This window comes from Roseateles sp. (genome assembly GCF_965262435.1).
In the GTDB taxonomy this organism is placed as follows: Bacteria; Pseudomonadota; Gammaproteobacteria; order Burkholderiales; family Burkholderiaceae_C; genus Paucibacter_A.
The window spans coordinates 1029884-1491256 of record NZ_OZ253537.1; the positions used below are offsets into that span (position 1 = coordinate 1029884).

Annotated in this window: 364 protein-coding genes, 3 tRNA genes, 1 other RNA gene and 3 pseudogenes (1 of these 371 running past the window's edge); 174 read left to right on the top strand and 197 right to left on the bottom strand. The window is 66.3% G+C overall.

Annotation, left to right across the window (positions count from 1 at the left end; all coding sequences use genetic code 11):
* Window positions 1-97: 97 nt before the first annotated feature.
* The 3 genes from ACQY39_RS04565 to ACQY39_RS04575 are packed head-to-tail and all read left to right on the top strand — an operon-like array spanning window position 98 to window position 4716.
* Entirely contained in the window at window positions 98-1276 is a 1179-nt protein-coding gene (locus tag ACQY39_RS04565) for an efflux RND transporter periplasmic adaptor subunit (RefSeq protein WP_428503820.1), read from the top strand.
* 12 nt (window positions 1277-1288) lie between these two features.
* Entirely contained in the window at window positions 1289-3313 is a 2025-nt protein-coding gene (locus ACQY39_RS04570; RefSeq protein ID WP_428503822.1) for an ATP-binding cassette domain-containing protein, read from the top strand.
* Between the two features lie 11 nt (window positions 3314-3324).
* Entirely contained in the window at window positions 3325-4716 is a 1392-nt protein-coding gene (locus ACQY39_RS04575; RefSeq protein ID WP_428503824.1) for a TolC family protein, read from the top strand.
* A gap of 22 nt (window positions 4717-4738) precedes the next feature.
* Here ACQY39_RS04575 and ACQY39_RS04580 read toward each other — a convergent pair whose 3' ends face one another.
* The 3 genes from ACQY39_RS04580 to ACQY39_RS04590 all read right to left on the bottom strand — a co-directional run bounded on the left by ACQY39_RS04580 (window position 4739) and on the right by ACQY39_RS04590 (window position 9991).
* Window positions 4739-7864, bottom strand: a complete 3126-nt coding sequence (locus ACQY39_RS04580; RefSeq protein WP_428503826.1) for a diguanylate cyclase — start codon at window positions 7862-7864, stop codon at window positions 4739-4741.
* Window positions 7865-8068: 204 nt separating this feature from the next.
* A complete protein-coding gene (locus ACQY39_RS04585) occupies window positions 8069-9124 on the bottom strand; it encodes a serine hydrolase domain-containing protein (RefSeq protein WP_428503828.1) in 1056 nt (351 codons plus the stop codon).
* Between the two features lie 66 nt (window positions 9125-9190).
* On the bottom strand, window positions 9191-9991 hold the full coding sequence (locus tag ACQY39_RS04590; protein ID WP_428503830.1) for an exodeoxyribonuclease III: 801 nt from the start codon (window positions 9989-9991) through the stop codon (window positions 9191-9193).
* A 303-nt stretch (window positions 9992-10294) separates the two neighbouring features.
* Here ACQY39_RS04590 and ACQY39_RS04595 point away from each other — a divergent pair, with 303 nt between their 5' ends.
* The 3 genes from ACQY39_RS04595 (at window position 10295) to ACQY39_RS04605 (ending at window position 14103) form a co-directional block, all read left to right on the top strand.
* Entirely contained in the window at window positions 10295-12550 is a 2256-nt protein-coding gene (locus ACQY39_RS04595; RefSeq protein WP_428503832.1) for a TonB-dependent receptor, read from the top strand.
* Window positions 12551-12667: 117 nt separating this feature from the next.
* Complete coding sequence (gene pyrE, locus ACQY39_RS04600; protein WP_428503834.1) at window positions 12668-13363, top strand: orotate phosphoribosyltransferase; 696 nt, start codon at window positions 12668-12670, stop codon at window positions 13361-13363.
* Window positions 13363-14103 carry a hypothetical protein gene (locus ACQY39_RS04605; RefSeq protein ID WP_428503836.1) on the top strand — a complete coding sequence of 247 codons (741 nt, stop codon included), beginning with the start codon at window positions 13363-13365 and terminating at the stop codon, window positions 14101-14103. The genes pyrE and ACQY39_RS04605 overlap by 1 nt, the downstream gene beginning before the upstream one ends.
* Before the next feature lie 107 nt (window positions 14104-14210).
* Here the strand turns inward: ACQY39_RS04605 and gatB are convergent, their stop codons facing one another.
* The 3 genes from gatB to gatC are packed head-to-tail and all read right to left on the bottom strand — an operon-like array spanning window position 14211 to window position 17480.
* Window positions 14211-15662: an Asp-tRNA(Asn)/Glu-tRNA(Gln) amidotransferase subunit GatB gene (gatB, locus tag ACQY39_RS04610; protein ID WP_428503838.1), complete on the bottom strand. Its 1452-nt coding sequence runs from the start codon at window positions 15660-15662 to the stop codon at window positions 14211-14213.
* Window positions 15663-15666: 4 nt separating this feature from the next.
* Window positions 15667-17184: an Asp-tRNA(Asn)/Glu-tRNA(Gln) amidotransferase subunit GatA gene (gatA, locus tag ACQY39_RS04615; protein WP_428503840.1), complete on the bottom strand. Its 1518-nt coding sequence runs from the start codon at window positions 17182-17184 to the stop codon at window positions 15667-15669.
* Window positions 17181-17480, bottom strand: coding sequence for an Asp-tRNA(Asn)/Glu-tRNA(Gln) amidotransferase subunit GatC (gene gatC / locus ACQY39_RS04620; protein ID WP_102768597.1), 300 nt, complete (start codon window positions 17478-17480; stop codon window positions 17181-17183). Before gatC ends, gatA begins: the two co-directional genes overlap by 4 nt.
* A gap of 282 nt (window positions 17481-17762) precedes the next feature.
* Between gatC and ACQY39_RS04625 the strand changes: the two genes are divergently transcribed.
* The 6 genes from ACQY39_RS04625 (at window position 17763) to rodA (ending at window position 23766) form a co-directional block, all read left to right on the top strand.
* Window positions 17763-18806 (top strand): rod shape-determining protein, encoded by a 1044-nt coding sequence (locus ACQY39_RS04625; protein ID WP_102768596.1) that lies wholly within the window; start codon window positions 17763-17765, stop codon window positions 18804-18806.
* A gap of 56 nt (window positions 18807-18862) precedes the next feature.
* A non-coding RNA gene (locus ACQY39_RS04630) (sX9 sRNA) lies at window positions 18863-18949 on the top strand.
* Between the two features lie 24 nt (window positions 18950-18973).
* On the top strand, window positions 18974-19957 hold the full coding sequence (gene mreC / locus ACQY39_RS04635; RefSeq protein WP_428503843.1) for a rod shape-determining protein MreC: 984 nt from the start codon (window positions 18974-18976) through the stop codon (window positions 19955-19957).
* Window positions 19954-20475 carry a rod shape-determining protein MreD gene (gene mreD / locus ACQY39_RS04640; protein ID WP_428503845.1) on the top strand — a complete coding sequence of 174 codons (522 nt, stop codon included), beginning with the start codon at window positions 19954-19956 and terminating at the stop codon, window positions 20473-20475. Before mreC ends, mreD begins: the two co-directional genes overlap by 4 nt.
* A gap of 34 nt (window positions 20476-20509) precedes the next feature.
* A complete protein-coding gene (mrdA, locus tag ACQY39_RS04645; protein ID WP_428503847.1) occupies window positions 20510-22609 on the top strand; it encodes a penicillin-binding protein 2 in 2100 nt (699 codons plus the stop codon).
* Window positions 22606-23766 carry a rod shape-determining protein RodA gene (gene rodA, locus ACQY39_RS04650; protein ID WP_428503849.1) on the top strand — a complete coding sequence of 387 codons (1161 nt, stop codon included), beginning with the start codon at window positions 22606-22608 and terminating at the stop codon, window positions 23764-23766. Before mrdA ends, rodA begins: the two co-directional genes overlap by 4 nt.
* Here the strand turns inward: rodA and ACQY39_RS04655 are convergent.
* Both ACQY39_RS04655 and ACQY39_RS04660 read right to left on the bottom strand, forming a co-directional pair.
* Window positions 23757-25262, bottom strand: a complete 1506-nt coding sequence (locus ACQY39_RS04655; RefSeq protein ID WP_428503851.1) for a sensor histidine kinase — start codon at window positions 25260-25262, stop codon at window positions 23757-23759. The two genes, rodA and ACQY39_RS04655, sit on opposite strands and share 10 nt — an antisense overlap.
* A gap of 30 nt (window positions 25263-25292) precedes the next feature.
* Window positions 25293-25970 carry a response regulator transcription factor gene (locus ACQY39_RS04660; protein WP_263516219.1) on the bottom strand — a complete coding sequence of 226 codons (678 nt, stop codon included), beginning with the start codon at window positions 25968-25970 and terminating at the stop codon, window positions 25293-25295.
* A gap of 284 nt (window positions 25971-26254) precedes the next feature.
* Between ACQY39_RS04660 and recA the strand changes: the two genes are divergently transcribed.
* The 10 genes from recA to ACQY39_RS04710 all read left to right on the top strand — a co-directional run bounded on the left by recA (window position 26255) and on the right by ACQY39_RS04710 (window position 36247).
* Window positions 26255-27298: a recombinase RecA gene (gene recA / locus ACQY39_RS04665; RefSeq protein WP_263516220.1), complete on the top strand. Its 1044-nt coding sequence runs from the start codon at window positions 26255-26257 to the stop codon at window positions 27296-27298.
* A 116-nt stretch (window positions 27299-27414) separates the two neighbouring features.
* A complete protein-coding gene (locus ACQY39_RS04670) occupies window positions 27415-28032 on the top strand; it encodes a regulatory protein RecX (RefSeq protein WP_428503854.1) in 618 nt (205 codons plus the stop codon).
* 214 nt (window positions 28033-28246) lie between these two features.
* Window positions 28247-28849, top strand: coding sequence for a DUF2889 domain-containing protein (locus ACQY39_RS04675; protein ID WP_428503856.1), 603 nt, complete (start codon window positions 28247-28249; stop codon window positions 28847-28849).
* 23 nt (window positions 28850-28872) lie between these two features.
* On the top strand, window positions 28873-30033 hold the full coding sequence (gene sucC, locus ACQY39_RS04680) for an ADP-forming succinate--CoA ligase subunit beta (RefSeq protein WP_263516222.1): 1161 nt from the start codon (window positions 28873-28875) through the stop codon (window positions 30031-30033).
* A gap of 31 nt (window positions 30034-30064) precedes the next feature.
* Window positions 30065-30958, top strand: a complete 894-nt coding sequence (sucD, locus tag ACQY39_RS04685; RefSeq protein WP_428503858.1) for a succinate--CoA ligase subunit alpha — start codon at window positions 30065-30067, stop codon at window positions 30956-30958.
* Window positions 30959-31189: 231 nt separating this feature from the next.
* A complete protein-coding gene (locus ACQY39_RS04690) occupies window positions 31190-31921 on the top strand; it encodes a TerC family protein (RefSeq protein WP_428503860.1) in 732 nt (243 codons plus the stop codon).
* Between the two features lie 132 nt (window positions 31922-32053).
* Complete coding sequence (locus ACQY39_RS04695) at window positions 32054-33052, top strand: serine/threonine-protein kinase (RefSeq protein ID WP_428503862.1); 999 nt, start codon at window positions 32054-32056, stop codon at window positions 33050-33052.
* Window positions 33049-33837, top strand: a complete 789-nt coding sequence (locus tag ACQY39_RS04700) for a Stp1/IreP family PP2C-type Ser/Thr phosphatase (RefSeq protein WP_428503864.1) — start codon at window positions 33049-33051, stop codon at window positions 33835-33837. Before ACQY39_RS04695 ends, ACQY39_RS04700 begins: the two co-directional genes overlap by 4 nt.
* A gap of 136 nt (window positions 33838-33973) precedes the next feature.
* Window positions 33974-34627: an FHA domain-containing protein gene (locus ACQY39_RS04705; protein WP_428503866.1), complete on the top strand. Its 654-nt coding sequence runs from the start codon at window positions 33974-33976 to the stop codon at window positions 34625-34627.
* Window positions 34628-34966: 339 nt separating this feature from the next.
* Complete coding sequence (locus ACQY39_RS04710; RefSeq protein WP_428503868.1) at window positions 34967-36247, top strand: diguanylate cyclase domain-containing protein; 1281 nt, start codon at window positions 34967-34969, stop codon at window positions 36245-36247.
* A 16-nt stretch (window positions 36248-36263) separates the two neighbouring features.
* Here ACQY39_RS04710 and ACQY39_RS04715 read toward each other — a convergent pair whose 3' ends face one another.
* Window positions 36264-37082, bottom strand: coding sequence for an HDOD domain-containing protein (locus ACQY39_RS04715; protein WP_263561588.1), 819 nt, complete (start codon window positions 37080-37082; stop codon window positions 36264-36266).
* 68 nt (window positions 37083-37150) lie between these two features.
* Entirely contained in the window at window positions 37151-37909 is a 759-nt protein-coding gene (locus tag ACQY39_RS04720; RefSeq protein ID WP_428503871.1) for a sulfite exporter TauE/SafE family protein, read from the bottom strand.
* Between the two features lie 711 nt (window positions 37910-38620).
* Here ACQY39_RS04720 and ACQY39_RS04725 point away from each other — a divergent pair.
* Together ACQY39_RS04725 and ACQY39_RS04730 are read left to right on the top strand one after the other, a co-directional pair.
* Entirely contained in the window at window positions 38621-39859 is a 1239-nt protein-coding gene (locus ACQY39_RS04725; protein WP_428503873.1) for a TIGR03790 family protein, read from the top strand.
* Window positions 39860-39931: 72 nt separating this feature from the next.
* Window positions 39932-41863: a B12-binding domain-containing radical SAM protein gene (locus ACQY39_RS04730; RefSeq protein ID WP_428503875.1), complete on the top strand. Its 1932-nt coding sequence runs from the start codon at window positions 39932-39934 to the stop codon at window positions 41861-41863.
* On the opposite strand, the gene ACQY39_RS04735 is transcribed toward ACQY39_RS04730, so the two are convergent.
* The 3 genes from ACQY39_RS04735 to ACQY39_RS04745 form a co-directional block, all read right to left on the bottom strand.
* Window positions 41851-42498, bottom strand: coding sequence for a tRNA-uridine aminocarboxypropyltransferase (locus ACQY39_RS04735; protein WP_428503877.1), 648 nt, complete (start codon window positions 42496-42498; stop codon window positions 41851-41853). The genes ACQY39_RS04730 and ACQY39_RS04735 overlap by 13 nt on opposite strands.
* Before the next feature lie 58 nt (window positions 42499-42556).
* Window positions 42557-43159 (bottom strand): hypothetical protein, encoded by a 603-nt coding sequence (locus ACQY39_RS04740; protein WP_428503879.1) that lies wholly within the window; start codon window positions 43157-43159, stop codon window positions 42557-42559.
* Between the two features lie 173 nt (window positions 43160-43332).
* Entirely contained in the window at window positions 43333-44643 is a 1311-nt protein-coding gene (locus tag ACQY39_RS04745) for a hypothetical protein (RefSeq protein WP_428503881.1), read from the bottom strand.
* 80 nt (window positions 44644-44723) lie between these two features.
* Between ACQY39_RS04745 and ACQY39_RS04750 the strand changes: the two genes are divergently transcribed.
* A complete protein-coding gene (locus tag ACQY39_RS04750) occupies window positions 44724-47576 on the top strand; it encodes a DEAD/DEAH box helicase (protein ID WP_428503883.1) in 2853 nt (950 codons plus the stop codon).
* A gap of 53 nt (window positions 47577-47629) precedes the next feature.
* Here ACQY39_RS04750 and ACQY39_RS04755 read toward each other — a convergent pair whose 3' ends face one another.
* Window positions 47630-47794 carry a hypothetical protein gene (locus ACQY39_RS04755; protein ID WP_165794623.1) on the bottom strand — a complete coding sequence of 55 codons (165 nt, stop codon included), beginning with the start codon at window positions 47792-47794 and terminating at the stop codon, window positions 47630-47632.
* A 211-nt stretch (window positions 47795-48005) separates the two neighbouring features.
* On the opposite strand from ACQY39_RS04755, the gene ACQY39_RS04760 reads away from it, so the two are divergent.
* Together ACQY39_RS04760 and ACQY39_RS04765 are read left to right on the top strand one after the other, a co-directional pair.
* Window positions 48006-48377: a thioredoxin family protein gene (locus ACQY39_RS04760; protein WP_428503885.1), complete on the top strand. Its 372-nt coding sequence runs from the start codon at window positions 48006-48008 to the stop codon at window positions 48375-48377.
* Window positions 48378-48456: 79 nt separating this feature from the next.
* Window positions 48457-49842 carry a leucyl aminopeptidase family protein gene (locus tag ACQY39_RS04765; protein ID WP_428503887.1) on the top strand — a complete coding sequence of 462 codons (1386 nt, stop codon included), beginning with the start codon at window positions 48457-48459 and terminating at the stop codon, window positions 49840-49842.
* Window positions 49843-49852: 10 nt separating this feature from the next.
* Here the strand turns inward: ACQY39_RS04765 and ACQY39_RS04770 are convergent, their stop codons facing one another.
* Genes ACQY39_RS04770 through ACQY39_RS04785 form a run of 4 tightly spaced genes read right to left on the bottom strand, consistent with a single transcriptional unit; the run spans window position 49853 to window position 53952 of the window.
* Window positions 49853-51499, bottom strand: coding sequence for a GMC family oxidoreductase (locus ACQY39_RS04770; RefSeq protein ID WP_428503889.1), 1647 nt, complete (start codon window positions 51497-51499; stop codon window positions 49853-49855).
* Window positions 51500-51518: 19 nt separating this feature from the next.
* The gene (locus tag ACQY39_RS04775; RefSeq protein WP_428503891.1) at window positions 51519-52160 is read right to left on the bottom strand and encodes a MarC family protein; all 642 of its coding nucleotides are present in this window, start codon (window positions 52158-52160) and stop codon (window positions 51519-51521) included.
* A 53-nt stretch (window positions 52161-52213) separates the two neighbouring features.
* Window positions 52214-53032 (bottom strand): helical backbone metal receptor, encoded by an 819-nt coding sequence (locus tag ACQY39_RS04780; RefSeq protein WP_428503893.1) that lies wholly within the window; start codon window positions 53030-53032, stop codon window positions 52214-52216.
* Complete coding sequence (locus tag ACQY39_RS04785) at window positions 53032-53952, bottom strand: hypothetical protein (RefSeq protein WP_428503895.1); 921 nt, start codon at window positions 53950-53952, stop codon at window positions 53032-53034. The genes ACQY39_RS04780 and ACQY39_RS04785 overlap by 1 nt, the downstream gene beginning before the upstream one ends.
* Window positions 53953-54203: 251 nt before the next feature.
* On the opposite strand from ACQY39_RS04785, the gene ACQY39_RS04790 reads away from it, so the two are divergent.
* Window positions 54204-54692, top strand: a complete 489-nt coding sequence (locus ACQY39_RS04790; RefSeq protein ID WP_428503897.1) for an RNA recognition motif domain-containing protein — start codon at window positions 54204-54206, stop codon at window positions 54690-54692.
* Window positions 54693-54813: 121 nt separating this feature from the next.
* On the opposite strand, the gene ACQY39_RS04795 is transcribed toward ACQY39_RS04790, so the two are convergent.
* The 6 genes from ACQY39_RS04795 to ACQY39_RS04820 all read right to left on the bottom strand — a co-directional run bounded on the left by ACQY39_RS04795 (window position 54814) and on the right by ACQY39_RS04820 (window position 61780).
* Window positions 54814-57114, bottom strand: coding sequence for a DUF5916 domain-containing protein (locus ACQY39_RS04795; RefSeq protein WP_428503899.1), 2301 nt, complete (start codon window positions 57112-57114; stop codon window positions 54814-54816).
* 182 nt (window positions 57115-57296) lie between these two features.
* Entirely contained in the window at window positions 57297-58070 is a 774-nt protein-coding gene (locus ACQY39_RS04800) for an SDR family oxidoreductase (protein ID WP_428503901.1), read from the bottom strand.
* The gene (gene lptC / locus ACQY39_RS04805) at window positions 58067-58747 is read right to left on the bottom strand and encodes an LPS export ABC transporter periplasmic protein LptC (RefSeq protein ID WP_428503903.1); all 681 of its coding nucleotides are present in this window, start codon (window positions 58745-58747) and stop codon (window positions 58067-58069) included. The genes ACQY39_RS04800 and lptC overlap by 4 nt, the downstream gene beginning before the upstream one ends.
* Window positions 58747-59337, bottom strand: a complete 591-nt coding sequence (locus tag ACQY39_RS04810; RefSeq protein WP_263516247.1) for a KdsC family phosphatase — start codon at window positions 59335-59337, stop codon at window positions 58747-58749. The genes lptC and ACQY39_RS04810 overlap by 1 nt, the downstream gene beginning before the upstream one ends.
* Window positions 59337-60326, bottom strand: a complete 990-nt coding sequence (locus ACQY39_RS04815) for a KpsF/GutQ family sugar-phosphate isomerase (RefSeq protein WP_428503905.1) — start codon at window positions 60324-60326, stop codon at window positions 59337-59339. The genes ACQY39_RS04810 and ACQY39_RS04815 overlap by 1 nt, the downstream gene beginning before the upstream one ends.
* Window positions 60327-60508: 182 nt before the next feature.
* Window positions 60509-61780: a Glu/Leu/Phe/Val family dehydrogenase gene (locus ACQY39_RS04820; RefSeq protein ID WP_428503907.1), complete on the bottom strand. Its 1272-nt coding sequence runs from the start codon at window positions 61778-61780 to the stop codon at window positions 60509-60511.
* A 416-nt stretch (window positions 61781-62196) separates the two neighbouring features.
* On the opposite strand from ACQY39_RS04820, the gene gspG reads away from it, so the two are divergent.
* The 10 genes from gspG (at window position 62197) to ACQY39_RS04870 (ending at window position 71759) form a co-directional block, all read left to right on the top strand.
* Window positions 62197-62634, top strand: coding sequence for a type II secretion system major pseudopilin GspG (gene gspG, locus ACQY39_RS04825; protein ID WP_428503909.1), 438 nt, complete (start codon window positions 62197-62199; stop codon window positions 62632-62634).
* 65 nt (window positions 62635-62699) lie between these two features.
* A complete protein-coding gene (locus tag ACQY39_RS04830; RefSeq protein ID WP_428503911.1) occupies window positions 62700-63899 on the top strand; it encodes a type II secretion system F family protein in 1200 nt (399 codons plus the stop codon).
* Window positions 63896-65437, top strand: coding sequence for a GspE/PulE family protein (locus ACQY39_RS04835; protein ID WP_428503913.1), 1542 nt, complete (start codon window positions 63896-63898; stop codon window positions 65435-65437). The genes ACQY39_RS04830 and ACQY39_RS04835 overlap by 4 nt, the downstream gene beginning before the upstream one ends.
* Window positions 65430-66857 (top strand): hypothetical protein, encoded by a 1428-nt coding sequence (locus ACQY39_RS04840; protein WP_428503915.1) that lies wholly within the window; start codon window positions 65430-65432, stop codon window positions 66855-66857. The genes ACQY39_RS04835 and ACQY39_RS04840 overlap by 8 nt, the downstream gene beginning before the upstream one ends.
* Window positions 66854-67417, top strand: a complete 564-nt coding sequence (locus ACQY39_RS04845; RefSeq protein WP_428503917.1) for a GspMb/PilO family protein — start codon at window positions 66854-66856, stop codon at window positions 67415-67417. The genes ACQY39_RS04840 and ACQY39_RS04845 overlap by 4 nt, the downstream gene beginning before the upstream one ends.
* Window positions 67414-67989 (top strand): hypothetical protein, encoded by a 576-nt coding sequence (locus ACQY39_RS04850; RefSeq protein WP_428503919.1) that lies wholly within the window; start codon window positions 67414-67416, stop codon window positions 67987-67989. The genes ACQY39_RS04845 and ACQY39_RS04850 overlap by 4 nt, the downstream gene beginning before the upstream one ends.
* Window positions 67986-70226 carry a secretin N-terminal domain-containing protein gene (locus tag ACQY39_RS04855; RefSeq protein WP_428503921.1) on the top strand — a complete coding sequence of 747 codons (2241 nt, stop codon included), beginning with the start codon at window positions 67986-67988 and terminating at the stop codon, window positions 70224-70226. Before ACQY39_RS04850 ends, ACQY39_RS04855 begins: the two co-directional genes overlap by 4 nt.
* A 27-nt stretch (window positions 70227-70253) precedes the next feature.
* Window positions 70254-70730: a type II secretion system protein gene (locus ACQY39_RS04860; protein ID WP_428503923.1), complete on the top strand. Its 477-nt coding sequence runs from the start codon at window positions 70254-70256 to the stop codon at window positions 70728-70730.
* A 9-nt stretch (window positions 70731-70739) separates the two neighbouring features.
* The gene (locus tag ACQY39_RS04865) at window positions 70740-71144 is read left to right on the top strand and encodes a type II secretion system protein (protein ID WP_428503925.1); all 405 of its coding nucleotides are present in this window, start codon (window positions 70740-70742) and stop codon (window positions 71142-71144) included.
* A gap of 90 nt (window positions 71145-71234) precedes the next feature.
* Window positions 71235-71759: a type II secretion system protein gene (locus tag ACQY39_RS04870; RefSeq protein ID WP_428503927.1), complete on the top strand. Its 525-nt coding sequence runs from the start codon at window positions 71235-71237 to the stop codon at window positions 71757-71759.
* Window positions 71760-71772: 13 nt separating this feature from the next.
* On the opposite strand, the gene ACQY39_RS04875 is transcribed toward ACQY39_RS04870, so the two are convergent.
* A complete protein-coding gene (locus tag ACQY39_RS04875; protein ID WP_428503929.1) occupies window positions 71773-72210 on the bottom strand; it encodes a hypothetical protein in 438 nt (145 codons plus the stop codon).
* Between the two features lie 72 nt (window positions 72211-72282).
* Between ACQY39_RS04875 and ACQY39_RS04880 the strand changes: the two genes are divergently transcribed.
* On the top strand, window positions 72283-72861 hold the full coding sequence (locus ACQY39_RS04880) for a CAP domain-containing protein (protein ID WP_428503931.1): 579 nt from the start codon (window positions 72283-72285) through the stop codon (window positions 72859-72861).
* A gap of 33 nt (window positions 72862-72894) precedes the next feature.
* Here ACQY39_RS04880 and ACQY39_RS04885 read toward each other — a convergent pair whose 3' ends face one another.
* From ACQY39_RS04885 to mnmA, 3 genes are all read right to left on the bottom strand, one after another.
* On the bottom strand, window positions 72895-73614 hold the full coding sequence (locus tag ACQY39_RS04885; RefSeq protein WP_428503933.1) for a response regulator: 720 nt from the start codon (window positions 73612-73614) through the stop codon (window positions 72895-72897).
* The gene (locus ACQY39_RS04890; RefSeq protein ID WP_428503935.1) at window positions 73611-74921 is read right to left on the bottom strand and encodes a sensor histidine kinase; all 1311 of its coding nucleotides are present in this window, start codon (window positions 74919-74921) and stop codon (window positions 73611-73613) included. The genes ACQY39_RS04885 and ACQY39_RS04890 overlap by 4 nt, the downstream gene beginning before the upstream one ends.
* 105 nt (window positions 74922-75026) lie before the next feature.
* Entirely contained in the window at window positions 75027-76145 is a 1119-nt protein-coding gene (gene mnmA / locus ACQY39_RS04895) for a tRNA 2-thiouridine(34) synthase MnmA (protein ID WP_428503937.1), read from the bottom strand.
* A 172-nt stretch (window positions 76146-76317) separates the two neighbouring features.
* Between mnmA and ACQY39_RS04900 the strand changes: the two genes are divergently transcribed.
* Window positions 76318-77235, top strand: a complete 918-nt coding sequence (locus ACQY39_RS04900) for a DUF535 family protein (protein ID WP_428503939.1) — start codon at window positions 76318-76320, stop codon at window positions 77233-77235.
* Between the two features lie 27 nt (window positions 77236-77262).
* On the opposite strand, the gene ACQY39_RS04905 is transcribed toward ACQY39_RS04900, so the two are convergent.
* On the bottom strand, window positions 77263-78162 hold the full coding sequence (locus ACQY39_RS04905) for an alpha/beta hydrolase (RefSeq protein WP_428503941.1): 900 nt from the start codon (window positions 78160-78162) through the stop codon (window positions 77263-77265).
* Window positions 78163-78204: 42 nt separating this feature from the next.
* A complete protein-coding gene (locus tag ACQY39_RS04910) occupies window positions 78205-78702 on the bottom strand; it encodes an NUDIX hydrolase (protein ID WP_428503943.1) in 498 nt (165 codons plus the stop codon).
* A 115-nt stretch (window positions 78703-78817) separates the two neighbouring features.
* On the opposite strand from ACQY39_RS04910, the gene ACQY39_RS04915 reads away from it, so the two are divergent.
* The 6 genes from ACQY39_RS04915 to ACQY39_RS04940 all read left to right on the top strand — a co-directional run bounded on the left by ACQY39_RS04915 (window position 78818) and on the right by ACQY39_RS04940 (window position 85170).
* A complete protein-coding gene (locus tag ACQY39_RS04915; RefSeq protein WP_428503945.1) occupies window positions 78818-79948 on the top strand; it encodes a Re/Si-specific NAD(P)(+) transhydrogenase subunit alpha in 1131 nt (376 codons plus the stop codon).
* Between the two features lie 279 nt (window positions 79949-80227).
* Window positions 80228-80563, top strand: coding sequence for an NAD(P) transhydrogenase subunit alpha (locus ACQY39_RS04920; protein WP_428503947.1), 336 nt, complete (start codon window positions 80228-80230; stop codon window positions 80561-80563).
* Window positions 80560-81984: an NAD(P)(+) transhydrogenase (Re/Si-specific) subunit beta gene (locus ACQY39_RS04925; RefSeq protein WP_263516269.1), complete on the top strand. Its 1425-nt coding sequence runs from the start codon at window positions 80560-80562 to the stop codon at window positions 81982-81984. Before ACQY39_RS04920 ends, ACQY39_RS04925 begins: the two co-directional genes overlap by 4 nt.
* Before the next feature lie 109 nt (window positions 81985-82093).
* Entirely contained in the window at window positions 82094-83776 is a 1683-nt protein-coding gene (locus ACQY39_RS04930; protein ID WP_428510724.1) for a long-chain-fatty-acid--CoA ligase, read from the top strand.
* A 75-nt stretch (window positions 83777-83851) separates the two neighbouring features.
* On the top strand, window positions 83852-84319 hold the full coding sequence (locus ACQY39_RS04935) for a hypothetical protein (protein ID WP_428503949.1): 468 nt from the start codon (window positions 83852-83854) through the stop codon (window positions 84317-84319).
* 110 nt (window positions 84320-84429) lie between these two features.
* The gene (locus tag ACQY39_RS04940) at window positions 84430-85170 is read left to right on the top strand and encodes a 16S rRNA (uracil(1498)-N(3))-methyltransferase (protein ID WP_428503951.1); all 741 of its coding nucleotides are present in this window, start codon (window positions 84430-84432) and stop codon (window positions 85168-85170) included.
* Between the two features lie 12 nt (window positions 85171-85182).
* On the opposite strand, the gene ACQY39_RS04945 is transcribed toward ACQY39_RS04940, so the two are convergent.
* The 9 genes from ACQY39_RS04945 to argS form a co-directional block, all read right to left on the bottom strand.
* Window positions 85183-86481 (bottom strand): THUMP domain-containing class I SAM-dependent RNA methyltransferase, encoded by a 1299-nt coding sequence (locus ACQY39_RS04945; protein ID WP_428503953.1) that lies wholly within the window; start codon window positions 86479-86481, stop codon window positions 85183-85185.
* Window positions 86482-86519: 38 nt separating this feature from the next.
* Window positions 86520-87533: an SGNH/GDSL hydrolase family protein gene (locus tag ACQY39_RS04950; protein WP_428503955.1), complete on the bottom strand. Its 1014-nt coding sequence runs from the start codon at window positions 87531-87533 to the stop codon at window positions 86520-86522.
* 190 nt (window positions 87534-87723) lie between these two features.
* Window positions 87724-89253 (bottom strand): RNA polymerase factor sigma-54, encoded by a 1530-nt coding sequence (locus ACQY39_RS04955; protein ID WP_428503957.1) that lies wholly within the window; start codon window positions 89251-89253, stop codon window positions 87724-87726.
* A gap of 39 nt (window positions 89254-89292) precedes the next feature.
* Window positions 89293-90084, bottom strand: coding sequence for an LPS export ABC transporter ATP-binding protein (lptB, locus tag ACQY39_RS04960; protein ID WP_428503959.1), 792 nt, complete (start codon window positions 90082-90084; stop codon window positions 89293-89295).
* Window positions 90081-90710 (bottom strand): lipopolysaccharide transport periplasmic protein LptA, encoded by a 630-nt coding sequence (gene lptA / locus ACQY39_RS04965; RefSeq protein WP_263516283.1) that lies wholly within the window; start codon window positions 90708-90710, stop codon window positions 90081-90083. Before lptA ends, lptB begins: the two co-directional genes overlap by 4 nt.
* A gap of 126 nt (window positions 90711-90836) precedes the next feature.
* Window positions 90837-91499, bottom strand: a complete 663-nt coding sequence (locus ACQY39_RS04970) for a thiol:disulfide interchange protein DsbA/DsbL (protein WP_428503961.1) — start codon at window positions 91497-91499, stop codon at window positions 90837-90839.
* Window positions 91500-91540: 41 nt separating this feature from the next.
* Window positions 91541-92215 carry a thiol:disulfide interchange protein DsbA/DsbL gene (locus ACQY39_RS04975; protein WP_428503963.1) on the bottom strand — a complete coding sequence of 225 codons (675 nt, stop codon included), beginning with the start codon at window positions 92213-92215 and terminating at the stop codon, window positions 91541-91543.
* Between the two features lie 65 nt (window positions 92216-92280).
* Entirely contained in the window at window positions 92281-93009 is a 729-nt protein-coding gene (locus ACQY39_RS04980) for an SPOR domain-containing protein (RefSeq protein WP_428503965.1), read from the bottom strand.
* The gene (gene argS, locus ACQY39_RS04985) at window positions 93006-94724 is read right to left on the bottom strand and encodes an arginine--tRNA ligase (RefSeq protein WP_428503967.1); all 1719 of its coding nucleotides are present in this window, start codon (window positions 94722-94724) and stop codon (window positions 93006-93008) included. Before argS ends, ACQY39_RS04980 begins: the two co-directional genes overlap by 4 nt.
* 123 nt (window positions 94725-94847) lie before the next feature.
* On the opposite strand from argS, the gene ACQY39_RS04990 reads away from it, so the two are divergent.
* From ACQY39_RS04990 to ACQY39_RS05000, 3 genes are all read left to right on the top strand, one after another.
* Window positions 94848-96209, top strand: a complete 1362-nt coding sequence (locus tag ACQY39_RS04990; RefSeq protein ID WP_428503969.1) for a serine/threonine-protein kinase — start codon at window positions 94848-94850, stop codon at window positions 96207-96209.
* 90 nt (window positions 96210-96299) lie between these two features.
* Window positions 96300-96707: a PsiF family protein gene (locus ACQY39_RS04995; RefSeq protein ID WP_428503971.1), complete on the top strand. Its 408-nt coding sequence runs from the start codon at window positions 96300-96302 to the stop codon at window positions 96705-96707.
* A 143-nt stretch (window positions 96708-96850) separates the two neighbouring features.
* Window positions 96851-99175 (top strand): putative bifunctional diguanylate cyclase/phosphodiesterase, encoded by a 2325-nt coding sequence (locus ACQY39_RS05000; protein WP_428503973.1) that lies wholly within the window; start codon window positions 96851-96853, stop codon window positions 99173-99175.
* A gap of 4 nt (window positions 99176-99179) precedes the next feature.
* Here the strand turns inward: ACQY39_RS05000 and ACQY39_RS05005 are convergent, their stop codons facing one another.
* On the bottom strand, window positions 99180-100106 hold the full coding sequence (locus tag ACQY39_RS05005) for a LysR family transcriptional regulator (RefSeq protein WP_428503975.1): 927 nt from the start codon (window positions 100104-100106) through the stop codon (window positions 99180-99182).
* A 281-nt stretch (window positions 100107-100387) separates the two neighbouring features.
* Between ACQY39_RS05005 and ACQY39_RS05010 the strand changes: the two genes are divergently transcribed.
* Both ACQY39_RS05010 and ACQY39_RS05015 read left to right on the top strand, forming a co-directional pair.
* Window positions 100388-103186: a TonB-dependent receptor plug domain-containing protein gene (locus ACQY39_RS05010; protein ID WP_428503977.1), complete on the top strand. Its 2799-nt coding sequence runs from the start codon at window positions 100388-100390 to the stop codon at window positions 103184-103186.
* A gap of 222 nt (window positions 103187-103408) precedes the next feature.
* Window positions 103409-105619: a malate synthase G gene (locus ACQY39_RS05015; protein ID WP_428503979.1), complete on the top strand. Its 2211-nt coding sequence runs from the start codon at window positions 103409-103411 to the stop codon at window positions 105617-105619.
* Window positions 105620-105712: 93 nt separating this feature from the next.
* On the opposite strand, the gene ACQY39_RS05020 is transcribed toward ACQY39_RS05015, so the two are convergent.
* Complete coding sequence (locus tag ACQY39_RS05020; protein ID WP_428503981.1) at window positions 105713-108658, bottom strand: TonB-dependent receptor domain-containing protein; 2946 nt, start codon at window positions 108656-108658, stop codon at window positions 105713-105715.
* A 307-nt stretch (window positions 108659-108965) separates the two neighbouring features.
* Complete coding sequence (locus ACQY39_RS05025; RefSeq protein ID WP_428503983.1) at window positions 108966-110771, bottom strand: tetratricopeptide repeat protein; 1806 nt, start codon at window positions 110769-110771, stop codon at window positions 108966-108968.
* Window positions 110772-111025: 254 nt separating this feature from the next.
* On the opposite strand from ACQY39_RS05025, the gene ACQY39_RS05030 reads away from it, so the two are divergent.
* The 9 genes from ACQY39_RS05030 to ACQY39_RS05070 all read left to right on the top strand — a co-directional run bounded on the left by ACQY39_RS05030 (window position 111026) and on the right by ACQY39_RS05070 (window position 123769).
* Window positions 111026-114112: a TonB-dependent receptor gene (locus tag ACQY39_RS05030; RefSeq protein ID WP_428503985.1), complete on the top strand. Its 3087-nt coding sequence runs from the start codon at window positions 111026-111028 to the stop codon at window positions 114110-114112.
* Between the two features lie 190 nt (window positions 114113-114302).
* Window positions 114303-115532, top strand: a complete 1230-nt coding sequence (locus ACQY39_RS05035; RefSeq protein ID WP_428503987.1) for an NAD(P)/FAD-dependent oxidoreductase — start codon at window positions 114303-114305, stop codon at window positions 115530-115532.
* A 145-nt stretch (window positions 115533-115677) separates the two neighbouring features.
* Window positions 115678-116433 (top strand): class II glutamine amidotransferase, encoded by a 756-nt coding sequence (locus tag ACQY39_RS05040; RefSeq protein WP_263516297.1) that lies wholly within the window; start codon window positions 115678-115680, stop codon window positions 116431-116433.
* 95 nt (window positions 116434-116528) lie between these two features.
* Window positions 116529-117674 carry a sensor histidine kinase gene (locus ACQY39_RS05045; RefSeq protein ID WP_428503990.1) on the top strand — a complete coding sequence of 382 codons (1146 nt, stop codon included), beginning with the start codon at window positions 116529-116531 and terminating at the stop codon, window positions 117672-117674.
* Window positions 117671-118804 (top strand): sensor histidine kinase, encoded by a 1134-nt coding sequence (locus ACQY39_RS05050; RefSeq protein ID WP_428503992.1) that lies wholly within the window; start codon window positions 117671-117673, stop codon window positions 118802-118804. The genes ACQY39_RS05045 and ACQY39_RS05050 overlap by 4 nt, the downstream gene beginning before the upstream one ends.
* Window positions 118805-118831: 27 nt before the next feature.
* Window positions 118832-119986: a sensor histidine kinase gene (locus ACQY39_RS05055; protein ID WP_428503994.1), complete on the top strand. Its 1155-nt coding sequence runs from the start codon at window positions 118832-118834 to the stop codon at window positions 119984-119986.
* Window positions 119983-121143 (top strand): sensor histidine kinase, encoded by a 1161-nt coding sequence (locus ACQY39_RS05060; protein ID WP_428503996.1) that lies wholly within the window; start codon window positions 119983-119985, stop codon window positions 121141-121143. The genes ACQY39_RS05055 and ACQY39_RS05060 overlap by 4 nt, the downstream gene beginning before the upstream one ends.
* A 36-nt stretch (window positions 121144-121179) precedes the next feature.
* On the top strand, window positions 121180-121953 hold the full coding sequence (locus ACQY39_RS05065) for a LytR/AlgR family response regulator transcription factor (RefSeq protein ID WP_263516301.1): 774 nt from the start codon (window positions 121180-121182) through the stop codon (window positions 121951-121953).
* Window positions 121954-122065: 112 nt separating this feature from the next.
* On the top strand, window positions 122066-123769 hold the full coding sequence (locus ACQY39_RS05070; protein WP_428503999.1) for a M14 family metallopeptidase: 1704 nt from the start codon (window positions 122066-122068) through the stop codon (window positions 123767-123769).
* Between the two features lie 261 nt (window positions 123770-124030).
* On the opposite strand, the gene ACQY39_RS05075 is transcribed toward ACQY39_RS05070, so the two are convergent.
* The 6 genes from ACQY39_RS05075 to ACQY39_RS05100 all read right to left on the bottom strand — a co-directional run bounded on the left by ACQY39_RS05075 (window position 124031) and on the right by ACQY39_RS05100 (window position 139981).
* The gene (locus tag ACQY39_RS05075; RefSeq protein ID WP_428504001.1) at window positions 124031-124978 is read right to left on the bottom strand and encodes an OmpA family protein; all 948 of its coding nucleotides are present in this window, start codon (window positions 124976-124978) and stop codon (window positions 124031-124033) included.
* Complete coding sequence (locus tag ACQY39_RS05080; RefSeq protein WP_428504003.1) at window positions 124975-128622, bottom strand: hypothetical protein; 3648 nt, start codon at window positions 128620-128622, stop codon at window positions 124975-124977. Before ACQY39_RS05080 ends, ACQY39_RS05075 begins: the two co-directional genes overlap by 4 nt.
* Window positions 128623-128800: 178 nt before the next feature.
* Entirely contained in the window at window positions 128801-131572 is a 2772-nt protein-coding gene (locus ACQY39_RS05085) for a DUF7453 family protein (protein WP_428504005.1), read from the bottom strand.
* 38 nt (window positions 131573-131610) lie between these two features.
* Window positions 131611-132489, bottom strand: coding sequence for a hypothetical protein (locus tag ACQY39_RS05090; protein ID WP_428504007.1), 879 nt, complete (start codon window positions 132487-132489; stop codon window positions 131611-131613).
* A gap of 27 nt (window positions 132490-132516) precedes the next feature.
* A complete protein-coding gene (locus ACQY39_RS05095; RefSeq protein WP_428504009.1) occupies window positions 132517-133284 on the bottom strand; it encodes a hypothetical protein in 768 nt (255 codons plus the stop codon).
* A 70-nt stretch (window positions 133285-133354) separates the two neighbouring features.
* Complete coding sequence (locus ACQY39_RS05100; RefSeq protein WP_428504011.1) at window positions 133355-139981, bottom strand: PEP-CTERM sorting domain-containing protein; 6627 nt, start codon at window positions 139979-139981, stop codon at window positions 133355-133357.
* Between the two features lie 391 nt (window positions 139982-140372).
* On the opposite strand from ACQY39_RS05100, the gene ACQY39_RS05105 reads away from it, so the two are divergent.
* A complete protein-coding gene (locus ACQY39_RS05105) occupies window positions 140373-142754 on the top strand; it encodes a winged helix-turn-helix domain-containing protein (protein ID WP_428504013.1) in 2382 nt (793 codons plus the stop codon).
* Between the two features lie 300 nt (window positions 142755-143054).
* Here the strand turns inward: ACQY39_RS05105 and ACQY39_RS05110 are convergent, their stop codons facing one another.
* From ACQY39_RS05110 to pyrF, 5 genes are all read right to left on the bottom strand, one after another.
* On the bottom strand, window positions 143055-143684 hold the full coding sequence (locus ACQY39_RS05110) for an FxDxF family PEP-CTERM protein (RefSeq protein ID WP_428504015.1): 630 nt from the start codon (window positions 143682-143684) through the stop codon (window positions 143055-143057).
* 244 nt (window positions 143685-143928) lie between these two features.
* A complete protein-coding gene (locus ACQY39_RS05115) occupies window positions 143929-145551 on the bottom strand; it encodes an ankyrin repeat domain-containing protein (protein ID WP_428504017.1) in 1623 nt (540 codons plus the stop codon).
* 203 nt (window positions 145552-145754) lie between these two features.
* Entirely contained in the window at window positions 145755-146471 is a 717-nt protein-coding gene (gene ypfH, locus ACQY39_RS05120) for an esterase (RefSeq protein WP_428504019.1), read from the bottom strand.
* A gap of 37 nt (window positions 146472-146508) precedes the next feature.
* Window positions 146509-149802 carry a PAS domain S-box protein gene (locus tag ACQY39_RS05125; protein ID WP_428504021.1) on the bottom strand — a complete coding sequence of 1098 codons (3294 nt, stop codon included), beginning with the start codon at window positions 149800-149802 and terminating at the stop codon, window positions 146509-146511.
* Between the two features lie 182 nt (window positions 149803-149984).
* A complete protein-coding gene (gene pyrF / locus ACQY39_RS05130; RefSeq protein ID WP_428504023.1) occupies window positions 149985-150833 on the bottom strand; it encodes an orotidine-5'-phosphate decarboxylase in 849 nt (282 codons plus the stop codon).
* A gap of 73 nt (window positions 150834-150906) precedes the next feature.
* Here pyrF and ACQY39_RS05135 point away from each other — a divergent pair, with 73 nt between their 5' ends.
* The 4 genes from ACQY39_RS05135 to ACQY39_RS05150 all read left to right on the top strand — a co-directional run bounded on the left by ACQY39_RS05135 (window position 150907) and on the right by ACQY39_RS05150 (window position 154684).
* The gene (locus ACQY39_RS05135) at window positions 150907-151842 is read left to right on the top strand and encodes a GNAT family N-acetyltransferase (RefSeq protein WP_428504025.1); all 936 of its coding nucleotides are present in this window, start codon (window positions 150907-150909) and stop codon (window positions 151840-151842) included.
* Window positions 151843-151906: 64 nt separating this feature from the next.
* The gene (locus ACQY39_RS05140) at window positions 151907-152599 is read left to right on the top strand and encodes a response regulator (RefSeq protein WP_428504027.1); all 693 of its coding nucleotides are present in this window, start codon (window positions 151907-151909) and stop codon (window positions 152597-152599) included.
* 35 nt (window positions 152600-152634) lie between these two features.
* Window positions 152635-153972 carry an ATP-binding protein gene (locus tag ACQY39_RS05145; RefSeq protein WP_428504029.1) on the top strand — a complete coding sequence of 446 codons (1338 nt, stop codon included), beginning with the start codon at window positions 152635-152637 and terminating at the stop codon, window positions 153970-153972.
* A 70-nt stretch (window positions 153973-154042) separates the two neighbouring features.
* Window positions 154043-154684, top strand: a complete 642-nt coding sequence (locus ACQY39_RS05150) for a Crp/Fnr family transcriptional regulator (RefSeq protein ID WP_428504031.1) — start codon at window positions 154043-154045, stop codon at window positions 154682-154684.
* A 15-nt stretch (window positions 154685-154699) separates the two neighbouring features.
* On the opposite strand, the gene ACQY39_RS05155 is transcribed toward ACQY39_RS05150, so the two are convergent.
* On the bottom strand, window positions 154700-155398 hold the full coding sequence (locus ACQY39_RS05155) for a glycine zipper 2TM domain-containing protein (protein ID WP_428504033.1): 699 nt from the start codon (window positions 155396-155398) through the stop codon (window positions 154700-154702).
* Between the two features lie 283 nt (window positions 155399-155681).
* Here ACQY39_RS05155 and ACQY39_RS05160 point away from each other — a divergent pair, with 283 nt between their 5' ends.
* Both ACQY39_RS05160 and ACQY39_RS05165 read left to right on the top strand, forming a co-directional pair.
* A complete protein-coding gene (locus tag ACQY39_RS05160) occupies window positions 155682-156005 on the top strand; it encodes a hypothetical protein (protein WP_428504035.1) in 324 nt (107 codons plus the stop codon).
* Between the two features lie 104 nt (window positions 156006-156109).
* Window positions 156110-156280 carry a hypothetical protein gene (locus tag ACQY39_RS05165; protein WP_428504037.1) on the top strand — a complete coding sequence of 57 codons (171 nt, stop codon included), beginning with the start codon at window positions 156110-156112 and terminating at the stop codon, window positions 156278-156280.
* A gap of 8 nt (window positions 156281-156288) precedes the next feature.
* On the opposite strand, the gene ACQY39_RS05170 is transcribed toward ACQY39_RS05165, so the two are convergent.
* Together ACQY39_RS05170 and ACQY39_RS05175 are read right to left on the bottom strand one after the other, a co-directional pair.
* Entirely contained in the window at window positions 156289-156825 is a 537-nt protein-coding gene (locus ACQY39_RS05170) for a GNAT family N-acetyltransferase (protein WP_428504039.1), read from the bottom strand.
* A gap of 56 nt (window positions 156826-156881) precedes the next feature.
* Complete coding sequence (locus tag ACQY39_RS05175; RefSeq protein ID WP_428504041.1) at window positions 156882-157127, bottom strand: hypothetical protein; 246 nt, start codon at window positions 157125-157127, stop codon at window positions 156882-156884.
* Between the two features lie 268 nt (window positions 157128-157395).
* On the opposite strand from ACQY39_RS05175, the gene ACQY39_RS05180 reads away from it, so the two are divergent.
* From ACQY39_RS05180 to ACQY39_RS05190, 3 genes are read left to right on the top strand one after another with little or no spacing between them, the layout of a single operon-like run.
* Window positions 157396-159357: a response regulator gene (locus ACQY39_RS05180; protein ID WP_428504043.1), complete on the top strand. Its 1962-nt coding sequence runs from the start codon at window positions 157396-157398 to the stop codon at window positions 159355-159357.
* A 41-nt stretch (window positions 159358-159398) separates the two neighbouring features.
* On the top strand, window positions 159399-160400 hold the full coding sequence (locus tag ACQY39_RS05185; RefSeq protein WP_428504045.1) for a diguanylate cyclase domain-containing protein: 1002 nt from the start codon (window positions 159399-159401) through the stop codon (window positions 160398-160400).
* A gap of 52 nt (window positions 160401-160452) precedes the next feature.
* Window positions 160453-165297, top strand: a complete 4845-nt coding sequence (locus ACQY39_RS05190; RefSeq protein WP_428504047.1) for a PAS domain S-box protein — start codon at window positions 160453-160455, stop codon at window positions 165295-165297.
* 31 nt (window positions 165298-165328) lie between these two features.
* Here the strand turns inward: ACQY39_RS05190 and ACQY39_RS05195 are convergent, their stop codons facing one another.
* The 8 genes from ACQY39_RS05195 to ACQY39_RS05230 all read right to left on the bottom strand — a co-directional run bounded on the left by ACQY39_RS05195 (window position 165329) and on the right by ACQY39_RS05230 (window position 175476).
* Window positions 165329-165553, bottom strand: coding sequence for a formate dehydrogenase subunit delta (locus ACQY39_RS05195; RefSeq protein WP_428504049.1), 225 nt, complete (start codon window positions 165551-165553; stop codon window positions 165329-165331).
* On the bottom strand, window positions 165543-166484 hold the full coding sequence (fdhD, locus tag ACQY39_RS05200) for a formate dehydrogenase accessory sulfurtransferase FdhD (RefSeq protein ID WP_428504051.1): 942 nt from the start codon (window positions 166482-166484) through the stop codon (window positions 165543-165545). Before fdhD ends, ACQY39_RS05195 begins: the two co-directional genes overlap by 11 nt.
* The gene (fdhF, locus tag ACQY39_RS05205; RefSeq protein ID WP_428504053.1) at window positions 166474-169386 is read right to left on the bottom strand and encodes a formate dehydrogenase subunit alpha; all 2913 of its coding nucleotides are present in this window, start codon (window positions 169384-169386) and stop codon (window positions 166474-166476) included. Before fdhF ends, fdhD begins: the two co-directional genes overlap by 11 nt.
* Window positions 169387-169404: 18 nt before the next feature.
* Window positions 169405-170970, bottom strand: a complete 1566-nt coding sequence (locus ACQY39_RS05210) for a formate dehydrogenase beta subunit (protein ID WP_428504055.1) — start codon at window positions 170968-170970, stop codon at window positions 169405-169407.
* Entirely contained in the window at window positions 170970-171422 is a 453-nt protein-coding gene (locus tag ACQY39_RS05215) for a formate dehydrogenase subunit gamma (protein WP_428504057.1), read from the bottom strand. The genes ACQY39_RS05210 and ACQY39_RS05215 overlap by 1 nt, the downstream gene beginning before the upstream one ends.
* A 152-nt stretch (window positions 171423-171574) precedes the next feature.
* Window positions 171575-173245, bottom strand: coding sequence for an OFA family MFS transporter (locus ACQY39_RS05220; RefSeq protein ID WP_428504059.1), 1671 nt, complete (start codon window positions 173243-173245; stop codon window positions 171575-171577).
* 566 nt (window positions 173246-173811) lie between these two features.
* The gene (locus tag ACQY39_RS05225; protein ID WP_428504061.1) at window positions 173812-174288 is read right to left on the bottom strand and encodes a CopD family protein; all 477 of its coding nucleotides are present in this window, start codon (window positions 174286-174288) and stop codon (window positions 173812-173814) included.
* Window positions 174289-174483: 195 nt separating this feature from the next.
* On the bottom strand, window positions 174484-175476 hold the full coding sequence (locus ACQY39_RS05230; RefSeq protein WP_428504063.1) for a TerC family protein: 993 nt from the start codon (window positions 175474-175476) through the stop codon (window positions 174484-174486).
* Between the two features lie 214 nt (window positions 175477-175690).
* Between ACQY39_RS05230 and ACQY39_RS05235 the strand changes: the two are divergent.
* Window positions 175691-175783, top strand: a pseudogene (locus tag ACQY39_RS05235) (LysR family transcriptional regulator); the annotation flags it as partial.
* A 27-nt stretch (window positions 175784-175810) separates the two neighbouring features.
* On the opposite strand, the gene ACQY39_RS05240 reads toward ACQY39_RS05235, so the two are convergent.
* From ACQY39_RS05240 to ACQY39_RS05260, 5 genes are all read right to left on the bottom strand, one after another.
* Window positions 175811-176245 carry a TerB family tellurite resistance protein gene (locus ACQY39_RS05240; protein ID WP_428504065.1) on the bottom strand — a complete coding sequence of 145 codons (435 nt, stop codon included), beginning with the start codon at window positions 176243-176245 and terminating at the stop codon, window positions 175811-175813.
* Between the two features lie 384 nt (window positions 176246-176629).
* Complete coding sequence (locus ACQY39_RS05245; RefSeq protein WP_428504067.1) at window positions 176630-177427, bottom strand: metallophosphoesterase family protein; 798 nt, start codon at window positions 177425-177427, stop codon at window positions 176630-176632.
* A complete protein-coding gene (locus tag ACQY39_RS05250; RefSeq protein ID WP_428504069.1) occupies window positions 177424-178425 on the bottom strand; it encodes a diacylglycerol/lipid kinase family protein in 1002 nt (333 codons plus the stop codon). The genes ACQY39_RS05245 and ACQY39_RS05250 overlap by 4 nt, the downstream gene beginning before the upstream one ends.
* 14 nt (window positions 178426-178439) lie before the next feature.
* On the bottom strand, window positions 178440-178916 hold the full coding sequence (locus ACQY39_RS05255) for a YqhA family protein (protein WP_263516339.1): 477 nt from the start codon (window positions 178914-178916) through the stop codon (window positions 178440-178442).
* Window positions 178917-179077: 161 nt separating this feature from the next.
* Window positions 179078-180169 (bottom strand): DUF3616 domain-containing protein, encoded by a 1092-nt coding sequence (locus tag ACQY39_RS05260; protein ID WP_428504071.1) that lies wholly within the window; start codon window positions 180167-180169, stop codon window positions 179078-179080.
* Window positions 180170-180371: 202 nt separating this feature from the next.
* Here ACQY39_RS05260 and ACQY39_RS05265 point away from each other — a divergent pair, with 202 nt between their 5' ends.
* Genes ACQY39_RS05265 through ACQY39_RS05280 form a run of 4 tightly spaced genes read left to right on the top strand, consistent with a single transcriptional unit; the run spans window position 180372 to window position 182197 of the window.
* The gene (locus ACQY39_RS05265) at window positions 180372-180713 is read left to right on the top strand and encodes an HPF/RaiA family ribosome-associated protein (protein WP_428504073.1); all 342 of its coding nucleotides are present in this window, start codon (window positions 180372-180374) and stop codon (window positions 180711-180713) included.
* 27 nt (window positions 180714-180740) lie between these two features.
* The gene (locus tag ACQY39_RS05270; protein ID WP_428504075.1) at window positions 180741-181457 is read left to right on the top strand and encodes a Bax inhibitor-1/YccA family protein; all 717 of its coding nucleotides are present in this window, start codon (window positions 180741-180743) and stop codon (window positions 181455-181457) included.
* A gap of 20 nt (window positions 181458-181477) precedes the next feature.
* Window positions 181478-181747: a zf-TFIIB domain-containing protein gene (locus tag ACQY39_RS05275; RefSeq protein WP_428504077.1), complete on the top strand. Its 270-nt coding sequence runs from the start codon at window positions 181478-181480 to the stop codon at window positions 181745-181747.
* Window positions 181748-181780: 33 nt separating this feature from the next.
* The gene (locus ACQY39_RS05280) at window positions 181781-182197 is read left to right on the top strand and encodes a TerB family tellurite resistance protein (protein ID WP_428504079.1); all 417 of its coding nucleotides are present in this window, start codon (window positions 181781-181783) and stop codon (window positions 182195-182197) included.
* Window positions 182198-182202: 5 nt separating this feature from the next.
* On the opposite strand, the gene ACQY39_RS05285 is transcribed toward ACQY39_RS05280, so the two are convergent.
* From ACQY39_RS05285 to modB, 3 genes are read right to left on the bottom strand one after another with little or no spacing between them, the layout of a single operon-like run.
* Entirely contained in the window at window positions 182203-183168 is a 966-nt protein-coding gene (locus ACQY39_RS05285; protein WP_428504081.1) for a LysR substrate-binding domain-containing protein, read from the bottom strand.
* Window positions 183165-183863 carry an ABC transporter ATP-binding protein gene (locus ACQY39_RS05290; protein WP_428504083.1) on the bottom strand — a complete coding sequence of 233 codons (699 nt, stop codon included), beginning with the start codon at window positions 183861-183863 and terminating at the stop codon, window positions 183165-183167. Before ACQY39_RS05290 ends, ACQY39_RS05285 begins: the two co-directional genes overlap by 4 nt.
* Window positions 183860-184531, bottom strand: a complete 672-nt coding sequence (gene modB / locus ACQY39_RS05295; RefSeq protein ID WP_428504085.1) for a molybdate ABC transporter permease subunit — start codon at window positions 184529-184531, stop codon at window positions 183860-183862. Before modB ends, ACQY39_RS05290 begins: the two co-directional genes overlap by 4 nt.
* Before the next feature lie 271 nt (window positions 184532-184802).
* On the opposite strand from modB, the gene ACQY39_RS05300 reads away from it, so the two are divergent.
* The 3 genes from ACQY39_RS05300 to ACQY39_RS05310 all read left to right on the top strand — a co-directional run bounded on the left by ACQY39_RS05300 (window position 184803) and on the right by ACQY39_RS05310 (window position 188665).
* Complete coding sequence (locus tag ACQY39_RS05300) at window positions 184803-187517, top strand: patatin-like phospholipase family protein (protein WP_428504087.1); 2715 nt, start codon at window positions 184803-184805, stop codon at window positions 187515-187517.
* A 20-nt stretch (window positions 187518-187537) separates the two neighbouring features.
* Window positions 187538-187990, top strand: coding sequence for a GNAT family N-acetyltransferase (locus tag ACQY39_RS05305; RefSeq protein WP_428504089.1), 453 nt, complete (start codon window positions 187538-187540; stop codon window positions 187988-187990).
* Between the two features lie 126 nt (window positions 187991-188116).
* Window positions 188117-188665 carry a hypothetical protein gene (locus ACQY39_RS05310; protein WP_428504091.1) on the top strand — a complete coding sequence of 183 codons (549 nt, stop codon included), beginning with the start codon at window positions 188117-188119 and terminating at the stop codon, window positions 188663-188665.
* On the opposite strand, the gene ACQY39_RS05315 is transcribed toward ACQY39_RS05310, so the two are convergent.
* Entirely contained in the window at window positions 188658-189020 is a 363-nt protein-coding gene (locus ACQY39_RS05315; RefSeq protein WP_428504093.1) for a nuclear transport factor 2 family protein, read from the bottom strand. The genes ACQY39_RS05310 and ACQY39_RS05315 overlap by 8 nt on opposite strands.
* Window positions 189021-189168: 148 nt before the next feature.
* Here ACQY39_RS05315 and ACQY39_RS05320 point away from each other — a divergent pair, with 148 nt between their 5' ends.
* Window positions 189169-190110, top strand: coding sequence for a diguanylate cyclase domain-containing protein (locus ACQY39_RS05320; RefSeq protein WP_428504095.1), 942 nt, complete (start codon window positions 189169-189171; stop codon window positions 190108-190110).
* Between the two features lie 46 nt (window positions 190111-190156).
* Here ACQY39_RS05320 and ACQY39_RS05325 read toward each other — a convergent pair whose 3' ends face one another.
* Window positions 190157-190549, bottom strand: coding sequence for a VOC family protein (locus tag ACQY39_RS05325; RefSeq protein ID WP_428504097.1), 393 nt, complete (start codon window positions 190547-190549; stop codon window positions 190157-190159).
* Window positions 190550-190559: 10 nt separating this feature from the next.
* Entirely contained in the window at window positions 190560-193448 is a 2889-nt protein-coding gene (locus ACQY39_RS05330; protein ID WP_428504099.1) for a DUF3857 domain-containing protein, read from the bottom strand.
* 248 nt (window positions 193449-193696) lie between these two features.
* On the opposite strand from ACQY39_RS05330, the gene pepF reads away from it, so the two are divergent.
* Entirely contained in the window at window positions 193697-195586 is a 1890-nt protein-coding gene (pepF, locus tag ACQY39_RS05335) for an oligoendopeptidase F (protein ID WP_428504101.1), read from the top strand.
* Between the two features lie 19 nt (window positions 195587-195605).
* Here pepF and ACQY39_RS05340 read toward each other — a convergent pair whose 3' ends face one another.
* From ACQY39_RS05340 to ACQY39_RS05370, 7 genes and pseudogenes are all read right to left on the bottom strand, one after another.
* Entirely contained in the window at window positions 195606-196034 is a 429-nt protein-coding gene (locus tag ACQY39_RS05340) for a GNAT family N-acetyltransferase (RefSeq protein ID WP_428510726.1), read from the bottom strand.
* Between the two features lie 108 nt (window positions 196035-196142).
* A pseudogene (locus ACQY39_RS05345) lies at window positions 196143-196574 on the bottom strand (GNAT family N-acetyltransferase); the annotation flags it as partial.
* Window positions 196575-196657: 83 nt separating this feature from the next.
* The gene (locus tag ACQY39_RS05350; protein WP_428504103.1) at window positions 196658-197317 is read right to left on the bottom strand and encodes a flavin reductase family protein; all 660 of its coding nucleotides are present in this window, start codon (window positions 197315-197317) and stop codon (window positions 196658-196660) included.
* A 68-nt stretch (window positions 197318-197385) separates the two neighbouring features.
* Window positions 197386-197937: a GNAT family N-acetyltransferase gene (locus ACQY39_RS05355; RefSeq protein ID WP_428504105.1), complete on the bottom strand. Its 552-nt coding sequence runs from the start codon at window positions 197935-197937 to the stop codon at window positions 197386-197388.
* On the bottom strand, window positions 197937-198449 hold the full coding sequence (locus ACQY39_RS05360) for a GNAT family N-acetyltransferase (protein ID WP_428504107.1): 513 nt from the start codon (window positions 198447-198449) through the stop codon (window positions 197937-197939). The genes ACQY39_RS05355 and ACQY39_RS05360 overlap by 1 nt, the downstream gene beginning before the upstream one ends.
* An 8-nt stretch (window positions 198450-198457) precedes the next feature.
* The gene (locus ACQY39_RS05365) at window positions 198458-198820 is read right to left on the bottom strand and encodes a DUF1801 domain-containing protein (protein ID WP_428504109.1); all 363 of its coding nucleotides are present in this window, start codon (window positions 198818-198820) and stop codon (window positions 198458-198460) included.
* A gap of 217 nt (window positions 198821-199037) precedes the next feature.
* On the bottom strand, window positions 199038-200951 hold the full coding sequence (locus tag ACQY39_RS05370) for a response regulator (protein ID WP_428504111.1): 1914 nt from the start codon (window positions 200949-200951) through the stop codon (window positions 199038-199040).
* Window positions 200952-201233: 282 nt separating this feature from the next.
* On the opposite strand from ACQY39_RS05370, the gene ACQY39_RS05375 reads away from it, so the two are divergent.
* Window positions 201234-206873 carry a CHASE domain-containing protein gene (locus ACQY39_RS05375; protein ID WP_428504113.1) on the top strand — a complete coding sequence of 1880 codons (5640 nt, stop codon included), beginning with the start codon at window positions 201234-201236 and terminating at the stop codon, window positions 206871-206873.
* A gap of 16 nt (window positions 206874-206889) precedes the next feature.
* Complete coding sequence (locus ACQY39_RS05380; RefSeq protein ID WP_428504115.1) at window positions 206890-207891, top strand: GGDEF domain-containing response regulator; 1002 nt, start codon at window positions 206890-206892, stop codon at window positions 207889-207891.
* A 92-nt stretch (window positions 207892-207983) separates the two neighbouring features.
* On the opposite strand, the gene purB is transcribed toward ACQY39_RS05380, so the two are convergent.
* Window positions 207984-209369: an adenylosuccinate lyase gene (gene purB, locus ACQY39_RS05385; protein WP_428504117.1), complete on the bottom strand. Its 1386-nt coding sequence runs from the start codon at window positions 209367-209369 to the stop codon at window positions 207984-207986.
* Between the two features lie 366 nt (window positions 209370-209735).
* Here purB and ACQY39_RS05390 point away from each other — a divergent pair, with 366 nt between their 5' ends.
* Window positions 209736-213371 carry an alpha-1,6-glucosidase domain-containing protein gene (locus tag ACQY39_RS05390; protein ID WP_428504119.1) on the top strand — a complete coding sequence of 1212 codons (3636 nt, stop codon included), beginning with the start codon at window positions 209736-209738 and terminating at the stop codon, window positions 213369-213371.
* A gap of 27 nt (window positions 213372-213398) precedes the next feature.
* Here the strand turns inward: ACQY39_RS05390 and ACQY39_RS05395 are convergent, their stop codons facing one another.
* The 6 genes from ACQY39_RS05395 to ACQY39_RS05420 all read right to left on the bottom strand — a co-directional run bounded on the left by ACQY39_RS05395 (window position 213399) and on the right by ACQY39_RS05420 (window position 218954).
* On the bottom strand, window positions 213399-214517 hold the full coding sequence (locus ACQY39_RS05395) for a M48 family metallopeptidase (protein WP_428504121.1): 1119 nt from the start codon (window positions 214515-214517) through the stop codon (window positions 213399-213401).
* An 8-nt stretch (window positions 214518-214525) separates the two neighbouring features.
* Window positions 214526-215695, bottom strand: coding sequence for a YjgN family protein (locus tag ACQY39_RS05400; protein WP_428504123.1), 1170 nt, complete (start codon window positions 215693-215695; stop codon window positions 214526-214528).
* Window positions 215696-215858: 163 nt separating this feature from the next.
* Window positions 215859-216419 carry a GNAT family N-acetyltransferase gene (locus tag ACQY39_RS05405; RefSeq protein ID WP_428504125.1) on the bottom strand — a complete coding sequence of 187 codons (561 nt, stop codon included), beginning with the start codon at window positions 216417-216419 and terminating at the stop codon, window positions 215859-215861.
* Between the two features lie 28 nt (window positions 216420-216447).
* Entirely contained in the window at window positions 216448-217323 is an 876-nt protein-coding gene (locus tag ACQY39_RS05410) for a serine hydrolase (RefSeq protein WP_428504127.1), read from the bottom strand.
* Between the two features lie 90 nt (window positions 217324-217413).
* A complete protein-coding gene (locus ACQY39_RS05415) occupies window positions 217414-217974 on the bottom strand; it encodes a cytochrome b (protein WP_428504129.1) in 561 nt (186 codons plus the stop codon).
* Window positions 217975-218105: 131 nt separating this feature from the next.
* Window positions 218106-218954 (bottom strand): class I SAM-dependent methyltransferase, encoded by an 849-nt coding sequence (locus tag ACQY39_RS05420; protein WP_428504131.1) that lies wholly within the window; start codon window positions 218952-218954, stop codon window positions 218106-218108.
* 193 nt (window positions 218955-219147) lie between these two features.
* Here ACQY39_RS05420 and ACQY39_RS05425 point away from each other — a divergent pair, with 193 nt between their 5' ends.
* The gene (locus tag ACQY39_RS05425) at window positions 219148-219777 is read left to right on the top strand and encodes a glutathione S-transferase family protein (RefSeq protein ID WP_428504133.1); all 630 of its coding nucleotides are present in this window, start codon (window positions 219148-219150) and stop codon (window positions 219775-219777) included.
* Window positions 219778-220527: 750 nt separating this feature from the next.
* Here the strand turns inward: ACQY39_RS05425 and ACQY39_RS05430 are convergent.
* Window positions 220528-221760 (bottom strand): glycerophosphodiester phosphodiesterase family protein, encoded by a 1233-nt coding sequence (locus ACQY39_RS05430; RefSeq protein ID WP_428504135.1) that lies wholly within the window; start codon window positions 221758-221760, stop codon window positions 220528-220530.
* 119 nt (window positions 221761-221879) lie between these two features.
* On the opposite strand from ACQY39_RS05430, the gene ACQY39_RS05435 reads away from it, so the two are divergent.
* The 3 genes from ACQY39_RS05435 (at window position 221880) to ACQY39_RS05445 (ending at window position 225961) form a co-directional block, all read left to right on the top strand.
* Window positions 221880-223652 carry an ABC transporter ATP-binding protein gene (locus tag ACQY39_RS05435; RefSeq protein WP_428504137.1) on the top strand — a complete coding sequence of 591 codons (1773 nt, stop codon included), beginning with the start codon at window positions 221880-221882 and terminating at the stop codon, window positions 223650-223652.
* Window positions 223653-223855: 203 nt separating this feature from the next.
* Window positions 223856-224347, top strand: a complete 492-nt coding sequence (locus ACQY39_RS05440) for a Cache 3/Cache 2 fusion domain-containing protein (RefSeq protein WP_428504139.1) — start codon at window positions 223856-223858, stop codon at window positions 224345-224347.
* Between the two features lie 33 nt (window positions 224348-224380).
* On the top strand, window positions 224381-225961 hold the full coding sequence (locus tag ACQY39_RS05445) for a methyl-accepting chemotaxis protein (protein WP_428504140.1): 1581 nt from the start codon (window positions 224381-224383) through the stop codon (window positions 225959-225961).
* A 135-nt stretch (window positions 225962-226096) separates the two neighbouring features.
* On the opposite strand, the gene ACQY39_RS05450 is transcribed toward ACQY39_RS05445, so the two are convergent.
* Window positions 226097-227659 (bottom strand): methyl-accepting chemotaxis protein, encoded by a 1563-nt coding sequence (locus ACQY39_RS05450; protein ID WP_428504142.1) that lies wholly within the window; start codon window positions 227657-227659, stop codon window positions 226097-226099.
* A gap of 292 nt (window positions 227660-227951) precedes the next feature.
* Between ACQY39_RS05450 and ACQY39_RS05455 the strand changes: the two genes are divergently transcribed.
* A complete protein-coding gene (locus tag ACQY39_RS05455; protein ID WP_428504144.1) occupies window positions 227952-228737 on the top strand; it encodes a helix-turn-helix transcriptional regulator in 786 nt (261 codons plus the stop codon).
* A gap of 142 nt (window positions 228738-228879) precedes the next feature.
* Window positions 228880-229455, top strand: coding sequence for a YbhB/YbcL family Raf kinase inhibitor-like protein (locus tag ACQY39_RS05460; protein ID WP_428504146.1), 576 nt, complete (start codon window positions 228880-228882; stop codon window positions 229453-229455).
* A 9-nt stretch (window positions 229456-229464) separates the two neighbouring features.
* Here the strand turns inward: ACQY39_RS05460 and ACQY39_RS05465 are convergent, their stop codons facing one another.
* Both ACQY39_RS05465 and ACQY39_RS05470 read right to left on the bottom strand, forming a co-directional pair.
* Window positions 229465-230457 (bottom strand): 2-dehydropantoate 2-reductase, encoded by a 993-nt coding sequence (locus ACQY39_RS05465; protein ID WP_428504148.1) that lies wholly within the window; start codon window positions 230455-230457, stop codon window positions 229465-229467.
* Window positions 230458-230563: 106 nt separating this feature from the next.
* A complete protein-coding gene (locus ACQY39_RS05470) occupies window positions 230564-231178 on the bottom strand; it encodes a DUF7010 family protein (protein ID WP_428504150.1) in 615 nt (204 codons plus the stop codon).
* A gap of 217 nt (window positions 231179-231395) precedes the next feature.
* On the opposite strand from ACQY39_RS05470, the gene ACQY39_RS05475 reads away from it, so the two are divergent.
* The 4 genes from ACQY39_RS05475 to ACQY39_RS05490 all read left to right on the top strand — a co-directional run bounded on the left by ACQY39_RS05475 (window position 231396) and on the right by ACQY39_RS05490 (window position 235020).
* On the top strand, window positions 231396-232631 hold the full coding sequence (locus tag ACQY39_RS05475; RefSeq protein ID WP_428510728.1) for a CaiB/BaiF CoA transferase family protein: 1236 nt from the start codon (window positions 231396-231398) through the stop codon (window positions 232629-232631).
* Window positions 232632-232703: 72 nt separating this feature from the next.
* On the top strand, window positions 232704-233798 hold the full coding sequence (locus tag ACQY39_RS05480) for a sensor histidine kinase (RefSeq protein WP_428504152.1): 1095 nt from the start codon (window positions 232704-232706) through the stop codon (window positions 233796-233798).
* Entirely contained in the window at window positions 233795-234586 is a 792-nt protein-coding gene (locus ACQY39_RS05485; protein WP_428504154.1) for a LytR/AlgR family response regulator transcription factor, read from the top strand. Before ACQY39_RS05480 ends, ACQY39_RS05485 begins: the two co-directional genes overlap by 4 nt.
* Window positions 234587-234738: 152 nt before the next feature.
* On the top strand, window positions 234739-235020 hold the full coding sequence (locus ACQY39_RS05490; RefSeq protein WP_263516479.1) for an HU family DNA-binding protein: 282 nt from the start codon (window positions 234739-234741) through the stop codon (window positions 235018-235020).
* Between the two features lie 724 nt (window positions 235021-235744).
* Here the strand turns inward: ACQY39_RS05490 and ACQY39_RS05495 are convergent.
* Complete coding sequence (locus ACQY39_RS05495) at window positions 235745-236434, bottom strand: hypothetical protein (RefSeq protein ID WP_428504156.1); 690 nt, start codon at window positions 236432-236434, stop codon at window positions 235745-235747.
* Between the two features lie 135 nt (window positions 236435-236569).
* On the opposite strand from ACQY39_RS05495, the gene ACQY39_RS05500 reads away from it, so the two are divergent.
* From ACQY39_RS05500 to metW, 4 genes are all read left to right on the top strand, one after another.
* On the top strand, window positions 236570-237241 hold the full coding sequence (locus ACQY39_RS05500) for a glutathione S-transferase N-terminal domain-containing protein (protein ID WP_428504158.1): 672 nt from the start codon (window positions 236570-236572) through the stop codon (window positions 237239-237241).
* Between the two features lie 102 nt (window positions 237242-237343).
* Window positions 237344-239215: a signal peptide peptidase SppA gene (gene sppA, locus ACQY39_RS05505; protein WP_428504160.1), complete on the top strand. Its 1872-nt coding sequence runs from the start codon at window positions 237344-237346 to the stop codon at window positions 239213-239215.
* A 173-nt stretch (window positions 239216-239388) separates the two neighbouring features.
* Window positions 239389-240528: a homoserine O-succinyltransferase MetX gene (metX, locus tag ACQY39_RS05510; protein ID WP_428504162.1), complete on the top strand. Its 1140-nt coding sequence runs from the start codon at window positions 239389-239391 to the stop codon at window positions 240526-240528.
* The gene (gene metW / locus ACQY39_RS05515; protein WP_428504164.1) at window positions 240525-241109 is read left to right on the top strand and encodes a methionine biosynthesis protein MetW; all 585 of its coding nucleotides are present in this window, start codon (window positions 240525-240527) and stop codon (window positions 241107-241109) included. Before metX ends, metW begins: the two co-directional genes overlap by 4 nt.
* Before the next feature lie 15 nt (window positions 241110-241124).
* Here metW and ACQY39_RS05520 read toward each other — a convergent pair whose 3' ends face one another.
* Window positions 241125-242516, bottom strand: coding sequence for an acyl-CoA thioesterase/bile acid-CoA:amino acid N-acyltransferase family protein (locus tag ACQY39_RS05520; protein WP_428504166.1), 1392 nt, complete (start codon window positions 242514-242516; stop codon window positions 241125-241127).
* A 129-nt stretch (window positions 242517-242645) separates the two neighbouring features.
* A complete protein-coding gene (locus ACQY39_RS05525; RefSeq protein WP_428504168.1) occupies window positions 242646-243833 on the bottom strand; it encodes a diguanylate cyclase domain-containing protein in 1188 nt (395 codons plus the stop codon).
* 123 nt (window positions 243834-243956) lie between these two features.
* Between ACQY39_RS05525 and ACQY39_RS05530 the strand changes: the two genes are divergently transcribed.
* A complete protein-coding gene (locus ACQY39_RS05530) occupies window positions 243957-244331 on the top strand; it encodes a VOC family protein (RefSeq protein WP_428504170.1) in 375 nt (124 codons plus the stop codon).
* A gap of 61 nt (window positions 244332-244392) precedes the next feature.
* A complete protein-coding gene (locus ACQY39_RS05535) occupies window positions 244393-245250 on the top strand; it encodes a substrate-binding periplasmic protein (protein WP_428504172.1) in 858 nt (285 codons plus the stop codon).
* A gap of 23 nt (window positions 245251-245273) precedes the next feature.
* Here the strand turns inward: ACQY39_RS05535 and ACQY39_RS05540 are convergent, their stop codons facing one another.
* From ACQY39_RS05540 to ACQY39_RS05550, 3 genes are read right to left on the bottom strand one after another with little or no spacing between them, the layout of a single operon-like run.
* Entirely contained in the window at window positions 245274-246233 is a 960-nt protein-coding gene (locus ACQY39_RS05540) for a succinylglutamate desuccinylase (RefSeq protein WP_428504174.1), read from the bottom strand.
* A gap of 45 nt (window positions 246234-246278) precedes the next feature.
* Window positions 246279-248210, bottom strand: coding sequence for a hypothetical protein (locus ACQY39_RS05545; RefSeq protein ID WP_428504176.1), 1932 nt, complete (start codon window positions 248208-248210; stop codon window positions 246279-246281).
* A gap of 2 nt (window positions 248211-248212) precedes the next feature.
* Window positions 248213-249544 carry a hypothetical protein gene (locus tag ACQY39_RS05550; protein WP_428504178.1) on the bottom strand — a complete coding sequence of 444 codons (1332 nt, stop codon included), beginning with the start codon at window positions 249542-249544 and terminating at the stop codon, window positions 248213-248215.
* A 213-nt stretch (window positions 249545-249757) separates the two neighbouring features.
* Here ACQY39_RS05550 and ACQY39_RS05555 point away from each other — a divergent pair, with 213 nt between their 5' ends.
* On the top strand, window positions 249758-250621 hold the full coding sequence (locus ACQY39_RS05555) for an alpha/beta hydrolase (RefSeq protein ID WP_428504180.1): 864 nt from the start codon (window positions 249758-249760) through the stop codon (window positions 250619-250621).
* 101 nt (window positions 250622-250722) lie between these two features.
* On the opposite strand, the gene ACQY39_RS05560 is transcribed toward ACQY39_RS05555, so the two are convergent.
* Complete coding sequence (locus ACQY39_RS05560) at window positions 250723-253752, bottom strand: M12 family metallo-peptidase (protein WP_428504182.1); 3030 nt, start codon at window positions 253750-253752, stop codon at window positions 250723-250725.
* Window positions 253753-253924: 172 nt separating this feature from the next.
* Here ACQY39_RS05560 and ACQY39_RS05565 point away from each other — a divergent pair, with 172 nt between their 5' ends.
* The 3 genes from ACQY39_RS05565 (at window position 253925) to ACQY39_RS05575 (ending at window position 256812) form a co-directional block, all read left to right on the top strand.
* Complete coding sequence (locus ACQY39_RS05565) at window positions 253925-254434, top strand: hypothetical protein (RefSeq protein WP_428504184.1); 510 nt, start codon at window positions 253925-253927, stop codon at window positions 254432-254434.
* Between the two features lie 190 nt (window positions 254435-254624).
* A complete protein-coding gene (locus ACQY39_RS05570) occupies window positions 254625-255197 on the top strand; it encodes a cohesin domain-containing protein (protein WP_428504186.1) in 573 nt (190 codons plus the stop codon).
* 139 nt (window positions 255198-255336) lie between these two features.
* Complete coding sequence (locus ACQY39_RS05575) at window positions 255337-256812, top strand: M20 family metallopeptidase (protein WP_428504188.1); 1476 nt, start codon at window positions 255337-255339, stop codon at window positions 256810-256812.
* Window positions 256813-256905: 93 nt separating this feature from the next.
* On the opposite strand, the gene ACQY39_RS05580 is transcribed toward ACQY39_RS05575, so the two are convergent.
* Complete coding sequence (locus ACQY39_RS05580; RefSeq protein WP_428510730.1) at window positions 256906-257967, bottom strand: aminoglycoside phosphotransferase family protein; 1062 nt, start codon at window positions 257965-257967, stop codon at window positions 256906-256908.
* Between the two features lie 295 nt (window positions 257968-258262).
* Between ACQY39_RS05580 and ACQY39_RS05585 the strand changes: the two genes are divergently transcribed.
* The 4 genes from ACQY39_RS05585 (at window position 258263) to ACQY39_RS05600 (ending at window position 263033) form a co-directional block, all read left to right on the top strand.
* On the top strand, window positions 258263-260647 hold the full coding sequence (locus ACQY39_RS05585; RefSeq protein WP_428504190.1) for an LPS-assembly protein LptD: 2385 nt from the start codon (window positions 258263-258265) through the stop codon (window positions 260645-260647).
* Window position 260648: 1 nt separating this feature from the next.
* A complete protein-coding gene (locus ACQY39_RS05590; protein WP_428504192.1) occupies window positions 260649-261959 on the top strand; it encodes a peptidylprolyl isomerase in 1311 nt (436 codons plus the stop codon).
* A gap of 12 nt (window positions 261960-261971) precedes the next feature.
* Window positions 261972-262745, top strand: a complete 774-nt coding sequence (rsmA, locus tag ACQY39_RS05595; protein WP_428504194.1) for a 16S rRNA (adenine(1518)-N(6)/adenine(1519)-N(6))-dimethyltransferase RsmA — start codon at window positions 261972-261974, stop codon at window positions 262743-262745.
* Between the two features lie 111 nt (window positions 262746-262856).
* Window positions 262857-263033, top strand: coding sequence for a hypothetical protein (locus tag ACQY39_RS05600; RefSeq protein ID WP_263561418.1), 177 nt, complete (start codon window positions 262857-262859; stop codon window positions 263031-263033).
* On the opposite strand, the gene ACQY39_RS05605 is transcribed toward ACQY39_RS05600, so the two are convergent.
* The 3 genes from ACQY39_RS05605 to ACQY39_RS05615 all read right to left on the bottom strand — a co-directional run bounded on the left by ACQY39_RS05605 (window position 263008) and on the right by ACQY39_RS05615 (window position 266498).
* Window positions 263008-263403, bottom strand: a complete 396-nt coding sequence (locus ACQY39_RS05605) for a barstar family protein (protein ID WP_102768452.1) — start codon at window positions 263401-263403, stop codon at window positions 263008-263010. The genes ACQY39_RS05600 and ACQY39_RS05605 overlap by 26 nt on opposite strands.
* Before the next feature lie 60 nt (window positions 263404-263463).
* On the bottom strand, window positions 263464-263793 hold the full coding sequence (locus ACQY39_RS05610; protein WP_411969920.1) for a ribonuclease domain-containing protein: 330 nt from the start codon (window positions 263791-263793) through the stop codon (window positions 263464-263466).
* A gap of 386 nt (window positions 263794-264179) precedes the next feature.
* Window positions 264180-266498 carry an NADP-dependent malic enzyme gene (locus ACQY39_RS05615; RefSeq protein WP_428504197.1) on the bottom strand — a complete coding sequence of 773 codons (2319 nt, stop codon included), beginning with the start codon at window positions 266496-266498 and terminating at the stop codon, window positions 264180-264182.
* 196 nt (window positions 266499-266694) lie between these two features.
* Here ACQY39_RS05615 and ACQY39_RS05620 point away from each other — a divergent pair, with 196 nt between their 5' ends.
* Window positions 266695-268770, top strand: a complete 2076-nt coding sequence (locus ACQY39_RS05620) for a sensor histidine kinase (RefSeq protein ID WP_428504199.1) — start codon at window positions 266695-266697, stop codon at window positions 268768-268770.
* A gap of 1 nt (window position 268771) precedes the next feature.
* Window positions 268772-269446 carry a response regulator transcription factor gene (locus tag ACQY39_RS05625; protein ID WP_428504201.1) on the top strand — a complete coding sequence of 225 codons (675 nt, stop codon included), beginning with the start codon at window positions 268772-268774 and terminating at the stop codon, window positions 269444-269446.
* Between the two features lie 9 nt (window positions 269447-269455).
* Here the strand turns inward: ACQY39_RS05625 and ACQY39_RS05630 are convergent, their stop codons facing one another.
* The 3 genes from ACQY39_RS05630 to ACQY39_RS05640 form a co-directional block, all read right to left on the bottom strand.
* The gene (locus ACQY39_RS05630; RefSeq protein WP_428504203.1) at window positions 269456-269728 is read right to left on the bottom strand and encodes a hypothetical protein; all 273 of its coding nucleotides are present in this window, start codon (window positions 269726-269728) and stop codon (window positions 269456-269458) included.
* A 219-nt stretch (window positions 269729-269947) separates the two neighbouring features.
* Entirely contained in the window at window positions 269948-270520 is a 573-nt protein-coding gene (locus ACQY39_RS05635; RefSeq protein WP_428504205.1) for a Kelch repeat-containing protein, read from the bottom strand.
* Between the two features lie 62 nt (window positions 270521-270582).
* Entirely contained in the window at window positions 270583-271884 is a 1302-nt protein-coding gene (locus tag ACQY39_RS05640; protein ID WP_428504207.1) for a M16 family metallopeptidase, read from the bottom strand.
* A gap of 158 nt (window positions 271885-272042) precedes the next feature.
* On the opposite strand from ACQY39_RS05640, the gene ACQY39_RS05645 reads away from it, so the two are divergent.
* The 4 genes from ACQY39_RS05645 (at window position 272043) to ACQY39_RS05660 (ending at window position 277346) form a co-directional block, all read left to right on the top strand.
* Entirely contained in the window at window positions 272043-273113 is a 1071-nt protein-coding gene (locus ACQY39_RS05645; RefSeq protein ID WP_428504209.1) for a flavodoxin family protein, read from the top strand.
* Window positions 273114-273198: 85 nt separating this feature from the next.
* Window positions 273199-273645 carry an OsmC family protein gene (locus ACQY39_RS05650; protein WP_428504211.1) on the top strand — a complete coding sequence of 149 codons (447 nt, stop codon included), beginning with the start codon at window positions 273199-273201 and terminating at the stop codon, window positions 273643-273645.
* Window positions 273642-274148, top strand: a complete 507-nt coding sequence (locus ACQY39_RS05655) for a CBS domain-containing protein (protein WP_428504213.1) — start codon at window positions 273642-273644, stop codon at window positions 274146-274148. Before ACQY39_RS05650 ends, ACQY39_RS05655 begins: the two co-directional genes overlap by 4 nt.
* A 54-nt stretch (window positions 274149-274202) precedes the next feature.
* Window positions 274203-277346: a ligand-binding sensor domain-containing diguanylate cyclase gene (locus ACQY39_RS05660; RefSeq protein WP_428504215.1), complete on the top strand. Its 3144-nt coding sequence runs from the start codon at window positions 274203-274205 to the stop codon at window positions 277344-277346.
* 46 nt (window positions 277347-277392) lie between these two features.
* Here ACQY39_RS05660 and ACQY39_RS05665 read toward each other — a convergent pair whose 3' ends face one another.
* Together ACQY39_RS05665 and ACQY39_RS05670 are read right to left on the bottom strand one after the other, a co-directional pair.
* Window positions 277393-279489 (bottom strand): M3 family metallopeptidase, encoded by a 2097-nt coding sequence (locus ACQY39_RS05665; protein ID WP_428504217.1) that lies wholly within the window; start codon window positions 279487-279489, stop codon window positions 277393-277395.
* 80 nt (window positions 279490-279569) lie between these two features.
* The gene (locus ACQY39_RS05670) at window positions 279570-281591 is read right to left on the bottom strand and encodes a putative bifunctional diguanylate cyclase/phosphodiesterase (RefSeq protein WP_428504219.1); all 2022 of its coding nucleotides are present in this window, start codon (window positions 281589-281591) and stop codon (window positions 279570-279572) included.
* Between the two features lie 210 nt (window positions 281592-281801).
* On the opposite strand from ACQY39_RS05670, the gene thiL reads away from it, so the two are divergent.
* Genes thiL through ACQY39_RS05695 form a run of 5 tightly spaced genes read left to right on the top strand, consistent with a single transcriptional unit; the run spans window position 281802 to window position 287621 of the window.
* On the top strand, window positions 281802-282782 hold the full coding sequence (gene thiL, locus ACQY39_RS05675; RefSeq protein ID WP_428504221.1) for a thiamine-phosphate kinase: 981 nt from the start codon (window positions 281802-281804) through the stop codon (window positions 282780-282782).
* A complete protein-coding gene (locus ACQY39_RS05680; protein WP_428504223.1) occupies window positions 282779-283333 on the top strand; it encodes a phosphatidylglycerophosphatase A family protein in 555 nt (184 codons plus the stop codon). Before thiL ends, ACQY39_RS05680 begins: the two co-directional genes overlap by 4 nt.
* A 29-nt stretch (window positions 283334-283362) precedes the next feature.
* Window positions 283363-283863, top strand: a complete 501-nt coding sequence (locus ACQY39_RS05685; RefSeq protein WP_263516413.1) for a CinA family protein — start codon at window positions 283363-283365, stop codon at window positions 283861-283863.
* Entirely contained in the window at window positions 283860-284801 is a 942-nt protein-coding gene (locus ACQY39_RS05690; RefSeq protein WP_428504225.1) for a 2-hydroxyacid dehydrogenase, read from the top strand. The genes ACQY39_RS05685 and ACQY39_RS05690 overlap by 4 nt, the downstream gene beginning before the upstream one ends.
* Before the next feature lie 18 nt (window positions 284802-284819).
* Window positions 284820-287621, top strand: a complete 2802-nt coding sequence (locus ACQY39_RS05695; protein ID WP_428504227.1) for an ATP-binding protein — start codon at window positions 284820-284822, stop codon at window positions 287619-287621.
* A gap of 13 nt (window positions 287622-287634) precedes the next feature.
* Here the strand turns inward: ACQY39_RS05695 and ACQY39_RS05700 are convergent, their stop codons facing one another.
* From ACQY39_RS05700 to ACQY39_RS05740, 9 genes are all read right to left on the bottom strand, one after another.
* Window positions 287635-290073, bottom strand: coding sequence for a putative bifunctional diguanylate cyclase/phosphodiesterase (locus ACQY39_RS05700; RefSeq protein WP_428504229.1), 2439 nt, complete (start codon window positions 290071-290073; stop codon window positions 287635-287637).
* 9 nt (window positions 290074-290082) lie between these two features.
* A complete protein-coding gene (locus ACQY39_RS05705; RefSeq protein WP_428504231.1) occupies window positions 290083-290685 on the bottom strand; it encodes a methylamine utilization protein in 603 nt (200 codons plus the stop codon).
* A gap of 238 nt (window positions 290686-290923) precedes the next feature.
* A complete protein-coding gene (gene holA / locus ACQY39_RS05710; protein ID WP_428504233.1) occupies window positions 290924-291994 on the bottom strand; it encodes a DNA polymerase III subunit delta in 1071 nt (356 codons plus the stop codon).
* A gap of 16 nt (window positions 291995-292010) precedes the next feature.
* A complete protein-coding gene (lptE, locus tag ACQY39_RS05715; protein WP_428504235.1) occupies window positions 292011-292511 on the bottom strand; it encodes an LPS assembly lipoprotein LptE in 501 nt (166 codons plus the stop codon).
* 2 nt (window positions 292512-292513) lie between these two features.
* Window positions 292514-295147: a leucine--tRNA ligase gene (leuS, locus tag ACQY39_RS05720; RefSeq protein WP_428504237.1), complete on the bottom strand. Its 2634-nt coding sequence runs from the start codon at window positions 295145-295147 to the stop codon at window positions 292514-292516.
* 54 nt (window positions 295148-295201) lie between these two features.
* Entirely contained in the window at window positions 295202-295663 is a 462-nt protein-coding gene (locus tag ACQY39_RS05725) for an ExbD/TolR family protein (protein ID WP_428504239.1), read from the bottom strand.
* Window positions 295664-295696: 33 nt separating this feature from the next.
* Window positions 295697-296353, bottom strand: coding sequence for a MotA/TolQ/ExbB proton channel family protein (locus ACQY39_RS05730; protein WP_428504241.1), 657 nt, complete (start codon window positions 296351-296353; stop codon window positions 295697-295699).
* Window positions 296350-297174: a 4-hydroxy-tetrahydrodipicolinate reductase gene (dapB, locus tag ACQY39_RS05735; RefSeq protein ID WP_428504243.1), complete on the bottom strand. Its 825-nt coding sequence runs from the start codon at window positions 297172-297174 to the stop codon at window positions 296350-296352. The genes ACQY39_RS05730 and dapB overlap by 4 nt, the downstream gene beginning before the upstream one ends.
* On the bottom strand, window positions 297171-297752 hold the full coding sequence (locus ACQY39_RS05740; protein ID WP_428504245.1) for an outer membrane protein assembly factor BamE: 582 nt from the start codon (window positions 297750-297752) through the stop codon (window positions 297171-297173). The genes dapB and ACQY39_RS05740 overlap by 4 nt, the downstream gene beginning before the upstream one ends.
* A 105-nt stretch (window positions 297753-297857) precedes the next feature.
* On the opposite strand from ACQY39_RS05740, the gene fur reads away from it, so the two are divergent.
* A complete protein-coding gene (fur, locus tag ACQY39_RS05745) occupies window positions 297858-298286 on the top strand; it encodes a ferric iron uptake transcriptional regulator (RefSeq protein WP_263516427.1) in 429 nt (142 codons plus the stop codon).
* A gap of 30 nt (window positions 298287-298316) precedes the next feature.
* Here fur and hprK read toward each other — a convergent pair whose 3' ends face one another.
* The 3 genes from hprK to hpf form a co-directional block, all read right to left on the bottom strand.
* The gene (hprK, locus tag ACQY39_RS05750; RefSeq protein ID WP_263516428.1) at window positions 298317-299279 is read right to left on the bottom strand and encodes an HPr(Ser) kinase/phosphatase; all 963 of its coding nucleotides are present in this window, start codon (window positions 299277-299279) and stop codon (window positions 298317-298319) included.
* Between the two features lie 47 nt (window positions 299280-299326).
* The gene (ptsN, locus tag ACQY39_RS05755) at window positions 299327-299797 is read right to left on the bottom strand and encodes a PTS IIA-like nitrogen regulatory protein PtsN (protein WP_263516429.1); all 471 of its coding nucleotides are present in this window, start codon (window positions 299795-299797) and stop codon (window positions 299327-299329) included.
* A gap of 251 nt (window positions 299798-300048) precedes the next feature.
* Complete coding sequence (gene hpf / locus ACQY39_RS05760; protein ID WP_263516430.1) at window positions 300049-300390, bottom strand: ribosome hibernation-promoting factor, HPF/YfiA family; 342 nt, start codon at window positions 300388-300390, stop codon at window positions 300049-300051.
* Window positions 300391-300848: 458 nt separating this feature from the next.
* On the opposite strand from hpf, the gene corA reads away from it, so the two are divergent.
* Window positions 300849-301823 carry a magnesium/cobalt transporter CorA gene (gene corA, locus ACQY39_RS05765; RefSeq protein WP_428504249.1) on the top strand — a complete coding sequence of 325 codons (975 nt, stop codon included), beginning with the start codon at window positions 300849-300851 and terminating at the stop codon, window positions 301821-301823.
* 18 nt (window positions 301824-301841) lie between these two features.
* On the opposite strand, the gene ACQY39_RS05770 is transcribed toward corA, so the two are convergent.
* The 9 genes from ACQY39_RS05770 to ACQY39_RS05810 all read right to left on the bottom strand — a co-directional run bounded on the left by ACQY39_RS05770 (window position 301842) and on the right by ACQY39_RS05810 (window position 309896).
* Window positions 301842-302282, bottom strand: a complete 441-nt coding sequence (locus ACQY39_RS05770; RefSeq protein ID WP_428504251.1) for a nuclear transport factor 2 family protein — start codon at window positions 302280-302282, stop codon at window positions 301842-301844.
* The gene (locus tag ACQY39_RS05775; protein ID WP_428504253.1) at window positions 302279-303064 is read right to left on the bottom strand and encodes an SDR family NAD(P)-dependent oxidoreductase; all 786 of its coding nucleotides are present in this window, start codon (window positions 303062-303064) and stop codon (window positions 302279-302281) included. Before ACQY39_RS05775 ends, ACQY39_RS05770 begins: the two co-directional genes overlap by 4 nt.
* A 13-nt stretch (window positions 303065-303077) precedes the next feature.
* Complete coding sequence (locus tag ACQY39_RS05780; protein WP_428504255.1) at window positions 303078-303632, bottom strand: DUF3833 family protein; 555 nt, start codon at window positions 303630-303632, stop codon at window positions 303078-303080.
* Window positions 303629-304918, bottom strand: a complete 1290-nt coding sequence (locus ACQY39_RS05785; protein ID WP_428504257.1) for an MFS transporter — start codon at window positions 304916-304918, stop codon at window positions 303629-303631. Before ACQY39_RS05785 ends, ACQY39_RS05780 begins: the two co-directional genes overlap by 4 nt.
* Window positions 304896-305474 (bottom strand): chalcone isomerase family protein, encoded by a 579-nt coding sequence (locus tag ACQY39_RS05790; RefSeq protein ID WP_428504259.1) that lies wholly within the window; start codon window positions 305472-305474, stop codon window positions 304896-304898. Before ACQY39_RS05790 ends, ACQY39_RS05785 begins: the two co-directional genes overlap by 23 nt.
* Window positions 305475-305478: 4 nt before the next feature.
* Window positions 305479-306702 (bottom strand): class I SAM-dependent methyltransferase, encoded by a 1224-nt coding sequence (locus ACQY39_RS05795; protein WP_428504261.1) that lies wholly within the window; start codon window positions 306700-306702, stop codon window positions 305479-305481.
* 17 nt (window positions 306703-306719) lie between these two features.
* Window positions 306720-307511: a DUF1365 domain-containing protein gene (locus ACQY39_RS05800; protein ID WP_428504263.1), complete on the bottom strand. Its 792-nt coding sequence runs from the start codon at window positions 307509-307511 to the stop codon at window positions 306720-306722.
* Window positions 307508-308836, bottom strand: a complete 1329-nt coding sequence (locus ACQY39_RS05805; protein WP_428504265.1) for an NAD(P)/FAD-dependent oxidoreductase — start codon at window positions 308834-308836, stop codon at window positions 307508-307510. The genes ACQY39_RS05800 and ACQY39_RS05805 overlap by 4 nt, the downstream gene beginning before the upstream one ends.
* A gap of 421 nt (window positions 308837-309257) precedes the next feature.
* Complete coding sequence (locus tag ACQY39_RS05810) at window positions 309258-309896, bottom strand: glutathione peroxidase (RefSeq protein WP_428504267.1); 639 nt, start codon at window positions 309894-309896, stop codon at window positions 309258-309260.
* Between the two features lie 114 nt (window positions 309897-310010).
* Here ACQY39_RS05810 and ACQY39_RS05815 point away from each other — a divergent pair, with 114 nt between their 5' ends.
* Window positions 310011-311012, top strand: a complete 1002-nt coding sequence (locus tag ACQY39_RS05815; protein WP_428504269.1) for a MerR family transcriptional regulator — start codon at window positions 310011-310013, stop codon at window positions 311010-311012.
* Between the two features lie 128 nt (window positions 311013-311140).
* Window positions 311141-312019 (top strand): acyl-ACP desaturase, encoded by an 879-nt coding sequence (locus ACQY39_RS05820; RefSeq protein WP_428504271.1) that lies wholly within the window; start codon window positions 311141-311143, stop codon window positions 312017-312019.
* A gap of 87 nt (window positions 312020-312106) precedes the next feature.
* Here the strand turns inward: ACQY39_RS05820 and ACQY39_RS05825 are convergent, their stop codons facing one another.
* From ACQY39_RS05825 to ACQY39_RS05835, 3 genes are read right to left on the bottom strand one after another with little or no spacing between them, the layout of a single operon-like run.
* Entirely contained in the window at window positions 312107-313009 is a 903-nt protein-coding gene (locus ACQY39_RS05825; RefSeq protein WP_428504273.1) for a hypothetical protein, read from the bottom strand.
* A 25-nt stretch (window positions 313010-313034) separates the two neighbouring features.
* On the bottom strand, window positions 313035-313967 hold the full coding sequence (locus ACQY39_RS05830; RefSeq protein WP_428504275.1) for an ABC transporter ATP-binding protein: 933 nt from the start codon (window positions 313965-313967) through the stop codon (window positions 313035-313037).
* 2 nt (window positions 313968-313969) lie between these two features.
* Window positions 313970-314365, bottom strand: a complete 396-nt coding sequence (locus ACQY39_RS05835) for a GntR family transcriptional regulator (protein WP_263516443.1) — start codon at window positions 314363-314365, stop codon at window positions 313970-313972.
* A 311-nt stretch (window positions 314366-314676) separates the two neighbouring features.
* Between ACQY39_RS05835 and ACQY39_RS05840 the strand changes: the two genes are divergently transcribed.
* A complete protein-coding gene (locus ACQY39_RS05840; protein WP_428504277.1) occupies window positions 314677-317658 on the top strand; it encodes a TrlF family AAA-like ATPase in 2982 nt (993 codons plus the stop codon).
* Window positions 317659-317709: 51 nt separating this feature from the next.
* Here the strand turns inward: ACQY39_RS05840 and ACQY39_RS05845 are convergent.
* Window positions 317710-317829, bottom strand: a pseudogene (locus tag ACQY39_RS05845) (IS3 family transposase); the annotation flags it as partial.
* An 81-nt stretch (window positions 317830-317910) separates the two neighbouring features.
* On the opposite strand from ACQY39_RS05845, the gene ACQY39_RS05850 reads away from it, so the two are divergent.
* Window positions 317911-318528, top strand: a complete 618-nt coding sequence (locus tag ACQY39_RS05850; RefSeq protein WP_428504279.1) for a hypothetical protein — start codon at window positions 317911-317913, stop codon at window positions 318526-318528.
* A gap of 497 nt (window positions 318529-319025) precedes the next feature.
* On the opposite strand, the gene ACQY39_RS05855 is transcribed toward ACQY39_RS05850, so the two are convergent.
* From ACQY39_RS05855 to ACQY39_RS05865, 3 genes are all read right to left on the bottom strand, one after another.
* Window positions 319026-319931: a hypothetical protein gene (locus ACQY39_RS05855; protein ID WP_428504281.1), complete on the bottom strand. Its 906-nt coding sequence runs from the start codon at window positions 319929-319931 to the stop codon at window positions 319026-319028.
* Window positions 319932-320459: 528 nt separating this feature from the next.
* On the bottom strand, window positions 320460-321038 hold the full coding sequence (locus ACQY39_RS05860; RefSeq protein WP_428504283.1) for a hypothetical protein: 579 nt from the start codon (window positions 321036-321038) through the stop codon (window positions 320460-320462).
* A 191-nt stretch (window positions 321039-321229) separates the two neighbouring features.
* Complete coding sequence (locus ACQY39_RS05865; protein ID WP_428504285.1) at window positions 321230-321397, bottom strand: hypothetical protein; 168 nt, start codon at window positions 321395-321397, stop codon at window positions 321230-321232.
* A gap of 255 nt (window positions 321398-321652) precedes the next feature.
* On the opposite strand from ACQY39_RS05865, the gene ACQY39_RS05870 reads away from it, so the two are divergent.
* The 5 genes from ACQY39_RS05870 to ACQY39_RS05890 all read left to right on the top strand — a co-directional run bounded on the left by ACQY39_RS05870 (window position 321653) and on the right by ACQY39_RS05890 (window position 327371).
* The gene (locus ACQY39_RS05870; RefSeq protein WP_428504287.1) at window positions 321653-322870 is read left to right on the top strand and encodes a glycosyl hydrolase; all 1218 of its coding nucleotides are present in this window, start codon (window positions 321653-321655) and stop codon (window positions 322868-322870) included.
* Window positions 322867-323124, top strand: coding sequence for a MoaD/ThiS family protein (locus ACQY39_RS05875; RefSeq protein ID WP_428504289.1), 258 nt, complete (start codon window positions 322867-322869; stop codon window positions 323122-323124). The genes ACQY39_RS05870 and ACQY39_RS05875 overlap by 4 nt, the downstream gene beginning before the upstream one ends.
* Before the next feature lie 113 nt (window positions 323125-323237).
* Window positions 323238-324074: a GDSL-type esterase/lipase family protein gene (locus ACQY39_RS05880; protein WP_428504291.1), complete on the top strand. Its 837-nt coding sequence runs from the start codon at window positions 323238-323240 to the stop codon at window positions 324072-324074.
* Window positions 324075-324158: 84 nt separating this feature from the next.
* Window positions 324159-325751 (top strand): AbgT family transporter, encoded by a 1593-nt coding sequence (locus ACQY39_RS05885; RefSeq protein ID WP_428504293.1) that lies wholly within the window; start codon window positions 324159-324161, stop codon window positions 325749-325751.
* Window positions 325752-325853: 102 nt separating this feature from the next.
* Window positions 325854-327371, top strand: coding sequence for an FAD-binding domain-containing protein (locus tag ACQY39_RS05890; protein ID WP_428504295.1), 1518 nt, complete (start codon window positions 325854-325856; stop codon window positions 327369-327371).
* A gap of 27 nt (window positions 327372-327398) precedes the next feature.
* On the opposite strand, the gene ACQY39_RS05895 is transcribed toward ACQY39_RS05890, so the two are convergent.
* From ACQY39_RS05895 to glnE, 5 genes are all read right to left on the bottom strand, one after another.
* On the bottom strand, window positions 327399-328259 hold the full coding sequence (locus tag ACQY39_RS05895) for a hypothetical protein (protein ID WP_428504297.1): 861 nt from the start codon (window positions 328257-328259) through the stop codon (window positions 327399-327401).
* Window positions 328240-330213 carry a methyl-accepting chemotaxis protein gene (locus ACQY39_RS05900; RefSeq protein WP_428504299.1) on the bottom strand — a complete coding sequence of 658 codons (1974 nt, stop codon included), beginning with the start codon at window positions 330211-330213 and terminating at the stop codon, window positions 328240-328242. The genes ACQY39_RS05895 and ACQY39_RS05900 overlap by 20 nt, the downstream gene beginning before the upstream one ends.
* Window positions 330214-330442: 229 nt before the next feature.
* Window positions 330443-331363, bottom strand: coding sequence for a DMT family transporter (locus ACQY39_RS05905; protein ID WP_428504301.1), 921 nt, complete (start codon window positions 331361-331363; stop codon window positions 330443-330445).
* Between the two features lie 139 nt (window positions 331364-331502).
* Window positions 331503-332096, bottom strand: a complete 594-nt coding sequence (locus tag ACQY39_RS05910) for a rhomboid family intramembrane serine protease (RefSeq protein ID WP_428504303.1) — start codon at window positions 332094-332096, stop codon at window positions 331503-331505.
* Window positions 332093-334879 (bottom strand): bifunctional [glutamate--ammonia ligase]-adenylyl-L-tyrosine phosphorylase/[glutamate--ammonia-ligase] adenylyltransferase, encoded by a 2787-nt coding sequence (gene glnE / locus ACQY39_RS05915; protein ID WP_428504305.1) that lies wholly within the window; start codon window positions 334877-334879, stop codon window positions 332093-332095. Before glnE ends, ACQY39_RS05910 begins: the two co-directional genes overlap by 4 nt.
* Window positions 334880-335123: 244 nt before the next feature.
* Between glnE and ACQY39_RS05920 the strand changes: the two genes are divergently transcribed.
* From ACQY39_RS05920 to ACQY39_RS05935, 4 genes are all read left to right on the top strand, one after another.
* A complete protein-coding gene (locus tag ACQY39_RS05920; protein ID WP_428504307.1) occupies window positions 335124-339311 on the top strand; it encodes a YhdP family protein in 4188 nt (1395 codons plus the stop codon).
* Window positions 339312-339699: 388 nt separating this feature from the next.
* Window positions 339700-340860, top strand: coding sequence for an IS30 family transposase (locus tag ACQY39_RS05925; protein ID WP_428504309.1), 1161 nt, complete (start codon window positions 339700-339702; stop codon window positions 340858-340860).
* A 54-nt stretch (window positions 340861-340914) separates the two neighbouring features.
* Window positions 340915-341733 (top strand): carbon-nitrogen hydrolase family protein, encoded by an 819-nt coding sequence (locus ACQY39_RS05930; RefSeq protein WP_428504311.1) that lies wholly within the window; start codon window positions 340915-340917, stop codon window positions 341731-341733.
* A 21-nt stretch (window positions 341734-341754) separates the two neighbouring features.
* Window positions 341755-342333: a hypothetical protein gene (locus ACQY39_RS05935; protein WP_428504313.1), complete on the top strand. Its 579-nt coding sequence runs from the start codon at window positions 341755-341757 to the stop codon at window positions 342331-342333.
* Between the two features lie 28 nt (window positions 342334-342361).
* On the opposite strand, the gene ACQY39_RS05940 is transcribed toward ACQY39_RS05935, so the two are convergent.
* On the bottom strand, window positions 342362-343582 hold the full coding sequence (locus tag ACQY39_RS05940) for a M24 family metallopeptidase (RefSeq protein WP_428504315.1): 1221 nt from the start codon (window positions 343580-343582) through the stop codon (window positions 342362-342364).
* A gap of 323 nt (window positions 343583-343905) precedes the next feature.
* Here ACQY39_RS05940 and ACQY39_RS05945 point away from each other — a divergent pair, with 323 nt between their 5' ends.
* Window positions 343906-344484 (top strand): NnrU family protein, encoded by a 579-nt coding sequence (locus ACQY39_RS05945; protein ID WP_428504317.1) that lies wholly within the window; start codon window positions 343906-343908, stop codon window positions 344482-344484.
* 626 nt (window positions 344485-345110) lie between these two features.
* Here the strand turns inward: ACQY39_RS05945 and ACQY39_RS05950 are convergent.
* Complete coding sequence (locus ACQY39_RS05950) at window positions 345111-345851, bottom strand: hypothetical protein (RefSeq protein ID WP_428504319.1); 741 nt, start codon at window positions 345849-345851, stop codon at window positions 345111-345113.
* 149 nt (window positions 345852-346000) lie between these two features.
* On the opposite strand from ACQY39_RS05950, the gene ACQY39_RS05955 reads away from it, so the two are divergent.
* Window positions 346001-346885, top strand: a complete 885-nt coding sequence (locus ACQY39_RS05955; RefSeq protein WP_428504321.1) for a DMT family transporter — start codon at window positions 346001-346003, stop codon at window positions 346883-346885.
* 16 nt (window positions 346886-346901) lie between these two features.
* Here the strand turns inward: ACQY39_RS05955 and ACQY39_RS05960 are convergent, their stop codons facing one another.
* On the bottom strand, window positions 346902-348011 hold the full coding sequence (locus tag ACQY39_RS05960; protein ID WP_428504323.1) for an ABC transporter substrate-binding protein: 1110 nt from the start codon (window positions 348009-348011) through the stop codon (window positions 346902-346904).
* 163 nt (window positions 348012-348174) lie between these two features.
* Between ACQY39_RS05960 and ACQY39_RS05965 the strand changes: the two genes are divergently transcribed.
* On the top strand, window positions 348175-349416 hold the full coding sequence (locus ACQY39_RS05965; RefSeq protein ID WP_428504325.1) for an acyltransferase family protein: 1242 nt from the start codon (window positions 348175-348177) through the stop codon (window positions 349414-349416).
* Complete coding sequence (locus ACQY39_RS05970; protein WP_428504327.1) at window positions 349416-349862, top strand: lactoylglutathione lyase; 447 nt, start codon at window positions 349416-349418, stop codon at window positions 349860-349862. Before ACQY39_RS05965 ends, ACQY39_RS05970 begins: the two co-directional genes overlap by 1 nt.
* Window positions 349863-349869: 7 nt before the next feature.
* On the opposite strand, the gene ACQY39_RS05975 is transcribed toward ACQY39_RS05970, so the two are convergent.
* The 19 genes from ACQY39_RS05975 to ACQY39_RS06065 all read right to left on the bottom strand — a co-directional run bounded on the left by ACQY39_RS05975 (window position 349870) and on the right by ACQY39_RS06065 (window position 372332).
* Window positions 349870-350661, bottom strand: a complete 792-nt coding sequence (locus ACQY39_RS05975) for a hypothetical protein (RefSeq protein ID WP_428504329.1) — start codon at window positions 350659-350661, stop codon at window positions 349870-349872.
* Window positions 350662-350672: 11 nt separating this feature from the next.
* Complete coding sequence (locus tag ACQY39_RS05980) at window positions 350673-351239, bottom strand: hypothetical protein (RefSeq protein WP_428504331.1); 567 nt, start codon at window positions 351237-351239, stop codon at window positions 350673-350675.
* 204 nt (window positions 351240-351443) lie between these two features.
* Entirely contained in the window at window positions 351444-352055 is a 612-nt protein-coding gene (locus ACQY39_RS05985; protein WP_428504333.1) for a hypothetical protein, read from the bottom strand.
* 89 nt (window positions 352056-352144) lie between these two features.
* Entirely contained in the window at window positions 352145-353419 is a 1275-nt protein-coding gene (locus ACQY39_RS05990) for an FAD-dependent monooxygenase (RefSeq protein ID WP_428504335.1), read from the bottom strand.
* A gap of 85 nt (window positions 353420-353504) precedes the next feature.
* A complete protein-coding gene (locus ACQY39_RS05995) occupies window positions 353505-355082 on the bottom strand; it encodes a hypothetical protein (protein WP_428504337.1) in 1578 nt (525 codons plus the stop codon).
* Window positions 355083-355199: 117 nt separating this feature from the next.
* Window positions 355200-356975 (bottom strand): alkaline phosphatase D family protein, encoded by a 1776-nt coding sequence (locus ACQY39_RS06000; protein WP_428504339.1) that lies wholly within the window; start codon window positions 356973-356975, stop codon window positions 355200-355202.
* 339 nt (window positions 356976-357314) lie between these two features.
* Complete coding sequence (locus ACQY39_RS06005; RefSeq protein ID WP_428504341.1) at window positions 357315-359228, bottom strand: polysaccharide biosynthesis protein; 1914 nt, start codon at window positions 359226-359228, stop codon at window positions 357315-357317.
* Window positions 359229-360473, bottom strand: a complete 1245-nt coding sequence (locus ACQY39_RS06010; RefSeq protein ID WP_428504343.1) for a GumC family protein — start codon at window positions 360471-360473, stop codon at window positions 359229-359231.
* 117 nt (window positions 360474-360590) lie between these two features.
* Window positions 360591-362072 (bottom strand): aminotransferase class I/II-fold pyridoxal phosphate-dependent enzyme, encoded by a 1482-nt coding sequence (locus ACQY39_RS06015; protein ID WP_428504345.1) that lies wholly within the window; start codon window positions 362070-362072, stop codon window positions 360591-360593.
* Window positions 362056-362706 (bottom strand): acetyltransferase, encoded by a 651-nt coding sequence (locus ACQY39_RS06020; protein ID WP_428504347.1) that lies wholly within the window; start codon window positions 362704-362706, stop codon window positions 362056-362058. Before ACQY39_RS06020 ends, ACQY39_RS06015 begins: the two co-directional genes overlap by 17 nt.
* The gene (gene neuC / locus ACQY39_RS06025) at window positions 362696-363865 is read right to left on the bottom strand and encodes a UDP-N-acetylglucosamine 2-epimerase (protein WP_428504349.1); all 1170 of its coding nucleotides are present in this window, start codon (window positions 363863-363865) and stop codon (window positions 362696-362698) included. Before neuC ends, ACQY39_RS06020 begins: the two co-directional genes overlap by 11 nt.
* Window positions 363862-364893, bottom strand: a complete 1032-nt coding sequence (neuB, locus tag ACQY39_RS06030) for an N-acetylneuraminate synthase (RefSeq protein ID WP_428504352.1) — start codon at window positions 364891-364893, stop codon at window positions 363862-363864. The genes neuC and neuB overlap by 4 nt, the downstream gene beginning before the upstream one ends.
* Window positions 364890-365654 (bottom strand): cytidylyltransferase domain-containing protein, encoded by a 765-nt coding sequence (locus tag ACQY39_RS06035; protein ID WP_428504354.1) that lies wholly within the window; start codon window positions 365652-365654, stop codon window positions 364890-364892. Before ACQY39_RS06035 ends, neuB begins: the two co-directional genes overlap by 4 nt.
* Entirely contained in the window at window positions 365651-366280 is a 630-nt protein-coding gene (hisH, locus tag ACQY39_RS06040; RefSeq protein ID WP_428504356.1) for an imidazole glycerol phosphate synthase subunit HisH, read from the bottom strand. Before hisH ends, ACQY39_RS06035 begins: the two co-directional genes overlap by 4 nt.
* Window positions 366281-366304: 24 nt before the next feature.
* The gene (gene hisF, locus ACQY39_RS06045; RefSeq protein ID WP_428504358.1) at window positions 366305-367066 is read right to left on the bottom strand and encodes an imidazole glycerol phosphate synthase subunit HisF; all 762 of its coding nucleotides are present in this window, start codon (window positions 367064-367066) and stop codon (window positions 366305-366307) included.
* Between the two features lie 3 nt (window positions 367067-367069).
* On the bottom strand, window positions 367070-368395 hold the full coding sequence (locus tag ACQY39_RS06050) for an N-acetyl sugar amidotransferase (RefSeq protein ID WP_428504360.1): 1326 nt from the start codon (window positions 368393-368395) through the stop codon (window positions 367070-367072).
* Window positions 368396-368429: 34 nt separating this feature from the next.
* Window positions 368430-369692, bottom strand: a complete 1263-nt coding sequence (locus ACQY39_RS06055; RefSeq protein ID WP_428504362.1) for a UDP-glycosyltransferase — start codon at window positions 369690-369692, stop codon at window positions 368430-368432.
* A complete protein-coding gene (locus ACQY39_RS06060; RefSeq protein ID WP_428504364.1) occupies window positions 369689-370480 on the bottom strand; it encodes a hypothetical protein in 792 nt (263 codons plus the stop codon). Before ACQY39_RS06060 ends, ACQY39_RS06055 begins: the two co-directional genes overlap by 4 nt.
* 31 nt (window positions 370481-370511) lie before the next feature.
* Entirely contained in the window at window positions 370512-372332 is a 1821-nt protein-coding gene (locus tag ACQY39_RS06065; protein WP_428504366.1) for a hypothetical protein, read from the bottom strand.
* A 74-nt stretch (window positions 372333-372406) separates the two neighbouring features.
* On the opposite strand from ACQY39_RS06065, the gene ACQY39_RS06070 reads away from it, so the two are divergent.
* Complete coding sequence (locus tag ACQY39_RS06070; RefSeq protein ID WP_428504368.1) at window positions 372407-372802, top strand: hypothetical protein; 396 nt, start codon at window positions 372407-372409, stop codon at window positions 372800-372802.
* On the opposite strand, the gene ACQY39_RS06075 is transcribed toward ACQY39_RS06070, so the two are convergent.
* The 8 genes from ACQY39_RS06075 to ACQY39_RS06110 form a co-directional block, all read right to left on the bottom strand.
* A complete protein-coding gene (locus ACQY39_RS06075) occupies window positions 372764-373732 on the bottom strand; it encodes a hypothetical protein (RefSeq protein WP_428504370.1) in 969 nt (322 codons plus the stop codon). The genes ACQY39_RS06070 and ACQY39_RS06075 overlap by 39 nt on opposite strands.
* Window positions 373707-374570 (bottom strand): sterol desaturase family protein, encoded by an 864-nt coding sequence (locus ACQY39_RS06080; protein ID WP_428510733.1) that lies wholly within the window; start codon window positions 374568-374570, stop codon window positions 373707-373709. Before ACQY39_RS06080 ends, ACQY39_RS06075 begins: the two co-directional genes overlap by 26 nt.
* A gap of 13 nt (window positions 374571-374583) precedes the next feature.
* Window positions 374584-376338, bottom strand: coding sequence for an asparagine synthase (glutamine-hydrolyzing) (gene asnB / locus ACQY39_RS06085; RefSeq protein ID WP_428504372.1), 1755 nt, complete (start codon window positions 376336-376338; stop codon window positions 374584-374586).
* Window positions 376339-376893 carry a sugar transferase gene (locus ACQY39_RS06090; protein WP_428504374.1) on the bottom strand — a complete coding sequence of 185 codons (555 nt, stop codon included), beginning with the start codon at window positions 376891-376893 and terminating at the stop codon, window positions 376339-376341.
* Window positions 376890-378401 carry a lipid II flippase MurJ gene (locus ACQY39_RS06095; protein ID WP_428504376.1) on the bottom strand — a complete coding sequence of 504 codons (1512 nt, stop codon included), beginning with the start codon at window positions 378399-378401 and terminating at the stop codon, window positions 376890-376892. The genes ACQY39_RS06090 and ACQY39_RS06095 overlap by 4 nt, the downstream gene beginning before the upstream one ends.
* Window positions 378394-379155: an aldolase/citrate lyase family protein gene (locus ACQY39_RS06100; protein ID WP_428504378.1), complete on the bottom strand. Its 762-nt coding sequence runs from the start codon at window positions 379153-379155 to the stop codon at window positions 378394-378396. The genes ACQY39_RS06095 and ACQY39_RS06100 overlap by 8 nt, the downstream gene beginning before the upstream one ends.
* Window positions 379156-379369: 214 nt before the next feature.
* Entirely contained in the window at window positions 379370-380458 is a 1089-nt protein-coding gene (locus tag ACQY39_RS06105) for a hypothetical protein (protein WP_428504380.1), read from the bottom strand.
* Window positions 380459-380498: 40 nt separating this feature from the next.
* The gene (locus tag ACQY39_RS06110) at window positions 380499-382799 is read right to left on the bottom strand and encodes an SLBB domain-containing protein (RefSeq protein WP_428504382.1); all 2301 of its coding nucleotides are present in this window, start codon (window positions 382797-382799) and stop codon (window positions 380499-380501) included.
* Window positions 382800-383103: 304 nt separating this feature from the next.
* Between ACQY39_RS06110 and ACQY39_RS06115 the strand changes: the two genes are divergently transcribed.
* Entirely contained in the window at window positions 383104-384087 is a 984-nt protein-coding gene (locus tag ACQY39_RS06115) for a potassium channel beta subunit family protein (protein ID WP_428504384.1), read from the top strand.
* Between the two features lie 67 nt (window positions 384088-384154).
* The gene (locus tag ACQY39_RS06120) at window positions 384155-387409 is read left to right on the top strand and encodes a two-component regulator propeller domain-containing protein (RefSeq protein WP_428504386.1); all 3255 of its coding nucleotides are present in this window, start codon (window positions 384155-384157) and stop codon (window positions 387407-387409) included.
* Window positions 387410-387422: 13 nt separating this feature from the next.
* On the opposite strand, the gene ACQY39_RS06125 is transcribed toward ACQY39_RS06120, so the two are convergent.
* From ACQY39_RS06125 to ACQY39_RS06150, 6 genes are all read right to left on the bottom strand, one after another.
* The gene (locus ACQY39_RS06125) at window positions 387423-388139 is read right to left on the bottom strand and encodes a nucleotidyltransferase family protein (protein WP_428504388.1); all 717 of its coding nucleotides are present in this window, start codon (window positions 388137-388139) and stop codon (window positions 387423-387425) included.
* A 100-nt stretch (window positions 388140-388239) separates the two neighbouring features.
* Complete coding sequence (locus ACQY39_RS06130) at window positions 388240-390432, bottom strand: ATP-binding protein (RefSeq protein WP_428504390.1); 2193 nt, start codon at window positions 390430-390432, stop codon at window positions 388240-388242.
* Window positions 390425-391954 carry an HD domain-containing phosphohydrolase gene (locus tag ACQY39_RS06135; RefSeq protein ID WP_428504392.1) on the bottom strand — a complete coding sequence of 510 codons (1530 nt, stop codon included), beginning with the start codon at window positions 391952-391954 and terminating at the stop codon, window positions 390425-390427. Before ACQY39_RS06135 ends, ACQY39_RS06130 begins: the two co-directional genes overlap by 8 nt.
* A gap of 198 nt (window positions 391955-392152) precedes the next feature.
* Complete coding sequence (locus ACQY39_RS06140) at window positions 392153-392590, bottom strand: phosphate ABC transporter substrate-binding protein (protein WP_428504394.1); 438 nt, start codon at window positions 392588-392590, stop codon at window positions 392153-392155.
* Between the two features lie 13 nt (window positions 392591-392603).
* A complete protein-coding gene (locus ACQY39_RS06145; RefSeq protein WP_428504396.1) occupies window positions 392604-393755 on the bottom strand; it encodes a hypothetical protein in 1152 nt (383 codons plus the stop codon).
* Between the two features lie 140 nt (window positions 393756-393895).
* Complete coding sequence (locus ACQY39_RS06150; RefSeq protein ID WP_428504398.1) at window positions 393896-394489, bottom strand: hemerythrin domain-containing protein; 594 nt, start codon at window positions 394487-394489, stop codon at window positions 393896-393898.
* Between the two features lie 188 nt (window positions 394490-394677).
* Here ACQY39_RS06150 and tkt point away from each other — a divergent pair, with 188 nt between their 5' ends.
* The 4 genes from tkt to ACQY39_RS06170 all read left to right on the top strand — a co-directional run bounded on the left by tkt (window position 394678) and on the right by ACQY39_RS06170 (window position 402004).
* Window positions 394678-396732, top strand: a complete 2055-nt coding sequence (gene tkt, locus ACQY39_RS06155) for a transketolase (RefSeq protein ID WP_428504400.1) — start codon at window positions 394678-394680, stop codon at window positions 396730-396732.
* A gap of 52 nt (window positions 396733-396784) precedes the next feature.
* A complete protein-coding gene (locus tag ACQY39_RS06160; protein ID WP_428504402.1) occupies window positions 396785-397801 on the top strand; it encodes a hypothetical protein in 1017 nt (338 codons plus the stop codon).
* Window positions 397802-397956: 155 nt separating this feature from the next.
* Window positions 397957-398955 (top strand): type I glyceraldehyde-3-phosphate dehydrogenase, encoded by a 999-nt coding sequence (gap, locus tag ACQY39_RS06165; RefSeq protein ID WP_428504404.1) that lies wholly within the window; start codon window positions 397957-397959, stop codon window positions 398953-398955.
* Window positions 398956-399193: 238 nt separating this feature from the next.
* On the top strand, window positions 399194-402004 hold the full coding sequence (locus ACQY39_RS06170) for a S8 family peptidase (protein ID WP_428504406.1): 2811 nt from the start codon (window positions 399194-399196) through the stop codon (window positions 402002-402004).
* A gap of 45 nt (window positions 402005-402049) precedes the next feature.
* Here ACQY39_RS06170 and ACQY39_RS06175 read toward each other — a convergent pair whose 3' ends face one another.
* Genes ACQY39_RS06175 through ACQY39_RS06185 form a run of 3 tightly spaced genes read right to left on the bottom strand, consistent with a single transcriptional unit; the run spans window position 402050 to window position 404227 of the window.
* Window positions 402050-402775 carry a hypothetical protein gene (locus ACQY39_RS06175; protein ID WP_428504408.1) on the bottom strand — a complete coding sequence of 242 codons (726 nt, stop codon included), beginning with the start codon at window positions 402773-402775 and terminating at the stop codon, window positions 402050-402052.
* 21 nt (window positions 402776-402796) lie between these two features.
* Window positions 402797-403687: a biotin--[acetyl-CoA-carboxylase] ligase gene (locus ACQY39_RS06180; RefSeq protein ID WP_428504410.1), complete on the bottom strand. Its 891-nt coding sequence runs from the start codon at window positions 403685-403687 to the stop codon at window positions 402797-402799.
* Between the two features lie 30 nt (window positions 403688-403717).
* Window positions 403718-404227 carry an SET domain-containing protein gene (locus tag ACQY39_RS06185; protein WP_428504412.1) on the bottom strand — a complete coding sequence of 170 codons (510 nt, stop codon included), beginning with the start codon at window positions 404225-404227 and terminating at the stop codon, window positions 403718-403720.
* A 144-nt stretch (window positions 404228-404371) separates the two neighbouring features.
* On the opposite strand from ACQY39_RS06185, the gene ACQY39_RS06190 reads away from it, so the two are divergent.
* The 3 genes from ACQY39_RS06190 to ACQY39_RS06200 all read left to right on the top strand — a co-directional run bounded on the left by ACQY39_RS06190 (window position 404372) and on the right by ACQY39_RS06200 (window position 410141).
* Window positions 404372-407068, top strand: a complete 2697-nt coding sequence (locus ACQY39_RS06190) for a DNA topoisomerase III (RefSeq protein ID WP_428504414.1) — start codon at window positions 404372-404374, stop codon at window positions 407066-407068.
* 167 nt (window positions 407069-407235) lie between these two features.
* Entirely contained in the window at window positions 407236-409092 is a 1857-nt protein-coding gene (locus ACQY39_RS06195) for an ATP-binding protein (protein WP_428504416.1), read from the top strand.
* 62 nt (window positions 409093-409154) lie between these two features.
* Window positions 409155-410141, top strand: coding sequence for an AEC family transporter (locus ACQY39_RS06200; protein ID WP_428504418.1), 987 nt, complete (start codon window positions 409155-409157; stop codon window positions 410139-410141).
* A 25-nt stretch (window positions 410142-410166) separates the two neighbouring features.
* On the opposite strand, the gene ACQY39_RS06205 is transcribed toward ACQY39_RS06200, so the two are convergent.
* Window positions 410167-412425: a M56 family metallopeptidase gene (locus tag ACQY39_RS06205; RefSeq protein ID WP_428504420.1), complete on the bottom strand. Its 2259-nt coding sequence runs from the start codon at window positions 412423-412425 to the stop codon at window positions 410167-410169.
* Complete coding sequence (locus ACQY39_RS06210; RefSeq protein WP_428504422.1) at window positions 412418-412810, bottom strand: BlaI/MecI/CopY family transcriptional regulator; 393 nt, start codon at window positions 412808-412810, stop codon at window positions 412418-412420. Before ACQY39_RS06210 ends, ACQY39_RS06205 begins: the two co-directional genes overlap by 8 nt.
* Window positions 412811-412967: 157 nt before the next feature.
* On the opposite strand from ACQY39_RS06210, the gene ACQY39_RS06215 reads away from it, so the two are divergent.
* A complete protein-coding gene (locus ACQY39_RS06215; protein WP_428504424.1) occupies window positions 412968-413705 on the top strand; it encodes an SDR family NAD(P)-dependent oxidoreductase in 738 nt (245 codons plus the stop codon).
* A 58-nt stretch (window positions 413706-413763) separates the two neighbouring features.
* On the opposite strand, the gene ACQY39_RS06220 is transcribed toward ACQY39_RS06215, so the two are convergent.
* Entirely contained in the window at window positions 413764-414117 is a 354-nt protein-coding gene (locus ACQY39_RS06220) for a hypothetical protein (protein ID WP_428504426.1), read from the bottom strand.
* A 363-nt stretch (window positions 414118-414480) separates the two neighbouring features.
* Here ACQY39_RS06220 and ACQY39_RS06225 point away from each other — a divergent pair, with 363 nt between their 5' ends.
* Both ACQY39_RS06225 and ACQY39_RS06230 read left to right on the top strand, forming a co-directional pair.
* Window positions 414481-415734 carry a glutamate-5-semialdehyde dehydrogenase gene (locus ACQY39_RS06225; protein ID WP_428510735.1) on the top strand — a complete coding sequence of 418 codons (1254 nt, stop codon included), beginning with the start codon at window positions 414481-414483 and terminating at the stop codon, window positions 415732-415734.
* Between the two features lie 2 nt (window positions 415735-415736).
* Window positions 415737-418565, top strand: coding sequence for a protein kinase domain-containing protein (locus tag ACQY39_RS06230; protein WP_428504428.1), 2829 nt, complete (start codon window positions 415737-415739; stop codon window positions 418563-418565).
* A 34-nt stretch (window positions 418566-418599) separates the two neighbouring features.
* Here ACQY39_RS06230 and ACQY39_RS06235 read toward each other — a convergent pair whose 3' ends face one another.
* Together ACQY39_RS06235 and ACQY39_RS06240 are read right to left on the bottom strand one after the other, a co-directional pair.
* Window positions 418600-419382 (bottom strand): PEP-CTERM sorting domain-containing protein, encoded by a 783-nt coding sequence (locus ACQY39_RS06235; protein WP_428504430.1) that lies wholly within the window; start codon window positions 419380-419382, stop codon window positions 418600-418602.
* A 68-nt stretch (window positions 419383-419450) separates the two neighbouring features.
* Window positions 419451-421058, bottom strand: coding sequence for a DUF4139 domain-containing protein (locus ACQY39_RS06240; protein ID WP_428504432.1), 1608 nt, complete (start codon window positions 421056-421058; stop codon window positions 419451-419453).
* 152 nt (window positions 421059-421210) lie between these two features.
* Between ACQY39_RS06240 and queC the strand changes: the two genes are divergently transcribed.
* Window positions 421211-421942 carry a 7-cyano-7-deazaguanine synthase QueC gene (queC, locus tag ACQY39_RS06245; protein ID WP_428504434.1) on the top strand — a complete coding sequence of 244 codons (732 nt, stop codon included), beginning with the start codon at window positions 421211-421213 and terminating at the stop codon, window positions 421940-421942.
* A gap of 2 nt (window positions 421943-421944) precedes the next feature.
* Window positions 421945-422508, top strand: coding sequence for a LemA family protein (locus ACQY39_RS06250; protein ID WP_428504436.1), 564 nt, complete (start codon window positions 421945-421947; stop codon window positions 422506-422508).
* Window positions 422509-423156: 648 nt separating this feature from the next.
* On the opposite strand, the gene ACQY39_RS06255 is transcribed toward ACQY39_RS06250, so the two are convergent.
* Together ACQY39_RS06255 and folE are read right to left on the bottom strand one after the other, a co-directional pair.
* A complete protein-coding gene (locus ACQY39_RS06255) occupies window positions 423157-423579 on the bottom strand; it encodes a BLUF domain-containing protein (protein WP_428504438.1) in 423 nt (140 codons plus the stop codon).
* A gap of 38 nt (window positions 423580-423617) precedes the next feature.
* Entirely contained in the window at window positions 423618-424346 is a 729-nt protein-coding gene (folE, locus tag ACQY39_RS06260) for a GTP cyclohydrolase I (protein ID WP_263561304.1), read from the bottom strand.
* Between the two features lie 135 nt (window positions 424347-424481).
* On the opposite strand from folE, the gene rsmB reads away from it, so the two are divergent.
* The 8 genes from rsmB to ACQY39_RS06300 all read left to right on the top strand — a co-directional run bounded on the left by rsmB (window position 424482) and on the right by ACQY39_RS06300 (window position 434215).
* Complete coding sequence (gene rsmB, locus ACQY39_RS06265) at window positions 424482-425894, top strand: 16S rRNA (cytosine(967)-C(5))-methyltransferase RsmB (RefSeq protein ID WP_428504441.1); 1413 nt, start codon at window positions 424482-424484, stop codon at window positions 425892-425894.
* An 80-nt stretch (window positions 425895-425974) separates the two neighbouring features.
* Window positions 425975-426613, top strand: a complete 639-nt coding sequence (locus tag ACQY39_RS06270) for a DUF4390 domain-containing protein (RefSeq protein ID WP_428504442.1) — start codon at window positions 425975-425977, stop codon at window positions 426611-426613.
* Complete coding sequence (locus ACQY39_RS06275; RefSeq protein ID WP_428504444.1) at window positions 426610-428874, top strand: ATP-binding protein; 2265 nt, start codon at window positions 426610-426612, stop codon at window positions 428872-428874. Before ACQY39_RS06270 ends, ACQY39_RS06275 begins: the two co-directional genes overlap by 4 nt.
* A gap of 11 nt (window positions 428875-428885) precedes the next feature.
* Window positions 428886-429581 (top strand): response regulator, encoded by a 696-nt coding sequence (locus tag ACQY39_RS06280; RefSeq protein WP_263561300.1) that lies wholly within the window; start codon window positions 428886-428888, stop codon window positions 429579-429581.
* Window positions 429582-429668: 87 nt separating this feature from the next.
* A tRNA-Phe gene (locus ACQY39_RS06285) sits at window positions 429669-429744 on the top strand.
* 89 nt (window positions 429745-429833) lie between these two features.
* Window positions 429834-429908, top strand: a tRNA-Thr gene (locus ACQY39_RS06290).
* Between the two features lie 204 nt (window positions 429909-430112).
* The gene (locus tag ACQY39_RS06295) at window positions 430113-431798 is read left to right on the top strand and encodes a FecR domain-containing protein (RefSeq protein WP_428504447.1); all 1686 of its coding nucleotides are present in this window, start codon (window positions 430113-430115) and stop codon (window positions 431796-431798) included.
* Window positions 431798-434215: a CHASE2 domain-containing protein gene (locus ACQY39_RS06300; protein WP_428504449.1), complete on the top strand. Its 2418-nt coding sequence runs from the start codon at window positions 431798-431800 to the stop codon at window positions 434213-434215. Before ACQY39_RS06295 ends, ACQY39_RS06300 begins: the two co-directional genes overlap by 1 nt.
* 29 nt (window positions 434216-434244) lie before the next feature.
* Here the strand turns inward: ACQY39_RS06300 and ACQY39_RS06305 are convergent, their stop codons facing one another.
* A complete protein-coding gene (locus ACQY39_RS06305; RefSeq protein WP_428504451.1) occupies window positions 434245-435903 on the bottom strand; it encodes a response regulator in 1659 nt (552 codons plus the stop codon).
* Between the two features lie 125 nt (window positions 435904-436028).
* Window positions 436029-436529, bottom strand: coding sequence for an Lrp/AsnC family transcriptional regulator (locus ACQY39_RS06310; RefSeq protein WP_428504453.1), 501 nt, complete (start codon window positions 436527-436529; stop codon window positions 436029-436031).
* Window positions 436530-436670: 141 nt separating this feature from the next.
* Here ACQY39_RS06310 and ACQY39_RS06315 point away from each other — a divergent pair, with 141 nt between their 5' ends.
* The 4 genes from ACQY39_RS06315 (at window position 436671) to ACQY39_RS06330 (ending at window position 441858) form a co-directional block, all read left to right on the top strand.
* Complete coding sequence (locus tag ACQY39_RS06315) at window positions 436671-437762, top strand: saccharopine dehydrogenase C-terminal domain-containing protein (protein ID WP_428504455.1); 1092 nt, start codon at window positions 436671-436673, stop codon at window positions 437760-437762.
* A 15-nt stretch (window positions 437763-437777) separates the two neighbouring features.
* Window positions 437778-439295, top strand: a complete 1518-nt coding sequence (amaB, locus tag ACQY39_RS06320; protein WP_428504457.1) for an L-piperidine-6-carboxylate dehydrogenase — start codon at window positions 437778-437780, stop codon at window positions 439293-439295.
* Between the two features lie 80 nt (window positions 439296-439375).
* Window positions 439376-440386, top strand: coding sequence for a 2-oxoadipate dioxygenase/decarboxylase family protein (locus ACQY39_RS06325; protein WP_428510737.1), 1011 nt, complete (start codon window positions 439376-439378; stop codon window positions 440384-440386).
* Window positions 440380-441858: an FAD-binding oxidoreductase gene (locus tag ACQY39_RS06330; protein WP_428504459.1), complete on the top strand. Its 1479-nt coding sequence runs from the start codon at window positions 440380-440382 to the stop codon at window positions 441856-441858. Before ACQY39_RS06325 ends, ACQY39_RS06330 begins: the two co-directional genes overlap by 7 nt.
* On the opposite strand, the gene ACQY39_RS06335 is transcribed toward ACQY39_RS06330, so the two are convergent.
* Window positions 441794-443200, bottom strand: a complete 1407-nt coding sequence (locus ACQY39_RS06335; protein WP_428504461.1) for a PLP-dependent aminotransferase family protein — start codon at window positions 443198-443200, stop codon at window positions 441794-441796. The two genes, ACQY39_RS06330 and ACQY39_RS06335, sit on opposite strands and share 65 nt — an antisense overlap.
* A 73-nt stretch (window positions 443201-443273) precedes the next feature.
* Here ACQY39_RS06335 and ACQY39_RS06340 point away from each other — a divergent pair, with 73 nt between their 5' ends.
* Both ACQY39_RS06340 and ACQY39_RS06345 read left to right on the top strand, forming a co-directional pair.
* Window positions 443274-444689: a pyridoxal phosphate-dependent decarboxylase family protein gene (locus ACQY39_RS06340; protein ID WP_428504464.1), complete on the top strand. Its 1416-nt coding sequence runs from the start codon at window positions 443274-443276 to the stop codon at window positions 444687-444689.
* An 83-nt stretch (window positions 444690-444772) separates the two neighbouring features.
* Window positions 444773-444857 (top strand) — tRNA-Leu (locus ACQY39_RS06345).
* 65 nt (window positions 444858-444922) lie between these two features.
* Here ACQY39_RS06345 and ACQY39_RS06350 read toward each other — a convergent pair.
* Window positions 444923-447001, bottom strand: coding sequence for a putative bifunctional diguanylate cyclase/phosphodiesterase (locus ACQY39_RS06350; RefSeq protein ID WP_428504466.1), 2079 nt, complete (start codon window positions 446999-447001; stop codon window positions 444923-444925).
* A gap of 270 nt (window positions 447002-447271) precedes the next feature.
* Here ACQY39_RS06350 and ACQY39_RS06355 point away from each other — a divergent pair, with 270 nt between their 5' ends.
* On the top strand, window positions 447272-447631 hold the full coding sequence (locus ACQY39_RS06355; RefSeq protein WP_428504468.1) for an HU family DNA-binding protein: 360 nt from the start codon (window positions 447272-447274) through the stop codon (window positions 447629-447631).
* 148 nt (window positions 447632-447779) lie between these two features.
* On the opposite strand, the gene ACQY39_RS06360 is transcribed toward ACQY39_RS06355, so the two are convergent.
* Together ACQY39_RS06360 and ACQY39_RS06365 are read right to left on the bottom strand one after the other, a co-directional pair.
* Window positions 447780-448070, bottom strand: coding sequence for an antibiotic biosynthesis monooxygenase family protein (locus ACQY39_RS06360; protein WP_428504470.1), 291 nt, complete (start codon window positions 448068-448070; stop codon window positions 447780-447782).
* A gap of 162 nt (window positions 448071-448232) precedes the next feature.
* A complete protein-coding gene (locus tag ACQY39_RS06365; RefSeq protein ID WP_428504472.1) occupies window positions 448233-449033 on the bottom strand; it encodes an alpha/beta fold hydrolase in 801 nt (266 codons plus the stop codon).
* A 78-nt stretch (window positions 449034-449111) separates the two neighbouring features.
* Between ACQY39_RS06365 and ACQY39_RS06370 the strand changes: the two genes are divergently transcribed.
* Entirely contained in the window at window positions 449112-449924 is an 813-nt protein-coding gene (locus ACQY39_RS06370) for an enoyl-CoA hydratase-related protein (protein WP_428504474.1), read from the top strand.
* Window positions 449924-451453, top strand: coding sequence for a 3-hydroxyacyl-CoA dehydrogenase (locus tag ACQY39_RS06375; protein ID WP_428504476.1), 1530 nt, complete (start codon window positions 449924-449926; stop codon window positions 451451-451453). Before ACQY39_RS06370 ends, ACQY39_RS06375 begins: the two co-directional genes overlap by 1 nt.
* 85 nt (window positions 451454-451538) lie before the next feature.
* On the opposite strand, the gene ACQY39_RS06380 is transcribed toward ACQY39_RS06375, so the two are convergent.
* A complete protein-coding gene (locus tag ACQY39_RS06380) occupies window positions 451539-452420 on the bottom strand; it encodes an IclR family transcriptional regulator domain-containing protein (protein ID WP_428504478.1) in 882 nt (293 codons plus the stop codon).
* 598 nt (window positions 452421-453018) lie between these two features.
* Window positions 453019-454221, bottom strand: coding sequence for a 3-oxoadipyl-CoA thiolase (gene pcaF, locus ACQY39_RS06385; RefSeq protein WP_428504480.1), 1203 nt, complete (start codon window positions 454219-454221; stop codon window positions 453019-453021).
* A 313-nt stretch (window positions 454222-454534) separates the two neighbouring features.
* Here pcaF and ACQY39_RS06390 point away from each other — a divergent pair, with 313 nt between their 5' ends.
* The 5 genes from ACQY39_RS06390 (at window position 454535) to ACQY39_RS06410 (ending at window position 460118) form a co-directional block, all read left to right on the top strand.
* Window positions 454535-455815: an HD-GYP domain-containing protein gene (locus tag ACQY39_RS06390; protein WP_428504482.1), complete on the top strand. Its 1281-nt coding sequence runs from the start codon at window positions 454535-454537 to the stop codon at window positions 455813-455815.
* Entirely contained in the window at window positions 455812-457944 is a 2133-nt protein-coding gene (locus tag ACQY39_RS06395; protein WP_428504484.1) for a putative bifunctional diguanylate cyclase/phosphodiesterase, read from the top strand. Before ACQY39_RS06390 ends, ACQY39_RS06395 begins: the two co-directional genes overlap by 4 nt.
* A gap of 80 nt (window positions 457945-458024) precedes the next feature.
* The gene (locus tag ACQY39_RS06400) at window positions 458025-458348 is read left to right on the top strand and encodes a DUF1840 domain-containing protein (protein ID WP_428504486.1); all 324 of its coding nucleotides are present in this window, start codon (window positions 458025-458027) and stop codon (window positions 458346-458348) included.
* Window positions 458308-458997, top strand: a complete 690-nt coding sequence (locus ACQY39_RS06405; RefSeq protein WP_428504488.1) for a histidine phosphatase family protein — start codon at window positions 458308-458310, stop codon at window positions 458995-458997. Before ACQY39_RS06400 ends, ACQY39_RS06405 begins: the two co-directional genes overlap by 41 nt.
* 179 nt (window positions 458998-459176) lie before the next feature.
* Entirely contained in the window at window positions 459177-460118 is a 942-nt protein-coding gene (locus tag ACQY39_RS06410) for a porin (protein WP_428504490.1), read from the top strand.
* Window positions 460119-460196: 78 nt separating this feature from the next.
* On the opposite strand, the gene ACQY39_RS06415 is transcribed toward ACQY39_RS06410, so the two are convergent.
* On the bottom strand, window positions 460197-461373 hold the 3' portion of the coding sequence (locus tag ACQY39_RS06415; RefSeq protein ID WP_428504492.1) for an FAD-dependent oxidoreductase. The gene runs 125 nt beyond the window's last position; only the last 1177 of its 1302 coding nucleotides appear in the window; its start codon lies beyond the right edge, outside the window; the stop codon is at window positions 460197-460199.

Here is a 461373-nt window from a genome sequence, read left to right on the forward strand (position 1 = left end):
TGCAACAGGTCGCAGCAATCCGCTGAATCTGCGGGCAAACCGATACATTGCGCGGGCTCGATTCATCTGATGCAAGCAAGCCCGGGAGACCCAGACAGTGCAGACCCAGAACAAGAACAAGCGCGCCGGTGGGCGCTGGCGGCCCTCTTTGCGCTCGTGGCGCTGGCGCTTCGCCATCCTGGTCCTGCTGGCGTTCGGCTATGGCGCATATCGCTATCTGAGCCCGACGCCGCCACCGCCCCCGCCGCCGACCGGCGAGGTGAATTTGGCCGACATCACACAGACGGTGCAGGCAGCGGGTGTGCTGCAACCGCGGCTCAAGGTCGATGTCGGTGCCCAGGTCAGCGGTCAGGTGCGCCAGCTCCATGTGCAGCTGGGCCAGCAGGTCAAGAAGGGCGAGCTGCTGGTCAGTCTGGATCCCGAGTTGGCACGCAGCGAAGTGGCCCAGGCCGAGGCGGCCGCAGCCCAGCAAGTGGCCTTGATCGAGGTGCGCCAGGCCGACCTGAAGACGGCCCGCCGCGAGGTCGATCGCCAGCGCCGCCTGCTCGCCGGCGATGCCACCGCGGCCACCGAGGCCGAGCGTGCGGACACGGAGCTGGCCAAGCTGGAAGCCGATCTGCGCGGCCAGAGCGCCAATCTGAAACGTCTGCAGGCCGAGCTGGACAAGCGCAAGCTGTCCCTGGGCTATGCCTCGATCACCGCGCCCATGGACGGCACCGTGGTCAACTTGCCCGTGCAGGAAGGCCAGACCGTGATCGCCGCGCAGATCACCCCGGTCATGGTCACTCTGGCCAATCTCGACGAGATCACGGTGCGGGCCCGGGTTCCCGAGGCCGACATCGCCCAGATCAAAATGGGCCAGAACGCCCGCTTCGTGACCCTGGCCGGCGAGGCTCAGCGTTATGAAGGCAAGGTCCGTGTGATCCAGCCGGTGCCCGAGCGGGCCGGCAATGCGGTTTTCTACAACGTGCTGTTCGAAGTGGACAACAAGGCGCGCAAGCTGCTGCCCGAGATGACGGTGCAGGTCAATGTCGAGACCGGTTCGGCCAAGAAGACCCTGACTCTGCCCATGGTCGCGCTCGGCGAGCGGGGCGAGGACGGCCGCTTTGCCGTTCAGGTGCTGGACGCCCAGAACAAGCAGCACCCGCGCAAGGTGCGCACTGGCTTGCAGGACGGCGCCCGCGTGCAGGTGCTCGATGGCCTGAAGGCCGGCGAGAAGGTCTTGCTGGCGCCGCCCTCGGCCGCCGAGCAGGCTGCATCGGCTGCATCGAAGTAAGCCGGCACCGCCATGCATCCCCTGATCGAACTGCGCGGCGTCGGCCGCCACTACCGCCTGGGCGCCATCGATGTGCCGGCGCTCGATGATGTGAGCCTGAACATCCAGGCCGGCGAGTTTGTCGCCGTGATTGGCCAGTCGGGTTCGGGCAAGAGCACTTTGATGAATGTGCTGGGTTGCCTGGACAACCCGACCGTTGGCCAGTTCCTGATCGACGGCCAGGACGCCAGCCAGCTCGGCCCCGACGAGCTGGCCGGCCTGCGCCGCGAGCGCTTTGGCTTCATCTTCCAGCGCTACCACCTGTTGCCGCATATGGATGCGCGTGGCAACGCCGCCCTGCCGGCTGTGTATGCCGGCGCCAGCGGCAGCGCCCGCCGCGAGCGCGCCGAGGCCTTGCTGACCCGCCTGGGCCTGGGCGAGCGCATGCACCACAAGCCCAATGAGTTGTCGGGCGGCCAGCAGCAGCGTGTGTCCATCGCTCGCTCGCTGATGAACGGCGGCCAGATCATCCTGGCCGACGAGCCGACCGGGGCGCTCGATTCGCAAAGCGGCACCGAAATGCTGGCCTTGCTGCGCGAACTCAACGAGCGCGGCCACACCATCATCCTGGTCACCCACGACGCCCATGTGGCCGGCCACGCGCGCCGCATCATCGAGCTCAAAGACGGCAAGGTCCTGAAGGACAGCGGCACGCCGGCCGACCACCGCCTGCCCGGCCCCCTGGCCGGCGAGACCGCCGCGCTGGCGCGCGGCAGTTGGTGGGGCCGGCAGCAGATGCAGTGGCGTGAGGCCTTGCAGTCGGCTGTGCAGTCGCTCAAGGGCAATCGCCTGCGCACGGCGCTGTCCATGCTGGGCATCAGCATCGGCATTGCCGCGGTCGTGTCCATCCTGGCTCTGACCAGCGCGGCGCGCGGCAGCATCGAGAAAGACGTGGGCAGCTTCTTGTCCGGACGCATCCCGGTGTTCCGTGGCAACCCCAATCTGCCCCCCGGCACACACGCCCAGGCCTTCCGGCCCAGCGAGATCGAAGCGATTCGTGCCCTGCCCGGCGTCAAGGCCGTGACGGTGGACCGCGAGACTCAGCTGACCGCGCGCCATGGTTCGCGCGATGCCATGGTCAGCGTGCTCGGCGCCGAGAAGCAGACCCTGGCCGCGCGCAAGCTCAAGCTGGTCGAGGGCCGCTACCTCAATGCCATGGACTACGCCGGTTCCACGCAGGTGGCGGTGATCGATGAGAAGGCGCGCAAGTCGCTGTTCAAGCCCGGTGAATCGCCGCTCGGTCGTACGCTGCTGGTGGCGCCGCAAGGCATGCCGGCCGATGGCGCGGGCGCTGGCGCCGGAGCCGCCGCCGTGCCGATCGGCGTGGCCCTGCCCTTGACCATCGTCGGCGTGGTCGCACCCGACACCGGGGGCGCGGTCAACTTCGGGTCTTGGCTGGGCCAGGTCCTGATGCCGCACACCACCTTCGGGCGCAAGCTCGATGTGCGCGCGGACTCTGACCAGTTCAATGTGCTGCTCGATTTCACGGTGCCACCCGAAGAGGTGCGCAAACAGCTGACTTACCGACTCAAGGCCTTGCATGGCGTCGAGGACTTCGACTCCTGGAACGCCGACGAGGAGTTCCGCAAGTTCCAGCAGATCACCGGCGCCATGGCCTTGCTGTTCGCCGGCGTGGGGGCGATCTCGCTGCTGGTCGGCGGCGTGGGCGTGATGAACATCATGCTGGTCTCGGTCAGCGAGCGGACGCGCGAGATCGGCATCCGCATGGCGGTCGGTGCTCGCCAAGGCGATGTGCGCCTGCAGTTTTTGGTCGAGGCGGTGGTGCTGTGCTGCCTGGGCGGTCTGGTCGGGGTGTTCCTGAGTTGGCTCGGTGCGCAGGGCATCAATGCCGCGCAGCAGTCGCTGAAGGTGGAGGTCAGCTGGGCGGCCCTGGGTGTGGCGTTTGCCGTGTCCAGCTTTGTCGGCCTGGTCTTCGGCACCCTGCCGGCGCGGCGTGCTGCGGCCCTGAGCCCGGTCGATGCTCTGGCCCGCGAATGAAGGTGAGAGCCATGAACAAGAAAACAAACTCCAAGAATGAGCGGATCCAGAGCGTCTCGGCGCTCGCTGCTGGCGTGGCCGCCCTGAGCCTGCTGCTGGCCGGTTGTGCCAGCGGCCCAGCCGGTGGCGTGCCTGCAAACATGGCCGTGACTCCGAGTCTGCCGGCACAGTGGCAGCAGCTGAGCGTTGCTGCGCTTGCCGAAGGCGCCATGCAAACCGATGCCCAGCTGGCCGCCCTGCAAGAGCAGGCGCTGCGTGCCAACCGCGACATCGCGCTGGCGCTCAAGCGCTGGGAGCGGGCCCAGTTGCAGCTTGGCCAAAGCGAGCTGGAGCGTGGCCTCAAGCCCAGCTTGAGCGGCGGCGCTTCCGGCAGCCGCGCACTGGAGCAGGGGCCGCTGTCGCGCAGCTACTCGCTCAATGCCAGTGTCAGCTACGAGGTCGACCTCTGGCAGCGCCTGGCCCATGGCGAGGCCGCCCAGGCCGCCCAGGTCGCCGGCCAGCGCGCCGATTGGGCCGCGGCCCGGCTGCTGATCCGCAGCCGTGTGGCCGAGAGCTATTGGAGCCTGGCCGCGCTGGCGCTGGAAGAGCCCTTGATCGCCGAGCAGCTGCAAGGCGCCGAGGCGGTGCTGGCCCTGACCCGGCTGCGCGTGCGCGAAGGCAAGCTGCTGCCCATCGAGGTGGACAAGGCGGCCAGCAGCCTGCAGGGCTTGCGCTCGCGTCTGGCGCAGCTGCAGCGCGAGCGCGTGCAACAAGGCCTGAGCCTGGGCTTGCTCTTGGACGACAGCGCCCCCGCCTTGCCCGCGAGCCCGAATTTGCCGCAGGGCCAGCCCGGTGACTGGCAAGCCGGCGCGCCGGCCGAGGCCTTGGAGCGCCGGCCCGATGTGCAGCGCGCCCGCGCCCAGGTGGACAGCGCCCTGGCGCAGTGGCGTGCCACTGAGGCGGCGCGTTATCCCAGCCTGAGCCTGAGCCTGGGTGTCGGCACAGGCGGCGCTCAGTGGCGCGACTGGCTGGAGCGGCCCTTGGCCACCTTGTCCTCCAGCCTGATCGTGCCCCTGGTCGACTGGCGCCGCCTGGACCTGCAGCGCGGTCAGTCGGTCAACGATGTGGAAAGCGCGGCCCTGAGCTTGCGCGACACGGTGCACAAGGCCTTGGTCGAGGTGGAACAGCTGGCGGCCGAACGCCGCGAGCTGCGCCAGCAGGCCCTGGCCAATGCCGCTCGCTTGGGCGAGGCCCAGCAGACCGAAAAACTGGCGGCGCTGCGTTACGAGGTCGGCGTGATCGCTCGCGCCGACTGGCTGCAGGCCCGCAATGCCCGCCTAGCCGCGGAGCAGGAGGCCATACAGCTGCGCCTGCGCCAGTGGTTGAATCAGGCAGCCTTGCAGAAGGCCTTGGCGAGCGCCTGAGCAGTGTTCTGCGGCGCCGTCTTCAGGGTGGCGCTGGCGTTGGGTCGGCCGCGTCATCGCTGATGCGGTCGCGCCCCTGCGCCTTGGCAGCATAGAGCGCCAGGTCGGCGCGGGCGTACAGCGAATCCAGGGATTCGCCCGGCCGCAGCTGGGCCAGGCCCAGGCTGGCGCTGACATGCAGCCGGTGCTGCTCGTAGACGAACTCGCGCTCGCGGATCGCCTGCAACAGGCGCTCGCCCAGCAGGCGGGCGCCGGTGCGGTCGGTGTCGGGCAGCAGCAGCGCGAACTCCTCGCCGCCCAGGCGGCCCAGCAGGTCGGCGCTGCGCACCTGGGCGCGCGCCAGTTCGGCGGTCTGTCGCAGCACCTCGTCGCCGGCCGGGTGGCCATGCTGGTCGTTGACGCGCTTGAAGTGGTCGAGGTCCAGCATCAGCAGGCACAGGGCCTGGCCACTGCGTCGGGCGGCGGCCAGCTGGCGTTGGGCTTGCTCCATGAAATAGCGGCGGTTGCTGCAGCCGGTCAGGGCGTCGCTGGTGGCGAGCAGGAACAGGCGCTCATTGGCCAGGCGCAGCTCTTCCGTGCTTTGCTCCAGCTGGGCGGTGCGTTCGGCCACCTGGCCCTCCAACCGGCGCTGGCGCCGCTTCAACCAGGCCGTGCGCATCTGCACCAGGGCCAGCACACCGCCCAGCAGCAGCAGGCCAAGCAGGAGCTGGAAGCCGCGGGTCTGGTACCAGGCGGCCTGGATCTCGATCGGTACGCTCAGGCTGCTTTCGGTCCAGTCGCCTTGGCCGTCGCTGCTGGCCAGGCGCAGGCGGTAGCTGCCGGGCGGCAAATGGGTGTAGGCGGCCAGGCGGCGGCTGGCGTCGGTCTCGTTCCAATCTTTATCAAAGCCGTCCAGTCGGTAGCGGTAGCGGCGGCGCTCGGGCGCGACAAAGTCCAGGGCCGAGAACTCGATGCTGAGGCCGCGCGTGTTGGGCGCCAGGCGCAGGGGCTCGTTGTTGGCCGAGGCCGCACCGTTGAAGCGGCCCAGCGGCACCGCCCGGTCGCCGACCCAGCCCTCGGTCAGGACCAGCTCCTGCTTGTTGACCGAACTTTGGATGCGCCCGGGCTGCAGCACGGTCAGACCACCCTCGCCGCCGAACAGCAGGCTGCCGTCGGCCGCCACGGCAGCGGCGTCGATCCAGTAGCCACGGATGAACACGCCCTCGGCTGCGCGCAGGGTCTGCACGCTCAAGCGCTCGGGGTCGATCTTGGCGATGCCATCGGCGGTGCTGGCCCAGATCTGACCGCCTGCGTCTTCCAGCAAGCCGTCGACGTTGGCGCTGGGCAGCCCTTGCGCCGTGCCGAGGCGGCGAGAGCGCGGGCGCTCGCCGTCCCAATGGGTCAGCAGATGCAAGCCGCCGCCCAGGGTGGCTACCCAGAGGCGCTGCTGTCGGTCGAGCAGCAGGCTGGCGATCAGACCGGCGCCCAGAGCCTGCGGGTCGGCCGGGTCGGCGCTGATGCGGGTGATCTTGCGGTCGGCGCTGATGCGGTTGAGCCCATTGCGCGTGCCGACCCAGACCTCACCGTCGCGGCCCTGGCGCAGCACGGTGATGCGGCCGTCGCTCAGCGCCGCCGGTGGAATCTGCTCGGCGGCCTGGCCCGGCTTGACCGGCAGGGGCAGCAACCAGAGGCCATCATCGCGCCCGCCCAGCCAGAGCCGGCCGGGCTGGGCCAGCAGTCGGTAGCTGCTGAGGCTGGGCGCGCGGCCGGCCACTTGCAGGCGGCGCAGCTGCCGGCCGTCTTCGCTGGCCTGGTAAAGGCCGCGCCCGGTGGCCAGGTAGACGCTGCCATCCTCGCCCTGCGCCAGGCCGAAGATGTGGTCGCTGGGCAGGGCCTGCTCGGGCCGGTCCGGGTCGGCGCGCAGGGCCTGCGTCCGGGCACGCAACGGATCGATGATGTCGACCCCTTCACCTTGCAGGCCCAGCCAGATGCGGCCATCGCGCGTGGCCAGCAGGGCGAACACATCGCCGCCGCGCAGGACCGGCCGATGACTGCCGCCGAACAGGGTCTGCACGCCGGGCCGGGTCGTGCTGCGACTCAGACCGCGCTGGCTGCCCACCCAGCTGTTGCCGCGGCCGTCGCGGTAGATGGCGAAGATGATGTCGCCGGCCAGGCTGTTGCTGAGGCCGCGGTCGTGGCGGATGCGGCTGAGCCGGCCGCTGGCGCTGTCCACGGCCACTAGGCCCTGGCCGTAGCAGCCGAGCCAGACCTCGCCCGGCGCGCCGCCACCGATGGCATGGACCCAGCTTTGCCGCAGCGCTGCGAGCCCGCGGGCCTCGCCGGCGATGCGCTCGGCGCCCTGGCCACTGGCCGGCACGCGGAAGGCGCCGTGGGCGCGGCTGCCCACCCAGACCCGGGCTTGCTCGTCCTGGTACAAGCTCCAGACCTGCACAGCCTCTGCCTTGCCGGCCGGCAGGTCTACGCTTTGGAAGGCCGTGGCGCCGGCCGGACGCAGGCGCAGGCCGAGCGTGCCGCCGACCCACAGGCCGCCGCTGCGGTCCAGCAACAGGGCTTGGATTTGCTCGGCAGGCGCTTGGCCTTCGCCCGGGCGGGCAAACACCGCGGCTTGAGCCTGGATGGTGTCGTTCGCCAGATCCAGCCGGTCCAGGCCGGCCGCGCCGCCGATCAGCAGGCCGCCCCGGCCGTCTTCGGTCAGGGCGTAGATGGCCGTGCTGCGCAGGCCGCCGGGCCCGGGCGCAAAGCGCTGGAAGTCGTCGCTCTGGCGCTCATAACGCGCCAGTCCACCGGCGCTGGTGCCAATCCAGAGTCGCCCTTGGCGGTCTCGGTGCAGGCTGGTGACCCAGTTGTCGGGCAGGCTGCGCGGGTCGCCTTGTTGCGGCTTGTAGTGGCGAAAGCGATGGCCGTCCCAGCGCGCCAGACCGCTTTGGGTGCCGACCCAGAGAAAGCCATCGCCATCTTCGGCGATGGCCGTGGTCAGCGAGTTCGGCAGGCCGGCGTCTTGCGCACGGTTGTGAAAGGTCGTGTCGGCCATCGCGGCCCAGCGTGCCGGCGGGGCGGCCGCCTGTGCGGAGCCAATCCAGCTCGGCCGCAGCAGCAGAACAGCCCAAGAAAGCAAGAACAGGCCGGCCGCCCGCCAAGCGTGCGACATGAGGCGTGGGGATGCAGGGTGGGCGGGCATCTTGAGGCCCAGTCTACGGCAAGGCGACTTGGCGCCTCTGCACGCTGCCTCGGTGCACCGTGACATGGCGCACTGCCCGCGCTGCCGTGCTCAGCGCCAAATGGCAGGACCAGGCCAGCCGAAGCGCTCCCGTGCGTCAGAAGTCCTGGCACTCTGCCGGCGCCCCAAGATCGCTCACGGTGCCAAATCCAGTTCGGCCTCCGGCCACAGGTGGTTCGCCCATGTTTGGGCGGATGCATCGAATCCCTCGGCATTGGCCAGCACGACCAGCGCGCAGGCATCTTCGAGGCAACGCAGCGCCAGCGAAGAGAAGGCGGCAAAGCCACCGCCGTGAAACAAGATCTGCCGCTGATCTTTGCGCATGATCTCGGTGCCGAAGCGATAGGGCTGGCCGGTTGAAGCGAAACGCAGGTCGTCAGCGGCGCACCGAGCGAGCAGCGAATGGCTGCCTTGGCGACGCCAATCGTCCAGCAAACAGGCTTCGGCGCGCAGCAGCTCGTCCAGCGTCGACCACATGCCGCCATCGCCCCAACTGCCCAGGTTCACCGGCAATTCGCGCCAGCCACCGGCCGCAAGGGCTTGGTAGCTGCGAGCACGGCGCGGCAATACGCGATGCGGTTCGTTCTCGAAACCGGTGTTGTGCAGTTGCCAAGGCGCGAAGAGGCGCTGGCGTGCGATCTCGTCCAGCGGCAAGCCGGCATCGCGCTCCAACCAGTCGGCCAAGAGCACGTAGTTGCTGTTGCTGTAATCAAAGCGGCTGCCGGGCTCGAAGTCTCCGTCTTCGGTCTTGCGGATCAACTCCAGGGCTTGCGCCTGAGTGACGAGATCACTTTCGTCCCGCCCGAGTTGCATCTGCCAGAGGTACAGATAGTCATCGACACCGCTGGTGTGGCGCAGCAAGTGGCCCAGGCGCACCGGATGCTCGTAGCTTGCGAGCGCAGGCAAGAGCGCACGCATATCGGCGTCCAATGCGATCCGGCCGGCCGCAACGGCCTGCATCACCAGTGCCCCGACCCAAAACTTGGACTCCGATGCAAGGTAGAAGCGGGTGTCACCCGCGAGCGGCTGCGGCCACTCCAGATGCGCCATGCCGTGATGCGCGGTGCGGACGGTCTGGCCTTCGATTGCAAGGCCGATACAAAAGCCGGGGTCAGAGGGATCGTAGGTTTCGCGCAGCGTGGCGATGGCGGCGTCGAAGCGATCCAGGAGATGGGGCGTGTCGCGATTCATGGAAGCATCAGCATGCTGGCGGCGGCCCTGGCGGCCGCCTTGAGGTTTGACAAGCTCAGGGGTGAATCAAAGCGCGAAGTCGTAATCCACCGTCAGCGGCGCATGGTCGCTGAACTTCTGGTCTTTGTAGATGGAGGCGCGCTTGGCCAAGGCCGCCAGCTTGGGTGTCGCGAAGTGGTAGTCCAGGCGCCAGCCCACGTTCTTGGCGTAGGCCTGGCCGCGGTTGCTCCACCACGTGTAGCACTCGTCGGTGGTGTCGGGGTGCAGCTGGCGGTAGACGTCGACCAGGCCGCCCTGGCCCTTGCCGCTGCCGAAGAGCTGGTCCAGCCAGGCGCGTTCCTCGGGCAGGAAGCCGGAATTCTTGAGGTTGCCCTTCCAGTTCTTCAGGTCGGCCTCCTTGTGCGCGATGTTGACATCGGCGACCAGGATGAATTCGCGCTCGGCTTTCAGCGCGGCCAGATGCGGGCGCATGGCATCGAGGAAGCGGTATTTGGCTTCTTGCCGCTCGGGGCCACTGCTGCCGCTGGGGAAGTAGCAGCTGATCAGGCTGAGCTTGCGGCCGGGCTTGTCGAAACGTTTTTCGATGTAGCGGCCTTCGGCGTCGAACTCGGGGTTGTCGAAGCCGATCAGGACTTCGCTGGGTTCTTCGCGGGTGTAGAGGCCCACGCCGGAGTAACCTTTTTTCTCGGCGTAATGGAAATGGCCTTTGAGCTCACCGGAGCTGCAGAAGGTGCCGGCCACATGCTCGTCTTGCGCCTTCACTTCCTGCACACCGAGTGCATCGGCGTTTTGCGCCGGCAGCCAGTCGAAAAAGCCCTTGGTGGCGGCGGAGCGGATGCCGTTCAGGTTGGCGGAGATGAAACGCATGGGCGGGGTCTTTCAAGATACGAGCAGGACGTCAGGGGTGCGCAAAGCGCGGCGCAGTATCGCAAATGACCTGCCGGTCTTTGTCAGCAGCGCGGGCCCGCCAAAACGGCTGTTGGCGAAAGTGGTATCTCGATTGGTCTGCATGATTTTGGCAACACGCCGTGCAAGTTCGATCCGGTTCGCCGATTTCCGGCACGGCACTTGCTAGATTCCATCGTTTCGAGAACAGGCCCCAACGCATGCGCTGGGGCCACAGCCGCAGATTTATCTCAGTCGCCCCTTGGGCTTTTTGGAGTTCCCCGCATGAAAGCGCAGTCCCCGGTTCAGTCTCCCTCTCGTTTGACCTTGGCGCTCAGCCTGGTGCTGGCCGCCTGGCCCTTGAGCTCTGCCTTGGCGCAGACCCAAGATGGTGCAACGGCCGCCAAGGCCGACAAGAGCAAGCTGGAGACGGTGGTCATCACCGCCGAGCGCCGCACCGAGAACATCAAAGACGTGCCCAATGCCGTCTCCGCCATCAGCGGCGAGAAACTCGATGTGCTGAACTCCAGCGGTCAGGACGTGCGCTTCCTGTCCGGCCGCGTGCCCAGCCTGAACATCGAGTCCTCTTTCGGCCGCGCCTTCCCGCGTTTCTACATCCGCGGCTACGGCAACACCGATTTCCGCCTCAATGCCTCGCAACCCGTCTCGCTGATCTATGACGACGTGGTGCAGGAGAACCCCATCCTCAAGGGCTTCCCGGTCTTCGACGTCAAGAACGTGGAAGTGATCGCCGGCCCGCAAGGCACGCTGTTCGGCCGCAACACGCCGGCCGGCGTGGTCAAGTTTGATTCGGTCAAGCCGGGCAAGAAGCAAGAGGGCTATGCCAGCTTCTCCTACGGCACGTATGGCACCAGCAACCTCGAAGGCGCCTTCAACCTGCCTCTGGGCGGCGATTGGGCGGCGCGCATCTCGGCTCAGGTCCAGCACCGCGACGACTGGGTCAAGAACCAGGTGCCCAATGCCCAGACCCCGGCCACCGAAGGCTATGACGACCGCGCCGTGCGCATCCAGGCGCTCTACGAGCCGAGCAAGGCCTTCAGCGCCCTGTTCAATGTGCACAACCGCGAACTGGACGGCTCGCCGCGCATGTTCCGCTCCAGCATCATCAAGCCGGGCACGAACGAGCTGGTGGCGGGCTTCGACCCGGCCAAGATGTACATCGACGGCAAGAACGAGCAGCGCCTGCACGCCACCGGCGGCAGCGCCAAGCTCAAGTGGGTGATGGGCGACCTGACCCTGCACTCGATCACCGCCATCGAAACTGTGCAGCCCTTCAGCCGCGCCGACGTGGACGGCGGCTACATCCTGCGGGTCATCCCCAGCAACTTCAAGCTGCCGCCTTATGACAAGGAAGGCGAGGTGTTCTTCCCGGTCGAAACCTCGGACGGCCTGCGCGACCACCGCCAGCTGAGCCAGGAGCTGCGTCTGGAGTCGAATGCCGCCGGCCCGTTGCGCTGGCAGGGTGGTGCCTACTTCTTCGACGAGCGGTACACCATGGAGTCGTATGACTACACGGCTGCCGTGCCGCCCCTGGTCAGCACGCGTCAGACCAACAAGGCCTGGGCTCTGTTCGGCTCGGTCAACTATGAAGTCTTCCCCGCGCTGAAGTTGCGCGCCGGCCTGCGCTACACCAACGACAAGAAGACCCTGGCCACCACCGGCAAGGTCATCGACACCGCGGGCACCAGCGCCGAGACCGACAACAACAAGGTCAACTGGGACCTGTCCGGCACCTACAGCCTGAGCCGCGAGACCAACCTCTACGCGCGGGTCGCGACCGGCTTCCGCGCCGCCTCGATCTACCCGGCCGATGGTTTCGGTGCGCAGAGCAAGGCCCGCCCGGAGAACGTCACCTCCTACGAGTTGGGCATCAAGAGTGACTTCTGGGAGCGTCGCGCCCGCTTGTCGGCCAATGTCTTCTCCTACAAGGTCAAGGACCAGCAGCTGACCGCCGTGGGCTCGACCAGCAACACCAACACCCTGCTCAATGCCAGCAAAGCCACCGGCCAGGGCTTCGAGATCAACCTTGATCTGCTGCCCACCGAGAACCTGATGCTGACCCTGGGTGCCAGCTACAACGACACCAAGATCAAGGACTCCAGCCTGTTCGACGTGCGCCCCGGCAGCGGTGCCATCCCCATCGGCACGCCCGATGGCCAGGGCCGCTACAGCCTGTACAACAACCCCCTGCCCAACGCGCCGAAGTGGATTGCCAACGTGACCGCACGCTATGGCATCCCGCTGGCCGATGGCAGCGAAGTGTTTGTCTACACCGACTGGGCCTATCGCTCGAAGATCAACTTCTTCTTGCTGCCCTCGGTGGAGTTCACCGGCAAGTCGCTGCTGGAAGGCGGCATTCGCGTCGGTTACACCTGGGACAACGGCAAGTACGAAGTCGCCGGTTTTGGCCGCAACATCACCAACAAGGTGGTGGTCAATGGCGCGATCGCCTTCAACAACCTGACCGGCTTCATCAACGACCCGCGCACCTACGGTCTGCAGTTCAAGGCTTTGTTCTAAGCCCTGTTTCCGGCGGCCCGCGCCGGTATTTCGCACGGTCTGAAGCCCGTCCCTCTTTGGGGGGACGGGCTTTTTTGCACCCCTACAATGTGTTGCAACCTCTTGCATGAACCCGCCATGAACGCCTCGTCCACGACTTCCTCGCCCGCCGCACCCGACCTGCTTGCCCAGGAATTCGTCGCCTTCGCCGTGCAGGCCGGCGTCTTGCGTTTCGGGGAATTCAAAACGAAAGCAGGGCGGCTGAGCCCTTACTTTTTCAATGCCGGTCTGTTCGATGACGGCGCCAAGCTCGGCCGCCTGGTGCAGTTCTATGCCCAGCGCCTGATCGCTTCGGGCCTGCAGTTCGACATGATTTTTGGCCCCGCCTACAAAGGCATCACTCTGGCCGCTGCCTTGTCGGTGGAACTGGCGCGTCTGGGCCACAACAAGCCCTACGCCTACAACCGCAAGGAAGCCAAGGACCACGGCGAAGGCGGCACCTTGGTCGGCGCGCCGGTGCGGGGTCGGGTCTTGATCATTGACGATGTGATCTCCGCCGGCACCTCGGTGCGCGAATCCATTGCCATGATCGCCGCCGCTGGCGCCACGCCTTGCGGCGTCACCATCGCGCTGGACCGCCAGGAGAAGGCGGTCGAGAACGGTGTCGAGAGCCCCAAGTCCGCGGTGCAGTACGTCAGCGAAGAATTGAAACTGCCGGTGATAGCGATTGCCGGTCTGGCCGACTTGCTGGAATACTTGCGCACCACCAGCGACAGCGATGTCACGGCCCACGCCGCCGCTGTCCAGGCCTATCGGGATCGTTACGGAGTCTGATGATTGCTGCTCCCGCCACTGCTATGGCCCATTGCTTCATTCGCATGAACTGGACCGTGGGCACGGCCACCGTGCTGGCGCTGGCTTGCGCCGCCACGGCACAGGCCGTGGCGCAATCACCCAGCACGGGAACGAGTGGCATCTACAGCTGTGCCTTGCCGGACGGCCGCCGCCTGACCTCGGACCGGCCGATTGCCGAATGCACCGCGCGTGAGCAGCGCATCCTGAATGCCGACGGTTCGCAGCGCGCCGTTTTGCCGCCCTACCTTTCGCCCGAGGAGCGCGCCGCGCAGGAGGCCAAGGAGCGCCGTCTGGCCGCGGAGCAAGCTGCCCGCAACGACGCCGTGCGTCGCGACCGCAATCTGATGCTGCGATTCCCGAACGCCCATGTTCATCAGCAAGCGCGCACGCTGGCGCTGGATGACGTCAAGAAGGGCATCGAGATTTCGGAGCGACGCATCAAGGAGCTGGCCGTAGAGCGCAAACCCCTGCTCGACGAGACCGAGTTCTACAAGGGCAAGTCTTTGCCCGCCAAGCTCAAGCAGCAGCTCGACCGCAATGACGCGGCGGCCTTGGCCCAGCAGCAACTGATCGGCAACTCGCGCGCGGAAATGGTGCGGATCAATGCCCGCTACGACGAAGAGCTGGCTCGCCTGAAGCGCCTCTGGACGGGCTCCGCGCCGGGCAGCCTGGGCGCCATGAGCAGCAGCGCGGGGGCGGCGGCCTCCAGCCCACGTTGAGCGCAGCCGTCCGGCCTATGTTCTGGGCACACGCAAGTCTGTTGAGGCCATAAAAAAGCGGCGCCGAGGCGCCGCTTGATTTGGTGAGTGAGCCGGAGTCCAGGCGCTCAGCCTGCCAGCTTCTTCTTCAGCAGCTCATTCACCAGGGCCGGGTTGGCCTTGCCCTTGGTGGCCTTCATGGCCTGGCCGACCAGGGCGTTGAAGGCCTTGTCCTTGCCGGCGCGGAACTCTTCCACCGATTTCGGGTTGGCGGCCAGCACCTCGTCGAGGATGGCTTCGATGGCGCCGGTGTCGCTGACCTGCTTCAGGCCCTTGGCTTCGATGACAGCGTCCACATCAGCGCTTTCGCCGCTCCACAGCGCCTCAAACACCTGCTTGGCCGCATTGTTCGAGATCGTGCCGTCCTGGATGCGCTGGATCAGACGGCCCAGCAGCTCGGGGCTGACCGGGCTGGCTTCGATGCTGCGTTCCTCGCTGTTCAAGCGGCGGGAGACTTCACCTTGCAGCCAGTTGGCCACCAGCTTGGGCGCGCCGCAGACGGCCTTGGCCGCCTCGTAGAAGCGCGCCGTGGCCAGGCTCTGGGTCATGATGGCAGCGTCGTAGGCGGTCAGGCCATCGGCCTGCTCGAAGCGGGCGGCCATCACCGAGGGCAGCTCGGGCATCTCGCCCTTGACACGTTCGATCCAGTCGGCGCCGATCACCAGCGGTGGCAGGTCGGGGTCGGGGAAGTAGCGGTAGTCGGCCGAGTCTTCCTTGCTGCGCATGGCGCGTGTCTCGCCGGTGTCCGGGTTGAACAGCACGGTGGCCTGTTGGATCTTGCGGCCGTCTTCGATCTCGTCGATCTGCCAGTTGACCTCGTAGTCCACCGCCTGGATCAGATTGCGGAAGCTATTGAGGTTTTTGATCTCGCGGCGCGTGCCGAAGGGCTCGCCGGGCTTGCGCACCGAGACGTTGACGTCGCAGCGGAAGGAGCCTTCCTGCATATTGCCGTCGCAGATGCCCAGCCACATCACCAGCGCATGCAGGGTCTTGGCGTACTCGCAGGCCTCGGCGCCGGAGCGCATCTCGGGCTCGGAGACGATCTCCAGCAGCGGCGTGCCGGCGCGGTTCAGGTCGATGCCGCTCTGGCCGTGATAGTCCTCGTGCAGGCTTTTTCCCGCGTCTTCCTCGAGGTGGGCGCGGGTCAGGTTGACGACCTTTTTCTCGTCACCGACGAAGAACTCGACCCGGCCGCCTTGCACCACCGGGATCTCGAACTGGCTGATCTGGTAGCCCTTGGGCAAGTCGGGGTAGAAGTAGTTCTTGCGCGCGAAGATGGACAGCGGCGCCACCTTGGCGCCCACGGCCAGGCCGAAGCGGATGGCCCGCTCGACGGCGCCGCGGTTCAGCACCGGCAGGGTGCCCGGCAGGGCCAGGTCCACGGCCGAAGCCTGCGTGTTGGGCTCGGCGCCGAAGGCGGTGGAGGAGCCGCTGAAGATCTTGGAAACGGTGGACAGTTGGACGTGGTTTTCCAGGCCGATCACGACCTCGTAGCCACGGATCAATTTGCTAGATGCCATGTGCTTAGATTCCTGCGGGAGCGGCGCGGTGCCAGTCGGTGGCTTGCTGCAGCGCGTGTGCGGTGTGCAGCAGCTGGCCTTCCTTGAAGTAGTTGCCCAGCAGCTGCAAGCCGACGGGCATGCCGCCTTCGCCCAGCCCCACGGGCACGCTCATGCCGGGCAGGCCGGCCAAGGAGCCGGGCAAGGTGAAGATGTCGGCCAGATAAGCCTTGACCGGGTCGTCCTTGCCCTCGCCATGCTTCCAGGCCACGGTGGGCGCCACCGGGCCGGCGATCAGGTCGCACTGCTTGAAGGCCTGCTGGAAATCGTCGGCAATCATGCGGCGCAGCTTTTGCGCTTGCAGGTAGTAGGCGTCGTAGTAACCGTGAGACAGCACGTAGCTGCCGATCATGATGCGGCGCTTGACCTCGGCCCCGAAGCCTTCGGCACGGGTTTTCTTGTACATATCGAGCAGATCGTCGTACTTGGCTGCGCGATGGCCGAACTTGACGCCGTCAAAGCGGCTCAGGTTGGAGCTGGCCTCGGCCGGGGCAATGATGTAGTACACCGGAATCGCCAGCTCGGTGCGCGGCAGGCTCACGTCCACCAGGGTGGCGCCAAGCTTTTCCAGCTCGGCCAGGCCGGCGCGCACGGCGCTGTTGACATCGGCCGACAGGGCGGCGGGGAAGAACTCGCGCGGCAGACCGATGCGCAGGCCCTTGAGCGGCTGGGCCGCCGTGGCGCCCTCGCGAGCGATCAGCATCTGGGCGTGGAAATCCTGCGGTGCTTGCTGCACGCTGGTGGCGTCGCGCTCGTCAAAGCCACTCATGGCCGAGAGCAGCAGCGCGCAGTCTTCGGCCGAGCGGGCCATGGGGCCGGCCTGGTCCAGGCTGGAGGCAAAGGCGATCATGCCGTAGCGGCTGCAGATGCCGTAAGTCGGCTTGATGCCGGTGATGCCGGTGAAGCTCGCCGGCTGGCGGATCGAGCCGCCGGTATCGGTGCCGGTGGAGGCCGGCAGCAGGCGCGCGGCCACCGCAGCGGCCGAGCCGCCCGAGGAGCCGCCCGGCACGCGGCTGGAATCCCAGGGGTTGGCCACCGGCTGGTAGGCCGAGTTTTCGTTGGCCGAGCCCATGGCGAACTCGTCGCAGTTGAGCTTGCCCAGCGAGACCGTGCCGGCCGCATTCAGGCGCGCCACCACGGTGGCGTCGAAGGGGCTGCGGTAGCCGGCCAGGATCTTGGAGCCGGCCGTGGTCGGCATGTCGGCGGTGACAAAGATGTCCTTGTGCGCCAGCGGCACGCCGATCAGGGCGCCGCCGGTTTGCGCGCCTTCGCCTGTCGCCAGGCGGGCGTCAGCCGCACGGGCGCGCGCCAGGGCGTGGTCGGCGTCCACATGGAGGAAGGCGCCCAGTTTCGCGTCACTGGACTGGACGCGTTGCAGCAGGTGCTGGGTCAGCTCGACGCTGGAGAACTGCTTGTCGCGCAGGCCTTGGCCCAGCTCGGCCACGCCCAGGTCGTGCAGGGGGGTGTTGTTCGAGATGCTCATTCGATGACCTTGGGAACCAGGAACAGGCCGTCTTCCACGGCCGGGGCGCTGCGCTGGTTGAGTTCGCGCTGGTTGCTTTCGGTGACGGCGTCTTCGCGCAGGCGCAGATGCACCTCCTGGATGGCCGACAGCGGCGTGTACAGCGGCTCGACGCCGGCGGTGTCCACCGCACTCATCTGCTCGACGATGGAGAAGAAGTCATTCAGCTGGGGCAGCAGGGCGGCGCTTTCGGCCTCCTGCAGCTCCAGGCGCGCCAGATGGGCGATGCGGCTTACGTCTTGTGGTGTCAAGGCCATGGGGAAACCGGGTCCGGAGATGGCGGAAACAAAGGCCGTGGCGAGCTGTAAAGAGCGCAACAAACGGCCCGTCCCAGCCGGTAACTAGGGGGTGATCGGGTATTATCTCCGCTTATCTCCAATGTCACGGGGCTGCGCGGCCGCAAGGGCTCACGCAGCCTCGTTGCATATGGCGAACACCGAACAGCCCGACCCCATTCAGACCTCCCGACCAACCCGCGAGCCGCCCACGATCTCCAGCCCATAGGCTCAGATGTAGGTGGTTTGCGCTCCAGACACATCATGTTCGCTTCCCTGCGCCGCTATTTCTCCTCCGACCTCGCCATCGACCTGGGCACCGCCAATACGCTGATTTATGTGCGCGGCAAGGGCATCGTTTTGGACGAACCCTCGGTCGTTTCGATCCGCCACGAAGGCGGCCCCCACGGCAAGAAGACGATCCAGGCTGTGGGCCGCGAGGCCAAGGCCATGTTGGGCAAGGTGCCGGGCAATATCGAGGCGATCCGCCCGATGAAGGACGGCGTGATCGCCGACTTCACTGTCACCGAGCAGATGCTCAAGCAGTTCATCAAGATGGTGCACGACTCCAAGATGCTGCGCCCCAGCCCGCGCATCATCATCTGCGTGCCCTGCGGTTCCACCCAGGTCGAGCGCCGCGCCATTCGTGAATCGGCCCTGGGCGCCGGTGCTTCCGAGGTCTACCTGATTGAGGAACCGATGGCGGCTGCGATTGGCGCCGGTCTGCCGGTGTCGGAAGCGTCCGGCTCCATGGTCGTGGACATCGGCGGCGGCACCACCGAAGTGGGCGTGATCTCGCTGGGCGGCATGGTCTACAAGGGCAGCGTGCGCGTCGGCGGCGACAAGTTCGACGAAGCGATCATCAACTACATCCGCCGCAACTACGGCATGTTGATCGGTGAGCCCACCGCCGAAGCGATCAAGAAGAACATCGGCAGCGCCTTCCCGGGCTCCGAGGTCAAGGAAATGGAAGTCAAGGGCCGCAATCTGGCCGAAGGCGTGCCGCGCAGCTTCACCATCTCGTCCAACGAGATCCTGGAAGCCCTGACCGACCCGCTGAACCAGATCGTCTCCGCCGTGAAGAACGCGCTGGAACAGACCCCGCCCGAGTTGGGCGCCGACATCGCCGAGCGCGGCATGATGCTGACCGGCGGCGGCGCCTTGCTGCGCGATCTGGACCGTCTGCTGGCTGAGGAAACTGGGTTGCCGGTGCTGGTGGCGGAGGATCCGCTGACTTGCGTGGTGCGGGGTTGCGGGATGGCTTTGGAGCGCATGGAGCGCCTCGGCTCCATCTTCACCTCCGAGTGATTGTTTTTGCCTACTGCGCGAGCATCATGCGTCGTTGGGCGGTGCTCGCAATCCTCACGTACCAGCAGTACGTTCCGGTTGCTCCGCTCCGTCCGCCTCGCCTGATGCCCGCTCGCTACGGCTGCTGAGAGCGGGCGTTAGCGGTCAGTTTGATCCTCAAGAGCGCCATGCCCCTCGGCCCCCCAGATCGCAACCCGCCACCTTTCTTTCGCCAGGGCGCGTCCGCCCAGGCGCGGCTGGTGCTGTGCGCGGCGCTGGCGCTGTTCCTGATGGTGGCTGACGCGCGCTTCCATGTGGTCGAGCCGGCCCGAGCGGCTCTGGCTTTGGTCTTGCATCCTTTCCAGCGCCTGCTGCTGAGCCCGGTCGATGCCTGGGAGAGCTTCGGCGACTACCGGCGTGGCACCGAGCGGGCCATGGCGGCGGAAGCGCTGGCGCGCCAGCAACTGGTGGAGCAGGCCGAACGTCTGGCACGTGCCGCCCAGTTGCAGGCCGAGAACCAGCGCCTGCGTGCGCTGCTCGAATTGCGCCCGGCACTGGATGTGGCCTCGCTGTCGGCCGAAGTGCTGTACGAAGCGGCCGACCCCTATTCGCGCCGCGTGGTCATTGACCGCGGCAGCCGCCACGGCGTTCAAGCCGGTTCGCCGGTCATCAACGACGCTGGCGTGCTGGGCCAAGTCACCCGGGTCTACACCTTGTCGGCCGAGGTCACCCTGCTGAGTGACAAAGACGCCGCCATCCCAGTGCTCAACTCGCGCACCCAGGCGCGCAATGCCGCCTTCGGCAGCAGCGACGGCAATGGCATGGAGCTGCGCTTTCTGGCCGCCAATGCCGACATCAAGCCGGGCGACCTGATGTCCACCTCGGGCCTGGACGGGGTCTACCCCTCGGGCTTGCCGGTGGCCAAGGTGACGTCGGTGGAACGTCGCGGAGATACCAGCTTTGCCAGCGTGCGCCTGCAGCCGGTCGCGCAGCTCGACAGCGTGCGCCATGTGTTGGTCTTGCAGCCTCAGGAGCAGCATGCCAAGGCCAAGGCCGAAGCGGCGGCCATGTTGGCCGCGGAGGCCGCTTCGGCCGCCAGTCTCAAGGCCCAGCGCAAGGCCGCGGCGGCCGAAGCCAAGGCAGACGCCAAGAACAGCGGAGGCCAACCATGATCATGCCGCGCGGCGCCGGCCAGCTGCTGCTGCCGGTCAATCCAGCCTTCATCGCCTTCAGCCTGTTTCTGGCTCTGCTGGCCGATATGGTGCCGATCGGCCGTTTCCCCGCCATGCCCGATTTCTTGTCGGTGGTGCTGGTGTTCTGGGGCGTGCACCAGCCGCGCCGGGTCGGTGTGGTCTGGGCCTTTGTGCTGGGCTTGCTGATCGACATTCACCATGGGGCCTTGCTGGGTCAGCATGCCCTGGCTTACAGCCTGCTGAGCTTCGGTGCCATCACCCTGCACCGCCGCCTGACCGGCTTCAGCCTTGGCGCTCAGGCTTTGCAGGTGCTGCCGCTGTTCGTGCTCGCCCACGCCGTGTCTCTGCTGGTGCGTCTGGCGGTCGGCGGCATGTGGCCGGGCTGGACGCTTTTGCTGGCGCCGCTGTTTGAAACCCTGCTGTGGCCGCTGGCCAGCGTGCTGCTGCTGGCGCCGCAGCGCCGTGCGCCGGACCGCGATGCGCACCGGCCGCTGTGAAGCACAGCCTGCGGTCTGACCGGGTGGGCTCGTCATGACGGTGCTCAAGAATCTCAAGCAGGAGCTGGGCCGCTTTCGCCTGCGCCTGCTGGCGGCGGCCGCCTTCGTGCTGTTCTGCTTCGGCCTGCTGCTGGCGCGTTTGATCTTTTTGCAGGTGGTCCAGCATGAAAGCCTTTCGGACCGCGCCGAATCCAACCGCATCACGGTCGTGCCCATCGTGCCCAACCGCGGCCTGATCAAGGACCGCAACGGCATTGTCCTGGCCAGCAATTACTCGGCCTACACGCTGGAGATAACGCCCTCCAAGGTGCCCGATCTGGAGACCACCATCGACGCCCTGGCCCAGGTGATCGAGGTGCAGCCGCGCGATCGCCGCCGCTTCAAGCGGCTGATGAGCGAGAACAAGAACTTCGAGTCCCTGCCGATTCGCACCAAGCTGAGCGAGGCCGAGGTGGCCCGCTTCACAGCCCAGCGCTTCCGCTTCCCCGGCGTCGAGATCAAGGCCCGGCTGTTCCGAAGCTACCCCTTGGGCGAGGTGGGCGCCCACCTGATCGGCTACATCGGCCGCATCAACCAGGCCGAGAAAAAAGCCATGGACGAGTGGGAGGACGAGGACATCGCCAACTACCGTGGCACCGAGTACATCGGCAAGCTGGGCCTGGAGCAGAGCTATGAGCGCGAGCTGCACGGCATCACCGGTTTCGAGCAGGTCGAAACCAGCGCTGGCGGCCGCGCTGTGCGCCGCCTGGCCCACCGGCCGCCGACGCCGGGCAACACGCTGATGCTGTCCATCGACATCCGCCTGCAGGCCCTGGTGGAAGAACTCTACAAGGACCGGCGCGGTGCCCTGGTGGCCATCGACCCGCGCAATGGTGAGGTGCTGGCTTTCGTCTCCAAGCCGACCTTCGACCCCAATCTTTTCGTTGACGGCATCGATGCCGACAGCTGGCGCGAGCTCAACGAAGACCTGGACAAGCCCCTGCTGAACCGCGCGCTGCGCGGCACCTACCCGCCGGGCTCGACCTTCAAGCCCTTCATGGCCATGGCCGCGCTCGACAGCGGCAAGCGTGCGCCCGGCACCATCGTCATGGACAACCTGACCTACAGCTTCGGCGGGCGCACCTTCGGCAGCCCGGAGACCGACCGGCCCGGGCCCAAGGACATGCGCCTGGCCATCGTCAGCTCGTCCAATGTCTACTTCTACAGCCTGGCCAATGAGATGGGCGTGGACCTGATTCACGACGAGCTGGAGCCCTTCGGTTTCGGCCGCAAGACCGAGATCGATGTGCAGGGCGAGGTCACCGGCGTGCTGCCCTCGCAGGCCTGGAAGCGCCGCTACTTTGCCCGCAACCCGGCGAACCAGAAGTGGTTTGCCGGCGAGACCATCTCGCTGGGCATCGGCCAGGGCTACAACAACTTCACCATGTTGCAGATCGCCACTGCCGTGTCCACCCTGTCGACTGGTGGCCAGCGCTTCAAGCCGCGCCTGGTGCGCGAAATCGAGGACGTGGTGCGCCATGAGCAGCGCCGCGTCGCCAGCGACGCTCTGCCGCCCCTGGCCCTCAAGCCCGAGCAGGTCGAGGTGATCCGCAATGCCATGTACGGGGTGACCATCGAAGGCACTTCGCGCGCTGCCTTCAACGGGGCCGGCTATCGAAGTGGCGGCAAGACCGGTACGGCGCAGGCCATCGGCTTGCGCGCCGGCGAGCGTTACAAGGACATCAAGGCCGATGAGCGCAAGCGCGACCACTCGCTCTACATCGCCTTCGCGCCGCTGGAGGCGCCCACCATCGCCTTGGCCGTGATCGTCGAGAACGCCGGTTTCGGCTCTACCTCGGCCGCGCCGATCGCGCGCCGGGTCTTCGACTTCATGCTGATGGGCCAGTACCCGAGCGAGGAAGACATCGCCTTGACCCAGCTGGGCAAGACCACCGCTCCAGTGGGCCAGCCACGTCGCATCGAGCAGGTGCCCTTGCCGGGGCAGGCGCCGGTGGCGGGGGCAGTTGCCGCTTCGGGCAGCTTGCCAGCGGCCGCGTCGGCTTCGGCTGCCGTTTCTGCACCAGCTGCGCCCCTGCCAGCCAGCGCTGCCAAGCCCGCTGCGCCCAAGCCAGCCGCTTCAGGAGCCCGCCCATGAGCGCCAATGCCTTCAATGGCCCGAACTGGTGGCAGCGTCTGCGGCCCTGGTTCAGCGGCTTCGACCTGCCCCTGCTGCTGGCCATTGCTTGGCTGATGGGTCTGGGCATGGTGTGCATGTATTCGGCCGGTTACGACCACGGCACACGCTTTGTCGACCATGGCCGCAACACCCTGCTGGCCATCATCCTCATCTTCCTGGTCGCCCAAGTGCCGCCGCAGCGCATGATGGCCCTGGCCATGCCGCTCTATGTGGTGGGGGTGACTTTGCTGCTGGCCACGGCCATGTTCGGCATTACCAAAAAAGGGGCGACGCGCTGGCTCAACGTCGGTATCACTCAGATCCAGCCTTCTGAGATCCTCAAGATTGCCGTGCCCTTGATGCTGGCCTGGTGGTTCCAGAAGCGTGAGGGGCAACTGCGACTGCCGGACTTTGTGGCGGCATTCGTGCTGCTGGCAATCCCGGTGGGATTGGTGGCCAAGCAGCCGGACCTGGGCACGTCCATCCTGGTGCTGAGTACCGGCTTGTATGTGATCTTTTTCGCGGGCCTGTCCTGGCGGCTGATCATCCCGGCCTTTGTGCTGGCGGGTGCAGGCATCACGGCCCTGGTGGTGAGCGAAGAGGCGATCTGCCAGCCCGATGTGACCTGGCCGGTGCTGCGTGAATATCAAAAGAACCGTGTCTGCACCTTGCTGGACCCGACCAAGGATCCGCTCGGCAAGGGCTTCCACATCATCCAGGGCGAGATCGCCATCGGCTCAGGCGGCCTGACCGGCAAAGGCTTCATGAAGGGCACGCAGACCCATCTGGAGTTCATTCCAGAGCGCACCACCGACTTCATCTTTGCCGCCTATGGTGAGGAGTTCGGTCTGTTCGGCGCACTCGGCTTGCTGGCCGGTTTCACCGCGCTGATCATGCGCGGCTTGATGATTGCATCGGACGCGCCGACCCTGTTCTCGCGCCTGATGGCGGGCGCCATCACGCTGAGCTTCTTCACCTATGTCTTCGTCAATATGGGCATGGTCAGCGGCATCTTGCCCGTGGTGGGCGTGCCCCTGCCCTTTATCAGCTACGGCGGCACTGCCATGGTGACCCTGGGCTTCGGCCTGGGCTTGCTGATGTCGATCGCGAAGTCGCGGCGCTTCAATCAGTCCTGAACTGGGCTCATGGGCCGGGAGTGGAAGCGCACCGTGAAGCGGGCGCCTGGTCCCTGGCCATCGGCCTCGGGCTGTTGCCCGGGGCGGCGCGGCCGGGTGTCGTCCAGCGTCAGTTCCGCCTCATGCTGTTGCGCGATCTCACGCACGATGGCCAGGCCCAGGCCGGAGCCATCCACATTGGTTCCCAGCGCCCGGTAGAAGGGCTGGAAGACCTTGTCCCGTTCGCTTTCCGGAATGCCCGGTCCTGAGTCCTCGACCTGCAGCACACAAACCTGACCGAAGGGATCCTCGACGATGCGCACAGTGACCGTGCCACCGGCCGGCGTGTAGAGCAGGGCGTTGTCGACCAGGTTGCGGATCAGTTCCCGGATCAGCAGCCCATGGCCGAGCAGACTCAGGCTGAAGGCGTCGGGCTCCGGGCCTTCGTAGCCCAGGTCGATGCGCTTGTCCAAGGCGCGCGGCACGAAGTCGCGCACGGTTTCGGTGGCCAGTTCGGCCAGGTTGACCTCGCTGCGCTGCGCCGCATGTTCCTGGTCTTCAGCGCGGGCCATGGCCAGCAGCTGGTTGACCATGTGCGCGGCGCGCTGGCTGGACAGGGCAATCTGCTGCAAGGAGCGTTTGAGTTCGGCTGGCTCGCTGCGCCCTTCGTCAATCTCACGCTGGGCAAATTCAGCCTGCGTGCGCAGGCCGGCCAGTGGGGTCTTGAGCTGGTGGGCCGCGTCGGCCAGGAAATGCTTCTGGCTGCTGATGGACTGATCCAGCCGCGCCAGCAGGTCGTTGATGGCGCGCACCAGGGGCGCGACTTCATCGGGGATGCGCCGCTCGTCGATGGGGCTGAGGTCCGAGCTCTCGCGCGAGCGGATGCGCCGCTGCAGTTCGTTGAGCGGCGCGATGCCGCGCGCCAGGGCCAGCCAGACCAGCAGCACCGCCAGAGGCAGGATCACGAACTGCGGCAGGATCACGCCCTTGATGATTTCGTTGGTCAGGCGCGAGCGCTTGCCCAGGGTCTCGGCCACCTGCACCAGCATGGTCTGAGTGCTGCCCGCCATGCCTTCGGGCGCGACCCAGAGGTAGGCCACGCGCACGCGTTCGCTGCCCATGTCTTCGTCGCGGAAATGCAGCTCCCAGGGCACGATGACATCGTCCTCGGGCGGCACGGGCAGCTTGGCGTCGCCGTTGAGCAGCTCGCCACGCAGGCCCAGCACCTGGTAGTAGACCGTGTCGGTTTCGTCAGCGCGCAGCAGGGCGGCCGCTTCGGGCGCTAGGGCATAGCGCGAACGCGCACTGCGCCCCTCGGCCAGCGGTGCGGCCGAGGCCACTTGCAGGCCCAGGGTGCGGGCCATCTCGCCGAGCTCGCGGTCGTAAGGGCGGCTGGCAATGCCTTGCGCCACGAGCCAGGTCAGGGCCACGCTGATCGGCCAGATCAGCAGCAGCGGCGCGAGCATCCAATCCAGGATCTCGCCGAACAGCGAGCGTTGGCCGGTTTCAGCCGCCATGGCCGGGGCTCCAGTCGTGAGCGAGGGGCATCAAGCGCCGGGCTGGATCTTCTCCAGGCAGTAGCCCAGGCCGCGCACCGTGGCGATGCGGATTGGGCCTTGCTCGATCTTCTTGCGCAGGCGGTGGATGTAGACCTCGATGGCGTTGTTGCTAACCTCTTCGCCCCACTCACAGAGGCGTTCGACCAATTGGTCCTTGCTGACGAGTCGGCCGGCGCGTTGCAGCAGGACTTCCAGCAAGCTCAACTCGCGTGCCGACAATTCAATCATCTGCTCGTTGATATAGGCCACCCGCCCGGTCGCATCGAAGCTCAAAGGCCCATGCTTGATGACGCTGGACGCGGTGCCCAGGCCGCGCCGGGTCAGGGCGCGCACGCGGGCTTCCAGCTCTTGCAGAGAAAAAGGCTTGGCCATGTAGTCGTCGGCGCCTAGGTCCAGACCTTTGACGCGCTGCTCGACGCTGTCGGCCGCCGTCAGGATCAGCACTGGCATGGAGGAGCCGCGTGCGCGCAGCTTGCGGAGCACCTCCAGGCCATGCAGCCGCGGCAGGCCCAGGTCCAGGATCACCAGGTCGAATTCGTGCGAAGCGAGGGCCGCATCGGCCTCGGTGCCGCTGCCGACCTGATCCACCGCATAGCCGGAAGCGCGCAGGGAGCGCAACAAGGCATCGGCCAGGACTTGGTCATCTTCGGCAATCAGGATGCGCATGCGTCAGTCTCCATTACTCATGGCCAGGGAGGGCTCGGTCCCGCATTCTAGGGATGCGGGCCAAGGCTTCGGCGGATGGCAGTTCGCTGTGCGCGGTGAAATCAAGGACCATCCAAATTCTGACTTCAACATTTGCTGGCTCATCCAGTGAGCCAGCAGCAACCTAGGATTCAGCCATGACATTGCAAGAGCTGATACGGCTTGCCAAAGTTCAATCGTCAAACTACTGTACAAACATACAGATTGCGACATAATCCGCCCAGCCCTTTTCAGGAGAACGAATCATGGATGCCCCCGTCAAAGCCCTCAACACCGAAAAAGCCAAGGCTCTGCAAGCCGCTCTCAGCCAGATCGAGAAGCAGTTTGGCAAGGGCTCCATCATGCGCCTCGGCGAAGGCGAGGTGATTGAGGACATCCAGGTGGTTTCCACCGGTTCGCTGGGTTTGGACATTGCCCTGGGCGTTGGCGGCCTGCCGCGCGGCCGCGTGGTCGAGATCTATGGCCCGGAGTCTTCGGGCAAGACCACGCTGACCCTGCAGGTCATCGCCGAAATGCAGAAGCTGGCCGGCACCTGCGCCTTCATCGACGCCGAACATGCCCTGGACATCCAGTACGCACAGAAGCTGGGCGTGAATCTGCAGGAGCTGCTGATCAGCCAGCCCGACACCGGTGAGCAGGCCTTGGAGATCGTTGACGCGCTGGTGCGCTCCGGTTCCGTGGACCTGATCGTGATCGACTCGGTCGCTGCACTGACCCCCAAGGCTGAGTTGGAAGGCGAAATGGGCGACTCCCTGCCCGGCCTGCAAGCCCGCCTGATGAGCCAGGCCCTGCGCAAGCTGACCGCCACCATCAAGAAGACCAACTGCATGGTCATCTTCATCAACCAGATCCGTATGAAGATCGGCGTGATGTTCGGCAGCCCCGAAACCACCACCGGCGGCAATGCGCTCAAGTTCTACGCCTCGGTGCGCCTGGACATCCGCCGCATCGGCTCGATCAAGAAGGGCGATGACGTCATCGGCAGCGAAACCAAGGTCAAGGTCGTCAAGAACAAGGTCTCGCCGCCGTTCAAGACGGCCGAGTTCGACATCCTCTACGGTGAAGGCATCAGCCGCGAGGGCGAGATCATCGACATGGGTGTGGTCGCCAAGGTGGTCGAGAAGTCCGGCTCCTGGTATGCCTACCAGGGCGAAAAGATCGGCCAGGGCAAAGACAACGCGCGCGAATTTCTGCGCGAGAACCCCGATGTCAGCCGTGAGATCGAAAACCGCATCCGCGAGTCGCTCGGCGTCGCGCCGATGAACAAGGCCGGCGGCGCGGCTGAGTAAGAGGGCGCGGCAAGAGCCCGGTGCCATGCGCCGCTCGGGCTCTTGCACCACGGGCTCTCTATAGCCTGCTATTCCTTCTTGGTCGCCTGTACTTTCACGGCACTCCCTTCCTTTGCATGAAAGCCGGCAAGCCCCTTTCCCTCAAGGCTCGCGCGATTGCGCTACTGGCCCAGCGGGAGCACAGCAGGGCGGAGCTGCGGCGCAAGCTGCTGCGCATTGCGCGCGAGCAGCGCGCGGCCCAGCAGCGCCAGGCAGCCGCCGCAGCTGAGCCTGCTGCAGGCCTGGCTGCTTGGTTCGTGCCGGAGCCCTGCTCAGAAGCAGGTGTCGATGCGCTGGGTCAAGCCGAAAACCCCGACGAAGACCCCGACGATGGCGGCGATGCCGACGTCGGAGCCGAAGTCGATGCCCTGCTGCTGTTCCTGCAGGAGCGCGGCTATCTGAGCGAACAGCGCTTTGTTGACGCCCGCATTCACGCCCGTTCTGCCCGTTTCGGCAGCCAACGTATCAAGCTGGAGCTTGCCCAGCATGGCTTGCAGCTCAGCGGCGACCAGTTGGCCTTGCTCAAGGACAGCGAGATCGAGCGCGCTCGAGCCGTCTGGCAGCGCAAGTTCGGCGGGCAATGGCCCGAGGATGCCGCCACGCGGGCCAAGCACGCCCGATTTCTGATCGGCCGCGGCTTTGGCGGCGAGTCGGTGCGGCGTGTTTTGCGCGGCCCGGTCGAAGCGGATGACTGAATCACTCGTATCGAGATGGTGGGTGCCAAGTCTCTTGACCCAGCTCAAACTTGTGGGCTTTGCTGACCTGTCGCCACGCCTCGGGCTGTGGCGCCGACAGCTTCGTGAAAGCCTTTGTGCAGTGCGACATGCTACATTCTCGCCCTGCGCAAATGCCCGGCGGGGTGTGGTTTGATGCCGTCCGCTGCGGGTTTGCAAAGCCGTTTTGCCACCCATGCCCCTCCCATTTCCCACCTCCGAGCGCCGTTTGCTGCACCGTCGCGCCATCGATGTGCAGATCTATGCACGCGATGACGGCCTTTATGAGGTCGAGGCGGGTTTGACGGACGTCAAGACGCGCGATTTGCCCCTGGCCAGCGGCTTGCGCTTGGCGGGCGATCCCATTCACGCCATGCAACTGGTCTTGACGGTAGATGCCGAGTTGCAGATTCATTCGGCCCGCTCAATCACAAGCGGGTCGCCATATCCTGGCGTTTGTGACCAGCATGGTGACGCCTATGCCCGGCTGGTCGGCCTGAACCTGATGAAGGGCTTCCGGCTCGGCGTCAAGGAACGCCTGGCCGGCGTCAAGGGCTGCACTCACCTGACCGAGCTGTGTCAGATCCTCCCCACGGCTGTGATCCAGGCCTTTGCCGGCCTGGTGCTGGACGTGCGCGAAGGCAGTGCCGACGGACAGCCGCCGTTTCAGCTGGATCGTTGCCATGCGCTGCGTTGCGATGGCGATGTGGTCCGAAACCATTACCCTCGCTGGTATCGCAGCGCCGACGCAGCCGCAAGGCCAGTCGCCGTCGCCGCGATGCCCGCCTCCTCTTCCTGACTTTCCTCACAAGCGAGACCCCTATGAAGATTCACGAGTACCAGGGCAAGGAAATCCTGCGCCAGTTCGGCGTGCCGGTGCCGCGCGGCATTCCCGCATTCACGGTGCAAGAAGCCGTCGAAGCTGCACAAAAGCTGGGCGGCCCGGTTTGGGTGGTCAAGGCCCAGATTCACGCCGGTGGCCGTGGCAAGGGCGGCGGCGTCAAGCTCGGCCGTTCGCTGGAAGATGTGAAGGCGCTCGCCGAGCAGATCCTGGGCATGCAACTGGTCACGCACCAGACCGGCCCGGTCGGACAGAAGGTCCGTCGCCTCTACATTGAAGACGGCGCTGACATCAAGAACGAACTCTATGTGTCCCTGGTCACCGACCGCGGCACCCAGAAGGTCGCTTTCATCGCCTCCAGCGAAGGCGGCATGGACATCGAAGAGGTCGCCCACTCGACACCCGAGAAGATCATCACCGAGATGATCGACCCGCTGGTGGGCCTGACTGCCGAGCAAAGCAAGAAGATCGCCGCTGCCATCGGTCTCACCGGAGCGTCGGTCGACCAAGCCGTCGACATCTTCGCCAAGCTCTACAAGTGCTACATGGACACCGACGCGTCGCTGGTGGAAATCAACCCGCTGAACTGCGACTCCAAGGGCAATCTGATCGCCCTGGACGCCAAGTTCAACTTCGACTCCAACGCCCTGTTCCGTCACCCGGAAATCGTCGCCTACCGCGACCTGGACGAAGAAGATCCGGCTGAAGTGGAAGCCTCCAAGTTCGACCTGGCCTACATCAGCCTGGACGGCAATATCGGCTGCCTGGTGAATGGCGCGGGTCTGGCCATGTCGACCATGGACACCATCAAGCTGTTTGGCGGCGAGCCGGCCAACTTCCTGGACGTGGGCGGTGGCGCCACCGCCGAGAAGGTCACCGAAGCCTTCAAGATCATGCTGAAGAACCCTGAAGTGAAGGGCATCCTGGTCAACATCTTCGGCGGCATCATGAAGTGCGACACCATCGCCGAAGGCGTGATCACCGCCTGCAAGGCCGTGAACCTGTCCGTGCCGCTGGTCGTGCGCATGAAGGGCACCAACGAAGAGCTGGGCAAGAAGATGCTGGCCGAATCCGGCCTGCCCATCATCGCCGCCGACACCATGGCCGAAGCCGCGACCAAGATCGTCGCCGCTGTCGCCTGAGTCAGCCTAAGCCCACGCAAGGAAAAAAATCATGTCGATTTACATCAACAAAGACACCAAGGTCATCACTCAGGGCATCACCGGCAAGACCGGCCAGTTCCACACCCTGGGCTGCCAGGCCTATGCCAATGGCAAGAACGCCTTCGTGGCGGGCGTGAACCCCAAGAAGGCCGGCGAGAAGTTCTCGGACATTCCAATCTACGCCACCGTCAAGGAAGCCGCTGCGCAAACCGGCGCCACCGTGTCGGTGATCTATGTGCCGCCGGCTGGTGCCGCTGCAGCCATCTGGGAAGCCGTCGAAGCCGATCTGGATCTGGCGATTTGCATCACGGAAGGCATCCCCGTCCGTGACATGCTGGAAATCCGCAACAAGATGAAGGCCAAGGAAGCGGCCGGCGGCAAGAAGACCTTGCTGCTGGGCCCCAACTGCCCCGGCCTGATCACGCCCGAAGAAATCAAGATCGGCATCATGCCCGGCCACATCCACCGCAAGGGTCGCATCGGCGTGGTTTCGCGCTCGGGCACGCTGACCTATGAAGCCGTGGCTCAGCTGACCGAAATCGGCCTGGGTCAGTCCAGCGCCGTGGGCATCGGTGGTGACCCGATCAACGGCCTGAAGCACATCGATGTGATGCAAGCCTTCAATGACGATCCGGACACCGACGCCGTGATCATGATTGGCGAAATCGGCGGTCCGGACGAAGCTGAAGCGGCTCGCTGGTGCAAGCTGAACATGAAGAAGCCGGTGGTTGGTTTCATCGCTGGCGTGACCGCTCCTCCGGGCAAGCGCATGGGCCATGCCGGTGCGCTGATCGCGGGCGGCGCCGATACGGCCGACGCCAAGCTGGCCATCATGGAAGAGTGCGGCTTCACCATCACGCGCAATCCGTCCGAGATGGCCAAGCTGCTGAAGGCCTTGCTCTGAGCTGAGCTGAGCTGAGCGCCGTGCCGGCCGCCGGGCGAATGCGTAATTTCACGCATCGAAGTCCGGATCGGCTGGCGGCAGACTGCACGCACGCCGTGCATCGACATGTGAAAAGGGGCTTCAGCCCCTTTTTTCATGGGTGCATGCTTTGAACCATGCCTTCGCTATAGTGGGGCGGCAAGTGCCTGACCCGGCATTTCCATCCTGCGGGCAGAAACTGTAGATATCTCAATGGACACTTTGACGAGTCCCGAATTCTGGTTGGCTGTCGGCCAGATCATCATGATCGACATCCTGCTGGGTGGCGACAACGCGGTGGTGATCGCCCTGGCTTGCCGCAAGCTGCCGGACGCTCAGCGCACCAAGGGCATCATCTGGGGCACAGCCGGCGCCATCGTGCTGCGGGTCGTGTTGATCTTCTTCGCACTGACGCTGTTGCAGGTCCCCTTCCTGAAAATTGTCGGTGCGGCTCTGCTGCTCTGGATTGGCATCAAGCTGCTGGTGCCCGAAGATGAAGACGAGCACGGCAGTATCCAGGCCAGCGACAAGCTGTGGGCGGCGGTCAAGACCGTGATCGTGGCCGACTTCGTGATGAGCCTGGACAATGTCATCGCCATCGCCGGCGCGGCCCAGAGCAGCGGCGGCGACCATCAAATGCCGCTGGTCATCTTTGGCCTGCTGGTCTCGATTCCCATCATCGTTTGGGGCAGCCAGCTGGTGATCAAGCTGATGGACCGCTTCCCGCTCGTGATCACGGTGGGCGCCATGTTGCTGGGCTGGATTGCGGGCACCATGATGGTCGGTGACCCGGCGCTGGCCAGCTGGGTGCCGACGGTGGAAGGCGGCAAGCCGGGCAGTGTGGTCGTACTGCCGGCGCTGCATTACGGTGCAGGTGTGGCTGGAGCCTTGCTGGTTCTGTTGAGCGGCAAGTGGATCGCGGGCCGCCGCGTGCGCAGCGACTGAAGGAATCAGCGCGCTGCGGCGCATTCTTGGAGAGGCGGGCGGGGCATGGCGGGTTTCTGGAAGCGATGGCTGGGCAAGCCCGAGTCGGTGGAGGGAGAGCCCTCGACCGTGCCAGAGGCATATCAGTCTTCGATGCCAGCTGGCCCGGGTTTGCAGGCTTATGAATTGCAGGGCGAGCTAGGGCGCGGCGCGATGGCGGTGGTGCATCTGGCGCGTGAGCGGGCGACCGGCCGCATGGTTGCCATCAAGCGCCTGGCTCTGCAGCGTGAGTTTGCGGCAGAAGACCTGGTCGACGTCCAGCAGCGCTTCATGCGTGAAGCGCGTGCGGCCGGGCGCCTGCAGCACCCCGACATCTTGCAGGTGCTCGAAGCCGGCGAGGCCGGGCCCGATGCCTGGATTGCCATGGAGTACGTCCAGGGCCGTGACCTGAGCCACCACACCCGCAAGGCTCAGCTGCTGCCGATCCCTGAGGTGTTGCAGATTGCGCGGCGTCTCGCCCGCGCGCTGGACTACGCCCATGGTCAAGGCGTGGTCCATCGCGATATCAAGCCGGCCAATGTCATGCTGGATCGCGAGCGCGGAATTCTGAAGCTCATGGATTTCGGCATCGCCCGCATTGCTGATGGCAGCCGCACCCGGACCGGTCTGGTCCTGGGTACGCCGTCCTTCATGTCGCCTGAACAATTGGCAGGCCTCAAGGTCGACGGTCGCAGCGATCTCTACTCGCTGGGCGCCATGGTCTATCAGCTGCTGACCGGCCATCTGCCGCATCAGTCCGACTCCATGGCCAAGCTGATGTACCAGATTGCCAATGAGCCGCCGGCCGATGTGCGCCACCATCGCCCTGAACTGCCCGAGTCCCTGGCCCTGGTGCTTGCTCTGGCGCTCGAGAAGCGGCCCGAGCTGCGCTATGCCAGCGGCGCGCAGATGGCCCAGGACCTGGAAGCGGTGATTGCGCAATGGCCGGCCGGGCCAGCGCGCGGCCCGGCCCAGGCCCCGGCCGACAAGAGCGCGGACGCTGCGCACCTGACGTCTCCAGAGCACGCGGACCCTTTTGCACAAACAGTCCGCTTGAATAAGGCGGAAGCAGTGCAAAATCCCTCCGCATCGCAACCAGACACACAGCCATGACCCTGGAGTTCTTCAGCGCCACCGATGTCGGCCGCGCCCGCGACAACAACGAGGACTCGGTCGCCCTGGATGAGTCCGTGGGCTTGGCCGTGCTGGCCGATGGCATGGGCGGCTATAACGCCGGTGAAGTGGCGAGTCAGATGCTGACCGGCTTCATTCGCGCCGAGCTGGGCCGTTGGTTGAAGGAGTCCGGCGCCAGCGCCAGCGTCAGCGACGTCCGGCGGGCCATGGACATCTGCGTGGACAACGCCAACCGAGCCATCTTCAACGCCGCCAATACCAACCCGCGCTATGCCGGCATGGGCACGACCTTGGTGCTTGGGGTGTTCCGGCCTGAAGGTTTGTTGTTGGGCCATGTCGGCGACTCGCGCGCCTACCGCATGCGCGGCGGCCAACTGACGCAGATCAGTCGGGACCATTCTTTGCTCCAGGAGCAACTGGATGCCGGCCTGCTGACACCCGAAGAGGCCGTGTTTTCCAGCAACAAGAATCTGGTCACCCGGGCGGTTGGCGTGGAGGACGCGGTCATGCTGGAGCTGCATCAGCACGAGCTTCAGCCCGGCGATCTCTACCTGTTCTGCTCGGACGGGCTGTCCGACATGCTGGACGATGACGCCTTGCGCCAGTTGTTGATAAACCACCCTTCGCTGTCGGAAGCGGCACAAGCCCTGATAGATGGGGCCAATGACATGGGCGGCCGGGATAATATCGCGCTGGTGCTGGTTCGCGCCGAAGGCCGTGTGCGGTCGGAAGGTCGGGCCTGGTGGCCGTTTGGCAAGCGCTGATGGGCTGGTTTTCGGCCGTGAGGCCTGTCGTGACCGGCTGCTGGCTCAGGCATCGTTGAGAGCAGTCAAAACTCTTGCGGCGCACTGAGAGTTGCCGCCAACACAAGCAATAAGACAACAGGATCGAGGTCAAAGCATGGGCAAGCTGGTGGTGTCGCTCGACGGCGTGGTGATCAAGGACGTGCAGATCACGAAGGACAAGACCACGCTCGGGCGCCGGCCCTACAACGATATCGTGATCGACAATCTGGCGGTCAGCGGCGAGCACGCCGTGCTGCAGATGGTCGGCGCGGATGTCTTCATCGAAGACCTCAACTCCACCAACGGTACGTATATCAACGGCAAGGCGATCAAGAAGCAGCTGCTGGCCAATAACGACATCGTCGAGATCGGCAAGTACAAGATCAAGTTCCTGCTGGAGGACAACGGCGACTACGAGAAGACCATGATTCTCAAGCCGGGGTCTGGCGCGCCTAGCGGTTTCGGCCTGCCGTCCTCCTTCGGTTCTCTGCCCTCGGCGGCCGCGGCGGCCCCGGCCACCATCCGAGTCCTGACCGGTGCAGCTGCCGGGCGGGAAGTCAGCCTGACCAAGGTCGTCACCACGGTCGGCAAGCCAGGCGTTCAGGTGGCCTCCATCACAAAGCGCCCCAGCGGTTACGTGTTCGCCCATGTTGAAGGTGCTGCACGTCCGACCGTCAACGGCGTGCCCCTGACCGGCGAGTCTGTGGCTTTGAAGAGCGGCGATGTGATCGAGTTGGCCGGCACCCAGATGCAGTTCGTGCAGGGCTGAGCTTCGCTCGGAACCAGGCCGCGTTTGCGGTCTCAGTGAATACACCAGAACTGGGTTAACCCTGCTTTCGCAGGCGCCCTTGCTTGCTTGCTGCCGTGCACAATTGCTGCAGCAAGCAGCAGGGCGAGCATGGCCGTGCCTGTGTGAGCCTTGCCTGCAGCCGGCCGCACCATTGAACATAAAGATGGCGAGACACGGGGGTCTTTGAAAAGGCGGTTGCGCAGGCGTACTTTGGTGTCCAACCCTCATCGAAAGGCCGCTGTGAGTTTTTCAAGCCCCTCCGCTGCCGAATCCTTGCTGGAGCCGTCGACTTCGTCGCTGCGGCATCGCACCGCGTGGATGATTGTGCTGATCTCCGCCTTGCTGGTCATCGGCACCGATGCCGTCCTTCTGCAGCATCAGTCGCAGCTGCGAAGCGAGGCCTTCGAGGCCGAGCTGCAGGCCTTGCCGCAGACCTATGGCGAGGCGCTGGCCGGCAGCCTCAGTGTGGACCCGTCGGGCAGCGACAGTACCCGGCAGTTGCTCAAAAAGTTGCAGTCCCGGCCCGGCATCCTGGCGATCGAGCTGAAGACCGGATCAGGCGTGGCCCTTGCCAGTGGCGACCCGGCCGCGCGCGCGCAGGCCGATGTTCGCCAAATCGATTTCGAACTGGGTCCGCCGGCGTCGGGCGGCGCCCTCCTGCAAGTGTTGGCCCAAGAGCAGGCCATGCAACACGCATTCTGGCGCGATGCCTGGCCCGCCATCGTGCTGCGCGATCTGGTTCTGGTGCTTTTGCTCAGCCTGAGTGTGATCGTTGTGCTGGACCGCACGATGCTGCGCCCGCTGCGCCGTCTTGCGGAACGGGCGGATGAGCTGGACAGCGGCCAGAGCCCGCTGGACCTGCTGGCTACGGTCCCGGCAGGGCAGAGTTCGGAGGTGTCCCGGGTCGCCCGCTCCCTGATGCGCGCGCACCATGGGGTGTGGCTGCGCTGGCAAGATGAATTGCAGCAAGTGCAGCAGTTGCAGCAACAGGTGCAGAGCCAGGCCGCGCAGTTGCAGGCTGCGGCACTCAGCCTGGAGCAGAAAAACCGCGAGCTTGGCAGCCTCAGCCGCAGCGATGCGCTGACCGGCCTGGCCAATCGCAGAGAATTTGATGAGGCTTTGCGGCGTGAGTTCAAGCGTGCGCAGCGGCAGCGCGGTCAGCTTGCTTTGGCCGTGCTCGATCTCGATCACTTCAAGCGCTACAACGAGCAGCACGGCGCTGCGGTCGGCGACCAGGCGTTGCAGCGTTTCGCTCAGTTGCTCAGCGAGCGATTCAAGCGCGACACCGACTTTGTGGCCCGGCTGGGCGGTGAGGAGTTCGTGGCTTTGCTGCCCGGTTTCGGCCTGGATGTCACCCAGGAGCTGATGGAGCAGTTGCGCGAGGAATTGCGTGCCTTGCGTCTGCCTCATGGTGGCAGCGAGGATGAGGGCACAGGACTGACGGTCAGCATCGGCCTCGCTGCCTACTCGCCGGCCCATCCTTACTTGAGCCCGCAGTCCCTGATGCAGGCGGCTGATGAGGCGCTCTACATCGCCAAGCATGCCGGCCGCGACCGCCTCAGCCTGGCCTCATCCAAGAGCCTGACCGAGCGCGCCTGAGCGGAAAACTTGCGCCTCAGCGCTCGTGTTCGCTGGCCTGCTGCAGTTGTTCGACCACCCGACGGGCGGCTCGCAGCACCAGGGCCTCATCGAGCGAGGCTTGAGGTGCGATCTCATGCGCCACTTCTTCCAGGCGCTCAGGCTCGCTCAGCAGGATCGAGGCGATGGTGGAAATGGCACTGACGCCGCGGCGCTGCAGAGCTTCAGGCATTTTCAAGGTGCTCTGCACTTCCACATGGTGACGCACACTGGCCACGGCGGCCGGCGCCAGGCCCCAGCTTTCGCACAAGGCCGCGCCCAGCGCGTCGTGGCTGACGCCAAATGCCGTGTGTTCCAGTTGCACCAGTTCGGCGTCGGAGCCGGCGGCACGCAGCATGGCCGGGTAGTGCGCGGACGCGTGCCGGTAGAGCACAGCCTTGCCGCACTCCTCGAACAGGCCCGCCGAATGCGCCGCCCAGGGGTCCACGCCCAGCATCTGGCCAATACGGCCCATCATCACGCCGCGTTCGGAGGCTCGCTTCCAGACCGGTTCGAGCTCGGTGGCGGGCGGAAAGGCGGCGCGCAGACCCATCTCAAAAGTGATGGCCGAAACTTCGCGCATGCCCAGATAGGTCAGCGCCTGATGGACCGTCTGCACCCGACCACGCAGGCCGTACAGCGATGAATTGACGGCCTTCAAGACGGCCGCGGCGAGCGCCATATCGGTCTCGACCAGGGCGGACATGGCCGGCAGGTCAATGTCTTCGGCCGCCATCAGCAGTGACAGCTTGACCAGCACCTCCGGCTGGGTCGGAATCTCGATGTCTAGCGTGCGCAAATTTGGATCAACTGGCATGGTGTGCTTTCCTTCCCCTGGTTGCCGCAATGGTAGCGGGACTGGCGCAGAGCCTGGTTACAAAAAGCTCAGCGAAAGAAGGCGTCCCAAGCGGTTTTGAGGATCAGCGCCGAGACCACGGCGATGAACATGCGGCGCACAAAACCGGCCCCGCGCGCCAGGGCCATGCGGGTGCCGAACAAGCTGCCGACGACATTGGCCACGGCCATCACCGCGGCGACCTGCCACCAGATGTGGCCGGTGCTGCCGAACAGGAGCAGGGCCGCGGCATTGGTGGCGGTGTTCATCAGCTTGGCCGTGGCCGAGGCGTGGAGGAAATCGTAGCCCAGCAGGCGCACAAACAAGAAGACGAAGAAGCTGCCTGTGCCCGGGCCGAAGAAGCCGTCGTAGAGGCCGATCAGCAAGGCGATGGCACCCGCCACCAGGGTTTCACGCCGGCCCTGGTAGCGCGGCGCATGGTGGCGGCCCAGGTCCTTGCGCATCAAGGTGTAGGCCAGCACGGCCAGCAGAACCAGGGGCAGGGCGCGGCGCAGAAAGCCGGGGTCGACCTGGGTGACGGCCCAGGCGCCGCCGAAGCCGCCCAGCATGGCCAGGCCGGCGGCCGGCAACAAGGCATTCCAGTTCAACTGCACTTTCTTGGCGTACTGGAAGGTGGCCCAGGCCGTGCCCCAGATCGAGGCACCCTTGTTGGTGCCGAACAAGGTCGCGGGCGCTGTCTGAGGGTAGACGCTGAACAGCGCTGGTACCAGCACCAGACCGCCTCCGCCCACCACGGCATCGATGAATCCGGCCAGCAGGGAGGCGAGGGCGACAGTCAGCAAATCCATGAGTGGGTGGGGCGAGGAGGTGGGGTGCGGGGTCTGCGAGGCCAGCAAAGCGGATGCGCAAGTAAAACGGGCACCTGAAGCCAGTTCAGGTGCCCGTCCATTGTGACTGTGTCACTTTATGCGTCGTTCTTGCACTACAACTTGAGTTTGTCTCCTCAGCCCCGCCTAGCACCTGCTGTTCGCACAGCTTGTGCATCGAGTGGGGCAAATGTAGGCAGTGCGGGCTGTGCACGCACTTGGGGTTTTTACGGGCGCTCCGCACCAATTCAGGGAAGTTTGCGTGCACACACTTAATCCTTTATCAACGTAATTCCATAAATCAAGGAGAAATCGACGCCCCGACCTGGGGCTTCATCCTCTGCAAATAGGGGGTGGCGCCAGATCTAAGTTACAGCCATATGTCTCATTTGCGCACAGTTGGGCCGTGGGCTCTGAGACATTCGCGCTGGGTAAATCGCTTGCAATTCTTGACCTTGTTCAAGCTTGGCTTGTGGAACCATTCCGAGCATGAAAGTTTCTGCGTTCGCCATGAAGTTGCCCCGTATGTCCGTACCGCCATCGTTTTTTTGGGGGGGGCGTCTGGCCTTCTGGGTCGCCTTCAGCCTTGCCTTGACATCGGGTCTCTCCGGCTGCGGCGGAGGTGGGGGCGGTAGCACGGACAGCGCACCGCCTGCGCCGGTCCCGAATGCCAACAGCACCTACGGGCTGACCTTGCCTCGTGCTGGTCTGGCCGCGTCCGATCTGGCCGTGCTGGTGGCCGAGGGCGATGTGCTCGGCGAGGCCATTGCTGCTTACTACCTGAGCGCGCGCAATGTGCCGGCGACGAATCTGATCCGGGTCAAGTTGCCGACCAAGGGCGATGCCATCTCGGCGACCGACTTCGCCACACTGAAAGCCGAGATCGATGCCAAGTTGCCGGCCGGCATCCAGGCCCAGTTGCTGACCTGGACCGCTCCCTCTCGCGTGGTCGGCAGTTGTGCCATGGGCATCACCAGCGCCCTGGCTTTCGGCTATGACCCCAAGTACTGCGTGCCCAACGCGGCTTGCCTCAACACCCAGGCGTCGCCGCTGTACGACTCTGAGTCCCGAAGCCCCTGGGCGGACCACCAGATCCGGCCGGCCATGATGCTGGGGGCACGCAGTCTCGACGCAGCCAAGGCTCTGATCGACCGAGGGCTCAAGGCCGATGGCAGTCAGCCGCTGGGTGACGGCTATTTGTTGAACACGAGCGATGGTTTCCGCAACACCCGTGCGGTCGACTTTCGAGTTCTGCCGGATTCCTGGGCTGGGCGTCTCAAGCTGATCTACCAGGACAACTCGGCCGGTGGATCTAAGGACATTGTGGAGAATCAGGCCGGGCTGCTCTTCTATTTCACGGGTCTGCCGATCACGCCGGGCTTGACCAGCAACAGCTACCTGCCGGGGGCGGTGGGCGATTCGCTGACTTCGTATGCGGCCCAACTGCCCGATGCGCGTGGTCAGACGACGGTGCTCAAATGGCTGGATGCCGGCCTGACCGGCAGCTACGGCACCGTTGAAGAGCCCTGCAATTTCAACCAGAAGTTCCCCAAGGCCTCGGTGCTCATCGATCAGTACTACCGAGGTGCCAGTTTGATCGAAGCCTATTGGAAGTCGCTGCAGTCGCCGGGGCAGGGTCTCTTTGTGGGCGAGCCTCTGGCCCGGCCGTTTGCCGATGCGCCCAGCTTCAAGCTCGAAGGCGGCCAGTATCTGATCAGCAGCCGGGCCTTGCGCCCGGCCGCGACCTACACCCTCGACTATCAAATTGGCGCGGCGGGCAGCTGGATCACCCTGGCCAGTTTCAAGCCGACCAAGGCCGAAATCCAGAACCTGAGCTCGCCCCTGCCGCCGGCCACCGCCACCGCCCTGCGTTGGCGCGGCCCTTGCCCGACGCAAAGCAGCCAGCAGTGCACGCTGGCCAGCAGCCCCTGACCGCTTGGGGTCTGTGACAAACGAGAAATGAGGGCGGCTGGCAAAATGGCACACCCTGCCGGCTCCGCCCCCATGTCCCTGACGCCTTCGACGCCCTCTCTGCCCAGCGCTTTTCGCGTGTTGTCGGTCATCCCGCCGATGACCCAGCTCAACACGCCGTATCCGTCCACCGCCTATTTGACCGGTTTCCTGCGCTCGCGCCAAGTCGACGCGGTGCAGGAGGACCTCGCTCTGGCCCTGATGCTCAAGCTCTTCTCGCGCGCAGGCCTGTTGGCCTTGCGCGAGCGCATCCAGGCCCTGACACCCGAGCAGCGCACGCCCATGGTTCAGGGTTTTGACGTCTACTTTGACCGTTATCTCTCGACCATCACGCCGACCATCGCCTTTCTGCAAGGGCGCGACCCGACGCTGGCCCACCGCATCAACAGCCGCGCCTTCTTGCCGGAAGGCCCGCGCTTCGATTCGCTCGATGCCTATGTGGACGAAGACGGCGGCGACCCACTGGCCTGGGCCTTCGGCGCCCTGGGCTTGCAGGACCGGGCCCGCCACTTGGCCACGCTTTATCTGAACGACCTGGCCGATGTCTTGCGCGATGCCGTGGACCCGCGCTTCGAGTTCGTCCGCTATGCCGAGTCCCTGGCCACCAGCCAGCCGACCTTCGAGCCGCTGGCCGAGGCCTTGGCGGCGCCGCTGAACCTGGTTGACGAGACCTTGCGCGAGCTGGCGCTGGCGGCGGTCGCCAAGCACCAGCCGCAGCTGGTGCTGATCTCGGTGCCTTTTCCCGGTGCGGTTTATGCCGCCTTCCGCATCGCCCAGGCGATCAAGGCTGAGCATCCCGGCGTCGTGCTGGCCTTGGGCGGCGGCTTCGTCAACACCGAGCTGCGCGAGCTCAGCGAGCCGCGCGTGTTCGATTACTTCGACTACCTGACCCTGGACGCCGGCGAGCGCCCCTTGCTGGCGCTGCTGGAGCATCTGCAAGGCCAGCGCTCACGCCAGCGCCTGGTGCGCACCTTTGTGCGCGAAGACGCTAGGGTGCGCTACATCAATTTCGTCGAGCCCGATATCGCATTTGCCGAGGTGGGTACGCCGACCTGGGACGGCCTGCCGCTAGACCGCTACCTGTCCCTGCTTGACATGCTCAACCCCATGAACCGGCTCTGGTCGGATGGGCGATGGAACAAGCTGACCGTGGCCCATGGCTGCTACTGGAAGAAGTGCAGCTTCTGCGATGTCAGCCTCGACTACATCTCGCGCTACGAAGGCGCCTCGGCCGCGACCCTGGTCGACCGCATCGAGACCATCGTCGCCGAGACCGGCCAGACCGGTTTCCACTTCGTCGACGAGGCCGCGCCGCCCAAGGCCTTGAAAGCGCTCGCCGCTGAGTTGCAGGCGCGCCAACTGGGCATTTCCTGGTGGGGCAATATCCGCTTCGAGAAGTCCTTCAGCCCCGAGCTTTGCCAGCAACTGGCCGACAGCGGCTGCATCGCCATCTCGGGTGGGCTCGAGGTCGCCTCCGACCGCTTGCTGAACCTGATGAAAAAAGGCGTCTCGGTCGACCAGGTCGCGCGCGTGACCAAGGCCTTCACCGACGCCGGCATCCTGGTCCATGCCTACCTGATGTACGGCTTCCCGACCCAGACCGTGCAGGACACGGTCGACGCACTCGAATACGTGCGCCAGCTGTTCGAAAACGGCTGCATTCAGAGCGGCTTCTTCCACCGCTTTGCTTGCACCGTGCATTCGCCCGTCGGCCAGAAGCCCGAGGACTTCGGCGTCAGCCTGCTGCCTTTGCCGCCCAGCCCTTTTGCCAAAAACGATGTCGGCTTTGTCGACCCCACGGGCGTGGACCACGATGTCTTGGGTCAGGCGCTCAAGAAGGCCATCTACAACTACATGCACGGCATCGGCTTGGAGCAGGACGTGCGCAGCTGGTTCAGCATCAAGGTGCCCAAGACCACGGTGGCGCGGCACCGCATCGCTCGCGCCTTAGCTCAAGCGCATTGACGGTCGGGACGGGTCGGCACGCGCTCCTGCCGCTCACCCAGCCAGTCGCTGAAGGCCTGCAGCAGCGGCTCGTAGCGCTGTGGCTGCGACTCCAGGCTTTGCAAGGCCAGCACGGCCGCCTCCAGCGTCGAGCGCTGTTCGGCCCGCTCGGCTTTGCGGTGTGCGGCATAGCGCGATGGGGGTGGCTGCTGCAGGGCCAGCCTGGGCAGGGCTTGCAGCACCGGGTTGAGCAGCAGCATCTTGCGGCTTTTGCGCCAGGTGGCGTCGATCACGACCAAGCGCAGCGGCCTCGCATCGTTTGCGGTGGCGTCAAATGCCGAGCCTGTTTGGCCCGGTGTTGGCGGATACAGCAGCAGGGCGCGCCGTCCGCCGGCCCCGAGCGCTGCTTGCAAAGCGTCCGCCTCGAACTGCTCGCCCACCCAGAGTCGACAGTGCGCCAGGCTCAGGCGCAGCAGGCGCGCCGAACCCTTGGCTTGGTGTTGCTCGTGCGGATGTTGCAGCAGCAGCAGCTCCACCGGGTTGTCGATGGCCTGGGTCCAGCAGCACAGGCAGGCGCTGGCCGGCAGGTCGCAGCGCCGGCACAGCGTTCGCCCTGCGAGGGGAGAAGTTGAAGAATCGAAGAATTCGGACTGCATGTCAGCCCAGATCAGAACACAGGCAGAGGCTTTCCTGGCCTCCGGCGCTGTGCGGCCCTCAGGCCGCCTGGCCTTGGCGTGCCGTTGCCAGCCCGCGCTCCAGGCGCGAATCCAAAGTGGACTCCAGATCCGAATCCATCTGCGAGTTCAGTTGCGAGTTCAGCTGGGACTGCCGCGCCTTGCGCTGCCGGCGCTGCCGGGCCGACCAACGGCCGGCCGAGACGATGGCCAGCATCACTGCCACACCGTTGAGCGCACCCCAGAGTGGCGGCACGGTGGACGAGAGAAGCAGGCTGATCAGCGAGGGCTGGTAGCCACCGGCTTTGCCGCTGACCTCCAGCACGCCGACCAGCAAGGCCAGCAGCCAGGCCAGGCCCATGCCTCCCAGGCACCAGCCGGTGGTCGGATGTCGGCTGTGGCCGCGCTGCGGGCGGACGGTGAACAAGGCCCAGACCCAGGCGAAGCCGTAGAGCAGCAGGGCAATCAGCAGCGCTTGCCCCAGCTGCGCGGTCCAACTGCTGCTGCCGCCCAGCAAGTTTTGCCAGCTCATGGGCCAGTATTGGCTGGCCAGGGTATGAGCCAGGCCCAGGGCGCTGAGATAGAGCAAGCCGCCGGACACAAAGGACCAGATGCGTCTTGCGGTTCTGATGTCGCTGCCCATGGCAATCTGTCGACTCCGTACTGCTGCTGAGGAAACGATTCTGTTCGTCCCGCTCTCGCAGGCCCAGGGGCGCCGCACCCGCAGTCCGGGGGAGCTTGGCCTGCGCAGCGGGCGCAAGCGTTGAATCCGTCACGCTTTCTGGCCGCGGCGCCACGAGTTCGCCGACATGCCCGTCACAGCCTGGGTATGGCCGCTTGTTGCAGCAGGGGCAGGGCGTCGATGCGAGCTTCGATCTCGGCCATCATGCGGCGGTAGGCCGGTGCATCGATGCCGCCGTAGCGCTGCTGGAAGGCTTCGGCGCTGAGGAACTCGGGCAGGTCGGCCACGCCGGGCATGAAGTCCAACTCATGAAGGCCGGCGCGGATCAGGATCTGCAAGCTGCGCGGCGCGTCCTTGGCGAGCAGGCCGAAGCGCGTGCCGGCTCGGTCAGCAGCGATGTCGTTGAAGCTGAAGCCGCTGCCACCCCGTGTGTCGGCCACTTCCTTGTAGACGCCAATCGCGTCCGCCAAGGGCCCGCTGCCCTCCAGGGCCAAAACGGCTGAAACCAGAAAATGCTGTGGAAAGTCTTCGCGGCCGGCCAAGGTGACCCTGCGCGGCAATGGCTGTGGCCAGCTGCGTGCGCTGGGCAGCAGCTTGCTCCAGTGCTGGCCGGTGGCAAACAGCGCCAGGGTCAGCAAAGCGCTGCGGTTCTCGGCCACCGGGTCGGCTTCGGCGCCTTCGCTGCGCGCGCGAACCAGCTCGAAGATCGGTGGCATCAGCAGGGCCAGCGAAACCGAGCTGCCCGGGGCCAGGCTCGCGCTGAGTTCGGCCAGGCGCCGGCTGTAGGCCTGGGCTCGCTCTCGCTCGGCCGGTGTCCACAGTGCGCCCAGCACATGGTCCAGGCTGTCGGCCTGCCAGTGATAACCGAGCTGCAATTCCTGAGGCAGAAAGGTCAGGGTCTCGACCAGCTCACCGGCCACCTGGGCCTGGGGCGGCAAGGCCAGCTTGGTGATCAGCTGACGCAGTGCTGGGTTGGCCAGCCATGCCGGCAGCGGCAGATGGCCCAGGCGCAGCCGTTCGACCCGCGGCAGGGCAGTGGTCTGGCCCAGCTGAGCTTCGAGATTGAGCCAGGCGCCGAGCAGGGGCAGGGGGAAGCTGGCCTGCAAGCGGGCGCTGCCGGCGTGCAGCTGGATCTGTGCCGCCCCGCGGCCCCGCCCGTAGCGCTGGGCCAGCTGCATCAGCATCAGATTGAGCTGGCCCTCGTCGATGCGCAGCAGGCGTTGCGGGCCAGCTTCCTGGCGACGCGGGTCATTGCGGCGCAGAAAGTCTTTGGTGCTCTGAATCTGCGCGGGGCTCAATCCGCCGCCATCAGGTGTGATCAGAGCCTGGCTCTGCAGCGCCAGGGCGGCGGCGATCAGCAAGAGCAGCACAGGGCTGAGCAGGAGAAGCGGCCAAAGGAGGCGCGGGCGGCGCTTGCCTTGGTGGCCAGGGAGCGGAGACATCATGGCGCGCAGTCTGCCAGCAAAGCCAGGGCTTGAACGTTCGTCAGGCGGCTCGGCCGCGCCTCAGCCTGACAATGCGCGCCATGTTGGAGACTTCCGCCACGCGCATTTGGCCCCCTACGGCCGACACCCTGACCCGTTTGTTCGAGCGTGGTCGCCTGCAGCGTGCGCGCCAGCTGCAGGGCCAGATCCTGGAGCTGCGCGCTGATGAGCAGGGCGCGAGCGCCCGGGTGAGGGGCGCGCGCGAGCAGGTTTTCGAACTCGACCTGCAAGGTGTGGCCGACGCGTCCGGCCAGCCGCGCTACAGCGCCCTGTGCAGCTGCCGCACGCAGCGCTTTTGCGAGCATGCCGCGGCCGTGTTGCTCAAGCTGCAGATCGAGGCCGACGCGCCCCAGCGCGAAGCGCTGCTGCAGCAATGGGTGCAGGCGCTGCGCCGCAAAGCCAGCCGCGAGGAGCTCAAGCGCCTGCCGCCGCTGCCCGAGGCCGATGCGGCCCGGCTGATGGACTTGCTGCTGCGTGAGGAGGAGCCGAGTCCAGCATCCGTAGCCGAGCCGCCCCCGGCGCCTATCGAACCGGACACGCGTAGCGAAGCGGCCCATTTCCAGCCCGAGCTGCGCTTGATGACTCTGGGCCGTGGTGATGGCCTGCTGGGCCTGGCTCCCGGCGGCCGGCTGGGGCCGCGTGGTGACCATGTCAGCGTCGCCCAGCTGCATTGGGTCTACCGCTTCGACGATGGCTGCCGCTGGCAGACCGAGGCGCCACGCTCGCTGCTCAACAGCCGCCCGCCGGCCCAGCAGCGGGTGGACACCCCCAGCGGCCCGCGCCGCCTGGCCCGCGATCTGCTGGCCGAGGCCGAGGCGCGCGACCAGCTCTGGGCCTGCGGCCTGATTCCGCTCGCGCCCGAGCAGCTGCAGTGGCGCCACCCCAGCGCCGCCCAGGGCCTGGAGGCTTTGTGGACGCTGAGCCAGGAAGAGTTCTTCGCCGCCTTCTGGCTGGAGCGGGTGCCGGAGCTGCAAGCCGCGGGCTGGAAGGTCGAGGTGCGCCCCGGCTTTGCCCACCGGCCCGCCCCGGCCGAGGCCTGGCAGCTCAAGCTCGAGAAGCTGGGCTTGCCGGGCCGAAAGGGCTCCTGGCTGCTCAGCCTCGGGGTCGAGGTGGACGGCGAAACCCTGGACCTGGCGCCCATGATTGCCGACCTGCTGCGTCGTGATGCGCGATGGTTCGATGCCGAGGCCATTGCTTGTATCGATGACGCGGCCCTGATCCTGCTGCATGCGCCGGGCGGCCGCCGTATCGAAGCTCCGGGCTCCATCCTCAAGCCCATCATCGGCGCCATGGTGGACCTGCTCAGCGACCCCAAGCGGGCCGAAGGGCCGATCCCGCTCAGCGACTGGGACGCCGGCCGCCTGCTGGCGCTGGACGCGCGCAGCGGCTGGCAGTTCCAGGGTGACGCCGATCTGCGCCGCCTCGCCCAGCGTCTGCAGCAGGCCGGCAGCCCGCAACCGGTGGCGCCGCCGCAGGGCCTGGCGCTGACGCTGCGACCGTACCAGCGCAGCGGCTTGGCTTGGCTGCAATACCTGCGCGAGCAAGGCCTGGCCGGCATCTTGGCCGATGACATGGGCCTGGGCAAGACGGCCCAGGCGCTGGCCCATTTGCTGCTCGAAAAAGAAGCAGGCCGCCTGGACAGGCCGGCCTTGGCTGTGCTGCCCAGCTCCCTGTTGTTCAACTGGCAGGCCGAGGCGCGCCGCGTGGCGCCGGGCCTGCGCGTGCTGCTCTTGCAAGGGCCGGAGCGGGCGCGCGACTTTGCCCGCCTGGGCGAGTTCGATCTGGTGCTGTCCACCTACCCCCTGCTCTGGCGCGATATCGCGGCCTTGGCCGCCCAGCCCTGGCATCTCTTGATCCTGGATGAGGCGCAGACGGTCAAGAACGCGGCCAGCCGGGCGGCGCAAGCGGTGCGCCGCCTGAACGCGCGCCACCGGCTCTGCCTGACCGGCACGCCGCTGGAGAACCATCTGGGCGAGCTCTGGGCGCAGTTCGATTTCCTGATGCCCGGATTCCTGGGCGATGCACGGAGCTTTGCCCGCTTGTGGCGCAAGCCCATCGAGGAAAACGGCGAAACCCTGCGCGCCCAGCTGTTGGCCCAACGCGTGCGGCCTTTCATCCTGCGCCGGCGCAAGGACCAGGTGGCGGCCGAGCTGCCGCCGCTGACCGAGGTGACGCGGCGGGTGCAGCTCTACGGCGCCCAGCGCGATCTCTACGAGAGCGTGCGCGTGGCGGCCGACACCCAGGTGCGGCGCGTGCTGGCCCGGCGCGGCTTTGCCGGTGCACAGATTTCAGTGCTGGATGCCCTGCTCAAGCTGCGCCAGGTCTGTTGCGACCCGGCCTTGGTCAAGGGCGTGGATCTGGCGCCGAACATGGGCCGGGCCAAGCTGGAGCTGCTGGAGCAGATGCTGCCCGAGCTGCTGGCCGAGGGGCGGCGGGTGCTGGTGTTCTCCCAGTTCACCGAGATGCTGAGTTTGATCGAAGCGCTGCTGCAGCAGCTGGGTCTGTCCAGCTTGACGCTCAGCGGCGACACGCCGATCGGCCAGCGCGGCGAGATCGTCCGGCGCTTCCAGGCCGAGGAGATACCGCTGCTGCTGGTCAGCCTCAAGGCGGGCGGGGTGGGTTTGAACCTGACGGCGGCCGACACGGTGATCCATGTCGACCCCTGGTGGAACCCGGCGGTGGAAGCCCAGGCCAGCGCGCGGGCGCACCGCATCGGCCAGGACAAGCCGGTATTTGTCTACAAACTGGTGGTGGGCGGCAGCATCGAGGAGCGGATGCTGGAGCTGCAGGCCCGCAAACTGGCCCTGGCGCAGGGCGTGCTGGGCGAAGACGGGGCCGATGCAGCCAAGTTCAGTGCCGAGGATTTGGCACTGTTGCTGGCGCCACTGGGCTGACTGAACAGATGAAGGCAGGTTTTGCAAGGGTTTGCAAAACCTGCGTCAGTTCATCAGCGTTTACGGTCAAAACGGAGTGCGCGGGCCAGGCTGCGGCGATCGCAGGCGAAGTTGCCGGATTCAAAAGCCTCGTGCTTGCGGCCCTTGTTGTCCAGCGATGCCCAGTCGGGGCAAGGCATGCGGCGCGGTTGTTGTTCGGGATGCTGCTGAGTTTTCATGGCGATTCAGAGGCCTTGCGGCTGCTGCTACGACGGTAGCGACGGCTTGCAGGAGATCTGCCTTGGCTGTCGCTTGCAGGCACAACGCCGTCGGAAAACCCTCGGTTGACAGCCGCAGGCAGATATTTTTGCGGTGCGTCTCGTCGCCAGTTAGCAACGTCTCGCGCCTGGCTTCAGGGCGGCGGCGGCTTTGTCGCTAAGCTTCGATCCCATGTCGCCCGCCTCCTCCATTTCGCCCCTTGCTCCATCGCCCGAGTCTTTGCTGGTGGCGTGCCTGTGTGCGGCCTGGTGCCGCACCTGCGACGGCTATCACGAGGTGGTGGCCAGCTTGCGCGAACAGTTTCCGCAGCACCGTTTCATCTGGGTGGACATCGAGGACGACGAGGAACTGGTCGGTGACCTGGATGTGGAAACCTTCCCGACCCTGCTGATCGGCCAGGGCGCTCAGCTGCGCTTTGTCGGCCCGGTCACGCCCCATCTCAGCACGGCCCAGCGCCTGCTCGCCACCGCGACTGAGCTGCCGACTGCGGCGGCCCAGCCCGCCGCCCAGGCCTTGCTGATGCGCTTGCAAAGCAGCTGCTGAAGCCTGCGGCAGCCTGGGTTGCGCCAAAAGCGCACAATCGCCGCTTTTGATCAGCCGCCCACAAGGCGCACTTCGCATCATGACTGTTCATCTGAAAGCCAAGGCGCCCAGCGGCGCTGTTGCCATTACCGTGGTCGATCGCGCCGCCTTCCAGGCCCTGGTGACCGAGCTGCCGGCGCCGACGCGCCACTGGCTGGCCACCCTGGGCTTCAAGGGCGCCGCTGACAGCTACGCCCTGGTGCCGGGCGCCGATGGCACGCTGGGTCAGGTGTTCGCCGGTGTCGAGCATGCCGCCCATCCCTTTGCGCTGTCGGCTCTGCCACAAGCCCTGCCCGAGGGCGACTATGTGCTGTCCGAGCAGGGCCTGCAGCTGCTGCCCGAACAGGCCGCCCTGTCCTGGGAGCTGGGGGCCTACCAGTTTGACCTCTACAAGCCGCGCCGCCGCGCCCCGGCTGCGCTCTATCTGGCCGGCGACGCCAGCGCCCAGCGCGGTATCGCCCTGGCCACCGCCATCGCGGCCACCCGTGATCTGGTCAACACCCCGGCCGAGCACATGGGCCCGGAGGAGCTGGCGCAAGCGGCCCAGCTGATCGCCAAGCAGCATGGCGCCAAGTTCAAGCAGATCGTCGGTGACGCGCTGCTGAAGCAGAACTTCCCGGCCATCCACGCCGTGGGCCGGGCCAGCACGCGCGCGCCGCGCCTGATCGAGTTGAACTGGGGCAACCCCAAGGCGCCGTTGCTGAGCATCGTCGGCAAGGGTGTGTGCTTCGATACCGGCGGCCTGGATATCAAGGGCGCCGACGGCATGCGCCAGATGAAGAAGGACATGGGCGGTGCTGCCAATGCCCTGGGCCTGGCCGCCCTGGTCATGGCCTTCAAGCTGCCGGTGCGCCTGCAGCTGCTGATTCCGGCGGTCGAGAACTCGATCGCAGGCAATGCCTACCGCCCCGGCGATGTGATCAAGACCCGCCAGGGCCTGCACATCGAGATCGGCAACACCGATGCCGAAGGCCGCGTGGTGCTCAGCGACGCGCTGGCCTACGCCTCCGAGCACAAGCCCGACCTGATCATCGACCTGGCCACCCTGACCGGCGCCGCTCGCGTGGCTCTGGGCGCCCAACTGCCTGCCCTGTTCAGCAAGCATTTCGACACCGCACGCGACCTGGTCGACCTGGGCCTGAAGCTGGAAGACCCGATGTGGCATATGCCGCTGTGGGCGCCCTACAAAGAGGGCATCGCAAGCAGCATCGGCGACATCGTCAACACCGGCCGCAATGCTCTGGGCGGCGCCATCAACGCGGCGCTCTTCCTCGAGTACTTTGTGCCCGAGCACCAGGACTGGCTGCACATCGATCTGTTCGCCTGGAACGATGTGGCCCGCGCCGGCCGACCGGTCGGCGGCGAGGCGCAGACCATCCGCACCTTGCTGGCCTATCTGGAGCAGCGTTTCAGCGCCAAGAACTGAAGCCGCGGCTTCAGGCCCCGGCCAGGATCCAGGCCGCGGCCTTCTCGGCCAGCATCAGCGTCGGTGAGGCGGTGTTGCCGTGGGTGATGCTGGGCATGACGCTGGCATCGACCACGCGCAGCCCGGCCACGCCACGCACGCGCAGATGGCTGTCGACCACCGCCATCGCGTCCTCGGCGCGGCCCATCTTGCAGGTGCCCACCGGGTGGAAGATGGTGGTGCCGATCTCGCCCGCGGCGCGCGCCAGCTCGTCGTCACTCTGCAGCTGCGGGCCGGGCTTGATCTCTTTGGGCCGGTAGGCGGCCAGCGCTGGCTGGGCCACGATCTGCCGCGTCAGGCGCAAGGCGGCGGCGGCCACTTGGCGGTCGTGTTCGGTGGACAGGTAGTTGGGCTGGATGCGCGGTGCCTCACTCGCATCGGGCGAGCGAATCTCCACCGTGCCGCGGCTCGTCGGGTTCAGCTGGCAGACGCTGGCGGTGAAGGCATTGAAGGCATGCAAGGGCTGGCCGAAGGCGTCCAGCGACAGCGGCTGCACGTGGTATTCCAGGTCCGGTCCGTCCGGGTCCAGGCCGCTGCGCGCAAATGCCCCCAGCTGCGAGGGCGCCATGCTCATCGGCCCGCTGCGCTTGAGCGCGTATTCCAGGCCGATCTTGGCCTTGCCCCACCAGCTTTGCGTCAAGGTGTTGAGGGTGCGCGTGCCCTCGACCTTGTAAATGCTGCGGATCTGCAAATGGTCTTGCAGATTGGCGCCGACCCCAGGCAGGTCGTGCTGCACAACAATGCCATGGGCTTGCAGCAGGGCCGCCGGCCCCAGGCCGGAGAGCTGCAGCAGTTGCGGTGAGCCAATGGCGCCGGCCGCCAAGATCAGCTCGCCGCCCGGGTTCAGCGTCACGCTTTCCAGGCCGCGCGGCGTGCGCACTTCGGCGCCGCTGCAGCGCAGGGCACCGTCGTCGCGATTCAGGCTCAGGCGTTGCACGCTGGCCAGGGTCCAAAGCTCGAAGTTCGGCCTGGCGTAGCAGGTCGGCCGCAAGAACGCCTTGGCCGTGTTCCAGCGCAGGCCGCTGCGCTGGTTGACTTCGAAATAGCCGACGCCCTCGTTGCTGCCCGCGTTGAAGTCCTCGCTGGCAGGGATGCCCGTCTGTACCGCGGCCGCCGCAAAGGCATCGAGGATGTCCCAGCGCAAGCGCTGGCGTTCGACCCGCCACTCGCCGCCGTGGCCGTGCGCAGCCTTGAAAGCGAGGCTGGCGCTGGTGGCCTTGCCGTCCAGGCGCCAGTGGTCTTCGTGCTTGATGAAATCGGGCAGGCAAGCCTGCCAGCGCCAGGCCGGGTCGCCGGTGGCGGTCGCCCAGGCCTCGTAGTCGCGTGCCTGACCGCGCATGTAAATCATGCCGTTGATGCTGGAGCTGCCGCCCAGCACCTTGCCGCGCGGGTAGCGCAGGGCTCGGCCCTTGAGGCCGGCCTCGGCCTCGGTCTGATAGAGCCAGTCGGTGCGTGGGTTGCCGATGCAGTGCAGATAGCCGACCGGGATGTGGATCCAGTGGTAGTCGTCCTTGCCGCCGGCTTCCAGCAGCAGCACGCGCTTGCTCGGATCGGCCGAGAGCCGCTTGGCCAGCAGGCAGCCGGCCGTGCCGGCGCCGACGATGATGTAGTCGAACATGGTGAGCGCGCTGCGGAGTTCAGTGCGCCAAATGCGAGGCCAGCACCGGGAAGAGCTTGATCAGGCCGTCGGCCAGCAGCTCCACCGCCAGCGCGGCCAGGATCAGACCCATGAGTCGGGTCATGATGTTGATGCCGGTCTGGCCCAGCACGCGGGCGATGCGGCCGGCGGTGGAGAACACGGCAAAGGTCACCAGGCCCACCACCACGCCGTAGCCGACCAGCACGGCCAGCTCCCACCAGTGGCGGGTCTTTTCGGCATAGATCACCATGGTGGAGATGGTGGCCGGGCCGGTCAACAGCGGGATGGTCAGTGGCACGACAGCGATGCTGGCGCCCGCGCTGAGCTTGCTGGAGCCTTCGCTGAGGTCTTCCTTGCGCGACTCGGCCGGCTGCGCGTTCAGCATCTGGAGGGAGCTGATCAAGAGCAGGGTGCCGCCGCCGACCTGGAAGGAGGCCAGCGAGATGCCGAAGAACTCGATCACCTTGAGACCGAGCAGCGCGCTGATGCTGATGACCAAAAAGGCACTGAAGCTGCTGACGCGGATGGTGTGCTGGCGCTGCTCGCGGTTGAAGCCGCTGGTGAAATGGATGAAGAAGGGGATGACGCCGATCGGGTTGACGATGGCGAGCAAGGCAACAAGAGGCTTGTAGATGTCCATGGCGGCGATTGTGGGCCGGCTTGCGCCAGCCAATGGTGCGTTGAGCTCCCGAATTACCCGGCCTTTGCCGGCCTGCAGGCCTGGATAGCGGGCGCGCGCTCGGCGGCCAGGCGGCACAGCAGGTCCAGACCCTGGCTGGCGCGTGGGCCGTACCAGCTCAGCAGTTCGCCATCGACCAGCTGCACCCGCGCCTGTGGGCACAGGGCTTGCGCGAGCGGCAGGTGGCTGCTGTCAAAGCTGTAGGGCTCCGAGCTCAGCAGCACCCGGTCGATCTGCTGCAGCCAGGGCTCATCGCCGCGCAGCTGTGGGTAGCGGGCGGCGCCGGTGTCGCCGCCCAGTTGCTCGGGCCAGGTCTGCCAGCCGACTTCGGCCAGCATGCGGGCGATGTAGGTGTCGCGCGCCACCGTCATCCAGGGGCCGCGCCAGATCAGGTAGAGCACGCGTTCGCCGGGCCAGGTCTGTTGGCGGCAGCGCTCAAGGCTGGCCTGCAAGCCGCTGCGCAGGGGCTCGGCCCTTGCTTGCACGCCGGGCAGATGGCCGAAGTGCTGCAGCATCTGGTCCAGCAGGACCAGGTTGTCCTCGGGCCCTTGCGGGTGGGCCACGATCAGTTCGGGCACAAAGGTTTGCAGGGCCTCGGCGGTCTCGCGTCGGTTTTCGTCGGGGTTGACGATCACATGGCTGGGCGCCAGGCGGCGCAATTTGTCCAGACTGACGTCCTTGGTGCCGCCGACCTTGGGAATACTGGCCACCTCGGAAGCGGGATGAATGCAGAAGCCGGTGCGGGCCACCACCCAGGGGCCCAGACCCAGGGCCAGCAGCAGCTCGGTGATGCTGGGGACCAGACTGGCGATGCGAGGCTCGGCGCTGGGCATCACAAGGCCGCGTCGTCGCCCGGTGTGTCCTGCAGGGCCAGATAGACGGCGCAGCAGCCGCGCAGGTAGACCAGGGTCGGCAGCACCAGGGCGACCGCGAAGACCACGCCGCCGCCGGTTTGCGCCGCGATCGCCAGCGGCGTGGTGGCCACCGGCGCTCCGCTGGCGCCCAGGGATCGCAAGCCGTAGCCGAACAGGCCGGCAATCAGCTGCTGGGCCGGCACATCGATGCCGATCAGCCAGACCATCAAGAGCGCCAGCGCCCGCCCGCCGCTGACCACCACGAAGCTGACGGCTGCGCTGACCAGGGCGGTCATCAGGAACACTGCCATCATCAAGGCACCGGCTTCCAAGGGGCCGTGGCGCAGCTGACGGGCCAGCATGCGCGCGGTCTGCAGGGGCGTCTTGCCGGACCAGATGGAGGGGCCGGTCAAGGGGCCGATCAGGACCAGTCCGCTGAAGGCCATCACGCCCAGTGCCGTCACGCTCAGCGGCACCAGCAACGCAAACAAGGCCGGGCCGACGGCCGGCAGGCGCGCGCTGTAGAGCAAAGCGATCAGGGCGGCCGCGGCGAGGCCCAGGGTGCTCAGCACCAGCAGCAGGGTCAGCAGCACCCGAGGCGCGCTGCGCAAGGCGTCGTGAAAGGCATCGGCCACCTCGCGCACTTTGCGGCCGCGTGCCTGGTCCATGAGCAGCAAGCCGGTGGTGTTGACGCCGACAAATGCCGTCAACAATCCACCCACCGCCCAAATCACGCCGATCACCGTGTTCGCCTTGGCCAGCGCCGACTCGGCCGAGGCCAGCATCAGGCCTGCCAAGCAGAAGGCCGAGAGCAGGGCGTAGAGGGCGCGGCCGTTGCGCGGCGCGTCGATGCTGGCCAGCACACGGTTGAGTGCGTGCAAGGAAAGTGTTTGGGACATGGCGGTCATCATAGCCAGCGCACTCCGCGCGGCCCCGGGTCAGATTCAGCGGCAGGAATCCGCAAATCGCACGGTAAAACCCGAGGGTTTTTTCTATCGGCCGAAAAACAACACTTCCCCCCGCTCAAGTGCTTGCGGCTGGACCCATCGCCCATAATCGTTTACCTGTGTATGGACGCCGCACCTTCGCTTGAATGGTTCACGATGGGTTGAAAGTCCACATGGTTTCTTGGTATTGAAAGGGCTTCCCCATGGGAAACAAGCTTTACGTCGGCAATCTTGCCTATAGCGTGCGTGATGAGTCTTTGCACGAAGCGTTCTCGCAATTTGGTTCGGTGACCTCCGCAAAGGTCATGATGGATCGTGACACAGGTCGTTCCAAGGGCTTCGGCTTTGTGGAAATGGGTTCGGATGCCGAAGCGCAAACGGCCATCAACGGCATGAACGGTCAAGACCTCGATGGCCGCGCCATCGTGGTGAACGAGGCTCGTCCTCGTGAAGAGCGTCCGGGCGGCTTCGGCGGCGGTGGCCGTTCGGGTGGCGGCGGCTTCGGCGGCGGCGGTGGCCGTTCCGGTGGCGGCGGCTTCGGCGGCGGCGGCGGTTACGGCGGCGGCGGTGGTGGCGGCTACGGTGGTGGCGGCGGTGGCCGTTCCGGTGGCGGCGGCTTCGGCGGCGGCGGCGGTGGCCGTTCCGGCGGTGGCGGCGGCTACGGCGGCGGTGGCCGTTCCGGCGGTTACTGAAATCCCTGATCAGGCGGCTCTTGCGAGCGGCCTGAACTGGATGCAACAAAAAAAGCAGCTTCGGCTGCTTTTTTTGTTTCCGAGGCAAGCGCCGCGGGGCGCCTGCTTCGGTGGCCTGTGATCAGGGCTGCCAGGCCACCTGAGCCTTGGCGAAGATCTCGGTGCTGCGCTTGCGGCTGGGGCTGTCGTCAAAGCGGGTCATGCCGAGGCTGAAGACGCGCGCCAGGCCGACCCGGTGCTGGTACATCAGCGAGGTGTGGCGGCCGCTGAAGGCGCTGGCCTCCAGGCCGACTTCGCCCTGACGCTGGAAATGCGTCGATTGCGCGATCAGGCGCAGCGAGTCGCGTGCGCTCCAGTGCAGGACGGCCAGGGTCTGGCGGTATTTGTCCGTGAAGCTGCGGCCGCTGTTGGCCCCGTTCACAAATCCCTCGCTCCATTGCTGCTCGACTTCCAGCCCCAAGCCGGCCGGCATGGGCACTCGCAGCTTGGCCAGCATCCAGAAATTGGCACCCCGGCCCAGGCGATCGGCCTCCACGTCGAGGCGGCGTCCCCATTCCAGTTCAGCGCTGACGAAGGCCAGGATCGGGTGAGGGTTGGATTCAAAACCCAGAGTCAGGGTGCGTGGCTCATGCAGGCGGCCGCCGGTCTTGGCGCGCAGCTGGTCCAGGCCCAGATGACCCCAGATGCCGGTGTTGCGCGCGGTGGCGATCCAGAAGCCCGGCTGCACGCGCCGCTCGATCAACTCGCCGCCTGGCACGCCGTGGAGTTCGTCCTTGACCGTGCTGGCTTGCGCCAGTTTGAAGTCCAGTTCCAGCTCATAGGTCGGGAAGCGTGACCATTCACCGAGCGGAGCCAGGCTGTCCTGGCTGAGTCGGCGGATCAGATGCAGGCTGCCACGCCGGTAGCCAGCCTGGCTGACAAAGCCGTTGTCATTGGCAAAGCGTGGCCCCACGTCTTCCACATTGAATTCGGTGTTCCATTGCTCGGTGCGGCGGCGCCAGCCCAGCCAGAGATGGTGACCCTGCTCTGCCGCGGGGTTCGCGCCCGCTGCGTCGGGGTCCAGGTGGGTCCGGGTGTTGGACAGCAGAAGATGGCCGCGCACCCGATCAACATCACTGGCCGACCAGGAAAAGTCAGAGCCGGCGACGCGGTTGTATTGGCCCTGGCCGTAGTTGCGATCCGAAGCCAGCAGGCCCAGATTGAGGCCGGACACCTGCATGCGGCCACGCGCAAAGCTGGCTTGCGAATCGCGCGGCTGGGCAAAACTGTCGGTGCCGTAGGCATGGGGGCGCAAGACCTGACCCCCTCCGGCGTCATGCAGGCTCAGGGCCGTGGCATCGGCCGAGGCGCCGCGCCAGGTGCTGCGCACGCCCCAGTCCGGGTCGGTGATGGCGCGTGAATAAAAGGCCGCCAGGCTGCGGTTCTGACCCTGGTCGTCGGCCTTGGTCTGCCCCACGACATCGGTGCTCTCCAGAAAGAAGGGGCGCTTCTCCGGCAGGCTCAAGGCAAAGCGGGTGTTGCCCGAGAGTTGCGGCGCGTCCAGTTCCACCTGTGAGAAGTCCGGGTTGAGCACGGCGTCGATCACCCAGTCGGCGCGCGGCCGCCACTTCAGCTCGGCGCCAAAGTTGGACTCGCGTTTGCTTGTGCTCGGGCGGCCGGGTTCCGAGTCTTCACGCCGGCGCAGCGTGAGCTCGGGCCGCACGCTGAGGAAGCTGCGCTCGCGCACCTGTTCGACCATATCGCCCAAGCCCTCGATCGGCTGCAACTCGGCAATGAAGCTCAGCGCTTCCTTGGTCAGGGGCGCGCTGACATTGAGGGTGTTGGCTTCCTGGCGCGGGATGTTTCGCACCACCATCAGGCGCCAAGGCAGGCCCTCGCTGTAGGGGTAGCGCAGGGCGGCCAGGGGCCAGCGCAGTTCGACGCTGTAGCCATCACTGAGGCGCTGGGCGGCAGCCTCGACCTCGAAGTCGGGCGCGAAGTCTTCGCCATCATCTTCGGCCGTGAACATGCCGTCGCCGACCACGCCGGCGGCGCTGACACGGGCAAACTGGGCCGAGCGTCGATGGCCGACCGGATCCAGCACGACTGAAACAAAGTCCTGGTCCCGGGCGACCGTGTCACGCCGCTTCAGGGGCGCCCGGATCAGCTCGGGTGCCGGGTCATAGGCCCTGATACCGAAAATCAGAGCATCGTGGGTGACCAGAATCTGCACCGTGGTGCGCCAGGCAGCCGGCTTTTTGTCTTCGGGCTGGTACTGGACAAACTGGTCAAACAGCGGCGCGCGCAACCAGGCGGCTTCGTCGAGCTTGCCATCGACCCGCAAGGCTTCGGCATCGTGGCTCAGGCGCAGGGCTTGGGGGTTGGCGGCCCAGGTCGAGCAACAGCCCGCCCACAAGGCCAGGCTCAAGAAAATTGATCTCATCGGTGGCCAGTTTTCAAGGTCACAGCGGCTTGGTGGGCCGGCATCACCGTCGATCCGTGCTCCAGCATGGGGCGCGCCAAGACCCCGGCGCAGTTTATGAGCCTCGCGCGGCCACCTGACCTGTCAGTTCTACCACCCTGTCCCGGGCGCGCAACTACCCCCTCGCCGCGGGGAGTTGACTTTCAGCTGCCTTGGCGGTGCTTTCGGGGCCGGCCGGCCAGCAGCCGGTCGAACAGGCTGTTAGGCAGCAGGCGCAACAAGCGCGCCACCCAGCCCATCTGCCAGGGAATGACGCGGAAGGCCGCGCCGGCCTCGACGGCGGCGAAGGCGCGCGCAGCGAAGGCCTCGGGCTGCATCAGAAAAGGCATGCTGTAGCGGTTCTCGCGCGTCAGCGGGGTGTCGATATAGCCTGGGGCGATGGTCACCACCTTGACGCCGAAGGGCCGGCATTCACCGCGCAGGCTTTCGCAGTAGCTGATGACCGCGGCCTTGCTGGAGCAGTAGGCGGCATGTCCGGGCAGGCCACGGATGCCGGCCACACTGGCAATGCCCACCAGCGCACCGCTGCCGCGCTGGCGCATCGCCTCAATGAAGGGCTGGAAGGTCGCCGCCAGGCCGAGGTTGTTGGTGGCGTAAACGCTTTGCATCACGGCCAGGTCCTCGTATATGGCGCTGTCGATGCCGATGCTGATGCCGGCATTGGCGATCACCACATCGGGCAGGCCTTGAGCGGCGATGCAGGCCCGACCGGCGCCGGTGATGGCTTCGATGTCACAGACATCGGCGCCGTAGATGGCGCAATTCTCCGGTCTCAGGCCTTGCGCCTGCGCCCAGTTCTGCAACTCGGTGGTGCGGCGTGCCACCAGGGCGAGGCGCCAGCCGGCGCGCGCGTACTGCAGGGCCAGGGCCTGGCCGATGCCGCTGGAGGCGCCGGTGATGTAGACGAGACGGCTCATGGCGTGGCCTTGGATTTGCTGCCGCCCTTGGCTGCCAGGCTGGCCGTGGTGCGGCCCTGGAAGCTCAGACGGCCGTTCAGGTGGTCGTACTCGAAGCTCGCGGCCTGCACCGTGGTGCCGCCGTGGCGCAGCTGCACCGGCAGGTGGCTGCGCAGTTGCTCTCGGTTGACGAAGGCCTGCAGGAACTCGCCACGAATGTCCAGCTTGGCCGCTGCCAGCGGCGTGTCGGCTTGCTGCGCCTCATAACGCTTCACTTCCACATCGCCATAGAGCTGAATCTCGCTGGCATCAGCGTTGGCCACGGCGCGGCGCGCGCTGGCCAGCACCCAGCTGCCATCGGCCGAGTAGCTGCGCAGGCGGATGTTGTCGATTTCCAGGGTGTCGGTGTCGGGGTAGTGGCGCAGCGCCGCGCCCTCGATGCGGGCGCGCAGGCGGCCGTCGCCGTCCATGCGTTGCAGCTCGAAATTGCGCATCTGGTAATCGGGCTCGTGGCGCGGCGGTGGGGCCTGGGTGGCCTCCTCGGGCACGGGCGTGTGCTTGACCAGCCACCAGGTGCCGCTGGCCAGCATGGCCATCAGCAGCAGCGGCAGGTAGTTGGAGACCAACTGTTGCAGCCGCCACAGCCAGCTCTGTGTCGGGCGGGCCCGGCCAGTCGGCGCCGGCGCCAGCGTGGCCATCAGGGATGGCCCCCGTCCAGGGTGTCGAGGTGGCCGTTCAGCAGTTGCTGGTAGCGGCCATTGGCTTGCAGCATCAGGTCGCAGCATTCGCGCGCGGCACCATGGCCGCCAGCGGCCGTGGTGATGTAGTGAGCCACGGCCTTGACCTCCGCGTGCGCCTGCGCCGGGGCACAGGCAAAGCCGGCGCGGGTCAGCAGGGGCAGGTCCGGCCAGTCGTCGCCCATGGCGGCCACTTCGCTCCACTGCAGGCCCAGTTGGTTCAGCAGGGGTTGGGCCACGGCGTACTTGTCCTTGGCGCCGTACACGGCATGCTGAAGGCCCAGGTCGGCGACGCGGCGGCGCACGGCCGGGGAATCGCGCCCTGTGATGATGATGGGCGTGATGCCGCCCTGGCTGAGCAGCTTGAGGCCATGGCCGTCCAGGGTCGAGAAGGCCTTGAAGCTCTCGCCTTGTTCACCGATGTAGATGCGCCCATCGGTCAGCACGCCGTCGACGTCAAAGATGGCGGCCTTGAGCCCGAGTGCACCGCCCTGGGCCTTGAGCAGCAGCTCGGGCGGAAAACGCAGCGCGGCTTGCAGAAGCTCCCCCATCAGATCACCTTGGCCCGCATCAGGTCGTTGATGGTGATGGCGCCCAGCAAGCCGCCGTCGGCCGCCACCACCAGCACCACGGTGATGCGCGCTTCTTCCATCAGGTCGGCCGCGTCCACGGCCAAGGCTTCGGCGCTGACGGTGCGCGGTTTCTTGGAGGCCACGGTGGCAGCTGTGAGGCTGCGCAAGTCCTGACCCTTTTCCACCAGGCGGCGCAGATCGCCGTCGGTGAAGATGCCTTGCACCCGGTCGTCTGCATCGACGACGATGGCCACGCCCAGGGCCTTGGCCGACATCTCGCGCATCATGTCGGTGAAGGGTGTGTCCGGCGCCACGCGCGGCAGGTCCGCGCCGCTGCGCATCAGGTCGCGCACATGGGTCAGCAGCTTGCGACCCAGCGCGCCGCCCGGGTGGGAGCGGGCGAAGTCTTCCGGCTTGAAACCGCGCGCATCGAGCAGGGCCACGGCCAGGGCATCGCCGAGGGCAATTTGGGCCGTGGTGCTGGCCGTAGGTGCCAGGTTCAGCGGGCAGGCCTCTTCGGCAACAAAGCTGTCGAGCACGATGGTGGCATGGCGGGCCAGGCTGGATTCGGCGCGGCCCGTCATGGCGATGATGGTGACGCCCAGGCGCTTGAGCACCGGCAGCACGGCATTGAGCTCGTCGCTCTCGCCCGAGTTGGACAGGGCCAGCACCACGTCCTTGGCGGTGACCATGCCGAGGTCGCCATGGCTGGCCTCGGCCGGATGCACGAACAGGGCCGGCGTGCCGGTGGAGGCCAGGGTGGCGGCGATCTTGCGGCCGACATGGCCGCTCTTGCCCATGCCCATGACGGCCACCCGGCCGCTGCCCGCCAGCATGGCCTGCACCGCCTGGGCAAAGCTTTCGCCCAGGCGCGGCGCCATTTCGGTCAAGGCGCGGGCCTCGATGTGCAGGGCTTGCTGCCCCAGGCGCACCGCGCGGGCGCTGTCAAACTGCTGTGGATCGCTCATCCGCGGCAGTTTAATGCCCGTTGCTTGGTCGGTCAGCCTGGCGGCTGGCGGCCGCCAGGCCTTCGGTCCGGCTTCAGCCCAGCGCTGGTAGGCGGCCGGTCCCATCTCAGCCTGACGGCTTGCAAGCCGCCAGGCCTTCGATGGGCGTCAGGCAGCCCGCAGGGGCTGCCTTCGGTCCCATCTCAGGGATACAGACCGCGCTCTTCGCGGGCTTCCAGGACCCGGGTGCAGGCCACCACGAAAGCGGCGGTGCGCAGCGAGACGCGGTGCTGCTCGGAGACATCCCAGATGTGCTTGAAGGCGCCGGTGATGATCTTGTCCAGGCGGACATTGATTTCGTCCTCGGTCCAGAAGAAGCTGGAGAAGTCCTGCACCCACTCGAAGTAGGACACGGTCACACCGCCCGAGTTGGCGATCACGTCCGGCACCACGACGATGCCGCGGTCGGCCAGCACGGCGTCGCCGTCCGGGGTGGTCGGGCCGTTGGCGCCTTCCAGCACCAAGCGGGTCTGCAGGCCTTCGGCGCGCTCCTTGTTGATCTGGCCTTCCAGCGCGGCCGGGATCAGCACATCGCTCTTGACCTTCCAGAAGTCCTCGTTGGCTATTGCGTCGCCGCCCGAGAAGCCGGCCACGCCGCCGGTCTGGGCCACATGGTCGAGCAGGTTCTGCATGTCGAAGCCACGCTCGTTCAGGATGGTGCCGGTGTGGTCTTGCACGGCGACGATGCGGGCACCGCTGGCGGCGAACAGCTTGGCGGCGATGGAGCCGACATTGCCGAAGCCTTGCACTGCAACGCGGGCGCCTTCCATATCGATATTGAGGCGGCGCATGGCTTCGCGGCCGATCACGAAGACACCGCGGCCCGTGGCCTGCACACGGCCCAGCGAACCGCCCAGGGCGATGGGCTTGCCGGTGACCACGCCGGTGGCGGTGGCGCCGACATTCATCGAGTAGGTGTCCATCATCCAGGCCATGATCTGGCCGTTGGTGTTCACGTCCGGCGCCGGGATGTCCTGCTGCGGGCCGATGATGATGCCGATCTCGCTGGTGTAACGGCGCGTAACTCGCTCCAGCTCTTTCTTGGACAGAACCTTGGGGTCGAGGCGGATGCCGCCCTTGGCGCCGCCGTAGGGCAGGTTGACGGCCGCGTTCTTGATCGTCATCCAGGCCGAGAGGGCCATAACTTCTTCCAGCGTCACATCGGGGTGGTAGCGCACACCGCCCTTGCCCGGACCGCGGGTCAGGCTGTGCTGGACGCGGTAGCCCTCGTAATGGGCGATGGTGCCGTTGTCGAGCTCGATCGGCACGTCCACGATCAAGGCGCGCTTGGGCCGGCGCAGCGTCTCCACCCAGCGGGCCAGATGGCCCAGATAGGGCTCCACGGCGTCGATCTGCGAGAGGTAGGTGCCCCAGGGGCTGTTGCGCGTCGGCGCCACGAAAGACAGGTTGGACATTCGGTAATGCTCCGTAACTTTTTGGACGGGGCGAACGGTAACGCGAAGTCGGTACGGCGCCGGCCTGGTCTCAAAGCCGAGTGCACATGCAACTATGCGGCTTGTGCATAAGTATGGCGCTGCGCATGTTTTCGCCAAAATGAAGGCAATCTGCGCGATAAATCGGCGAGACGCCGCGAGGCTCTGCCTCGCATCCGGGCCGACCTTTATCCTTCACATTGAGCCGTTACAGTGCGTGGCGTTGTCGCGCTTCCAGGCTGGTCCCAATGGCGCATGGGGGGTCAAGTCCCAATGGCTGGGCCGGTCCGCGGCTGTCACAGTTCAAGCCTCAGCGCCGCGGTGCGCTGAGTGAGTGGGTACCAACCGGTCCGCCGGGCGGGGCCGCAGGGTCAAGGTTTTTGAGGGTTTTTGACAAGATGTTGTGCATCCAATCCAAGCGCCAAGCCAGCCGTTCCGGCCGTGGCTTCACTCTGCTGGAGCTGCTGGTGGTGATGGTCATCATCGGTTTGCTGGCCGGCTATGTGGGCCCCAAATTCTTTGGCCAGATCGGCAAATCCGAGGTCAAGGCGGCGCGCGCCCAGATTGACGGCCTGCAAAAAGCCCTGGATCAATACCGGCTCGATGTCGGCCGCTACCCGAGCACCGAGCAAGGCCTGGCTGTGCTGGTGACCAAGCCTGCCGACGAACCGCGCTGGGCCGGCCCCTATCTGAGCAAAGCCCTGCCCCAGGACCCCTGGCGCAGCGATTACCAATACCGCTCGCCCGGTGAGCATGGCGAGTACGACTTGTTTTCCTTCGGCCGAGACGGCCGCCCGGGCGGCGAAGGCGAAGACGCCGACCTCACCAGCTGGTGAACGCCAGCGGCGCCGCGGCCTGTGCCCGTCGCCCTTGGACTGCCAGCCACTGATTCCTCCTCTCCATGCCCAGCTACCAGGTCCGCGTCTTTCACCCCGAGGGGGTGAGGACGGTGCGTGTCGACGCGCTGGACGCCCATGCGGTGGCCGGCGCCTTGGGCGTGGCGCCGCAGCATGTGCTTGATGTACAGGAGTTGGGCGAAACCGGCGCCGGCATCCGTGCCGGGCGGCGCTCGACGCGCGCCTTCCCGCTGCAACTGTTCAGCCAGGAGCTGGCCGTGCTGCTCGATGCCGGCATCGCCTTGCTGGAAGCGCTGAACACCTTGCGCGAGAAGGAAGCTCAGGCCTCGGTGCGCCAGGCACTCGACGCCGTGGTCAGCCAGGTCGAGCAGGGCCAGCCCCTGTCGGTGGCCTTGCGCCAGCAGCCGCAGGCATTTGATGAATTGATCTGCGCCATCGTCGCCGCCAACGAGCGCACCGGTCAGCTCAGCACCGCTCTGGCCCAGCATGCCAAATACCTGGCCTGGGTGGACAACCTGCGCTCGCGCCTGATCGCCGCCTGCGTCTACCCGGTCATGCTGCTGGCTGTCGGCAGCGCGGTGATCCTGTTTCTGCTGCTCTTCGTGCTGCCGCGCTTTGCCGGCATCCTCGACGGCCTGGGCAATGACCTGCCCTGGGCTTCCATGGTGCTGATGCGATTCGGTCAAACCGCCGGTGCGCATCCGATGTGGGTGCTCGGGGGTCTCGGCGCGCTGGCTTTGGGCGCGGTTAGCCTGTGGCGCCACCCGGGCTTGCGCCAGCGGGTGCAGGCCTCGCTCTGGACCCTGCCCGGCCTGGGCCCGCGCTTGCGCGTGCTGGCTCTGGCGCGGCTCTACCGCAGCCTGTCCATGCTGCTGGCCTCGGGCGTGCCGGTGCTGGCCAGCTTGCGCATCGTTGAGGATGTGGTGGCCTTGCCCTGGCGGCCGGCCGTGGCTGCCGCGGCACAGCAGATCGAGCGTGGCGAGCGCCTGTCCGAAGCCTTGGAATCGCAAGACCTGGCCACGCCCGTGGCGCGCCGCATGGTGCGCGTGGGTGAGCGCAGCGGCGAAGTCGCCGCCATGCTGGAGCGTGCCGCTGCCTTTCATGACGAGGAAGCCGTACGCCTGACCGAGCTGCTGACCCGGGCCATCAACCCGGCCCTGATGCTGGTGATGGGTGTGCTCATCGGCGGCATCATCGTGCTGATGTACATGCCCATCTTCCAACTGGTGGAACAAGTTCAATGACCGTTGAGGCCTCTTCTTATTCCCTGGCCGCGGTACTGCCTGCCGAGCATGGCCCCTGGTCGCTCGATTTCGAGCACTGGCCGCAGGCCCAGGCGCAGCGCTGGCGTGCCGTGCTGGCCGTGGGCGCCGGCGGCCGCAAGATGCTGCTGGGCGAGCGGGCGGCCGATGAGCTGTTGCTGCAAAGCGTCGAGGCGCGTTTGCAAGCGCCGGTGCGCTGGCTGCAGTGCGAGCCGGCAGCCATCAGCCATTGGCTCGGTGCCGGCGAAGCCGATTTCCGGGCCCTCAGCGATGTCGAGGAATCGGTCATCGACGGCGATGCCAGTGGCGGCACCGAGGAGCTCAGCGCCCTGCTGATGTCCGAGCAGGCCAGCCCCGTGGTGCGCCTGCTCAACGCCACGCTGTATGACGCGCTGCAGGACGGCGCCAGCGATGTCCACATCGAATGCACGGCGCGCGGCGCGGTGATCCGCTTCCGCGTCGACGGCGTCATGTCCATGGTGCGCACGGTGGACGGCGCGGCCACGGCCGAACAGCTGGTGTCGCGTCTCAAGGTCATGTCCGAGCTGGACATCGGCGAGCGCCGCCTGCCGCAGGACGGCCGTTTCAAGCTCAAGGTGCAGGGTCGCGAGGTGGATTTCCGCCTGTCCATCATGCCCAGCGTGTTCGGCGAGGACGCCGTGGTGCGCGTGCTCGACCGCGCCCGCATCGAGCAGACCGGCGGCAACCTGACGCTCAATTCGCTCGGTTTCGACGCCGAGGAGCGCGCCGCCATCCGCCACCAGGCACGCCAGCCGCACGGCATGCTGCTGGTCACCGGCCCGACCGGCAGCGGCAAGACCACCACGCTTTACGCCACCTTGGCCGAAATCCACACCGGCGATGACAAGATCATCACCATCGAAGACCCGGTCGAGTACCAGCTGCCCGGTGTGGTGCAGATCCCGGTCAATGAGAAAAAGGGACTGACCTTCTCGCGCGGCCTGCGCTCCATCCTGCGCCACGACCCGGACCGGGTCATGGTCGGTGAAATCCGTGACGCCGAAACCGCGCAGATCGCGGTCCAGGCGGCGCTGACCGGCCACTTGGTCTTCTCGACCGTGCACGCCAACAACGCCTTCGATGTGATCGGGCGCTTCATGCACATGGGCCTGGACCTCTACAACGTGGTCTCGGCTCTGAATGCCGTGCTGGCCCAGCGCCTGGTGCGCCTGACCTGCAAGCACTGCGCGCGCCCCTTCGAGCCCGATGCCGCCACGCTGGCGCGTTATGGACTGCAGGCGGGCGAGCACAGCTTCATGAAGGGCGAGGGCTGCGGCCATTGCCGCGGCACCGGCTACCGTGGCCGACGTGCCGTGGCTGAGCTGCTCAAGCTCGACGACAGCCTGCGTGACCTGATCGCCGCGCGCGCGCCCATGTCGCAGATCAAGGAAGCCGCGCGCGCCCGCGGCATGAAGCCGCTGCGGGCCGTCGCCTTGCAAGCGGTCTGCCGCGGCGAGACCACCTTTGACGAGCTGGAACGAGTGACCCTGGATGAATAGCGCGCCGCCCCCCTTCCTGAGCCGCATGCGGCGGCGTTTGCGCGCCCGCCTGGCGCGACCCCAGACCCTGTTCCTGGCCCCCGAAGGCTTGCTCGCACGCCCCGGTGGCAAGGCCGAAGCCTGGGCCGACTGGTGCCGCAAGCAGAGCGGCAGCGCCGCGCGCCTGCTGCTGTCCAGCCGCTTGTTGCACGAGCTGGTCTGCCAGCCGGGCTTGCCCCTGGCCGACGAGGCCCAGCTCTTGGCTTACGCACGCCAGCAGTTCGGTCAGTACTTCGGGGCGGCGGCCAAAGCCTGGTCGCTGGCCGGCTGGCGTCTCGCGGCTGAACCCGGTCGGGTCGAGCAATGCGGCGCCCTGGCCTTGCACGGCCCGGCCGCCCAGGGCTGGCGCGAAGTGGCCGCCGAGCATGAGGTGCGCCTGTTGCAGGTGCAGCCGGCTTGGGCCGCCGCCTTGCAGCGCCTGGCTGGCGAGGAGCCCGAGTGGGCGGCTGCCGAACAGGCTGCCCTGGTCTGGCTGGAGGGCGCGGTCGTGACCTGGCTCAGCCTCACGGCGGGGCGCCTCAGCGGGCTGCGCCAGCTGCGCTTGCAGGAGGCCAGTGCCGAGGCCCTGGCCGAGCTGCTGCAGGAGCAACTGGCGTTGCAGCCGGGTCTGGTCGCGGAACGGCTGCGCGTGGCTGGCTATGGTTTGCAGGCTGCTTCTTCGCCTGTGAAGCTGGGCCCGGCCATCCATGTGCATGGCCGACTCGATGCGCCCGAGCCTGATCTCGCCGCGCTCGAAGCTGCATCGACCAAGCCTTCGCCCGGCCTGCCCCGGCCCGATTTTCTGGGCGCGCCTCGGCAACGTTCGCCCCTGGCCTGGCCTTTGGCGGCCACCAGCCTGCTGGTGCTGGCCACGGCTGGTTGGACCGCCTGGGAAGCTCGCCAGGAGCGTGCTTTGGGTCAGCAGCAGCTGGCGGATTTGCAGGCGCGCTTGCGCGGCAAGCCGGCGCCCGCGCGTGCACCGGCCACCTTGCCCGCGCTGGTGGTTCAGGCCGGAAGCAAGGACAGCGCCCGTAAGCTCGAGGCTGAGCGTTTGCGGGCGGCCGCCGAAGTGCAGGCCTTGCTGCGCCAGCCCTGGGAGTCGCTGCTGGTGCAGGTCGAGCAGGCCGGTGCGGCCAAGCAGCCGGCGCCGCTGGCCTGGTTGGCCCTGGACTTGAACAGCGCCAGGCAGGAGCTGCGCCTGGAGGGCCTGGCCGCCGACAAGCTGGCGCCGCTGCAGCTGGTTGACCGGCTGGCCGCACAAGGCGGCTTCCGAAGCGTCATCTTGAGCCGGCTGCAGAACGCCGAACAGGGCTTGAGTGGCCAGCGCTTCGAGCTGAACGCCAAACTTCAGCCCGAACTTTTGCGCCCGACCGGCGGACCCATTGAGGAGGCCCGACCATGAAGGCGCTTGCTGTTCAACGATTCCTGCGCAGCCTGGGCCTGCCTGGCGTGCTCGCCTTGCTGGGCCTGCTGCTGGCTGCCGCATTGGCCTGGCTGGGGCAGGGCTGGGAGCGCGACGCTGCGGCGAGCGCCGCTCAGGCGGACCGCCTGCGCGCCCAGCTGCGCCTGCAGCGCGCCGCCGGCCCGCTCAGCATCGAGGCTGCGCCCGCCACGGCGGCCCAGTGGTGGCAGGCGCTGCCGCCCGCCAGTGCCCGCCAGCAACGCCTGGCCGACCTGCTGGAAATGAGCTTGCGTCTGGGTCTGCAAAGCAGCCGCAGCGAGCACCGCCTGAGCGTCGACGCCGCCACCGGCCTGGAGCGCTTGCGCGTGACCATGCCGCTGAGCGGTGGCTATGAGCAGTTGCGCCAGTACATCGAAGCCGCCTTGCGCCACGACCCGGGCTTGAGCCTGGACGGCCTCAAGCTGCGCCGCACTTCGCCGCAGGCCGCCGAGCTGGAAGCGGAGCTGCAATGGTCCTTGCATGGTCGTGCCGAGTCGGCCGCCGGGAGCGAAACGCGATGAGCGAGCCCAAAGCAAACACCGTGGGTCCGCGTCAGATCGTTTTGGCCGCGGGCCTGGCCGTGAGCGTGGCCGCGAGCCTTTGGGTGGCCCAGAGCGAGGGCGAGGATGCCGATTTGGCTCAGCCGGTGGCCGCTACGCGGCGCAGCCCGGCGCCAGGCGCGCCGACCGGCAGTGCCGCTCGCCTTGCACCTATTGCCGCCGCCGCTAGCGCCGCGCCGACCGACTGGGCACCCGCTGAACGTGGCGCTTGGGCGCCGGCCAGCGCCGGGCAGTTCGCCGCCTGGGCGCCGCCCGCGCCACCGCCGCCTCCGCCTGCCCAGCCACCTTCGCCTCCGGCTCCACCCGCCGCGCCGGTGGCACCGCCATTTCCCTACCAACTGATCGGCCGTTTGGTCGAGAGCAGCGGCAGCGTCGCGCTCTTGTCCAGTGCCAGCAAGACCTTGGCCGTCAAGCCCGGCGAGGTGATCGACGGCCAGTGGCGAGTCGACCAGATCCATGAACGCGGGCTCGACCTGACCTGGCTGCCCGCCAAGCTCACCCAGAGCGTCAACTTCCGAGCCGCAACCCCATGAAGCTGCAAGCCCCTTCCCTGTTCATGCGCCGCGCCGCGCCCCAGCCCGCGGCCATGAGCCTGGCCGTGCTGCTCGTGCTGGCGGGCTGCTCGCATCCGGCGCTGCGTCAGGCCGATGATTTGAGCCGTGCCAACCAGCTGACGCAGGCCTATGCCGTGCTCGATGCCGCGGCGCAGAAGGAGCCGCAGGACCATGCCTTGCGTGCCGCCCAGATCCGGCTGCGCACCCAACTCAGCAACCGCCTGCTGATGCAGATCGAAGGCGCGCGCGCCAGCAGCCGCTGGGCCGAGGCCCAGGCCGCCATGCAAAGCCTGCGCGAGATCGACCCCAAGCATCCGCGCCTGGCTCATTTCGAGACCGAGCTGCAGCGCGGCCAGAAGCAGGAAGCCACGCTCTTGACCGCGCGCAGCCTCTTGCGCGAAGGCCGCCTGGAACGGGTGGAAGCCTTGGCGCGTGAAATCCTGGCCGAGTCGCCCCCGCATCCGGGTGCTCGCCAGTTGCTGAGCCAGGTGGCGCAGGCGCGGCCGCTGGAGCAGCAGGGCAGCAATGAGCTGGGCCCGGCCTTCCAGAAGCCGGTGACGCTGGAGTTCCGTGACGCCCCGCTGCGCCAGGTCTTCGAGGCCTTGGCGCGCAGCTCGAACATCAATTTCGTGTTCGACAAGGATGTGCGCTCCGACACCCGCATCACCATCTTCCTGCGCAATGTCACGCTGGATGAGGCCATGCGTGTGGTGCTGAGCACCCAGCAGCTGGACCGCAAGCTGCTCAACGACAGCTCGGTGCTGATCTTCCCCAACACCAGCGCCAAGCAGCGGGAGCACCAGGAGTTGATCACCCGCACGCTTTACCTGGCTAACGCCGACGTCAAGCAGGTGCAAGCCATGGTGCGCACCATCGCCAAGGTGCGCGACATCCATGTCGACGAGCGCCTGAACCTGATGGTGGTGCGCGACACCCCCGAGGTGCTGCGTCTGGTCGAACGCCTGATCGCTTCGGTCGACCTGCCCGAGCCCGAGGTCATGCTCGATGTCGAGGTGATGGAGCTGGCCACCGACCGGGTCGACGATCTGGGCCTCAAATGGCCCGACCAGCTCAGCTTCGGCCTGCCCGCGGTAGGCGGCGGCCTGGCCAGCGGCCAGGTGCCCCTGGGCCAGCGCGATGAGTTCCGCGGCTTTGTCGCCAACCCCGGTGTCGTCGCCACCCTGCGCGGCAGCAGCGGCAATGTCAATCTGCTGGCCAACCCCAAGATCCGGGTGCGCAACCGCGAGAAGGCCAAGGTCCACATCGGCCAGAAGCTGCCGGTCTTCACCACCACCACCAACTTCTCCGGCCAGACCTCGGTGGCGGCGTCGGTGTCCTATCTGGACATCGGCCTCAAGCTCGATGTCGAGCCGACCATCCAGCTGGATAACGATGTGGTGATCAAGGTCGGTCTGGAGGTCAGCAACCTGATCCGTCAGGTCACCGGCCCGGGTGGCACGACGGCCTACGAAATCGGCCAGCGCACCACCTCGACCACCTTGCGCCTGAACGATGGCGAGACCCAGGTGCTGGCCGGTTTGATCAATGACGAGGACCGGCGCACGGCCAGCGGCATTCCAGGTCTGTCTGGCATCCCGGTGCTCGGCAGCCTGTTCGGCGTGCGCAGCGACACCCGGGCCAAGACCGAGGTGGTCTTGCTGATCACGCCGCGCATCGTCCGCAATCTGGCCTTGCCCGAGGCCAGCCTGACGCGCACCGCCAGCGGCACCGATGCCTCGCCGGGCGCTTTCAGTGGCCTGCTGCGCCCGAATGCCAAGGTTGGGGTCGGCCCCAGCGGTGGTGGCGGCGCCATGCCCGCGCTGGCCGCCCCGCGCGATGTTCAGGCGGCACCGGCCCCTGCGCCGGCGGCGGCCCCGGCTGAGGCCACGGTGCGGCTGGAGGTCACGCCCCAGGTCACGCCGGGCGGCACCGTGTCGGTGACGCTGCGCAATGAGTCGGGCGTCAGCATCCGCGGCGAGATCGAGTACGACGCCAGTTTGCTGCAGTCTCTGCAAGGCGGCATGACCCCGGGCCGCTTGCCGGTCGAGTTGTCACCCCGCGGCGAGAAGGTCTTGGTGCTGCGGGCCTTGCCGGCGGCCACCGGCAAATCCACCAGCGTCGAGCTGGGCAGCATCCAGGCCACCGGCGCCAATGGCGAGAGCGCTGGTGTGCGCCTTGAAGGCTCGGGCCTGGTCAGCGTGGAGGCGGCGCGCTGAGCGCGCGGCAGCCGCAAGCTCGAGCGCATGGCGATGGACAAACGGGGCGGCTTCACGCTGATCGAAATGCTGGTGGTGCTGGCCATGCTGGCCATGCTGGCCACTTCGGCACGGCCGCTGCTCGAGATGTCGGTGCAGCGCGCCCGCGAGCATGAGCTGCGCTCGGGCCTGCGCCAGCTGCGTGGCGCGCTCGATGCCTACAAGAAGGCGGTCGAGGCCGGGCAGATCCAGACCAGCCCCGAGGACAGCGGCTATCCGCCCAATTTGCAGTTGCTGGCTGCTGGCGTGGTGGACATCAAGACGCCCGACAGCCGCAAGCTCTACTTTCTGCGCCGCCTGCCGCGCGACCCCTTTGCCGATCCGGCGCTGCCGGCCGCCGACACCTGGGGCCTGCGCGCGGCCGACAGCCCGCCGGACGAGCCGCGCTCGGGCAAGGATGTGTTCGATGTCTATTCCCGCTCCGAGCGCCGCGCGCTCGACGGCACGCGCTTGCGCGATTGGTGAGGCGCCGATATGAAAACCCCGTCTTCCTCACGCCAGCGCGCCTGCCGCGGCTTCACCTTGATCGAGCTGATCGTGGTCATGGCCATCGTCGCCCTGCTGGCCTCGATCGCGGCGCCGCGCTACTTCAACAGCTTGCAGAAATCGCGCGAAACCGCGCTGCGCAGCTCGCTGAATGTCATGCGCGACGCCATCGACCAGTTTGCCGCTGACAAAGGCCGTTATCCCGACTCCCTGGAAGAGCTGGCCACGGCGCGCTACATCCGCGAGATCCCGGAAGACCCGCTCAATGGCAGCCGCGATGCCTGGGTCAGCCTGCCGCCGCCCGGCGATATGCAGGCCACTGGCCAGGTTTACGATGTGCGCAGCGGCGCGGCCGGCCGCGCCAGTGATGGGCGGCTGTTCGCGGATTGGTGAAGGGGGCTGGTGATTGGTGATTCGTGAATGGCGAATCGTGAATCCCCCTCTCCACCACCACTCACGATTCACGATTCACGATTCCCCCCCATGCCCCGCGCCCCTTCTGCCGCCAGCGGCTTCACCTACCTCGGCTTGCTGTTCTTCGTCGCGCTGACGGCAGCGGCCTTGGCGGCGCTGGGGCAGAGTTGGAGCACGGCGGCGCAGCGCGAGCGCGAGCGCGAGCTGGAATTCCGCGGCGAAGAGTTGGCCCGGGCCATCCAAAGCTATGCCAAGGTGGGGGGCGGTGCCCAGCCGCAGTACCCGCGCAGCTTGAAGGATCTGCTGGTCGATGAGCGCGCCGGCAAGACTCGGCACCATCTGCGCCGCGCCTACGTCGACCCCTTCACCGGTCAGGCCGATTGGGTGCTGGTGCCCGAGCCCAGCCAGCCCAAGGCTTTCAGCGCCGTGCACAGCCGCTCCGAGCGCCCTTTGTTGCGCCAAAGCCGGCCCGACGGTCAGCCCCTGGCCAAGGCCAGCGACTGGTTGTTCCAGGGGCGACCGGAAGGTGCCACTGCACCGTCTCCCGCGGCCAGTGCCAGCTTGTCTGAGAGCCAGACGTCCGATTCGAATTGAGTGCGCCGCTGTGTCAGACCGCGGACTTGACAGCGCCGCCCGTGCGCGGCCGCAGGCCGCAACGCCCGGCCTGGCAGCTGGCGCCGGGGTCGGGCTCGACGGCGCAGTTGGACATCAGTCCGCTGGCCTCGTTCTCAGCCCGGCGCGCGGCGGCCTGGCGCTCGGCCAGCGCCTTGAGCTTCTGGCCGTCACGGCCCTGGCTGGACCAGGCTCGGTAGCCCTCGGGGCCGCCGCAGGGTTTGGCGCCGACCGCGAGGCTGTGGCACTGGGCATCGCTGCTGCAGCGGGCCTCACCGATCTCCACTTCCAGATCCTTCAACAAACGCTGGCTGAGCGGCGCTCCAGCAGGCGCGGGCGCATTGTTGGGTGCGCTGCTGCAGGCCCCAGCCAGCAGGACCAGGGGCAGGCCCAGGCCGAGCAGGGCGGCAGGCCAAGAAGTAGATGCGGGCATAGACGCTCCAGTGGCTTTTGCGTAGCTTAGTCGCCCGGCGGCCGTCCGCCATTGGGTAGGATGCGTTCGCCCATGAATTCGACTTTGCCCTCCGATCGCCGACCCTCTTTCTCGCTTGCAGGTCGGCTCTGCCGTGCCGTCCTGCTGCTGCAACTCGGTGGCCTCGGTGTGCTGGGGCTGGCCGGCGCCCAGGTGGCTGAGGCCGGCGCGGCCAAATCCTGCCCGAGCCCGGCGGAGATCCACGCCGAACTGCTCCGCCTCAACGCCTTCCGGACGCAGGCCCAGGCTTGCGGTCGCAAGCTTTTGCCCTCCGCGCCCCCCTTGCGCTGGGAAGCTCGCCTGGAGGCCTCAGCCCAGGCTTTTGCTGCTGAATTGGCGCAAGGCGACCAGCTCAGTCATGTCGGCCTCAAGGGCAGCAGCTTGCGTGAGCGTTTTCGCCAGAGCGGCTATGTCATGCGCCGCGCCGGCGAGAACCTGGCGGCGGGCCAGGAAAGCCTGGACGAGGTGCTCGCGACCTGGACTCTGAGCGCCCAGCATTGCGAGAACCTGATGCAGGCTGAGTTTGTCGACGTGGGCCTTGCCTGTGTCGTCGGTCCGGGGCGTTATGACCGATATTGGGTGCTGCACCTGGGTCGCCCTGTCGAGCCCTAACAGTTCGACGCGGGACGGGTCAGGCCTCGCGTTTCAGATCCAACCCAAGTCAATCGCGCGCAACACCGCCTGGGTGCGGTCGCGCACGCCCATCTTGGAGAAGATGGCCGAGCAGTGGTTCTTGATCACGCCCTCGCTGTTGCCCAGCAGGGCGGCGATCTCGGTGTTGCTGCGGCCGCTGGCCACCAGGCGCAGCACCTGCAGCTCCTTGGGTGACAGCGGGTCGGGCTGTTCGGTGGCCAGGAAGGCGCGTTCGGCCGTGCTGGCCGGGCGCTCCATGCGCGTGGTCAGCGAGGGGCGCAGAGCGGTGCCGCCTTCAGCCACATCGCGCAAGGCCTGCACCAGGGTGTCGGTGCTGATGGCCTTGAGCAGGAAGCCGCGGGCGCCAGCGCGCACGGCCTCGTCGAACACGGCGGCATCGTCAAACGTGGTCAGCAGCACCACCGGGATACTCAGCGCGCGCGCCGCCAGGGCGCGGATCAGGCCCAGGCCGTCCAGGCGCGGCATGCGCATGTCGGAGAGGATCAGGTCTGGCGGCTCGCCGCCCAGGCGGGTGATCTGCTCGAGTGCGTCCGCGCCGTCGCTGGCCTCGCCGACGATCTGGATGTCCTCGTGCAGGGCCAGCAGGCCCTTGAGGCCGTCGCGCACCAATTGCTGGTCTTCCACCAGCAGCAGGCGGATGCTGCCTTTGGCCGAGGCGTCTGCGGCGCTGGCGGGCTTGAGGTGAGGGAGGTTGTTGCTGTGGGTGTTCATGCTGTCCTTGGGCACCGCAGTTCAATTCGGAAACCGGGCTGGCTACGCCGCACATCCATGCGCCCGCCGAGCTCGCTCATGCGTTCGGCCATGCCTAGCAGGCCATTGCCTGGCTTGAGGTGGCTGGCACCCAGGCCGTTGTCGTCAATGCTGACGCGGACTTCGCCTTGTGGCAAGTTGTCCGTGCTCAGGCTCATTTCGCGATCCTCGATGGCCACTTCGATGCTCACCCGCGAGGCGCGGGCGTGGCGAACGCTGTTGGTCACCGCCTCCTGCACACAGCGCAGCAAGGCGTGGGCCACGCGCGGGCTCAGGTCGCGGGCGCTGGGGGCGATGCTCAGCTCGATCTGAGTGCTGGCAATGCCGTCGACCAGGGCTTGCAAGGCGGTGCTGAGGTCGATGCGCTGCGAGCTGCGTTGCTGGCTGACGGCCTGGCGCACATCGGCCAGCAGGTTCGCCGCGCTCTGCCGCGCCTTGTCGACGGCCAAGGCGGCGCCTTCGCCATCGGCGCGCTGCAGCAGGGCACTGCTGAGCTGCAGCTGCAGGTTCAGGGCGGTCAGGTGGTGGCCGACCACATCGTGCAGTTCCCGCGCCATCAAGGTGCGCTCGTTGTAGCGCAGCTGCTCTGCCTGCAGCTGCTCGGCGCTCAGGCGTTCGGCCAGCATGGCTTGCAGCCAGCGGCGCTTTTCGGATTCGGCCGCCGCCATGCGGCCCAGGCCGAAGGCCATGCCATGCAAGGCCACCATGGCCATCAGCAGGCCCATATTGTCCAGCCAGTTGGGCACACCGCTGCTGCCCGGCGTTACCAGTTCGGCCAGGGGCAGCAGCCAGTTCATGGCCAGGTTGATGGCGATCTGGGCCAGGGCGAACAGGAAGGCCGTGCGCGCGCGCAACAGCACGGCAGCCAGGGCCGTGACAAGAAAAGGCAGGCCCGGCGTGACGGCGATGGCCAGCAGGTCGATCATCACCAGGCGCAGCAGGGCATTCGGCGGCGGCTGGTCGGCCCGGCCTTCGCGGGCCAGGCGCCAATAGCCCCAGGCGAACAGCAGCACGAGGCTGAAGCACGTGATCAGCAGGATAGGGTCGTTGCTGTTGCCGCCCCAGCGCAGGTATAGGGCGGGCACCGCGCCGTCATAGGCGTCGGTGCGGTAGCCCAGCAGGCCGGCCACGGCCGCGGCCAGCTCCAGCAGGCAGATCGACAGGGCGGCCACGCGCAGCACCACATTGGGCTGCGCCACGCGTGCCAGCACACGGTCCAGCGTTTGGTCGAGCAGGCGCAGCGGTGGGGAATTCAGCAAATTGAGCAAGGGAGACTTTGTTCAGCGAAGCGCCTGGCCGGCAGGGTGCCACATCGGGGTCGCTTCTGGCATGTGTGTTTGGTCATGCAGGCAGCCCCGATCTCGGGGGGGGGATCAGCTTTGCGCGATGGCTTCGGCGATCACGCCACCACCCAGGCAGACTTCGCCGTCGTAGAGCACCAGGCTCTGGCCCGGCGTGACGGCCCATTGCGGCTGGGCAAAGTCCACGCGGCAGCGGCCGACCGCCGGCGTGTCGGGGTGGAAGGCGCAGGCGGCATCGGCCTGGCGGTAGCGCGTCTTGGCACCCAAGCCGCCAAAGGCGGGCTGGGTGTCGGTCCAGGACAGGTCGTCGGCGATCAGGGCTTGGCTCAGCAGCCAGGGGTGCTCGTGGCCCTGCACCACATACAAGGTGTTCTTTTCCATGTCCTTGCGCGCCACGAACCAGGGCTCGTGCTCGCCGCCGCCGCGCGGTGCGCCTTTTTCCTTGACGCCGCCGATGCCCAGGCCCTGGCGCTGGCCCAGGGTGTAGAAGGACAGGCCGACATGTTCGCCCAGTTTGCGGCCGCGCTCGTCCTTGATCGGGCCAGGCTGGTGGGCCAGGTAGCGGTTCAGGAACTCACGGAAGGGCCGCTCGCCGATGAAGCAGATGCCGGTCGAGTCCTTTTTCTTGGCGTTGGGCAGGCCAATCTCCTCGGCGATTCGGCGCACCTCGGTCTTGTGCAGCTCGCCGACCGGGAACAGGGTCTTGGCCAGCTGGGCTTGGTTCAGGCGGTGCAGGAAGTAGCTCTGGTCCTTGCTGTTGTCCACGCCCTTCAAAAGCTGGGTTCGTCCATCGACTTCACGCACTCGGGCGTAATGGCCGGTGGCGATCTTCTCGGCGCCCAGGCGCAGGGCGTGGTCGAGGAAGGCCTTGAACTTGATCTCGGCATTGCACAGCACATCGGGGTTGGGCGTGCGGCCGGCCTGGTACTCGCGCAGAAAGGCGGCGAAGACCCGGTCTTTGTAATCGGCGGCGAAGTTGACATGCTCGATCTCGATGCCGATCACGTCGGCCACGGCGGCCGCGTCGACGAAGTCGATATTGGACGAGCAGTACTCGCTGTCGTCATCGTCCTCCCAGTTCTTCATGAAGATGCCCACGACTTCGTGGCCGGCCTTCTTCAACAGGTAGGCGGTGACGGCGGAATCGACGCCGCCGGACAGGCCGACGACGATGCGTTGCTTGGAGTTCATGGCCGCGATTGTCCCGCAAGGGGGGACATCGGCGTCGCAGTGCTGGCTGGTGCCCCGCGCTGGTGCAGTGTCCGGCACTCGTCCAGCGATGGTGGAACTGTCATTCACATAACTTTACAGTCCCGGCTCTCCCAATGATTCGGCGGCGTTTTGCGCCCCGCGAGCGCCGGCCATGAAGCTGAATCCTTTTCGAATCACCCCTTACTGCGGCCGCATCAGCGCCAAGGATCGTTTCAAGATTTACCTCGGCGCCCTCTTGCACCCGACCCAGACCCGGCGTTGGATGAGCTTTGTCAGCGCTCACCCCGTTTTGATGTCAGCCGTGCGCCAGCACCCCAAGCTGCTGAGCAAGATCTACCGCCCCTATTTTTCGCGCCGCCTGGGTTGCGCGCGGCGGGTGGAGTTGCTGATGGACCACTACGGCTTTCTGCTCGAACAAGGGCTGGAGTCGGTGCTGGCTCGGGCGGCGCGCGAGAACCTGGTGCTCTGTGAGCTGAGTGGCAAATCGGCTGCGACTTTCCAGGTCGAGCTGTCGGCCGTTCACGAGGGCCACCGCGAGGGGGACCTCTGCCTGCGCCTCATGCTCGATGGCGAGATGGTGTTCAGCGCCTCCTTCGTCTTCATGCGCCGCCAGGGCCAGCCCTGCGTGGCCATTGGCCGTCTGCAGGGTGGGCGCAGCGAGGGTTCGCGCGAGCTGGTGCGCCGAGCCACCAAGGATTTCTATGGCTGCCGGCCCGGCGTGGTGCTGGTGCAGGCGGTGCGCCAGATCGGCGCCTCGCTGGGCTGCGAGCGCCTGATCCTGATCAGCAACCGCGACCGTGTGGCGCTCAACCCCTGGCGCCGCCGCAAGATCAGCTCCAACTATGACGCGCTCTGGTCCGAGATCGGCGCGCGGCCCAGCGACTGCGGCAATTTCGAGCTGCGCTGCGACGAAGCGCCGCAGCCGGTGCTGGAGGAGGTGCCTTCGCGCAAGCGCACCGAGGTCAAGCGCAAATTCGCCATGCTGGATGCCATGTATGTCGGCCTGCAGCTGCAAATGGCGGTCTGGGCCGGCGACCTGGCCGTGGTGCAGACCTTCAGCCCGCTCTGAGCGCGGCGAAGGCCTGGTAAGTCGACCTCAAGGCGGGGTCGGTTTGAACATCTGGCGCAAAGCCAGCAGAGCCGCGGGGTGGTAGATCGAGGCGTGGGTCTCCTGCGGCATGTCCAGATGCTGCCAGGGGCCCGTGCGCTCGGCCGGCAGACTGCGCAGGAGCTCGGCAAAGCGGGTCACCGTGGGTTGGATCGAGGGCTCGCGGCTGGCCGCCATGAACAGAAAGGCCGGCGGCGTCTGGCCTGGCGTGCCGTTCTTGCCCGCCTTCAAGGTTTCGGCGGCCTGGGTCTTCAGACCTTCATGGTTCCACCACAGGCTGGGGTCGATGGCGATGTAGCGCTCGAACAGCGTCGGTTCCAGCACCCAGGTTTCGACCACGAACAGCCCGGCCAGCGATTCGCCGATCACCGCGCTCTCGGTCGTGGTCCGGTAGCGAGCCTGGATGGCAGGCTTCAGCTCTTCGCGGATGAACTGCCGGAAGGCCGCCGAGCCGCCCACGCGCGGCGCAATCTTGAGGTCACGCGGGTCCGCGCTGGGGCCGGTCAGGTCGCGGCGGCGCTCGGTGTTCTCGATGCCGACCAGGATGAACGGCCGCATCGTGCCATTGGCCACTGACACTTGCAGCAGGCCGGCGATGTGTAGGAAGTCCTCGGCCAAACCACCGTCCGGCATGTAGAGCACCGGCCAGCGCTGGGCGGCTTGCGGTGCCTGGGCGTAAGCCTCGGGCAGGTAGACATTGATGCGGCGCGTTTCCTTGAGCACGCTGGAGCGCAGCAGCAAGCTGTCACCAATGATCAGGGGCTGGGGCGCGGCTTCAAAGCCAGGACTCTGCGCAAGAGCCATGGCGGCGCCCAGGCTGAGGCACAAGCTCAGCAGGCCGCGGGCCAGCAGCTGGCCTGTCCTGTGCTTTGGAATTCGTTTCGTCATAACCGCTTGGATCCCTGGAGTTCGGCGCACAGTGTAGGGTCCTCAGTCCTTGACTTGAGGCGCGAACAGCGTGGCATCGGCTTGAATCGTGTCCAGCGGCAGGCGCCGGCCTGCTGCATGGTCCTCGCAGCAGCGCAGCACCAGCGGGCTTCGGTGGCGCGCTGCAGTGGCGCGCAACTCGTCCAGGCTGAGCCAGAGCGTGCGCACGATGCCCTGGTCCAGCACTCGGCCCGCGATTTCTTTTCCGACCGTACCGCCAAAAGCCAGACGCAGGTAGGTGACATCCTCCTGCCGCGCCGGCCGCTGGAAGCGCGCCAGATAGCAACCGAGGAAGAACTCGGGAGTGAACGCACGCGCGGTTTCCTCCAGCGCCTCGCGCACCACCGCCTGCAGCGGCGTCTCGCCCGGGTCAAGGTGGCCGGCCGGGTTGTTCAGCATCAGGCCTTCGGGCGTTTCCTCCTCGACCAGCAGGTAGCGGCCGTCTCGTTCGACCACGGCCGCTACCGTGACCGAAGGCTTCCAGCGTTCGTGATTTGTCATCTGTCGTTTGCTCCGCGCTTACAGGGGTGTCTACGGGGGTGGAGTGTCTCCTTGATTGTGTAAGCTTCCCGCAAGCCGAACGAACAGATCCATTGATTGACCCGAGGAGGGACTCATGCAGATAGGTGTTCCGCGCGAGCGCGCGGCCGGAGAGACGCGGGTGGCAGCCACCCCGGAGACGGTCAAGAAGTTGAAGGCGCAAGGCCATAGCGTGCAGGTCGAGCGCGAGGCTGGCCTGGCGGCCAGCATCACCGACGAGGCCTACCTTGCGGCCGGGGCCGACATCGTCGAGCAGGCCGCTGCCCTGGGTGCCGATCTGGTGCTCAAGGTGCGCCGGCCTGAGGCCGAGGAGCTGGGCCTGATGAAGTCGGGGGCCACGCTCGTGGGCATGCTCGACCCCTTCGACCGCCCCGGTCTGCAGGCCCTGGCCGCCGCCGGCCTGACCAGTTTTGCCCTGGAAGCCGCGCCGCGCACCTCGCGCGCCCAGAGCATGGATGTGCTGTCCAGCCAGGCCAATATCGCCGGCTACAAGGCGGTGATGATGGCGGCCGAGCGTTATCAGCGCTTCTTCCCCATGCTGATGACGGCGGCTGGCACGGTCAAGGCGGCGCGCGTCGTCATCCTGGGTGTCGGCGTGGCCGGCCTGCAGGCGATTGCCACGGCGAAGCGACTCGGCGCGGTGATCGAGGCCTCGGATGTGCGGCCGGCGGTCAGGGAGCAGGTCGAGTCGCTCGGCGCCAAGTTCATCGATGTGCCTTACGAAACCCAAGAAGAGCGTGAAGCTGCCGAGGGCGTGGGCGGTTATGCCCGGCCCATGCCGCCAAGCTGGCTGGACCGCCAGCGCGCCGAGGTGGCCAAACGCGTGGCGCAGGCCGATGTGGTGATCAGCACCGCCCTGATCCCGGGCCGTGCCGCGCCGCAGCTGATCAGCGAGGACATGGTGCGCAGCATGAAGCCGGGCTCGGTCATCGTCGACCTGGCCGCTGGCCGTGGCGCCGATGGCATCGGCGGGAACTGCCCGCTGACCGAGGCCGGCCGCTCGGTCGTCAAGCATGGCGTCACCCTGGTCGGGGAGACCAATCTGCCGGCCTTGGTGGCGGCCGATGCCTCGGCCCTCTATGCCCGCAATGTGCTGGACTTTCTCAAGCTCGTCCTCGCCAAGGACGGCACGCTCAGCGTGCCCCTCGATGACGACATCGTCGCCGCCTGCCTGGTCAGCCAGGGCGGTGAGGTCAAGCGCAGCTAGGGCCTATTCACACTACGGATACCTGATGCGTTGCCTCACAAATCACCGTGCGCTAGGCGTAAAACGAAGCCGGGGTCACCCCCCGGCGAGGCTTTGCAACAACGTGCACGGTGATTTGTGCGGCAACCCTTCGGGAGAGGGGCAGAAAGGGCCCCATTCGTCGTTGAACTCCTCGCCCAGGCGGCTAGCCTGGGCTTCGTCGTCCGCCTAGCTTGGGGCCCTTTCTGCCCCTCTCGCACAAGTATCCGTAGTGTGAATAGGCCCTAACCCGAGATTGCCATGGAACTCGTCAGTCCCACCCTCACCAATTTGATCATCTTCGTGCTGGCTATCTACGTGGGCTACCACGTGGTCTGGACGGTCACGCCGGCCCTGCACACGCCGCTGATGGCGGTCACCAATGCCATCTCGGCCATCGTCATCGTCGGCGCCATGCTGGCGGCAGCCTTGACCGAAACCGATCTCGGCAAGCTCATGGGCACCCTGGCCGTGGCCCTGGCGGCGGTCAATGTCTTCGGCGGCTTCCTGGTCACGCGCCGGATGCTGGAGATGTTCAAGAAGAAGGCGCCCAAGCCTACCGACAAGAACACCAAGGCCGCGGAGGGCCGGTCATGAGTCTGAACCTCGTCACACTGCTTTATCTGATCGCCAGCGTCTGCTTCATCCAGGCGCTCAAGGGCTTGTCGCACCCGACCAGCTCGATCCGCGGCAACCTATTCGGCATGGTCGGCATGGCCATTGCTGCGCTGACCACGGTGGCCCTGATCCTCAAGCTGGCCGGCGGCCAGAGCCTGGGGCTGGCCTATGTGCTGGCCGGCCTGGTGGTCGGCGGCGGCATCGGCGCTTACATGGCGCAGAAGGTCGAGATGACCAAGATGCCCGAGTTGGTCGCCTTCATGCACAGCATGATCGGCCTGGCCGCGGTCTTCATCGCCGCGACCGCCGTGCTGGAGCCCTGGGCCTTTGCCATCACGGCCAAGGGCGATCCGATTCCGGGCGGCAACCGCATCGAGCTGGCGCTGGGCGCCTTCATCGGCGCGATCACCTTCAGCGGTTCGGTGATCGCCTTCGGCAAGCTCTCGGGCAAGTACAAGTTCCGCCTGTTTCAGGGCGCTCCGGTGTCCTTCCCCGGTCAGCACAAGCTCAACCTGGCCCTGGGCCTGGCGGCGCTGTTCTTCTGCTTCGGCTTCTGGCATTCGCAGAGCTGGCTGGACTTCGGCCTGATCCTGGCTCTGGGCTTTGCGCTGGGCGTGCTGCTGATCATCCCGATCGGCGGCGCCGACATGCCGGTGGTGGTGTCCATGCTGAACAGCTACTCGGGTTGGGCGGCAGCCGGCATCGGCTTCAGCCTGAACAACAGCATGCTGATCATTGCCGGCTCTCTGGTGGGCAGCTCGGGGGCGATCCTGAGCTACATCATGTGCAAGGCCATGAACCGCAGCTTCTTCAATGTGATCCTGGGTGGTTTTGGTGGTGACACCTCCAGTGCAGCGGCCGGGGCCGCCGTGCAGCGCTCGGTCAAGAGCGGCAGCGCCGATGATGCCGCCTTCATTCTTGGCAATGCCGAGACGGTGGTGATCGTGCCCGGCTATGGTCTGGCGGTGGCGCGCGCCCAGCATGCGGTCAAGGAGCTGGCCGAGAAGCTCACGCACAAGGGCATCACGGTCAAGTACGCCATCCACCCGGTGGCCGGCCGCATGCCCGGCCATATGAATGTGCTGCTGGCCGAGGCCGAAGTGCCTTACGACCAAGTCTTCGAGATGGAGGACATCAACGGCGAGTTCGGCCAGGTCGATGTCGCCATCGTGCTGGGCGCCAACGATGTGGTGAATCCGGCCGCGCTGACCAAGGGCAGCCCCATCTACGGCATGCCCATCCTCGAGGCCTACAAGGCCAAGACCATCATCGTCAACAAGCGCTCCATGGCGGCCGGCTATGCCGGCCTGGACAACGAGCTCTTCTATATGGACAAGACCATGATGGTCTTCGGCGACGCCAAGAAGGTGGTGGAGGACATGGTCAAGGCGATCGAGTGAACGCCGAGGCCGGCAGTTCCTTGCCGCTCTAGAGTCCTGTATCGAATCCCCTGATAAGTTGGGGGGGCTCCATCGGTCAGAATCCGGGCATCGAATGGAGACAAAGACAATGGAGAAGACCTGGCTCAAGAGCTACCCCGAGGGAGTTCCTGCCGAGATCCATGCCGAGCAGTACCCGTCCCTGGTGGACCTGATGGATTCGGCCTTCCGCAAGTACCCGGAGCTGCCGGCCTACACCATGATGGGGCGCACGCTCAAGTTCGCTCAGATCGACGAGGTTTCGCGCGCTCTGGCCGCTTATCTGCAGAGCCTGGGCCTGGAAAAGGGCGACCGCGTCGCCGTCATGATGCCCAATGTGCTGCAGTACCCGGTGGCGGTGGCTGCCATTCTGCGGGCCGGCTATGTGGTGGTGAACGTCAACCCGCTTTACACGCCGCGCGAGCTCGAGCATCAGCTCAAGGACGCCGGCGCCAAGGCCATCGTCATCCTGGAGAATTTCGCCGCCACGCTGCAGCATGTGATCAAGCAGGTGCCGACCCAGCATGTGATCCTCGCCTCCATGGGCGAGATGCTGGGCTTCCCCAAGAGCCTGATCGTCAATTACGTGGTGCGCCGCGTGAAGAAGATGGTGCCGGCCTTCGAGCTGCCCGGCGCCGTGGCCTTCAGCGACGCGGTCGCGCGCGGGCGCAGCCTGAGCTACAAGGTGCCCAAAGTCGGCCCCAACGACATCGCGGTCCTGCAGTACACGGGTGGCACCACGGGCGTGTCCAAGGGCGCCGTGCTCTTGCATCGCAATCTGGTCGCCAATGTGATGCAGGCCGAGGCCTGGTACATGCCGGCGCTCAGCAAGGTGCCGGCCGGCGAGCAGGTGGTCGGCATTGCCGCCCTGCCGCTGTATCACATCTTCGGTTTCACCACGAACATGATGCTGGCCATGCATATGGGCGGCTGCAATGTGCTGATCCCCAATCCGCGTGACCTGCCCGGCATGTTCAAGGAGCTGGCCAAGCACCGCTTCCACTGCTTCCCAGCCGTCAACACCTTGTTCATGGCCATGGCCAACCACAAGGACTTCAACACCGTGGACTGGAGCCATCTGGTCATCTCGGTGGGCGGCGGCATGGCGGTGCAGCAGGCCACGGCCAAGCTCTGGCTGGAAAAGACTGGCTGCTCCATCTGTGAAGGTTATGGCTTGAGCGAAACCTCGCCGGTGGCCAGCTGCAACCCGACCAACCTTACGCGCTACACCGGCTCCATCGGCCTGCCTCTGCCCAGCACCGAGTTGTGCCTGCTGGACGACGCCGGCCAGCTGGCCGCGCCCGGGGCCACCGGCGAGATCGCCATCCGTGGCCCGCAAGTCATGGCCGGCTACTGGCAGCGCCCCGATGAAACCGCCCAGGTCATGACCGCCGATGGCTTCTTCCGAACCGGTGATATCGGCACCGTGGACGAACAAGGTTATTTCCGCGTCGTCGACCGCAAGAAGGACATGATTCTGGTCAGCGGCTTCAACGTCTACCCCAACGAGGTGGAAGACGTGATCACCATGATGGACGGCGTGCTGGAATGCGCGGCGGTCGGCATCGCCGATGCGAAAGCAGGCGAGGCGGTCAAGGTGGCCATCGTGCGCAAGCCCGGCGCCAGCAAGGAAGTCAGCGAAGCCGATGTCCGGGCTTACTGCGAAGCCAATCTGACCGGCTACAAGCGCCCCAAGATCATCGAATTCCGCAACGAGCTGCCCAAGACCCCGGTCGGTAAGATCCTTCGGCGTGAACTACGCGACAAGAACTGAGCTTGTTGTCGCTGTGGTTTCTGCCCGAGTGGCGTGCAAGTCCCCTAGAGTCAGGTTTGTCTGGGGGGACTCGTGATGCTTGAACAGGCCTATGTCAAAACCGAGCAAGGCCGCGCAGAGATCAAAGCTCGCGCCCAGCCTTTGTCGCGCAGCGTGCGCAATCTGCTCTTGCTCATCGACGGCAGCAAGAACGCAGGGCAGTGGTTGGAGTTGGTTCAGGGCGCCACGGCCGAAGATCTGGCCTTGCTGATTCAGCAAGGATTGATCGCTCCTGCGGGCCTGTCGGTCGCTGCGCCCGTGCGAACAGTGGCGCCACCCGCCTTGCCCAGTTTGGACCAGCAGGCGCTTTATGCCTTCCTCACCAGCGCGGCTCGCCAGCGTCTGGGCTTGATCAAGGGCTACCGCTGGGTGCTGGATGTCGAGCGCTGTGGCGATCTCGCGGCCATGCAGCAGCTTGCTCTGCGCTTTGTCGACGAGGTTCGCCAGGCTCAGGGGGATGGCGCTGCGACCGAGGTGCGCCGCGATCTCGGCCTGCCGCTCTGAGTTGGGCTTCTTGCCGGCACGGCAGCCGACTTGGCTGGCTCGTGATCGCTGGCACACTGACGACTTCTTGATTTGAAAGGCACGGCGCGCTGCTTGCGCCGTGGACCGCCATGCCGCCGCGTTTTTATGTCGATCAGCCGCTCGCCGCTGAAGTGTCCGAGCTGAGCCTGCCGCCCAGTGCCGCCCGCCATGTCCAGGTGCTGCGCTTGCAGCCGGGGAATCCGCTGACTTTGTTCGATGGCAGTGGGTTTGAGTGGCAGGCGGAAGTGCTGGCCATGGGCCGCAGCGAGGTGCGTGTGCATCTGCAGGCCCGTCAGCTGGTGCAGCGCGAATTGCGCCAGCACATCACCCTGGCCCTGGCCATGCCGGCCAACGACCGCATGGACGGCGTGGTCGAGAAAGCCACCGAGCTGGGTGCCAGTGGTGTCCAGCCCTTGATGAGCGAGCGCTCGGTGCTGCGCCTGAGCGGCGAGCGGGCCGAGAAAAAGCAAGCGCATTGGCGCGGTGTGGCCATCGCCGCCGCCGAGCAATGCGGCCGCAGCCGCATCCCCGAGATCGGCGCAGTGCAGTCCCTGGCCTCATGGCTGTCCGGCCTGGGCCCGCAGCCGGCCGGGCAGCGCCGTTGGCTGCTCAGCCCGATGGCCGCCCAGCCCTTGCAGGCCCTGGCCGCCGCCCAGGCCCAGGCCACTCACACCCTGGTGCTCAGCGGCCCGGAGGGTGGCCTCAGCCCCGCTGAAGAAGACGCGGCCCGTGCCCAGGGTTTCGTGGCCGTGCAACTGGGCCCGCGCATCCTGCGCGCCGATACAGCGCCGCTGGCGGTGCTCGGCTGGCTGGCACTGTCGGAAGCCTGAGCCGGCGGGCGTTCAGGCCTCGGCGCTGGCCTCGTCCCCGCTGCCCTTGTCCTTGCGCGCCGAGCCCTTGATCAGGTCGAAGCGGAACAGCCGGCATTCGATCGGGCCATTCCACATCGGGAACTTGCGCGATTCCTTCAGGCGCATCTTGCTGGGCAGCTTCATGTCCGGGCAGAGCAGCCAGGCGGTCCAGCCGGCTGCGTTCTGGGTGTAGGCGCGCTTCCAGTGGGCGGCCAGGCGGGGGAAGAAGTCGTCGCCGGCATCGCGCGCTTCGGAGCCGCCAGCATCGCGGCTCATCTGCACATTGCCGGCCTTGCCGCGCACTTCGATGCGCTCGCCGTAGGGCGGGTTCATCAAGATGGTGCCGGGCATGCCCTCGGGCAGCTCGGGCGCGGGGCGTTCGAGCGCGTCACCGCCGTTGAACTGGATGTACTGGGCCACGCCTGCGCGCTCGGCATTGCGGCGCGCGAAATCGACCATGCGGAAGGCCACATCGCTGCAGAAGATCGGCACGGCGGGCGCATGCTCGCGGTCCTTGGCGGCCTGCTTGATGGCCTGCCAGCGGCCACGCAGGGGCACGAAGGGCAGCTGGCGCTCGAAGGCAAAGCGGCGCTGCATGCCGGCGGCCATGCCACATGCGATTTGCGCGGCTTCGACGGCGATGGTGCCCGAGCCGCAGCAGGGGTCGTGCAGGGCGCCGCCGGTTTCGGGCGTGCCCTTCCAGCCGGCCGCGGCCAGCATGGCGGCGGCCAGGGTTTCCTTCAGCGGGGCGTCGCCTTTGTCCTCGCGCCAGCCGCGCTTGAACAGGGGCTCGCCCGAGGTGTCGATGTAGAGCGTGGCGTCGGTTTCGCTGAGGTGCAGCATCACCGGCAGGTCGGGGAAGCGGGTGTCGACGCTGGGCCGCTCGCCGGTGGCATCGCGCAGCACATCGCAGATGGCGTCTTTCACGCGCAAGGTGGCGAAGTTGAGGCTGCGCAGCGGCGAGCGCTGGGCCACGGTGTCGACGCGGATGGTCTCGGCCGGTGTGATCCAGTCGCACCAGTCGATGCGGCGAGCCAGGGCGTAGATGTCGTCCTCGTGGCGGTAGCCGCCCGAGATCAGTTCGATCAGCACGCGCTGCGCCAGCCGGCATTCGAGGTTGAGCTTCATCACGCCTTCGAGATCGCTCTTCAGCGCGATGCCGCCGCGCAGCACCTCGATATGGGTCTTGGGCAGGATGGCCCGCACCTCTTCGTCAAGCAGGCGCTCCACGCCCGAGGGGCAGGAGACGAAGAGGTGGTGCAGGTCTTTGGGGGATTCTTTGGCGGCCATGGGCCCGATTGTCCCAGGATTGGCCGCCTCGGCCGTACTCAGGCGCGGCGACGGCGGTTCAGGCCCAGCACAGCCATCAGGCCCAAGCTCATCAGCAGCAGGGTTTGCGGCTCCGGCACGGCGGCCAGCATGCCCTGGCCGAGCACGCTGTGGGTGACCGCGGTCGGATGGATGCGGTCCCAGAACATATACCCGTCGGGGTTGCTGCAGGTGCTGCCATTGGGCTGGCCGACATAGCCGGTGAAGCAGGCCTCGGTGACGTTGCTCAGGCCGTATTGGGCGGCGTTGTCGACCAGGACCTGCTGCGCGCCCAGGACGTCGAAATAGCGGATGTCGATGCCGGGCAAGGCCCGCAGCTGGCCGATGGCTTGATTCAGGCCGAGGTTGAAGCCCAGGGACAGCAGATGCAGCTGACCCGACAGGCCGGAGGAGAGGCCGCCTGGCGTCTGCCCCAGGTCGGGCAGGCCCGGCATCAGGAAGTTGCGCGCACCCAGGCCGTAGAGGGTCTGGACCGCGCTGCTGAGGTTCTGGATGGCCGCTTGTCCGGTGGCCTGCGAGAAGCCCTGGTACTGGAAGTCATTGGCGCCGCCCCAGAGCAGGTACAACGCCTGGCTGTCGGCGGCCATGCCGGCCAGCCCGGCCTGGAAGGTGCCGACCTGCGAGAGCATGCCGGTGTTTTGCAAGGCGGCCGGGGCGCCTGCAGCCACCGCCGCGCCGTTGAGCCAGCCGGTCTGGGCGCCGCCCCAGGCGTAGTCTTGCAGGCTCACGCCCAGGCCTTGGGCGAGGTGCTCGACGGCCACCGGGCCGTTGGAAAAGCGGCCCTGGAAATAGTTGCCGGGCTGGGGCACGGCGCCACCCGTGGCGCGGTAGAAGTTGCCGTTGTCTGACAGGCTGTCGCCGAAGGCGATCACGCGGCTGTAACTGGAGGCGGTGCTGCTCGTGGCTTGAGCCTCAGTCTGCGCCTGCGAGGGTGCGGCCCAGGCCAGGCCGGCAGCGAGCATCAGCAGGGCGGGCAGGCGAGCGTCAGCTGAGGTGCGGTGGATGGTGTTCACGGCAGACCTTTCAAGTAACGATCCAAGTCGGCGGCATGATGGCATGCCTCGAAATGGGAATCACCTGAAATCGGTGTGCGTGTTCACGTTTGGTGAGCTGCGGTGAACGGGTGAACGAGTGAACAGGTGAATGGTGAGTCGTGGTGTGTTGTTCACCCATTCACCTGTTCACTCGTTCACCACTCACCCTTCAAACCACGCGCCGCATCGTCGTCGTCCCAATATGCATGCCTTCGCGGTACTTGGCGACGGTACGGCGCGCGACCTGGATGCCTTGTTCTTCCAACATATTGGCCAGGGCGCTGTCGGACAGGGGCTTGGCCGGGTTCTCGGCGGCGATGAACTGCTTGATCAGCTCGCGCACGGCGGTGCTGGAGGCCTCGCCGCCGGCCTCGGTGGACAGGCCCGAGCCGAAGAAGTACTTGAGCTCGAAGGTGCCGAAAGGCGTGGCCATGTACTTGGCCGTGGTCACCCGCGAGATGGTCGACTCATGCAGGCCCAGCTCGTCGGCGATCTCGCGCAGCACCAGCGGCTTCATGGCGACGGCGCCGTGGCTGAAGAAACCTTTCTGGCGCTCGACGATGGCAGTGGAGACACGCAGGATGGTGTCGAAGCGTTGCTGGATGTTCTTGATGAACCAGCGCGCCTCCTGCAGCGCGCCGCCCAGGGCGCTGTTGCTGATGCCGCCGCGCGTCTGGCGCAGGGCATTGGCGTAGAGCTCGTTGATGCGCAGCTTGGGCGCGACCTCGGGGTTGATGATGACGCGCAGCTCGCGCCCGACCTTGCGCACGATCACATCGGGAATCACCGCCGGCGCCTGGCCGTGGGCAAAGCGCCGGCCCGGCTTGGGCTCGAGCGCCACGATCAGGGCCTGCGCCTCGCGCAGCAAGGGCTCGTCGGCGCCGGTCAGCAGCATCAGGCGGCGGCTGTCGCGCTTGGCCAGCAGGTCCAAGTGCTTTTTGCAGATCATGATGGCGATCACCTGCGGCGCGCTGCGCGGCAGCTGGCGCAGCTGCAGCACCAGGCACTCGGGCAGATCGCGGGCGCCGACGCCGGCCGGGTCCATATGGTGCAGCCACTTCAGGGCGATGCGCAGGTGGTCGAGCAGGTCCTCGCGTTCGGCCGCGCTGTCCTCGCCCGCGTCGGGGATCAAGGCCTCGGCAATCGACTCCAGGCTGTCTTCCAGCAGGCCGTCCTCGTTCAGGGAATCGATCAGCAGGCGCAGGGCCAGCTGGTCGGATTCGCTCAAGCTCATGCCGGCCATCTGCTGCTGCAGATGTTCTTGCAGGGAAATCTCGGCCGATTCCTGCTCGCTGCGCTCGCCGTCTTCGTCGTTGCTGCCGGAGCCGCTGCCGCTGTTGCTGGGCAGCTCGCGGATGCCGTCGAAATCGTCACCCTCGGTGCCGTTCTCCCAGTCCTCGCGCTCGCTGTTGCCGAAGTCCTCGGCCTTGAGCTCGGGCGTGGCCTCGGCCTCGGCGCCGCCGCCCAGTTCGCGCTCGGCGCCGCTGTCTTCGGCGGCACTGGCCTGGCGCAACTCGGGCAGTTCGGGCGCTGCGACGGCGAAGTCGTCTTCGGTTTCGAGCAGCGGGTTCTGCGCCAGCATCTGCTCGACTTCCTGGTTCAGTTCCAGGGTGGACAGTTGCAGCAGACGGATCGACTGCTGCAGCTGCGGCGTCAGCGCCAGATGCTGACTCAGGCGAACCTGGAGCGATTGCTTCATGGCCGCAGGCCCGGCGCTGTCAGGAGGCTCGCCATCACATCACATGCGGAAATGTTCGCCGAGATAAACCTTGCGCACATCGGCGTTGGCGACGATCTCGTCCGGCGTGCCCTCGGCCAGCACCGAACCCTCGCTGATGATGTAGGCGCGGTCGCAGATGCCCAGGGTCTCGCGCACATTGTGGTCGGTGATCAGCACGCCGATCTGGCGCGCCTTCAGGAAACCGATGATGCGCTGGATCTCCAGCACCGCGATCGGGTCCACGCCGGCAAAGGGTTCGTCCAGCAGGATGAAGCGCGGCTGGGTGGCCAGGGCGCGGGCAATCTCGACGCGGCGGCGTTCGCCGCCCGAGAGCGCCGGCGCCGGGCTGTCGCGCAGCTTTTCGATGCTGAGGTCGTGCAGCAGGGCTTCCAGCAGTTCCTTGATGCGCGGCTCTTTCAGCGCGCGGCCCTGCTCGTCGCGCTGCAGTTCCAGCACGGCACGGATGTTCTGTTCCACCGTCAGTTTGCGGAAGATCGAGGCTTCCTGCGGCAGATAGCTCAGGCCCAAGCGGGCGCGCTGGTGGATGGGCAGGTGCTCGACCGACTGGCCGTCGATGCGAATCTCGCCGGCATCGGCGCGCACCAGGCCGACGATCATGTAGAAGCTGGTGGTCTTGCCCGCGCCATTGGGCCCGAGCAGGCCGACCACCTCGCCGCTGTTGACGCCCAGGTGCACGTTCTTGACCACGCGACGCACGCCATAGCTCTTGGCCAAGCCCTCCGCCTCGAGGCGGCTGCGCACGCCGGATTCCAGCGCCGACACCGGCGCGTTGTGGTGGCCGGCGCTCATGGCGTCTTGCGCGGGCTGAGGCTGGTGCTCGGCTTGAGCTGGATGCCCGAAGCCGGCGTGGCGGCGGGCTCCGAGGCGGCGCCGCGCGGCATCATCACCACGCGCACACGGCCGCTCGGGTGGGGCGAGCTTTGGCCGCCTTCCAAGGTGAACACCTCGCTGCGGTTGTCGAACAGGATGACCGCGCCGGTCACCTCGTCGGCCACGGTCGTGCCTTGCAGGCGCCGCACCACGGCGTTGCCGATGAAGCGCACGGTGTCGCTGCGGGTGTCGTACTCGAGCTGGTCGGCCAGGCCTTCGATGGCCTCGCCCGGAATGTCGCGTGCCTGGCGGAAGCTGACCTGCTTGCCGGTCTGGCCATTGGCATAGACCTGGTGGTAGCCGTCGCCGGTCTCGCGCACATCGAGCTTCTCGGCGCGCAGCACCAGGCTGCCCTTGCTCAGCACCACATCACCGTTGAACTCGGTGCGCTGCTTGGCGATCTCGACGCTGCCGCCGTTCTTGGAGGAAATATTGAGTGGCTTGCCGCGGTCGGCCTTCTCGGCCTGGGCTGCGCCAGCGGCCAGGCCCAGGACCAGGGTCGCCAGCAGGCCGGGCAGGGCGGTGGAACGCGAGGACAGCTTCATGGGCACAGGGGTTCGGTCAGGCAAGGGCGTGGACGCCGACGGGTGGCGGCACAAATCTTGCAGGCCATTCTAGTACGCGGCCCGCCCTGCCGGGCTCGCGGCGTCGCTGCGCGTGAGGGGTGGCCCTCAGGCCTTGCCGCTGCGCAGTTGCTGGATCAACTGGTTCGTCAAAGCTAGGGCCGCTTGCCCGCCCACTTGCGGGTTCTGCCCTGGGGCGGCCATGCTGGGGCTGGTCAGGAAGCGGCCGCCAATACCGATCGCCGGCACGGTGTCGGCACGGTAGGCCGCGGCCAGCTGGGCCGACTGGGCCGGGCGGCCCTGGGCGCTGAAGGAATTGAAGGCGGCCTTGAACTTGGCCTCGTCCAGGCCCAGGCTGACAGCGAACTTGGTGATGGCCTTTTCGTCGCTGAGGTCCAGGTGCTGGACATGGATGGCCTTGAACACGGACTCGTGAAAGTCCCCGAGTCGTCCCAGGGTCTCCAGGGCAAACATCAGGCGCTGGTGCAGCTTGTGCATGGCGCCCACACCGACATGGACGCGACGGAAGCTGACATCGGCCGGCAACTGCTTGGCCCAGGCCGACACCAGCGGGTCGAAGGCGAAGCAGTGCGGGCAGGTGTAGAGGAAGAATTCATACACCTCGATCTTGCCCGGCGTGGCTGGCAAGGGCTGGGCCAGGCGCAGGTAATGCTTGCCTTCGACCGGCGCAGCGCCTTGAGCCAGGCTCAGGGCCGGCAGGCCGGTGGCGGCCAGGCAGACGGAGAAATCACGGCGGGAGATCGGTTTCATCGCTTCGCAGGGGGCAGGTGGTGAGATCGGGCTTCCGTGCCTCAGGCCTTGGCGGCGCGGGCCAACTGGATCAGATGGTCGGCAGCGGCCAGGGCACGGCGGCCATTGGCAACTTCACTGTCACCGCGCAGGCCTGCGATCGAGGGCGAGGTCAGATAGCGGCCGCCAATGCCCAGCGCCGGCACGCCATCGATGCGGTAGGCCTCGGAGAGCTTGGCGCCCTGGCCGGCCTTGGTGACCACGCCGAAAGCGTTGAAGGCATCCTTGAACTTGGCACCGTCCACGCCCAGGCGCACGACCAGCTCGGTGAGGCTTTTCTCGTCGTTGAGCTCGAGGCGCTCAACGTGGAAGGCATGGAAGATCTTGTCTTGCAGCTCGGCGGCCTTGCCCAAGGCTTCCAAGGCGTAGAACAGGCGCTGGTGCAGCTTGATCATGGCGTTGAAGCCGACATGGACGCGGCGGAAGGCGACATCGGCCGGCAGTTGCTTGATCCAGGGCGCCAGCACCGGCTCGAAGGCGTAGCAATGCGGGCAGCCGTACCAGAAGAACTCCACCACCTCGATCTTGCCCGGCACGGCCACGGGCAGGGCCTGGGCCAGAGTCTGGTACTTGCCGGCAAAGGGGTCGGTTTGCGCCAGGGCCAGCTGCGGGGCCAGGCTCAGGCCGCCCAGCGCCAGAGGAGTCGACAACAGGGCAGAAAACTCGCGACGTTTCATGATCTTCTTCTCGTTCATCTCGGTGGACAAAAAGGGGCCGCAGCCCCGAGTATTGGGGCGAAAGCTCAGCGTTTGACGCCGACCAGATTGGCTTCGATGCCGGCCGCTTCGATCTTGCGCTGCAGGCCTTCGGCTTCATCGCGGCTGTCGATGGGGCCGATGCGCACACGGAAGACCGTGCGGCCCGACTGTTCCTTTTCCATGACCTTGGCGCTGAAACCCAGCAAGGCCAGACGCGCGCGCTGCTGCTCGGCGTCCTCGTTCTTCACATAGGCGCCGGCCTGTACGAAGTAAAGGTTGGGGTCGGCAGCGGCCGCGGCGGCGCTGGCGGCGGCAGCCTTGGCTTCGGCCTTCTTGTCGGCCGCTTTTTCAGCGGCTTTCTCGGGGGCTTTCTCTGTGGCCTTGGCGGGCGCAGCCGAGGCGCTGGCCGCCGGAGGGGCCACCGTCGGCGCCGTGGCGACCGGGGCGGTAACAGCTGCGGGCGCGGTGACCTGCGCAGGTGAGGCAGGAGCCGGTGCGCCGCTGACCACACCGCTGGCCTTGGCGCCGGCCTTGCCGGCCAGGGGGGCGTTGGGGTCCCAGTTCTTGTTGCGCTGGGCTTCGGCCGCGTCCTGCTCGGCCGTGCGCTGCGGCACCTTGTCAATGAAGGGGATGGGCACCTTGGCGATGTAGAGCGCCACGCCCAGCGCCACGGCCAGACCCAGCAGCAAGCCGACGATCAAGCCGAGGACAAAGCCACCACGTTGTTGTTTGCTTTTGTTGTTGTTGCTGCTGCCAGATTGAGCCGTGCTCATGCCTTCTCCGTCGCTTCAGGAATTGCTTCGCGGGACATCACCTCGGGTGCGCTGACGCCCAGAACGGCCAGGGCATTGCGCAACACCTGGCGCGTGGCGGCCAGCAAGGCCACCCGCGCCGCACTCAGCTCGGGCGCCTGGTCCAGCACGCGCTCAGCCGCATAGTAGCTGTGATAGCTGGCGGCAAGGTCGCGCAGGTAGAAGGCCACGTCATGCGGGGCCAGGCCGGCCGCGGCGCCAGACAGCATGGCCGGGTACTCGGCCAGCTTGAGCATCAGGGCCGCTTCGGTCGGGGCGCTCAGCAGGCTCAGGTCGGCGCTGGCCAGGGCCGTCTCGTCACCGCCGCGGGCCACCCAGTTGCGGATCACCGAGCAAATGCGGGCGTGCGCATACTGGACGTAGAACACCGGGTTCTCGTCGTTTTGCTTCAGGGCCAGGTCGACGTCGAAGATGAATTCGGTGTCGGCCTTGCGGCCGATCAGGAAGAAGCGCACGGCGTCGCGGCTGGTCCAGTCGATCAGGTCACGCAGGGTCACGTAGGAGCCGGCGCGCTTGGAGATCTTGACCTCCTCGCCGCCCTTCATCACGGTGACCATCTTGTGCAGGATGTAATCGGGGAAGCCCTGCGGGATGCCGACATCGGCCGCCTGCAGGCCACCGCGCACCCGGGCAATGGTGCCGTGGTGGTCGCTGCCCTGGACATTGATGCACTTGCTGTAGCCGCGCTGGAACTTGTCGATGTGATAGGCCACATCGGGCACGAAGTAGGTGTAGCCGCCCTCAGACTTGCGCATCACGCGGTCTTTGTCGTCGCCGTAGTCGGTCGTGCGCAGCCAGAGCGCGCCGCCCTCTTCGAAGGTCTTGCCCTTGGCGATCAGCTTGGCCACGGTGTCCTCGACCCGGCCGCTGCTGTAGAGGCTGGATTCCAGGAAATAGCTGTCGAACTTGAGGCCGAAGGCCTGCAGGTCCAGGTCTTGTTCGTGACGCAGGTAGGCGACGGCGAACTGGCGGATGCTGTCCAGGTCTTCGATATCGCCCGAGGCCGTGAACTGGCGGTCATCGGCCACCACGGTCTGCTTGGCCAGGAAGGCGTCGGCGATGTCCTGGATGTAGTCGCCGTTGTAGGCGCTCTCGGGCCAGCCGGCGTCGCCGGGCTTGATGCCCTTCAGGCGGCACTGGGTGGAGTTGGCCAGGGTGGCGATCTGCACGCCGGCGTCGTTGTAATAGAACTCGCGGGTGACTTGCGCGCCCTGGGTCTTGAACAGGCTGCACAAGGCGTCGCCGAGCGCGGCCTGCCGGGCATGACCGACATGGAGCGGGCCGGTCGGGTTGGCCGAGACGAACTCGACCATCACATGCTGTGCCGTGGCCGGCTGCTGACCGAAGGCTGCGGTGGCGGCCAGCACTTCGCTGACCACGGCCTGCTTGGCGGCGGCACTCAGGCGGATGTTGATGAAGCCGGGGCCGGCAATCTCCAGGCCCGTTACCCAGCGAGCGAAGGCCGGGCGGCGCTGCAAGGCCTCGATCAAGGCCTGTGCGAGCTCGCGCGGGTTCTTTTTCAGCGGTCGCGCCAGCTGCATGGCGGCCGTGCAAGCGAAGTCGCCATGGGCGGCTTGCTTGGGGGATTCGAAGGCGGCAACCAGGTCGGTGCCGGGGCTGAGTTCTTGAATGGCTTCGGCCAGGGCGGCGAGCAATTCTTGCTTGGCTTGGATCATGGGGGGAATTCTACGGGCGGGGGCGGGGCGGGGCTGGTGAAGAGGTGAATCGTGGGGGAGGGGTGGTGGGGGTGTGCATTTGCTTGCAATTGAGGCGGGCTGGCTCAACTTATGATGCCCAGCATGTCTTTGGATTCAGACCTCGCCTTCGAGAGCGCTGCCGATCTGCCTGCCCATATCGGCAAGTACAAGGTGCTGCGTCGGCTCGGCGAGGGTGCGACCAGCGATGTCTTTCTTGCCGTGGACGAGTTCCATCGCAACGAGGTGGCCATCAAACGCATGCGTGCCTGGGCCGCGGTCAGCCGGGCCGGCCAGGGCAGTGACTTCAGCCTGCGCTTCTATGCTGCCGAGGCGGCGCTGGCCGGGCGGCTGCAGCATCCGAATGTGGTGCAGATTCTCGACGCCGTGCCGGAGGAGGATTCACCCTATCTGGTGATGGAGTACGTGCCCGGCGTCACGCTCAAGCATTTTTGCCGCAGCGACCGCCTGCTGCCCCTGGACCAGATCGTCGAGTTGGGCTTCAAGTGCGCCATGGCGCTGTCCTATGTGTTCCGCCAGGGCTTGATCCACCGCGATGTCAAGCCGGCCAATCTGCTGGCGGTGCTCGATGCCCAGGGCCAGGTCACCGATGTGAAGGTCAGCGACTTCGGCAGCGCCCTGAACCTGCGCTCCGACTCGACCCAGGTGCACCGGGTCGGCTCCCTGGCTTATATGCCGCCCGAGCAGATTGAGGGTGGCGATGTTGACTGCCGCGCCGACATCTACGCCCTCGGTGCCGTGCTCTACCACCTGGTGGCCGGCCGCGCGCCCTTTGATGCGCCCAGCCAGATGGCGCTGATGCACCAGATTTACCACCAGGCGCCGCCGCCCTTGCAGGGCTTGCGCGGCGGCGTGACGCCGGAGCTGGAGGCCGTCATCCTGAAAGCCCTGGCCAAGCACCCCCAGGAGCGCTATGCCGACTGGGAAGCCTTCGGCAAGGCCTTGTCCGAGCTGGTGTCCAAGCAGCTGGTGCCGCTGGCGCGGCTCTACGAGGTCAAGGATTCCGAGCGTTTCAATATGCTGCGCGAGCTTGAGTTCTTCGCCGATTTTGGCGATGTGGAACTCTGGGAGGTGGTGCACCGCGCGCGTTGGCGGCGCTTTCCGCTCGACCATGCGCTTTACAAGCGCGGCCAGGAGGGCAACACCTTCCACATCCTGGCGCAGGGCGCGGTCGATGTGTACCGCGACGGCAACAAGGTCGCCAGCCTCGGCCAGGGCACTTCGGTCGGTGAGATGGCCTATCTGGCGCCTAACCCCGATCTTCGGCGCCACAGCGCCGATGTGCGGGTCAGCGAGGTCTGCATCACCATCTCCTTCACGCCCGAATCCCTGGGCCTCTTGAGCCCGGAATGCCAGCACCGCTTCGACCGCGCCTTCATCCAGGTGCTGGTGCGGCGCCTGCATGCCGCGCATGAATCGCTGGCGCACCCACGCCGCATCATGTAAACCCGTCTTGAGCCTGTCTCACGGCCGTGCTGCAATCAGCACGGCAGAGGTTCTCGCCATTTCCCCCTAGCCCTTGAAGGACTCCCTCATATGAAGACAAAGCTGATTCACCTCTTGGCCTTGGGCCTGATGACCTTCGCTGGCCTGGCCCAGGCAGCGACGCCGATGGCCTCCTGCGATGCCCAGGCGAGCGAGAAAAAGCTGGCCGGCGCGGCCAAGACCAGCTTTCTGAAGAAGTGCAATGCCGATATGCCCGCCGCTGCGGCTTCTGCCGCGGGCAACGCGGCCTGTGACGCCGCTGCGGCCGAGAAGAAGCTGGCCGGCGCCGCCAAGAAGAGTTTCCTCAAGAAGTGCAATGCCGACGGTGGTGCGGCTGAAGCGGCAGCGCCCGGCGATGCGCAAGCCGCCTGTGCTGCCAAGGCGGCCGAGAAGAAGCTGGCCGGCGCCGCCAAGAACAGCTTCACCAAGAAATGCGTGGCTGACGCGGCTGGCAAGTAAGTCGAGCCCGTGGCGGCCGAGCCGTGGGCTTGGCCGCAAGCCTTCGGCCGTCTGAGGCGCCAGTTTTTAACCGCGTCTGCTCGGAAGGCTGCCTTAGGCTCTATGCTGCGACATCTCAGTGATCTCCCTGCAGGGTCTGCTTCATGAACGGACAAGCGGCAAGGCCTGAGCCCTCGTCGGACACGGAAGCTGGTTCAACGGCCTTGCGGCAACGTGCCGAGGCCGCTGTGCATGCTGCCGCCGGGGCGCTTCCGTCGCTCGACCTGCCGGCCCGAGCCCTGCATGCGCAAGGCGCTGAAGCCGCCCTGCATGAGTTGCAGGTGCACCAGATCGAACTGGAGTTGCAGAACGAGGAGTTGCGCCGTACCCAGCAAGATCTGAGCGAGGCGCGCGCCCGCTATTTCGATCTCTATGACTTGGCCCCCATGGGCTTGTGCAGCACGGACGAGCATGGCTTGATCCGTGAGGCCAATATGAGCCTGGGCCGATTGCTCGGGCGCAGCAGTGCCAGCCTGTGCGGTCAGAAGCTGGAGCAGTTCATCTGCTGCGGCGACCAGGATGCCTACCACCGCTACCGACTCCAACTCGGCTTGCCCTCGGCCGCGCCGACCTGTGAGCTGCGCCTGTGCCTGGAGGATGGTTCCATGCGCTGGGTTCAGCTGCAGGCCGTGGCTTTGCTCGATGCGCGTGGTCAGTCGCAGCTGCGCCTGGCCTTGATGGACATCGATCAGCGCAAGCGGGCCGAAGCCGACTCTGTGCTGGCGGCCAGCATGTTCGACCATGCCGGCGAGGGCATCATGGTCACCTGCGCCCAGGGCGAGATCGTGGCCGTCAACCAGGCCTTCACCCGCATCACCGGTTACCAAGCGGCCGAGGTGCTGGGTCGCAACCCGCGTCTGCTGAACAGCGGGCGTCATGGCCCGGAGTTCTTTGCCCATATGTGGTCGCAACTGCAGCGCGAGGGCTCGGTGCAGTTGGACATGTGGAACCGCCACAAGTCGGGCAATTTGTATGCGGTGACGCAGACCATCAGCGCGGTGCGCGGCACCGGTGGCGCCATCCAGAACTATGTCGGTCTGTTCTCCGACATCACCCAACTGCAGGAGCAGGAAGCCAGGCTGCTGCGCCTGAACCACTATGACCCCCTGACCCAATTGCCCAACCGCCTCTTGCTGGCCGAGCGTCTGCAGCAGGCCATGGCGCAGGCCCAGCTTCAGGGGCGTTTGCTGGCGGTGGTGTTTCTTGATCTGGATGGTTTCAAGGCGGTGAACGATGGCCATGGACACGAGGTCGGCGACCAGATGCTGATCGCCTTGGCCGAAGCCATGAGCTTCACCCTGCGCGAAGGCGACACGCTGGCGCGCCTCGGGGGCGATGAGTTCGTGGCCGTGCTGGGTGATCTGACCTCGGTGGCCGAGGCCCAGCCCCTGCTGCAGCACTTGCTGTCGGCCAGTGCACAGCCGCTGAGCGTTGCCGGGCAGAGCTTGCAGGTGTCAGCCAGCCTGGGCGTGACCTTCTTCCCGCAGGATGAAGAGATGGACGCCGACCAGTTGCTGCGCCAGGCCGACCAGGCCATGTACCAGGCCAAGCTGGCCGGCAAAAACCGCATGCATCTCTTCGACGCCCAACATGACCGCAGCGTGCGCGGTCATCACGAAAGCCTGCAGGGCATCGCGCAGGCGCTCGCGGCCGGCGAATTCGTTCTGCATTTCCAGCCCAAGGTGGACATGGTGGCGGGCCATGTGGTAGGCGCCGAAGCTCTGATCCGCTGGCAGCATCCGCAGCGCGGCCTGCTGCCGCCGGCCGTGTTCCTGCCGGTGATCGAGGACCATGCGCTGGCGATCGAGCTCGGTGAATGGGTGATTGACCAGGCTTTGCGCCAAATCGCCGCCTGGCAAAGTGAAGGCCTGGTCTTGCCGGTCAGCGTCAACATCGGTGCCCGGCAGCTGCAGCAGGTCGATTTTGTCGAGCGGCTGCAGCGCCTGCTGGCCCGCCACGCCGAGCTGGCACCGGGTCTGCTGGAGCTGGAGGTGCTGGAAACCAGCGCCATCGAAGATATCGCCCACGTCACCCGTCTGATCGCCGAATGCAAGGCCCTGGGCGTGCGTTTCGCGCTCGACGACTTCGGCACCGGCTATTCCTCGCTGACCTACCTCAAGCGCTTGCCGGTGGCCCAGCTCAAGATCGACCAGAGCTTCGTGCGCGATATGTTGGACAACCCGGTCGACATCTCGATCCTGCAGGGCGTGATCGGCATGGCCCGCGCTTTCGGTTGCGAGGTGATCGCCGAGGGCGTGGAGACCGTAGAGCATGGCGCCGTGCTGATTCAGCTCGGCTGTCATCTGGCCCAAGGCTATGGCATTGCCCGGCCGATGCCGGCCGGCGACTTGCCCGCCTGGATGGCCGCGTGGCGCCCCGATACCAGCTGGCTGGCGGCCGCCCAAGTGGTGGCGCCGCCGGCCGGATAAGGTTTCAGCCCGCCGCGCCGTGGCCGGCCTCGCGCCAGAAACCCGGGTCGGCATAGCGGAGCTTGAGAAAGTCCACCCACAGGCGCACGCGCAAGGGCAGGTGCTTGGCCTGTGGGAACAGGGCGTAGATGCCGTTGGGCGGCGCGGCAAAGGCGTCGAGCACGCTGAGCAGGCGCCCCGCCGCGATATCCCCCTCGACCTCCCAGGTGCTGCGCCAGGCCAGGCCCAGGCCGGCCAGGCACCAGTCGTGCAAGACCTGGCCGTCGCTGCAGTCGAGCCGGCCATTGGGGCGCAGATGCTGGACCGAGCCGTCGATGACAAAAGCCCAGCCGCGCGTCTGGCTGGCGTCCGAGCTCAGAGTCAGGCAGGCATGCCGGGCGAGCTCGGAGGGATGCTGGGGAATGCCGGCGCGCTTGAGGTAGGCCGGCGTGGCCACGCACAGGCGGCGGTTGTCGGCCAGGCGCACGCTGATCAAGCTGGAATCAGGCAGGTCGCCGACCCGCACCGCACAGTCGAAGCCCTCGGCGCCGATGTCCACCACCCGGTCGCTGAGATTGAGTGAGACGCTGACATCGGGGTGGCCGGCCAGGAACTCGGGCAGCAAGGGCGCCACATGGCGGCGGCCGAAGCCGGCCGGGGCGGTGATGCGCAAATGGCCGCTGGCCTTGACGCCGCCGGCGCTGACGCTGGCTTCCGCGCTGTTGAATTCGGTCAGCAGGCGCTGGCAGTCTTCCAGAAAGGCGCTGCCCTCATGTGTCAGGCTGATACGCCGGGTGGTGCGCAGCAGCAGTTTCACGCCCAATCTGGCCTCAAGTGCGTCGATTCGCCGCCCCATCACCGCCGGCGCCACGCCTTCCAACTGTGCCGCCGCGGTCAAACTGCCTTTGCTGGCCACGGAAACGAAGGATTCGATTTGCTTGAGCCGGTCCATGTACGCAGGGCCTAACCTTTAAGAGCATGAATGGCTAAAGTTTGGCAGCTATTTCCTCCAAAAAAACACTATGTGCCAAAAGTCATATATGAATAAATGGTGAAACAAGTGGGCGATATGTCGATCAAGTCGTTGTAAGGGTTACACATATTGCGGGGAACCCTTACTTTTGGCCGAGACGGCCTTTCTAGACTACGTGTACTTTTGTTGCGCCCGAGGGCAATGCTTACCAGCACGCGTCGGGCGTTTTGTTTCAAAAGCCATAAAGCATAGGAAACGACATGTTGAGGAATAGCAAGTTCAGCGCGGTCAGCGCGGCCGTCTTGGCCATGATGGCCCTGTCCGCCCAGGCGCAAACCGCAGCTCCCGCAGAGCGCTTGGAGCGCGTCGAAGTGACGGGCTCCAACATCAAGCGCGTGTCGGCTGAGACTGCATCGCCGGTTCAGGTGTACAGCCGCACTGATATCAAGCAGACCGGCGCCAACACCGTGCGCCAGGTGCTGGACACCATCACCGCGACTTCGACCTCCGAACTGGTGGACAACGGCAATTCGAGCAGCTTCGCCGCTGGCGCATCGGGCGTGTCCCTGCGCGGCCTGGGCAAGGGCGCAACCCTGGTGTTGTTGAATGGTCGCCGCGTGGCGTACTTTGCTCTGGCCGATGGCGCCAAGGAAAACTTCGTCAACGTGGATTCCATCCCCGCTGACGTGATCGAGCGCATCGAAATCCTGAAGGACGGCGCATCCGCCGTTTACGGCTCCGACGCCATGGCCGGTGTGATCAACATCATCACCCGCAATGAGTACAACGGTGTCGGCATCAGCGCTTCCTACCAAAGCGGCGTGGAGCCCAAGCTGCAAAAGCAAGCTACTGCGTCGGTGGTGGCTGGTTTTGGTGACCTGAACAAGGACAAGTTCAATGTCCTGGGCAATATCGAGGTGTACAAGCGCGAGGGTTACACCATCGCTGACGTGCGGCCTTCCTTCGCCCCTTGGCACAAGGAAATCGTCAACCCCATCTTTGGCGATCCGAGCCTGAACTCCTACCCCGGCAACCTGATCAAGGGCAAGCTGGTCGGTGGATCCTTCGCTCAAGCATCGGGCAATGCCCGCGTGCCGATGGCCGGTTGCACGAACAAGAATGCCGCCGGCGCTTGCGTGACCGATATCAACGGCCTGAACCAGACCTATGACCCGGCGTCGCGCGTGAACGCCTTTGTCAGCGGCCGTGTGGTTCTGAGCAACGACCTGGAAGCCTTCGCGGAAGCCAGCTACTCCAAGACCAAGACCGAATACCTGGCCCTGCCGTTCGCCATGAACGCACCGGCCACGCCCTATCGCTGGTTCGATGGCAATGCCAAGAAGATCCAGATCGTGCCCAAGCCCGTGCTGGCGGCCAACAACCCGGCCAACACCACCGGTGATGTGGCCGGTCTGGAATACCGCTTCATGGACCCCGGCATGAACTGGGAAACCCCCGGCGACGCCAGCCAGTACCGTGTGCTGGTCGGCGTGAAGGGTACGACCGCAGGTTGGGACTGGGAGACCTCGATCGGCCGCGTCGGTGCTGACGGCACCAAGACCGGCATTGGCCCGCACCGTACCGATTTCATCAACGCCATCAGCAGCGGTGAGTACAAGGTCGGCGGCAGCAACAGCGCCGAGCTGCTGAACAAGATGTTCCGCAGCACCGAGCTGAACGGCAACAACCACCAGAACTTCATCGACGCCAAGGTCAGCGGTGAGCTGTACAAGCTGCCCGCCGGTATGGCCATGGGTGCGTTCGGTGTCGAGTACCGCTCGGAAAGCGTGCTGGTCAAGTCGGGCCAGAACCTGCTGAACGCCGAGATCATCGGCAACGGCTCGGTCTGGGTGGAAGGCAGCCGCAAGCTGGGTTCCGCGTTTGCCGAAGTGGAAGCCCCGCTGGCCAAGGGCCTGCAAGCCAATATCGCTGCTCGCTTCGACAAAGCCTCGGGTTCGGGCAGCCGCCTTTCCCCCAAGGTGGGTCTGACCTATCTGGTGGCTGACAATTTCAAGGTGCGTGGCACGGTGGCCGGCGGTTTCCGCGCGCCCAACATTCCGGAAGCCATGGGCAAGGTCGGTCTGACCGGTTTCTACAACAACATGGTGGACCCCAAGCGCTGCGAAACCGCGACCCAGATCCGCGACATCCTGAAGAAGGGTAATGACAACGACAAGGCCGACGCGACTGCCGCCTTCAACTCGGGCTGCCTGGTGTCCATCCCGGCCATGATCTCGGCCAACCCCGGCATCAAGCCTGAGCTGTCCAAGAGCCTGACCTTCGGCTTCGTGTTCGACCCGGTCAAGGACCTGTCGATCGCTGTGGACTACTACAAGATCGAGCGTCGCAACGAAATCAGCGCACGTGATCCTGACTACGTCCTGGCTCGTGAAGGCCAAGCCGGCTACGAAAGCCTGATCGCTCGCGCAGCTGTCAGTGGCACCGACCTGGCTCGTGCGGCTCGCGCCAACGAACTGGACCCGAACGCCAAGATCAGCTGGACTGCTGGTGACCTGACCACCTTGTTGCTGCAATACGAGAACTTCGGCAAGACCGAGCGCTCGGGCATCGACCTGGATGTCAAGGGCCGCATCGCCCTGGGTGAACTGGGCAACCTGAACCTGGGTTTGACCACCACCTATGCCCTGACCGCCAAGGAATGGGACATCGAAGCCAACGAGTACCGTCCGAACCGTGTCGGCTTGCGCAATGAGCCGCGCGTCCGCGCCGTGTTCAGCGCTGCTTGGAGCAATGGCCCTTGGGGCGCGGGTCTGCGCTTCAACTACACCACGGCTCGTGCACTCAACAACGACGAGACCGATGCAGCCAACTGGAGCGAAGCCGCTTGCCGCAAGCGCCTGAACCCGACGGGCACCTACCCTTGCATCCAGGAGCGTGATCTGCGTACCGACCTGAGCCTGCGTTACAGCGGCTTCAAGAACCTGAACCTGGGCTTGAACGTGCTGAACCTGTTCGACGAACCGGCACCGATCAACCTGCGTGATGGCTTCGTGCTGCGTCCGCGCGCCGTGAAGGTCACCATGGACTACAAGTTCTAAGCAGCACGCCGTGCTTGCTCCGGGCTGCCTTCGGGCAGCTTTGGAACTTTGTTCAAAAACCCGGGCCTGGCCCGGGTTTTTTTATGTCGATTCCATTTGAATGTCCGCCGTATTCCTGCGAATTACTCAGGTGATTGCGTGCGAATTGGGTTCGAATCTCGTCATGCTTTGGCGCTAAATTGCAGAGCATCCCGATTCACTGTCTTGCCGAGGAGCTCTTTCATGAACGCCCCACACACCCCCGCACGCACGGCGGTTCACGGCCTCCAGGTCGCCACCGAGTTGTTCCGTTTTGTTGAAGACCGGGTCTTGCCCGGTACCGGCCTCAGCAGCGAACGCTTCTGGGCCGGCTTCGATGCCATCGTCCAGGATCTGGCGCCCAAGAACCTGGCCTTGCTGGCCGAACGCGAGCGCCTGCAAGTGGCGCTCGATGACTGGCACCGCACCCATCCGGGGCCAATCCAGGACATGCCGGCCTACCGAGCGTTCCTGGAGCAGATCGGCTATCTGGTGCCAGCACCCGGCGCGGTGCAGGTGAGCACCGCCCATGTCGATGCGGAGCTGGCGCTGCAGGCCGGCCCACAGCTGGTCGTGCCCATCCTCAATGCGCGCTATGCCCTCAATGCGGCCAATGCGCGCTGGGGCTCGCTGTACGACGCGCTCTACGGCACCGATGCGATTTCCGAAAGTGGCGGCGCCGAGCGTGCCGGCGCCTACAACCCGGTGCGCGGCGCCCAGGTGATTGCCTATGCACGCCAGGTGCTGGACCAGGCCGTGCCCTTGGCCGGTGCTTCGCACACCCAGGCCAAGAGCTACCAAGTGGACGCTGGCCGCCTGCTCGTCGGCTTGATCGACGGATCCAGCACCGGCCTGGTCGACCCAGCGCAGTTCGTTGGCTATCAAGGCGATGCAGCGGCGCCGCGTTCGGTGCTGCTGCGTCACAACGGCCTGCATCTGGACCTCCAGATCGACCGCAGCACCGCCATCGGCGCCAGCGACGCGGCCGGCATCAGCGATCTGGTGCTGGAAGCGGCCCTGTCCACCATCCTCGACCTGGAAGACTCGGTGGCCGTGGTCGACGCCGAAGACAAGGTGCTGGCCTATGGCAACTGGCTGGGCATTCTGCAAGGCACGCTCAGCGAGGAGCTGAGCAAGAACGGCAAGACCATCACCCGCCGCCTCAACCCGGATAGGGTCTACACGGCGCCAGACGGTGGCAGCTTGAGCCTGCATGGCCGTTCGTTGATGTTCGTGCGCAATGTCGGCCACTTGATGAGCAACCCGGCCATTCTGTATGGCGAGGGCCGGGAGATCCCCGAAGGCATCATGGACGCCGTCATCACGACCACCATCGCTCTGCATGATTTGCAGGGCGAGGCCGGCCGGGCCATCCGTAATTCGCGCGCCGGCTCCATCTACATCGTCAAGCCCAAGATGCACGGCCCCGCCGAGGTCGCTTTTGCAGCTGAGCTGTTCGCCCGCGTCGAGCAGATGCTGGGCTTGCCGGACAGCACAGTGAAGCTGGGCATCATGGACGAGGAGCGCCGCACCAGTGTCAACCTCAAGGCCTGCATTGCTGCGGCCGGCAGCCGCGTGGCCTTCATCAACACCGGCTTCCTCGACCGCACCGGCGACGAGATGCACACCGCCATGCAAGCCGGCCCCATGTTCCGCAAGGGTGATATGAAGACCAGCGCCTGGATCCAGGCCTATGAGCGCAGCAATGTGCTGACCGGCCTGAGCTGCGGCTTGCGCGGCCGGGCCCAGATCGGCAAGGGCATGTGGGCCATGCCGGATTTGATGGCCGCCATGCTGGAACAGAAGATCGCCCACCCGCGCGCCGGCGCCAACACCGCCTGGGTGCCTTCGCCGACCGCTGCGACTTTGCATGCCCTGCATTACCACCAGGTCAATGTCCAGGCGGTGCAGCAGGAACTGGAGGCCATCGATGCCGACGCCGAACGCGGCGCCATCCTCGACCGCCTCTTGCAGATCCCGGTGGTCGCGCAGGCGAACTGGAGCGCAGCCGAGGTGCAGCAGGAGCTGGACAACAACGCCCAGGGGATTCTCGGTTATGTGGTGCGCTGGGTCGACCAGGGCGTGGGCTGTTCCAAGGTGCCCGACATCCACAACATCGGCCTGATGGAAGACCGGGCCACCTTGCGCATCTCCAGCCAGCACATCGCCAACTGGCTGCATCACGGTGTGACCAGCGCCGCCCAGGTGCACGAAACCTTTGAGCGCATGGCGGCGGTGGTGGATGGCCAGAACGCGGGCGACCCGGCTTACCAGCCCATGGCTGGCCACTTCGAGAGTTCGGCAGCCTACCGCGCGGCCTTGGAGCTGGTGTTCAAGGGCTTGGTGCAGCCGAGCGGTTACACCGAGCCCTTGTTGCACGCCTGGCGTTTGCGCGTCAAGGCCGGCCAGGCCTGAATCGCTCGCACACGAAGCGCCTCAATAAAAAAGGCGGGCCCGAGGGCCCGCCTTTTGCATGGTTCGCCGCCCCTGTGGGGCGGACTTGCCGGATCAGAACGCGGCTTGCGCGCTGAAAGTGAAGCGACGACCGATCACGTCGTACACACCCGGGAAGGTGTTGCCATAGTTGGAGGCGCCAGGGCCCACACCGGTGGCAGTGAACGGGGGCTGCTTGTCGAAGAGATTGTTGACCGTCAGCGAGAGCTTGACGTTCTTCATCGCTTGCCAGGAACCATTCAGGTCCACATAGCTGACAGCCTTGAGCTTGGTGTACTCGGCCTGGTTGGCTGCGGCCTTGTCCTTCTGAATTTCCGACTCGCCGATATAGCGCCAGTTGTAGCCCAGCGAATAGTCGCCGAAGGTCCAGGTGGCGCGCTGGCTGAAACGGGTCTTGGCGTAAGGCGTGCCCACGTCCGTGCCGTAGTAGCCGGCTTGCTCCAGGGTGGCCACCGAAGGCAGGGACTTGAAGTCCGCCTTGTTCAGCAGGCTCAGCTGCAGCGTGAAGTCGATGCGGCCCATCTTGGGTGCACCCAGGCTCTTCAGGTTCAGGCGGTAGGAGCCACCGATGTCCACGCCGGAGAAGTCATAGGCACCCAGATTGGAGGACTGTGTGACCACGCCCTTGCTGCCCGTGCCATTGAGGCCACCGTTCAGCGGGTCGCGCTGGATGGCCTGGCAGAACACGTTGTTGGTCAGACCGGGGTTCAGGGTGGCGCTGTAGCAGCCGTTGATCACTTGACCGGCGGTGGCGCTGGAAACGCCCTCGGCGATCTTGATGCGCCAGTAGTCCAGGTTCAGGGACAGGTTGTCGACGAAAGCCGGCTCCCAGACCACGCCCAAGGTGGTGGTGTTGGCCTTCTCCGGGCCGAGGCTGGGGTTGCCGCCGCCGGTGTTGTTGATCTGGCTGGACGACGGTGCGGCCACTTTGCCGATCTGGGCCACCGGCACGCCGGTCAGCTGGCACACATTGGTCAGCGTGCCTGCCTTGCCTGCGTCGGCCGCGTTGATCTCCGCACCCTGGCAGGGGTCCTTGGCCAGCGTGGACAGGCCCGTGGTCACCGGAGCGTAGAGCTCGTTGATATTGGGTGCGCGGGTGGCGCGTTGGCGCTCGCCACGGAAACGCAGGCCCTTCATCGGGGTCCAGTCCAGGCCGCCCTTCCAGCTGCCATAGCTCTGGCTTTCGCCGGTCGATGTGGACAGCTTGGTTTCGCGGTAGCCGGCACCCAGGTTCAGCGATTGCACCAGCGGCAGGTTCTGCAGCAGGGGCAGGCTCGCTTCCATATAGGTTTCGGTGAAATTCAGCTTGCCGCTGCGGTCCGGCGTCGGAGCGCCGCTGCCCAGGAGTTCGCCCTGGGTCTGCACCACAGCGTCAGAGGCATTGGCGCCGAACACGGAGCGCCGTTCCATACCGAGCGCCAGGCCCAGCGGCGCACGCGCCCATGGGCTCTTGGCGAAGGCCACTTCACCGTTGGCCGACACCGAGGTGACCTGCTGCTCCACGCGGGTGGTCTGGAAGGTCGGGGTCGAGATGAAGGCCAGCATTTCCGGCGTGATCGAGCCCGATGCGCCGAACACGTTCAGTGGCACGCAGCCGCCGGTGGTGACCGTGCACTTGGTGGCGCTGGTAGCGCGCAGGGCTTGCTGGGTCTTGCTGGAGGAGAAACCGTTGCCGGTACGCACGGTTTGATCCGAGCGGCCCGACTGGTAGTAGGCGTCGTAGCTCCAGCTGTCCAGGAAGGGGATGTCGCCACGCAGGCCGGCGGTGTACTGGGTGGTGGTGTTGTCGTAGCTGTAGATGCGAGGGCCGGCTTCGACGAAGCGGCGGGCGACGGCCATGCGCACCTCGGTGGCGCTGCCGGCGACGCACTTGTCGGGCTGCAGGCCAGCGATCAGGGTGGCGCTCTGGTCGGCCGGCTTCTTGGCCAGCTCATCGGCCAGATAGGCCGCGCAGATCTGGCCGCGCACCTTGTCGGTGATGAAGGGGTTGCCGATGGGCACGTTGAAGCCGGCGCCGAAGGTGCCCGAAGGGGCCAGGTTCAGCGTCACATTGCTGCGCGTGTGGAACAGCTCGGCATAGGCTTCCGCGTTGTCATTGATGCGGAAATGGCCCAGCGCTGTGGCTTGGGTGCGGGTCAGCGGGGTTTCGAAGTAGTTCGGCGGGTTGGTGTTGTAGGCATCTTCGGTGCCGCCGATCGGACGGAACAGACCGGTGGTGGCATCGATCACTTGGCTGCCGCTGATGGCGCCCGGCATGCCGGAGAACTGCGAAGGCGCTGCTGTACCGGAGAAACCGCCTGGCTTGCCGGACGCCGAGCTGATCACGATCTGCGAGTAGTCGCGGTCGGCCAGGCGCAGCGGGTCGGTCTTGGTGGTGCCGATGTGCAGGGCCACATTGCCACGGCCATCGGCCAGGTTGGCACCCATGGTGATGTCGTTCTTGCGGCGACCGGCATCACCCTTTTCGGAAATGCTGTACAGGGTGGTGGCTTCAACGCCGGTGAAATTGCGTTTGGTCACGAAGTTGACCACGCCGGACACGGCGTCCGCACCGTACACGGCCGAGGCGCCGCCGGTCACCAGGTCGACGCGCTCCAGCAGCGAGACCGGCACGTTGTTGGTGTCAACCACACCGCCCAGATTGGCGGGCACGAAGCGCTTGCCATTGAACAGCACCAGGGTGCGGTTCGATCCCAGACCACGCAGGTCGATCGAGGCAATGCCGGTGGAGCCATTGTTCATGGCCGGGCCGATGGCCGGGTAGGACGAAGGCAGACCGCGCACCAGTTCTTCAACGGCCACAGGCTGGGTGGTGTTGATGTCTTCCTTGCCCACCGAGGTGATGGGGCTGCTGGAGGTGTTGCCGATGGTCTTCAGGCGCGAGCCCGTGACTTCCACGCGCTCCAGCTTTTCCTGGACTTCTTGGGCAAAGGCGGGGGCGGCGGCGATGACGCCGATCGTCACCAGCGCGGCGGCGCTGATAGCACTACGTTTGAACATGAAAACTCCTTCGTGAGGGCGTTTTGATTGAAAGCTCGGTGAGGCGGGAATACATCGGCCACTTGTTGCCGCCCCTAGCCGGGGGGCGAAAATGCCGCAGGCGCAGTGTGACGATGGGCACCCCTGGCGCTTTCTGGGGTTGTCCCTAGTAGTGGGGGGTATGACGAAGCACACCCCCTTGGGAGGCGCAGTTCCCCCATGAAACGCCCCTGCAATCGGGGGGATTGCACGCTGTCAGACGTTGTCGTTTTGAGACAAAAACCGCAAGACCTTGCAGTTGACAAGGCGTTTTTTGTGGATGCAACCTTCAGTCGGGCTTGATGTCGAAGGCGATGGTCAGCCGCGGCTGTTCGTCGACAAAGGGGGTGGTGCCATGCCAGAAGCAGGAGGGGAAGAGCACCAGCCGCCCCACCCGGGGCTGTTCCAGGCGCTGGGGCGCGAGCCCCAGGTCCAGATCGGGCTGGCCGAACTTGATCCAGCCCGCTTGGGCCTTGGCATCCACGGTCGCTTCGGGCAAGGCAACGTAGTAGCAGGCGCTGATCCAGCCGTGGCCGTGCACGTGGTTGGTGTGAAAGCCGCTGCTGCGCAAGCGTGAGGACCAGGAATCGGTGAAGTGCCAATCGGCACTGCGCTGTTGCAAGAACGGGTGTGAGCCGTCCTCGGGCAGGCTGGCGATGTAGCGCTGGATGGCCGCGCTCAGCAAGGGCTTGAGCTCGGCCACCCGCGGCCAGGCTTGATCGAGCAAGTTGTCGTGCGTTTGCGTGCCCTGGCGCAAGGTTTGGTCGACCGGCGCTTCGCGGTCGGTATGCAAGGCGTTCAGCTCGGTGGCGAGGGCCTGGTTGAATTCCGTCATTCCGGCCCAGCCCGGCGGGGCCGGCAGATCAAAGACCTGGACCAGGCGTTCATAGTCGTTGAGCCAGGCTTCGCGTGGGTCGCCCAAGAGGCGCCAGGCCAGGCCGAGCAGGGCGACCGCCAACTGGTCATCGGGCCTATGCCTCAGCGCTTGTTCGGCCATGGCTGCGGCCTCCGCCGTGCGGCCCGCCGCCAGCAGGCTGCGCGCGAGATTGCTGCGTGTGTTCGCATCGCTCGGATTCAGCTGCAGGGCTTGCTGCTGTGCCTGCAGGGCTTCTTCATGCCGGCCCAGGCGGCTGAGCGCCTGGCCAAGGCCGTCAAAGTAGGCACAGCTCTGCGGCGCCAGGCTGCAGGCTCGCGAGTAGGCGGCGGCGGCTTCGCTCAGGCGTTCGGCCTTGAGCAGGAGCTGAGCTTTCAGCCCTGGCGCCAGCGCTGACTGCGGCGCCGCGGCTTCGGCCGCGTCAAGCTCGGTCAGAAAGTCCGACTCACCCTGGCTGTAGCGCAGGCGCGCCAGGTCATAGAGCGCCAGGCCATGTTGGCCATCCAACTTCAGCGCCTGCCGATAGGCGGCGGCGGCTTCGGCGCTGCGGCCCAGGCTCTGCAAGGTGTTGCCGTGGTTGTAATGGGCATCGGCGACCCGCAGACCCAGGCCTAGCGCTTGCTCATGCGCCGCCAAGGCCTCGGCATGGCGATGTAGGCGCTGCAGCAGCACGGCGCGGTTGTGGTGCAAGGCGGCCCGCTCGGGCGCCAGGCGCAGGGCTTGATCCAGGCTGTTCAGGGCCGTCGCCAGCTCCCCCGCGTCCTGCTCTAGCAGGGCACGCAGCTGCCAGGCGGCCACGGCGCTGGGGTTCAGGTCGAGGCTTCGCTTCAGGGCCTGGCGTGCCGGCTCGGTTTGTTCGAGCAGGCGCAGCAATCGAGCCTGGTTGTAATGGGCTTCAGGCCAGCCTGGACGTAACTCGCCAGCTCGCCGGTAGCTGGCCTCGGCTTCGGCCAGCTGTTGCAGCTCTTCTTGGGCTTCGCCGAGTGCATGCCAGGCCTCGGCCTGCTGTGGCCGTGCCCGGATGGACTGACTCAAGCTGGCGACTGCCTCGGCCCAGCGGGCTTGCGCCAGCTGCAGCTGGCCCAGCAGGCGCCAGGCATCGGGCTGGTTTTTCAGCTGCAGCAAGACCTGGCGATAGCCGGCCTCGGCGATCTCCAGGCGCCCTTGTTGATGGGCCTGGACGGACTGATGCAGCAAGCGAGCCGGATCCTGGGGGTTCATGGGCGCGCAGTGTAGTGAATGTGGGTTCACCTTGGAATTGAGGGCCGGCGGCGGAAATTTTTGAAACCAATGGTCAGCTTGCTCGGTGCTTACCCTTCCTTGTTGCTCCAGCGCAGCGGGGGTAGACACGAATGCGAGCCCACTCTCGATACGCTCAGAATTCGCCCCAGCGCCCTTTAGAGCGTGACTTTCAGCACTGGATCAAAAGTCGAGTGCCTTAATCGTTCGGAACCATTGATTGAAAGAGGGATCACATGTCGAAATCTCAAATCCGTTCAGTGGGGCGCCTCAGCCTCATTGCCATCGCCGCCAGCATGGCCTTGGGCACAGGCCTGGTTCAGGCCCAGTCCAATTCGACCGGCCAGGTCTATGGTGTTCTCACCCAGACCCAAGGCGCGTCTGTGCTGCTGGAGAACACAGCGACCGGCTTCAAGCGCACCATCGCTCCAGGCGCTGATGGCCGTATCGTGGCCGGCAATCTGCCTCCTGGCGTCTACAAGGCAAGTCTCTTGCAAGACGGCAAGGTGGTGAGTGTTCTTGCCAGCGTGGAAGTTCGTATCGGTCAAGGTACAGCCCTTGAGTTCGGTACCCGTATGGAGACCGTGACGGTGACCGGTTCCCGCAAGGTCATCGACACGTCCTCTGCCGACGTGGGATCGACTTTCAGCGCACAGCAACTGGCTGCTTTGCCGGTGGCGCGCAACCTGAACGCCATCATTCTTCTGGCCCCAGGAACCACTGAAGCTGACTCGCGCTACTCGGGCGGTATCAGCATCGCCGGTGGTGGCCCCTCGGAGAATGCGTACTACATCAACGGCTTCCCTGCGACCAACCCGCTGAACCAGCTGGGTTCGGCCGAACTGCCCTTCGGCGCGATTGCTGAAGCGCAAGTTCTGAATGGCGGCTTCGGTGCCGAGTACGGTCGTTCGGTCGGCGGCGTTTTGAACGTCATCACCAAGTCGGGTACCAACCAATGGGAAGCCGGCGCACAGTACTTGGTCCAGCCCAACAGCTTCCGCGACAAGCCGGTTGATCTGTACTACGCCAACACAGGCAAGAACCCGACAACCGACAGCAAGCTGCGCCTGCGTCGTTCGGACACCGAGCGCACCGAGTACACCTACGGCGGTTACGTCGGCGGCCCCATCATCAAGGACAAGCTGTTCGTTTTTGCCGCCGTCGAGAAGCGCGAACTTCGCGCGGACCAGGTCAACCAGACCACCGGTGCTTCGGCGTCTTCGATGTTGTCCAGCGGCTGGCGCAAGGATGATCAGTCCACCCTGCGTGCCTTGGGCAAGCTTGACTTCAACATCACCGACCAGCACCGCCTGGACTTGACGCTGATCCGCGACAAGCCCGAGATCGTGCGTTCGTACTACAGCTACGACTACGCCACGGGCAATGTCGGCTCGGTCAAGAACTCGGCCGAGATGTACACCAACGTGCCGAATCAGACGGCTGTTGGCGCCGACATGTCCATCTTGCGCTATTCGGGCGAGCTGACGGAGAACCTGACGGTCACCAGCTTGTACGGCAAGAGCACGATCGATCACATGAACGATTTCCTGGGTTACGACCCGGCCATCAAGGGTGTGAACTTCAGCCCCAATGCCGCTTCGGCGACGCCTCCAGGCGTCCTGATTCCGGTGAAAAACCCGATCTCGGGTAACAATTTGCTGGCTCCCGGATCGAAGGACAAGGTCACCAGTTTCCGCCTGGACTTGGAGTACCGCCTGGGCAAGCACACGATCCGTGCCGGTCTGGATAACAACAAGCTTGAGTCCACAAATGCAGGCTCTGTGTTGGCAGCCGGTTCGACCATCACCTACCTGAAGACCAGCGCGGCCAATGCGGCCAATCCGGACTTCAAGCCGCTGGGTGGCACGAGCGACAAGATCTGGCTGGCCAATCCGGCTTACGGTCCCTTGGCTGCCCAGGGCTTCTATGGCCGTGAGACGATTTTCACGACCACCACGAGTGCCTACTCGGACCAGACGGCTCAGTACATCGAAGACAGGTACCAGCCTACCAAGAGCCTGACGCTGACGGCAGGTCTGCGCCGCGAAACGTATCAGAACTTGAACGGCGACAAGCAGGTCTTCCTGGAGATGAAGGACCAGTACAACCCGCGCTTCGCAGCGGTCTGGGATCCTCTGGGCGACTCTTCCACCAAGGTCTACGGTAGCGCCGGTCGCTATTCGATCCAGATCCCCACCGCAATTGCAGTGCGTGGTGCAAGCCGCTCTACTTTCACGCGTGAGATGTTCATCTACACAGGCGTGGATGCCAATGGCCAGCCGACCGGCCGCGTCAACATCGCCAAGCCGTACTCGGCCAACAACGAGTACGGCCAGGCCAAGGACGCCAAGGTGGTGGCTGCCATCGACATGAAGCCTTCCTTCCAGGACGAGCTGACCCTGGGCTTCGAGAAGGCCTTGTTCCAGGACTATCGCGCTGGCGTGAAGTTCACACATCGCATCTTGAAGAGCACCATCGACGACACCTGCGACGCCGTTCCGTTTGAAAAATGGGCAGCAGACAACAAGGTCGACACCAGCGAGTGGGATGGCTTCGGTTGCGCCAGCTTCAACCCGGGCTTGACCAACAAGTTCCTGATTGACTTCAAGAACGGCGGCCCGAATGCAGGCAAGACCTACACCGAAGTCACATTGACCGGCAAGGACTTCAACCTGGAAAAGGCCAAGCGCACCTATACAGCCCTGGACTTCACGCTGGAGCACCCCTTCCGCAATGGCTGGTACGGCAAGCTGACCTACACCTGGGCGAAGAACAAGGGCAACACCGAAGGCCAGACCCTGTCTGACGTGGCTCAGACCGACATTGCTGCCACTCAGGCTTGGGACCACTGGGAACTGATGGAGTACGCAAACGGCTATCTGCCGGGTGATCGTCGCCACATGATCCGTGCCAACGGTTTCGTGAGCATCAACCCGCAATGGGATGTCGGTGGTTCCGCTTCCATCCAGTCCGGCCGCCCGGTCAACTGCCTTGGCATGTATGGCACGGCTGAAACCAATCCTGTCGGCTACGGTTCTGCTCACCACTACTGCGCGGGTCAGCCCTCGCCGCGCGGTACGGTGGGTCGCCTGCCCTGGACTCAGCGCTTTGACGTCCGCGTGACCCACAAGCCTGAGTTGGTGAAGGGACTGGAGCTGTCCTTGGACGTGTTCAATCTGACGAACCAGCAGGTCACGCAGAACGTGATCGAGGTGTACAACGGTGCGGACAAGTCGGTCGTCAGCCCTGACTATGGCCGGACCATCAGCACGACGGCTCCTCGTCGCATGCAGTTCAGCGTCGTGTACAACAAGAAGTTCTGATCGATTTCAGAACCTGGGCAGCGCCCGCGAGGGTGACTGCTTGAGTTATCGGGCCCGCAGCCGCAAGGTTGCGGGCCTTTTTGTATGCCTACCGATCCGGCTTGGCCGCATGCCCTGCATAGAATGTGCGCCCCAGCCGGACCTCCATTTCATGAGCACACCAGATACTCAGATTTCAGCGCCACCCACGATGCCTGATCGAGATGTACCCGCTGCATGCGGCATCCTCATCATCGGCGCCGGCCCAGCCGGCAGCGCTTGTGCGCGCGTGCTGGCGCAAGCCGGACTGGATGTGTTGCTGGTCGACCAGCAGCCGCAGGGCCGGGACAAGATCTGTGGCGATGGGCTGATCCCGGACAGCCATGCCGCCCTGGCCCGCCTGGGCCTGCTTGAGCAGGTGATGGCGCGGGCGCAGCCGGTCCAGCATGTGGCCTGCATTGGGCCGCGGGGTGGGCGCATCGAGGTGCCGGGCACGCTGGCCGTGCTGCCTCGCCGTGAGCTGGACGAGATGTTGTGCCAGGCGGCGCAGGATGCCGGTGCGCGTTTCCTTGCCCCTGCTCGTTTTGAAGCGCCGCTGGAAGATGCGCAAGGCCGTGTCTGTGGCGCCCGGCTCAAGCTCGGTGATCAGCAGCACGAGGTCCGCGCCGACTGGGTGATTCTGGCCACCGGTGCAGTGCCCAAGGCACTGACGGCCGCGGGCCTGTGCGAGCGCCACACGCCCAGTGGCGTGGCCCTGCGCGGTTATGTGCGCGCACCCTCGATGGTGGGTCGCATCAAGGCCATGGATGTGGTCTGGCACGAGTCGGTGCGCCCGGGCTATGGCTGGATCTTTCCGGCCCCTGATGGTTGCTTCAACATCGGCGTCGGCGTCACTGACAGTCACAAGGCCGTGGGCGGCAAGGGCGAAAAGAAGGAGCTCAATCTGCGCGCCATCTTCGATGCCTTCGTCGCCAACTACCCTCCCGCGGCCGAGCTGATGCGAGAAGGCCAGCTGGTCGGCGAGCTCAAAGGTGCGCCGCTGCGCTGCACTTTGAACGGCGCGCGCTGGAGCCGACCCGGCCTGTTGGTCACCGGCGAAGCCGCCGGCAGCACCTACTCCTTCACCGGCGAAGGCATCGGCAAGGCCATGGAAACCGGCATGCTGGCGGCCGATGCCTTGCTGCTGGGCCGCAGCCGCAGCTATCAGGACGCCCAGGTGCGCGCCGCCTACGAAGAAAGCCTGCGCGCGCTCAAGCCCAAATTCGATTTGTACGAACGCGCCAACCGTGTCAACGCTCACCCCTGGTTGGTCGATCTGCTGATCTGGCGTGCCCGGCGCAGCCCGCGCCTGGTGCAGCGCATGAGCGGGGTCTTGAATGAAACCAGCAATCCGGGCAATCTGATCAGCCTGAAGGGCTTCAGGCGCTTGTTTTTGGAGTGAGGGTGGAAGGGGGAGGAGTGAAGGGGTGAACAGGTGAACGAGTGAACACCCCGCGCAAGCCCGCATCATCACGACTCACGACTCACGACTCACGACTCACGACTCACCTGTTCACCCGTTCACCCGTTCACCCTCATTCCGCCCCATGTGTCAACTCCTCGGCATGAACGCCAACACGCCCACCGATGTGATGTTCAGCTTCACCGGTCTGGCCAATCGCGCCGATGAGCACAAGGACGGCTTCGGCATCGCCTTCTTCGAGGGGCGCGGCCTGCGCCATTTCGTCGACCACCACAGCGCCCGGGTCTCGCCCCTGGCCGAGCTGGTGCAGCGCTACCCCATCCGCAGTGACAACGTCATTGCCCACATCCGCAAGGCCACTCAGGGTCAGGTCTCTCTGGAGAACACCCATCCCTTTGTGCGCGAGCTCTGGGGCCGCTACTGGGTGTTTGCCCACAACGGCAACCTCAAGGACTTCCAGCCGCGCTTGCATGCCGCCTTCCGGCCGGTGGGCCAGACCGACAGCGAGCTGGCCTTTTGCTGGCTGATGCAGGAGCTGGCCAAAGCGCATTGCACCGTGCCCAGCATCGCCGAGCTGAGCCTGACCCTGGCCGAGCTGATGCCGCAGCTGAACGCCTACGGCACCTTCAATATGCTCTTGTCCAACGGCCAGGCGCTCTGGGCCCACGGATCCACCCATCTGCACTACCTGCTGCGCCGCCACCCCTTCGGCCGCGTGCACCTGCAGGACGAAGACCTGAGCGTCGATTTCGCGCCCGACACCACCGCTCAGGACCGCGTGGCCATGGTGGCCACCCAGCCGCTGACGCGCGACGAGCCCTGGGTGGCATTCCAGCCCGGGGAGTTGAAGGTCTTCGTGGGTGGCGAGCTGTTCGGCTGAGCTGGCGCGCGGCGTGGCCCGCCATTCGCCGCAGCATGCTGCCATTCGCCGCCTGAGCCCGGCCGCGCCCTCGGCGCTGGCCTAGACTGCCGGCCATGCCGCACCTGCCGTCTTCCAAGGATCATCCCGCCCGCCTGGTGCTGGACTGGACCCAGTGGGTCTGGCCCGGCCCGCGTCGCGTCTTCAGCGAAGACGAGCTGGCGCGCGCCGGCCAACAGCCTTGGCCGGTTTCGATCGACTACTACGTGCTCAGCAATGTGCTGGTGCTGCTGGCCATCAATTACCGGGAGATGTCGCGCCATTGGGCCCTGCTGATCTGCATCGCAGCCATGGCCTTGACCCTGGGCGTGCTGGGCCTGGCGCGCATCCTCTGGCGTCGGCCCAGCCGGAAGCGCTTGAACCTGATCAGCTATGCCGGCGTGCTGGGCATTGTTCTCGCCTCCGCCCCCTTCGCGCACCCTGAGCTGAGTTCGCCGGAACTGACGGCGACTCTCAAGGCGAACCGTGATCTGGTGAAGTTCGTGGCTGTGTTCGGCATGTCAGTCTTCCTCGTCACCTACACCTCGTTCTTGTTCCTCACCTTCATCCGCGTGCAGCAGATCGAGGCCCGCCTGCGTGAGCTCGACGAGCAAGCCCATGCCCTCAAGCTGGCCCGTCGCCTGGCCACGGCGCAGATGCAGCCGCATTTCCTGTTCAACACCTTGGCCTCGGTCCAGCACTGGGTGGACACCCAAGACCCGCGCGCCGGCGGCACCTTGCGCGCCTTCACTCAGTACCTGCGCGCCACCCTGCCCATGTTCGAGCGCGAGAGCCTGAGCCTGGCCGAGGAGCTGCAAATCGTGCGCAGCTATCTGGAGGTGATGCAGGCCCGCCTGGGCGAGCGCCTGCGCTGGGAGCTGGAAATCGAACCGGGCCTGGAGGCCGTGACCGTACCGCCGGGCCTGTTGCTGACCCTGGCCGAGAACGCCATCGGGCACGGCATCGAACCGGCCCTGCGCGGCGGCCGCGTGGTCGTGCGCGCCTGGCGCCAGGATCAGCAGGTGGTGCTGGAGGTGGAAGACGACGGCATGGGCCTGAGCAGCGCCGAGCCGGTCGAACGCCTGGGCCTGAGCAATTCGCGCGACCGCCTGCGCCAACTGCACGGTGAGCAGGCGCGCCTGAGCCTGTTGCCCCGCGCGCCCGGTGCCCTGGCGCAGGTGCAGATTCCTTGGTCGGCGGTCGCCGGAGGGCCAGCCGCATGAGCCCGTCCGAGCTGTGGGTGTCGGCCTGGCGCCGCGTGCGCGAGCGATTCATGCCTTGTGAAACTGCTGCGGAGCGCCTGCCCGACGAGGCCGGCATCCGTCGCCTGGGCCTGCAGCCGCTGCGCGGTCTCGCCCTGTGGTGGCCGATTGGCTTCACCTCCACCGTCTTGGCCGTCAGTTCGCTGGGGTCCTTGCACAGCGCGCAGGGTCGGGTCTTGCTCTTGTTCATGCTGGCCTGTGCCGGCCTGGGCTTTGCTTGGCTGGCACGCTGGGTCTGGGCTTGGCCCAGCAGCTCCCGCGTGTTTCGCAGCTCGCTGGGCGGTGCGCTGGGCATGGTGCTGGTGGCGCTGATCATCAAGCACGGCGCCTCGGCCGAGGAGGCCGAGTGGCTGCGCCTGGTGTTCATGGGCCTGGGCGTGACGGTGATGGGCGGTGTCAGCTTTGTGTCCATCTACCGCCGCCACCAGATCCTGGCCCGCCAACGCGAGCTTGCCGAGCGCGAGCTGGCGCTGGCCGCCCAGGCCCAGCTGGCGCAGGCGCAGATCCAGCCCCACTTCCTTTTCAACTCGCTGGCCTCGCTGCAGCACTGGGTGCACCAAGGCGACCGCCGTGCCGCGCCCTTGCTGGATGCGCTAACGGCCTATTTGCGCGCCACTTTGCCGCTGTTCAATCGCCGCCAGCTCAGCCTGGGCGAAGAGCTGGAAGCCGTGCGCCAGTACCTGGCCGTGATGCAAGCGCGCCTGGGGGCGCGCTTGCAGGTGGAAATCGAGGTGCCCGATGAATTGCGCAGCATTCAGCTGCCGCCGGCGCTTTTGCTGACCTTGGTGGAGAACGCCATTGAGCACGGCGTGGTGCCCAAGTTGGGCATCGCGCTGCTGCGCATTGAGGCCCGGCAGGCGGGCGCGGTCTTGTGCCTGCAGGTCAGGGACGACGGCCCCGGCCTGCCCGAGCAGATGCCGCTCGTGCGCGCTGGACGTGGTGTGGGCCTGAGCAATTCGCGCCTGCGTCTGACCCAGACCTTTGGCGACGAGGCCAGCCTGAGCCTTGAAAATTCTGCCGAGACCGGTGGCTGCGTTGCCACACTGCGCCTGCCGATCGCGATGGCTTTGCCACCCGCGCTCCTTGCGTGACGGATGAACAAAAAGACTGGGATGGGAATGACGCGGAAGTTGAAGACGCGGCTGCAGCGGGCCTGGGCCGACATGGCGGCGCTGGACTGGCATGTGGTGCTCATGCTCGGGCCGCGCCATAAGTTCAGCGAGGCGCAATGGGCCTTGCTGGACCCGCGTTCGGCCATCAGCACCAGCGTCAAGTTTTGTGGCTGGCTCAACGCGCTCTTGCTGGGGGTTCTGGCGGCCTGGCAAATGCCGTCACCGCTGAAGCTCGGGGGCTTTGTGGTGGGGTTCTTGGTGGCGCTGGCCCTGCTTTGGCAGGCGGCCCGCCTGTGGCGCCGGCCGACCATGCGCACGCTCTATCTTGGCTACGCCTGGGTGCTCGTGATGGCTTTCGTCAGCACCTTTGTGATGGGCATGTTCTCGGGCGCCTTGCGCCTCGAAGAAAGCGTCGGCAAGCAGGAGGCCGCACTGCTGGCGGCGGTGTTGACCTTGTTGGGCTCGGCCGGCATCTGGGTGCTGGCCATGGCTCGCAATGAGATGTTGGCCGGCTGGCTGCGAGAGCACGAGCAGCAGCAGCAGGCGCTGGCCCTGGCGCAGCAGCTCAGCAGCGCCCAGATCCAGCCGCATTTCTTGTTCAATTCCCTGGCCTCGCTGCAGCACTGGGTGCGCAGCCGTGACGAGCGGGCGGCCACCCTGCTGGATGCCCTAACGGCCTATCTGCGCGCCACCCTGCCGTTGTTCAACCGCCAGCTGCTCAGCCTGGGTGAAGAGCTGGAAGCCGTGCGCCAGTACCTGGCCGTGATGCAGGTGCGCCTGGGCCAGCGACTGCAGGTGCAGATCGAGGTGCCCGAGGCGGTGGCTTCGGTGCAGCTGCCGCCGGCGCTCATGTTGACCCTGGTGGAGAACGCCATCGAGCATGGCGTGGTGCCCAAGCTCGGTGCCGCGCTCTTGCGCATCGAGACCGAGCAACAGAATCAATCGCTCTGCCTGCGTGTCATCGACGACGGACCGGGCTTGCCCGATGGGCCGGCTCAGCCCGTGCGCGCCGGCCGCGGCGTGGGCCTGAGCAATTCCCGCCTGCGCTTGGCGCAGACTTATGGCGAGGCCGCCCGGCTGAATCTGCGCAATGCTGAGCAAGGTGGCTGCATCGCCGAGCTGCTGCTGCCCTGGCCAGCGCAGGAGAGGCTTGCATCATGAGCTTGAAATTGTGGTTCGCGAACCTGCGCGCTTTCTGCCGCGAAGTGGATTGGCGCCTGGTGTTTTTGATGGGCCCGCGTCACAGCTTCACGCCCGAGCAATGGCAGCGCCTGGATAGGCTGCCCGGCATCTCGCCCACCATCAAAGTGGCGGCCGTGGTCAATGTGTTGGCCCTCGCCTGGATCGTGTCGCTGGAGCTGCCTCAGGCCGCCGCGCGCCTGGTGTTCGCCTCGGCGCTGCTGGCGGGTTTGCTGACGCTGTGGATTGGCGCCGATCTGTGGCGTCGCCCGACCTTGAAGCGCCTGTATCGGGCCTACGGGCTCAGCGCCTTTCCGCTCGGTGCGGTGTTCGGCTTCTTGATGGCCGCCCAGCCTCAGCAGTGGATGCAAGACCCTTGGAACCATGAGCTGCTGATCCGCGGCTGCGCCATTGGCTTCTTCTATTCCATGGCCACCTGGGCTGTGGCCATGTGGCGCAACGAGTTCATGGCCGACTGGCTGCATGACGAAGCCCTGCGCGAGCAAAAGCTGGAGCTGGCCCAGCGCCTCAGCAGTGCCCAGATCCAGCCGCACTTTCTGTTCAATTCCCTGGCTTCGCTACAGCATTGGGTGGCCGTCAAGGACGACCGTGCCGCGCCTTTGTTGCAATCGCTAACGTCCTACTTGCGCGCCACCTTGCCCTTGTTCGACCGGCCCCTGCTCTCGGTCGGCGAAGAGGCCGAGGCCGTGCGCCGCTACCTGGAGGTGATGCAGGCCCGCCTGGGCGGGCGCCTGCGCGTTGTGCTCGACATCGCGCCAGATGCTTCCGCCGCCCAGCTACCGCCCGGCGTGCTGCTGACCCTGGTGGAGAATGCCGTGGAGCATGGCGTGCAGCCCCAACTCAGCGGTGGCGAGGTGCAGCTCCTGGCGCGCATGCAAGGCGATGGCAGCCTCTGCGTCGAGGTGCTCGATGATGGCTCCGGCCCGAGCGAGGCCCTGCTGCAGATGCCGCCCCTGGAACCCTTCGCCATGCTGCGCGACGCCGAGGCCAGCCTGGGCTTGCAGAACACCCGCTTGCGCCTGTTTCAGGCCTTCGGACCTGCGGCCAGTTTGAGCCTGAGCCACCGTCTGGAGGGCGGCTGCCGCGCCCAAGTCTGGGTGCAGGCCGCCAAGTCCTGAGATTCTCAAAGATATATTGCCGAACAAGGAATGCCCATGAACACCCTCAAGCCCATCACCGCCCTGATCGCCGACGACGAAGAAGGCCCGCGCGAGCAGCTGCGCGCCGCGCTGCAGCGCCTCTGGCCCGAGCTGCAGATCGTCGCTGCCAGCGAGCATGGCGTGGACGCCTGGGACGATTTCCTGGCCCATGAGCCGCAGGTCTGCTTTTTGGACATCCGCATGCCTGGCCTGACCGGCATCGAAGTGGCCCGCCGCATGGCAGCCACCGCAAGTCCGCCGCAGGTGGTCTTCGTCACCGCCTTTGGCGACCATGCGCTGTCGGCATTTGATGCCGGCGCGGTCGACTATGTGATGAAGCCGGTGGACGACACCCGCCTGGGCCAGGCGATTGAGCGGCTCAAGACCCGGCTGCAGAAAGAGGGTGGCAGCGGCCCTGACCTGAACGCCTTGCTCCGGCAGCTGCTGCCGGCCGTGGCAGCGCCCAAGCCCAAGCCCATCCAGGCCTCGCTGGGCCGCGAGATCAAGCTGATCGCGCCCGAGGACGTGGTCTATTTCGAGAGCGACAACCGCTACACCCGGGTCGTCTTCGACGGCGGCGAGGCCTTGATCCGCACCCCGCTCAAGGAACTGCTGACCACCTTGGACACGGAACTGTTCTGGCAGGTGCACCGCAGCGTGCTGGTCAACAGCCGCCACATCGCCAGCGCCGTGCGCGTGGATGAGAACTCCATGCACATCACGCTCAAAGGCCGCGAAGAGAAGCTGCCGGTGTCGCGCCAGTTCCAGGGTTTGTTCAAGGGGCAGTGAAGTCCGGGGCCAGACGGGCCCTGGTGATGGGCCCTGGTGGCAGGGTCAGTCCCGGGGGCGGGGGGCAGGGGCTTTCGGCACAATGGGCCGCACCCTATATCCACGAGCAGCCATGGCCGCCTTGCCCACCCCGAGATTCGACCAGTTCTACCGCTACGACGCGCTCACCGAGCTGCTGTTTGCTTACGCCGAAGCCCGGCCCAATCTGGTCTCGGTGCGCTCCATCGGCCGCAGCCATGAAGGCCGCGACATCTGGGTGCTGGTGCTGACCAACACCGCCAGCGGCGCCGACATCGACAAGCCCGCCTTCTGGCTGGACGGCAACATCCACGCCGCCGAGCTGACCGCCTCGACCACTTGCCTGTACTACCTGCACCAGCTGCTCAGCGGCTTTGCGGTCGACCCGCAGATCACCTACCTGCTCGACAGCCGGGTCATCTATATGGTGCCGCGCCTCAACCCCGACGGCGCCGAGCTGGCCCTGGCCGACCGGCCACGCCACATCCGCTCCAGCACCCGGCCCTATCCCTACGACGAGCATCCGGTCGACGGCCTGACCGCCGAGGATGTGGATGGCGACGGCCGCATCCTCAGCATGCGCGTGCCCGACCCGCATGGCACTTACAAAAAGCACCCGACCGAGCCGCGCCTGATGGTGGCGCGCGAGCCCGGCGAATTCGGCGGCGACTATTACCGCTTGATCCCCGAGGGCTTCATCAAGAACCACGACGGCTTGACCGTCAAGCTCAACAAGGACCGCGAAGGCCTGGACCTGAATCGCAACTTCCCCAGCGAATGGCGGCAGGAGTACAAGCAGCTGGGCGCCGGCCCCTTCCCGACCAGCGAGCCCGAGGTGCGGGCCATGGTGGAGTTCATCAGCAGCCACCCGAATATCGGCGCGGCCATCAGCTTCCACACCCACAGCGGCGTGATCCTGCGGCCCATGGGTTCGCAGAGCGACGAGGACATGATCCCCGAGGACCTGTGGAGCTACAAACGCTTTTCGGCCCTGGGCGAGAAGCTCAGCGGCTACCCCGCCGTCAGCATCTGGCACGACTTCAAGTACCACCCCAAGGATGTCATCACCGGCACGCAGGACTGGGTCTACGAGCACCTGGGTGCCTTGTTCTGGGTGGTCGAGCTCTGGTCGCCCAACAAGGAAGCCGGCATCGAGGGCTACAAGTGGATCGACTGGTACCGCGACCATCCCGTGGAGGACGACCTCAAGCTGCTCAAGTGGAGCGACGAGCAATGCGGCGGCCTGGCCCATGTGGACTGGAAGCCCTTTCTGCACCCGCAGCTGGGCCAGGTCGAGATCGGCGGCTGGGACAAGATGAACTACTGGCGCAACCCGCCGCCCGCCCTGCGTGAGCGCGAGGCCGCGCGCTTCCCGGCCTGGATGAACCAGATCGCCCTGAGCCTGCCCAAGCTGGAGCTGCTGCGCACCGAGGTGCGCGCGCTCGGCCCCGACAGCTGGCGCATCCGCTTGGCCGTGGCCAACAGCGGCTATCTGCCGGCCTATGTCACCCAGCGCGCACTGGAGCGCAAGGTGGTGCGCGGCGTGATGTTCGAGATCCACCTGCCGCCCGGCGATGCCACCGTCAGCCTGGTCAGCGGCAAGGAGCGCATGGAAGGCCCGCAGCTGGAAGGCCATGCGCCCAAGAGCTCCCAGCTCGCCTTCCTGGCCAGCCGCGAGCTGACCGCCGACCGCGCCATCGGCGAGTGGGTGGTGCGCGCGCCCAAGGGCACGCGGCTGGCGCTTACCGCCAGCGCCGATCGAGCGGGCACCGTGCGGACCGAAGTGGTGCTGGACTGAGATCGGACCGAGGACAAGCCAAGTGGCTTGTCCGACGCCGATCGAAGGCCCGACCGCCTGCCAGCGGGCGGGCTGAGCGCGCAGCGAGGACCGAGGACAAGCCAAGGCCAGAGGCCTTGGCCCTCGCCAGGCACGGACAGTCCTCAGGACTGTCCGTGTCCGGGCTCGGCCAAGTGGCTTGTCCGACGCCGATCGAAGGCCCGACCGCCTGCCTGCGGGCGGCTGAGCGCGCAGCATCCGCACGGCGCCTGAACAACAGCGTCAGTCTCCGATCGTGAGCACGCCCACCAGTGCGGTCAGAACGCTTGCCCCTGCCTGAAAGCCGGTCGTGACTTGCGCATAAAAGGTGCCTGGCCACTCCCCGGAGCTGGGGAACAGCAGGACCGTGCCCTCAGCGCCAACGCCGACACTGGCTGACACGCTGAAGATCATCACGCAACGGCCATCGAACCAGCTGGCATCGACGGCACCCGGTGGGTTCGGCATATAGATTTCGCCTCCCAGCCCCGTGCCTGTCGAGAAGGAGGCAAAGATGGGCAAGGCTTCGATCTCCTTGAACGAGGTGCCCCAGTCCAAGCCGCCCATGAAGAGATGGGCACTCTTGGTTTCCAGCACCTGACCCGACGCGTCCAGGCGCTTGAGCTCGCCGAGCTGCACCTGCCCCGCCAGGGGCAATTTGAGGCGCCCGGTAGAGACGGTCATGCTCAGCGTCAGATCCAGTACCCAGTCGGTCGACGTGGCGGCGGTGGCCGCCGGTGCGGGGCTGGCCATGCGAGCCGGCCATTCCAGCATCAGCTCGACGCTGCGATTCATGCCCGCCTCTTTTCCTTCGATGCTGATCAAGGACAGGCGAGAGCCATTGGACAGAACCGCACCGATGCGAGAGGGCGCAAACCCGTGCGCCTGCAGCGCCATGGACACCCGCTCCGCTCGGGCCGCAGCCAAAGAACGGTTGTTGGCTTCAGGGCCGGTCTGGCTGGCTCGGCCGATGATGCTGACGATGTAGGCCTCCGGCCGCGCCAGCAGGAACTCTGCGATCTCCGCGATCTGCTGATCGTGTTCGGCGGTCAAGTCCGCGCTGTTGATGTCGAAGTCGGTCAATATGGACGTTGTGTTCATCATGCGCCCGTCCAGCGGCCGGTCTTCCAGCACGCCCAGCAGGCGGTTCAAGGCAGGCTTCAAAGGGGCCATGAATTGGCTGCTGCTCATTGCTCGTCTCCAGTAAGGTGGTCCAGGCGGTGGCGCCCGGCGGCGTCGATCACGGTGATGGCTCGCAAGCATGGCGCCAATGTGACGGGGCGCAGCTCGGTGTTCAGGCCGGCGCTTGGGATTGAAATGGTCGTCGGTAGAGAGGGACGCAGTACCGGGCTCGGGCCAGCGCCCGCTGTGGGCTTGCTGACCAGCTTGCTGATGATGGTGGGCGTCCCTGGCTTCAGAACGCCGGAAAGCACCCGCCCGCCGGGCACGATCACCCGCCAGCCCTGCAGTGTCGCGGCTGTTGCCGTGCCGCTGATCACGATGGCGCCGTTCGCCACGCTCACCCTCAGGCCGTCGGTCGGTGGGGCGGTCTTGTTCACCAGGAAGGTCTTGCGGGCTCGTTTGACCGGGCGCCCCCCGCCGGCGCAAGCGCACTCCAAGACATTGAGGCCCGGCTTGACGGCTGGGTTCGAAACACTCAGCGAGTGCGACAGGCGGAACAGCCCCTTGTCGAGCTGCCACGCGCTGTCCGGAACGGTGAGTGGCTGACCGTTGAGCAGCAGGACCACCCGGCCGTCCATGGCCTTGTTGGACTTTGCCGAGACGCCCGCGATGGTGATGCGCAGCGGGATGCTGGTGTGATACGTGCAGTTGGCTTGAGGATCTGTCGACACGCCGACCGGGCTGCAGATGCTCAGGCCCAGCGCACCGCCCACCGTGGCGGCATCCAGCGCCTTCTCCTTGGCGTCTTGCAGCAGTTCCTTTTTCGCGATCTCGGTGCGAACCTGGCGCAGACGATCTTTGGCCGTTTGCTCGTTCTGGCGAGCCCCGAATGCGGCGCGCAGGGCATCACGGATCAGGGGCAAATTGCTCAGAGCCGAAACTGCCGCGTCGATGATGGCTTGGATGGGAATCTCACGCGGCAGTTTCAGGTTCGCCAGTGCGCGAACGGCGGCGTTCAGTCGGTCGGTGATTGCCTTGGTCAAACTGGCCAGGAAGGCCGCCAGATCCGCCGCAGCCGCGAACAGCCGGGCGATGTCGTCTCCGACTTCGCCCAAGACTTGAAGCACGCCATTGAGGGCGGGCCTGACGGCCGCGAAGCCGGTCCCAAACGCATTCGTTGCCGCGGTCAGTGCCAGTGCCCGGGCCTCCCGGGGCAGCAGGCCGAAGCCGGGCACCTGCCGTGCAAAAGTGCGCGCGTTGGCAGCACCGTCACGCTGCAGCCGGTCGAGGATCTGATTGCGCCTTGCGGCAGATCGGCAAGCCGTCGCAGCAACATCGAGCTGCCGGGAGATTTCGCGCGTGAAGCGCTCGACCTCGGCCAGCCGCGCCTCCGCTTGTCGGCCCAGCGCCACCAGGGTTTTGCCGATCGCGACCAGGTCATCGCGCAAGCTGGCCAGGCCAGCAGCCATGCCAGTTTCAATCTGCTGGATGGCGCCGTCACCCAGCCTTTTGAAGAAGCGCTCCAGCGCCGCCAGTGTGGCGGGCAAGGCTTGCCCCAGTGTGGCCGCCATCATCTCGGCCTGCAGCACCACCATGCCAAGCACGGCTTGGGGCGCTGGTAGAAAGGCGCAGGCGGCCACCTCGGCCATGAAGGTGTTGGGGTCAGACTTGTCGGCCTCACCGTAGACGCTGAACAGGATGCGGCGCAGCAGATCGCGCTCCTGCGCCCGGCGGGCGTCGGTCCACACCTGTTCGCCGGTCGCGCTGGCCAGCACCAGCAAGAGATCAGCAGCCAGCTCCTGGCTGGCCTCCAAGACCACAGCCTTGGGAATGACCGTGCTGGCGACCGCCAACAGAGGTTGGGCGAGGGTGTTGAATGCGTTGACCAGCGGCGTGCGCTGCCCGTCCCTGAGTTGATCAGACAGATCTCGGGCCGCCTGTGCCACATTGTCTCGAATGTGGTCCACGAGGATGTCTTGCAGCACCACCACATGGCTGATCACGATCTTGCCCACCATCAGGCCCAGAGCTGCACGCAGCGGCTCTTGCTGAAAGAGGCGGCCCGCCACGGCATCGTCCAGTCGTGACAGCACGAAGTCGCGCACCATGAGCAGGCTGGGACGAGCCACTTCTTTGGCCCACAAGCGCCCGGGCTCGCTGTCCGGCATCAGACCTTCAATTTGCGGCAACAGCCGCTTGATCAGCAGCTCGTCAAGCAGGCGCGAGGCCAGCGCACGACAGGGCGGGTAGCTGGACTTGATGTCACCTCGAAGCGCTGCCGTGAGCAGATCCGAGATGTCAAGTTCGCGCTCGATCAGGTCCAGCAACGCTGAGACCTCGGGGACCGCGATGCGCAGCTGCGGCAGCAGCTTGGTATCGACCAGCCAAGCGACCACATTCTTGAATTCCAGCTTGCTGGAGCGCGGGATGCCGAGCCGTGCTTGCAGCTCTTCTTGAACGAAGGCCGGGACATCGCGGATCTCGATCGACATGGACTGCGAGACTTGCGTCGCCAGTCCGATGACACCGGCACTGGCGCTGGCGGTACGGGCGATCACGCCCTTGCGCAGCGCGTCGGCAGCGGCAAGGCTCAGCCACATGGCTGCCAGCGCGGGGCGCCATATGTTGCGCCCTGCCGCGTCCACCGCGTCAAGTACGGCCACAAGAGCTGGCAGGGCCTCGCTGGCGCTGGTCAGCGTCAGCGCCTTGCCCTCCAGAAGCTCCATGGCAGCCCGCACGGCCGCCGCCGCGGCGCGCGCGCCTGCGTCGGAGAGCGGCGCTGCTGAAAGGCGGTTCGCAATGGCGTCAAGCCTTGCGGCGACCAGGGTGGCGGCGCCAAGTGCCAGCTTGTCGAGCACGAATCTCTGCAACTCGGCCGTGATGCAGGCGGCAAAGACCTCGCCAGCCAGCGCAGGTCTTGCGCTCAGTTTGGCGGAGTCGATCTGGGCGATCTCATACGAGGCATTGAGCAAGGCCGGCAGTGCGAACTCCAGGGCCGCGAGATGCACACGCAGACTGGGCGGCAGATAGCGCCGCGCCTCGGTCACGAGCGCGCCAATGGCGATGTCCACCGCATTCAGGAAGAAGCGTTTCGGGCTCTCGAAGCGGGCGCCCGCATAGACGTCCACGCCCATGCCGACACCAGCACCGGCCGCCAGGCTGCCTGCGATCACGAAGCCAGCTTTGTCGTCGTCCGCCAGGCTCAGTTGCAGGGTCAGATGCCCGCGCGCCATCGCGGCCGCGGCGATGCGCGCCCACACGCCAGCGCCCAGCTTGATCTCGCGCAACAGGGCGAGAAAGATCTCCAGGGCCGGCCCGTCCAACTTCGCGGAGGCCAGTCGGGCAAGGTCCTGGAGGTCCAAGGACACCGCCAGCCGGCCTGCGACAGAGGCCTCGGCATAGGCCTCCACGCTGATTTCCAGGCCCGCCTTGTCGAAGGGGTCGATCGTGGCCTGAGCGACCAACTTGGCGCCAGCGGCGGCGAAGGCGGCGCCTTCGGCTTCTCCCGAGAGCAGGCCGAACAGCCCGAGCTGCGCAGAGGCGTCGGCCCGGGCCTGCGCCGCAGCTTGCACCGCCAGCCCGTGGCACAGGCTCAGCTGCGTGCCGAACTGGAGCCGTGCGCCAGCCCCCACATTGCCTCGGATCAGGCCTTCATCAAAGCCAGCTGAGGCGTCCAGCGTGAAGACCTCGCCTTTGAGTACGAGATTGGGCATGGGTCAGTCTCTTTCTTTTTTTCGCGCAGCAGCTGCGCAGCGGCCCGCAGGGTCTGCGGCACGTTGGGGCTCAGCGTATGTGTCGCTGCAAGAGAAGGGTGAGGACGTCTTCGTTCCATGAAAGTGGCCCGATGACTGGAGGTCGCCTTCCATCGAACTGTCCACGCCCGGTGGAGGGTCAGTGGTCTCGTCGCGGAAGCGAACAAACACTCCGCGTCGCTCCTTTGCGACGCCAGGCCAGCGAGCTCAAGCCGCCCAGCAGCATCAAAGCCCATTGCGCGGGCTCGGGCACGGCCGTTACGCCGATCACGCCGTCGAGGTAGAGGCGCGACAGGTCGAGCTGCGTGCCCTCGGTCAGCAGCAGGCCGCTGCTGTCGATCGTGCTGAACTGGCCTTGCACGCTGCCCCAGTCGAACAGGTCGAAGCTCTGCCCCGCCTGGCCGCTGAAGCCGGCGAAGGAGACGAGCTTGAGCGTGCCGCCCAGGGTCAGTGTGCCGGCCACGCGGTAGTGGTCATAACTGCTTCCCAGCTCGGTGCCGCCGAGCTCGGCGAGATAGACGTTGGCAGTGCCGAAGCTGACATCGCCGCCGTCTTCGCCCAGGCCGGGCGAGTCGCCGACGCTGAAGCCGCCTTCGAAGTATTTGTGCCCTGTGCCGCTGAGCAGGGCGCCGCTGCGCTGCGCCACGGCGCCGAAGAACACGGCGGTGGCGCCGGCCGAGGTGCGCAGCTCGCTGTTCGCCTGCAGCTCCACGGCGTCGTAGAAGGTGGTGCTGCCCTGGCCCGACAAGATGATCTGCCCGCCCTTCTCGTTGCTCAGGTCACCGAACACATCGCTATCGCCCGAGGTGACCAGCATCTGGCCTGAATTGCTGAGCCCGCCGCTGACCGTCAGCCTGGCATTGCCGAGCAGGATGCGTGCGCCGGCGGCATTGCTCCAGGCGCCGCTGGCCAGGGCAGTGGCTCCGTTCAGGTCGATCAGGCCGCCGCTGCCGTTGAGCAGGCTGCCCGCCATTTCCAGCCGGCCCTGGTTGATCTCGAACACGCCCAGATTGCGGTGGCTGGCGCCGCGCAGCTGCAGGGTTTCGCCTGGCTGCACCAGCACGCGGCCGCTGGCTTGGTTGAGCAGGTCGGCTTCCAGGCCCCCGCCTTGGCGCGGGCCACCGGCCACGCCGCGCACGAGGCCGGCGTTGCTCAGGCTCTCGCTGAACACCAGGCGCTCGGCCTGCACCGTGCCCTGGTTGATCACCAGGCGCGAGAAGCTGCCTGTGCCGGTCAGGACGCCGCGTGGGCCGATCACCACGGGGTCCGCCGCGTCGAAGGAGCCTCCGGCCATCTGCAGTGCTACCAGGCCGGGGCCGGTGCCGATATGCAGCGATTTCAGCTTCACGGCGCCACTGGGACCGGTGATGCCCAGGCTGCTGGCGGCGTCCACGATCACGTCGTGCACGTCGCTCGGGTTCACGCCCAATGTCCATCGGGCGGCGTCGTCCCAGCTGCCGCCGGTGCTGCTGCGCCAGTGCAGTGCGGGGGTGAACAGGAACACGCCGAAGCGCCCGTCGGCCAGGGTGGCTTGGTAGGCCAGCTGGGCTTTGTCGTTGAAGCTCGCGCTGGAGGTCGCGAGTGAAATGATCGTCGAGCCAGCGAGGGCGTCGCCGGTACGGGCAGCGAGGATGGCCTCCACGCCGTCGGCCACGTAGAGCGCCCGATCGTTGGCGCTCGAGACGCCCGTGCCCGCGAGGTCCGCTGCAAAGCTCACCTGGCCGCCCGCGCTGAGCTCGGGGCTGCTGACTATATCGGCGATACGCACCCCGCCGCTCGTTCCGGGCGCGGTCTGGCCGCTGCGAACGATCAACGTGGTGTCGCGCCAGATGCCGACCCTGTTGTCCGGCGAGGTGCCGGCACCGGTGAGAACGCCTCCGAAAGCCACCTGGCCCACGTCATTGATCTTTGGCGCGAGCAAAGAGATGAAGCTGACACCGCTGGCGGTGCCGGGGGCTGCCTCGCCCCTACGGGCGATCAAGGTGTCACCACGCCAGATGGCGATATCGTTGGCGTTGGTGACGACGCCGGTGCCGGTGAGCGCGCTCTGGAAGACCACTTGACCGAAGGCGTTGAGCTGGGGCGAGGTGAGGTTGCCAAAGTTCAGCCCGGCGATGCTACCCGGGGCGCTACTGCCTTCACGGGCGATCAAGGCGTTGTTTCGCCAGATGCTGACATCGTTGACCGAGCTGACACTCGTGCCAGTGAGGTTGGCCCGGTAGGCCACCTGACCTGCCGCATTGAAATCTTCAAGTTCCAGGAAGGAGAAGCTCACACCACTGCCAGCCCCGGGCGCTGGCCTGCCTTCGAGCGCAACCAAGTTGCTGTCACGCCAGATGCCGGAATCAGTGCCCAGGCTGATGCCTGGGCCTGTGAGCTGGGCTTGGTAAGCCACCTGACCTGCCGCGTTGAGTTTCCCGGGGCTGAAGGAAGCGAAGGTGACGCCGCTGTCAGCGCCTGGAGCCGCATTGCCCGTCTGGGCGATCAACTGGTTTCCGAGCCACAGGCTCCTGTCGTTCTTGCCCGGTGTGATGTTGCTGCCACTCAATGCCGCTGAGTACGCAACCTGACCGGCTGTGTTGAGTTGGATCGAACTGAAGGCGGAGAAGCTCACCCCGCTGCCGGCGCCAGTCGCTGCGTTACCCTCGCGCACGATCAAGCTGCCGTCGCGCCAGATTCCACCGTCGTTGCTGCCGGTGACGCCCGCACCACTGAGCGTCGCCCTGAACGCCACCTGGCCGGTGCTGTTGAGTTGCGGTGCGTTGAGGCTGGCGAAGCTCACCCCGTTGCCCGTACCAGGCGCGGCGCTGCCGGTGAGCGCCACTGTGCTGGTGCCGGCCCAAGCACCCTGGGCGCTGGCCAGCGAGAGCGCCAAGGCAAGGGCGGTGTGTTTGAGGGTGAACGCTTTCATGGAGTCTCCAAAAGGGGTGTTCGAGTCGGGGGGGATGTTCATGTGCAGGTCTGCATCAGCTGCGAGCTCATCTGCCCGCTGTCGATCAGCGTCAGCAGCAGGTAGCCGCCGCCCAGCCCGGCGCTGCCGACGGCGCTGGCGGCCAGGGCACGGGCGCGGCTGAGGCCGCTGACGCGCAGATAGCGCCACCACACCCAGCCCAGCCACAGGCTCAAGGCGAGCAGGCAGGCGGTTTCCAGGCCGGCGGCGATCAGGAACATCGGCCGGGTCATGGTGTCGAGGAACAGGGCCTGGGCTTGGGCCAATTCCTCGGGCTTGGGCAGCGGGATGCTGTTGGCGGGCATCCCTGCTGGCAGTTGGCCGGTCTTGGGGTCGACCATGCACAGCAAGGCTTTGGCCCCCGGGCCCATCGGCTCGGCCACCTGGCGCAGTTGCTGCCAGTTGCGTGCCACCACCGGGTCGGCCATGCCGACATTGGTCAAGGCGCCGGCCAGGGCCAGCAGCACCAGCGTGGCGCCACCAAAGCGCGCCATCGCGCCGAAGAAGCCGGCAAAGGCCTGCCGGTTGCCCAGCAGCTTGCTGCCGCCGTGTAGCAGAGCGGCGGCGCCCAGGAAGACGAACAGATTGCGCAGCACCGCCGCGCTTTGCGTCAATGCGCCTTCGGCCTGGCCTGCCGCCAGCGGCGTCATGCTGGGCACCGGAAACGCGATGCTCACGCCCGCCGCCACGGCGAAGGACAGGATGAGAAAGCTCACCCCGTCTGGCACCGGCTTGGCCTCGGGTTTGCCTTCCCCCTGGGGCGCGGTGGCAATGGTCAGTTGTTCGTTCAGCACCTGGCTGGGGTGGGTCAGGCATTGCGTGAACTTGCCCAGCCATTGCGGCAGCTGGGTCAACAAATCGTCGAGGGCTTTGGACATAGCGGGCTCCGTGCAATGCCGCGCGCGTCAGTTGGGGCGGCGCGCCGGTGTGCTCCGGCGCGAGGCCAGGGCTGCGCCTGCGGCCGCGATGGCCAGCAAGGCCAACGGGCCGGGTTCAGGCAGCTGATGCCCGTTGTCCGGCACGCCTTGCCGGATGCTGTCGACGTTGAATCTGAAGCTCGCGCGATCAAAGCCGCCCTCGGGCTTGATCGAGAACACCCCGAACTCGCCCCGCCAGCCGCTCGGGCTGAGCGTGCTGAGGTCAAGGCTCGGCGTATCGCTGGTGAAGGCGTTGCCCGAAAAATCGTTGAAGAACATCATCAGCTGCAGGCTGAAGCCACGCCCGAAGCCGCTGGCTCTCTCCAGGGCTTGGCTGCTCAGGAAGGCTGGGAAGAGCGACACCCGATCTGGGTCCGAAAAGCCGCCCGCACCATCGCGCACATGGAGGCTGCAGATGAGGTCGGAGGGGCGGGCACAGCCCAACTCGCTGATGGCATCGTCGAAGCCGGCAAAGCGCGCGCTGGTGGCCGTGACGGCCTGGTAGATGGTGGCGCCAAGCCCATCTCGGCCCGAGGCTGCTGTTGCGGTGTCAACACTCACTGTGAGACTGAGCGCCTGGCCCGCGCCAAGCAGCGGCGAGAGCGCGGCGATCAGTGCCGGGTCGTCTGTGCTGGTGCCGGTGAAGTGGCCCTGCACCGTGTAGGTGACGGGCGCAGCCTGAAGGCTGGAGACTCCCAGCGTCAAGGCGGCGAAGGCAAGGCGGATCAGGTTTCGGTGCATCAGTGGGCGTGGCATGGTGAGTCGTGGCGTCAAGGTCATGGGGGTGTGGTTTGGTGCCGCGAAGGCGGCCAGCGCGCGGGCTCGTTCAAGGCTTGGCGCGACGACGGCGCTGCAATGCGCCCAGCCCCAGCAGGCCCAGCGCCATCAGCGCCCAGCTGCCCGGCTCGGGCACGGCTGTTGTCACCCGCAGCGTCAGGCCGTTGGCGTTGTATTCGGTCGCGAAGCCGTAGCCGCCGGCATGCGTCAGGTCCAGGCTGGCGAACTGGCTGTTGTTCAGGCGCTGGTTCCAGGTCATCACGGTGAAGCTGTCACCCACATTGAAATGGGCGCCGTCCAGCAGGTTCACGGCCAGTGTGCCGGTCAGCGAGGCTGCGCCGCTGATGGTCAGCACATCAAAACCACCGGCCGCGGTGCTGCCCAAGTCGACCAGAAAGATGCCGCTGGTTTCTTGCGTCAGGCCGCCCACAAGGCTTAGCGTGCCCGCGTCATTCAGGCCACCCGCGGCCAAGGTGCCGGTGTTCTTCAGGCTGAAAAAGGAGCCGACCGTGCGCACCGTGCCGTCGCCGGCCAGGGTGCCGGCGTTGGCGAAGTCCACGACGGCGCTGGCAACTTCCGCGCCGGCCGCCACGTTCAGCTGGCCTTGGTTGTTGAAGGTCTGGCTGATGCGCAGCGTGCCGGCGTTGACCTTGATGTCGCCGGTGTTGTTCAACACCAGGCCGTTGCCGATGTCGGTGATGAAGGCCGAGGTCTTGGTGAAGCTGCCGACGTTGTCGAAGCGGCTGAGCGCACCGCCGGCGAAGTTGCCCAAGCTGACGTTGCCGTTCGCCGCCTCGACCCAGCTGCCGAGGTTGAGCAGGCGCGCGCCGCCGCCGGTGTTGAGGCTGCCGGTGCCGGTCTGCGTGGTGATGCCGGCCAATTCCAGCGTGTGGCCGCCGGTCAGGCCGCGGCCGTTGCTGCCCGACAGCGTGGCGGCGCCTTCCATCCGCGTGCTGCCACTGCCGGTCAGGGTGGCGGTGAGCCAGTCGGTGTTGCCGCTCAGCACGAGTCGGCCGGTGTTGTGGACCGTGCTGCTGTTGAGCGTCGTCAGGCCACCTTGGACGGTGGCGCTGTCCGTCACCAGCGCCGTGGCACCGCTCAGGGCCAAGGTACCCGCGTTCTGAATCGTGCCCTTGAGTGCGACGCTGCCGCTGGCCAGGTCGAGCATGGCGCCACTGGCGATCTGGATTTGCCCGGCCGTGAGGCTGGCGTCGCCGCTGATGCGCAAGGTGCCGGCCTTGATGTTGATCGCGCCGGTGTTGTTCAGCACCAGGCCGTTGCCGATGTTGGTGACGAAGGCCGAGGTCTTGGTGAAGGTGCCGACGTTGTCGAAGCTGCCGGCCGCGCCGCCGTTGAAGTTGCCGATACTCACATTGCCCGGGGCCTCGTCCAACCAGGTGCCCAGATTGCGCACTCGCGCGCCTTGGCCAATGCTGAAGCCGCCCGTGCCGATCTGCCGGGTGGTACCCGTCAGTTCCACGGTTTGCCCACCGAGCACGCCGCGGCTGCGGTCGCCGATCAGCATGACAGTGCCGTCCATGCGGGTGCTGCCGCTGCCGCGCAAGGTCGACTCATGCCAGTCGACGCTGCCGGCGATGCGCAAGGCGCTGTCGTTGTTGACGGTGCTTTTCACTCGCGTGAGGCCGCTGCCCTGCACGAGCAGGTCGCCGGCGATGGCGAGCACGCCGCCGTCCAGGCTCAGCGTGCCTTCGTTCAGCACGCTGCCGCCCAAGGTGGCGTCATTGCTCACCAGGCTGAGCTCGGCGCCGGCTGCGATATTGAGCGCGCCGGTGCTGCTGACACGGCTGCTGCTCAGGCGCAGGTAGCCGGCGTCAACATTGATGCTGCCGGTGCTTTCGAAGATGAGCGAAGTGCCCTCGCCGATCAGGGTGCGCGTGTTGGACGCTTTGGTGAAGCTGCCCTGGTTAAGGAATCGGCCCGTGCCGCCGTTGAAGTTGCCCAGGGTGACGTTGCTCGTCGCCTGGTCCACCCAGCTGCCGAGGTTGACCACGGTGCCGCCGTCACCCACCGACATGCCGCGCCGGCCGGTGAAGGTGGTGCTGCCGGCCAGCTCCAGCGTGTGGTTGTTGAGCAGGGCCGGCGAGGAGTCAAAGTCGCTGCCCGCGATGGCGAGGCTGCCTTCCATACGGGTGACGCCGCCGCTGCCACGCAAGGTGGTGCTGACCCAGCTGCTGTCGCCGCTGGCCACCAAGCGGCCTTGGTTGCTCAGTTCGCCCTGCAGCAGCGCCAGGCCGCCAACGCGGCCGCTGCTGCTGCCGCTCAGGATCAGGTGGCCGCCGCCGTCCAGGCGCAGCGTGCCGGTGCCGGTGACATCGCCCACGGCCTGGGTCGTGCGGATGCGCGTGTCGGCGCCGCCCAGCAGCACCGCGTCACCGGCCTGCGGCAGACCGTCGCCGCCGTCGTTCCAGTTGTTGACGACATCCCAGAAGCCGCCCGCAGCGGCGCCGGTCCAGATGAAGGGCAGGCCCGTCACCGTCACGCTCAAGCCCGTGGCGCCATAGTCGGTGGTGAAGCGGTAGCCTGAAAGCTGCGAGAAGTCCAGGTTGGCGAACTCGCTGCCGGCGCTGCGCTGGCCCCAGCTCACGACGGTGAAGCTGCTGCCCCGCGCGAGGCGCTGGCCGCTGAGCACGGAGAAATTCAGCGTGCCGCCTAAGTTCGCATTGCCACTGACCGCCAGCAGGTCGGCGCCGGTGCGGCCCAGCTCGACCTGCAAGCTGCCGCTGGTGGTCAGATTGCCCAGGACTTGCAGCTGGCCAACTTGGCCGATACCACCGGGGGCCAGGGTGCCGGTGTTGCTGAGGCGGTCGGCCGCGCGCACCGTGCCAGCGCCGGCCAGGGTGCCGGCGTTGGTGAAGGCGGTGCTGCTGCCGTGCAGCTCCGCGCCCGCAGCGATCGTCAACAGGCCTTGGTTGTTGAAGCCCGAAAACACTTGCAGCTTGCCGGCCTGCACGTCCACTGTGCCGATGTTCTTGAACGCGGTGCCAAAGCTGCCGATGGCCGTGGTGAAAGCGCTGGTCTTGCTGAAGCGCCCGGTGTTCTCGAAGCTGGCAGCGCCGCCGCCACCGAGGCTGGTGTTGCCCGTCGCCTGCTCCAGCCAGACGCCCTCGTTGACAAGGCGCCCGCCGGAAGTGTTGATGTTGCCGGTGCCGGTTTGGGTGGTGGTGCCGGCCAGCACCAGGGTGCCGCTGGTGATCGTGTTGCTGGACGCACCAACCAGGCTCAGGGGCCCTTGCAGCCTTGTGCTGCCTGTGCCGCTGAACACGCTGCCGCCCCAGGTGGTCGGCCCGGTGACGACGAGGCTGCCGCTGTTGTTGAGACTGCCGCCGCCGACGAAATCGAAGCGTTCGAACTGGCTGCTGCCGCCCAGATTCAGCGTGCCACCGCTGATGACCGTGCTGCCCCCCAACACCAGACCATCGGCCGCGTTGACGATGCCGTTGCTGACTCGCACGGTGCCGGCATTGCTGACCGCCTTGCCCAGCGTCATCGTGCCGCCACCGAACTGCAGCGTACTGCCAGCGGCCACCTTGAACTGGCCGGGGCTGTTGCCGCCGCCCACCAGGGCCAGCGTGCCGGCATCGACCTTGACCGTGCCGGTGTTGTTGAAGGCCAGCCCGGAGCTGCCGATGGTGGTGGTGAAGGCGCTGGTTTTGCTGAAGCTGCCGGGGTTGTCGAAGTGGGTGGCCCCAGCCCCGCCCATGCTCAGCGCGCCATTCGCCTGCTCAATCCAGCTGCCTTCATTGATGATGCGAGCCCCGGCGCCGTTGGTGTTGATGCCCCCGGTGCCGGTTTGGCTGGTGGTGCCGGCCAGCACCAGGGTGCCGGCGGAGACTGTGATACGGGAGCTTTCCAGGCTCAGCGGGCCTTCCAGTCGGGTGTTGCCACTGCCAGTGAGCGTGCTGCCGCCCCAGATCGTGGGGCCGCTCACCACCAGCGTGCCATTGTTGTTGAGCGTGCCGCCGGCGAAGTTGAAGCTGTCGAACTGGCTGCTGCCGCTCAGATTGAGCTGGCCGCCGCTGATGACGGTGCTGCCGCCCAGCGCCAGGCCGTCCTGCGCGTTGACGATGCCGCCACGGACCTGGAAGGTGCCGGCGTTGTTCACAGCGCGGTTCAGGTTGTAAGTGGCGCTGCCGGCGAAGTCCAGCGTGGCGCCGCTGGCGATGTCAATCTGCCCGGTGCTGGCGCCGCCGCCGACCAGGCTCAAGGTGCCGGCATCGACGTTGACGCTACCGCTGTTGTTGAAGGTCAGGCCAAAGCTGCCGATGGTCGTGGTGGTGGTGGTGGTCTTGGTGAAGCTGCCCTGGTTGTCAAAGACGCTGGCGCCGCCGTTGCCGCTCCAACTGGTGTTGCCGCTGGCGGCCTCCACCCATGATCCTTGGTTGACGATGCGCCCACCGGAGCCAAGGGACAGGCCAGTGATGGTGTTCCCCTGCACGGTGGTAGTGCCCGCCAGTTCGAGGGTGTGTCCGCTGCCCAGGAGCGACCGGTTGCCCGAAATGTTGAGCGCGCCTTCATAGCGCGTGGTGCCGGCACCGCTGAGGATGGCGCCGCTCAGGGTGCTGCCCCCAACGACGACCACGCGACCGGCGTTGTTCAAGCTGCCGCTCAGGTTCAAGCCGCCCAGGCTGGCGCTGTCGCTCAGATCGAGGGTGCCGCCTGAGTTGATGGTCAGCAGACCCGTGCCCGTGACCGTGGCGGCCTGCATGGGCAGGACGGAGCGGATCACGGTGTTGGCGCTGCCCAGCAGTACCGTGTCGCCTGCCTGGGGCCGGCCATCGCTGCCGTCGTTCCAGTTGTTGACGACATCCCAGAAGCCGCCGCTGGCCGCGCCGGTCCAGTTGAAGGGCACGGCCGTGACGGTCACGTCCAGGCCGTTGGTGCCGTAGGCCGTGGCGAAGCGGTAGCCCGAGGCCTGAGAGAAATCCAGGCTGGTGAACTCGTTGCCGGCGCTGCGCTGGCCCCAGCTCACGACGGTGAAGCTGCTGCCCCGCTGCAAGCGCTGGCCGCTGAGCACGGAGAAACTCAGTGTGCCGCCTAGGTCCGCATTGCCACTGACCACCAGCAGGTCGGCGCCGGTGCGGCCCAGGTCAACCTGCAAGCCGCCACTGGTGACCAAGTTGCCCAGCAGCTGCAGCTGGCCGATTTGGCCCACCCCACCCGGCGCCAGGATGCCGGTGTTGCTGAGGGAGTCCAGTGCGCGCACCGTGCCTGAGCCAGCCAGGGTGCCGGCGTTGGCGAAGCTGGCGTGGGCACCGTCCAGTTCCGCGCCGCTGGCGATGTTGATCAGGCCCTGGTTGTTGAAGCTGCTCAGCAGCCGCAGCGTGCCGGCATTGACATTGACGGTGCCGGTGTTGTTGAACACCAGCCCACTACCACCCACTGCGGTGACAAAGACCGAGTCCTTGTTGAAAACGCCTTCGTTGGAAAACCGGCCGCCTCCGTCGACCGCGCTGTCGCCGGTGCCTTGTTCCGACCAAGTTCCCAGGTTCTGAATGTGACCCATGGTCGACAAACGTCCCGTGTTGGTCTGCCGGACGATGCCCTCTGTGACCAAGCGATGGACCGGGCTGATTGATTTTTGACCGCCGCCCGAAATCAGCAACTCGCCAGTTGAGCGGGTGGTGCCGAGGCCGCTCAAGGAGCCGCCGCTCCAGTCCAAGCGGCCGCTCACAAGGAGAGAATTCGCTTGGATGCTGCTGGAGCCACTCAAGCTCAAATCGACGAAGCTACTGATCGCATCCAGGCTCAGGATGCCCGAGTTCACGGAGGTGCGGCCGGCCAACTGCAGCCCTCGCGCAGCGCGGACATTGCCGTCTATCGCCACGGTACCGGCGTTGGTGACGGTCGCGCCCAAGGTGTAGGTGTTGAGGTTGCCAAAGGCCAAGGTGGCGCCTTCGGCCACATGGAAGCTGCCGGTGCTGCTGTTACCGCCCCCGAGGATGCGCAGCGTGCCGACATTGACATTGACCGTGCCGCTGTTGTTGAACAACACGCCGGACTGGAATGTGGTGACAGCAGCCGTTTCCTTGGTGAAGCTTCCTAGGTTGTCAAAGTTGCCGAGGCCCAGATGGGCGTTCAGGTTCCTGAACGAGGTGTTGTCGCTCGCTTGATCAAGCCAAGCGCCCTCGTTGACCAGGCGTGCATTTTCGATCCCGAGCGCATTCTGGGATGAGAAGCCGAGCGTTTGCGCGCTGGTGCTGCCTTTCAACACCAGGGTGTGGCCACCCGTGAGCAAGAGCCCGTTGGCCAGGTTCAAGCTTGCCGTTCTCTCAACACGGGTCGTGCCTGGGCCTAGAAGGCTTCCATCGCGCCATGTCAGCGCACCTGAAATCGCGGTGGTGGCGCTGTTGCGGAAGCTCCCCCCCTCCAGCGTCAAGCCGCCCAGCGAACTGTTGCCCGAGAGGGTCAAACCGTTGTTGCCGGAAGTACTGTTGATGAGCAGCGTTCCCGTGCCAGTCGCACTGGCGGCCACGCTGGTGGTAATAGAGAAGAAGTCGCCGACTTGGGTGTCAAAAGTGCCCAGTTGCACATCGTCCAGCGCTGTAGGCAGGGTTTGGTTCTGCCAGTTGCTCGATGTGTGCCAGCTCCCTCCGTTGGGGCCGATCCAAGTGACGGTGGCCGTGTGAGCGTGGCCGACGTACAGCAAGGGCAGCAAGGCAAGGGCGATTTGGGTCAGCCCGGGTTTCGCAGCCTTCGCGCTCTGGGCTTGCCTTGCTGGGGTCGTGGCAGCGGCTTGCCTCCGTCTTGAGAGATCTCCAATGAGGACGCAAGGTCGAGAATGACTGACTCCGCCTACCTTCAAGTTAGGGGGGCGAGGGCCCCAAGCCTCGTGCTGCCCTCCAGCACAATCGCTCGGCGCGCCGCCCTGGGCGTGCGTGTGGCTTTGAAACTCTGGCTGAGACGGCTGGCTGCGCATCGGGGCTCCCTGATGTGATGTCAATTTGGCGCCATGGTCGGCGGCCACACCCGATAAGTCCTGATGGAACTCTTGCGCTTCTCTCAAGGTTTTATTTTTCAATGAAATCAATGGTTTACGGGAACTTCTCATGAGCGGGGCCGAGTCTTTAACGCCGGGCGCAGAGGTCGATTCCTTGGCTGCGCGGACCCTGCAGATCGGCGAATGGCAGGCCGATCCGGTCTTGGACGAGCTGCGCCGGGGCGAGCAGGTGCTCAAGCTGGAGCCACGCAAGATGCGCTTGCTGATGGCGCTGGCGCGCCGGCCGCAGCAGCTGGTGACCCTGGATCAACTGCTCGACGAGGTCTGGGGTGACTTGGTAGTAACCCCTGGTTCGGTGTACCAGTCGATCTCGCAGCTGCGCAGCGTGCTCGGCGATGAGGCGAGCCAGCCGCGCTATATCGTGACCGTGCCGCGCAAGGGTTATCGCCTGGTGGCCGCGGTCAGCGAAGTGGTGGCCGTTGCCACTCCTGCCCCGGCTGCGGGGGCGACATCAGCGCCCTTGCAGCCTGAGCCTGAACCAAAGCGACGCGCGACCGATCAAGCTGTGGCGCCGCTGGTGCTGCCCGCCCCTCCCACCCTTCCTGCCTCCCCCGCACCATCCTTGCCATCCGTCCCGAGCCGGCGTCTTCTGCTCGGCGGCTCGGCCGCTGCGGCGGCCTTGCTCGGCGCAGGCGGATGGTGGGCTTGGCAGCGTGCTGCGCGCATGCCGGCCGGTGACATCACCCTGGCCGTCCTTCCTTTTGATGACGCCTCGCCCAAGGACCTGGAGCAGCCCCTGGCCGACGGCCTGGCCGAAAGCGTGATCGGCGCACTGTCTCGCCATCAGCAGATCCGGGTGACGGCGCGCTCCACGTCCTTCCAGTTCCGCAGCGCCCAGGCTCTGGCGCCGCAGGCCAAGCAACTGGCCGTGACCCATGTGCTCTGGGGTGAGCTGCGGCGCTGGCAGCAGGGCCTGCAGCTCAAGCTCAGCCTGCACCGGGCGGCTGACAGCGAGCTGCTTTGGCACCATGTGTTGGAATCCCAGGCCGCCGCCGTGGGCAGTCTGGCCTTCAGCGCCGCCAATGCCGCCTTGCAGGCCCTGGGCGTAGCTCCGCTGCCGGTCAGTGCGGCACCCATGCCACTGGCCGATGCTTATGAGCTGTATCTGCTGGGTTTGCACCACCAGCGCAGCGCGCAGATCGAGGGCGTCTTGAAGGCCCGCGCCTATTTCCAGCGTGCCATCGACGCTGACCCCGGCTTCGCCTTGGCCTATGTGGGCCAGGCTGCCACTTGGATCGCCGAGTTCCATTACGGTAGCGGCCTGGGTTTTCGCACCATGGATGCGCGCGCCCAGCCTCTGATCGACCGCGCCTTGCAGCTGGACCCCGAGCAAGCTCTGGCCCTGGGCTTGCAAGGTCATCTCAAGGCCAATCTGAGCCAACACGAGGAAGCTCGGCGCTGGTTGAGTCAGGCCCTGGAAAAGGCACCGAGTGACGCCAGTCTGCTGAACTGGTCAGGCAGCAATGAGAGTGACGACGGCTGGCCGGCCCGCGCCCAGCCCTTTTTCAGCAAGGCCGCGCAGCTGAGCCCTTTGGCGGTGCAGATTCAGCATCGTGCCGGCCTGGCTGCCATCCATGCCGGGCAGTATGAGGCTGCGGAGCAGACCTATCAGCGGGCCATCGCCATGGCGCCACAGCATGCCAACGGGCACTGGGGCTTGGGCATTCTCGGTTTCGCGCGTGGCCGACTCGCCGATGCGGTGCTCGGCTATCGCAAGGCTTTGCTGCTGGATGCCAAGCGTGAGCCGCTCTGGCAGCAGTTGGCCTGGTTGTATCTGGACCTCGGCCTGGAGGATGACGCACACAAGGCCTTCGCCCAATCCCAAGCCTTGAGCGCCACGCCGGCCTCAGCGCGCGTGGCCGCCGCTTATCGGTTTGTGCAGGCTGGTGACCGCGCGGCGCTGGAGCAAGCGCTGCGGCTCACGAGCGCAGAAGCGGCCAGCGAGCGCGATGCTGTCATCGATGCCGCCCTGTTGCGCCTGCTGCTGGGTCAGAAAGACCTGGCCCTGAAGGCACTGGAGTCTGTCATCGGTCTGGTGCAAGCCGACCCCGTGCCGCTCTACAACAACTGGTTGAGCTTCCAGGGTCAGCACATCCTGCTCGATGTGGCCACCATCTACAGCGCCGCGGGCCAAGGCGAAAAGGCCGAGCCGTTCCTTGCGCAGGCTGCCGCCTACATCGATCGTTATGTCAAGCAAGGCAACGTCTGGCATGCCGCCGGCTACCACCGCGCCCGCATCGCTGCCCTGCGCGGCCAGCCTGATGCGGCGCTTGCTGCCCTGGAAGACGCGGTGCGCCTGGGCTGGCGGCGGGGCTGGTGGTTGGCGCAGGACCCGGCGCTGCACAGCCTGCGCGACCTGCCCCGGTTCAAGGCGGTGCTGGCCCGTATCGAGGACTCGAATCGCCTGCAGCGGCAAAGGCTGCTGGCCTGAGCAGGGGCATGCAGATGCCTCCCATTCTTCCCTCCGACTACGACGCCGCTCGCTCCCTCTAGTCGGCCTATGCCTCAGCTTCGCGGACGGGGTATGGATTGGGCCCGGTTCAGCAGGCCATGGGTGGTCGTCCGGAGATGACCTGGGTCTTGCGCGCCGGCCGCGAGGGCGTCGCGGGCTTTTACGAATAGATCGGCCTCAGCCGCTACGAGGGGGCCATGGAGCGGCCGGGGCGGCGCGCCTGATCCAGGGCTGAGCGCCGGCCGGCCTCGTGTGTTGCGCGCGCCGCTCACGTTCCACTCAGCGATGCTGCTGACGGATGCGCAAGCCCACCAGGCACAGGCCGAGGGCGAGCATCAGATAGGTCTCGGGTTCCGGCACGGCTGCTGCCACATTGACCACGCCGGCATAGGAGCCGCCGGCCGTGCCCGTCACTTGCCCGCGCACTTCGAGCGTGTAGCTACCGGCCGCCAGCGTGTTGAGGTTGATCATATTGAAGGCCCCGGTACCGACAGCCACCGTGCTGCCGGGGTTGTTCTGGGCGGAGCTCCAGACTTGCAGCATCGTGCCGCCACCGCTCGCCACGGGCGTGCCGGGCGCGACCGGCGTACCGCTGTAGAGGCGCGCCTGCAGACCCTGGATGGCGAAGAAGTTGCCGAGGTCGAGCGAGGCGGTGAAGCTGCTGTAGCTGGCCTCTGGAACCGAAAAGAGATAGCGGTCGTAGAAGGTGGCGGCCTGGGCGAAGGAATTGCCGCCAGCGGATGACACGATGCCGGCGTCAACGGTGAAGCTGTTGCCATAACTCAGAGATGCGGTGGACAAGCTGCCAAGGTTGACCTGCTTGCTGGCGACTGCTTGGGCCTGGGCGGCCGCGACGGCGCTGCTCAGGCAGAGTAGGGCCACAGTGGCGCGGGTGAGTTGAAACTTCATGAGGACTCCTGATTCGGAAGTGGACGGGCGGGTCGGTGCGCCTTCAGCGCGCTTGGAAGTCCACTATCGCGAGCCCTCATGAAAACCAAAGCATCCGCTCAGGCGAGTTTGCTGAATCAATCAGACCATCGTTTGTGAAACCAATGGACCCAGCTGATCTGTTCGGACTGTGCGTGCGGGGCCGCCGTGGGGCAGCGCCTTCTGAGCCCGACTGCCGCACCGCAAGACCCCGCGGCCCCAACGGCTATACCGCTGGGTCCCCGCCTTCCTGCGCGTCCAGCCAGGCCTGCATTTCGGCAGGCAGCTCGTCCCGCTCTTCATCCAAGGGCCAGGGCGCGCCAGCCCTCAGGAGCCGCTGCAGCGAGCCGAGGTAATCGCCCTCAAGCTGGGGCAGATGCGCTGCGGCATGGAGCAGGCTGCCCATCACATCGCCGCCATAGCCATTGCGCTCTTGCCAGTGGGCGCCATGGTCCAAGAGCAGCTGCACCAGGGCCGCGTCGCCGTTGAAGGCGGCCTGGTTCAGGGCGCTGGCGTCCCAGTCGCCGGGCGCTGCGACCGGCCAGCCCAGCGACAGCATCAGCGCCACAGAATCCCGAGCGCGGCGCTGCGCTTGGTCGGGCAGCAGGCGCAGCTCTTGCGCTCTCAAGCTTTGCAGCAGCTCGGGCTGTTCAGCCAGCAAGGCAGTCGCTGTGCGCGCATCGGCGGACGCGCAGGCGGCGAGGAAGCGCTCGCGTGACGTGGGCAGTTCCGGCTGCGCGCCCTGCGCCGTCAGCAGCGCGAGAGCCTCGGTCTCGCCCAGCAGGGCCGCCAGCGTGGCGGGCGTGCGGCCCTCGGCATCGCGGGCCGCGAGATCGGCTCCCTGGGCTGTCAGGAGGCGCAGGCATTCCAGCGAGCGACCTCGGCGCAAAGCATGGTGCAAGGCAGCGCCTCCCTGCGGCCCCGCTTCGTTGACGTCAGCGCCCAGGCTCAGCGCTACGGCCAGGCCGCTCGGGTCTTCGAAGTCCAGCAGGCGCAGCAAGGCGTTGGTGCCCTGCCAACGTGCGCCGTGGGCGAAGAGCTGGCGGATCTGCACGGCCGTACGGCCGCGGTCGGGGTCCTCGCAGGCGTGGTACAGCGACTCGCCATCGTTGGGCTCCGCCCCCGCGGCCAGCAGGGCGGCCGCCAGCGCGGGGCTGCGTGCCCGGCTGATGGCGCCGTAGAGCAGGGGCAGGCGAACCGGCGTCGGCTCTGCAGCTCCGGCTTCCAGGTCCGGCATGTGCATGGCGCTCAAGGCGCCGCTGGGGCAGCGGGCGAGCAAGGCCTGCGCACAGCGCAGCAGGCCTGTGGCCCAAGGTTCTCCGAGACGATGCAAGCTGGAGAAGCACACATACGCCAAGGCCGGCGCGTCGAAGGGTGGCAGGAGCTCCATCGCATCGGGCAGGGCGGCGACGGCGTCCAGATCGCCTTGAACCAGGGCCAGGGCGGTTCGCAACTCTGTGGGGTATGGGCCGTGCAAGCGCGGCATCAGTGCCAGGGCGCGCTCCGCTTGTGGGCTGTCCCAGCCGCGGCCCAGGGCCAGCGTCAGGATGCGCGTGACCAGCGCTGCCTGGTCGAGCTGGCGGGCCTCCTGTTGCGCCAGGACGGCGCGGTGCAAGGCGGGCCAGCTGCTGAAGCCGAGCTCGCGCGCAATCACCAACTGCGCCAAGCTGAGGCTGGGCGGCGCGGCTGTTGCGTCACGCCGGTAGGGCGCGGCGCGCGCCAGGCTTTCGGCCTCGCCGGCCTGCCAGGCCCGCAGCAGTTCGCGCGCGCGGCGCTTCAGCTGCTGCAGATCGGCGGATTCGGGAAGAAGAACGGGCTGTTGTTCAGCCCCGTTGTGACGGGTCTTCAAGGGACACCTCCATGCGAATGAGTGCCCGAGATCCGCGTGTTCAGGCCGCACAAAGGCTGAGGATGGCTGGCAGAGGCGTGGACGCGGCCCGTGCTTCAGCACGCGCGTCCTGTCGGGTGGGCTCAGCCCTGCCTGCGGATCCAGCAGCGCCCCGGCAGGCGCTGTCGGGCCGACTATGCCATAACGTCACGGCCGTATGGCGCTTAGTCCAGCTTTTGTTCCTTGGCCGCCTCCATCGCCGCCTTCCACACCCGTGCCGGCACGAAGGTGCGCAGCTGTTCCATGGCGCGGGCGATCAGCTCGGCGTGCAACTCATGGCCCAAGTCGGGCAGCACATCGGCGGTGACATCGGCGCCCAGCTGCACCAGGCGGCGCGCGGCCGTGACCTGGTCCTGGTAGGGCAGCACGGGGTCGCGTTGGCCGTGCAGGATGTGCAGGCTGACCTGGTCTGGTGCGTGGGCCGGCGGGCTGGCGTAGGCACCCGAGAAGGCCAGCACGCGGCCGGCCAGCTGTGGCTCGGCCTGCACCGCTTCCAAGGCCATCACCGCGCCTTGTGAAAAGCCGGCCAGGGCCACGCGTTCCCAGGCCATGTCGAACTGCTCAGCCCAGGCGCGCACGGTGGCGACGAAGCCGGGCAGGGCGGCGGCCACACGCTCGGGGTGATCGTCATCGCTGGCGCCTTGCAGCGAGTACCACTGCTGGCCTGGACCAGATTCAGCGCTGCCGGGGATCTGGTCGAAAGCCTCGGGGCCGTTGATCGACACCACGGCCGCCTGCGGATACTGAGCGCGCAGGGCCTGCGCCAGCGGCCGCATCTGCGCGGCGTCGGCGCCGGCACCGTGCAGCAGCAGAAATAGCAGCTCGGGCAGGCCTTTGTCGGGCAGCAGGGCGAGGGCTTGGGAGCGTTGGGGGGTAATCATGGCGTGGATTGTCCCCGCCCTTGCCTTGCAGCGGAACTCAGGAACGCGTCTGGTCGTTGTCCTTGTGGCCGATCAGGCGGACCAGGGTGGCGCGCAGCTTGGGCGCGTCGATGGGCTTGGTCAGGAATTCGTTCATGCCGGCCGCCAGGGCCTCGTCGCGCTCGGAGACGAGGGCGGCGGCGGTCAGGGCGACGATGGGCAGCTCTTCGGCATCGAAGCGCTGGCGCACCTGGCGGGTGGCCTCGTGGCCGCTCATCACCGGCATCTGCACATCCATCAGCACCGCATCGAACGGCCGGCCCATGCTGGCGGCGGCAAAGATGGCTTCGACCGCCTGGCTGCCGTCGTTGGCCTGCGAGACCTCCAGCCCCCATTGCTGCAGCTGGGCCACGGCAATCATCATGTTCACCGGGTGGTCTTCCACCATCAGCACGCGCAGGCCTTGCAGGTCCTGGTTGTCGCGCGCTTCGCGTGGCTGGCTGCTGATGGGCGTGGCCGCGGCGGGCAGAGGCAGCTCGGCCCAGAAGGTCGAGCCCTGGCCCGGTGCGCTCAGCACACCGACTTCGCCGCCCATCAGGGTGGCCAGCTCGCGGCAGATCGACAGGCCCAGGCCGGTGCCACCGTAGCGGCGGGTGGTCGATTCGTCGGCTTGCGTGAAGGCCTCGAACAGGCGCTCATGCAGCTCGGGCGCAATGCCGGGGCCGGTGTCGCTGACCTCGATGCGCACGCGCTCGCCGGCCAGCGCCATCACGCGCACGGCCACCGAGCCGGACTCGGTGAACTTCAGCGCATTGCTGAGGTAATTGCTGAGGATCTGGCGGATGCGCACCTGGTCGCCGACCACCCAGGCCGGAATCTCGGGCGCCACGTCGATCTTGAAGGCCAGGCCATGGGCATGGGCCAGGGTCAGGTAGGCCATGCGCATGGTGGCCAGCATGTCGCGCAGGGCGAAGGGTGCGGCCTCCAGGGTCAGGCGGCCGGCCTCGATCTTGGACAGGTCGAGGATGTCGGAGATCAGGCCCGACAGGCTCTCGGCGCTGTCCAGCATCTGGTCCAGGTACTGGCGCCGGGTGGCCTCGGGCAGGTCGGGCTGCTGCAGCATGCGGGCCAGGCCCAGCAGGCCGTTCAGCGGCGTGCGAATCTCGTGGCTGGTGTTGGCCAGGAAGGCGCTCTTGGCCCGGTTGGCGGCCTGTGCTTCGTCCTTGGCCTGGGCCAGGGCGGCTTCGACGCGGCGGCGCTCGGTCACGTCCTCCATGATCCAGATGGTGCCGCCGCGGCTCGGGTGGTTCAGGTCCACGGCGCGCGCCAGCAGGCGGCAGAGGAAGGTCGTGCCGTCGCGCCGGCGCATGGGCCGCTCGGTCTCGACCTGCTCGCCCAGGGCCAGGCGCGGGCCCAGTTCGCGGCCGATGGCGGCGTAGTCCTCGGCATTGGGCCAGACCACGCTGCCGTGCTGGCCGACCAGGCCGCCCGGGGGCCAGCCGAACATGGTCTCGACCAGGCGGTTGGCTTGCACGAAATGCTGCTCGCGCGTCAGGGTGATGCCGATCGAGGCGTTCTCCAGGATGGCCTGGTGCACCAGGCGCGTGCGCTCGGTCTCGGTCACATCGCGGGCGTTGATGACCAGGTACTGCTGGCCATCGAGCGCAAACGGCGCCGCCGACATCAGCATGGAAATGGCCTCGCCGTTCTTGCAGACAAAGGTCACCGGCAGTTCGGACACCCGGCCCTGCGTGCGGATCAGGTCCAGCATGTGCTCGCGTTCGGCGCGGTTCTTCCAGATGCCCAGCTCGTCGGAGCTGCGCCCCAGCACCTCTTCGCTGCTGTAGCCGCTGAGTCGCTCGAAGGTCTTGTTGACCATGGCGTAGCGGCCGGAAGCGATCTCGGTCAGGGTGATGACATCGGGGCTGGTGGCCACCAGATGCGAGAGCAAGCCCTCGCTGCGGCGCAGGGCGTCCTGGGCACGCGACTGCTCGGTCTGGTCGATGAAGAAAGACAGGGTGGCTGGGCCGCTGGCGGCGTCCACACGAACGCTGGTGGCCTGCACCAGGCGGTGGCGCCGCGACAGAGTGCGCAAGCGGAACTCGGCCATGGGCAGCATGCCGCCGACCGCCATGGCCTCGATCTTGGCGGCGCGCTGGCGGGCGCGCTCGTCGTCGCCGGGCTCGTAGTGGGAGAACAGATCCTGGCCGATCATGCTCGAGCGCTGGGTGTAGCCGAACATGGCCATGGCGGCCGGGTTGGCATCCAGCACCCGGCCCCAGCGGTGCAGCACCAGGGGGCTGGGCGAGCGGCGGAACAGCTCGCGGTAGCGGGTTTCGGTGGCGTGGATGGCCTGTTCGGCCTGGACCTCGCTGGTGACGTCTCGGCCCACACCCCAGTAACCGCGGAAATTGCCGGCGGTGTCGAAACGCGGCTCGCCGCTGATGGAGACATAGCGCACGCTGCCGTCCAGGGCACGGCGGCGCGCCACCATGCCGTTGAAGGGGCGGTGCGATTCGAGGTCGGCGCGGTGTGCGTCCATGTCCTCGTCGTTCAGTCCGATCTGGTCCACCTCCCAGGGCGTCTTGCCCAGGCGGGCCTGCAGGTCCAGGCCCGAGCTGCCGGCCTTGTCCTCGGCCAGATGGGTGAAGCGGTAGTCGCGGTTCATCTCCCAGTACCAGTCGGCCGCCATGCTCAGCAGGCCGCGGAAGCGGGCGCTGCGGTCGCTGGCGGCCTTGGTCGAGCGCTTGACCATGCGATCGGTGGCCACGCCGACCAGCAGGCCGGTGAACAGCAGCAGGGTGTGGGTGGCGAGGCGCGTGCCCAGGGGCTGTAGGGCCGTGACGCTGGTCGCCCAGCCCTGATATTCAGCCCAGCCCAGGCCCAGGATGGCGGCCAGGCCCATGCCGGTCAGGGCCATGCCAATGCGCAGGCCCAGCATACCGGTCGCGAACGCGGCGATCAGCCCGCCCACCGCCATGGCGAGCGAATACAGGCCTACCCCACGCGAGACCGCGATCAAGGTGGCGACGCCGATCACCAGGGCCAGCAAGATGGCCACCACGGCCCCGCCATGCTGACGCGGTAGCTTCCACAGGCTCAGCAAGCTCAGGCCGCCCAGCAAGGCGCAGGCGGCCGGTGGCAGAAAGCCTCCGAAGGCTTCATTGCCGGGGCGGCTCAGCAGCAGCACCAGGGCGGCACACAGCATGAGCACGCCGCTGGTCATCAGGAACAGGCGCACGGCATGCCAGCGCACCTTGCGCTCTATGGCGGCCTGTTGCTCGGCCGGGCTCAGGTCCTGGCCGACCAGGCTGCTCAAATCATCGAGGGAATCGGTACCGCTGCTGCTCACATCTGCGCCCTGGCTTGGCGGCACTGCCGCTCACGCCGGGGCCTGCCCCCGACGAACAACGCAGTCTCCCCGACTCCGGGGCGCCTGAACATCGGGACTGCACGGGTAAAACCGCGCTATTTCGCCGCCGGTGCATGGCCGGGCGCAAAGTGTGCAGGAAGTGGCAGCCCTGCCGCCGAGGCTCAGCGGCGGGCGGCGTTCAGGGTTTCGCGTGTCGCAACAGCGACGCGGCGGGCCGCGGCGGCAAAGTCTTCACCGGCGCTGGCATAAAGCACCGCGCGCGAGCTGCTGACGATGATGGGGCCGCCCTGGCCCTCGCGGCCACCGACGCCGGCGCGCCAGCCGGCCTTGACCGTGGCCTCGGCGTCGCCGCCCTGGGCGCCCACGCCCGGTATCAAGAGAGGCAGGGTCGGCGCCAGCTCGCGCACGCGGGCGATCTCGGCCGGGTAGGTGGCGCCCACCACCAGGCCCAGCTGGCCGTTCTGGTTCCAGTCGGTCTGAGCCAAACGGGCCAGATGCTCGTACAGGCGCGGCTGGCCGGCCACATCGGCCAGGCGCTGGTTCTGCCAATCGCTGCCGCCGGGGTTCGACGTGCGGCAGAGCAGGATGGCGCCCTTGTCCGGGTAGCGCAGATAGGGCTCAATCGAGTCGAAGCCCATGAAGGGCGAGAGCGTGACAGCATCGGCCTGGTAGCGCTCGAAGGCCTCGCGGGCATACTGCTCGGCGGTCGAGCCGATGTCACCGCGCTTGGCGTCGAGGATGACGGGCACGCCCGGCGCCACGCGCTTGATGTGGGCCATCAGCTGCTCCAGCTGGTCCTCGGCGCGGTGGGCGGCGAAGTAGGCGATCTGCGGCTTGAAGGCGATCACCAGGTCCTTGGTCGCGTCGACGATGGCCGAGCAGAAGTCATAGATGCGCGAGGCATCGCCTTTCCAGGCGCCCGGGAACTTGTTCGGTTCCGGGTCCAGGCCCACACACAGCAGCGAGTCGTTCAGGGTTTGTGCGGCGTGCAGTTGCTGGATGAAGTTCATGGGGGCTATGACCTTGAGGTGGTGGCGGGGCTGGGTGGCATATTGTCCAATTTTTCAATCCGGGAGCGCCATCATGCAGGTGTTGAAGACCGAGAGACTGAGCTTGCGCTGGTTCGAGCCCGCCGATGCGCCCTATGTGCTGGAGCAGATCAACGAGGCCGGCTGGAAGCGCAATATCAGCGATCCCGGCGTCAGCGACATGGCCGCCGCCCATGACTGGATGGCGGCCAAGCTCTACAACTGGTACTGGCCGCAGGGCCTGGGTCTCTGGGCCATGGAGCGGCTCAGTGACGGCGTGGTGGTGGGCATGTGCGGCCTCTTGCAGCGCGATCACCTGCAGGCGCCCGACATCGGCTATGCCCTGCTGCCGCGCTATGAGGGCGCCGGCTATGCGCGCGAGGCGGCCCGCGCTTGCCGTGCTTATGCCCATGAGGTGCTGGGCGAGCCCCTGCTGTTCGGCACCACGGCCACTTTCAATGAAGATTCGGGCGCGGTACTGAAGGACATCGGCATGCACCTGCTGTCCACCGGCCCCCTGGGCGAGAACCCCGAGCCCAGCCATCTCTACGGTGCGGGCGAGGCCGGGCGGCTCAGCGATGAGGGCCAGGTGCGGGACCTGCTGGCGCGCTTCTTTGCCGTCTTCGACAACCGCGTCGGCCGCCTGGCGCCGCTGGCGGCTCTGCCTTTCTTTCTGCTGCCCGAGGCCGTGCTCAGCCGCGCCAATGCGCCCGGCGAGCCGGCCGGCGTGGAGCGCATGAGCGTGCGCGACTTCATTGAGCCGCGCGCCCTGCTGCTCGCCCAGGGCGGCCGTCTGCAGGAGTTTTCCGAATGGGTGACCGAGCAGCAGGTGCAGATCAGCGGCCGGGTCGCCCAGGTCTGGTTGCGCTACCGCAAGAGCGGCATCCTCGACGGCGCACCTTTCGAGGGTGCGGGCGAAAAGACCGTGCAACTGGTCAAGCCGGGCCGGCGCTGGAAGATCGCCGCCATGGCCTGGCAAGACACCCACTGAGTGACGCTCAGTCCGGCATGCCGCTGGCTACACTGCGGGCTGTCAAGACATGACCCCCTGAACTATGGCCTCCTCCATCCTGCTCGTGGAAGACGACGAACGCCTGGCCGAACTGGTGGCCGAGGCACTGCGCAAGGCCGGCTACGAGGTCAGCCTGGCCGCCACCGGCCCCGAGGGCGAGCGCCTGATGCGCGAACAGCCCTTCGACGTGGTGCTGCTGGACGGCCACCTGCCCGGCAAGGACGGCTTCGATGTGCTGCGCGATGTGCGGCCGGTGTTCTCGGGCCGCATCGTTATGTTGACTGCGCGCGATGACGACATCGACCAGGTCCTGGGCCTGGAGGGCGGCGCGGATGACTACATCACCAAGCCAGTGGCGCCGCGCGTGCTGCTGGCCCGCCTCAAGGCCTTGCTGCGCCGAGAAGTGGCCGTGGCCGGCGAGGCGGTCGAAGATGCCGACCTGCGCTTCGGCGAGTTGCTGATCCGCCCCGCGGCGCGCGATGTGCTGCGCGGCGGCGAGCGGGTCGAGCTGACCACGGCCGAGTACGAGCTGCTGCTCTTTCTGGCCGAGCGGGCCGGCCAGGTGGTCAGCCGCGACGACATCATGCAAGGCCTGCGCGGCCTGGAGTTCGACGGCCTGGACCGCGCCATCGACGCCCGCGTCTCGCGCCTGCGCAAGAAGATCGGCGACGACGCCCAGGCCGCCGAGCGCATCAAGACCGTGCGCGGCCAGGGCTATCTGTTCGCGCGTGATTGAGTGACCCAGCGGCAGACCCTGCGCGCTGACCCGCCATGCCCGCCTTGAACATCCGTTCCCCCATGACCCGGGTCGCCCTGGGCCTCGGTGTGTCGGTGCTGGCCCTGGTGCTGCTGGTCCAAGGCCTGCTGCTCTTGGCCGTGGACGGCGTGACCGACGACTATGTGCGCCGCTTCATGCGCGGCACGGTGGACATGCTGCAGCACGAGCTGGCGCCGCTGGCGCCCGAGCAGCGCGCCCGCCGGGTGCAGGTGCTGGACCAGTTGTTTGCCTATCCGGTCACCCTGGTGCCCGCGGCCGGGCTGCGGCCCGAAGATCTGGTGACTTTGAGCCGTGGCGAGCTGGTGGTGCAAGGCTTCAACCGGCGCATCTATGCCTCCCTGCCCGGGCTGAACGAAGCCGGGGGTCAGGTCTTGCTGCTCGGGCCGCTGAATGCCGACGGCCACCCGGCCGGTCATCTGCAAGTGCCGCGCGAGCTCTGGCTGCAGCTGGCGGCTTCGCTGCTGCTGGGTCTGGCGGTGTTTGGGCTGGCGGCCTGGCTGTTGCGCCCGGTTTGGCGCGATATGCGTGCCCTGCAGCAGGCGGCCGAGGGCATGACGGCCGGCCGCTTTGACATCACCATTCGCGAGCCCGAGAGCCGCTTGTTTGCCCCCTTGGCCGCCGGCGCCCGCGCCACGCTGGAGCGACTGGCCATGGCACTGGCCACCCAGCGCGAACTGACCGGCGCGGTCTCGCATGAGTTGCGCACGCCGTTGGCACGGCTGCGGTTTGCCATTGACGCGCTGGTGGACGAGGACGATGCCGGCCGCCGCGAGCTGGCGGTGCAGGCCTGCGAGCGTGACATCGACGAGCTCGACGCCTTGATCGACGCCAGCCTGATGCTGGCCCGCCTGGACATGGGGGCGCTCGAAGTGGCCTGCGCGCCCGGCGACCTGGGCCGCCTGCTGGCGCAGGAGGCGGCCAGCCTGGCTCCCCTCTTGGACGGCAAGCAGCTCAGCACCGACATCCGTCTCGGGCCGCGGCCCTTGCGCTTCGATGCCCGCCTGCTGCCCTATGCCTTGCGCAATGGCCTGCGCAATGCGGCCCGCCATGCGCGCGAGCAGATTCGTCTGTCGGCCTGGTTGGACGAAAGCGGCCAGATCTGCCTGGCCGTGGACGATGATGGTGAGGGCGTGCCCGAGGCCCAGCGCGAGGCTGTGTTCACGCCCTTCAAGCGCCTGGACGGTCCCAAGGAGCGCGGCAGCCGTGGTTTTGGCCTCGGTCTGGCGATCGTGCGCCGCGTCGCCGAAGCCCATGGTGGCCAGGCCTTGATGCAGAAAGCGCCCCAACTGGCCGGTGCTCGCCTGCTGATGCGCTGGCCTGACAGAGAATAGCGCCGGACCGTTTGCGCAAAGGCCCGAACGGTCGACCGAACCCAGCCCGGAATCCACACCTGACCCGACCATGATGTTGAGCCCCTACACCGACGTGCTGCAGGACGAAATGCTGCGCGAGATTGCCCGCCGCGGCGATGTGCGCGCGTTTCCGGCCCTGAGCACCTTGCTGCGCGAAGGCGACACCACCGACGCTTTCTACATCCTGCTCTCGGGGCGGGTGAAGGTGTTCGGCACCGACGCCAAGGGTCGAGAGGTGGTCTACAACACCCTGGGCCCGGGCGAGTATTTCGGCGAGCTGAGCCTGGACGGATCGCCCCGCTCGGCCTCGGTGCAGAGCCTGGAGCCGGTTCACTGCGTGCTGGTGCGGGGCGCCGAGATGCGTGCCTTCCTGGGCCAGCACCCCGATTTCGCCCTGCACCTGATTCGCCACCTGATCGGCCTGCTGCGTCGCGCGACCGACAGCGTCAAGAGCCTGGCCCTGGACGACGTCTACTCGCGCCTGGCCAAGTTGCTGCAGGAAATGGCCGAGCCCGATGCCAGCGGCCGCCTGGTCGTGCCGCACAAGCTCACCCAGCAAGACCTGGCCGAACGCGTCGGCGCTTCGCGCGAAATGATCAGCCGCATCCTGCAACAGCTGGTCAAGGGTGGCTATATTGAGCGCCAGGGCCGGCGCATGGTCTTGCTGAAGAAACTGCCGCCGGGTTGGTGATCTCCTGGCGCAGCCTCAAACGGGCTGGACGCTGTGGCTGATGTTCAGCTTCAACCATTGACCCGGTTGTTGCGGCAGTTGCACCTGGTATTCCTGACCTTGGTGCTCATAGCGCACTGTGTAGTCGCGCACCTGCTCGCGCTGCACGCTGAGCGGGCGGCAGACCTGCACCTGCTGCTGGCTGTAGCTGGGATAGCTCGCCGTCGAGCCTGAGGGTTCGGCCATGCTTTTGCCGATCAGGGCGCCGGTGGCGCTGCCGGCGGCGATGGCCACATGCTTGCCATTGCCCTTGCCGATCTGGCTGGCCAGCAGACCACCAGCCAGGGCGCCGAGCACCGCGCCGCCGGTGCCGCTCATGCCGGCCTGGCTGGCCACGGGCGGCTGCACCACCTGCTGGGTTTCATAGCTGCATTGCTGACGCGTCTCGGTGATGCGCTCCAGATTCGGGGTCGACGAGATCACCCGCACCAGGGTGCTGCTGTTTGCCTGAGGGCCCAGGGATTGGGCGCGCACCTCGGCCGGCAGGCCGGCGAACAGCACGGCGCTCAAGCCCAGTGCCAGGGTGCTGGCGGCGATGTTCTGGGCCGGGCTGCGTTCGGCGATGCTTTGCTCAGCCAGGGCCGACAGCTGCTGCAGCGGGCGTGCCTCGGGGCGGGCGCGGCGGCTGTTGAACTTGCGCTGGAAGGGGCTGAGGGTGGTGGCCAGGGCGTGCATGGTGAGGTCTCCGTTGAAGCTGTTGTGTCGATGAACAGCATTGTCAAAAACCTCGACCTGAAAGTCTGTAGCGCTTGCGTGCGCCGAGTTTGACCAACTGTGACAGCCTGCGCTTGCAGAGTGCGCAGGTCGCGTCGGGATCGCAAATCCGTGGGCTACCTTGGCCTTTCAAGTCGGCCCTTCTGTCTCGCGAAGCGGTACAGCGCAGAGCAAAGGTTCAAGAAAAGGGCCTGAGCGATACTCGCCACGTCAGAAAACAACCAGACTTTCAGGGAGCTTTGGGATGATCTTCCGAGTTTTCACCGCTGCCATGGCGTCGGTCGCGTTTTGCCTCGGCGCCAATGCCGTGCCGGTCAAGCTCGACTCGGGGCGCTGCCCGGTCAAGCCGCCACCTCAGCTCGATTACCGCAGTTTGCCTAACGGTGAGTTCTTGCTCACCGCGCGGTTTCTTTTGAAGGCCGACGGCAGCATCGAGCAGATCAAGGTGGAAGGAAAGGGCCCCGAGAGTTTCCGACGCGCCGTTGCCGCGGCCGTTTTGCGCTATGAATGCCTGCCCGCCGAGGCCGACCAGGAGATCGCATCCGAGTTTCGGATCAGCATTTCCTAGGCCTTGAACAAAGCTGTGGTGTGCTGCAGACCTTCGTGAGTGTTCAGCGTCAGCAAAAAATTCCGTAAAACCAGGCATGGGCCGCGTTTTCGCGACCGAACATCTTGTCTTTGAACCTGACCCTGACTGAGGGCAATGAGCCCGCACTTCGGCTGTATCGCTCGGTGGGCTTTGTCACCTGGGGCATTCAGGCGGAGGCGATTCGCACCGAAGCCGGCCTCAAGGGCAAGGTGCACATGTCATTGGTAATGCCCAGGCCTCGCGGCGCGGCTTGAGCTCGCGTTCACAGCAGCGCCTCCGGCTCCGGGTGCCGGTACACCAGCCCCTCGCCGCCGCGAAACGGGATCACACGTTCCAGCCTCGCACCGACGCGTTGGGCTACTTGCGCAGACGCATGGTTGCCGGACGCGATCACGCTGACCGCGGTGTGCCAGCCAAAATGGCTGTAGGCCGCGCGCAGGGCGGCGCGGGCGGCCTCGGTGGCATAGCCCTGGCCCTGGGCTTCGGGAAGCAGGGCCCAGGTGATCTCGGGCTCCACCCAGCCTTCCGGGAACCAGAGCCCGGACAGGCCCAGAAACACACCGTCTGACTTGCGCTCCAGCGCCCAGGGTCCGTAGCCGCGCAAAGCCCAGTGGCCGAAGTAGGCCGCGAATTTGCGCCACGCCTCGTCGCGGCCGCAGGGGCCGCCGTAGGTGGCCGACACGGGACTGGCGAAGAAACGGGCCATGCCTTCGAAATCAGCTTCGGCAAAGGGCCGCAGGCGCAGGCGCTCGGATTCGAAACTGGGGATGGTGAGGCCGCAGAGTGCTGCTTTGGGCATTGGGGGAAGGGCAGGAGTGCAAGCGCTCAGCTTAGCCGCTGCCGCCGTTCCTTCACTCAGTGCGTGCGCTTGCGGGCGACTGAGCCGGTGTTCGCGCTACCGCCTGCTTCGCCGTGGGCGACGGCGCTCGACCAAAGCTCTTGCCGGGCCAGCTCGGTGGCCGTGGCGTCATCGGCGGTGACCAGGAACTCGGTGTTGCTGCGCTCGACGAAATAGGCGCTCTTGAAGCGCAAGAGCAGTTCACCCAGGGCCTGGCGAGCTTGGCGCGGTGCGCCGTTGAAGGTGAGGGTCAGCGTGGTCATGCTTGGGGCTTTCTTGGGAACGTGCGGCTCAGGATGTACGAGCAGCTGATTCCAGAACGTCGCAGCTTGATTCCGGTTGACGCCGGGCCGGCACCTGCCGATGGCATCCGCGCGAGGCGCAGCCACCGGGGCTGATTCGTTAGGCCTGCATATCGTTCATGTGCGGGTGTCGATTGCGGCCACAATCGGCGCAGCATCCTGCTGCAATGTCTAAACCGTTCCCCTCGCTGGGTTCGTGGCTTGACGCAGGTGCAGCTAGGGGAGCGAAATGGATATCAAACAGGCTCGGCTACTCTTGGTCGATGATGATCCGGGCAATTTGCGACTGCTGAGTCGCATGCTCGGTGAGTTCAGCAATCAACGGCTCGCGACTTCGGGCGCCCAGGCTTTGCTGTTGGCGCGCGCCGATCCGCCCGACCTCGTCATCGCGGACATGAAGATGCCCGGGCTCTCCGGCGACCAGCTTTGTAGCCTGATCCGGAGCGACCCCCTGCTCGCTGATGTTCCGGTCATGATCGTGACCAGCGATGATTCGAACGAAACCCGGATCAAGCTGCTGCAACTGGGCGCTGCTGATTTCATCTGCAAGCCCGTGAATCCGGAGCAACTGCTGGCTCGCGCTCAGGCCCTGCTCAGAAACGCCGCGCTGCTCAAGCGCTCCCTGCTTGAAAGGGCTGCGCAGAGGCCCGGGCCCTCGCCCTCGCCCTCGCCCTCGCCCTCGCCCATGAGCAGCTCGGGCCCACTCAAGCTGCTCGCGGTGGACGACGATGAGAGCGCCATCGAAGTGTTGAGGTACTCGTTGCACGGGATGGGCGAGGTGCGCGCCGTCCAGTCGGGTCAGGAGGCCTTGGCGCTCGCGGACTCATGGCTCCCGGACATTGTTTTGCTCGATGCCAGCATGCCCGAAATGGATGGGTTTGAAGTCTGCAAAGCATTGAAGGCCCGCCCGGCTCAGCTCCATGTGCCGGTGGTCTTCGTCACCCAGTTCTCGGACCCATCGAGCGAGACGAAGGCGCTTGAGTTGGGCGCGGCCGACTTCATCTCCAAGCCCTATTCGCACGCTGTCTTGAAGGCGCGGGTGCGCAATTTGCTGGACTTGAAGCGCCGCGCCGACGCCGAGCTGTTTGCCGCGGCCCAGCAGGGGCATCGCCTGGCCACCGAGCGCATCGGTGCGGTGATCGAAGGCGCATCGGATGCCATCGTCACCGTGGACAGTACAGGTTATGTGGTTTTGATGAATGTCGCCGCGGGGCGTATGTTTCATGTCGATCACAGGAGTGCCGAGGGGCGTCTCATTGCTGAGCTGCTTGGCCCCGAGCTGGCCGAGCTGGCCGAGCTGGCCGCGGCGCAGCCAGCAGCCACCGGCCAAAACTTGTCACTCAGCCGCCCAGATGGCGCCGCTGTGCCCCTGGAAGTGTCAGTTTCACGCGTGGGCTGTGGCTTGCTGGAGTTGACCACCCTGGTGTTGCGAGACCTCAGCGTGCGCGAGCAGTTGGAGGCAGAGTCCAGGGCGCGCGCCGTGGCCGAAGCCACGAGCCGGACCCGGGCCATGATGCAGGCCTACATCGCGCACGAAATGGGCAATCCCTTGAATGGCATGCTCGGCTGCGCACAGTTGCTGCAAGCTGACGAGCAGTCTCCCTTGACGGCAGCGCAAGCACGCCGAGTCGAAATGATCCGGGCGAGCGGCGAGCAACTCAAGGCACTGATGCGCGACCTGGTGGACCTCGAACATCAGGAGCGGGGTCAGGTCGGCGTCGAGATTGCGCCGGTCGATGTGGTGGCTGTGGCAGACCGCTCCTTGCGGGAGGTGTCGAGCCTGGCCGAGCAGGGCGAAGTGGAGCTTCGCAAAGGGCCCTGCAGCGAGGGGCTGCGCGTGATGGCGGACGCCCAGCGGCTCCAGCAGTGCCTGGTCAATCTGCTGAGCAACGCCGTCAAATACAACCGCAAGGGGGGCTGCGTCGAGCTGACGATCTCGCCCGATCGGCAAGCGGGGCTTGTCAAGATCAGCGTCCGGGACGAGGGCCTGGGCATGGACGTCGCGCAGTGTGAACATCTCTTCGAGCCTTTCAATCGGCTCGGTCGCCAGCATTCCTCAACACCGGGCACGGGCCTTGGCCTGGTGGTCACTCAGCAACTCGTGGCCGCCATGGGAGGACGCATCGAGGTGACGAGCCGTATTGACGAGGGCAGCTGCTTCTCCATCACCTTGCCCTCCAGCCCCACTTGAACGGCTGTTCTTCGCACCAGCGCTTTTGATAGGCCTGCACGATGCCGCAAAAAATTCTCCTCGTGGACGACGATCTGTCGTCGATCCGTTTGATGTCGAACGTGCTGATGGATCTCGGAGCGATTCAGTTCGCGACCAGCGGGCAGGATGCGCTTCGGCTCATTCATGAGCAGGCGCCCAGCGTCATCGTCTTGGACTCCGAGATGCCTGGCATGGGCGGTTTTGAGCTGTGCCAGATCCTCAAGTCCAACCCGGTCACGGCAGAGATTCCGGTCGTGTTTGTCACCAGCCATGCAACCGAAGACTTCCAGGTCACGGGCTTTGACCTTGGGGCTGCGGATTTCATCGCCAAACCGGTCAGCCCGGTCTTGCTGCTGGCGCGTGTTCGTACCCAGCTGCGATTGGCCCAAGCCACCAGCGAACTGCACCGGGTTGCGACCACCGACGCCCTCACCCAGGTCCCCAATCGCGGGCGATTTGACGAGGTGCTGCAGGTGGAGTGGGCACGCTGCCGACGCGCCGGAGAAGCCTTGTGTTTGATGATGATCGATGTCGATCACTTCAAGCTGTTCAATGACTGCTACGGGCATCCGGCCGGCGACGCCTGTCTGATGCGCGTGGCGCAAGCTCTGCGCGCGGTCTGCCTCAGGCCCGGCGACATGGTCGCGCGCTATGGCGGGGAAGAGTTCGTGTTGCTGATGCCGAAGACGGCGCGGGCCGGCGGCATGCATATGGCGTCGCGCGTTCTGGCCGTGATTGCCGACCTTGGCCTGCCCCACGCAGCCTCCTTGACGGCAAACCATGTCACGGTGAGTGTGGGTCTGGGCATCTACGACGCGGAAAGCCCAGGGTGGCAGCCCGGCGGTAACGAGTCACGCGAGCTGGCTGTCCTGGCGCTGCCACTGTCGGCCGAAGATTTGACCCGCGCTGCAGACCGGGCGCTATATGCTGCCAAGGTGGCCGGTCGCGCCCGGGCCTACCGATTGGATGTGGGGGACCTGGACGAGGCTCCATCCAGCGTGGAGTTCACGGCCGCCAATTAGGCGGCCATGCCGCTTGTCGAATGGCGCGACGCGAGAGACAGGGGATGCACCGATGAAGTCAGTTCCACGCGTGCCGCAGGCCGTGCTTGGTGTCGTTTTGATCGGTCTGCTGCTCACAGCGGTCGCTGCGGCGTGGCAGGTGCAGCGCAACCAGCGCACCATCGATGAGGCCTTTGCGCGATTGACGGAGCAGGTTTCGGGAGGCGTTTCCAATGCCATGACTCGTTATGCCTTCGGCTTGCGAGGCGCTCGCGGTGCAGTCATCAGCGCCGGGCCTGACCAGATCTCGCGCGCTGGGTTTCTTCGTTATGCGAAGTCGCGCAAGATTGATGAAGAGTTTCCCGGAGCGCGCGGCTTTGGCTATATCCGGCGTGTGGCGCCGGCTGACGAAGCCAGCTTCCTGGCGGCAGCCCGTCGCGATGGCAAGCCCGACTTCAGCATCAGGCAGTTTGAAGCGCACAGCGGCGACCGTTTCATCATCCAGTACATCGAGCCGGCAGAGCGCAATGCCGCTGCCATCGGGCTCGACATCGCTTCTGAAGCCAATCGTCGAGAGGCGGCGCTGCGCGCCATACGGCAGGATGGCCCCATCCTGACCGGCCCGATCACACTCGTCCAGGCGCAGGGCAAGCCCAAACAATCCTTTCTGCTTCTGCTGCCGGTGTATCAGAACGATGCCGAGCTGGGCTCCCCGGCGGCGCGCGAAGCGGCCACAAAGGGCTGGGCGTATGCGCCCTTGTCCATTGAAGATGTCTTGCTCACCCTCGATGCTCCGAACGGCGATTACACGCTGACCTTGCGGGACCGAACCGGGGCATCGGCCGACCAGGAGGTGCCCCCGTTCTACAGCACACAGCCCGATGGCGAGGCCCGCCCGGCAGTGGCAGTGGCCCACCGGCCGATCCAGATCTATGGCCGGGAGTGGATCGCTGAAGTTCGTGCCACGCCGGCTTTTGTCGCTTCGCTTCGCTTGCTCTCGCCGGGCTTGCTGGCTGCGGGCGGTGCAGGGCTGACCCTCTTGCTGGCGGCTGTGGCCTGGCTGCTCAGCCAGGCCGCCCGGCGAGACGCTGAATTGCTGGCCGAACAGGCCCATCGCGCCGCGCTGGTCGAGTCTTCATCCGACGCCATCATCGGTGCGAGCTTGGACGGCAAGATCACCAGCTGGAACCCCGCGGCACAAGCCATTTTCGGCTTCGCCGCCGAGGACGTGCTGGGTCAGCCGATGGACATCCTGCTGCCAGCCAGCGATGGGACCCTGGGCCAGGGGGAAACACTGGAAAGAATCGCCCAGAATGGAGTGGTGGCAGCCTATGACACGGTGCGCCGCACCCGTGATGGGCGAGAGCTGGACGTCACCGTGTCGGTCGTTCCGGTTCGAGACCTCGGCGGGCGCGTCATCGGGCTGGCCAAGACGATTCGCGACAACAGCGAGCGCAAGGCTGCCGAGCGCGGCCTGCAAACGCTGGCGCAGCAACTGGAGGCGACGGTCGCGGAACGCACGGCCGGCTTGGAGGCAGCCAAGCGAGACCTGCGCACCATCCTGGATGCGCTGCCGTCCATGGTGGGCTACTGGGACGCCGGCTTGCGCAACCGCTTTGCGAACAAGGCGTATCAAGACTGGTTTGGTGTCTCGCCGGAGGCCCTGACGGGCAAGACCATGCAGGAACTGCTGGGTTCCGAGCTGTTCGAGCGCAACCGCCCCTTCATTGAGGCGGCTCTGAGCGGCGAAGCCCAGACCTTCGAGCGTGACCTTCCGCGGCCCGGCGGACCCGGTTCAAGGCATTCGCTGGCGCATTACCTGCCCGATTTCGTTGATGGCGAGGTGCGCGGCTTCTATGTGCTGGTGCACGACGTGACTGAACTCACTGAGACGCGCAGGCAGGCTGCCGCCGCGCAGCGCGACAACGAGTTCTTGCTTCAGACGATCCACCAGCATGCGATTGTTTCGGTCGCCGATGCCCGGGGCATCATCACGGACGCCAACGAGGCGTTTTGCAAAATCTCGGGTTATGCGCTGGACGAGCTGCTCGGGCAGACGCACCGCATCGTCAACTCACGCACGCATCCAGAGGGCTTCTGGCTTGAGGTCTGGCGAACGATCGCCAGCGGCAAGGCCTGGCGCGGCGAAGTCTGCAATCGGGCCAAGGATGGCTCGCTCTACTGGGTGGATAGCATCATTGCCCCTTTTGCCGACGATCAAGGCCGGGTTCAACGCTACATCTCGATCCGGTTTGACATCACCGAACGCAAGCGTTCCCGCGCGCAGTTGGATGCGACTCATGAGCGCCTGGCGCTGGCCACCGACGCTGCAGGCATTGGTTGCTGGGAATATGAGCTCCAGTCCCAAGTGTTGCGCTGGGACGATCAGATGTACCGGCTGTACGGAAGAACTCGCGCGAGTGACGCAGAGCCCTACGCCGTATGGTCTCAGAACGTCCACCCCGACGATGCAGCCGCCTCGGAGCAGGCCCTGCGCGACTGCATCGCAGGCCTGCGGGACTTCAACGTGGAGTTCAGAGTTGTGTATCCAGACGGCCGCATTCGCCACATTCGTGCGGCCGCCAAAACATACCGAGATGAGCATGGCACCGCCGTCCGCATGGTAGGCGTCAACTGGGACATCACGGAACGCAAACAGTCCGAAGTGGAGCTCGCGTCTGCGACTTCCTTGCTGCGAACCGTGCTGGCTTCGGCCACCGACGTTTCCATCATTGCGACCGATGCCGACCTGGTCATCCGTGTGTTCAACCGCGGAGCGGAGCGCTTGCTGGGCTACACCAGCCAAGAAGTGGTGGGCATTGAAACTCCGGGGCTGATTCACGATCCGCTGGAGGTCCTGCAAAGAGCGCAGGAACTGTCTGCCAGTGCGGGGCGCGTGATCGAAGCAGGGGACTATTTCAAGGATCCGCTGGCGCATGGGAGTGCCCGCGAATGGCGCTACACCCGAAAAGACGGGACGACGGTGCTGGTCTCCTTGATCGTCACCGCCATGCTTGACCAGGCTGGCACTCCGCTGGGATACCTGGGTATCGCCTATGACATCACCGCGCAGAAGGAGCAAGAGCAAGCCTTGCTGCGCGCGAAGCAGGCGGCCGAGAAGGCCAGCCTCGCCAAAAGCCAGTTCCTGGCCAATATGAGCCACGAGATCCGCACGCCCATGAACGCCATCATTGGGCTCGGCTATTTGCTGGAACAGACCCACCTGGATGTGCAACAGGCCGACTTCTTGCAGAAGATGACGCGCGCCAGCAAGGGTTTGCTGGGGGTCATCAATGACGTGCTGGACCTCTCCAAGATCGAGGCGGGTGAGCTGAGCATCTCGATGGATGTCTTCGAGCCCGCGGCCTTGCTGGACTATCTGTGCGATGTGCTGCAGGCTCAGGCGGCCCTCAAGAAGATCACCCTGTCGCTGGAGATGCCTTCAAATCTGCCCGCCCATATCAAAGGCGATGCACTCCGGCTGAACCAGATCCTGACCAATCTGTTGGGCAATGCCATCAAGTTCACCGAACAAGGGGGTGTGCGTCTGCTCGTCCAAGTGGTCGATGCCGATGCAGATTGCGTCCAGCTGCGCTTTGAGGTGCATGACTCCGGCATCGGCATCAGCGCGGACAGTGCCAAGCTGCTGTTTCAGCCCTTTGCGCAGGCCGACAACTCCATCACGCGGCGCTTCGGCGGCACGGGGCTGGGTCTGTCGATCGTCAAGCAACTGGCGGAGATGATGGGAGGGCGCGTCGGCGTCGACAGTGCGGTGGGCACAGGCAGCTGTTTCTGGGTCGAGCTGCCCTTCGCCATCGCCAGCGCGCCACAGGACCGACCGCAGCAGCCCGATCGGGCCTTCTCCGCCGGGTCCGCCTTGGCCGGCATTCGCATCTTGGTGGCCGACGACAGCCAGATCAATCTGGAGGTCGCCAAACGCATTCTTGAAGGCGAGGGCGCCGAAGTCGCCATGGCCGTGAACGGGCAAGTGGCCGTGGCTTATCTGCAGGCGCAACCTGATGGGTGCGACATCGTCCTGATGGACGTTCATATGCCCGTGATGGACGGCCTCACGGCGACCCGAACGATTCGGAATCAGCTGGGCTTGACCCTGCCCATCGTGGCCTTGACCGCCGGCGCCCTGGCCAGCCAAAGGCAGGAGGCGGAGCAGGTCGGCATGAGCGACTTTGTCGTCAAGCCGTTTTCTCCCCACGAGCTGGTGGCCTGTATCCGGAAGCATGTCCGTGTTGGTGTCCAGGCGCGCCATCCTTCCCCCGGCGAGGCGGCGTCCAGCCTTGCTCGACCTGCGGCTGAGGACTGGGGCCACTGGCCTGAGTTGCCGGGCATCGCAGGCGCGGAAGTGGCGATGCGCCTGGGCGGCGATCAGGCCTTGTTTGCGACGCTGCTGAAGTACTTGGTCTCAGAGTTTCCAGAGTTTCCGCTGTTGACCGCGGATGAAGACCTGCACGGGTTGGCGGCCCGCGTGCACAAGCTCAGAGGCGGTGCCGGCAATGTGGGCGCCGTGGGCGTTCATCGGGTCGCCACCGACATCGAGGCCGCATGCCGCGCAGGCGATCACGAGCAGGTTGCTGCCTTGCTTCCTGTGTTGAATGCCGCCCTGAAAGAGTTGGCGACAGGCGTCGAGGTGTGGCGGGCGGAGCAGGCGAAACGTCCGAGCGCGACCCCATCGAGGCAGGCTGCGCGTGTGTTGAGCCGCAAAGACATGGAGCCGCTGCTCGAATTGCTCAAGCAACAGCACATCTCCGCGCTCGACCTGTTCGAGGAGCTGGCTCCGGGCCTGGAGGCGTCATTGGGTACGGCCGCCTTTGAGCGCTTGCGCTCGCACATCGAGCAACTCCAGTTTGCCGATGCGGCCATGGAACTGTACACGGCAATCACGGACTTGCCTGCGAGCTAACTTCTACGTTGCCGGGTGCCTCACCCCTGAATCACCCCCAGCTCGACCGCCGCAGCGCCACCGCCTCGCGCACCAGGGGCATCAGCGCATCGGCTTGGCCGCCGTCAATGGCACCGAGGAATTCGCGCCGCATGCGCGGCTCCCAAAACTTCTGAATATGGCCGGCGATGCCGTCCAGGGCTTCGGCGTGGTCGGGCATAGCCTGGAAAAAGGTGCCGATCTGGTTGGCCATGCGGACGAGTTTTTCAATGTCCATGGGTGGGCTTGAAGTTGGGGTCGGGTTCGGGTTCGGGGTCTTGGAGGTCCAGCCGCTCGGGGTGGCAGTAGACGACCAGGTCCTGGCGGCGTGCGAAGCCGACCAGGGTCATATTGGCACGCGCGGCGGTGGCCACGGCGAAAGAGGTGGGGGCGGACACGGCCGCGAGCAGGGGCACGCCGGCGCTGGCGGTCTTCTGCACCATTTCGAAGCTGGCGCGGCTGGTGACGGCGATGAAGCCTTCGCCGGCTTTCACCTCATGCCGGGCCAGGGCGCCGGTCAGCTTGTCCAGGGCGTTATGGCGGCCGACGTCTTCGCGCAGCCATTTCACCTCGCCCTCGGCCGAGCACCAGGCGGCTGCGTGGACGGCGCCGGTGGCCTGCTGCAAGGTCTGGTGCTCAACGAACTGGCCCATGGCCCGGGCTATTGCCGCACGGCTGAACAGCCGGCCCTGGCCTGGCGCGGCCAGCTCCGGCAGATGGCGCGCCACCTGGGCCAGGCTTTCGGTGCCGCAGAGCCCGCAGCCGGTGCGGCCGGTCATCGAGCGGCGGCGGTCTTTCAAGCGGGCGAAGGCCTCGCCGGCGATGCGCAGGTGCAAGGTGATGCCTTGCTCGCTGACTTCCTCCTCGACGCTGAACAATTCGTGTGGCGTGCTCAGGATGCCTTCGCTGAGCGAAAAGCCGAGCGCGAACTCTTCCAGGTCCAGCGGCGTGGCCAGCATCACTGCATGCGAGATGCCGTTGTACTCCAGGGCCACGGGCACTTCCTCGGCCACCCAGTCGTCCACCGCAAAGGCCGCGCCCGCGCGCACGCCCTGCACGGGCAGCACGCGTGCGCCCTCGCAGAACGTGGGCCGTGCCGCGCCCGCCCCGGCGCTTAGCGCTGGGGCCGGGGCCGGGGCTGCCGGTTTGCCGTTGCGCTCACTTGCCATGGGCGCCCTCGGGCTGGCGGGCTTGTTGCAGCGCGTCTTGCTGGGCCTGGTTGAAGCGGCTGTACTCGCGCTGCCACTCCGAGGGCTGCTGCACCGGCATCACCTGCACGGCGGTCACCTTGTACTCGGGGCAGTTGGTGGCCCAGTCGGAGTTGTCGGTGGTGATGACGTTGGCACCGGACTCCGGGAAGTGGAAGGTGGTGTAGACCACACCCGGCTGCACCCGCTCGGTGACGGTGGCGCGCAGCACGGTGTCGCCGGCGCGGCTGGCGATGCCCACCCAGTCGTCGTCCTTGATGCCGCGTTCTTCGGCGTCATGCGGATGGATTTCCAGGCGGTCCTCGCTGTGCCACTGGTTGTTGGGCGTGCGCCGGGTCTGCGCGCCCACGTTGTACTGGCTCAGGATGCGGCCGGTGGTCAGCAGCAGCGGGAACTTGCGCGTCACCTTTTCATCGGTGGGCACGTACTGGGTGATGATGAAGCGGCCCTTGCCGCGCACGAATTTGTCCACGTGCATGATGGGCGTGCCGGCCTCCTCGGTGTGCTCGTTGCAAGGCCATTGCACGCTGCCCAGGCGTTCGATCTTCTCGTAGCTGACGCCGGCGAAGGTTGGGGTTAGCGCGGCGATCTCGGCCATGATCTCCTCGGGATTCTTGTAATCCATCGGATAGCCCAGGGCCTGGGCCAGCTTCTGCGTCACCTCCCAATCGGCATAGCCGGCCAGCGGCGGCATGACCTTGCGCACGCGGCTGATGCGGCGCTCGGCATTGGTGAAGGTGCCGTCCTTTTCCAGGAAGCTTGATCCGGGCAGGAAGACATGGGCGTACTTGGCGGTTTCGTTCAGGAAGATGTCCTGCACCACCACGCATTCCATGGCCATCATGGCCGCGGCCACGTGTTTCGTATTGGGGTCGGACTGCACGATGTCCTCGCCCTCGCAGTACAGGCCCTTGAAGCTGCCCGAGAGCGCCGCGTCGAACATATTCGGGATGCGCAGGCCCGGCTCGGGGTTGATGCTCACGCCCCAGGCCGCTTCGAACTGCGCGCGCACGGTGCTGTCCGACACATGGCGGTAGCCCGGCAGCTCATGCGGGAAGCTGCCCATATCGCAACTGCCCTGCACATTGTTCTGGCCGCGCAGCGGGTTCACGCCCACGCCTTCGCGGCCGACATTGCCGGTGGCCATGGCCAGGTTGGCAATGCCCATCACCATGGTCGAGCCCTGGCTGTGCTCGGTGACGCCCAGGCCGTAGTAGATGGCGGCATTCGGCCGACGCGTGACGGCGGCCGTTCCATCGCTCGCGCCTGTCGCGTACAGCCGTGCCGCGCCGCGCAGCTCGGCCGCTGGCACGCCGCTGGCTGCCTCCAGCGCCTCGGGCGAGTTCTCGGGCCGGGCCACGAACTCGCGCCACTGATTGAAGCTCTTCGGGTCGCAGCGTTCGGCCACATAGGCTTCATTGACCAGGCCCTCGGTGATGATGACATGGGCCAGGGCGGTGATCACCGCCACATTGGTGCCGGGCTTGAGCTGCAGATGGTGGGCCGCCTGGATGTGGGGCGACTTGACCAGGTCGATGCGGCGCGGGTCCACGACGATGAGCTTGGCACCCTCGCGCAGGCGGCGCTTCATGCGCGAGGCGAACACCGGGTGCGCCTCGCTCGGGTTGGCGCCGATGACCATGATCACATCGGCCTTCTCCACCGACTTGAAGGTCTGCGTGCCGGCCGAGGTGCCCAGGGTTTGGCCCAGGCCGTAGCCGGTGGGCGAGTGGCAGACACGGGCGCAGGTGTCGACGTTGTTGTTGCCGAAAGCCGCGCGGATCAGCTTTTGCACCAGGTAGGTTTCTTCGTTGGTGCAGCGCGAGGAGGTGATGCCGCCGATCGAATCCTTGCCATGCTTCGCCTGGATGCGGCGGAACTCGCTGGCCGCGTGGTTCAGCGCCACCTCCCAGCTGACCTCTTGCCAGGGGTCCTGGATGCTGGCGCGAATCATGGGCTTGGTGATGCGGTCCTGGTGGGTGGCATAGCCCCAGGCAAAGCGGCCCTTGACGCAGCTGTGGCCCTCGTTGGCCTTGCCGTCCTTCCAGGGCACCATGCGCACGACCTGCGTGCCCTTCATCTCGGCCTTGAAGCCGCAGCCCACGCCGCAGTAGGCGCAGGTGGTGATGACGCTGTGCTCGGGCTGACCCAGCCAGATGACCGATTTTTCTTGCAGCGTGGCCGTGGGGCAGGCTTCCACGCAGGCGCCGCAGCTCACGCATTCCGATTCCATAAAGGGCTGGTCCTGGCCCGGCGACACGCGCGACTCAAAGCCGCGGCCCGAGATGGTCAGCGCAAAGGTGCCTTGCGTCTCTTCGCAGGCGCGCACGCAGCGGTTGCAGACGATGCACTTGCTCGGGTCGTAGGTGAAGTAGGGGTTGGACTCGTCCTTCTTCGAGTCGCAATGGTGAGCGCCGGCCGCGGCTCCCACGCCATAGCGCACATTGCGCAGGCCCGTCACGCCGGCCATGTCCTGCAGCTCGCAATTGCCATTGGCCGAGCAGGTCAGGCAGTCCAGCGGGTGGTCGGAGATGTAGAGCTCCATCACGCCCTTGCGCAGGTCTTGCAGCTTAGGCGTCTGGGTCTTGACCTTCATGCCAGCCTCGGCCGGCGTGGTGCAGCTGGCCGGGAAGCCCTTGCGGCCCTCCACCTCCACCAGGCAGAGCCGGCAGGAGCCAAAAGGCTCCAGGCTGTCGGTGGCGCAGAGCTTGGGCACCTTGATGCCGGCGTCCACAGCGGCGCGCATCAGCGAGGTGCCCTTGGGCACGGTGACCGGGAAGCCGTCGATTTCCAGCGTCACTTCCTCGGTCGATTCCCGGCGCGGGGTGCCGTGGTCGATGTCTTGCTTGAGATGATCCAACATGGTGATTTGCTCCTGGGCTCAGGCCGCGGCCTGGTCGGGCGCGGCAAGACCGAAGTCCTGCGGGTAGTGGTTCAGCGCCGAGAGCACCGGGAACGGCGTCATGCCGCCCATGGCGCAGAGTGAACCGTGGGTCATGGTGTCGCAGAGGTCGCGCAGCAGGATCACCTGCTCGGCGCGGTTCTGGTTGCTGCGGATGCGGTCGATCACTTCCACGCCGCGGGTCGAGCCGATGCGGCAGGGCGTGCACTTGCCGCAGGACTCGATGGCGCAGAACTCCATGGCGTAGCGGGCCAGCTGGGACAGGTCGGCCGTGTCGTCGTGCACGACGATGCCGCCGTGGCCGACCACGGCGCCCATGGCCGCGTAGGCCTCATAGTCCAGCGGCACATCCCATTGCGACTCGGGCACGTAAGCACCCAGCGGGCCGCCGACCTGCACCGCCTTGATCGGCCGGCCGCTGGCCGTGCCGCCACCGAAGCCGTAGAGCAGCTCGCGCAGCGTCAGGCCGAAGGCTTTTTCGACCAGGCCGCCATGTTTGATATTGCCGGCCAGCTGGAAGGGCAGGGTGCCATGCGAGCGGCCCACGCCAAAGTCACGGTAGGCCTGGGCACCGCGCGCCAGGATGATGGGCGCGCTGGCAAAGGTGATGACGTTGTTGATGACCGTCGGCTGGCCGAACAGGCCCGAGAGCGCCGGCAGCGGCGGCTTGGCGCGCACCACGCCGCGCTTGCCTTCGATGCTCTCCAGCATGGCGGTTTCTTCGCCGCAAACATAACTGCCCGCCGCCTTGCGCACTTCCAAATGGAAGGCCTGGCCGCTGCCGCAGACGCTGTCGCCGAGGAAGCCGGCCGCGGTGGCGCGGGCGATGGCCTCGTTCATTGTCGCGATGGCATGCGGGTACTCGGAGCGGATGTAGATGTAGCCGTCGGTGGCGCCCACCGCCAGCGCGGCGATGGTCATGCCCTCGATCAGCATGAAGGGATCGCCCTCCATGGTCATGCGGTCGGAGTAGGTGCCCGAGTCGCCTTCGTCGGCGTTGCAAACGATGTACTTTTGGTCGGCCTTGGCTTCACGCACCGTCTTCCATTTGATGCCGGCCGGAAAGGCCGCGCCGCCGCGACCGCGCAGGCCCGAGTGCAGCATCTCCTGGATGATGGCGCTGCTGTCCAGGCTGAGCGCCCGGCGCAGGCCGGCCCAGCCTTCGTGGGCTTCGTAGTCGGCCAGCGAGAGCGGGTCGATCACGCCGACGCGGCGGAAGGTCAATCGCTCTTGCAGCGCCAGGAAGGGGATCTGCTCGGTCACGCCCTGGCGCAGCGGGTGTTCGCCGCCCTGCAGCAGGCCGGCATCGAGCAGGCCCGGTACATCGGCGGCCTCGACCGGGCCGTAGGCGATGCGGCCTTGCGGCGTCTGCACCTCGACCAGGGTCTCCAGCCAGAACAGGCCGCGCGAGCCATTGCGCACCAGCTCGACGTTCAGGCCGCGGCATTGGCACTCGTGTCGCAGGGCTTCGGCCACCTCGTCGGCGCCCACCGCCAGCGCGGCGGAGTCGCGCGGCACAAACACTTTCACGATTGAGCTCGTCATCACAGACCCTCCTTGGCCAGCAGGGCGTCGAGCTTGGCCGGCGTCATGCGGGCATGCAGGCGTTCGTTGATCTGCAGGGCCGGTGCTGAGGCGCACAGGCCCAGGCAGTAGACCGGCTCCAGCGTCACCGCGCCATCGGCGCGCGTGTGGTGCGAGGCGCAGCCCAGGCGTGTTTCGGCATGGGCCAGCAGCGCTTCGGCGCCGCGGGCCTGGCAGGCTTCGGCGCGGCAGACTTGCAGCACCTGCTTGCCCGGGGCTGAGCTGCGGAAGAAGTGGTAGTAACTGATCACCCCATGGACCTCGGCCCGGGACAAGCTCAGGTGCTCGGCAATCAGGGGCACGGCGGCCGGCGGCACATGGCCCAGGGCCTCCTGCACGGCATGCAGCAGGGGTAGCAGGGCGCCGTCTCGGGCCGGGTGCGCGGCCAGCAGTTCGTGTATTGATTCGTCCATGGGGAAATTGTGGGGTAAAGCGAAGACAACAAGAGCAAAACAGACTGAGAGAGAGCAAGAGAGCGAGCCCGCCGCAGAGCTTAAGCCGACCCGGCTGGGTCGGCTGCTTGTCATGCCGGGCTCGTCTCGCTTGAGTTCATACGTGCCAGCCTTCAGTTGAAGAACTTGGTGACGCTCAGGCCCGTGCGGTACACACCCCAGGCCAGCGGAATGCCCACCGCAGCCCAGGCCAGCAGCACCAGAGCGATGCTGCTCTGGTGGTGTGTCATGGTGACATTGCCCAGCTCGGAGGCGACAGCGCGGTCATGCGCCAGGCGCTTTTCCTCGGCCAGCTCCGCCGCAGTCATGAAATGCTTTGGGTCCAGCGGCCGCACCAGCAGATTGCAGATCAGGCCGATCACCAGCATGCCCACCAGGATGTACATGGTCTGGTTGTAGACCTGTTCGCGCGGAATGCCCAGGCCCAGTTGGTAGTCGCGCATGTAGTTCACGACGATGGGGCCCAGCACGCCGGCGGTGGCCCAGGCGGTCAGCAGCCGGCCGTGGATGGCTCCCACCATCTGCGTGCCGAAGAGGTCGGCCAGATAGGCCGGCACCGTGGCAAAGCCGCCGCCGTACATGCTCAGGATGATGCAGATCGCGCCCACGAAGAGCAGCTTGTTGCCGGCCATGGCGCTGCCGGGGATGCTGGCGTACATCAGGCCGCCGAGCACGAAGAAGACGACATAGGTCATCTTGCGGCCCAGCTTGTCCGACAGGCTGGCCCAGAAGAAGCGGCCGCCGATGTTGAACAGGCTGATCAGCGCCGCAAAGCCCGCCGCCACGCCGGCGATGGCCGTCAGCTGCGTCTTGTCGAGATTGCCGAACTTGGCCGCCTCACCGCTCAGGCCGATCAGGCTGCCGCCGAAGACCTCCTGCAGCATGGGGCTGGCCATGCCGATCACGCCGATGCCGGCCGACACATTCATGCACAGCACCATCCAGATCAGCCAGAACTGCGGAATGCCCCAGACCTTTTTCACATGCACATGGTTCTGCGTGATCATGGTGTTGCTGGCCTGCGCCTTGGGCGGCGTCCAGCCTTCCGGCTTCCAGCCCGAGGCCGGCACGCGGTAAGACAGCGCGCCGCCCATCATGAAGACAAAGTACACCAGGGCCATCACGACGAAGGTTTGCGCCACGCCCACATCGGTGGGGGTGGCGAACTGCTTCATCAGCTCGGCCGCCAACGGCGAGCCGATCATGGCGCCGCCGCCGAAGCCCATGATGGCCATGCCCGTGGCCATGCCACGGCGGTCGGGGAACCACTTGATCAGGGTCGACACCGGCGAGATATAGCCCAGCCCCAGCCCGATGCCACCGATCACACCTGAGCCCAGCAGCATCAACCAGAACTGATGCAGGTGCACGCCCAAGGCCGAGATCAGCATGCCGCCGCACCAGCACACGGCGCTGACCACGCCGGCCTTGCGCGGGCCGGCCCGCTCCAGCCAGCCGCCCCAGATGGCGGCCGAGCTGCCCAGCAGCACGAAGAACAAGGTGTACATCCAGCCCAGGGTGGAGATCTTCCAGTCGCAGCCGCTGGCGAACAGCTCCTGGAAGAAGCCCACATCGGGCCCGCACTTGATCGCCTCCTTGATGCCCAGCGCCTTGGACAGCGGCAGCCAGAACACCGAGAAACCATAGGCCATGCCGATGCACAGATGAATGGCCAGGGCGGCCGGCGGCACCAGCCAGCGGTTGAAGCCGGGGGCGGCAATGATTCGCTCTTTGTCGAGGAAGCCGGGTTCGGCCCCGCTCAGGCGGTCAGGCGCGCCTGTCATCACAGTGGACATAGGTCTTGTCTCCGAATCTTTTTTGGTTATGCACTCGTCGGTGCAGGCGGAGTGTTCGCCGCCCGGCCGCCGGCCGTCCAATTGATTCGGGGAATGGGGCGATCAGTTTGGAAAATCAGGGTTTGCCCGGGCAAGGCCCTGGCTTGCCGCGACTTGCCAGACCATTTGAAGATCATCAGCCTGTTCCTCCTTGCGTTGCCGCTGTTCAGAACACAGGTCTAGAAATGAGAAAAGACCCAGACGAGCCGGTACTCCAGTAGAAGATCGGTCATTCCTGTGGCGAATGAGCGGCCCCAAGGGCTGCAGCTACCGTGAGCCCAGGGCGCATGGGCGTTCGCGGACCTGAAACCCGTCGACGGCGCCGAACTATGGCCTCTCGGTGCTCACTCTCTGAGTGGCGCCAACCTGGCGCTAACCTGGCACCTACTGGCCGCCGTCTTCAAAGACGTCGTCCATGGATGCCATCGCCGTGTTCATGCTCGGTCGGGCAGCATGATCGGCTGACCGTATCGGTGCCATCTGCGACGCAGGGAAATGGTCTGCCGGCTCCGGAATCAAGTCGACCAGCGCATCAGCGCCACGAGCACCACCAGGACACCCAGGCCGAGGTTGACCGACACCCAGGTGCGAATCTGCGCCAGGGCCGCGCCAGCCGCGGCCCACTCAGACACGGCTACAGCCCGGCTGAACCTCTTGTAAAGCGCGAAGCGGATGTGCATGAAGATCGCCACCATGACGACGCCCAGCACCGCCATGACGGTCCAGGCCAGCGGCATCTCGAAGTTGCCCCCCGACTGCACTACTTGCTTGGCCACACGACCCAGCATCCACACGCCGCTGGCCAGAGTCAGCAGCGAGGCCACCAGCACCGCTTGGAAGAAGCGCCCGAGCACATCGTGCATCAGCCGCAGCCGCAGCGGTGCTTCCAGTTGAGCGACCGCCGGTCGGAGGAAGAAGTGTGCAAACACCATGCCACCGATCCAAACGACGATGGACAGCAGGTGCAAAGTCTTGAGAGTCGCGTAAATCATCGATCAGTCCCATTCAAGTTCAAAACCAGTCCAGAAGCCAAGCTGCCCCATACCCGCAGGGCCCAGTGGCGCAGCAAGTCGAGCCCGGCCGCCCCTTGTGGCAGGCAGGGGCACGGCCAGCAGCTGCAAGGTCGTGCGCCTCAGTGCCGTGGGTTTGCGCCATCGCGTCGCGAGGCTGCTGCACGTTCGGCAGCGTCATGTGGACTCGGCGACCGCGGGCTGCCCGCGCGTCTTCCACAGCGACACCAGGACACCACCGGCGATCAGGCCGAAGGTCACGCTGAGCGAGATCACCGCCGGGATCTTGCCGATGACGCCGACCAGGAAGATCTTGCTGCCGATGAACACCAGCACCAGGGCCAGCGCGTACTTCAGGTACTTGAAGCGGTGGATCATCGCTGCAAGTGCGAAGTAGAGCGCGCGCAGGCCCAGGATCGCGAAGATATTGCTGGTGTAGACGATGAAGGGGTCGGTGGTGATCGCGAAGATGGCCGGCACCGAATCAACCGCGAAGATCAGATCGACGAACTCCACCAGCACAAGCGCCAGGAACAGCGGTGTCGCGAAGCGTTCCAGCTTGCCTGTCTTGGTGTCGGTCTCGCGCACCCAGAAGGCATTGCCGCGCAAGCCCTCAGTCACGCGTACATGGCGCTTGAGGAATTTCAGCAGCGGGTTCTTGGCGATGTCGGGCATGTGGTCGGCAATGATCCACATCTTGATGCCGGTGAAGATCAGGAAGGCACCGAACAGGTAGAGCACCCAGCTGAACTGGCTCACCAGCGTTGCCCCCAGGCCGATCATGAGTGCGCGCAGCAAGATCACGCCCAGGATGCCCCAGAACAGCACCCGGTGTTGGTACTGCCGCGGGATGGCGAAGAAGCTGAAGATCAGGGCGATGACGAAGACGTTGTCCATCGACAGCGACTTCTCGATCATGAAGCCGGTGTAGTAGTCCATGCCGCTCTGTGCGCCCAGATACCACCAGACCCAGGCACCGAACAGCAGCGCCACGCTGATGTAGCCGGCCGACAGCAGCAGACTCTCGCGAACGCCGATCTCCTTGTCGTCCTTGTGCAGGACGCCCAGATCAAAGGCCAGCAACGCGATGACGATGCCGACGAAGGTAAGCCAGACCCAGGTGGGCGTGCCCATGAAGTCGGCTGTGAGCAAGGGAGGCAGGAAGTCCATGATTCACCTCAAGGGATTGCAGCAACGGTGGCAAGCGACAGGCCGCTGAGGGCGTGGAACATGATCGGGCTCGCCGCGGCGTTCGGGTGAGTCGGAGTGTGGGGATCTATACGATTCGAATAAACCACGCTGATGCGCAATTCAACTTCGTTTTTTCAGAATCGGAGTGCAGATGCTGAGCGGCCGTCTTCGCAGTGACTTCTGTGTCGTCACCCAGGACGCCTTCGCGCGCGCCGAGGAGTTCTTTCAGCTGGACCAGGGCATCCCGGATGAGGTGCGCGAAGCGGCCAGCGGCAAGGCGGCTCGCCCTTGAACGCGTACAGCTCGCCCCCCATCAGCGAGCCTTGCCACGGGCCGCCTTCTTGGAGAGTGGCTCCTCTCCATCGATCAGCTTCCAATGGTGCCGCGCGGCCTCCACGACCTTGGCTTCGCCATCGGCCAGGTGGCCATCGGCTCGGGCCGCGGCCAGGGATAGACGCAACACTGTCCTTTGCAGCGCCGGATCGGAGATCTCGGCCATCAATGACGTCATCTCGCTGCTATCGACCTGACCGATGAGCGAGTCGGTCTCGTAGCCACCCGCCCGCAGCTCTTCACACAAGGTGTAAACGATGTGAGGCAGCAGCTGCGGATCCAGCCCGAGTTCGCGCTCCGCGCCCAACTTCTTGAGGATCTCGAACTCGGAGCTGCACACCTGACCGTCGGAGATGAGCACCAACGCGACGATGCGCGCTGCAGCTTCCGGGCTGTTACGGGGGTAGCTGCGCACGATGGCTCTCCCTTGAAGAACCCAAGCTTGGGCTGACAAGCTGTGGTCTGTGTTTTGTGTTCTGGGCTCAGTCGCCTCGGGCGGGATGCCGCCGGTCAAACTGGCGTGTACGACGCGCGGCCTGGATCGGGATGGGCACGAGCACCGGCGCCGGCTGAGGCACCCACTGTCTGAGTTCCTCCTTCAGCAAGTGAAGGCTCTGCCTGATCCGGCCAAGCATGAGGGAGGAAAACCGCTGAGAAGGTTTCATGGTGATGAGCTCGGAGGTGATGAAAGACTGGAATATGCATCCAATCCAAGTTCGGAAGAACCACCATTTCCGAGACTCCAATTCAGGAAAATGCGAACTCGCCGAAGCATGATGCGACGGGCGCAAGGCCGTACTCATGACCGGTCTGGCCGCACCTCGCTGATCTTGGCGAGCCGGAAGGCCTGGTCGTCGGCCTCGTAGTCCCACTGCTCGATCCGGCAGCACCCCGGCGCCGCATCCACGCCCCAGCGCAGAAGGTTCACCGAGTTGGGTGAGCCATCGCGCACTCTGGACGACACGGCGGTGCCCGCCTGCACAACCCATAGCGGACGCAGCAGGCCTTGCAGTGGCATGACGTAGGGGAGGTGGATGTGACCGCCCATGACGAGGTCGGCGCCGGCTTCAGCCCAATGCTGCAGAGCGGCGGCATGCCCGCGCAGTCTGTTGAGCTCATCCTCGGCGCGTGTGACGGCGATAGGTTGGTGCACCACGACCACGCGCAGCTGCCCAGGGTCGGCCAGTTTCAGAAGTCGGGCCACACGGTCGATCTGCAGCGCAGACAGCTCACCGTCTTTGTGTCGCCATGGTCGCGTGGTGTTGACGCCCACGATCAGGAGTTCCGCAGAGCGATGCACCGGCTCGAGATCGGTGCCGAACGCGGCGCTGTACCGTCCATAGGGTTTGCGCAGCCGCGCCCACAGATCGAAGAGCGGGATGTCGTGGTTGCCTGGTACGGCCAGCACCGGCGCCCCCAGGCGGTCCACGAACGCGCGTGCCGCGCGGAACTGGGCCGGACGAGCGCGCTGCGTGATGTCGCCCGACAGCACAAGAACATCAGGACGCTGCCGCTGGGCCAGCGTGCCCAGGGCATCTACGACCGCGCCCTGCTCGGTGCCAAAGTGCGTGTCGGAAATCTGCAGCAGAACACTCAAGGCGCAGTCCCTTCGGCACAGGCCCGTGCGTCGATGATGAGGGCGGCGTCGCGCGCTGGCTTCAGCAGATAGAGGGGCTTGGTGAGCACCCTGATGTCGAGCGGCGCGCGCATCATGGTCACCTCGCCATCGAAGGCCACCTTCACCCCGCGGCGGCCTTGCGGCAGCGTCGGCCGCACCACCAAGTGCTCGAACTCGAAGCGCTCCACGCCTGCGGCTTCACCCAGCCTGCCCATGGCGCCATGCAACATCAGGCCGAGCATCGACAGTGTTCCGATAGGCCGCAGCACGAGCGCGGCCATGCTGCCGTCGCCTGGTGTGCCCGCCAGGGTGTCATCGGGCTCCGCGCCGAACTGCTGCAGCTGCAGGCGGTTGTTGCCCACGAAGAGCGTCAGGGTTTGCACCTCGCGCGCCTGGCCCCCCATCTCGATGTGCAGTCGCAAACGGCGCTGCGCACGCAGCAAAGTCGCACAGGCTGCCAAGAAAGCGACCCAGCGGCTGCGACCGAAGCGGGCCTTGAAGGCTTCCCGGTCTTGCAGAAGGTCGGGATAGAGCCCGAGGCTGGTGTTGACAAGAAACACCCGTTCGTTGATGCCGGCCACTTGAACCGGCGTTGGCACCGAACACAGCAGCTGGCGGACGGCATCGGCCGGGTTCTCAGGTATGCCGTGCGTGCGGGCAAAGTAGTTGAACGTGCCCTGTGGCACCACGCCCATGGCGCAGCCCGCGGCGTGTGCAGCCTGCGCCACGGTGTTGAGTGTGCCGTCGCCACCGATGGCGACCACGGCTGTGCGGGTGGCGATCGCCCTCGCCGCCGCCTGGTGCGACACGCAGCTCAACTCGGCAGGGCTGCAGAACAGCAAGTCACCTCGCCGTCCGCCTGCCTGCAGCGCGGCCTCGACGACCTCGCGCTTCGCCCGCGCATCGCTGCTGCCCGCTGCCGCATTGATGACGAACTGCAGCGGTGACGCGAGGTCGATTTCGGGGAGCGCGGCCATGGCTTTTGATGCGTTCAGGTCTTCTCCCGCGTCAAACGTTCTGCAAAGGAAATGCCGATGGCAGAGAGCACGAAGGTGAAGTGGATGACGGCCACCATCGTGATGACCTGGACATTCTCCAAGCTCAAGTCGCCACTCAGATAGGTCTTCAAGGCATGCACGCCTGAGATCGAGATGATGGCGAAGGCCAGCTTCAACTTGAGGTTGTAGGTGTTGACGTGGTCCAGCCAGTCGGGCTTCTTCATGTCCTTTTTGTCGAAGTGCCCCGTGGTCACGAACAGCGACACACCAGCAAGCGCCACCACCCAGACCAGCTGCGCCACCATCGTCATGTCCACCAGCTCAAGAACCTTGATGATCAGGTCGATCTTCTCAAGGTCGCCAAAGAGCAAGGTGCTCATCAGCTTGTAGGTCTCCAGCAGGAATTTGCCCAGGATGCCGAAGATGATCGCCACCAGACCCACATAGAAGAACAGCATGGTGAATCGCATGCCGTAGAGCATCGAACCAACCCCTGAGAGTAGTTTTTCCATTATTGCTAACGTTTAAATAGAGCTGATACTGAATTCAAGTAACGATCTGACCGCAGCTTCTGTGGCTGCTCGATCTAGATGGTCCGGGGGTGAGCTGAGTAAGACTGTGGCGGCAGATCTCAAACCTGGCGCAGCAGGTCACCGAAGACGGTGTGATCGCCTTCCTTGCGATCGGCGCCGGGTGCGTCGTACAGGACGAGCCAGCTTGCCTTGCTGCTGCCGGATAGTTCAGCCGGCAGTTGGCAGATGGCCTCGGCGCGGTTGGTTCCGCGTGCGTGTGGCAGCGGCACCGACTCGGTCAATGCCGACTCGAAGCGCACCGGCTCGCGGTTGGCAGCCAGCAAGGGCCGGGCGCCAGGCCACTTGAAGACGCGAATGTCGCCGTTCAGCACCATGGTCGGGCCGGCCAGGATGTAGAGGTCCTCGCCCGAGAAGTGCAGGTCCCGCACACCTAGGCCGTCGAGTTGCAGGAAGTGCTTGCGGATCAGGGTGCCGCTGTCGTCCAGGGGCGCCAGGCGCAGTTGCTCACCGCGGGCCTCGACCGCGATCTCCAGCAGCGCCGACCAGCCGCGCAGTACCGGGCCGCGCAGGCCGAGCAGCAGCCGGCGGCCGTCCACCGCCAGGCCTTCGATGTCGAAGCCGTTGTCCTTGCCCGGGATCGCCATATACGGGCCGAAGTGTGGGTCATCGGCGAGCGCTCGCGTGAGCAGGTTGGTTTGCGCATCGCCCTTCAGGCGCAGCGCCCGACGTCCGTCCTGGGCCTGCCGCACCAGGCAGGGCTCGCCCTTGGCGTCGAACTCGATAGGCAGGCAGGCCAGCAGGCGCCGGTTGCCGTCCAGCGCCAGCTTTGCCAGTCGCTTGGCGTTGTCGGCATGGTCCCGCTCCGGTTTGGCGTTCTTGCGCTTCAGGCCGTGCGAGCCGACCACCCAGAGGTAGCCGTCGGCCACGGCCATGCCTTCCAGGTCGGCCTCTTCCCCGGGCGCGCCGGGCAGGTCCAACAGTTCGGCGAGCGGGAAGTCGCGCACCTCGCCGAAGCGCAAGGCCTCGCGCCCCACGGGGTCGAGCCGGCGAAGGCGGTCCAGGCCGCAGGCTTCATCGCCCGCCACCCAGAGCCAGTCGCCGGTGAAGGCCGCGCCGGACAGATTGGATTGAACCAGGGATTCAGGAGCGAACTCCAGACGGACGGCATTGGCGGTTCGAGCGTTGGGCATCGGGTGCTTCTCAAAGGTTGACGGGTCAGAAGGCTCGCGTGCTGCAAAGCGCGCTGGCCGGATTCACCAAAACCCGAAGTGTGCGACCGAAGCGCCACGCTGTGTTCAGGTTTATCCGATGTTTGCGTCCTTGAAAGCCTGCTTTTTCAGAAGCTCCAGGGGCCCCACATTCACTCCGTCCTGCAACAGATGGAGATCCGAGATGCAAGTGCACTTCAAGTCCCGCCATCCGCAAGCCACTGACTTGCGCGACTTGACCGAACGCCGCGTGCGCTTCGTGCTGCGACGCCTGAGCTGGCTGGTGCCTAGTGCTGAGGTGCATATGTCGGACGTGAACGGGCCGCACGGCGGCGTCGACAAGCGCTGCCAGGTTGAACTGCGGACCGATGGTGCAGGGGCGGTGGTCGTTGCTTCCGTGGCTGGCGACTGGCGTACGGCGCTGGACAAAGCGCTGGCGCGCGCTGCGCGCTTCCTCATGCGCTTGTGGGGCCGAGGTGCTGATTCCCGCCACATGCGCCAACGCTTCATCAGTTACGAACGCTGAACCCGAACGAGCCCAGGAGTCGACACCATGAATTCCAAGTTCCCCATCCCCGTGACCGCTCGCCCGGATGCAATGCATTCGGCGCCGGTCGCCGCAGGCAGCGCGACACCCACGGATGTCGCCGCTGCGGGCCGTGTGCTGCGCAACACCTATGCCTTGCTGTCGATGACGCTGCTGTTCAGCGCGGCCATCGCCGCTGCCAGCGTGGCGTTCCAGTTGCCGGCGCCGGGCCTTCTGCTCACCTTGGGCGGCTACTTCGGCTTGCTCTTTGCCGTCTACAAGTTCAAGAACAGCGGCTGGGCCCTGCCGGCGGTGTTTGCGCTGACGGGCTTCATGGGCTATTCGCTGGGGCCGGTGCTGACCCAATCGCTGGCGCTGCCCGGCGGAGCACAAGTCGTGACCCTGGCTCTGGCGGCCACGGGCGCCACCTTCCTGGCCTTGTCGGCCTGGGTCTTGTCGACCCGGCGCGACTTCAGCTTCATGGGCGGCTTCCTGTTCGCCGGCATGGTCATCGCGTTGATTGCCGGCTTGGCTGCGGTGTTCCTGCAGATTCCGGCGCTGGGCCTGGCCGTGGCCGCGATGGTGGCGCTGCTGTCGGCCGGCCTGATCTTGTTCGAGACCAGTCGCATCGTCACCGGCGGCGAAAGCAACTATGTGCTGGCCACCGTCGGGCTGTACGTCTCGATCTTCAACCTGTTCACGAGCCTGTTGAGCCTGTTCGGCTTCGGCGGCTCGGACGAATGAACCTGCACCAGGAGCACACCATGAAATGCCCCAGCTGTACCGACACCGCACTCGTGATGAGCGATCGCCAGGGCGTCGAGATCGACTACTGCCCGCAATGCCGCGGCGTCTGGCTGGACCGAGGCGAACTCGACAAGTTGATCGAGCGCTCGGCCACGGCAGCAGTGTCGACGCCGTCCGGCGACGGTGCGGCCCGATCACAGCCTCAGTTCCAGGATTCCGACTACGAGCATGGCCGAAGCCCGCAGGGCGGCCGGAAGAAATCCTGGCTGAGCAATATCTTCGACTGATCCGCGACCGACAGCACCCAAAGGAGACCCATCATGCGCATTTATCCCGCGAACAGCCCGCAAGCCGCCGCCCGAATCGTCGCCCTGACGGTGGTGGCCGACGGCGACATTGGCGCCGCCGAAATCGAGTGGCTCGACCGTCTGGCCGTGCATGAGCAGCTGGGCCTGGCGCGGCATGAGTTGCACGCACTGATGGACACCTTCTGCGAAGACTTGCTTTCAAGCGGCCAGCTGCAATGGGCCGGCGCCTGCCCGGTGGACGAACGCACACTGGCCGACCTGATGGGCGAGATCCAAGACCCCGCGCTGCGGCTGACCTTGTTGCGCGTTTGTGTTGCACTTGCAGAGGCCGACGCCCATGTCGACGAGGGCGAATCGACCGTGCTCGTCGCCGCAGTCGAACATTGGGGCTTGCACCGCGAGATGCTCCGACCGACCGTCCCAAACTGAAGGCTTCATCGCCCCTGCAACAAGCCGCTGTGCTGCGCCGCCTCCGCCAACCAGGCCGGGTCCTCGGCCAGCGCCAAGGCCGCTTCCAGCGTGCGTGAGGGGCGGCTGCCCTGGTGCAGCATCAGGGCGATGGGCACGGCCACCTGGGGCGCCACCAGGGGCCGCGCTTGCAGGCCGCAGCGGGCGGGGCCGTAGGCTTGGAGTTCGCCGAGCAGGGCGCCGGGCAGCACGCTGCTGACCTGGCCGGCGACCACGCAAGCAACCAAGGCGCCGGTGGAGTTGGATTCGATCGCCGCCTGCACCTTCGGCACTCCGGCCTCGGCAAAGGCGCGGTCGACGATGCGGCGGTTGTGCATCTCGGCGCTGAGCAGGCAAAGCGGCTGGGCGGCGGCATCCTGCCAGCGCATCTCGGCGCCGATCTGCAGGCCAGCAGTGCTCGGCTCTGCCGGGGCCTGTTGCAGCAGAAAGTAGTGCTCGGTGTACTGGGGCAGCACGCGCAGCTGGGCGCGGCTTTGTTCCATGCGCTCGGTGTAGCCCAGGGCCAAGTCGAGCGCCAGGTTTTCCAGGCCAGCCTCCAGCTCGACCGAGCTCATCGAACGCAGCGTCGGCCGAATCCCCGGGTGGCGCGCCTGCAGCCGCGCGACGAAGCGGGCAGCGATGGGCATGGCTGTGGGCACGGAGCCGATCAACAGATGGCCGCAGGGCGAGCCGCTGCGGCTGTCCAGCTCCTGCTGCAGCAGCTCTTGCTCGCGCAAGGTGCGGCGCGCGCTGGCCAGCACACGCTCGCCTTCTTCGGTGAAGCCGGCGAAGCTGCGGCCGCGCTTGACGATGGCCGTGCCATAGCTTTCCTCCAGCGCCCGCAAGGCATTGGAGAGCGCCGGTTGGGTGACGTGGCAGGCCAGGGCGGCGCGGCCGAAATGCTTGTGGTCGTCCAGCGCGACCAGGTACTTCAGCGAGACGAACAGGTTCATGGCTGCGCCTCGCTGCCGACCAGGCTTCCGGCGTGCAGCTGCAGCGCCAGGCCACCGAAGAAGGCCAGGTCTTCGGGGTCGTGGGTGATCATCAGCATGGGGATCTGCAGGCGCTGCAGCAGCGCATCCAGCTCTTCGCGCAGGCGGCCGCGCAGGGCCGGGTCCAGCGCCGAAAACGGCTCGTCCAGCAGCAGGGCCTGCGGCTCGCCGACCAGGGCGCGCGCCAGGGCCGTGCGTTGGCGCTGGCCGCCCGAAAGCTGCTCGGGTCGCTGGCCGGCCACGCGGTCCAGCTCGAACAGCTGCAGCCAGTGTTCGACGCGCGGGTCGCGTGCGCGCCGCGAGGGGTTGAGCCAGCCCTTGCTCAGGCCGAAGGCGATGTTCTGCCGCACATCGAGCTGGGGGAACAGGGCGTAGTCCTGGAACAGATAGCCGAAACCGCGCTGCGCTGCGGGCAGGTCGATGCCGCGCACGCTGTCGAACAAGACCTGACCCCGGCAGCGGATGCGGCCCCGGTCGGGCCGGTTCAGCCCGGCAATCGCCTGCAGGGTCAGGCTCTTGCCGGCGCCCGAGGGGCCGCAGAGCACGGTGCGCGCCTGCTGGCTCTCGAAAGCCAGCTCCAGCCGGAAGGCAGTGCCGCCGCGGCGGCTGTGCAGCTGTTGCTCGATCTGCACGTCGAAAAAGGGCGGCTGCGTCATGGCGTGTTCCGCGCCGGCATCAGGCGGCCGGCCGCCAGCAGCACCGCCACGCAAACGATGGAGCTCAGGGCCACCAGGAAGTTGGCGCTCTCGTCCTGGCCGGCTTGCACCGCCTCGTAGATGGCGATCGACAAGGTCTGCGTCTGGCCGGGAATGCTGCCGGCCAACATCAGCGTGGCGCCAAACTCGCCCAGGGCCCGCGCAAACGCCAGCAGCAGGCCAGCCATCAGGCTGCGTCGGGCCAGCGGTAGGCTGACGCGAAAGAACAGGGCCCAGGGCCCCAGGCCCAGCACCCGGCCGGCTTGCTCCAGCTGCGCGTCCACGCCTTCGAAGCCGGCCCGCGCCGACTTCATCACCAGCGGGAAGGACACCAGGGCCGCAGCGATCACCGCGCCCTGCCAGGTGAAGACCAGCTGGATACCCAGATTCGTGTCCAGCCAATGGCCGATGGGCCCGCGCCGGCCCAGCAGCACCAGCAGGTAGTAGCCCAGCACGGTGGGCGGCAGCACCATGGGCAGGGTCAGCAGCGCATCGAGCAGCTCGCGCCCCGGAAAGCGCCGCCAGCGCGCCAGGCCGTAGCCGGCCGCCGTGCCCAGGACCAAGTTCACGGCCGTGGCCCAGCCCGCTACTTTGAGCGACAGGGCCAGGGCGATCCAGGCGGCATCCATGGGCAGGGGCGGGGAGGGCGAATCCGAGAGAAAGTGGCGGCGGGGTGCGGCGCAATATAGCGCAGGCCTGCATGCCCGCTTGGAGTCCACCAGCGGGCGGCCTTGCACGGCGTGGCACGCGGCGGCGCAGGGGCGCAGGCCCCGTCAGGGCTAACCGTGATTTCCCTCAGTGAGTTCTTGGGGGCTGCTGTGCCTGGCTGCAGGCCTTACAGTCGCGGCCCGAGGAGTTGATGCATGAGCGCCATCCATCCATCCATCCATCCAGCCAGCCATGAGTGATTTGACTTCGCACCGCCCACCGCGCCACAAACTCGGCCTGGCCCTGGCCGGCGGAGGCTTTCGTGCCTCGCTGTTCCATGTCGGCGTGCTGCGCCGCTTGGCAGAGCTGGACCTGCTACGTTATGTCGAGGTGCTGTCCACGGTGTCCGGGGGCTCGGTGGTGGGCGCGCTGTACCTGATGCATCTGAAGGCGGAGCTGGAGCAGCCGGATCTGGCGCACCTGCCGCCGCGCGAGGCAGGGCTGAGCCGCGACCAGTATCTGCAGCTGGTGCTGCGCGTGGAGCATGACATGTGCCGCGCGGCGCAGCGCAATCTGCGCACACGCTTGCTGATGAACCCGTTCAAGCTCGTCTGGGTTCTGCTCGGGCCTTCTTCCCTGGCGACGGCCATGGCCAAAATCTATGAGCGCGAACTCTTGGCCGACGCGGTGCAACGGGTCCGCGCTACGGGCTACCAGGATCCAGCGCCACCGCCCGTGATCCGCGCATGGCAGCGCCCCTGGAAACAGGCGCGCTCGGCCTGTCGGGTCTTTTGGCATCAGCTGCACGCTGTCGCCGTGCGCGCGGCCGGCCAGGTGCCCAGGTCGTGGGACGGGGGCATTTCCATTCGTGCCTTGCGTCTGCGTGCACCAGCTTCGACTCTGGCGGGTGGGTCGGAGAACTACAACCATCAGGCCTTGTGGGAGTCCGCCCATGGTGCTCTGCCGGGATCGGCTCTGACCCGTTTGATCATCAACGCCACCTCGCTCAACTCGGGTGCACGATTCTGGTTCTCGCATGCGGAGCTGGGGGAGTGGTACTTTGGCCATCTACGTTATGAGGAGATTGGCGACCAGCTGCTGACACGCAAGCGCTTGCTCTATCCCGATGATCCAGACTTGCCGCAGCCAAGGCTGCTGCCTGGCGATCGAGCCTGGGCCGATGCCGTGCTCGCCTGCTGGGGCCAGGGGGATGTCGCGCCGCTGAGTGGTCTGGTCCCGGCTTTGAGCTGGTGCTTGCAAGGGCGAGGGTACGATGCACCTGCCCAGACCTTGGCGCTGGTGCAGGCCTTCAGCGATGCCGAGGCTGGGCGTTTGCGGCTGCTCAAGACGGCCGCTTGGTTCTTGACCGTGGGCGCGAAGCGCGACCCCCGGGTCGACGACGGCTTGTCTCCCGAGCAGCATCGGGAGCGTTTTTGGGAGGCGCTCGCAGGGCTTGACCAGGAATTGGGCGCGCGCGTCCGGGTGGCCCTGGTGGGGCGCGGCAAGGAGTTCAGCCAGCGCCCCCTGCAAACGATGGCGCTGGCGGAGTTGTGTCGCCTCGTTCTGGAGGTCTACAAGCTCCGTGGCGCCTGGATGGTCTCGCCGCGAGCCGAGTCCGAGTGGGATGCCCTGCCCCTGGCCCAGGCAGTGACAGCCTCGGCGGCGTTTCCGCCGGTGTTCCCACCCTATCTTTTGTCCGATTTCTACGATGACCGCCGCGTGCGCACCCCGGGCCTGACCGACGGCGGCGTTTTCGACAATATGGGCACGATGGCGCTGCTGGATGAGCAGTGCAACCTCATCATCGCCAGCGACCCCGGCGGCATTTTCGAGACCGAGCAGCTAGAGGCCTCGGTCGGCCGACTGGGCCTGAGCACGCGGCTGACGGCCATCCTGTCCGAGCTGCCACTCAATCTCTTCCGCCATGAGCTGCGCGAGCGCCAGCGCCTGAGCGAGCGGCTGGCGCTGGAGTGGCTGAGTCCGCAGGCGCAAGAGTTCCTGAACATGCGCGCGCTCAAGGCCGTGATCAACTTCCGCATCGAATCCGGCGTGCCCGGGCAACGGGGGCGGCAGATGATGGAAGAGACCGCGCACGCCGGGCGCTCGCCCGAGGCTGAGCAGACCTTGCCACCAGCCACGCGCCTGCGCCTTGCCGACGAACGCGAGCGCCGCCTGCTGGCCCGGCTGCGCACCGACCTCGATGCCTTCAGCGATCTGGAGGCCGAGGCCTTGATCCGTCAGGGCTATCTGCAGGCCGAGGGGAACCTGGGGCTCTTGCGGCAAATCGGATCACCATTGGCCCATCACCCCGGCTGGGTGCATGGACCGTCAGCGCCCTACGAACCGCCTTTTGCCGATGCTGCCGCCATGCGCCGCCGGGAGCGCCTGTTGCGCGCCGGACACCATCGCTTTCTGCGTCTGCTGGCGGCCGCGGGGCCGGTTTGGCAGGCCGTGCTCCTGCTACTGCCGCTCGCGGCCCTGCTGCTGCTCGGGCCGGCCGAGCTGCTCGCGGCCGCGCTGCCCCAGACCCTGCTGCCGGCTTTGCAGCAAACACTGAGCGAGGCGCAGCCGGGCTGGTGGCGCTACCTGGTGCCCGAGGGCTGGGCCTTCGTGCCTGTGGGCTTGGGCTTGCTGCTGTACCTGGTGGTGCGGGGGCGCAGCGCGGTGCGCGCGCGGGCTCGCGAGTTCGGCCTGCCGCCGCCACAGCCCTGGCTTTTGCAGGACTGGTGGCGCCGCAGCATACCGACGCGCCTGCGCGAGTTGCGCTATTACCGCGGCTGGCTGGTTTATGCGGGCGGGTTCTTGTTCATGCCCAGCAACTGGCTGTTGGCCTGGCTGGCCGCGCCGTTCTTGCTGGTATTCATGGTCTCCACCCTGGCCTGGCTGGGCCACAGCCTGCTGACGCGACCCCTGCTGTGGCTGGCGCGGCGCGGCACCGGGGTGAACGCTCGAGCCGAGACCGACTGAACCTGAAAGTGCACCTGCCCATGAACGCATCCCTCGTCAGCCTGCTCCCCGTCACCCGCGACAACTACGAGGCCATCTGCGACCTGCCCCTGAGCGAGGCGCAAAAGCCCATGTTGGCCAGCAACACCTGGTCGCTGCTGGAGGCGGCCTACAACCCCGGCTATCAGGTGCGTGCCATCCAGGCTGGGACGGATCTGGTGGGCTTCATGATGTGGGTGCCGCAGTCGGCGCAGCGCGTGTCCATCTGGCGTTTCATGATTGCACTGCCGCATCAGGGCCGAGGCCTGGGCAGCCTGGCATTGCAGGCGGCCATTCGTGAGATCGCGGCCGACCCGGCGGTGCGCGAGCTCGAGATTTGCTACCACCCGGACAACGAAGGCTCGCGTCGGCTCTATGCCCGCCATGGCTTTGTCGAGCAGGGGCTCGATGAGGAAGGCGAGGACATGTTGGCGCTCTTGCAACTGGTGCGCTGAGCGCCCGGTTCGCGTCTGCCTTTCACGCCGCCGTCACAGGCGCGGCTGAGACTGGCGACCCCGTGCTGCTGGGCACGTTTGGTGGCTGGTTCATGAAACACAGCTGCCGCATTGAGCGCCTCCGCCATGAAGTTCCCCCGCAAGACCGAGTCCGGGCGCGAGGCCCTGCGCCTGCGCGACCCCGCGCTGAACGCCCGCGACCGCCAGATCCTGGTGCTGGCCAATGGCGAGCGCGCGTTCCAGGAACTGGCCGGCATGGTGGGCGTGGGTGGCGCGGCGGCCATGGAGCGTCTCGCCGGCCTGGGCTTCCTGAACCTCGCCCAGCCCGCTGCTGCCGCTGCTGCCCGGGCCACAGCCCCGGCCGAGCGGCGCTCTTCGGCCGCCGCCAAGATGTACATCGTCGATGTGCTGCAGATGATCCGCGGCCCCGAGGCCCAGACTCTGGCTGCCCTGGTGCACACCAGCGGCAATGAAGAGGAATTGATGGCGGCCCTGCACCTGGTGCTGGAGCGCCTGGCCGCGTTGACCCGGCCCCGCTATGCCCTGCGGGTCTGCCAGCATTTGCAGACCGTGCTGCCGCATTCGGCCTTGCCGCGCCTGGTGGCTTGCGCGCACAGCCTGGCCGAGCAGGTGAACGCGGAAGAACAACGAGCCGAAGTGTCGGCCACTACTTGATGGCCGTGGCCTGCGACCAGACGGCCAGCCATTGGCCGTCGCGCAGTTCGTAGGTATCGGTGTGCCAGCAGCGCACCGTGCCGCTGGCAAATTCCAGGGCCGCGCGGTAGCGGATCAAGGCCATGGTGGGCGCCAGCCGCAGCTGCGGCGACTCGATCTGCCAGCCCAGGTAGTTGAGATCGCCGCTGGCCACGGCTTGCAAATAGCCGGCCTTGTCGTAGCTGCTGCCGCCGGGCGTGATGAGCTGGTAGTCGGGCGCATGCAGGCGCTCGGCTGTGGCCAGGTCCTTGGCGACCAGGGCCTGGGTGCGCTGGGTCTCCAATTGCTCGATGAGGGCGGCAAGATTGTTCGTCATGGCAGCAGCAGGGTGTCTGGCCGAAGGCGGCCCCGAATTCTCCATCTCGGGTCGAACTGCACGAGTTTGGCGGGCGGCTTCCGCACAGCGGGGTGTTTGCGGCGAAGATGGCAGCACAGCTGTTTGTCTTCTTTTGCCTGCATCGACCATGGACGCCGACCCTCTCAATCAGGCCTCGCCCGATCCGGCCCCGTTCACCCATCACCTGCTGGCGCTGCATGAAGCCAGCCCCCAGTTGCTGGCCGTGTTTGACGAGCACGACGTGCTGCGCTTCGCCAACCCGGCTTTTTGCCAGGCCTTTGATGTGCGCCCCGACGGCCAGACCCGCTGGCTGGACATGATGAAGCGCAACCTGGCCAGCGGCCGTGGCAGCAAGGTCAACGCGACCGACCCCGAGGCCTGGCTGGCCGGCGCCGCCTCGCGCCGCGGCAAGCAACCCTTCCGCGCCTTCGAGGCCGACTTGACCGACGGACGCTGGATCTGGATGACCGAGACCATGGACGCGCAAGGCTGGATGCTCTGCAGCGCCAGTGACATCACCGCGCTCAAGATCGAGGGCCGCACCCTGCGCCAGGAGCGCGACCGCGCCCTGCGCGCCGCCCAGACCGACGCCATGACCGGCATCAGCAACCGCGCCCATGTGTTGCAACAGATGCAGGAGCAGCTCAGCCGCGTGCAGATCGGCGCCGGCCAGATGGCCGTGGTGCTGCTGGACCTGGACCATTTCAAGCGCATCAATGACAGCCTCGGCCATGCCGCCGGTGACGCCGTCATCTGCGACTTCGCTCGCCAGCTGCAGGCCTGCAGCCGCCGTGTTGACGCCTGCGGCCGCATGGGCGGCGAGGAGTTCGCGCTGCTGCTGGTCGACGTCAGCGCCGAGCAGGCCCAGGCCGTGGTCGAGCGCCTGCTCGAACGCACGCGCCAGGCCGCGCCCCTGGAGCCCGATCAAGCGGATATGCGCTACACCGCTTCGGCCGGCCTGACCCTGGCCCGCCCCGGCGACTGCATCGCCGAGCTCTGCCGCCGCGCCGATGTGGCGCTCTATGAGGCCAAGGCGGCGGGGCGGGACCGGTGGCAGTGGGCGGGGTGAGCTGCTGCCGCAGTGCGGCGCCCGTTGCCTTCAGCCGTGCAGAGCCCTATTCGGTCTCATGGCAAGCCACACACAGCTTGTTCCCATCCGGGTCGCGGAAGTAGGCGCCGTAGTAATCGGGGTGGTAGTCCGGGCGCAGGCCGGGTGCGCCCTCACATTGCCCGCCTTGGGCCAGGGCGATTGCGTAGGCGCGGCGTACCGTCGCCCGGTCTGCGGCCAGGAAGGCTGTCATGGCGCCGTTGCCGGGCAGGGCCGGCAGGCCGTTGAAGGGACGGGTGATCACGAAGAGGGGCCGCGGGCCGGGGCTGGATTGCCAGCCGGCCCAGGGGCGCGCGGGCTCGCAAAAGCGTTCGGTCTGGCCCAGGGCCGCCATCAGCGGGCGGTAGAAGGCCAGGGCGCGGTCGAAGTCGCTGACGCCGACGGTGATGTGGGAGAACACGGTCGCCTTTTCAGCGAGCGCCGATTCGATCCAGCTCGCGCTGCGCCATGCTGTATTCGTTGAACTCGACCACGCCGGTGGCCAGGCTCTTCTTCAGGTAGTTGCGGGCCTTGGGCAGGTCCTGGTCGAGCAGGGCTTTTTGCGCGGCGTAGAAGTACAGCTCGCAGTCGCGGCCGCGGTCGGCTTGCGCTTCGGGCTTGCCTTCGCGCGCCATGGCCAGGGCGCCGTCCAGGTCCAGGCTGCCCTGCAGCATCTGCAGCACAGGGTAGGGCCAGGCCGGCTTGTCGCCGCTGGGGCGCAGCTCGCGGATGGCGGCCAGGCCGTCCTGGCCCAGCTTGCGGCTGCTCAGATAGAGCCAGATGCTGCCGTAGCCGCGCTCGACCTCGCTGCCCGATTGCAGGATCTCCTGCAGCTCTTTCTGCGCCTCTTGCACTTGGCCGCCGAAGTAGCGGGCGTAGACCCGGGTGTAGCGCACACCGGTGTCGTTGGGCGCCAGGGCCAGGGCGCGCTCGGCGTGGCTGACGGCTTGCTCGTCCTTGCGCTGCATCAGGGCGTTGACGGCCAGGGCCGCGTGCACCTCGGGGGATTCGTCGTGCAGCTGCGCAGCGTCGTAGAGCGAGGTCTGAGCCCGGTCGGACTGGCCCAGGTGGTCGAGCTGGACGGCGCGTTCGACCAGGGCGGCCGCACGCAGCTTGGGTGGCAGGCGGTCAGCGGCCAGGACGCGGTCCATCATCAGCAGGCGTGCATGGGCGCTGCCTTGTGCTTCGGTCAGCACCTTGAGCGAACCCTTGCGCATGCGGTCGGTCAGGGCCGTCATGTCGCGGCGCAGGCCGGCCAGGTCGTCGGCGCCGAGCACCGGCACGGTGATGGTGTTGGCCAGGCGCGGCGCCACCTTGTTGAGTTGGTCGCGGTAGGCGCTCCATTTGCCGGCGGCCACCTGCTCGGCCTGCAGGCGCAGCTCGCCTTCGATCTGCTGCATCTTGGGCTCGCCGCGGTAGCGCAGGCGCAGCTCGAAATGCTCGTTACGTTCCTCGAAGCGGCTGTCGCTGGGCTGGCTGTAGAGCGGCTCGGAAAACTCGTAGCGCACGGTGTGCAGGTAGCGGCCGTTCATCGCCAGCCGCATGGGCTGGGTGCGCGGGGTCTGGTCGGGCAGGCGCAGCTGGGCGACCAGGCTGGGGAGGGCGATGGGGCCGGCCAGCCAGCGTTTTTCGGGGAAGGTCCAGAACTCGCCGCTGCGGTACTTGAGCTCCACGCGCAAGGCATTGCGGCCATCGAGTTCGCTGAGCTCGGGCTCTCCGTCCACCGTCAGGCCGGGGTAAAAGCGCAGGGTCTCGGCCGCCAGCAGATTGCGGAAGTCGGCCGCCGGCAGGGCGGCGCGTGCTTCGCGCATCCACTCGGCCATATCGCCGTGGTAGGTGCTGACGCTGCGCAGCGTGCCGGGCTGGTCCAGGCGCGGGAAGCTGAAGGTGTCCACGGTTTCCAGGCGCAGGGCCTCACGAGCGGCCGGCAGACGGCTCAACTCGCTGCTGCCGGCCTTGGCCAGCAGGCCCACACCCAGGCCCACCGATTGGCGCTCGGCCGGGGCGCCGCGCTGCTGGCCGCGGGTGGCGTCGAGCCAGAGCGTTTGCTCGCCCAGCTGCACGGCGGCGATGGCGTGGTCAAAAGCCAGGGGGCTGGGCAGGCGCTGGGCGGCATCACTGCGCAGGCTGGCGGCCACCAGGGCCGGCGTGGCCTCGATGCCCAGCTTCTTGAGCAGGGTCACCAGCAGGGCGGCCTTGTCCTTGCAGTCGCCGAAGCGTTGGCGCAGCACCTGTTCGGTGGGGGCGGGCTGGTGCGAGTTGGCGCCGATCTCGGTGCCGAAGTAGCGGATCTCTTTTTGCACAAAGTCCAGGGCCAGGCGCAGGCGCTCTTCGGGCGTTTGGGCCCGGGCTTCAATCTCGCGGGCCTGGGCGTCCAGCGCTTCGGCCGGCAGCATGGCCTTAGCAAACAGCTGCTCGGCCCAGCCGGCCACCTCGGCCCAGTTGGCGAACTCGCTGAGCTGTACCTGGTCCTTGACCATGACGCCGATCGGCAAAGTTTCCTCGTAATGGAACTGCGGCACCAGGCGGCGCTTGAACAGGGTCTCGCGCCAGGCGCCGTCGACGCGGCTGCTGACCTCGACGCTGGGCTCGGCCACGCGGTGCTGGATGTTGCGCTCGGCCGGGCTCAGCAGGCGCAGCTGCACCAGGCCCACCGGGCCGCCGCTGGAGCTGGTCCATTCCTGATCGACGAACTTGCCGCCGAACACCGGGTTGTCGCCCACCAGGGAGATGGCCCACTCGACCCGGTCACCGACGCGCAGATCTTCCAGCACGATGGAGGCGGTCATGCGGCCGTCGATGATCTGGCGCTCCAGCTGCGGCTCGCGGTGCAGCAGCTTGATGCGCTTGCGGTCCAGCCGGTCCAGGCGCTTGCCGTCGCGCCAGACCTCGAGGCGGTGGAACTGCAGCTTCTGGAAACTGGGGTCAAAGTCCAGCTCGATCTGCGCGCCTTTTTGCAGGCCCGAGGCTTCGTTGATCTGGCGCAGCACATGCTGGTAGCGCACGGTGCCGGTGGGCTCGATGCGGGTTTGCTTGTCAATCAGCAGCAATTGCAGCGGTGCGCTGGGCAGGCCGGTGCTGGCCTCGGGCTGCAGCGGCAGCACCCAGGCCGGGGCCGGCGAGATGCTGAAGCCCTCGCTCGCCTGGGCAGCCGGGGCCGCATTGGCTGTCTTGGGGGCCTTGGCCTTGCTGGCGCTGGTTGCGCTGACGGCCTTGGCCGCCGGAGGCTGGGTCTGGGCCCAGCTGCTGCTGCTGGTGGCGCTCAACAGAGCCAGGGCGCTCAGGCTCAGCTGGATGCTGCCGGAGCGCGCGAATGACATGAACCGGTGTGTGGTGCTGGTGTGCTGCATGAATGAACGAGCCTCTCCCTGGCCTGCGCACCTGGCCGGCCCGCTGCCGGCTTGCTGTGCTGGGTGGCGATTATGTCGGCCGGCTGTGTCGGCGTGCAGGCGGGTGCGGCCGGTGGGCTTAGGGGTTCTCCCGCTGTGACCTGCGGCTGTCATGGCCGCGCCGCGCACAATTCGGGCCTCCGCACATTTGTCAGCTCCGCCTTCCGGAGCTCATCGCCATGCAACGTACCGCTCTTGCTCTCGCCGCCGCCTCCTTGATGCTGCTGCAAACCACCGCGCCCGCCCAGGCCGCCGCCAAGCCCGCGGCCAAGCAGGCTCAGGCCAGCGCGGCCGGCACCCAGGTCTGGGACCTGAGCCAGCTCTACGCGAGTGACGCCGCCTGGGACGCCGAGCGCCTGGCCTTGCTGGCCGAGCTGCCCAAGGTCAAGGCCTTGCAGGGCACGCTGGGCCAGAGCGCGCAAAGCCTGCGCACTGGCCTGGACCAGATCTCGGCCCTGCGCCTGCGCCTGAATCGCCTGCAGTCCTATGCCTTCCAGAAGGCCGACGAGAACACCCAGAACAGCGAGGCCCAGGCGCGCCGTCAGCTGGCCGATGCGGTGGGCAACCAGTTCGGCGAGGCGGCGTCCTTCGTCAGCGCCGAGGTGGGCGCCATGGGTTCCGTCAAGGTGGAGGCTTATCTGGCGGCCGAGCCGGGCCTGGCCAAGCACCGTCAGGGCCTGCGCACCATGCTGCGCCTGGCCGCCCACACGCTCAGCCCCAAGGAAGAGGCCTTGCTGGCCGGCGCCGCCGATCCCCTGCAGCAGCCCGGCGCTATCTACGGCCTCTTGACCAATGCCGATCTGCCCTGGCCCAAGATCAAGATCCGCGGCAAGGAGGTGGTGCTGGACCAGGAGCAGTACACCGCCTACCGCTCGGACGCCGACCCGAAAGTGCGCGAGCAGGTGTTCAAGGCCTTCTGGCCGGTCTACAAAGCGTACGAGCGCACGCTGGGCGCGGTCTACGCCGCCAATCTGCGCGGCACCGTCTTCATGGCCCGGGCGCGCAACTACCCCAGCAGCGTGGCCATGGCCCAGGGCAGCGACAACATCCCCGAGGCGGTCTACCGCAGCCTGGTGCAAGAAGCCAATGCCGGCCTGCCGACGCTGCACCGCTATCTGAAGCTGCGCAGCCAGGTGCTGGACCTGAAGAAGGCTGGCTACCAGGACATGTATGTGCCCCTCGCCAAGCCCTCGGGTGAGTACAGCCAGGCCGAGGCGGAACGCTTGACGCTGGCAGCCCTGCAGCCGCTGGGCGCCGAGTACACGGGCAAGCTGGCCGCGGCCTTCAAGCAGAACTGGATGCACTCGGTGCCGCAGCGCGGCAAGGTTTCGGGCGCCTACATGAACGGCGCGGCCTATGACGTCCACCCCTTCCTGCTGATGAGCTACAACGGCGACTACCTGGGCATGTCCACCCTGGCCCATGAGTGGGGCCATGCCATGCACTCGGTCTACTCGAACGCCAACCAGCCCTTCGAGACGGCCGACTACTCGACCTTCATCGCCGAGATCCCGTCCACCGCCAATGAGCTGCTGCTGGCCGATTACATGATCGCCAACGCCAAGACGCGCGAGGAAAAAATCTTCGCCCTGAGCCAGCAGCTGGAGAACATCCGCAGCACCTTCTTCCGTCAGGCCATGTTTGCGGAGTTCGAGCTGGCCTCGCATGAGGCGGTGGAAAAAGGCGAGGCCGTCACCGGCGAAAGCTTGAGCCAGATCTACCTGGGCCTGCTCAAGCGCTACCACGGCGACGCGCAGAACGTGGTCAAGATCGACCCGCTCTACGGCATCGAGTGGGCCTACATCCCGCACTTCTACCGCGATTTCTACGTGTACCAGTACGCCACCTGCGTCAGCGCCGCGGCCTTCTTTGCCGAGGGCATTGGCCAGGGCGACACCGCGCTGCGTGAGCGTTACTTCACCTTGCTGAAGTCGGGCAGCTCGGCCGATGCCTACGCCCTGACCAAAGCCGCCGGCCTGGACCTGGCCACGCCCGAGCCTTACCGCGCCCTGCTGCGCCGCATGAACCGGGCCATCGACCAGCTGGAGACGCTGCTGGCGAAGAAGTAAGGCTGGTGGTCGCCGCGCTTCAGACGGTGGGCGGCAATGCCTTCTGCATGAAGAAGCGCGAGCCGCCCTGCGGGTAGTCCGGCAGCTCGCCGAAACAGCGGTAGCCCTGCTTCTCGTAGAAACCGCGGGCCTGGAACTCGAAGGTGTCCAGCCAGGCGCCGTGGCAGCCGCGCGCTTGCGCCTCGGCCTCGGCCATCTGTAGCAGGCGCCGGCCCAGGCCCTGGCCGCGGGCTGCTTCGGGCACCACCAGCAGCTGGGTGAACAGCCAGCCATAGGAGGTGTAGCCCCAGAGCCCGCCCAGCACGGCGCCGCTGCGTGGATCGATAACGCTGATCACCAGCGGCCGGCTTTGGCTGGGCGCGGCATGGCTTTGGTTGTAGGCCACCAGGGGCTGGACGATGGCCTGGCGCAGCGCTTCGTCGGCTTCTTCGCTGAGCCGCAGCTGCAGGTGTGCGGGCGCGCAGGGCTGGCCAGGCACGGGCCGGGGCAGCAGGTAGAGGCTGCGCTCCACCCCGTCGGGAAAGGTTTCGCGGCGCAAGACCTGACCCCCGAGCCGCTGCACCAGCTGGCGCGCCGCGTGGTTGTCATCCTTGGTGTAGGTCTGCACCTGCTCCCAGCCGAACTGCTCGTAGGCATGGGCGATGGCCGCCACCGAGGCCTCCTGCGCCAGTCCGCGGCCGCGAAACTCGGGCAGCAGCCACCAGGTCAGCTCGCGCGGCCAGCCTTGGCCTTGCCAGAAACCGCAGACACCGACCAACTCGCCTTGGCTGTCGGGCTGCCGCAGCCTGAGCGCCCAGACCCCGAAGCCCTGCAGATGCCAGCTGCCCAGATCGGACGCCAGGCGCGCCCAGGCGGCGGCCGGGCTCAGCGGCCCGTTGTAGAAGGCCGAGGCCTCGGCGTCGGTGTAGAAGCGCTCGTACAGCGCGGCGCAATCGGCGCTCAGTGGCTCCAGGGTCAGACGGTCGGTGTGGAGCGTGGGGATCAGCATGAGCGTTGGGGCCGAAATGACTGGGCCGCGAAGGTCAGATAGAGGGGTCTAGCGATTCTTTCATGGCTGCTCGCTGGCCCAGTTCAGGAGGCGCGCCGCAGCTTCCACGGGGCATAGCGTTCCTCCGGCCCCTGCGCCAGGCGGGAAGGCAAGACCTGGCCCCCGCTGCTGTGCAGTTGGCGGAACTTCATCATCAGCGGCTGCCAGGCTTCGGCATCGATGCGCTCCGACTGCGCGCCTTGCAGGATGGCCTCGTCGACATGGGTGCGCAGCAGGCGTAGCTCGACCATGCAGCTGGCGATGGGCAGGCGCGGGTCCTGCGTGCCGAAGGGGCGGATGTCCACCACCTGGGCTTCCAGCTGCACCTGGCATTCGCGTACCCGGGGCGGCGCCACCTGCTCCGAGGGCTGTGCGCTCAGGCCGGCTTCGCCGAGCTTGTCCGCCACATGGCGGTAGCCCAGCCATTGTTTGTGCAGGGGCAGCTGGTGCGTGCCGGTGCACAGGGCCAGGCGGTTGACGGCCTCGGCATTGGCCGTGCTGGCCAGGTTCAGCACGCACTCGCCCTGGCGCTTCAGATTGAGCAGGGTTTGCGAGCTGGCATCCAGGCCCAGCATGCAGCTCCAGCCCAGCCACCAGGCCGAAGACATGGGTGCCAAGTTGGCGCTGCCGTCTTCGTTCAGGCTGCTGATCAGGACGACGGGCGTGCCCCAGTAGTGGATGGCGGGTTCGATCGTGCGGTGCATGGCGTGTGGCTCCTGGCGCGGGCTGCGCCGATGTGGAGTTGCCAGTCTTCCCGCGAACGGCGGCGCCGTCAGCCCGCTTCTTGCGGTCCGCTCAAATCCAGCGTCATGAAGCGCCAGCCGGGGTGCAGATGCTCGGGCACTTCGGCGCCGGGGTAAGGTCCAGCGTCGCGAAACCCTTGCGCCCGGTACAGGCGATGCGCCGCCGCCATGAAAGGCGCGGAATCGAGGCAGAGCTGCTGCAAGCCCAGGCTGCGCGCATCGCCGATCAACTGCTTCACCAAGGCTTCGCCCAGGCCCTGGCCGCGGCTGGCCGGGCGCAGGTAGATGCGTTTGAGGTCGCCCAGCCCAGGCGTCAAGGCGCGCAAGCCGCCCATGCCGGCCAGCTCGCCGCCCAGGTAGGCCAGGTAGAAGCGGCCGCCTGGGGGCTGGCAGATCTCATCGAGATGCTTCGCCACATAGTCCGCCAAGGGCATGCCCAGGGCTTGCTCAGTGGACACGCCCAGATGCTGCTGCAACTGCTCCATCACCCAGCGCATGTACTCGGTGTTCAGCTGCAGCAAGGCCGCGCGGTCGCGAGCCAGCTGGGCCGGGCGCAGGCTGATGAGGGCGGGCCGGGCCATCAGGATGCGCTCGCCTGCCAGGCGTAGAGCTGCAGATCGCGGCTGCCGTCGGGGCTGCGCATGATGCGTTCGAACTGCAGGCCGAGCTTGAGCAGCAGTTTCTGCGAGGCCTGGTTGTCCAGGCGTGTGGTCGCCAGGATGCGGCGCAGGCCCAGCGTCTCGCGTGCATGCGCCAGCACCGCGCTGGCGGCCTCGAAGGCCAGGCCCTGGCCGGCATGCTCGGGCAGGAAGGCAAAGCCGATGTCGGGGCTGTCCAGATAGTCGCGCTGGGTCAGGCCGCACATGCCCACGGTCGCACCGCTGGCGCGCAGGTCAACCGCGCAAAAGCCGAAGCCCAGGCGCGCGTAGTTTTCCAGCGCACCTTGTTGCAGATAGCGCTCGGCGTCTTCCAGCGTGTGCACGCCGCGGTCGCCGATGAAGCGCAGCCAGCTGGGCTCGTTGAGCAGGCGCAGCATGAAGCCGGCGTCGGCGAGGGTCAGGTGGCGGATGGCCAGGCGTGGGGTGCTCAGCATGGCTTGCTTCATCGGCCCTCGGCTGCGGCCAGAGCCAGTCGCAGATAGTGGCTCACTTGCTTGGCCTCGATATCGGCCTCGGTTCGCAGCTTCAGGTGCCGGCGCAGCTTGCCGCTGCCTTCCAGCAGGCCGAACTCGTCCGGCATGGCCGCGCCGTGCCCGAACTCGACCGAGACATGTTCTTTGTAGACAAACACGCCACAGAACTGCGTCGGCCCACAGGCGAACAAGATGCCGCCGTACTTGATCTCCTCCTCCAGCGGCTTGAACTCCCGCTTCAGCAAGGCCCGCAGCGCCACGGCAATGCTGTGGCCGTCCTCGTTCAGCAGACGGATGTCTTCGAGCCAGTGTTCAATCGATCGGGTGGCCATGTCGGGGCTCCGGTGGTCTGTGTGGCCTGAATGCTAGCGCGCGTCTGCTGCCAGCGTGATGGCAGCAGCCGTCGCTCTGACAGCCATGCGCTGCACCCTCGGCCAGCGGCACGCGAATGGCGACCGTGCCCGTGCGCCCCATGAAACTGGGCCCCGTGAGTGCACCCGCAACACCTGGCTTTCGGGGTCATGACGGCAGCGTGCGGCCGCGCGTGCCTCAGATGCCCCGCTTCAAGTTCAGTGTGAACACGCTGCCTTTTCCCTGCTCACTCGCGACGTCCAAGCTGCCGCCCATGGCCAGTGCCAGCAGGCGGGTGACAACGAGCCCGATGCCCGTGCCGTGTATCTTGCTTTCGCTCCGCCCCAGGCGGTTGAAGGGCTCGAACAGGTGCGTCAGCTGATCGGGGCTCATGCCCAAGCCCGAGTCCACGACCGCGAACTGGACCGTCTGCTCCGACACGCTGACGCGCAGCGTCACGGACCCGTCCTTCCGGTTGTACTTGATGGCGTTGGACAGCAAGTTGATCAGGCATTGCTGAAGCCGGCCGGCGTCTGCCATGACGACCGTGTCGGCGGGGCATTGCTGCAGCTCGACTTGGATCTGGGCCAACTCGGCCTGGGCCGTGGCTGCTGCCAGCGCAGCCTGAGCGGCCTTGCAAGCGTCGACAGGGGCCGTGTGGACGACGAACTGCCCGCCCTCCAGTCGGCTCAGGTCCATGACGTCCTGCAACAGGGCTTGCAGGTGCCAGCCAGCAGCCAGCAGGCCCGTCAAACGCTTTTGCTGCACGGGGTGAAGGGCGTGCTGTGGATCCGAATCGATCAGCTGAGCGAAACCGAGAATGCCATTCAGCGGGTTGCCGATCTCGTGGGCGAGGTAGGCCAGCATCATGGACTTGGTGCGGCTTTCCGCTTCGGCCTCCGATCGCGCCAGTTCGGCTTCCCTGGCCTTTTCGCGCGCCGTGACATCGTGCAGCAGCAAGGTGGTCACACCGGATTCGTCGGAGCCGATGCGGAAGCTGCTGGGTTCCAGCAGCCGCTCGACCCCATCGCTTGGCGTGAGCCTCAGCAAGGGGGCCGGCTTGCCGCTGTTCCCGGCATTGACTGCTGTCGCGCAATCGAGCAGGGCTTGAGCGTCGGCCAGCACGGCGCTGGCGTGCTCCCCGAGCACCGCTTCGCGATGGACGCCGAACAGCCGGCATGCGGCCTTGTTGATCAAAACGATTCGGCCTGCGGCATCCAGGCTCACGATGGCGTCGGAGGCCTCGGTCACGATATCGGCGACCCTCTCGGCACCGAGGCTTTGCCAGTGTTCACTCAGTGCGCGCAGTGCTTGGTCGTTTTCATGTTTGATGCGCAGAAGGTTGCGCACGCGGGCGATGAGGACCGGCACCTGGTAGGGCTTGGCGATGAAGTCGGTGGCGCCTGCGTCCAGGCCTTTGGCCTCGTTTTCAACATCGGAAAAACGGGTCAGCAGTGCAATCGGAATCTGCCTCAGCACCGGATCCGCCGTCATGGTCCGGCACACTTCGAAGCCGTCCATGCCCGGCATCTGCACATCCATCAGCACCAGATCGGGCGGGTCTTCCAGCATGAGTTCCAAGGCTTGCGCGCCGTTGGTGGCGAAGCGGATGCGCCCCACCAGGGTTTGCAGCGTTGATTGCAGGGTCTGGATCGCACCGATGTCGTCGTCGACCACCAGCAGCGAGGCGTCTTTCGGTGGCGGGAAGGACGGCGGCATCCGCTCGGCGTGAAGGGCGATGCGTTTCAGGCGCAGCTGCGCCTGGACCCGTGACAAGACCTGCGGCGTGGACAAAGGTTTGGGCAGAAAGTCGACCGCGCCACGTGCGAACACTTCCGCTTCGAGTTCCGCCGAACGGTGACTGGTGATCACGATCACAGGCAAGCGGCTCAGGGTCGCGTCGGCCTGCAAGGCCTGCAGCACCTCCAGGCCGCTCATGCCCGGCATCTCTTCGTCGAGCAGCATGAGGTCCGGGCAGTGCTCGCGCGCCAGGCGCAGGGCTTCTGCGCCTGTTCGCGCGAAGCGCAGTCGGGCGAAGCCACTGAGCATGTGGCTGAGTACCTCGATGGCGATGGGGTCATCATCGACAAGGAGGAGTTCGGGGCGATTCATCAGTGACTCCCTGGGTGCGCGGATGCTCTCAAGCAGGCGAAGGGCCTTGCTTCGAGCGACCTTGCGTCTGTGCAGCTTGATAGCTGCCGTGGCTGCCGGGGCTCGAGTGGAGGACGCGCGCCCGGCTTCCCGGCGGATTTGAGTCTAGGTGAATTGAGGGCAGGCACTGCAGCGCTGGCAGCATGGCCGCTCATTTTGGCCTTTGGCTGACCGTCCCATCAGTTAGGCTAGCGGTCGATTGGGCGCTGGACGCCTCACCGCATTTGTAGAAAGTTGGAGCCCATGTTGTTGCTCACGAACAAGCCCCGGCTGGCCGCCTGCCTCACCTGGGTGGTTGGATTGGTGCTGAGTGCCGGGCTCTGTGTGTGGATCCATCAGGCCAATCAGCAGTTGATGCAGTCGCGTCATGCCCAGTTGACCGATGAGGTGGCCGGCCTGGTGACGCGCAAATTCGGGATGTACGAATATGGTTTGCGCGGTTTGCGCGGCGCCGTGGTGGCGTCCGGCGTGGAGGCCTTCACGCGGACCCGGTTCGAGGCCTACCACCAGACCCGTGACCCGGCTCGCGAATTTCCTGGGGCCCGCGGCTTCGGCCTGATCCGTCGCCTGGCGCCCGCCGATGAGGCTGGCTTCTTGATTCAGGCTCGTTCGGATGGTGCGCCTGACTTCAGCATTCGCCAGTTGGAGCCGCATGGGGGCGAGCGCTTTGTCATCCAATACATCCACCCGACTGACAGCAACCCAGGCGCCATGGGCTTGGATGTGGCCTCCGAGGTCAAGCGCCGTGAGGCCGCCTTGGCTGCCGCCCGTGAAGGCACCGTCCAGCTGACGGCTCCGATCACGCTGGTTCAGTCGGGAGATCATCCACGGCGCGGCTTTCTGGCCTTTTTGCCGATCTACGGTACAGCGGCGCCGGTGCACGCCCCCGAGGCGCGCACTGCCTCGGTCGTCGCGTGGAGCTATGCCCCCTTGTTGGTCGACGATGTGTTGGCTTCGCTCGGTCTTCAGCTGCAGGAAATCGGCATTCGCTTGACCGATGCCAGCGAAACGCAGGCTTTCTTTGATTCGGCTCAGCGCGACGGAGCGCCTGCACTTGCTGGCCTGCCTGAGCTCAGTCGCGAGCTGTCTCTGTTCGGCCGCCGCTGGGTGCTCCAGTCGCGCGCGCTGGAGCCTCTGGCCGCCGCCGCCCGACCGACTTCCCTGGCTTGGGTGGGGGCGGCGGCTGTGCTCGCGTCCAGTCTGCTGGCCTTGCTGGTCTGGCAACTTCTGCAGGCGCGTCGAGGGGGGCTCACGGACGGCGCCGCGATCGACGGCGCTGCGGCGGAGGTCACGCTGTGGCGCTTCCTGGGGAGTCCGCTGGCGCGCTGGGCGGGTCTGGCTTATCTGTGCTTCCTGCTGGTCTACGCCGGATTGGGCTACCAGTTTCAATGGCGGCTGCAAATGGACGAGGCGCTTCGCACCTTGACGGGCTTGGCGGACGAGCGGGCCGAGCGGCTCAAGGCGGCGCAGGTCTCGCGACGCAAGATCATGTTGTTCCTTGCTGAAACACCACCGGTTCAGGGGCTGCTGCGGGCGTCGGCGACCGGTATCGACCCCTGGGATGGGTCCAGCCGAAAGGCCTGGGAGTCGCGCATGCAGCAGATCCTGCGCGCTCACATCAAGTCTTCACCCGAGGTCTACCAGGCGCGTTTCATCAGCGTGGCGGAGGGCGGGCGAGAGCTGGTGCGCGTGGAGCGCAGCGGCCAGGATGTGGTGGCTGTGTCCCAAGAAAGCTTGCAAGCCAAGGTGGATCGCACCTTGATGCAGCAGGCTTCACGACTGGCACAGGGCGAGGTCTGGATCTCGGACCTGGATTTGAATCGGGAAAACGGCCAGCTGGAGCAGCCCCATCGGCCGACGATTCGTTACGCGACACCGGTCTACCGGGCGACGGGGCAGGTCTTCGGCATCATTGTCGTCAACGTGGACGTGAGCGAGCGACTCAAGGAGTCCCTCAAATCGGTCCCCGAGGGTGTCGAACTGCGCGTCATGAATGGGGCTGAGGACTACCTCTTGCATCCGGACGCTGGCCGGGCTTTCGGTTTCGACCTGGGTGCTCGATATCGCTGGCAGGATGAGTTCAAGCCGGCGGCGCTTCCTGCGCACGTGCCCGCGGTGGACCGCCTGCGAACTTGGGCGGGCCCGGATGGTTTGGTGGTCAGCGCCAATGCGCTGGTGAGTCCGAATGCCGGCAGCAGCACGGGCACTTTGTCCTATACCGCCAGCCTGCCTTTGCAGCGTCTGGAAAGCGCGGTCTGGGCGGCGCTCGGCCAGCATCTGCTGCTGCCCTTGCTGGCCGGTTCGGCTTCCTGGCTCCTGCTGTACTTGTACTGGGGCGGGGTGCAGCGGCAGTTGCAGGTGAAGGGCCAGCGCTTGCGACTCGCGACCATCGTCGACCAATCCTTGGACGCCATCATTGCCCTCGACGCTCAGTACCGGGTGCGTTCATGGAATCAAGGGGCCGTGCAGTTGTTCGGCCTCAGCGAAGCGTCGGCGCTCGGCCAGCCGCTCTTCAGCTTGATCGATGCGCCGGTCGGGGCGGGGCCATCTCTGGACGCCGATGGCGCGACGGCGCTCTCCTTGAGCGAATTCGAATGCCGCGGCCAGGATGGCCGGCGCTTGCGGGTTTGCATGCGGCTGTCGGCTCTGGCGGGCGGCGAGTATTCGGCCAGCCTTCGCGATGTCACCAGCGAACGTGAGGCGCAGGCTCAGATCGAGGAGCTCAATCGCACCTTGGAGCAGCAGGTGCAGGAGCGAACCGCGAGCCTGGCTCAGGAGCGGCAGCGCCTGCGAAACATTCTGCTGGGCACCCGGGTGGGGACCTGGGAGTGGAATGTCGCGACGGGTGAAACCGTCTTCAATGAGCGCTGGGCCGACATCATGGGTTACCGCCTTGATGAGCTGATGCCCCTCAACATCGAGACCTGGGCCACATTGGTTCATCCCGATGACTTGCAGGCGTCCGGCGCGCTGCTGCAGCGCCATTTCGCCGGCTTGGACGAGCACTATTCGATTGAAGTTCGCATGCGTCACAAGGACGGCTCTTGGGTCTGGGTCTTGTCGCGCGGCCAGCTCGTGACACGCAAGGCCGACGGCGAGCCTGAATGGATGTACGGCACGCACCAGGACATCAATGCCATCAAACACGCGGAGCTCGAGCTCAAGCGGCTGGCGGCTTTGCTCGCCGGCGTGCTGCGGGCTGCGACGGAGCTCTCCATCATCGCCACAGACGCGCAGGGAATGATCACCCTCTTCAATGCAGGCGCCGAGCAACTGCTCGGCTACCAGGCCGAAGAAATGGTCGGGCGGAGTTCACCCGCGCCCTTGCATCTGCCCGCTGAAGTGGTGGCGCGCGGCCTGGAGCTCTCGAATGAATACGGTGTCGAGATCTCGGGCTTCCGGGTCTTCGTCCACAAGGCCGAGCTGCAGGGTGCCGAGCAGCATGAATGGACCTATGTGCGCAAGGGTGGCAACACCGTGCCGGTGTCGCTGGTGGTCACCGCCATACGTGATGAGCAGGGCAGCGTTGTCGGCTACCTTGGCATCGCCCAAGACATCACCGACCGTCTGTGGAATGAATCGGTCCTGCGCCAGGCCAAGGTTGCCGCTGAGGCGGCCAGCGCTGCCAAGAGCATGTTCCTGGCCAATATGAGCCATGAGATCCGGACGCCGATGAACGCGGTGATCGGGGTGACCCATTTGCTGGACAGCACGCCCTTGGATGCCGACCAGCGGCAGCTGTTGGACAAATTGCACATTGCCGCGCGCTCGCTGCTGGGCATCATCAACGATGTGCTGGACCTGTCCAAGATCGAAGCGGGCGAAATGTCGGTGCAGGCGGCGCCCATGAACCCCCGGGTCCTGCTGGATGAGCTGGCGCAGATCTTCGGCCCGCAGGCCCAGGCCAAAGGCATTGCACTGGAGCTGTGTGGCTTGGATGCCTTGCCGCCTGTGCTGATGGTTGACGAGCTGCGTCTGCGCCAGATTCTGGTCAATCTGATCAGCAATGCGATCAAGTTCACCGCGCAGGGAGGCGTGTCCATCGAGGTCGAGCGCGAGCCGGCCGCCGAGGACCATGGCGCCCCCTTCCTGCGCTGGCGTGTCCGCGACACCGGGGTGGGCATCAGTGTCGAAGCCCAGGGCAAGTTGTTCGACCCCTTTGTGCAGGCCGACGCATCGACCACACGGCGTTTTGGTGGCACAGGTCTCGGCCTGTCCATCGTTCGCAAGCTGGCGGGCTTGATGGGCGGCGAGGTGGGCTTGCAAAGCGAGCTGGGGCGCGGCAGCGAGTTTTACTTGCGTCTGCCGCTCGTCGAGGCGGAGGAGGCGCATTTGGCCGCCCAGACCCGGGGTTCTGCGGGCTTGGACGTCGTCGTGGTCGATGACAACCCCGATGACCGCCGGATTCTCGCGGGCATGTGTCGCGCCCTGGGATGGAGCGCCCTGGAGCTGAGTTCCGGCGTGGCCCTTGTCGAATATTGCAAGCGCATCGCGGCTCTGGGGCAAGCCGCCCCGGATGCCTTGCTGGTGGACTGGCAGATGCCCGAGCTCGATGGCCTGCAGGCCTTGGAAATGCTGGTCAACGAAGTCGGCAAGGCACGTTTGCCGGCGACCTTGGTGATTTCAGCGCAGGAGCGCAGTGCTGTTGAGGCCGAGGACCACCATCACCTGGTCGATCAAATCCTGACCAAGCCGGTGGGCCCTTCCGAACTGTTCAATGCCGTCAACCACAGCGTCGCTCGCCACACCGGCAGCACGGACCGTGTGGCTCGATCCACCCGGACCAGCGCCATCGACTCGCAGTGGCTGGCCGGGATTCATGTCCTGGTCGTGGACGACAGCGACATCAATTTGGAGGTCGCGCGGCGTCTGCTGCAGCGCGATGGAGCGATCGTGCAGACAGCAAACGGTGGTCACGATGCACTCGCTCTGCTGCGCCGCGAACCGGCACTCTTTGACGCGGTATTGATGGATGTGCAGATGCCGGAGATGGACGGCTACGAGGTGACCCGCTTGATTCGCAGTGAGCTGGGCCTGGACCGGCTGCCGGTGCTGGCCTTGACGGCGGGCGCGCTTGAAGAAGAGCGGCAACGCGCTGTAGCGGCCGGCATGAACGACTTTTTGACCAAGCCCTTGGATCCGCAGATCCTGGTGCGTGCCTTGCGAACGGCCGTCGAGGCGGCCCGCGGGGCGCCCTTGCAATTGCCGCGCGCTGTACCGGCGCGGCAACTGCCACCGGACTGGCCGGACATTGCCGGGGTGGACGGACCGGACGCCGCGAATCGGCTGGGCCAGGATGCGGCGCTGTTCCTGCGCATGCTGGAGCGTTTGCTGCGTGAGTTCGGTGCGGCCCGCTTCAGCGCGGCCGATGGCTCAGAAGCGCAGGGGGCGGAGCTGGTGGCTCGCCTTCACAAGCTGCGCGGCTCCGCAGGTCTGCTGGGCGTCCGGGAGGTGCACCGACTCGCGGGAGAGGCAGAGAACGCCTTGCGCGCCGGGGCTCAGCCTGCTGCTGTGCAGCCGACCCTGCTGGCTTTGGAGCAGGGCTTGCAGGACCTGGAGCAAGCGGCCCGGCCGGTCTTGCTTTTGCATGAGCGCGCCGAGCAGGACGCCCTGTTGCGTGAGGAGGCCGCGCCGTCCTCGGTCGCCGTTGCCGCGCCCCCGGCGGCAGACTTGGCGCAGTGGCTGGACTTGCTGCGCCAGCAGGACCTCTCGGCCGGCCCGCGCTTCCAAGAGCTCGCCCCTGCACTGGAGGCGCTGTGGGGCCGCGACCCACTGCGCGTGGTGCGTGAAGCGGTCCAGGATCTGGATTTCAGTGGCGCTCTGCGCTTGATCGAGCAGATCTCTGGCCCCGACCCGGATGGTTCGGATCAGGTGGGGGTCTGACGCTATGCTCGCACCCATGGAAAAGAAAGAACTGTCGAACGAGCCAGTGCTTCTGCCCAGCATTCTGATGGTGGACGACGACCCGACCGTCATTCAAGTTCTGAGCAAGTGCCTGTCTGGCATTGGACGGCTGCGCTTTGCAACCAGCGGCGCGATGGCGCTGCGCCTGGCCAGCGCGGACGTGCCAGACCTGGTCTTGCTCGACGCGGAGATGCCGGGGATGACCGGGTTTGAGGTCTGGCAGGCCATGCTCGAGGAGCCGCGGCTGTGCGAGGTTCCGGTGATCTTTGTCACCAGCCACAGCGATGAGTTGATGGAGGAACAAGGCCTCGGTTTGGGCGCCGCGGACTTCATCGCCAAGCCGATTCGGCCTGCCATCGTCGCCGCGCGGGTCAGGACGCAGCTGCGCTTGAAGCGTGCCCTCGACGACTTGAAGCGGCTCGCGTCCGTGGACGGCTTGACTCAGTGCGCCAACCGCCGGGTCTTGGATGAGCGATTGGCCGCAGAGTGGAGCCGCGCCGCACGCGGTCAACGTGCCTTGTCCATCGCGATGGTGGATGTCGACCATTTCAAGAAGTTCAACGATCACTACGGCCACTTGCGCGGCGATGAAGCCCTCATCGCCGTGGCCCAGGTGCTGCGCCGCTGTGCCTGCCGCCCCGGGGATTTGGTCGCGCGCTACGGCGGTGAAGAGTTCGCCCTGCTCCTGCCGGAGACCGATGAAAAAGGTGTCCAGGTCGTGGCAGCGGGCATCCAGGCCCAATTGCAAGCGCTGAATTTCCCGCACGCCATGGCCAGCCTCGGGCGTTTGTCCGTCTCCATTGGAACGGCCAGTTTTGACGAGTCCAGTGAGGGCTGGACCAGTGTCAGCGCCATGATGCAGTTCGAGGGCACGCCGCCTGCGGGTTTGACGGTCGAGCGTTTGCTGGCTTTTGCGGATCGAGCCCTGTATGCCGCCAAACAGGCCGGCCGCGCGCGCAGCAGCCATGAGCGCATTGATCTGCGCTCCGAGGCCTGAGCCGGCCCCAACGCTCTAGTCCTGCGCTGGAGTCCAGCGCAGGGGCCGTGTCGGGCAGGCTCAATGCCCGCGTTCTTCGGCCCCCGTCAGTTTCAGATGCGCTTGGCCAGCTCTTCGGCCTTGCCGGTGTAGCTGCCTGGCGTCATGGCCAGCAAGCGGGTCTTCTCGGCTTCGGGCAGCTCCAGGCCGTTGATGAACTCGCGGATCGACTCGGCCGTGATGGCCTTGCCGCGGGTCAGCTCCTTCAGGCGCTCGTAGGGGTTGGGCAAGGCGTAGCGGCGCATCACGGTCTGGATGGGCTCGGCCAGCACTTCCCAGGCGCTGTCCAGGTCTTGCGCCAGGGCGGCTTCGTTGATCTCCAGCTTGTCCAGGCCCTTGAGCAAAGACTCATAGCCCAGCACGGCGTAGCCGATGGCCACGCCCATATTGCGCAGCACGGTGGAGTCGGTCAGGTCACGCTGCCAGCGGCTGATCGGCAGCTTCTGGCTCAGGTGCGTCAGCAAGGCATTGGCCAGGCCGAAGTTGCCCTCGGCGTTTTCGAAGTCGATCGGGTTGACCTTGTGCGGCATGGTCGAAGAACCGATCTCGCCGGCCACCGTGCGCTGCTTGAAATAGCCCAGCGAGACATAACCCCAGACATCACGTGACCAGTCGATCAGGATGGTGTTCAGGCGCGTGGTCGCGTCGAACAGCTCGGCCATGTAGTCATGCGGCTCGATCTGGATGGTGTAGGGGTTGAAGGTCAGGCCCAGCTGGCCTTCGATGACGCGCTGGCTGAAGCCTTCCCAGTCGAACTCGGGCCAGGCGCTCAGGTGGGCGTTGTAGTTGCCCACGGCGCCGTTCATCTTGGCCAGCAGCTTCACTTCGGCGATGCGGGTGCGTGCCGTGCGCAGGCGGGCCACGACGTTGGCGATTTCCTTGCCCACGGTGGTGGGGCTGGCGGTCTGGCCGTGGGTGCGGCTCAGCATGGGCGTGGCCGCGGTGGCGTGGGCCATGGCGCCGAGCTTGGCAATGATGCGGTCGATGGTGGGCAGCAACACGTCCTGGCGTGCGGCCTTGAGCATCAGGCCGTGGCTGGTGTTGTTGATGTCTTCGCTGGTGCAGGCGAAGTGCACGAACTCGCCGGCTGCCTTCAGCTCGGTGCTGGCGTCAAAGCGGGCCTTGAGCCAGTACTCGACGGCCTTGACGTCATGGTTGGTGGTCTTCTCGATGTCCTTGATCGCCTGGGCATCGGCTTCCGAGAAGCGCGCCACCAGGCTGCGCAGCAGGCCGCGCGCGGCTTCGCTCAGGGGCTTGAACTCGGCAAAGCCAGCGTCCGACAGGGCGATGAACCATTCCACCTCGACCTGCACGCGGCGGTGCATCAGGCCGAACTCGGACAGCAGCGGGCGCAGCGGCGCCACACGTGCGGCGTAGCGGCCATCCAGGGGCGAGAGGGCGCTGATCGAGGAAAGCGAGGCGGTGGACTGGGTGGTCATGGCAGTGGGCGGCTGCGGGCCGCCAGGGCTGATGAGGGGGAGGTGCGATTGCCCGGGCCGCCAGGCTGGCCCTGCTCTCGCAGCGGCCCTCGGCTCGGGAAAAACCCGCAGATTTTAGCCGCGGATGACAGGGTGATGAAAAGCGCCAGTGGGCGCCGGAGTTGGATTGCCATCGCCCTGGATTCACAGCCTTTTGAGTTGGTACTTTGACTACAAATAGGCAATTGAACGTGAGAAATTACCGGGAAACCACCAGCTATCGAATGTAGTTTTACTCCACTAGCATCGCCTCGCCTGAACCCACCGCGGCATGCGGGTCGGTGCCCGGGCGCTGCTTCAGCTGGAAGACACCAAGCAAGGATGCACATGAACACGCACATCGAGAAGGCGCCCGCACGGGGCTGGAGTGGTCAGGTACGCAGGGCATTGGCGGGCTTGGCCTTGCTGGTCCTGAGCGCCTGCGGCGGCGGCCAGACGGAGCAGCCCGGGGCGGCGTCCATGAGCCAGGCCACGGCGGCAGCGGCGGATGCCAGCGCGGCCGGGCCGCGCGTGATCGATGCCAACACCACGGTGCTGGTGCCTGTACCTGCAGCCCCGGTGCCCGACACCACTCGTGCCAAGGCTGCTGCCGCCCGTGTGACCACGACCGCGGGCAGCTCGCTGCGCGTGCACTACCGCCGCGCCGATGGCGACACCAGCGGCTGGCAGCTGCACAGCTGGGGCGCGGCGCAAAGCCCTGCCTGGAATGGCGGCTGGAACGCCAGCGGCAGCGACGATTTTGGCGCGATCTATGACGTGCCCCTGGCCGCCGACAGCGGCACGGTCGGCTACCTGCTGCACAAGGGCGACTGGAAGGACTGGGGCGGCGCCGACCAAAGCTACGAGCTCAAGCCCGGTGCCAATGAGATCTGGCGGGTCGAAGGCGACAACGTCACCTACACCAGCAACCCCTTGGGCCTGCCCGTGCCCAATCTGCACACCGTGCGCGTGCACTACCAGCGCTTCGACGGTGGCCACAGCAACTGGGGCCTGCATCTGTGGAACGGCAGCGGTCTGAATGTGGCCGCGCTGCCCGCCGGCCTGCCGATCGACCAATGGGGCGCGCCCGTGGCCTTCAACGCCATGCCCGGCCATGCGGCCGGCGCGGGCGAGATCGTCTTCGACATCCCCGTGCTCAACCCGCGTGACGATGCCAGCCGCAAGGCCCTGGAATTCATCATCCACGGCATGGCGCCGAACCAGAACGACAAGGACGGCCGCGACAACAACATCCGCGTCGATTACGCCGGCCTGAAGATCCAGAACCAGGTCGGCGAGATCTGGCTGGTGCAGCAGGACGCCACCGTCTACACCGCGCCACCCGATCTGCGCTCCGTCTCCAGCAGCGACGCCCGCGCCGTCTGGCTCAACCAGCGCCTGCTGCAATGGCCGCGCGTGTTCGCGGCTGCGGCACCGGCCGGCACGGTGGTCAAGCTCTACCACTCGGCCACCGGCCAGATCGTGGTGGCCAAGGACGCGCCGGTCAGCGGCGCCGATGGCGCCATCACCCTCGATGCCTTCAGCGGCAATGTGCCGGCGGCCGATGCCCAGCGTTTCAAGTACGTGGCGGCGGGCGGTGTGTTCCTGGTGCGCGAGGCTGACCTGCCGCGCCTGCCGCAGCTGCACACCCAGCAGCTGGTGCTGGTGCAGGAAAACGCGGCCGGCCACGTGCAGAACGCCAGCACCGCGCAGATCGCCGGGGCGCTCGATCATCTCTACAGCGCCGCCGCCGAGGTGAACGATTACGGCGCGACGGTCAAGAACGGCCGCACCCAGTTCAAGCTCTGGGCGCCCACGGCCCAGGCCGTGCAAGTGATCGTCACCGCACCGAGCAGCAACCCCTTTCTGAGCCGCAGCCAGACCGTGGACCTGCAGCGTGACCCGGCCACCGGCGCCTGGAGCAGCAGCCTGGCCGGCGAGCTGAACGGCCGCAGCTATCGCTATGCCGTGACGGTGTTTGTGCGCGGCGTCGGCCTGGTGCGCAGCCTGGTCACCGATCCCTACTCCCTGGCCCTGACCTTGGGTAGCCAGCAAAGCGTGGTGGCCGATCTGCAAAGCGCCGCCTTCAAGCCCGCCGGTTGGGACGCCAGCCAAGCGCCCGCCACCGTGCAGGCCACGCCGGACATGAGCATCTACGAGCTGCATGTGCGCGACTTCTCGGTCAACGATGCCACCGTGCCGGCCGACAAGCGCGGCAAGTACCTGGCTTTTGCCGAGGGCAACTCGAACGGCATGAAGCATCTGCGCGCCCTGGCACAAAGCGGGCTCAGCGATGTGCACCTGCTGCCGGTCTTCGACATTGCCAGCGTGAACGAAAAGGGCTGCGTGACGCCCAATCCCAGCGGCAGCGCCGACGGCGAGGCCCAGCAGGCCCTGGTCAGCGCCACAGCCGGTAGCGACTGCTTCAACTGGGGCTATGACCCCTACCACTTCACCACGCCGGAAGGCAGCTACGCCAGCAGCGTGGCCGACCCGGCCGCGCGCATCGTCGAATTCCGCCGCATGGTGCAGGCGCTCAACGCCGCCGGCCTGCGCGTGGGCATGGACATGGTCTACAACCACACCAGTGCCTCCGGCCTGAACAGCGCCTCGGTGCTGGACAAGGTGGTGCCCGGCTACTACCACCGTCTGAACGCCAGCGGCGGCATCGAGCGCTCCACTTGCTGCGAAAACACAGCGGCTGAGAACCGCATGATGGCCAAGCTGATGATCGACTCGGCCATTGTCTGGGTGCGCGACTATCACATCAGCTCCCTGCGCTTCGACATCATGGGCCACCATCCGCGCTCGGTGATGGTGGACCTCAAGGCCGCCGTCGATCGCGCCAGCGGCCGCCCGGTGCAGATCCTCGGCGAGGGCTGGAACTTTGGCGAGGTGGCCAATGGCGCGCGCTTTGTGCAGGCCGATATGTTGGGCCTGAACGGCACCGGCATCGGCAGCTTCAACCCCTTCATCCGCGACGCCGTGCGCGGCGGCAGCTCCTTCGACAGTGGCAACAACCAGTTTGCCAACCAGGGCTTCATCAACGGCCTGTTCTATGACGCCAATGCCTTCGGCGGCGGCAAGACACGGGGCGACCTGATGTGGCATGGCGACCAAATCAAGGCCTCGCTGGCCGGCTCTATCCGCAGCTACGAGCTGCAGACCAGCTGGGATGCCAACCTGCGCCTGGAGCAGATCAATGTCGGCGGCCTGCCCGCCGGCTATGTGCTGGAGCCCGGCGAGGTGGTCAATTATGTGGAGAACCACGACAACACCAGCCTGTTCGACAATAACGTCTTCAAGCTTCCGGCTGGCACCAGCCGCGAGGATCGCGCCCGCGTGCAGGCCTTGGGGCTGGCCATCAATGCCTTCAGCCAGGGCGTGGCCTACTTCCATGCTGGCGTGGACACCTTGCGCAGCAAGTCCATGGACCGCAACAGCTACGACTCAGGCGACTGGTTCAACCGCCTGGACTGGAGCTATGCCGACAACAACTTCGGCGTCGGCCTGCCGCCGCAGCGCGACAACGGCGACAACTGGTCGCTGCTGCGCCCGCTGCTGGCCGACCCGCTGATCAAGCCTGCCGCGGCGGACATCGCCTGGACCCGCGACGTCTTCCGCGACCTGCTGGCCATTCGCAAGAGCAGCAGCCTCTTGCGCCTGCGCACGGCCGAGGACATCAAGGCCCGGCTCAAGTTCCACAACACCGGCTCCGCCCAGGAGGCCACGGTGCTGATCGGTCAGATCGACGGCCAAGGCTATGCCGGTGCTGGCTTCCAGGAGCTGGTCTATGCCATCAATGTGGACAAGCAGGCCAAGCAGCTGACGGTGCCAGGCTTGATCGGCCATGCCCTGCAACTGCACCCGGTGCACCGCGCGGCGGGCGCCGCCGATGCCCGCGCCCGCCAGGCCAGTTTTGATGCGGCCAGCGGTGTGCTGAATCTGCCAGCGCGCACGGCGGTGGTGTTTGTGCGGCCCTGAGCCACGCTTCAGCGCGGCGTTGGTCTCTCAAGGCGCCGCGTTGAAGAAGGCAATGCGCTCGGCATGCGCCGGGTGGCTGGCAAAGGCCATGGGCAGGGGTGACTTGTCCTGGCCGCGTTGTCGTTGATAGGCCGTGAGGCGCTCGAAGAAACGCACCATCACGCGCGGCGAGATGCCGGCTGCCTGCAGCATTTGGCGCGCGTGCAGATCGGCCTCGCGCTCGAATTCGCGCGAGTAGTCGGCCTGCGCCAGCCAGGCCGGCAGGCCGGCCAGCAGGGCCGAGAAATCACCGACCAGCAGCCCGCTCACACCGGCCACCATGCCGGCCTGCAAGGCCAGGCGCATGCCGTGGCGGTGGCGCACGTGGCCGAGCTCATGGGCCAGCACGCCGGTGATGATGTCGGGCTCGTCTGCGGCCAGCTCGACCAGGGCATCGGTCAGCACGATGTCGCCGCCGGGCAGGGCAAAGGCATTGGGCCCCAGGGCCTTGGGGCCGGCACGGAAGTGCAGTCGGTAGGCCGGCAAGGGTTCGGCCAGCGGCTCCAGACCGGCGCGCAGGATTTCATCGCGGCGCACGACCGCAGCCAAGCGCCGCGTGATCAGCTCCTGCTGGGCCTCGCTCAGCGTGCTGGGCTTGAGCCACATGCGATCGACATAGTCGAGCGCCTCGCTGGAGATCTGCTGCTCGGCCGCGGCAGGGATCAGCGCCGCACCTTGCTGGGCCACCCAAGGGATGCCCCAGACCCAGGCCGAGGCGAGCAGGCCCGCGCTCAGCAGCACGCTCACGCCGACCAAGCGCCAGCTGCGCATGCTACGCACGGTCAAGCTGTCGCGCAGGCCCGAGCGCCGGGCCCAGTCGTCCCAGTTCTGGCGGCCCTCGGGCGCCGGGTCTTCGCAGAGCATGCCGCCATCGGGCAGCAAGGCCTGGCGCTCGCCATGGCGCAGGCGCTCGGGCCAGACCACGTCGCGGGAGGCGTGGCGTGCCAGCACGGCCGCCCCTTCATTCGATTCGGTCGCCAGGGCTTGCAGAAGCAGCCAGCGCCCGTCTTCACTGAGCCAGGCCCAGACGGCTTGCGCTTGCGCGCTGCGGCCGTCAAACCATCGGGCACGCAGCCGCGGTTCGCCGCACCATAGCGATGTAGACATGGCTGAACTCACCATCCCATGTCAAAGCCGAAGAAGTCGCCGGCCGCCTCGCCGCTGGCGTCGTTCGTTGCCCCCTGTGCTTGCGCACGCCAGGCCTCGACATCGCCATGCACCTGCAGGGACACGGATTCCAGGCGCAGGCGCGCGGTTTTGATGGCGGCGAAGGGGCGGTAGAGGCTCAGCGTCAGAGCCGTGAGCAGCCAGTTGATCAAGGTCAGCCAGAGCAGGCGGCGAAAGCTCAGGCGGCTGTGGAACTCCAGGCCTTCGCTGCGTGTGCCTGACCAGACCAGGTTCTGTGTGCGGGCGGTGAAGTAGGGCCCGATCATCATGAAATACAGCAAGTAGCCCAGCATCACGATGCCCACACCGATGGCCGGATTCATGGCCCCGCTGGGCTTCAGCAGCAGCACCAGACCCATGGCAATGCCGATGGCCAGGGCCAAGGGCAGCAAGGACACCAGCAGCCCCTTGAGTACCAGAACGTAGAACCTCCCTGTGCCCACCATGAACTGCCCGCGCTGATCGGCATAGGCGTAGCCCTCATGCTGGTAGCGTTTGATGCGGGCCAGGAAATAGGGGCTGAGCAGCACCATGCCGACCAGGCCCACCATGCCCACGATGGCGCCCGGCCCCATGCGAGCCATCGGATCTTTCCAGGCTTGCCAGGCGGTACCGGCCATCAACAGCATGGCGGGGATGTAGAGCGGCGCCACAGCTTTGTAGGCGCCGGCCAGATCGCCCTGGAAACTCAGCCGCAGACCGCGCCAGCGCGTGTTGCCCAGGCGGAACTGCAGGCCCGCGCGCCACAGTGCCGGCCAGAGCGCGCACAGCAGCAGGTAGGCCAAAAAGCCCGCCAGCGGCGAGAAATGCCCGGCCAGGCCATAGGCGCCGGCGAGCAGGAGCAGCAGCACAAAGCCGCGGAACATGGGCCAAGGTCGGCCATGGAAGCTCAAGGCCTGGCCGCCGACGCGTGTGTTGGCGTAGAAGTAGCGCAGGCGCCGCACCTTGGCGAAAGGCAGGTAGAGCCCCAGGGTTAGCAAGGTCAGCAGGAGATTGACGATCCAGATGCGAAAGTACTCGCTGCCGCTGCCGGTGAACTGTATTTGCAAGGTCAGGGGCTCAGGCCTTGCTTCAGTTGCAGGCGTGTAGACGCAGGCGGCGTCTGGCAGTTCAATCATGGTGGGGTCCTCTCTCCCTGTCCGGCCTTTCGAGCGAAGGCACTTGTCTGTTGTTCGCGGCATGGCGCGCGCGAGGCGCGGGCAGTGTGCCCCAGCCTCAGGCGGCTTGGCAACGAACTCCCTCCTCAGAGGGAGAGGGTCTGCCCTGGGCGCCGGGTGAACTTCAGCCGCGGCGCTCTTGCCACTCTGGCCGCAGCAGGCCGAAGACCTCGCTGTCGAGGTAGCGGCCGTTGATGAAGATCACGCCGCGCAGCCGGCCTTCGAACTGCAGGCCGGATTTTTCGGCCACCCGGCGCGAGGCCAGATTGCCCGGCGCCAGGGCGGCGCAGACACGGTGGACCTCGAAGTTATGAAACACATGGTCGATCAGGGCGCGCGCGGCGGCCGAGCCCCAGCCCTGGCCGCGGCGGGCCGGGTCGTCGATCTTCCAGCCCAGCTCGCGCGCGCTGGAGTAGCGATGGGCCAGGAAATGTGAAGCGGAGCCGATCGGCTCGCCGTTGTCGGCATCGCAGACGACCAGTCGCTCGGCCTCGTTGCTGGAGAAGCCGTCCTCGGCAAAACGCTTCTTGAAGAACTGCGGGCCGCGCAGCATCGAACCTTCGAACTCATTGCGTTCGCTCAGGTCAGCGGCCTGGGCGGCAATGCGCGGCAGGTCGTCCTCGTTGACCGGGCGCAGCAGCACGCGTGGCGCGGAATGGGGGCTTGATGACGGTGTCGGGTTCATGCGGCAATCTCGCTTCCGGTGAGTCAGTTCAGCTGTGCTTGCGGTGGCGTTCCAGGGACTTGCGGATCTTGGCCGCGTCGGCCAGACGTTCGGCCGAGCCGTCGCTGTCGAGCAGCACCACGGTCAGGTCCTGGCCGGTCTTGTCTTTCAGGCGCAGGGCCAGGCAGCGCCCGGCTTCGTCGGTGTAGCCGGTCTTGGACAGGCGGATGTCCCAGCCCTTGCGGCCGACCAGGCGGTTGGTGTTGCGGAATTCGACCGGCCGGCCGTTGATCAGCACCTTCTCTTTCAGATCGCTGCTGAGCTTGCTGATCTGCGGGTAGCGCGCCGCCGCAGCGGCGATCTTGGCCATCTCGGCTGCGGTGGAGCGGTTGCGTGCGGACAGGCCGGTAGGCTCGGCGATCTCGGTGCGCGTCAGGCCGAGCGCACGAATCTTGGCGCGCACCGCTTGCTCAAAGGCCGGCATGCCGCCCGGCATGGTGCGGGCCAGGGCGGCGGCAGCGCGGTTGTCCGAGGACATCAGGGCCAGGTGCAGGGCCGCGCCGCGCGTCATCTGGGCGCCCACGGGCACGCGCGAGGGGCTGTGCTTGAGGGTGTCGACGTCCTCACGCTGGATGCGGATGCGCGCTTTCAGGTCGGCCTTGGCATCGAGCACCACCATGGCCGTCATCAACTTGGTCAGCGAAGCGATCGGCACCTGGGTGTCGGCATCCTTGGCCATCAGTACCTTGCCGCTGCCGTTCTCCAGCACCAGGGCATGGCGGGCATTGACGGGCAGCTGCAGCGGCGCGTCAGCCGGTTTGGCGAGGGCGGCCGTGGCAAGCAGGCTCAGCAGCAGGAGGGCGCTGCGCTGGCGCCAGGCCGAGTGCGCGGCGGGGCGAGGAGAGGGGGCGGCGTGGGACAGCAAGTGGGGTCTCGGGCAGGTCGGCACAGAACGGGGGCATTAAGCCCCTATTCTGCTTGGCTCCAGGGCGCCCGTCAGGGAGGATGCCGGGGCTCAGGGCGTGGAGCGGCCCAGCATGCGGCGCAGGCTGGCGTCGCGGTCGAGCAAGTGGTGCTTGAGCGCCCCGGCCACATGGAGCAGCACAGCGGCGATCAGCACATAGCCGATGGCGCTGTGCAGGCTGTGGGCCAGCTCGCTCAGTCCGGCGTTCAGGGGCAGCACCTCGCCGTGCTTGTTCGGGTCCGGGTGATGTTCCATCAAGGTCAGGCCGAAGATGCCGAAGCCGTGTCCGCTGGCACCCGAGAAGATCATGCCGCTGATGGGCATGGCCAGGGTGCTGAGCAGCAGCAGCCAGTGCACCGCCTTGGCGAGGGTCTGCTGCAGGGCCGAGGCCTGCCCGGTGGGGGCCGGCCAGCCTTCCTTGAGCCGCCAGGCGGCGCGCAGCACGGCCAGCAGCAGCACCAGAATACCGACCGATTTGTGGATGGGGTAGAGGGCCCAGACTTCGAACTCGGCCATATAAAGGCCGACCGATGTGAGGCCGATCATGGCCATCGCCATCAGCCAGTGCAGGGTGACGGTGGTGCGGCTCAGGGGTGCGGTGGCGGTGTTCATGTGGGGCAGGGGCGCGGCAGCCGGGGTGAGGTTGAGGGTGGGGGATTCTGGCAGCGGGGCGGGCGCTGGCACGAAGGTCATGGGACGAGTGACGGGGGCTCCGGGACCAAGCCGCGTCCCTTGCCGCCTCATTAGGCCGGCCGACCGATCACGGCCAGCGTGCGATAGCACATCGCCAGCCGCGGGCCGTTCGCGAAGCGGGCGAACAAGCGGCTCAGTTGCCCGAGCAAGACCTGACCCTCCTCGCTGGCGCGGGCCGGAATGTAGGAACGCGAGAAGGCCAGGCTGGCCAGGCCCGCCTCGTCCAGCCAATGCTCGTGGGGCCAGTGCAGGCCGGCCGGTACGGCGCCGCCAAAGAACTGGGGCAGGCCGGCGCGTTCGCCCTCGTCACCCGGGCTCATGTGTTGTTTCTGAGCGGCACGGCGGGCGCCACCGAAGGCATCGAAGAGCGCGTCGAGCTCCTGTTGCAGCGGGTCTTCGCGCACGCGGTCGTTCCAGATCAGGGCCACCTGAGCGCCGGGCTTGAGCAGGCGCAGGCATTCGCGCCTGGCGGCCTCGATGTCAAACCAATGGAAGGCCTGGGCCGCGGTGATCAGATCGGCGCAACCATGGGTGAGGCCGGTGGCCTCGGCGCTGCCAGCGCTGCTGGCAAATCCGGGCTCTCGGCCCAGTGCCTGCTCGGCCGCGCTGCGCATGGCGGCGCTGGGCTCCACGGCCGTCACGCGCAGGCCTTGCTGCAGCAGCCCGGCGCTCAGCAAGCCCGTGCCCGCGCCCAGATCCACCACATGGGCGGCGGCTGGCAGGCCTTGGCGCAGGTGCTGCAGCAGGCCCAGGGGGTAGTCGGGCCGGGCGGCCTGGTAGTCGGCCGCCTTGCCTGAGAAGACGGCCGCCACGCCGCCCGACTCGCTGCCGAAGCTGTTCTGCAAGGCTTGCTGGCGCGAATGTGCGGCGGCCAGGGGCGGGGTTTCCGGGTGTGTCATGGCAGTCCCTCCAGTTTTGTGTGTGGCGGCATTTTTACCGTTACTTCTTGCGCTGCTCGCGGGCCGGTGGCGGCGATGCTGCGCTTCTGTGTCGCGCGCATAAAAGCCTTGCCTGCCCGAGTCCGGGTTGTTTGTACAGGCTGGGGCACAACAGTCCCGTGGCTAGAATGAATTCGAGAGGGATGTAAACGCTATGAAATTGATCGGTTCGCTCAGCAGTCCTTACGTTCGCAAAGTGCGCATCGTGATGGCCGAGAAAAAGCTCGACTACCAGTTCGTGCTGGAAGACGTCTGGGCCAGTGATGCCATCCTGAAGATGAATCCTTTGGGCAAGGTGCCCTGCCTGGTGATGGAAGGCCAAGACTCCATCACCGGCGCGGTGTTCGACTCGCGGGTGATCGTCGAGTATGTCGACACCCTGTCGCCGGTCGGTCGCCTGATCCCCGAGCGCGGCCGTGAGCGCACCGAAGTGCGCACCTGGGAAGCCTTGGCCGACGGGGTGCTCGATGCCTGCGTGGCCGCGCGCTTGGAAGAGCACTGGGCCGGCCGCACGCCCGAGCAACGCAGCGCGGCCTGGGTGCAGCGCCAGATGGACAAGGTGGGCGCCGCCCTGGTGTCCATGAACCATGGCCTGGGTGAGCGAGCCTGGTGCTCGGGCACGCATTTCTCGCTCGCTGATATCGCGGTCGGCTGCGCTCTCGGCTACCTCGACTTCCGCTTTCCGCAACTGGACTGGCGCAGCGAGCATGCCAATCTGGCCCGTCACTTCGAGAAACTGAGCGCCCGCGCCAGCTTTGTCGACACCGCGCCACCTGCAGCCTGATCGTCGCGCCGCAGCTGAAGAGGCCTTGCATCTGCAAGGCCTTTTTCGTTTGGGCTTGGGGTGCTGCTTCCGGCACAAAGCGGAACCTCGACGGCCGGGTTTTCGCGCTGCGGTGGCTCGGCCCGCCGCCGTGCTCATGGTGCCCGGGTCGGCTCTGCGAGCCGACTTCCCTCGGTGCTCTCTCCGCGGCTCAGCGGCGCCAAACTCCCTCCGTTCGCTGCGCTCACTGTGGTCAAACAGTGGCGCCGAGTCAGCGCTTGAAGCGCGCGAGTACACGCGCCTGAGCCGCTCCGCTGCGCTCTCGGCCGCGCACAAATCGCCCGTCGTCGGGCCGAGCCACCTCCGAAGGTGGCGTGTTCCATCGCCGAAGGGCACATCGGCCGCGATGCAAGCGCCCTGCAGTTCGGGCCGCCGCTGGGCGATTTGTGGAGGGCTGAGCAGCGCAGCGCCTTGGGGCGCGCGCGTACCCGCGCGCTTCAAGCTCTGACTTGGCGCGTCTGTTTGAACGGAACGAACGCAGTGAGTGCAGTGAGTTATGCGCCAGCCCCGAGGCGCGAGCAGCGCAAGGCAGTCGGCCCGGCAGGGCCGACCCCGGAACCATGAGCCCGGTGGCGGCCCGAACTGCAGGGCCTCACGAGGGAGAGCAAGAAGGCTGCTTTGTGCCGAATGCCGCCCTGGCATGCAACAAACCTCGCCAATGAAAAAGGGGCCTCACGGCCCCTTTGGTTCTTGGCTTTGAAGGAAAGCCGTTCAAGCGGACTGCTGCTTGCGGCGGCGCACCCAGGCGCCCAGGCCGGCCAGACCGGTCAGCATCAGGGCATAGGTTTGCGGCTCGGGGATGGCGGCAATGGCGGCGACGGCGAGGTCGGGCTGGTCAGAGAAAACGCCGTCCAGGCCCAGCTTCACAAAGGCTTGGATCTGCCCGGCCATATCGCCGAAGGAGGCCGGGTCGGCGCTGCTGTCGAACTCATTGGGCAGGAAGACGTTTTCGGCACGGAAGGTCCAGCCGTGCACCTCGAGGCCACGCTGGTGGGCGTTGGCGATCAGCTGCGTCGGCGTGCCGAGCTTGCCGCCGACCAGGGGGATCATCAGATTGGTGTTGGAGCCGATGCCGTCGGCATAGCCCTTGATGAAGTCCAGGCCGGCCACCGAGGCCAGCTCGGCGTAGCTGCGGGCATCGTCAAAGGGGCGGCCGCTGCCATTGAGCAACTGGGCGATGCGGATGTCGGTCTTGCCGTTGATGTACTCGAGGTTGTGCACCTCAAAGGACTGGATGTACACCGGCGCATTGCGGCTATTGCCGTAGTTGGCGTGCAGCACTTCGACCAGCTTGTCTTCCATGCGCTGCAGGCCGTTGGCGTCGGTGAAGGCCTTGAAGTAGCTGGGGTGCTTGGTCTCGGGATAGATGCCGATGGTGCGGCCGGTCTCGACCGATTTGGCCTTGGCCAGGTTGATGACCTCCTGGAGAGTCGGGATCACGTACTGGTTGTTGTGGGCGTTGTTGCCCAGGCGCAGGTCGCGCAGGCGTTCCTGGGCGCGGATGTCGCTGCGAATCTCGGCGGCGGTGAAGTCTTCGGCGAACCAGCCGGCCATCTTGACGCCGTCCACAGTCTTGACCTTGAGACGGTCCGAGTACTTGGACAGTTCCCAAACATTGGTGCTGGTGTCGGTGCGGTTCAGCACCGGGTTGCCGTTGACCATCTTGATCGAGCCATCGGCGTTCAGGTCGACACGGCCGAGCAGGGGCTCGTGGCGGGCCAGCAGTTCGCCGTCGCGGGTCATGACCAGATCGGGCTCGATGAAGTTGGCGCCCTGGGCGATGGCCAGGCTGTAGGCCTCCAGCGTGTGCTCGGGGCGGTAGCCCGAAGCGCCGCGGTGGCCGATGACGATGGGGGCATCGCCGCTCAAGGTGTTCCAGGCTTGGGCGGGCAGGGCGGCGCCGAGGCTCAGCAAGGCGGCCAGGCTCAGAGTCGAGATCTTCATGGGGGAACTCCGGACATTGATGTGGAAAGCCGGCAGCATGCAAGCGGGCAATGACGCCTGCGTGAGGGGCCATGGCCCGAATGGCTCATGGCTGCGCGGTGCTTGTTAGAGTGCGGCCCATGCATCCACTGAAACGCCTGTTGGCCTATGCCCAGGGCCACCGCCGCGAGATCCGCGCGGCCACGCTCTATTCCATCCTCAACAAGTTCTTCGACATCCTGCCCGAGGTGCTGATCGGCGCCGCGGTCGACGTGGTCGTGCGCGGCGAGCAGAGCTTTCTGGCCAAGAACATCCTGGTCGGCGTCGGCATCACCGACACCTGGCAGCAGCTGCTCTTCCTCGGTGCGCTGAATATGGTGGTTTGGATGGGCGAGTCCTGGTTCGAGTTTCTGCTCGAGCTGAAGTGGCGCGGCCTGGCCCAGAACATCCAGCATGAGCTGCGCCTGGACACCTATGGCCATGTGCAGAAGCTGGAGTTGGCTTACTTCGAGAATCAGCGCACCGGCTCGCTGATGTCCATCCTCAATGACGACATCAACCAGCTCGAGCGCTTTCTCAATGGCGGCGCCAATCAGATCATTCAGGTGGTCTGTTCCTCGCTGATGGTCAGCGCGGTCTTCTTCGCCCTGCAACCGGGTCTGGCCGTGGTGGCCCTGCTGCCGGTGCCGGCCATCCTGTTCGGCACCTTCTGGTTCCAGAAGCGCCTGGCGCCGCGCTATGCCGAGGTGCGCGAGACGGCCGGTGATGTGTCGGCCCGGCTCAACAACAATCTGCTCGGTCTGGCCACCATCAAGGCTTTTGCGACCGAGAACCTGGAGGCCGACCACATTGCCCAGGCCAGCCGCGGCTATCTGGAATCCAATGCGCGCGCCATCCGCCTGAGCTCGGCCATCACCCCGGTGATCCGCATGGGCATCCTGGCTGGCTTCACTGCCACCCTGGTCTACGGCGGCTGGCTGACGATCCATGGCGACCTGGCCGTCGGCGCCTACTCGGTGCTGGTCTTCCTGACCCAGCGCCTGCTCTGGCCCATGACCCGCCTGGCCGAGGTGGCCGATATGTACCAGCGCTCCATGGCCGCCACCCAGCGCGCTCTGGGCCTGTTGGATACGCCCATCCGCATTGCCTACGAGGGCGAGCATTTCCCGGTGGCGCAGGCGCGCGCTGCTCTGCGCTTTGAAGGCGTGGGTTTTGCCTACGCCGAGCAGCCCACGCTGCAGGACCTGAACCTGGAGGTGCCAGCCGGCCAGACCGTGGCCTTTGTCGGCAGCACCGGCTCGGGCAAGTCCACCCTGGTCAAGTTGCTGCTGCGTTTCTATGAGCCGCAGCAAGGCCGCATCTTGTTCGATGGCCGGCCGATTTCAGAGCTGAACCTGCAGGACCTGCGTCGCTGCATCGGCTACGTCGCGCAGGACAGTTTTTTGACCGACGGCACGATCGCCGAGAACATCGCCTACGGCATGGCGGAGGCCAGCGACGCGCAGATCCATGAGGCCGCGCGCTTGTCCGAAAGCCTGGAATTCATCGAACGCCTGCCCCTGGGCTTTGCCACCCGCGTGGGCGAACGTGGCCAGAAGCTCAGCGGCGGCCAACGCCAGCGCCTGGCCCTGGCCCGCGCCATCCTCAAGAACCCGCCGCTGCTGATCCTGGACGAAGCGACCAGCGCGGTCGACAACGAGACCGAGGCGGCCATTCAGCGTTCGCTGAACGTGGTCAGCCAGGGCCGCACCACGCTCGTCATCGCCCACCGCCTGTCTACCGTGCGGCAAGCTCATTGCATCCACTTGCTGGAACACGGCCGCATTGTCGAGAGTGGCACGCATGAGCAGTTGCTGGCACAGGGCGCAGCGTATGCCGCCTTGTGGCGCTTGCAGACCGGTGAGTTGAGCTGATCGCAGGCGCGCTGGCCGCCCTGCTGGGCGGGTGTGTTTGCGACGCCTGTGTTGACTTCAGTTCTCTATTTCCTGAAAAAGGCGTGCAATAGGGCACAGTTATGCGCTTGCTCGCCCGATTGAAATCGATTCCACTTGCATTAGATCAATGCAGACGTTTAACGCGTTGATCCAACGGAAACATTCAATCAACGGAGCAGTTCATGATGTCCTTCAAGTCTTTCGGTGTGGCGCTGGGTGTGTGTGTGATGGCCAGCACGGTGCAGGCGTCGGACCCCAAACAGGTGTTGGGTGAACTGGATACTCGTCTGACAACCATCGGTGCGCCGCGCATTGAAGGCATGGCCAAGGTCGGCGAGGTCGAGGTGCCGGTGCTGTTTTTCGGTCCGCGCCGCATGAATGGCAACTACGACGTGGTCGACGAGATCAAGAAGAAGCACGGCGCCACCGCGACCGTCTTTGTGCGCAACGGCGACGAGTTCGTTCGCATCTCCACCAATGTGCTCACGCCCGAAGGCAAGCGCGGTGTCGGCACCAATCTGGCCCGTGCCAAGGCCTATGAGGCCGTGATCAAAGGTCAGGGCTTCTGCGGCGATGTGGATGTCTTGGGTACGGCATTCAGCGCTTGCTACAACCCGATCAAGGATGCCAAGGGTCAGGTGGTGGCCGTGACCTACATCGGTTTCAAGAAGTGATTGTTTTTTCCGCTGCAACTTCAGGAGTCTGAAATGCGAGCCATGAAGTATGTGGATCAGGCCCTGGACCGGATGGCCACGCGGGCGAAGTTGCTGTTCGGCTTTTTGCTGGTCAGCGTGCTGTCGGGCGTGCTGGGTGTGGTGGCCTTGAGCTCGCTGGCTGATGTCAACGGCGCTTCGGCGTCTTTGGCCAGCCAGTGGTTGCCCGCTGTTGGCAATTTGGCCCGCGCCCGCGCAGCCATGCTGGAAGCCCGCGAGTTCGAGGTCAAGTACAGCACGGCGCCCGACACCAGCTATTTGGCGGAGTACCTCGACAAGATCAAGCCGCAGCAGAAGGCCGTGCTGGAGCAGATGCAGGCCTACGACCAACACCTGGCGCCGGCGCCTGCCAGCGAGTTGCGGCGCAAGTTCTCCGAGCGTTGGCAAACCTATCTGACCGTGCATGCCAAAGTGGTCGCACTGGGGCAGCAGGGCAAGCTGGAGGATGCCAAGGACATCAGCGAGGGTGCAGGCAAGTCGGATTTTGATGACAGCCTGATGGCCATCGACAAGCTTTCGGAAGAATCCTTTGCCGGCAGTGCCGAAGTGGCGGCACATGCCGAGGCGACCTATCTCAGCAGCCGCCGTGTCGTGCTCGGCGTGCTGGTCTTCGCCTTGTTCTTTGCCGTCGCTCTGGCCTTGCTGCTGACGCGCAACATCCTCGGACAGCTGGGCGGTGAGCCCAAGGTCGCGGCCAGCTATCTGCAGGCCATTGCCGATGGCGACCTCACCTGCAACATTCCGCTGCGTGCCGGTGACAGCCACAGTTTGATGGCCAGCCTCGACCAGATGCAGCAAGGCCTGGCGCGTGTCGTCAACGCCGTGCGCGAGGGCTCCGAAGGCGTGGCCACAGCGAGCTCAGAGATCGCCATGGGCAACAGCGATTTGTCGGGTCGCACCGAGCTGCAGGCCAGCGCTTTGCAGCAGACCGCGGCGTCGATGGATCAACTGGGCTCGACGGTGAACCAGAACGCCGACAACGCGCGCCAGGCCAACCAGATGGCCCGCCAGGCCAGCCTGGTGGCCGAGAAGGGCGGCGCAGCGGTAGGCGAGGTGGTGGCCTTGATGCGCAGCATCAACGAAAGCTCGCGTCGCATCTCTGACATCACCGGGGTCATCGACGGCATCGCCTTCCAGACCAATATCCTGGCCCTGAATGCAGCGGTCGAAGCCGCCCGTGCCGGCGAGCAGGGGCGTGGTTTTGCAGTCGTGGCCGCCGAGGTGCGCTCGCTGGCTCAGCGCTCGGCCAGCGCGGCCAAGGAGATCAAATCCCTGATCACCACCAGCGGTGAGCAGATCGAGTCCGGCGGCATCCAGGTCGATCGCGCCGGCCAGACGATGCAGGAGGTGGTCAGCTCGATCCAGCAGGTGACCACCATCGTGCACGAGATCGCCCAGGCCAGCGCCGAGCAAAGCCGTGGTGTGCACCAAGTCGGCGAGGCCATCACCCAGATGGACCAAGCCACTCAGCAGAACGCCGCCTTGGTGGAAGAAAGCGCCGCCGCGGCGGAGAGCCTGCGCAGCCAGGCGCAAAGCCTGGTGCAGTCGGTGTCGGTGTTCAAGACCCTGCGCTGAGGGCGGCACGCAGAGCCAGCGCGGCAGCCAGGCTGCGCTGATTTCGGGGCTGCCCCGGTTGCCGTTTGCGACTGCTGCTGCTCCTGCTCCTGCTCCTGCTCCTGCTCCTGCTCTCGCGTTCGAGCGCCCTGAGCCTCAGGCCCGGCGGCGCGCGGCCGTGAGCCGGAACTTGGCCATATGACTCACCAGGGTCTGGGCCTGCTGCTTCAGGCCCTCGGCCGCGGCGGCCGACTCTTCGACCAGCGAGGCGTTCTGCTGCGTCATCTGGTCCAACTGGCCGACTGCCTGGCCGATCTCGCCCAGGGTGCTTGCTTGGGCGCTGGTGGCGCTGGAGATCTCGGCCACGATGTGGGTCACGCGTTGCACGCTCTGCACCGCGTCGGCGATGGTCGCGCCGGTGGCGCTGACCAGCTTGCCGCCGGCCTCGACCTTCTCGGCCGAGGCGCCGATCAGGCTCTTGATCTCACGCGCCGCCTGCGCGCAGCGCTGGGCCAGGGCCCGCACCTCGCTGGCCACCACGGCAAAGCCGCGCCCCTGCTCGCCGGCACGGGCCGCCTCGACGGCCGCATTCAGAGCCAGGATGTTGGTCTGGAAGGCGATGCTGTCGATGACATTCGTGATGTCGGCAATGCGGGCCGAGGACTGCTGGATGTCCGTCATCGTGTCCACCACTTGCTGCACCATGACGCCGCCCCGGTCGGCCACGGCCGCGGCCGACTTGGCCAACTCATCGGCCTGGCGCGCGGCCAGGGCATTGGCCTGCACGCCTTCGCGCAGCTGCATCATGGCCGCGCCGGTCTGCTCCAGGCTGCTGGCGGCCTGCTCGGTGCGGTTGGACAGGTCCATATTGCCGCTGGCGATCTCGCTGGAGGCCATTTCCACCTGCTCGGCCACATGGCGCACATCGGCAATCGTTGCGCCCAGCTGCGCGCGCATCTGGTCCAGCGACTCGGCCAACTCGGCCAGCTCATCACGGCCTTGCACCACGACCGCCTGGCTCAGGTCGCCCTCGGCGATGCGGGCTGCCATCTCTCGGGCCTGGTCCAGCGGCGCGGTGATGCTGCGAGTGATGGACAGGGCGATCCAGATGCCGCAGGCGGCTGCGCCAATCAGCAAGCCGCTGATCAGGCGGAAGGCTGAGCGCGCCTGTTCCTCGGCCACATCGCGCGCCTGCTGCAGCTCCTTGCGGCTTTGCTCGGCGTAGCCGTGGATGGGCTCCAAGTACGCCTCCATCGCCGGGATCAGCTCCGCCACAACGCGGGCGCGCACATCGCCGCCGGCGGATTTTTGCTTGCCGATGTCGTCGCGCAGCTCCTGGTAGCGCTTGCGGGCCTGGTCGATCTTGTCCTTGATGCGCTCGCTCTCCGCGGACTTGGGCAAATCACCCAGGGCGTCCTGGATCTTGTCGACCCGGGCGCTGACTTCCTTGGATTTGGCGGTGAAGGCCTTGACGAAGTCCGCATCGTCAGACCAGATGGTGATGATGCGGCGTTGGATGTTCGATTCGGTCAAACCGGCCCAGCTGCGCGCCAGATCCAGGGCTTCCATATCGACATTGACGAGGCGCTCAATCCGGTCATTGAGTTGCTGGATGCGCCAGATGCCAAGGGCCGAGCCGGCCAGCAACAAGCTCATCACCAGGGCAAAGCCCGTCAGGACGCGGGCCTTCAGGCGCATTGATTGCACGAGAGCAAGCATGGGGTGTGTCTCCTTCGCAGTTCTGGCTGCGGATTTCTGGGTGTGTGTTTTGCTCGCTCCCTGCGAACACTCTAGCGTTCAATGACGGGCTTGCCTGGCCTTCGCCACGAATCAGACCCCTGAGATCGGCTGCGGAGCCGGCTAACTTGAGCGTTTGCATTGCCGCCGGGGCGCTCTGCGACAAGCTCCGTCGACAATCGATAGCAGCGCGTGGTGGAGACTTTCGTTTTGCTGCCCCGGCGCCCTCATCGGCGCGGCTACCCTCTCGTTATCCGCCCAGGTCCCCATGACCATGCAACTCATTCCAAACGCCAGCCTGCAATTGATCCACACCCCGGTGTCGCACCGCGTGCGAACCGTGACCGTGCGCGACGATATGGTGGGCTGGCTGCTCGCGGGCCACAAGCGTCTGGTCGGGCCGCAGAGCGAGACGCCGTTCCGTGCCGGCGAGCTGTTCTGCATCGCACGCGGCACCCAGTGGGACATGGTCAACGAAGCCCCGCCCGGTGCAGCCTACCAAGCGCACATGCTCTTGTTCACACCGCAGCTGGTCGAGCGTTTCCACCAGCGCTTCCCGCAGTTTGGCGGTCAGGCCGCGCTGGCGGGCTGTGCCGGCACGCGGGCAGACGAGGCCCTGGCTGCCAGCTTTCGGCAGGCGGTGGCGGCGCTGCAGGACGAGCAGGCCTCGGAGGCACTGCGCGAGCACCGGGCCCTGGAGGTTTTGCTCTTGCTGGCCGAGCGAGGTCTGGTCTTCGCGCTCGCAAGCGAGCTGAGCTGGAGTGAGCGCGTGCAGCGCCTGGTCGGCCAGCGCCCTCAGGCAGATTGGACGCTTGCCGAGCTGGCCACTGCCTTCCATGTCAGCGCCAGCACCTTGCAGCGGCGCCTGGCCTTGGAAGGCAGCTCGGTCAGTGCCTGCCTGCGCGAGCTGCGCATGGAGCTGGCCATGGCCTTGCTGCAGGGCAATGAGCTGCCCGTCTCGGAGATCGCGGCGCGCTGCGGCTATCAGTCCCACAGCCGCTTCAGCGCCGCATTCCGTAAGCGCTACGGATTCGCGCCCTCGCATCTGCGGCCGACGTGAGCGGGCTGGCGGCGACCGAGCCGCGATTGAAGTGCCGCGCACAGTGATTGACGCCGGCGGGCTGACGCGCCGCTCGGGCGCGCGCGACCATGAGGCCTTGCCCTTTTCACCATTCCTTCTCTCAGAAGAAAGGCCTTCACTCATGCATTCCCAGCCCCGCTTTCGCCTCCTGATCGCCACCGCGCTCTTGGCTACCACCGGCCTCAGCCAGGCCGGCAGCTTCCAGCTGCGCAGCCCCGACATCCCGGCCAACAGCCACATCGCCCAGCGCTTCGAGTTCCAGGGCTTTGGCTGCTCGGGCGAGAACCAGTCACCTGCCTTGAGCTGGCAGGGTGCGCCCGCTGGCACTCAGAGTTATGCCATCACCGTCTACGACCCCGACGCCCCCACCGGCTCGGGCTGGTGGCACTGGTCGGTGGTCAATGTGCCCGCCGACGTTCAAGCGCTGCCGGCCGGCGCCGGCGCCGTGGGCGACGCGCTCTTGCCGGCGGGTGCGCGCCAGGTTCGCATCGATTACGGCGTGGCCGGCTGGGGCGGCATGTGCCCGCCACCGGGCGATCGCCCGCACCGCTACATCTTCACCGTGCATGCGCTCAAGGTCGCGAAGCTGGGGCTGCCGGCCGATGCCACGGCCGCCTTGGCCGGCTACATGATCCGAGCCAACACCCTGGCCTCGGCCAGTTTCAGCGCGCGCTACGGTCGCCCGGCGGCGCGCTGACAGGCACGCTCAAAGCAAGCCGCGCGTCTGCGCCATCAAGCGCGTCAGGCCCAGCATGCCGTCGGTGAAGGGCGTGGGCAGCTTCAGGTGGCGGCCGATCTCGCTGACGGCGCCGACCAGGGCGTCCAGCTCCAGCGGCCGGCCGGCTTCTGCGTCTTGCAGCATCGAGGTCTTGAAGGCGCCGAGCTTGCGCGTGACGGCGTGGCGCTGCTCGGGCGTCTGCTCGACGGCGCAGCCGATGCGCGCGCCGATGGCCGCGGCCTCCAGCATCACATTCGTGACGAAGCCGCGCACCAGCTCGTCGTCGAGGATGCGGTCGCAGGTGGCGCCGGTCAGGGCTGAGATCGGGTTCATGGTCATATTGCCCCAGAGCTTGAACCAGATGTCGCGCTGGATGCGCTCGGACACGGTGGCGTTGAAGCCCGCGCGGCCCAGCAGCGCGGCCAGCTCGCTGATGTGCGTCGGCTGGCCGCCGGCCGGGTCGCCGAGGATGAGCCCCATGCCCATCACATGCCGGACCAGGCCCGGCTCGGGCGTCGTGCAGCTGGCGTGCACCACGCAGCCGATCACCCGCTCCGCCGGGATCAGGCCGGCCACCACGCCGCCCGGGTCGACCGATTCCAGCTGCAATCCTTCAGCCTCGCCGGCCAGGCCCTGGAAGAACCACCAGGGCACGCCGTTCATGGCCACCAGCACGCGTGTCTGCGGGCCCAGCAAGGCTTTCACCGCAGGCGCCACGCTGGCCAGGGCCGGGCCCTTGACGGCCAGGACGATGAGGTCGGGCTGGCCCAGTTCCTCGGGCTTGTCGCTGGCGTGAATGGGCACGGTGATGCGCTCGCCGCTGATCAGGTCCATGCGCAGGCCATGTTGGCGCAGGGCGGCCAGGGTGGCGCCGCGGGCCAGGGCGCTGAGTTCGACTTCGGCGCCCAGCTGATGGCCAACATGGCCGGCGAACCAGCCGCCGATGGCGCCGGCGCCGACGATGCAAATTTTCTTGGTCATGAGGAAACTCGAGGAAGGCCCGAGGAAGGCCCGAAGAGGCCGAGCTGAGAACGGGGCAGTCTCGCACAGCGCCGGCGCCGGATTCCTGCGCGGAGCTAGGCGCCGCTCAGGCCGCCAAGGCCTGGCCCATGGCCGACGGGGCTGCCGCGTTCTGGCCTTGCCGCCAGCGGCGTTCCTGCACCACGATGGTGATCACATAGACCGCCACGATCAGCGCCGGGATCAGCACAAAGCGCTGGGCCGGGAAGGCGTACCAAGCGGCGACGCAGAGGAGGCTGCGGGCGATGGCATGGAAGGCGCCGATCCAGTGCTGGATGATCCAGCTGTAGGGCAGCCACATCAGGCCAGCCAGCACGCCGAAGGTCAGCGGCAGCGACTCATGGTTCTGCGCCGCCCAGGGCAGGGCGATGGTGAAGACCAGCAAGCTCATCAGCATGCCGGACATGAAGAGGCGGTCGAACTCGTTCTTGGGCCGGCCCTTGGCGAAGAAGTTCTCGCCGGTCAGGCGCGACAAGCCCATGCCCAGGTAGAAGATCGAGCCGGTGGCGAAATAGAGCGTCATCACCGCCTGGAAGGGCGTGCCCAGCCAGCCGACCAGGCCGATCACCGCCCAGGCCAGGGTGCCGGCCAGGGGCATGGCCAGGCCGCGGCGGCGGCTGAATTCTTCGCGCTGAACTTCCAGGCTGCGGCGGCCGGCGCTGAGGTCTTGTTGCGGGGTCATGGCGGGGCTCCTAGATGGCGGTGGGAGATGAAGAAACCAAGGTGCAGCCATGGTGCCGGGCGCAGCCGTGGCGTCTGGCCCTGATTCGACGAATCGACAGCTGCTGCGACGCGAAGCCAGACTGGGCGATGAAGAGGGGGCCGCTTGCGACAATGCGCGCCACTGCTTCCTTCTTGCCTCCCTTGCTCAGCCGCCTCTGCCGGGCCGGCCGATGATGATGATCAATCCGTCCTCTGTGTCCCAAGCCCCGGGCCTGCCGCTGGCCGGCCTGCGCGTGATCGAGTTCACCCATATGGTCATGGGCCCGACCTGCGGCATGGTGCTGGCCGATCTGGGCGCCGAGGTGATCAAGGTCGAGCCCCTGGATGGCGACAGCACGCGCCAGCTGCTCGGCTCGGGCGCTGGCTTCTACCCCCTGTTCAACCGCAACAAGCTCAGCCTCAGCCTCGACGTCAAGGACCCGCGCGGCCTGGAGATCGTGCTCAAGCTGGTGGCCGGCGCCGATGCCTTCAGCGAGAACTTCCGCAGCGGCACCATGGGGCGCCTGGGCCTGAGCTATGAGGCCCTGAGCCGCCTCAACCCGCGCCTGATCTACGTCTCGCACAAGGGCTTTCTGCCCGGCCCTTACGAGCACCGCACGGCGCTCGACGAGGTGGTGCAGATGATGGGCGGCCTGGCTTACATGACCGGCCGCCCGGGCGACCCGCTGCGCGCCGGCAGCAGCGTCAACGACATCATGGGCGGCATGTTCGGCGCCATCGGCGTGCTGGCGGCCCTGCAGCAGCGTCAGCAGACCGGCCGCGGCCAGCAGGTGCAGGCCAGCCTGTTCGAGAACAACATCTTCCTGGTCGCCCAGCACATGATGCAGTTCGCCGTCACCGGCAAGCCGGCCGCGCCCATGCCCGAACGCATCTCGCCCTGGGGCATTTACGACGTGTTCAGCGTGGCCGGCGGCGAGCAGATCTTTCTGGCTGTGGTTGGCGACACGCAGTGGGCCACCTTTTGCCAGGCTTTTGACTTTGCCGATCTGCAGGCCGACCCGCGCCTGCTGACGAACAATCTGCGCGTGCTGGAGCGCGCCTGGCTGATCCCCGAGCTGCGCCGCCGCCTGCAGCCGCGCGCTGCGGGCGAGATCGCGTCCGTGTTCGAAGCGGCCGGCCTGCCGTTTGCGCCCATCACCCGGCCCGAGCAGCTGATGGACGACCCGCATCTGCTCGCCACCGGCGGCCTGGCGCCCATGACCCTGCCCGATGGCCGCGCCACCCGCGTGCCCTTGCTGCCCCTGAGCCTGGACGGCGAACGCCTGGGCCTGCGCCGCGACCCGCCGCGTTTGGGGCAGCACAGCCGTGAACTTTTGCGCGGCCTGGGCTATGAGGACGCGGCCATCGAGGCCCTGATCGCCGAGGGCGTGCTCGGCGTGCAAGGTGAGGCCGCCGCGCCGGCTTTGGGCTGAGCTGAGTCTGCGCTGGGGCGAAATGGCGCGCGAGAAGTGCTGTGCGGCACCCGGCTGCGCTAAGGTGTCGCCATGCTCGTGAGCCCATCTGTTTCCTTCTCGCCCGCCGCCGCCCAGCGCCGTTTCAGTCTGGGCTTTGCCGCCGTGATGTTGGCCGTGGGCCTGCTTCACAGCCTGTCCGAGCTGCAGCAGTACCGGGCCCATGGCGGGCAGCACCCCTGGGAGCCATTTCTCTGGGAGCTGAGCTCGACCCTGTGCACGGCCTTGCTGGCGCCGCTGATCTATCGTCTGCATGCGCGCAGCCTGCGCCTGCCCGGGTGGCCGCCGGCGTTGGCGCTGCATCTGGGCGGCGCGCTCGGCTACACCGCCCTGCATGTGGGCGGCATGTTTGGCCTGCGCTTTGCCGTGTACGCGCTGACGGGCGTGGCCTATGAGCCCGGCAGCCCGGGCGATATCGTGATCTACGAGGCCGGCAAGGATGTCGTCAGCTATGGCTTCATCGTCGGCCTCTGCCACGGCCTGCAGCTGCACGAGGCCAGCCGCCAGCGTGAGCAAGACCTGCTGCGCCTGCAGACCGAGCTGGCCGAGGCCCGGCTGACGCGCCTGGCCGAGCAGATCCAGCCGCACTTTCTGTTCAACACCCTGAACCTGATTTCCTCGGTGATGTATGAGGATGTGGCGCGTGCCGACCGCATCGTCTGCGATCTGGCGGCCCTGCTGCGCCAGGCCCTGAACGCCCAGGAAAACGGCCGCCACAGCCTGGCCCAGGAGCTGGACTTGATCCAGCCCTATCTGGCCATCATGCAGGCGCGCTTTGGCGAACGCCTTCAGGTGGAGCTCGAGGCCAGCGAGGCGGCGCGGGCCTGCCTCTTGCCCAGCCTCTTGCTGATCGCTCCGGTCGAAAACGCCATCACCCATGATGTGGCGCACAGCACCGGCCCGGTGCGGCTGCGGGTCAGTGCCGAGTTGCGCGCGGGCCGCTTGTGCCTGCGCGTGCACAACAGCGGCCGGGCGCCGGCGGCCTTCGAACGCGAGGGCGCAGTCGGTCTGGCCAACACCCGCGAACGCCTGCGGGTGCTCTACGGCGAGGCCGCGCGCGTGAACTTGGCCGCCGATGGCGCCGGCGGCACGGTGCTGGACATCGAGTTGCCGGAGCAGCGCGCATGAGCTTGGAAGCGCCAGGCGGGCCGGCGCCGCTGCGCGTTCTGATCGTCGACGACGAACCGCCGGCGCGCGCCAAGCTGCGCCGCCTGCTGACCGCCCAGCCCGGCATCAGCCTCTTGGCCGAGGAAGCCGGCGATGCCGAGGAAGCGCTTCGTCTGGTGCAGGCCCAGCGCCCCGATGCCGTCTTTCTCGACATTCAGATGCCGGGCCGCAGCGGCCTGGAGCTGGCGCTCGATCTGCCCGAGGGCACGCTCTGCGTCTTTTGCACCGCCTTTGATCAGCATGCCGTGCGTGCCTTTGACCTGCATGCGGTGGACTACCTGCTCAAGCCTTTCACGCCTGAGCGCTTGGCCGAAAGCGTGCAGCGTCTGCTGCAGCGACGGCGGCATCGGCAGCTGGAGAAGGCGCCGGTATCCGCTGAAGCTCCGCGTCAGGCCTGGCTCAGCGCCTTGCAGCAGATCCAGCCGGTGCCTGGCCATTGGCTGGTGCCGCAGCGGGGCGGCTCGGGCTTGTTCAAGCTGCCGCTGGCCGATGTCGAATGGGTGGCCGCGGCCGACAACTACATCGAGTTGCACGCCCCGCCGGCCGCCCATCTCGACCGCTGCACCCTGGCTGATTTCTTGGGCCATGCCAGTGTGCAAGGCCGCTTCCTGCGCGTGCATCGCAGCCATGCCATCAACCCGGCCCATGTGCTGGGCCTGACGGCCTTGCCGCGCGGCGAGGCCGAGCTGTTGATGCGCTCGGGCGCGCGCCTGCGGGTCTCGCGCAGCCACCGCGCGCAGCTCGCTTGAGGCGGGAAAAGTGTCAGCAATTGCAAGCAAAGCGAGCCTTTGCGAGGCCTCAAGCGCCTGTTTTCGGGGCTTGTGGCGGCCGCAGCCTCGGACACAACGATAATCGCGCTCCCCGCAATGGGATTTTCTTTTCCGTACCCACTGGATATCTGATGAACAAAAGTGAATTGATCGAAAGCATCGCCACCAAGGCAAGCCTGACCCGCGCCCAAGCCGCTTCGGCCCTGGACGCTGCGCTCGGCTCGATCACCGAAGCCCTGGTGGCCGGCGACGCCGTGGCCATCCTCGGCTTTGGCAACTTCAAGGTCAGCGAGCGCGCTGCCCGCACCGGCAAGAACCCCGCCACTGGTGAAGCGCTGGAAATCGCCGCTGCCACCGTGCCCAAGTTCACCCCGGGCAAGGCACTCAAAGACGCTGTGAACGTCAAGAAGTAAGCAAGTAAGAAAAAAGGAGTTCGGCATCGGCCGGACCCTGCGTTGAGACAAGGGCGCCCGTCATTTGACGGCGCCCTTTTCTTTTGGGTGTGCTCGGGCAGGTGATGGTTGCAGATGGCACCAAGCAGCCTCCTTGTGCTCCCTCGTGAGGCCCTGCAGTCCGGGCCGCCGCCGGGCTCATGGTTCCGGGGTCGGCCCTGCCGGGCCGACTGCCTTGCGCTGCTCGCGCCTCGGGGCTGGCGCATAACTCACTGCACTCACTGCGTTCGTTTCGTTCAAACAGACGCGCCAAGTCAGAGCTTGAAGCGCGCGGGTACGCGCGCGCCCCAAGGCGCTGCGCTGCTCAGCCCTTCACAAATCGCCCGGCAGCGGCCCGAACTGCAGGGCGCTTACATCGCGATCGATCTGCCCCTCGACGGTGGAACACGCCAACTTCGGAGGTGGCTCGGCCCGACGACGGGCGATTTGTGCGCGGCCGAGAGCGCAGCGAAGCGGCTCAGGCGCGTGTACCCGCGCGCTTCAAGCGCTGACTCGGCGCCACTGTTTGACCACAGTGAGCGCAGCGAACGAAGGGAGTTTGGCGCCGCTGAGCCGCGCAGTGAGCACCGAGGGGAGTCGGCTCGCAGAGCCGACCCGTGCACCATGAGCACGGCGGCGGGCCGAGCCACCGCAGCGCGAAAACCTGGCTGTCGCAGCGCGGCTAAGGATCGCCAGCGGCTCCTCTTCAGGCCAATGCCAGATCCAGGTTGCGAGCCGATTGCCAGCGGTGCAGCTTGCCGTAGATGGCGCTGATGCGGCGGCCCACGTCTTCACTGGCGAGGCGCCAGAGTTGCGCGACTTCGCCGGGCAGGCGGCCGAGGGCGATCAGGCTCAGCAGGTGTTGTTCGGCGCGGGTCAGTTCGTTGAAAGCCTGCTCGGGCTCGAAGGCGGGGCCGATCGCGGGGCTCAGGTCTTGCGCGGCAGACAGGGCCTGGGCGCGCTCCAGGCTGATGCGGCTCAGCCCCATGCTGTGCAGGGTCTGGCGTGCCAGTTCGGGGGACATCAGGGCCTGGCCGGCTTGCAGCTGGCTCAAGGCCTGAGGCAGGCTGCTGCCGCGCTCGCACTCGACCATATAGCCATGTGCACCATCGGCCAGGGTGTCGAAGAGCATGGTGTCGTGGGCGCAGGAACTGAGCAGCAGCACCTTGGGGGCTTGCGGCAAGCGGCGCAGTTGCTGCAGCAGGCGGCGCACATGGCCGTCGGCCAGACGCAGATCACAGGCCAGGTACTGTGCATCGCTGTTGCGCAGCGCGGCCATGCAATCGGTCGCCCGTTCGCTGCTGCCGGCAAGCTTCCAGCGGCCGTCTGCCAGCAGGGAAGCGCGCGAAGTCTCGAGGGTTTTGGCAGCGCGGCGCAGCAGGAAGACGGAGGACATGGGCATGGGCAGGGGGCAAGCGCTGCATTGTGCAGTGCCCTCCCGGGGCAGCAATCCCGCGATCCGGGGTGTTGAAACCCATCTGGCGGCCTCGCGCAGTCGATTGATGCACTTGCCGCACAATCGGCCACCACCATGACCCAGCCCCAGCCCCAGCCCCAGACACTGCCCGTGCCCCTGCCTGTGCTCTACACCTTCCGGCGCTGCCCCTACGCCATCCGGGCCCGCCTGGCCCTGCATCAGGCCGGGGTTCCTGTGCAGGCGCGCGAGATCGAACTGCGCGCCAAGCCCGCTGCCATGTTGCAGGCCTCGCCCAAGGGCACGGTGCCGGTGCTGGTCCTGCCGGGCGGCCAGGTGCTGGAACAAAGCCTGGACATCATGCGTTGGGCTCTGGGGCAGGCCGACCCGGACGTCTGGCTGAGCGCGGCGCCCATCGAGCAGCAACTGGCCTGGGTCGAGCGCAACGACGGGCCATTCAAGCGCCTGCTGGACCGCTACAAGTACCCGCAGCGCCAGGATCCGCCAGACCAGCCGGCGGCCATGTTCGAGGCCGCCCTGGCCCTGCAGCTGCGCCCCATGGAGCAGGCCTTGCAAGCGCAAGCTTTTCTCTGCGGGCCGCGTTGTGGCCTGGCCGATATGGCGCTGCTGCCTTTTGTGCGCCAGTTTGCGGCGGTGGACCCGCTGGCTTTTGCGGCGGCGCCCCTGCCCGCCGTGCATGCCTGGCTGCTGCGCTTGCTGGCCACGCCGCTGTTCGAGGCGGTGATGGCGAAGCAGCCCGTCTGGCGCGAGGCAGAAGAGCTGAGCTGAACCGAGCCTGGCGTGGCTTCCGGCGCGGCCGCAGGGCCTGCTGCACAATCGGCGGCATCGCAGTGATGGCACTGCGCGCGTCCTTCGAAAGAGAGAGCCGGCATGGCAGTCAAGCAAGTGTTTTCGGGCCTGTGGTGGGTGGTGGGCAAATTCTGGTGGCTGCTCGATGCCAGCCGGCGCGCCCTGCTCAATCTGCTTTTGCTGCTGCTGGTCGTGCTGCTCCTGGTGGGCTTGTTTTCGCGTGGCCCGGCGCCGCTGAAGGACAAGACCACGCTGGTGCTGAATCTGCAAGGCCCCTTGGTCGAGCAGTTTTCCGGCTCGGCGCGCGACCAGGCCATGGCCCAGCTGCAGGGCAAGCACCAGCAACAGACCCGTTTGCGCGATGTGCTGGCGACCCTGGAAGCGGCCGCGCTCGACCCGCAGATCGGCAGCGTGCTGCTGCAGCTGGACGAGTTCTCGGGCGCAGGCCTGGCCGGCCTGGGCGAAGTGGCGGCGGCCCTCGATCGCTTCAAGGCCAAGGGCAAGCCGGTGCTGGCCTATGGTGACGGCTACAACCAGCGCGGTTACTACCTGGCCGCGCATGCCAACGAGGTGTACCTGCACCCCATGGGCATGGTGATGATCGAAGGCTTCGGTCGCTACCGGACCTATTACAAGGACGCGCTCGACCGTCTGGGCGTCAGCGCCAATGTGCTGCGTGTGGGCGCCTTCAAGAACGCCGCCGAACCCTACTTCGCCAACGGCCCGTCCAAGGAAGCTCTGGAGGCTGAGGCGTATCTCTACGGCGATCTTTGGGACCGCTACACCGGCGCCGTTGAGACCGCGCGCAAGCTCCCCAAGGGCAGCCTCGCCAAGGGCATTGACACCTTGCCCGAGACCCTCACCGCGCTCAAGGGCGACACGGCGCAGCTGGCCTTGCAGGCCAAGCTGGTCGACGGCCTCAAGACCCGCGACGAGATGCGCGAGCTGCTGATGGAGCGCGGCGCCAAGGACGACAAGGGCAAGAGCTTCCGCCAGGTGTCCATGTCCGACTACCAGGCCTATATCAAGCCCAAGAGCCTGCACGGTGACTCGGTGGGCGTGGTCGTGGCCGAGGGCGAGATCGTCGATGGCGACGCCTCGGCCGGCCGCATCGGCGGCGACTCGACCGCACGCCTGATCCGTCAGGCGCGCGAGGACGACAAGGTCAAGGCCGTGGTGCTGCGCGTCAATTCGCCCGGCGGCAGTGCCTTCGCGTCCGAGATCATCCGGCGCGAGCTGGAGCTGACGCAGAAGGCCGGCAAGCCGGTGGTCATCTCCATGGGCGATGTGGCGGCCTCGGGCGGCTACTGGGTGTCCATGTCCTCGGATCAGGTGATTGCCGACCCGGCCACCATCACCGGCTCCATCGGCGTCTACGGCATGCTGCCCACCGGCGACAAGCTGCTCGAAAAGCTGTCCCTCCACACGGGCGGTTACACCACGAACTGGGCGGCCGGCGGCTTCGATCCGCGCCGACCGCTGGACCCGCGCATGGCCGCGACGGTGCAGCAAGGCATCAACCACATCTACGCCGAGTTCACGGCCAAGACGGCGGCAGCGCGCAAGAAGAGCGTGGCCGAGATCGACGCCGTGGCGCAGGGCCGCGTCTGGACTGGCGCGCAAGCCAAGCAGCGCGGCCTGATCGACCGCCTGGGCAGCTTCGATGACGCCGTGCGCGCGGCTGCCCGCTTGGCCAAGCTCGAAGGCGCGCCCAAGCTCAGCTATGTCGAGCGCGAGATGGGCCGCTTCGAGCGCCTGCTGTCCAGCCTGGACCAGATCGTCGCGCCTTCGATCGCCGCCGCTGTGCGCGCCGAGCTGGGCTTGGGCGAGGGCGCGGCCTTGCTGCCCAAGGCGGCGCAGGAGCTGCAGCGCGACCTTGCCTTTGTCAGCGAACGTGCCGAGGGCGGCCGGCCCTTCAGCACTTTTGTGCATTGCTTGTGCACGGCGCCCTGAAGATGGCGATGTGAAGGAGGGGGCGCCGCTCGGCGCTTCCTTATAATTGCAGCTCAGCGCCGATTTGTTCCGAATTGCGGGCGCTCAAAAAATGCCGCTAAAGAGGGACTCCGCGCAGCCGGCGTCCGCTTTCCTTACAGCGGCGCCGGTTTTGTTTTTTCAGGAGTCTCTCCATGCCCCATGCAGGACAGCTAGGCCATGTCACCCCCCAGCGCATGGCGTTTGCCGAGCCCTTGCGCTTGCGCAGCGGCGCCGAGCTGCGTGACTACGAAATGGTCTACGAGACCTACGGCACGCTCAATGCCGAGCGCAACAACGCCGTGCTGGTCTGCCACGCCCTGAACGCCAGCCACCACGTAGCCGGCAGCTACGAAGGCCAGGACAAGAGCGAAGGCTGGTGGGACAACCTGATCGGCCCGGGCAAGCCGCTGGACACCGACAAGTTCTTCGTCGTCGGCATCAACAACCTCGGTTCCTGCTTCGGCTCCACCGGCCCCATGCACATCAACCCGGCCACGGGCAAGGTCTACGGCGCCGACTTTCCGGTGGTGACGGTGCAGGACTGGGTCGATGCTCAGGCGCGCGTGCTCGATGCGCTGGGCGTGCAGCAGCTGGCCGCGGTGCTGGGCGGCTCGCTGGGCGGCATGCAGGCCCTGGACTGGTCGCTGCGCTACCCGGAGCGCATGCGCCACTGCATCGCGATTGCCACGGCGCCGGCCCTGTCGGCACAGAACATCGCGTTCAACGAAGTGGCGCGCCGTGCCATCATCACCGACCCCGATTTCCACGGCGGCCACTTCTACGAGCACGGCGTGGTGCCCAAGCGCGGTCTGCGTGTGGCGCGCATGATCGGCCACATCACTTACCTGTCCGACGATGCGATGGAGCAGAAGTTCGGCCGTGAGCTGCGCGCCGCCGAGCTGGGCTACAGCACCCAGGACATCGAGTTCCAGATCGAAAGCTATCTGCGCCACCAGGGCGACAAGTTCAGCGACTACTTCGACGCCAACACCTACCTGCTGATCACGCGCGCGCTCGATTACTTCGACCCGGCGCGGGAGCATGGCGGCAACCTCAGCCGCGCCTTCGCCAGCGCCCGCTGCAAATATCTGCTGGCCAGCTTCACCACCGACTGGCGCTTCTCGCCGGCGCGCTCGCGCGAGATCGTCAAGGCCTTGCTCGACAACAAGCGCGATGTCTCGTATGCCGAGATCGACGCGCCCCACGGCCACGACGCCTTTCTGCTCGAAGACCCGCGCTACCACGGCGTGTTGCGCGCTTATTTCCAACGCATCGCCGGAGAACTGCAATGACGACGAGCTCGGTCCTTCAACAGATTGCCGCCCTGGTGCCCGAAGGCTCGCGCGTGCTCGACCTCGGCTGCGGCACCGGTGCGCTGCTCGACCACCTGATCCGCCACAAAGGCTGCAGCGGTTACGGCGTCGAGCTCGACGACGCCAATCTGCTGGCCTGCGCCCAACGCGGCGTCAACGTCATCCAGCTCAATCTGGAAGAAGGCCTGTCCATCTTCGAAGACCAGAGCTTTGACGTGGTGCTGCAACTCGAAACGCTGCAGCATCTGCGCAATACCGAGGCCATGCTGCGCGAGACCGCGCGTGTTGGTCGCATGGGCATCGTCAGCTTCCCCAACTTCGCCCACTGGGCCAACCGCGCCCAGGTGCTGATGGGCCGCATGCCGGTGACGCGCGTGCTGCCCTACGAGTGGTACGACACGCCCAATATCCGCGTCGGCACCTACGCCGACTTTGAAGTGCTGGCGCGCAAGAACCGCCTGCGCGTGCTGGACAGCTTCGGTATCCAGAACGGCCAGACCGTGCGGACTTTTCCGAACCTGCTGGCGAGCATGGCGGTGTTCAAGTTTGATCGGGGCTGAGCGGGGCGGCCTGGCTCACTGCAAGACCGCGCGCAAGAAACTCAAGGTGCGCAACCAGCCCTGCTGCTGGGCTCGTGCATCGGCGGCGGGCTCGCCGCCCATCTTCATCGGGCCCGCATTGTTAAGGCTGCTGGGCAGTTCACCCAGACCCGTGATGCCGTGGCCGGCGCCTTCGAACAGCAGCAACTCGGTGGGCAGCTCAGCGGCAGCCCGGCGGGACGCGATGGCGCGGGCCATGCCGCCGGAATCCCAGACCTGGTCGTCGCTGCCGGCGATCAGCAGCAGCGGCGCGGCGATCTTCTCGACCTCGATGCGCGCTGCCGCAGCCCGCTCAGGTTGGGCGGCACGGCCGGCGTCATGGGCGCGGCGCAGGCGCACTGGCTGGCCGCTCATGAAACCGGCCACCTCTTCCTGGTAGCCCTTGTAGGGCACGAAAGGCAGGGCCTCGCCATGCCAGCTGAAAGAGGGCTGAGCCATGGCGCCCTGCATCATGTCGAAGCCTTCCCAGATCACATCGCTGGGCACCACCGCGACCACGCCCTTGAAGCCGGTGATGCGGCTGGCGCCGGCCAGCACGAATTCCGCGCCCTTGGAGGCGCCCCAAAGCGCGATGCGGCCGGCGTCCAGCTCGGGCTGCTGGCGCAGCCAGTCACGTGCCGTTTCCAGCTGGCCCAGTTCGATGCGTGCAAAGCTGGCCGGCAGGGTGGGCAGTTCCGGCGCCATCGGGCCTTGCGCGCCCCAGCGTGGCGGCGAGTAGTAGGGCAGGGCCAGGGCCGCCAGGCCACGCGCCGCCAGGGCTTCGGCCAGGCGGCGGGCCATGAGGGAGCCACCCTCGGATCCGCCGAGCACGATCACCACCGGCAGCTTTGCCGCGCGTTCACGCGGCAGCAGGAGCTGTGCGCCGGGCAGGGGCTCGGCGGTGCGGCTTTCGATCCGCGCCTGGGCCGGCAGCCAATGCAGCGTTTGCTCGGCCAGAGGTTTGGGTGCGCCGCCTGCGTCTTGGCCCCAGGCTTCCAATTGCAAGCGAATGCCATCGGCATCGGTCGCGGCTGCGGGCGCCGGTTCGCCGCGCACCGTCAGCGCCGACCAGAACAGGCCGCTGGCATCGATGCCGCCGTAGCTGCCCGAGAGCGGCGCTTGGCGGCTGGTGTCGATGCGGCCTTGCGCATCGGCCTGGAAGATGGCCTCAGCGCGCAGCAGCGAAGGGCCCATGCCAGGCAGATCGGCGCGCCGGCTCAGGCGCAGGGTGATTCGCTCGCCCGGCTGGGCGCCGCTGAGCGACAGGGTCTGGGCTTCGCCTTGCAGCACCGCGGCGGCCGGCGCGGCGGCGAGCTGGTAGGCGGTCGCGAGCGAAGCGGCGAGGCTCAGACTCAAGGCCAGGCTGAGTCGGTTCAGGTTGCTTGGCATGTGGGGCTCCATCAGTGGGGGAGTTGATGGCTGCAGTCTCGCCAACGCCAAGCGGCGCTGCCGGGCCTGGGCGACGGATCGACAGACGCGGCGACGGATCGACCGTAGGCCTGGCCTCCCCGGCTGTGCTCAGCCGCCTCGCGCGCTGCCCTCCACACAAGCACAGTTCCGCCCCTCGTTCTTGGCTCGATAGAGCAGGGCGTCAGCACGCTGGTACAGGCGTTCCGGGCCCTCGCCCGGCCGCATCAGCGCCGCGCCCAGGCTGAGGGTCAGCACCGGCGCTGTCGGGGAGTCCTCATGCGGCAAGCCTTCCGCGGCCATGGCCGCAACCACCGCGTTCGCATGCTCACCCAATTGCTCGGGCCGGATGTCGTAGAGCAGCAGGGCCATCTCTTCGCCGCCCATGCGCGCGGCCAAGTCCAGCGGTCGTTGAGCCTGGCCGGCCAGCACGGCGGCCACGCGCTGCAGGGCACGGTCGCCGGCGTCGTGGCCGTAGCGGTCGTTGTAGCGCTTGAAATGGTCGACGTCGATCAGCATCAGGGCCAAGGGCCGCTCATCGCGCGCCGCCTGCGCCATGGTGGTCTGCAGTTGCTGCTTGAACAGGCGCCGGTTGCTCAGGCCGGTCAACTCGTCGTGCAGGGCCAGCCATTGCGCCAAGCCGCGGTGCAGGAACTGTTCGCGCCGCAGGTACTCGCGCCAGTAGGCGCCAAAGGCACAGGCCAGCAAGGTCAGCAGCAATACCAGCCAGATGCGCAGCAGTGCGTCGCGCAGCGCCTCCTCGGGTGTCAGCACAGCCATGATCAGCACCGAGCTCAAGAAGCTCAGCGCCAGAGCCAGGTGCCAGCGAAAGCGCGCGCCGATGGGCATGAACTGCGTCACCATGGCCAGCACCAGCACGCTGCTCTCGGAGGGCAAGCCCATGCGCTGGTAGCACAGCAAGGCCAGGGCAGCACCGTCTGCCATGGCCAAGCCCATCAGGAACACGGCCCACAGCGTCCGTTCGATGTCGCGCGCCAGGGCCAGCACGGCCAAGGCTAGAAGCAGCACCAGCATCACGCCAAGGCGCAGCTGCTGCACCCGCGCGATCAGGGGCTGGAACTGTGCGGGCTCGCTGAGCGACTGCTGGCGCCAGCCATCCGTCAACCAGAAAATGGCCCAGATCAGCACGGCCAGCAAGGTGGTGCTGATGAAGCGCCAGCGTATGCCCTGGGCACAGTAGCGGCGGTACTCCTGCTCCAGCGGCGGCAAGAAACTCAGGCGGCCCCAACCCCGCTTCAGCTGTTCGCTGTAGAGACTGTTGGCCTGGGGCTCGTCCATGGTGCTGCTGTGGGGCAATGGGGGCCAGCATCGCACAAATTTTCAGAGCCAGCGGTCTGAACTTGCGCAGGCAGCAGGGGCCTGGCTGATACTCTGAGCACCGCAACCTGTGGAGCGAGACCCATGATCGGCTACACCACCCTAGGCACCAACGACCTGCCGCGCGCGGCGGCTTTCTATGACGAGCTGTTCGCCGTCATCGGTATCAAGCGGATGATGGACTTCGGCCGCGGCTATGCCTGGGGAACCGGCATGGACAAGCCCGGCTTCGCCGTCATGAAGCCCTACGACGAGCAAGCCGCCAGCGTCGGCAATGGCGTCATGATCGCCCTGGCCTTGAACAGCGAAGAGAAAGTCCAGGCCCTGCATGCCAAGGCCCTGGCTCTGGGCGGCCAGGACGAGGGCGCACCAGGCCCGCGCGGCGGTGGCTTCTACGCAGCCTATTTCCGCGATCTGGACGGCAACAAGCTCAATGCCTTTTGTGTCAAGGCGGACTGAGCGCAGGGGGTGAGCCGGTAGTCGATAGGGCAGCATGACCGTGGTGCCAGTTCAGAGTTGCATGCGAGCTGCGGCGCGCCTGTTTGGCCTTGGGCGTGGCTGGCTGCTGGGCCTCGCTCTGGCCAGCCCGCACTTGGCGGTTCAGGCGCAGTGCTCGCGCACGATCAGCATGCCTGTCGCGCCGACCGGCTTCAATGCGCTGGTCAAGGGTGAGCAGGTCCAGGGTGTCTACCCAGACTTGATGCGCCAGATTGGCGAACGCCTGGGCTGCGATTTCAGCTTTCCCGTCGTGCCACGGGCTCGACTCGCGCTGATGTTCTTCGACAGCCGCGAAGCTGACCTGTTCCTGCCTGCCTCGCGCACCGCCGAGCGCGACCGCAAAGCCGTGTTCGTGCCCATGCTCAAGCTGACGCCGACGCTGATCACGCTGAAGGCCGGCAAGGAGGCGCCGCCCAGTGATGTGCGCGGCCTGCTGGCGCGCGGCAGCTGGCGCGCGGCCGTCGTGCGCTCCTACACCTGGGGCGATGAATACGATGCCTTGTTGCGCCAGCTGGAGGCCGACAAGCGGGTCGACTATGTGGCTGACCTGCGAACCGTTCTGCTGATGCTGCGCAGCGGCCGGGTGGAGTTCAGCATCTTGCCGCCGACGCTGCTGTATTCGGCCGTTCACGCGCCTGGCCCCGACCAGGAAGCGCTGCCGCAGCTGGCCGCCATCGACGATATGCGCTTCCAGCCGCTGGCCGGACTGCCGCGCTCCGAGGTCGGCGCCTATCTTTCCAACCAGGCCTTGTCGCCAGCCGACCTGGCCCTGTTGCGCGAAGCCTTGGCCCGGTCTGCGCGCGACGGCAGCCTGCTGCGCTCGCTGCAGCACTACTATCCGCCAGAGGTCTTGCGGGCCGATGTGGTGGTGGGGCCTTAGGGAAGCTTGCTCGGGCCGAGCGCTCAGTCCTCGAATCTGCCCAAGCGCACCATGGTGTTCCCCGGCAGCCCATGCTTGAGGCTGGGCATGACCAGCACCGTGTTGGCATAACGTGTCTTGAAGACGGTGTCGCCATCGGCTGCGAACACAGTGCCCGCTTCGGGGATGACATCAAGCCCGCGCACGGGCGACGGCAGGGTGAAGTGGAAGTCGCTGCTCAGGGCGGTGATCGCTTCGTCGACCCGGATGGTGCGCTGGCGCTGCGGCAGAGGCACGCGCAGGCGGGCTTCGGCCCAGTCGGCGCTGACCATGCCGGTCAGGCGCAGGAATCGCACCAGGCCGTCGATGGCCACTTCGGCCGAGCGCTGCTCCCAGTGCTGGCCGCATTCGATCAGCAAGGCGTTCTTCGGGCTGGCTGGGTCGCCGAAACCGCCGCGGTCGCGCATGCGCAGGCCCGAGGGGTGGCCGGTGTCGATCAGCAACTCACCGGGCATGCCCAGCTCGCGCGCAAAGGCTGCGCCCTTGTCCAGCAAGCCGCAGACCATCAAGGGCCGACAGGCGTCTTGCATCGAGTGGATGTCGAACAGGAAATCAGCGCTGTCGACGAAGGGACGCAGGGCGCGAGCACGGCGCAGCTCCAGCGAGTCACGCGGGCCGAACAACTGCGCGTCGCTCCAGACGCGGTTCAAGTCTTCATCGACACAGCGCGACGCGTTCGGGTCGGCCGGGTCGAAGCGCGTGTAGGCCTCAACATTGGCAAAGCTCAGGATCAAGCGCCCTTGCAGCGGCTGCAGTGATCGCCCCATGCCTTGCTGGAACAGCCAGTCCAGGGCGATGGCGCCGCAGAGCTCATTGCCGTGGGTCAGGGCCTGCACCATGACGGTGGGGCCCGGCCGGCCGGAGTCCAGCACATGAACGTAGTCCACGCCGCTGCCACCCTCCCGGTAAGCGCCGATGTCCGGCGGAATCAGTTCAACAGCCATCTCTTCCCGCATGTCCACATCCTCACTCACGATTCACCCGTTCACTCATTCCTTCCGATGCAACACACCCTCCTCGGTGCGTTCATCGGCCTGGAACAGACCCTCCCAACGGTCGCCTGTGGGCCAGTGGAAAACGCCCTGCCCATGTTTGACGCCGCCTGCCCAGGCGCCGCTATAGCGTTCGCCGCTCTTCCAGAAATAGCTGCCCTGGCCATGCGGCTTGCCCGTTTGGAACTCGCCTTCGTAGCGGTCGCCCGAGGCCAGCTCGAGCTTGCCCAGGCCATGCGGCTGGCCTGCCTGGATGCTGCCCTCAAATCGGTTGCCGTTGGCATAACGCAGTACACCCCGGCCTTGTGGCTCAGAGCGGACATAGTCGCCCTCGTACTGCTGGCCATTGGCCCAGCGGTACAGACCCTTGCCATGGGCCACGCCTTGGCTGATCTGGCCCTTGTAGACATCACCGCTGGCGAAGTTGAGCTGGCCGCTGCCTTCCGGGCCGCCGTCGACGACGCTGCCTTCGTACTGGTTGCCATTGGCAAAGTAGAGCTTGCCCTGGCCGGTGGCTCGGTCCGCCACCCAGTCGCCTTCATAGCGCTGACCGTTGGCCCAGATGAACTCGCCCTTGCCCTGGCGCACGCTGCGCACCAGGCTGCCGATGTAGACATCGCCGTTCGACCATTCGACCCGGCCGGTGCCGCTCACGACCTGACCCTCTTCGCGCACGAACTGGCCTTTGTAGCGGGTGTCGCCGGCGCGAATGTCCATCTCCTTGGCGGCCTCCTTGGGCGCGTCCTCGGCGGCCGTTCGAGCCTGGCTGTTGTTGCGTGCCGCTGCGGCTTCGTTGCCGGTGGTCTGGGTGGCGCTCTTCACCGCACCGAGGGCGCCGCTGACGAGCGCGCCCAGGCCGCTGGCTGCGGTGTCGCCGGTGGCTTTTGCACCGCTTGTCGCGGCGGCTGCACCAACTGTCGCTGCCGTTCCGGTCGCAACGCCTGCCACTTTGGCGGCCGTGCCGGGTGTGCTGGCCACCGCGGTGGGCCGCGGCGCCGGTGGCTTGGGCAAAGCCGCCTGGAAGCTGTCTGGCAAAGGCACGGCCGCCCAGGGGGTGCCGCGCTCGCGCGCCAGGGTCTGGATGAAGCTGTTGGCGTTCTCCAGGGCTGCGTCCTTGCACAAGGTGGCGGCGCGCCGCCAGGCGGTCTCGGCAATCATGGACTGGGCCTGGCGCTCGGTCGGATTGAGGCCCGGTGCGGCAGTGCGAAACTTCTGCGCAAAGTCGCGCGCCTTGTCGAAGATGGGGGCGCAGAACTCCGCGTTGTGGGCGTCGATCTCGGTCTGCTCGCGGCGCCGCAGGGCGATCTGCTGTTGGCTGCCGGTGCAGTGTTCAGCGGCCAGGTCCCACATGGTTTCGGCCTTGCTGTAGAGCGATGCCGCATCGCCAAAGCGGCGCTCGCCGAAGGCTTTGGCCGCCAGCTCCTGCAGCGAAGCCGCGTCGCGGTGCGAGAGCTCGCACTGCGAGCCGGCCGCCATGCGCTCGGCCACGGCGGCCCGTTGGCGTTCGTTGTCACCGAGTGCGCGCTGGGCGCGTTCCTGGGCGCGGCCGGTGCAGCCGCCGGTGGCCTGGGTCCAGAGGGACACGGCCTCCTCATAGGCTCGGGCCAGCTCTTCCAGGGGCTTGTTCTGGGCTTGGGCGGTGGCGGCGCGCAGGTCGCTGCTCATGGCCTTGGCGGTCAGCGAAGAGCAGCTTGGCGGTGGCGGTGGTGGGGGGGCTGCCGGCGCGGATGCCGCCCCGTCCGGGGCCGAGGCGGCGTCCGCCGGCAAGCTGGCCGCAGCCGAAGCCGCGGGCGCCGCTGCCAGCACCGGGGCTGCGGTCGACGGGGCTGCGGTGGTTTGTGCCCGCGCGGCGCGCGGGGTGAGGCCGAGCAACAGGGGCAGTGCCAGACAAGCGATCGACAAGCGCATCGAGAAGACCTTCGTTTCCATCGTTACTTTTTGGCCGGGCCGGAGGCCATGGGCATGTCCAGCATGGCATCAATCAGGCCGCGCGCGAAGCGGCCCTGGCCCGGGTCTTCAGGGCCGGAGAAAGAAAAGGCTGCCGGCGCCGAGGCCAGTGGCATGGCGCCGATTTCGAACAGCAGCTCTTCCGGCTTGAAGCCGTTCAGGATGGCTTGCACCTCGTAGCCCAGGCCCTTGGTTTCGGCCAGCTTGCTCAAGGCGTCCAGCCGTTCGGCATCGAAGGCGAAGGCATTGGCGGTGAAGCTGCGCTCGATCAATTTCTGGTGCAGACGAAAGCCGGCCAGCGGGTTGCCCCCAAGCTGCGCGGCGCGCTGGAACGCCCAGCTGTCGGCGCGGTCGAACACGGTGGCGCCAACCCGGGCGACGCCCGACAGCGAGCCGCGGTTGGCGGCCGCCGCCTGCAGGGCGTTCACCACCTGCTGACGGGTCAGCTTTTCGGCCGCGTCGGTGATGCCCTCACGGATGCGTTGCACGGCCAAGCTCTTGCCTTGCTCGATCAGCTGCTGCTTGAGCACTTCGGTCACCACGCTCTGGGCCGCACTCTTGGCGGCCGTGACGGCCGCTTCCGCCGCCAGCGCCGCACCCTTCAGGCCGGTGGCCAGGGTGACCAGGTTGTAGAGCGTGCCGACGATCTTGCTGCCGTAGTGAAAGGTTTTCATGCGGGCGCCGCCTTCTTCCGACAGGCCCTGGGTCCAGAGCACGACCCAAAGCGCTTCGTCATCACTGAGTCCGACCTGGGGCACTTCCAGCGAATGCATGCTGAGCAGCCAGTGGTAGTCCTGCACCTCGGGCGTGCTGGGCGGGGCCAGGCGGGTGTAGCCACGGCAGACCTCGAAGGGCGTGATGACATGCTGCTTGCCAGTGGACAGCACGATTGAAAAAGGGCGGCCGCGGTCGCGGATCTCGGCCAGGCCGTTGAGCATCTGCTCGGTGTCTTCGGTCTTCAGCCCGGCCAGCACGGCCACCTTGTCGCCGAGCTGCAGCGGCGAGCCCGGCGCCGTGGCCACCACGGTCAGACGCTCGTCCACCTGCAGGGCGCGCACCCACGCGACCCGGTCGGTCTCGGACCAGCCGCTGCTGGTGGCCAGGGCAAAGGGCAGCTCCCACTGCTTGTCGCACTCGGGGTCCTTGAGGTCCGCGCTGCGCGCGATGGCCGGGCGGATCGCCTGCTCGCCCATGCCGTAGCTGCGGATGTGGCCGAGCAGGGTTTCGTTGACGGCACGGCCGTCGTCGACGGTGTACTTGGGCCCGGCGCAGGCCGCCAGCAGCAGACAGATGAGCAAGGAGAGCAGATTTCTCATCATCGAACCCGGGTCAAGTGGTAACAAAAGTTTGCAGTGTAGGGGGGCTGCATGGCCATGGATTTCGGCGCGATCTGCCGGACGGCCATTGTTCATCGGCAACAGGCCGCGGGCGGCCCGCTCGCCCTGCCGAAAGGCCTGGGCCCGGGTAGTTTTACCGCCCCGGGCAAGCCCTGGGGTGGCCCTGGAGTGGGCCTGCCTACACTGGCTCGCATGCGAACCCTGAGAACTGAAGATGGCATCCCGCTGCACTGGCGGCAATGGAGCAAGCTGGGGCTGGAGCCAGCGCGCGGCACTGTCTTGTTGGTGCACGGCCTGGGCGAGCATGTCGGTCGCTATGAGACCCTGGCCGGCAAGTTGAACGGCTGGGGCTGGCATGTCGCTGGCTATGACCAGCGCGGCCATGGCGCCTCGGGCGGGGCGCGCGGTGATGTGCCCGATGCCGAGCGCTTGCTGCAGGACCTGGCCCTGGTCATCGATGAGTTGCGCGCCGACCCTCAGCTGGGCCGCGGTCCTTTGCTGCTGCTTGGTCACAGCATGGGCGGCCTGGTGGCCGCACGCTTTGTGGCCGGCGGTCTGGCTGCCAGCTGTGCCGGCCAGTTGCCGGCCTGGTTCCGGCCGGTCGATGCCTTGGTCTTGTCCTCGCCGGCGCTCGACCCGGGCCTGTCGGCCTGGCAGCGTCTGCAGCTGGGCTTGGGCGTGGCCGTGGCGCCGCATCTGGCGGTCGGCAATGGCTTGAAGACGGCCTGGATCTCGCGCCAGCGCTCGGTCGTGCAGGCCTATATCGATGACCCCATGGTGCACGACCGCCTGACGCCGACCTTGGCGCGCATGATTGTCGATGCCGGTGAAATGGTGCGTCAGCATGCCGCCGACTGGGTGGTGCCGACCTTGCTGATGTGGGCCGGCAGCGACCGCTGCGTCGCCCCCGCCGGCAGTGCCGAGTTCGCAGCCGAGGCGCCGCCGGCGGTGCTGCGCGCGCAGTGCTTCGGCCCGCTCTTCCATGAGATCTTCAATGAGCCCGAGCGCGAGCAAGTGTTTGCTGCGCTGCAAAGCTGGCTTGCGGCCCGCTTTTAGCCCAGGTGCCGCGCCCATAGAAAAAGCCCCGTCCTGTTGCCAGGCGGGGCTTTTTGATGGGCGCCACGAGCTTGCGTTCGTGGCGCTCGGCGCGGGTCGGCTTACCTGTTGCAGGTGTTCGCGGCCGGCACGTTCTTGGACACAGCGGCCATGTCGCGGATGTCGACCACGCCGTCGCCGTTGACATCGGCGCGCGGGTCAAAGCCCGGCTGACCAGCGCGCTTGCCCAGCGAGGCGCGCACGATGGACAAGTCGGCGCAGCTGATGCTGCCGTCGCCGTTGACATCACCGTAGAGCTTGATGCTGAAGTCGGCATTCGACACGTCAAAGAAGACGTTGTCGATCGCTTCCACCTTGATGCGGGCCTTGTCGGCGGCCAGCACCGGCAGGGTCACCGAGGCGCTGCCGTTGTTGGGCACGCTGGCGGCCAGGACATGGGGGAAGGTGTTGCCGCCGTCGGTCGACAGGCTCACCTTCACCTGGCTGGTGCTCACCGGTGCGGCATCGGTGTTGGCCACGTTCCAGGTCACCGTGTAGGCCGTGCCGCTGTTCAGCTGCAGGGCCGTGTTGGGCCAGGTCACCAGGAAGGGGCCGGCGGCCGGGGCCAGCACCAACTGCGTGCTGGCGCTGTTGACGCCGCCGCGGCCATCACGCACCGTCAGCTTGAAGTTCAGCGAGGCCGGGCTGGCATTGGTGCCAGCGAAGCCCACGTACGCGGCGGTCGGCAGGTATTCCGAGTAGCAGTCAATCTGCGCCGATGTGGCCGGCGAAGAGGCGGTCGGGCAGGCACCGGTTTCGGCATTGGTGTTGTTCACCAGGATCTGGGCCAGGTCCGGGAATACCCGCGTCGGGTTGGTCGAAACAAAGTTCTCGCCGGGCGAGTTGTACTTCACCGTGTCGGCTTCGCTGACGGCGGCGATGGTGCCGAACTGGCGGAACAGCGGGCCGTTGGTCTTGGCATTGGTCAGCAGGCCGGTGCCGGTACCGGCGCCGCGGTCGTTTTGCTCCCACAGATAGGTGATGGTGTCGCCTTCAGCATCGCTGGCCGAACCGGTCAATGCGAACGGTGTGCGCACCGGGATGGTGTAGGTCGGCGGCACATTCAGCGCCGGGGCGCTGTTGCCGGTGGCGGTGATGGTGTGGCCGCGGCGTGTGCTCAGGCCACCAGCGGTGATCTCGCCGATGTAGTTGCCGGCGCCCAGGCCGCTCAGGCCCAGCATGGGCAGGTTGGTGCCAGCCAGGGAGCCGCTGAAGGTCAGGGTGAAGCCGGTGTCGGTCAGGCTGCTGACCGTGACCGTGCCGCCAGCCGGCCAGCCGGCGATGGCTTCGATCGCGGCCTTGATGCCCGCGGTGGTGAAGTTGGTGCCGCGGATGATGGGGGCCGAGGCATTGCCGCCGTAGCTGAGCTGGAATTGCTGACCATTGGTGTTGAAATTGGTCAGGGCCGCCATCTGCACTTCATTGAGCGATGTTTCCGCGCCCGAGACGTAGGTGGTGATCTCGTCAAAGCTGCGCTGCGACCAGTAGGCGTCGCTGTGCGGTTGCAGATTGTCGGTGCCGCAGATGCCGGCATAGGCCATGATGGACGAGCCCGAGCCCGGCTCCACCGAAGTGCCGGCATTGCGGTTGCCGCCCGTGCAGCTGCCGGTCACGCCGTTGAAGGTGTGGTTGCCGGCGAATTGGTGGCCGATTTCATGCGCCACATAGTCGACCGCGAACAGGTCACCGACCGGGGTGGGTACGCCTGTGCAGCCCTGTGCCTTGGCGCTGCCGCCGACCACACCCAGGCTGGCCAGACCGCCGCCATTGAGGCCGAAGCCGATGTGGCCGACATCGTAATTGCTGGCGCCGATCAGCAGGCCGATGACCTGGCGGTTGCGGGTCAGCGTGCTGCTGGCGCAACCGGCGGCTTGGGTGGTGGTGAAGCAGGCGCTGCCGCCGCAGGGGCCGTTGGCGCCTGTCATCTTGGCAGCGGTGTCCAGGTTCAGCAGGTCGTTGTTGCCGACCAGGGTCAGGCGGATCGAGGTTTCATCCTCGTACACCTGGGTGATGCGGTTGACCAGGGTGACCTTGGCCGCCGTGACATTGGCCGAACCGCCGAAGAAGGTGGCGTAGGACGGGTCAGTCACCAGGGCCAGACGGTAGTTGCGCAGCTGCGTGCCGGTGGCTGCGGTCGGGCTCTGCGACTCGTCCACCACATGGTAGGCCGTGGTCGCCGTGGTGCGTCCGTCGCTGGCAGTGATTTCGTAGGCGCCCAGGTTGCGCGAGGGGTCGGCCACCAGGGAGGTCGACAAGGTGCCGTCCTGGTCGGCGGTGGCGCTGACGGTCTGGCGGCTGCTGGTGTCGGTCTCGGGGTTGCGCACGGTGATGTTCACGGTGGCACCGGGGGCGAAGCCGAAGCCACGCACTTCAACCGCATCGCCAGCATGGTAGAAGCCGCGCGTCAGGGCGATGTGCGCCTCCGTCTGCATGGCTTCGCTCAACGGGCCGTGCTGGTTCGGCAGTTCGCGGCCGTGGTAGCTGGCGTAGAGGCTGTCGTCGAGGTGGAAATAGGGGTCGATGTACCAGGCGCCCTTGGGCGAGCGCACCGAGGCGTGGAAGCCCAGCGGCGTGATGTCCATGCGCACGCTGGCGTTCGGGTCGTCGATCCCCTTGCCGGCATAGGTCTTGATCTCGGGGTGCTTGTCAGCCAGGGCTTGTTCCATCACCGGCGACTCGACCACGGTGAAGCGCTGATAGCCGCCATCGGGATGGGGCAGGGAGATGGTCAGCGGGCTCAGCTGGGCAGCGGCCGTGCGTTCCATCGGCGCATTGGCGGCGAAGGCGGTCAGGCCGAAGCGATCGAGCGTGGTGGCGCGGTACTTGCGCGGCTGCACGGCGGGCACAGCGCCTTTGGCTGAGACCTTGGCCCTGGTGGCCTTGGCGTCTTGCCAGAATGCACCGCTGGGCTGGGCGGCGACTGCCGCGCTGGCGCCGCTGATCGGCGCAGCGTGTGCGGCCGGCATGGCAATCGTGCCGGCCAGCGCCATGCTCAGCACAAGCAGGCTGCTGGTGTGGCGCTGCAGTTCACGCGCGGCGGTGGTGACGGGCGCGCGGCCGGCGCGGCTGGAGGCAGATGCATGCAGTTTCATGAGGAGTCCTTTTTCGGGGCAAACTGGCTGAGGTTCTTTGAGGCGCTGCGTCGCAGCGGCGGCCTTGAAAACCAGTAACGCTGGATTTCCGAGGACCAGACATGCGAGCGCCTGTGAACAAGTGCACGAAGATAGATGACAAGTCTTTGCCCTGTATAGAGGGTCAATCCTCATGAGTACGGCCGTGGACAAGCCGGGTAAGCCCTGGCGTGCCTGGTTGCTGGCCCTGTCCTGCGGCTTCGGCGCGGGTGGCCCGGCGTCGGCGGTCGAGCCCCTGCCCGCCGGGTCGAACCCCCTCATTCAGGTGATCACCGTGGAGCGCGATTGCTTCGGTTGTGCGAACAGCAGCCGCCTGAGCCTGCATCGCAATGGCACAGCCTTGCTGACCCTGAGCGGCAAGGCCCGGCATGGCACGCAGGACCAGCGTTCGCGTGCCAGATTGGCACTGCCGGATTTCGAGGCCTTGGCCGCCCTGCTGCAGGCGCAAGGCTTTTTTGCCATGGCCGAGAGCTATGACGACCCCGAGATGCGCGATGGCGCCTGGGTCAATTGGCAGGTCGAGCGCGACGGCGAGGTCAAGCAGGTGTTCCGTCGCGAGGCCTGCGGCCCGGAAGCGCTGGCGGTCATGGACGCGGCCGTGGCGGACTTGCAGGCCCGGCTGCGCTTCAACCCTGAGCCTTGAAACAGGGGCAGGGTGGCCAAGGGCTGGGGAATCCCCCCGTATCGCCGCATCGTGGCTGATGAAAGACTGCAGTTCACGAAATACACCACGATCTGTGAACCAGATTCAGGTCCATGCGGGGTTTGCTGAGCCGGGTGCCGCAAATCCTCAAACTTGGATGTATTGCCTACAGGGCAGAGGAGAAATCGTCATGATGATGTTGAAGAAGAAAAGCATTGCCGCCGCGCTGCTCTTGGGCGCTCTGGCCTCGCAAGCCTGGGCGGACCCCGCGGTGACCCTGGTCGCGCAGCCGGATCCGGCCGTGGTCGGCACGACCCTGAGTTTGGATGTCCTGATCTCGGGCATCAGCGATCTGTACGCCTACCAGTTCAGCCTGAACTTCAATCCGGCCATCCTTCAGGTCACCGGTGTCAGCGAAGGCGCCTTCCTGGGCACGGCAGGCAATACCTTTGCCGACGCCGGCGTGATCGACAACGCCGCAGGCCAGATCAGCTTTCTCAACAACACCTTGATCGGCAATGTCGCCGGCGCCAACGGCAGTGGCGTGCTGGCCCGGATCAACTTCTCAGTCAGCAGCGTCGGCAGCAGCACCTTGTCGTTTGCGGATGCCTTGTTCCTGAATTCGAATCTGGGTGACATCACCGTGCAGCTCAACGGCCGCACCTTGGATGCCGTGGCCGCCGTGCCGGAGCCCTCGACCTATCTGATGCTGGCCGCGGGTCTGGCTGGGCTGGTGGCTTGGCGCCGTCGTCAGCCCGCCTGAGCGCGTTTCGCCTGAGCTTGCCAATGCGCCTTCGGGCGCATTTCTTTTTTGGGGCGCAGGTCGCGCCAAGCGGCAGCAGCCCGCGCGGGCCTTGGCCTAAACTTGCAGGCTTCTCCGCCACAAGCAGCAGGAAACCACCATGAACGCTCGCGACCCCTCCTTGCCCCTGCAGCCCGATCAGGCCAGCGCCCTGGGCGAGTTTGCCTCGCGCGTCTGGGATGAAGAGATCGTCCCGGCGCTGACCCAGTACATCGCCATTCCGGCCAAGAGCCCGATGTTCGACGCCGACTGGGCCGCCAACGGCCATATCGAGAAGGTGCTGCGCGACGCCGCCAGCTGGGTGGAGAGCAAGAAGGTGGCCGGCCTCAAGCTGGAGGTGATCCGCCTGGAAGGCCGCACGCCGGTGATCTTCTTCGAGGTGCCCGCCACCAAGGCCGATTGCCAGGACACCATCGTGCTCTACGGCCATTTGGACAAGCAGCCTGAGTTCAACGGCTGGCGCAACGACCTCGGCCCCTGGACGCCCAAATACGAAGACGGCAAGCTCTACGGCCGCGGCGGCGCCGACGATGGCTATGCCGTCTACGCCTCGCTGACCGCCATCATGGCGCTGGACAAGCAGGGCATCCCGCGCCCGCGCTGCGTCGGCATCATCGAGACTTGCGAGGAGTCGGGCTCCTACGACCTACCGGCTTACATCGACGTGCTCAAGGAGCGTCTGGGCAATGTTTCCCTGGTCGTGTGCCTGGACTCCGGCGCCGGTGACTACAACCAGCTCTGGCTGACCACCTCGCTGCGCGGCATGGTCAGCGGCGTGCTCAAGGTCGAAGTGCTCAGCGAGGGCATCCATTCGGGTGATGCTTCCGGCGTGGTGCCCTCATCGTTCCGCATCCTGCGCCAGGTGCTGGACCGCCTGGAAGACTCCAAGACCGGCCGCCTGCTGCCCGAGAGCTTCCACTGTGACATCCCGACCGACCGCGTCGAGCAGGCGCAGGCCACGGCCGCCATCCTCAAGGACGAGGTCTACAAGCGCATGCCCTGGGCCTGCGGGGCCGACGGCGGCCCGGTGCTGCCGATGACCGCCGAGCCGGTCGAGGTGCTGCTCAACCGCACCTGGCGCCCGACCCTGTCGGTGACCGGTGTCGACGGCTTCCCCGAGATGAAGAGCGCCGGCAATGTGTTGCGCCCGTTCACCGCCTTCAAGCTGTCCCTGCGCCTGCCGCCGCTGATCGACGGCAATGAAGCGGCGCTTCGCCTCAAAGCCTTGCTGGAAGACAACGCGCCCTACAACGCCAAGGTCACCTTTGTGCCCGATGGCCGCGCCGGCGCTTATGGCGCCACCGGCTGGAACACGCCTGACCTGACACCTTGGCTCAGCCGCGCCCTCAACGAGGCCAGCGAAAGCCACTTCGGCGCGCCGGTCGGCTACATCGGCCAGGGCGGCACCATTCCGCTGATGAGCATGCTGCAAAAAGGCTTCCCCGCCGCCCAGATGGTGGTCTGCGGCGTGCTCGGCCCCAAGAGCAATGCCCATGGCCCGAACGAATTCCTGCATGTGCCCTATGGCAAGCGTCTGACGGCCGCGGTGGCGCAGGTGATGGCGGCGCATCCGTGAGTGGAGTGAATAGGTGAACAAGTGAAGAGGTGAATGAGACACCATCGAGGCGTTCACCCGTTCACCCGTTCACCCGTTCACCCGTTCACCCGTTCACCGCAACGTAAACCCCGTATCCACCATGCCGCCCTGCAAGTCCTGCAACAGATGGGTCAGCGGTGACAGCTGCACATAGCGGGTGCTGACCTTGATGGCATAGGCGAACAGGCGCGGCAGGTCCTCGGCATAGCGCGGCTTGCCGTCGCGGTGCTTGAGGCGGCAGAACAGGCCCAGGATCTTCAGGTGGCGCTGCAGGCCACTCCACTCAACCTGGCGCCAGAATTCGCCGAAATCCTCATTCACCGGCAGGCCGGCCTTGCGCGCCTGCTCCCAATAGCGAACCGCCCAATCCAGCTCCTGCTCTTCGTCCCAGGAAATGAAGGCGTCACGCAGCAGCGAAGCCAGGTCGTAGGCGATGGGCCCGCGCACCGCGTCCTGGAAGTCCAGGATGCCGACCTGGCCCTCGGGGCAGACCATGAGATTGCGCACCATGAAATCTCGGTGCATGGCGACTTGTGGCTGCTCGACCATATTGCGCACCAGCACCTGGCAACTGTGCTCCCACCACTTTTGCTGGGTCTCGTCCCAGCTTTTGCCGAACTCGCGCTGCACGCACCAGTCGACGAAGATCTGCAGCTCTCGGCGCACAAAGGCCTCGTCATAGCTCGGCAACTGGCTGGCATCGATCTGGCTCTGCCACTGAAGCAGGGCTTGCAGGGCCGCACGCATCAGCGGCTCCGCTTTTTTGGGGTCGTTTTGCTGTGCTGTCAGCAGCGCCTGGAGGTACGGCTCATTTCCCAAGTCGGCCAGGAGCAGGAAGCCCTGCTCGGCATCGGCCGCGAACACCTGCGGCACATGCAGGCCACAGCCGGCCATCAAAGCACCGACTTTCAGGAAGGGGCGCACATCGTTCGATTCGGGCGGTGCGTCCATGACGATATAGCTGCGGCCGCTGCTATCGGCAACGCGCAGATAGCGGCGTGAACTGGCGTCGGCATTGGCTTCGCGCAGGGTTTCGGCGAGCAGGCCGAAGCTCGGCTGCAGGCTGTGCAGCCAGGTCTGAAAGGCGTGTTGACGCTGCGGATTCGGCCAGGCGATGGAGGTCATGGAGGGCAGCGTCAAGCGCTTCTTGGGTGTGGGGGATCGGAGCGGGCCGGCGCTCTTGGACAAGATTTGCCGGCTCGTGGCCGCGCGGTGCGGGCGAGAGTCGCGCCCGCGCTTGGCGCAGCCTCATGGATAATGGATTTTACAAACCGCGAGCCCTGGCTCGGTGCCGAGCTTGCAAGCCGCCGCGCCGCGCTGGCCGCAGCACTCAATCCTGCTTCACCTAACGACGCCTGCCGACGCTGTGCCGCGCCCCTTGACCCTGAACCCCTCCCTCCTGGCGCTTGTCCGCTGCTGGCCCTGTTGCGTGTGGCTCTGTCTGGCCACGTCGGGCCATGCGCAGACCCTGCCATCGGCGCCATCCGCTGCTGCTTCGGCCGCGGCGCCGGCGGCGCCAGTGGGCACGCGCTTGCGCCCGACCATGGTGCTGAGCAAGCGCGTCGCGGGCAGCGAGCTGGGCGCGGAGGAGTCGAACAAGCCGGCACTGGTGCTGAGCGCTCGCAGCGTGGTGACGCGCATCGACCAGGAGTCGCTGGCGGAGGGCGATGCCGAGCTGCGCTATGGCGAGCTGCTGCTGCGCGCCCAGCGGCTGGGCTACCAGCAGGTCGATGACCTCGCCCGCGCCACCGGCGGGGTCGAGATCAGCCGTGCAGGCAGCGTCTTTCGCGGCCCGGAGCTGAGCCTCTACGTCAATCGTTTCGAAGGCGAGTTCCTCAGCCCGAGCTATTTCTTCTCTCAGACCGGTGGCAGCGGCAAGGCCACGCGCCTGCGCTTCATCGACGCCAAGCACATGCTGGCCGAGGGTGGCACCTACAGCAGCTGCCCGGTCGACGAGAACCAGCCGCAGCCGGCCTGGGAAATCAGCGCGCAAAGCCTGAGCATGGATTTCGACGCCAACGAGGGCGTGGCCAAGGGCGCAGTCCTGCGTTTTTATGGCGTGCCCATCCTGCCGGCGCCCACGCTGAGCTTTCCCCTGGCGGGCCAGCGCAAGTCAGGCTGGTTGCCGCCCAATATCAGGCTGGACAAGCGCAGCGGCGTCGAGTTCGGTCTGCCTTACTACTGGAATCTGGCGCCCCAGCGCGATGCCACGCTGACGCCCTTCCTGATGACGCGCCGCGGCCCCGGCCTGGACAGCGAGTTTCGTTATCTGGAGCCCCAGCATGCCGGCGAGCTGAACCTGGCCTTGCTGCCCTCGGATCGCGTCGCACGGCGCACGCGCTGGGCCCTGAATGTGTTGCAGGACGGCGAATTGGGCATGGACTGGCGCTACCACGTGCGTGCCGAGCGGGTGTCGGACGACGACTACTGGAAGGACCTGCCCGAGCGGGTTAAGAGCCAGGCGCAACGCCTCTTGATGGCCGATCTGCAACTGGAACGCCGGCGCGAATGGGCCTGGGGCGAGGGCCATGCCTATGCGCGCCTGCAGCGCTGGCAGACCTTGCAGGGCCAGGATCCGCTGGCTCGATTTGACTCGCCTTACCAGCGCTCGCCGCAAATCGGCCTGCGCCTGAATACCGCGGCCGATGATTCGGTTTTGGATGGCTTCCGGCCCTGGGGCCGCAAGGCGCGCCTGGAGGGGGCGATCGAGCTGGAGTACAACCGCTTCGATCTGCCCGACTCGGCGCCAGCCAGCCAGGCGAGGGCGGGAGGGCAGCGCACCCATATGCTGGCGCATCTGAGCGCCCCCTTGGGCGGGGCGGCCTGGTGGTTGATTCCGCGCTTCGAGGTCAATGTCGCCCATTACGTGCTCGACCAGGCCGGTACGGACGGCCTGCGTTCCAAAGGGCGGACGGTGCCGACCTTCAGCCTCGACCATGGCTGGATCTTCGAGCGCGACACCCGCCTGTTCGGCCGCGCCCTGACCCAGACCCTGGAGCCACGCCTGCTCTACGTCAACACGCCTTATCGCGCCCAGGAGAACCTGCCCCGCTTCGATTCGGCGGCCAAGGACTTCAACTTCGACTCGATTTACACGGCCAACCAGTTCTCGGGCATCGACCGCGTGTCGGATGCCCACCAACTGACGGCCGGCGCCACCAGCCGCTGGGTCAACGCCAATGATGGCGACGAGGTGCTGCGCCTGGGTCTGGTGCAGCGATTCCAGTTCCGCGATCAGCGCATCACCGCAGACAACGTGCCGGTCAAGCAGCGTTTCTCTGACCTGCTCCTGCTGGGCGCTGCGCATCTGGACACCCGCTGGTGGCTGGACGGCGCCCTGCAGTACAACTCGGACAGCGGCCGCTCCGAGCGCGCCGTGCTGCGCGCCCGCTACTCGCCGGGCACCTTCCAGACGGTCAGCGTGGCCTACCGCCTGGCGCGCCAGCAGAGCGAACAGGTGGAGCTGGCCTGGCAATGGCCGCTGTTCGGTAAGAGCGCGCGCGGCGGTGGTGGCAGCGGTTGCTCGGGGGCCTGGTACAGCGCCGGCCGGGTGCAGTACAGCCTGCGCGATCGGCGCCTGACCGACTCGGTGCTGGGCTTTGAATATGACGCCGGCTGCTGGGTTTTGCGGGTCGGCGCCGAGCGTTTGTCCACCGGACGCGCCGAAACGAACACGCGCTTGATGCTGCAAATGGAGTTGGTGGGTTTGTCCCAGCTGGGCTCCAATGCGCTCAAGGTCTTGAGGGACAATATCCCTGGTTACCGACAGCTGAGCTCCGAGCGCTCGGCAAGCCTTGAAGCCCCTTATGACTGATATGTCGATTCGTACCCTCTCTCTTGCGCTGGCCCTGCTGTCGACGAGCGGTCTTGCCGTGGCGCAGACGCGTGCTGCGGACCTCAATCCCGGTGACTACATTGCCGTGGTGGTGAACCAGGATGTGGTGGCGGCCAGCGAGGTCATCCAGCGCAAGGCCCGTCTGCGCGAAGAGGCGCGCCAGCGAGGGGACCGCATGCCCGACCTGGAAGCGCTGCACAAGCAAGCGCTTGAGGCCATGATCGAAGACCGCGTACTGGTCACCTTCGCCCGTGAAACCGGCGCCAAGGTCGACGAGGCCGAACTGGACCGGGTGGTGGCCAATGTGGCGGCGCAGAACAAGCTGACCATGCCGCAGCTGCTGGAGCGGTTGAAGACCGACGGCCTGGACTTCCGCACCTTCCGCGAAGGCCTGCGCGACCAGATGATGACCGAGCGCGCGCGCGAGCGCGAAGTGCCGGCGCGGATCCGCATCACCGATGGTGACATCGACAACTATCTGGACAAGCGCCGTGAGCAACTGACCAATTCGGGCCAGCTCAATCTGGCCCAGATTTTGGTGTCGGTGCCCGAAGGCGCCTCGGAGGCCATCGTGGCCGAGCGCTTGGCGCGCGCCGAGGCTGCCGCTGCCCGCATCAAGGCCGGCGAGGACTTCGCCAAGGTGGCCAAGGAAGTGTCCGAAGACGGCAACAAGCAGCTCGGTGGTGAGATCGGCTTGCGTCCGGCCGACCGCCTGCCCGATGTCTTCGTGCAGCAGGTCAAGGGCCTGAAGACGGGCCAGGTGGCCGCCAGCCTGCTGCGCAGCGGCGCCGGCTTCCATCTGCTCAAAGTGGTGGAGCGCCAAGGCGCGGAATCGCTGAGTTCGGTCGTGCAGACCCGTGTGCGCCATGTGCTGCTGCGCCCCTCGGCCCAGCTGACCCCCGAGGTTGCCGCGCGCCGCTTGGCGGAATTCAAGCGCGCCATCGAGTCGGGCCGCGCCAGCTTTGAGCAGGTCGCGAAAGACAACTCGGAAGACGGCAGTGCAGCCGAAGGCGGTGATCTTGGCTGGATGGCGCCCGGCGTGCTGGTGCCCGAGTTTGAGCAGGCCATGAATGCCTTGCCGCTGGGTGGCTTGTCCGAGCCGGTGCAGTCGCGTTTCGGCCTGCACCTTATCCAGGTTCAGGAGCGCCGCACGGTCGAGATCGAGCCCAAGCAGCTGCGCGAGCAGGCCAAGGCGGCCTTGCGGGAGAGCAAGTACGAAGAGGCTTACCAGGAATGGATCAAGGAACTGCGGGCACGCGCCTACGTTGAAGTCCGCGAGTGGCTGGACTGAGCCGCGAACACAATGGCTCAACACATTGCCCGCAAGCGCTTCGGTCAACATTTCCTGACCGATGTCCACATCATCGAGTCCATCTGCGACGCGATAGCCCCTCAATCCGGCGAAGCACTGGTCGAGATCGGCCCCGGTTTGGGCGCCATGACCCTGCCTTTGCTCAACCGCATCCCGGCCTTCAGCGTGATCGAGCTGGACCGCGATCTGGCCGCACGCCTGCGCCAGCGCCCCGGTCTCGAGGTGATCGAGTCTGATGTGCTCAAGGTTGACTTTGCCGCTCTGGCTGCGGCCAAGGGCCAGAAGTTACGTGTCGTCGGCAATTTGCCCTACAACATCTCCACGCCCATCCTCTTTCATCTGCTGGGTGCGGTGGACCATGTGGTCGACCAGCACTTCATGCTGCAGAAAGAGGTCGTGGACCGCATGGCGGCCTCGCCCTGCTGCAAGGACTATGGCCGCCTGACCGTGATGCTGCAGTGGCGTTATGCGATCGAATCGGTGTTCGATGTGCCGCCCGATGCTTTCGATCCGCCGCCGCGCGTGATGTCGGCGATCGTGCGCATGCAACCCTATGCGCAGCCGCCGCAGCTGGACAAGGGCTTGTTCGGTGAGATGGTCGCGGCTGCTTTCTCGCAGCGGCGCAAGCTGCTGCGTCACAGCCTGGGTGTCTGGTTGACGGCTCGCGGTTTCTCGGGTCAGTTCGACCTGCAGCGCCGGGCTGAGGAAGTGCCCGTGGCCGAGTATGTGGCTCTGGCCCAGCAGCTGGGCACGCCGGCCGCCTGAGGCTCGGCATGCCGCGGTGTCGCGGCAAGCGGACATGCAAAAGGGGCCTCGCGGCCCCTTTTTTGTCTTGCTGGCTGGTATTCGTTACCGGCTCAGGCGGCGCTCAGCCACATGGCGGTATCGAAGGCGCTGCTCATCATCGGCATATTCGTTCCGAAGTTGGCATTGGCTGCCGCCTTGGAATTCTTTGCTGCCGGCTTGGCTGCAACGCTGGTGGTCTCTTCAGCAGCCCGCTCCCATGACCCGTTTTCTTGGGAGCGGGCTACTGAAAAGAATAGAAGCACCTGAACTGGACTTTTCTGTCGCCCCAGTAGTCAGCGGCTTCTCGGAAGACATCGAGCAGTTGCTCGCGCGCTTCGCGGTCAAACTTGCTGTTGTCGGGCAGCTGTTCCAGCACCACGACAAAGCCAGGCTGCGCGCCGGACTTGTGAACCAGATCGGTCATGCAGTCATGCAGGGCGTCCAGGTTCTTGCCAAAGTGGGCGGGGAACAGGAAGGCCTGGGCGATGGCTTCCAGCACATCCTGCTTGGACTGTGCCTCGCTCAGATTGGCGTACAGAAAATGCTGGCCAGCATCCTGTGCGGCGTGCATCAAGTCCTCTACGCGGTAGGCCCTTATGGCCTGCACGATATTGGGACGGACGGTCTGCAAAAGCATGGTCGCGATCCTCCTATATAGTCACAGAACTTTTTATCGCCGCCGACTCGCTGCAGGGCTTCAAGGCTGGACGCGCTTGAAACTGCTGTAGTGGTCGTCGGTGTAGTAGCAAACATCAGGGCGAGTCGGGGGCAAACCGCCACAGACCAGACGCCTGGCGCCGCGATTGCGGGCTCCGGGCGTGCGGACGGTGTACTCGTGGTAGTAGCCTCGGGCCTGGCGCGGCAAGATGCGCTCACGATTGCCAAACACGGTGCCGTCTTTTCGGTAGGGGAAAGGGCCCCCGGCGAGGATCAGACGATGCGTGGTTTGGGCTTCGCGCGGCAAGGCCGTCAAGGCCACAGAATCCAGTGACGGATTCGGCGAGGTTACCGATTCTTTGGCCTGCACTTGCGCGCCGATCGACGCAGCAGCGAGCAAAATCGCTGCAAAGCCTGACTTGCGCCAAGTGGGCCACCGAGGCGGCCAAGAGAGCAAAGACACGGGTTTACCCTGTTCCTGAAAGCATGATGGTACCGAAACCGCTCGAAAACCTCAAGCGGCCACCCCTCGGATCAGTGCGCGGTATTGATTTGTGAGTGTGCGCACACAGTCTCAGAAATCCACGCAACTACGCTGTTTCATCGCCCTGAAATCTGCGGGTGAGTTCTTACAAACTTTTGTAAATAGTCGCTCTGACGGGCGCATATCGGCTCGAATTTCCCGCTCCAGCGGCCCGCCTTGGCCTTCGGCCAAGGCGAACTCCCGGGTGTGAGCCAGCCGCTGGCCGGCCGCTTTCAGCGTGCAGCGTTGGCGTCCGCCACGGTCAGCGCCGTCATGTTGACGATGCGCCGCACGGTAGCCGACGGTGTCAGCACATGGACGGGTTTGGCCGCGCCCAACAAGACCGGGCCGATGGCGATGCCGCCGCCGGCCGCCGTCTTGAGCAGGTTGTAGCTGATGTTGGCGGCGTCGATATTGGGCAGCACCAGCAGATTGGCCTCGCCGCTGAGCGTGCAGCGCGGCATGGTCACAGCGCGGCTGGCTGGATCCAGCGCCGCATCACCGTGCATTTCGCCATCTACCTCCAGCCAGGGCGCTTGCTCGCGCAGCAGGGCCAGGGTCTGGCGCATCTTCAGCGCGCTGGGGTGGTCACTGGTGCCGAAGTTGGAATGCGAGAGCAGGGCCACCTTGGGCTGGATGCCGAATCGCACCATTTCTTCGGCAGCCATCACGGTGATCTCGGCCAACTGCTCGGCCGTCGGGTCGTAGTTGACGTGGGTGTCGACCAGAAACACCTGGCGGCCCGGCAGCATCAGGCCGTTCATGCAGGCATAGACGGGCACATCCTGCGGCGTGCGCGGGCAGCCGCCTTCGTGTTTGCCGATCACCTGATCGATGTAGTGCAGGTGGTTGGCGGTGGTGCCCCACGTACCGCAGAGCATGCCATCGACCTCGCCTTTGTGCAGCAGCATGGCGCCGATCAAGGTCAGGCGGCGGCGCATCTCGATCTTGGCCACCTGCACCGTCACGCCCTTGCGCTCGGTCATCTGGTGGTAGGTTTGCCAGAAGTCGCGGTAGCGGTGGTCGTTCTCGACGTTGACGACGTCGTAGTCGCGGCCCTCTTGCAGACGCAGGCCAAAGCGCTCGCAACGTTCGGCAATCACGGCCGGGCGGCCGATCAAGGTCGGGCGGGCCAGACCTTCGTCCACCACCACTTGCACGGCGCGCAGGATGCGTTCTTCTTCGCCCTCGGCATAGGCCACGCGTTTGTTCACCGCCCGCTTGGCCACATTGAAGATGGGCTTCATGGTGGTGCCCGATGCGTAGACAAAGCTCTGCAGCTTCTCGCGGTAGGCGTCCATGTCGGCGATGGGGCGCGAGGCCACACCCGATTCTTGAGCCGCCAGCGCCACGGCCGGCGCGATCTTCATCATCAGGCGCGGGTCGAAGGGCTTGGGGATCAGGTATTCGGGGCCAAAGCTGAGGTTGGCGCCGGCATAGGCTGCCGCCACCACTTCGCTCTGCTCGGCCTGGGCCAGTTCGGCAATCGCGCGGACCGCGGCGATTTCCATCTCGTCATTGATGGTGACGGCGCCGCAGTCCAGGGCGCCGCGGAAGATGTAGGGGAAGCACAGGACGTTGTTGACCTGGTTCGGGTAGTCGGTGCGGCCGGTGGCCATGATGGCGTCGTCGCGCACCGCCTTGACTTCCTCGGGCAGGATTTCCGGCGTCGGGTTGGCGAGCGCGAAGATCATCGGCCGGGCTGCCATCTTGGCGACCATGGCCGGCTTGAGCACACCGCCGGCCGACAGGCCCAGGAAGATGTCGGCGCCTTCGATGGCTTCGCTGAGGCTGCGGGCCTCGGTCTTCTGCGCGAAGCCGGCCTTGTCCGGGTCCATCAGCTCGGTGCGGCCTTCATAGACCAGGCCAGCCAGGTCGGTCACCCAGATGTTTTCCTTGGGCAAGCCCAGCTTCACCAGCAGGCCCAAGCAGGCCAGGGCCGCCGCACCGGCGCCCGAGGTCACCAGCTTGACCTGCTTGATGTCCTTGCCCAGCACTTTGAGGCCGTTCAGGAAGGCCGCGCCGACGACGATGGCCGTGCCGTGCTGGTCGTCGTGGAAGACGGGGATCTTCATGCGCTCGCGCAGCTTGCGCTCGACATAGAAGCAATCAGGTGCCTTGATGTCTTCGAGGTTGATGCCGCCGAAGGTGGGCTCCAGTGCGGCGATCACGTCGACCAGCTTGTCGAGGTCGTTCTCCTGGATTTCCAGGTCGAAGACGTCGATGCCGGCGAACTTCTTGAACAGCACACCCTTGCCTTCCATCACCGGCTTGGAGGCCAGGGGGCCGATATTGCCCAGGCCCAGCACGGCCGTGCCATTGGTGACCACGGCGACCAGGTTGCCGCGCGAGGTGTAGCGGAAGGCATTGGCCGGGTCAGCGACGATTTCTTCGCAGGCAAAGGCCACACCTGGCGAGTAAGCCAAGGCCAAGTCGCGCTGGTTGACCAACTGCTTGGTCGCGGCGATGGCAATCTTGCCCGGCGTTGGGAACTCGTGATACTCCAGCGCCGCTTGGCGCAGCTGCGCAGTTTTCAGTTCGGAATTGGGCATGGTGCTGTCTCTCTTGGGAATTCGCGAGGAGTCCGCCGGGGCTGGCCACATGCTGCGGCCAAAGGGACGGCGATTGTAGAAGCGGGATCTGCATCGAGTGTGGCGTGAAAACTTGCCCCTGCGATACGCGAAACTGCGCATCTTCTGGCCCCATCCTCAGTCTGATACTCCGCTCTGGCCTGAAGGACTGCTGCATTTGAATTTCGCCCCGTTCCCGACCCCGCTTGCCGAAGCTGCCCGCCCCTGGAACTGGCGGCGTGCCTTGCTATGGGGTGCCCTGTTTGGCCTGCTGGTGGTGGCGCAGTCGCTGTTGGTCGCGCTGACGCTCAGCTATGAGGACGCACGTGCGCAAGAGCATGTGGACCAGGTGGCCACCGAGGTGGCGGCACGAGTCAGGCAATTGGCGGGGCAGGACCTGCAAGCCCTGCAGGGCTTGCTCTGGCAGGACCGGGCTCGACCGCGCCGCATGGGTGATGAGGCCGAGCTGCTGCGACGCTTGCGCGCCGTGATGCGCATCGAGTTCCGCGATGCCCGCCTGCAGGTGCTGGACGTGGCCGAGTCGCCCTATGTCTCGCCCCTGTTCAAGCAGCTGCCGCGCGGCCAGATGCAGGTGGAGACGGAGTTGGCCTGTTCTGCCGCGCAGCGCCAAGGCACCCAGCTCTATTCGCGCAGCTACTTCATCCCCTTGCCCGGCGGCGAGGGCCTGGAAGTGGTGGACCTGTGCCTGCCGCTGCTGAACGCCAAGGCGGTGGACTCTTATCTGGTCGCCACCTTGAGCCTGCGCCATCTCTTGGAGGAGGCCGTCACGCAGGATCTGGTGCGCGGCCACGAGCTCAGCTTTGTGGAGGGCGACGGCACCCGCCTGGCGCGCACCGGCCTGTCGCGTGGCGCCGGCATCTACCTGGCCGAGCGACTGGTCGACCTGCCGGGTCTGACGCTGCAGCTCAAGGTCGATGCCTCAGCCGGCCGCCCCAAGCTGATTCCCAATCTGGCCACCGCCCTGGTGCTGGGTCTGTCGCTGAGCTTGTTCGCCCTGGTGATCCTGCTGGCGCGCGATGGGCGGCGCCGTGCGCTGGCCGAGTCGGCCCTGGCCGAATCGCTGGCCTTTCGTCATGCCATGGAGAACTCGCTGATCACCGGCCTGCGCGCCCGCACCATGGCCGGCAGCATCAGCTACGTCAACCCGGCCTTCTGCGCCATGGTGGGCTTCAAGGCCGAGGAACTGCTGGGGCACGGCGCTCGGCCCGACCGGCCCGATGACACGCCGCCCTATTGGCCGCCCGAGTTCGTCGAGGAATACCGGCGCCGGCACGCCGACCGCAGCGCCCGCTGGGCCGCCGACAATCGCCCCGGCGGTCAGGACCCGCGCCAGGGCTTCGAGACCGTCTTCATGCGCCGCAACGGCGAGCGCTTTCCGGTGCTGATCTTCGAAGCGCCCTTGCTCGACGCCCAGGGACAGCAGACCGGCTGGATGAGCGCCGTGCTTGATGTCTCGGACCAGCGTCGCATGGAAGAGCTCTCGCGCCAGCAGCAGGAGCGCCTGCAGGCGACGGCCCGCCTGGCCACCATGGGTGAAATGGCGTCCCTGCTCAGCCATGAACTGAACCAGCCGCTGGCGGCCATCGCCAGCTACGCCACGGCCTCGGTCAATCTGCTCGCCAATGAGCCGGACGACCCGCAGACACCCGACCTGGTGCGCCAAGCCTCGCTGCGCATCGCCGAACAGGCCGAGCGGGCCGGTCGCGTGATCAAAAGCGTGCATGGCTTTGTGCGCCGGCGCGAGCAATCGCGCGAAACGATCGCCGTGGATCAGCTCTTCGACGCTGTGCTGCCGCTGGTGCGTTTGCAGGCGCGCAAGAGCGGCACCCGCATCGTCCTGGAGCTGCCCGAACCCAGCCCGCGCGTGCGCTGCGACCGCACCATGGTCGAGCAAGTGCTGCTGAACCTGACCCGCAATGCCATCCAGGCCATGGAAGAGCATGCAACTGCGCCGCAGCGCCTGCTGACCCTGCGCGCCGCCGTGGTCGACAGCCGCTGGGTCAGCATCTCGGTGCTGGACTGCGGCCCCGGCATTCCGCCCGAGGTCGGCCGTCAGCTCTACACCCCCTTCTTCACCACGCGGGCCGAGGGCATGGGCCTGGGCCTGAGCCTGTGCCGCACCGTGGTGGAGCAACACGGCGGTGCCATGGACTATTTCAAACGCGAAGTAGCGCCTGGCGGCACCGAGTTCCGCTTCACCTTGCCCGCCGCCAATGCCGCCCCGGAGTCCTGAGATGAACAACAGCCGAAAACTGCCGGTGGTCTACCTGGTCGATGACGAAGACGTGGTGCGTGATGCCTTGGGCTGGCTGCTGCGCTCGCGTCGCTTGCTGTCCGAGGGCTTTGCCAGCGCCGAGGCCTTCGAGGCCATGCTGGACGCTCGGCCCGAGCAGGCGCGCGATTGGCCCGATGCACCGTCTTGCCTGCTGCTCGATGTGCGCATGCCCGGCATGAGCGGCCTGGCCTTGTTCGAACGCCTGCTGCAGCGCGGCCTGTGCGGTGGCCTGGAGCAGGGCGTGGTGCAGCCGTCCTTGCTGCCGGTGATCTTCCTGACCGGCCATGGCGATGTGCCCACCGCCGTGGCCGCCGTCAAGCGCGGCGCCTTTGATTTCGTCGAGAAGCCGTTCTCTGACAACGGCCTGGTCGACCGCATCGAACAAGCCCTGGCCCTGAGCGGCCAGGCGATCGAGGCGCGTCAGCAGCGCGGCCAGATGGCCCAGCGCGTGGCCGAGCTGACCGAGCGCGAGCGCGAGGTCATGCAGCTGGTCATCCAGGCTCTGCCCAACAAGCTGATCGCCGACCAGTTGCACATCAGCGTGCGCACGGTCGAGGTGCACCGGGCACGTGTGTTCGAGAAGATGAACGTCAAGTCGGCGGTCGAGCTGAGCAACCTTTTGCGCGAGAGCTGAGGCCGCGCTTCAAGGCGGCGCCGCTGCGCCTGCCTTGAGGCTGAGGCGATCCAAGCGCGGACTTGTTTGCGTCAGCGCCGGCTGGCGGGCGCCGCCGATGGCGTAGAGCTTGCCATCCAGGCTGAGCACACCCAGGCCATGGCGAGGCTCGGGCATTTCGGTCCGCACCCGCCAGACGCCTTCAGCGGCATCCAAGCATTGCACCTGGCCCAGCACGCCGCCGCCATTCTCGGCGGTTTCACCGCCCACGCTGCACAGCAGTTCGCCCTGCGCGCCCAGCACGCCGAGGCCATGGGCGGCCTGGGCAAAGGCCAGCGGCGCTTGCGCTTGCCATTGGCCGCTGGCTGGGTCGAGGCGGTGGACGCTGCGCAGATTGGCGCCCTTGTACTCACGCCCGCCGATCAGATAGGGCCGGCCGGCGAATGTGAGTGCGGCGGCACTGCTCTTGGTCTCGGGCCCAGCCGTCAGGACGCGCCAGCGCTGGGTGTCGGGCCGGAAGGCTCAGTGCCAGTTGACATCGTGATGGTCGCCCCACTGTCCGTTGGCCCTCGCGCGTGGGCTGCGGCCGCTGAGCAGGTGGATCTCGCCGCCCTGCACAAACGCGGTGGACTCGGTCAGCGCCTTGGGCAGCGGCGCCAGGCGCCGCCAGCGCGTGCTGCCGTCCTTCAGGCTGAGCACATCGCGGCTGGCGCACCAGTCGCCTTGTGCGCAGCGCACAAAGCCACCGATCATGTAGAGCGTTTGCCCCAGGCTGATCAGCTGCGCATGGTGGCGGCCCTCGGGCAGGGCCGGCCCCAGGCTCCAGCGGTCGCTGGCCGGGTCGTAGATTTGCAGCGCATCGCTGAGATGGCCTTGTGCCGCCGGCAGCTCGCTGCTCAGGCCGCCGGCCACGACGAGGCGACCGCCATGCACCGCCGGGTAGATCTCCTGCACGCCGATCGGCATCGGCGCCAGCGTTTCCCAGCTCAGGGTCGGGTCTTGCACATGGCTTGGGGCTTGGGCCTGGCTGCTGGCGCTGGCCAGTGAGAACAGGCCAAACAGGCCGAGCAGAGCTGGCGCTGCTATCCGTTTCATAGGTCTTCCGAGAGTCCGTCTGTTTGCGGCGCTAGCTTAGCGCGCAGACGATGCCCAGTCGATCAGGAGAACAGGGCCTGCGCGCAGGCGCGTGCGCGCTGCGGAACACTGCCGGCCAGGGCGAGCGCCGGGCGCTGCCCCGGCAGCAACAGCTGTGCGAACACCGCCTGCACCTGCTCGGCGCTGACCGCCTGCAGCTGCGCCATGGCCCGTTGCGGATCGCGCAGCTGACCGAAGCTGAACAGCTCCTGCGCCGCGCCTTCCATGCGCCGGGCCGGCTGCTCCAGCGAACGAAGCGCGCGCATCTGCAACTGCTTGCGCGCGCGCGCCAGCGCCACTGGGTCGAGCGGACCCTGGGCCTGGCGCTGCAGCAGGCTGTGCACGGCCTGCAGAAACTCTTCGGCCTGGGCCGGCGCCGTGGCGCCCTCGATCACGAACTGGCCGTAGAGCGGCAGGATGTCGGCCGAACAAGCCACGTGGTAGGCCAGGCCGCGGCGCTCGCGGATCTCGTCCAGCAGGGGCGAGCTCATGCCTTCGCCCAGCAGGGCGGCGGCCAGCACATGGGGCAGGTGTTCGCTGCTGTGCACATCACCCAGGCTGGGCGCCGGGAAGCCGAGCAGGATCTGGCACTGGCCGCTGCCGGCCATGCGCCGCGTCTTCAGCCCGCCCTGCCAGCTCGGTGCGCTCAGGGTGTGCGGGCTGCCGGCTGGCATGGCGCCGAAGGCCGCGGCCACCGCACGCTCGAAGGCGCTGGCGTCGACCGGCCCGGCCACCGCCACCACCACATTGCTGGCGCTGTACTGCGCCCGCACATAGGCGAGCAGATCGTCGCGGCTGAAGCGCAGGATGTTGGCGCGTGTGCCGATGATGGGCCGGCCGGCCGCGTGGGTGGCGCCGTAGCAGGCGCGGTCGAGCAGCTGGAAGGCAGCGCTGGTCGGGTCGTCCTCGAACTCGCTGAATTCCTGCACGATGACGCCGCGCTCGCGCTCCAGCTCTTCGGCCGGAAAGCTGCTGTTCAGCACGATGTCGGCCAGCAGCTCGATGAAGGCCGGCAGGTCACTCGGCAGGCCTTCGATGTGAAAGGCCGTGTGGTCCTTGTCGGTGTGGGCATTGAGTTCGGCGCCCAGAGCCTCGGCGTCGAGATTGATGCGCTGGCAGTCGCGGCTGGCCGTGCCCTTGAAGGCCATGTGTTCGACCACATGGCTGATGCCATTCAATCGCGCGCTTTCATGGAGGCTGCCGGTGCGGATGAAGACGCTCAGGCTGATCGTCTCGCGCCAGGGCATGGGGATGGCGACGGTGCGCAGGCCGTTGGCGAGTTGGCTGACTTGGGTGGCGGAGCGGGGCGAGGCGTGTGGCTTCAAGGGGGGCGGCGAATGGCGGGGAAAGACCGCTAGTGTCGTTGCCTCGGGGCGGTTCGTGTCCAAGGCCTCGCCAAGCCCCGACTGTTTGACAGCGAACAGACGCGCGGGCGACGCCGCTGGACGATGCGGCATCTCCTTCGCTGGCCAGGACGCATGTGATGAGCATTCCCCGCACCGGACAGGCTTCCGAGCCCTTGACGCGCGCCGAGTTCCAGCAGCGCTTTCAGCTGCGCTTCTACGACCCGGCCTACCGCAGCGAGCAGGCCGCCATCGATCGCCTGGAGGCCATCGCCTGGGACGCCCTGGAGCAGGGCCGCAAGGCGCCGCTGACCCGGCCCGGCGGCCCCGGCTTTGCCGACCCGGCGTATGAAATCTCGGTGCAGTGGCTGGAAACCCGCGCGCGCTTGCAGGCGGCGCAGCAGCGCTGGGGCGAAGCCGCCACGCCTTCCAGCGTGCTCTTGGTCTGCGGCAGCGCGCGCAATGATGGGACCTGCCCGGGCGAGATTTCCAAGACCTGGCGTCTGAGCGGCTTGGCCCGTGAGGTGCTGGAGGCCGCCGGCCTGCAGGTCGACTTGCTGGATCTGAGTCGGGTGACCTCCGAGTACGGCCGCACCATCCACCCCTGCAAGGGCTGCGTGTCCAGCGCCATGCCGCTGTGCCACTGGCCTTGCAGCTGCTACCCCAACCACGCGCTGGCCCAGGCCGACGACTGGATGGCCGAGATCTACGAGCGCTGGGTCGCCGCGCACGGCGTCATCATCCTGGCGCCGACCTATTGGTACCAGTCGCCCAGCCCGCTCAAGCTGATGATGGACCGCCTGGTCGCCGCCGATGGCGGCAACCCCGATCCCAGTTCCACCCATGGCAAGCACCTGGCAGAGGCCAAGCAACTCGAAGCCCAGGGCTGGGACTATCCCAAGCATTTGGCCGGCCGGGTGTTTGGCGTGGTCGTCCATGGCGATGTGGCCGGCGTCGAGGTGCACCGGCGTGGCCTCTGCGATTGGCTCGAATGGATGGGCCTGCTTGACGCCGGCGCGGCGGCCAAGCTCGATCGCTATATCGGCTACTACCAGCCCTACTGCGACAGCCATGAAGCGCTGGACGCGGACAGCGCCGTGCAGGAAGAGGTGCGCAATGTCGCCCGTGCCCTGCTGCAGGCCGTCCAGGACCTGCGTGCGGGGCGCTTGCAGCCGAGCGGCCCTCCGGTCCAGCCGTCGCGCCCGAAATGATTCCTCTGCCCCGGCCTCGCCTGAGTGCGAGCCCGGCGCGGCCACCGAAGCTGCGCTGCCTGCAGCAAACACGAAAGGATTCACCATGAGCGAAAAGACCGCCAGTGTTCTATGGAACGGCGCCGGCAAGCAGGGCCTGGGCCAGATCAGCACCGAGTCCGGCGCTTTGCAGGACCACCCCTATGGCTTCGCCAGCCGCTTCGGTGATGAGCGGCGCGGCTCCAACCCCGAGGAGCTGCTGGGCGCGGCCCATGCCGCCTGTTTCACCATGGCCTTTTCCTTTGCCTGCGAGAAGGCCGGTTTTGCCACCCGCACGGTCGACACCCGGGCGAGCGTGCGTCTGAGCGCCGCCGGCGAGGGCTTTGTGATCGACCGCATCGCCTTGCAGCTGCACGCCGAGGTGCCCGGCCTCGACGAGGCCCGCTTCCAGGCGCTGGCCGAGACGGCCAAGCGCGAATGCCCGCTGTCCAAGGCCCTGGCCAGCGTGGCCGAGATCAGTTTGCAGGCCACGCTGACCCAGGCGCCGACATGAGTCCCGCCGTGGAAACCCCTCTGGTCGCCGCCGCCGAGCAGCCAGCCAGCGCCGAGCAGCTGCGTCTGGGCTGCATGGCCGATGTGGCCGCGTCGCGCCTGCGCACCGTGAGCGGGGACGCCTTGCTGGTCGAGGTGGCGGCCCTGCTGTCGAGTGCGCAGATCAGCGCCGTGGTGGTCTGCGACGCTGTCGGGGTGGCCCAGGGCATCATCACCGAGACCCTGTTGATCCGGCAGCTCGGCCTCGGCCATGCCGATTTCTTTGCCACCCGTGCGGCTGATGTCATGCAGCGCGAGTTCACCTCCTGCGCCCCCGATGACCTGCTGCGCGAGGTCTTGAACCGCATGCATGAACGCGGCCTGATCCATGCCTTCTTGATTGGCGCCAACCGCAAGCCGCTCGGTGTCTTGACCCTGCGCGACGGTCTGCGCGCTCTGCTGGCCGCGGGCGATCAGGAAGAGCAGCTCTTGCGCAACTATGTCATGGGTGTGGGCTATCAGTGAGGCGGCGGCCGTTCCGGCCGTGCGGAGCGGGCGCCTCTGCTTACAATTTCCCCCATGCGCTTTCCCTTCGACAGCCTGCCAGGCCTGCGCTGTCTGCTGCTTCTGCTGGCGCTGCTTCCCCTTCTTTGGCGCCCTGCCCATGCCGGCCCGGGTGGCAGCGCCATGGAGGTGCAGTTCCGCAGCGTCACGGTGCCGCAGAGCACGGTGCCAGCCATCGCGCAAGACCGCGCCGGCTTCATCTGGGTGGCCACCAGCAAGGGCCTGACCCGCTATGACGGCTACCGCCTGCGCCCTATCGAGCAGGCCGGCCCGACCCGTGCCCAGCGCAATCTGGGCTGGGTCCGCGCCTTGAGCCCTGGCCGTGACGGCCGCATGTGGATCGGCACCGAATTTCTGGGCTTGATGGCCTTTGATCCCGCGCAGGACCGCATCGAATCGCTGGGCAGCGGCCGCGGCACCGCCGGCCCGCATGCACCGATCCGGGCGCTGGCGGAAGACGCGCAAGGCGAGGTCTGGGTCGGCACTCTGGGCCAAGGTCTGTGGCGCTACACGCCGGCGACACGCCACTTCGAACCTCAGGAGCTGCGCTGGCAGGGTGAGCCTGAGGCTCGTTTGCTCTCCTTGCAGATCGCCCGCGACGGCACGGTCTGGGCCGGCCATTGGCGCGGCCTGTCGCGCCGGCGGGCCGATGGGGGCTGGGAATCCCTGGCCCTGCCCGGCGCTGAATCTGGCGTGCCCGTGCTGGCGCTGGCGGAAGACCGCGCCGGCCGCATCTGGCTGGGCACGCAGGACGGCCGCCTGGGCGTGGTCGAGCAGGGACGTGTGCGCTGGGTGCAGGAACTGCACACCCCGCTGCAAGCCCTGGCTTTGGCCAGCGACGGGCGGCTCTGGGTGGGCAGCAAGGTGGGCCTGCTCTGGGTTAACCCGCTCAATGGAGAGATCGAAGCGCGGCTGCGCCATGACCCGCGCCGTTTGAGTGGACTGACCGGCAACGACATCAGCGGTCTGCTGCGTGACGCCAGCGGCGCGATGTGGGTCAGCGGCTACGGCCTGGGTTTGCAGCGCCACCAGCAGCATCCGGCGCTGGCCGTGCGTGGCCCCGACCCCGATCCGGCCGCCCCCCTGGCCGACGCCGATGTGCGCGCCTTGCTGCGCTTGCGCAGCGGCGAGGTGCTGGCCCCCACGCAGAGCGGCCGGCTGGTACGTCTGGACGGCCGCCCCGGGCATGACCTGGCCACCTTGGGCCTGTGGCCGCGCGAGCGCAGCAGCGTGGTCGAGTCGCTGGCCGAAGCGCCCGATGGCAGCGTGTGGATGGCCGCGGCCGGCCGTCTGGAGCACCGCTCGGCTCAGGGTCGCCTTTTGCGCGACTGGCCGCTGGACGGTGGGCGTGCGCAACGCCTGCTGCTGCGCGCCAACGGTGAGGTCTGGTTGGGCATGCAGGAGGGCTTGTACCGCCTCGCCGGTCCGACGGCGCCGGCTTTGCAACGGGTGCTGCGCGCCGACGGTGCGCCCTTGCACGGCGCCATCCATGCGCTGATCGAGATGCCGCCGGGTGCCGCTGACTCAGGCCGGCTCTGGGTCGGTGGGCAGCAAGGTCTGTTTCGTGAGAGCCCGGGCGCCCAACAGGAGCCGGGCCGGCTTGAGGCCGTGCCCCAGGCGCCGGGCGAGACCCTGGCCAGCCCGGTGGTGATGGGCCTGCTGCTGGCGCGTGACGGCACGCTCTGGCTGGACACGCCGGTCGCCGGCCTGCATCGCCTGCGCGGCTGGGATGCCGCGGGCCGGGCCCGCTTTGACCGCATCGGCGAGCGCCATGGCACCGAAGGCGTGTTCGGCGGCAATCTGCACGAAGACGGCCGCGGCCGCATCTGGAGCCAGCTCTACGTCTACGACCCCAAGACCGATCGCTTCGACGGCTTCGGCCTGGCCGAGGGTGCGGCCTTCGGCAGCTTCTGGTTCTTCGCCAGCGCCGAGCTGCCGGGCGGCGCGCTGTTGTTTGGTGGCAGCCGTGGCCTCTTGCGGGTGCAGCCTGAGCTGTTCGAAACCAACTCGGGTGCGCTGCCCTTGGTCATCAGCGCCCTGCGTGTCAACGGCCAGTCTTACAGCCCCGAGCGTGCGGCGTCAGCCGAGCAGCCCACAAGCCTGCGACTGCCCGCCGGTACGCGCACCTTCAGCGTCGAGTTTGCCGGCCTGGACTATGCCGACCCCAGCCGACTGCGCTACCAGTACCGGCTGCTCGGCCTGGACAGCGATTGGACCAGCGTCGACCCCGGCGCGCGCAACCCCAGCTTCGGCCCGCTGCAGCCGGGGCCTTATGCCCTGCAGGTGCGCGTCAGTGCGCACCCGACGCTCTGGGGTCCGGCCCAGCTGGAGCTGCCGGTCGAGCTGCTGCCTGTCTGGTGGCAGACCGTCTGGGCGCGCCTGGCCGGGGCGGCCATGCTGCTGCTTTCGCTCTGGGGCTTTGTGCGCTGGCGCACCCGCGTGCTGCGCCGCCGCGAAGCCGAATTGCAAGCCCTGGTCAACGAACGCACGGCCGAGTTGCGCGAAGCCAGCCTCACCGATGCGCTGACTGGGCTGCGCAACCGGCGCTATCTGGAACTGCGTCTGCAGGATGACCTGCCCCTGTGCCTGCGTCGTTTCGAGGCCGGTGCCGATGCCGGCCATGGGCTGCCCGGCCCGGACAGCGATCTGGTCCTGATGCTGCTGGATCTCGACCACTTCAAGCGCGTCAACGATGTCCACGGCCATGCCGCCGGCGACGCCGTGTTGGTGACCCTGGCCGAGCGCCTGCGCCATGTCTTCCGCGCCACCGATTCGCTGGTGCGCTGGGGCGGCGAAGAGGTGCTGGTGCTGGTGCGCGCAACCCAGCGTGAAGACGCCGCCGAACTGGCCGCGCGTGCCTGCGCCGCCGTGCGCGATCTGCCTTTTGACATCGGCTTCGGTCAGAGCGTGGCCGTCACCGTGTCGATCGGCTTTGCAGCCTTCCCGCTCGACCCCCGCCGCCCGCGCGCCTGGGACTGGCCGGCCACGCTGGCCTTGGCCGACTCGGCCCTGTATGCCGCCAAGGACCGGGGGCGCGATGGCTATGTCGGCGCGGTCGAGGCCCGGGATCTGGCACCCAAATCGGTGCCGAGGGATTTGAGCGTTTGGGACGCCGCGGACACGCGTCTCGTGTTGCGGGCTGGAGGCTCAGCCAAATAGGGCCTGGGCTCGGCCTCTCGCCGTGCCCAGGCAGGTGCATGCCGATTCAACGGCTCAGCGTCAGACCGCGTCGCTTCAGATAGGGCTCGAGCTTGGGCTTGGAGCCAACCATCTGCTCGAACTCGGCCATGATGTCCTTGCTGCCGCCAATGGCGAAGACATGGCGCTTGAGCCGTTCACCGGTCTTGCGGTTCAGGCCGCCCTTGTTTTCGATCCACTCGGCCGTGGTGGCGTCGAGCAGCTCGCTCCACAGATAGCTGTAATAGCCGGCCGAGTAGCCGCCGACCATATGGCTGAAGTAGGGCGTGCGGTAGCGCGGCGCGACCAGGGTCTGCTCGGGGCCAAAGCCTTCTTGTTGCAGCACGCGGGCCTCGAAGGCCATCACCTGCTCAGGCCCGGGCACCTCGGCGGCACTGAGCTGGTGCCAGCGCTGGTCGAGCAGGGTGGCGCCCAGGTATTCGGTGGTCGCAAAGCCCTGGTTGAAGGTCTTGGCACCGAGCACCTTGTTGAGCAAGGCCTCGGGCATGGGCGCGCCGGTCTGGTGATGGCGGGCGTAGTTCTTGAACACCGAGGGCCAGGTCAACCACATCTCGTTGACCTGCGAAGGGAACTCGACATAGTCGCGCGGGGTGCCGCCCAGGCCGGGGTAGCGGATGTCGCTGAGCATGCTGTGCAGATTGTGGCCAAACTCATGGAACAAGGTGTTGGCCTCGTCCCAGCTCAGCAGCGTCGGTTGACCGGCCGCCGGCTTGGCGATGTTCAGATGGTTGCCGACCACCGGCTTCTCGCCGAACAGCTGGCTCTGTCGCACATAAGCGTTAGCCCAGGCACCACCGCGCTTGCTGGGGCGGGCATAGAGGTCGAGCAGCAGCAGGGCTTGCGTCTTGCCATTTGGCGCCAAGACCTCCCAGACCTGCACATCAGGGTGGTAGACCGGCAGGTCGTTGCGGCGCTTGAAGCTCAGGCCGAAGAGCTCGTGGGCGGCGTGGAAAACGCCGCGCTCGAGCACGTTCTGCAGTTCCAGGTAGGGGCGCAGCTGCTCGCCGTCGTAGCCATGTTGGACGGCACGCAGGCGCTCGCTGTAGAAGGACCAGTCCCATGCCTGCAAGGCGAAGCGTGGCTGCCCGGCGGCGTCCTGTTCGCGGTCGGCCAGGCTTTGCAGCGCCGCCTGCTCCTGGCGCGCCGAGGCCAGCGCAGCCGGGGCGAGCTGGCGCAGCAGCGTGTTGACCGTCTTGACCTCACGGGCGGTCTGCTCCTGCAACTCGAAATCGGCATAGGTGGCAAAGCCCAACAAGGCCGCGCGCTCGGCGCGCAGGCCGGCAAAGCGGCTGACCAGGGCGGTGGTGTCGTTGCCGTCGCCGAGGCTGCCACGCGCGATCGAGGCTTTGTAGAGCCGCTCACGCAAGGGGCGGTATTGCAAGCGCTCAAGCAGGGGCTGGCCGGTGGTGTTCAGCAGCGCGATCTTGTAGCGCTCGTCACTTGGCTGCTTCAGCGCATCGATCTCGCTCTCGGGCAGGCCCTTGAGCTCGGCGCGTTCGCTGACGAACAGCGCGGCCTCGTTCACGCCCGCCAGCACCTTGCGGTTGAACTCGGCTCCCATCTGCGCGAGCTCGCTGTTGATGGCACGCAGGCGCTGCTGTTTGTCGGCCGGCAGCTCGGCGCCGGCGCGGCGCAGATTGCGGTGCATGCGCTCCAGCAGGCGCTGCTGGTCCGCGGCCAGCTTGGGCTTGGCCGCCAGCAGCGCGTCCAGGCGGGCGAACAGGCGTGGGTCCAGCGCGATGCGGTCGCGGTGCGCTGCCATCTCCGTCGCAAAGCGCTGTTGCAAGGCCTGGCGTGCCGGGTTGTTGTCGGTGCCGCTGAGGCTGCCGAGCAGGTTTTGTGCGCGGCCCAGCAGACGTCCGGCACGCTCCAGCGCTTCCACCGTGTTGGCAAAGCTCGGCGCGGCCGGGTTGCGCAGGATGGCGTCGACCTCGCGCCAATGCAGGGCCATGCCGGCCTCCAGGGCAGGGGCGAAGTCGCCGTCCTGGATCTGGTCGAAATGCGGGTAGCCCAAGGGCAGGGTCGAGGGCTGGAGCAGGGGGTTGTCGCGGGCGCTGGCGGTGAAGGCGCTGGCGAGCAGCAGGGGGAGCAGGAGGCGGCGCATGGGTGGGTGGTGGTGGGGGTGAATAGGTGAACGGGTGAACGTGTGAATTGGGGGGCGCGGAGGGAGTGTCCCTGATGGCGCTAGTGTCGGGTCGTTCCCGACTGCAGCATGCGTTCGGAGTCCGCCCGTGGCACGGGCCTGGAGAACAGATAGCCTTGCTGCAGAGGGCAGCCCCGGCCGATCAGGAAATCTGACTGTTCCGCGGTCTCCACGCCTTCGGCCACCACCTGCAGACCGAGCTCGTTTCTTAAGGTGATGATGGCCGAGGCCAGGGCGGCGTCGCGGCCGCCTCGGGCCACGTCGGTGATGAAGGCGCGGTCGATTTTCAGCTCGCTCATGGGCAGGCGCTTGAGGTGGCTCAGCGAGGAGTAGCCGGTCCCGAAGTCGTCCAGCGACAGGCCAAAGCCCAAGGCGCGCAGGCGGTCCAGCACGCCGACCGCGGTGCCCACATCGCGCAAGACCATGGTTTCGGTCAGTTCGAGCTTCAGGCTGGCAGGACGAAGCTGGTACTGCCGCACCAAGCCCTCGAGCTGCTCGGGCAGGCCGGCATCGGCCAGGCTCGAAGCCGGCAGGTTCACCGACAGCGGCAAGGCGGGCAGCCCCTGGTCCGACCAGCGGCGCAGGCTCTGGCAGGCGGTGTGCAGCACCCAGTCGGTCAGCGGCGCGATCAGGCCGCTTTCTTCCGCCAAAGCGATGAAATCGCCGGGCAGCAGCAGGCCGCGCTCCGGGTGCTGCCAGCGCAGCAAGGCCTCGGCGCCAACCAGGGCGGCGCTGCGCGCGTCCACCTTGGGCTGGTAGTGCAAACGCAGCTGCCCCGCCTGCAGGGCCTGGCGCAGCTCGGCCTCCAGCTGCACACGTTTCCTGGCGCGGGCATTGAGCGCCTCGTCGAAGAACTTGTGCCGCGCGCCGCCGGCCTCCGCGGCGACACGTGCCGTCTGTTCCGAGCAGCGGCTCAGATGGATCAGGTCCGCGGCGTCGCCGGGAAACATCGCGATGCCGATGCTGGCCGACAAGCGCAGCGCCTGGCGGTCGAGCGCCACCGGCTGCGCGACCGCCGCGAGCAGTCTTTGCGCGATCGCCGAGGCGCGCTCCTGACCCTCGAGATCGGGGATCAGGATGGCGAAAGCCTGGTCGCCCAGCCGCGCCAGCAGGCTCGGCTCATGGTCCATCACCGGGGCCGCCGCAAGCTCGCTGCTGCCACGCAGGCAGGCGCGCAAGCGCCGGGCGATGGTGGCCAGCACCAGCTCGCCCTGGCCATGGCCGTAGAGCTCATGGACGCCGCCGAAGCGGTCGATCTCGACATGCAGCACGGCGCAGCCGGCGGCGCTGCGCCGCGCACGTTCCAGCGCAGGCGCGGCCAGCTCGGCAAACAGGCGACGGTTGGGCAAGCCTGTGACCTCGTCATAGTGGGCCAGGCGCAGGGCCCGCTGCTCGGCCGCGCGCAGCGAGTCGTCCAGGGCGGCGCGCGCCATGAACTCCTTGCGCAGCAGGTACTCGCGCCACCAGCCGATGCCGGCCGCGAGGATGAAGACCGTGAGCACGTGATACGACCAGTAGCCGGCCTCCTGGGCGGACAGGCCCGCATGCCACCACAGCGCGTAGAGAAAGGCCGCCATGATCAGCGCGCCCGAAGCCAGGGCATGGCGGAACTGCACGCCCAGGATCACAAAGCAGTAGAACTCCAGAAAGGTGAAGTTCAGCACGCCGACCCAGCTCTTGAGCCCGGCGCCGCCTTCCTGATCGATGCGCAGCAGGATCAGCATCAGGCATAAGGCCACCGTGACGATGAAGCTGGCCATCACCGGCTGCCAATGCTGGCGCGCCTTGGGCAGCAGCGAAAAACCCAGGCCCAGCAGCAGCACCGGCACGGCCAGCGTCAGGCGCAGCAGATTGGCCGGCCCGTGGAGGTGGGCGAAGCGGTCGACGAGGTAGTCGCCCGTGATCAGCAGCGCACCCAGCAGCAGGCTCAGCTGGGCATAACGAAAGTAGAAAGCGACGTAGTGCTGGATGAAGCGCTGTTCGAAGGCGGCATCGGCAAAGCGCAGCAGCAGCTGCAGCGGCAGGTCGGCGGCAGGGCCAGCGCCGGCCTCGCTCACAGGCATCGCGTCTGGGCTTCCACGCGTTTCGGTCTCGATTGCGCGCATCAAAGGGAGTCCATCGAAAGGGACAGCTTGGGGCGGGACGCCCATCAACCCGACTCCTGAAGGTCTTATCGTCCGAGCAGTCACGGGCTTGAGGCTTGGGCACGCTGCCCCGCATGAATCTCGCCTCTGGAGTGCCGGTGGTCCGGCGCGCTGACACAATCTCCCCCCATGGGCGAATTCGATCTGATCCAGCGCTATTTCAAGAGCCAAAGCCACCCCGCGGCCGAAGCCGTACCCGTGGGCATTGGCGATGACTGCGCCGTCATCAACCCGACGCCGGGCATGCAGTGGCTGGTGTCCTCCGACATGCTGGTCGAGGGCCGGCATTTCCTGTCCACGGTGGCGCCGGAGCGTCTGGGGCACAAGGCCTTGGCGGTCAACCTCAGCGATCTGGCCGCTTGCGGCGCCACGCCGCGCGCCTTCACCTTGGCGCTGAGCCTGCCGCGGGTGGATGAAACCTTTCTGAGCGGCTTCGCCCAGGGCTTGTTCGCGCTGGCGCAAGCCCATGGCATCGCCCTGGTCGGTGGCGACACGACCGCCGGGCCTCTGAATATTTGCATCACGGTGATGGGCGAAGTGCCGCGGGGTCAGGCCTTGCTGCGCAGTGGCGCGCGGGTCGGCGACGACATCTATGTTTCGGGCCAGACCTTGGGCGATGCGCGCCTGGCGCTCGAAGTCTTTCGCGGCACGGCGAGCCTGGCCAGCGGCCAGGATTTCGAGCAGGTGCGCCGGGCCATGGAATGCCCGCAGCCGCGTGTTCAGCTGGGCCTGGCCTTGCGCGGCCTGGCGCACAGTGCCATCGATGTTTCGGACGGCTTGCTCGGTGACCTGGGCCACATCCTCAAGGCCTCGGGCGTGGGCGCACGGCTTGATGTCGATGCCCTGCCACGCAGCGCCGTGCTGGCGGCGCAAGACCTGGCCCTGCAGCGCGAATGCGGCCTGGCCGGGGGCGACGACTACGAGCTGGTCTTCAGCGCGCCGGGTGATGCGGCCGGGCGCGCGGCGGTCGCGGCGGCCGCGGCGGCCAGCGGCACGCCGGTACAGCGCATCGGCAGCATCGAGGCCGAACCGGGCCTGCGCCTGCAGGACGGCGCCGGTCAGGCGCTGGCCTTGCAGTTCAACAGTTTTGACCATTTCAAATCTCCATGAGCGACGCCTCACCCCCCACCTCGGCGCCCTTGGTGTCGCGCCGCGCCACGGCCCGCTTCATGTTTCCGCATCCGGCGCATTGGATCGCCCTGGGTTTCGGCAGCGGCCTCTCGCCCATGGCGCCGGGCACGGTCGGCACGCTCTGGGCTTGGTTGTCTTTTCTGGCCCTCAACCCCTGGATGACGGACCGCAGCTGGGCCTGGCTGCTGGCCGGTGGCACCCTGGTCGGCTGGTGGGCCTGCACGATGACCGCACGTCACCTGGCAACACCTGACCCCGGCGCCATCGTCTGGGATGAGGTGCTGGCCTTCTGGCTGGTGCTCTGGCTGGTCATGCCGGCCGGCTTCTGGGGCCAGGCCGTGGCTTTTGCGCTGTTCCGCTACTTCGACGCCGCCAAGCCGGGGCCGGTGCGCTGGGCCGACCAGCTCTTCAAGGGCGAACGTGGCAAACCGGTCGGCTGGGCCCAGGGTTTCGGCATCATGTTTGATGATTTCGTCGCGGCCGGATGTACCCTTGTGGTGATTGCGCTGTGGCGCGCGCTCATGGCGTGAATTTGGCCTGAACTTGTCGGAGGTGCCCCATGCTGTTTCCCGAAGAGCAAGAGCTGATCGACCGCATTGCCGTCGCCCTGATCCAGCGCCGTGAGCGCCTGGGCACGGCCGAGTCCTGTACCGGCGGCTTGATCGCCGCCGCCTGCACCAGCCTGTCGGGCTCCAGCCAGTGGTTCGAGCGCGGCGTGGTCAGCTACAGCAATGAATCGAAGACCGAGTTGCTCGGGGTGCCGGCGGCCTTGATCGGCCTGCATGGTTCGGTCAGCGGCGAGGTGGCTCTGCACATGGCGCACGGCCTGCTGGCCCATGCGCCGATCGACTGGGCGCTGGCCGTGACCGGCATCGCCGGGCCTACCGGCGGCAGCACGGACAAGCCGGTCGGCACGGTCTGGCTGGCCTTGGTTCACGGCCGCAGCGTCACCCGCGTCTGGCGCGAGCATTTCGCAGGCGACCGCCATGCCGTGCGCATCGCCACCTTGCGCGCCGGCCTGATGGCCTTGTGCGAGGCGCTGGAGGACAAGGATCAATGACCGTGCTGCTGAGCGGGCGCTGGTCGGCCGCCGAGGGCGAGCGCTGGGCGCGGCTCTTGCACGAGGCCATGCCCGAGGAACAGTGGCTGCTGCAGCCGCCGCGCGATGCGGCGGCAGCCGCCGCGGTCGAGGTGGCCGTGGTGGCCAACCCCGAGCCGGGCGCCTTGAGCGGGCTGCCGAATCTGCGCCTGATCCAGTCGCTCTGGGCCGGCGTCGATCGCCTGCTGCAAGACCCGACCCTGCCGCCTGAAGTGCCCGTGGCGCGCATGGTGGACCCGGCCATGAACGAGGCCATGGTGCACACGGCGCTGTGGGCGGTGTTGTCTCTGCACCGGCAGTTTTTCGAGCTGCAGGCGCAGCAGCGCGAGGCGCTCTGGCAGGCACCGCCGCAGCGCCGAGCGGCCGAATGCGCGGTGCTGGTCTTGGGCCTGGGCGAGCTGGGTGGGCGCACGGCCCAGACCCTGGCCGGCCTGGGCTTCGCCGTGCATGGCTGGAGCCGGCGGCCGAGCGAGCTGGACGGCGTACGCTTGTGGCAAGGGGAGGCCGGTCTGGCGCCGGCCCTGGCCGCGGCCGAAATCGTCATCAACCTCTTGCCGCTGACGCCGCAAACACGCGGATTCTTCGACACGGCCCGCCTGGCACAGATTCGGCCCGGGGCCTGCCTGGTGAATCTGGCGCGCGGTGCTCATGTCGACGAGGCGGCGCTGCTGGCGGCCCTGGACCGCGGCCAGCTGCGTCATGCCGTGCTCGATGTGTTCCAGCAGGAACCGCTGCCGCCCGAGCATGCGTTCTGGCGCCATCCGCGCGTGACGGTGCTGCCGCATTGCGCGGCGCAGACCGACCCGCGCACGGCCGTGCCCCAGGTGCGGGCCAATCTGGCGGCGCTGCGGGCCGGTCAGCCACTGATGCACCGCGTCGATCGCGGCCAGGGCTACTGAGGCGAGACGGCGGTCACCATGGAGTTCTTCGCCACCGATTCCAGTGTGTCTGCCCTGGAGCAGAGCTTGGCGCAGGGCGCGGTCCTCGACACCCTGCCCGAGCGCCTGCTTCTGGCCTGGGCTCTGCGCCAGCGCGACACCTTGCGCGCCCTCGAGCTGGCCCAGGATGTCGAAGGGCTGATCAGCGCCAGTGACTGGCGCGAGCCGCAGCGCATGGCGGTGCGCGGCCGGCTCAGTCTGCTGCGCGCCGAAGCCCATCTGCTGTTCGCCGAGTTGGACGAGGCGCAGCTGCACATGAAGCAGGCCGGCCAGGTCTTCGCTGGCCTGGCTGATGGCAGCGGCCTGGCCGATCTGCATTGGCTGCGCCATTACTTGGCGGCCGACCGTGGTGATGCTGCCGGGCTCAAGGATGAGCTCAAGCGTGCCATCGCTTGCGCACGCCAGGTGCGTGACCCGCATCGCCTGGCCTTGTTGGAGGCCAATCTGGCCCGGGCCGAGGTGTTCAGCGACCCGGTCGCGGCCGAGCGCGAGTGGGCGGCGCGCCTGCCGCGCGACAGCGCCGACATGCCCCTCATGGAGGGCGCGGCACTGGAAGATTTCCGCGGTCTGCTGGCGGCCATGGGTGGGCACTACCTGGCCTCCATCCAGGCCCATTCCAAGGCCTTCGAGCTGTCCTTGCACACCGGGCAGATCCGCCGCGCCATCACCCTGGCCACCAATCTTGGGCACACCTACACCAAGATGAGCGACTTCCAGACGGCCATGGAATGGCTGCGTCGCGGCCTGGATCTGGCGCGCGCCTCGCGCTGGCCGAACCTGATCGCGCTCTGCCTGGCTCACACCGGCGAGGCCCTGCGTCGCCTGGGTCAACTTGGCGATGCGCGTGAGTTGCTGCAGGAATGCCTGCAGTTGCTGGCCTTGCCGCCCGAGGCGCGCACGCGCGCCTTGGCCCTGTCCTATCTGGGCCGCACCGAACTCGATTCCAGGCAGGGTGTCGCCGCTCAAGCCGCCTTCGCCCAGCTGCAGCCCCTGGCCGAAGCTTCAGGCTCGCACGACCTGCTCACCGACGTCCGGCTGGGCCTGGCCCGCGCTGCCCTGCTGCTGGGCGACCTGCCCGCCGCGCGCCGCCAGGCCGAGCTCGGCCTGGCCATGGCCAGGCAGCAGCAGGAGCCTGACAAGGAAGTAGACCTGCTCTGGGCCCGCGCCGAAATCCAGCAGGCCGAGGACCTGGCCTTGCAGCGCCCCAGCGAGGCCGGTACCGCCCTGGTCTGGTACGAGCGCGCCCTGCAGCGCGCCGGCAGCCTTGAGGCCTACACGCCTCAGGTGCGCCTGCTCGACGCAGCCGCCAAGGCCAGCGCAGCCCAGGGCGGGTTCGAGCAGGCCTACCACTGGGCCCAGCGGGCCAATGAGCTTCGCCAGCGCAGCTTCAGCGAGGAGACCTCGCGCCGCTCCAGCGCCTTGCAGGTGCACCATCAGATCGAGCGCGCGCGCGCCGAGAGCGAGCATCTGCGCCGCCTGGCCGAATCCGAGGCGGCACGTTTCCAGCTGCTGCGCGATTCGCACGAGGTGCTGCAGCGTCTGGGCAGCATCGGCCAGGAGATCACCAACGAGCTGGAGGCCGACCGCGTCTTCCATGTCATGGAGCGCCATATCCATGCCTTGCTGGATGCCCCTTGCATGTCGGTCTATGTGCTCGATGAAGGGGGCGCGCAGCTCTACTGTGCCTTCGGCATGGAGGACGGCCAGCCCTTCATCGACCCGCCGATCGCCATGAGCTCGGAGCGCTCGCTGACGGTACGCTGCTTGCGCGAGCGGCGCGAGTACCTGATGAATCAGCCGCCCGGCGAGAGCGTCGGCGAACAGGTGCCGGGCACCAGCGAGCTGAAAAGCCTGCTGTTCGCACCCTTGGTGGTGGGCGAGCGGGCGATCGGCGTGATGACCATCCAGTCGCCGCGCGCCGAGGCCTATGGCGAGCGCCAGCAGGTGATCTTCCGCACTCTGTGCTCCTACATTGCCATCGCCCTGGACAACGCCGATGCCTATTTACGCGTCAGCGAGTTGCAGCGTCAGCTGATGGCCCAGGAGAAGCTGGCCGCGCTGGGCGCCATGGTGGCCGGTGTGGCCCATGAGTTGAACACGCCGATCGGCAACAGCCTGCTGATCGCCAGCACCTTGCTCGGCGCCACCGAGGAGTTTTCCCAGCAGGTGGAGCAGCGTGTGCTGAAGCGTTCGGATTGGATGCAGTACGCCGGCCGCACGCGCGACGGCCTGGAGGTCATCAACCGCAGCATGCAGACGGCGGCCTCGCTGGTCAGCAGCTTCAAGCAGGTGGCGGTGGACCGCAGCTCGGAACAGCGGCGCGAGTTCAGCCTGCGCGAGCTGGGCGAACAATGCCTGCAGACCCTGGCCTTGCAACTGCGCCAGGCCGGTCTGGAAGCCCGGCTGACGCTGGTGCCCGAGCTGAGCATCGACAGCTTCCCCGGCCCGCTCGGGCAGGTGCTGATCATCCTGGTCAACAACGCCATGGCCCATGCCTTCGAGGGCCGCGCCGGCGGCCAGGTCGAGATCGGCGGACAGGCCCTGGACGGGGAACGCGTCCAGCTCTGGGTTCAGGACAATGGCGCGGGCATGGCGGCCGAGGTCTGCGCGCGCATCTTCGAGCCCTTCTTCACCACCAAGTTCGGCCGGGGCGGCAGCGGTCTGGGCCTGAGCATTGCCCACAACATCGTCAGCACCCTGCTGGGCGGCCGCATCAGCGTCAGCAGCACGCCCGGCCAGGGCAGCCGTTTTCTGATCGAGCTGCCGCGCCGGGCGCCTTGATCGGCGCTGCCATTCAGCCGAGCTGGTCCAGCATGGTGTCGGCGGCGCTGCCGCTCAGATCCGGCGCCCGCCAGGCCTGCAGCCAGGCGATGAACTGCTCATGCGGCATGGGCTTGGCAATGAAGTAACCCTGACCTTCATCGCATCCGAGCGCGCTCAGCAGGCGCCAGGCCTTGGCCGTTTCGACGCCCTCGGCCACCACACTGAGGCCCAAGTTGTGGGCCAGCTCGACGGTCGAGCGCACGATCTTGGCGTCACCCAGATCGGACTCCATGGCCATGACGAAGCTCTTGTCGATCTTCAGCTCATGGACCGGCAGGCGCTTCAGGTAGGCCAGCGAGGAGTAGCCGGTGCCGAAGTCATCGATGGACAGCTTGAAGCCGCGGGCGTGCAACTGCTCCAAGGTGTGCAGAGCGCGCTGCGGGTCGTCCATGATGGCGCTCTCGGTGATCTCCAGGCACAGGGCGTCGCTGCGCGCGCCATGGGCGTCGAGCAAGGTCTGGATCTTGTCGGGCAGGTCCTGGTCGAGCAGGTCGCGGGTCGACAGATTGACGCTGATGCGCAAGGCCAGGCCTTGGGCATGCGCCTGCGCCCAGGCGGCGGCGGAGGCCTCGATGACCCAGCGCGTCAGCGTGCGGATGAAGCCGGTCTGCTCGGCAAAGGGGATGAAGAGCATGGGCGGCACCAGGCCGCGCTGCGGGTGCTGCCAGCGCACCAGGGCTTCGGCGCTGATGATGCGGCCGCTTTGAAGGTCGACCTTGGGCTGCAGGAAGAGGCGCAGCTCGCCGGCTTCCACGGCGTGGCGCAGCTCACTCAGCAGGGACAAGGACTCCTGGCTGCCGGCGTCCAAGCTGGCGCTGTAGAGCACGCTGCCGCTTTGCCGCTTCTTGGCCTCGAACATGGCGAGGGCGGCGCGGCTCAGCAGCAGCTTGGCGTCCCGACCATGGGCTGGCGAGAGTGCCATGCCGATGCCGGCGCTCAGGTCCACCGTCTGGTCATTGAGGCGCAGGGGGCGCTCGAAATCGCGGTGGATGGCGTCGGCCAGGGCCAGGGCCGAAGCTTCGTCGGCGTCGCTGAGCAGCACGGCGAACTCGTCGCCGCTCAAGCGGGCCAGGCTGTCCTCGGTCGAGGGCAGCAGCTCCTGCAGGCGCCGGGCCACCTTGTGCAAGAGCAGGTCGCCGAAGTCATGGCCCTGCACGTCGTTGACATGCTTGAAGCGGTCCAGGCCCAGGGTCAGCACCGCACAGGGCTGCTCGGCATGACCGCTGAGCCATTGCTCCAGCTGCTGCACAAAGCCGGCGCGGTTGGGCAGGCCGGTCAGTTGGTCCTTGAAGGCGAGTTCATTGAGGCTGGCGTCGCGCTCCTGGATGCCCTGACGCATGGCCTCGAAGGCGCGTGCCAGGTCGCCCACCTCGTCGGCGCTGCCGTCTTGCGCCACCGGCGTGTCGTAGTCTCCGGCGCCCAGGCGTTCGGCCGAGTCGGCCAGGGTCTTGATCGGCCGGCTGATGCGGCGCGCCGTCAGCACGCTGCCCAAGGCGAAAACCAGGATGCCCAGCACGGTCAGCGAGCCCTGGGTCTGGCGCAGGGTGCGGTAGGACTCAAAGGCCTGGTCGAAGGAGCGCAGCAGCAGCACCGACAGTTGCTGTTCGCCCGAGCGCAGCAGCGGCACATAGAGCCCGCGCATTTCTTCCTCGCCCAGCTGCAGGGCGAAGGCTGGCTCACCCACCTGCACCTGGCCAGCCACGGCGGCGGCGGCTTTCTGGTCCAGCACGCTGCCCAGCGGCGCCCAAGCCTGTTGGCCCTGGCGCAGCAGGAAGGTGCTGCTCAGGCCGGACAGGGTCTGCAGCTCGCGCAAGGGCTCGGCCTGCAGGTCCACGGCCATCAGCAGCCAGCCGCCCAGGCCGGCTGCCTTCACGGGCACGAAGACCAGCTGGTAGGCGCGCCCGCCGATCAGCGCCAGGCTGGCGCGGCCGGTGGTCTGGGTGTTGCCGGCGTCTTCGCCCTCCTTGGCTTGGATCAGCGCCGGCAGCAGGGCGGCAAAGGCCTCCGCCTGGGGCCGGGTGGCGGTGACCAGGTGGAAGTCGGCCGCCACGTAGGCGATCACGCTGGCGTCGACCAGATGGTTGTTCTTGGAGTCGAGGGCGCTGAACAAGGTCTCGGCAAACTCGGCCGGCGCCATGCCCGAGGCCTCGGCCAGCACGCTGCGGATGCCATGGTTGTTCTCCAACTGGCGCAGCACGGCCATCTGCTGCAGCGCGCCCTGTCCGAGCAGGTGCGCGAGCATGCGCTGGCCGGTCTTCAACTCGGCTTCTACCGCCACCTCGGTGCTGCGGCGGATGTTGGCATAGGTGATCAGCCAACTGGTCAGCTGCACCAGCACCAGCAAGGCCAGAAAGAGCGCGACGATGCGGCCCTCGAGCCGACGCAGATTGAGAAAGGCGGGTCGTTTCATGATGAGGGATCAGCGCACCGGCAACTGCACCGGTGCCGGCTCGCTGCCGGCCACCAGGCGCAGGGCAAAGCTGCTCAGCAGCGGACTGCCCAGCTTCGGGTGCCAGGCCTTGAGCACATGCTCGCCGGCTGGCAACTCCAGGCGCAGCAAGCCTTGGGCGTCGGACTTGGCGAAATGCGGCGTGTCGACCACGATGATGTGTGCGCTCATATCGTCATGGATATTGCAGCCCAGGGCGGCCACGCCGGCTTTGTCGAAGAGCACTGGCGCGGTCGGGGTGCCGGTGTAGAGCTTGAGGTCGAACTTCTTGGTCGCGGAGAAGGAGTAGACATGGTGACGCACCGTGTCGAAGTTCGGGAAGTTGACGGCCGTGCCGGTCTGCACGATCAAGATCGCGGGCAAGAACTGGCGCGAGCGTTGCTCCATCTGGGCCAGGGTGCCTGCGGGCGCCTGACCTGTCTGCCCTTTAACTTCGACGGCGATCACCGCATCGGCCAGGGGCTGGCCGGCAGCGTTCTGCACCCGGAGGGTCCAGCTCGCCGCCTGGGCCGGGTCCGGTGGCGCCAGGGCCAGCGGCAGCGCCATGGCCAAGGCCATAAGGCGTGCGCTCACAGTCCGCGCACTGGATTTCGTCTTGCCTGCCGGGCCAGTGCCGGCGTCGTCTCGCAAACGCATTGCATTCATGCTGGCGGGTTTCTCTGTGCAAGGTGCAGGCGGTGGGGCGCCCTGCGACAGAGCAGGGGCAAGCCGCGCCGGATGCGCCGCTCAGTCACTGTATCGGCTCCGAGGGCACCGGACTTGAAACTTTGCGCTGTGCTCGCGGCCGGACTGGCGGACGAGGCGTGAGAACTCAGCCTCGCAGCGCCAGGCGCGGAGCGCGCGTGGCCGTGGTCTCCACCAGCATCAGGGCCAGGCGGCGCAGGCCGGCCCAGGGCTCCAGCGGCCAGTCGGGGTGGCGCAGGCCTTTGACCAGACCGTCGCAAATTTGCGCAGCCGCCACCAGGCGGCTCAGGTCGCCGCTGTGCAGGCCCGGCACGATGCGCTCGAACAAGCGCTCCTTGGGGCCCCAGACGCGCGCCTCGCGCATGGCCATGGGCAGAGGCTTGCCGGCGTCGACCGCGTCGCGCACGCGCTTGAGGGCTCGAATGTCCTCGGCCAGGCTCCAGTGCACCAGCACGGCGGCCTCACCCTCGGCCTCCAGGCCTTCCAGCATGCGCAGCACGCGGGCGACCTGGCCGCCCAGCACCGCCTCGCTGAGCTTGAAGACGTCGTAGCGTGCGACGTTGAGCACGGCGGCCTCGATCTGCTCAAAGCTCAGCAGGCCGGGCGGGTGCAGCAAGGCGAGCTTTTGCAATTCCTGGTGGGCGGCGAGCAGATTGCCCTCGACCCGGTCCGCAAAAAAGGCCAGGGTGCGTTGGCCGGCCTCGCCATCCTCGACGCGCTGGCCTTGCTGGACCAAGCGCTGGGCGATCCATTGCGGCAGGGCGCGGCGCTCGACCGGATCGACGCGCACGCAGACGCCGGCGCCGTCCAGGGCTTGGAACCAGGCGCTGTTCATCTGCGTCTTGTCCAACTTGGGCAGGGTGACCAGGGTCACCACATCTTCGGGTAGGCGCTCGCAGTAACGCTGCAATGCCTCGGAGCCATCCTTGCCCGGCTTGCCATTGGGGATGCGGATCTCGATCAGCTGGCGCTCGGCAAACAGGCTCATGGCCTGGGCTGCACCGAGTACCGGGCCCCAGTCAAAGTAGGCGCCAGCGACGGTGAAGACCTTGCGCTCGCCATAGCCCTGGGCGCGCGCAGCGGCGCGGATGGCGTCGGCCGCTTCCTGGGCGAGCAGGGGCTCGTCACCGTAGACGGTGTAGATGGGCCGCAGCGCTTTCGCGAGCTGGGGCTTGAGGGCGTCGGAGCGCAGCTGCATGCCTAAAGCGCCGGTGTCAGGCGGGCAGGCGCACGGCCGAGAGGCGGCGCATGATCTGCGCCACGGCGTCGGACTGCATGGCTCGGTAGAGCTGGGCTTCTTCCTGCTCTTTGGCCAGGGCCGTGCTCTCGGTGTAGTTCATTTCGCGCGTCATGCGCAGCTCGGTGCGTGGCAGCAGCAGCTCGCCCGAGGGCGTGCGCAGCAGGTAGTCGAAGTTGACGCGCAACTGCCATTCCCGCACCTGGCCGGCACTGGTGGACACCACCACCGATTTCTCGCGCACATCGCGTAGCGCCTCCAGCACGATCTCGGCCCGGTTCGCATCTTCCAGCAGCAGCACCGTGGTGCGCGAGAGCTGGCGCTTCAGATCGGCCGCCAGCGGCGAGCCTGGCTTGAAGCCGCTCAGCGCCAGGCTGCGGAACAGGAACTCCGGCTCGCGGCGCAGCTCGAAGCCGCAGCCCGCCAGCGGGGCGGCGGCGAGCAGAAGCAGGTGGCGGCGCTGCAGCATCGTGGCCATGTTCAGACGACCAGATTGACCAGGCGGCCCGGCACGATGATGACCTTCTTGGGCGCCTTGCCTTCGCTGAACTTGGCGAAGTCTTCGCTGGCCAGGGCCAGGGCCTCGATGGCGGCCTTGTCGGCGGCGGCCGGCACCTTGATGGCGCCGCGCAGCTTGCCGTTGACTTGCAGCATCAGCTCGATCTCGTCCTGCACCAGGGCGGCTTCGTCCACGCTCGGCCAGGGCGCGTCGAGCAGGTCACCCAGCTCGGCGGCATAGCCCAGGTCTTGCCAGAGGGCGTGGGTCAAGTGCGGGCAGGCCGGGTAGAGCACGCGCAGCAGCACCGAGAAACCTTCACGCACAGCCGCGTCCTGGCCTTGGGCCTTGAAGCCTTCCAGCGCGTTCAGCATCTTCATGGCGCCCGAGACCACGGTGTTGTACTGCATGCGCTCGTAGTCGTAGCTGATCTGCTTGAGCACCAGATGCACATCGCGGCGCAGGGCCTTGCCGTCGCCGTTCAGGGCCGCGTAGTTGCGACCACCGGCCTGGATGGCGGCTTCGTTCTTGGCACCGAAGCCCCAGACGCGCTTGAGGAAGCGGTGCGCGCCTTCAACGCCGGCATCGTTCCACTCCAAGGTCTGCTCCGGCGGCGAAGCGAACATCACGAACAGACGGGCCGTGTCGGCGCCGTACTGGTTGATCAACTCCTGCGGGTCCACGCCATTGTTCTTGGACTTGGACATGGTCGTCATCTCGTACTCGAGCGGCGTGCCGTCGGCCTTCAGCGTGCCGCCGATGATCTGGCCATGCTCGTTGGTCTGGACGTTGACCTCGTGTTCCCAGTAGTAGTTCTTGCCCGCGTCCGCAGGCTTGTGGGAGAAGGCGCCCTTGAGCACCATGCCTTGGGTCAGCAGGTTCTTGAAGGGCTCGTCGAAGCTGATCAGCTTCAGGTCGCGCATCACCTTGGTCCAGAAGCGGGCGTAGAGCAGATGCAGAATCGCGTGCTCAATGCCGCCGATGTACTGGTCCATGGGCATCCAGTACTGGCTGCCTTCGCCGACCATGGCCTCGCTGTTCTTGGCGTCGCAGTAACGCATGAAATACCAGGACGAATCCACGAAGGTGTCCATGGTGTCGGTTTCACGCTGGGCCGGCTTGCCGCATTTCGGGCAGGCCACGTTCAGGAAACCGGCGTGCTTTTTGAGCGGGTTGCCGCTGCCATCGGGGATGCATTCTTCCGGCAGCACCACGGGCAGGTCTTGCGTCGGCACGGGCACGGCGCCGCAGTCATCGCAGTGGATGATGGGGATCGGTGTGCCCCAGTAGCGCTGGCGGCTGATGCCCCAGTCGCGCAGGCGCCAGGTGGTCTTCTTCTCGCCCAGGCCGCGGGTGCTCATCAGCTCGGCGACCTTGGTGACGGCGGCCTTGTGGCTCAGGCCGTCGAGTTCGCCCGAGGCGATGCAGATGCCTTTTTGCTTGTCGCCGTACCAGTCGGCCCAGACCTTGTCGTTGAAGTTCTCGCCCTCGACCGCCACGACTTGCTTGATGGCCAGGCCGTACTTGTTGGCAAATTCGAAATCGCGCTCGTCATGCGCCGGCACGCCCATCACGGCACCGTCGCCATAGCTGATCAGCACATAGTTGCCGACCCAGACCTCGACTTGCGCGCCGGTCAGCGGGTGGCTGACGAACAGGCCGGTGGGCTTGCCCTTCTTTTCCTGCGTGGCCAGTTCGGCCTCGGTCGTGCCGCCGCGCTTGCATTCTTCGATGAAGGCGGCCAGCTCGGGGTTGGACGCAGCTGCGTGCGTGGCCAGTGGGTGCTCCGGCGCCACGGCGCAGAAGGTCACGCCCATGAGGGTGTCGGCACGGGTGGTGAAGACGTAAAGCTTGCCGTCCTGGATCAGCTGACCGTCGGCACCGGCGATCTGGTGCGGGAAGGCGAAGCGCACGCCCTCGCTCTTGCCGATCCAGTTCTCCTGCATCAGGCGCACGCGCTCGGGCCAGCCGCTCAGATAGCTCTTGTCTTCGGGGTTGGCCACGGCCGAGAGCAGCTCGTCGGCGTACTTGACGATGTTCAGGTAGTAGCCGGGGATCTCGCGCTTCTCGACCACGGCGCCCGAGCGCCAGCCCTTGCCGTCGACCACCTGCTCATTGGCCAGCACGGTCTGGTCGACCGGGTCCCAGTTGACGACCTGGGTGCGGCGCTCGGCGATGCCGGCTTCCAGCATCTTCAGGAACAGCCACTGGTTCCACTTGTAGTACTCGGGCGTGCAGGTGGCGATTTCGCGCGACCAGTCGATCGCCAGACCCATGGCCTGCATCTGCTTTTTCATGTACGCGATGTTGTCGTAGGTCCACTGCGCGGGCGGCACCTTGTTCTTCATCGCGGCGTTCTCGGCCGGCAGGCCGAAGGCGTCCCAGCCCATGGGCATGAGCACGTTGTAGCCCTTCATGCGCAGCTGGCGCGTGAGCATGTCGTTGATCGTGTAGTTGCGCACATGGCCCATGTGCAGCTTGCCGCTGGGGTAGGGCAGCATGGAGCAGGCGTAGAACTTGGGCTTGCTCTGGTCCTCGACCACGCGGTAAGCGTCACAGGCTTGCCAGTGGGAGCGTGCGGCCTGTTCGACCTCGGAGGGGGTGTACTTTTCGTTCATGGTGGGCTCGGTGCGAAGTGCGCCGATTGTAAAAGTCGTGGGCCGGGCTGCCGCTCAGGGCTGCTTCGGTAGGGGCGTAGGCGTGAGCGTGGACGCTGTGGCGGTGTCAGCGTCGGTGACGAAGGCCATGCGGTGCAGGCCGGCGGCCTGGCACCAGCCGATCAGCTGGGCCACTACGCCGTAGGGCGCGGCCTGGTCGGCACGCAGCTGCACCTCCAACTCGGGCCGGCCGGCGCCCAAGGTCTTGAGGCGTTGCTGCAAGGTGGCGGCGTCGAGCTTTTCCTCGCCCAGGTAGAGCGAGCCGTCGGGCGCCACGGCCAGGGCGATGAACTGCGGTGTGTCGCCCGGCGTGGCGGCCTCGCTCTTGGGCAGGTCCAGGCGCAAGGAGTTGCTCATCAGCGGCGCGGCGATCATGAAGATCACCAGCAGCACCAGCATGACGTCGATCAGCGGCGTCATGTTGATGTCGCCCATGGGCTTGGGGCTGTCGCGTCGTTCCAGGCGGCCGAAGCTCATCTCAGGCTCCGGCAGGGTGAGGCCGGCGGGCGCTCACGATTGCGCCGGCGCATCGCTGAACATCTCGCGCAGGTCGTGCGCAAAGCCTTCCAGCTCGGCTTCGCAAGCGCCGACCTGCTTGCCGAAGACGTTGTAAGCCAGCACGGCCGGAATCGCTACGGCCAGGCCTGCAGCGGTCATGATCAAGGCCTCGCCCACGGGGCCGGAGACCCGGTCCATGCTCAGATTGCCGCTGGCCGAGATGCTGACCAGGGCGTGGTAGATGCCCCAGACCGTGCCGAACAGGCCGACGAAGGGCGCGGTGCTGCCGATCGAGGCCAGCAGCACCTGGCCGAATTGCAGGCGCTGCAGAACGCCGTGCAAGGCGTCGCGCAGGCGGCGGGTCAAGCGCGAATGGGCATGGCCGGCGGCGTCCAGGGTGCCGCTGCGGGTGTCGCTGGTGGCTGCGTTCAGCAGGGGCAGGAGCAGGCCTTCGGCATCAAAGTTCTGCAGGGCGGCACGGCCCGATGCCAGGTCGGCCGCGTCCCAGAAGGCCGGCACGGCACGGGCGATGCTGCGGCGTGCGCCGCGCAGCGTCCAGCTTTTCCAGAGGATCAGCACCCAGGCGCTGACCGACATCAGCAGCATGAGCAAGGCGACGCCTCGCGTGACCGCATCGCCCTGAGCCCAGAAGCCTTCGAAATTGCTCATGATCCCTTGAGCCCCAACACGTCGCTCATGTCGTAGAGGCCCGGGCCTTGGCTGGCCAGGAAACGCGCGGCGCGCAGGCTGCCCTGAGCAAAAGTGGCGCGGCTGCTGGCCTTGTGGCTGATTTCGATGCGCTCACCGATGCCTGCGAACAGCACGGTGTGGTCACCGATGATGTCGCCGCCGCGCACGGTGGCGAAGCCGATGGTTGAGGGGTCACGCTCGCCGGTGACGCCTTCGCGGCCGTAGACGGCGCAGGCCTTGAGGTCGCGGCCCAGGGCGTGGGCCACGGCCTCGCCCATGGCCAGGGCGGTGCCGCTCGGGGCATCGACCTTGTGGCGGTGGTGGGCTTCGATGATCTCGATGTCAAAGCCTTCGTTCAGCGCGCGCGCGGCACGGTCCAGCAGGCCCAGCACGACATTGACGCCGACGCTCATATTGGGCGCCATCATCACGCCGACGCGGCCGGCCAGCGCGCCGATCTGCGCTTTCTGCTGGGCATCGAAGCCGGTGGTGCCGATCACCAGTTTGACGCCGAGCTCGGCGCAAATGGCCAGGTGGGCCAGGGTACCCTCGGGCCGGGTGAAATCGATCAGCACATCGCTGCCCTGCAGCGCGGTGCGCACGTCATCGCTGATCAGAACACCACTGGGCTGGCCCAGGAACGCGCTGGCGTCCTGGCCCAGAGCGGGGCTGCCCGGGCGGTCGAGGGCGGCGCTGAGCTGGCAATCGGGCGCTTGCATCACGGCTTCGATCAGCATGCGGCCCATGCGGCCCGAACTGCCGGCGATGGCGATGCGCAGAGGAGCGGCCCGGCTGGTCAAGACTTGTTCTCCAGCGGCGGGTAGGCGCGCACGGGCCCGATGGCTTCGGCGGCAGCGGCGGCCGGCTTGACCGGCACTGGCAATGCCTTGCGCTCGGCTTCGCTGAGTTCCAGCTTGGGCGGCTCGCGGCGCTCGGCCTTGGAACTGATGGCGGCCACGAATTCGTTTTCGCTCGGCAGATCCGCCGGTACTTCCAGCGACTTCAAGGTTTCGCCGTCGAACAGCGCCACGACCTTGCGTTGCTGGTAAATCGTGCCTTGACGCTTGATGGTGAAGACATAGTCCCAGCGCTCGGCATGGAAGGGGTCGGTCAGCAAGGGCGAGCCGAGCAGATCGCGCACTTGGGCGCGCGGCATGCCGGGCTTGACGCGCGCCACCAACTCCTTGGTCAGCACATTGCCTTGGACAACCTCGAGCTTGTAGGGCGTGATGCGTTCCAGCACCGTCGCACCATTCGAGGCATTGAGCATGTCCAAGGACGGCATGCTGGAGCAGGCACTCAGGGCGCCGGCAGCGCCAACGATCAGCGCCAAAAGACCGGATCGGGCTGGGATTGCAAGTGTTTTGGGGCTGCGCATGGCGTGATTCTGTGGGGGCTTGGGCTGGTCTGGGCCCGGAGCTGGCTATGATCGGTCCATTCTAGCGGCAGGCCCATGGTGGGCCGCGCCGGCCCCAGCAGTGTCATGAACCGCACCGACGAGATCAAGAACAGTGGCCTGAAAGCCACCCTGCCGCGTATCAAGATTCTGGAAATTTTCCAGAAGACGGCGCAGCGCCACATGACGGCTGAAGACGTCTACAAAGCCTTGCTGGTGGAAGACGCCGACATCGGTTTGGCCACGGTGTACCGGGTCCTCACCCAGTTCGAGCAGGCTGGGCTCTTGTCGCGCAACCATTTCGAATCCGGCAAGTCGGTGTTCGAACTCAACGAAGGCCATCACCACGACCATCTGGTTTGCCTGACCTGTGGCCGCGTGGAAGAGTTCTTCGACCCCGCGATCGAGGAGCGGCAGCACGCCATTGCCCGCGAGCGGGGCTTCAAGCTGCAGGACCATTCCTTGGCCTTGTACGCGGCCTGTGTGAAGACCGACTGTCCGCACCGCGGCAGCTGACCACCTGGGCGATCAGCCCCGCAGCGGCTCTCAGTCGTCGCTGTGCTGCCCTTGTTCGATCGCCCGCTGGTGGCGCTCGACAAACTCCCGGTAGGTGTCAATACCGCGCAGCTGCAAGACCGTGTTGCGCACGGCCGCTTCGACCAGCACGGCCAGGTTGCGGCCGGCATCGACGGCAATGATGGCCTTGCGTACCGGCATGCCGAGCACGTCTTCGTAAAGCGGCTCGTAGGGCAGGCGCTCGAAGTCGCGCTCCATGGTTTCCTTGCGCACCAGATGCACGATCAGCTTGAGCCGCATCTTGCGGCGCACGGCCGTCTCGCCAAAGATGGCCTTGATGTCGAGCAGGCCGATGCCGCGCACTTCCAGCAGATTCAGCAGCAGCTCAGGGCAACGGCCTTCAATGGCGGTTTGCGAGATGCGGAATAGGTCGACCGCGTCGTCTGCCACCAGGCCGTGGCCGCGGGAAATCAACTCCAGGCCCAGCTCGCTCTTGCCCAGGCCCGATTCGCCGGTCAGCAGCACGCCCAGGCCGAGGATGTCCATGAAGACGCCGTGGCGGGTGGTGCGGTTGGCAAACAGCTGGGCCAGGTAGGCGCGCACTACGTCGATCACATGGCCGGCCGAGTCTTTGGTCACAAAAAGCGGAATCTCGGCGCGGTCGCACATGGCCACCAGGCGGTCGGGCGGCGGCTGGTCGTCGGCGACGATGATGACCGGCGGCTCCAGCGTGACGATGCGCGAGATGCGGCGGTCCAGCACCTCGCCCGAGGCCTGACTCAGGTAGGCCACCTCGCGGCGCCCGACCATTTGCACCCGGTAGGGATGGATGTAATTCAGGTAACCCACCAGGTCGGCGGAGGACTGGGCGTCGCGAACGGCGGCTTCGTCGAAGCGGCGCTCCGGATGCGCATGGCCGGCAATCCACTCCCAGCGCAGGCGTTCACGATGTTCTTCGAAAAGCCGGTCGGCGCTGATGGAGGTGGGTTTCACTGATCGGAAGGCGGCGCGTTGAGAAAAAGGAGGGTGATTCCGGAAACTCAGGCGACCGACTTCAGCGGCTCCCAGGCCGCGATCAGACGGTGCAGGACGGCGGCATCGGGATCGGTTTTGAGTTGCTCGCGCAAGTCGCGATCCGACAGCATTTCAGCAATCTCGGAGAGGATCTCCAGATGGCGTTGCGTGGCGGCCTCGGGCACCAGCAGGAAGATAAGCAGGCTGACCGGCTCGTCGTCCGGCGCATCGAAACCGATCGGCTGCTGCACGCGCAACACGGCGGCCAGCGGGTTCTTCAGTCCTTTGATGCGGCCATGCGGAATGGCCACGCCGTGGCCGAGGCCGGTGGAACCGAGGCGCTCACGCGCAAAAAGATTGTCCGCCACCATCGCGCGGGAGATCGCGTGATGGTTCTCAAACAGCAGGCCAGCCTGCTCGAAAACGCGCTTCTTGCTGGAGGCATCCACATTCACCAGCACGTTGTCGGCGGGAAGGATGGCGGCGAGACGGTTCATGGTGTCTAAGCGGCGCATACGGCTGGGTGGGCCTTGGGCGGGACGCTTGTCGGTGTCGAATTGGGGAATTATAGAAAGCTCACCCCCTTCTGGGGGCCCCCGGGTCTAGTGGCAGTGCACAAATACGCGCATTGCTGCGGTGCAGCAACGAATGCGGGTCGAAGAGTGTGCGAGGCGCGGAGCAGATCTTGGGCAAGAAAAAAGGCGACCCGAAGGTCGCCTTGCGTTTGATCGTGGCCAGAAGCCGAATTTCAGGGTGCTGGCATGTCCAGGCGTTTGGCCGAGGCGTGGTGGTGGTCTTGTAGACGGTCCTTGTGACGCACCACCTGGCGGTCCAATTTGTCCATCAGCTGATCAATGGCGGCGTAGAGATCCTCACTGGATTGCTCGACGAAGATATCGCGTCCCTTGACATGCACGGTGACCTCGGCTTTTTGCCGGCGTTCCTTTTCCTTCTGCTTTTCCACGGTGAGCAAGACATTGATGTCAACGACTTGATCGAAATGGCGGGTCACTCGGTCTAGCTTGGTGAGCACATACTCACGCAGAGACGGCGTTACTTCCAAATGGTGGCCACTGATTGTCAGATTCATAAAACGGCCTTTCACGAAAAGAAAGTCGAGAGTACTGGGATCAGGAAAAGAACGAAAAAAACGGATCGCTGGGTGCTGTCTTGGGCTCTTCTTGAGTGGATCGGCGAATTCAGTTTGCACCCGAAGTGCAGTTGTGACAAGTGCTTGACGGCCGGAACAAGGGTCATAGTCCGTTTGACTTTGAGGCTTGGCAAAGAGCGTGAAGGATTGGGCAAAAAGCAGGGCGCGCCGAGGTGATAATCCTGGAATACCAGCTACGGAGCATTTCTTGGACAGCGACCACCCTCGGTGACCGTCCACTCCCTCGCCAACTGCGCCGAAACCGCTGCCTTTGTGCCGGTTCGCGCCGCTTGTCCGGAGTGAGACGGGTCCCCAAACGCCCACACCCGGACGGCCCCTGTGCCCGTCCTGTCTGAAAAAGAACAAGAGACGGCGCACGAGCGCTGGAGGTTTTTTGCATGCTGAATGTGTTCACGCTGGACAACGGGCGCCTCAAGGGCGGCCTGTTTCAGGAAGAAATTGAATCCGCCGAAGATCTGGCCCTGTCGCGGCCGGTGTGGGTCGATCTGGAAGATCCCACCGCGGTCGAAAAGGGCTGGATTCGTGACCGCTTTGGCTTGGTGATTCCGGAAGACATCGTTGACGAAGATCTGGAAGAGTCAGCCCGTTTCTACGAGGAAGACAACGGCGAGTTGCATATTCGCTCCGACTTCTTGATCGATGACGATGAGGCGCCGCGCAATGTGCGGGTGGCCTTCATCCTCTACAACAATGTGCTGTTCTCGATCCACAACGAGGACCTGCCCGTCTTCCGCCTGCTGCGCCTGCGCGCGCGACGCATCCCGGCCTTGATCGAGGATGCCAAGGATGTGCTGCTCAAGCTCTACGACGCCGATGCCGAGTACTCCGCCGATGTGCTGGAGGGCATTTACGACAACCTCGAGAAAGTCAGCGCGCGGGTCCTGAAAAAGGACGTCAACGACACCGAGGCCGGCGAAGTGCTGGCTGCGATTGCCCGTGAGGAAGACTTGAACGGCCGTATCCGCCGTAACGTCATGGACACGCGGCGCGCGCTCAGCTTCATGATGCGCAGCCGCATGCTCAGCGCCGAGCAGTTCGAGGAATCGCGTCAGATTCTGCGTGACATCGATTCGCTCGATTCACACACGGCCTTTTTGTTCGACAAGGTCAACTTCTTGATGGACGCGACGGTCGGTTTCATCAACATCAACCAGAACAAGATCATCAAGATCTTCTCGGTGGCCAGCGTGGCCTTGCTGCCTCCGACCCTGATCGCCAGCGTCTACGGCATGAACTTCAAGTTCATGCCCGAAGTGGACTGGCAGTACGGCTATCCCTTTGCCCTTGGCCTGATGCTGGCTTCGGTGGCGGCGCCCTTCATCTACTTCCGCCGCAAGGGCTGGTTGCGTTGATCCTGGCGCTGTTACCGATCAGCTGGCGCGCAGGCGTCGCTTGATCCAGCGCATCAGGGCGCCCAGCAAGGGCAGCTTTTCATACAGCTCCTCTGCTGTGTCCCAGTAATCGCGGTGGTAGGCGACACGGCCGTCGACGGCGAAGCGCAGATGGCTGCTGCCATGGATGCGCATGGGTTCGTTCTGAGCCTGCCGCTGGAAGACAAAGTCCCAGCTCAGAAAGCACTGATCGCCCTGAGCCAGAGCGTCCAGGACCAGAAAGCGCGGCTGCTCCAGGGTTTCGAACATATGGGCGAACACTCGCTGAACGCCGGCCAGGCTGCGGACCTCGTTGAAGGGGTCCTTGAAGAAGGCCTGCTCGGTGTACAGCCGACCGAGGCCGGCCACATCGGCCGGCTGCAGCTGCTCGAAGAAGTCGATCACCGCCTGCACGCGCGGGTCGGAATGCCTGATGCTCATAGTCCGGTGGCGCGTCGAACGGCGCGAAAGTAAAGGCCGTGGCCCAGATGGCGTAAGAGTTTCAGCCAGAGGGTGAAGCGCTTGGGGAAATGAATCTCGAACTCGCCGCGGGCCCAGCCTTTGAGGATTTCCTGCGCGGCCTGATCGGCCGTGATCAGAGCCGGCATGGCGAAGTCATTCTGAGCCGTCAGCGGTGTGGCGACAAAACCTGGGTTGATGACCGAGACGCCGATCTTCTCCGGTGACAGGTCCAAATACAGAGCTTCGGCCAGATGGCTCAGCGCCGCCTTGGAGGGGCCGTAGGCCAGGGACTTGGGCAGGCCGCGATAGCCCGCCACGCTGGACACCAGGCTGATATGGCCGGGCTGCCCTTGGTGGGCCTGCAGCAGCATCTGCGGCAGCAGCGCTTGCAGCAGCTTGAGCGCGCCGACGTAATTGATGTCCAGGTGGCGCATCGCTTCGTCCAGCGAGAACTGCTGGGCGCGCATGGGCTGGTAGTAGCCAGCGCAATAGAGGCAGAGGTCGATGCGGCCGTGGTTGCGCACGATCTGGCGCACCGCTTGCTGCAGCGCTTGCGCATCCATCACGTCGAGCGGCAGGGGCTGCGCGCCCGGATGTTGCGCGGCGAAGTCATTGAGCAGATCGGCCTGCCGGGCCGAGACGATCACGCGCGCACCGGCGGCGTGGAGTGAGGCTGCCACCGCCCGGCCGATGCCGCTGGACGCGCCGACCAGCCAGACCGTGAGGCCGTGCCAGTCCTGGATCTTGGGGTTCAGTGACATCGCAGGCCGGCGCTCAGAGTTTCTGGAAGGACAAGGTCACCTCGCCCAGGGCGAAGCCGAACTTGCTCATCTTCGCCTTGTTGAGCAGGGTGCGCTCGTCCACCAGGTACATCCAGTCGTCGAACTGCACCTCGTAGACCGTGCCGTCGACCGGCAGCTTGAGCGTGTAAGCCCAGCGCAGCGCGTTGCCGGCTGCCTGGCCCTGAGCCTGCCCCAGCACATCGGCTGCAGTGCCGGTATAGCGACCCTGTCCCAGGTCCTTCAGAGTCCAGACGCGGCGCTCGCGCTTGCCGTCGCTGTATTCGAAGTCTTCCTCCAGCACGCCGGTGTCGCCCTCCCAGCGTCCCACCAGGTTGACGATGAAGCGGCGTTGCACCTTGCCGGCGCGGTCGGTGAAGATGCCGTGAGCGATCAGGGGGCCGTTGAAGTAACGGCGCAGGTCCAGGGATGGCGTCTCTTTCGCATAGTCTTCGGGCTGGGGCGCCGAGGCGCAGCCAGCGAGCAAGCTCAGCGCGCCAGTGGCGGCGCCGGCCAGCAGCAGTCGGCGACGGGATTGGGTCGTGTTCATGGCAGGTCCTCCCCTTGCGGGCGTATCCAGTTGCGGTAAAGCAGTGCCGCAGCGGCCAGCTTGAGCAGGCAGGGCAGCAGGCAGTAAGACAGGGTCAGGGCATTCAGCGCCTGGGCGTCGCGGGCGCCCGGCGTGTAGCCCAGCACTTGCAGCAGTGGCAGAGCCAGGCCAGCGGCCAAGGCCAGATTGAGCTTGTTGGCGGCGTTCCACCAACCGAAAAAACTGCCCTCAGCGCGCGCATGCAAACCGGCGCGCTGGATCACTCCGGCCAGCATGGCGCCGGGAATGGCCAGGTCCGCGCCCAGGGCGGCGCCGCTGGCCAGGCAGACCGCCACAAAGCCGGCCTGATCGCCCGCGCCCAGCGCCGCCGCCCAGGCGAACGCCGCCACGGCCAGCACCATGCCCAGGCCCCAGCTGCGCGCCTGGCCCCAGCGCGCCACCAGGCGCAGCCAGAGCGGCAGAGACAAGGCTGCGGCCAGAAAGTAGCAGGCCAAGTACAGGCCTTCGGCTTGCGGCGTTTGCAGTCGGTCACGCACAAAGAACAGCAGCAGCGTGGCCGGGATCGCCGCCGCGACCCCATTGAGCAGGAACACCGCCAGCAGGCGGCGAAAGTCACGGTAGGCCCAGACTTGCACCGGGCGCGCCTGGCTCGCTCGGCCGCCTGGGCGGGCCCTGGGCGCCATGCGTAGCAGGAGCAGGCTCAGGGCGAGGCAGAGCGCCAGCACGCCTGCGGTGCCGGCCAGGCCGATCCAGGCGGGCAGCAGGCTGGCGGCGATCACGCCGGCGAGAGCCAGGCCCTCACGCCAGGCCACCACCCGGGTTTGCTGGGCCGGGCTGCCGCCCAGGCGTGCGCCCCAGGTCTGGTGCATGACGCTGAGCAGGCTGTAGCCCGCGTAGCAGACCAGCAGAAAAGCGCCGCACCACAGCAGCAAGCCCTGCGGCTCGCGCAGCGGCGGGAAGAACAGGGCGTAGAAGCCTCCGCCCAGGGCCGCTGCGGCCCCGACCATCAGTGGCAGCACGCGGCGTGGGTGCTCGTTCAGCCAGCGGTCACAGAGGCGGCCGATCCAGGGGTCGACCAAGGCATCGAGCAGGCGTGCCGCCAGCAGCAGGGCGCCCAGCCAAGCCAGCGGCATGCCGTAGTTCTGGGCATAGTGGGCCGGCAGGCTGACGTAGAGCGGCAGGGCGACAAAGGCGAGCGGGAAACCCAGGCTGCCGTAGCGCAGGCCGGCTGCGCGGCCGCCGCCCAGGCCGGCGCTCAGGGTTTCAGCCTTGGCTGCGTGGGCCACGGTGTTCGCCAAGGGCCTGGCCGCTGTCGGCCGGGCGTTTCAGGAGCTGCTCGCGCATGCCGGGCTCTGAGCTTTGTGGTGCCAGCCAGATGCCGCTGAACAGGCGGGCGAATTCGCTGTCGGCGATTTGCCGGCGCGGCTGGCTGTTGATGAAGAACTGCACGCCACGCGCCGGCTCGAACAGGCCGCTGATGCGGTCGCCGGCCTTGACGTCGGGGAAGGCCGCTTCCATCTCGCCCAGCCAGCGCTGCGCCTTGTCCTCGCTGATCTCGGCTTGGCGACGCATCTCCACCAGCGAGCGCTTGGCGATCTCGCGCCCGCTCAGGCTGCGGGCGTACTCCAGTTCCAGCGCCAGAGTCTGGCGCGCCCAGTTCTCCGCGTTCACGTGCTCCGACACCCAAAGCCGGATGTCGTAGATGCGCAGGCCGAAAAAGCGCATTTGCGCCTCCGCTTGCAGGCGCAGCGCCTCCGGCACTTCGGCCGGACGCTTGCGCTGCGCCTGGGCCGGCAAGACCAGCAGCCCGGGGATCGCAAGGAGCAGGTGGCGGCGCTGCATGGTGTCAGCCCTCGCGCAGCAGGGTGAACTGCATCACATCGGTGTTGTCGGCGGCGAAGGCCGCTTCGCAGTAGGCCAGGTAGAACTCCCAGAGCCGCATGAAGCGGGTGTCGAAACCGAGCTCGCGCACCGGGCCTTCCTGGTGGAGGAAGGCTTCGCGCCACTGGTGCAGGGTGCGCGCGTAGTCTTGTCCGAAAGCGAGTTCATTGACCACGCGCAACCCGGCTTTGGCCGCGTGAGCGCGGAACTGGCTGGGGCTGGGCAGCATGCCGCCGGGGAAGATGTACTGCTGAATGAAGTCGCTCGAGCGGGAATAACGTTCAAACAGATCGTCGCGGATGGTGATGGTCTGGATGCAGGCGCGGCCACCGGGCTTGAGCTTGGCGGCCACGGTCTGGAAGTAGCCGTCCCAGTATTCACGACCCACGGCCTCGAACATCTCGATGGACACCACCGCATCGAAGGCCGGGTCGGTGATGTCGCGGTAGTCCTGGAATCGCAGGTCGGCGCCGTCGGCGAGGCCGGCGCGGGCCAGGCGTTCCTGCGCCCAGGCCAGCTGTTCGCTGGATAGGGTCACGCCGGTCAGATGGGCGCCGAAATCGCGCACGGCGGTCTCGGCCACTGCACCCCAGCCGCAGCCGATTTCCAGCACGCGACTGCCGGCGCCGACCTGGCATTCCTCTAGCGCGCGGCGCATCTTGGCGGCTTGCGCATCGGCCAGACTACCTTGTCTGTCGCCGGCAAACCAGGCGCTGCTGTAGTTCATGCTCTCGTCCAGCCAGAGCCGGTAGAAGGCATTGCCCAGGTCGTAGTGAGCGTGGATGTTCTTGCGGCTGCCGGCGCGGCTGTTGCGGTTCAGCAGATGCTTCACCCGGTGTAGCAGGGCGCCCCACCAGGAGCCGAAGATCACCTCGTCGAGCGCCTCGCGGTTGCGCACGAAGAGTTCGAGCAAGGCGCGCAGGTCGGGCGTGCTCCAGTGGCCGGCCACAAAGCTCTCGGCAAAGCCGATGTCGCCGGAGCGCAGGGCCGCGCTGCAGACTGCCCAGTCGCGGATGCGCAGGGCCGCCCGCGGCCCCTCGCTGCCGCCGAAGTGGGCGCTGCTGCCGTCGGGAAGCTGCACATCGAGGCTGCCCTGGCGCAGATGTCCGAGCAGGCGGAACACGGTGCGTGCGGCGGCTGGCGCGTCGCTGGGCAGGGTGATTCTTTGCGGGAGCGTGGTTGAGTTCATCGTGAGCAAGGCAACCTTCAGCGGGTCACCAGAGTTTCAGGGGCGGCGGGTTTGCCGAAGAAGGGCACGCGTTTGAGCGCCAAGCGCAGCGCTTGCCAGTGGATGCGCCAGACCAGCATCAGGCTCAGTGCCGGCATGGCGAAGAAGGCGGCACGGGCGCTGGCCTCGCTGAGCGGCTGCAGCTGGCCGCTGACACTGGTCTGCAGCAGGGGACCGGCTTCGTCCTCGTGGTCGATGCGGGCCACGGTGCGCGCGCCGCCTTGGCTGCTGTGCATGAAGCGAAAGCGATAGCCGCCGGCGACACGGCAAAACGGCGAGACATGGAAGACCTTGCGCGCCTGCAGCTCGCGTCCGTAGGCCAGGCCCTCGCCTTGCAGCAAATAGCAGTGGCGCTCGCCGAAGGTGTTGTTCACCTCGACGACGATGGCGGCCAGGCTGCCGTCGCGGCGCTGGCAGTACCAGAAGCTCACCGGCTTGAAGGCGTAGCCCAGCACGCGCGGGATGCAGTGCAGCCAGACCTCGCCGTCGGCATCGCTCACGCCTTCGCGCGCCAGCAGCTCGTCCAGCCAGGCGAGCGCATCGTGGCCACCTTCGCCGTGGTCGGCGTCGTGGAAACTGAGCCAGCCAAAGCCATTGCGGTGCAGGGCCGGGCAGGGCGTGGCGCGCAGCTGGCGCATGGGCAGCATCAGGAAATAGCTGCGGTAGGCAAAGGCATGGCGGCGGGGGCGCAAGCGGCTGTGGCGCACGACGCCACGGCCGATCAGGGCCTGCTGCGGCCAGGCCTGGGTGCCAGCAGCTGTTGGGTTCATGCGCTCTGCTCCGCCCAGCGCTGCGTCAGCGCCCGCGCCACGCCCAGGCCGGAGAGCAGGCCGTCTTCGTGGAAGCCGTAGCGCGTCCAGGCGCCGCAGAACCAGATCTGGCCGTCGCCCTGCATCTGCGCCACGCGGCCTTGCGCGGCCACGGCGGCGCGGTCGAACACGGGGTGGGCGTAGTCGAATTCACCGAGCACCTGGCTGGCCTTGGGCTCGCGCACCGGGTTGAGCGACACGACCACCGGCTGTTGCCAGGGCAGGGGCTGCAAGCGGTTGAGCAGGTAGTGCAGGCACACCGCGCTTTGCTCGGCGCCGGGTCGGCTGCCGCCGTGTTCGTAGTTCCAGGCCGCCCAGGCGCGCTGGCGCTGCGGCAGCAGGCCTGCGTCGGTGTGCAGCACGGCGCGGTTGCGGTGGTAGGCGATGGCACCCAGCACCTGGCGTTCCAGCGCACTGGGCTGATCCAGCAGGCGCAGCGATTGGTCGCTGTGGCTGGCCATCACCACCGCGTCAAAGCGCTCGCTGCCGGCCTTGGAGTGCACCAGCACGCTGCCATCGGCCTGGCGGCTGACGGCTTGCACGGGGCTGTTCAGGCGCGCATCGGCGATGCGGGGCAGCAGCTTGTCGACGTAGTGGCGGGCGCCGCCGCGCACGGTGAACCACTGCGGCCGGTTCGTCACCTGCAACAGGCCGTGGTTGTGGCAGAAGCGGATCAAGGTGCTGATCGGGAAGCTCAGCATCTGCGCGGTGGGGCAGGACCAGATGCAAGCGACCATGGGCAGCAGGTACCAGTCGCGGAAGGCGGCGCTGAAGCGCTGCTCGTCGAGGAAGTCGCCGATGGGCTGGGCCAGCGCGCGCTCCTGGCCGCTGCTGGCCAGCTCGGTGCACAGGCGGTTGAAGCGGGTCAGGTCGCTGAGCATGCGCCAGAAGTCCGGCCGCAGCAGATTGCGGCGCTGCGCAAACACGGTGTTGAGATTGCTGCCGCTCCACTCGAGATCGCTGCCCGGCGCCTGCACCGAGAAGGACATGTCGCTGGCGGCCACTGCCACGCCCAACTGCTCGAAGAGCTGAATCAGCAGCGGATAAGTGCGCTCGTTGAAGACCAGGAAGCCGGTGTCGACCCCGTGGCGCTGGCCCTGCAACTCGACATCGACGGTGTGGGTGTGGCCGCCGAAGTAGTCATTGGCCTCGAACAGCGTGACGCGCGCTTGCGAGCTCAGCGCCCAGGCGGCCGAGAGACCGGCAATGCCGGAGCCGACCACGGCCACGCGGCGCGCGTTCGGGGGCAGGGCTTCGGGGAATTGCGGGGCGCCAAGTTGGCGCAACCACGGCAACAAGTCAGCGGCGTGACCATCCGCCGAGCCCGTAGCTTGACGCAAAAGAAAAGGGCTTCCGGCCGCGCCGGAAGCCCCAGGAATAAAAGAAGTCGCAAGATGCCTCGAAGCCAACGAGGGAGGGAGGGAGGAGGAGGAAAACGGCTTCGAGATTGCAGCCCCTACACAGGGGAGATCTTGCGACTGGAATCGGTTGCATCGTACCGAAGTATTGGCCGGCGAGGAAGCCAAGACCGCGGTTTGCAAAGCTTTACAAACGCCACGTCCGCTCTGGGGCAAACGACTCAGAAGCTCTGTAGTTTGGGTAAAAAGCCCCGTGTTTCTGTCGCCTGAAAAAGGGACATTTTGCGGGTTGTAGGCAACAGAGTGGGACATGGCGCTGCGACAAAAAAGGCAAATAGTCAGTTGAACGTCAGGGTTTGGCGAGCAGTCGCTCCAACTCCTGGGTGAAGGAGCTGCCCAGCGGGTCGCTCATGGAGCCGAAGCTTTTGATCTCGCTGCCGTCTCGCGCGATCAGATATTTGTGGAAATTCCACTTCGGCGTCTGTCCGGTGCGCTTGCCCAGCTCGGCGTAGAGCGGGTTCAGCCCGCTCTGGCCGGCCTTGACCACCGATTTGGCAAACATCGGGAACTTCACATTGAAGGTGTTCTCGCAGAACTCGGCGATTTCCTTGTTGCTGCCGGGTTCCTGGCCACCGAAGTCGTTCGAGGGGAAGCCCAGCACCACCAGACCGCGTGCCGCGTATCGGCTGGACAGGGTCTCCAGCGCCTTGTACTGCGAGGTGAAGCCGCAGAAGCTGGCCGTGTTCACCACCAGCAGGACCTTGCCGCTGTATTGACACAGGGCCTGGGGCTTCTCGTCTTGCAGGCGTGGGAACTCTCGTTGCAGCAGCTCAGGACAAGCGGCTGCGGCAGATGCGGTCGCGCTGACTGGGGCCGGCGCTGCTTGGGCGGGCGCACCAATCAGAGCGGCGGAGAGGGTGCCGACCAAGGCACAGGCACCGAGCAGGCCAGGGCGGTGCTGTGGGCGATTGCAGGAGCGAGTGTCCATAGTTTGTCCTAGTCAAAACTTTGTTCTTTCACTATATTAGGCCATCTAGAGATTTTTGTCCTATGTTTGTCCAATACAAAGTTTGCGGTGATTGCATGAGCCCGGAGGCCCTCCATGGTTGAGGCGCTGCCGAGTGCCGGCTTGCATGCCGGCGGCGAGCCCGACGAGACCGCGGCGGCCCTGGTGCCGGCCCCTTCGGCGTGGCCCGGCATTGCCGCGGTGGAGCGCGACACCGGCATCAGCAAAGATACCTTGCGCATCTGGGAGCGTCGCTACGGGTTTCCTCAGCCCTCGCGCGACGCGCAGGGCGAACGGGTCTACCCGCCCGAGCAGGTGCAGCGTCTGCGCCTGCTCAAGCGCTTGCTCGATGCGGGCCACCGCCCCGGGCGGGTGGTGGGCGCCAGTGAGTCAAGCCTGCAGGCGCTGCTGGGCCCATCGCGCAGCGGTCCGGCCGAGGCCAGCGCCGCCGCCGCCCATGGCATCGACCTGCAGGAGTTCCTGCTTTTGCTGCGCCGCCATGAAGTCCAGGATTTGCGCCGGCAGCTGTCCCAGGGTCTGTTGCGCCTGGGTTTGGGCGCCTTTGTGCGTGAAGTCGCGGCGCCGTTGACCGTCATGGTCGGCGAGGCCTGGATGAGCGGCGAGCTCGAGGTGTTCGAGGAGCATTGCTTCAGCGAGTCCTTGCAGCAGGTGCTGCGCCAGGCCATTCAGGCGATTCCGCCGCTGGCCCTGGGCGAGCGGCCGCGGGTCTTGCTCAGCACTTTGCCGGGCGAGCCGCACGGCCTGGGCCTGCTCATGGTCGAGGCCTTGCTGGTCTTGGAGGGTTGCCAATGCCTGTCCCTGGGCGTGCAGACGCCGGCCAGCGAGCTGGTCAAGGCGGCCGCGGCCCATGGCAGCGATGTGCTGGCCTTGAGCTTCAGCGGCCTGCTCAGCGCCGGCCAGGTGCAGCGCCAGCTGCGCGAGCTCCGCGCGGAGTTGCCCGAGGGTGTTGCGCTCTGGGCGGGCGGCCGCGCGGCGGCCTTGCAAAAGCGCGCTCCCCTGCCCAGCTTGCTGCATCTGACCGAGCTGGAACAACTGGCCCCGGCCGTGGCCGACTGGCGTCGGGCGCAGCAGCAGTAGCCAGAAAACACCTGAAGCCCTGCGACAAGCGCGTGAAGACCAGGGGCCGCTGCGGGCCATGCCTGCCAAACGGTCTATGGCTTGTCATACTCAATGCATAGGCTCGCCAGAGCAAACGAGGATCGATGATGCTTTACCCGGAACTTTTCAAGCAGCTGGAAGCGGTGCGCTGGAATATGGACAAGGACATCCCCTGGGATGCCTTTGACCCCGGCCTGCTCAGCGATGACCAAGCCCGCACCATCAAGATGAACGCCATCACCGAGTGGGCGGCGCTGCCGGCCACCGAGATGTTCCTGCGCGACAACAAGGACGACAGCGACTTCTCGGCCTTCATGAGCGTCTGGTTCTTCGAGGAGCAGAAGCATTCCTTGGTGTTGATGGAATACCTGCGCCGCTTCCGCCCGGACATGGTGCCCACCGAAGCGGAGCTGCATGAGGTGCGCTTCGATTTCGACCCGGCCCCGCCGCTGGAAACCCTGATGCTGCATTTCTGCGGCGAGATCCGGCTCAACCACTGGTACCGCCGCGCCGCCGAGTGGCACACCGAGCCGGTGATCCGTGCCATCTACGAAACCCTGGCCCGCGACGAGGCCCGCCATGGCGGTGCCTATCTGCGCTATATGAAGCGCGCCATGGTCAAGTTTGGCGATGAAGCCCGCGCCGCCTTTGCCAAGGTCGGCGTCCTGATGGCCAGCGCCCGCCGCACCGCCCAGGCTCTGCATCCCACCAACCTCCATGTGAACGTGCAGCTGTTCCCTCGCGACACCATCCAGAGCCGCCTGCCCGACCCTGAGTGGCTGGAGCACTGGCTGGACAAGCAGATCCAGTTCGATTCGGTCTGGGAGAACAAGGTGGTGGATCGCATCCTTCACAACATGAGCCTGCTGATGGAGCGCAGCTTTGCCAGCGTGCAGGAGCTGAATCGCTACCGCAAGGAGATGGCCGGTGCTGTGGCTTCCGCCGCCGCTGCGGGCGGTCTCGGCAATGCCCCTGCAGCGGCCTGACACCCCGCCTTGGCCTGATCGGCCACCATAAAAAAGCCCGCCAATCGGCGGGCTTTGTCTTGGGGCGCCGAGTTTTCGGCAGCCTGCTCAGTGAGAGTTGCGGCGATGCAGGACCAGCAGAGCGAAGCAGATCGCTGCCGCCACCAGGCCGCCGATGAAGTGAGGCGAGGCGGTCTGCGCCAGAGCTTCTGTGGCGTCGCGTGCGGCCCAGCTCAGCACATCGCCGACGCCCTTCAGTTCGATCTGCACCGAGGGGTTTTCGCCGATCAGATGCATGGAATCAAAGAAGGCCGAACCGGCGCCCGTCACTTGTTCGCCCAGGAGCTTCCAGACGATGGCGTTGCCGTACACCTCTTTCAGCGTGATGCCGGTGGCCACCACGGCCGTGATGACGGCAGGCACGCCCCAGCGCTTGAGCCAGGCGGCGGCCACCATGAAGACCATGAAGATCGGCGCCATCCAGAGCGTGAACAGCACCGTGCCCAGGGCCAGGCGGGCCAGCACGGCCAGGGCCGGCAGCACCAGCTGGAACCAGGACACCTGCAGCCAGATGCCGAAGCCGCCCAGCTTGAGCGTGATGGCCAAGGCCATCACCAAGCCCGACAACATGCCCACGCACAGGGCCAGGCCGAGCACGAACAAGGTGTGCATGAACAAGGTGGCGACGAGGCTCTCGCTGTGGCTGGCCGGCAGGGACAGCCAGAACTCGATCGAACGGTCTTGGTGGTCACGCCGGGCCAGGCCGGGCAGCGAGAAGCCGGTCATCAGCAAGGTGATGCCCCAGACCGCCAGCATGGTCATTGCGATCACGGCGCCGGCCAGTTCGGTGGCCGGCAGATCTCGGGCCTCGCCCAGCTGCACGCCGCCGAAAGGCAGGGCGACCAAGGCGATCACGGGCAGGATCAGCATGGCGATCAGCCAGCCTTTGTGGTGCTGCATCCATTCGCGTTGCAGCAGGGTCTTGAAGCGAGTTTGGAAATGTGTAGACATGATGGTGATTTCCTTGGGCTTGCTTTCAGTCTTGACGGGCACGCAGCTCGGGCTTGCGCGTCAGGGCCATGAACAGATCGACCAGGCTGGGTCGGAAGCGCTGGCCCAGGGCCTGCAGATGCTCGGGCGGCTCGCCGTCGAAGAGCGCGGCCGGGCGGCCTTGCTGGCGGTAGCGCAGCAGCGGGTGGGCCGAGGCCACCGCATCCGCGGCCGAGGCGTCGTGCGACAGGGCGACGAAGCGCGAGTCCATGGCCTCCAGGCTGATGTTGAGCACCAGCTTGCCCTCGTCCAGCATCATCACGTCGCTGAGCAGGGTCTCGATCTCCTCGACCTGGTGGGTCGAGATGATCACGCTGCGCTCGCCGTCGCACCACTCGTCGATCAGCATCTCGTAAAAGCTCTTGCGTGACATCACATCCAGGCCGAGCGTGGGCTCGTCCAGGATCATCAGCTTCGTGTCGATGGCGGCGATCAGCGCCAGGTGCAGCTGGGTGACCATGCCCTTGGACAGGCTCTTGACCTTGTCCTGTGTGCCCACGCTGGTGCGCTTGAGCAGGGCGCGAGCGCGCTCGGCCGAGAACTTGGGCTGCAGGCCGCTCATCAGCGTGATCAGCTCATGCACGCGCGCCCAGCGCGGCAGCACCGCCACATCCGGGATGTAGGACAGCGATTCCAGCAGCTCGCCGCGCTGATTGCGCGGGTCCAGGCCCAGCACCTTCAACTCGCCCGTGCCGCCGATCAAGCCGACCATGGCCTTCATCAGCGAGGTCTTGCCGGCGCCGTTGTGGCCCAGCAAGCCGACCACGCGGCCCTTGGGAATGCTGAAACTGATGTTGTCGACGGCCGTCTTGCGGCCATAGCGAAGGCTGAAGTCGCGGGCTTCGATGAGGTGGCTCATGGTCGGCGTGGAGGTGAAAGTGGTCGAAGAAGGGGCGGGGCTGGCGATTGTGGCGTTCATGTTCATTTCGCCTCCCAGTTCAAATCTTGGGCGCTCAAGCCCAGGCGGCGCAGCTTGTCGCGCAGCTGCGGCCATTCGGTGTGCAGGAACTGTTCGCGCTTGGCCTGCAGCAGGCGTTCGCGGGCGCCGCTGCGCACAAACATGCCCAGGCCGCGGCGGCTCTCGATCAAGTCAGTGTCGACCAGGGCCTGCAGGGCGCGGGTGACCGTCAGGGGGTTGATCACATACTGGCTGGCCAGGTGGCGCACCGAAGGCAGGGCCTCGCCCTCGGGCGGTGAACCATCCAGCAATTGCACAGCCAGGCGATCGGCCAACTGCTGGTAGATGGGAGCTGAGTCGTTCCAGGTTTGCATATCGGTGAAGGCCGAAGCCGGTGTGTTGCTGATGTAGCACACCATAACAAGGCCACCGGGGCGGCCCAAGGCGTGCGCGACAGACTGCAGAAAAGGGAGGATGAAGCGGAGCTGTGGTCAACCGTGGGGATCGGTTGTTGGTTTGCGCTGAGCTTTGTGTCGGTTTGCGCTGAACTTGGAACTATTTGCGCTGAACTTGGAACTTGATCGGCCCAGCCTCAGTGGAGCGAGTTGTAGAGGGCGAAGATGCCCCGCCAAGGACATTGCTCTGGCTGCGTGTGTGGTGGTTTCCCGTGAACATGACCTCTTCCCTGAAACTACTACTTCTGTGAATCACTTAGGGAGAGAAGCACAAGATGCGCACAGCTCAAGTCGACAGCAGTCGTGGATCGCTCTGGCACCGTTGGGACCCGCATATTCATGCGCCCGGCACATCGATGAATGACCAGTACGCTGGCTCTGATCCATGGGCGGAATTCTTCAAGCGTGTGGAAGTTCAAGACCCGCCGCTTCGAGTCCTGGGTATCACCGACTATTACCTGATAGACACCTACGAACGAGCCTGCGCTGAACGAGCAGCTGGGCACATGCCAGGGGTGGAGTTCATCTTCCCAAACATCGAGATCCGCCTGTCCATTGCTACGTCCAGTGAATCTGCTGTCAACGCGCACCTTTTGTTCTCAACAGAGGACAGCGACCATGTCAGCCGGATCAGGGGGCTGATGGCAGGTTTCACCTTCAAGTACTTGAAGGATCAATTTCGGTGCGAACGGGCGGACCTGATTCGCCTAGGTCGAAGGCACGATCCAACCATTGCAGATGACCGCGCAGCCCTGACCGCCGGTGTCAATCAGTTCAAGGTCTCGTTCGAGGAATTGCAGCAGACCTGGGACACTAACGATTGGTTTCGAAACAATTGCCTGATTGCAGTAGCCGCCGGCCAAGGCGACGGCACCTCAGGTCTGCGCGATCCGGCAGGATCATTCGCGGCAATGCGCGTCAGCATCGAGGCATTCGCTCAAATCATCTTCAGTGGCAACCCGAAGATGGCTGCCTTCTATCTCGGCGAGGGTCCTGCGACTTTGGCTGATCTCAATGCCAAGTGGAACGGGGTCAAACCTTGCCTTCATGGGTCGGACGCGCATTCGTACGGCCAGGTCGGCAACCCGGCCAAGGACCGCTATTGCTGGCTAAAGGGGGCGCCGACGTTCGAGACCCTGCGCCAGGCCTGCATGAACCCAGCCGGCCGCGTGATGATTGGCAAGGAGCCGCCGGCGGGCTCCCTCCCGAGCAATGTCATCCGGTCTGTGTCGGTGACCAACGCTCCTTGGATGTCCCCGTCGTCGATGGAGTTGAATCCTGGTCTTATCGCCATCATCGGTGCACGTGGCTCTGGCAAGACGGCGTTGGCCGACATGCTCGCCATGGGCGGCTGTGCCGCCTCATCGCACCTGAGCGACAAGTCGTTCCTTCGCCGCGCCAAAAGTCATCTAAAGGACTCCGAGGCGCGACTCACTTGGCAGTCCGGCGACGAGACGGCCAACAAGTTCTCCATGCTGGAGGTGGAGGACTTGCTAGATGCTCAGCACGTGCAGTATTTGTCCCAGCAGTTCGTCGACCAGCTCTGCAGCGCTGAGGGTCTTGAAGATCCGCTTGTCCGCGAGATCGAACGCGTTGTGTTCGATGCACACGCCGAGTTGAACCCGATCGAGGAGTCGAATTTCTCTGGGCTGCTGGATAAGCGTCTAGCCGTTGCCAGAGGTCTTCGTGACAAGCACGCTGCTGCCATCGTGTCTTGTTCGTCGGCAATGGCGTCGGAGCAGCTTCGTAGGGACGGCCTTGGCGCGCTGAAGCGCGAACGTGACGAGAAGCGGAAAGCGATCGCGAAGGACGAGGCCGACATGAAGGCGCTCATTCCCAAGGGTGACGCTGGAAGAACGGCGCGCCACGACGTAGTGGCAGAGGCGGTCCGCCTGAAGCGAGTGAAGGTCCTGCAAGCCAGGAGCAAACGCGATGCGTTGATCGGGCTGGCCGGGGAGGTCGCGCGATTGCGCGAGGAAGTGCTACCAGGGTTGCTGGATGCACTAATGGATGAGTGTGCTGACGCGGGGCTTCAACCGGCCGACTGGGCACATTTTAAGTTGGTGTTCGCCGGCGACATCGATTCGCTGCTACAAGCCCGGACCACTGCGGCCGAGTGCGCCTTAGCTTCGATCGAAGGCAAAGTCTCGCAGGTGCTGCCAACCGCCCAGCAGCCTGATCCGAACGTCCCGCTAATTCCTGAGGCGGACGACCTGGCGGGGCATACCCTGGGCCTCCTTGAGCGCGAACTCGCGCGGTTGCGGAACTTGATCGGCATGGACGCTGCTAACGCGCGCCGCTACAAGGCGATCTTTGATCGGGTCAACAAGGTCAGGGCCCAGCTGACAAAGCTAGAGGCCGATATCGTGAAAGCCGAAGGGGCTCAAGAGCGCATCGAAAAGCTGCGCCACGAGCGCCGCAACGCCTACGTTGGCGTGTTCCAGGCGATCATCGAAGAGGAGAAGGAGCTTGCCGATCTGTACAAACCTCTAGAGGCACGTATCTCCGCGGCACCAGGGTCCTTGTCCAAACTCTCCTTCACGGTGCGGCGCGACGTCGATATCGACGCCTGGTGCGATGCCGGAGAGGCCCTCATGGACCTTAGGGCCAGTGGTGCCTTCCGGGGCAAAGGTGGGCTCAAGACCGTGGCTGAGCTCAGTCTCGGCGACGCGTGGCGCACTGGTGGTGCGACCGAAGCCGGCGACGCCCTGCTGCAGTTCGTCCAGTCGCACCGGCAGGACCTTCTGAATCACCGCCCCTCGCATATCGAGAGCAAGGAATGGCTGCCCCAAGTATCCGCCTGGCTGTTCAGCACCAAGCACATCCGCGTGAGTTACGGCCTGGAGTTTGACGGTGTGCCCATCGAGCGCCTGTCGCCTGGCACGCGCGGCATCGTGTTGCTCTTGCTCTACTTGGCGGTCGATTCCCAGGACGACCGACCGTTGATCGTCGACCAACCTGAAGAGAACCTCGATCCGCAGTCGATCTATGACGAGTTGGTGGTCGAGTTCCAACGAGCTACACAAAGGCGACAAGTCATCATCGTCACGCACAACGCGAACCTTGTTGTGAACACCGATGCGGACCAGGTCATCGTTGCGCGAAGTGGTGGCCACGTGCCAGGCCAACTCCCAAAGATGATTTACACCTCTGGAGGACTCGAAGATCCGCAGATCCGTGAGGCTGTCTGTTCGATTCTTGAGGGAGGCAAGCGAGCCTTCCAAGAGCGTGCAAAGCGGCTCCGCGTCACGGTGTAGGCGAACGGCATGGGAGCAAAATGGGCTGCTGCCGATTCCGTGGACACCGACCTAAGCTCGATGAGCTTGCTCAAACTGTACCGCGCTGACATAACCGATGGTCGAATGACGCCGAGTTGGGTTGTAGAACCACTCGATGTAGTCAAGCACTTCCGCCCGTGCCTCGCCTCGCGTCGCCTGCCACCTACGGCATCGCAGGAGTCGGGCCGCCCGAAATCGCGAAGCCATCTTTTCTAGATTGCACAGCCCATCATGCATCAGTACATCGCCGACACCGAATTCGCTTCGCGGAATCTTCTGCAGCTTGCGACCGAAGAGGAAAACAAGCTGGAGGATCTATCTGCTCAACTAAGAGGCGTTGAAGCTCAATTGAGTGTTCACAAGTGGGATTTTGAGTCCAGCGATTTGAATGACGACTTCTCAGATGCTTACGTGATGGGCGCCTTCGCTCGAATGGCGGAGGCGTACCAACAAGCGGAGGAACTGAAACGTCAACTCGCGACTCTCCAAGCTAGCATCGGCACGCACCAGCAAGCAATCCAGGCAATCGCGGGCGCGCTTCTCCAGATTGCCAAGCAAGGAATCTCTGTGGTTCACGGCGGCCTAGCAGCGGCGCCCGAGGGCCGCAAGATCGGCACCGCCTCATTGAAGGAGGTCATCTGGCAGGCTCGAAATCAAGCGCTCCACTACGAGGAAGGGAAGTTCAACAATTCCGTTATGGACTTATTCAATACGCTTGAGAATGAACAAGGAGCGCAGTTCTCACTGACAGTCCATGCGTATCAGAGTCGAGCAAAGCAGGTACTGAGCGTACTTGGCTGGAAGAGCTATGCCACCTACTTGAGCGACATGCAGAGCCTCTTGCCATGATGCAATCTAAGCATTCCTTCAAACGGACCCGCCTACGGCGGGCCGCTCAAGTCAAACGTTGAGCGACCGCTTTGCGGGATCGAATATCGCAGTTCGACGGTCAGCTTGTTAGCGTAGGTGTTCGCGGCCCGGCCTGAAGCGAGCGGCAGTAGACGGCCAAGCTCAAGCGAAAATTCAAACTTCAACGAGACAAAAAGCCGCGAATTCAAACTTCAATGAGACACGGATTCAGGCCTCGACGGGACAAAAATCGCTAAGTACCGGATTTGATGGAAGTCCCAGTTCAATCTTCAGCGCAAACCGACACTTTGAGCTGCCAGGGCGGTGCCTGGTCTTGGCCGAGCAGCGCTGCCGGCCATGAGCGGGCGCTCGCAAACGTCAGCTTAGTGGCGCACCTAACCGACCTTGTTTGACCAGGATGACGTTCACGTAAATGGCCCGCCTCGGTGAAGAGGTCAAGGCGGCCGACGGCAATCTCGATCTGAGCGCCGTCAGGCCTATTCAGCTTTCCATTTGTCGATGCCCAAAGCCTTGTGCGCCCGTTCTCGCATCTCTAGCACCGACGCCATGGCCTGCTCCGCGTTTCCTTCGAGGTGCAACTCCTCACGCAGTGCGGACTGATACTTCGCCAGCAATAGCTGGAGGTTCGTGTTAGCTGCGTCGTTGTCCAAGTAGAACTGCCGCCGCAGCGGCACAAGATCCGCAATCATCTCGTCGCGGGCCTTCTCTAATCCGACCACGTAGTTCCGCCTCTCTTCGGTGGCGGCATACAGAGGATGTTCACTGTCCCTTTCTCCGGTCGCATATAGGTCATCCGATGCAATCTGAAGGCGACGAGCATCCTCTTTGGCTTGAAGGATATCGGCACGGATTTTGTGCATGTAGATCATCTGCTCCCGGATCGGGACGCCCAGCTGGAGGCCTCTGAAATAAAACTCAGAGACGACGGATGTAGTCTCGAATGAGAGGGCCAGCGCCGGCGCCTCGCACACCAGCCTAACCTTTGCGTTAGCAGTGAGAAATTCCTGGAGCGGGGCGTCTTCGTTCTCTCGGTCTGTGATCGGGCGCTCCAACAAACGCGCTGGAGCCACAACTGCAGCATTGATCTTCTCGATTGCATGCAGGTAGACCTCCCGACGGATCTGCCCTTTGCGATCCTCCTGCTTCTCTTCCCGCGCAAAGTCGCGCTGGAGTTTTGCCTCGGCGGTGTCCTGCTGATGCTGCAACGAGAGCCGATCAAGGCTGCTTCGATTCGCTGCCCTAACGCCACCAAACGCGATAGCGGCGCCGATTGCACCGGCGCTGACTGTGCAAAAGCCCGTTACCAGCGCGGCGCGTACCGGTTCAGGCAAGGCCGTGTACCAAGCTGCGATTGCGGGCCAGCAGCACGCAACGGTGGTCATTGCAGCAGCGCACCCAGCGAGTATGAGGGCGATTCGTGCGACAAACCGGTTAGCGAAAAAGCTCATCTGCGATCAAGTGTTGCCTGAGTGAGCGGAGTATCGTCGTAACCTGTCAGCCAACCGGCTTCTAGTTCGAGTCCGTAGCTTCGGCTTGTTCGCCTCGGCAATGACCTGCCGGTAGCGCTTCTTCTCCAGCAGGTCAACCGGCAGCGGTGTCTCGTACGGGTTCCCGTGCTGACGGCTGAAGAGCCCGCTAATGGTTGGTTCCGTCATTTGGCGTACTCCGTTGGTGACCGATTTCACACCGACACGACGGTGTAGGCCGCTCCACCAGTCGGCTCGATGGTCGCGGCACCCATACGGCAGTGGCCAGTGCGGCTGTACCTGCATGCGGTCACCGTGCCTTGCGACCAATCGCCAAGGCGAACTAACTACAGGTGGCAGTCGGCCTTGTCGATGTAGTTGCGCAGTCCTGACCTGCCCTTCCCTCCGTACCAATGAGTCGAGAGCGAGCGGGTCCGGGGCGCTTCACCCGAGGCGGGCAATCACTGCGCGAGCAAACTCATCTTTGGAGATTTGCGCGCAGGGTCCCAAGTTTTCGTGCACTCCGTTGCTTTTCCACTCAGTGAAAAAAGTGGTGTCCGGTTGGTGTGATCGCTCTAGCGCGAAGTAAGTTGATTCGTGAGCTGAATGCTTGCGCCGGCATAGCGCGACATAGACTGCCTCAGCAACGGCGATTGCGGGAGGCATTACGAGCAAGCAAACATCGTGCTGTGGCAGCGAAAGCAGATGGCGGCTGGAGGTGGTTGCCATAACGCTGAGGTAGTCTTTGAATCCGGAGGCAGCCAATACTTCGAATCTGGACCAAACCTCGATATCCATGCATTGGTCTGCAGCCCATCGCCAAAGTTGATCCATGAGCGCAGACTCACTCAAACTTGATTCGAACGCTGCTTCAGCCACGCCTTGCTTTTTAAAGTGTGCGGCCGGGAGAAATCGATGCGCCAAGCAATAGTGCAATGGACGAAAGAGTTTCCTGCCTGATGGCAGGTTGGGGCGTTCAACCCAAAATTCGAACGGCTCAATCGGCTGCGCTTGTCGGCTCATTGAATTTCGGAGTTGGTGAGTTTCGCTGGTCAGTGAGTCATTGCAGCGGAGTTTCACATAACTTTATGTCTGAGCTGCGGAGAGTCGCCTTGGCAGCAGATTGAGGACTCAGATGCAAGTAGCTACCGTAGTTTCCAGCGATCTGGCGCAGCATGCGCGACTGTCGACGCACAAACGAGCAATGGCCCGTTTCAGCGCGCCGTTTCAGGCGCGCCTACCGGATTTACCCAAGAAAACGCCCCCCAGAGCTTGCCGTCCGGGTTGGATAGGTCGCGGGCGTTCATAAAGCCAAGATCCTGCACCCAGTTGATATCGGTGCCGCCTTCGTCGCTGAACTGCGAGCTCAGCTCGAAGCCCATGGCTTGATGGAAGGCGGCCGAGGCGGTCAGGCATTGGCATAAACGCGCATGACGGCGTCCTCGGACGGCGCCCAGAATGAGCCGGTTGGACTGCTTGCTCTGCGCGCGACGGCGCGGCTCTCCTCTTGCTACTTTTTTCCCCAGCGGCCTGTCGATTTAGCAAACCGCCGTTCGTCGTGGTCTGACCGCAGCTTTGCCTGCGGCTATTCCTGTCACGCAGCCCCCTACATCACCGGAAAGAAAAGGAGCCCCGCCATGAGCCAAACGTCAGCCGCAGCCACCGCCAAGAAACCCGGGGCGGCTCGCGCCCGATCCGCCTCGTCCCCGGCCACCCGCCTGCTGCTCATGGTCGCCACCCGCAAAGGCGCCTGGTTCTTCCACAGCGATGGCAAGCGCAAGAGCTGGACGGTCGACGGCCCGCATTTCCTGGGCCACACCATCAGCCATTTGATGCTGGACCCACGAGATGGCCGCACCTTGCTGGCAGCCGCCAAGACCGGCCACCTCGGCCCGACGATCTTTCGTTCCACCAACCTGGGCCGCAGCTGGAAGGAGGCGACGCAGCCGCCCGCCTTTGCCGCGCCATCGGCTGGCAGCAGCCTGCCCGGTCGCTCGGTCGACCACAGCTTCTGGCTGACGCCGGGCCATGCCAGCGAGCCGGGCACTTGGTATGTGGGCACCTCGCCGCAAGGCCTGTTCCGCTCGGACGATGGCGGTGAGCGCTGGGCGCCGCTGGCCTCGGTCAACGACAGCGCGCAGTTCCGTGAATGGATGGGCTCGGCCCAGGACGGCACGCCCGACGGCCCCAAGCTGCACTCCGTGATCGTCGACCCGCGCGACCCCCAGCATCTCTACTTCGGCATGTCGGGCGGCGGTGTGCATGAATCTCGCGACGGGGGCGCGAGCTGGAGCACCTTGGTCCAGGGCATGGAGGTGGTCGGCGGTTTTGACCCCAGCACCATCACCTTCCACGACCCGCATTGCCTGCGCATCTGCCCCACGCAACCGGACCGGCTTTACCAGCAGAACCACTGCGGCATCTACCGCCTGGACCGCACGGGCCGGGCCAAGGACGATGTCTGGCAGCGCATCGGCCGCAAGATGCCCAAGCGCGTGGGCGACATCGGCTTTCCCATGGTGGTGCACCCGCGCGACCCGGACACGGCCTGGGTCTTCCCCATGGATGGGCAAGACGTCTGGCCGCGCACCGCCCCCGGCGGCCAGCCTGCCGCCTACATCACTCGCAATGCCGGCAAGACCTGGCAGCGCCTGGACCAGGGCCTGCCCGAGAGCCAGGCCTGGTGGACGATCAAGAGGCAGGCCATGACGGTGGATGCGCAGGCGAAACCGGCGCTCTACCTTGGCACCACCAGCGGCGAGCTCTGGATCGGCCGCGAGGAGGGCGCGAAGTGGCAGAACATCGCCCGCCATCTGCCGGAGATCTACGCGGTCGAAGTGGCCGAGCTGGCATGAAGGTCATGGTGCCGGCCGCGCTGCGCTCTTACACGCGCGAGCTGCAGGTCGAGGCCGAGGGCGCGACCCTGGACGCCTTGTTCACCGACCTCGACCGGCGCTACCCGGGCCTGCGTTTCCGGGTGGTCGATGAGCAGGGGCAGCTGCGCGCCAATATGCGGATCTTCGTGAACGGCCTGGGCGTGCGCGACATGCAGCATGGGCTGGTGGCGGACGACTTCGTGGCCGTGGTGTTGGCGCTCAGCGGCGGCTGAGTCAGCCTCCACCCCGACCTGGGGAAAGCCCGTCTGGCGCAGCCATGGCGCTTGCCGGAGGCTGTGCGCTCCGAACAAACAGGGCCTGTGCGGCCCGACGAGGAGGAGTGTTCATGAGCTCAGTTCTCATCAGCGGCGCGCAATACCTGACTCACCCCGAACGAGTTGATCGCAAAGGCCCCTTCCAGCGCACCTACCTGGCAGAGGGCGATTCCTGGATGGACGCCAGCGCCCTGGCCCAGGGCTCGCTGCCCTACTACCTGGTGCAGGAGTTCAATCGGCGCGGTCAGAGTTGCCTGATCATCAACATCTCCACCTCGGGCCAGACCCTGCAGCGGATCGAGCAGACCATGCAAGGCGATTACGTTTGGTGGTTGCGCCAGCATCGCTTTGACGGCGTGCTCTTCAGCGCCGGGGGCAATGACTTCATCGACGCCGCACGCGACCCCAATCCCGGCAAGGGCTTGCTGCGCGATATGGCCGGCCAGCCCTTGCCCAGCGATGGCTATGCCTGCGTGCGGCCCGAGGCCTTGAGCCTGCTGCGGCATTACCTGGACGTCAATTTCAGCGCCATGGTGCAGGCCTTGCGCGACAGCCCGCTCAATGCCGACACGCCCTTGTTCCTGAACGGCTATGACACCCCCACGGCGCGCAATGCGCCCGCTCTGGACGGCGTGATCGGGCCTTGGCTCTACCGGGCCTATGTGAAGAACCAGATCGACCCCGTGCTCTGGCCCACGCTCACCCGCGGTCTGTTCAGAGACATCGACGCGGTGGTGCAGGGCTGGGCCCAGGCGCATGCCGGCGTGCAGGCCGTGCCCACCTCGGGCCAGCTGCAGCCCGCTGCGGAAGGCAGCACCGGCAGCAGCGGCGACTGGAAGAATGAAATCCACCCCAATGCGCGCGGTTGGAAAAAACAGGCTGTCGTCTGGGCCGACGTGCTGGCATGATCGCCGCCGACTGCAGCCCGGCGGATTGGCCGGGCCGGCAGACTTTTTTGTCTTGAACCTCAAGGGCTTTGAGCCCCACACATCATGACCTCACCCACTCCGCCCGCCGCGCCCGCGACTGCGGCCAACCCTCCCTTGTCGCCGCTGGCGCGCGCGCTCAACGTCGTCGAGCGCCTGGGCAACAAGTTGCCCGATCCGGCCATCCTGTTTGCCTTGCTGATGGTCCTGGTCTGGCTGCTGTCCTGGTGGATGTCGGACATGCAGTTCACAGACATCGACCCGCGCAGCCAGCAACCCATCGCCATCAAGAACCTGCTCTCGGGTGCCGCCCTGGCCGCGTTTGCCTCGGGCCTGGTCACCAACTTCACCGGCTTCGCGCCGCTGGGTGTGGTGCTGGTGGCCATGCTGGGCCTGGGCGTGGCGGAGCACACCGGCTTCATCAACGCCGGCTTGCGGGCCATCCTGGCCGTCACCGCACGCGCCTTGCTGACGCCGGTGCTGATCGCGGTGGGCATCCTCAGCCATGTCGCGGTGGATGCCGGTTATGTGCTGGTCATCCCGCTCGGCGCCGTGATGTTCTATGCCGCAGGGCGCCACCCCTTGGCCGGTATTTCGGCCGCTTTTGCCGGGGTGTCGGGCGGCTTCTCGGCCACCTTCTTCATCCCGTCCAGCCTGGACCCCTTGCTCGCCGGCCTGACCCAGGTGGCGGCCCGCTTGTCGGCCGACCCGGGCGCGGCGGCCATCGTCATCAACCCGCTCAACAACTTCTACTTCACCTCCGCCTCGGCCCTGATGATCGTGCTGCTGGGCTGGGCGGTGACCGATCTGCTGATCGAACCGCGCCTGCGCAAGAGCACGGCGGTGGACGGTGACCCGGCCGAGCTGCCCAAGATCGAGCCCCTGAGCGCCAAGGAAAAGCGTGGCCTGCTGATGGCCGGCCTGGCCACCCTGGTGGCCGTGGGCCTGTTCGTGGCGGCGGTGCTGCCGGCCGATTCGGCCTGGCGCAGCCCGGCGGGCGAGCTGGCGGCGGCCGCGGCCCCGCTGATGAAGTCCATCGTCGCGCTGATCTTTGTGTTCTTCCTGCTCCCGGGTGTGGTCTACGGCTATGCCTCGGGCAGCATCCAAAGCCATGCCGACATCGTCAAGGGCATGAGCAAGGCCATGAGCGGCATGGGCTACTACATCGTCATGGCCTTCTTCTGTGCGCAGTTCATCTACGCCTTTGGTCAGTCGAACCTGGGTGCTTTGTTGGCCATCAAGGGCGCCAGCTGGCTCAAGGACATGGCCTTCCCCACGGGCATCACCTTGATCGGCATGGTCTTGCTGACCAGCGTGGTCAATCTGCTGATCGGCTCCGCCTCGGCCAAGTGGGCGCTGATCGGCGCCATCATGGTGCCGATGCTGATGCAGCTGGGCATCTCGCCCGACCTGACCCAGGCGGCTTATCGCGTGGGTGACAGCTCCACCAACATCATCACGCCCCTGATGCCTTACTTCCCCTTGATCGTGGTGTTCTGCCAGAAGTATGTGAAGGGCGCCGGCATCGGCACGCTGATCGCGCTGATGCTGCCCTATTCGCTGGCCCTGCTGGTCGGCTGGACGGCCTTCCTGCTGGGCTTCTGGGCCCTGGGCTTCCCTCTGGGCGTGGGCGCCAGCTACGTCTACCCCGTGCCTTGATGGCGGGCGCCGCGGAAGCCCCGCCGGCCCCGAGGCCTTGGCTTTCGCGCTAGTCTGCGGGCCGCTGTGGGGGTGGCACGAACGCCACCCCCGCGGCCCCGCATGAGGCCCCCGACCGCATTCACCCACCCCACCACCCCCACCGCCCTGGTCTGGTTCAAGCGCGACCTGCGCTTGCGCGACCATGCGCCGCTGGTGGAGGCCGCGCAGTTCGAGCGCGCGGCGGCGCTGCTGCTGATCGAGCCCGAGTGGCTGCAGAGCCCCGAGTGCGAGGCCCGTCATGTCGAGTTCCTGCTGTCCTGTGCCCAAGCCTTGCAGCAAGACTTGGCCCGCATCGGCTTGCCCCTGATCGTGCGCGTGGGCTCGGCCGTGGCGGTGCTGGAACAGCTGCGCCAGGAGCTGGGCTTCAGCCATCTGCTCAGCCACGAGGAAACCGGCACGGGCTGGAGTTATGTTCGCGACATCGAAGTCGCCCGCTGGTGCCGCGCCCGCGGCGTGGCATGGCAAGAGTGGCCGCAAACCGGCGTGGTGCGGCGCCTGAAATCGCGCAGCGGCTGGGCCGCGCTCTGGGCCCAGCGTATGGATGCGGCGCCGCTACCGCGGCCCCTGGGCTTCAAGCCCTGGTTGGATTCGCGACCGACCCCGCTGCCCGGGCTGCAGGACCTGGGCTTCGCGCCCAGCACCGTGCCGGCCACGCCGGCCGGCGAGCGCGCCGCCTGGCAGACCCTGGGCAGCTTTCTCGATGGCCGCGGGCGCGACTACCGCAGCGCGCTGTCCAGCCCGCTCACCGCCGCCGAGGGCTGCAGCCGGCTCAGCGCCCACCTGGCCTTCGGCACCATCTCCATGCGCATGGTGCACCAGGCCACCGAGCGCCGCATCGCCAGCACGGAAGACCGCAGCCTGGCCTACGGCCTGCGCGGCTTTTCCAGCCGTCTGCGCTGGCACTGCCATTTCATGCAAAAGCTGGAGGACGAGCCGGCGCTGGAGTGGCGCAATCTGGCCCGCGCCGTCGATGGCCTGCGCCCCGGTGAGAGCACGCCGCTGGAGGGCGATGACCGCGAGCGCTTCCAGGCCTGGTGCGAGGGGCGGACGGGTTATCCCATGGTGGACGCCTGCATGCGCCAGCTGCGCGCCACCGGCTGGCTGAACTTCCGCATGCGGGCCATGCTGGTCAGCTTTGCGGCTTATCACCTGTGGCTGCATTGGCGCGAACCGGGCCTGTTCCTGGCCCGGCAGTTCCTCGACTTCGAGCCCGGCATTCACTGGTGCCAGATGCAGATGCAGTCCGGCACCACCGGCATCAACACCTTGCGCATCTACTCGCCCGCCAAGCAGGCGCGCGAGCACGACCCGCTGGGCGAGTACCAGCGCCGCTGGTTGCCCGAGCTGGGCACAGCGGCCTACCCCGCGCCCATCGTCGACGAACGCGCCGCCCTGGCCAGTGCCAAAGAAACCCTCTATGGCCAACGGCGCAGCCCCGCGGCACAGGCCGAGGCCGAGCGCATTCAGGACAAGCATGGCTCGCGCAAAAGCGGCCTGCCGTCCACAGCCCGGCCGGTGGCCAAGCTCAAGCGTCAGCCGCCGTCAGCCGCCGATGAGGCACAGCAACGCCTGTTTTGATATCGCTTGTCGCTCAAGCCAGCGCGGTCAATTGAGGTCGATACGCCGCCGGTGCTGGCTCAAACTCATGGCATCGCTGAAGTACTGCTTGTGCAGTTGGGCCAGCTGACCTTTGCGCTGCAAGGCCTTCAAACCGCGCAGCAGGCGATGTGCCCGGGCCTGACCTTCAGGGCTGCGAGCGGTGTAGAACCAGGGCTCGGACTGGATCTCCAGCAGCAGCCGGGGCTCCCAGCTCAGCTCGGGAAAATCCTCCAGCATTGCGGAGACCTGGGCGGCATGGAGCACGCTGCACATGATCACATCGCTGCGTCCCAAGGCCAGCATCTTGAACAGGCCGACAAAGGATTCCGTGATCGAGACCTGAAAGCCTCGCTCTTGCAGCATCTGGCGATCGCTCCAGCTGTTCAGCACGCCAAAGCGAAACGCTTTGAGTTCCTCTCGATGACGCAGCACCGCCAGCTGCGGCAGCAGCTCGTGCCGGGTCAGCAGCACGCGCTGGCTGTGCAGGCCAAGGGCCAGCGGGAAGGGCACGCGCTGCAGCAGGGCGTCCACCTCCGGCGTTGCGAAGCTGTGCACCACGCTCAGCTGCCCGGCGGCCACTTCGAGCCGAGCGCGCGACTGCGGCATGGTCAGCGCGGACCAGCTCAGCTGCACCGGCTTGACCGGTGTGGCCGTCGCCTCCAGCGCCGCCCGGAGCAGCGCGAACTCGAAGGCATAGCGGCTGCGGTCGCCGTCGTTCGGGAGGGGGTAGGTCCAGATCTCGGGCTTGCCGGCCCAAACGTTCAAGCCGAGCGGCACCAAGGCGCCGGCCAGGGCGGCTTTCAGCAGCAGTCGCCGACGCCGGGGCGTCGCCCCCGGCCGCTCGTGTTCAGGGCAGCTTGAATGCATCGACCGCGCTGGACAGCTGCTCGGCCTGCTGGCGCATGCCGCTGGAAGCCGCAGCCGTTTCTTCGACCAGGGCGGCGTTCTGCTGCGTCATCTGGTCGAGTTCGTGGATGGCCTTGCCGACCTGGTCGATGCCCAGAGCCTGCTCGCGTGCGCCGCTGGAGATGCCTTGCAGCAGGCTGCCGACCGTGCTGGTGCTCTCGACGATGGCGCGCATGGTGGTGCCTGCTTCGCTGACGATGCGGTTGCCCAGCTCGACCCGTTCGCCGCTTGCCACGATCAGTTGCTTGATCTCGCGCGCAGCTTCGGCGCTGCGCTGGGCGAGGGCCCGCACCTCGCTGGCCACGACGGCAAAGCCACGGCCTTGCTCGCCGGCCCGGGCGGCTTCGACGGCCGCGTTCAGGGCCAGGATATTGGTCTGGAAGGCGATGCTGTCGATCACGCCGATGATCTCGCCGATGCGGCGGCTGGAGTCCTGGATCTCGGACATGGTGGTGACCACCTGCTCGATCACTTGCCCGCCTTGGCCGGCCAGCTTGACGTTCTGGGTGGCGACGCCAGCGGCCTGTGCGGCGCCGTCGGTGGTGTTGCTGACGGTGGAGCTGATCTCCTCCATGGCCGAGGCCGTCTTCTCCAGATTGGCTGCGGCCTGCTCGGTGCGCTGCGACAGGTCCATGCTGCCGGTGGCCACCTCGTCGGCCGAGATCTTGATGGCGTCCGCCGCCTCGCGCACCTCGCGGACGGTAGCCCGCAGCGACAGCTGCATTTCCGCCAGCGCGCCCATCAGCAAGGCGGTTTCGTCGCTGCCCTTGGGCGTGAGGGTGTCGGTCAGGTCACCGCCGGCCATGGCACGCATGCGCTGAATCAGGGTGCGGATGCCCGAGTTCATGACGCGGTAGAAGCAGTAGAAGAAATAGAGCCCGGCCAGCAGCAGAGCCAGGGCGCTGCTCGCTCCGACGACGATGCTGTCGAACAGACGCTGCTGGCGGGCTTCCAGCAGCTGGTCCAGCTGCTTGGCGATGGTTTTCTGCAGGGCACTCAGTTCGACCAGGACCGCCGTGGCTTCCTGCACGATGTCGGCGGGCTTGCGATCGCTGACCTCGTCCTGCTGCAGCATGGCCTCGTAGCGCGTGACGAAGGCTTTCGCTCCAGCCAACTTGTCTTCCAGCTTGAGCTTGGCCAGGGCAGGGTTGAACTCCGCCGCGTGCGCGAGGCCTTCATTCAGCTGGTCGAGCCGGGCCTTGTCAACGGCCAGACTGGCAGCCGCCGCGGCCAGGCGCTTCGACTTCGGGTCTTGAACAAACGCGGCCAAGGCGCCGCGGGTCAGCCCCAGGTTCTCCATCAGGTGGGGCAGGTTGACGGTGCTCGCCAGCATCAGGTAGTAAGTGTCGCCTTCGGGGTCCAGGGCCAGGCCGCTGGCGTTCACCGCATGTTGGGCCAAGTCGCCCAGGTGGCCACTGATTTCGACATAGGGTTTGCGCACTTCGGTGGCGCTCATGCCCTGGCTGTTCTGGCGCATGGCGCTGTCCACGGCGGCCACCAAGGGCTTCCAATGTTCATCGCCCTTGTCCGCGAAGCTGTCCAGCCGTGGCTTGGCTTCTTTGTGCAGCAACTCGATGGCCAGCTTGAACTGGTCCTGCAGCGCCGGCAAATCGCTGCGCTCCACGCCATTGGCGCGGTCGACCAAGCCGCGGCGTAGCAGCTGAGTCGCCTCCGTGGCGGGCAGCAGGGCCTGGACTGTGGCCAGGCCGGTGCGCTCGGCCGCTGTGCTCTGCCAGACGGCGTGCCGGTCCGAGATCAGCACACCGAGGGTCAGCAGCATGGGCAGCACCAGCAGCAGCAAGATCACCGCGGCCTTGGCCGGAAACATCATCTTGCGGAACCAGTTCACACCGGGGCGGGCCCAGGCTGGGGTGCTGGGGACCGTTTCTGTGTGCGGTGTAGTTTGTGGGCGCATGAGCGTGGCAGGGTGAGGAGGGGGAGGCGAAGCTTGTGGGCGCTCAGGGAACGCCGGGCCTGGGGGGGGCTGCGAGAAATGGTATTGCAAAGGATTGCAGAACAGGGGTATCGGCAGCCTGTGCACCAAACTTGAGCGTCGGATCGAGAACTATGGGCGCCCAGGCTTTCGGGAAGCTGTGCCTGAGCCGCGCCTTGTTGCTGGCGCGCGACGCGCCCGCCAGGCGCCCTCAGTCCTTGCTGGCCCCAGCCGGCGGCGCGCTTCGATTGACCAAGGCCACGCCCGCCGCCAGGGCCAGCAAGGCCAGGCCCAGGCGCGGGCTGATCGCCTCATCCAGCAGCGCGGCGCCGGCCAGCAGGCCGAACAGCGGCGTGGCCAGGGTGAAGCTGGCCAGGCGGGTGGCCGGGTAGTGGCGGATCATCCAGAACCAGAGCAGGTAGCTGGCAAAGCTGACGATCACCGCCTGGAAAAAGAACAGGCCGCTCAGGCGCAGCGTCCATTCGGCCGGCAGCGGTTCGCCGACCACCAGCGCGGCCACGCTCAGGCCCAGGCCGGAGATGCCCAGCTGGTAGAGCAGGGTTTTCTCGGCGCTGGCGCTGGCCAGGCGGCTGCCTCGTATGGCCAAGGTGGTGCCGCCCCAGAGCAGGGCCGCCAGCACGCCCAGGCTGTCGCCTAGCCATTGCAGGGGGCGGCTCGCTTCCGTGCTGTGAAAACCTTCCGAAAACGCCCAGGCCACCGCCGCGAAGGCCATCACCAGGCCGGCGATCTGGCGTGGCGCCAGGCGCTCGCTGGCCGAAATGAAGGGCATGCCCAGGGCCACGACAAAGGGGCTCAGGTAGATGAACACCACCATGCGCGAGGCGCTGGTGTACTGCAGGCCGATGAAGATGCAGGCGAACTCCAGCCCGAACAGCGCGCCGGCCAGCAAGCCGCCACGCAAGCTGCCGTCGCGCTGGAACAGTGCAATGCCGCGCCACTTCGCCCACAGCGCCACCAACCCCGCCGCCACCAGCGAGCGCAGCCCCGCCTGCCACAGCGGCCCCATCTCGCTCATCGCCGCCTTCACCGCCACCTGGTTCAGGCCCCACATGACGCAGCAGATCAGCAGCAGGACGATGGCGCGGGAGTCGAGGTGGGTGTGGCGGGGCATGGGTGGGGGCGGGTGAATGGGTGAACGGGTGAACAGGTGAATGGGTGAATGGGTGAATGGGCGACTGGTGCGTTGTGCGTGGTGTGCCGCAAGGCTTCACCCGTTCACCTGTTCACCCGTTCACTGAGTATTTACCTGTTCACTGAGTACGCACCCGCGTCCACCACGCGGCCATCATTGCGCAGGCTCCACCAGCCACGGCCCCACTGAAATGTGAGAACGGTGCCACGGCGATGTCCCACCCAGGCACCTGGCGCAGGGCCGGGCCAGTCCAGGCTTGTTCGAGCCAGAGCTTGGTGATCAGGCCGGCGGCGATGGCCAGGCCGATGTGGCGCTCGCGGCCGGGGCCCTGCAGCAAAGCGATGACAGCCACGGCGACGCCCGCATGCAGCACGCCTGACAGGCCGCCAAAGTGCAGCAGCTCTTCTTGCTGCAGCAGCAGCCCCCATTGCGTCAGCGGCCAGGCTGCGAACCAGGCCAGGGCCCAGGGCGTGCCGAGGCGGGCGCTCAGGCCCAGGGCGCCGAGCACGGCGCAGCCGGCCAGATTGGCGCCCAGGTGCAGCAGGCTCCAATGCACGAATGCAGCGCTCCAGGCGCGCCAGGGCTGCTCGCCGGCCAGGCCAGGCTGCCAGTCAAGCACGGCGCTCGGCAGCGCGCCAGCCAGAAGGCCGCCGGCCGCCAGCAGGACGCACAGGCCCAGCCAGGCGCGCGCCTGTCCGAACGCCGAATTCAAGCGGCCTCGAACACGGCGCGCCAGAGCGCCAGCATGGCTTCGCGCTGGGCGCGCAGGCCCAGCTCGTCCAGGTGGGCCTCGTCAAAGGTGGTGGCCTGCTCGTCGAGGCGGGCGCGGTGCTGGGCGCGGCGCAGCTCGCGGTAGGCGTCGGCGGCAGCGCGGCCCACACCGGCCGGCAGCAGGCCGGCCGCCTCGGCCCGCTGCAGCAGGGCGATGACGCCGAGGTTGGGGATCAGCTCCGGGTGGGCGCCCGAATGCGCCAGCACCAGGTACTGCAGCGCGAACTCTGCATCCATCATGCCGCCGGCGCTGTGCTTGAGATCAAACCAACCGGCGCGCACCGGCTTGGCCGCGCGCACCTTCTCGCGCATGGCCTTCACCTCCTCGCGCAGGGCGGCGTGGTCGCGCGGCGCCGTCAGGACATGGCTGCGCACCGCCTCGAAGCGGGCCGCCAGGCTGGCATCGCCGGCGCAGAAGCGGGCGCGGGTGATGGCCTGGTGTTCCCAGGTCCAGGCGGTGTTGCTGCCGCGGCCGGTCTGGTACTTCTCGAACGAGGCCAGCGAGGTGACCAGCATGCCCGAGTTGCCATTGGGCCGCAGGGCGGTGTCGATGTCGAAGAGCTCGCCGGCGGCGGTGCGCACCGTCAGCCAGGTGATGAGCTTGCGCACAAAGGCGCCATAGACCTCGGGCACCAGGTCTTTGTCGGCCTCGTCCTCGTCGTCGAAGAGGAAGACCACGTCCAGGTCGCCGCCGTAGCCCAGCTCCTTGCCGCCCAGCTTGCCGTAGGCGATGACGGCGAAGCGCGGCTGCGGCCGGTGGGCCTGCTTGAGGCGGGCCCAGGTCCAGGCTATCGTGCATTGCAGCACCGCGTCGGCCAGGGCCGAGAGCTCGTCGGCGGCCTGCTCGACCGTGATCTGGCCTTCGATGTCACGCACCAGGGTGCGGAAGACCTCGGCATGGTGGGCGCGGCGCAAGGTGTCCAGCAGGGCTTCTTCATGGGCCTCGCCGCTGCGCTCCCAGGCCTCGTGGCGGGCCTGCAGATCGCTGAGGAAGCCGGGGCCGTCGAAGCGTTCGCTGAGCAGGCGGTTGTCGGCCAGCTCGTCGATCACGCCCGGGTGCTGCATCAGATAGCGCATGGGCCAGCGCGCCAGGCCCAGCAGGCGCAGCAGCCGGGTCTGCACCGAGGGGCGCTCGACCAGCAGGGCCAGATAGCTCTCGCGACGCAGCAGCGGCTCCATCCAGTCGACAAAACGCAGGGCGGCGTCCAGGCTGCAGCCTTCGTCGCGCACCGCCATGGCGGCGCGGCCGACCAGCTTGGCCAGGCGCAGGCGCGAGTCCTCGCGCAGGTTCTGTACCCGCGCCTGGCTGGCCCAGCGGCGCACGGCCACGGCCAGTTCGGGCTGCAGCTTGGCCAGGAACTCCTCGGCATCGACCGGCAAGGCCGGGCCATTGCAGCTGCGGCAGCCCTTGGGGCCGCCAGCCGGGCCGGGGGCCTGGCTGTCGTGCAGCAGGGCGTCGAATTCGTTGGCGACGGTCTCGCGAACTTCGCACAGGCGTTCGAGCAGCTCGCAACCCTCAGGCCGGCAGACCATGCCCAGGCTGTGGGCGATCCAGAGCAGGTCCGCATCGGCCGAGGGCAGGCAGTGGGTTTGCTGGTCGTCCAGGAACTGGATGCGGTGCTCGACGCGGCGCAGGAACTCGTAGCACTCGCTGAGCTTCTCGGCCGTGTCCGGCTTCATCAGACCCAGGCTGGCCAGGCGGCTCAAGGCTTTGACCGTGGAGCGGGTGCGGATCTCGGGGAAATGCCCGCCGCGCACCACCTGCAGCAGTTGGACGATGAACTCAATCTCGCGGATGCCGCCGCGCGAGAGCTTGACGTCATTGGCCCGCTCGGGCCGGCCCACAGCGCGGCGCTGCGCCTCGTCGCGGATCTTGCGGTGCAGTTGCCGCAGGCCTTCGAACACGCCGTAGTCGAGGTAGCGGCGGTAAACAAACGGCGTCACCAGCGAACGCAGGGCCAGGGCGCGGCCGTTCTGCACCGATTCCAGCGGCGCCACCACCCGGCTCTTGAGCCAGGCGAAGCGTTCCCACTCGCGCCCTTGCACCAGGAAATACTCTTCCAGCATGGCCATGCTGACGGCCGCCGGGCCCGAGTTGCCATTGGGGCGCAGGGCCAGGTCGACGCGGAAGACCTGGCCGTCGTCCGTCACCTCGCCGATCAGGGCGTAGAGCTTCTTGGCCACGCCGGCAAAGTACTCGTGGGCCGATACCGGGCGCGGGCCGTCGGTCTGGCCTTCGTCTTCGTAGACGTAAATCAGGTCGATGTCCGAGGAGACATTGAGCTCGCGGGCGCCCAGCTTGCCCATGCCCAGCACCCAAAAGTCGATCACTTCACCGGCCTCGTTGCGCGGGGCGCCGGCCACCTGGTCCTGTTCGGCACGCGCGGCAGTGAGGGCCAGGCAGAGGCTGACCTCGGCCAGGTGGGTCATGGCCTCGGTGATCTCGTGCATGGCCGCGCCGGCTTCGATGTCCAGCACCGCCAGGCGCTCCAGCACCAGATGCCGCGCCACGCGGAGGGCGCTGGCCAGGCTGCGGCCCTGGGCCTGCAGCGCCTCGACCAGGGCCTGCATGGCCGCGCGCGAGGGCAGGCCGGCCGGCAGCAGGGGCAGTTCCCGTTCATAGCGTCGCCGCACGCGCTGGACAAAGCGGCTGTGCTCGGCAAGAGCGCCAGGGCTGGCCGGAGCAGCGGCAGTGGCCACGCAGTCGGATTGAGGCTCGGTCATGGGCGGTTGGAACAGATGGCTGTGCTAGATTCGGCGGGGCTCGGCAGGGCTGCTTTGCGGGCGAGAAGGGCTGAAGTATGCAGAAACTTCAATGCCCGAGAAAAGTCCGAGAAAAGCCCTGGCACGGCAAGCGTCAAAACTTGCCCCTTTCCGACCTTGCCAGCCCCGTCGCGCCGGACCTGTGCCGGCAATTTTTTCGTCTTTTACAAGCCTTGCGCCGGTGAGCCGGACCCGATAACCGTTCATGCCCGAGCTCAGCCGAGTCCGTCCTCCAGGCCACTTCGGGTGGCGTCGCCCGGCGCGCTGGCTGCTGCGGGCCGCGCGTTGGTCGGCGGGCCTGCTCTTGCTGGCCTGGGGTCTGGTGCTGCTGGCCTGGCTGGCCCTGCATTGGCTGGTGCTGCCTCATATTGACGACTGGCGCCCGCAGCTGGAGCGGCGCGCCTCGGCCGCCCTGGGCGTGCCGCTGCGCATTGGCAGCATCACCGTCACCTCGGGCGGCTGGGTGCCGGCCCTGGAGTTGCGCGATGTACGCCTGCTCGATCCGCAAGGCCGCGAGGCCTTGCGTCTGCCAAAAGTGGCGGCCGCTTTGTCGGCGCGTTCGGTGCTGGCCCTGCAGCTGCGTTTCGAGCAATTGCTGATCGACGCGCCGCAGCTGGAGATCCGCCGTGACCGCCAGGGCCGCATCTTTGTCGCCGGCCTCAGCATGGACGCCGCCCCCCAGGTGCAGACCGCCGATATGGCCGAGGCCTGGGCCGACTGGCTGCTCAGCCAGCACGAGTTCGTCATCCTCAAGGGCCGCATCCGCTGGGTGGACGAGCGCCGCGCCGCGCCGCCGCTGGAGCTGGCCGACCTGAACCTGGTGCTGCGCAATGGCTTGCGCGAGCACAACTTCCGCCTCGACGCGACGCCGCCCGCCGACTGGGGCCAGCGCTTCAGCTTGCAGGGCCAGTTCCGCCAGCAACTGCTCAAGCGCCCGTCCGAGCTGCGCAGCTGGACCGGCCAGCTTTATGCCGACCTGCCGCGCGCGGACCTGCACCAGCTGCGCCGCCATGTCGACCTGCCTTTCGAGCTCAGCGAGGGCGACGGTGCCTTGCGCGCCTGGCTCGATTACAAAAAGGGCGAGTCCCAGGGCGTGACCGTGGACCTGGCCCTGCGCTCGGTCAAGCTGCGTCTGGAACCCGCGGCCGAACTGCTCGATCTGACCCGCATCGAGGGCCGTTTGCAGCTGCTCAATGAAGCGCAGCTACTCTCGCTGCAGGCGCGCCAGCTCGGCTTTGTCAGCGGCGACGGCACGGTCTGGCCGCGTTCCGATTGGGGTTTGCGCCTGCGTCTGGCCAAGCCGCAGCTGGCCGCAGCCAGCAGCACCGCGGCCGCCAGTGCCGCGCTGGCAGCGCCCGTGGGCGGCGAGTTGCAGGTGCAGCGCCTGGACATGGCTTTGCTGGCCCAGCTGCTGCAGCGCTTGCCGGTCGGTGAGGCGGCACGCGCCCGCCTGGCCGACCTGGCACCTCAGGGCGTGCTCAGTGATCTGTCGGCTCGCTGGGACGGCCCGCTGGACGCGCCGCGCAGCTACCAGATCAAGGCGCAGCTGGACGGCTTGCGCATGGCCGCACGGCCCGCGCCGGACAGCCCCGCGCCCGCGGCTGCGGCTTCGCAGCCCGGGCAGGCCATGCCCACTGCCCCTTCTGTGGTTCACCCGGGCCGGCCCGGTTTCGACGGCCTCAGCCTGAAGCTGGAAGCCCATGAGCGCGGCGGCCGGGCCACGCTCAAGCTGGCCGAAGGCGGGCGCCTGGACTTCCCAGGCATCTTCCAGGCCCCGCTGCCACCCTTCAAACAGCTGAGCGCGCAGCTGAGCTGGCTGGTCGACCCGACCGCCAAGCCGGGCCGCCGCTTCGAGTTGCAGGTCAAGGACCTGGCCCTGGCCAACGCCGACCTGCGCGGCGAGTTCTCCGCCACCTGGCGCGCCGGCAGCGAGGCGCAATCCCTGGGTTGGTTGGATCTGAACGGCAAGATCGAGCGGGTGGACGCGCGCCGCGTGGTCGCTTACCTGCCTCTGGCCGTTGGTGACCATGCGCTGCTCTATGTGCGCGACGCCATCCGCGGCGGCGAGGCCCGGGCCATCAACTTCAAGGTTCGTGGCCCGCTGAACGAATTCCCCTTCGAGAACGAGCGCAGCGGCCAGTTCCGAATCAGCACGCAGGCGCGCGACATCGACCTCGCCTATGTGCCCCCGGCCGAACCGGGCCAGGCGCTGAGCTGGCCGGCGCTTGAGCATGTCAGCGCCGAGCTGGTGTTCGAGCGCGGCGGCATGGCCATCCGCCGCGGCCAGGCCCGTGTGCTGGGCTACGAGCTCAGCGGCATCAGCGGTGGCATCAAGGATCTCTTGCACAAGCAGGTGCTCGAGATCGAGGGCAGCGGCAGCGGCCCGGCTCAGGAGCTGTTGCGTTATGTGCGCAGCTCGCCAGTTCATGGCTGGACCGGCGGCATGCTGGCGCAGACCACGGCCACGGGCCCGGCCGCGCTCAAGCTGAACCTGAGCCTGCCTCTGCACGACCTGGCCCACAGCAAGGTGCGTGGTGCCGTGCAGCTCGGGGGCAATGAGCTGCGCATCCGGCCGTCCATTCCGCTGCTGGGCAACGCCCGCGGGCGGGTCGAATTCGACCAGGTCGGTGTCAAGGTGATCGGCGCCCAGGCCCGCGTGGCCGGCGGTGATGCGGCCATCGAGGGCGGCACGCAGAGTGACGGCAGCTTGCGCTTCAGCGCGCAAGGGGTGGCCACGGCCGAGGCGCTGCGCCGCCTGCCCGAGTTCAATGCGCTGGCGCCGGTTTTGCAGGCGGCCAGCGGCCAGGCGGCCTATCGCCTGCAGCTGGGCATCAGCCATGGTCAGCCCGAATTCAATCTGAGCAGCAATCTGCAAGGCCTGGCGCTCAGCCTCCCGGCGCCGCTGCGCAAGGAGGCCGACAGCATCCTGGCCCTGCGTGTGCAGACCGTGCTGGCGCCCCTGGCCGCCGCGGCCACCCAGTCCGCCCGCGATGAGCTCCGCCTGGAGCTGGGCAATACCGTCTTGGCTCATTTCCAGCGCGACCTGACGGTGGAGCCGGCCCGGGTGCTGCGCGGCGCCCTGGCTGTGCAGGACAACCTGCCGCCCTTGCCGGCCAGCGGTGTGCAGCTGAGCGCCAACTTTGACAGCCTCAACCTCGACGCCTGGCGCCAGGCTCTGGATCGCCAAGCCGGTGCCGCCGCTGCGGCGGCCGGCGATTCGGTGGCATTGGATTCGCCCTATCTGCCCAATCAGATCGCCATGCGCGCCACCGCGCTGCAACTGTCTGGCCGCACCTTGAATCGCCTGCTGCTGGGCGCCAGCCGCGTGCCCGGTGCCGATGCCCAGCACTGGCGTTTCAATCTCGATGCCGAGCAGATGAGCGGTCAGATCGAGCTGCGCGGAGGCGCCGGTGGCTTGGTCCATGCGCGCCTGAGCCGCCTTTCCCTGCCGCGCCAAGAGGCCGACTCGGTCAGCCAGTTGCTGGCGGGCAAGAGCTCCGTGGTGGAGCCCGGTCCGGCCAACGCCAGCGTGCCTGATCTCGACATCGTGGTGGACGAATTCGAGTTGCGCGGCAAGCAGCTGGGCCGGCTTGAGGTGCAGGCGCGGGCCAGCGGGCCGCAGCGAGACTGGCATCTCAACAAGCTGCAGCTCAAATCGGCCGACGCCGTGCTCAATGGCAGCGGCCGCTGGGTCAACAACGAAGCCGGGCGACCGCAGCGCCGCACCGAGCTGGACTGGAAGCTGGAGCTGCTGGACGCCGGCAGCTTGCTCGAGCGCATGGGCCAGGGTCGGGTCTTGCGTGGCGGCCGCGGTGAGCTGACCGGCCAGATCGGCTGGGCCGGCTCGCCCCTGTCGCCCGATTACGCCAGCATGAGTGGCCAGCTCCATGTGGCCCTGCAGTCGGGCCAGTTTCTGACGGTGGAGCCGGGGGTCGGCCGCCTGCTCGGCGTGCTCAGCTTGCAGTCCTTGCCGCGGCGCTTCCTGTTCGACTTCCGCGATGTCTTTGCCGAAGGTTTCACCTTCGATGGCATCCAGGGCGACGTCAAGATCGAGCAGGGTGTGGCCAGCAGCAGCAATCTGCGCACCCAGGGTGTGCAGGCTTCGGTTCTGCTTGAAGGCCGGGCCGACCTGGCCGCGGAAACCCAGAACCTGCGCGTGCTGGTGGTGCCCGACTTGAACGCCGGCGGCGCCTCCTTGGCCTATGCGGCGATCAACCCAGCCATCGGTCTGGGCACCTTCCTCGCTCAGCTGCTGCTGAGCCGGCCCTTGGCCGCAGCCAGCACACGCGAGTTCCACATCACCGGCACCTGGGTGGAGCCCAAGGTGGAGAAGGTCGAGCACAAGCCCGATGAAGCCGCCGTCCCGGCCAGCGGCGGAGCGCGCCAGCCGTGAGCGCCTGCGATCGGCACATAGCAGACCTTGACTCTAGGGCTGGTGCCAAGGGGCGCCGGGCGAGTGCTTCCGCTCATGTCCCCCGGCCCGCGCTGCGCGCGGACCTCCTCCTTAACTTCGCTTCAGCACTCACCCGACACCCCTTGCCAGTTCAAACGGTTGGCGTCTTCGTCGAAGGGTCAGGGCCCTGCTAGATTGGGACGGCTGGGTGCTTCGCGAAGTGAAGTTAGGGAGGAGGCCCCGGCCGCAGGCTGGGGCCGGGGGACATGAACGGAGCGGAGTGCCCAGGCGGCCCAATCCCCGCCCAATCGAACGGCTGCTCAGCGCGGCGGATTCAACCGGTCAATGCAACACACTAACCACTGCTTGGGCAGAAGGAGTGTTGCAGATGAAGTACCGGACTCGTACGTACTACACGGCCACCCAGAAGGCATTGATGTGGGAACGCTGGAAGGAGGGCTGGACGCTTCATGAGATTGGCAAGCTGTTCGACCGGCCGCACACGTCGATCCATGGCATTCTTTCGAAGACCGGTGGTATTCGACCGCCCGAGCGGCAGCGCTGCGCAAGTGCGTTGACGCTGGAGGAGCGAGAGGAGATCTCGCGGGCGCTGATGGCCGGGCATTCAATGCGTTCGATCGCTGCCCAACTCGGAAGGGCGCCGTCGACGATCAGCCGAGAAGTCAGCCGCAACGGCGGGCAGGATGGCTATCGCGCAGCCCTGGCCGACCAAGCTGCGTGGGAGCGGGCCCTTCGACCGAAGCTCTGTAAGCTTGCCAAGAACCGGGCTTTGGCTGGCATCGTGGCTGACATGCTTCGTAAGCTCTGGTCGCCCGAGCAAATTGCGGGCTGGCTCCAGCATACTTATCCGAACGACCACAGTTTTCACGTGTCACACGAGACGATCTACCGCAGCCTGTTCATTCAAGCGCGCGGTGCCTTGAAGAAGGAGTTGCTGGAGCACCTGCGGCGCACGCGCGGCATGCGGCGCTCTCGCTCTTACACGCAGAAGACCGCGATTCATGGACAGATCGTCGACGCGGTCTCGATCAGCGAGCGGCCCGCGTCAATCGAGGACCGGGCGGTGCCTGGCCATTGGGAAGGAGACCTGGTCTTCGGCAGCAGCAACAGCCAGATCGCGACGCTGGTCGAGCGCCAGACGCGATACGTGATGCTGGTGAAGCTGGAAGGCAAGGACTCGCAGACGGTCGTCAACGCGCTTATCAAGCATGCCCGCAAGCTGCCGCAGGAGCTCTACAAGTCGCTCACATGGGACCGAGGCACGGAGATGCATGGGCACAAGCGATTCACCATGGCCACCGATATTCAGGTCTACTTCTGTGACCCGCAAAGCCCTTGGCAGCGAGGTAGCAACGAGAACACCAATGGGCTGCTCAGGCAGTACCTACCCAAGGGCATCGACATCTCGGGCTACTCACAACACCAACTCAACGCGATCGCCAGACAATTGAACGAGAGGCCGCGCAAGACGCTCGGCTTCCAAACGCCCGCTGAGAGATTCAGCGAATGTGTTGCGACGACCGGTTGAATCCGCCGCCGACAGAAGACTGCCGCCGACCACACGTAGAACGAAGGTGAAGCCATGAAGATTGCTGCGATTCAGATGGTGTCGGGCTCCGATGTGGGCGCCAACCTGGCCCGGGCCCGTCACTGGCTGGCCGAGGCGGCGGCACAGGGGGCGCAGCTGGCGGCCTTGCCCGAGTACTTTTGCCTGATGGGCCGGCAGGACGGCGATAAGCTGGCCTTGGCCGAGAGTGATGGCGATGTGCAGGCACCGATCCAGCGGGCGCTCAGCGAGGCTGCGGCCGAGTTGGGTCTGTGGCTGGTCGGTGGCACCTTGCCGCTGCGCACGGCCGACCCCGCCCGGGTTCGCAACGCCTGTTGTGTCTACGCGCCCGATGGCCGGCGCGCCGCGCGTTACGACAAGATTCATTTGTTCCGCTACGACAACGGCCGCGAGGCCTATGACGAGGGCCGCGTGCTGGAGGCTGGCAGCGAGCCGGTGACCGTGCAAGCGGGCGAACTGCACGTGGGGCTGAGCGTTTGCTACGACCTGCGCTTCCCGGAGCTCTATCGCGCCATGAGCTTTCAGCCTGGGCGAGTGGCTTGTGACCTGTTTTGCGTGCCGGCGGCCTTCACCTACACCACCGGTCAGGCCCATTGGGAGCTGCTGCTGCGCGCCCGTGCGGTCGAAAACCAGGCCTATATCGTGGCACCGGCCCAGGGTGGCCGGCATGAGAATGGTCGCAGGACCTGGGGCCACTCGATGATCGTCGACCCCTGGGGCGAGGTGCTGGGTTGCCTGCCGGAGGGCGAGGGCCTGGTGCTGGCCGATGTCGACACGAGCCGCCTGGCGGCCGTGCGCGCGCAGCTGCCGGCGCTGCAGCACCGCCGGCTCTGACCTTTTGTCGTCTCCACCGCCATGCTTTTGATTCCGTCCCTGCATCTGACGCGACGCTGCGCTCTGGCCTGCGGCCTGGCTGCCTTGCTGGCGGCCTGCGGCACGCCGGCCGACGCGCCGGCCATGCGCCTGGGCCAGGCGGAGAGTCTGCAGCTGCGCAGCTGGGTGCCGAACGGCCTGCGCGCGCAGATGCAGCTGATGCCGGTGTCCGGCGGCCAACCGACCGGGCGCTACTGGGGCGCCAAGATCAGCAACAGCTCCTTGCAGGAAGCGCTGGAGGAATCGCTGCGTGACACCGGTCTGTATGCGCCTCGCCCGGCCGAGGCGCGCTACGAGCTGCGCGTCAGCCTGATCCAACTCGATCAACCGATGGTGGCCGTGCTCGATGCCAAAGTCGCGGTGACGCTGAGCTACACCGTGATCGAATCGCGCGGAGGCCGCACGGTCTATGAGCGCAAGTTGCGCACCCTGCACACCACCGAGTTCGGCTCCGCCATGCTGGACCCCAATGAGCGCATGCGCATGGCCAGCGAGGCTGCGATACGCAGCAACCTGAATACCTTGCTGCGCGAACTCCTCGAACTCAAATGGCCTGAGTAGTCAGGCCTTTCGTACCTGACTTCATCAATCAAGCCCGACCGAAGGGGTCGTCGATCGAGTGCGCGGGCTGGCTGAACCAGCGCGGGCCGGCTTCGGTCATGTAGACATGGTCCTCGTGGCGCACGCCGAATTCGCCGGGCACGCAGATCATGGGTTCATTGCTGAAGCACATGCCGGCCGCCAAAGGGGTGGCGTCGTTGTCGACCAGATAGGGCCATTCGTGGATGTCCAGGCCGCAGCCGTGGCCGGTGCGGTGGGGCAGGCCGGGCAGTTCATAGCGCGGCCCCAGGCCGGCGGCCGCGATCACGCGGCGTGCGGCGCGGTCCACCTCGCAGCAGGGCGTACCGATCTGCGCGGCGGCAAAGGCCGCGGCCTGCGCCGCTTGCTCCAGATTCCAGATCTCGCGTTGGCGCGCGTTCGGCGTGCCGAAGACATAGCTGCGCGTGATGTCGGACATATAGCCCTCGACCAGGCAACCGGTGTCGATCAAGACCATATCGCCCTCGCGCAGGCGCTGCGCCTCCTTGACCCCATGGGGAAAGGCCGTGGCTGCGCCGAACAGCACGATACAGAAGTAAGAGCCGCGCGCACCGACGGCACGATGGCCCACGGCGATGAAAGCCTCGACCTCGGTGGTGCTGATGCCCTCATGCAACATGCTGGCGGCGGCCTGATGCACGGCCAGGGTCAGGTCGTGCGCGCGCTGCATCAAGGCCAGCTCGGCGCTCGATTTGCGCATGCGCAGTGCTGCCGTCACCGCTTTGGCATTGACCCAGGCCAGGCCCTCGCGCTGCAGGCCGTCGACCACGAACAGCGGCGTGTCCTCGCTGATGGCCAGGCGGCTGGAGCTGGCGCCCAGACCCAAGCCGGCCAACACACGGCGGCACAGGGCGTAAGGGCTCTCGTGCTCTTGCCAGACATGGAGGGCGCCGGGCAGCACCATGTACTCGCGCAGTGTCCCTTCTTCAAACGCCGGGGCGATGTATTGCGGTTCGCCTTCGGCCGGGATGATCAGGCCGACCAGGCGCTCGCTGGGGTGCCAGACCGTGCCGCTGAAGTAACGCATATTCGTGCCGGCATGGGCGTACAGAGCGGCCAGGCCTTGCTGGCGCAGCAGGGCTTGGGCGGCGGCCACGCGCTGGCGGTACTCGTCCAGGCCAATCGGTGTCACCGGCGCCTGGTCTTGGAACTGCCGGGCCAGTTCGGCCAGGGCTTCGGATGCGGTGTTGCCGCCCACGCCTCGTGTCATCGTTGAACTCCGGTGCAATTGATTTAATATATTTAAAGAATACTTTAACCGCAAAGGCCTGCAAGCCGGGGCGGGCTGGGTCTATCGCGTACAAAGCGGGCCAAGGACGCGGCCCATCCGGTGCCAGCGTCAAGCCTAAGGAAGCTCTGCATAAATCAGTCCGGCCCCTGCTAGCGCGGCCTCGGGCGGTCTGCGGCGTTGCACTTCTCGCCAATAGCTACGGCTATTGGCTTCAAACTGCGCCTTGCAACCCATCCCGATCCGCACTGCATGGTCTCGCCCCGATTTATGCAGAGCTTCCCTAACGACGAGGAGTTTCTTTGATGCTTGAACTGATTCTGGGCCTGCTGATTTTTCTGGGTGTGCACTCGGTGCGCATCGTGGCTGAGGACTGGCGCAGCGCGCAGCGTGCTCGCCTGGGCGAGGCCCGCTGGAAGCTGGTCTATACCGTGCTGTCTCTGCTCGGCTTCAGCTTGATCGTCTGGGGTTTTGGCCAGGCACGTCTGGCGCCGCAAGTGCTGTGGGCCGTGCCCAAGGGCATGAATCACCTGGCCGCCTTGCTGACCTTGCTGGCCTTCATCCTGCTGGCGGCTGCCTATGTGCCGCGCAATGCGCTCAAGGCGAAGTTGCGCCACCCCATGATCTTGAGCGTCAAGCTCTGGGCCCTGGCCCATCTGCTGGCCAACAACACGCTGGCCGAGCTGCTCTTGTTCGGTGGCTTCCTGGTCTGGGCCGTGCTGTGCTTCCGCGCTGCACGCCAGCGCGACCGTGCCCATCCGCCGGCGGCCCTGCCCAGCTCGGCCGCAGGCACGGCCTTGACCGTGCTGATCGGCACCGCAGCCTGGGCCGGCTTTGCGTTCTGGGCCCATGCAGCCTGGATTGGCGTGCGACCCATGGGGTGAGAGGTCGCCTTCGGCACAAAGCAGCCTTCGTGTTCTCCCTCGTGAGGCCCTGCAGTCCGGGCCGCCGCCGGGCTCATGGTTCCGGGGTCGGCCCTGCCGGGCCGACTGCCTTGCGCTGCTCGCGCCTCGGGGCTGGCGCATAACTCACTTCACTCACTGCGTTCGTTCCGTTCAGACAGACGCGCCAAGTCAGCGCTTGAAGCGCGCGGGTACGCGCGCGCCCCGATGCCCTGCGCTGCTCAGCCCTTCACAAATCGCCCAACGGCGACCCGAACTGCAGGGCGCTTGCATCGCGGTCGATGTGCCCCTCGGCGATGGAACACGCCACATTCGGAGGTGGCTCGGCCCGACGACGGGCGATTTGTGCGCGGCCGAGAGCGCAGCGAAGCGGCTCAGGCGCGTGTACCCGCGCGCTTCAAGCACTGACTCGGCGCCACCTGTTTGACCACAGTGAGCGCAGCGAACGGAGGGAGTTTGGCGACGCTGAGCCGCGCCGTGAGCAGCGAGGGCAGTCGGCTCGCAGAGCCGACCCGTGCACCATGAGCACGGCGGCGGGCCGAGCTACCGCAGCGCGGCAAACCCGGCCATCAAACTTCCGCTATGTGCCGCTTGCAGACGAACGCGGGCTAGGGCTTCGCGGGTGCTGACAGCAGCGCCTTGGCTGCTTCGATGCGGAGCGCCATCGCCACGCCTTCGTCGTTCATCACGCGCAGCAGAAAACGGCGCGGGTCGGTTTCATCAGCGGCATGCGTTACGAGCCCCAAGGGAGCCATAGGCCTTGCCTGCTGGGCGCTCGGCGCTTGTGGGGGCGACGTGCTGCCGGTCCTGGCGCCCAACTGCTCCAAGGCCGCCGCCAGTTGGGCCGGGCTGATGCAAGCGAGGCGGCCCAGCACTTCGGCCTGCGCCTCGGGGCCGGGCACGGTGTCCAGCCAGGGCTCGTCGCTGAAGACCGGCGCCAGATCGGGTGCCACAAAGGCCGACCACTGTTCACCCGCGACTTGTTGTTGCCGCTGAGGCGGCAGCGCGGGGGCGGCTGTGGCCATGGTGGCGGACCACATGCTCAGCCGCGTCGGGCGCAGCTCGGGCAGATAGACGCGGCACAGCGCAGGCAGGAGTTCGGCGGCCTGCGCGGCCATGCCGTCTTCGGCCATCGAAAACCAGAGCTGAAAGCCGTCAAGGCCGTTGACCGCAATCGCCGGAGCCGGCAGGCCCAGATCGCTTTGCACGCCGCGCCAGACGGCGCCCAGCGCGCTCCAATCGGCCGGTCGCGCCAATTCCAGCACGGCCGCGCGTGGCGTCGCGCTCAGGGCCGTGGCGTGGCTGCCGTAGAGGCGTTGCAGATCCTGTTGCAGTCGCTTGTCATTCATGGGGCGCTATTTTGCGCCGCGGCCTGAGCTTGGGCTCGAACCTCGGTCGCGGCCTGCACCCGCTCGCGCAGCAGCAATTGATGCCCACCCGCTTCGCCTCGGCTCGGCTCGGCTCGGCTCGGCTCGGCTTGTGGCGGCGATACTGCCTCATGCCTGTTGCCACTCGTTTCTTTCCCCAGCTCTACCCCTGGCTCTTCGTCGCGCTCTGGAGCACCGGTTTCATCGGCGCCAAGTACGGCCTGCCTGATGCGCAGCCGCTGACGTTCCTGAGCCTGCGCTATGCCCTGGTGCTGCTGCTGATGGGCGCCATCGTGCTGTGGACGCGGGCGCCCTGGCCGGCGCGGGGCAGCCGGGCCTGGGGGCATATCGCAGTGTCAGGCCTGCTGGTCCATGGCGTGTATTTGGGTGGCGTGTTCATGGCCATCGGCCATGGCTTGCCGGCGGGCATCACAGCCTTGCTGGTGGGCCTGCAGCCGCTCTTGACGGCGCTGGGTGCCGGCCTGTTTCTGGGCGAGCGGGTGCGGCCGGCGCAGTGGCTGGGTTTGCTCTTGGGCCTGATTGGCGTGAGCCTGGTGCTGGCGCACAAGGTGGCTGCGGGTCTCGGCGGCGCCGCCTTGCTGGCCATGCTCTTGCCGGCGTTTGTGGCCCTGCTGGGCATCACGGCGGGCACGCTCTATCAAAAACGTTTCTGCCCGGCCTTTGACCTGCGCACCGGCTCGCTGATCCAGTTCCTGCCCTGCCTGCCCCTGACCTTGCTGGCGGCCTGGGCTGGCGGTGAGAGCCTGCAGGTGCACTGGAGCGGGCAGTTCGTCTTTGCCTTGGGTTGGCTGGTGCTGGTGCTTTCGCTGGGCGCGGTCAGCCTGCTCAATGTGCTGATCCGCCAGGGGAGCGCCGTCCATGTGGCCAGCCTGTTCTACCTGGTGCCGCCCACCACGGCCGTGTTCGCCTGGACCTTGTTTGGCGAAACCCTGCATGGCCTGGCGTTGGCGGGTATGGGGGTGGCGGTGGCAGGGGTGTGGTTGGCGCGGCGGTGAAGGCTGAGCCGGCGGCCTAGCGCCAGAACTTTCCGTCGGGTCCGATGATGGCCAAATCGGCATAGTCCATGCCGGTGTGGTCGCTGCTGCTGAAGCGCAGTTCCAGGCCGCCGAGATCGATCTTGCCGAGGCCGTCGAGCGCGCGCACAAGGCCGGCGCGATTGAGGTCTTTGCCGGCCTTGCGCAGGCCGGCCACCAGCACCTTGGCGGCGGCGAAACCCTCGACATTGGAGGGCGTGAGTTCCTTCAGGCCGGCCGCCTTGGCCAGCTCTTGAGCCTCGCGGATCATGGGCGTGTTCAGCGAGCGCTCGGACGGGAACACCTGGCTGACGATGATGCCGCGGCCGAGTGTGTCCAGCTGCTTGATGAAGCCCGAGGAGGCATTGTTGGACAGGGTCACCACCTGCGCCCCCGAGCCCGCGGCGCGCAAGGCCTTGACGCCGTCGGCCACGGCCGCGCCGGCGCCGATGATGAGCAGGGCCTGGGCATCGGCTTTGGCCAGCTGGGCCATCACGGCCGTCATGTCCGGCTTCTCGCGCGGGAACTTCAGGTGCGCCAGCGGCTGCAGTTTGGCGGTCTGCAAGCCCTTGAGTGCGCCGGTGGCGGCGTCGGCGCCGAAGCTGTCGTCCACCTGGACCAGAGCGATGCGGTTCATGCCCATGCCGACCAGGTGCTGGATCGAGCGCTCGGCCTCGCGCTGGTAGGTGGCGCGCACATTGAAGACGTAGGGGTTGACCGGCTTGTGCAGCAGCATGGCGCCGGTCGAGGGCGCGACCAGGGCCAGCTTGTGCTCGGCCAGCAGGGGCAGGATGGCCTGGCTGTGCGGCGTGCCGCGGTTCAGGAACAGGGCGAGCACGCCTTGATCGATCAGCTTCTTGGCGTTTTCGGCGGCCAGCGCGGGCTCGAATTTGTCGTCCAGCGAGATCAGCTCGATCGCTTGGCCATTGATGCCGCCGGCGGCGTTGATGGCGTTCAGGTAGAGCTTGGCGCCGTCGGTGGTCTCCTTGACCCCGGCCGCCACCGGGCCGCTGAAGCCTGCGGTCTGGCCGATCTTGATCTGGGCTACGGCCGCAGCGGTGAAGCTCAGGCTGCAGCACAGGGCGATGGCAAGGCGACGCAGTTTCATGGGTGAAAGTCTCCGGGTTGACGGGAGGATTGTGGCAAAGGTGGGGGGATGAGTGAACGGTGGAACAGGTGGCTGGTGACGGGGCTTTCCACTTCGCCACAGGTTTGGCTCGGTTCGCCCCAGATTGCTTGGCCGGTGCTGGGCGGGCAGCGATGCTGGCGGCATGAAACAAGCTACACATAACCCCCGCCTTTTTTTCCTCGACTGGCTGCGCATCCTCGCCTTCGGCCTGCTCGTGCCCTACCACGTGGGCATGTACTACGTGACTTGGGGCTGGCATGTCAAAAGCCCGGCCGCCAGCACGGCGCTGGAGCCGCTGATGCTGATGAGCTCGCCCTGGCGCCTGGGCCTGCTGTTCTTCATCGGTGGTGCGGCCCTGGCCCAGGCCTCGACGCGCGCGCAGGCCGGTTTGATGCGTCGTCGCAGTGCGCGCCTGCTGCTGCCCTTGGTGTTTGGCATGCTCGTCATCGTGCCACCGCAGAGCTACTTCGAGGTGGTGCAGAAGCTGGCCTACCCGGGCAGTTACTTCGAGTTCATGCAGCAGTATTTGCAGGGCTACGAGGGTTTTTGCCGCATGGAAGAGGGCCGCTGGCAATGCCTGGATCTGCCCACCTGGAACCACCTCTGGTTCCTGCCCTACCTCTGGGGCTATGGCCTGATCGGCTGGCTGCTGCTGCGCCAGGCACCCGCAGTCTTGGCGCGGTGCGGCCAAGGCCTGGCTGCTCTGGGACCCTGGGGCTTGTTGTTGGGCTTGGCCCTGCCCCTGATGCTGGCGCGGCAGTTGGTGGGTCTGTTTCCGTCCACCCACAACCTGAGCTGGGATTGGTACAACCACGCCCAATACCTGAGCCTCTTCCTGCTGGGCATGCTGGCTTCTCACGCCGGCTCGGCCTTCTGGGTGCGCCTGAGCGCTGTGCGTTGGCCGGCCCTGGTCGGCGCGTTGGCGGCCTGGGCCGTGCTGCTGGTGTACTTCGACGCTTACGACAGCGCTACCCCGCCCGAGACCTTGCGGGTGCTGATGCGCGGCGTCTGGGGCCTGATGCAGTGGTGGGCCACGGCGGCGGCCTGCGGCTTTGCCTACCTGCACCTCAATGCCGATTCGGCCTGGCGTCGGCGCCTTGGAGCCGCCGTGTTCTGCGTCTACATCCTGCACCAGACAGTGATCGTGCTGCTGACTCAGGTGCTGGCGCCCTTGCAGTTGGCGCCGCTGCTCGAAGGGCTGCTGCTGGTGCTGATGACCTGGTTGCTGTGCGGGCTGATTTACGTCCTGGCTCGCCGGGTGCTGCCGGCGCCACTGGCCTTGTTCTTGGGTGTGGACGGCGCCAAGACCCCAGCCCCACAGCCCGACCGGGCAGCCGCGACAATTGCAGCCGTTGCCACTGTCGATGCAAGAAGCCCCCAATGATGAAATACCTGCACACCATGGTCCGTGTGACCGACCTTGACGCTTCGCTGAAGTTCTACCGCGACGCGCTGGGCCTGGTCGAGATGCGCCGCAGCGAGCACGAAGCCGGCCGCTTCACCCTGCTCTACCTCGCTGCCCCGGGCGACGAGGCCGGCAAGTACCAGCCCCAGGTCGAGCTGACCTACAACTGGCCCGACGCGAATGGCCAAGGCGAGGTCTACAGCGGCGGCCGCAATTTCGGCCACCTGGCCTTTGCCGTGCCCGACATCTACGCTGCTTGCCAGCGCCTGGCCGACCACGGCGTGACCGTGCTGCGCCCGCCGCGCGACGGCCGCATGGCTTTTGTGCGCTCGCCCGACGGCATCTCGGTGGAGCTGCTGCAGGACGGCGCGGCGCTGGCGCCGGCCGAGCCTTGGGCATCCATGCCGAATACGGGTTCTTGGTAAGGACGGCTCAAGCGCCGTTCTTCTTGCGGCTTTCTAGCTGCGCCCAGAGCGCCTCGGCCTTCTCGGCCGCTTGCTGGCGGCCGGCATCGCCGAGCTGCAGATAGTCCTGGGTCTTGAGGAACCAGTCGGCGCTGAGCTGGTCGCCCGAGCGGCGTGCGATCAGGTTCCAGGTGGCCGCGTCGAGCGGCCGCTTCTCCAGCAGGAAGGTCTCGGAGATCATGGCCGCTGCGTGCAGATTGCCGCGCAGAAAGGCCTCGGTCAGGGCCGTGCGAGCCGCCTCGCGGTAGGGGAAGCCGGGCTCATGCTCGGCCTCTTGCGGCTTGCCGTCGAGGGCAAACAAATAGCGCTCGGCCAGATGGGTCAGGGCCTGCACATCTTTGGCTGCGGCAGCTTGGCGCAGCTGGGCGAGCGGCATTTGATAGTAGCGCTCGTCGATCTGGTAGCCCAGGCGGCGCAGCTGTTCGTTCACGGCCTTGTCCTCGGGGCTCAGGTCGGGGGGCGCGCTGCCGCCGGCCTCGGCCATGGCCGTGGAGGCCTGCGCCAGCTGCCAGGGGTTGCTGCTGCTCGGTGCACCGCTGGCCGCCGGGCCTCGCGGCAGCGGCCGGTCGACGGCGCCGAACAGATCGCGCAAGCCGTAGGCCGGATCACCGGCCTGCGAAGCGGCCAGCGCCGCGGCGGCATCTTTCGCCTGCTCGGCAGCCTGGCGCTGCTGTTCGGTGGCGGCCTCGTCCCACTGCCACCAGACCAGCAGTCCGGCGGCCAGCAGGGCGGCGGCCATGCCCCAGCGGGTGGGTGTCATGGCCGCTTTCATCAGATGCGGGTCAGGCAGGCGTTCAGGCCATTGGCATAGCCGTAGCGCGAGTAGTAGTCGCGCTGCGAGGGCGTGCCGTGCTCTGCATAGTCCGCCGCAGCGCGGGCCGAGCGCACGGCCGATTCGATGAAGCTGGGGTAGCGCAGGGTTGTCTGTGCGTACTTGGCGAAGGTGCCGCCGACGCAATCGGCTTGCAGCTCTTGCATGGGGGCGCGCTTGTTGATGCCGCGCGTGAACTGGATCGAGTGGCCCCACTCGTGGGCGATGATGAACTTGGCCACGTAGTTGCCGTAGCTGTTCTCCTGGCCTTGCAGGAAGGAGGTGCCGACGCTGATGGTGTAAGGGCCGCAGGCGTAGGCGCTGGGCGAGGGCTCACCGCAGGCGCGCTGGTTCACGTACACCGTGGGGCGGGCGTAGCCGCCCAGCTGGCCGCGGATCTCGGTGGCCGAGTTCTGGATGTAGGTGCTGTTCACCGTGACGGCGCCGGCAGGCAGCAGGCTCAGGGCCAGCGCCAGGGCGGCCGAGGCCTTGAGGGCGAGCACGTGGGGGCGGGTGGTCTTCTTCATGGTGCGAGTTCTCACAAGCTGAGGAGCAAACAAAGGGAGTGGCCACGCCTTGTGGGCGGGGCCGCCGATGCGCACACTCCAACAGCTTGTGCGCCTGCCGCAAAGTATCGGCAGGCCCCTTTGCCTCCCGGCTGAGGGTTTCCATGGCAATTGCGCGTTAACCCGCCTGCAAGCTCTTACAGGACGCGCCATGGCGGGAGGGACTCAGTCGCTGTAGCCCCAGGGCGCGGCCGGTGGCGGCACTGGCTGGCTGAGGTCGAAGTCGACCCGGAATTCGCGGCTCTCGCGCAGCAGGCGGTAGCTGAAGCTCTTGAGTTCGGTGTTGATCAGCAACTGCCAGGTGTTGCCGACCGAGGCCGCCAGGCCCTGGCGCAGGAACAGCTCCTGGCTGTAGGGGTCAGCCGGGAAGGACTGCAGCTGCGGCCAACCGGCATCGCGGGTGTGGCCGCCGTACATGGTCGAGGCATCGCTGCGGCCGTCGGCCTTGCGATGGTCATGCTTGAGGCTCAGGCCCGAGCCGGTCTGGCTGACGATCCAGGTGCGTGAATGGTTGTCGCCGACATGGAAGGGGATCTGGATCTCACGCTCGCTGCAGCGCCGCACGTGCATCAGCAAGCGGCCCTCGAAGCCCGCGCCGCTTTTGGGCTGGTCCACCACGACCCGGCCCTCGAAGGCCTGGCCGCAGAGGCTGCGCAGTTGCTCGAAGAACTGACGCTGGGCCTGGCCGGCCACCAGGGGCGCGGCCTGAACAACAGGCGCCTTAGGTACCGCGGCAGTCAGATCGGCCGCGCCAGCGCAAGCGATCTGCGCAAGCAAGGCCGTAGAGATAAGGTGTATGAAGCGCGGGTAGTGCATCTGAGTTTGATTTGATGTCAAGAGTCGGGGCCCGGGTACAGAGCCTGCGCTCAGCGCCGCCCGAACATCATCTGCCGCGCCACGGCCCGCTTCAGCGGCGGCGCCAGCTGCAGCGCCGCCAGCGCCAGGCCGCGCGCGGCCGGCAGGCCGGGCCAGCGCCAGGCAAAGGTCCGGGCCAGGAAATCGGTGGCGGCGATCATGCTCCAGCGGTCGGGTGCGCGCTGCCACTCGACGCGGCGCAGGGCCTGGCTGACCCAGAGCGCGGCCACATCGGGGTCGCTCGATCGCGCCTGTCCTTGCACCAGGGCCTCAACCAAGGCATAGGCATCGCGCAGGCCCAGGTTCAGGCCCTGGCCGGCCACCGGGTGTAGGGTCTGGGCGGCATTGCCGATGCGCACGACCTGAGCCTCGACCAGGCTGCGCTCGGCGTTCAGTCCCAGGGCAAAGCATTTGAGCGGGCTGATGCCCTGCAGCGTGCCCACGCGTGCCGGCAGCAGGCTCTGGATCACGGCCAGGCGCTGCGCGTCGCTGAGCGAGGCGATGTCATCGTCGGCCTGGGGCATGCACCAGACCAGAGCTGCGCGGCGTTGACCGTCGCGCGGGCGCAGGGGCAGCAGGGCCAGCGGGCCGTTGCGCGTGAAGCGTTCGAAGGCCAGGCCTGGCGGGCTGTCTTCGGCCAGGGTGACGCTGCCGACCCAGGCGTTCTGCTGGTAGTCGTGCGACACAGCCTTGCGCGCCTGCTCGGCGAACACGCCGCCTTCGGCCACCACGGCCAGGTCGAAACTCTCCGCCACGCCGGCATCGACCTCGACGCCGGGCGCCAGCGGCTTCAGGCCTTGCACGGGCGTGCCGAAGCGGCTGAACAGGCGGGCGGGTTCGGCCTGCACGCGGGCCTGCCAGCGTGCTTGCATGGGCGCCACCAGCTGGCCGTAGCTGAGCACGGCGCCGAGCTGGCTGACGCCTTGCTCGGCCGCGCTCAGTCGCACCTCGGGCTCCTGGCTGGCGCCGAACAAGGGGTGGCTCAGCGTGGGCGGCGCCTGGCTGACGCTGACCTCCAGAATCGCCTGCGCCACTTCGGCATCCCAGGCCTGCAGGCGCTGCAGCAGCTGCACGCTGCCCAGGGCCAGTGCCAGGGTGCGCGGGTCGCCCGACACATCTTTGTCCAGTGGCCGCGCGTCGAACAGCGTGATCTGCGCTTGCGGCAGGCGCTGAGCCGCCAGCAAGGCCAGGCTCAGGCCGGCCGGGCCGGCGCCGATGATGGCCAGGCGCAGCGCTGTGGCCGAGGGGGCCGAGGAGGACGAGGGCGAGGAAGGAGAGGCGGGCATGGGTGCGGCAGCGAGGCGAAAGCCTGCAAAAGCGGGCAAGTCAGCACTATAGCCAGCGCCGCTTGGCCCGCTGCCGGGATGGGCTTCAGCCGCCGCAGCTGCCCCAGGTCTTGCCCTGGTCGCCGCTGCATTCCTTGCGGCTGGTGCCATCGGCCAAGGTGCTGTTGCGGGTCCAGTTGCCGATGTCCGATTTCTCGATGGTGACGCGCAGGCCGGTGTCGTCCTCGGAGCGCTTGTACCAGCTGCTGAAGGGCGTGATCTTGACCTCTTCGTCAAAGCGGATGCCGCTGCCCGCGATGCGCGTGATCACGCTGTTGAAGTCCAACTGGCTGCTCTTGGCTTTCAGGTTGAACCAGTCCTTGAGCGCGGTGTGCTCGGGCTGCAGCGGATCGAAGCGCAGATTGTTGGTGTAGCTCACCAGGCCGACACGGTAGTTGGCATAGTACTGGCGCTGCCCGATCTCGCTCGGCAGGGCGCGGCTGTCCTGCAAGCAGGCGGTCGGGTCATCCTCGCGCTTCGGGTCCATGTACTCGACCACCAATCGGTAGGTGACGCCATCCTTGAGCTGCTCAATCGTTTCGTCGATCGCACAGCGGAAGCTGCTCACGTTCGAGTCAAAGTTGTAGCCCGTGCGCGTGATCTTGAGCTTGGCCGAGCCCCAGGCTTGCTCGTCCTGCCGACGCAGGTTCAACACTCGCAAGGTCTTGCTCAGGTCTTCGCTCAAAACCACCGACTCGTTCACATAGCCGGCCGGGCGCCAGACCGAGCTGTTGCGGTACCAAACCCCGGCCACATCGCTGTAGCTGTTGCTGCCGCGGCCGCGATAGACCTCGGAGCGGATGAAGGTCGCGTCGGCGTAATCGGCATGCAGCTTTTGCTTGTGGGCGTAGCCGGCCTTCAGGCCTTTGACGATGTCCTGAGCCACGGTGTAGCTCTGCGTGTCCTTGGACTTGATGAAGTCGTCATGGATGCGTGCTTCCGACAGATTGTGTCGGCGCACCAGATCCCCCATCACGTTCTTGATCTCGTAGATCATGGCTTCGCGCAGGCCCTGGTTCTGGCGCAGCTGGTCGCAGCTGCTGAGCTTGGGGTCGCTGGCGGTGAGGCGCGTGCGCACCTGGTCCCAAATGGCGGTGGTCAGCGGCGATACGTTGAGCACCTGGTCCAGGCTGATGGGCTGGAACTGTGGCGCCATGGCCATCTGGTAGGCCTCCTTGACCGGGCCGCTGTCTTCGTCGACGGCGCCCACCGGCACATCGACGTACAGCGTGGCATAGGGCAGGCAGGCGCGTTGCGGCTCGCTCAGTTCGAGCTGGTAGGCGCCGGCGGCCTTGGAGATGGTGGAGGGTTCGTCAGCGTCCTTGAGGTGGTTGCCGTTGATGTCCAGCCAGACCGTGGCGCCGTTGACATAGCCGTCGATGACCTTGCCGTTCTGCACCGACTTGGGAGCCGGCGCCGGCGCCGGCGCGGGAGCAGGTGCTGGTGCTGGTGCTGGTGCTGGTGCTGGTGCTGGTGCTGGTGCTGGTGCTGGTGCTGGTGCTGGTGCTGGTGCAGTCGGGCTGCTGCCTCCGCCCCCGCCGCCGCCGCAAGCGGTGCCGGCCAGGGCCAGCAGAGCGCTGACGCCCAGCGCTGACCATCGATGAGCTGCTTTCCTCGTCTCCATGACTTCCCTCAATTCTTTTTGGCGAAAAAAGTCGAGGAGTCTAGGGCGCGGAATTGGCTTTGTTGATCGGGGTAAACGCCGGAGCGGCCTGGGGCCGCCGCCCTCAGGCCGCCGTCCTCAGACTGCCGTCAACTTGCGCTGGCCTTGGCCCGGCAAGACCTTGAGCGACTTGCCCACGCTGGCCGTGTACTCGCGGCTGGTGATGGTGCTGACATAGACCCAGTCCGAGCGGCACTCTTGAGCCGTGACGGTCAGGACCATGAAGCCGCGGCGCGAGGTGTCGGCGTATTCCAGCGGGCCGATCAGCTGGGTCAGAGCGCCGGCCAGCTGCGCCGGGTTCTCTTTGGGCAGATAGACCTCGAAGCCGGGCGAGGTGACCGAGCTGGTGGCGAACTCGACACCGACCTGGTTGCCGGCCATGTCCTGCAGATCGCTGGCCCAGGCGTTGTGGGTGTCGCCGGCCAGCACGACCAGGTTCTTGTTGAGCTGGCGCGCGGTGGCAAGCACAGTCTCGCGTGCGGCGGCATAGCCGTCCCAGGCATCGAGGTTGTAGGGAATGCTGGGCTGGGCCAGGATGGCGCGTTCCTGGGCATTCAGGCTGGCCGGGTTGCTCTGGGCCTTGGCCACGATGGCGCCGTAGGCGGAGACGCTGACGCCGCTGCCCGGGTTGTTGGCTTCAAACAGAATCGGCGCGGGGATGTTCATGCGGCCCATCAGCACCTGCTGGCCCAGCACCTGCCAGGTTGCGCTGGAGGTGCTCAGCTGCTGCTGCAGCCAGCCGGTCTGGGTGGCGCCCAGCAGTTGGCGATCTGTCTTGGCCATGTCCTTGCCAAAGCTGGCGGCGTCGAAGCCGCTGGCGCTGGTGTACTTGGCGTAGTCCAGGGGTTCATCGCGGCCGATGATGCGGGTGTCCAGCATGTGCAAGGACAGCAAGTTGCCGAAAGCAAAGCTGCGGTAGATCAGCTCGGCGCTTTGCTGGCTGCGGATCGGCATCCACTCGTGATAAGCCTGGATGGCCGCGGCCTTGCGCTTGGCGTAGTCGCCCTCGGTGGCGGGCTGGTGGTTCTCGGCGCCGTTCATCCAGGCGTCGTTGGTGATCTCGTGGTCGTCCCAGACGGCGATCATGGGCACATTGGCGTGCAGGCGCTGCAGGTCAGCGTCGGCGCGGTACTGCGCGTAGCGGCGGCGGTAGTCGTCCAGGGCGACGATTTCGCCGGCCGGCTCCACTTCGCGGCCCAGGGTCTTGGCCTGTTCGCTGGCATAGCCACCGCGGCCGTATTCGTAGATGTAGTCGCCCAGATGGACGGCCACATCGATGTCCTCGCGTTTGGCCGCCTCGGCGTAGACATTGAAGTAGCCGGCCGGGTAGTTGGCACAGGAGAACACCGCCAGCTTGACCTGGCTGACCGACGCACCCGCGGGCAGGGTCTTGGTGCGGCCGGCCGGCGAGTACTGGCCCTGGCAGCTGAACCGATAGAAGTACTTCTGGCCGGCTTGCAGGCCAGTGGCGTCAACCTTGACCGTGTAGTCGCGGACCGCAGCGGCCTGAGCATCGCCCGAGGCGACGATGGACTTGAAGTCGGCGTCGCTGGCCACTTCCCAGTGCACGTCCAGGTCACGCACATCGGCGCTGTCCTTGGCGCGCACACGGGTCCACAGGATCACGCGCTCGGCTTGCGGGTCGCCGCTGGCCACGCCGTGGCTGAAGCTGACCGGAATCACCGCCAGGTCACCGCCGCCGCAGCCGCTCAGGCCCAGCGCGCCCAGGCCGGCCGCGCCAGCAGCCAGCGCGACCGAGCCGCGCACGAAGCTGCGCCGGCCGGCATCGGCCGTGTCATCCGCTGCGGTCGCCGCGGAGTGGAAGAAATTGTGCAGTTTGCTGGAGGAGCTCATGGAAGTGCGCCGGCTTCAAGGCCAGGGTAGATGGGGCAAGCGGCGCAGTGTGCGTATGCACGGTGACATCCTTGCGACACGAGCTGTCGCCTTGGCGACTCGCGCGCTGTCGATGCATGCACGCAGGCAGGCACCCGGTGTTGCGCGCGGCCATCTCCCGAACCCTTGCAGCGCCGCGCACAGGCGGACGCATGGCGTTGCCGGCGTAGGCGGCGCCGGTGGGGGGCTCCGCGCTTCTAAGGCATCAGCGCCGCCGGCACACTTCGGTGTCTATGCTCCGGCCCGGCCATCGAGCCTTTGCCCATTCAGCAAGCCGGATGTGGGCTCAGTGGCAGGTCTTCAGCTGATCGCCAGATCCTTGAGTACCGCCGCCTGTTCGCGCTTCTCTGGCTGGTATTCCGGCACCAGGCGACGAAGTTCGCGCGTCATGGCTGCGTCATCCCCGTCCGCACAGCTGGCCAGCAAGGCCGACAGATGCGCGTCCAACTCAGCCGGCTGGAGGTGATTCTCCTGGGCGCACATGATGCGCGGATGCCCGCTCGGCACGGCCCCGTCACCGATGATCAGCTCTTCGTAGAGTTTCTCGCCGGGGCGCAGGCCCACGAACTCAATGGCGATGTCCCCGTCTGGGTTGGCTTCGCTTCGTTCCGTCAGCCCTGACAGCCGAATCATGGACCGGGCCAGATCAGCGATCTTGACAGGGTCGCCCATGTCCAGCACGAACACATCACCGCCCTGTGCCATGGCGCCGGCTTGAATCACCAACTGGGCCGCTTCGGGAATGAGCATGAAGTAGCGGATGATGTCCGGATGCGTGATGGTGATGGGGCCACCCCCACTGATCTGGCGCTTGAACAAGGGCACGACCGAGCCTGAGGAGCCCAGCACATTGCCAAAGCGCACCATGGCAAAGCAGGTGCGTGCGCCGGGGCGCCGAGCGGCAGCCTGGAAAATCAGCTCCGCTGCACGCTTGGTCGCGCCCATCACATTGGTCGGCCGGACGGCCTTGTCGGTGGACACCAGAATGCAGGTCTCCACACCACCCTCCAGGGCCGCTTGAGCCACGTTCAAGGTGCCGAACACATTGTTTCTCAGGCCCTGCTCGATATTGGCTTCAACGAGCGGCACATGCTTGTACGCGGCCGCGTGGTAAATCGTTTGAATGCCGTGTTCATCGATGAGATCGCGCAGCAGACCGGCATTCGCCACCGAGCCCAGCACCGCGCTGATGCGGGTGCTTTTGCGGACCTTCTGCAGTTCCTGGTCGATGCTGTACAGAGCAAACTCGGTGTGGTCGAGCAAGATCAGGTGGGCCGGGGCTTGCGAGATGATCTGGCGACAGAGTTCGCTGCCAATGGAGCCGCCGGCGCCCGTCACCAGGACGACCTTCCCGAGCAGGTTCTTTGCGAACAAGTTCGGATCGGGCGGAACCGCATCGCGCCCCAGCAAATCGGCGACGTCCACCTCTCGTATGTCCGACAAGCTGACCTGGCCACTCACCAGATCGACCAGCCCGGGCAAGATCTTCACAGGCAGGCCGGAGTTGGCGATGCCGGCGATCAATTTGCGCTTCTGGCTGGTGCTCGCGGACGGAATGGCCAGCACGACCTGATCGACGGCCAGCTTGACTGCGGCGCCTTCCAATGCCGCCGGCGCAAAGACTGGCAGCCCGGCCACGGTCTTGCCTACCAACAGGCGACTGTCATCCAGAAAACACACTGCCTTGTATTCGGCGCTGAAGTTCATGCTGTTCGCCAATTGCACGCCGGCTGCGCCGGCGCCGTAGATGGCGGTGCGCACTTGCGGGGCACGACCGCGCTTCATCGCACCCAGCAACAGGCTGCGGACGAGATAGCGGGAAATCACGACATAGGCAAACGCGATGAACCAGAAGATGAGGATGGACGAGCGCGGCAGCATGTCGAAATTGAAGCTGCGCGAGAGCCCATACACCAGCAGCACCACGACGGCCAAAGCCGCGCTGCTGCTGCCCAGCACGCGCAGGTCCATGAACCTCAGCACGGACCGATACAGCCCGGCCGCTCCAAGCACCGGGATGGCCAGCAAGGCCAGAACGATTTGCGCCGGCAGCGCCGTTTTCAGCGCGTCCTCAAACGACCCCAGCCGCAGCACGACCGAGGTGAACATGCACAGCGGCAAGCAAATTGCATCGCTCGCCATCAAGGCGAAGGCCTTGGCCCAAAGCGGCCAGGCAACCATGCGTTGCAGGTAATTCTGATTCGGCACCGTCACTCAGGACCTCCACTTCCAGGCACCGGCCAAGTTTGCCCAGGACTGCGCCTGCAATGGGTTGCTGCCTCTCACCTTGCGCACATAGCGTCGACCCAGAACGACCGACGAGGAAAGGAACAGCGCCAGCATGGTGACAACGATCACGATGCTGGCCCGTTTGGGCTTGGACTTGCGGTCAGGCGGCATGGCCTTGTCCACCTGCTGCAGCGACGGGCCCTCTTTGGCTTCATCGAGCTTGGCCAATTCGTACTGGCGAATCATCCCTTCCAGCAAAGCCTCTTGCAGCTTGAGCTCGCGGCGCGCGCGCAGATACTCAACGGCCGCGCCGGGCAGCTTGGCGATCGACACGCCGCCGGTACCGGTGTCCGCACCCGGCTTGGTCGTCGAAGTGGTCTCCGCCGCGGCCAGTTCGCTGCGCAGCGCCTGAATTTCTGAAGCGAGTCGCAGGGCAGCGGGGTTCTGAGCAGTCGCTTCCAGACGCAGCACCTTCATCTGCACTTCGCGCTCGGCGATCTGCGCGCGCAACTGTGCCGCGCCGCTCAGCGCAAACTCGGCTTGCTTTTCCAGAGCCAGCACGCCCGACTTCTCCTGGAAAGCGCGCAGTGCCGTTTCTGCCTTGACCACCTGCTCCTTGGTGTCCTTGAGCTGCTGCTCGTAGAACATGCGGCGTTGCTGTGCTTCGCTAACGGCCAATCGCCCCAGAACCTTGCTCACCTCCTCCGCATGCGCGTTGGCGAGCTTGGCCGCGAACTCCGGATCTTTGTCATCCACCTCAACGCTGATGAAGCCCGACTTCTTGTCTGCGGAGATGCGGATCAAGCCACCAACCTGGCGGCGCAAGGTCTCATGGCTGTCGCTCTTGTAGCGGTCTTTCAGGTCGAAGCGCTGGTCCAGGCCTCGCAGCACGCTATCGCTGCTCAAGAGACCCACGTACATCTCGTCCGGAGTCTTGCCGCCGACCGAACCGAGCCCACTGAGCGAGCCCAGCGCCGCCAGGGCTGCGGCCGATCCGCCTTGCTGCTGGGCATTGGTGGGGGGCAGGAACGTGGTGCTGGCCGTGTAGACCGGCGCCATGAGCAGGGTTGCGCCGATGGCCGCGACGGCAGCCAAAAAGCCTGCACCAGCAATCAGGCGCTTGCCTTCGCCCAGCCAGGTGAGCGCTTCCACCAGACTGACGCTGCTGGTGTCATCGTCTTCTTCGTCGTCGTAGTCAGCCGTTTGGTTGGAGCTTGTGGGCAGTTGCATATTCATGGATGCAGGCGCTGCGATGGCAGGCGCTTGAGAGCAGGGGAGTGGTCCGCATGTGCTGACAGCTTTGGCAAAGCGGTGAGCGCCGCGGGTCCGGGTAGGGTGGCGAAACGATCAGGCCCTGCGCAGCAAGCTGCGAACGGCGTCAATCACCCGGTCCTGTTGACCATCGCTCATATTGGAGCCCGATGGCAGGCAGAAGCCGGTTTCGAACAGCCGCTGTGACACCGAATGCCCGCCATGTGCGAAATAGCGTGTCTTGGCAAACACGGGCTGCATCTGCATGGGCTTCCAAACCGGCCTGGCCTCGATCCGCGAAGCGGCAAGATGCCCCATCAAGTCGGTGCAGGTCACGCCGCTGCGGCTTGGCCGAATCACCCCGGCAGTCAGCCAGCGGTTGGATTGACTCCAGCTCGGTTCAGGCATCCATTCGATCGCATCCAGGTCCGCCAGGCCCGCACGGTAGCGGTCGAAAACACGGCGTCTCGCGGCCACGCGATCCGCCAGCACACGCAACTGGCCGCGACCCACGCCGGCCAGAATATTGCTCATGCGGTAGTTGTAGCCAATGGTGGTGTGCTCGTAGTGAGCCACCGGCTCCCGGGCCTGCGTCGCCAGGAAGCGAGCCCGACGAACCAGGTCCTCGTCGTCGGCCACAAGCATGCCGCCACCCGAGGTGGTGATGATCTTGTTGCCATTGAACGAGTAGATCCCGATGCGGCCGAAACCGCCGCTTTGACGGCCTTTGTAGGTCGCGCCCAAGGACTCTGCGGCATCCTCAAGCATGGGCACACCGTAGGCGTCGCAGAGCTGCGACAGCGCGTCCATGTCGGCGCTCTGGCCGTAGAGGTTGACGACAATGACCGCCTTGGGCAGCTTCCCGGAGGCTCGCGATTCCGACAGCGCTTGTTCGAGCGCCAGGGGCGACATGTTCCAGCTTTCCGGCTCGGAATCGATGAACACCGGCGTCGCGCCTTGGTAGATGATGGGGTTGGCGGTGGCCACAAAGGTCAAGGCCGAGCAGAACACCTCGTCGCCCGCGCCGACGTCCAGAAGTCGCAGCGCGAGGTGAATGGCCGCCGTGCCCGAGCTGACAGCGGCGGCGTGTTTGACGCCCACCCACTCCGCCAACTCGCGCTCGAAGCCGTCCACGTTCGGGCCCAGCGGCGCGATCCAATTGCTGCGGAATGCCTCGGCGACATATTCCTGCTCCTGGTCGCCCAGGTGCGGGGTGGACAGCAGGATCTGCTCGTCCAGGTCTTTGCGATCCAGCACCTGCAGAACCAGGCCATCGCTGCCCAACACCGGCACATGATGAATGCCATGCTTGACCATCAAGGCCAAAGCCTCTTCCCGAGACTGCGGACCCTGCTGAACCACCTGCGACTGGATTCTTGGCAGCGCGTTCAGGGGCGAGTCGAGGCCGGAGTCGGCGAGCACCAGTCGACGCAGATCACCATCGGTGACGGTCCGTTCGAAATGCCCTTGCTCATCAATCAGCAAGAGAACCCCGGTGCCCGCGGCATCAAGGCGGCTCAGGGCTTCGCGGACGCACATGCTCCGCTGGACCTTCATCTGTTCAAGCTTCTTTTGCATTTTTATCCCTTTGTTTTGATCGCGCGGGAACACCCAGGACACATTCTCCAGGGGCAACATGGCGAGTCACCACGGCGCCCGCTGCAATCACGGCGTCGCGTCCAATTCTCAAGCCCGGCAAAACTCGGGCTCCGGTTCCAATCAAGGCCCCTGCGCCCACGTGCACGCCACCGCTCAAACTGGCGGCCGGGGCGATATGGGCAAAGGCATCCACCACGCAGTCATGGTCGACCACGGCGCCATGGTTGACGATCACGCCGTCGCCAATCTTCGCCGACGGCGCCACCACACAAGCGGCGGCGAGAAACACGCCTTGGCCCAGCTCGGCAAACGGTGACAGATGGGCGCCCGGGTGAATGATGGTCAAGATGCGCGCCTTGCCAAGGCTCAGCGCGGCGTAAGCGGCGGCCCGGTACGCGTTGTGGCCGATGGCGAGGTGAAACCAATCGCTGGCGATGATGGCATCGCCGGGAGCACCGACGATGGGCTTGCCCAGCAAACTCGTGCCATGCAGCGTGGCCTTGTCGTCGGCAAAGCAGAGCCCCACATCGGCCTGCACCTGCAGCAAGGCATCGGCCACGACCTTGCCGTGGCCGCCGGCACCCACGATGACGATGCGGCCTTCAATACGCATTGCACTTGGCCATCAGTTCGGGGGTCAAGGCCAGTTCGGCCAGCAAGCGGGCGATGCGCGGCCCACTGGCGCCGTCACCGTACACATTGGTGGCCCGGTTTGGCTGGGCCGTTCCAAGCCCGGGCGCCGGCCGGGGGCTCGCGACACCTTGCAGCGCGGCACGCAAGGCCATCGCACTGACCGGGATGTCGGTCACGTTGGCATTGCGTTCGCGCATGTTCTGGCGCGAGCCCAGATTGATCACCGGGGTATCAAAGGTCGCGGCTTCGATGATGCCGCTGCTGGAGTTGCCGACAAAGACATCGGCACAAGCCATCCAGGACACGAACTGAGCGCGGGGCAGATGGGTCTTCACCACCATCTGGCCTGGCTGTTGCAGGGCCAGCAGTGCCTGGCGCACCGGCTCGCAGCCGGCGTCCGAATTGGGCTGCAGGGCGACGATCTGGTAACCCTGCTCCAGCAGCACCTGCAGTGAGGCGCGGGCCTGCTCGCCTGCCTCGGCCGCTTCTTGCAGGACCGGGTGGTACACAAACAGGGCCAGTGCTCGCCCGGCATCCAGACCTTCGGCCGCACACAGCTGGCTGCGATCCGCGCAAACCAGGCTCTGCAAGCCATCCAGCCCGGGCGCGCCCGTGACATGGACATGCTGGCCTTGCTCGCCCATGCGGATCAAGCGATCGCGGGCTTGCTCCGTTGCGACAAAGTGCAGATGGGCCAGCTTGGAGATGGCGTGCCGCACCGGCTCGTCCACCGTTCCTGAGCGCTCACCGCCGTGGATGTGTGCAACCGGAATGCCCAGATGCGCAGCGGCCAAGGCGCCGGCCAGCATCTCGCCCCGATCACCCAGCACCAGCAGAAGATCCGGGCGAGCCGATTCGAGGGCATCGACAAAACCGATCAGCATCTGGCCGATATTGCGCGCCATCTGCGCGCCGGTGGGCTGCGAGAGCTGGCAGGGCACCCGGGCGGCAATTGGAAATCCCTCTGCCTCGACTTCCCGGACGGTCAGGCCGAATTCCTCGGCCAGATGCATGCCGGTGACCAGCACACTCAACTCCAGAGTCGGATGCTGGGCAATCAGGCGCAAGGTCGACACCATCAAGCCGAAATCGGCCCGGGTGCCCGTGACATAGCAAACGCGCCGCTTGGACGGACTCACGCCAGATCACTCCAGGCCAAGGTTGTGCCGGCCGGCACGGCGTGAGCCATGGTGCGGCCCAGCGCTTGCTCCAGAGACTTTGGGGGAATGCCTGTACCGGGCCGCAAAAGGCAGACATCGTCCGCCGTCAGCACTGCGCCAGCGGCCAGATCTCGGCGGCTCGTCACGCTGCGCCGGACCAGGGCGCGCACCGGAAGCTCGGACGGTGTCGGTGCCTTCACCGCCGAGCCCAAGGCCTGCTCCACCGCCCGGATCTGCTCGATCATCTGCCGCAGCTCCTCCGGTGAAAGCGAGGCCTGATGGTCCGGCCCGGGCAGCGTCTTGTCGAGCGTGAAGTGCTTTTCGATGATCACGGCGCCGAGCGCCACCGCCGCCGTGGATACAGCCACCCCCAGCGTGTGGTCCGAATAGCCGGCGGGTACCGCACACGCTTGGGCCAAGGTCTGCATGGCGCGCAAGTTGACGTCGGCCGCTGCGGCCGGGTAGTTTGAGGTGCAGTGCAAGATGCTCAGCATCTCAGCCAGCGGCTGTGTCAGCGCCAGGCGCGTGCGCTCCGCTGAGATCACGGCCACGGCCTCTTCCACTTCTTCCAATGTGGCCATGCCGGTGGAGACGATCAGCGGCACGTTCTTGGCGGCGAGGAAGCGCAAGAAGGGGTGATTGGTGATTTCACCGGAGGGGACCTTGATCCGCTTCATGCCCAGCGCCAGCAGGAAGTCGGCGGCCTCTTCGTCGAAGGGGGTGGACATGAACTCGATGCCCAGCTCGGCACAGCGCGCCACCAGGCGCCGGTGCAGCTCGGGGGACATCTCCAGCTGCTTGAGCATGCTGTGCTGGTCGCCATCGCCCGTGGCACTCTTCTGATACGCAGCCTTCTCCGCACCCGGGCGCACCAGCTTGTCGGCGCTGAAGGTCTGGAACTTCACGGCGTCGGCGCCGCAGCGCGCTGCCGTCTCGACCAACTGCAGGGCCAACTCATCAGAGCCGTTGTGGTTGACGCCGGCTTCGGCGATGACAAATGTTTTCATGTGAGGGCCGATAGGGCGGATATCAATTGCTCGGCGGCGAACCAGTCGGCTTCGGTGTCGATGTCGATGTTTTCGCAGGCGTCCGTGCAGACAATGCCATGGGTGCCAGGAGGTGTGAAGCTGCCAAGCGCTTTCAGGGTGTCAACTCGAATCAGATACAACGCACCGTTGATCGCGGCGGCGCGTGGCAGATCTTGGCTTCGAAGTTGGTTCTTGCCGGGAAAACAAGGGCTCATGGCGCCCTTGTCATCGAGGAAATAGGTCCAGTACGGATGCTGTTCGATCGCACTGACACCCACGACCGCTTCGCAGGACAGGGCATCCAGTTGCGTGCACGCTTGGTCCCAACGCGCCGCGTAACGCACTGGGCAAGTCGGTTGCAGGATCGCAATACGTTCAAACACCTCGCCCTCGCCCGCGCACTGCTCCAGCGCGTGCAGGGCGACATCCAGTGTCGTCGCCGTGTCTGAGGCGAGTTCGGGGGGGCGAAGCCAGGGCACAGCCAATCCGCAAGCCCGAGCGATCGCCGCCACTTCCGGTGAATCCGTCGAGACCATGACCCGGTCAAACCCCGGATAGGTCCGGGCAAAGTCGATGGACCACTGGACCAGCGGCTTGCCCGCGAACACGCGATGGTTCTTCCCGACCACGCGCTTGGAGCCTGCGCGTGCCGGAATCAAGGCCAGTGTGCGTGCCTTGCGCGAGCTCGAGCCCGCCGTGGGGCCGAGCCCGGTCGTGTCAGGACCTTGGGTTTCGGTCATGATTTGCAGAAATGATCAACCACCTGCAAGCCGATCGTGCCGCTGCGCTCCGGGTGGAACTGGGTTGCCATCACATGGCCACGCTGAACTGCCGCACAGACCTTGTGGCCCCCGTACAAGCAGTGCGCCAGGCTGTCTTCCGGGCGATCGGGACTTGCGGCAAACGAGTGCACGAAATAGAGCGCCGGATCACTTCCAGCCAGCGGCGCCAGCAGGGTGCCGGCCCAATCCCGCCCGCCCGAATGCAGGTGATTCCAGCCGATGTGCGGAACGCGTTGCGCTTGGCCCGTCGTAGTCATTGCGGGAATCGCCCGCACCCGCCCCGGCAAGATGCCCAGGCCTGCATGCTCGCCAAACTCTTCGCTGGCATCAAAGAGGATCTGCATGCCGACGCAAATGCCAAACAAGGGCCGTTCAGTCTGCGCAAACTGCCGAATGACATCGGCAAAGCCGCGGCTCTGCACTTCCTTCATGCTGTCGCGGAAAGCGCCGACGCCCGGCACCACCAAGCGATCGGCCTGCTGAACGGCATCCGGCGTGGTCGCGACGGTCACATCTGCCCCCACATGTTCAAACGCTCGCACCACGTTGAACAGGTTGCACATCCCGTAGTCGACCACGGTCACTTTTCGATTCAACATCATGCCTGCTCAGAGTTTTCGTACGGGAAGGTGTGCGGCCAGTGCCGCAGCGCGAATCTCGGGCACCGTCATGCGCTTGTAGTGCAGGACATCGGCCATCGCGATCGCATCGGCCAGACCTTGCTCGGCGGCCTCGACGAAGTGAGCCAAGGTGCCCATACCGCCGCTGGCAATGACTGGCACCGGAACGGCAGAGCTAACCTGGCGCAGCAGGTCCAGGTCGAAGCCTTGTCGCGTACCCTCGCGGTCCACGGCGGTCAGCAGGATTTCGCCCGCGCCCAGCTCTACACCGCGGCGAACCCAGTCCAGCACATCCAGCCCGGTACGTTCCCGGCCGTTGTCTGTATAGGCTTCCCACTTGCCCGGCGCGATCTGCTTGGCCTCGATCGACAGCACCATGGCCTGAGACCCGAATCGCTGTGCGACCTCTGAAATCAGTTCGGGCCGGGCAATGGCCGCAGTATTGATGGCCACCTTGTCAGCGCCTGAGCGCAAGATGTGCCGCGCATCATCCACCGAGCGAATGCCACCACCCACGGTGATGGGGATGAACACGTCCCGAGCCGCCTTTTGGATGATGTCACTGAGGTTGTTGCGCCCGTACAAGCTGGCGACGATGTCCATGTAAATGAGCTCGTCGGCGCCGGCTTCGTAGTAGCGGATCGCGTGCTCTTGCGGGTCCCCCATCACGCGCAGGCCTTCCAGCCGTATGCCCTTGATGAGGTTGGGTCCCTTGATGTCGAGCCGGGGAATGATGCGCAAATTGCTCATGACTTACTTGACGTCCGGGTGCCAAACCGCGTGGCGCTGCTTCCATTGGCCGTCTTCCCACTTCCACAGATGCGGGGAACGGAAACTGTCGGTCAGGTGGGTGAAGTACTCACGGGTCATGATCGGCTGCTCGAACATCTTGCTGGCTTCCGGGAACTCGTTGGCAGGAATGCTCAGGTACTTGAAGATCTCGTCAGCAAAGCGTTCCGGGAACTCGTGGTCGTAGCGTTTCACCAGTGCGACGCCTTCGTCACGAGTGATGTCGCCGGAACGGATTTCTTGCGCCGCGTCATAGCTTGCGCGGCCGATGCCGAACTTGGTGCCGGTGGTGTAGTAGTGGAAGTCGTCGATGCGGTCATCGATGCTGTTGTACTTGCTGTACGTACCCGGTGTCCGCTCCGGCGAGGCCTCGAAGCCACCGTGTTCGACCGCGTAGTAGTAGCAAGCCTGGGGATGCCACTTCAGGTAATAGCCCAGGTAATGAACCTCGGTCTTCTTCTCTTCGATCTCGTTCGGGTTGGCTGGCAAGTACGGGGCCAGATCATGAGTTTCCAGGCCGAACTCCGACTTCAGGTCCTTGACGGAGACGCCGCCCAGGCTGACCTTGGATTGGTCTTCAGCCGTGAAGTACGACCAGTCGCGCTTGGCCGACTCGGTGTCACCGATCGGGTTGCCATACTCAGCCTCGTTTTCCCCGTAGATGACCAGGGGGATGTTGAACAGCAGCGACATCTTGGGTGCCAGCGACTTCTGGCCAAACATGAAGGCCTGGAAGGGGTGGAACAGGTTGTCGACGGCCAGGCGCGTCAGCAGGCGGTGTGCACGCCCGTTCGGGGTCATCAGGTAGTTGTCGTGGCCAGCATGAATCCAGCGCTGGAAATTGCGCCAGCCCCATTCCGTGTACACGTGCGGGGCCCAGGTGACGGTCAGCGGATGCATGCCGTACTTGGTGCGCAGAATGTGCGAGGCGTAGAAGCTGTCTTTGCCGCCCGAGCCCGGCACGATGCAGTCGTAGCTGCCGTCCTTGCTGCGATGGCGGTCCAGCAAATCGCGCAAGGCGCGCTCGCGCTCGTCCCAATCGATCACGCCGTTCTTCTTCTCCGCAAAACGGCAGGCGTCACAAATGCCTTCCGCGTCGAAGTTGATGGTCTTCTTCTTGGAGTCTTTGGTGTGGGTGTATTCCACAGCCGAATTGGGGCGCTGATTTGAAATCACGCAGCGCTTGCAAAACACCACCTCTGAGGGCAGGCCATATTTGGCCTCCTGATTCAACGCGTCGCCCAGATACTTAGATTTGTCGACTTCTTGGGGGGCAGAGATGCGATCCATTGGTAAATCCCTTGTCAAAACGAAACGGAAAAAATCAATTCAAAAGCGAGTTCATGACGTTCAGCAGCCGAGCCGCAGCCGACTCCTGAGCGGGTGCAACAGCCGATGCGCCCGCGCCCGCCACAGCACTCGCTGCCGGGGGCTTGAGTGCCAGCAAGGCTGCACCCAGCTGCGGCAGTTCGGCCACGCCCGTCGACACACCCATCTCGCTATAGGGTGCATCCGCCGTGAATACCGAGCAGTCGACAGAGAAAACGGGCCGACCTGCCAGAGAGGCTTCCAGCCCCACCGTCGAGGCCGTGACCACCACCGCATCGACAGCATGCAGCAAGGCGCCAAGATCCTCGCCACACGGGCTGAATTCCACATTGGCACTTCCGCCCTCAAACTCCACGCGTTCGCTGGGGTGATACCTCACCACGAGGCGGAATTGCTCATGCAAAGCGACGAATTCTCTCAGATAGGATTCGATGCGCCGCGGCAAGCTGGGGTCGCCCACGCGCTCGGCAAATGGGTGGCGTTCCGGTTCGATCTGCGAGGCCCAGAGCAAACAGATGCGGCCATCATTCCACCCGCGCGCTTGACGAAGCTGCTGACCCGCCAGGAGTGAGACCGGGGTGGTCAATCGATCGAAAGCCGGGTTGCCGGTCACTACCACTTCTTCGGGCCGGCGGCCATGGGACAAGAACATCTGCCGCACGCCTTCGTTCAGCACGCAAACCCGTCTGGCATAGCCGGCCTGGCCGATCCACTGAACTTCCTGCAGGCCGAAGATGTCGACGGCACAAACCGAAGGGATACCCATTCGGCCGGCCGCGAGCAGCGCTGCCTGTTCGCTGCGCGGTGAATTGGTGGCCACCACCAGTGCGGGCTGCCATTGCGCAAACACATCCTCAAACAGCGCTTGTGGAAGAAAGGCTTGACGGCCGCGCTGTTGATAGGCGGCGCCTGCCCCTTCAATGCCCAGGCGGCGAATCAAGTCCCGATAGTTCAGACCGAGGTAGGCCACCGTTTCCGCGTGCGGCACGCTCCCCCCAGCCGGCAGGTCAGCAGCCAGGCGTTCTCCGAGTTCCAAGACGTCTGCGTCCTGAGCGCCGGGCAGTTGGCGATAGGCGATGTGAGGGATGCCTTGTCGTTCCAGATATTCGCCGGCGGTCGTCAAGGCCAGGAACACAAAAGGCTTCTGCGCCGCCAACAAAGCCTTCGCGACAGGGGCCAACATGGCGACATGACCACCGCCATAGGCGATCAGAAATGTTGAGTCGGGGGTGGGCTGGTAGGTGCTGTTCAGGTTCATCGGTCACTCAGCAATACGACCTGCCCCTTGTATTGATTGATTTCGCGGTAGTCCATGACCTCAGTCTTGCCAAGAAAGATGCCGACCGAAGTCACAGCTTCTTCCACGAGCTCAAACTCATCCAGTGATTTGAAAACGATGTGCGCACGGCGCAAATGATCCAACCCGGCTTTGGCCTGCCAGCTCTTTGCAGGCACCAGCACGGGCCCTGCCGTGCCTTGGAACTTGTTCGTCCCGGCAACGGTATTCATGATGTCGATTGGAAACTCCAAGCTAATGGTCCTGCCCTGCATCTGATAGCTCACGCGGGCCTGCAGCGGAATTCCAGCGCGACTGGCCTGCTGGATCTCCGCCGCATTGCTCAGGACAGCGAATTTCCCCGATCGCAACGAAATGTCCAGGCTCTTCAGCCCCGAATTCAGCGACATGCTGCTGTTCTGCGGGCGGTAGGGCGTCTGCTTGCGCCCGAACAGAATCGAGTCCGACGCAAACACGGCATAAAACTCGTAGCCGGGGCTCAAGAACAATTGGCCTCTGTTCTTGCTGCCATAGACATCCTCGGCACGACAGGCGACGCCCAGGTAGTAGCGGCTCGTCACCTGGCTTTGAACATCTTCAATGGTCAGCGAGGACACCAGCCGCCGGCGGGACACATTGTTGGAGCCGGTCCGTGCTGGATCCAGCTCAAACCTCAGAAACGAGCGATGGAAATCGAGGCCGTCCACTTCGGTAGCTGCGCCAAGCAAAGGGACGGCGAGCAGCGCCAGACCAGAAAGGGTCTTGGCCAAAAACCTCACTAATGGCGTTGACACCATGCGGCTATTTGGCGGTCTTGACGCGGTAGACCAAGGCATTGCCAACGTCTGCAGCATAGAAGCCTGTTTCGTCGCAAAGCACATCGTGGATGTAGCCCGACTTGCTCCCATTGGCCGCATAACCATTCTGGCCGCCAAAGACAGTAGTGATCACTCCAGATGTATCAATGCGGCGCACTGCAAAATTGAACTCGTCCGCGACAAGCAAATCCCCATTAGGGCAAAACGACAGTCCCGAGGGCGTATTCATCTTGGCCTTGGTTGCCTCGCCGCCGTCGCCGCTGTACTCGCCCTGATCTTGATATGGAGCATTACTGGATGTCCACTTCGTCGCTCGTCCAGGCGTACCTGCAATCAACTGCAAGCGGCCAGTGGCCCCAATCTTGTAGATTGCATTATTCCAAGAGTCTGCAATATAGAGATCACCGCCGGCGGAAACTCGAACTGCATGGGGGTGATTCAAAGGGGAAGCTGTGGCCGCTGTGTCAAATTTTGGTAGAAGTTCAGTTGAGGTGCGACCCGCTCCACTGCCTGCGACAAGCGTTACCAAACTACCGTCTGATGATATTTTCTTGACTTGGTTGTTGTAGGTGTCTGCCACAAAAAGGTTGTCGGCTGCGTCGAAGGCAAGCCCGCGAATTGCTTGAAAGCGTGCCGTTTTGCAATCGACGCCATGAACATTGCCTGCACGCTCGTACCCGCAGAAAAGACTGACAGTTTGGCTGGCCGCATCAATCTTCATGATGCGATTCTGTTCGGCAATGTATGTGTGCCCTTTGCTGTCTAGAGCAATGGCCCCAGGATAGTAGAAGCTTGTGGATGTGCCCGCTACATTGATTGAGGCCCATCCCAGTATCCCGTTTCCGGCAGTTCGGCTAGCTGCACTGCCGTCAGGATTAATTGAAATAACTGATGGGCGGTTGTTGTCTAAGGCTAAAATTTTTCCTTTGTGCTTCGCAAGGGAAACGATTACTCCGAGTGCTGTTGCATCACCGCCGGTCGACCAGGAAATTGCCCCTTGATTTGTGAGTTTGTATACTCGTCCTTGATCTGAATCCACTACCAACATTCCGCCTTGGGCTGAAGGCTTTATGGATACTGTATTCGCAAAGGAGACGGGTAGTCGACCCACATCCCTTCCATCCTTATCTATTGCAAGGATCGTGGTGTGGTCGCCAATATAAGTTACTTGGGATTGCTGATCGTAATGAATGCCGCCACCAAATAGTGTGGAAAGTCTTCTTGAGCTCGCTGATTGCGAAGTTAGTCGGTAGAACATATTGTCGATCATTAGATCAACGCCGACCCCAGGGACCGGTCGAACACTTTTGATGACGTTCGCAGGAATGTAGTTTGGCAGGTCAAATTGGTACCAGGACTTGTATCCGGCTGGCACTCGGTAAAGGCGCGGAAGCTCCCCGGGAGTTCGTGAGTTCATTGCTGCCCATAATGCGCCAGTACTGTCGTGTCCTATCCAAACACTGTATCCAATGTTGGTTTTATTCGTTTCCTGACTTATGTTTGGCCAACCTATTTTTCCCGGAATGCCGGCTACAGTTTTAATTACTCCGGTTTGTAGATCTATGGAGCGAATCAAGTAGTTGCCTGTGTCTGCAAAATAGAGTTCGTTATTGAGGATTGAAAGCCCCGTTGGTGAATTTAGGGCGGTCGTCAGTCGGTTCCCGTCGCCGTTATGGCCGGCGCTGAGAGTGCCGGCGAAAAGCTCTATTTTTCCGTTGACGACTTTTCGGATCGCATGTGAAGAAGTCTCTGAAATGTATATAGCCCCATCGCTGCCTTCGACTGCATCGTGTGGGTAATTCAATCGGTACCCATCAGCATTTGCGATAGCGCCCGGTGGTGTTCCTAGCAAGATAGCTGGACTCGGCTCAGGCGCTGGTGCAGGAGCAGGAGCAGGAGCAGGAGCCGGAGCAGGAGCCGGAGCCGGAGCCGGAGCCGGAGCCGGAGCCGGAGCAGGAGCCGGAGCAGGAGCAGGAGCTGGAGCTGGAGCTGGAGCTGGAGCTGGAGCTGGAGCTGGAGCTGGAGCTGGAGCTGGAGCTGGAGCTGGAGCTGGAGCTGGAGCCGGAGCCGGAGCCGGAGCCGGAGCCGGAGCCGGAGCCGGAGCCGGAGCCGGAGCAGGTGCAGGTGCAGGTGCAGGTGCAGGTGCAGGACCGGGTGCCGGTGTGTCGTTGTTTGCATCCCCTCCACCGCCACCGCATGCAGTCAAGAGGATGGACAGTAGTACTGAATATTTTTTCATATTGCGTAACTCCCTGGTTTAATGAATTTTCTTGATCTATTTGCGGCTCTATATTGAAAGCATATTAGTGCTATCGGTATAGCGAGCGTCAGCACCGTAAACCCAAACAGGCCGCCGCCAATTGCGAATGCCAGCAGGGTCTGCGCGGGCCTCATGGGTCGACCCGAAATCATCAGAAGGACGGCGACCGCCAGCAAAGGGCTCAAGGCTGTCAAAACGAGCAAGATACTCGTGGAGCGGCCGAGTAAAAACACACCCAAGCCATGTTCCAGCATGGTCAGGGCACCCGTGAGACCCCCGCCATAAAAGTCGAGATTTTTTGTCAGTGCGGTCGCGAAGTAGTTGGCCATCACGAACACGATCGGTGTCGCGACGAGATACAGGGTGTATCTTTTCAGCCGAGACATCTTCTTTGGGCGCGTCCTGCTGGCTTTCCAGTGGAAATAGGTCAAAGCAGACACCGTGACCATGAAGACTCCGGTGCTGACGGCCGCCAGCAAGCTGGCACCTGCCATGGCAACGAGCTTGCGCCCCGCCTGGATTTCTCCGCGATTCATCTCCAGGCATGTACAGGCGCACAGCAACCACGCCGTCCAGGCGATGACCCCACGCCCGTTCATGGCCAGGTGTGCCGCAAGAAAAATGGCCCAGGCCCAGACTGTCGGTTTGCGCTCGCACACCAACAGCGAGAGCTTTCGCCAGAGAGCGACATTCGCAGCAAAGAACAGGCCGACGTAGAGCGAAAATCCCAGACTGGGTAAGTAAGCCTCCAGCATGAAGCCGGGGTAGGCAACCAGATACCGAAACAGGTGTGGGTGGCCTATCAACAGGATCGGGTGGACCTCGGCTTGCCACAAATCAAGAACTTGCGGCCACGCTTCAAAGGTCTTTAGACCGAACCCTGTGAGAAAGGTGGCCGCCAACAGCGCCACGATCCCGTCAGCGGGTAATTTTGAACTGGCCATAGAAACTTTGAACAACCTGGGTCATGGCGCGAAGTGGAGTTTCGCTCCATGGCTCTTCGTTCAGCCCGATTCTGGTTTTGCCAATGTCAGTGGCGGTGGTGTTGCGGGCCGTTCCAAACAGAACATCCCAAAACTGGAACACCGAGGCGAAATTGCAGTTGTAATCGCGCGGGTCTGCGCTGTGGTGCAGGCGATGGGCTGCCGGGGATTGAATGACCCAGGTGCCGATATGGCCCCAGGTGTTGTTGAGGTTGCTGTGCTTTAGAAACCCTAGACCTTGCAGTGCCAGTTGTGCTCCCAAATAGTGCTCAGGAGGCATTCCCAGCATGGCAACTGGAATGGCGTTGATGCCGTGCAGCAAGGCCCGCTCCATCGGGTGATCACGCAAAGCCGTCAACATAGTCATTTCGTCCGCGCTGTGGTGGTATTTGTGGATTTCCCACAGCGGCCCGATTCGATGCATCAGGCGGTGCGTCCAGTAATTCGAAAAATCTAAGGCGGCGATAAAAAACACATAGGCGAGCCAGGGCTGTTGGACATGGTCAAGCAGCCTCAGGTCAATGTGTGTCCTCAGCCAGGACTGCATGAGATAGATCAGTCCGAAAAACAGGAGAGTACCGAGCAACAAGGAAATATTGCTGAGCACCAAGATTGCGCTTACCAGATCGGTTCGGGCGCTCGCGCTGCCAGACAGCAACCGCTTCAGCGAGCTTCGCGCCCAGCCGATCAAGGCGACTTCCACCAGCATCAGGCTCAGGAGTATTCCCGCCGAAATGAGCAAACTCTCGCCAATGGCTGGCGCCATTCGCAAAATCCGTTGCCCCAATTGATCCAGCATGTTCAAGCTTGGCTCACAGAGCTTGCCAATGTGAGACTGCGATCAGGGCACGCAATTCGCGTGTCTTATTTGCAGCGCCGGAAATGTGGTCAGCACAAAGCGAATTCAGCGCGACAGGGGAAAAGCTCGTATCGGTGGGCATGTGTTGCTGTGCGTAATCCGCTTTGCTGTCCTTGAACCATTCCCCCACAGGCACCGTGAACATCTGCTTCTTCCGGTAGGCCAGGCGGTCGCCGATCAGCGGCGCCACGGCTTTCTTGTACAGGTACTTGGTCTCGCCGTTCTTGAGCTTCAATTCGCCGGGCATGCGGAAGGCGAATTCCATCATGCGGTAGTCCAGGAAAGGCGTGCGTGCTTCCAGGGAGACGGCCATGCCCATGCGGTCGGGCTTCACCAGGTTGTTCCCCGAGAGCAGCAACTGCATGTCCAGGTACAGGGCCTGGTTGATGCGGTCCTGGTGCGGCACCGCCTGGAAGTAGGGGCGCGCCACCTCGAATGAATCCAGGCTTGCCAATTGCGCTCGCAGTTCAGGTGCGTAGAGCGCGAGCTTGCCCTCGGGGCTGAACAAGGAGATGGAATCGAAGTAGCGGCGCTGGAACTGCTCGTCGTTCAGCTCGGCCAGGCCGGCTTGGGCAAAGAAGCTTTTGTGCTTGTCATAGCCGGCGAACAGCTCATCGCCGCCGTCGCCGGTCAGCACCACCTTGACATGCTTGGCCGCCAGAGCCGACACCCGGTAGGTGGGCAGGAAGGACACGTCGCCATGGGGCTGGTCGCAGTGGTAGGTGGCCATGGGCCACAGGTCCAGCATGTCCGGGTTGACCTTCTCCATCACGTGCTGGGTACCGAAGCGATCCGCCGCCTCCTGGGCAAAGGCGGACTCGTCATAGCGCGGGTCGTCGAAGCCGATGCAGAAGGTCTTGACCGGCTCGTTCATGTGGCGCGCCATCAGGCCGACGATGGAGCTGGAGTCCACGCCGCCCGAGAGGAACGCGCCGAAGGGCACATCACAGCGCAGGCGCAGCCGAACCGCGTCGTCGAGGATGGTGTTGAACTCTTCGATCCAGTCGGATTCGGCTCTCCCGTGCACCGGCTCGATATCGGCCAGGCTCCACCAGGCGCGCGTCTCGCTGCCTTGGCGTGTCACCTTCATCAGGTGCCCCGGCATCAGGTGCTTGATGCCCTGGTACATGGTGTACGGGGCGGGGACATAGTTGAAGGTCAGGAAATGGTGCAGCGCCTCGACATCCATGCCGGGCTTGGCCATGCCGGTCTGCAGAATGGCCTTGATCTCGGAGCCGAAACTCAGCTGCCGGCCATCGTCATGGACATAGAACGGTTTGACGCCAATGCGGTCGCGCACCAGGTACACGGCCTGCTCGCGGGCGTCGTAGATGGCGATGGCGAACATGCCGTTGAGCTTGCTGACAAAGCCGATGCCTTCGCGCTCATACAGGCGCAGCAGCACTTCGGTGTCAGAGTGGCTGCGGCAGGCATGGCCCGTGCGCGCCAGATCCTGGGCCAGCTCGATGTGGTTGAAGATCTCGCCGTTCTGGACCACCGCGATTTGCCCGTCGTCGGAGACAAAGGGCTGATGGCCGCCGGCCACATCGATGATGGACAGGCGTTGATTGCCGATGGCCACGCCGGGGGCCGTGAAGACGCCCTGGTCGTCCGGGCCGCGGTGCCGAATGGCCGCGCCCATGGCGCTCAAGCGCTCAGCGGGAAGCGACAGGCCGTCGCGATTGAAGTAGCCAAAAATGCCGCACACTCAGTTGCCGCCTTTCCCAATGATTTGCCTGAAAGTCAAGGCGATGATGCGCATGTCCATCCAAAAAGAGGCATGGCGAGCGTAGTGAATGTCCAGGCGCTTGCGCTCTTCGGCCGTGGCTTCCGAGCGTCGGGTGGCTTGAGCCAGGCCGGTGATGCCCGGGCGCACCAGATGGCGCTCGCGCCATTCTTCGGCGGTGTAGTCCGCTCTTTGCGCGGGCACATCGGGCCGCGGGCCGACGATGCTCATATCGCCCCGGAGGACGTTGATGACCTGGGGCAGTTCGTCGAGGCTGGTGCGACGGATGAACCGGCCCACCGGAGTGATGCGCGGGTCGCCGTCAGCGGTTGAGTACCCGCCCAGTTTTTCGGCGTTCAAGACCATGCTGCGGAACTTGAGGATGGAAAACTCGTGGCCGCCCCGGCCAATCCGCCGTTGGCGAAACATCACGGGGCCGCCGTCTTGCCGCTTGATGGCCACGGCCACACCCAGGAGCACAGGCCCTAGCACCAGCAATGTGAACAGGGCCGCAAGAATGTCAAAGATTCGCTTCATGCCGCAGGTGAGGTGGGAGGGGTCGAGGAACGGAGGCATCGGAGGCCCACAAAGGCGGCCAGGCCAAAGGTGAACACGGCCAGGAGGGCGCGCAGCCATGGCGCGAAGCCGGCCAGCTGCCCATCCAATGCGGCGCCAGCCAGGCACACCAAGCCACTAAAACCCAGGCCGGGCAGGATTTTAGTTTCCAAAGGCAGGCGGCCGGCCACGCCTGCCGAGCGAAGCTGCCAGAGCAGCAGGCCGGCAAACACCGCATGGAAGCCGACCATGGCCCACATCAGCTGCGGGGCAGACTGTTGGAGCAGACCAGGGATGCAGAACAGCACCAAGCTCAGGAGTGCGGCCAGCGTGAGCAGCAGCACCCGGCCGGTTTGCTGGCGTGCGTTCAGCGCCGCAGCCGCAAGGCTGCTCACGGCGACCAGTGGCACTGACAGCAAGGCAATGTGCAGCAAGGTGGTGATCGCCGCCGCGCCCTGAGCGTCAATCTTGCCGCGCTGTAGCAGCAGGGCGACGATCGCATCGCCCGACCAGAGCCCGGTGCCGAGCACGCAAAGCGACAAGATGAGGCCTCGGCTCAAGGCCGCTGCCAGTGTTCTGGCCGCCGCTGCGCTGTCGCCTTGACCGTACAACTCGCACAGCTTGGGGTAGGCCACCGTGGCCAGGGTGGTGATCAAAATGCCCAGAGGCAGCTCGATCAGCTTGTTGGCGTAGTTGAAGGCCGCGATCTGGCCGGGGCCGAGCAGGGACGCGAAAGAGCGGACGATCACGGGCACCAGGATGAGCAGCGAAGCCGACAGCAGGCCCGTGGCGAAGGCCCGCAGCAGCGCGCCATCGATGTAGCGTTTCGGACTTGCCTGTCGGATATAGGAGCCAGGCATTGCCGCCATTTGGCTCAGCCAGCGCAAGGCCGTGCCGGCAAGAATGGACCAGCAGAGCATCACCAAGGGAGACGCCGAGAACTGGGCAGCGCCCAGCAGACCGGCGATCACGCACAGGTTGAAGAACAGCGTGCCGCAGCCGGCCACAAAGAACTTCTGCTGCGATTGCAACGCCGCGCTGCTGACGCCCGCCAAGGCGGACAGCGGCAAGGACATGCCCAGCACCAGCAGCAGCCCCGAGCCGAGGATGTCGGCCGGCACCGCCAAGCCCGGCGCCAAGGGCTGGAGCCACAGCTGCGGGAACAGGCCGATCACCAGGCCGAGTGCGCTGAACAGCAGGCCGACCAGCAGCGAACTCTGCCGAAACAAGGCGCCTGCCCCCGCGGGCCCTGCGCGATGCAAGGCTGGCACCAGGGCAATCGCCAAGCCGCCTGACAACAGCAGATTGACCAGCAGGTCGGGCAAGGTGAGCAGCAGCACCGCCAGATCGGCTTCTGCGCTCAAACCCAGGGAAGACGCCAGAACCAGCTCCCGCCCGAAGCCCGCCAGCCGGCCTGCCATCAAGGCCAGGCTGAGAACCAGGCTGGCGCTGAGAATGCGAGCGGTCTTGGCTTTGGCCGTGTCAAGCACGGACGGCCCCGCGATGGGCGGCCGTCACAGGACTCTGGCTGATATGCGGGCTTTGCTGCAAGCGCTTCTGCCGGATCGCCGTGGCGATCTCCGCGATGGCGCTGCGCACTTGATCGCGGGTTGCTTGGAGCGCCTCAGGTGCCGCTTGCAGACCGGCGGAATAGGCCGCCCTGAGCTTGTTGATCTCGCTGCCAAAGTCCATTTGGGATTCGATCTCGTGCACGCTAGCGGCCTGGCGATGGAAGGTGCGAGACAGGATCGCCGCGCTGGAGCCGAGCCGTGCGTGTTCGGACAGCAGCAGTTCTGCCGGCAGCAGACCTTCGCCCGCGCGCGCGACGCCGCCCATTCCGAAGGGCACACCTTCTTCTCGCAACAGGGCCGCGAGTTCGTCGACCATGCCGTTCGCGAGCGGCTCAAACATGAAGTTCAGGCCGAGCTCCAGGTGAAGGTCATTCAGACCCAGGTGGACCTCATCCACACCCGGGACGCGAACACAGTCACGCAAGGACTCGGCCGCGCCAATCGTCTCGGCCAGCAGGCAGGTTTTGGCCCGACCGGCCACGGCACTCGTGAAGGCGCGAACCTCGGCAGGGTTGCGGAACATGGGCAGCATCAGGATGTCGGCGCCCGCCTCGATCACGGCGTCGATTTCCTGCGGGCTGCCTTCGTTCATGGGGTTGATCCGCACCAGGAGGCGCCCTTCGGGAACGACGGGCCGCAAGCGGCGCACATCGGCGACCGAGTGCTTGCTCATCACGGTGTCCAGGTGACCCTGGCGTTCTTGCTTGCCCAGGGATTCCAGGTCGACAAAGATGCGGTCAACGCCTCGGGCCAGCGCAAACTGGGCAATATCAGTGCAGTTGGTGATCAGAAGGAATTTCATTTGCAGCAGGAGGCCGTCGCAGCGTCTCGTTCAATTGAGCAGCGTAAGGGTTTAGGGTCAGGAATGCCGCAGCTGAGTTTGGGCATTATCTGGCGCTCGAGAAAGGCTCAGGGATCACCCTTATGGGGTGGTTGACGCCTGAAACAGCGCCCAAGAATTTGCCGTTCTGAAAAACTACCACCCGATGGTTGTCGGTGTCGGCCACCCAGACGTTCCCTGCGCCGTTGTCAAAAAAACCATTGGCGGCATAGAGTGTTTGATTGCCAGAAACATCGGCAGTACAGATCTGTCGGGGCGGCGTCTCACCCGTCATGGTGCTGCTTTCCTCAGCCGTGATTTGCTGAGGTTGGGTATTCGGGTCCATAAAGAGCGGATGCGGGCAGGCAATTCTTGTGCTGCGCTGACCGGTTTGGAGGTCAATTTGCACCAAGCGATTGCCATGCTCGGAAAGCACATCGAGTTTCCCGTCGGTATACGCCAACATATTCGGGTAGTACTCGCGGAGGCGGCGGCGCTCGCGCCATCTGGAGCTGTGCTCGTAGAGGACGACGGCGTGCCCGAAGGTGTCCGCAACGGCCAGGCGGTCCGGCGCGATAAAGAGCGCATCGCGTGGGTATTGGGTGTTGCTGGGAAGCGAGCCCATGGCCGCGGTTTGGACCTTCCCGCGACCGTTCAAACTCAGTTTGTAAAACTGCAAAGTGCAGGGCCCGCTGGAATCCCCAGTGATCAGCATGTCGCCTTGCACGCGCAGGAAACCGATGACTTCGCCGCTGGCGGATGGCAAGGCGAGGCGCTGGGTTACCTGGCCATTTTGTGGGTCCACGGCCAGCACCTCGCGGCCAAAGCCGACGATCAGGCGATTCTCGAATCTGCCCAGTGCATAGGCGCCAACACCGCCTCGAACATCCAATTGCCACAACATCTTGCCGCCGGAACTCAGCTTGGCCAAAGTTTGGCTCCATCCGGTCAAGACATAGAAATCAGAAGGCAGCGTGGCCCCCATCGCCTGAAAGCGGCGAGGTTCGAACCCAGACTGTTCGAGGTTGACCGTGCCCGTGCCGGGGCTGAAATAGGAGTAACGCTGCGGCGGACGAGCCAGGGCCGCCAGCCCACTGGATGAGGCCAGCGCACCTGCCAAGCTTAGGCACATCGCGCGGCGGGACCGAAGGGTCACAGGGTCAACTCCGTTGTTTCAGCAAGACCGGCCGAGGCCGTCACAGGCCCTTGGCGGCCCGGGCGCCAATCACCATTTGGAAGATCACTTGCGACCAGTCCTTCAGGCCATTCATCCACGCCGAGGTCAAACTCATGCGGACGGGCTCTTCCGGTACAAAAATGCTGTCGCCAGGGTAGGCCACGCTGTTCCCGGATGAGAACAGCGAGCCACGCGAGACGGTTTCTGCCCGGCCATTGGCGCGAATCACATAGACCTCCGACAGGTCGGCCGACTTCTTCGGCTTGGCCGCCTCGATATAGCGCGCCAGGTTGGACCCATCTGTCCAAAGCGCCGTGATCGGGTTGTTCACGGCACCATAGACCGACACATGGCTGGGCTTGGCCGGGAGGTGGATCGTGTCGCCGTCTTCGAGTGCGAAATCGGGCAGCTGGGCGGTCGTGGCCGTGACGGGCGCGTCAATCGCAATACGGCCATCGGGGGTTTGTGCTTTCAGCAAACTGGCGCGACGCTTGATTTCGGCAATCAGCGATTCGTTCATGCTTTTTTGCTCGGAGTTCGTGCCGGCGCCTAGCATTTCGGCCGATTGCGCGGAGATCGTGTCCTCGAGCAATTGGGCAGCTTTCTTGAGTTGCTCCTTTTGCAGCGCGACTTGGCTGGCCCGTGTCACACGGATGCCGTAAGGGAAGGCGCGGCTTGTCGCTCCGCCTGCTCTTTGCAGCAGTTGCTTGAGCGTTTCACCCGGTGCCAGCTGGTAGACCCCTGGGCCGTGCACTTCGCCTTCCACCTTGACATAACGGTTGCGCAGCTCTTCTGGCAAGGTGAGGGTTTTGTCGCCGTAGACCACGATCTGATCGCCGCGAAGCAGCAGCAAGTCGTCCTGGCCGCCCGGGTTGCGCAGGGCCTGGCCCAGATTGAAGTGCACCAACTCTGTTTGCCCGGTCAATTCATTGATCCGTTCGATCGTGGCCAGATTCCAATTGATATTGTCCGAAGGCACCAAGGACTCGAGCTTGCTGCCAGTCAGTTCTTCGGACGTCGTGACCACCCCGCCAGGTGCCGCGAGCACCGGGAGCTTCGAACGCTTGCTGGCCTGACCGAAGGCGAGGTCATTGCGCGCGCGGGCGGTTTCTGGTGAGTACAGGGCAGCGGCGCTGGGAATGAGGTCGCTCACTCGCATGCCCTTGGACCATGGGCGACGCAAGGGTTGGTAGACGCTGCCGCGCACGGCGACCATGTTCGAGAACTTGTCACCGATTTGCTGAACCGTGATCACATCGCCGTCCTGCAGCGCGAACTCTGCGTCGGCGGTGCGGAGGTCGAGCGAGAACACCTGCTTGGGGGCTTCGGGCTTCTGGCGGTCGACGCGGTCCACCGTGATGCGTTCGACTCGGGCTACACCGGGTACGCCTCCGGCCAGTTGCAGAAGCTTGGACAGACTGGTGCCTTGGGGCGCCAGCTCGAAAATGGCTTGCTGGTTGACCGCGCCGATCAAGGCCACCCGTCCGCCGGCGGGGGGGATGTGCAGCACGTCGCCGTTGCGCAGGGCGGCATCGCCAGCGGTCGAGCCCTGCGACACCACGTCATAGAAGTCGAAGCTGCTGGCTTGCTTGCCCTGGCGCATCAGCCGGACGGCACGCAAGGAGCCGGCCGGGTTGGGGCCGCCGGAGGCGTACATGGCATTGATCAAGGTGCTGGTGGCGGGCACCCGGTAGGCGCCGGGTCGTGCGGCATGTCCCACCACATAGATCGAGATGGTGCGCAGGGCCCCGGTGTAGACATGAAGGGAGTAGCCCGTGTACAGGCGGGCGACCGCCTTGCCAATCACGCCCTGCAGTTCCGACTTGCGGACACCGGCCACCTGGATGGCGCCGACCCGGGGGAGTGTGATGAAGCCCGTGTTGTCGACCACCAGATTGGCGTCCAGTTCCAGCGAGCCGGACAGCTTGACGCGAATCTGATCGCCAATGCCCACCTCGTACACCTCGCTGGGCGCGCTGTTGACGGGGGCGTCAAAGCCCTGATCTTCAAAGGAGAACGCGTCCAGCCCGTACACCGGAAGCCACTTGCCGTAGTTCCGGTTGACATAGTCCTGGAACTCGAGCTCTTGGGTCGACGTCTCGGTCAAGGTCCGACGCTTGGGCCGGTTTTCTTCGCGCTCCACGGCGTCCTGCACCTGAACCAGGCTGCTGCGGTTCCGATCCAGTTCCACGCTGCTGGCCGAGGGGCCCGTCGGTGTGGGCGTCGGAAGGGGCGCCTGTTGGGCCGATGCGGCTTGGACGACCAGAAAAACAGCGCCGGCGACAAGAGTCGCCGAACGAGCCAGGCGAGGCAAATTCATGCTCATAAAGTATGCGGAACCGAGATGTGTTGACAGTGGTTGAGCTCGCAGCTCGCTGGAACAGGCCGCCCGACTGCGACCCGGCGGGGTGGCGCATGAGTCGACAGGGGCGGAATCCGAGATGGGCTTCATGGCCTTCCAAAGCTTCGGCGCTGCCATGAAGTTGTGCGCGGCACATTGCTGTGTCCGGTATTGTTGGCGGCGATTATGACTGAAGGAATTTCGGGCATTTTCTTGCTTCAGAGCGGTTCCTTGTTCAAGTCCGCTACGCTTGCCAACCTTCTGGCTTCCGGAAAATTCCACCATGCAATACCGTCGTTTGGGCCGCAGCGGCCTGCAAGTCTCCGAGCTGTCCTTGGGTTCCTGGGTCACGTATCACAACCAGGTCGACACCAAGGCCGCCACCGAGATGTTGGCGGCCGCTTTTGATGCCGGCGTCAACTTTTTCGACAACGCCGAGGTCTATGCCCAAGGGCAGAGCGAGCGGGTGATGGGCGAGGCCTTCAAGGCCTTGAAATGGCCGCGCCTGCAGTACGTGGTCTCGACCAAGTTCTTTTGGGGCTTGGGCGGTGAGGGCAACAACACCATCAACCGCAAGGACACGCTCAACCGCAAGTACCTGATGCAGGCCATCGACGGCGCGCTCACGCGCATGCAGCTGGACTTCATCGACCTGGTCTACTGCCACCGCCCCGACCCGCACACGCCGATCGAGGAAACCGTGCGCGCCATGAGCGACATGATCACCCAGGGCAAGGCCTTGTACTGGGGCACCAGCGAATGGTCGGCTGCCGATATCCGCGCCGCTTGGGAGATTGCCGAGCGTCACCATCTGCACAAGCCGGTGATGGAGCAGCCGCAATACAACCTCTTCCACCGCCAGCGGGTCGAGCAGGAATATGCCCGCCTGTACCAGGACATCGGCCTGGGCCTGACCACCTGGAGCCCGCTGGCTTCGGGTCTGCTGACCGGCAAGTACAAGGCCGGTATTCCCGAAGGCAGCCGCGGCGCCATCGAAAGCATGGGCTGGCTGCGCGAGCAGCTGCAGGACGCGGCCAAGAACAAGGCCGTGGCCGAGCTGGAGAAGGTGGCCGCTGATCTGGGCGGCAATGTGGCCCAGCTGGCGATCGCCTGGGCCAATCGCAACCCGCAGGTGAGCACCGTCATCCTCGGCGCCAGCAAGCTGTCGCAGCTGCAGGACAACCTCGGCGCGCTGGCGCTGACGCCGAAGCTGACGCCCGAGGTGCTGGCGCGCATCGACGCCATCACCCAGCCCCTGGCGCGCTGATCAGCGCAGGCCGGGCAGCGCTGTTCCGCGCCCGGCCACCCCCGACCTTGGCCTACCATCGGGCCTGATGCAAAGCCGCCCACTCCCTTTCAGCCCCTTTTGCTTTCTGTTCGGCCTAGCCTGGCTGCTGGCCGGCTGGGCGCATGCCATACCGGCCGCCGCCAGTCGCGCGCCTGCCGAGCTGGCTCTGCGATTCGAAACCGTCGGTCAGAACGGCGTCATTCCCAACAATGTGCTGTCGGCCCTGGCGCAGGATCGCGAAGGATTTTTGTGGGTGGGCTCGGCCGCCGGCCTTTTGCGTTTCGACGGCTACAGCTTTCGCCAGCTGCAGCTGGACACCGCGGTCGATGGCGGGCGCCGCAGCCTTGGCTTTGTGCGGGTGCTGCTGGTCGGGCGCGACGGGCGCCTTTGGATCGGTAGCGATTCCGGCGGCCTGGCGGTTCACGACCCCGCCAGCGAACGCACCCAGCTCTACAGCCACCAGCCGGCGCAGCCCGACCGCAGCGCGCCGGAGGGCGCCGTGCTGGCCTTGGCCGAGGCGCCCGACGGGCAGCTCTGGCTGGGCACTGCGCTCCACGGCCTGAGCCGTTTCGACCCGGCGCGCCAGAGCTTTGTGCACTACCGCCATCAACCCGGGCGGGCCGGCAGCCTGCCCGACAACAGCGTCCAAGCCCTGCTGCTGGACCGCGAGGGCACGCTCTGGGTCGGTGGCCTCGGCGGCCTGGCGCGCAAGGCGGCCGGCAGCGAGCAGTTCGAGCCCGTGCCCTTGCCAAACCGATCCCGCGAGGGCAGTGCCACACCAGCCCAGCCCATGGTGCTGCGTCTGGCTCAGGCCGATGACGGGCAGATCTGGGTCGGCACCCAGCAAGGCGATCTGGCCCTGGTGGACCCCGGCAGCCGACGCGTCAACATGCTGGAGCAGAACGGGCCGCGCGGCGCGGTCTATGCCCTGGCCCAGGCCGGCCCGGGCTTGGTCTGGGTGGGCCGGGCCGGTGGCGTGGAGCTGCGCGCTGCCGCCGACGGGCGCCTGCAGCAAACCCTGCGCCACAACCCGCGCAACCCCAGCAGCCTCGGTGGCAACGAGGTGCGCTGTTTGCTGCTCGACCGCGGCGGCTGGATGTGGGTTGGAGGCTTTGGCGGCGGCCTGCAGCGCCATGATGCCGACCAGCTCAGCATCGGCGTGCGCAAGCTTGACGAGCATGGCGACGCCGTGTTCGAGGACCCGAGCGCCCGCGCCCTGCTGGAGCTGGACGGGGGCGAGGTTTGGGTCGGCACCACGGCCCAGGGCCTGGGGGTGCTCGATGCCCAACTGCGCCTGCACCGACATATTGACCTGCGCGGCGCGCTCAAGCGTCGGGCGGATGAGCCGGTGCGGGTCTCCACCCTGGCACGGGCCCGGGACGGCACCGTCTGGGTGGGCGTGGACGGGCAGCTGCTGCGTGTCGATGCGCAGGGGCGCGCCCTGCAGAACCTGGATGTGGCCCATGGGCGCTTGCGCCGCACGGTGCTGGCCCGCAACGGCGACCTCTGGGTCGGCACCCAGGATGGCCTGTACCAGATGCTCGGCGGCCAAGGGCCGGCGCTGCGTCACCACCTGGCCGGCGGCGCGGCGCTCCGGGGCGAGCTCAATGCCATCGTCGAGGCCGAGGACGGCGCACTCTGGGTGGGCGGCGAAGCTGGCCTGTTCCTGCGCCCGGCCGGCGCGCGCGAGTTCCAGAGCGTGCCCACGGTGGCCGGCCAGGGCTTGCGCAATGGCATCGTCACCGGCCTTCTGATCGATCGCCGTCAGCGCCTCTGGGTGGACACCGCCACCGGCCTGCATCAGATGACCAGCTGGGACGGTCGCCAGGCCAGCTTTGACGCCATCAGCGAGCGCAAGGGCATTGGCGGCCGCGCTTTCGGTGCCAATTTGCTGGATGACGAACGGGGCCGCATCTGGAGCCAGAACTATGTTTATGACCCCAACCGCGACCACCTCTACGAGCTGACCCCGGCCGACGGCGCCGATGCCGGCACCAGCTGGTTCCGCTCTTATGTGCGCTTACAGGACGGGCGCTTCCTGTTCGGCGCGGGCCGCGGCTTGATGGTGGTGGACCCCGAGCGCTTCGAAGCCTGGGCCTACCAGCCCCCGGTGGTGGCCAGCGAGCTGCGCATCAATGGCGAGCGAGTCAATGTCGGCCTGCTGGCGCCGCAGGGCCTTCAGCTGCAGCCGCAGCAGCGCAGCTTCAGCCTGGAGTTCGCGGCCCTGGACTACAGCGACCCGGGGCGTGTCCGCTATGCCTACCAGCTGGAAGGCTATGACGGCAGCTGGATCAACACCAGCGCCACCCAGCGCCTGGCCAGCTACAGCAATCTCAGCCCTGGCCACTATCTGCTCAAGGTCAAGGCCAGCAATCGCAGCGGCTTGTGGAGCCCGCATGAGCTGGCCATTCCCGTTCGGGTCCATCCCGCTTGGTGGCAGACCTGGTGGTTGCGCCTGGCGCTTGCGCTGGGCGGTGCCGGCCTGCTCTATGCCCTGGTGCGCTGGCGCACCGGCTATCTGGAACGCCGCCAGCTGGGGCTGGAGCAGCGCGTGCGCGAGCGCACGGCCGAGCTCGAGGACTTGTCGGCTGCGTTGCAGGAAAAATCGCGGGCGCTGGAGGAGAAGTCGCTGGCGCTGGAGGACCTGAGCCTGTCCGACCCGCTGACCGGCCTGCGCAACCGGCGCTTCCTGGCCCAGCACATCGAGGCCGATGTCGCGCTGACCTTGCGTCGCCACGAGGCGCAAGCCCGCCAGGGCGGGCCGATGCCCGAGGATGCCGATCTGATCTTCTTCCTGATCGACATCGACCACTTCAAGGACATCAACGACCGCTTCGGCCACGCGGCCGGCGACCGCATGCTCAAGCAGATGCGCGACCGCCTGCGCCAGGTCTTCCGCGACACCGACTACCTGGTGCGCTGGGGCGGCGAGGAGTTCCTGATCGTCGCCCGCGGCAGCCCGCGCAGCCATGCGCCCGAGCTGGCCGAGCGCATGCGCGCGCTGGTGGCCGAGCACCCCTTTGTGCTCGATGCCGACGGCCTGGTCCTGCACAAGACCTGCTCGATCGGCTTTGCTTGCTTCCCGCTCTCGCCGCAGCATCCGCGCGCGCTGGACTGGAACCGCACCGTCGACGTGGCCGATGCCATGCTCTACGCCGTCAAGCGCGGTGGCCGCGACGGCTGGATGGGCGTGCTGCAGGCCAACAGCGGCAGCGCCCAGCAGTTGCGCGAGCGTGCGGCCGCCGACTGGCTGCAGGACGAGGGCGTGCTGCGCGTCAGCTCGGCGCTCAGACCGGGCTGAACCTGGGCGGCGCTCAGGGGTTCTGGTTCAGCCGAGCCAGGCGCTCGGGCGTGCCCACATCGGTCCAGACGCCCCGGTACTCGTCGGCTGCCAGGGCGCGGCGGCTGATGGCGTCTTCCAGGCAATGGCGCAGACGCACGGCCTGGCCCAGGGGCAGGGCGTCGAACAGGCGTGCCTTGAAGAGGCCCAGGCAGGACCAAGTCAAACGCGGCTGGTCCGGCGCCGCGCCGTGCCGCTCGCTCAGGGCCAGGCCTTGCGCGTCGATGGCGAAGTCACCGCTCGGGTGGTGGGGGCTGTTGGCCACCATCCACAGGCGGCCGTCTAGCTGCGGGTCGGCGGCGAAGCGCGCCGCCGCTTCGGCGTCGAATCGAAAGCCCGGCACGAAGACATCGGCCGATGCGACCCAGAAGCTTTCTGCCCCGCCGGCGCGCAGCAAGGGCAGGGCCTTGCGAATGCCGCCTGCCGTCTCGAGCGCGCCGCCGGGCTCGCGCGATTCATCGCTGAAATGCAGGCGCACGCCATAGCGGCTGCCGTCGCCCAAGGTGGCCGGGAACTGCTCGCTGAGCCATGCCGTGTTGATGACGATGTCCCGCACGCCGCCGGCCGCCAAGGCTTCGATATGCCAGACGATCAGCGGTTTGCCCTGGACCAGGAGCAGCGGTTTGGGGGTGGTGTCGGTCAGCGGCCGCATGCGCTCACCGCGCCCGGCCGCGAGGATGATGGCTCGCATGGGGACATCTTATGGCTTGGTGTGCCGGATCTGACTGCGAAGCAGGCAGCTCGGGCATCCACTGTTCAAGCGGGTTCCTTGTGTGCTGACCCCGCCCACCTCAGCTCCCCCCGCCCCCCTCACTCGGCCCCTGCACCGGTATCCACACCTTGAAGCAGCTGCCCACGCCCAGCTCGGATTCCACTTCGATGCGCCCACCATGTTTTTTGACGATGGAGAAGGACAGCGACAGGCCCAGGCCCGTGCCCTGGCCGACCGGCTTGGTGGTGTAGAAGGGGTCGAAGATGCGGCGCAGCACCTCGGGGCTCATGCCGCTGCCGTTGTCGCGCACGCTGACGCAGACCCAGCCCTCGGTGGCGGTACTGCTGAGTTTGAGGCGGCCGCGCTCGGGCATGGCGTGGGCGGCATTGACGATCAGGTTCAGGAAGACCTGGTTGAGCTGGGCCGCCAGGCAGCGCACCGGCGGCAGCTGGCCATAGTCGCGCTCGACCTCGACCTTGTATTTGATCTCGTGCCAGACCACATTGAGGGTGGATTCCAGGCCCTGGTTGAGGTCGGCCTCCTGCCAGTCGGCGTGGTCGACGCGTGAGAAATCCTTGAGGTCCTGCACGATCTTCTTGACCCGCACCAGGCCTTCGTCGCTTTCGCGCAAGAGCTGGGGCAGGTCTTCGTGGATGAACTCGAAGTCGGCGTCCTGGCGCAGGCGCGCGATCTGCTCGCGCAAATCGGCCGGCTGGGCTTGCAGGTCCACGCATTCGAACAGGCCGTTGAGCTGCAGCAAGGACTCCACATAGCGGCGCAGGGTGCCCAGATTGGAGGCGACAAAGCCAACCGGGTTGTTGATTTCATGGGCGACGCCGGCCGCCAGCTGGCCGATCGAGGCCATCTTCTCTGACTGCAGCAGCTGGTTCTGCGCATCCTCGAGCCGGGAATTGGCTTGCTGGATCTGGCGGTAGTTGTTGACCAGCTCGCGCTGCGCGCGCATGACCTCGCTGCGGTCCTGCAGCAGCCACCAGACGCCGGTCTCCGGGTCCTCCGGGCTGCCGGCGTAGGCGATCAGCTGGATCCACAAAGCCTGGCCGCTGAGGGTGCGCAACTCCATCTCGTGGGTCAGCGATTGGCCAGCGCTCAGGGTCGGCACGGCGATGGCGCGCAGCTCTTGGTAGGCCGCGGCATTGCCCAGGAAATGCGCCTGGGCCATCTCGGCATTGCTCATGCCTTCGAGCTCGAACATCTGCGCGAACTTGCGGTTGCTGCGCAGGATCTGGCGCTTGCTGGTGCAGAGAATGCCGACCGAGGCGTTCTCCAGAAAGGCATCGAGCTCCTTGTGGCTGCGCAGCAGCTCGGCACTGCGGGCGGCCACCAGAGTTTCCAGCTCCTGTCGGTGGCGCCTGAGTTCGTCCTCGGCGGCGTGGCGGCGGCTCACGTCCATCATGGTCTCGATGGCGCCGACGATCTTGCCTTGGGTGTCGTAGAGCGGCGCGGCGGTGCAAAAGATCCAGCGGCCGTGCTCGCCGAACTGCGGGAAGAAGTCCTCCATTTCGAAGGCGCCGGGAATCAGGGGCGAGGGGCGGATGGTGTCGCCATACAGCCTCGGGCCTTCGTCGGCGGTGCGGCCATCAACGATCAGGTCGACCAGCAGCGCCCGCGGCTCCTGCACAAAGGCGCGCCATGGCGTCTGGCTGCCCACCATGGTCGCGGCCTCGATGCCGGTCAGCTGCACGCAGGCGGCATTCCAGTGGGTGACCTGGTGCGTCGCGTCGAGCACAAAGGTGGCCACCGGGTTGTTGTCCAGGATCTGGTGCATGACGCGGCCGACTTCGAACAGGCTGTTCTGCACATGGCGCATATCGCTGAGGTCGGTGCAGGTGATCAGGGCCAAGGGGCCTTGCGGGCCGGCAATGCGGCTGGCGTTGATTTCGAGATGCCGCACCGAGCCGTTGGCCGTCAGCGCCTCGCATTCGAGCGCCGGCAGGTCTTGCTGAAGTTCCAGGCAGCGGGCGCCATAGGCCCGGACCGACTCCATGCTGGCTTCGCTGGCCCAGGCGTAGTGCGGCACCAAGCAGAGTTCGGCCAGGCTGTAGCCGAACAGGCGTTGCAGGGCGGCGTTGGCAAAGACGATGTGAGCGCCGTCGTGCACCAGCAAGGGCGCGCTGACCGCTTGCAAAGCGGCGCTGCAGCTTGGATCGAGGATGTCGGGCGGCGGCGGCAGCTCGGTGGCGCCACCCATGGCGGCTTGCAAGGCCAGGGCCAGGCCGCCGGGCGCCCGCGGGGGGGTGTCGAACTCAAGCATGTTGAGCTTTCTTGGCCGCCTGGCGCGGATCCTGCGGCTTCTTGATGAAGAAGCTCAGGCTCAGGCGCTCGCGCTGGTCCATCAATTGCACCTGCTTGATCAAGGCGCTGCTGAAGACATGGCCGGCCGGCAGCAGCAAGCTGCCATGTGGGCTGAGCAGATCGCGGGCCAGCACCATGCCGCCGCGCAGCTCAGATGCGCTCAGTTCCTGGTCGGCCGCGCTTTCCAGGGCGAGCGCGGCCTGCACCGTATCGAAGGCGGCCAGCACCTCCGGGTCGTAGTGCTGCGCCCCGTTCTCATGGATGGCTTTGCAAGCGTCGACGGTGGAAAACACCTTCTCGGCCAGGCGCCCGGCAATCAGGGATTCGAAGGTGCTGGCGATGTTGATGATCTGCGAACCCAGGGGCACTTCCAGGCCGGTCAGGCCGTCCGGGAAGCCCTTGCCGTCCACCCGCTCGTGTTGCGAGCGGATCAGCAAGGCGCTTTGGTGCAGGCGGGCCAAGGGCATCAGCGCGGCCTGGGCTTGCAGCGGGTGGCGTTTGTAGAGCTCAAATTCGCGGCCGCTCATCAGCGACACGGTCTTGCGCAGCAGCTCGTCCGGCAGGCCGATCTTGCCCACCTCGTGCAGCAGGCCGGCGTTGTGGATGTCCAGCACTTCGGCCGGCCCCAGGTTCAAGGCTTCAGCGATGCGGCCGGCCAGGGTGGCGACGCGGCGGCCGTGGCCGCTGACGCTGCCGTCGCGCAGCTCCAGCAAACCAGCGAAGACGCTGATGGACAGGGCGAAGTTTTCTTCCAGCTGCAGATGGGCTTGTTGCAGCTTTTCGTGGGCCAGAGCCATCTCGGCATGGGAGCGGCTGAGCTCGTCGTGCGTCTGCTGGAGCTCTTGCGTGCGCTCCTGCACGCGCTTCTCCAGCTCTTCATTGACGCCGGCCAGCTGTTCGTTGGCGCGGCCGAGCTGGCCATTGCTGTCTTGCAGCTCCTGGTTGACCGAGGCCAGCTGGCCGTTGGCGTCCTGGAGCTGATCATTGACGCTGTGCAGCTGGGCATTGCTGTCCTGCAGCTGCATATTCATGTCTTGCAGCTGCTCGTTCTGGACCTGGGTCAGCTGGGCCAGACGCTGGTTCTCCTGCTCCAGCTTGTGCCTTTGCAGGCCGTCGCCAATGGCCAGCAGGATGTCGTTGTCGTCCCAGGGCTTGGAGATGTAGCGGTGGATGGCGCCGCGGTTGATGGCCGCGATGGTGGAGCTGATGTCTGCGTAGCCGGTCAGCAGGATGCGAACCGTCCCCGGCCAGCCTTCGCGCACCTGCTCCAGAAACTGCACGCCGTCCATCTCGGGCATGCGCATGTCGGAGACCACCAGGTCCACCGGTTCCAGCGCCATCAAGGCCAGGCCGGCGGCGCCGCCTTCGGCCATCAAGATCTTGTAACCCTGAGGCCGCAGCAAGCGCCGCAAGGCGCTCAGGATGGACGGCTCGTCGTCCACCAGCAGGATGGTGGGCGGGCTTGCTACCTCGTCATTCATGGCTGCCCCTCTCAGCCCCGCGGCCCCTCGGCGAGCGCCGGGCTGGGGATTGGGGCAGTACATGGCCAGAGCTTGCGCTTGAATCCAAGCGACCGCACATTTTCAAATGATAAAAACGTGAAATATGCGTAATTCAGGCGCAGCGCCCAGGGCGGGCGCCGGCCGCGCAGCCCGCGCAAAGGCCGGCTGCGCCCGAGCTCAGCGTTTGACGACCTTGACGCTGGAGTTGGCCTTGCCGGCATCGACATAGCCGATAGCGCCGGGCGTGCTGGCGACGAACTTGAGCACCTCGTCGTCACCGCCCAACTCGCGCGGCGGCTTGGCGCCGCCGGTGAAGATCTGGCGCGCCCACAAGGCCTTGAGCTGGGATGGGTTCTTCTTCAACACCTTGTTGCCGAAGTCCTCGCGCGTGGCGCCTTCCTTCTGGTCCACCGGCACGGCCTCGCCGCCGCCGGGGAAGGTCTTGGTCTGGCCGAGGAAGATCTTGCTGATCTGCTCGTCATCGAGCGCCGTGGCATTGCTCGGGTGAACGATGACGGCGGTGTCCGCCTGTGCGACGCCGGCCATGGCCAGGGCTGTGAGGCCGGCGAGCAGGTTGCTTGCGAAGCCTTGCTTAGCTTGTTGTGTGTTCTTCATGGCTTGCCCCCGTTCAGAAGACAAAGTCATAGGACACGGTCACCAGCTTGCGACGGACATCGGTGCCGTCCAGCAGGTCCCAGCGGCTGCGGTCGTACTGCGCCTTGATCGAGCTGGTGTCGGTCAAGTCGTAGCGCAGGCTCAGGCTGGTCATGGCGTCTTTCTCGGCCAAGGTGGTGAAGGCCGAGTTGTAGGCCTTCAGCTGGCTGACCGTGATCATGGGCGTGAACTTGTCGATGCGGTAGCCGGCACCAAACATGCGGCCGCGGTAGCTGCCGCGAGCCGGCGAGCGGTCGATGTAGGAAATCTCGCTGCGCAGCAGCCAGTTGTCTTTGTCGATGACGAAGGACAGGGCGGCAAAGGTCTGCGGCGAATGCGTGCCGTTCGCCGGGTTGGGCGAGGTCTGCACGCCATCACGGAATTGCTGCTGCTTGGACTTGTTCAGAGCCAGGCGGGCGGTGAACCAGTCGCGGTTGATCTCCAGGTCCACACCCCACATCTGGTCCCAGTTGATGTCCGAGGGCGAGGCTGTTTCCAGCTTGGCGATCGGGTTCTTCTTGGTGTGCTCGCTGCCAGCGTAGGCTGTGGACTTGACCGCCCAGCCTGCGACATCACCGCGATAGGTCAGGTTGGCACCGTTGTAGTTGACGACGGCCCAGCCGTAGACATCGGGCGGCACCCGCACCCAGCTGTAGGCATAGCTGACGTCCTGGTAGTCGGAGTAGAAGAACAGCGGCAGCCGCTTGCGGCCCAGCTGCACGGTCAGCTGCGGTGTCAGGTTGTAGGACAGGTAGGCCCATTCCAGGTCGGCCCTGGCCTTCTGCGCCGCATGGCGTGCGACGCCCTGGGCGGTGAAGGACAGATCGGGTGTGAAGGTCCAGTTGCCCTGAATGCCGACGCGCGATTCGGGCGCCAGCGACCATTTCTGCTCGTAGACCGAACCGTGCGAGAAGTCGGCGATCAGGCAGGGGCAGTTCCACTGCGTGCTGTCCGGGTAGCCGATGTCAATGCCGCCGGCACTGATGACCTTGCCGGCCGTGATGTTGCCGAAGCCGGAGTAACTGAAATCAACCGCCTGGCTCAGACCGCTGGCGCACAGCGCGCCGGCGGCCAGGGCGATGCGGCTGACGTGGGTGAGTGATGGTCGTGCGTCGTTCTTTCGCATCTTGGGTCCTTCCAATGGATCAACAGCACCATCGCTTTGAGATGCCTGCTCCATTTATCGGCGTTTGAACCTGTTGGCTTGCGACGGAACAGACCGTTGTATATCGCCCAGTTGTGCGCTGTGCGCGCGCGGCGGCAGGATTACAAGGCCGGCCCCAGGCCAAGCGGGGCCGGCAGGGCATTCAGCACCGTCTGGAACAGCGCCCGGTAGGGTTCGTCCACGGCATGGCCGACTAGCGGGTCTCGGTTGCGCGCAAAGGCTTCGTCGAGCTCAGCCCAGTCTTCGGGCGCAAACATCTGCAGCGCCAGCGGCAGGACCTGCGCCTCTTCGATCTGCATGTGTTGCAGATAGCCGTGGACATAGCGTTCGGCCAGCTGCTCGAAAGCGGCGCGCCGGCTCTCGCCCATGAGCTCGAAGCCGAGCAAGGCATGTTCCAGGTCGCGGATGGCGCGCTCGCCGCGCTGGTGGTCTTCGTCCAGCCGGTCCAGCACGCTGCGGATCTCGGGCGCCCTGGCGCGCAGCTTGGGGAAGAGCAGCTCGCTCTCCTTGGGGTGGTGAAGGCGCTCGGGGAACTCGTCCAGGTAGAAAAGCATGGCGCGCAAGGCGGCGAAGTCCGGCCGGGCCTCGCGCCGGCGCAGCTCGGCCAGAAGCAAAGGCACCGAGCGCAGCATGGCGGCCAGGGCTCGGTGCTCCTCGCGAATCACCTGAAGGGTCAGCGGGCTGTTCGGCTTCATGGGGGCTCCTGCTGCGGCTGGGCGAGGGGCCGCGCAGGCGCTAGGCTGGCAGATTCCAGAGCCTTGGATTTGCGTTGGATCAAGCCCGGCTCAGGTCTTTGTCGGGGCCGCAAGCCAGTCCGTGGCGGCCGAAGCGCAGCGTCCAAGTAAAATCCGGGATTACCCCGCAACTTCACTTCCGCACGCACATGGCAACTACCGCTGCTCGCAACCCCACCTTGATGGCCAACGCCATTCGCGCACTGGCCATGGACGCCGTGCAGCAAGCCAACTCGGGCCACCCGGGTGCACCCATGGGCATGGCTGACATCGCCGTCGCTCTGTGGAGCCGCCATCTGCGTCACAACCCGACCAACCCGCAATGGGCCAACCGCGACCGCTTCGTGCTGTCCAACGGCCACGGCTCCATGCTGATCTACGCCCTGCTGCATCTGTCGGGCTACGCGCTGCCGATCGAAGAGCTCAAGGCCTTCCGCCAGCTGCACAGCAAGACCCCGGGCCACCCGGAAGTGGGCATCACCCCGGGCGTGGAAACGACCACCGGCCCGCTGGGTCAGGGCATCACCAATGCCGTCGGTCTGGCCCTGGCCGAGAAGATGCTGGCCAAGGAATTCAATATCGACGAGCACCAGATCGTCGACCACCACACCTATGTGTTCCTGGGTGACGGCTGCCTGATGGAAGGCATCAGCCACGAAGCCGCTTCGCTGGCTGGCGCCTGGAAGCTGAACAAGCTGATCGCCATCTACGACGACAACGGCATCTCCATCGACGGCCAGGTCGCCCCCTGGTTCGCCGACAACACGGCCCAGCGTTTCGAAGCCTATGGCTGGAACGTGGTCGGCCCGGTGGATGGCCATGATGTCGACGCCGTCGATGCCGCCATTGCCGAAGCCAAGAAGAGCAGCGTCAAGCCGACCCTGGTGATCGCCAAGACTCACATCGGCAAGGGTTCGCCGAACCGCGCCAACACCGCCAAGGCCCACGGCGAGCCGCTGGGTAACGACGAAATCAAGCTGACCCGCGAGCAGCTGGGTTGGGCGCATGAGCCCTTCGTGATCCCGCAAGAGGTGTACGCCGACTGGGACGCCAAGGCCGCCGGCGCCGCGCTGGAAAGCAGCTGGGATGAGCGTTTCGACGCCTACGCCACCGCCCACCCCGAGCTGGCCGCTGAGTTCCAGCGCCGCATGGCCGGCGTGTTGCCTGCCAACTTCGCCCAGACCGCCGTCGACGCCGTCGTCGCGGCGCACGGCAAGGCCGAAACTGTGGCCAGCCGCAAGGCCAGCCAGCTGGCGCTGGAAGCCTTCACTGCCGCCTTGCCGGAGCTGCTGGGCGGCTCGGCCGACCTGACCGGCTCCAACCTGACCAACACCAAGTCGACCCCGGCCTTCCGCGTCGAGGCCGATGGCAGCAGCAACGGCGGCCGTCACATCAACTACGGCGTGCGCGAGTTCGGCATGGCCGCCATCATGAACGGCGTGGCCCTGCATGGCGGCTACATCCCCTACGGTGGCACCTTCCTGACCTTCAGCGACTACAGCCGCAACGCCATCCGCATGGCCGCGCTGATGAAGCAGCGCGTCATCCACGTGTTCACCCATGACTCCATCGGCCTGGGCGAAGACGGCCCGACCCACCAGTCGATCGAGCATGTCGCTTCGCTGCGCCTGATCCCGGGCCTGGACGTCTGGCGCCCGGCCGACACCACCGAAACCGTGGTCGCCTGGACCATGGCCATCGGCAACGCCCAGCGCCCCAGCGTGCTGGCCCTGTCGCGCCAGAACCTGCCCTATGCGCCCAAGACCGCGGTCGATGACATCGCCAAGGGCGGCTATGTGCTGGCCGAGCCGGCCACCGTCGGCATCAAGAGCAAGAAGGCCCGTGCTGTCATCATCGCCACCGGCTCGGAAGTGCAGCTGGCCATGCGCGCCCAGGAAATCCTGGCCCTGGACGGCATCGGCGTGCGCGTGGTCTCCATGCCCTCGACCAGTGTCTTCGACCGCCAGGACCTGGCCTACAAGAAGTCCGTGCTGCCGGATGGCCTGCCGCGCATCGCCGTGGAAATGGGCGTGACCGACGGCTGGTGGAAGTACGGCTGCGCCGCCGTCGTCGGCATCGACACCTACGGCGAATCGGCCCCGGCCCCGGTGCTGTTCAAGCACTTCGGCTTCACCGCCGAGAACGTGGCCGACACGGTCAAGGTGGCGCTGGGTGTGGCCAAGCTCAAGGGCAAGAAGCGCTGAGATTCGGTTAATCTCACGGCCTTTCTTCACCACCACAACACAGGAGGAGCGCTTGAACCACCCATCGAAGAATTTGGGGTTTGGGCGCATGGTGGTGATCTTGGGCCTGCTCGGCGGGCCTGGGATCGCTGCGCATGCACAGACCAAAGACGTGACACCGCCGTCCGCAGCGCAGTCGCTGAAGTGCCTGGTCCGCCAGGAGAAGCTGCCGGTCTATCCGCACCAACATGAGCTGAATCGCACCGAGGGATTCATGCGGGTGCAGCTGCACTTCAGCAAGGCCGACGCGCCACCGCGCATTGAGGTGCTGGTGAGCACGGCCGCGCCAGAGATGCAGGAACGAACCTTTCGCTATCTCGAGGGCTATCGCCTGCCCTGCCTTTCGGCAAGCGAAGGAACGGTCAAGGCCGTGCAGGAGTTCAGCTTCAAGAACTCCGACCGTGAACCACTGCCGGTGGAGGCTGATAGTAAGCAGGAGTTCTGCATCGTCATGCCACGCGAGCCCATCGAAGTGCCGCAGTCCTTCCTCGGTAGTCGCCACGTCGAGCATGTCGTGGCCGTGGCCAGTTTCTCCGGTGATGGTCAGCAGGCTCCCGAGGTGACGCTGAGCCATTCCACAGCCTCCAGGAGTGTCGAAACCATGGTGCGCGAGCGCCTGGCCCAGTACCGCATGCCCTGCCGTAGCGGCGCCGAGCCGCCGCAATCCATGCATCAACAGTTCAGTTTCAGTCCTGCGGGCGAGCGACGCTATGTCTTGAAGCGCGAAGTCTTTGGTCTGGCTGAGTTCCTCGGCCTGACGGCCGGTGTCCGGCAATTGCAGGCGGAATTCGATTTCGCAACCATGGGCTGCCCGTTCAAAGTCGATTACACGATTTATGGGTCGAGCCTGCCCAATGAGGTCCGCTCCGACAAGAAAGACCCGAACCGCATCAGCTTCTTGAAGTGGCTGTCGGAGCGGCAGATTGCTTTTGCCAACGACAAGCAGGCCAACGAGCTGTTCGGTCAGACGGTGCAGATTCAGGTGCCGTGCGGCAGCTTGAATCTGAAGCCTGTGGCCGCGGCGGGTTGAGGCTCGGCGCATGAGCCTGGCGATGGTCGACCCATTTGCATGCCCTGAGAGTTCGCCATCCAGCTACTCTCGGGGAATCCTGATCTCCGGCTGCGGCCGCGCCTCCGTTTCCGTTTTGTTTCTATCCTCTCCCACCTGAACAGGAGTTACCTCTCATGACGATCAAGATCGGTATCAACGGCTTCGGCCGCATCGGCCGCATGGTGTTCCGCGCTGCCATCGCCAACTTCAAGGAAATTGAAGTGGTCGGCATCAACGACCTGCTCGAGCCTGATTACCTCGCCTACATGCTCAAGTACGACAGCGTGCACGGCAAGTTCGACGGTGAAGTCTCGGTCGAGGGCAACACCCTGGTCGTCAACGGCCGTGCCATCCGCCTGACCCAAGAGCGTGACCCTGCGAACCTGAAGTGGAACGAAGTCGGCGCCGACATCGTTGTCGAAGCCACCGGCCTGTTCCTGGACAAGGCCTCGGGCGAGAAGCACCTGGCCGCTGGCGCCAAGAAGGTGGTGTTCTCGGCACCGTCCAAGGACGACACCCCGATGTTCGTGTTCGGTGTGAACCACAACACCTACGCCGGTCAGGCCATCATCTCCAACGCGTCTTGCACCACCAACTGCCTGGCTCCCCTGGCCAAGGTGCTGAACGACAAGTGGGGCATCAAGCGCGGCCTGATGACCACCGTGCACGCGGCCACCGCGACGCAGAAGACCGTCGACGGCCCGTCCAACAAAGACTGGCGCGGCGGCCGCGGCATCTTGGAAAACATCATTCCTTCGAGCACGGGCGCTGCCAAGGCCGTGGGCGTGGTGATTCCGGAGCTGAACAAGAAGCTGACCGGCATGAGCTTCCGCGTGCCGACCTCCGACGTGTCGGTGGTTGACCTGACCGTGGAGCTGAACAGCGAAGCCTCGTACAAGGACATCTGCGCCGAGTTCAAGGCCCAGTCGGAAGGCGCATTGAAGGGCGTGCTGGGTTACACGGAAGAGAAGGTCGTGGCGACCGACTTCCGCGGTGATGCCCGCACCTCCATCTTCGACGCCGACGCAGGTATCGCCCTGGACAGCACCTTCGTCAAGCTGGTGGCTTGGTACGACAACGAGTGGGGCTACTCGAACAAGGTGCTCGAGATGGTGCGCGTGATCGCCAAGTAATCAAGCGAGCGAGAGGGGCTGCAGCTTCGCTGCGGGCTCCACTGCACAGCAGAAAGGGCCTTGCCAACAGCAAGGCCCTTTTTTTGCGCCCGATCGGCGCGCGGGCTGCCGCTTTCCGATGTGTCGACAAGCGGGGCTGCAGGAATCTATTCTTTACGATCGCCCCGCGCCGCCCGCCCTAAACTGGCGGTCGCCCGCGTTCTTCATTTGACTTCCCCGGCCTTGGAGCTTGCCCTTGATGAAACTCTCAACGCTCGGCCTGAGCCTGATCTTGCTGGCCGGCACCTGGGCGCCCAGCGCGCCGGCGCAAAGCGTGGCGCCAGCCTCCAGCAGCAGCAGCAACAACGAAGCCCAGGCGCGCGTGATCGTGCGCTTCAAGCCGGCCGCCGCCAGCGTGCGCGCCAAGGCCCTGTCGGTCTCCATGAGCCGCGCAGCGGCCCAGGATGTGGCACAGACCCGGGCCACCGGTCTGGGCCTGCGCAGCGGCCTCAATTCGCGCACCCGCCAGGGTTTGCGAGCCCTGCGCAGCCTGGATGAACGCACCCATGTCATCGTTGCCAGCGGCATCAGCTCCGCCGCGCTGGCCCAGCAACTGGCGCTGGATTCGGAAGTCGAGCTGGCGGTGGTGGACCAGCGCCGTCGCCATACCCGCGTGCCCAACGACCCGTTTTACAGCACCGCCCTGCCCAGCGGCCCCAGCGTCGGCCAGTGGTATCTAAAGACGCCGAGCACGGTGCCCGGCGAGGCGGTGTCCAGCATCAATGCGCCAGCGGCTTGGGACATCAACACCGGCCACAGCAGCATCGTCGTTGCTGTGCTCGACACCGGCATCCGCAAGGACCACCCCGAGCTGGCCGGGCAGATCGTCGGTGGCTACGACATGGTGGGCTTCAACTCCTCCAGCGCCCAGACCACGGCCACCGCCAATGACGGTGATGGCGCCGATGCCGACGCCTCCGACCCGGGCGACTGGGTCAGCCAGGCCGACATCAATGCCGGCACCCTGGGCAGCGGTTGCGATGCCAGCGACATCGGCAACAGCTCCTGGCATGGCACGCGCGTCGCCGGCCTGATTGCCGCAGCCGCCAACAACGGCGCGGGCATGGCCGGCGTGGCCTGGGGCGTGAAGATCCTGCCGGTGCGGGTGCTGGGCAAATGCGGCGGCTATGACTCCAACATCATTGCCGGCATGCAATGGGCTGCCGGCGTGGCCGTGCCTGGCCTGCCCAGCAACCCCAATCCGGCCAAAGTCCTGAATATGAGCCTGGGCGGCAGCGGCGCCTGTGGCACGTCCGGGACCGGCCAGCTCTACCGCGACGCCATCAGCCAAGTCACGGCGCGCGGTGCCAGCATCGTGGTCGCAGCCGGTAACAGCGAGGGCCTGGCCGTCGGCCTGCCCGGCAACTGCCCCGGCGTGATCACGGTCACCGGCCTGCGCCATGTCGGCAGCAAGGTGGGCTTTTCCAGCATCGGCCCCGAGGTCGGGATCGCTGCGCCGGGTGGCAACTGCGTCAACCTCAGCGGTGCCTGCCTCTACCCCATGTTCAGCACCACCAACAGCGGCACGACCACGCCGGTGGTCGGGGACTCGTCCTACACCAACAACGGCGCTTCGGTGGGCACCAGCTTCTCGACCCCGGTGGTGGCCGGCACGGTGGCCCTGATGCTGTCGGTGCGGCCGAGCATGACGCCAGCCGAGGTGCTGAGCACCTTGCGCAGCACCGCGCGGCCCTTTGCCAGCAGCGGCGGTACAGCCGGAATTCCCCAGTGCACCGCGCCCACGGCCACCGCCCAGGATGAGTGTTATTGCACGACCAGCACCTGCGGTGCCGGCATGCTGGACGCCGGCGCAGCGGTGGCCGCGGCGCGTGCTGCCAACGGCGCGGCGCTGCAGATCAGCAGCAGTCCGGCCACACCGGTGGCCGGCCAGGTGCTCAGCCTGAGCGCCAGCAGCAGCACGCTCGGCAGCGGCCGCAGCATCGCCAGCGCCGCCTGGACCTTGAGCTCCGGCGGCGGCATCGTCAGCGGCTTCAGCTCGGGCACCAGCACGCAGACGGTGACCTTGACCCCCAGTGGCGCCGGCAGCTTCAGCGTGACGGTGCAGCTGACCGATGATCTCGGCACGGTCCACAGCCTGACGCGCAGCATCAGTGTCATGGCGGTCGGCAGCGCGGCGCAGACGATCAGCTTCACGGCCCCGACCGGCCTGGTGTTCGGTCAACCTCCTGTCTCGCTGCTGGCCACGGCCAGCTCCGGCCTGGCGGTCAGTTTCAGCAGCAGCACGCCGGCCGTGTGCACGGTCAGCGGCAGCAGCTTGAGCTTGCTGGCCGGCGGCAGCTGCACTGTGCTGGCCAGCCAGCCCGGCAACGTGGCGTTTGCCGCCGCGCCTTCGATCAGCCGCAGCTTCACGGTCGGGCCGGCCGCCCAGACCCTGAGCTTCCCGGCGCTGGCCGACCAACAGATGGGCACGGCGCCGCCGGCGCTCAGTGCCACGGCCAGTTCGAGCTTGGCGGTCAGCTTCGAGAGCAGCACGCCCGCCGTCTGCTCGGTCAGCGGCTCGGCCCTGAGTCTGCTCAGTTCAGGCGTTTGCACGGTCCTGGCCAAGCAAGCCGGTAACAGCAGCTACCAGGCCGCCGCCGATGTGGCGCGCAGCTTCAATGTGGCGCTGGCACCGCAGACCCTCAGCTTCCCCGCCATCGCCAACCAAACTCTGGGCACGGCCGCACCAGCTTTAGCGGCCACGGCCAGTTCCGGCTTGCCCGTCAGCTACAGCTCCGGCAGCACGTCGGTCTGCAGCGTCACGGGCAACAGCCTGTCGCTGTTGGCGGCGGGCACCTGCACACTGACGGCCAGCCAGGCCGGCAACAGCAGCTTCGCTGCCGCTGCGCCGGTCAGCCAGAGCTTCGCGGTGGCCGCCGCGCCGGTCGTCAGCACGCCGACCCCGAGCAGCAACTCGGGCGGTGGTGGCGGCGCCTTCAGTGGGGCTTGGTTGGGTCTGCTGGCACTGGCTGCCTGGGCCTTGCGGGCCGGCCCGCAGCGCCGTCGCTGACGATGGCGCAGCGCGACTGAGCTCGGCCGCAGGGCCTGGCTCAGCTCAACGGCCGCCGCTGGATGCAGGGGCAGCCGTGGTGGCCGATGCAGCCGAAGCGGAGGTGACCGCAGCCAGGGCGGCCGCATTGCAGTTCTTGAAGCCGGCCGCCAGCGCCGGGCTCTTCAGGCTGCGCAGCTGGGCCCGGCGTGCGCCGTCGGCCTGGGCGAAAACCAGGCTGTGGCGCTTCAATGGCGCTTGCAACTGAAGGACCTGCAAGGCCTTGATGCTGCGCTGCCCCAGGCGCTCCATTTGCAGGGCGGCAGCCTTTTCGCTGGCATGGCGGCTCAGCAGCAGGGCTGGCATTTCGGCCGGCACGCCGCTCAGCGGCTCGTAGCCGATCTTCGCCTTCTTCAGCACGTCTTCCTTGCGTGTCTGCAATTCCTTGTTGGCGAAGCGGGTCGTGGTCACCGCCCAGACGCCGGCTTGTTCATTGTGCAGAGCCTGCCATTCGCTGGCCGGCACGCCGGCGCCGGCCAGCACGTTCTGTGCGGCCAGCAGGGCGGCATCGCCCTCCAGCGGGCCCAGTTCGACGCAGGCGCGCTGCTGCAAGGCCTTGGCTGCCTGCGCGCTGAGCAGCTCGATGCGTTCGGGCGTCTGCTGCGCCGCCAGGCGCTGCGGCTCGCGGTCGCCGGTGGCCCTGATGCCGACCACGCCGTCCAGCCAGCCGCGCGTCCAGGAGAAGAACAAGGCGTTCAGGATCAGCAAGAGGGCGAGCAGGGCGCGCAGCATGGTGTGGGCAGGCTTGTGGCTTCAGGTCGAAAGGGTTGACGGGGAGGAGGGGTTGGATAGGCGCAGGCTGACTTCGCCGGCGCTGACGCTCTGCAGACCTTGGGCGGTTTCCAGCAGCAGGCTGCCGTCGGCGCTCACGCCGCGCGACGTCCCTTCGAGGCTGCCGGCGCTGACGGCCTGGCCCAGGGTCAGGTCGCGCCGCGCGTAGGCCGTCAGCCAGCCGGCAAAGCCGCCGTGCGGAAAATCGACCAGACAGCGCGCCATGGCCGGGGCGATGCGGGCCAGCACGGCCGGTGCGGCTAGGCTGGGGTCCAGCTCTTCGAGCGCCGCAAAGCCGGTGTTGAAGGCCGTGCTGCCGTGGCTGTCTTCGGCCGCGGCCAGGCTGTGGATGTTCAGGCCCACGCCGATGATGGCCATGCGCTGTGCGCCGGCTGGCACGGTTTCGATCAGGATGCCGCCGAGTTTGCGGCCATCGAGCCAGAGGTCATTGGGCCACTTCAGCTGCAGGCGCGGAAGTGCTTGCCCGCCCAGAGCCGCGGCGGGTTCGAGTGCGTCGGCGATGGCGCAACCGATGGCCAGGGACAGACCCGACCAGTCGCTCAGCTCCATGGGCAGGCCCAGAGAGAAGGTCAGCGAGGCGCCGGGGCTGGACAGCCAGGCCCGGCCCTGGCGGCCGCGGCCGTGGGTCTGGTGCTCGGCCACCAGCAGGCAGGGCAGCATGTCGTGGGCACGCCGGCCATAGCGCGCTTCGCTGCCTTGTTGGGCTTGCTGGCGCACCCGCTCCAGCAAGGCGCTGTTGGTCGACGCTGTGCGGGCCAGCACTTCAATGCTGATGCCGGGCAGCAAGGGGGTCAGGGCTTGCCAGAGGGCTTCGGCTTGCCAGTCTTGGTGCGGGCTGTCAGTGGGGTTCATGGGCGGCGGGACATCACTCAGCGACATAACTCAACGTTTGGGCGCCAACATGGTGCCACGGCAGAAGGGGCTGCCGCAGTAGCAGGCGAACTCTTTCTTCAGCTTCGGCGTGTAGCGCTCGTCGATGGTCAAACCGTAGTCGTAAAACAACTCTTCACCGGGAGACAGGTCTTGCAGGGCCTTGATGAAAACCCGGCCATTGCTTTCGTCGGTCTCGCAATTGGGCTCGCAGGAGTGGTTGATCCAGCGCGAGCTGTTGCCGCCGTAGAGGGCGTCGATGACGCGACCGTCCTCGATGTGGAAGTAAAACGTGTGGTTGGGCTGCTTGGGATCATGAGGGTGGCGCTCCATGGCCTCGTCCCAACTGATGAGCTCGCCGGTGTATTCGATGATGGTCTCGCCGGCCGCGATCGGCGCCAGCGCATAGACTCCGCGCCCATGGACGCCCGAATTCCTGACCTGGATGCGACGACCCTTGCTGCTGGGCTTGGCAAGTTCGGCCGGGGCCGGGGCAGACTTTTTGCGGGCGGCTTGCGTCATCGGAAGTTGTGGTTACATTGAATTCATGGGTGTGCGCGCGTGCATGTACGTGCATGGGCGTGCGCGAGGCCGGATTGTAGGCAGGCCGGAGCCAGGTGCTTCGGCCGGCGTTGAAATACACGAGTAGAGAACTTCATCACCATCATGAGCAAGACACTGATCATTGCCGAGAAGCCGTCCGTGGCGCAGGACATCGTCCGCGCCTTGACCCCCAAGGCGGGGAAGTTCGACAAGCACGATGAATACTTCGAGAGCGAGGACTTCGTGGTCAGCTCGGCGGTCGGCCACTTGGTGGAGATCAAGGCACCGGAGGAATTCGACGTCAAGCGCGGCAAGTGGAGCTTCGCCAATCTGCCCGTGATCCCGCCGCACTTCGACCTCAACCCCATCGACAAGGTCAAGGGCCGCCTCAATGCCCTGGTCAAGCTGATCCGCCGCAAGGATGTGACCCATCTGATCAACGCCTGTGACGCGGGCCGCGAGGGTGAGCTGATCTTCCGCCTGATCGTGCAATACGCCGGCACGGCCAAGACCGCCATCACCAAGCCGGTCGAGCGCCTGTGGCTGCAGTCGATGACGCCGCAAGCGATCCGCGATGGTTTCGACAAACTCAAGAGCGACGCGCAGATGATGCCGCTGGCCGATGCCGCGCGCTGCCGCTCCGAGGCCGACTGGCTGGTGGGCATCAATGGCACGCGCGCCATGACGGCTTTCAACTCGCGTGACGGCGGCTTCTTCCTGACCACCGTGGGCCGGGTGCAGACGCCGACCCTTTCCATCGTGGTGGAGCGCGAAGAAAAGATCCGCAAGCATGTGGCGCGCGATTACTGGGAGGTGCGCGGCACCTTCGATGCCCAGGCCGGCCAGTACGAAGGCAAGTGGTTCGATCCGAGCTGGAAGAAGGGCGAGGACGCCGAATCGCGCGCCGACCGCATCTGGAATCGCGCCGATGCCGACGCGATTGCCAGTGCCGCCCAGGGCCAGCCGGCCAGCGTGCGCGAGGAGAGCAAGCCCACCACCAGCAGCTGCGGTGGCCTTTACGACCTGACCACCTTGCAGCGTGAGGCCAACTCTCGCTTCGGCTTCTCGGCCAAGACCACGCTGTCCCTGGCTCAGGCCCTGTACGAAAAGCACAAGGTGCTGACCTACCCCCGGACCGACTCGCGCTTCCTGCCCGAGGATTATTTGGCTGTGGCCAAGCAGACCGCTGAGATGATTGCCGGCGAGGACCTACCCGGCCCGCTGCGTGAGCTGGCGGGCCACGCCCGCAAGGCGCTCAACGAGGGCTATATCAAGCCGACCAAGAAAGTCTTCGACAACTCCAAGGTCTCGGATCACTTCGCCATCATCCCGACCCTGCAGGCGCCCAAGAGCCTGACCGACATCGAGGCCAAGCTCTACGACCTGGTGGTCAAGCGCTTCCTGGCGGTGTTCTTCCCGCCGGCCGAGTTCCTGGTCACCACCCGCATCAGCACCGTCAAGGCGGCGGGTAAGGAACTGAACTTCCAGACCAATGGCAAGGTGCTGGTCAAGCCGGGCTGGCTGGCTGTGTACGGCAAGGAGGCGCAAGAGGACGACGCCAATCTGGTGGCCGTGGCCCCGGGCGAGGTGGTGCGCACCGAGTCGGTCGACGTGAAGAGCCTGGCCACCAAGCCGCCCGCCCGCTACACCGAAGCGACCTTGCTCTCGGCCATGGAAGGCGCCGGCAAGCTGATCGACGACGAAGAGCTGCGCGCTGCCATGACCGAAAAGGGCCTGGGCACGCCAGCGACCCGCGCCGCCACCATCGAAGGCTTGCTGACCGAGAAATACATGCTGCGCGACGGCCGCGAGCTGATCCCCACCGCCAAGGCCTTCCAGCTGATGACCCTGCTGCGCGGCCTGGACATCAAGGACCTGACCAAGCCCGAGCTGACCGGCGACTGGGAGTTCCAGCTCTCCGAGATGGAAAAGGGGCGCCTGAACCGCGACGAATTCATGGCCAAGATTGCCGCCATGACCGAGCGCGTGGTGCAAAAAGCCAAGGAATACGACCGCGACACCATCCCCGGTGACTACGCCACCCTGAAGACGCCCTGCCCGAAGTGCAGCGGCGTGGTCAAGGAGAACTACCGCCGATTCACCTGCACCGGCAAGGATGGCGCGTCGGAGGGCTGTGGCTTCTCGATCGGCAAGATCCCCGGCGGCCGCAGCTTTGAGTTGCACGAGGTGGAGCAGTTCCTGGCCGACAAGAAGATCGGCCCGCTGGAAGGCTTCCGCTCCAAAGCCGGCTGGCCCTTCACGGCCGAGTTGGCCCTGGTCTTCGACGAAGAGATCAAGAACTGGAAGCTCGAGTTCGACTTCGGCGATGACGGCAAGAACGGCGAGGGCGATGGCGAGGCGGTGGACTTCAGCGCCCAGACCTCGCTGGGCGCCTGCCCCAAGTGCCAGGGCCGGGTCTTCGAGCATGGCAGCAACTACGTCTGTGAGCATGCCGTCGGCGCCACCGTCACCTGCGATTTCAAGAGCGGCAAGATCATCTTGCAGCAGCCGATCGAGATCAGCCAGATGCAAAAGCTGCTCAGCGAGGGCAAGACCGCGCTGCTGGAAAACTTCGTCTCTAACAAGACCCGGCGCAAGTTCAAGGCCTTCCTGGCTTTTGATGCCAAGGCCGGCAAGGTGATGTTCGAGTTCGAGCCGCGCGCGGCCAAGCCCGGTGCACCGGTCCGTGCCGCAGCCAAGCCGGCCGCCAGCGAGGCCGCCGCGCCCGTCAAGACGGTCGCAGCCAAGAAAGTGGCAGCCAAGAAAGCACCGGCCAAGAAGGCCGCAGCCAAGAAGACCGTGGCCAAGAAGAGCGCCTGATCAGGCTTGGTCCTGACGCCCGTGCGTGCGGTCCTGGGGCCGCCCCTCTCATGCACGCCCGGGCAAAGGCGCTATGCTGATGCGCAGAGCAGTTGAGTTAGGTTCGGCCTGACGCTTGCGAGCGTTCAGTTCGGTGCCTTGGTCCGGCCTTGGTCAGGAGTGAATGCATGGCCCCTGTGCGAGTGAGCTTCGGCATCCAGTCCCGCTTGGTCGTGGGCATTGCGCTGGCCGCGGGCCTGCTGGCCCTGGGCCTGGGTTGGTACTGGACTGCGCGCGAGGAGCTGGAGCTCAACCAGGCCCTGGCGCAGCGCCAGGAGCGCATGGCCAGCCTGGTCGCCCTGGGTTTTGCCGGGCCGATCTGGAACCTCGACAACATCGCCATCAAGCATCTGCTCGATGCGGTGATGGCCGACCCGGAAGTTCATGCCATCGAACTGCGCCCGGTCGGCGTCAATGCCGAGCCCATGCGCCGGCAGCGCAGCGAAGCGGCGCTCGACCCCTTGCAGCGGCAGTTCGATGTCCGCTACCAGGCCGCGCCCGATGTCGCGCCCACCGTGGTCGCCCAGGCCACCCTGGTGCTCAGTCGCGAACGTGTCCATGCCCAGGTGGCGCAGATGCGGCGCTTTGTCGCCAGTCTGCTGGCGGCCATGTTGGCGGCGGTCCTGGCGGCCAGCTTTGTGCTGGTCTACCGCCTGGTCAAGCGCCCGGTGCAAAGGCTGGGCCAGATGGCACGCCAGGTGGCCGAGGGTCAGCTGGGTGCCAGCACCGAAGTCGAGCGGAGCGATGAGATCGGCCTGCTGACCGAGCAGTTCAATCTCATGAGTGCGCGCCTGCAAGCCTCGTCCGAAGGCTTGCAGCTGAGCGAGGAGCGATTCCGCAGCTTGTTCGAGAACGCCACCGAAGGCATTTTTCAGGCCGACGCGCGCGGGCGCTTGCTCAGCCTCAACCGCGCCCTGGCCCAGATGCTGGGTTTCAGCACGCCGGCCAAGGCCTTGAGCATGGGCCGGCGTTTGCGCAGCCTGGTGCAGATCGAGGCGCAGGAGTTCAAACGCATCGCCATGGCCTTGCAGCGCCACCGGCTGCTGCAACAGGTGCCCATGCTGATCGCCACCAATGAGGGCCGCCAGCTCTGGGTGGAGCTGAGCATCCATGTGGTGCCCGGTGGCGGCAGCCAGGGCCTGCGCATCGAAGGCATGGTCAGTGACATCACCCAGCGCCGCATCGCCGAACAGGAACTCACCCATTACCGCGATCACCTGGAAGACGTGGTGACCGAGCGCACCCGAGAGCTCAGCGAGGCCAAGCTGCGTGCCGAAAGCGCCAGCCAGAGCAAGAGCCGTTTTCTGGCCACCATGAGCCATGAGTTCCGCACGCCCCTGAATGCCATCCTCGGCTTTGGCCAGCTGCTGCAGATGGACCACAGCCTGAGCGCCGCGCAGCTGACCAAGGTCGGGCAGATCCGCGATGCCGGCGAGCATTTGCTCAGCCTGATCACCGATGTGCTGGACATGGCCAGCATCGAGGCCGGCAAGGTCCGCCTGCAGCCGAGTTCGGTGGATCTGCGCGCCTTGCTGGACATGGTGGCGGACAGCGTGCGCCTGCGCGCCGAGCAGAAAGGCCTGGTCTTCGATGTCGATGTGGCCGCCCAGTTGCCCGCGCGCGTGCTCGTCGATGGCCAGCGCCTGCGCCAGGTGCTGATGAATCTGCTCTCCAATGCCGTCAAGTTCACCGACAACGGCAGCTTCGGCCTGCAAGTGCGCCTGCGTTCGGAGCTGGATCACAGCGTCCGCATCGGCTTTGCCGTCCACGACACCGGCATCGGCATCGCCGCGCGCATGCTGGACCGCTTGTTCCAGCCCTTCGAGCAGGTCGCGGAAGACGCGCGCTGCCTGGGCGGCACAGGCCTGGGGCTGTCCATCAGCCAGCAGCTGGTGCGCGAGATGGGCGGCGAGATCCGCGTGCACAGCGAGCTGGGCCACGGCAGCGTGTTCGAGTTCGACTTGGTCTTGCCGACCACCCACTGACAGGGTTCTGCGACTGAAGGCCCCGGGCGGGGTCGCGGCCAGGGGCGGCATACTCCGCCCCCATGAGCTGGATCGTTTTCAACAAGCTGCTGGCGATTTTGATCGCCGTGGCCATTGGCTGGTTTGTCGGCCGCATGCGCTGGCTCGGCGATGCCGACGCCGGCGGCAGCGGCGGTGACCCGGCCCGGGTGCTGTCGAATGTCGCCTTCTACATCTTCGTGCCGGCCCTGCTGTTCCGCACCACGGCGCGGGTGGACTTTGCCAGCCTGCCCTGGCTGACCTTGGCGGCGTTTTTCCTGCCGGTGCTGGGTTTGCTGGTGGCAATCTATGCATTCCAGCGCTGGCGCGGTGCGGCCGAGAAGGGCCCGGCCGTGCCCAGTGTGCAGGCCATCACCGCCACCTTCGGCAACACCTTGCAGGTCGGCGTGCCGCTGGCGGCCGGTGTCTTCGGCGAGGCCGGCCTGGCCATTCACATCACCGTGGTCAGCCTGCATGCGCTGAGCATCTTGACCGTGCTGACCCTGCTGGTGGAGCTGGATCTGGCGCGCGCACGCAGCCAACAATCGCCCACGGGTCTGGGCGCGCTGCTGCTCAACACGGTACGCAACACCGTCATTCACCCGGTGGTGCTGCCGGTGCTGGCCGGCCTGGGCTGGAATGCCCTGGGCCTGCGCCTGCCTGCGGTGCTGGACGAAGTGCTGCAGATGTTGGGCACGGCCGTGGTGCCGCTGTGCCTGACCCTGATCGGCATGTCCCTGGCCTATCTGGGCTGGCCACGGACTTGGCGCGCGGTGCTGGGCCTGGTGGCCGCCAAGCTGCTTCTGCTGCCGGCCGTGGTGCTGGTGTTCGCGCATTGGGGCCTGGGCCTGGCCGGCATGCCGCTGGGGGTCATCGTCATGATGGCGGCCCTGCCGACCGGCTCGAACGCCCTGATTTTTTCCCAGCGTTACCGCTGCCAGGAAGGCGAGACCACGGCCGCTGTCGTGCTGTCCACCTTGTGCTTCATGCCCACCGCGGCCATCTGGCTGGCGCTGCTGGCCTGGCTCTGAGGCGCCGCGGGGCGAGCCCTCGTGTTCAGTTCGCGGGCTGCAGATGGTCCAGCGCCCGTTCGGCCTGGCCGCGCTCGAAGTCACCCAGGCTGCGCGCTTCCAGGCGGTAGCGGCGCAGCAGGCCGGCGTCGGCCGGCATCTGCGCGGCCAGGGCCGTCAGAACCGTTCGGCGTTCGAAGCCGGAGTCCATGCCAGCCATACCGTCCAGCACGGCCTCATAGCTGCTCAGCTGCGCCGGCGCGTGTTGGAGCAGGGTCAGCAAGGCCTCGCGGCGCTCGAAGTCGCTGTCGATCCGGCGTGCCGCGGCCGCGAAGGACTGCACCGCTGTGGGCGTGGCCTGGTTCAGGTGATGCGCCATGCCGGCCAGGGCTGTGCGCTGCTCGAAGTCCGAGTCCAGTGTGCGGCTGGCTTGCAGGGCGGCATCGAGCTGGGCCGGGCTGAGGCGGGCACGTTCGGTCAGGCTGGTCAGGACCAGGCGCTTCTCGAAGTCGGATGCCATGGGTGCGATGGCTTGCGCCCAGGCTTGCAAGGTGGCCGGCTCCTGGCCCAAATGCGGCGCCAGGCTCTCCAGCACCTGGCGGCGCTCGAAGTCGGAGTCCATGCCGTCCAGGGCCTGCAGCAGGCTGCGTTGCAGCGCTTCGTCGAGGGTCTGCAGCTTCAGCAGGGCTTGCAGGCATTGGCGGCGCTCGAAGTCTGAATCCAGGGTCTGGCTCAGCTGCAAGAGCCGGCTCAGCGTGGCGGGACTTTGCGGGCCGGTCTGCAGAAAAGCCAGCATGCGTCCGCGCCGCAGATGCTCGCTGCGGGCGCTGGCGAGATCGGCCAGCACGGCCTCGCTGCCGCCCTGCTTGAGCAGACGCTGCACCCGGGCGCCGCTGCCCTGCAGCAGTTCGGCGGCCTCGCCGATCTTCTCGGCCAGCCAGCGCTGGCCTTCGGCGTCGGGTGCTTGTTCCAGGCCGTTGAGGGTGTAGCGGCGCTGGACGCCGTCATCGGCTGGCGAGAAGCTGGCACGTCGGTGCAGGCCCGCGCGGCTTTCGTCAATCACCAGGCTGCCGCCGCTCAGGCGCAGCACCTCGTCCTGCGCCGCATTGAAGACCGGGCTGCCCGAAATATGGATGGACAGATGGCCGTCCGGGCTCTGCTCGTTCATGCGGGTGTGGCTGCCGCCCTCGATCAGTTGGCCGGCCCAGTCACCCAGAGAACGCCAGCCGGGGCTGTCGGCATGGACCAGGCCCAGCATGGGCAGGCTCAAGGCCATGGCGACCAGGGTGGCGACGCCGAGCAGTTGCAGGCGGTGTTGATTCGGTGCTTTGGGTGTGTCCATGGCGGGCTTCTCCAGCAGGGTGTGAATGCGTTGCAGCAAGGGGTTGTTCTTGCCCGTGCCCGCGGCCATGGCACTGGCCAGGGCCGGCAGGCGGCGGGTTTGCAGGGCCTGGGCGCAGGCATACAGGCTTTCGGCCAGGGCCAGGCGCGCGGCGGGTTGGCGGGCGGCCCAGTCGTCGCAGGCCAGCTCGGCCAGGGCGTCCAGGCGGCGCAGGGCCAGGCGGTTCAAGGGCTGAAGCCAAGCCAGGCTCAGGAGCAGCTGACCGGCCAGACGCCAGGCCGGGTCGCGGCGGCGCAGATGGGCAATCTCATGGGCCAACACCGCTTCCATCTGGCCGCTGTCGAGGCGCTGCAAGGCCCAGCGCGGCAGGCAGATGGCGCCACCGGGCAGTAGCACCGGGCTGGCCCAATGCTCGCTGATGTGCAGTGGTGGCCGGCGCAGGCCAGCGCGGGCGGCCTGGCGCTCGGCCAGAACCAGCAGGGGCGCGTCGCTGAGCGAGGGCAGCTGACGCACCTGGCGATGCAGCTGCAGCCAGCGCGCGGACGTCAACATCAAACCGGCCAGGCCGAGCAGTAGCCAGGCCAGGGTCAGCGCCGCCCACGCTGTGGCGAGAGACTTGTCTGGCGCGGCCGTGGCGGGCCGGGCGGCTAGCGCGCTCTCAGCCTGCACCGGCTCGACACGCAGGTCGGGTGCTGCCAAGGTTTCCCGCTGCTGCGCGATCGACAGGCCGGGTGGTGCCACGGTTTCGTTTTGCTGACTTGGCCACGCCGCCAGCAGGGGCTGCAGGCTGGCCGTGAGCAAGGCGCCGAACAAGGCCCAGCGCCAGAGCAGCTCGCGCCAGGCGGCAAGGCGTCGGTCCAGGGCACCGGTTCGTTCCAAGGCCCAGAGTCCGGCGATCAAGACGCTGCTGTGCAGCAGATAGTTGAGCAGCCAGTTGCCCAGCGCAGCCAGCAGCTCAAGCATGGCGCCCCCCTTTGCGGGCCAGCAGCGCGCGCATGCGGGCCAGGTCGGCGTCGCCGATCTCGTTTTCCTGCACCAGATGGTTGAGCAGGGCGCTGGCCTGGCCGGCAAACAAGCTGCTCAGCAAACCGCTGACCATGGACTTCTGAACCTCGGGCTCGGACACGGCGGCGCGGTAGAGCAGGGCGCGGCCCTCGCGCTCGCTCAGCACCAGGCCGCGCTTCTCCAGGCGGGTCAGCAAGGTGGCAACCGTGGTGTGGGCCAGCGGCCGCTCGGCACGCAAGGCCTCCACCACTTCGGCGGTGCTGGCCTGGCCGCGTTCCCACAGCACTTTCATCAGGCTCAGCTGCAGCTCGCTGAGGCTGACATCCTGGGCGTCTTCAGACATGGTTTGCTTTCATCTACAGTCGTAGTACTACAAATGTAGTTGATGGCCTGCGGCGGCGCAAGAGGCCTAGGGTTTGTGCGAGCAGTGGCGGCCGTCGCGTAGCGCCGCTCTATGCTGTGGCCTCCAGTGTTTGGAACAGAAGAGAAGGGTTGGAGCGATGGACCTTCAATTGCACGGCCTGCGTGCCCTGGTCACGGGCGGCTCGGCCGGTATCGGCGCCGCCATCGTGCGTGCCCTGGCGGCCGAGGGCTGCGAGGTGGCCTTCTGTGCCCGCCAGCCGGAGCGTCTGCAGGCTTGCCTGGCCGACCTGCAATCGGCCGGCCTGCCCGGCGCGCTGCAGGCCCGCGCACTTGATGTCTGCCAGCCCGGGGCCTTTGAGGCCTGGCTGGAAGAGTTGGGCTCGCTGGACATCCTGGTGCTCAATGTCAGCGCCCTGTCGAGCGACTGGGCGCAAGCGCTGGACGTGGACTTGCGTGCGACCGTGCGCTGCGCCGAAGCCGCGCTGCCGCTGTTGCGTCGTTCCAAGCATGGCGCCCTCACTTACATCGGGTCCAAGGCTGGGTCGCTGGCGGCACCGAACTCCGCGGCCTATGGCGCCGCCAAGGCGGCCCTGGCCCATTACATGAAGTCGCTGTCGGCGCGCGTTCTGCCGGAGGTGCGCGTCAACACCGTCTCGCCGGGCGACACCTGGGTGGCAGACGGCCTCTGGGGGCGGGTCCAGGAGCAGGAGCCCGAGATCTATGCCCGGGTGCTGCAACGCAACCCCTTGCAGCGGCTGGCCCGCCCGGACGAAATCGCCCGGGTGGCCTGCTTTGTCTCCAGCCCGGCGGCCAGCTTTGTGGCGGGCGCCAACTGGTATGTCGATGGCGGTTCGACCGCCCATGTCCAGTTCTAGTGCGCTGGACAAGACGCTAAACTAATTCATTAGCCCAGCGTTCTTAGTTTGCTGTTGATCAGTTCGGCAGCAAATTGAGATTGAAGGCCAGTGCCTGCTCGCCATTGCTCTGGCACTTGAGTTCGCGCATGGCCTGCTGAACTTGGCGACGCATCTCGGTCGGGACATTTTGCTGGCGCACCTGGCTGACCTTGTCGCCCTTGACGGTGAACTCGACGCGGGCCAGGGTGCCGGTCTGGAGCTTCTGAACGCCGCGGTCCAGGGCCTGCTGCATCTTGCTGTCGATCTGCGGGCAGACCTGGCGGACCGGGCCGTTCTCTTCGGGGCTCAGCACGGCGGCCTGCGCGCCGAGGGCGGCGAGTGCCAACAGGCTGGCGGCGGTGAGGGTGCGTGCGGTGTTGAAGTGCTTCATGGTGTGGGCCTTTTGCTGTGCTGTGTGCCGACTCCGGCACGGGGTGGAAAGTCGATGGAGTCACTGTAGAAAGACAGCCGCGCAAGCGACAGCGTGCCGCGATGAACTTCCAGATCGGAGCGACCATCTGCAGGCCAGCGGGATGAACGGTTGCGTCAAACAAGAGGCGATCTCATGTCCTAGGCAATCAGGTGCAACCCTTGTGCGTCAGGCGATTTGCCAGCCCATGAGCAATGGCATGGGGGGTGTCGCAGGCCGCCTTCGCGGGGGGGCTGCGAACACATCGCGGAGAATGAGCGGATGAGCTCGACACCCACCGTTTCCTCCTTGACCGCCCTGGCCGCCAAGGACCTGCCCGCCTATATGAACACCGTGGGCCAGGCTGCCCGTCAGGCTTCGCGCCTGATGGCTGCGGCCTCCACCGCCGCCAAAAACCAGGCCTTGCTGAGCCTGGCCAGGCACCTGCGCCATGCCGGGCCGGCCTTGGCCGCCGCCAACGCCCGCGATTTGAAGGCAGCGGCCGCGGCCGGCCTGGACGGCCCCATGCTGGACCGCCTGAAGCTGAGCCCCGAGGTGATCGAGACCGTGGCCCAGGGCTGCGAGCAGATCGCCGCCATGCCCGACCCGGTGGGCGAAATCAGCGGCCTTAAGCGCCGCCCCAGCGGCATCAGCGTCGGGCAGATGCGCGTGCCCCTGGGTGTGTTCGGCATGATTTACGAGAGCCGGCCCAATGTCACCATTGAGGCCGCCTCCCTGGCCATCAAGAGCGGCAATGCCTGCATCCTGCGCGGCGGCTCGGAGGCGATTCATTCCAATCTGGCCCTGGCCGAGCTGGTGGCGGCGGCGCTGCGCGAAGCCGGCCTGCCGCCCGACGGCGTGCAGCTGATCGCCAGCACCGACCGCGCCGCGGTCGGCCTGCTGATCACCGCGCCCGAGCATGTGGATGTGATCATCCCGCGCGGCGGCAAGGGCTTGATCGAGCGCATCAGCGCCGAGTCCAAGGTGCCCGTCATCAAACACCTCGACGGCAACTGCCATTGCTATGTTGATTCCGAGGTGGACTTCGACTTGGCCCTGACCGTGGTCATGAATGCCAAGACCCAGAAGTACAGCCCCTGCAATGCCACCGAATCCCTGCTGGTGCATGCCGAGAGTGCGTCGGACTTCCTGCCCCATATCGGCGCCCTGCTGGCCGAGAAGGGTGTGGAGATGCGCGGCTGCTCGCGCAGCCTGGCCCTGCTCGGCCCCATCCCTGGCGCCGTGATCAAGCCGGCGACCGAGGCGGACTGGAGCGAGGAGTATCTGGCGCCCATCCTCAGCATCAAGGTGGTGGACAGCCTCGATGAAGCCATCGAACACATCAACCGCTATGGCTCGCATCACACCGACGCCATCCTGAGCAGCAACCACGCCCATGCCATGCGCTTTTTGCGCGAGGTCGATTCGGCCAGCGTCATGGTCAATGCCAGCACACGCTTTGCCGACGGCTTCGAGTACGGTCTGGGCGCCGAGATCGGCATCTCCACCGACAAGCTCCATGCCCGCGGTCCGGTCGGCCTGGAAGGCCTGAGCTCGCTCAAGTGGGTGGTGCTGGGGCAGGGCGAAGTGCGTCGCTGAACATGGGCGAGAGCGCCCGCCAGACCGAGCTGAACGAGCTGCTGCGCCAGGCTCAAAGCCTGGCTGAAGCCGCGCGAGGCCCCTGGCTGGCCGCCTTGGCGGCGCGCGATGAGGCCCTGGCCTTAGAGCTGGCGCAGCGTTTGGTGCAGCAGGCGGAGACCCAGTTCCCCGCCGCCTCCATGGCTCCGCCCGTCAGCGCGGCGCCAGCGCTGGACGAAATCACGGAAGCCCCCTCGCTCAGCGGCCAGCGCATGGGGGCCTGGCAGCTGCTGCGCAAGATCGGCGAGGGCGGCATGGGTCAGGTCTGGTTGGCCCGGCGTGCCGACGGCTTGTACGAGCAGGAGGCGGTGGTCAAGCTGCTGCGCAGCGATCTGCAGCAGGCACCTCTGTCACAGCGCTTTGCGCGCGAACGGGCGGTGCTGGCCCGGCTCAAGCACCCCGGCATTGCTCGCTTGCTCGATGCCGGCATTGCCGCGGGCGTGCCCTATCTGGTGCTGGAGTATGTGGCCGGCCGCAATTTGGGCGAGCATGTGCGGGCCGAGTGCCCCACGGTGGCCTCGCGGGTGGCGCTGCTGATTCGCGTGGCCCAGGCGGTCGAGCATGCCCATGCCCAGCTGGTGGTGCACCGCGACCTCAAGCCCTCGAATGTGATGGTCAGCAGCGAGGGTGAAGTCAAGGTGCTGGATTTCGGCATCGCTGGCTTGCTCGATGAAGAAGACCCGGGCCATCTGACCCGCCTCAGCGGCCGGGGCTTGACTTTGTCTTATGCCTCGCCCGAGCAGCTCAGTGGTGCGCCGGTCGGCGTGGCGGCCGATGTGTTTTCGCTCGGCGTGCTGCTGTTCGAGATGATCTCAGGGCGCCTGCCTTTCTACAGCGAGGGCAGCAGCCGCACAGCGATTGAATATGCGCTGCTGCACCAGGATGCGCCGCGCCTGGGGGCTTTGCTGGCCCAGGCCCCGGATGCGGATGCGCCGGTCGGCGCCCGGCCGCTCGATGCCGAGCGGGCCCGCGGCGACCTGGAGGCCATCGTCGCCAAGGCCTTGCGCAAGCTGCCCGAGGACCGTTACCCGGCTGTCGGCGCCTTGATCGAGGACCTGTCGCGCTGGTTGCGCCACCGGCCGGTCAGCGCTCGCCGCGAGGATTGGCGCCACCGGATCCGGCTCTGGTTGCGCCGCAATGCCCTGGCGGCGTCCTTGTCCGGCGGCCTGGCGTTTGCTGTGCTGCTGGGTCTGGCTGTGAGCCTGGATCAGTGGCGCCGCGCGCAGGCGGCGGCACGGGAGTCCGATCAGGTGACGCTCTACCTGACTGAGCTGCTGGGCAGCGCCAGCCCCGATGTTCATGGCGGCCAGGCGCCCACGGTGATGGTCCTGCTGGAAAAGAGCCGCAGCGAGCTGGCCGGCAAATTCCAGGACGAGCCCGCGACCAAGGCGCGTCTGCTCTCGGTGCTGGCCCAAACCTACGCCTCGCTGGACCGCTACGACCTGGCTGCCCCGCTGGCGCGTGAATGGGTGGCCCTGACCGCCCAACTCCACGGTGAAGACGACGAGCGCACGGTGGAGGCGCACATCAAGCTGGCGCAGATCTATGTGCCCACCGGGCCGCACGATCTCGTGGTCGCCGAGCTGGAGCCGCTGCGCGAGCGCGTGGCGCGCCTGCATGGCCCCAAGTCCGACCGCATGCGCGAGATCCACTACGCGCTGGCCAATGGCTATATGAAAACCGGGCGCCTGGCCGAGGCGAAAGTGGCCTTGGATCAAGCCGGCGAGCTGGTGCGCTTGCTCTACCCCGAGGGCCATTTCTACCGGACCTTCCATCACATGGTCGAGGCGGTACGCCTGGCCGGCGAGGGGCGCATCGGCGAGGCCAGGGAGCAGCTGCGCCTGACCGAGCCGGCGCTGCAGAACTCGCCCAAGGAAAACTTGCGCCATGCCTTGGCCATCCGCCGCAACATCCTGACCATGGATATCCGTGCGGGGAAGTACGAAGGGGTCGAGGCGCGTGCCCAAGCGCTGGGCGAGGAGATGGACCGTCTGCATGGCCGCGGCAACTCCATGCGTGCCTTCATGTATCCGGAGATTGCGCGTTATCACAGCGACCGCGCCGAGTACGCCCAGGCCCTGGCGGCCCGTCAGGCTTTCAACACCCAGGGCAACGGTGCGCCCTTCAACGCCCGGACGGCCGCCAAGGCCTCGCTCTTGCTGGCCCGCGCCCAAGCGGGCGCCGCGCCGGCCGCGAGCTTGCGCAGCGAGGCCCTGGAGCTGCTGAAGGAAATTGAGTCGACCCGGGCGCAGATGGGCGTGAGCCGGGCCGAAGCCTGGCTGGCCCTGGCTCGCAGCGGCCTGGTGCTGGGTGACTTGGTTCTGGCGGCCGACGCCGTCGCCCGCCTGCGCGGCGATACCGATCTGCACCTCGATCGCGATCTCTGGCTGGACAGCCGCGTGGCCCAGGCTGAAGGGGAACTGCTGCGCGCCCGCGGCGACCTGGCCGGCAGCCGGCGCCTACTGGCCCGGCGCGTGGCCCTGCTGGAAACCAGTCCGGATCGCCAGGTTCCGCCGCTCTGGCAGGCCCGGCTGGATCTGGCCCTGACCCTGGTGATGATGGGCGCGCCGGATGCCGCCGAGGCCCTGGCCGCCGCCCAGCAGGCCAGGCCGCCCGAGATGCCCGCGGGTCATCCATTCGATGCGCTGCAGGCGCTCATGCAGGCGCAACTCGGGTCGCCCGCTGGCGATACCGCCGCGATTCGGCAGGCCCGTGCGGCGCTGCAAAGCGCCCTGCAGCGCGGCGCCACCCATGCCCCCGAGATCCGGCCGGATCTCGGGGGCTGGTTCTAACCCCGAATTGGCTCGCTTTCGCTTGTGACGTGGCTCAAGTCGAGCGACGTCGTGCAGCACCCAGCACGCCCACCAATCCCAGGGCGAGCAAGGCATAGCTGCTGGGCTCGGGCACGGCCGTGATGGTGCGGGTGAAGCCGCAGCTCTCGAAGTTGCTGCTTTCGCAGGTGGACGCGATCACGGGCCGGTTGACGGAATTCAACCATCTTCCGTTCGCATCAACGCCCGAATACTCCAAGGTCATTGCGACCTGAAAAAGCGAAAACGTCCCAGCCGGTGCGCCGCCGGCTGGAGGGGTAAACCGACCAAACAGGTAGTCAAAGTGTTGACCGGGGGCGAGCTCGAAATGGTTCAAGCCGACGGGGCCTGGCAAGCTGGGGTCGTACTGTGTGGCAAAGCTGAAGTTGTAGGCTGAGAAAATTCCCGCAGAGTTGGGCCATGTCATGGACGCGCTGATTCCAACGCGGTCAATGTTCGCGAAGTTGGCGTAGCTGTAGGCGCCGGTGCTGGGGTCGTAGTAGTACCCCTCGGGCGACAAATCCTCGTGCGCTATGCCTGTCAACGGATAGCTGGAGAAGCTCAGTGCCGGCGAGTCGGCGTCCAGTGTCAGACGCACCCAGATGTCGATGGCGTCTGTCGAGCTGGCCGTGCCCGTTGGCTGTAGAAAGCTGAGGCTGCCGCGAGGCAGCTCGGCCCAGGCCGCATTGCCCATCAAGAGACATGCGGCAGCGATCAGCTTGTAGGTGCGCGTTTTCATCGACTCTTCCCCTGGCTTTGAGATGCGCGGAGTGTCTCCGCTGCGCAATGCCGCGGTCACGCGCAGTTACCCTAGCTGCCTCGCAATCCAGGGAATCCTCCCATTTGACGCTTGCCCGGCGTCATGCATCAGCGCAGTCCGCTGATGCGCGCGTCCTTGGGCGTGCTGATCAGGTACTCGGCTGTGAATCGCTGGCTTTGGCCAGCCGCGAGCGGAAGCTGCCAGGCGATCACGCCGGGCAGTTGTTTCCAGCGCAACTGGCTGGGCTGCGGGCTGAACTGGGTCTGCACCTTGATGTCCTCATGCTCGGCCACCGGCGAGGGCTCGATCAGCTGCAGTTGGATGGGCTGGCGGTGCAGGTTCTCGATCACATAGGCGCGGCTGATCTTTTGCTCATTGCGGCTGCCGATGAAGCCGCGCTCGGCGCCGTCCTTCTGCGGCGGCTCCACCGCCACGCGCAGCAACTCGTCGCGGCCGAAGAAGAGCTCGAGCTTTTCATCGCTGCCCAGCTGCAACTGGCTGTTGCCGATGAAGGCGCCATCGCGGAAGAGTTGCAGCGCGCCGGCCGGCCAGCTGCCGCTGGGGCGGCCCAGCTCGGCCAGCAGATAGGCCTGGCGGTCTTGCTGCGGCTGCACACGCACAAAGACCTGGGCGATCATTTTTTCGCTGCCGAGCGCAAAGCTGACGCGCTGGCCGTCGCTGCTGATGTTGACCCGGCCGGGCACCTCGAACTCTGCGGCGTACTCGCCTTGTTGCGCGCCGATGTCGAAGCTGGGCATGGGGGCGGCCTCGTCGGCATTCATGCTCGACTTGAAGGCGGGAGCAGGTGCCGGCGCAGCCATCGTCGGCGCGGCCATGCGCGAAGAACTGGTGAGCTTTACTTCGCGGGTGGCAATCGGCGGCAGGATGTCCAGGGTCCATGGGTAGGGCGGCGGCAGGCCGCTCTGGCTGCGTGGCGTGCTGGTGCTCAGGCGCAGTGCCACACCGCTCCAGTCCTCGCCACTGGTCTGGGCCACGAGTGCCAGGCGCTCCAGGCGCAGCTGCTGGGTCAGGGTGTCGAGGTGGGCGCGGTAGATGGGGCTCCAGCCTGCTTGATTCAGGCGGTAGCTCAGGCGCAGTTCGCCGGCGCGCGTGGCGGCCAGGTTGATGCGCACGCTGCGCAGCTGCGGGTTGGCCTGGACGAAGCGGCCGCGCTCGGCCTGGAGTGGGGTCAGCTTTTCATCGATTTCCACCAGGCGCCGCGCCAACTGGTGCTTGCGCTGCCAAGCCTCTTGGCCGCTGCGCTTGAGTGCGTCCACGGTGCTGGCGATGGGGGCCAAAGCCAGCTTGCTGGGGCCTTCGCCACCCCCGCCAAAGTTCTTCAGAAAGCCCAGGGCCAGGTCTTGCGCATCGCTCTCGGCCTGAACTGCGGCGCGTTGGTCTTCCAGTTCCCGGATGCGGCCATCCAGGGGGCTGGTGTTGCATTCGGGGGTGCGCAGGCGATCCAGGGTCTGGATGCTGATCTCGCCAATCTGGATGCCGGCATCGGCCTGCACCTGCAGCGAGTCGGCCTCGAAACGGGCCGGCAGGCAGCGGATCACCAGTTCGCGGGCACCGGCGGCGACGTTGGCCGTGCGCTGAACCGTGGCGCCGCCTGGGTAGACCAGCACCTGGCTGATCGGGGCGTTCGGAAGCTGCGCCATGGCCAGGCCCGGAAGCAGAAGACAGAGGCAGAAGTTCGGGAGCTTGTGTTTCATGAACGGTATTCCTCGAGTGCGTGCGTGCGTGCGTGCGAATGCGAGCTTAGCGCCTCGTCGCAGTCCAAGGTGTCAGACCCGGCCTTGGCGACCCTGGCACACTGGCGGGCATCGTCTGCCGCGACTGCGCGGCGCTGTCAGAGTTGGAACGCATGAACACCCCTCCCCAAGCCAATACCCAACGCAAAGCCCTGGTCCTGTTCTCGGGCGGCCAGGATTCCACGGCCTGCCTGGCTTGGGCCTTGGAACGCTATGCCGAGGTTGAAACCCTGGGCTTCGACTACGGCCAACGCCACCGTGTCGAGCTGGAATGCCGCCAGACCGTGCGCCGTGAACTGGCCGCCGCCTTCCCACACTGGGCGGCCAAGCTGGGTGAGGATCATGTGCTGGACTTGAGCCTGCTGGGCCAGATCTCCAGCACGGCGCTGACCGAGCACCGCGCCATCGAGATGCAGGCCAACGGCCTGCCCAACACCTTTGTGCCGGGTCGCAACCTGCTGTTTCTGACTTTTTCGGCCACCCTCGCCTACCGCCGCGGCGCCTCGGTGCTGGTGGGCGGCATGTGCGAGACCGATTACTCGGGCTACCCTGACTGCCGCGACAACACACTCAAGGCCTTGCAGGTGGCGCTGAGCCTGGGTCTGGACACGCCGATGACGCTAGAAACCCCGCTGATGTTCATCACCAAGGCCCAGACCTGGGCCTTGACCGAGCAGCTCGGCGGCAGGGTCCTGAACGACTTGGTTATCGAGCACACCCACACCTGCTATCTGGGTGAGCGCAGCCAGCGCCACGCCTGGGGCTATGGCTGCGGCAGCTGCCCGGCCTGCGAGCTGCGTGCACGTGGCTTCGACGAGTTCCAGGCTGGCCGCGTGGAGGCCTGAACATGGGCCCGAGCGAAGGCGGTTGGGATTGGGGCTGGGCCGGTTGGGGTCTGGCGGCTGTGCTGCTGTTCTGGGCCATTGGCGCCTACAACCGCGTCATGATTTTGCGCAACGCGATTGCCACGGCTTTCGCCCAGTTGGACACGCATCTGAGCGCGCGCGCCGCGGTGTGCGCCAACCTGCTGGCCGTGCTGCGGCCCTTGCTGCCCAGCGAGCAGGCGACCTTCGATGCCCTGGATGCCGCACAGCAGGAGGTGCAGGTGGCGCTGCAGGCTGTGCGTGCGCGGCCGTATGCCGGGGATCCTGTGGCCAGCCTGGGCGTGGCCAGCGCGGTGCACGCGGCGGCGCTGACGCGGCTGATGTCCATGCTCGAACACCATGCCGATCTGCGTGAGCACCCGGAGTTGTTCGCTCAGGTGGACGAGCTCAAGATGATCGAGCGGCAGCGCTCCTTCACCCGCCAGGTTTTCAACCAGGCCGTTGGCGCCTACAACGAAGCCATCATCCAGTTCCCGACTCGAGTGTTGGCCAGCTTCTATGGCTTTCGGGAGGCGCGCTCGCTCTGAGCGAGGCTGCGGCAGGAATCGGCCGCTCAAAGCGGAAATTCGAGGGCCGGGTTTTCGCGCTGCGGTGACTCGGCCCGCCGCCGTGCTCATGGTGCCCGGGTCGGCTCTGCGAGCCGACTGCCCTCGATGCTCACTGCGCGGCTCAGCGGCGCCAAACTCCCTCCGTTCGCTGCGCTCACTGTGGTCAAACAGTGGCGCCGAGTCAGAGCTTGAAGCGCGCGAGTACGCGCGCCTGATCCGCTCCGCTGCGCTCTCGGCCGCGCACAAATCGCCCGTCGTCGGGCCGAGCCACCTCCGAATGTGGCGTGTTCCACCGTCGAGGGGCAGATCGATCGCGATGCAAGCGCCCTGCAGTTCGGGCCGCCGCTGGGCGATTTGTGAAGGGCTGAGCAGCGCAGCGGCTCGGGGCGCGCGCGTACCCGCGCGCTTCAAGCGCTGACTTGGCGCGTCTGTCTGAACGGAACGAACGCAGTGAGTGAAGAGAGTTATGCGCCAGCCCCGAGGCGCGAGCAGCGCAAGGCAGTCGGCCCGCCAGGGCCGACCCCGGAACCATGAGCCCGGCGGCGGCCCGGACTGCAGGGCCTCACGAAGGAGAGCAAGAGGGCTGCTTTTTGCCGGCAGCCGACAGAGCCGGTGCGTCCGCCAGGTTCAGCTGCAGACGATCGCGCCCGAGCTGACCAGTTCGTGGAACAGGGCCATGAGCGAGTTGCCGCTCATGCTGTAAGGGTCGAGCTTGGCGGTCTCGGAGTACTTGAGCACCAGGCCCGGGTTGAGGCGCTGCAAATTGACTTGGCCCATGGACCAGCCAGCGAACACGCGTTCGCCCACCTCTTCATAGCTGAGCAGGATCACGTCGTTGTGGCGGGTGTCGCCGACGATGCGCTTGTAGCGTGCGTTGATCGCGTCACGGCCACCTTCCAGCACTTGCATGAAGATGCCGTCGCTGTAGCAGAGCAGGCCGGTGATGCCCTCGGCAGGGTTGTGCTCGCGCGACTGCTTCAGGATGGTGCTGAGCTCGGCCTCGCCCATGGGGATGTGGGCGCGGCTGGCGTAGAGAAGGCGAACTAGCATGAGGTGGGCTCCGTTGGGGCTGAGGTCTGTTCTTGCACTTACTTCTTGCTCAGCAGCGAGAGGAACTCGCGGCGCAGATTCGGGTCCTTGAGGAAAGCGCCGCGCATCACGCTGTTGGTCATCTTGGTCTCGGTGTCCTTGACGCCGCGCCAGTGCATGCAGAAGTGGTCGGCTTCCATGACGATGGCCAGGCCGTCCGGCTGCACGCGTTCCTGCAACTCGTTGGCCAGCATGGTGACGGCTTCTTCCTGGATCTGCGGGCGGCTCATGATCCAGTCGCAGATGCGGGTGTACTTGGACAGGCCGATCAGGTTGGAGTGCTCGTTGGGCAGCAGGCCGATCCAGACCCGACCCATGATGGGGCAGAGGTGGTGCGAGCAGGCGCTGCGCACGGTGATGGGGCCGACGATCATCAGCTCGTTGAGCCGGGTGAAATTGGGGAATTCGGTGACCGGCGGCATGGGCACATAGCGGCCCTTGAAGACCTCGCGCACAAACATCTTGGCCACGCGTTTGGCGGTGTCCTGGGTGTTGTGGTCGCTGTCGGTGTCGATCACCAGGGCGCGCAGCACCTCTTGCAGCTTGGCCTGGACCTCGGCCTGGATCTCGTCGAGCTCACCGTCCTTGATGAAGTCGGCGATGTTGTCATTGGCGTGGTGGCGGCAGCCGGCGCCGACCAGTCGGTAACGCACGCGCTCCGAGGCGGGCAACTCGGCCAGTTCGCGCTCGTCGCGGGGTGAGGGGTTTGCGGGCAGGGCGCCGGTCATGGGGTGGTCTCGCTGTTCGGTGCAATCGGGCGATTGTGTACGGATTGCAAAGTCTGTGCAGGGCCAGGTCTTGCCTGCTCGGTGCATGGAGGGCTCACCTACACTGAAAGGGTGAGCCTTCCCTCTGCCCCCCCAATGCCCAAGCCCGCGCCGTCGAACCCCGCCGGTCCTGCCCTGGCGCCGCCGCTTCAGCAACTGTTGATGCAAGTGGCCGATGCCGTGCAGGCCGTGCGCGGCGGCCGCTCCTTGACCGACCTGCTGGCGAAATGCCCGGCCGAGCTGCGCCCGGCCACCCAGTCTCTGAGCTTCCATGTACTGCGCCGTTTGGGCAGCGCGGAGGCGGTGCGCGCCATTCTTGCGCCCAAGAGCCCGCCGCCCAAGGTCGAGGGTCTGCTTTTGAGTGCGCTGGCCTTGCTCTGGGACGCCGGCCCGGACCAGCCGCCTGCGCCCTATGCCGACCACACGGTGGTGGACCAGGCCGTCAGCGCCGTGCGCAAGCGCTTGCCCGCCAGTGCGGGCTTCGTCAACGCCGTGTTGCGCCGCTTTTTGCGGGAACGGCCGGCCTTGCAGGCTCAGGCTGCTCAAGGAGCCAACGGGCCGGTGGCGGCCTACAACCACCCGCTCTGGTGGAGCGAGCGTTTGCGTGCGGACTGGCCCGAGGTCTGGCCGGCGCTGCTGCTGGCCAACAACCAGCATCCGCCCATGACCTTGCGCGTCAATGCCCGGCAGGGTTCGGCGGCCGACTACCTGCAGCGCTTGCAGGAGGCTGGCATTGCCGCTCACGCTCTGGGGCCGTTGGCACCGCAGGCACTGCTGCTGGAGCGCGCCGTGCCGGTCACGGCCTTGCCCGGCTTCGCCCAGGGCGCGGTTTCGGTCCAGGACGCCGCCGCCCAGATCGCCTCGCCTTTGCTGGTCCAGGCTCAAGGCGTGCTGCCGGCCTTGCAGGCCGGCGCGCGCGTGCTCGACGCCTGCTCCGCGCCGGGCGGCAAGACCGCCCACTTGCTGGAGCTGGGTGACTTCGATGTGCTGGCCCTGGACAGCGACGCCAAGCGCCTGACTCGCGTGCAGGACAACTTGGCTCGGCTGGGCCAGCGCGCCGAGCTGAAGGCGGCCGACGCCCGCACGACCGCGTCCTGGTGGGATGGCCGTATGTTCGACGCCATCCTGCTCGATGCGCCCTGCAGCGCCTCCGGCATCGTGCGACGCCACCCCGATGTGCGCTGGTTGCGCCGGCCTGGCGACATCGCCCAACTGGCCTCCATCCAGGCGGAGCTGCTGGCCGCCCTGTGGCCGACGCTGAAGCCGGGCGGTCGCATGGTTTACGCCACTTGCTCCATGTTCAAAGCCGAGGGTGAGGCGCAGATCGATGCATTTTTGCAACGTCAAGCCGACGCGAGTCGCTTGGAGGTGAGCGGCTTCACGGGGCATCTGCTGCCGCTCGCACACAATGAGGCGCCGGAGGACATGGCCGTGTCGACGCAGCCGCGAGCTTCGGCCGAGGCGGTGTTCGATGGCTTTTTCTACGCCTTGTTGCACAAGCGGGCCTGAGCTTGCGAGGGCTGCGGCAGCCTGGCAAAAATCGCTCTGACCCCAATTTCGCGTCCGTACATATTCCGTTTGCATTGCCCTTGAGTTCGCCTGTCATCCTTCATCGCCGCGCCAGCCGCCCGGCCAGTTTCTGGCGGCTTTGGCTGACCTGGGCTCTGGCTTGTCTGCTGGCGGTATCGGCCATGCCGGTTCGAGCCGATGGCGTGGAGCTCAGCGCCATGAGCACGGCCCGCAGCGACGATGGCCTGGAGTTGAGCTTCAGCACTCGCTTCGAGCTGCCGCGTGCCGCCGAAGACGCCTTGATGAAAGGGGTCTCGCTGTACTTTGTGGCTGAGGTGTCGGTGCAGCGCAAGCGCTGGTACTGGCGCGACGCGCGGGCCAGCAAGGCGTCGCGCAGCTGGCGCCTGTATTGGTATGCGCTGACGCGGCAGTACCGGGTCAGCTCCGGCGGGCTGACGCAGAGCTTCAACAATCTGCCAGAGGCCTTGGCCTCCTTACGCGGCGTTTCCGGCTGGCGCATCGCCGAAGCGCGCGAGCTCGACGAGGACGGCAGCCATTACCTGGAGTTCAGTTACCGGCTCGACACCTCCCAGCTGCCCAAGCCCATGCAGATCGGCCTCAGCATTGGCCAGGGCTGGAATCTTGGGGTGGAGCGCAATCTGGGGCTGAACCCCGACTTCAGCCTGCGAACGGCTGCAGCATCCGCGCCCACCCCATGAGCAAACGGGCGCGTTGGGCCTGGATCATCGCCCTGGTGATCATCACCGGCATTTGTGGCGTTTTGGCCTTTTTGCTGTCCATCAGCGCCACCAGCCAGCGCGGCTTCTTCGATCGCCACTACGAGTGGCTGTTTTGGCTCAATGCCTTGGTCGCCGGGCTGCTGCTGCTGGTCATCGTCGGCGCGGCCGTGCGCTTGTTCCTGCGCGTGCGCAGCGGCAAGTTCGGCAGCCGCCTGCTGATGAAGCTGGCCGGCATTTTTGCCCTGGTGGGCATGGTGCCTGGCATCCTGATTTACGGCGTGTCCTACCAGTTCGTCAACCGCAGTATCGACAGCTGGTTCGATGTGCGCCTGGCCTCGGCCTTGGAGGCCGGCTTGAATCTGGGCCGCGGCACCCTGGACGGCCTGGTCAATGACCTGTCCAACCGCACCCTGGATGCTGCTGAGCGTCTCGGCGAAGCCGGCAGCCTGCCGCAGCCCCTGGTGCTGGAGCGTCTGCGCGAGCAGATGGGTGCTCGTGTGGTCGCGGTGGTGGCCGGCAATGGCCAGATCCTGCTCTCGGTTGGCGGCGACACCAATTCTCTGATGACCGACCGGCCGGCCGAGTCCCTGCTGCGCCAGGCGCGCAATGCCCGTGTTGTCAGCCATCTCGAGGGCCTGGAGGACGAGGCCCTGGCCCTGCAAGGCCAAGCCCGCATCCGGGCCATTGCCCAACTGCCCAATAGCGAGATGCGCCTGGGCTTGGGCAATTCGGGCGAGCGCTTCCTGATGGTGGTGCAGCGCTTGCCGGCTACGGTGCTGGCCAATGCCTTGGCGGTGCAAAACGCCAGCAGCGAATACCAGCAGCGGGCCTTGGAACGCGACGGCCTGCGCCGCATGTATCTGGGCACGCTGACCCTGGTGCTGGTGCTGGCGGTGTTTGCCGCCTTGCTCTTGGCAGTCACCTTCGGAAACCAGCTGGCGCGGCCCCTCTTGCTGCTGGCCGACGGCGTGCGTCAGGTGGCCCAGGGCGACCTCAGCCGCAAGCCCATGCTGAGCACGCGCGACGAGCTTGGCGGCCTGACCCGTTCCTTCGCCGACATGACCGAGCAGCTGTCCGAGGCGCGGGTCATGGTCGAGCGCAGCGTGGCTCAGCTGGAAAGCGCGCGCACCCATTTGCAGACGATTCTGGACAACCTGACCGCCGGCGTGATCGTGTTCGACGCCCAGCGCCACATCGACACCGTCAACCCCGGCGCCACCCGCATCCTGCGTCTGCCGCTGTCGGTCTACCAGGGCCGACAGCTGGGCGAGGTGCCGCATCTGGAAGGGTTTGCCGAGGCCGTCTGGCAGCGTTTCGAGCAATACAACCCCGAGAGCGGCGAACGCGACCATTGGCAGGACGCCTTTGAGCTGCAGCTGGACAGCAGCCAGGATGTGCAGACCCTGCTGGTGCGCGGCGCGCCGCTGCCCCAGGGCGCGCGGCTGATGGTGTTCGATGACATCTCCGAAGTCGTCTCGGCCCAGCGCTCGGCCGCCTGGAGCGAGGTGGCGCGGCGCCTGGCCCATGAGATCAAGAACCCCTTGACCCCCATCCAGCTCTCGGCCGAGCGCCTGCAGCACAAGCTCGAAGCCAAGCTGGAAGGCGCCGATCAGGCCATGCTGGTGCGTTCGGTGGCCACCATCGTCAACCAGGTGCAGTCCATGAAGCAGCTGGTCAATGAGTTCCGCGACTACGCCCGCTTGCCCTCGGCCCAGCTCAAGGCCCTGGATCTCAATGCCCTGGTGGCCGAGGTGCTGACCCTGTATGCCGAGGCCCAGGAACAAGGTCGCCTGCGCGCCGAACTGGCGCCTGACGCCAACCGCATTCTCGGCGACGCCTCGCAATTGCGGCAGGTCATTCACAACTTGGTACAGAATGCGCTCGACGCCGTGCAGGAGCAGGCGGGCGGGCAGGTGCTGGTGCGCACCCAGCAGGCCTTGACCGAGGCCGGTGCGCCCCGCTCCGTGCGCTTGCAGATCACTGACAACGGCCCCGGCTTTGCCGAGAAAGTGCTCAAACGCGCCTTTGAACCTTATGTGACCACCAAGACCAAGGGCACCGGCCTGGGTCTGGCGGTGGTCAAGAAAATTGCCGATGAACACGCCGCACGCATACGCCTCAGCAACCTGCACGCCCAGGGCGACGAGGCGCAAGCGGTGACCGGTGCGCAAGTTTCGTTATCATTTTCAAAACTCGCGACTGCAGCAGCCGATGCGGGCTCTGCTGAAAAGCCCCATTGAACTAGGACTCCATGGCAACCATTCTTGTAGTCGACGACGAGCTGGGTATACGTGCTCTGCTCTCTGAAATCCTCAGTGACGAGGGCCACACGATCGAGTTGGCAGAAAACGCAGCGCAGGCGCGCGCGGTGCGCGAGCGCATGCGCCCCGACCTGGTGCTGCTGGACATCTGGATGCCCGACGTTGACGGCATCACCTTGCTGAAGGAGTGGGGCGGGGCCGGCTTGCTGACCATGCCCGTGATCATGATGAGCGGCCACGGCACCATCGACACCGCGGTTGAAGCGACCAAGTTCGGCGCCATCGCCTTCCTGGAAAAGCCCATCACCCTGCAAAAGCTGCTGCGCGCGGTGGAGCAGTCCCTGGTCAAGGCAGCGCCGCGCCCGGCGCCGGCCGTCGGTCTGCCCAGCAGCTATGCCCGCAGCGAACTGACGCCGCAATATGTGGCGCCCAGCCTCAGCACCCTGCCGCAGAGCAGCCTGCCGGCGGCCGGCCTGGCTTCGGAGCAGAGCTTCGAACTGGACCGCCCCTTGCGCGAAGCCCGTGATGCCTTCGAGAAGAGCTATTTCGAGTTCCATCTGGCCAAGGAGAACGGCTCCATGACCCGCGTGGCTGAGAAAACCGGCCTCGAGCGCACCCATCTGTACCGAAAGTTGAAACAATTGGGTGTCGACCTCAGCAGAAATAAGCGCGGAGCTGGAATTTAGTGCTATAGTCGTGGTCTTCGCTGATTTGCAGCGCTTCTCCAAGCAAAGCAAGGCAGTGAAAAAAGCAAGAACGTCATTCAAGACGACGGCCTGGTAGCTCAGTTGGTAGAGCAGCGGATTGAAAATCCGCGTGTCGGTGGTTCGATTCCGCCCCAGGCCACCAAAATATCAGACAAAAGCCCATCGCCTCGGTGGGCTTTTGTTTTTCCGGTTTCCTTCATGGGGCCGGACGCAGCTGGAAGCCTTCCAACTGCCCATGTGGCTCAGTGGTAGAGCACTCCCTTGGTAAGGGAGAGGTCACGCGTTCGATCCGCGTCATGGGCACCATTGAATTGCCGCTCTCGAAGCCCGTCGCTTGCGACGGGCTTTTTGCGTTCTGGGCGGGTGTTTGCCTCCGTCCCAGCCTGGTACGCTGCAAGCCGCGAATCGGTGCTCCGTCTGCGGGCCATCCCCGTCCAGCCCGCCCCTCTTTTTTGGCTACCATGCGGACCACAAGGACGCTGATGGCCGCCATGGCCAGGGAGAAGGCGCATGCGACACACCATCAAGAGTTCGGGTGGCTCCAGCAGCTCAGCCGCTGCAGCTGTATTGTCAGTCGGACTGTGGGTGCTGATGCCGGTGGCAGCATGGGCGCAAGGCCGGCCGGCCGCGGCCTCCAGCCCAGCCGAGACCGACAGCGACTGGCGTTACACCATCCAGCCGGGCGACACCTTGATCGGCCTGAGCGAGCGCTTTTTGCTGCCCGGCCGTCCTTGGCGTGAGCTGCAGCGCCTCAACCGCGTGGCCGATCCCTTGCGCCTGCCCCCGGGCGGGGTGCTGCGCATGCCGCTGGCCTGGCTGAACCGTGAGGCCAGCGTGGCCCAGACCGTGTTTGTGCAGGGTGAGGTCATGTTGTTGCGCAGCGGCCAGGCTGAACAGCGACTGGGTGCTGGTCAAGAGTTGCGCAGCGGCGACCGCCTGCGCAGCGCCGCCCAGTCCTCCGCCACCTTGCGTTTTGTCGACGGTTCGCGGCTGCTGATTCCGCCGCTCAGCGACCTCAGCCTCGAGCAACTGCTGGTCTACGGCCGCAGCGCCATTCCCGCGGTGCAGCTGCGTCTGCACGAGGGTGGGGCGGACAGCCAGGTCACGCCCAAGGGCGGCCGGGTGCCGCATTACGAGATCCGCACGCCGCATGTGAATCTGGGCGTGCGTGGCACCGAGTTTCGCGTGCAATTACAGGCCGAGAAGGCGCACATGGCGGTGCTGGAGGGTCGGGTGGCCGCGGACAGCGGCGGCCACGCTTCCTTGGCGGTGCCTGCCGGCATGGGCATGGTTGCCGACGGCCGAGGCCGCCCGCAGGCGGCGCCCTTGCTGGCTGCGCCGGCCTTGCCGGCCGAATTGGCCGTGGTCGACCGCTTGCCGCTGCGTCTGCGCTGGGCCGCGCATCCGGGCGCGCGTGGCTACCGCGCCCAGCTCTTTGCTGAAGGCGATTTCAGCCGCTTGTTGCTCGATCATCGCGGCAGCGAGCCCGAGTTGAGCTGGGACGCGGTGCCGCCCGATGGGCGCTACAGCTTGCGTCTGCGCGCCATCGATGCGCTCGGCCTGGAGGGTTTGGCCAGCGACCGCCCGCTGCAAATCCAGGCCCGGCCCGAGCCGCCGTTCAGCCAGGCGCCGCTGGCCGATGCCCGCCTCTATGGTGAACAGGTCGAGTTCCGCTGGACCCGCAACAGCGCCGCCCAGGCCTACTGCTTGCAGGTCGCGCGCGATGCCGATTTCCGCGAGCTGCAGCTGGACCAGGCCGGCATCGCCGATGTCAGCCACAGCGCCCGCCTGCCCCATGGCCGCTACCACTGGCGTCTGGCCTCGCAGCAAGGTGAGGCGCGTGGTCCCTTCGGCGATGGCCAGGCCTTCGAGCTTCGGCCGCTGCCGGCCAGCCCGGAGCCCGCCGAGGCCGAGGTGGCTGGCGAGCAGCTGAACCTGCGTTGGCGCGCCTCCGCGGGCGTGGCGCGTTATGAGTTGCAATGGGCGCGCGACGCTGCCTTCAGCCAAGAGCTGCAGAGCTTCAGCAGCGACAGCCCCGGCCTCAGCCTGCCACGGCCTGGGCCTGGCCGCTACTTCCTGCGCGTGCGCGGGCTGGATGAGATGGGGCAAGCCGGCCCCTATGGACAGGTGCAGGAGATCGAGGTGCCGTACCCGCGCTGGCTCTGGCTGCTGCCTTTGCTCCTGCTGGGGCTTTGATGGCCGCGGATCGCGGGTGGGGATGGCGCAGCTGGCGGCGCTGGGGGCCGTCTTGCCTGGCCTTGCCTCTGGCCCTGTGCGTGATCGCGCTGGCGCAGGGCAGCGGCCCCTTGCGGCCCCTGGACCTTGCGCTCGAAGACGGTCTGCTGCGTTGGACCGCACAGCCCTTGCGCGTGGACGAGCTGGCGCTGCTGGACATCGACGACGACGCCCTGCGCGAGATGCAGGCCGAGCTGGGTGATTGGCCCTATCCGCGTTCGGTCTACGCCCTGCTGCTGGACTATCTGCTGCAGGCTGGTGCGCGCCGGGTGGTGATCGATCTGGTGCTCGCGGGCGAGCGCGAGGGCGATGCTGAGCTGGCACGAGCGCTGCACAAGGGGCCGCCCTCGGTCTTGGCGGCGGCCGGCCTGCAGCTGGAGGCGACGCCCTCGGCCTTGCCGGCCGAAGAGCAGTCCGTACTCAAGCGGCTCGCCTGGACCGCAGCGCCACCGGGTCTGCCCAGTCTGAGCTGGAACGCCTTGATGTTGCCGGCCACGCCCCTGCTGCGCGAGGCGCCGGTGGCGCTGGGCCGGGTCGGCCTGGTGTCCTCGCCCTTGGACAGCGACGGCCTGCTGCGCCGGCAGCCGCTCTGGCACCGCTACCAGGGTCAGGTCTTGCCTGCGTTGCCACTGGCGGTGCTGCTGCAAGAGCAGCCCGAGCGTTTGCAGGCGCTCAAGACCTGGCCGCTTGATGCTCAGGGCCGTGTCCAGCTTAAGCTGCCCAGCCGTTTAGAGGGCCTGCCCGATCTGAGCTGGGGCCGGCTGATGCGAGCGGCCCTGGGCCAACGCGACGATCCGGGCCTGCGCGAGAGCTTGTGCGGCCGCACCGTGTTCGTCGGCAGCAGCGCCTTCTTTGCCGATTCGGTGAGCACGCCACAAGGGCGTTTGTCCGGCGCTGCCTTTCTTGCCACGGCCACGGCCTTGCTGGCGCGCGGCCAGGTGCTGGCGCCAGCCGGTTGGATCTGGGCAGCGGTGTTGCTGGCACTTGCCGCGGTGCCGGGCGTGCTGCATGCCCGGTCGCGCGCGCTTCAGCAGCAGCAGCGCTGGCTGCTGCTGCTGGGGAGCTCGGCGCTGAGTCTGGGCTTGCTGTTGAGTCTGGCGGTCTGGCTGGTGCAAAGCCAGCTCTTGCTGCCTTCCTTGCTTGGCCCCTTGGCGACACTGACCTTGGCCTTGATGCTGGCCGGCCTGGCCGAGCAGCGCTGGCAAAGCCTGCGCCACCGTGAGCTGCGCCATGCGCGCGAGGTGGCCGAGGCGGCCAATCAGGCCAAGACCCGCTTCCTGGCTCATGTCAGCCATGAGATCCGCACGCCCATGAACGCGGTGCTGGGTATGGCGGAGATCTTGGCGCGCACCGAGCTGAGCGCTGAGCAGCGCCGTTATGTGCAAGTCTTCCAGGGGGCCGGTCAGCAGCTGTTTGCCCTGATCAATGACTTGCTGGACAACGCCAAGATCGAAGCTGGCAAGCTGAGTCTGTCGCCTCATGCCTTTGACCTGGGCGATCTACTGCACCAGCAGATCGAGCTGCAGCGCGGCCGCGCCCAGGAACGCGGGCTGAGCCTGGAGCTGAGCTGCGCGGCGGAAGCGCAGGTCTGGGTCTGGGGCGATGCTCAGCGCCTGGCCCAGGTGCTGGCCAATCTGCTCAGCAACGCGATCAAGTTCACGCGGGTCGGCGGCGTCCGCGTGACGGCCGGGCGTGATGCGGCCGGCTGGGTTCTGATCAGCGTGCAGGACACAGGCATTGGCGTCCCCGCCCATCTGCAAGAGCGCATCTTTCAGCCCTACAGCCAGGCCGATGCGAGCACCGCGCGCGAGTTCGGCGGCACGGGGCTGGGCCTGGCCATTTCGCGCAGCCTGGTGCAGCTGATGGGCGGCGAGCTGCGCTTGCAGAGCGCCGCGGGCCAGGGGAGTTGCTTCGAGCTGAGCCTGCCGCTGCCGCCGCATGAGGCGCCGCCTGCCGCTTCACAGCCCGCGACGCTGGCGCCCGCCGGACCAGCGAGGCCGCTGCGCCTCTTGCTGTGCGAGGACAACGAGGTCAATGTGCTGGTGGTTGAGGCCATGCTCGCGCCGCTGGGCCATGTCATTGAATTGGCCGGCGATGGCGAGCAAGCCTTGGTCTGCCTGCAGCAGGGTCACTATGACCTGGTGCTGATGGATGTGCAGATGCCGCGGCTCGATGGCATGACGGCGACCCGGCGCTGGCGCGCGCAAGAGGCGGCCGCGGGCCGCAAGCGCCTGCCCATCATCGCCCTGACCGCCAATGCCTTCGCTCAAGATGTGGCGCAATGCCTGGCGGCGGGCTGCGATGCCCATCTGAGCAAGCCGATCAGCCTGCAGGCCTTGTTGCAGGCCTTGGAACGCTGGGCGCCGCCACCCGATTGAGGCGCTCGTCCGCGCCGTTCAGGCCTTGCTCAGCTTTGCTGCTCGCGCTCGACAAAGCGCCGGCCGCCGTCCGTGTAGCGCGCGTGCAATCCATCGATCACCATGCCAAGGCGCTGTGCGGTGGCTTCGGGCAGGTGCTGGCCGTGGTGTTTCAGGCTTGCGTGGGCCAGATTGATGATGCGGGCATTGAGGCTGCGCTGGGCCAGCTCCAGCAAGGCCTGCAAGGTGCGTTCGTGCTGCTTGCTGACCAGATGGGACATGGCCTCGCGCGCCGCCTCGTTGATGCCGGCCGCCGCATTGCGCACGATCGCCTCGATCGGTGGCATGGCCGCGGCCGCCATTTCCAGCATGCGGGTGCGTGGCTTCGACACGGCGAAGCGCTGCGTGGTCCGCTCGGTCCAGGCGCGCGCCTCGGGCATGGCCTGGCGGCCGGCGCTCCGTACGATCAGCATGATCAGGTTGCAGCCCATCTCGAAGCTCAGCTCGGGGTGGTCCAAAGAGCTGGCCAGTTGACGCAAGCCGTTCTGGGCCGCATCGGCGCGGCGTTCTGACAGGGCCTGAACCACCTCCAAGGTCTGGCTCAGCGTGCGCACGCGAAAGCTGTCCGGAAAGCGCTGCTGCGCGTCCTGCAAAAAGCGCGCGGCACGTTCGCAGCCGTCCCGGTCTTCCTCGTCCAGACAGGCGAGGCCCAGGGCGACCAGGCCCTGGTAGTCGAGCGAGCGCGACTGCGAGCCGATGTTCAGCGCCGCCATCAGGTGCTTGGCCGCCGACTCACTGAAGCCCAGAAACAGCTGCAGGGAGCCGAGCTTTTGCAAGCGCGCCACATTGCCGGGGGTGATCTGCACAGCCTTGGCCAGCATTTCAGCGGCACCGGTGAAATTCATCTCCTCCAGCAGGGCGCGACCGTAGACGTCGTAGGCATCGACATAGCTGGGGTTGTCGGCCAGCAGGGTTTCCAGGCTGCGGCAGGCGGTTGCGGTGTCTGCATTGCCGAGGTCGATCTTGGCAAGACCGAGGCGTGCCCAGGGCACCGCCTTGTATTCGAGTAAGGCTTCGAACATGCGCCTGGCGGCGTCGAGCTGGCCCAGGCGCAGGTAGAGCTCGGAGCCGATGCGAGCGGCATAGACCTTGTAGTTGATGCTGCTGTGGAACATGGCCTCGCAGAGCTCGGCCGCGCCGGCGTAGTCGCTGGCTTCGATGGCGGCGAAGACCTCTCGCAGCGCGTGCTTGCGGTCCAGGATGATCTGCAGCCGCTCCTCGAACTGGCGGGCGGTGAAGGGCTTGAGCAGGTAGTCGTCGAGCGCGCCTTCTACGGCGTCGGCGACATGCTGGTAGCGAGCCTCATCGGTCACCATGATGAAGATGGTTTGCATGGGCAGGCCGCGCGCCTGGCGCAGCTCATCGAGCAGGTCCTGCCCGCTCATGTCGTGGTTGCTCAGGCGGCGGAAATGGAACTCGGTGATGATGATGTCGTAGGCATGGCCGGCCTCTTTGATCTGGCGGCGCGCCTGCTCGGGGCGGCGTGCGGTGTGCACCTGCTGCACGCCCATCTCGCGCAGCATGGTGCTGATCACCGAGCGCGACAGCTCGCCCTCATCAATGATCAGTGCCTTCAGCGCCCCTCCCGGGGCGCCGCTGGCCAGGGCGATATTGAACCGCGGTGCCGGCCCAAGCTGGTGTTTTGACACAGACCCCCCATTGCTCACAGATGTGCAGCGTAGCCTGTCTGCCTAGCACTTGGCTAGAGACGAGCCACTGGGCCGTGCGCTTGTGCGCAGCGTCGGCCCCTGTGCCTCTGCCCGTGCCTGTGCATTCAGGCGCTGCGGTCCACGCGCAAGGCCAGCACCACCGAGCTGGTGGTCTTGATGACGCCGTCGATCTCGCCGATCTCGTCGAGCAGGGCGTCCAGTCGCATGGTCGAGTCGGCGCGCAGCAAGGCCATGTAGTCGAACTCGCCGCTGACCGAGGCCAGCTGGCGCAGCTCGGGCAGGCCCGATAGGCGCTTGACCACCTCGCGCCCGGCCTTGGGCTGCACGGTGATGCCGACAAAGGCCTGCACGCCGCGATCGGCGGCGTCCGAACCGAGCTTGGCGGTGTAGCCGACCAGCACGCCCTCGGCCTCCAGGCGCGCCAACCGCGCCACCACGGTGGTGCGGGCCACACCGAGCTTGCGCGCCAGATTGGCCGTGCTCTCGCGGGCATTGGCCTGCAGCAGCGCGATCAGCTCGCGGTCGGTCTGGTCCTTGGCCTGGGCCGGCGCACGAGGTCTGAATGCGGCGCTTGCGGCTTCAGGGTCGTTCTCGGAGCTGCTCATGGGAAACCCTTGTTTGATTCATTATGGCGAAATTCATCGACGATTCGTCATTTTCTCTTCGAAGTTCGACGAACTCCGGCTTTTTTTCGTCAGCGCCTCTGCCTAGACTGCGGCTCATCCCATCCTCTTGAGGCAAATCAAATGAAGATCGCATTGCTGGGCGCAGGCCATATCGGTGAAACCATTGCTCGCTTGCTGCATGGCTCGGGCCACTACGAAGTCACCGTTTTCGACAAGAACGCCGCCGCCTTGCAAGTGCTGGCCGCCGAGGGCATCCGCACCCAGGTGATCGCCGAAATCGGCGCCGGCGCCGCCGGCCTGGTCAAGGGTTATGCCGCCATCGTCAATGCCTTGCCCTACCAGCTGGCGATTCCCGCAGCCCATATGGCTCTGGAAGCCGGCTGCCACTATTTCGACCTGACCGAAGACGTGGCCGCCACCAAGGAGATCATGCGCATCGCCGAAGGTGCCAAGACCGCCTTCATGCCGCAATGCGGCCTGGCCCCGGGTTTCATCGGCATCGTCGCCGCCCATCTGGCCAAGAGCTTTGACAGTCTCAACGACGTCAAGATGCGCGTCGGCGCGCTGCCGGCCTTCCCGACCAATGCCCTGAAGTACAACCTGACCTGGTCGGTCGACGGCCTGATCAACGAGTACTGCCACCCCTGCGAATGCATCCACGACGGCGAGAAGATCGATGCCCTGCCGCTGGAAGGCCTGGAGCATTTCTCGCTGGACGGCACCGAGTACGAGGCCTTCAACACCTCGGGCGGCCTGGGCACCTTGTGCGAAACCCTGGCCGGCAAGGTCAAAAACCTCGACTACAAGACCGTGCGCTACCCTGGCCACCGCGACCTGATGCAATTCCTGCTCGGCGATCTGGCCCTGAAGAGCGATCAGGAGCTGCTCAAGGACATCATGCGCAAGAGCATGCCGGCCACCATGCAGGACGTGGTCCTGGTGTTCGTGACTGTCTCGGGCATGAAGAGCGGCCGCCTGGTGCAGGAAGTGTTCGCCCGCAAGATCTTCGCCGAGCGCGACGGCGCACGCCCGCTGTCGGCCATCCAGATCACCACCGCCGCCGGCATGTGCGCCGCCGTCGACTTGTTCCGTCAGGGCAAGCTGCCGCAGTCGGGGTTCGTCTCGCAAGAGGAAGTCTCGCTGCCCGAGTTCCTGGCCAATGAGTTTGGCAAGGCCTACCAGCAGTCGCGCCAGGTGGAAAGCATCGGTTGAGCGGAGAATCTCGCAATGACTACGTACATCACTGAACTCCTGAGCGCCCTCGGCGTTCCTTCCTCGGCTTTCACCGGCGGCACGCTGAACGTGCGCTCGCCCATCGACGGGGCCGCGCTCGGCGCCGTCCATGAGGCCAGCGCCGAGGACATGCGCGCCGCCGTGGCGCGCGCCCATGCCGCCTTCCTGGACTGGCGCAATGTGCCGGCTCCCAAGCGCGGCGAGCTGGTGCGTTTGTTCGGCGAAGAGCTGCGCGCGCACAAGATGGACCTGGCCCGCCTGGTCTCGCTGGAGGCCGGCAAGGTCAGCAGCGAAGGCGAGGGCGAGGTGCAGGAGATGATCGACATCTGCGACTTCGCCGTCGGCCTGAGCCGTCAGCTGCATGGCCTGACCATCGCCAGCGAGCGCCCCGGCCACCGCATGATGGAGCAGTACCTGCCCCTGGGCGTGGTCGGCATCATCTCGGCCTTCAACTTCCCAGTCGCCGTCTGGGCCTGGAACTCGGCCCTGGCCCTGGTCTGCGGCGACAGCTGCATCTGGAAACCGTCGGAGAAGACCCCGCTGACAGCCATCGCCACCCAGGCCTTGTTCGAGCGCGCGCTGGCCCGCTACAACGCGGCCGGCGGCACGGCGCCCGCGCACCTGTCCCAGCTGCTGAACGGCGGCGCGGCCGTTGGCGAAGCCATGGTGGACCACCCCCAGGTCGCCCTGGTCTCGGCCACCGGCTCCACCCGCATGGGTCGCGCGGTCGGCCCGCGTGTGGCGGCGCGCTTCGGCCGTTGCCTGCTCGAGCTGGGCGGCAACAACGCCATCATCGTCACCCCCAGCGCCGATCTGGAGCTGGCCGTGCGCGGCATCCTGTTCGGCGCCTACGGCACGGCCGGCCAGCGCTGCACCACCACCCGCCGCGTCATCATTCACGAGAGCATCCACGACGAGCTGGTCGCTCGCCTGGACCGCGCCCGCGCCCAGCTCAAGATCGGCAGCCCGGTCGAGGCCGGCACCCTGATCGGCCCGCTGATCGACGGCGCCAGCTTCGAGGCCATGCAGAAGGCTCTGGCTGCCGCGCGCGAGCAAGGCGGCGAGGTCTCCGGCGGCGAGCGTGCCCTGGCCAGCCAGTACCCGAACGCCTGGTACGCCACGCCGGCGCTGGTGCGCATGCCGGCGCAGACCGACATCGTCAAGCACGAGACCTTCGCACCCATCCTGTACACGCTGAAGTACAAGACCCTGGACGAAGCGATCGCCCTGCAGAACGAGGTGCCGCAAGGCCTGTCTTCAGCCATCTTCAGCAACGATGTGCGCGAGGCCGAGGCCTTCATGTCGGCCAGCGGTTCGGACTGCGGCATTGCCAACGTCAATATCGGCACCTCGGGCGCCGAAATCGGTGGTGCTTTCGGTGGCGAGAAGGAAACCGGCGGCGGCCGTGAGTCCGGCTCCGACGCCTGGAAGGCTTACATGCGCCGCACGACCAACACGGTCAATTACTCGCGCTCGCTGCCGCTGGCACAAGGCGTGAAGTTCGACATCTGACCCCCCTGTTTCATTGATGGCGCAAAGCCCGGCATGCCCGGGCTTTGTTTTGCCCTGCCTGGAGATTGATCCTCATGATGCTGGAATCCGGCTTGTACCGTCTGCTCGACAGCGCCCTGGGCGCCGCCGCAGCCACCGAAACCTTTGCCCAGTTGCAGGTCGCGCCGGCCTTGCTGCGGCCTGTGGGCGAGCTTGTCTCGCGGGCTGAGCTGGCACAGGCGCTCAATATGGCGCTGTTCCGAGATGTCACGCAGCGTGTGCCGGCCGCAGCCGACTATGTGGCCGAGCAGCAGGGCCGCGACCAGCGCCTGTGCTTCGACCATGGCGCACTGCGCACCGTGGCCTGGCCCAGTGGCGCGCTGCCCCCCGGTGAAGCTGCCATCACCCGGGTGCTGCGCCCGCTGGGCTTTGCCCTGGCCGACAACTACCCTTTGCCGGCGCTCAAGATGAGCGGCCGCGCCTGGTGCCACGAAGACATGCCCGAAGACATTGCCCAGTTCTTTGTCTCCGAGCTGCATCCCGAGCGTTTTTCGGCCGAATTCCAGGCGGCGGTGACGCGCGTGCTGGCCAGTTCTCGCGATCCGCTGGGCCCGCAAGACATGGCCTGGCTGGAGCAGCTCGCGCGCGACCAGGCCTTGCCCTGGGCTGCCGCCTTGGCGCTCTTGCCGCGTTTGATTGCCTGCTTCGACCGCCAGCATGGCCCGGTCAGCTTGAGCGACTACCAGCTTCTGCTGAAGGAGTCGGCCGAGATGGCCTGGATCGCCACCGAAGGCACGGCCTTCAACCATGCCACCGACCGCGTCGCCGACCTTGAGGCACTGGCCGAGGCGCAGCGTGCCCTGGGCCGCCCGGTCAAGGCCAAGATCGAAGTCTCGCGCTCGGGCCGGGTCAAGCAGACCGCCTTTCATGCCGCTCAGGTGCAGCGGCAGTTCTTGAGCGAAGGAAAGCTTGTCGCGCTGACCGTGCCGGGTTCCTTCTACGAGTTCATCGAGCGGGCGCGGGTGGGCAGCGAACTCGACCTGGCCTTCGACGCCGGCAATGCCACCGGCATCTTCAAGATGACGGCGCAAGGCGCGGTCTCGGCTTGCTGAGTCCGATGCCGGCTGATTTCCTCCTGGCCGCGGCGCGCATTTGCGGCGCCGCCCATGTGAGCGCCGGCAGCGCCATCGAGCCGCGCTATCTGGAGCCGGCGCGTTATGCACCGGGCCAGGCCGCAGCTTTGGCGCGACCGGCCAGCACGGCCGAACTGGCCCAGCTGTTGCCCCTGGCGGCCCGCCACGGCCTGCGTGTGCTGCCGCAAGGTGCTCACACTGGCCTGGTGCGCGCGGCCACGCCGGTGGACGCTGAAAGCGATCTCTTGCTGTCCACCGAGCGCATGCGCGAGGTGTTCGAGCTGGACCTGTTGGACCGCACGCTGCGTGTCTCGGCGGGTTTCCGGCTGGGCGAGATCAACGAGCGCCTGGCCGCGCATGATTTGATGCTGGCCATCGACCTGAGCGCCGACCCCAGCGTCGGCGGCATGCTGGCGCACAACACCGGCGGCACGCGCATGCTGCGCTACGGTGATGTGCGCGCCAACACCCTGGGACTGACCGTGGTGCTGGCCGAGGGTCAGGTCTTGCGCCTGGGGCGTGGCCTGCAAAAAGACAATGCCGCCTTGCCGCTGCAGCAGCTCTTCATCGGCTCCTCCGGCAGCCTGGGCGTGATCAGCGAAGCGGTCTTCAAGCTCGCCAGCCGCCCGCGTCAGCAGGCGGTGGCCCTGGTGTCGCCGAGCAGCCTGGAAGCCGTGCTGCCGCTGTACCAAAGCCTGATGTCGGCGATGGGCAGCCTGGTCAGTGCCTGCGAAGGCATGTCGCGCCCGGCCATGGAGGCGGCGCTGAGCTGTGGCGGCGACCTGGACACGGAGCGCATGCGCTGGTTCGGCGGTGATCTGCCTGAATACACGCTGCTGGTCGAGCTGAGCTCGGATCTGCGCGCCGAACAGCTCGATTTGCAGGCTTTGCTGCAAACCTGGTTGGAAGGCGAGTTTGGCGAGCGGGTCAGCGACGCCGTGCTCGGGGCCGACGCCGCCTGTTGGGCCTTGCGTCACCACATCAGCGAAGGCTTGCGCGCGCGTGGCAAGGTGCTGGGCTTCGATGTGTCGCTGCCGCGGCGCCACTTCATGGCCTTCCGCGAGGCCGGTCGCGCCTGGTTGGCCGAACATTTCGCAGCCGCCGAGCTGGCCGACTTCGGGCATCTGGGTGATGGCGGCCTGCATTTCAATCTGGTCTGGCCCCAGGGCGCGCCGGCCTTGGATGAAGCGGGCTTGCGCGCCGGGGTCTATGCCCTGGTGCAGCAATTCGAGGGCAGCTTCAGTGCCGAGCATGGCATTGGCCCGCAGCTGCAGGACAGCTACTGGCAGCTCAGCGAGACGAACCTGCTCGATTGGTCGGGCCGCTTGCAGCGCCTGTTCGACCCGCAGGCCCTGCTCGGCCTGACCCATTGGGGCACTGCTGCCATCAACCCGTCAGGCTTGCCGCCAGACGCAGCACACCCTCGCGAGCCAGGGCCGGCGCCTGGGTGAAGGCAAGGCGCAGATGACGTTCGTGGCCGGCGCCCACGGACAAGGCGGGCCCCGGGCTCAGGCGCACGCGCAGGGCCGCGGCCGTCTCGACCCAGGCGGCGGCATCGCGGCCTTGCGTGGGCAGACCGGCCCATAGAAACAGGCCGCCTTCGGGCGGGCGCACACGCCAGCTGGGCAGATGCTCTTGCAGCAATGCGTGCAGATGGCGGGCTTGCTCCTGCAACTGGCTGCGCCGTGGCGCGAGCAAGCTGTCGTAGCGGTCGAGCAGATCGCAGGCCAGGGCGGCGCTGAGCGAGCTGCAGGCGATGTCGGCATTGGCCTTGGCGCGCCGCAAGGTCTCGATGATGGGCGCGGGTGCCCGCAGCCAGCCGATGCGCAGGCCGGCCCAGAGCGTCTTGGACAGACTGCCGATGTGAACGACCGGTGCGCCCGCTGCGGCCGGCAGCGGCCGGGGGCAAGCTTCGAAGTGCAGCTCGGCCAGGGAGTCGTCCACCAGCAGCAGGCAGCTGCCCTGGGCGGCCGTGCGCGCCAGGCGTTCGACCGCCGCATGGCTCCAGCTCAGGCCCGTGGGGTTGTGCAGGGCCGGGCAGACATAGGCGAGCTTGTGGCGGCCTGCGGCCAGGGCGGCTATGAAGGCCGGCGCATGCCGGGCCTGCGCTTGCACGGCGATGCCGTCCAGATGCACGCCGCCGCTGCGCAGCACATCGATGGCGCCGAAGTAGTTGGGTGTTTCCATCAGCACCGAGTCGCTCGGCGCCAGGTATTGCTGGGCGACCAGGCTGATGGCCTGCTGGGCGCCGGCACAGACCAGGATCTGATCGGGTGTCGTCGCCAGACCCTGCCGGCTGTAGCGCGCGGCGATGCGCTCGCGCAGGGCCAGCATGCCCTCGGGCTGGTAGGCGCTCTCGCGCAGCACCAGGCTGGCGGCGGCGGCGCTGGGCTGCAGCCAGGCTAGATCGGGCACGGCGGTGGCCAGGGCGAAATCAATCCAGGTCTCGTGCTCGTTCGTGCTGAGCCGGCGCAAGGCCGGGCTGCCCAGCGCCACGCGCCGCTTGCGGCTGGCGACATGGCCCGGCGGGCCGGCGCAGACGCTGGTGCCCTGTCCCTGTCTTGCGCTGACCCAGCCGCCCTCGGCCAGGCGCGCATAGGCGGCCACCACCGTGCTGCGGCTCAGACCCAGCTGGTCCGCCAGGCGGCGCTCGGCTGGCAGGCGGTCGCCGGGCAGCAGCTCGCCTCGAAGGATCAGGCCTTGCAGCGTGGTTGCCAGGGCGGCATAGCGCGGCGATTGCTGCAAGGCCGTGCGCAAAGCTGCAAGAAGGGAAGGTTGGAGGGGCCAGTCCACGGCGTTTGAATTGGATTGCTTGAATCAGTCCAATCGACTCTAGCATGGCGGCTTGCATCACCTGGAGCTTGCCATGCATGAGCTGTTGAAACACGATTTGGAGACCCTGCCCGAGCTGCTGGCGCAGACCCGCGCGACGGCGCTGCAGAGCCTGCAGAGCTTGGACTCACAGCCGGTGGCCGTGCAGCCGCAGACTCCGCAGGGCGAGCTGCAGCGCGCTGCCGGAGGCGGCGCCGAGGCCGCCTTGCGCCTGTTCGAGCAACGTTGGCTGCCGCGCCTGAGCGCCAGCGCCGGGCCGCGCTATCTGGGCTTTGTCACCGGTGGCGCCACCCCGGCCAGTCTGATGGGCGACTGGCTGACCTCGGCCCTGGATCAGAACCCGACCGCCGGCTGGGATTCCGAAGCACCGGAGCTGGAGCGCCAGACCGTGCGCGAGCTGGGTTCCTGGTTTGGCCTCAGCGAAGCGCATGAGGGCGCCTTCGTCTCGGGCGCGACCATGTCCAATTTTGTCGGCCTGGCCCTGGCGCGCGAATGGCTGGGCGAGCAGCGCGGTGTGCGCGTCAGCGAGGCTGGCGCGGCCGCGCTGGGCCCGGTGACGGTCTTGTCCGGCGCTGCGCATTCCAGCATCCACAAGGCCTTGTCCATGCTCGGTCTGGGGCGGAATGCGGTCCAAGCTGTGGCGACCTTGCCGGGCCGTGACGCGATCGACCCGCAGGCGCTGGAGCTGGCCTTGCAAGCGCAGGCCGGCGCGCCGGTGATCGTGGTGGCCAATGCCGGGACGGTCAATAGCGGTGATTTCGACGAGCTGCCGGCCCTGCTGGCCTTGCGCGCACGCTACCCCTTCTGGCTCCATGTCGACGCCGCCTTCGGGGCCTTCGCGGCCCTTGATGAGCGGGTAGCGGCTCAAGTCCGGGGTTTGGACGGCGCCGATTCGGTGTGCATCGACTGCCACAAATGGCTGAATGTGCCCTATGACAGCGCCTTGCAGTTCAGCCGCCATCGTGCCCTGCAGCTGCGTGTGTTCCAGAACTCGGCGGCCTATCTGGGTGAGATCGGCGAACGCCCCGATTTCGTCCATCTGACGCCCGAGAACTCGCGCCGCTGGCGCGCCTTGCCAGCCTGGTTTGCTGTGCAGGCCTATGGCCGCGCCGGCCAAGCCGAGATCGTGCGGCGCAATATCGACTGCGCCCGTCTGCTGGCCAAACTGCTGCAGCAAGACCTGACCCCCGGGCCCGGCGGCGGCCCCGCCTTCGAGCTGCTGGCGCCGGTCCGACTCAACATCGTCTGCTTTGCCGTGGCAGGCTGCACGGACGCCGCCAGTGTTCAGCGGTTTCTGGAACGACTGCGCGACAGCGGAGAGGCGTTTCTGACGCCGACCTACTTCCTCGGCCGCTGGGCCGTGCGTGCGGCGTTCAGCAACTGGCGCAGCGAGGCCAGCGATGTGCGGCGCGTTCATGCCGCCTTGCTGGCGCTGGTGCAGAGCGCCTGAGCCCCAAGTTTTTCAATTAGTCCTTGCAAGCCAGAAAATTAAGGCTATACTAGCGGTCTTCGCTGTTACGGCAGTGAAGAAAAGCCCAGGTGGCGGAATTGGTAGACGCACTAGTTTCAGGTACTAGCGGGTAACTCCGTGGAGGTTCGAGTCCTCTCCTGGGCACCAAATTGAGAAAGGCCAGCACGAAAGTGCTGGCCTTTTGTCATTGCGCGACGCCTTTTTGTGGAAGCTCAGGCCTTGCCCTGGCGCAGCAGCTGCTCGAACGCTTCGACCGGCAGCGGGCGGGCGAACAGATAGCCCTGGCCGTAGTCGCAGCCGGCGCTGCGCAGCAGCTCGAACTGTTCCTGGGTCTCCACGCCTTCGGCCACCACCTGCAGGCCCAGCTCATGCGCCATGGTGATGATGGCCTTGCACAAGGCCAGATCCTTGGTGCCAGGGCGCAGATTGCGGACGAAACGCTGGTCGATCTTGAGCAGGTCGATGGCGTACTGATGCAGGTAGGACAGCGACGAGAAACCGGTGCCGAAGTCGTCCAGCGACACCAGGAAGCCGCCCTGGCGCAAGGTTTCCAGCTGGCGGTTGACCTCGCTGTCGCCCTCGAGCAGCAGCCCCTCGGTGATCTCGATCGCCAGTGCGCCGTCCGCTAGGCCCAGCTCTTGCGCCGTGGCCACCCACTGGTCGTGGTCGGCTTGCCCGTGCTGGTGGCGAAATTGCACCGGGCTTTTGTTGATGCTGATTTGCAGGCCGGGGTGCAGACGCTGGCGCCAATCCTGGACCTGGCGCGCGGCTCGCTGGAACACCCATTCGCCGATTTCGATGATCAGGCCGCTGCTTTCGGCCAGGGGGATGAACAGGTCCGGCCCGATCCGGCCGCGACTCGGGTGGGTCCAGCGCAGCAAAGCCTCGGCTTTACAGATGGCGCGACTCTCCATGGCCACGATGGCTTGGTACTCCAGGCTCAGCTGCCCCTGCGACAGGGCTTCGCGCAAATCATTGCTCAGGCGCATGCGCAGCAGCGCTGCCTGCTGCAGGTCGGGCGTGAAATGCCCCAGTCGGTTACGCCCGGCGCCCTTGGCCACATAGAGCGCTTGGTCGGCATGCTTGAACAGTTCTTCGATCTGCCGGCCATCGTCGGGGAACACGCTGATGCCGATGCTGGCCGAAACAAACACCCGCTCTTCCTGGAGATGGAAGGCCGCTGCCATCGCTTGGATGATGGTTTGCGCCACGGCTTCGGCCTCGGCGCTGTCCCGCAAGTCCGAGAGCACGACCGTGAACTCGTCGCCACCCATGCGGGCCACGGTTTCCTGTGGGCGCACGCAGGTGCGAATCCGTTCGGCGGCCTGCAGCAGCAGGGCATCGCCCATGTCGTGGCCCAAGGTGTCGTTGACTTCCTTGAAGTGGTCCAGGTCGATGAAGAGCAGGGCGAGGCGCCCGCCTGCTCGGTCTGCGGCCATCAGCAGCAGCTCCAGACGATCCCGCAAGGTGCGCCGGTTGGGCAGGCCGGTCAGGGCGTCAAAGTGCGCCTGGTGCCAGATCAGCGCTTCGGCCTGCTTGCGCTGGGTGATGTCGGTGTGTGTGCCCACCATGCGCAGCGGTCGGCCCTGCGCGTCGCGGCTGATCACCATGCCGCGGCTGTGGATCCATTTCCAGCTGCCGTCCTTGCACAGCACGCGGTGTTCGTTGCTGTAGATGGGCGCCTGACCCGCAAAATGAGCGGCACGGTCCAGCTCCATCTGCGCCCGGTCATCGGGGTGGGTGCGCGCGTCGAGTTCGCTCGGGCTGGGCTTGATCTCGCTTTCCGCGAAGCCGTACATCTGCAGGATACGCGCCGAGTAGATCTCGACGTCCTCCTGGATGTACCAGTCCCAGACGCCATCACCGACGCTCTCCAAGGCCAGCTTCCAGAGTTCGTCGGCGTCACGCAGGCGCGCCTCGGCTTCCTTGCGGGCACTGATGTCGGTGTGGGTGCCGAGCAGGCGCAATGGCTGGCCGGCTTGCGAGGGCAGGGACTGGGCCAGGGCCAGCTGCCAGCGATAGCGGCCTTCTGCGTCGCGCAGGCGGTAGTCCATCTCGAAGCGACCGCAGAGCAGGGCTTGCTGCCAGCGCAGGTCGAATTCGAGGCGGTCGAGGGGGTGGATGATTTGGCGCCATCCGAGGGTTTGCAGCTCATGCAGACTCAAACCCAGGAAGTCCAGCAGAGAGGGCGAAGCGAAGCTGGGCTGCAGGCTGGCATCGAGTAGCCACAGCTGCTGCGGCAAGGCTTGCAGCAGGGCGCTGCTGGCCGGCTCTGGCGCATCTCCACTCAAGAGTGGTTGTCGGGGCGTCGCGTTCTCTTGCGGCATCGAAACAAGGCTTCGGGGTCAAACAAGCGGTGGCGGGCGTCTCGCCATGACTGCATTCAAACGCTCAAATTGGACGGCGCGAATGCCTGGGTGGAGTGGCGCCGGGCTGAGTTTGGTGCATTGATTGAACCTGCAGCGCCAGCTTTTTGCAAGCAATCATCGGGCTTGTCGCGGATTCGTAGAAAATAGGCTCGCCCGAGATGGTCGGGCAACTACCTGAGACGAGATTCTGGAATGAACAAAACCGAACTGATCGAACACCTGGCCAGCAAGCATGAACTGACCAAGGCCGAAGCCGGCCGCATCCTGGAAACCCTGCTGGACGCTGTGGTCACCACCGTCAAGAAGGGTGGCGCTGTGTCCATCCCCGGCTTCGGTTCCTTCAAGCAACACGCCCGCGCTGCGCGCACCGGCGTGAATCCCAGCACCGGCGACAAGATCAAGATCGCCGCCGCCAAGCTGCCCAAGTTCACCCCGGGCTCGGGTTTCAAAGCCGCCGTGGACCCCAAGGCTGCCGCTCGCAAGGCTGCCAAGACCACCGCTGCTCCCGCCAAGGCTGCCGCCAAGCCGGCCGCCAAGAAGGCCAAGAAGTAAATCTTGCCGCCTGAGCGATGAGCGCCGCCTGGCGCTCGTGGCGATGATGAAAGAACAAGCCGCTGCCCTGGTTCTGGGGCGGCGGCTTTTTTGCTTCAGCTCAAGCGCTTGGTGCGATGTTCTCTTTCCAAGTCGCAGCTTGTACGCCTCAGACGGCGTTGAAGTGCTCGACCTTGGGCGCTTCGGCGAAGAAGGGGCCGACGATGGCGCGCCAGGCGGGGAACAGCGGGCCGCCGCGGAAATGCTCGGTGTGGTCTTCCAACGTGACCCATTGAATCTGCAGCAGATAGCGCTCAGGTGACTCGATGCCGCGCTGGACCTGGGCGCTGATGAAGCCTTGGGCCTGGCTGATCACGCTGGCAATGCCGTGCTGGATGGCAGCTTCGAAAGCGGCCTGCTGGCCGGGCTGGATGCGGATGTCGGCGACTTCGAGAATCATGCGGAGCTCTTTCGTGTGCAAGGGTCAGATCAGGGGTGAAGAAGGGACACGATATCAGCGCCCGTCCGTTTGATGTGGGCGGCTGCGCAGCCAGGAGCGAGGCACTTCGTCAATCGGCCGGCGCACGCCCAGCAGATTCAGCAGGGCGCGGCGCGGCATGCTTCACGCCTGACAACGCTGGAACAGCGCTTGGGTTTGCTCAATGACCATCTCGGGTTGTTCGCGCTGTGGTGCGTGGCCGCAGCCGGGCAGGGCGCAGAGCACGGTGTCGGCATGCAGGCGCGCAATGGCTTCGATCTGGGCCAGGCTGCCGTACTCATCCTCCTCGCCCTGCAGGGCCAGAACCGGGCAGGCCAGGCGAGCGCGCAGATCGTCTTCGATATTCCACCGCTCGAAGCCCGGGAGCAGCCAGGCATCGTTCCAGCCGTAGAACGCCGAGTCGGTGTCGGCATGGTGGCGGGCCAGGGCCGTGCGCAGACTGCGCCCGTGTTCGTAGGCCTGGCGAGCCTGACGCAAGCCCTCGATGGTGCAGGGCTCGACAAACAGGTGCGGCGCCATCGCCACCACGCCGCGCACGCGTTCAGGGAATGCCGCGGCGAACAGCAGGGCCAGGCTGGCCCCGTCGCTGTGGCCGAAGAGGAAGAGCCGCTCGTCGCGGGCCACACGCAGTGCGTCGAGGCAGGCGGGTAGCTGCGCCTTGGCCTGGCGCTGCAGATAGTCCTGCGGCCAGGGGTCGCGGCGCGGGCTGCTGTTGCCATAGCCTGGGCGCGAGTAGATCAGTCCGCGGCAGTCCAGGGCCTCGCACAGGCGGAGAGGGAAATCACGCCATTGCGACAGCGAGCCCAGGCCCTCGTGCAGGAAGATGGTCAGGGGTCGCGCCACGCGTTCGGCGCGCAGCCACTGGGCTTCGATCTGCAGCGTTTGGCCCTGCAGTTGCATGGGCTGGAGGAAGGGGGCGGACATGCATCGATTGTGGCGCCAAGCCTCCAGCCCGGTGCTCTTGCGCTGCGATACTTGCCGCACAACAAGGAGCATTCTTCCGTGGAGACATTGCATATCGAGGTCGATGCGCGCGGCGTGGCGCATCTGACCATGAACCGCCCCGAGGTGTTCAACGCCTTCAACGAGTTGATGATTGCCGAACTGGCCCAGTCCATGGACCGCTTGGTGGCCGATCCGCATGTGCGCCTGATCGTGCTGGCCGGAGCCGGCAAGGCCTTCAGCGCCGGTGCCGACATCCAGTGGATGAAGCGTGCGTCCGAGGCCAGCCAAGAATGGAATCTGGCCGACGCCCGCAAGTTCGCCGACATGCTGCAGCGCATCGCTCATTGCCCTAAGCCAGTGCTCGCACGCATCCAGGGTTTGGCCCTGGGCGGCGGCGTCGGCCTGGCTGCGGCCTGCGACATCGCAGTGGCCAGCAGTGAGGCCAAGTTCGCCGTCAGCGAGGCCCGTTTCGGCATCCTGCCGGCCGTCATCGGCCCTTATGTGATCAATGCCGTCGGTCCCCGGCAGGCCAAGCGCCTGGCCCTGACAGCAAGCCGCATCGGTGCCGCCGAGGCCTTGAGTCTGGGTCTGGTGCATGAGGTGGTGGAGGCCGATCAGCTCGACGCGGCGCTGGCGCGCTGGATCCACGAGTTGCTGCAAAACGGGCCCAGCGCGCAAGGCGAGATCAAGCAGCTGTTTGCCCAGCTGGAGGTGGGCCCGGTGACGGCCGAGGTGCGCGAGCTGACGGCGCAGACCATCGCTCGTGTGCGCCTCGGCGACGAGGCGCGCGAAGGGTTCTCGGCTTTTCTCGCCAAACGACCGGCGGCCTGGGTGCCGGCGCTCGATGATGCCGCCAAGGAGGGCGTGTGATGACGGACTCGTTGAATTCCAGCACTTGGCAGATCGCCCGGCTGCCGGCTGCCGAAGCCCTGATCGGCGTGGTCGGCGCGGGTGTGATGGGCGCCGGCATCGCCCAGGTGGCGGCCCAGGCTGGCCATCCGGTGTGTTTGCTCGATGTTCGCGAAGGCGCCGCCGCTGCGGCTTTAGCCCAAATCGGCAAGGGCCTGGACGGCCTGGTCAACAAGGGCCGCATGGAAGCGGCCGAGCGGGCCGAGATCATGGCCCGCATCCAGCCAGCCCGCCTCGCCAGCGAGCTGGCGCAGGCCACTCTGGTGATCGAGGTCATCGTCGAGAAGCTGGAGCCCAAGCAGGCCTTGCTGCAGGAGCTGGACGGTTTGCTCGGCGAGGGCGCCATCATTGCCACCAACACCTCGTCCATCAGCGTCACGGCGCTGGCCAATGGCATGAAGCATCCGCAGCGCCTGGTCGGCATGCACTTCTTCAACCCGGTGCCCTTGATGAAGCTGGTCGAGGTGGTCTGGGGCGCCGAGACCGACGCCGGCGTGGCCGAGGTGATTGCTCAGCTGGCGCGCAGCTGGGGCAAGACGGCGGTCCATGCCAAGAGCACGCCGGGCTTCATCGTCAACCGCATCGCCCGGCCATACTACGCCGAGACCTTGGCCTTGTTGCAAGAGCAGGCTGGCACGCCCGAGCTGATCGACCGGGCCCTGCGCAGTGCAGGCTTCCGCATGGGCCCTTGCGAGCTGATGGATCTGATCGGCCACGACACCAATTATTTGGTCACCCAATCGGTGTTCGAGGCCAATTTTGGCGACAAGCGTTACCAGCCTTCGCTGGTGCAAAAGGCTTTGGTCGACGGCGGCCGCCTGGGCCGCAAGGTCGGCAAGGGCTTCTATGCCGGCCCGCCGGCGCCACCGGTACCGGTCGAGTCGGCCAGTGCTGCCTTGCCGGCGCTCAGCCTGGTGGGTCGCGGCCCGCTGATCGAGGCGCTGGCGACTTGGTTCAGTCATCGCGGCCTGAGCTTCAGCCGCGGCGAATCGGCGGACTGGGCGGGTCTGGTCTTGGGTGAGATGCATCTGCACCTCAGCGATGGCCGCACGGCTGCCCAGCTCGCGCATGAGCGCCGCTATGGCGAGTTGGCCGTGATGGACTGGCCGGTGGCGCCCGATCGCATCGACGGCCTGGCCGTCGCTTTCGGCCCGCGCTGTTCGGCGACGGCACGCGAGGCCGTGCGTCAGCTCTGGCATGCGCTCGGTTGGGAACTGCTGGAGCTGCGCGATGTGCCGGGTCTGGCCGTGGCGCGCACCGTGGCCATGCTGGTCAACGAGGGCAGCGATGCTGTCTGGCAGGGTGTGTGCGACGAGCAAGGCGCCGATCTGGCGATGAAGTTGGGCGTCAACTACCCGTCCGGGCCTTTCGAGTGGCTGGCGCTGCTGGGCGCGGAGCGCGTGGTCGAACTGTTGGATGCCTTGTTCGCCGCCTACCGCAGCGAGCGCTACCGCGTCAGCCCCTTGTTGCAACAGCGCCGCTGGGCCTGAGCTGCGGCCGCTTCAGCGGCAACAAGAAACAAAGCCACCGCGCCGATTCGGCGGGGTGGCTTTTTTCATGTGCGCAGTGCGAGCTTCAGAGCAGCATGCGCAGATGGGCTTGCGCCTGCAGCAGAGGCGGCAGGCAGTGCTCGACCATCTGGTCCATGCTCATTCGCGAGGCGTGGACGCTGATGTTCATGGCCGCCACCACGTCGCCGCGGTAGTTGCGCAGCGGCACGGCCACGGTGCGCAGGCCCAGCTCCAGCTCCTGGTCGATGCAGGCATAACCGAGGGCGCGGGCGCGCGCGATCTCGATGCGCAGGCGCTCCGGGTGGGTGATGGTGTGCGGCGTCAGCGGCGTCAGCTGCTGGCGGGTGATCCAGTCATCCACGTCGGCCTGCGGCAGGGCGGCCAGCATGACGCGACCGTTGGCGGCGCAGTAGGCCGGCACGCGAGCGCCCGGCTGCAAGGTGGGGGAGACCACACGGCCTGCGCTGGTGGCGGCGATGCAGATGACGTCGCCGCCGTCCAGTACGCCGGCCGAGCTGGCTTCCTTGAGCGCATAGGCCAGCTTGTGCAGCTCAGGCTCGACGATGCGCGGCAGGCGGGCCGAGTGCATATAGCTTTGACCCAGGCGCAGCACCTTGGGCGAAAGCGCGAACATCTTGCGGTCCTGGGTGACAAAGCCCAGATGGGTCAGGGTCAGCAGGTAGCGGCGCGCAGCGGCTCGGGTCAGTCCGGTGCGTCCGGCGACTTCGCTGATGGTCAGGCGGGGGCGCTCTTGATCGAAGGCTTCGATCACGGCCAGACCTTTTTCCAGGCCGGCCACGAGATCCCGCTTGAGCGGACCCTCATTCGCAGCGGCCGCTTCTGGCTTCTGGGAGCTGGAACTCAGGCCTCCCTTGTCGAGGGCGGGTTCGGCAGGCGTTGTGAGCGCCAGGGCGGACAGGTCTTCAAATGCGCGGGCAGCAGACATGATGATGTGTGTTGGGCGCCCTCAAGGCTCAGAGCGCGTTTCAGGATTCAAGAACAATCAAAAATTTCACTGCCGCCGGGCACCGCGTCCCCGGTTCAGGCACTGGCGTCGAGCCGGCACGCTCACCGTCTTGCAAGGCTGCCCGATGAGGGCAGGCACACACGCGGTGCAGCCATGGCCTGCTGCAGCGCACATTTTCTATCAGCGAATGCTTCGCATTTGCGCTGACGGATAAAAACAAGTCGATGAGTGCGGCGAAATCGGCGCTTGGAGGTCCGGCGAGAGTGAAAGAAGAGAAAGACGAAAGCTGAAATCTATGGCCTCAGCGCACATCACTTCGGGTGTTTGGCCCCGGTCTTGCCCCCCTCAGAGCAAGTTCCTCGCGTGATGTCCGCTCGGTGAATTGAATTCAGTATCCCATGCACATCAGCCCATGCCAAAAGACATGCGGAGGTCTAGTCGGCCAGACCTGAGAGGTCCACTCTGGCGTTTTCTGGCGTATTTCCTGGAGATTTGGCTTGTGTTTATGAGGGAGAGTTTTCGATTGGAGAGCGTTCACTCGAAATTCTTTCCCTTTCCTTGCGTTGTGCCGCCGGTCTCAGACCCGCTCGATCACCACCGCGATGCCCTGGCCAACCCCGATGCACATGGTGCACAAAGCGTAGCGACCACCGCTGCGCTCCAACTGGTTGACGGCCGTGGTCAGCAGGCGAGCGCCGCTGGCGCCGAGTGGGTGGCCCAATGCTATGGCGCCTCCGTTCGGGTTCACACGTGCGTCATCATCGGCCAGCCCCAGCTGGCGCAGCACGGCCAGGCCCTGGGCGGCGAAGGCCTCATTCAGTTCGATCACGTCCATCTGCGCGAGGCTCAGGCCGGTCTGAGCCAGTACTTTGAGCGTGGCTGGCGCCGGGCCTATGCCCATGATGCGCGGCGGCACGCCGGCGGTGGCCATGCCCAGCACGCGGGCCCGCGGAGTCAGGCCATGGCGCACGGCGGCGCCTTCGCTGGCCAGCAGCAGAGCGCAGGCACCATCATTGACGCCCGAGGCGTTGCCTGCGGTGATCGTGCCATCGGGCCGGACGATGGGCTTGAGTCGCGCCAGGGCCTCGAGGCTGGTGGCGCGCGGATGCTCGTCCTGGTCCACGATGATGGGCTCGCCCTTTTTCTGCGCCAGGCTCACAGCGACGATCTCGTTGGCGAAAAAGCCGGCTCGCTGCGCTGCCACGGCTTTCTCTTGGCTGGCCAGGGCCATACGGTCTTGGTCGGCGCGTGAGATGCCGAAGTCGCTGGCCACGTTTTCTGCTGTTTCCGGCATGGAGTCCACGCCGTACTGCGCCTTCATCAATGGGTTGATGAAACGCCAACCGATGGTGGTGTCGTAGATGGCATTGCTGCGGGCAAAGGCGCTTTCGGCCTTGGGCATGACAAAAGGCGCCCGGCTCATGCTCTCGACGCCTCCGGCCAGCATCAGTTCGGCTTCACCGGCTCGGATGGCCCGCGCCGCCGAGCCGACCGCATCGAGGCCCGAGCCGCACAAGCGGTTCAGCGTCATGCCAGCGACGCCGACCGGCAAGCCGGCCAGCAGGGCCGACATGCGCGCGACATTGCGGTTGTCTTCGCCGGCTTGATTGGCGCAGCCGTAGAACACATCGTCAATGGCCTCCCAGTCCAGCAGGGGATGGCGCTCCATCAACGCGCGCAGCGGAATCGCGCCCAGATCGTCGGCGCGCAGCGAGGCGAGGGCGCCACCGTAGCGGCCGAAAGGTGTGCGGATCGCATCGCAGATGTAGGCGTGGTTCATGGCTCTGGCTCCAGCGAGAAGGTACAACTACCTTTTGCATCGTGCGCGGCTGCAGCTGAGCTGCGGAGCGCCGATACCAGTCAGGCAGTGTGTGGGTCGATTGGAAATTGGTTCTTAATTAGAACATTGGTTCACTTGATGAACAAACTGGGCGCGCAAAGCCACGTCCAAACGCGCTTGGGCGTGACAATTTGCACGCGATGCGGTGGGCCGTCACCTTCCATGGGCAATACTCGCAGAAGGGCTCAAGTTTGGCCGCAGCGTGGCCGAAGCTCAGCCAGAGGGCGCCGCAAAAAAAAGGCGTAGGAAGAATATGAAGGACACAACTGCCGATCCTTTGATCGATGTGGGCCAGCTGAAGGTGGGGATGTTCATCCACCTGGATCTGGGCTGGATGTCTCATCCCTTTCCGCTCAGCAGTTTCAAGCTGAGTTCCGAGGATCAATTGCTGATCCTGCGTCGGCTTGGGCTGACGCAGGTGCGCTGGAGTCCGGGCAAGAGCGAGTTGCAGGCGGAAGGCGTAGCTCTGCCCGTTGAGTCGATCGCGGCGTCGATGCCAACGGAGCTGTCGGCCGAAGATCTGGCCCGCGAGGCTCATCGCAAATCGCTGGAAGCTCAGCGTGCCGCGCTGAGCCTGTGCGAGCGTCAGTATGCTGAGGCTGCCGGTGCTTTCCGCGGCGTGATGGAGCAGTTGGCGACGCAGCCACGCAACTCCCGCGAGCAAGCCACTGCCCTGACTGCCGCCTTGCTGGACAAGATGTTGGTGGAGGGGGACCTCAACATCCGCCTGCTCAACGAAGGTGCTGGTGACCGTGGCACCGCGCATGCGCTCAATGTCTCGATCATTTCCCTGTTGCTGGGCCGTGCCTTCGGACTGGGGCGTGAGGAAATGATGGACCTGGGCGTGGGCGCGCTTCTGCACGATATCGGCAAGACCGAGGTGCTGGCCCGCTTGCGTCACCGCGATGACAGCTTCACCGCGGCGGAGCTGCAAGGCTATCAGGACCATGTGGCCAAGGGCGTGGCCTTGGCGCAGAGCATGGGGCTCTCGACGGGCCCGCTGCTGGTGATCGCCCAGCACCACGAAAATGCCGACGGCAGCGGCTTCCCGCAGCGCATCAATGTCGACCGCATGAGCGCCGGCGCTCGCATCGTGTCCCTGGTCAACCGCTTCGATGGTCTGTGCAACCCCTTGCTGGCCTCCAAGGCGATGACGCCGCATGAAGGCTTGTCCTTGATGTTTGCTCAAGGGCGCAATCGGTTTGATGCCACCATGCTGAATGCATTCATCCGCATGATGGGCGTCTATCCGCCGGGCTCGACGGTGCAGCTGACCGACGATCGCTTCGCCTTGGTGGTGGCGGTCAATTCCTCGCGCCCGCTCAAGCCCAAAGTCATGGTTCATGACCCGCGCGTGCCGCGGGAAGAGGCTTTGGTTCTGAACCTGGAACAGCATGCCGACCTGGGCATACGGCGCAGCCTGAAGCCTCAGCACCTCCCTCGCGCCTCGCTGGAATACCTGAGCCCGCGCACCCGCGTGGCCTATTTCTTCGAGCCCGTCCAGGGGCTCGGCGACGTGGAGCTGGCGGCGTGACCCTGGTCAGCCTGCAGCTTCCCCCCTTTTCGACCGCCGCCCCGCTCGCTCAAGCCGCCCTTCTCGAGGGCATGCTGGAGGCCGCTTGGCTGGTCGATGGGGGCAGCCGCCGCATCCTTGCGGTGAATGCGGGCGCCGTGGCCTTGCTCGGATCGAGTGCCGGGCAGTGGGTGGGGCAGAGTGTGGAGTCCCTGGCCAGCACGCCCGAGGACCTGCTGTTCTGGCAAGAGGCCGCACAGGACAGCAGCGCGCAGCTGCTCTCGGATACCTTGCTGCGCCATGCCGATGGCCAGATGCTCTGGGTGACCCGGCGCATCAGCTTCATCCGCGATGCGGCAGCGTCGGGCGGAGGCTTCTGGCTCGTCTCGGTGCGGGACCAGACGCCGCAGCGTCAGGCCGAGGAAGAGCGCGAGGCCTTGGTGGCCGAGTTGCAGGCCACGCTGGAATCGACGGCCGATGGCATTCTCGTGGTCGACCTGGCCGGGCGAATTCGTTCCTTCAATCGTCGCTTCGCCTCGCTCTGGGGTATCCCGCCCGACCTGCTGCGCGAGCGCAATGACGAGGCCGTGCAGACGTGGATGCGGCGCAGCGTGGTCGACGGGGCGGCTTATATGGCGCGCCAGGCCGCCATCCAGGACGCCGCTCTGCTGCAGAGCAGCGATGTCATCAGCCTGCTCGATGGTCGCGTGCTGGAGCGGGTGTCGCTGCCGCAGTTCAGCCGCGGCCGGCCGATCGGGCGCGTCTATTCCTACCGCGACCTCAGTGAAAAGCTGGCCGCCAGCCAGCGCATCGAGGAGCTCGCGCACTCTGACATGCTGACCGGCCTGCCCAACCGGCGCGCCCTGGCCGAACGCATCGACCACGCCCATGCCATGGCCAAGCGCGAAAGCGCGCCGTTTGCCCTGCTCAACGTCGATCTGGATCGTTTCAAGCAGATCAATGACACGCTCGGCCACTCGTATGGCGACCGGGTGCTGCGCGAGGTGGCGGAGCGCCTGAAGGCCTGCTTGCGCGAGGTCGACTTGGTGGCTCGCTTGGGCGCCGATGAGTTTGCGCTGCTGATTCATCAGGCCGATGCCCGCGGGGCCGAAAATGCGGCGCGGCGCGTGCAGGAGGCGATGGCGCGGCCTTTTTGCTTCGACACCCTGAGCTTCACCGTCACTTGCAGCACCGGCATCGCCCTGTTTCCGGGCGACGGCAGCAGCGCCGACGAGTTGCTTGGCAGCGCCGAGCAGGCCATGCACTGGGTCAAGGAGAGCGGTCGTGCAGCCTTCCATTTCCATCAGCCGCGCAAGGACGTCGACCTGCTGTCCCGCATGCGCTTGGATCACGCCATGCGGCAAGCCTTGCAGGAGGGGCAGTTCCGCCTGCACTACCAGCCGCAGATCAATCTGGCCAATGGCCAAGTGATTGGTGCCGAGGCGCTGATCCGCTGGCGCGATCCCTTGCGCGGCGAGATTTCGCCGTCGGAGTTCATTCCGGTGGCCGAAGAAAGCGGCTTCATCGTCGCCATTGGCGAGTGGGTCCTGCACCAGGCCGTGGAGCAGGCTGCGCGTTGGTTGCGCCAGGGTTGGCGCATGCCGGTGGCCGTCAACGTCTCGGCCCTGCAATTTCAACAAAGCCAGTTTGCCGACACGGTGGCCCATGCCTTGCGCGCCTCGGGCCTGCCGCCGGGCTTGCTGGAGCTCGAGCTGACCGAGTCCATCCTGTTGCGCGATGCCGAGGAAGCCCTGCGCCGCCTCCAGTCGCTGGCGGCGCTCGGCGTCGGCATGTCCATCGACGACTTCGGCACCGGCTATTCGAGCCTGGGCTATCTCAAGCGCTTTCCGATCCAGCGGCTCAAGATCGACCGCAGCTTTGTGACGGGCCTTCCTGCCGATGCCAGCGACGCGGGTATCGTCAATGCCATCATCCAGATGGGCCAGGCCTTGCGCCTGCACGTCATCGCTGAAGGCGTGGAGACTGATGCACAGCGCGATTTTCTGCTGCGCGCCGGCTGTGACGAGTTCCAGGGCTACCTCTATGCGCCTGCCTTGGGCCCGCAAGAATTTGAGGAGCGGGTTTGGCGTAGCGGCAACCCGAGCAGCCCAGGCGGCGGCATGCGTTTGATGGGCGGATTGTTGATCTGATTCCGGCTGCGCAAGCGTGAGTGACTGCGTCGACAATGAATGGCATTCATTTGAGTAGCCATCCAGGGAGGACGTTCATCATGATCTACCGCTTCAAATCCAAAGCCGGCGCCGACGTGATCATGCTGCAGCCTCAGGGCGAGCAGATCCTGCGCCTTCTGGGGCGCGAGCCTTCGCCACAAGGCATCTTGCGTGGAGCCGAGCTGCTGGCTGCGATTTCGACCCTGGAGCTGGCCGTGGCAGAGGATGAGGCTGCGTTTGCCCGGCTGCAGGCAGAGGCAGCGGCTGCTGGTGAGCCCCTGCCGCGCCGCGAGGGCATCAGCCTGCAGCAGCGAGCCTGGCCGCTGGTCGAGCTGATCCGCCATGCCCAGCGTGCCGGCGCTGATCTGGTCTGGGGTGTTTGACACCATGCCCTTGGACAGCAGCACGCGCGTGTTCGCCATCCGTCACGGCGAGACCGCCTGGAATCGCGACAAGCGCATCCAGGGTCAGTTGGACGTGCCCCTGAACGACATCGGGCGCTTGCAAGCCCAGCGCCTCGGCGCGGTTTTGGCCGGGGAAGGCATCGATGTGATCTACAGCAGTGATTTAGGGCGAGCGCGAGAAACCGCCGCCGCAGCCGCTGCAGCATTGGGCCAGCCGGTGCAGCTGAATCCCGGCCTGCGCGAGCGCCGTTTTGGCGTGTTCCAGGGCCAGACCTGGCAGGAGATTGCCGAGCGCTGGCCGGATCACAGCGAGCGCTGGCGCCGCCGTGACCCCGACTTCGGCGCCGATGGCGGCGAAACCTTGCAGGAGTTTTATGTGCGCAGCGTTTCCGCCGTCGAGTGCGTCTTGCGTGAGCACGCCGGGCAGACGGTGCTCTTGGTGACGCATGGTGGCGTGCTCGACTGCCTGTATCGTGCGGCCACTCGCTTGCCTTTGCAGGCAACGCGAACCTGGATGCTGGGCAATGCGGTGATCAACCGCCTGCTCTTTTCTGACGCGGGCTTCACGCTGGTGGGATGGAATGACGACGCGCACTTGGCAGGGCTGGTTCTTGACGAGCCTGCTTGAGGGGAAGTCCGACGCGTCGTGCAAGTGCCAATTTGCACGATTCCAGGTGTACCAGAGAAGTGTTGCAATTTCGCGTCGGTGCTGTTTCAGCGCTCCGAGCCACTTCTATACTGCCGTCACATTGCGCAGAAGACCGGGCGGCTAAGCCCAGCACACACTTAACTCACAAAAGGCATACGATGAAAAAGATCGCTCTCGTGGCTGCTATCGCAGCTCTGGCCGCTCCCGCCGCTTTCGCTCAAAGCTCGGTCACCCTGTGGGGCCGTATCAACACCACCGTTGAAAGCCAAAAGGTTGAAGCCCAAGGCCGCAAGGTCGTGGTCGCTAACAACGCATCGCGTCTGGGCTTCAAGGGTCAAGAAGATCTGGGCGGCGGCCTGAAGGTCAGCTTCGCACTGGAGCACGGCCTGAACTCTGACAACGGCGCCGCCACTGGCGATTTCTGGGGCCGTGAGTCCTCCGTGCAGCTGAGCGGCGCTTTCGGTGCCGTGCGTCTGGGCCGTTGGACCCCGGGTTCGTACTTCGCCACTGCTGACTACATCAGCAACCACAACCACGACACCGGTTCTTCGGAAGACAAGCTGTACTCCGGCGCTGGCTTCACCAGCAAGAACAAGGTCGGCTACTTCACCCCCACCGTGGGTGGTTTCTCGGCTGAAGCCGCTGTGCACGCTGGCGAAGGCGCCGACAAGCGCGGTATCGACCTGTCGGGTAACTACGACCAGGGTCCTCTGCACCTGGGCGCTGGCTTCAGCAAGCAAGGCGATGCCAAGCAATTCGCCGTGCGCGGTCTGTACGAGCTGGGCTCGGTCATCCTGGGCGCTTATGTCCAGCGTGAAGACAATGGTGCAGCCACGAACTCCACCCGCACCATCGCTCGCGTTTCGGCCATGTACGTCATGGGCGCTTCGGAATTCCACCTGAACGTCGGCGGCACCAAGGCCGGTGGCGATTCCTTCAACGGTGGCAAGAACGGTGGCAAGCAGTACACCCTGGGCTACAACTACAACCTGAGCAAGCGTACCAAGGTGTATGGCTACTACACGGCTGTGGACAGCACCCAAGCCAAGAGCGCGAACGACTTCAGCTCGCTGGCTGCTGGCATCCGCCACAACTTCTGATCGAACTCGATCACAAGCAAAAAGCGACCTTCGGGTCGCTTTTTTTATGGCCAACGCACGGGCCAGCGAGTTGGGCGCTCAGTCTTCTGCGAAGGCGCCCAGCCTCCCTGGCTGCAAGGGAGCCCGCAGTCCGCGGGCCTGTTGCGCCGGCCAGCCCAGCAGTGTTTCGGTGATCGGGCCGCAGATGCGGCCTTGGCAGGCGCCCATGCCGCAGCGGGTCTGCAGTTTGGCGTCGCGCCAGTCGCTGTAGGCCTTGAGGTCGCCAAGACGGATGTCCTCGCAGCGGCACACCAAGGTCTGGGCGTCGGCCAGTCGCAGCAGTTCCGGGCGCAGCGCAAAGTGCTCTGCCAAATGCCGGGCGAAGCGCAGCGCACGCTGGCGCGCCGGTGCTGTCGCCGTCGGCGTGGTTTGCGCCAGCAGCGACTGAGCTGCGAGCGCCCCTTCCACCAGAGATTTGTCCACGCCACCGATGCCTGTGCATTCGCCGGCGGCATAGATCCCAGGGATCGAGCTGCCCATGCCTTCGTCGACGGCAATCGCGCCGTCCGGCCGCAGCTGGCAGCCCAGCAACTGCGCCAATTCGGTGTTGGGCAACAAACCGAAGCCAATGCCCAGGGCATCGCACGCCAGTTCCTTGCGGGACTGGCCCTGATTCAGCTGCACCGATTGCAAGCGGTCCTGCCCCGTGGCCGCCTGCACCCAAGTGCCGGCCCGGTAGGGAATGCCGCGCAAACGCCAGGCCAGGCTCACGGCCTGCTTGGCTTTGCCGGCATTCAGGCCGGCCGCAAAGCGGAGCAGCTGTCCGCGCGAGGCCTGTTCGGCGATCAGCAAGACCTGAGCCCCGGCTTGTCGCACCGTGTCGGCCGCGGCCAGCAGCAAAGGGCCGCTGCCCGCCAGTACCACGCGCTGGCCGGCAATGGGCCAACCCTGCTTAACCAGCGCTTGCAGGCCGCCGGCGCCCATCACCCCGGGCAGGGTCCAGCCGGGGAAGGGCAGGTGGCGCTCGCGGCCACCGAGGGCCAGCAGCAGTTGCGGGGCCGCGACGCGCAAGGCTTGCGAACCTGTCCCCGCGTGCGTCTGCAGGCGCAGGCTGTGCAACGCTCCTGGACCTTGCCCCCGGGGCTCGGCGGCGATCACCGTGCATCCGAAGCGGGTCTGCAACAGCGGGTGGCGCAAGGCGTCATCGAGCTGGCGCTGCCAGTTCTTCGGCAGGCCAGCGCGCCAGATCTGGCCGCCGGCGCGCGTAGATTGATCG

Excerpts from the sequence above, each read along its gene's own strand:
- ACQY39_RS04570 (WP_428503822.1), top strand. The coding sequence starts at position 1,289 with ATGCATCCCCTGATCGAACTGCGCGGCGTCGGCCGCCACTACCGCCTG.
- ACQY39_RS04575 (WP_428503824.1), top strand. The coding sequence starts at position 3,325 with ATGAACAAGAAAACAAACTCCAAGAATGAGCGGATCCAGAGCGTCTCG.
- ACQY39_RS04580 (WP_428503826.1), bottom strand. The coding sequence starts at position 7,864 with ATGTCGCACGCTTGGCGGGCGGCCGGCCTGTTCTTGCTTTCTTGGGCT.
- ACQY39_RS04585 (WP_428503828.1), bottom strand. The coding sequence starts at position 9,124 with ATGAATCGCGACACGCCCCATCTCCTGGATCGCTTCGACGCCGCCATC.
- ACQY39_RS04590 (WP_428503830.1), bottom strand. The coding sequence starts at position 9,991 with ATGCGTTTCATCTCCGCCAACCTGAACGGCATCCGCTCCGCCGCCACC.
- ACQY39_RS04595 (WP_428503832.1), top strand. The coding sequence starts at position 10,295 with ATGAAAGCGCAGTCCCCGGTTCAGTCTCCCTCTCGTTTGACCTTGGCG.
- pyrE (WP_428503834.1), top strand. The coding sequence starts at position 12,668 with ATGAACGCCTCGTCCACGACTTCCTCGCCCGCCGCACCCGACCTGCTT.
- ACQY39_RS04605 (WP_428503836.1), top strand. The coding sequence starts at position 13,363 with ATGATTGCTGCTCCCGCCACTGCTATGGCCCATTGCTTCATTCGCATG.
- gatB (WP_428503838.1), bottom strand. The coding sequence starts at position 15,662 with ATGGCATCTAGCAAATTGATCCGTGGCTACGAGGTCGTGATCGGCCTG.
- gatA (WP_428503840.1), bottom strand. The coding sequence starts at position 17,184 with ATGAGCATCTCGAACAACACCCCCCTGCACGACCTGGGCGTGGCCGAG.
- gatC (WP_102768597.1), bottom strand. The coding sequence starts at position 17,480 with ATGGCCTTGACACCACAAGACGTAAGCCGCATCGCCCATCTGGCGCGC.
- ACQY39_RS04625 (WP_102768596.1), top strand. The coding sequence starts at position 17,763 with ATGTTCGCTTCCCTGCGCCGCTATTTCTCCTCCGACCTCGCCATCGAC.
- mreC (WP_428503843.1), top strand. The coding sequence starts at position 18,974 with ATGCCCCTCGGCCCCCCAGATCGCAACCCGCCACCTTTCTTTCGCCAG.
- mreD (WP_428503845.1), top strand. The coding sequence starts at position 19,954 with ATGATCATGCCGCGCGGCGCCGGCCAGCTGCTGCTGCCGGTCAATCCA.
- mrdA (WP_428503847.1), top strand. The coding sequence starts at position 20,510 with ATGACGGTGCTCAAGAATCTCAAGCAGGAGCTGGGCCGCTTTCGCCTG.
- rodA (WP_428503849.1), top strand. The coding sequence starts at position 22,606 with ATGAGCGCCAATGCCTTCAATGGCCCGAACTGGTGGCAGCGTCTGCGG.
- ACQY39_RS04655 (WP_428503851.1), bottom strand. The coding sequence starts at position 25,262 with ATGGCGGCTGAAACCGGCCAACGCTCGCTGTTCGGCGAGATCCTGGAT.
- ACQY39_RS04660 (WP_263516219.1), bottom strand. The coding sequence starts at position 25,970 with ATGCGCATCCTGATTGCCGAAGATGACCAAGTCCTGGCCGATGCCTTG.
- recA (WP_263516220.1), top strand. The coding sequence starts at position 26,255 with ATGGATGCCCCCGTCAAAGCCCTCAACACCGAAAAAGCCAAGGCTCTG.
- ACQY39_RS04670 (WP_428503854.1), top strand. The coding sequence starts at position 27,415 with ATGAAAGCCGGCAAGCCCCTTTCCCTCAAGGCTCGCGCGATTGCGCTA.
- ACQY39_RS04675 (WP_428503856.1), top strand. The coding sequence starts at position 28,247 with ATGCCCCTCCCATTTCCCACCTCCGAGCGCCGTTTGCTGCACCGTCGC.
- sucC (WP_263516222.1), top strand. The coding sequence starts at position 28,873 with ATGAAGATTCACGAGTACCAGGGCAAGGAAATCCTGCGCCAGTTCGGC.
- sucD (WP_428503858.1), top strand. The coding sequence starts at position 30,065 with ATGTCGATTTACATCAACAAAGACACCAAGGTCATCACTCAGGGCATC.
- ACQY39_RS04690 (WP_428503860.1), top strand. The coding sequence starts at position 31,190 with ATGGACACTTTGACGAGTCCCGAATTCTGGTTGGCTGTCGGCCAGATC.
- ACQY39_RS04695 (WP_428503862.1), top strand. The coding sequence starts at position 32,054 with ATGCCAGCTGGCCCGGGTTTGCAGGCTTATGAATTGCAGGGCGAGCTA.
- ACQY39_RS04700 (WP_428503864.1), top strand. The coding sequence starts at position 33,049 with ATGACCCTGGAGTTCTTCAGCGCCACCGATGTCGGCCGCGCCCGCGAC.
- ACQY39_RS04705 (WP_428503866.1), top strand. The coding sequence starts at position 33,974 with ATGGGCAAGCTGGTGGTGTCGCTCGACGGCGTGGTGATCAAGGACGTG.
- ACQY39_RS04710 (WP_428503868.1), top strand. The coding sequence starts at position 34,967 with ATGATTGTGCTGATCTCCGCCTTGCTGGTCATCGGCACCGATGCCGTC.
- ACQY39_RS04715 (WP_263561588.1), bottom strand. The coding sequence starts at position 37,082 with ATGCCAGTTGATCCAAATTTGCGCACGCTAGACATCGAGATTCCGACC.
- ACQY39_RS04720 (WP_428503871.1), bottom strand. The coding sequence starts at position 37,909 with ATGGATTTGCTGACTGTCGCCCTCGCCTCCCTGCTGGCCGGATTCATC.
- ACQY39_RS04730 (WP_428503875.1), top strand. The coding sequence starts at position 39,932 with ATGTCCCTGACGCCTTCGACGCCCTCTCTGCCCAGCGCTTTTCGCGTG.
- ACQY39_RS04735 (WP_428503877.1), bottom strand. The coding sequence starts at position 42,498 with ATGCAGTCCGAATTCTTCGATTCTTCAACTTCTCCCCTCGCAGGGCGA.
- ACQY39_RS04740 (WP_428503879.1), bottom strand. The coding sequence starts at position 43,159 with ATGGGCAGCGACATCAGAACCGCAAGACGCATCTGGTCCTTTGTGTCC.
- ACQY39_RS04745 (WP_428503881.1), bottom strand. The coding sequence starts at position 44,643 with ATGATGTCTCCGCTCCCTGGCCACCAAGGCAAGCGCCGCCCGCGCCTC.
- ACQY39_RS04750 (WP_428503883.1), top strand. The coding sequence starts at position 44,724 with ATGTTGGAGACTTCCGCCACGCGCATTTGGCCCCCTACGGCCGACACC.
- ACQY39_RS04755 (WP_165794623.1), bottom strand. The coding sequence starts at position 47,794 with ATGAAAACTCAGCAGCATCCCGAACAACAACCGCGCCGCATGCCTTGC.
- ACQY39_RS04760 (WP_428503885.1), top strand. The coding sequence starts at position 48,006 with ATGTCGCCCGCCTCCTCCATTTCGCCCCTTGCTCCATCGCCCGAGTCT.
- ACQY39_RS04765 (WP_428503887.1), top strand. The coding sequence starts at position 48,457 with ATGACTGTTCATCTGAAAGCCAAGGCGCCCAGCGGCGCTGTTGCCATT.
- ACQY39_RS04770 (WP_428503889.1), bottom strand. The coding sequence starts at position 51,499 with ATGTTCGACTACATCATCGTCGGCGCCGGCACGGCCGGCTGCCTGCTG.
- ACQY39_RS04775 (WP_428503891.1), bottom strand. The coding sequence starts at position 52,160 with ATGGACATCTACAAGCCTCTTGTTGCCTTGCTCGCCATCGTCAACCCG.
- ACQY39_RS04780 (WP_428503893.1), bottom strand. The coding sequence starts at position 53,032 with ATGCCCAGCGCCGAGCCTCGCATCGCCAGTCTGGTCCCCAGCATCACC.
- ACQY39_RS04785 (WP_428503895.1), bottom strand. The coding sequence starts at position 53,952 with ATGTCCCAAACACTTTCCTTGCACGCACTCAACCGTGTGCTGGCCAGC.
- ACQY39_RS04790 (WP_428503897.1), top strand. The coding sequence starts at position 54,204 with ATGGGAAACAAGCTTTACGTCGGCAATCTTGCCTATAGCGTGCGTGAT.
- ACQY39_RS04795 (WP_428503899.1), bottom strand. The coding sequence starts at position 57,114 with ATGAGATCAATTTTCTTGAGCCTGGCCTTGTGGGCGGGCTGTTGCTCG.
- ACQY39_RS04800 (WP_428503901.1), bottom strand. The coding sequence starts at position 58,070 with ATGAGCCGTCTCGTCTACATCACCGGCGCCTCCAGCGGCATCGGCCAG.
- lptC (WP_428503903.1), bottom strand. The coding sequence starts at position 58,747 with ATGGCCACGCTGGCGCCGGCGCCGACTGGCCGGGCCCGCCCGACACAG.
- ACQY39_RS04810 (WP_263516247.1), bottom strand. The coding sequence starts at position 59,337 with ATGGGGGAGCTTCTGCAAGCCGCGCTGCGTTTTCCGCCCGAGCTGCTG.
- ACQY39_RS04815 (WP_428503905.1), bottom strand. The coding sequence starts at position 60,326 with ATGAGCGATCCACAGCAGTTTGACAGCGCCCGCGCGGTGCGCCTGGGG.
- ACQY39_RS04820 (WP_428503907.1), bottom strand. The coding sequence starts at position 61,780 with ATGTCCAACCTGTCTTTCGTGGCGCCGACGCGCAACAGCCCCTGGGGC.
- gspG (WP_428503909.1), top strand. The coding sequence starts at position 62,197 with ATGTTGTGCATCCAATCCAAGCGCCAAGCCAGCCGTTCCGGCCGTGGC.
- ACQY39_RS04830 (WP_428503911.1), top strand. The coding sequence starts at position 62,700 with ATGCCCAGCTACCAGGTCCGCGTCTTTCACCCCGAGGGGGTGAGGACG.
- ACQY39_RS04835 (WP_428503913.1), top strand. The coding sequence starts at position 63,896 with ATGACCGTTGAGGCCTCTTCTTATTCCCTGGCCGCGGTACTGCCTGCC.
- ACQY39_RS04840 (WP_428503915.1), top strand. The coding sequence starts at position 65,430 with ATGAATAGCGCGCCGCCCCCCTTCCTGAGCCGCATGCGGCGGCGTTTG.
- ACQY39_RS04845 (WP_428503917.1), top strand. The coding sequence starts at position 66,854 with ATGAAGGCGCTTGCTGTTCAACGATTCCTGCGCAGCCTGGGCCTGCCT.
- ACQY39_RS04850 (WP_428503919.1), top strand. The coding sequence starts at position 67,414 with ATGAGCGAGCCCAAAGCAAACACCGTGGGTCCGCGTCAGATCGTTTTG.
- ACQY39_RS04855 (WP_428503921.1), top strand. The coding sequence starts at position 67,986 with ATGAAGCTGCAAGCCCCTTCCCTGTTCATGCGCCGCGCCGCGCCCCAG.
- ACQY39_RS04860 (WP_428503923.1), top strand. The coding sequence starts at position 70,254 with ATGGCGATGGACAAACGGGGCGGCTTCACGCTGATCGAAATGCTGGTG.
- ACQY39_RS04865 (WP_428503925.1), top strand. The coding sequence starts at position 70,740 with ATGAAAACCCCGTCTTCCTCACGCCAGCGCGCCTGCCGCGGCTTCACC.
- ACQY39_RS04870 (WP_428503927.1), top strand. The coding sequence starts at position 71,235 with ATGCCCCGCGCCCCTTCTGCCGCCAGCGGCTTCACCTACCTCGGCTTG.
- ACQY39_RS04875 (WP_428503929.1), bottom strand. The coding sequence starts at position 72,210 with ATGCCCGCATCTACTTCTTGGCCTGCCGCCCTGCTCGGCCTGGGCCTG.
- ACQY39_RS04880 (WP_428503931.1), top strand. The coding sequence starts at position 72,283 with ATGAATTCGACTTTGCCCTCCGATCGCCGACCCTCTTTCTCGCTTGCA.
- ACQY39_RS04885 (WP_428503933.1), bottom strand. The coding sequence starts at position 73,614 with ATGAACACCCACAGCAACAACCTCCCTCACCTCAAGCCCGCCAGCGCC.
- mnmA (WP_428503937.1), bottom strand. The coding sequence starts at position 76,145 with ATGAACTCCAAGCAACGCATCGTCGTCGGCCTGTCCGGCGGCGTCGAT.
- ACQY39_RS04900 (WP_428503939.1), top strand. The coding sequence starts at position 76,318 with ATGAAGCTGAATCCTTTTCGAATCACCCCTTACTGCGGCCGCATCAGC.
- ACQY39_RS04905 (WP_428503941.1), bottom strand. The coding sequence starts at position 78,162 with ATGACGAAACGAATTCCAAAGCACAGGACAGGCCAGCTGCTGGCCCGC.
- ACQY39_RS04910 (WP_428503943.1), bottom strand. The coding sequence starts at position 78,702 with ATGACAAATCACGAACGCTGGAAGCCTTCGGTCACGGTAGCGGCCGTG.
- ACQY39_RS04915 (WP_428503945.1), top strand. The coding sequence starts at position 78,818 with ATGCAGATAGGTGTTCCGCGCGAGCGCGCGGCCGGAGAGACGCGGGTG.
- ACQY39_RS04920 (WP_428503947.1), top strand. The coding sequence starts at position 80,228 with ATGGAACTCGTCAGTCCCACCCTCACCAATTTGATCATCTTCGTGCTG.
- ACQY39_RS04925 (WP_263516269.1), top strand. The coding sequence starts at position 80,560 with ATGAGTCTGAACCTCGTCACACTGCTTTATCTGATCGCCAGCGTCTGC.
- ACQY39_RS04930 (WP_428510724.1), top strand. The coding sequence starts at position 82,094 with ATGGAGAAGACCTGGCTCAAGAGCTACCCCGAGGGAGTTCCTGCCGAG.
- ACQY39_RS04935 (WP_428503949.1), top strand. The coding sequence starts at position 83,852 with ATGCTTGAACAGGCCTATGTCAAAACCGAGCAAGGCCGCGCAGAGATC.
- ACQY39_RS04940 (WP_428503951.1), top strand. The coding sequence starts at position 84,430 with ATGCCGCCGCGTTTTTATGTCGATCAGCCGCTCGCCGCTGAAGTGTCC.
- ACQY39_RS04945 (WP_428503953.1), bottom strand. The coding sequence starts at position 86,481 with ATGGCCGCCAAAGAATCCCCCAAAGACCTGCACCACCTCTTCGTCTCC.
- ACQY39_RS04955 (WP_428503957.1), bottom strand. The coding sequence starts at position 89,253 with ATGAAGCAATCGCTCCAGGTTCGCCTGAGTCAGCATCTGGCGCTGACG.
- lptB (WP_428503959.1), bottom strand. The coding sequence starts at position 90,084 with ATGAGCGCCGGCCACCACAACGCGCCGGTGTCGGCGCTGGAATCCGGC.
- lptA (WP_263516283.1), bottom strand. The coding sequence starts at position 90,710 with ATGAAGCTGTCCTCGCGTTCCACCGCCCTGCCCGGCCTGCTGGCGACC.
- ACQY39_RS04970 (WP_428503961.1), bottom strand. The coding sequence starts at position 91,499 with ATGAAACCGATCTCCCGCCGTGATTTCTCCGTCTGCCTGGCCGCCACC.
- ACQY39_RS04975 (WP_428503963.1), bottom strand. The coding sequence starts at position 92,215 with ATGAAACGTCGCGAGTTTTCTGCCCTGTTGTCGACTCCTCTGGCGCTG.
- ACQY39_RS04980 (WP_428503965.1), bottom strand. The coding sequence starts at position 93,009 with ATGAGCACGGCTCAATCTGGCAGCAGCAACAACAACAAAAGCAAACAA.
- argS (WP_428503967.1), bottom strand. The coding sequence starts at position 94,724 with ATGATCCAAGCCAAGCAAGAATTGCTCGCCGCCCTGGCCGAAGCCATT.
- ACQY39_RS04990 (WP_428503969.1), top strand. The coding sequence starts at position 94,848 with ATGTCTTTGGATTCAGACCTCGCCTTCGAGAGCGCTGCCGATCTGCCT.
- ACQY39_RS04995 (WP_428503971.1), top strand. The coding sequence starts at position 96,300 with ATGAAGACAAAGCTGATTCACCTCTTGGCCTTGGGCCTGATGACCTTC.
- ACQY39_RS05000 (WP_428503973.1), top strand. The coding sequence starts at position 96,851 with ATGAACGGACAAGCGGCAAGGCCTGAGCCCTCGTCGGACACGGAAGCT.
- ACQY39_RS05005 (WP_428503975.1), bottom strand. The coding sequence starts at position 100,106 with ATGGACCGGCTCAAGCAAATCGAATCCTTCGTTTCCGTGGCCAGCAAA.
- ACQY39_RS05010 (WP_428503977.1), top strand. The coding sequence starts at position 100,388 with ATGTTGAGGAATAGCAAGTTCAGCGCGGTCAGCGCGGCCGTCTTGGCC.
- ACQY39_RS05015 (WP_428503979.1), top strand. The coding sequence starts at position 103,409 with ATGAACGCCCCACACACCCCCGCACGCACGGCGGTTCACGGCCTCCAG.
- ACQY39_RS05020 (WP_428503981.1), bottom strand. The coding sequence starts at position 108,658 with ATGTTCAAACGTAGTGCTATCAGCGCCGCCGCGCTGGTGACGATCGGC.
- ACQY39_RS05025 (WP_428503983.1), bottom strand. The coding sequence starts at position 110,771 with ATGAACCCCCAGGATCCGGCTCGCTTGCTGCATCAGTCCGTCCAGGCC.
- ACQY39_RS05030 (WP_428503985.1), top strand. The coding sequence starts at position 111,026 with ATGTCGAAATCTCAAATCCGTTCAGTGGGGCGCCTCAGCCTCATTGCC.
- ACQY39_RS05035 (WP_428503987.1), top strand. The coding sequence starts at position 114,303 with ATGCCTGATCGAGATGTACCCGCTGCATGCGGCATCCTCATCATCGGC.
- ACQY39_RS05040 (WP_263516297.1), top strand. The coding sequence starts at position 115,678 with ATGTGTCAACTCCTCGGCATGAACGCCAACACGCCCACCGATGTGATG.
- ACQY39_RS05045 (WP_428503990.1), top strand. The coding sequence starts at position 116,529 with ATGCCGCACCTGCCGTCTTCCAAGGATCATCCCGCCCGCCTGGTGCTG.
- ACQY39_RS05050 (WP_428503992.1), top strand. The coding sequence starts at position 117,671 with ATGAGCCCGTCCGAGCTGTGGGTGTCGGCCTGGCGCCGCGTGCGCGAG.
- ACQY39_RS05055 (WP_428503994.1), top strand. The coding sequence starts at position 118,832 with ATGACGCGGAAGTTGAAGACGCGGCTGCAGCGGGCCTGGGCCGACATG.
- ACQY39_RS05060 (WP_428503996.1), top strand. The coding sequence starts at position 119,983 with ATGAGCTTGAAATTGTGGTTCGCGAACCTGCGCGCTTTCTGCCGCGAA.
- ACQY39_RS05065 (WP_263516301.1), top strand. The coding sequence starts at position 121,180 with ATGAACACCCTCAAGCCCATCACCGCCCTGATCGCCGACGACGAAGAA.
- ACQY39_RS05070 (WP_428503999.1), top strand. The coding sequence starts at position 122,066 with ATGGCCGCCTTGCCCACCCCGAGATTCGACCAGTTCTACCGCTACGAC.
- ACQY39_RS05075 (WP_428504001.1), bottom strand. The coding sequence starts at position 124,978 with ATGAGCAGCAGCCAATTCATGGCCCCTTTGAAGCCTGCCTTGAACCGC.
- ACQY39_RS05080 (WP_428504003.1), bottom strand. The coding sequence starts at position 128,622 with ATGCCCAATCTCGTACTCAAAGGCGAGGTCTTCACGCTGGACGCCTCA.
- ACQY39_RS05085 (WP_428504005.1), bottom strand. The coding sequence starts at position 131,572 with ATGAAAGCGTTCACCCTCAAACACACCGCCCTTGCCTTGGCGCTCTCG.
- ACQY39_RS05090 (WP_428504007.1), bottom strand. The coding sequence starts at position 132,489 with ATGTCCAAAGCCCTCGACGATTTGTTGACCCAGCTGCCGCAATGGCTG.
- ACQY39_RS05095 (WP_428504009.1), bottom strand. The coding sequence starts at position 133,284 with ATGCCACGCCCACTGATGCACCGAAACCTGATCCGCCTTGCCTTCGCC.
- ACQY39_RS05105 (WP_428504013.1), top strand. The coding sequence starts at position 140,373 with ATGAGCGGGGCCGAGTCTTTAACGCCGGGCGCAGAGGTCGATTCCTTG.
- ACQY39_RS05110 (WP_428504015.1), bottom strand. The coding sequence starts at position 143,684 with ATGAAGTTTCAACTCACCCGCGCCACTGTGGCCCTACTCTGCCTGAGC.
- ypfH (WP_428504019.1), bottom strand. The coding sequence starts at position 146,471 with ATGATTACCCCCCAACGCTCCCAAGCCCTCGCCCTGCTGCCCGACAAA.
- pyrF (WP_428504023.1), bottom strand. The coding sequence starts at position 150,833 with ATGAACTTCATCCAGCAACTGCACGCCGCACAAACCCTGAACGACTCG.
- ACQY39_RS05135 (WP_428504025.1), top strand. The coding sequence starts at position 150,907 with ATGCAGGTGTTGAAGACCGAGAGACTGAGCTTGCGCTGGTTCGAGCCC.
- ACQY39_RS05140 (WP_428504027.1), top strand. The coding sequence starts at position 151,907 with ATGGCCTCCTCCATCCTGCTCGTGGAAGACGACGAACGCCTGGCCGAA.
- ACQY39_RS05145 (WP_428504029.1), top strand. The coding sequence starts at position 152,635 with ATGCCCGCCTTGAACATCCGTTCCCCCATGACCCGGGTCGCCCTGGGC.
- ACQY39_RS05150 (WP_428504031.1), top strand. The coding sequence starts at position 154,043 with ATGATGTTGAGCCCCTACACCGACGTGCTGCAGGACGAAATGCTGCGC.
- ACQY39_RS05155 (WP_428504033.1), bottom strand. The coding sequence starts at position 155,398 with ATGCACGCCCTGGCCACCACCCTCAGCCCCTTCCAGCGCAAGTTCAAC.
- ACQY39_RS05160 (WP_428504035.1), top strand. The coding sequence starts at position 155,682 with ATGATCTTCCGAGTTTTCACCGCTGCCATGGCGTCGGTCGCGTTTTGC.
- ACQY39_RS05170 (WP_428504039.1), bottom strand. The coding sequence starts at position 156,825 with ATGCCCAAAGCAGCACTCTGCGGCCTCACCATCCCCAGTTTCGAATCC.
- ACQY39_RS05175 (WP_428504041.1), bottom strand. The coding sequence starts at position 157,127 with ATGACCACGCTGACCCTCACCTTCAACGGCGCACCGCGCCAAGCTCGC.
- ACQY39_RS05180 (WP_428504043.1), top strand. The coding sequence starts at position 157,396 with ATGGATATCAAACAGGCTCGGCTACTCTTGGTCGATGATGATCCGGGC.
- ACQY39_RS05185 (WP_428504045.1), top strand. The coding sequence starts at position 159,399 with ATGCCGCAAAAAATTCTCCTCGTGGACGACGATCTGTCGTCGATCCGT.
- ACQY39_RS05190 (WP_428504047.1), top strand. The coding sequence starts at position 160,453 with ATGAAGTCAGTTCCACGCGTGCCGCAGGCCGTGCTTGGTGTCGTTTTG.
- ACQY39_RS05195 (WP_428504049.1), bottom strand. The coding sequence starts at position 165,553 with ATGGACATTGAAAAACTCGTCCGCATGGCCAACCAGATCGGCACCTTT.
- fdhD (WP_428504051.1), bottom strand. The coding sequence starts at position 166,484 with ATGGCAAGTGAGCGCAACGGCAAACCGGCAGCCCCGGCCCCGGCCCCA.
- fdhF (WP_428504053.1), bottom strand. The coding sequence starts at position 169,386 with ATGTTGGATCATCTCAAGCAAGACATCGACCACGGCACCCCGCGCCGG.
- ACQY39_RS05210 (WP_428504055.1), bottom strand. The coding sequence starts at position 170,970 with ATGACGAGCTCAATCGTGAAAGTGTTTGTGCCGCGCGACTCCGCCGCG.
- ACQY39_RS05215 (WP_428504057.1), bottom strand. The coding sequence starts at position 171,422 with ATGGACGAATCAATACACGAACTGCTGGCCGCGCACCCGGCCCGAGAC.
- ACQY39_RS05220 (WP_428504059.1), bottom strand. The coding sequence starts at position 173,245 with ATGACAGGCGCGCCTGACCGCCTGAGCGGGGCCGAACCCGGCTTCCTC.
- ACQY39_RS05225 (WP_428504061.1), bottom strand. The coding sequence starts at position 174,288 with ATGATTTACGCGACTCTCAAGACTTTGCACCTGCTGTCCATCGTCGTT.
- ACQY39_RS05230 (WP_428504063.1), bottom strand. The coding sequence starts at position 175,476 with ATGGACTTCCTGCCTCCCTTGCTCACAGCCGACTTCATGGGCACGCCC.
- ACQY39_RS05250 (WP_428504069.1), bottom strand. The coding sequence starts at position 178,425 with ATGGCCGCGCTCCCCGAAATCGACCTCGCGTCACCGCTGCAGTTCGTC.
- ACQY39_RS05255 (WP_263516339.1), bottom strand. The coding sequence starts at position 178,916 with ATGCGATTCACCATGCTGTTCTTCTATGTGGGTCTGGTGGCGATCATC.
- ACQY39_RS05260 (WP_428504071.1), bottom strand. The coding sequence starts at position 180,169 with ATGCCCAACGCTCGAACCGCCAATGCCGTCCGTCTGGAGTTCGCTCCT.
- ACQY39_RS05265 (WP_428504073.1), top strand. The coding sequence starts at position 180,372 with ATGCAAGTGCACTTCAAGTCCCGCCATCCGCAAGCCACTGACTTGCGC.
- ACQY39_RS05270 (WP_428504075.1), top strand. The coding sequence starts at position 180,741 with ATGAATTCCAAGTTCCCCATCCCCGTGACCGCTCGCCCGGATGCAATG.
- ACQY39_RS05275 (WP_428504077.1), top strand. The coding sequence starts at position 181,478 with ATGAAATGCCCCAGCTGTACCGACACCGCACTCGTGATGAGCGATCGC.
- ACQY39_RS05280 (WP_428504079.1), top strand. The coding sequence starts at position 181,781 with ATGCGCATTTATCCCGCGAACAGCCCGCAAGCCGCCGCCCGAATCGTC.
- ACQY39_RS05285 (WP_428504081.1), bottom strand. The coding sequence starts at position 183,168 with ATGAACCTGTTCGTCTCGCTGAAGTACCTGGTCGCGCTGGACGACCAC.
- ACQY39_RS05290 (WP_428504083.1), bottom strand. The coding sequence starts at position 183,863 with ATGACGCAGCCGCCCTTTTTCGACGTGCAGATCGAGCAACAGCTGCAC.
- modB (WP_428504085.1), bottom strand. The coding sequence starts at position 184,531 with ATGGATGCCGCCTGGATCGCCCTGGCCCTGTCGCTCAAAGTAGCGGGC.
- ACQY39_RS05300 (WP_428504087.1), top strand. The coding sequence starts at position 184,803 with ATGAGTGATTTGACTTCGCACCGCCCACCGCGCCACAAACTCGGCCTG.
- ACQY39_RS05305 (WP_428504089.1), top strand. The coding sequence starts at position 187,538 with ATGAACGCATCCCTCGTCAGCCTGCTCCCCGTCACCCGCGACAACTAC.
- ACQY39_RS05310 (WP_428504091.1), top strand. The coding sequence starts at position 188,117 with ATGAAGTTCCCCCGCAAGACCGAGTCCGGGCGCGAGGCCCTGCGCCTG.
- ACQY39_RS05315 (WP_428504093.1), bottom strand. The coding sequence starts at position 189,020 with ATGACGAACAATCTTGCCGCCCTCATCGAGCAATTGGAGACCCAGCGC.
- ACQY39_RS05320 (WP_428504095.1), top strand. The coding sequence starts at position 189,169 with ATGGACGCCGACCCTCTCAATCAGGCCTCGCCCGATCCGGCCCCGTTC.
- ACQY39_RS05330 (WP_428504099.1), bottom strand. The coding sequence starts at position 193,448 with ATGTCATTCGCGCGCTCCGGCAGCATCCAGCTGAGCCTGAGCGCCCTG.
- pepF (WP_428504101.1), top strand. The coding sequence starts at position 193,697 with ATGCAACGTACCGCTCTTGCTCTCGCCGCCGCCTCCTTGATGCTGCTG.
- ACQY39_RS05350 (WP_428504103.1), bottom strand. The coding sequence starts at position 197,317 with ATGCACCGCACGATCGAACCCGCCATCCACTACTGGGGCACGCCCGTC.
- ACQY39_RS05355 (WP_428504105.1), bottom strand. The coding sequence starts at position 197,937 with ATGGCCCGGCCCGCCCTCATCAGCCTGCGCCCGGCCCAGCTGGCTCGC.
- ACQY39_RS05360 (WP_428504107.1), bottom strand. The coding sequence starts at position 198,449 with ATGCTGAGCACCCCACGCCTGGCCATCCGCCACCTGACCCTCGCCGAC.
- ACQY39_RS05365 (WP_428504109.1), bottom strand. The coding sequence starts at position 198,820 with ATGGCCACCCGATCGATTGAACACTGGCTCGAAGACATCCGTCTGCTG.
- ACQY39_RS05370 (WP_428504111.1), bottom strand. The coding sequence starts at position 200,951 with ATGAATCGCCCCGAACTCCTCCTTGTCGATGATGACCCCATCGCCATC.
- ACQY39_RS05375 (WP_428504113.1), top strand. The coding sequence starts at position 201,234 with ATGTTGTTGCTCACGAACAAGCCCCGGCTGGCCGCCTGCCTCACCTGG.
- ACQY39_RS05380 (WP_428504115.1), top strand. The coding sequence starts at position 206,890 with ATGGAAAAGAAAGAACTGTCGAACGAGCCAGTGCTTCTGCCCAGCATT.
- purB (WP_428504117.1), bottom strand. The coding sequence starts at position 209,369 with ATGACCACCCAGTCCACCGCCTCGCTTTCCTCGATCAGCGCCCTCTCG.
- ACQY39_RS05390 (WP_428504119.1), top strand. The coding sequence starts at position 209,736 with ATGAACACGCACATCGAGAAGGCGCCCGCACGGGGCTGGAGTGGTCAG.
- ACQY39_RS05395 (WP_428504121.1), bottom strand. The coding sequence starts at position 214,517 with ATGTCTACATCGCTATGGTGCGGCGAACCGCGGCTGCGTGCCCGATGG.
- ACQY39_RS05400 (WP_428504123.1), bottom strand. The coding sequence starts at position 215,695 with ATGATTGAACTGCCAGACGCCGCCTGCGTCTACACGCCTGCAACTGAA.
- ACQY39_RS05405 (WP_428504125.1), bottom strand. The coding sequence starts at position 216,419 with ATGAACCCGACACCGTCATCAAGCCCCCATTCCGCGCCACGCGTGCTG.
- ACQY39_RS05415 (WP_428504129.1), bottom strand. The coding sequence starts at position 217,974 with ATGAACACCGCCACCGCACCCCTGAGCCGCACCACCGTCACCCTGCAC.
- ACQY39_RS05420 (WP_428504131.1), bottom strand. The coding sequence starts at position 218,954 with ATGACACACCCGGAAACCCCGCCCCTGGCCGCCGCACATTCGCGCCAG.
- ACQY39_RS05425 (WP_428504133.1), top strand. The coding sequence starts at position 219,148 with ATGAAATTGATCGGTTCGCTCAGCAGTCCTTACGTTCGCAAAGTGCGC.
- ACQY39_RS05430 (WP_428504135.1), bottom strand. The coding sequence starts at position 221,760 with ATGAAGATCTCGACTCTGAGCCTGGCCGCCTTGCTGAGCCTCGGCGCC.
- ACQY39_RS05435 (WP_428504137.1), top strand. The coding sequence starts at position 221,880 with ATGCATCCACTGAAACGCCTGTTGGCCTATGCCCAGGGCCACCGCCGC.
- ACQY39_RS05440 (WP_428504139.1), top strand. The coding sequence starts at position 223,856 with ATGATGTCCTTCAAGTCTTTCGGTGTGGCGCTGGGTGTGTGTGTGATG.
- ACQY39_RS05445 (WP_428504140.1), top strand. The coding sequence starts at position 224,381 with ATGCGAGCCATGAAGTATGTGGATCAGGCCCTGGACCGGATGGCCACG.
- ACQY39_RS05450 (WP_428504142.1), bottom strand. The coding sequence starts at position 227,659 with ATGCTTGCTCTCGTGCAATCAATGCGCCTGAAGGCCCGCGTCCTGACG.
- ACQY39_RS05455 (WP_428504144.1), top strand. The coding sequence starts at position 227,952 with ATGCAACTCATTCCAAACGCCAGCCTGCAATTGATCCACACCCCGGTG.
- ACQY39_RS05460 (WP_428504146.1), top strand. The coding sequence starts at position 228,880 with ATGCATTCCCAGCCCCGCTTTCGCCTCCTGATCGCCACCGCGCTCTTG.
- ACQY39_RS05465 (WP_428504148.1), bottom strand. The coding sequence starts at position 230,457 with ATGACCAAGAAAATTTGCATCGTCGGCGCCGGCGCCATCGGCGGCTGG.
- ACQY39_RS05470 (WP_428504150.1), bottom strand. The coding sequence starts at position 231,178 with ATGACCCCGCAACAAGACCTCAGCGCCGGCCGCCGCAGCCTGGAAGTT.
- ACQY39_RS05475 (WP_428510728.1), top strand. The coding sequence starts at position 231,396 with ATGATCAATCCGTCCTCTGTGTCCCAAGCCCCGGGCCTGCCGCTGGCC.
- ACQY39_RS05480 (WP_428504152.1), top strand. The coding sequence starts at position 232,704 with ATGCTCGTGAGCCCATCTGTTTCCTTCTCGCCCGCCGCCGCCCAGCGC.
- ACQY39_RS05485 (WP_428504154.1), top strand. The coding sequence starts at position 233,795 with ATGAGCTTGGAAGCGCCAGGCGGGCCGGCGCCGCTGCGCGTTCTGATC.
- ACQY39_RS05490 (WP_263516479.1), top strand. The coding sequence starts at position 234,739 with ATGAACAAAAGTGAATTGATCGAAAGCATCGCCACCAAGGCAAGCCTG.
- ACQY39_RS05495 (WP_428504156.1), bottom strand. The coding sequence starts at position 236,434 with ATGTCCTCCGTCTTCCTGCTGCGCCGCGCTGCCAAAACCCTCGAGACT.
- ACQY39_RS05500 (WP_428504158.1), top strand. The coding sequence starts at position 236,570 with ATGACCCAGCCCCAGCCCCAGCCCCAGACACTGCCCGTGCCCCTGCCT.
- sppA (WP_428504160.1), top strand. The coding sequence starts at position 237,344 with ATGGCAGTCAAGCAAGTGTTTTCGGGCCTGTGGTGGGTGGTGGGCAAA.
- metX (WP_428504162.1), top strand. The coding sequence starts at position 239,389 with ATGCCCCATGCAGGACAGCTAGGCCATGTCACCCCCCAGCGCATGGCG.
- metW (WP_428504164.1), top strand. The coding sequence starts at position 240,525 with ATGACGACGAGCTCGGTCCTTCAACAGATTGCCGCCCTGGTGCCCGAA.
- ACQY39_RS05520 (WP_428504166.1), bottom strand. The coding sequence starts at position 242,516 with ATGCCAAGCAACCTGAACCGACTCAGCCTGGCCTTGAGTCTGAGCCTC.
- ACQY39_RS05525 (WP_428504168.1), bottom strand. The coding sequence starts at position 243,833 with ATGGACGAGCCCCAGGCCAACAGTCTCTACAGCGAACAGCTGAAGCGG.
- ACQY39_RS05530 (WP_428504170.1), top strand. The coding sequence starts at position 243,957 with ATGATCGGCTACACCACCCTAGGCACCAACGACCTGCCGCGCGCGGCG.
- ACQY39_RS05535 (WP_428504172.1), top strand. The coding sequence starts at position 244,393 with ATGCGAGCTGCGGCGCGCCTGTTTGGCCTTGGGCGTGGCTGGCTGCTG.
- ACQY39_RS05540 (WP_428504174.1), bottom strand. The coding sequence starts at position 246,233 with ATGGCTGTTGAACTGATTCCGCCGGACATCGGCGCTTACCGGGAGGGT.
- ACQY39_RS05545 (WP_428504176.1), bottom strand. The coding sequence starts at position 248,210 with ATGGAAACGAAGGTCTTCTCGATGCGCTTGTCGATCGCTTGTCTGGCA.
- ACQY39_RS05550 (WP_428504178.1), bottom strand. The coding sequence starts at position 249,544 with ATGAGAAATCTGCTCTCCTTGCTCATCTGTCTGCTGCTGGCGGCCTGC.
- ACQY39_RS05555 (WP_428504180.1), top strand. The coding sequence starts at position 249,758 with ATGCGAACCCTGAGAACTGAAGATGGCATCCCGCTGCACTGGCGGCAA.
- ACQY39_RS05560 (WP_428504182.1), bottom strand. The coding sequence starts at position 253,752 with ATGAAACTGCATGCATCTGCCTCCAGCCGCGCCGGCCGCGCGCCCGTC.
- ACQY39_RS05565 (WP_428504184.1), top strand. The coding sequence starts at position 253,925 with ATGAGTACGGCCGTGGACAAGCCGGGTAAGCCCTGGCGTGCCTGGTTG.
- ACQY39_RS05570 (WP_428504186.1), top strand. The coding sequence starts at position 254,625 with ATGATGATGTTGAAGAAGAAAAGCATTGCCGCCGCGCTGCTCTTGGGC.
- ACQY39_RS05575 (WP_428504188.1), top strand. The coding sequence starts at position 255,337 with ATGAACGCTCGCGACCCCTCCTTGCCCCTGCAGCCCGATCAGGCCAGC.
- ACQY39_RS05590 (WP_428504192.1), top strand. The coding sequence starts at position 260,649 with ATGTCGATTCGTACCCTCTCTCTTGCGCTGGCCCTGCTGTCGACGAGC.
- rsmA (WP_428504194.1), top strand. The coding sequence starts at position 261,972 with ATGGCTCAACACATTGCCCGCAAGCGCTTCGGTCAACATTTCCTGACC.
- ACQY39_RS05600 (WP_263561418.1), top strand. The coding sequence starts at position 262,857 with ATGGCGGTATCGAAGGCGCTGCTCATCATCGGCATATTCGTTCCGAAG.
- ACQY39_RS05605 (WP_102768452.1), bottom strand. The coding sequence starts at position 263,403 with ATGCTTTTGCAGACCGTCCGTCCCAATATCGTGCAGGCCATAAGGGCC.
- ACQY39_RS05615 (WP_428504197.1), bottom strand. The coding sequence starts at position 266,498 with ATGCCCAATTCCGAACTGAAAACTGCGCAGCTGCGCCAAGCGGCGCTG.
- ACQY39_RS05625 (WP_428504201.1), top strand. The coding sequence starts at position 268,772 with ATGAACAACAGCCGAAAACTGCCGGTGGTCTACCTGGTCGATGACGAA.
- ACQY39_RS05635 (WP_428504205.1), bottom strand. The coding sequence starts at position 270,520 with ATGAAACGGATAGCAGCGCCAGCTCTGCTCGGCCTGTTTGGCCTGTTC.
- ACQY39_RS05645 (WP_428504209.1), top strand. The coding sequence starts at position 272,043 with ATGAGCATTCCCCGCACCGGACAGGCTTCCGAGCCCTTGACGCGCGCC.
- ACQY39_RS05650 (WP_428504211.1), top strand. The coding sequence starts at position 273,199 with ATGAGCGAAAAGACCGCCAGTGTTCTATGGAACGGCGCCGGCAAGCAG.
- ACQY39_RS05655 (WP_428504213.1), top strand. The coding sequence starts at position 273,642 with ATGAGTCCCGCCGTGGAAACCCCTCTGGTCGCCGCCGCCGAGCAGCCA.
- ACQY39_RS05660 (WP_428504215.1), top strand. The coding sequence starts at position 274,203 with ATGCGCTTTCCCTTCGACAGCCTGCCAGGCCTGCGCTGTCTGCTGCTT.
- ACQY39_RS05665 (WP_428504217.1), bottom strand. The coding sequence starts at position 279,489 with ATGCGCCGCCTCCTGCTCCCCCTGCTGCTCGCCAGCGCCTTCACCGCC.
- ACQY39_RS05670 (WP_428504219.1), bottom strand. The coding sequence starts at position 281,591 with ATGCCTGTGAGCGAGGCCGGCGCTGGCCCTGCCGCCGACCTGCCGCTG.
- thiL (WP_428504221.1), top strand. The coding sequence starts at position 281,802 with ATGGGCGAATTCGATCTGATCCAGCGCTATTTCAAGAGCCAAAGCCAC.
- ACQY39_RS05680 (WP_428504223.1), top strand. The coding sequence starts at position 282,779 with ATGAGCGACGCCTCACCCCCCACCTCGGCGCCCTTGGTGTCGCGCCGC.
- ACQY39_RS05685 (WP_263516413.1), top strand. The coding sequence starts at position 283,363 with ATGCTGTTTCCCGAAGAGCAAGAGCTGATCGACCGCATTGCCGTCGCC.
- ACQY39_RS05690 (WP_428504225.1), top strand. The coding sequence starts at position 283,860 with ATGACCGTGCTGCTGAGCGGGCGCTGGTCGGCCGCCGAGGGCGAGCGC.
- ACQY39_RS05695 (WP_428504227.1), top strand. The coding sequence starts at position 284,820 with ATGGAGTTCTTCGCCACCGATTCCAGTGTGTCTGCCCTGGAGCAGAGC.
- ACQY39_RS05700 (WP_428504229.1), bottom strand. The coding sequence starts at position 290,073 with ATGAAACGACCCGCCTTTCTCAATCTGCGTCGGCTCGAGGGCCGCATC.
- holA (WP_428504233.1), bottom strand. The coding sequence starts at position 291,994 with ATGCAGCTGCGCTCCGACGCCCTCAAGCCCCAGCTCGCGAAAGCGCTG.
- lptE (WP_428504235.1), bottom strand. The coding sequence starts at position 292,511 with ATGGCCACGATGCTGCAGCGCCGCCACCTGCTTCTGCTCGCCGCCGCC.
- leuS (WP_428504237.1), bottom strand. The coding sequence starts at position 295,147 with ATGAACGAAAAGTACACCCCCTCCGAGGTCGAACAGGCCGCACGCTCC.
- ACQY39_RS05725 (WP_428504239.1), bottom strand. The coding sequence starts at position 295,663 with ATGAGCTTCGGCCGCCTGGAACGACGCGACAGCCCCAAGCCCATGGGC.
- ACQY39_RS05730 (WP_428504241.1), bottom strand. The coding sequence starts at position 296,353 with ATGAGCAATTTCGAAGGCTTCTGGGCTCAGGGCGATGCGGTCACGCGA.
- ACQY39_RS05740 (WP_428504245.1), bottom strand. The coding sequence starts at position 297,752 with ATGCGCAGCCCCAAAACACTTGCAATCCCAGCCCGATCCGGTCTTTTG.
- fur (WP_263516427.1), top strand. The coding sequence starts at position 297,858 with ATGAACCGCACCGACGAGATCAAGAACAGTGGCCTGAAAGCCACCCTG.
- ptsN (WP_263516429.1), bottom strand. The coding sequence starts at position 299,797 with ATGAACCGTCTCGCCGCCATCCTTCCCGCCGACAACGTGCTGGTGAAT.
- hpf (WP_263516430.1), bottom strand. The coding sequence starts at position 300,390 with ATGAATCTGACAATCAGTGGCCACCATTTGGAAGTAACGCCGTCTCTG.
- corA (WP_428504249.1), top strand. The coding sequence starts at position 300,849 with ATGCTGAATGTGTTCACGCTGGACAACGGGCGCCTCAAGGGCGGCCTG.
- ACQY39_RS05770 (WP_428504251.1), bottom strand. The coding sequence starts at position 302,282 with ATGAGCATCAGGCATTCCGACCCGCGCGTGCAGGCGGTGATCGACTTC.
- ACQY39_RS05775 (WP_428504253.1), bottom strand. The coding sequence starts at position 303,064 with ATGTCACTGAACCCCAAGATCCAGGACTGGCACGGCCTCACGGTCTGG.
- ACQY39_RS05780 (WP_428504255.1), bottom strand. The coding sequence starts at position 303,632 with ATGAACACGACCCAATCCCGTCGCCGACTGCTGCTGGCCGGCGCCGCC.
- ACQY39_RS05790 (WP_428504259.1), bottom strand. The coding sequence starts at position 305,474 with ATGCAGCGCCGCCACCTGCTCCTTGCGATCCCCGGGCTGCTGGTCTTG.
- ACQY39_RS05795 (WP_428504261.1), bottom strand. The coding sequence starts at position 306,702 with ATGAACTCAACCACGCTCCCGCAAAGAATCACCCTGCCCAGCGACGCG.
- ACQY39_RS05800 (WP_428504263.1), bottom strand. The coding sequence starts at position 307,511 with ATGAACCCAACAGCTGCTGGCACCCAGGCCTGGCCGCAGCAGGCCCTG.
- ACQY39_RS05810 (WP_428504267.1), bottom strand. The coding sequence starts at position 309,896 with ATGGACACTCGCTCCTGCAATCGCCCACAGCACCGCCCTGGCCTGCTC.
- ACQY39_RS05815 (WP_428504269.1), top strand. The coding sequence starts at position 310,011 with ATGGTTGAGGCGCTGCCGAGTGCCGGCTTGCATGCCGGCGGCGAGCCC.
- ACQY39_RS05820 (WP_428504271.1), top strand. The coding sequence starts at position 311,141 with ATGCTTTACCCGGAACTTTTCAAGCAGCTGGAAGCGGTGCGCTGGAAT.
- ACQY39_RS05825 (WP_428504273.1), bottom strand. The coding sequence starts at position 313,009 with ATGTCTACACATTTCCAAACTCGCTTCAAGACCCTGCTGCAACGCGAA.
- ACQY39_RS05830 (WP_428504275.1), bottom strand. The coding sequence starts at position 313,967 with ATGAACGCCACAATCGCCAGCCCCGCCCCTTCTTCGACCACTTTCACC.
- ACQY39_RS05835 (WP_263516443.1), bottom strand. The coding sequence starts at position 314,365 with ATGGTGTGCTACATCAGCAACACACCGGCTTCGGCCTTCACCGATATG.
- ACQY39_RS05840 (WP_428504277.1), top strand. The coding sequence starts at position 314,677 with ATGCGCACAGCTCAAGTCGACAGCAGTCGTGGATCGCTCTGGCACCGT.
- ACQY39_RS05850 (WP_428504279.1), top strand. The coding sequence starts at position 317,911 with ATGCATCAGTACATCGCCGACACCGAATTCGCTTCGCGGAATCTTCTG.
- ACQY39_RS05855 (WP_428504281.1), bottom strand. The coding sequence starts at position 319,931 with ATGACCACCGTTGCGTGCTGCTGGCCCGCAATCGCAGCTTGGTACACG.
- ACQY39_RS05860 (WP_428504283.1), bottom strand. The coding sequence starts at position 321,038 with ATGAGCCGACAAGCGCAGCCGATTGAGCCGTTCGAATTTTGGGTTGAA.
- ACQY39_RS05865 (WP_428504285.1), bottom strand. The coding sequence starts at position 321,397 with ATGGGCTTCGAGCTGAGCTCGCAGTTCAGCGACGAAGGCGGCACCGAT.
- ACQY39_RS05870 (WP_428504287.1), top strand. The coding sequence starts at position 321,653 with ATGAGCCAAACGTCAGCCGCAGCCACCGCCAAGAAACCCGGGGCGGCT.
- ACQY39_RS05875 (WP_428504289.1), top strand. The coding sequence starts at position 322,867 with ATGAAGGTCATGGTGCCGGCCGCGCTGCGCTCTTACACGCGCGAGCTG.
- ACQY39_RS05880 (WP_428504291.1), top strand. The coding sequence starts at position 323,238 with ATGAGCTCAGTTCTCATCAGCGGCGCGCAATACCTGACTCACCCCGAA.
- ACQY39_RS05885 (WP_428504293.1), top strand. The coding sequence starts at position 324,159 with ATGACCTCACCCACTCCGCCCGCCGCGCCCGCGACTGCGGCCAACCCT.
- ACQY39_RS05890 (WP_428504295.1), top strand. The coding sequence starts at position 325,854 with ATGAGGCCCCCGACCGCATTCACCCACCCCACCACCCCCACCGCCCTG.
- ACQY39_RS05895 (WP_428504297.1), bottom strand. The coding sequence starts at position 328,259 with ATGCATTCAAGCTGCCCTGAACACGAGCGGCCGGGGGCGACGCCCCGG.
- ACQY39_RS05900 (WP_428504299.1), bottom strand. The coding sequence starts at position 330,213 with ATGCGCCCACAAACTACACCGCACACAGAAACGGTCCCCAGCACCCCA.
- ACQY39_RS05905 (WP_428504301.1), bottom strand. The coding sequence starts at position 331,363 with ATGCCCCGCCACACCCACCTCGACTCCCGCGCCATCGTCCTGCTGCTG.
- glnE (WP_428504305.1), bottom strand. The coding sequence starts at position 334,879 with ATGACCGAGCCTCAATCCGACTGCGTGGCCACTGCCGCTGCTCCGGCC.
- ACQY39_RS05920 (WP_428504307.1), top strand. The coding sequence starts at position 335,124 with ATGCCCGAGCTCAGCCGAGTCCGTCCTCCAGGCCACTTCGGGTGGCGT.
- ACQY39_RS05925 (WP_428504309.1), top strand. The coding sequence starts at position 339,700 with ATGAAGTACCGGACTCGTACGTACTACACGGCCACCCAGAAGGCATTG.
- ACQY39_RS05930 (WP_428504311.1), top strand. The coding sequence starts at position 340,915 with ATGAAGATTGCTGCGATTCAGATGGTGTCGGGCTCCGATGTGGGCGCC.
- ACQY39_RS05935 (WP_428504313.1), top strand. The coding sequence starts at position 341,755 with ATGCTTTTGATTCCGTCCCTGCATCTGACGCGACGCTGCGCTCTGGCC.
- ACQY39_RS05940 (WP_428504315.1), bottom strand. The coding sequence starts at position 343,582 with ATGACACGAGGCGTGGGCGGCAACACCGCATCCGAAGCCCTGGCCGAA.
- ACQY39_RS05945 (WP_428504317.1), top strand. The coding sequence starts at position 343,906 with ATGCTTGAACTGATTCTGGGCCTGCTGATTTTTCTGGGTGTGCACTCG.
- ACQY39_RS05950 (WP_428504319.1), bottom strand. The coding sequence starts at position 345,851 with ATGAATGACAAGCGACTGCAACAGGATCTGCAACGCCTCTACGGCAGC.
- ACQY39_RS05955 (WP_428504321.1), top strand. The coding sequence starts at position 346,001 with ATGCCTGTTGCCACTCGTTTCTTTCCCCAGCTCTACCCCTGGCTCTTC.
- ACQY39_RS05960 (WP_428504323.1), bottom strand. The coding sequence starts at position 348,011 with ATGAAACTGCGTCGCCTTGCCATCGCCCTGTGCTGCAGCCTGAGCTTC.
- ACQY39_RS05965 (WP_428504325.1), top strand. The coding sequence starts at position 348,175 with ATGAAACAAGCTACACATAACCCCCGCCTTTTTTTCCTCGACTGGCTG.
- ACQY39_RS05970 (WP_428504327.1), top strand. The coding sequence starts at position 349,416 with ATGAAATACCTGCACACCATGGTCCGTGTGACCGACCTTGACGCTTCG.
- ACQY39_RS05975 (WP_428504329.1), bottom strand. The coding sequence starts at position 350,661 with ATGACACCCACCCGCTGGGGCATGGCCGCCGCCCTGCTGGCCGCCGGA.
- ACQY39_RS05980 (WP_428504331.1), bottom strand. The coding sequence starts at position 351,239 with ATGAAGAAGACCACCCGCCCCCACGTGCTCGCCCTCAAGGCCTCGGCC.
- ACQY39_RS05990 (WP_428504335.1), bottom strand. The coding sequence starts at position 353,419 with ATGCCCGCCTCTCCTTCCTCGCCCTCGTCCTCCTCGGCCCCCTCGGCC.
- ACQY39_RS05995 (WP_428504337.1), bottom strand. The coding sequence starts at position 355,082 with ATGGAGACGAGGAAAGCAGCTCATCGATGGTCAGCGCTGGGCGTCAGC.
- ACQY39_RS06000 (WP_428504339.1), bottom strand. The coding sequence starts at position 356,975 with ATGAGCTCCTCCAGCAAACTGCACAATTTCTTCCACTCCGCGGCGACC.
- ACQY39_RS06010 (WP_428504343.1), bottom strand. The coding sequence starts at position 360,473 with ATGCAACTGCCCACAAGCTCCAACCAAACGGCTGACTACGACGACGAA.
- ACQY39_RS06015 (WP_428504345.1), bottom strand. The coding sequence starts at position 362,072 with ATGCAAAAGAAGCTTGAACAGATGAAGGTCCAGCGGAGCATGTGCGTC.
- ACQY39_RS06020 (WP_428504347.1), bottom strand. The coding sequence starts at position 362,706 with ATGCGTATTGAAGGCCGCATCGTCATCGTGGGTGCCGGCGGCCACGGC.
- neuB (WP_428504352.1), bottom strand. The coding sequence starts at position 364,893 with ATGAAAACATTTGTCATCGCCGAAGCCGGCGTCAACCACAACGGCTCT.
- ACQY39_RS06035 (WP_428504354.1), bottom strand. The coding sequence starts at position 365,654 with ATGACCGAAACCCAAGGTCCTGACACGACCGGGCTCGGCCCCACGGCG.
- hisF (WP_428504358.1), bottom strand. The coding sequence starts at position 367,066 with ATGAGCAATTTGCGCATCATTCCCCGGCTCGACATCAAGGGACCCAAC.
- ACQY39_RS06050 (WP_428504360.1), bottom strand. The coding sequence starts at position 368,395 with ATGGATCGCATCTCTGCCCCCCAAGAAGTCGACAAATCTAAGTATCTG.
- ACQY39_RS06055 (WP_428504362.1), bottom strand. The coding sequence starts at position 369,692 with ATGAACCTGAACAGCACCTACCAGCCCACCCCCGACTCAACATTTCTG.
- ACQY39_RS06075 (WP_428504370.1), bottom strand. The coding sequence starts at position 373,732 with ATGGCCAGTTCAAAATTACCCGCTGACGGGATCGTGGCGCTGTTGGCG.
- ACQY39_RS06080 (WP_428510733.1), bottom strand. The coding sequence starts at position 374,570 with ATGCTGGATCAATTGGGGCAACGGATTTTGCGAATGGCGCCAGCCATT.
- ACQY39_RS06090 (WP_428504374.1), bottom strand. The coding sequence starts at position 376,893 with ATGAAGCGAATCTTTGACATTCTTGCGGCCCTGTTCACATTGCTGGTG.
- ACQY39_RS06100 (WP_428504378.1), bottom strand. The coding sequence starts at position 379,155 with ATGAGCAAGCACTCGGTCGCCGATGTGCGCCGCTTGCGGCCCGTCGTT.
- ACQY39_RS06110 (WP_428504382.1), bottom strand. The coding sequence starts at position 382,799 with ATGAATTTGCCTCGCCTGGCTCGTTCGGCGACTCTTGTCGCCGGCGCT.
- ACQY39_RS06115 (WP_428504384.1), top strand. The coding sequence starts at position 383,104 with ATGCAATACCGTCGTTTGGGCCGCAGCGGCCTGCAAGTCTCCGAGCTG.
- ACQY39_RS06120 (WP_428504386.1), top strand. The coding sequence starts at position 384,155 with ATGCAAAGCCGCCCACTCCCTTTCAGCCCCTTTTGCTTTCTGTTCGGC.
- ACQY39_RS06125 (WP_428504388.1), bottom strand. The coding sequence starts at position 388,139 with ATGCGAGCCATCATCCTCGCGGCCGGGCGCGGTGAGCGCATGCGGCCG.
- ACQY39_RS06130 (WP_428504390.1), bottom strand. The coding sequence starts at position 390,432 with ATGCTTGAGTTCGACACCCCCCCGCGGGCGCCCGGCGGCCTGGCCCTG.
- ACQY39_RS06135 (WP_428504392.1), bottom strand. The coding sequence starts at position 391,954 with ATGAATGACGAGGTAGCAAGCCCGCCCACCATCCTGCTGGTGGACGAC.
- ACQY39_RS06140 (WP_428504394.1), bottom strand. The coding sequence starts at position 392,590 with ATGAAGAACACACAACAAGCTAAGCAAGGCTTCGCAAGCAACCTGCTC.
- ACQY39_RS06145 (WP_428504396.1), bottom strand. The coding sequence starts at position 393,755 with ATGCGAAAGAACGACGCACGACCATCACTCACCCACGTCAGCCGCATC.
- ACQY39_RS06150 (WP_428504398.1), bottom strand. The coding sequence starts at position 394,489 with ATGAAGCCGAACAGCCCGCTGACCCTTCAGGTGATTCGCGAGGAGCAC.
- tkt (WP_428504400.1), top strand. The coding sequence starts at position 394,678 with ATGGCAACTACCGCTGCTCGCAACCCCACCTTGATGGCCAACGCCATT.
- gap (WP_428504404.1), top strand. The coding sequence starts at position 397,957 with ATGACGATCAAGATCGGTATCAACGGCTTCGGCCGCATCGGCCGCATG.
- ACQY39_RS06170 (WP_428504406.1), top strand. The coding sequence starts at position 399,194 with ATGAAACTCTCAACGCTCGGCCTGAGCCTGATCTTGCTGGCCGGCACC.
- ACQY39_RS06175 (WP_428504408.1), bottom strand. The coding sequence starts at position 402,775 with ATGCTGCGCGCCCTGCTCGCCCTCTTGCTGATCCTGAACGCCTTGTTC.
- ACQY39_RS06180 (WP_428504410.1), bottom strand. The coding sequence starts at position 403,687 with ATGAACCCCACTGACAGCCCGCACCAAGACTGGCAAGCCGAAGCCCTC.
- ACQY39_RS06185 (WP_428504412.1), bottom strand. The coding sequence starts at position 404,227 with ATGACGCAAGCCGCCCGCAAAAAGTCTGCCCCGGCCCCGGCCGAACTT.
- ACQY39_RS06190 (WP_428504414.1), top strand. The coding sequence starts at position 404,372 with ATGAGCAAGACACTGATCATTGCCGAGAAGCCGTCCGTGGCGCAGGAC.
- ACQY39_RS06195 (WP_428504416.1), top strand. The coding sequence starts at position 407,236 with ATGGCCCCTGTGCGAGTGAGCTTCGGCATCCAGTCCCGCTTGGTCGTG.
- ACQY39_RS06200 (WP_428504418.1), top strand. The coding sequence starts at position 409,155 with ATGAGCTGGATCGTTTTCAACAAGCTGCTGGCGATTTTGATCGCCGTG.
- ACQY39_RS06205 (WP_428504420.1), bottom strand. The coding sequence starts at position 412,425 with ATGCTTGAGCTGCTGGCTGCGCTGGGCAACTGGCTGCTCAACTATCTG.
- ACQY39_RS06210 (WP_428504422.1), bottom strand. The coding sequence starts at position 412,810 with ATGTCTGAAGACGCCCAGGATGTCAGCCTCAGCGAGCTGCAGCTGAGC.
- ACQY39_RS06215 (WP_428504424.1), top strand. The coding sequence starts at position 412,968 with ATGGACCTTCAATTGCACGGCCTGCGTGCCCTGGTCACGGGCGGCTCG.
- ACQY39_RS06220 (WP_428504426.1), bottom strand. The coding sequence starts at position 414,117 with ATGAAGCACTTCAACACCGCACGCACCCTCACCGCCGCCAGCCTGTTG.
- ACQY39_RS06225 (WP_428510735.1), top strand. The coding sequence starts at position 414,481 with ATGAACACCGTGGGCCAGGCTGCCCGTCAGGCTTCGCGCCTGATGGCT.
- ACQY39_RS06230 (WP_428504428.1), top strand. The coding sequence starts at position 415,737 with ATGGGCGAGAGCGCCCGCCAGACCGAGCTGAACGAGCTGCTGCGCCAG.
- ACQY39_RS06240 (WP_428504432.1), bottom strand. The coding sequence starts at position 421,058 with ATGAAACACAAGCTCCCGAACTTCTGCCTCTGTCTTCTGCTTCCGGGC.
- queC (WP_428504434.1), top strand. The coding sequence starts at position 421,211 with ATGAACACCCCTCCCCAAGCCAATACCCAACGCAAAGCCCTGGTCCTG.
- ACQY39_RS06250 (WP_428504436.1), top strand. The coding sequence starts at position 421,945 with ATGGGCCCGAGCGAAGGCGGTTGGGATTGGGGCTGGGCCGGTTGGGGT.
- ACQY39_RS06255 (WP_428504438.1), bottom strand. The coding sequence starts at position 423,579 with ATGCTAGTTCGCCTTCTCTACGCCAGCCGCGCCCACATCCCCATGGGC.
- folE (WP_263561304.1), bottom strand. The coding sequence starts at position 424,346 with ATGACCGGCGCCCTGCCCGCAAACCCCTCACCCCGCGACGAGCGCGAA.
- rsmB (WP_428504441.1), top strand. The coding sequence starts at position 424,482 with ATGCCCAAGCCCGCGCCGTCGAACCCCGCCGGTCCTGCCCTGGCGCCG.
- ACQY39_RS06275 (WP_428504444.1), top strand. The coding sequence starts at position 426,610 with ATGAGCAAACGGGCGCGTTGGGCCTGGATCATCGCCCTGGTGATCATC.
- ACQY39_RS06280 (WP_263561300.1), top strand. The coding sequence starts at position 428,886 with ATGGCAACCATTCTTGTAGTCGACGACGAGCTGGGTATACGTGCTCTG.
- ACQY39_RS06295 (WP_428504447.1), top strand. The coding sequence starts at position 430,113 with ATGCGACACACCATCAAGAGTTCGGGTGGCTCCAGCAGCTCAGCCGCT.
- ACQY39_RS06300 (WP_428504449.1), top strand. The coding sequence starts at position 431,798 with ATGGCCGCGGATCGCGGGTGGGGATGGCGCAGCTGGCGGCGCTGGGGG.
- ACQY39_RS06310 (WP_428504453.1), bottom strand. The coding sequence starts at position 436,529 with ATGAGCAGCTCCGAGAACGACCCTGAAGCCGCAAGCGCCGCATTCAGA.
- ACQY39_RS06315 (WP_428504455.1), top strand. The coding sequence starts at position 436,671 with ATGAAGATCGCATTGCTGGGCGCAGGCCATATCGGTGAAACCATTGCT.
- amaB (WP_428504457.1), top strand. The coding sequence starts at position 437,778 with ATGACTACGTACATCACTGAACTCCTGAGCGCCCTCGGCGTTCCTTCC.
- ACQY39_RS06340 (WP_428504464.1), top strand. The coding sequence starts at position 443,274 with ATGCATGAGCTGTTGAAACACGATTTGGAGACCCTGCCCGAGCTGCTG.
- ACQY39_RS06355 (WP_428504468.1), top strand. The coding sequence starts at position 447,272 with ATGAACAAAACCGAACTGATCGAACACCTGGCCAGCAAGCATGAACTG.
- ACQY39_RS06360 (WP_428504470.1), bottom strand. The coding sequence starts at position 448,070 with ATGATTCTCGAAGTCGCCGACATCCGCATCCAGCCCGGCCAGCAGGCC.
- ACQY39_RS06365 (WP_428504472.1), bottom strand. The coding sequence starts at position 449,033 with ATGTCCGCCCCCTTCCTCCAGCCCATGCAACTGCAGGGCCAAACGCTG.
- ACQY39_RS06375 (WP_428504476.1), top strand. The coding sequence starts at position 449,924 with ATGACGGACTCGTTGAATTCCAGCACTTGGCAGATCGCCCGGCTGCCG.
- ACQY39_RS06380 (WP_428504478.1), bottom strand. The coding sequence starts at position 452,420 with ATGTCTGCTGCCCGCGCATTTGAAGACCTGTCCGCCCTGGCGCTCACA.
- pcaF (WP_428504480.1), bottom strand. The coding sequence starts at position 454,221 with ATGAACCACGCCTACATCTGCGATGCGATCCGCACACCTTTCGGCCGC.
- ACQY39_RS06390 (WP_428504482.1), top strand. The coding sequence starts at position 454,535 with ATGAAGGACACAACTGCCGATCCTTTGATCGATGTGGGCCAGCTGAAG.
- ACQY39_RS06400 (WP_428504486.1), top strand. The coding sequence starts at position 458,025 with ATGATCTACCGCTTCAAATCCAAAGCCGGCGCCGACGTGATCATGCTG.
- ACQY39_RS06405 (WP_428504488.1), top strand. The coding sequence starts at position 458,308 with ATGCCCAGCGTGCCGGCGCTGATCTGGTCTGGGGTGTTTGACACCATG.
- ACQY39_RS06410 (WP_428504490.1), top strand. The coding sequence starts at position 459,177 with ATGAAAAAGATCGCTCTCGTGGCTGCTATCGCAGCTCTGGCCGCTCCC.